A 461373-nucleotide genomic window follows, 5' to 3' on the forward strand; every position below is an offset into this window, starting at 1 on the left:
CAGCCAGGTCTGCATCGAGGCCGGGAACTGGTGGTCGAGCAGCGTCGGGATGTCCGTCGTGCCGGCCTGCCAGTACATCGCCATGATGGCGAGCAGCATCAGCACCGAGCCGAGCAGCGTGTAGAGGAAGAACTTGAACGCCGCATAGACGCGCCGCTGTCCACCCCAGACGCCGATGATCAGGAACATCGGGATCAGGCCGGCTTCGAAGAAGACGTAGAACAGGAACAGGTCCATCGCGCAGAACACGCCGATCATCAGCGTTTCGAGCACGAGGAAGGCGATCATGTACTCCTTGAAGCGGAACTTCACGGAGTACTTGGACGCCACGATGCAGGCCGGCATCAGGAAGGTCGTCAGGATGACGAACAGCATGGAGATGCCGTCGACGCCCATCGAATAGGAGATCTTGCCGCCCAGCCATTCGCTGCGCTCGACGAACTGGAAGCCGGCGCTGGAATTGTCGAAGTCGACCCAGATCAGGATCGACACCAGGAAGGTGACGATCGTGGTCCAGAGCGAGATCCAGTAGACGTTGCGCCGCGCCGCGGCGTCGTCGCCGCGGATCAGCAGAAGCAGGAGTGCGCCGACCGTTGGCAGGAAGGTAACGGTCGAGAGGATCGGCCAGTCAGTCATCTAAAACCCCTCAACCCGCAAACATCATCCACGTGACCAGCGCAGCGACGCCGATCAGCATGGCAAAGGCATAATGGTACACGTAGCCGGACTGCAGCCGGATCACCCGGTTGGTGACGTCGACGACGCGCGCCGAGATGCCATCCGGACCCAGGCCGTCGATCACCATCCCGTCGCCCTTCTTCCACAGGAAGCGGCCAAGCGCCCTCACCGGTCGAACGAACAGGAAGTCGTAGATCTCGTCGAAGTACCACTTGTTCAGCAGGAACCGGTAGAGCACCGGCTGCTCCGCCGCGAGGCGCTTCGGCGTCTCGGGCGAGCGGATGTAGAACCAGTAGGCGATCGCGAGGCCGAGCACCATGGCGACGAACGGCGAGTACTTCACGAGCGACGGTACACTGTGCATCTCGTGCAGGATGTGATTGTCCGGATTGGTGAACAGGGAACCCTTCCAGAACTCGGCATATCCCTCGCCGATGAACTGGTTGGCGAAGACCATGCCAGCGAACAGCGCGCCGACCGACAGCACCAGCAGCGGCACGGTCATGACCGGCGGCGACTCGTGCACATGGCTCATGACCTCGGCCGAAGCGCGGGGCTTGCCATGGAAGGTCATGAAGATCAGGCGCCAGGAGTAGAACGAGGTCATCAGCGCGGCGGCGACCGTCAGGACGAAGGCATAGCCGGAGAAGGCGTTGTGACCGACGAAGGCGCTCTCGATGATCGCGTCCTTCGAGTAGTAGCCGGCGGTCAGCGGGAAGCCGGTCAGCGCCAGCGTGCCGATGATCATCGTCCAGTAGGTCAGCGGGATCTTCTTCCGCAGGCCGCCCATGTGGCGCATGTCCTGCTGGCCCGAGACGGCATGGATCACCGAACCCGCGCCGAGGAACAGCAGCGCCTTGAAGAAGGCATGCGTGAACAGATGAAACACGCCCGCGCCATAGGCGCCGACGCCGAGCGCCACGAACATGTAACCGAGCTGCGAACAGGTCGAGTAGGCGATGACGCGCTTGATGTCGTTCTGGACCAGGCCAACGGTGGCGGCGAAGAACGCCGTCGTCGCGCCGAAGAAGGTCACGACCGTCAGTGCCGTGGGCGCCAGGTCGAACAGCGGCGACATGCGGGCGACCATGAACACGCCCGCGGTCACCATGGTGGCGGCGTGAATCAGCGCCGAGACCGGCGTCGGGCCTTCCATCGCGTCCGGCAGCCAGGTGTGCAGCAGGAACTGCGCCGACTTGCCCATCGCACCGATGAACAGAAGGATGCAGATCGCCGTCAGCGCATCGAAGTCCCAGGACAGGAAATGGATCGTCTGGCCGGCGACGCTGCCGGTGTTGGCGAAGATGGTGTCGAACTCGACCGAGCCGAACATCACGAAGATGGCGAAGATGCCGAGCGCGAAGCCGAAATCGCCGACGCGGTTGACGACGAACGCCTTCATCGCGGCGGCATTGGCTGCCGGACGCTTGAACCAGAAGCCGATCAGCAGATAGGAGGCGAGACCGACGCCTTCCCAGCCGAAGAACATCTGGAACAGGTTGTCCGACGTCACCAGCATCAGCATGGCGAAGGTAAAGAGCGACAGATAGGCGAAGAAGCGCGGCCGGTGCTCGTCATGGCTCATGTAGCCGATCGAGTAGAGGTGCACGAGCGACGAGACCGAGGTGACGACGACGAGCATCATCGCGGTCAGCGTGTCGACGCGCAGCGCCCAATCGAAGGAGAGCGTGCCGGAGGTCACCCAGGGCAGCACCTTGATCCGAACCGCCTCGCCTTCCGGCGAACCGATCGTCAGGAAGGCGATCCAGGACAGCACCGCCGAGACCAGCAGCAGGCCGGTGGTGATCAGTTCCGCCGGGCGCGAACCCGGAGCGGCGGCGTGATGGTGATCATGGCCATGATCGTCATGACCATGGTCGCCATGGCCGTGATGGTCATGATCGTGCCCATGCGCCGCATGATCATGATGCGTGTCGACCCCGTCGGCGGGCGCGCCGACCATGGCAGCGCTATAGCTGCCACGGAGCGCGATGATGCCCGCCAGAAAGAAGCCCAGGAGCGGGAGGAAGACGATGGCTGAATACATGGCAGGCCTCAGCCCTTCATCATGTTGATGTCTTCCACCGCGATCGAGCCACGGTTGCGGAAGTAGACGACGAGGATGGCAAGGCCGATGGCCGATTCAGCGGCCGCGACGGTCAAGACCAGGAGCGCGAAGACCTGCCCGACGAGATCGCCCAGGAAGGACGAGAACGCGACGAAGTTGAGATTGACGGCGAGCAGGATGAGCTCGACCGACATCAGGATGACGATCACGTTCTTCCGGTTCAGGAAGATGCCGAAGACGCCGATCGTAAACAGGATCGCCGCGACCGACAGATAATGGGAGAGACCAATTGCCATGGGGTGTTCCTCGTCTCTCGCTCAGATGCCCTTGCCGGGCTCGACGGAGTGCAGTTCGACTTTCTGCGTCCGCGCGACCTGGTCGGCGATGTTCTGCCGCTTGACCCGCGGCTTGTGGCGCAGCGTCAGCACGATGGCGCCGATCATGGCCACCAGCAGCACGAAGCCGGCGATCTGGAAGAAGAAGATGTAGTGGGTATAGAGCAGCCGCCCGATCGCTTCCGTATTGGAAATCTGCGCCATGTCGGGAATGGGCTGGACCGGATTGCCGACGACATCGGGCGCGAAGGCCCAGCCGCTCAGCACGATCAACAGCTCGGCCAGCAACACGACCCCGATCAGTCCGCCGACCGGCAGATACTGAAGGAAGCCCTGGCGCAGTTCCGTTAAATCCACGTCGAGCATCATAACGACGAACAGGAACAGCACCGCGACGGCGCCGACATAGACGACTACCAGCATCATCGCCAGGAACTCCGCACCCAGCATCACGAAGAGGCCGGCCGCGTTGAAGAAGGCGAGGATCAGGAAGAGCACGGAGTGCACGGGATTACGCGACGAGATCACCATCAGCGCCGAGGCGATGGTGATGCCCGAAAACAGATAAAAGAAAATGGTATGCAGGATCATGATCCGTGCCCTCGGACAGCGCGGCAAGCCGCGGCATCCCTCCAAAATTGCGTCGGAACCACACCCCGCCTAGCGGTAGGGTGCGTCCATGCTGATATTCTGCGCGATCTCGCGCTCCCACCGGTCGCCATTCGCGAGAAGCTTTTCCTTGTCGTAGTAGAGCTCCTCGCGCGTTTCCGTCGCGAACTCGAAATTCGGTCCCTCGACGATGGCGTCGACAGGGCATGCTTCCTGGCAGAAGCCGCAATAGATGCACTTCACCATGTCGATGTCGTAACGCGTGGTCCGGCGCGTGCCGTCATTGCGGCGCGGGCCGGCCTCGATCGTGATCGCCTGGGCGGGGCAGATGGCCTCGCACAGCTTGCAGGCGATGCAGCGCTCTTCACCGTTCGGATAGCGGCGCAGCGCGTGCTCGCCGCGGAAGCGCGGGCTCAGCGCCCCCTTCTCGAACGGATAGTTCACGGTCTTCTTCGGCGCAAAGAAATAGCGCATCGCCAGGAAGAAGGCGGACACGAATTCCGTGAGGAAGATCGACTTGGCGGTCTGGTCGAGGCGCATCACGGTGCCCATCCCATGGTCTGCAGAACAACGGCGACCACAACGACCATGCCCAGCGAGATCGGCAGGAATACCTTCCAGCCCAGACGCATCAGTTGGTCGTAGCGGTAGCGCGGCACGAAGGCCTTCACCATCGAGAACATGAAGAAGACCAGGGAGCCCTTCAGCACGAACCAGACGATGCCCGGCACCCAGGTGAAGGGCGCGACGTTCACCGGCGGCAGCCAGCCTCCCAGGAACAGGATGGTCGTCATGGCGGACATCAGGCAGATCGATGCGTACTCGCCGAGCATGAACATCATGTACGGGGTCGAGCCATATTCCGACATGAATCCGGCGACGAGCTCGGATTCCGCTTCGACGAGATCGAAGGGAGGACGGTTGGTTTCCGCCAGCGCCGAGATGAAGAAGATCACGAACATCGGCAGCAGCGCGAGCCAGTACCAGTCAAGGAAGCTTCCCGGCAGGCCGAGCTTGGTCCCGAGACCCGTCTGCTGCGACATGACGATGTCGGTGAGGTTCAGCGAACCGACGCAGAGCAGCACGGTGACGATCACGAAGCCGATCGAGACTTCATAGGAGACCATCTGGGCGGCGGCGCGCAGCGACGACAGGAACGGGTACTTCGAGTTCGAAGCCCAGCCGCCCATGATGACGCCGTACACGCCGAGCGACGAGATCGCCAGCAGGTAGAGCACGCCAACATTGAGGTTGGCGATCACCCAGCCGAAATTGAACGGGATCACCGCCCAGCCCGCAAGCGCCAGCGTCACCGTGACGAGCGGCGCGAGCAGGAAGATGCCCTTGTTGGCGCCGGACGGAATGACCGGTTCCTTCAGGACGAACTTCAGCAGATCCGCGAAGGACTGGAACAGGCCGAACGCGCCGACCACGTTGGGGCCGCGACGCATCTGCACCGCCGCCCAGATCTTGCGGTCGGCAAGCAGGACATAAGCGATGAAGACCAGCAGCAGCACGAGCACAAGCAGGCTCTGCCCGACCATGATCGCGCCCGGGATGAGGTAGTTTTCGACGAAGCCGTTCATTCCCGCCTCACTCCGCAGCAGCGGCAAGCTGGCCGGCCGCGAGCGCCGAGCATTCCGCCATGATGGCGGAGGCGCGTGCGATCGGGTTGGTCAGGTAGAAATCATGGATCGGATTGGCGAAAGCCGCCCAGCCGAGCGAGCCGCCGGCCGAAGCCAGCGCCGCCACGTCGGCCAAATCGCCGGCGCGGACCGTGTCGACAGCCGCGAGATGCGGATGGGCCGCATAGAGCGCCCTGCGCAGTTCGCCGAGCGAGTCGAAGGGCAGCCTGTGGCCGAGCACGTCGGACAGGGCGCGAAGAATGGCCCAGTCCTCGCGCGCGTCGCCGGGCGGGAAGCCGGCCCGGTTGGCGATCTGCACGCGGCCCTCGGTGTTGACGAAAGTGCCGGACTTCTCGGTATAGGCCGCTCCCGGCAGGATGACGTCGGCGCGGTGCGCGCCAGCGTCGCCATGGGTGCCGATATAGACGACGAAGGCCGAGCCGAGGCTCGTGGTGTCGATCTCGTCGGCGCCGAGCAGGAAGAGCACGTCGAGCGCGCCCTGCCCTGCGGCGGAAACCATGCCGGCGACATCGAGCCCGCCTTCCGCCGGCACGAAGCCGACGTCGAGGGCGCCAACGCGCGAAGCGGCGGTGTGCAGCACGGCGAGGCCGTTCCAGCCTTCGTCACGACCCGGAGCCGACGCAATGGCAGCGGCCGCGGCCAGCACGGCCTTGCCGTCGTCGCGGGCCAGAGCGCCCTGCCCGACGATGATGATCGGCCGCTTGGCGTTGGCGAGGATCTCGCCGAACGCGCCCTTGCCGGCAGCGATCTCGCCGAGGGTTTCGGGACCGGCGCCGAGGTAGTCATGCGGATAGGTCAGGTCGACATGCTCGCCGACGACGCCGATGCGCACATTGCCGGCGCGCCAGCGCTTGCGGATGCGGGCGTTCAGCACCGACGCTTCCTTGCGCGGATTGGCGCCGACGATAAGGATCGCGTCCGCCTGCTCGATGCCGGCAATGGTCGGGTTGAACAGGTAGCTCGCACGGCCAAGCGCCGGATCGAGCTTCGCGCCATCCTGGCGGGCGTCAAGATTGGAGGAGCCCAGCGAACCGATCAGCGCCTTCAGAGCATAAAGCTCTTCGACGGCGGCCAGATCACCGGCGATCGCGCCGATCTTCGAACCCGACGTCGCATTGACGCGGTCGGCGATGGCAGCGAAGGCCTCCGCCCAGGAAACCGGCTTCAGGCGACCGTCGACGCGCAGATACGGACGGTCGAGACGCTGCGTGCGCAGGCCGTCCCAGATGAAGCGCGTCTTGTCCGAAATCCACTCTTCATTCACCGCCTCGTTGAGGCGGGGCAGCACGCGCATCACTTCGCGGCCGCGCGTATCGACGCGGATGTTCGAACCGACCGCGTCCATGACGTCGATCGACTCGGTCTTGGTCAGTTCCCAGGGACGGGCCTGGAAGGCATAGGGCTTGGAGGTCAGCGCGCCGACCGGGCAAAGGTCGATGACGTTGCCCTGCAGTTCCGACGAAAGCGCCTTCTCGAGATAGGTCGTGATCTCGGCGTCCTCGCCACGGCCGATCAGGCCGAGCTCGGAGATGCCGGCGACTTCCGTGGTGAAGCGGACGCAACGCGTGCAGTGGATGCAGCGGTTCATCGACGTCTTCACGAGCGGGCCGATATGCTTGTCTTCGACGGCGCGCTTGTTCTCGGCGAAACGGTTCTTGTCGACGCCATAGGCCATGGCCTGGTCCTGGAGATCGCACTCGCCGCCCTGATCGCAGATCGGGCAATCCAGCGGGTGGTTGATCAGCAGGAACTCCATCACGCCTTCGCGTGCCTTCTTCACCATGGGCGACTTGGTGAGCATGACCGGCGGCTCGCCGTTCGGGCCCGGACGCAGGTCGCGCACGTTCATGGCGCAGGAAGCGGTCGGCTTCGGCGGTCCGCCCTTCACCTCGACAAGGCACATGCGGCAATTGCCGGCGATCGACAGACGCTCGTGGAAGCAGAAACGCGGCACTTCGGCGCCCGCGGCTTCCGCCGCCTGCAGCAGCGTGTAGTCCGGCGGAACGTCGACTTCGATGCCGTCAACGATGATCTTGGCCATGATTTACTCCGCCGCTTCCATCATCTGCCGTTCGACCGGCCTGGGGTTGCGGGAATAGAGGTCGATCCGCTCCTCGATCTCATGCCGGAAATGCCGGATCAGGCCCTGGATGGGCCATGCCGCGGCGTCGCCGAGCGCGCAGATCGTGTGGCCTTCGACCTGGGTCGTGACCTGGAGGAGCATATCGATTTCGCGCTTCTCAGCTTCGCCGCGCGCCATGCGGTCGATCACGCGCCACATCCAGCCGGTACCTTCGCGGCATGGCGTGCACTGGCCGCAGCTCTCATGCTTGAAGAAGTACGCGATGCGGGCGATGGCGCGGATGACGTCGGTCGACTTATCCATGACGAGCACGCCGGCCGTGCCGAAGCTCGACTTCACGGCGCGGGTGCCGTCGAAGTCCATGATCAGGTCTTCGCACTGGTCGGCCGGGATGATCGGGCAGGAAGCGCCGCCGGGGATGATCGCCTTCAGATTGTCCCAGCCGCCGCGAATGCCGCCGCCGTGCTTCTCGATCAATTCCTTGAACGGGATGCCCATCGCCTCTTCGACGATGCAGGGGGTGTTCACATGGCCGGAAATGCCGAACAGCTTGGTGCCGACATTGTTGGCGCGGCCGATCGACGAGAACCAGGCGGGACCGCGACGCAGGATGGTGGGCGCAACCGCGATGCTCTCGACGTTGTTGACCGTCGTCGGGCAGCCATAGAGGCCAACATTCGCCGGGAACGGCGGCTTGAGGCGCGGCTGGCCCTTCTTGCCCTCAAGGCTTTCGAGCAGAGCCGTCTCTTCGCCGCAGATATAAGCGCCGGCGCCATGGGCGACATAGATGTCCATGTCCCAGCCATGGACGTTGTTCTTGCCGATCAGGCGGGCGTCATAGGCCTGGTCGATGGCGGCCTGCAGATGCTCGCGCTCGCGGATGAATTCGCCGCGCACGTAGATGTAGGCGGCATGCGCGCCCATCGCGAAGCCGGCGATCAGCGCGCCTTCGACGAGGTGATGCGGGTCATGGCGCAGGATCTCGCGATCCTTGCAGGTGCCCGGCTCGGATTCGTCGGCGTTGATGACGAGGTAATGCGGCCGGCCGTCGTTCTGCTTGGGCATGAACGACCATTTCAGGCCGGTCGGGAAACCGGCCCCGCCACGGCCGCGCAGGCCCGAGGCCTTCATCTGGTCGACGATCCAGTCGCGACCAGCCTCGAGGATGGTCTTGGTGCCATCCCACGAACCGCGCTTCAGCGCGCCCTGCAGGCCCCAGTCATGATGACCGTAGATATTCGTGAAGATGCGGTCTTTGTCCGAAAGCATCGTCCGCCCCTCTACTCTTTCTTGGCCGCATCCGGGCGGACCGAAGGGTCCGAAGCCGGCACGGTCTGCTTGACCTGATCGGGAACCTTTTCCTTGTCGGCCTCGCCCTGCGCCTTGACGGCGGGAGCGGCGGGAGCCTCGGCAGGAGCAGGATTGGCGGCGGCTCGCGCAGCCTCCTCGGCGGCGGCCGCGCGAGCGGCGATCGCTTCGCGCGCGGCCGCCAAGCCAGCGCCCTGCCCGACCATCGAACCGTCATAGAGCTCGGGGGTCGTCAGCGCGCGGAAGCCGCCCACGGGCGCCGAGTGGTGGCGCTCGATCTGCGGACCCGGCTTGATCGGCCGGTCGGCCTGGATGTCGTCGATCAGCTTGTCGAGGGTCTCGACAGTCAGATCCTCATAGGTATCAGGGACGATCTGCAGCATCGGAGCGTTCACGCAGGCGCCGAGGCACTCGACCTCTTCCCACGACAGATTGCCATCGGCCGAGACGTGGAACGGCTCGGGATGGATGCGCTCGCGACACCGGTCGATCAGCTTGTTGGCGCCCCGCAGCATGCAGGGGGTGGTGCCGCAGACCTGGATGTGCGCCTTCTTGCCGACCGGGGCCAGCAGGAACATCGTGTAGAAGGTGGCAACCTCGAGGACGCGAATGTAGGGCATGTCGAGGAACTCGCCGACCCAACGGATCGCCGGTTCGGAGACCCAACCCTCTTGCTCCTGGATACGCCAGAGCAGCGGAATGACGGCCGAAGCCTGCTTCCCTTCCGGGAACTTCAGCAACTGCTTTTCAGCCCAGGCCAGATTGTCCGGCGAGATGGCGAAGCTTTGCGGCTGCTCGGATGCGAGACGACGTACGGACATTAGCGGTCAACCTCTCCGAACACGATATCGATGGAGCCCAGCACCGCGGAGACGTCGGCCAGCATGTGGCCGCGGCACAGGAAGTCCATCGACTGGAGATGTGCGAATCCCGGAGCGCGGATCTTGCAGCGGTATGGCTTGTTCGAGCCGTCCGCCACAAGATAGACGCCGAATTCGCCCTTCGGCGCCTCGACAGCCGCATACACCTCGCCGGCGGGCACGTGGTAGCCCTCGGTGTAGAGCTTGAAGTGATGAATCAGCGCTTCCATCGAGCGCTTCATCTCGCCGCGCTTCGGCGGAACGATCTTGTTGTCGGTGTAGGAGACCGGGCCGGTCTTCTCGGTACCCAGCAGGCGCTTCACGCACTGCTTCATGATCCGGATCGACTCGCGCATTTCCGCCATGCGGACGAGATAGCGATCATAATTGTCGCCATGCACCCCGGTCGGGATATCGAATTCGAGTTCCGAATAGCACTCGTAGGGCTGCGAACGGCGCAGATCCCAGGCGGCGCCCGTGCCGCGGATCAGCACACCGGAATAGCCCCACTTCCAGGCTTCTTCCTGCGTCAGCACGCCGATATCGACATTGCGCTGCTTGAAGATGCGGTTGCCCGTGACGAGACGATCCAGATCGTCGAGCCGCCGCAGATAAGGATCGCAGAAATCGCCGATGTCGCGGACAAGCTGCTCGGGGATGTCCTGGTGAACGCCACCCGGCCGGAAATACGCGGCGTGCATCCGCGAGCCGGACGCGCGCTCGTAGAAGATCATCAGCTTCTCGCGTTCCTCGAACCCCCAGAGCGGCGGCGTCAGCGCGCCGCAGTCCATCGCCCAGGTCGTCACATTCAGGATGTGCGACAGGAGACGGCCCATCTCGGAGAAGAGAACACGGATCAGCTGGCCGCGCTTCGGCACTTCGATCTCGAGCATCTTCTCGACGGCGAGCGCGAAGGCATGTTCCTGATTCATCGGCGCGGCGTAGTCGAGCCGGTCGAAATAAGGCACAGCCTGAAGATAGGTCTTGGTCTCGATCAGCTTCTCGGTGCCGCGATGCAGCAGGCCGATATGCGGATCAACGCGATCGACGATTTCACCATCGAGTTCCAGCACCAGACGCAACACACCGTGCGCGGAAGGATGCTCGGGACCGAAGTTGATATTGAATGGACGAACCTGGGCTTCTGCCATGGGTGCCTCAGCTCGGCTTCTGTTCGGGCTTGGGAGCTTCCTTGGCCTTCTCATCGCCCGGCAGCACGTAGTCCGTGCCTTCCCAGGGGGAGAGGAAGTCAAAGTCGCGGAATTCCTGCGTCAGCTTCACGGGCTCGTACACGACGCGCTTCTGCTGGTCGTCGTAGCGAACCTCGACATAGCCCGTCAGCGGGAAATCCTTGCGCAGCGGATGCCCTTCGAAGCCGTAATCGGTGAGCAGGCGCCGCAGGTCCGGGTGACCGGTGAACAGGATGCCGTACATGTCATAGGCTTCGCGCTCGAACCAGTCCGCGCCCGGAAGCACCGAGGTGATCGAGCGAACCGGGGTGACGTCATCCGTCTCGAGCTTCAGCCGGATGCGCAGGTTCCGCGTCGGGCTCAGCAGGTGGTAGACGACGTCGAAACGCATCTCGCGCTGCGGGTAGTCGACACCGCAGACATCGATGATGCTGATGAAGCCGGTATTCGCATCGCGCTGCAGCCAGGTGACGAGATCGAGGATCGCGTCGCGCTGGACGGTGACGGTGAGCTCGCCATAGGCGACCTCGAAGCCGATCACATCGCCGGCGCGCTGCGCGACGATGTAGTCACCGAGCTCTTTGAGGGTCTCTTCCATGCTGTACCTTCAGCGCTCGATAGTGCCGGTGCGGCGGATCTTCTTCTGCAGCAGCAGAACGCCATAGAGCAGCGCCTCGGCCGTCGGCGGACAGCCCGGAACGTAGATATCGACGGGCACGACACGGTCGCAGCCGCGCACCACCGAATAGGAATAGTGGTAGTAACCGCCGCCATTGGCACAGCTGCCCATCGAGATGACGTAGCGCGGCTCCGGCATCTGGTCGTAGACCTTGCGGAGCGCGGGGGCCATCTTGTTGGTCAAGGTACCGGCGACGATCATCACGTCCGACTGGCGCGGCGAGCCACGCGGCGCGAAGCCGAAGCGCTCGACGTCGTAGCGCGGCATCGAGACCTGCATCATCTCGACGGCGCAGCAGGCGAGGCCGAACTGCATCCACATCAGCGAGCCGGTACGGGCCCAGGTGATCAGGTCGTCGGCGGCGGCGACCAGAAAGCCCTTGTCGGCCAGCTCGTTGTTGACGTCCATGAAAAAGGGATCGTCATGGCCCAGCGGGCGGCCCGACGCATCGACAAGCCCCTTGGGCCGCTGCGCGACCTGGGTGCCAGAGGTTCCGCTCAATCCCATTCGAGCGCTCCCTTCTTCCATTCGTAGATGAAGCCGATCGTGAGCACGGCCAGGAAGCTCATCATCGACCAGAAGCCGAACCAGCCGAGATCGCCGAACACGACGGCCCAGGGGAACAGGAAGGCGACTTCGAGATCAAAGATGATGAACAGAATTGCGACGAGATAGAACCGGACGTCGAACTTCATGCGCGCATCGTCGAAGGCGTTGAAGCCGCACTCATAGGCGGAGAGCTTCTCGGGATCCGGATTGCGATAGGCGACAAGGAACGGTGAAATCAGCAGCGCCAGACCGATCACGAGGGCGATCCCGAGGAACACGACGATCGGAAGGTATTCGCGCAACAGGTCTTCCATGAATCCGGCTCCGTTGCTCCATCCCCGGGCAGCCGCGCCGCCGCCTTCGGATGGTGCGGCGCAAAAAGGCCGCCAAGCGTTTCACTCAACTACGATATCGGCCGGCCGCGAAAAGGCGGCGATCCGCCGGGGCGGCGGTCGAAACATGAGGCGAGGCTTATCGGAGGCGAACAGACGTGGCAAGCCCCAAGCCCGCTCGGAGGAAGCGCCCTGGAGCCCTACCCTAGCGCATCCCGGCCGAAAACCGGCAAAAATTAGAACTGGAGAAATGAAAGCAATGAGGCGTGCGGCGAGATGTCCCGCCGAAAGGCACGGAAAGCGCCCGATTGCCGGTGGAAACCGGCAGTTCACCATAAGGGCGGCTTTCATTAAAAATGGGGACGAATCGCCCCCATTTTTCTCAGCCTGTGCTTCCGCGGAGACGATCCCGCACGGGATGCCGGTGCGGCTATCGCGCGCCGGAAACCTGATTCTTCAACATGCCGACAATGGCGGTCAGGATCGCGCCACCGGCGCCGCCCCCCACAATGTCCGTGACGATCTTGCCGATGTCCATGCCGGCCATAGCGGCACCCGCGTCCGGCGCCGCGCCGCCCATCAGTGCCTGCAGGATCTGTCCCAGAATGATGCCGCCGACGCCCCCGGCGATCGAGTTCCCGGTCGTCCCGAGGCTCTTCTCCTTGAGCGCCGCGCCGGCCGCGTTGCCGCCAATCAAGCCGGCAACCACCTGGATGATCAAAGGCAGTAGAGTTTCCATGAGAACCCCCTGATATGCCGACCGGATTCGAATCATTGGTGACCGAGGCCAGCAACAGGATGATAAACTTGTCACGGCTCTCGATCTAATCCTATCGTCATTGCGCCGCAGCATAAGTATTCGCCGCGGCGAGGCATGCAGGTGGCGGCGGCGCGGCGGAAATCAACATGGCGGTCGCCCGAGCGAAGTCCGCCATCACCCATTCTTGCTCGGAAGGCCGCTCTCGGTCCGCGTCGGCGCGGCCCCGGCCGGCGTCGTCGCGCCGACTGGCAGCAGGCCGATGGCGATGACGGCGACACACAGGCCTCCGACCGTCAGCAAAACCCGGTCGACGGCCACGGGAAGCGGATGCGCCGCAGGCCCCAGGTCGAAGGCGAGTGCGACGGCCGTCAGGCAAAAGGTCCACGCGCCATAGCGCTTGGCCCCGATCGTCAGCATGGCGAATACCAGCCCGCCCACGAGCAACGCTTGCAGCCAGGCGGCGCTGGCCCAGCCGAGGATCAATCCGCCCGCCGCCGCGCCCAGCAGGCTGCCCATGCCGCGCTGCTTCATGCGGCGCAGGGTCTCGGCCCGCGTCGGCTTGAGAACGCGCAGCGCCGCAGCCGGCAGCCATCCCGGATGGGAGCTTGGCACGAAGACTGCCGCCAGCGCGCCGAGCAGGCTCGTCGCCGCTGCAACGCCGAGAAAGCGCGTAGCAGCCGCCTCCCCGCTTGCCTTGGGAGCAGGCTTCGCCGGCGCCTTGGGAAGCACGACGGCCGCGATGAGGCCGCCCCACAGAGCGCCAGCGAGGAAGAGCCCGCCATAGATCAGCGCTCCGCCCGCCGGCATCTGCCCGACCGCCAGAAAGAAGGCCAGCGCACCCAATGCCACCGGCAGGCGCAGCGGGCCACCCTGGAGCTCGGCGGCAGCCTGAGCGAGCGCGGCCAGAACGGCGACGATGAAGAAGGCGGGGCTGCCGAGCGCAATGCTCGCGCCAAGGCCGGCGAAGAAGCTCAGGACAAGCGCCGAGGCCGCGAGTGTCGCAAACGGCCGGACAAGCGGCACGGTCGGGAAAGAAACAATCAGCAGGTACGCGCCAAAAGCGGCAACCGAACCGTTCGCGGCCTCGCCCACGGCGATGCCAACGGCCCATGGCGCCACCACGGCGAGAGCCAGCAGGAGCGCGCGCAGGATCCTGACAGGATCGAGACGCGGAGGTGGCAGGACGGCGTCAATCGAGGTCATCGGCGGCGCACTCTTCGCAAAGAAGACTCCGCGCATTCATAGAGGCAAAGGAAAGTTACGCAACCGGCGCGCGAGTGAAACGCGGCGGCGAATGACGCCCGGTCCAGAACACATCGATGGAGACTGGGAGAGAATGGCGGGAGTGACGGGGCTCGAACCCGCGACCTCCGGCGTGACAGGCCGGCGCTCTAACCAACTGAGCTACACCCCCGCGGGTGCCCCTTTCGGGTCGACACGGCCTTGGCCGCATCGTGCAGAAGAACCGGAAGCGCATCGAACCCGTGAGGTCCGTGACGGCTTCCAATTCATGTCCAGCCCATGGATGCATTGCAATCCGGGGCTCGGTAGAATGAATGGCGGGAGTGACGGGGCTCGAACCCGCGACCTCCGGCGTGACAGGCCGGCGCTCTAACCAACTGAGCTACACCCCCGCTGGGGTCCCCTTCCGGGGGCGCCGCAGCTCGTCGCCGCGTCGTGTTGAGCGCTGAAGTACGGTACCGACCTATCCAAGTCAAGCACGCGATCCAGCGGTATTGTGGAAAACCGGATAAGCCGGCGAAAACCGCTGGAACCGGCCAAAACGGCCCTTCCCTAACTGTTTACCCAGACGGTTCACGCGCACGAAGCCGCGCGTATCCCGCCAGCCACCATCGGACCGCATAGGGCGCAAATCGACACAGGGGCTCCAGGAAGTGATTGAGCCCAACAGGGAGATCAAAGCAGGGAAGAAGGGAGAGGGGCGCAGGAGGCCGGCGCGCGTGGCGCGGAGGCGTGGTGGGCGATGAGAGACTCGAACTCCCGACATCCTCGGTGTAAACGAGGCGCTCTACCAACTGAGCTAATCGCCCGCAGTGTCCTGCAGCGCCGAGACGTGTAGGCGAAAAGCGCCCTGCCTTACAAGTCCGGAAATCGAGCCTTTGCGTTGCACGCACAAAATAAAACGGCCTCGCGCCGGAAGCGCAAGGCCGTAGAAACCCAACAAGCCGAGAATGGCTTAGTTGACGGCGTCCTTCAGGCCCTTGCCGGCCTTGAACTTCGGCGTCTTGGAAGCGGCGATCTGGATCGTCTCGCCGGTACGCGGATTGCGGCCTTCGCTCGCGGCGCGCGCGGCGACGCTAAAATTACCGAAGCCAATGATCTTGACCTCGTCACCCGACTTCAGGGCAGCCGTGATCACGTCGAACGTGGCGTCGACAGCCTCCGCGGCGGCGGCCTTGGACGTGCCGGTACGCTCGGCGACGGCAGCGATGAGATCGTTCTTGTTAGCCATGGATGATCCTTTCTCAGGTCTTGAGCCGGGACGATTCGCATGACCCGACCGAGCGCGAGAAATCACTGAAAACGAGGCCAAAGGCAAGCGAAACTGGCGGAATTCTGCGCTTTTGGCCGATAATTCGGTGAAATAGCGCATGAAAACGCCCGCCGAGGGGGCGGGCGTCTTCTTTTTCGCAGGATTGAGCCGTTAGTGAGCCGTCAGAGCCGATGCCGGATCGTCCTCGGCGACGACCGCCTTGTCGGCCACCACCTTGCTCTCATCCCATGTAATCGGCTCCGGCTTACGCACCAGAGCGTGTGCCAGAACATCGTCCATCCGGGCGACCGGGATGATCTCGAGGCCGTTCTTCACATTGTCCGGGATCTCGGCGAGATCCTTGGCATTGTCCTCGGGGATCATCACCGTCTTGATCCCGGCGCGCAGCGCCGCGAGCAGCTTCTCCTTCAACCCGCCGATCGGCAGGACGCGACCCCGCAGCGTGATCTCGCCCGTCATGGCGACGTCCTTGCGGACGGCGATGCCGGTCATGGTCGAGACGATCGCGGTCACCATCGCGATGCCGGCCGAAGGTCCATCCTTGGGCGTCGCGCCTTCCGGCACGTGCACGTGAATGTCGCGCCGGTCGAACAGCGGCGGCTCGATGCCGAAATCGACAGCCCGCGAGCGGACATAGGACGCCGCCGCCGAGATCGATTCCTTCATCACGTCGCGAAGGTTGCCGGTGACGGTCATGCGACCCTTGCCGGGCATCATGACGCCTTCGATCGTCAGGATCTCGCCGCCGACTTCCGTCCAGGCGAGGCCCGTCACGACGCCGACCTGGTCCTCGAGCTCCGCCTCGCCATAGCGATAATGCGGGACGCCGAGATACTCCTCGACGATCTTCTCGTTGACCTCGACCGACTTCACCTTCTTCAGCAGGATGTCCTTGACCGCCTTGCGCGCCAGCGTGGCCAACTCGCGCTCCAGACTCCGCACGCCGGCCTCCCGCGTGTAGCGGCGGATGACGAAACGCAGCGCCTCATCGTCCAGCGAGAACTCCTTGTCGTTCAGGCCGTGGTTCTTCACGACCTTCGGCAACAGGTGGTTCTTGGCGATCGCGAGCTTCTCATCCTCGGTGTATCCGGCGATCCGGATGATCTCCATACGGTCCATCAACGGGCCGGGGATGTTCAGCGTGTTGGCGGTCGTCACGAACATCACGTTCGACAGGTCGTAGTCGACCTCGAGGTAATGATCGTTGAACGTGCTGTTCTGCTCCGGATCCAGCACCTCGAGCAGCGCCGAAGACGGATCGCCGCGGAAGTCCTGACCCATCTTGTCGATCTCGTCGAGCAGGAAGAGCGGGTTGGCCTTCTTCGCCTTCTTCATCGACTGGATGACCTTGCCGGGCATCGAGCCGATATAGGTGCGCCGATGGCCACGGATCTCGGCCTCGTCGCGCACGCCGCCGAGCGACATGCGGACATATTCACGGCCGGTCGCCTTGGCGATCGAACGAGCCAGCGAGGTCTTGCCGACGCCCGGAGGGCCGACGAGGCAGAGGATCGGCCCCTTCAGCGTGTTGGCACGGCTCTGGACGGCCAGATACTCGATGATCCGATCCTTGACCTTGTCGAGGCTGTAGTGATCGGCATCGAGCACCTCCTGCGCGAAACGCAGGTCGTGCTTGACCTTGGAGCGCTTGCCCCACGGAATGCCGAGCAGCCAGTCGAGATAGTTGCGGACCACCGTCGCTTCGGCCGACATGGGCGACATCTGGCGGAGCTTCTTCAGCTCGCCCATCGCCTTCTCGTTGGCTTCCTTCGACAGCTTTGTCTTGGCGATGCGCTCCTCGAGTTCGGCGAGTTCGTCCTTGCCGTCCTCCTGGTCGCCCAGTTCCTTCTGGATCGCCTTCATCTGCTCGTTCAGATAGTACTCGCGCTGGGTCTTCTCCATCTGCCGCTTGACGCGGGAGCGGATGCGCTTTTCCACCTGAAGAACCGAAATCTCGCTCTCCATCAGGCCCAGCACACGCTCCAGGCGCGCGCCAACGGTCGGCAGAGCCAGGATGGCCTGCTTCTCCGGGATCTTGATGGCGAGATGCGAGGCGACCGTGTCCGCCAGCTTCGAATAGTCGTCGATCTGCGTGACCGCGCCGACGACCTCGGGCGAGACCTTCTTGTTCAGCTTCACATAGTTCTCGAACTCGGTGACCACCGAGCGCGACAGAGCCTCGACCTCGACCTTGTCGCCGAAATCGTCGACAAGCACCGTGGCATAGGCCTCGTAGTAGGAGTCATGGTCGGTGTAGCGCTGGATCTCGGCGCGGGCGATGCCCTCGACCAGAACCTTTACCGTACCGTCCGGCAACTTCAGGAGCTGCAGCACGCTGGCGAGCGTACCGACGGGAAAAATCGCCTCCGGCGCCGGATCGTCGTCGCTGGCGTTCTGCTGGGTCGCCAGCAGGATCTGCTTGTCCGCCCGCATCACCTCTTCCAGCGCACGGATCGACTTCTCTCGCCCGACGAAAAGCGGCACGATCATATGCGGGAACACGACGATGTCACGCAGCGGCAGGACCGGATAGAGTTCGTCGCCTGCTTCGAGGCCGATCGAACGCTTGGTATCAGCTGTCATGAGGCATTCCTTTCGAACCGGGTACGGCCCAAATCTGGCACCGTTCGGCTTGGGAGATGAGCCACCGGCCTGGGAGAATTGGGCCGGCAGATCGACTCAGGGGTCGGAGCATCTCGCGATGCGTTGTCCATTAGGTGGCGTTGCACCATCGGGGTGTCAAGTTGTCCGGGCGATGCAGAATGCGGTTCGGATCCGGCTTTTCATCGGCGGCCTTAGCATGGGGCACCTGCCCTGCCCGCTGTTGCCGCAAAGCCGCAGCGGGGCGGTTGAAACAGGAGGCCGGATCGGCGGATAGGCCATCGCGCGGACCCGCCATTCGCCATTCCCGCCGAAGACAAAAAAACGGCGGGTACATGCCCCGCCGTTCAAATCACTATGGCAGCCTGCGTTTATGCGCCGGCGCTGGCGACGGCATCTTCCTGCCGCTCCGCATAGATGTAGAGCGGACGGGCCGACCCGTCGACGACCTCGGCCGAGATGACGACTTCCTGCACGCCGTCGAGGCCGGGCAGGTCGAACATCGTCTCCAGCAGGATCGCTTCCATGATCGAGCGGAGGCCGCGGGCGCCGGTCTTGCGCTCGATAGCTTTCTTGGCAATCGCCGAAAGCGCGTCGGGATGGAACGTCAACTCGACATTCTCCATCTCGAACAGGCGCTGGTACTGCTTGACCAGGGCGTTCTTGGGCTCGGTCAGGATGGTGATCAGCGCCGGCTCGTCGAGATCCTCGAGCGTCGCCAGAACCGGCAGACGGCCGACGAATTCCGGGATCAGGCCGAACTTCAGCAGATCCTCGGGCTCGACATTGCGGAACAGCTCGCCGGTGCGGCGATCTTCCGGCGCCGAGACGCGGGCACCGAAGCCGATCGAGGTTGAGCGACCGCGATCCGAGATGATCTTCTCGAGCCCCGCGAAGGCGCCGCCACAGATGAACAGGATGTTCGTCGTGTCGACCTGCAGGAATTCCTGCTGCGGGTGCTTGCGGCCGCCCTGCGGCGGCACGGAGGCAACCGTGCCTTCCATGATCTTCAGAAGCGCCTGCTGGACGCCCTCGCCCGACACGTCGCGCGTGATCGATGGGTTGTCCGACTTGCGGGAGATCTTGTCGACCTCGTCGATATAGACGATGCCGCGCTGGGCCCGCTCGACGTTGTAGTCAGCCGACTGCAGCAGCTTGAGGATGATGTTCTCGACATCCTCGCCGACATAGCCAGCCTCGGTCAGGGTCGTCGCGTCAGCCATGGTGAACGGCACGTCGAGGATGCGGGCGAGCGTCTGCGCCAGCAGCGTCTTGCCGCAACCGGTCGGGCCGATCAGCAGGATGTTCGACTTGGACAACTCGACGTCGTTGTTCTTCGCCGCGTGGTTCAGCCGCTTGTAGTGGTTGTGAACGGCAACCGACAGCACGCGCTTGGCGTGGCGCTGGCCGATCACATAATCGTCGAGGACCGCGCAGATCTCGAGCGGCGTCGGGACGCCGTCGCGCGATTTCACCAGCGAGGACTTCGATTCCTCGCGAATGATGTCCATGCACAGCTCGACGCATTCATCGCAGATGAACACGGTCGGGCCTGCGATCAGCTTGCGCACCTCATGCTGGCTCTTGCCGCAAAACGAGCAATAGAGCGTATTCTTAGTGTCGCTTCCGCTGACTTTGCTCATCCGTCTACCTCGCTGTCGTTCAGGCTCGGAACCTCCAAACGACTTTCTTCGATGTCTCTTCCGGCTCGACTCCCGTCCAGCCAGCGGTCGAAAATTCGGATCCTGCTGTTCCTACCGACGGAGACAATCCGAAGATTGTGATCCAATCATGCTAATCGCGACATGATCAATATATACTTAATGTCGCGGTCGGCTGCCGTACAGCCGACCCAGCTCCGGAAGGGCGGATCCCAGCGTGATCCCGTCAGTCCTTCTTGATCGCGTCGAGCGCGTCGCGGCTCGTCAGGACTTGGTCGATCAGGCCGAATTCGACGGCCCGCTCGGCGACCATGAAGTTGTCGCGCTCGAGCGCGTCTTCAACGGTCTTCATGTCCTGACCCGTGTGATGCACGTAGATCTCGTTGAGACGCTTGCGCAGGCTCTCGACCTCACGGGCATGGATCAGGATGTCCGTCACCTGGCCCTGGTAGCCGCCCGAGGGCTGGTGCACCATGACGCGCGCGTTCGGCAGCGCGAAGCGCATGCCCTTCTCGCCGGCGGTCAGAAGCAGCGACCCCATCGAGGCAGCCTGGCCGACGCAGAGCGTCGACACGGCCGGCTTGATGAACTGCATCGTGTCGTAGATCGCCAGGCCGGACGAGACGACGCCGCCCGGCGAGTTGATGTACATCGCGATCTCTTTCTTCGGGTTCTCGGCCTCGAGGAAGAGAAGCTGGGCGGTGATCAGCGTCGCCATGTAGTCCTCGACGGGACCCGTGACGAAAATGATCCGCTCCTTCAGCAGTCGCGAATAAATGTCATAAGCGCGCTCGCCACGGTTGGTCTGCTCGACCACCATCGGGACCAGCGTATTCATATAGAGGTCGATAGGATCTTTCATGATCTTCCTTCGGCGCAGTGGACTGCCACAAATACCTTGAGATGCCCCGGCCCGACCTCACTCGGTACGACCGATTCCCGGGGCTCGAAGGCCCATACATATGGTACGCCGACTGCGTTCGAAAGGGGTGGCGGAAAGCCCTTTCGCAGATCGTCATCCCCGATGCGGTCGAGATCCCGGATCCCTGGCGCATCGCTACCGTTCCGCCGGCGCGTCGGGAACCCCGGCTCGCGCCGGGGCACCCTTGTCGTGATGGAGCCGGGTCAGACCCGGCCCGGAGGCTCGGCGGAGGCCGATCAGGCCTTCGCTTCTTCCTCGTCATCCTTCATCAGGTCTTCGCGCGACACCGTCTTGTCGGTGATCTCTGCGAGGCCCAGAACGTAGTCGACAACCTTCTCCTCGAAGATCGGTGCGCGCAGGCTTGCCAGCGCGTCCGGGTTCTCACGATAGAAGTCGTAGACCTGCTTTTCCTGGCCCGGGAACTGACGGATCCGGTCGACAAGAGCACGCTGCACTTCCTCGTCGGTGACCTGGATCGAGTTCTGCTCGCCGATTTCCGACAGCACGAGGCCAAGACGCACGCGGCGCTCGGCGATCTTGCGGTAGTCGGCCTTGGCGGCTTCTTCCGTCGTGTCCTCGTCAGCAAAGCTGCGGCCCGAACGCTGCAGATCCTGGGTGACCTGGTTCCAGACGTTCTGGAATTCCTGTTCAACCATGGTCGGCGGCAGTTCGAAGGCGTGCTTCTCGTCGAGCTGGTCGAGCAGCTGGCGCTTGACCTTCGTGCGGGTCGCGGAGCCGAGCTGGCTCTCGAGCTGCTGGCGCATCGTTGCCTTCAGCTCGTCGAGCGACTCGATGCCGAACTTCTTCGCCCATTCGTCGTCGATGGTCGTCTCGGCCGGAGCCGACACTTCCTTGACGACGACATCGAAGGTAGCGGCCTTACCCGCCAGCTGCTTCGCGCCGTATTCCTCGGGGAAGGTCACGTTCAGAACGCGCTCTTCGCCCGCCTTGGCGCCGGCAAGCTGTTCCTCGAAGCCCGGAATGAAGCGGCCGGAGCCGAGCGTCACAAAGGCATTGTCGTCGGCACCGCCCTCGAAGGGCTCGCCGTCGAGCTTGCCGAGATAGGAAATGGTCAGGCGGTCGCCATCGGCAGCCGCGCCATCCTTGGGAGCATATTCCGCGGAATCGCGCGCGAGCCGCTTGAGCTCGGTCTCGACTTCCTCGTCGGAGACTTCCGCAACCGGACGCTCGATCTTGATTCCCTTGAAATCGCCGAGTTCGAACTTCGGCAGCACTTCATAGGTCATCTTGTAGGCGAGATCCTTCTTGCCGGCGAGCACGTCGCCTGCATCGGACTCGTCTTCGGGCAGATCGAAGCTCGGCTGCATGGCAGCACGTTCGCCGCGCTCTTCAAGCGTCTTGCGAGCGTTCTCGTTCAGGACGTTCTGAACGATCTCGGCCATGGCCGACTTGCCGTAGATCCGGCGCAGATGCGCGACCGGCACTTTGCCTGGACGGAAGCCCTTGAGCTGGACCTGGCCCTTCATCTCTTCCAGACGCGCCGAAAGGCGGCTGTCGAGTTCGGTCGCCGGCACCACGATCTGGAGTTCACGTTTCAGGCCCTCTGAGAGGGTCTCGGTCACCTGCATGTTCAGCGCTTTCTGTCTTGTTCCGATCGGTCTTTGGCGTTTCGCCCGGCTGCTTTCACGGCTTATTCCGGACGCTGGTACGGGCGGAGGGACTCGAACCCCCAAACCGCGAGGCGGCAGGACCTAAACCTGCTGTGTCTACCAATTCCACCACGCCCGCAATAACCGGTCGCAGCTAGGCTCCGGCCAAGGTGGGGCCTCTATAGCACTAGCGGTCGCAGGGTCAAACGAAAAGCCGCGCAAACACACGGGGAAGCGCGTCCGCCAGATCTTCCGCGATCAAACCACGCCCCAGAACCACGCCGGCGTCGCCATGCAGCCAGACGGCGGCGGCCGCCGCCTCGAAGGCGGGCATCCCTTCCGCCAGCAGGCCGGCGATCATGCCGGTCAGCGTATCGCCCGATCCGGCGGTCGCGAGAAAGGGTGGCGCATTGTCGGCGATCACCGCGCGGCCCGCCGGTTCGGCGACGGTGGTGTCGGCGCCCTTCAGCAAAACGACCGCGCCGGCGCGCGCGGCCGCCTGCCGGGCGCGGTCCAGCTTGCCAGGCAACATCGCCAGATCCGGGAACAAACGGGCGAATTCGCCGTCATGCGGCGTCAGCACGACAGGCGCGCTTCGCTTGCGAATGGCAGAAAACAGCCGCTCCGGATCCTCCCGGAACGCCGAAATGCCATCCGCGTCCAGAACGACCGAGGCGCCGGAGCCCAGCGCCGCCTCGACCAGGGGCAGGGCGATATCGACCGGGCCGAGGCCGGGGCCAATCGCCACGACGTTCAATCGCTTGTCGGCGAGCAGATCCGACAGCCCGGCCGCCCCCTCCATGCGCTTCAGCATGATCGAGGTCAGATGCGCTGCATGGACCACCAGAGCGTCGGGGGGCGACGCCACCGTCACCAGCCCCGCCCCGACGCGCAACGCTGCACGGGCGACCAGCCGCGAAGCGCCGGTCTGCGTCATGCCGCCGGAAACGACCAGGGCGTGGCCGCGATCATATTTGTGGCCATCGACCTTCGGCATCGGCAAATGCGGCGACCAGAGCTCAGGCCGGTTGAGCACGGCGCGGGGCCGGATCGAATCCAAAACCTGCGGGCGGATGCCTATATCGGCAACCGTCAGCCGGCCGACATGCGCCCTGCCCGGCATCAGGACATGGCCGGGCTTGGGCCGGAAGAAGGTGACGCTATCGTCGGCATGGACCGCGACGCCCATCACCTGCCCCGTTCCGCCATGAATGCCGCTTGGCAGGTCGACGGCGACGACACGCGCCTTCGAGGCATTGATCGCGGTGATCGCCGCTGCCGCGGGGCCTTCTATCGGCCGGTCGAGGCCGGCCCCGAACAGTGCGTCGATGATCAGGTCCGCGCTGGCGAAATCGAGGTCTGCCAGCGGCACGGTCTCGCCGCGCCATTCGGCGGCAGCGAGCGCGGCATCGCCCCGGAGCGAGGCCATCGGACCAAGCAGACCCAATCGCACGCGATATCCCCGCGCCACCAGGATACGCGCCGCGACGAAGCCGTCGCCACCATTGTTGCCGGGGCCGCAAGCAATCGCGATGCGCGTGCCGAGCGGCGACCGCGCGGCGACGTCGGCCACGGCACGACCCGCCGTCTCCATCAGGACGATGCCCGGCGTGCCGGCCGCAATCGTAAGGCGGTCGGCCTCGGCCATCTCGGCCGGGTTCAGTAGCTCGATCATGCCTCTTGGCCCTCCTGCGGACCGAATCCTGAAAGCGACCGGCCCTCCGCTCCGTGCGGGCAGAGTGGCTCGGCGCAGACGGGGCTGCAACCGCCTGGCCGTCGCGCAAAGCCAGGTTCCCTCCCCCCTCCCGAACTTTGTCGCGCCGGACACGGTTGTTCATTCGCGGCGCTGCGATAAGTTCTTCCCCGACCTTCCATCGCCAACGGGGAACCGCCCATGACCGCGCTCATCAAAATCAACGACAAGCTCTCCATCGCCGGACAGATCGCGCTCGAGGATTTCGCGACGCTTGCGGGCCTCGGCTACAAGGCCGTCGTCAACAATCGGCCCGAAGGCGAAGAGGCGTCGCAGCCGGCGTCCACCGAGGAGGCGGAGGCGGCCGCGAATGCAGGACTGGCCTATGCTCATATTCCGGTCACCGGCCCGTCCATAACCGAGCAGGATGTGCGGGCGTTGCAGGACGTGCTGGCGAGGACGGACGGCCCGGTGCTGGCACATTGTCGCAGCGGCACGCGCTCCCTGACCCTGTTCAGCATCGGCGAGGTTCTGGATGGGCGCATGAAGCGCGAGGATTTGCCGGCTTTCGGCGCCGAACACGGCGTCGACATGCGCATGGCCGATGGCTGGTTGGCGCGCAATGGTCACTAGGACGTGAGACCCGGCAGTGCTCCGTGCCGACTTTTTGGTCATTTGCCCATTAAATGGACGACATGAGGATCGCTTTTGCGTGATACGCGCTATGATGCAATGCGAAGAGCCCATTTTTCCGGCGCTTTCCAGCAGGGTTGGCAATTGGCACGGAGCCTGCAAGTGGGTGGCCAGGCCGGTCACATCGGCCAGGTTGGGCAGGCACTAGAGGCAAGCATTCGGAGATGCGGAGGCAATGAAAAAGATCGAAGCCATCATCAAGCCGTTCAAGCTCGATGAAGTGAAGGAAGCGCTGCAGGAAGTTGGCCTGCAAGGCATCACCGTCACCGAGGCCAAGGGCTTCGGCCGTCAGAAGGGACACACCGAGCTGTATCGCGGCGCGGAATATGTGGTCGACTTCCTGCCGAAGGTGAAGGTCGAGATTGTGCTGGGCGACGAACTCGTCGAACGCGCCGTCGACGCCATTCGCAAGGCCGCGCAAACCGGTCGCATTGGCGACGGCAAGATTTTCGTTTCCAACATCGAAGAAGCAGTTCGCATTCGCACCGGCGAAAGCGGCCTGGACGCGATCTAAGCCCCTCATTTCGCCGGCGACCCTTTGCCGGCACTCCCCCTCCTGCCGGCCTCGCCGGCTTCCTGTTTGCCTCAGCCACGACCGGGCACAGTTCACCTGATAGAAGGAAGAGAGTTATGACGACCGCGAATGATGTCCTGAAGCTCATCAAGGAGCAGGACGTGAAGTATGTGGATTTCCGCTTCACGGATCCGCGCGGCAAGTGGCAGCATGTGACGTTCGACATCGGCATGATCGACGAAGAAATCTTTGCCGAAGGCACGATGTTCGACGGCTCGTCGATTGCCGGCTGGAAGGCCATCAACGAATCCGACATGCTGCTGATGCCCGATCCGGCAACGGCGACCATCGACCCGTTCTTCGCGCAGTCGACCCTCTCGATCGTTTGCGACGTGCTCGAGCCGTCGACCGGCGAAGCCTATGACCGCGACCCGCGCGGCATCGCCAAGAAGGCCGAGGCCTACCTGAAGCAGACCAAGATCGGCGACACGATCTTCGTCGGCCCGGAAGCTGAATTCTTCGTCTTCGACGACGTCAAGTTCTCGACCACCCCGTACAATACGGGCTTCAAGCTCGACGACATCGAGCTGCCGTCCAACTCGGATACGGACTACGAGAGCGGCAACCTCGGCCACCGCGTCAAGACCAAGGGCGGCTACTTCCCCGTCCCGCCGATCGACAGCCTGCAGGACATGCGCGGCGACATGCTGGCAGCGATGCAGTCGATGGGCGTCGTCGTCGAGAAGCACCACCACGAAGTGGCTTCGGCGCAGCACGAACTGGGTGTCAAGTTCGGCACGCTCGTGACGATGGCCGACCACATGCAGATCTACAAGTACGCGATCCACAACGTCGCGAACTCGTATGGCAAGACGGCCACCTTCATGCCGAAGCCGGTCTATGGCGACAACGGCTCGGGCATGCACGTCCACCAGTCGATCTGGAAGGAAGGCAAGCCGGTTTTCGCCGGCAACGAATATGCCGACCTGTCCGAGACCTGCCTGTACTACATCGGCGGCATCATCAAGCATGCCAAGTCGCTGAACGCCTTCACCAACCCGCTGACCAACTCCTACAAGCGTCTGGTCCCGGGCTACGAGGCTCCCGTGCTGCTCGCCTACTCGGCGCGCAACCGTTCGGCTTCCTGCCGCATTCCGTTCGCGACCTCGCCCAAGGCGAAGCGCGTCGAGGTCCGCTTCCCCGATCCGGGCGCGAACCCCTACCTCGCCTTCGCGGCCATGCTCATGGCCGGCCTCGACGGCATCAAGAACAAGATCCATCCCGGCGCCGCGATGGACAAGAACCTCTATGATCTGCCCCCGAAGGAACTGAAGAAGATCCCGACGGTCTGCGCATCGCTGCGTGAGGCGCTTGTCTCGCTCGAGAAGGACAATGCCTACCTGCTGGAAGGCGGCGTTTTCTCCAAGGGCATGATCGAGGCCTATATCGAGCTCAAGATGGAAGAAGTCATCCGCTTCGAGCACACCCCGCATCCGGTCGAATTCGACATGTACTATTCGGTCTAACCGAATCAGGATGCACTATCAGCGGGGCGCCTTCGGGCGCCCCGTTTCGTTTCATGCAGGTTCGACACCGATCGAAGACCCAGGAGGCACGATGACCGCCCAGAGCGCGCCCGACTTTCCCCATTCGACGACCATCCCGGTCATCCGCACCATCGCCATGCCGCACGACACCAACCCGGCCGGCGACATTTTCGGCGGCTGGCTGATGTCGCAGATGGATCTCGGGGCGAGCACGATCGCGACACGCCGCGCGCGCGGGCGCACCGTGACGGCGTCGGTGGACGGCATGTCATTCCTGAGCCCGGTGTTCGTCGGCGACGAGGTCACCATATATGGGCGCATCCTTACGACCGGGCGATCGTCCATGCGCGTTTTCGTCGAAGCCTGGCGGCGCAACCGCGAGAGCAACGACGTTACCAAGGTGACCGAGGCGACCTTCACCTTCGTGGCGATCGACGCCACGCGCAAGTCGCGCCCGCTGCCGCCGGAGGAATAGGGCCTTCGCGGCCAAGCCAGTCCCTCAGCCGCAACCGGACGAGGCTTCTTTCGGCTTTCGCCGACCGAGTGGGCCAGTTCCTCTCGCACGGGAGAGGGTTGGGGCGAGGGATTTCTCCCCCTCCCCTTGGCGGAATCAGACGTCGCGGAAACGCGAAACCGGCGAGCCGGCCACCGGCGAGGTCCCGATGAAGACCGAGCCCGTCAGAGGCCAGCGCCGCAGTTGCTCCTCGGTGCGGCCATCGCGCAGGCTGGTCAGGAACAGCGTCTTCATATCCGGCCCGCCAAAGGCCGGCATGGTCGGCGCGGCAGCGGGAACGTCGTAGCTCGCCAAAAGCTCGCCTTCCGGCGAGAAGCGGTTGAGCTTGGCGCCCGAGACGCCGGCGCTCCAGTAATTGCCCTCGGCATCGGTCGCGCCGCCATCCGGGCGGCCGATCACGTCGTCCAGCACCGCGATGCGCTTGCGATCGCTGATCGCGCCGGTCGCGGGGTCGAGCGCCCAGCGGTCGATCCAGGGGCCGCGCGAGTCGGAATGGAACATCATCCGACCGTCGGGGCTGAAAGCGAGACCGTTCGAAACCATCAGCCCGTCGATCTTCCTTTCGACCTTGCCGCTCGGATCGACCCGATACAAGGCTCCGATCGGCTGGCGATCGGGGCGCTCGTCCATCGTGCCAACCCAGAAGCAGCCATCCGGCCCAACCTTGCCGTCATTCAGACGAGTCTCTGAAATTTCGGCTTCAATCGTCGCCAGCGTCCGGCTCTCGGCGGTTTCCGGATCGAACAGCACGACACTGTCGCGCAGAGCGACGACGAATCGCCCCGACTCGGTGAGACCAAACGAGCCGACGACGGACGGAAAGCGCCAGACTTTGGTGTCCCCGCTTGCCAGGTCGACGGCATGGATCGCCTTGTCCGGAATATCGCAATAAAGCAGCCGGTTGTTGCGATCGTCATAGACGGCGCTCTCGGCCAGCTGGTGCAGGGTGGGAACAAGCGGGCGAAGGCCGAGATCCGTCATGTAGTGACTCCAGATGGTTGTGAGGGCGCAACCATGGCATGCTCACCGCCACACGTCGACCGCCGGCAGCGGCGACCTTCCGACGGCGTCATGCCCCGTCTCTTTGACCGGGCTTGCCGGGCCTCTCCACCTATCGGCGCCCGCTCAGGTTCGGCGCAACCCGACGGTGCCGCGCGGCCCCGATCGCGCGGGCTCACAAGGAATTGATGGCGCGCCAAACGCTCCATTTCGATCCGAATCCTGCCGCTTTCCGGTCGCCTGCTGTCGAATCCGCGCCACACAGGCGAAGGATTTCACCCTGCACGCATGGAATGCAGGGTTGTCTGCCCTGCCGGATACCTTGCAAATCCCCCGCCCCGGGCGCATCTCTCCGAAGTCACCGCGTCCGAAGACGAAAGCCTGCCCCCCATGCATGATCAGGGCCCTGCCCACCACGGCGCTCCCTCAACCGCCGTTCCCATCTATGACGATTCGTTCGAACTGCAATTTTCGCCAAACATGCTCGCCAAGCTGGAGACCCGCCGCTCGGTGCCGATGCGGGCCTTCGACCCGATGCCGATTCCCGCCGAGCATCTCGAGCGCATCCTGAAGATAGCGGCGCGGTCACCCGATCACGGTCGATTGGCGCCCTGGCGGTTCATCGTGATCGAAGGCGAAGCGCGCCAGCTTTCCGGCGAACGCTTCGATGCGCTCTATGCGGCGCGCAATCCCGGCCTCGCGCCCGCAAAGGGCGACATGTGGACGCTCTACATGATGCGTGCACCCGTGACCATTGTCGTCGTCAGTCGCCCGGACCCGACGTCTCGCATTCCCGAATGGGACCAGATTCTCGGATCGGGCGCCGTCGGCATGAATTTGATCCTGGCCGCATCCGCCCATGGCTATGCGACACAGTGGCTCCTGAAATGGCCGGGACGCGACCCGGAAGCGGCCGCCATCCTCGGCGTTCAGGCGGGAGAGCGGGTCGCGGGCTTCATCCATCTTGGCCGCCAGACGGAGCGCCCGGCCGATCGCGCGCGGCCGGACCTTGACGCGATCGTCACCCACTGGACCGGGTGACGGCCGCCGCTTCGGTCAGCCGCGCCAACCGCATCTCACGCCTGAAGGTGTAGACGCCGGTCGCCACGACGATCAACGTGCCGGCCGCCGTCAAGGCGTCGGGCACGTCGCCCCAGACCAGGTAGCCCAGGATGACGGCGAACAGGATGCCGGTGTATCGGAACGGCGCCACGACCGCCATCGCGCCATAGCGCATCGCCAGGATCGACGTGCCGTAACCGCAAAGCAGCAAGACGGAGGCAGCACCCAGAATGGTCCATTGGCGTGTGTCCGGAACGGGCCACGTTTCCGCCAGGGATAGGGTTGCGCCGGTGAGGGTCATTGCCGCCGCCGTGATCGCCACCACCAGCAGGGTCGGCACGCCTGGCTCCATCTCGCGCGTCACCAGATCGCGAAGCGTGATGAAGCCCATGGCCGCGAGCGCCGCCAGCGAAAACAGGTCGAAGCCCGACAGGCTCGGCCGCATGATCAGCAACACGCCAAAGAACCCGACAGCGATCGCGGTCCAACGACGCCAGCCGACGGGCTCCGCGAGGAACACCGCCGCCGCTGCCGTCGTCATCAAGGGCACGATCTGGCCGATCGCCGAAACATTGGCGATCGGCATGTTGAACAGCGCGTAAAGATACAGCACGGTCGCGCCGATTTCACCGACGGTGCGCCAGGCGACGAGCCGGTTGCAGACGGCGCGCCATCGGCGATGCGTTCCGGTCGCAAACACGATGACGCAGATCAGCACGAAAGAGATCGAGCCCCGGATGACGAGGATCTGTCCCGTCGGCAGTCCCTCGCTCACCAGCTTGATCCAGGTATCATTGATCATAAACGCAAGGTTCGAGAGCACCATCATGATGATGCCGCGAGAATTGTCGGCCAAAGCGGGCATGGAACTTCAGGCAATGCGCGGCAGCGCGGCGCCGCAGATGATCCGGGTCGGGGCGGATCGGCCCTGACCTGCGAAGATTGACCAATAAACCGGGACGAAGCAACGGGGACGACGCCAAGAGGGCCGTCCAATACATGCAAAGAAAGAAAAACGCGCCGAAACGACAATAACGCGCGCTGTGCAGCGCAACATAAACTCCGGCGTGCCAGGGGCGCTAGCCGCCGGTCATGCTCATGTGACGACCGAGCGCAGGTCGGCGATGGTCGCGGTCGATGATGAAATCATGCCCCTTGGGCTTGCGCCCGATCGCCTCGTCGATGGCGGCGGAAAGCAGCGCGTCGGTCTCGGACGCGCGCAGCGGCGCACGCAGGTCGGTCGCATCCTCCTGTCCAAGGCACATGAACAGCGTGCCCGTGCAGGTGACGCGGACCCGGTTGCAGGTCTCGCAGAAATTATGGGTCAGCGGCGTGATGAAGCCGAGCCGCCCGCCGGTCTCGCCGACTTCGACATAACGCGCGGGCCCACCCGTCTTGTAGGGAATGTCGGTCAGCGTCCACTGCTCCTCGAGCCTTGCCCGGACGGACGAGAGCGGCACATACTGGTCCGTTCGATCGCCCTCGATCTCTCCGAGCGGCATCGTCTCGATCAGCGTGAGATCCATGCCGCGCCCATGCGCGAAACGCAGGAGGTCGTCGATCTCATGCTCGTTGACGCCCTTGAGCGCCACCGCATTGATCTTGACCTTCAGGCCCGCAGCCTGGGCGGCATCGAGGCCCGCCATCACCTTGTCCAGGTCGCCCCAGCGCGTGATCGCGCGAAAGCGGACCGGATCCAGCGTGTCGATCGACACATTGATGCGCCGCACGCCGGCATCGGCCAGTTCCGACGCAAAGCGTTCAAGCTGCGAGCCGTTGGTCGTGAGGGTCAGTTCGTCGAGCTGGCCGCTCTCGATATGGCGGCCCAGCGCGCGGACCAGGGACATGATGTTGCGCCGCACGAGCGGTTCGCCCCCGGTCAGGCGCAACCGTCGCACGCCCTTGGCGATGAACGCGCTGCACAGACGATCCAGTTCCTCCAGCGAAAGCACGTCCCGCTTCGGCAGAAACGTCATGTCCTCGGCCATGCAATAGACACAGCGAAAATCGCACCGATCCGTCACGGAGACGCGGAGGTAGGTGATGGAACGTCCGAATGGGTCGACCATCGGCGTCGTTTCGGCCAAGAGCGGCACGATCTGGTTCATGCGCATTCCTTTAACCGCCCGTCTTTAGGAACGGAGCGGCGATCTCTGCTATGTAGACGAGATACCGCGCCGTTTCAAAGGCAGGCGGCCAAAAGCGGGAGGTCGGATGACGACCGCCCTTGTTTTTCACGGCCGGATGGCCGTCGGGGTCCATTATGAATTCTGCATCCACGCCGTGGCCTACCGAAATCCGCCTGTCGCCCGACAAGCGTACCCTGACCGTCTCGTTCGAAGACGGGGCCCGCTATGCACTCGCGGCCGAATATCTCCGCGTCACCAGTCCTTCGGCTGAGGTGCAGGGTCACAACAAGTCGCAGAAGCAGACGGTTCCGGGCAAGATCGACGTCGCCATCGCCACGATCAATCCGGTCGGAAACTACGCGATCCGACTGAACTTCGATGATGGCCACGATACCGGCCTGTTCACCTGGACCTATCTCGCGGAACTGGGTCGCGACCACGAGAAGCTCTGGGCTTCCTATCTGGCCGAGTTGCAGGAGAAGGGCCTCTCCCGCAGTCGCCGCTGAACCGGAATCGCCCGGCAGCCGGTCTTGAACCTTCGCCGGCTCAACTACGTTGACAAGGCGACATTGCATGCCAGGAGGAAGCGATGACCGATGCAAGGGTACTGATTGAAATCGATGCCCGGATCTCCTCGATCCGGGAAACGATACAAAGACTGAGCCAGCAGGCCTCTTCCGCGTCGGGCGCCGCCAGTGAAACCAGGCTTGCCGACCGGCTGGCCGATCTGGAGCAGCAACTCATCACGCTCCAGAACGAGCGCGACGCGCTTTCCTAGGGTGTTCCCGACGAGACCACCGAGGTCGCCATGGGCGCCCGGGCCCCATGCAGGGAAAGCGTTGCGGCGGGACAGGACATGCCGATGCCACGGCCAGCTTTCGGGGGAATTCGGTGCAAGAAACTTGGGGCAAACGGAAAAGCCCCTTGTTTGAAGCGATCCTCTCCATTAGACCCAGCGGCGGAGAGGTGGCCGAGTGGCCGAAGGCGCTCCCCTGCTAAGGGAGTAGACGGCTTAAAACCGTCTCGAGGGTTCGAATCCCTTCCTCTCCGCCATTCCCCTTGCAAGTCATTGAAATTGCATCAGCGCCCGTATCACTCGGGAGCGCCACAGAAACTGCGCCAGACGCAGGACGAGGCGACGCTGAAGCACGTCCATTTCAATGGAGGCCAGTATGTCGTTCGCGTCGCCGACCCAAGGGATCTTCGAGACATCATCGGCAAGCGCGAACTTGTCGTGCTCTGGATCGCGGCCAGAGGCCTGCCCGGCCGATGGCGCACCGCTTGATCGCCGGTTTCCTCCGATCTCGATGAGCGCTACGCAATCGAACTTTTCGCATACGATCCTCGCAGGACGATCTGCCGGCCTCAGGCCCGTTGCCGCAGCGGATTGACGGCATCCGGCAGAGGACGGGAACGGCATCGCCCCATCGCCAAGGGCGGAGTGCGCCCGATTCCCGCGAGTGGGGCCTAATCCAGAACGGCCTTGAGGAACTCGCGGGTCCGCTCCTCGTTCGGATCGGTGAAAAGCGCCTCCGGCGTGCCCTCCTCGCGGATCTGGCCCTTGTCGAAGAAACAGACGCGGTCCGAAATCTCGCGGGCGAAGCGCATCTCGTGCGTGACGAGCAGCATGGTGAGATCATGCTCCTCGGCCAGCCGGCCGATGACGGTCAGCACCTCGCCGACCAGTTCCGGATCGAGGGCGGAGGTCGGCTCATCGAACAGAAGGATGCTGGGCCGCATTGCCAGCGCGCGGGCAATGCCGACGCGCTGCTGCTGCCCGCCGGACAATTGGTGCGGATACTTGTCGGCCTGATCGGCGAGACCCACCAGTTCGAGCAGTTCCTCGCCCCTTTCGCGCGCTTCCACCTTGGAAAGCCCGAGCACTCTGACGGGCGCCTCCGTGATGTTGCGCAGCACGCTCATGTGCGGAAACAGGTTGAATTGCTGGAACACCATGCCGAGCTGGGCGCGCATCTTGCGTAGATGCGCCTCACTCGCCGGCTGCAGGCCGTTCGGGCCGGACTCGTGCCACAGCGGCTCGCCGCCCACGGTGACGATGCCGCCATCGATCTGCTCCAGCGTCATCAGGATGCGCAGCACGGTCGATTTCCCCGAGCCAGACGGGCCGATGATCGAAACCTTCTCGCCCTTCTGGACCTCGAAATCGAGTTCGTCGAGGACGGTCAGATCGCCGAAGCGCTTGACGACCTTGTCAAATTTGATGATCGGATCGGTCATTTGAGCGGAAGCCCCTGTTTGGGAAGGTAGCGATCCAGCAGGCGAACGCCCGCGGACGCGACCAGCGTCATGATCAGATAAAGGCCGCCGACCATCGAGAGCGGAATGAGATAATTGAAGGTGCGGTCGCCGATGATCTTCGCGACGTTGAGCATCTCGAGCACGGTGACGACGGAGAGGACCGGAACGTCCTTCATGATCGACACCAGATAGTTGCCCATGGCCGGCACGATGCGAGGAATGGCCTGCGGCACGACGATATGGGTGAAGGTCCGCGCCGAAGGCAGGTTGAGCGCGCGCGCCGCCTCGTGCTGGTCACGCCCGACAGCCTCGATACCCGCCCGATAGACCTCGGACGTATAGGCGCTGTATTGCAGGCCGAGCGCGAGCGCGCCGGTCATGAAGGCGGGCAGCACGATGCCATATTCGGGCAGCACGTAATAAAGAAAGAACAGTTGCACCAGCAGCGGCGTATCGCGGATGAACTCCGTGACCAGCCGCGCCGGCCAGGCGATGAAACGCGAGGGCGCCGATTTCAGGATGGCGAAGATCAGTCCCAGAACCAGCGCCACGAAGAAGCCAACCACGGTTGCCTGGATCGTGACCCACATGCCGATCAGGAGGATCGGCAGGATCGAGATCGCGAAGGCGAGCGGGTTCGAAAGGTCCCATTCAAATCCAAACAGCATGGCTCAGCTCCCGGCCACGCGCCACCGCCCGGCGAAACGCTCGAGCAGCCGCATGATGGCTGTGACGACCAGCGCCATGCCGAAATACATGAACAGCAGCATCGTATAGATGGTGGTGCTCTCCTGGGTGAAATTGCGGATCTGCTCGGCCCGAAAGGTCAGGTCGCCGAGGCTGATCAGCGATACCAGAGCCGTGTCCTTGAGGTTCTGTACCGCCAGATTGCCGAAGGACGGCATCATCTCCGGGATGGCCTGTGGAATCGTGATCCGGAAAAGGGTTTGCCGCTCGGTGAAGTTCAGCGCGCGAGCCGCCTCGTGCTGATCGGAATGCACGGCCTGAATCGCGCCGCGCACGACCTCTGCCCCATACGCGCCGATATTGAGACCCAGCGCCAGAACGCCGGCCAGCACCGGCGGCAGGCGGAGATCGATGCCGATCGCATTGCCGGCCAGAGGCAGCGCGAAATAGAGCCAGAACAGCTGCACCAGCAGCGATGTCCCGCGAAATACCTCGATATAGGCGATCGAGACGCCCCGCAGCGCCCAGTTTCGCGACAGCTTGCCGATGCCGAAGACGAAGGCGGCCGCCGCGCCGAGCAGCGTGGAATAGAGGGTCAATTGAACGGTGACCCACGCGCCCTGCATCAGGGAAGGAAGATACTCTGTCCAGTGCATGCGTGTATCCGTGTCAATTGGGTTCAGAACCGACGAAGCGGGCGCCGCGCGGGCGCCCGCTTCCAATCATTGCGACGTCTGGATCAGGCGCCGCCGCACAGCGCCGCGGTGTCGGTGGCCTTCGAACCCTCGACATCGGCTTCCGTGAAGCCGTAGCCGGTCACGATCTCGTTCCACTCGGGCGTCTTCTTGAACTCGGCGAGCGCGCCATTGACCGAGTCGCGCAGTTCCTCATTGCCGCTGGCGAAGGTGAACCCACCCCAGCTGCGAACGGCCTTTCCGTCGACAACCGGATCGGTGAATTTCGCGGCGACCTCGACGCCCTTGCCCTGCTCGGCAAGGCCGCTCGCCGTCAGGCTCGTCGCGGCATAGGCATCCGCCCGGCCGGTGCCGACCGTGGAGATCGCATCGGCGTTGGAGGCGATCGTCACGACATTCGCATCGGGAACGCCCAGCTTCTGCATCATCTCAAGCTGGTCGGCGCCCGCCATGATGGCAACCTTCAGCTTGGGGTTCGAGGCGAAGTCCTTGTAGGTATGGATGTCCTTGGGGTTCCCGGCAGCGACCAGCAGGCCCTCGCCATAGGAGGTGTTCGGCTCGGAAAAGAGCACCTGCTTGCAGCGGTCGGGCAGGATCGCCATTTCGGCCGCCACCATGTCGAAGCGATCCGCCTTGAGACCGGGGATCAGCGACGAGAAATTGGTGGTGACCCACTCGATCTTGCCGACGCCGAGTGTCTCCATCAGCTTCTTGGCAACGTCAGGCCCCGCGCCGAGCGCCTTGCCGTTGGGATCGACATAGCCATACGGAATCTCGTTGGCGACGGCGATGCGGATGACGCCGGCCTTCTTGATGTCTTCGAGCGACGCGGCATTGGCAGCGGATGCGGCCATGGCGGCCAGCGCGATGGCCGAAAGGGTGGAGACGGCAAATTGCGGGATCTTGGTCATAGAGTAAGCTCCTCTGGAAGGATGGGCGAATGGCCGGCCGGTGCCCCGATCTTTTCAGCCGGCAGGGAATGTCACGCCACGGCGTGCAACTGGGGCGGCTGAGACCGGGCCCAGTTCTCGATCAAGCCGCCATGCAGGACCTTGATCGCAGTCTCGAAATCGGCTTCCTCGACGATCACCTGAAGATCGACCTTGCGGATCAGGTCGTTGACGCCGAGCGGCGCGACACCGGCCTCCGCCAGCACCAGGATCGCCTGCGACAGGATCGCCGGGTGGCGAAGATCGCGACCGATCGCCGAGACGAGAGCCACCTTGCGCAGAGAGATCTCCGCGGTCGGGAAGCGTTTCGACAGATCGGCCTCGACGCGGCGGATGGCCTTCATCGAGCCCTTGAGGAAATGGGTGATGGTGTTGGCGTTGGAGGTCTTGGCGATGATCCAGACCTTGTGACGCGTCAGCGCCTCCAGGATCTCGGCATCGTAGCCCTTCACGCCGACCATATCCTGATCATAGAACTCGAACGCGAACACCCCCTTGAGACCGGTGACGATCTCGACCTGCGGTGCGCGGGCATCGAGGTCGGAACGGATTAGCGTGCCGGCATGCGTCGGCTCGAAGGCGTTCTTGACGCGCAGCGGAATCCCGGCCTGGCGCAGGCTCTTGGCGGCGCGCGGATGGATCGCCTCCATGCCCATGTTGGAGAGCTGATCGGCGACGTCGTAATTGGTTTCGCCAATCACCCGCACGGCATCGGAGCCAACGATCCTCGGATCGGCGGAGGAGAGATGGAACTCCTTGTGGATGATCGCTTCCTGCGCGTCGGTCACGACCGCGATGCGCGACAGCGTCACCTCGCTGTAGCCGCGATCATAGGTGCGCATCAGCACCTCCTCGCACTGGACATAACCCGTCACGATCGGCAGTTCGCGGCGCAGATCCACATCGGCGAAAGCGCGCCGGATGCACTCGTCCAGCTCGTACTGCGCGCCTTCGCGCCAGCCGGTCAGGTCGACCAGCCGCGCATTGACGCCGTGCATGTTGAGCAGCAGGACGGTGTTGAAGGCCGAGTGTGCCTCGCCGAGCGAGGCAAGCATCTCGCGGACCGTCAACAGATGATGCTGCAGCTGAAAATGGCCGAACGAGCAGAGACGGGACAGATCGATCAGGCAGGAACGAACGCCTTCAATGCGCTCACGGACAAAGCGGTCCGCCTGCAGGCGCGCACCCTCGTCCGTGAATACCTCGCCATTGCGGGCCTGCATCCTGGCGGCAACCGTACTGAGCGCGTCGCTCCAGGCCCATCCGCCTTCGGCGCTGGCGAAAAGCGCGTAGACGCCCGGCTCGCCGGTCTTCTTGTGCTCGAGCAGATCGTCCGTCATCCCCGCATAGGCGGATACCACGAAAATCCGATTGTAGAGCGCATCGCCCGTCCGGTCGCCGATCAGCACCGTGTCGAGCAGCTCCGCGGTGCGCGACATGGAGGTCCCGCCGATCTTCTCGACAGTGTGGGCCGTTGTCGTATCAGTCATATCGTCTCCGGCCGTCCCTCGGATGCCAAGGGAACGGCGCTATCTTGCAGGATGGGTTGGGGCGAGCGGCGCGTCTCACGCCAGGGACTGGCGTGCGATGGCGATCGGGCCCTGCGGATCGCGGGAGCTCAGGAAGGCCGGGCGCGGCGTCTTGGCGGCATAGGGCGCGCCAACGCGGTTGGACCATGCATTGTAGACGAAAAAGGCATTGGACCGGGGAAACGGCGTGATGTTGCCGTTCGAGCCATGCAGCGTGTTGCAGTCGAACAGGATGACCGTGCCGGCCTTGCCGGCCGCATAGTCGATGCCGAATTTCTCGGCCATCCGAGACAGGCTCTCCGGCGAGGGCACGCCGATTTCCTGCTTCTTGAGCGAGGAAGCGTGGTTGTTCTCCGGCGTCGCGCCGGCGCAGGCCACGAAGGTCTGGTGCGAGCCTGGCATCAGCATCAGCGGTCCGTTTAGCGCGTCATTGTCGGTGAGCAGGACCGAGGCCGAGATGGCGCGCATGCGCGGCATGCCATCCTCGGCGTGCCATGTCTCGAAATCGGAGTGCCAGTAGAACTCCTTGCCATTGAAGCCGGGCTTATAGTTGAGCCGCGACTGGTGCAGATACACCTCGTCGCCAAGCAGGTAGCGCACGCGCCCGGCTATCCGAGCGTCGCGGGCCAGCCGATCGAACAGCGCATTCTGCTCGTCGAGCCGGAACACGGTGCGGACCTCGTCCGAGTCCGGTTCCGTGATGATATTTTCCGGCGAGAGACCCGCCTCGCCCGAGCGCATGCGTGCCGATTCAGCCTGAAGCGCGGCGATTTCGGTCTCCGAGAAGACGTCCTTCAGGATGATGTAGCCACGCTTCTCGAAGCTCTCCGTCTCGGTGCGGGTCAAAGGCGCCTCGGGAGACCACTCGCCCCAGAAGACTGGGTCCTTGCGCGGGAGCCAGCGCTCTTCCGGGAGGCGGGTCGGATAGTCATCCTGCGTCGCAGGGGCGGTAGCAATCATGGCCATTGTCGGTGCCTTTCTGAAATCTCCGTGGGGGCGAGCGGATACGCTCAAGCCGATTCGAGTTCGGCCGCCGTCGCGTAGGAACCGTCCGCGCGATGCACTTCCTGACCGCTGACCGGCGGGTTGAAGCTGCAGGCGAGGACCAGTTCGCTCTCCGCGCTCAGGCGATGCCTGTCATGCTGGTCGAGCGCGTACATGACGCCGGGACGGATCGGATGCACCGTCCCGCTGTCCAGTTCCTCGATCGTCCCGTTGCCGGAGATGCAATAGACGCTCTCGAAATGATGCTTGTAGTGGAACACATGCGAGGTGTTGGGGTGGATCCGCGTGATGTGGAAGCTGAAGCCCATGCCGTCGCCGGCCAGCAGCAGGCGGGTACTGTCCCAGCCCTCTGCCTTGACCAAGCGGTCGGTCTCGCGCGCCTGGTGGATATCGCGAACGATCATACGTGTTCTCCTCTTATTCTGCGGCGGCGCGACGCGTGCCAAGCACTGCGGCGAATGCAGCCTCCAGCGTGTCGAGCCCCCGTGAAAACTGGGTGGTGGAGACTGTCAGCGGTGCCAGAACCTTGACGATCTCATCATGGCTGCCCGACGTCTCGATGATCAGGCCATCGGCAAAGCAGGCCTGACAGATGGCGGCCGCATTGGCGCCGCTTCCCGCATCGATGCCCATCATCATGCCACGGCCCTTGACGGCCAGACCGTGTTCGTCGGCGATGGCGTCGAGGCGACGGGCGAGATAGCCGGCCTTGTCCGCGACGGCGCCGGAGAAGCGTGAATCGGACCAGAATTTCTCCAGCGCGGCCGTGGCGGTGACGAAGGCATGATTGTTGCCCCGGAACGTCCCGTTATGCTCGGCCGGCTTCCAGACGTCGTATTCGGGCTTGATCAGCGCCAGCGCCAGCGGCAAGCCCATGCCGGAGAGCGACTTCGCCATCGTGACGATGTCCGGCTTGATATCCATGCCGTCAAACGAGAAGAAACCGCCGGCCCTGCCGCAACCCGCCTGGATGTCGTCGATGATGAAAAGCGCACCCTGGCTGCGCGCGATCGCGGCGATCTTGCGAAGCCATCCCGGAGAAGCGGCGTTCAGACCACCCTCCCCCTGCACCGTCTCCACGATGATGGCGGCTGGCGGGTCAATCCCGCCGGAGGGATCCTCGAGCTGACGCTGCAACTGATCGGCCGTATCCACGTCGGGGCCGAAATAGCCATCGAACGCGGCGCGGGTCACGCCGGAAAGCGGGGTCGACGCCCCGGCGCGGTGCTTGCCGTTGCCGGTCGCCGCGAGAGCGCCGAGCGTCACACCGTGAAAGCCGTTCGTGAAGGCGATGACATTGTTGCGACCCGTCACCTTGCGGGCGAGCTTGATCGCCGCCTCGACGGCGTTGGCTCCCGTCGGCCCGGTAAGCTGGACCCGGTAGTCCATGCCGCGCGGCTTCAGGATGAGGCTTTCGAAGGCCGCGAGGAAATGCGCCTTGGCGTCGGTATACATGTCGAGGCCATGGGCGATGCCGTCCGACGAGACATACTCGATCAGAGCCGCCTTCAAGTCGGGATCGTTGTGACCGTAATTGAGCGTCGAACAGCCGGCGAGGAAGTCGGTATAGGGCTTGCCGTCCATGTCGTAGATCGTGGCACCGCGCGCCTTGTCGAACAGCTTTGGAAAGCTGCGGCAATAGGAGCGGATCTGGCTCTCGACACGCTCGAAGGTCTCGACAGAGGCAATTGCCTCGGCCGGGATGGTTGCAGTCGTGGCGGCGTTCGGGCTTGAAATGGTCAAGTTCATGAAAAGTCGTCTCCCCGTAGCTTGGGTCGGTCGAGAGGGCGTGGGCACCGGTTCAGGCGGCAACCAGTTCCAGCGTGCGATGCCTGTCGAAGGGGCCGATGGTGACGGCCAGTTCGCTGTCATGCTGACCGCCGAAATGATCGTCCCGCGTAAAGTGCTCCACATGGCTCAGCGGCGCGCCGAGCTTGCGGGCGACGGATCCGAACAGCGCCCAGGAGGCTGCATTGTCACGCGTGATGGTGCAGGCGATCTTCCGGATGCGGGCACACTGGGGTCGCGCCAGCACCGCACCAATCAGCTTGCCGCCGAGCCCCTGCCCCCGGCCGGCCTTGCCGACGCAGACCTGCCAGACGAACAGCGTCTCCGGCGTGTCCGGCGGAATGTAGCCGGACATCCACCCCACGATTTGGCCGTGGTGCTCCGCGATGGCGCATGTCGCCGCGAAATGGGTGCACTGCAGCAGATTGCAGTAGAGCGAGTTGTCATCAAGCGCGGGCGTAGCGCCGATGAGTGCCGCGATGCCGACACCGTCTCGGGCGGTCGGCTTGCGAATGGCCGGCGAGGCAAAAGCCGCAGCCCGGCCTGCGACGTAGTGGTCGCGCTTCCAATCAATCATGGCTATATAATTAGATTAATGAAACTAAGTGTCAACCGTCGATTGCGGCCATGGATCACCGATAGAAGCGGGAATTTGCGCTAAAACCATGATTTTTAAGTGCTTTTCGGCAAGACAATAATATGATGAAGGCAATAATGTGTTCACTCGCTGTCACGAACCTATCCGATATTTAGATAGAATGAACTAATTATCACATGCTTCCTTTTTGACGTTCCGCTTGGGTTTATCGCCAGCCAACGGTAGGATCTGCCGATGATTGACGCGGGTGCGGAATTGGAAGATCGAACCAAGCTTGCCTTGACGGCCATGCGCAAAATCCTGCGCACCACAGAGCAGAACGGCAAACATGTGATGCGCGAGACGGGCCTGACCCCCTCGCAGCTCATTTTCATGCAGATGCTCGATGACGAGCGCGAGCAGACGGCCGGCCATATCGCCGCCCGCATGGGAATCACCCAGGCGACCACAACGTCGCTGCTGCAAAAGCTCGAAGGGCTGGGCATGATCCAGCGCCGCAAGGGCGAAAGCGACCGGCGCCAGGTGTGGCTTTCGCTCACGGACGCCGGACGCAAGGTGCTGGCCATATCCCCCGATGGCGTGCATGCACGCTTTCACGAGCAGTTCACCGCGCTGGAGGATTGGGAACAGGCCATGTTGATCGCCGCGCTGGAGCGCGTCGCCGCCATGCTCGGAAATCACGATAAGGAAGTCGCGGCCGTCCTCGATTCAACGGCGGTGCTATCCAGCGACTGAGGCCGCCGCGCCGCCACGAGGATCCGAAGGCGACGGACGATCCGAAGGCGACGCAGGAAAGAAAAGACAACTCAGAAAAGATAAGCCAGACTCGCGTCGGCGCAGTGGCTGAGAGTTTGCCGTCCGGGCCAGAACTCACTCGGATGCGGAAAGGCTTGCATTGACCTCACGTTGGCTATGGCTTCTGTCCCAGCTCACGCGCCGCATCTGGGTGCGCGCCACGCTGTTTTCGGTGCTGGCAATCGCGACCGCCTTCCTCGCGATCATCATATCCCCCTATATCCCGGAGGATCTGCCCGCCAAGATCGGCGCCGACGCGGTGGATCGCATCCTCGGCATCATCGCCTCCAGCATGCTGGCGGTGACGACATTCTCCCTGAGCACCATGGTTTCCGCCTATTCCGCAGCGACCAGCAACGTGACGCCTCGGGCAACGCGGCTGGTGATGGAGGACACGACCACCCACAACGTCCTGTCCACGTTCGTCGGCTCGTTTCTGTTCAGCCTGGTCGGTATCATCGTTCTGTCGACCGGCGCCTATGGCGACCGGGGACGCGTGGTCCTGTTCATCGTTACAATCGCGGTGATCATCCTGATCGTCGGCACCCTGTTGCGCTGGATCGATCACCTGTCGCGCCTTGGCAGGGTTACCGAGACCACGGAACGCGTCGAGGATGTCACGGCACAAGCCATGCGCGCCCGCCGCAAGAATCCCTATCTCGGCGGCCAGCCCATGCCGGATCCGGAGACGACGATTCCCAGCACGGCGCACCCGATCTATTCACCGCGCATCGGCTATGTGCAGCATATCGATACGGGAGAACTCTCCGAAATCGCGGAACAGGGGAAGGGGCGCGTTTTCGTCGCCTCGCTGCCGGGACAATTCTCGGTACCCACCGCTCCGATTGCATGGGCAGAGGCGATCGAAAGCGAAGATCAGCGGGCAGCCATCTGCAATTGCTTCTCGATCGGCGACACGCGCTCGTTTGACCAGGATCCGCGCTTCGGCGCCTGCGTCCTGAGCGAGATCGCCTCGCGCGCGCTGTCGCCGGCGATCAACGATCCCGGCACCGCCATCGATGTCATCGGCCGCGCGATCCGCGTGCTTGCGATCTGGAACGAGCCGGTGGATCCGGCGACGAAAGACGGCGTCCGCTATCCGAGGGTCTTTGTACCGGGCGTCAAGCTGGAAGATCTGTTCGACGATCTGTTCACGCCGATCGCCCGCGACAGCGCGTCGATCATCGAGGTGGCGATCCGGCTGCAGAAAGCGCTGCGGGCTCTGGCCAGCCTGGATCCCGAAGGGCGATACGCCGAGAATGCCCGAAAGCACTCCCGCCTGGCCTTGCAGCGGGCCGAACAAGGGCTGAGCCTCGACCATGACAAGCAGAGAGTGCGCGAGATCGCCTCGACGATCGGTGCAAAGGTAGCATCCCGTTACGGAAGCAGCCCCTGAGCCACCTGGCTGCGCCGATCCCAGCCGTCACTCGATCGGCATTCACATACCCTCCGCCTATCGATGCCAGACAAGCCCGCGAAGAGACGTCCGCGCCGCTCAAAAGCGCCTCGCTCAGGCGCATTCCCCGGCGCAAAATACAAAAAAGGCGCCCCGAGGACGCCTCTTTCGTACCGAGATCGGCGCTCGGTGCGCCCGACCGCCACGCGCTTGGAGACGCGCACCGCCTGGCATCTCGTCTCTGGCGTTACTTGGAAACCGCCTCTACGGCGCTTGCCAGCGTGGCACTCGCATTGCTCTTGCAGTAGCTGACGATTTTCTCCGCATTGGCATGAGCCATCTCGCCATCCACCATCGTGTTACCGGCCTTGCCATGCATATAGCCGCTCATCCACATGGCGACGCCAATAATCCTGGCAGGCGGCATGGACCCGACTTCCTTGCAGGTTAGCTTTGCCATATCCATTTCTTTAGCCATAGCCTGGCCAGCCAACCCGATAGTCAAGGATGTAATTGCAATCAGGAAATAGCGTTTCATGGTCAGGGCATCCCTTTGAAATCCCCGTCCGGCGAAACAATAGTGCGGAACGAACTGGCGTTCATTCCATAAGTATGAAACTCACGCCAATTTTACCTGCGGACGGTAATATATCAAATATTCTCATGATATTATTACCCACCCAACATCAGGATAATACCGGCCGATCACCACGGCTTCGATCAGGCATATGCCACACCGCAGATGCGAGGCGCCATCCGATCCGATCTAACCGATCCGCCTGAAACCAGCCGGATCGACGAAGCCCGGATCGAAGGTCGACTTGTCCGCATTCATCCCTGCCACGCGAAACGCGTGGACTTCAGAGTTCCGAGGCGATCTTTTCCGGGGACATGCTTTCGCCGGCGATTTCACTTTGGCTCTTGGGAGCCTGCGACGCGGCCTTGAGATTCTCGATCGCCTGCTGCCAGTGACTGGCCGCCCGCCCCTCGGGGCTTCCCTCCGCGAGCCACAATCTGTGGGCTTCGTCCGCAATCTGCTGCTCTGTAAACTGGGTCATTCCTGTTCTCCTCTTTGACGGCTGGATCGCTTCAGCATTCAACACGACCCACGATACAGGGTTCCGCCCCGCTCAGAATGACCGGCGAGGCCGCCGGTTGCCGCAAGACCGTCGCGCTCCGTTCAAATCACCAGCTTAGTCTAGCACCGGCGCTTTTGGCCTGCATGGAAAGGGACGCGCGGCCTAATCTCGCAAACAAAGAATGCTGCGACGATGAGCCATTCCACAACCGCTGCGGAAAGCTCTAAAAATGCGTGGCGGTGTGCGTTGGCATGGGCAGCCGCATCCGCCACACTGACGCAGGTTTCCGCATTCGGCAGGATCAAGCCCCTCCGGCATTCTGTGTCATCTGTGCTAACCCATTGGAGAACATGACTTGCCAGACGTGCGAATCCCTGCGGAAGCACCCTTGCCGACGCGCGAACCGCGCCTACTCGGCGCTGCAGGATCCTCCCGATCCGGCTTGATTGCCCCGCTTTCGGCGGCACGCTGGCTGCTGATCCTCATCGGCATCGCCGGAATCTATTTCTTTCACAGCTTTGTCGTTCCCGTTCTGGCCGCTCTGGTCATCGCCTTTGCCGGCTGGCCGATCTATCGACGCATCGTCGGTTTTACGGGCGGCAACCGGACGGTAGCCGCCACGGTTGCGCTGGCGCTTTTCACGCTGTTCCTGATCGTGCCGATCGCCATCGCGGCCTGGTATGCCATTGACGAGGTTCGCGGACTTTCGGCCTGGGCCATCCAGACCAATCGTTTCGGCGCCGACGTTCCGGCCTGGATGGCCAACATCCCCGGCATCGGCGACTGGCTCTCCCTCCGCTGGGCCGAATATGTCGGCCGTCCAGGCGCCATCGGCGAGATGATCTATGCGATCAGCGGCGCCAATATCGGCAACATCTACCGCGCGGTGCTCGCCGCGGGAGGCGGCCTGTTCGGTTTGCTGCTCACGCTTATCTTCATGCTGATCACGCTGTTCTTCGTCTTCCGCGACGGCGAGTTGTTCGTCGCCAAGGTCGACCTGATCGGCGAGCGCATCATTCCAATGCGCTGGGAGCGGATCTCCCGCGTCGTTCCCGCCACCATCAGCGCCACCGTGACCGGCATGACACTGATCGCGATCGGCGAAGGCATCGTGCTTGGCTTCGCTTACTGGATCGCCGGGGCGCCCTCGCCGATCACGCTTGGCGTCATCACCGGCATGATGGCGCTGATCCCCGGCGGCGCGCCGCTGGCGATGACGCTGGTCTCGATCTATCTGGCGGCCAGCGGATCGATCGTCGCCGGCATCAGCCTGTTCATCTGGGGAACGGTGGAACTGTTCATCGTCGACAAGACGCTGCGTCCCAAGCTGGTTGGCGGCCCGATCAAGCTTCCGTTCCTGCCCACGATTTTCGGCCTGGTCGGCGGCGTCAAGACGCTGGGCTTTCTCGGCCTTTTCATCGGCCCGGTACTGATGGCGCTGCTGGTGGCCATCTGGCGCGAATGGGTGCGGGACATCGAGGCGATCGATGCGCCGTCCGCGGCGGTGACGCTTGCGCAGGTCGAACAGCCACCGGAAATCCCCGCGCCGGCCGAGCCGCTTTAGCCACTCGGGAAGGGCGGAAGATAGGCTTGTAAGCCAACTTCCAAAATTGACATCAACCTGAAACTTTGTAAGAGATTTATCAATCGTCAAGCAGAGGTGGAAGGATGTCGATCCGCGAAGATCTCGCCAATACGAGCTTGGTCCTCACCTCGGCGGAATCGAAGATCGTCCAGGCACTTCTGGACGATTATCCGATGTTGGGATTGGGCACGGCGACACGCCTGGCCAGCCGCGCCGGCGTCAGCGATCCGACCGTCACCCGCCTGATGATCAAGCTCGGCTACAGCGGTTTCGCCGAGTTCCAGTCGAAGCTTCTCGCCGAAGTCGAAGCGCGGCTCCTGTCGCCGCTGCTGATGCTGGAAGTGAAGCGGCCACCGCCTGCCGGCGAAGTCGCTCCCGCCCTCGCCTATTTCCATTCGATCGCCGAGAGCCTCGACCGAACCAAGACGGCGGTGCCGTCGCAATTCTATGTACGCGCCGTCGAGATGCTGCTGGAGTGCAAGGGCCAGGTCTATCTGCTGGGCGGCCGCTTCAGCCGCCACGTCGCCTCGATGCTGGCCGCCCACCTGATCCAGCTCAGGCCCGGGATTCGCGACATCGGCGCGCTGACCCCGGCGGATTTCGACCTGCTGATCGACATGGGCAAGCGCGACCTGCTGGTGGTGTTCGACTACCGACGCTATCAGTCCGACGTCGTCGATTTCGCCCAGCAGGCGCATCGCCACGGCGTCGAGATCCTGCTCTTCACAGACCCGTCTCATTCGCCGATCGCCGACGTGGCTACCCTCACCATGGTCGCGACCACGGACGCGCTTTCCCCCTTCGACACGCTGACGACGGCCGTCGCCCAGGTCGAGGCGGTGTGCGCCCATGCGCTCGACAGCCGCGGCCAGCCCGCCCGCCGACGCATCGAGGAAATCGAAGCGATCCGCCGGGCCAACGCCGTCACACTCGATATTCCCGGGACGCCGAACCCAGCCGGCGCCGGCGACAAGCCCGTCCCCGCCTCGGCCAAACCCAGATCCGCCAAAGCCAGAAAGATACCCACGCCATGACTTCGCCCCTGCCGCGCCGCGACGAGCCCTTCCGGCCCAATGAGACCGCGCTTCTCCTGGTCGACATGCAGCGCATCTGGCTGGAGCCTGGCCTGGATCCCGACCACGCGGATTGGGGGGCGGACCATTATTTCTATCGCCAGACGCGCGAGACAGTGATCCCGAACCAGCAGCGCCTGCTGGCGACGGCGCGGGCTGCGGGAGTCGAGGTGCTGCACACCATCATCCAGAGCCTCACCGAGGATGGCCGCGACCGCTCGCTCGACCACAAGCTGACGCCGATTCACATACCGCCGAGTTCTCCCGCCGGCCTGCCCGTCTCCGAGGTCGCCCCGATCGGCGACGAGATTCTCATCCCGAAGACCTCGTCGGGCATCTTCAACTCGACCAACATCGACTACCTGCTGCGCAATCTCGGCATCCGCCATCTGGTCGTCGCCGGCATTCTCACCGACCAGTGCGTCGACATGACCGTTCGCGACGGTGCCGATCGCGGCTTCCTCGTCACCTGCGTCGCCGATGCCTGCGCGGCGCCGACGCCGGAACGCCATGCCAATGCGCTGAAGGCTTTCGGCGGCTATTGCTGGGTTTCCGACACGGCGACAGTCGCGGCTCGCTTCGAAGAACTGGGCGGCGCCAAGTGAGCGAGCTTCCTTCGCTGGCCAGTGTCGTCACCACCGATCTGGCCGCCGTCACGCGCGGCCGCCCCGTCACGGCGGATCGGCTGAAGAAGACAGCCGAAACGGGCGTGGGCTGGGTTCCCGCCAATATCTGCCTGACCGCCTTCAACACGATCGCCGACCCGAACCCCTGGGGCTCCTCCGGTGACCTTCGCATCCTGCCGGATCTGGCCGCACGCTATCGCAGCACGGTCACGGGCGCCGAGACGCCTTTCGACATGGTGATGGGCGATATCATCGAGCTCGACGGCTCGCCCTGGAGCGCGTGCACCCGGACCCTGCTGCGCGATGCGCTGGCAACGCTTAAAGCAGAAACAGGCTTCACGCTGAAGGCGACCTTTGAGCAGGAATTCAAGCTCCAGCCGGCCGGGACCGGCGATGCCGCGCCGCTTCACGCCTTCTCGTTCGAGGCGCTGCGAAGCGCCGATCCGTTCGTTCCTCGCCTCGTCGCAGCGCTGGAGGAAGCCGGCGTCGAGCCCGAAATGGTGCTGGCCGAATATGGCGCCGACCAGTTCGAGGTGACGCACGCGCCGACCGATCCGCTGACCGCCGCGGATCGCGCCATCGCGATCCGCGAGATCACCCGTGAGATCGCCCGCCTCATGGGCAGCCGCGCCAGCTTCGCGCCGAAACCCGCGCCGAACGAGGTCGGCAATGGCGTGCACATCCATTTCAGCCTGATCGACGCGGACGGCACGCCGGCGACCTACGACCCGGCCGGCCCAGGCGGGCTCTCCACCGCTGCCGGCTCGTTCTGCGCCGGCATTCTCCGCCACCTGCCCGCGCTCACGGCGCTGACGGCACCCAGCGTTCCCTCCTATTATCGGCTGGCGCCGCACAACTGGAGTTCGTCCTTCACCTGGCTGGGCGACCGCGATCGCGAGGCGACGCTGCGCATCTGCCCGGTGGTGACGAAGGGTGGGCGCGATCCCGCCAGTCAGTTCAACGTCGAATATCGCGCCGCCGACGCCACGGCCAATCCCTATCTCGCCATGGCGGCGCTGGTCTGGGCCGGGCTCGCCGGGCTTCGGGAAGCGCTGCCGACCCCTCCCATCGTCAATGGCGATCCGACGCTGATGAGCGAAAGCGAGCGTCAATCCAAGGGTTTGCGCCGCCTGCCTGAGACGTTGCCTGAAGCGTTGGAAGCCTTGAAGGCGGATGGGATTCTATCGAGTTGGCTGCCCTCCAAATTACTGGAGAGCATCCTCGTCATGAAGCAGGCGGAGATCGGCCTGATGGAGGGCCTGTCGCGCGAAGCGGTCTGCGCCGCATTCGGAGCGCGGTACTGAGCGTGGACACCCAATCCGTTTCGTTGGCCGACTGGCCGGAGCCGATCGAGGTCCTCAACGAGGACAGCGACTGCGAGATCGTGCTGATCTGCGAGCACGCCGCCAACCACATCCCGGCGGAATATGACCGCCTTGGCGTCACAGAGGATGATCTCGAGCGCCACATCGCCTGGGATGTCGGCGCCGCCGCCGTGACTCGAGGGCTTGCCGAAGCGCTGGGCGCGCCTGCTTTCCTGGGCACCTATTCGCGGCTCCTGGTCGACCTGAACCGCCCCTTCGGCTGCCTGTCCAGCATGCCGGTGCGGTCGGAGGCCACCTCGATCCCCGGCAATGTCGATCTCACCGAGGCCGAGTTCCTGCGGCGTCGCGAGCGGGTGTTCGATCCGTTCCACGACCGGATCACGGCCCGACTCGACGCGCGCGAGGCGGCGGGCCTGCCGACGCGGATCGTCGCGATTCACAGCTTCACGCCGGTCTATCTCGGCGTCGCTCGCCCCTGGCATGTCGGCATCCTGTTCGATCAATCGGCCGATTTCGCCGAGGCGACCATGGCGGCGCTGGCGCAGGACCCGGCCTTGGTGGTCGGCGCCAATGTCCCCTACGTCATCGACCGCGACGAGGACTACGCGATCCCCGTCTTCGGCACCGATCGCGGCAATCCCGCCATCCTGGTCGAGATCCGCAACGACCTCATCTCGGACGCGGCCGGGATCGCGGACTGGACCCGACGCATGACGCGGGTTCTGCAGGACGTTTCAACGCAATGAGCGGCACGCCGAGGGGGCACGCTGCCGATGAATGTCAGGGAAAGGGCACGAACCATGCTGGATAAGGAAGCCGCGATTGCCGCGGTACAGGCAGAAATCGAGGCGGATCGCGATTGGGTCATCGGCCTGACGCAGGACATCGTCCGCATTCCCTCGGTCAATCCGAAGTTTCACCTCGACCCCGCCATCAACCGCGAGGCCGATGTCCAGGCGCATCTCGATCGCGTGCTGACCGCCGAGGGTTTCGCGACCGAGCAGTGGGACGCCCTGCCCGGTCGGCCCAACCTCGTCGCAGAGAAGCCTGGTACGGAAGAACGCAGCCTCATCCTCTGCGGTCATATCGACGTCGTGCCGGTCGGCGACGAGAAGGACTGGACCGTCGATCCGTTCGGCGGCGCGATCTCCGATGGCAAGCTCTATGGCCGTGGCGCCATCGACATGAAAAGCGGCCTCGCCGCCTGCATCGCGGCCGCCCGCGCCATCCGCAAGGCCGGCATCACGCTGGAAGGCCGCCTTGCCATCCACGCCGTGGTCGACGAGGAATCGGGCGGCTTCGGCGCCATGGACGCCGTTGCCAAGGGCAAGCTCGCCAAGGGCCTGATCGTCGCCGAGCCGACCTGGGGCGACGTGCTGCCGGTCGAGGGCGGGCTGGAATGGGCACGCGTCACCATCCGCGGCCGCAACGCGCATTCGGCCTTCCGCTTCAACGAGATCTACCCGCAGCGGCATGAGCCGGGCGCGATGGTGCATGGCGTCAATGCCATTGAACTCGCCGCACGCTTCATCACCGCCGTTCGCCAGTACGAACTGGACCGGACCCGCGCCAAGTCGCATCCGCTGCTGCCGGTCGGCATGAACACGATCAATATCGGCGTCATGCATGGCGGCACCGGCCTAGGCGCAAACGGCCTGCCGACGGTGATGAGCAATCCGGCGATCATCCCGGATGTCGCCGTGCTCGACCTCGACATGAAGTTCCTGCCGGACGAGACCTCGGCCGACTATCGCCGCGATTTCGAGGCCTTCGTGCATCACTTCGCACAGCAGGATGCGTGGCTGCGCGAGCATCCCCCGGTGATCGAATGGGAACTGGGCGGCCTGCATTTCCCGCCGATGAACACGTCGGTCGAGCATCCGCTTGTTAAGTCTCTGGTAGCCCGCCGTAACCAGTTGGGAAGCCCGACCAAGGTTCAGGGCTTCGTCGCCGTCTGCGACGCGGCGCACTATGCCGGCGCGGGCGTCGATGGCGTCATCTTCGGCCCCACCGGCGACGGCCTGCACGGGGCCGACGAGTATGTCGAGATCGAGTCGCTGGTCGAGGCGACCAAGGTCATCGCCGCGGCGGTGATCGACTGGTGCGGCGTCCGATAGCGCCGCACTAAGACAGCAATCAGGCCGTGCGCTTCATGCGCACGGCGATGGCGCCCCAGCCGGCGCGGATCATGCCGACGAGACCGCTCGGATAGACGAGCATCACGACGATGATCAGCAAAGCCGTGATCATCGGCCGCCAGGCGCCGAAATCGGCCATCGCCTCGCCAAACACCGTCAGCACGAAGGACGCGATGATCGCCCCATAGATCGTGCTGGCGCCGCCGAGCAGCACCATCGACAGGATGATCGTGGCGAGGCTCATGCCGAATACGTCGACCGAGGCATTGCGCTGGTAGGCGGCGTAGAAGGCGCCCGCCATGCCGGTGAAGAAGGCGCTGGCGGCGAGCGTGATCATGCGCTGGCGCACCAGCGACATGCCGCGGCTGATTGCGTATTCCTCATTGTCCCGCAGCGCAACGACGCCCGCTCCCAGCCGCGAGCGGACGAAGACGCGCAGGAAGATCGTGCTGGCGACCAGCAGGCCGAGCGCGATGTAGAAATAGGCGAACTTGCCGTCGCGGATCATGTTGTGGTCGAACCAGTAGAGCCCCGGCACGCGCACCAGGCCCTGCGTGCCACCGGTGATCGCGGACTGGCTGATGACGATCTGCATCACCAGTTGCGCAAAGCCGAACGTCACCAAGATGATGTAGATGCCCTTCAGCCGCAGGATCGGAATGGTCACCAACACCGCGGCGACGGTTGCGATCACGCCGCCGGCGAACAGTGCCAGCCACGGATCGAGGCCGACCAGCTTGGTCAGCAGGCTGTAGGCGTAGACGCCGATGCCGAACAGCGCCAGATGGCCGAAATTGAACACGCCGCCATAGCCGAGGCTGAGGTCCCAGTTGGAGGCGACCACGGCGTAGATGAACACCATGATCAGCACATGCCGGCTGTAGGTGTCTCCGATGAAGAGCGGCAGCAACGCCAGAACCAGAAGGGCAATGGCGAAGCCTATGGCCTCATGCTTCCACGGCGTGCGGCCCGGGGAGACCGGAACCGCGCGGGTCGGAATGGCGGGGGCGACGGCGTCGGTCATGCGAGTCCTCGGGAACGGCTGGCGAAGATGCCTTCGGGGCGCACCATCAGGATCAGGATGAGCACGGCGAACAGCAGCGTGGGCGTCCAGTAGAGCCCGAAATAATAGTTACAGGCGGCCTCGAAGAAGCCGATCAGATAGGCGGCGAAGATCGGCCCCGAGACGCTGGAGATGCCGCCGAAGACGACGACGATCAGCGCCTTCAGCAGGGGATCGCTGCCCATCACCGGCGACATGAAGCGATAGCCGCCGATGAAGATGCCGGCGAGGCCGGCCAGCGACGCGGCGATGCCGAAGGCGAGGCCGTAAAGCGCGGTCACGTTGAGGCCGACGAGATGGCTTGCATCCTCGTTCTGGGCCACGGCGCGCATGGCGAGGCCGAGCCGCGTGCGGTTCAGGAACAGCCAGAGCGCGCCGAGGATAACAGGCGTGATAACGATGATGGCGATCTGGTGCAGCGAGACGCCGACGCCGCCGATCGTCGTGTTGCCGGCGATCAGGCTCGGCAGCTGCTTCGAGCGCGGGCCCCAGACGGTCAGCGCGCCGTTCTCGATCAGCGATCCCGCGGCAAGCGTGGTGATGACGACGACCAGCACGATGTTCGGCCGGCCGATCAGCGGACGAACCACGCTCGCCTGCAGAAGCCAGCCGACGCCGCCCATGGCGACGATCGCCAGCGGAAACGCGGCCCAGGCCGGCAGGCCGATCTCGATCAACTGCCAGGCGACATACGCGCCCAGCATCATCAGCACGCCATGGCTGAAATTGAACACGCCGATGGTGGTCCACACGAGCGCCAGTCCTACCGCCATCATGGCGTAGAGCGAGCCCTGGAACAGGCCGCCAAAGGCGATATCGGCGAATGCGCTGCTCATGCCGGAGCCCCTTCTGTCGGCGCGAAGGCCGGGATCTGCCGCGCCGGTGGCATCACCGGGGAGCAAGGAAAGCGTATGTCACGCGATGCGCTTGATATCTGCATCGGTGCCCTCAATGGCCGAAATACATCGACATGATCTCTTCATGGCCGAGACTCTTCTCGCCCGGCTTGATCTCGGTCGATACCGCACCGTGGTCGATCAGGTAGAGCTGCTGGCTGAGTTCCAGAAGGAACTCGATATCCTGCTCGACGACGATCAGCGGCACGCCGCCGCGCGAGATCTCCAGCACCGAGGCGCAGAGTTCGTCCTTGATCTTCGGCGCGAGGCCGAGGGTCGGCTCGTCGAGGATCAGCAGGCGTGGATGGCTCATCAGCGCGGTGCCGATCGACACCATCTGCCGTTCACCGCCCGAGAGCGTGCGCACTTTCTGGCGCCAGCGTTCGGCAAGCTTGGGGAAGAGCTTCACCACCTTCTCGCGGTTCTCTTCCTCATGCGGACGGGCATGCGGCGAGAAGGCGCCGAGCGCCATGCAATCCCCGATCGAGAGGTCGGGAAACAGCCGGTTGCCCTGCGGCACATGAATGAGGCCACGGGCGACGATGCTGCGGGCGCTCTCGCCAGCAATGTCGACGCCGTCGAAGACGACGCGGCCGGATTGCGGTTTCAGCAGGCCCGACACGACCCGAAGCAGCGTCGTCTTGCCATGGCCGTTGGGCCCGAAAAGGCCGACATTGCCGAAACGGCCGGCTTCCAGCGTGATGTCGCGCAGCACGGTGACGCGGCCGTAGCCGGCGGTGACGCCCTCGATGGAAAGGATGGGATTGCTCACGCGTCGGGCCTCCGGGTACCCAGATAGGCCTCGACCACGCGCGGGTCGGAGATGACCGTTTTCGGGTCGCCCGCCGCCAGGACGGTTCCCTGATTCAGAACAAGGAGATGCTGCGAGAGGCTCATCAGGAAGGTCAGGACGTGCTCGATCAGGACGATGGTGATGCCGCGCCCGGCGATCCGCCGGATCAGGCCGATCGAGGTCTCGATCTCCGGTTTGGTCAGGCTCGATGCCGGCTCGTCGAGGAGCAGCATGCGAGGCTCCATCGCGATCGCGGTGGCGAGCATCAGGCATTTGCGGTCAAAGACAGAGAGCTCGCCCGCCAGCCGGCCGAATTGCTGGGGTCCGAGACCCACAAATTCGAGCGCCTCGGCCGCCGCCTCGCGCACGGCCACCGACTTGCGCGCCGGGCCGCCATATCCAGCCCCGATGACAGCGTTCTCGAACACGGTCAGACCGTCGAAGCTGGTCTCGCGCTGGAACGTCCGCGCCAGTCCAAGCCGGGCGATATCGTTGCCGGACTTCCCATGTATATCCGTGCCGTCAAACCGTATCCGGCCCTTGTCGGGGCCGAATGGTATGCCGGTGATGACATTGAACAGCGTGCTCTTGCCGCTGCCATTCGGGCCGGCGACCCCGAAGATCTCGCCGGCCTGCACCTGGAAAGAGACGCCATCGACGGCTTTCAGCGAACCAAAAGCCTTCGACACGCCGTCCAGCTCTAGAAGAGCCATATCCTACTGCATCCAGGGCTGGATCTTGAATTCGCCGGTTGCGTAGGCGGCAGGCGAAATCAGGGTGCGCTCGCCATCCCAGATCTGGAAGAAGGTGATCGGGATGTAGTCGTCGCCCTGCATCGCCAGATGGGTTGCCGGATCGAATTTCAGGCGGCCCTGCGCGGTCTGCTTGTCGGTCTCGCCAAGCGCCTTCATGATGCCGGCGTGGTCGGACGGGTCGCCAACCTTCTTCAGCGCGTCAAAATAGACGTTTGAGATCTCGTAGAGAGCGACGCCATAAGTGCCGCTCTCTACGCCGAACTTGGCCTTGAACTTGTCGGCGACTTCAGCCGCGCGCGGGTTCTTCGGCGTCGTCAGCGCGCCGCCCAACAGGTTGTAGATCACGCCGTTGGAATTCTTGCCGGTCAGCTGGACGAACTCCGGCACGCTCGGCGCGTACTGCAGGAAGACCAGGCTCTTGGTCGGCTGCTCCAGGAACTGGTTCAGGAACGAGGCCGAGTTGCCGGGAAGGTAATCGGTATTGATGATCAGGTCCGGAACATTCTCGCGGACCTTGGCGAGGATCGAGCGCCAGTCGGTCACTTCGCCGAACGGCACGATTTCGTCGACCGTGATCGTCCAGCCCTTCTCGGTGAAGGTCTTCTTCATGCCTTCCGAGATCGTCTTCGAATAGGCGTTGTCGGACGAAACGATCGCGACCTTCTTGGTCGGCAACGAGATCTTGCCATCGGCCGCCAGCTTCTCGGCGAACGAGGTCACATCGGTGTTGTAGGCGTCGAAGGACGGCGTCAGCGACCAGCAGCAGCCATACTTGTCCGGCGCCGGAGCGATGATGTCCTTGGTCTGCTGCGACGTGGCCGCCAGCATGTAGGGCATTTCGGCCTCGGCCATGTTGTCGATCTCGAAATTCGAGAGACTGGCGTAACCGGTCATCATGAAATGCACGTCCGGATCGCCCAGCAGTCGTTCGACGGCGCTGGTGACGTTGCTGGCCGACTGGTCCTTCACATCGCCGATGGCGAGCTCGAACGTATGACCGTTGATACCGCCGGCCGCGTTGACCTCGTCGATCGCCATCTGCGCGCCGCGCTGGTATTCCTGGCCATCCGCCGCGGCGGGACCGGTCAGCGGCGCGAGCAGGCCGAGCTTCACGACGTCGGCGAAGGCCGGCGCGCTTGCGAAGATCGTCGCCATCGCCGTGCCCAGGATGACCTTTCGCAGGCGACTTGTCTTGGAATGGGAAACCATGGTCGCGACCCCTCTTATTCGACCTGTGCACTTGCGTGCGATAATTGACAATCTACGCATATGCGGCTTCTTTTGAAAAGATAGTTTCACAGTCTTGAGCTGCCTGAAGATGCTGGTGCCACAAGCGAAATCTTCATGCCGCGCCCTTGTGCAGATGCCGCTGAAACCGGCAGATTCTTTGCGGAGACCCGGATGACGATTACCACCAGCACGATCCAGACCAGCCATGGCGAGATCGCCTATCGGGAGACCTCGGGAACCGGCACCGCCGTGCTTCTCATCCATGGCAATTCGTCTTCCGGCGCGGTCTTCCGCAACCAGATGAACGGGCCGCTCGGCGAGCGCTATCGCATCCTCGCGCCCGACCTGCCCGGCCATGGCGCCTCGTCCGACGCGATCGATCCGAAGCGCTCCTATTCGATGGAAGGCTATGCCGACGCGATGACCGAGTTCCTCGGCCTTCTCGGCATCGAGAAGGCGATCGTCTTCGGCTGGTCGCTCGGCGGCCATATCGGCCTGGAAATGATCGACCGCTATCCCGGCCTGCTCGGCCTGATGATCACCGGCACGCCACCCGTGTCGGCCGCCGAGGTCGGACTCGGCTTCAAGCCGAGCGAACATATGGGCCTCGCCGGCAAAGAGGACTTCAGCGACGCCGACGTGGAAGCCTATGCGCGCAGCACCTGCGGCGAGCCGTTCGAATCCTTCCTGCTCGACACGGTCGCCCGCACCGATGGCCGCGCGCGCAGGCTGATGTTCGAGAGCTTCGCGGCGGGGACCGGCCGCGACCAGAGCGCCATCGTCGCCGGCCCGACGCCGCCGATCGCCGTCCTGAACGGGCTCGACGAACCCTTCGTCAACACGGAGTTCGTCGCCAACGTGACCTATTCCAACCTCTGGGAGGGCAAGGCGCACGAACTGGACAATTCCGGCCACGCGCCCTTCTGGGATGCGCCCGACCGCTTCGACCCGATCTTCGCGCGCTTCCTCGAAAGCGTCGACGACCGCGCCTGATCCCAACGTCACGGCGGGCGGCGTCGCCAAGCGGCGCGGCTCCGGCTATGGATGAGCGCCTGCCGATTCCGGCTCTCGCATTCGTTCAGGAACCGCGCCCGATATGCCGCCTGCCCTTTCCGACCTGCTGACGGCGCAGCAGCCCTTCGTCCTGCTGGAAGACCGCCTGGCCAGACCGGCGACGGCAACGCTCTATGCCGATCCCGTCGACACCATCCGCTGCGACGAAGCGGAGGATGTCGAGGCCTCCCTCCAGCGGATCGAGGCCGGGCTGGCGCAGGGGCTGCATGCCGCGGGCTTTTTCAGCTACGAACTGGGCTACGCGCTGCAGGAGCGCCTGATCGCCTCGATGCCAGCCGGGCGCACGCTGCCGCTGCTCTGGTTCGGCCTGTTCCGCGAACCGACGCGCATTCCATCGCCGGAACTGGACGCCTTCTTCGGCGCCCTCGCGCCGCCCCCGCCGCTTGACGATGCTCTGCCGAGACTGGACGCAGACGGCCATGCGGCGCGGATCGCCCGCATCCTCGACTATCTGCGCGAGGGGGACGCCTATCAGGTCAATCTCACCTTCCCGATCGACTTCCGCTATGACGGCGACCCGCTGGCGCTCTATGCGGCGCTGCGCGCGAGCCAGCCCGTCTCGCATGGCGGCCTCGTCCGCTTCGACGCGGCAACGATCCTGTCGGTATCGCCGGAGCTCTTCCTCGATATCGACAACGGCCGCGCCACCACCCGGCCGATGAAGGGCACGGTGCCACGCCAGAACACGCTGGAGGCGGACGAACGGGCGAAGGCGGAGCTCAGCGCCGATCCGAAGCAGCGCGCCGAGAACCTGATGATCGTCGACCTTCTGCGCAACGATCTGAGCCGGATCAGCGAGGTCGGCTCCGTCGAGGTTTCCAACCTGTTCAATGTCGAGACCTATCCGACCTTCCACGCCATGGCGTCCACGGTGACCGCCCGCCTCCTGCCCGGCACGTCGCTTCTGGATCGGATCCCGGCCGTCTTCCCCTGCGGTTCGATCACCGGAGCGCCGAAACTGCGCGCCATGCAGATCATTCGGGAACTGGAGGACTCTCCGCGCGACGTCTATACCGGCTCGATCGGTGCCTTGGCGCCCAATGGCGACCTGCGCCTCAACGTGGCGATCCGCACGGCGACCCTGCGGCCCGATGGCACGGGTCGCTACGACGTGGGCAGCGGCATCGTCGCGGATTCGGAAGCCTCGGCCGAATATGCGGAATGCCTGCTCAAGGCGCGCGTCCTCACCGATCTTGCCGTGGATTACGGCCTGATCGAAACACTGCGCTGGTCGCAGGAGACCGGCTTCGAGCAGCTCGATCTGCACCTGGCGCGCCTCGCCAGATCGGCCGAGGCGCTCGGCTTCCGCTTCGACCGCGCCGAAATCGAAGCCCGTTTTGCCGCGCTCGCCGCCACGCTTCCCGTCGAAGGCGCGCGGAGGGTTCGGCTCGAACTGCGCCGAAGCGGCGCGTTCGACCTGATCGCGCCCGCGCTCGCGCCCGAGCCGGATCGGCCGGTCACCACGCTCTTCGCCAGCCTGCGTGCCGACAGCGCCGACCCGTTCCTGCGCCACAAGACGACGCGCCGGCAGCTCTACGATACAGCCTTCGCCGAGGCGACGGCCAAGGGCGCCGACGAGGCGATCCTGCTCAATCGCGCCGGCTTCGTGACGGAAGCGACGCGGAGCAATGTCTTCCTCGAGCGGGATGGACTGCTGCTGACCCCGCCGCTCACCGACGGCCTCCTGCCCGGCATCCTGCGCCAGCACCTGCTGGAAACGGGGGCAGCGATCGAACGGCAGATCACCCCCAAAGACCTCGCCACCGCCTCGCGCTGGTTCCTCGGCAACAGCCTGCGCGGTATGCGACGGGGGCGGCTGAGCTAACTCGCCAGCGTCGTTAGCTCGATGCTCCGGAGGGAGGCGCGGCCTCAGGCTCGAAGATCGTCCGGAACATCGGGATCATGAGATCCGCGCCGCGCTGGTTCAGGTGGTTGTCGTCGACATAGATCGGGATGCCTGCGACCGCCCCGTAGCACCGTTCCTTGTCGCAGAGATAAGGCAAGGGATCGAGGATCTTGACCCCGCATCTCTGCGCCGCGAGATCCTGCGTCTCCCAGATCCAGGCATGCCGCTTGCGATAGGCATCGAGCGAGATCGAAGCATCAATCCGGCGGCCCCACATGAGCGCCCGCCCCATCCACTTCGGCACATGATGCGTCATCTCCGGAATCGGCCGGACATAATAGACGGGCCGAGTCTGGGCAAACGCGCAGGCCGTCGAGATAAGGCCCTCCCTGATTTCCTCGAAGAATGCCGCGTCGCGGGAGGCGTGAGGTTTGCTGATGTAGTAACCCGGGGCTTGCGACATGGCGACCGCTTGCAGAGGATCCGTTTCGACGCTCGTCCGGTTCAGGATCACCAGCGGTGCCGGCGGTAACGTCTTGCTCTTGTCCACCGCATACTGCACGAACTCGCCACAGGAGACGACCTGGCCGCCGATCTTCTTCATGCCGGCAATCGTCTTGCAGCCGGCCATTGTCCAATCCAGCACATGAAGATTGGGGGACGGCAGCGCCTTCTCGACCGATCGCACAATGTTGCCGGCGTGGCTGTCGCCAATCACCACCACCCCAAGATCCGGCCCACCATAAGTGCACTCCGAGACCCGAGTCTTGTCGTTGCCCTGACACTGCATAATCCGCGGGTTGACGTCATCGGCAGCCTCGAAGATCGCATTCACCTCCGGAGTGAGCCGTGAGGGAAAGCCGTCGAAGCTGCGCACGACATGGGCCGACAGCATCACCGCCAGCAGGCCGGCCATGATGGCGCCGAACTCCAGGCGACGGGGCATCCGGGCCAGACGCTTGCGGGTGGGTGTCTCGACCCACCGATACGAGAGCCATCCCAAAAGCAGCGTCAGCCCCAGACCGGCGAGCCTCGCGACGAAATCCTTCTCCAGTTCCAGATAGTAGAGCGCCACCACGATCGGCCAGTGCCACAGATAGAGCGAGTAGGACGCCTTCCCCAGCCACTGGGCCACCCGGCTACCGCTGAGGATCGAATCCTGGCGCGACGCCAGCAGAACAAACGCGGTGCCGATCACCGGGATAACGGCGAGCCATCCGGGCCAGACGACAGAAGCATCGAGCAGCACGATGCTGCCGAGGATCAGGAGGAAGCCCGCGATCTCCAGTGCGATCTTGGGGACGTCACTTAGGCGCGGACGCACCTGATAGAGCAGCCAGATGAGGGCGCCGCCGAGCAGCTCCCACGCACGCCACGGCAGCAGGAAGAAGGCGCGGGCCGGCATGCTGGCGGATGTCAAGATCGACAGCGCCAGCGACGCCGCGGTCAGGCAAGCCAGCGCCATCGCCAGCCGCCAGCGGCTGCTTGACAGCTTGTAGAGGCCTATGACGATCAGCGGGAACAACAGATAGAACTGCCACTCCACGGACAGCGACCAGGTGTGGAGCAGAACCTTTTCGTGCGAGGAGGCATCGAAATAGCCCGCCTCCCGGTTGAAGCGGAAGTTCGAGAGGAAGGCCAGGGCGCTGACGATGTTCTTGCCGACGCCCTCATATTCCTTTGCCGACATGACGAACCAGTCGACGACCAGAATCACGGCACACAGCACGGCCAGCGCTGGGACAATCCGGCGTGCGCGCGCCAGATAGAACTTCGCGAGAAAGGCGCGAACGGAGGCAGCCGATCCGTCAATCGCCTCGACGCCCCCAATGACAATTCCAGCCATCAGGAAGCCGGATAGGACGAAGAAGACGTCGACGCCGATGAAGCCACCCGAGAAACCGGCGATGCTGAAATGATAGCCGATGACGGCAACGACAGCCCAGGCGCGTAAGCCGTTGATGTCTTTTCGAAATCCGTCAGTCTTCTCGATCATGAATTCATCTCGGTCCTACGTCGTGCCAGGCGCGCACGCGTGGCTTGCCTCGAGATCGGCGACATTCGTCGACCTTTGAGTGGTGAGCTGGCGATGAAAAGAAACGGATGTGGCCATCTTCCCAACCGCACCGCTTACTCTGAGCCGGAGCGATGCGATCATAGATGTGCCTTAAACTACGTTGTCTGATTATCGATGTACTGAAGGATATCAGCAGCAAATATCGGAGGCGAACGCAACCCGCTGTTCCGGAAAAAGGGCAGTTTTAGCCTGCTGTTTGCCATCTGGATGCGGCCTCGGAAGACCTCTCTGTGCTAAGGTCACTGAGGAAATATCGAACAGAAGGAAGACGAACAGGGATGGCCAAGCGATCCGGAAGCGCGGATCTGCCGTTGCATGGCGGGCATGTGCCGCGCTGGCTCTCCGACCGGATGACGAAGCTCGGCGCCGTGATCAGCGAGGTGATCGTGCAGGAATATGGTCGCGACGAACTGTTGCGCCGCCTCGCCCATCCGTTCTGGTTCCAGTCCTTCGGCGCCGTCATGGGCATGGACTGGCATTCCTCCGGCATCACCACCAGCGTGCTCGGGGCGCTGAAGCGCGGACTGACGCCGCTATCGCGCGAGCTCGGCATTCATGTCTGCGGCGGCAAGGGACGGCATTCCCGCCAGACGCCGCAGGAACTGATCGGCATCGGCGAGCGGGTCGGCTTCGACGGCATGGCGCTGGCCAAGGCCAGCCGGCTGGTTGCCAAGGTCGACAGCGCCGCCATCCAGGACGGTTTCGATCTCTATCTGCACGGCTTCATCGTCACCGATGACGGCCATTGGGTGGTCGTGCAGCAGGGGATGAACGACGACACCCATCAGGCGCGGCGCTATCACTGGCTGTCCGAGGGCCTGACGAGCTTCGTCGAGGCGCCGCATGCGGCGATCGACGGCGTGCAACAAGGCGAGATCGTCAACCTGACCGACAAGCGCGCCGAGGCCTCGCGCTCCGGCCAGCTCACCATGCTCGCCGATCTCGGGCCCGACAAGATCGCGCTGGAGTTCGCCGCGCTGCGTGCCGAGACGGCCCCGCTGCTTGCTCCCACGGACCAGATGCTGCTGCCGCATCTGATCATGCCGGCGCATCATGACGTACGCTCCAGCGATGTCGTGACGAGACGGCTGCATGGGGCGCTGGCCGCAGCGGCCGACCAGGGGCCGGCCGATTTCGCGGATCTGCTGCTGGTGCCGGGCGTCGGCGCCCGCACGGTGCAGGCGCTGGCGATGGTGGCGGAGGTGGTGCATGGCGCGCCCTATCGCTTCAGCGACCCGGCCCGCTTCTCCTTCGCGCATGGCGGCAAGGACCGCCACCCCTTCCCCGTGCCGCTGCGCGTCTATGACAACACGATCCGCGTCATGACCTCGGCCGTCCAGAAGGCGAAGCTCGGCGAGGCGGAAGAGATGGCGGCGCTGAAGCGGCTCGACGAGCAGGCGCGCCGGCTGGAGCGCGTCGCCACCGGGCCGAGCGTCGAGGAAATGATCGCCGACGAGCGTGAGCGGTCGGCAAGCTATGCCGGCCGCAGCGTGTTTGGCTGGGAATAGCGAGCCACCGCCCCGCCTCCGGGATTGCGGACGAGGACGATCATCCCGCGCCAGGCAGACCTCAGGCGGCGCGGGCGGCCGCATGCCGAGCGTTGAGCCGGGCGGCGAGCACGCGAGCCCGTTCGATCGACTCGGCGCGGTCGGCATCGAAGCGTTCGCCGATCTCCATGATCAGGGCCGTGCCGGGCAGTACGTCGATGGTGTCGAACACGCTTTCCCACGGCAGGTCGCCCCAGCCGAGCGGCAGGTGCAGATCGCCGATCCCGAGCGCGATCGCCTCGCTCTGGTGGTAGAATTTCGACATGGTGTAGGGGCGGCCGAAGCTGTCATGCACATGCAGATGGCCGGCGACCGGCCCCATCGCCGCGACCTCGGCCAGCAAATCCCCGCCGGTCCGGGTCGCCTCGATATAGGCGTGGCCGAAATCGATGGTGGCGACGAGATAGGGATGGTGGATCGCCTGGACGGTCGCGGCGACGTCGGAAGGCTGCTGGCGATACATCTCGTCATCGACGGCGAAGATGTTCTCGAGCGCGATACGGACGCCATGCTTGCCACCGAAATCGGCGAGTTCCTTCAGCGCGTCTTCCTGCATCCGGTCATAGCCGGCGATGACGCGAGCCGGCGCCATGGGGGCATGGCCGCTGTGATGGACCAGCGTGTCCGATCCGACGCGATGGCTGAGCTCGACCATCGCCTTGGCGGCGGCCATCTGGAATTCGAGGTTCGGGGCGTCCATGAAATTGGAAACGATCAGGCCGTGCACCGTATAGCGCAGCGGGAACTTGGCGCAGATATCCACCAGCCGCCTGGCGCGCGCTTCGAGCACCCGGCCGCCGGAAATCAGGTCGTCGCCGCAAAGCGACAGTTCGGCGACATCGGCACCGAGTTCGACGATGCGGGCGAGCGACGCCTCGATATGGTTCATGTCGCCCTCCCCGGAGGTGGTGGCGAAGCCGATATGCGTGATCAGATCTTTCGTCATGGCTGGTCTCTCGAAACGGGGATCAAAGGGAGGCGGCAGCGAGCGACTGTGACGTGAGGGCGTCGATGCGCTTGCCCGTGTCGGCGGCGAACAGGTGGATATCGGCCGGATCGATCTGGATGCCGACGGCGTCGCCCGTCTCGAAGGAAGCGGGACCGCTGAGCGCGACCGCGAATGAAAGGCCGTCGAAATCCGTGTGCACGACCCGACCGGCGCCCAGTTCCTCGATGAAGTCCACTGTGGCAGGGAGCGAACCGGGCGTGCCGGGGGTGACGAGCCGGGCAGCTTCCGCGCGGACGCCCAGCGTGACCTTGTGGCCGACCAGGCGGGCGTCGATCGCGCCCGGCAGCGGGATGCGACGCTGCTCGTCATAGATGAAGACGCCATGCCGATCGATCGCGCCTTCCATCAGGTTCATCGACGGCGAGCCGACGAAATTGGCGACAAAGCGGGTGGCCGGACGGTTATAGACCTCGGCCGGCGTGCCGACCTGCTCGATCCGGCCGCCATTCATGACAACAAGGCGATCGCCCAGCGTCATCGCCTCTGTCTGGTCATGCGTCACGAAGACGGAGGTGGCGCCGAGTCGGCGATGCAGGCGGCGGATCTCGGCGCGCATGGCGACGCGCAGCTTGGCGTCGAGATTGGAGAGCGGCTCGTCGAACAGGAACACCTTGGGCTCCCGCACGATGGCGCGGCCCATGGCGACACGCTGGCGCTGGCCACCGGAAAGGGCGGCCGGCCGACGGTCGAGGAAGGCTTCGAGGCCCACCACCTTGGCGGTGGCGGCGACCCGCTTCGCCCGCTCGGCCTTCGGCACGCCGGCGACCTTGAGCGCATAGCCGATATTCTCGGCGACGGTCATGTGCGGATAGAGCGCGTAGTTCTGGAAAACCATGGCGCAGCCGCGCTCGCGGGGTTCCATCTTGTTCACCAGCTTGCCGTCGATCCAGATCTCGCCGCCGGAGATCTCTTCCAGCCCGGCGATCATGCGCAGCAAGGTGGACTTGCCGCAGCCGGACGGACCCAGGATGACGATGAACTCGCCGGTGGCGATCTCGAGGTCGACCCCGTGCACCACCGCGTTCCTGGCATAGGCCTTCTTGACGCCCTTGATGGCGATCGATGACATCGGATTGTCCTTCTACTTCTCGGTCGAGATCAGGCCGCGCACGAACCAGCGCTGCATCACGATCACGACGATGAGCGGCGGCGCCATGATGATGAGCGTCCCCGCCATGGCGACGTTCCAGTCCGGCAAGCCGAATTCGGAGGGAATGAGGTGCTTCAGCTGGGTCACGGCGATGCCGAAATTCGGATCGGTGGTGATGAGCAAGGGCCAGAGATACTGGTTCCACGACCAGACGAACATGATGGTGAACAGCGCGATCATGTTGGGCTTGGACAGTGGAAACAGGATGTCGACGAAGAAGCGGACGGGACCCGAGCCATCCATCTTCGCGGCTTCCGCCAGTTCGTCCGGCACCGTCAGGTAGAACTGGCGGTAGAGGAAGGTACCGGTCGCGGTGGCGACGAGCGGCAGGATCAGGCCGGGGTAGGAATTGAGCAGGCCCCATTCCAGCTTGACCTGCAGGCCGGAGATGGCGTGGATCAGCCAGGAGATGCCGGTGATATCCAGGATCGCCTGGAACGGCGCCAGGGCGTTGGCCGCCACCGCATAGGTCGGCACGATGCGCACTTCGAGCGGCAGCATCAGGGTGACGAAAATCACCCAGAACATCAGCATCCGGCCGGGAAAGCGGAAATAGACGATGGCGAAGGCCGCCATCGACGACAGCAGCACCTTGCCCGCCGCCACCGTGCCCGCGAACACGAATGAATTGATCAGCTTGCGGCCGAGATCGGCCCGGACCCAGGCTTCGTGCAGGTTGGTGAGCAGGTCGGAGCCTGGCACCAGCGACATCGGCACCGTGTTGACGGCGCGGATGTCGTGCGTCGCCGCGACGATGACGATCACGAAGGGAAACAGCACCGTCAGCAGGCCGATCAGGAGAACGATCTGGCAGACGGCGTTGAAGATTGGCGTGCGTTCGACCATCGGATCCGCCCCTATTTGTAGTGCACGCGCCGCTCGATGAAGCGGAACTGCACGATGGTGAGGAGGACGACGAGGCCCATCAGGATGATCGACTGCGCTGCGGCGCCGGAATAATCGAGGCCTTTGAAGCCGTCGAAATAGATCTTGTAGACCATCAGTTCGGTCGCCCTCGCGGGGCCGCCCTGGGTCATGATGTCGACGATTCCGAAACTGTCCTGGAAGCTCTCGGTGATATTGATCACGAGCAGGAAGAACAGCGTCGGCGTCAGCAGGGGCAGCTGGATGTCCCACATGCGGCGCATCGGGCCGGAACCATCCATCGCCGCTGCCTCGATCAGCGAGCGGGGAATGCTCTGCAGCGCCGAGAGGAAGAAGATGAAGTTGTATCCGATATACTTCCACGAGAAGGCGATGATGACCGCGATCATCGCATCGGTGCCGTCGAGCGCCGGATTCCACAGGCCCGGCCAGATCTGGTTGATCAGCGACAGGAAGCCGGCTTCGGGCGCGAGGATGAAGCGGAAGGCCAGGCCGAGCGCCGGAGCGGCGATCGCATAGGGCCAGATGAAGATGCTGCGATAGGCCTTGTGGCCGCGCATCTCGCGATCGGTGAACAGCGCCAGCAGCAGCGCGACGCCCATGGCGATGCCCGTCGACCCCAGGCCGAACACCATGCTGCGCGAAATGGCGCCCCAGTAATAGGGATCGCTCAGCAGCTGGCGGAAATTCTGCAGCCCGACCCAGGTGTTGCCGCCGCCCCAGGGTTGTTCCAGCGTGAAGGCCCAATAGAGCGCCTGGCCGCTCGGCCAGTAGAAGAAGACGAAGATCAGCACGAGCATCGGCAGCGCGAACAGCAGGCCGATCCTCGTGGAGGAGAAGGTAGCGCGCTTTTCCATCGGACGGTCTCATTCTGCAGGCGGCCGGCGCCCCGCGATGGGTCGACGGCGGCCTGGATCCGGCGCGGCGCATGGGTCCATGGCCGGATCGAGGAATAGGCGGAACGTGAACGGGCCACGTTCCGCCCGGCCTCCCGTGCCCCTCCCCGCCTGGACGAGGAGGGTGGGGTGGGAGTTCGGATCGACAGACTAGGGAAGCGTCTTGCCGGCGTAGGTCTGCTCGAACTTGCGCAGGATCTGGTTGCCGCGTTCGACGGCGTTGTCGAGCGAGGCCTGGACGTCTTCGTTCTTGATGAAGATCGCCTGCAGGCCGTTGGAGACTTCCTGGCGGATCTGCAGCAGGCCGCCGAGGCGGATGCCATGCGGGGCGGCGTCATCGGCCGGCGAAGCCGTCAGGCTCTCGATCGCCAGCTCGCGGCCCTTATAGGGAGCCTTGCCGTAGAAGCCCTGCTCGTTCAGGTACTTGAAGCCGGAGTTGCGCACCGGGATATAGCCGGTCACGGTCGACCAGGTCAGGGCCTCTTCCGGCTTAGCGATGAAGTCGAAGAAGGCGGCGGCGCCCTTGTATTCGGCGTCCGACTTGCCGGTCAGCACCCAGAGCGAGGCGCCGCCGACGAACGAGCTCTTGCGCTGCGTCCCCTCATAGACCGGGAGCATGGCGACGTCCCAGTTCATGCCTTCCTTGGCGGTGCGTCCGATATTGCCGTGGTCACCGACGGAGGTCAGGATGACCTGGCAATCGCCATTGGCGAAGGCTTCGACGAAGGTCTGGCCGGTTTCCTTCGACTTGATGACGGCCTCGCCATTGTCGTACCAGCTCTTGAGATCGCGAACGAACTGGACCCACTTGCCCTTGTTGAAGGTCAGCTCGGCGTCGAGGCCTTCATAGCCGTTCTTTTTGGTGGCGATCGGCTCGCCATGAATGGCGTTGAACTGCTCTTCGAGCTGCCAGACCTCATCCCGCGAGATGTTGAAGCCGAGCGGGCATGCATAGCCGGCCGCCTTCAGCGCCTTGAAATCGGCCGCCGCTTCTTCCCACGTCGCCGGAGCATGGTCCTTGCCGATCTTGGCGAAGGCGTCCTTGTTCCAATAGAGCAGCGCCGTCGAGGAGTTGAAGGGGAAGGAGTACATCTCGCCCTTCGACGTCGCGTAGTAGCTGGCGATGCCGGAGAAATAGTCCTTCCAATCGACCGTATAGCCCATGTCGGTCATGAGCTTGTTGGCCGGGTAGTAGGCGCCCGACAGCATGATATCGAGCGTGCCGGCGTCCGAGACCTGGGCGATGGTCGGCTGCTGGCCGGCGCGGAAGGCCGCGATCGTGTTCTGCAGCGAGGCGTCATACGAGCCCTGGCTGGTGCAGACGACTTCGTAGTCGGCCTGGCTGGCGTTGAAGCGCTCGCACTGCTCCTGCACGCGCTTGGCGATATCGCCCGAATTGCCAAACCAGAAATCGATCTTGGTCTTGTCGGCCGCGGCCGGGCCGGCGAGCAGCGCGGCAACGGCGAAGGTGCCGACGGCGCCGAGGAATTTGGCGTTCATGAGAGCCTCACGAAGGAAAGGGAGCGCCGGTCCGGCGCGACGGCCCCCGCTTAGCCCGCCGCCCGTAACGCTCGAATGACACGACGGCTAAGCGCAGCGCCGGATCCCCTCGCCCCATCCGTCCCTTCCGGGTCCGCCGCTGCGTCACCCTCGAAAGCGGAAGCAAAATATGGAAAGGGGACTGTTCTTGCCGTCCGAGAGCGCGCATAGAACCCTACCCCCGAACCGATCGGGCGCCCTGGCGCCCAGACCGCCAAGGCAGTCTCCATGAACTCCCGCACGGCGGTCCTCGCCCTCGGCCTGACCCAGATCATCGGCTACGGCACGCTCTATTACAGCTTCAGCGTCCTGGCGCCGGCGATGGCGCGCGAGTTCGGGCTCTCGACCGAATGGATCTTCGGCGCCCTCTCCGTCTCGCTGCTTGTAGGCGGGCTCTGCGCGCCCTGGGTCGGCGGCTGGATCGACCGGCGCGGCGCCGGGCGGGTCATGACCATCGGCTCGCTGGCAGCCGCCATTGCGCTCGCGGCCTGCGCCATGGCGGGCAACACATCGACGCTGGTGCTGGGGCTGATCGCCATCCAGATCGCCTCGACGCTGGTGCAGTACAGCGCGTCGTTCACGCTGCTGGTGCAATTGAACCCGGCCACGGCGCAGCGCTCGATCACCTATCTGACGCTGATGGCCGGCTTTGCATCGACGCTGTTCTGGCCGTTCACCACCGCGCTGCACGCCCATCTCGACTGGCACCACGTCTACCTTCTGTTCACGGCGATGCACCTCTTCCTCTGCCTGCCGGTGCATTTCTGGCTGATGGTAAAGACACGCGCGATCTCCGACCGCCGCGCGCCGCTGGATCACGCGCCACGCGCAGTCGAAGCCGTGGCCGGGGTCATCGCGACGGCCGCCAGGCCGCGGGCGTTCGCCCTGATGCTGCTGGGCTTTGCCATCCAGAGCTTCGTCACCTCGACCTTCCTGGTCCACATGCTGCCGATGCTGACCGAGCTCGGGCTCGCCAAGGCCAGCGTGCTGGTCGCCTCGGCGTTCGGGCCGGCGCAGGTGCTGAGCCGCTTCACCAACATGACCTTTGGCGGCCGGCTTTCGCAGAGGACGCTCGCCGTCATCGCCTCGGCCTTCCTGCCGCTGGCGACGGTGATCCTGCTCGCCACGGCGCCCAACCTTGCCGGCGCCTTCGCCTTCGCCATCGTGTTCGGACTGAGTTCCGGCCTCGCCAGCATCGTGCAGGGAACACTGCCGCTCGAACTTTTCGGCAGCGATGGCTATGGCAAGCGACTCGGCCGCGTCACGTCGGTGCGGCTGGTGGTGTCGTCCGCCGCCCCCTTCGCCTTCGCCCTGATGACGGAGCACCTCGGCTATCCGATCGCACTGTCGATCATCGCCGCGCTCAGCACCCTCACCGTCCTGGCCTTCGTGGCAATCGGCGGTTCCGGCAAGCCCACGGTCGAGGCGACACGAACCGAATAGACACAGTCTTTCCCCAACCGACCGAAATTCCCGGCTCGCGTGCATTTGCAGGCACACACGACCAACCGACTCAGTTAAGCGTCGTGAAGAGCCTAAGGAGAAGTTAAGTGTTCGATTCGGCGGTCTATTATGTTCAGCCCAATGAAGACCGGGGCTATGCGATCGTGAGCCAGAGCGGGTCGCAAATCGGAGCTTTCACGTCGCATGACGTCGCGGTGTCGATGGCCAAGCATCTCGGTCATTCGGCATCCGAACTCGGCATGGCCGCCCGCGTCTTCGAACGCTCGGCCGACAACGAGGAAACGCTCGTCTTCGAGCGCTGGCCGATCCGCGTCGCGGACCTGCCCTGGGACGCCGTCGCGGACTGACCCGGCGGCAACGGGCGGCCACCCTCAGTCAACTTGACAGGCCTCGTCCGATTTGTTGAAAGGCGCGCCCCTCCGCGAACCGCAAGGAGCAGCCTCATGGACCCTTCGACCGTCGCCGCGCACTGGGAAGCCAATGCCGAAGCCTGGACCCGCCATTCGCGGGCCGGCTACGATGTCTACCGCGATGCCCTCAACACGCCGGCCTTCCTGGCCATGCTGCCGCCAATCGCCGGACTGCAGGGCCTCGACATCGGCTGCGGGGAAGGCTCCAACACGCGCCAGCTCGCCCGGCTCGGCGCGCAGTTGACGGCGATCGACATCGCGCCCACCTTCATTCGCCATGCACGGGAAAGCGAGGCCCACGAGCCGCTCGGCATCCGCTACCTTCATGGCGACGGCATGGCCCTGCCCTTCGCCGAGGCGAGCTTCGATTTTGCCGCCGCCTTCATGTCGTTGATGGACATGCCCAACCAGCAGGCCGTGCTGCGGGAAGCCTATCGCGTCCTGCGCCCGGGCGGGTTCCTGCAGTTCTCGATCCTGCATCCCTGCTTCGTGTCGCCGCGCCGCCGCAATATTCGCGATGCCGAAGGCATCCCGCGTGCCGTCGAGGTCGCCGACTATTTCGAGGAGACCGACGGCGCCGTCGAGACCTGGTGGTTCTCGACCTTGCCGGCGGAAGAGCGGAGCAAGGTCGAGCCTTTCCGCGTGCCGCGCTTTCATCGCACGCTGAGCGACTGGGTCGCGATGATCGTCGGGGCCGGCCTCGTCATCGAGGCCTTTGGCGAGCCGAGGGCGACCGAGGCCCAGGCAGACGCCGAGCCTGTCATCGCCGACACGCGCGTGGCGCCCATCTTCCTGCACGTCCGGGCCCGCAAGCCCGGCTGACGTCAGGCCGGAGCGCCGACCCGCAAGCCCCTGAGATAGTCCACCAGTTCACCGCCCGATTGCTCGATCGGGCGGTCGTTGACGATCGTCAGATCGGGCTGGATCTCGCTCGCGCAGATCGCCTCGCGCGCAAGGCGCGCCGCGATGGCTTCATCGCTCTCCCGCCCTCGGGCCGCAAGGCGCGCGGCCAGCACCGCGTCCGGCGCCGAGATCGCGACGACGCGTACCGCCGGAAACCTCTCCCGCGCCGCGTCGATGGCGCCACGGGAGAAATTGCAGATGACGACCGCGCCCCGGGCGACCGCATCCAGCGTGTCGATGGGCAGCGCATAGCCAAGACCATGCGCGCGCCAGGACACGGCGAACCGTCCGGTCGCGACGCCTTTCTCAAAGGCTGCCTCGTCCAGCGTGTCGTGGTCCTCGAAGGCATTCTCGCCGCGCGTCACCAACCGGCGGACGAAGACGAACCCGGCCTCCTCCGCCAGAGCCGCCTTCGCATGCCCGAGCAGACTGTCCTTGCCGACGCCGCTTGGCCCGACCACCGCTACCAGTACACCCATGCCCGTCATGCTCTCATGAAACCCGCTGGCCCTCGCGCCAGACTTGGCGGACGATCGGCGTCGGGCTTTCCTTGTCCTTGCCGCTGACATGCACGCGCACGAGATCGGCGCGAAGCCCGGTCTCGATCGCGCCGCGATCCGTCAGCCCGGTCGCGCGGGCCGGCGTCCGGGTCACGGTACGGATCGCCGCCGCCAAGTCGATCGACGGAATGCGGCGGGGCAGTTCGAAGGCGGACATCAACAGACTCGCAGGCACATAATCCGACGACAGAATATCGAGAAAGCCGGCGCGTGCGAGATCTTCGGCTGCGACATTTCCGGAGTGCGAGCCGCCGCGCACGACATTCGGCCCGCCCATCATCACGCGGATGCCGGCCTGGTTCAGCGCTTCGGCCGCTTCGAGCGTCGTCGGGAACTCGGCCAGGGCGACGCCATTGCCGACGGCTTCCGAAGCATGCGCCGCCGTGGCGTCGTCATGGCTCGCCAGCACGGCGCCCTTCTCGGCGGCGAGCGCCACCAGCTTCAGGCGGTTCGGGCCGGCATTGCTGGCGTGCTGTTCAAGCCGCGCCGCGACGAAGCGGTTCACGTCCTCGTCCGACATCGGCTTCTTGCGCATGTAGTAGCGGCGCCAGGTTTCGAGATCCTTGAACTGGCGCTGGCCGGGGGTGTGATCCATCAGCGACATCATGTGGATCGGGTAGAGGTCGGCATAGGCCTCGACATGCTCGATGACGTCGTCGCAGGCGATCTCGCAGCGAAGATGCGTGCGGTGATCGACGCGCAGATGGCCGGTGGCGCGGGCCTCCTCGATGGCGGCGGCCAGCACGGCGAGATCGGTGCCGATCGAGGCGGAGTCGGCGTCCGAGCCGGCGCGCAGCGAGTCGAACACCGTGGTGATGCCGGCCGCCGCGATCTGCGCGTCGTAGGCCATGACGGAAGAAAGCGCGTGCCAGCGGACATGCGGACGCGGCGCGAAATGCGCCTCGAGGTGGTCGGTGTGCAGTTCGACGAGGCCCGGCACCAGATGATCGCCGGCAAAGTCGATGCCGCGCTCCGGCGCGTCGCCTTCGCCGATCTCGGCGATCTCGCCATCGACGACGGCGACCCAGCCCTTTTCCACCACGCGGTCGGGCAGGACGAGGCTGGCATTCTCGATCAGGAATTCGGTCGGTTCGGTCATTTCGATCTCGTTTGCTCTAAGCTCTCAGGCCGCCTTGGAGGAGGCGAATTCCGTCACGTCGACGATGCGGTCGGCGACCAATTCGCGGACATCGTCATCGTGGAAGATGCCGATGATCGCAGCACCAGCGCGCTTCTTCTCCTCGATCAACCGCACCACGACGGCGCGGTTGGCAGCGTCGAGCGAGGCGGTCGGTTCGTCGAGCAGCAGGATCGGCCGGTCGGCCGCGAGGCCGCGTGCGATGTTGACGCGCTGCTGCTCGCCGCCGGAGAAGGTTGCCGGCGGCAGGCTCCAGAGCCGCTCCGGCACGTTCAGCAGCGTCAGCAGGCGCTCGGCCCGCGCCCAGGCTTCCGCCTGCGGCACGCCACTATCGGTCGCGGCGCCCGCGACGATATCAAGCGACGATACACGGGGGATGACGTGCAGGAACTGGCTGACATAGCCCATCACCGAACCGCGCAGCGCCAGGATGCGGCGCGGCTCGGCTGTGGCGACATCGACCTGCTCCTCGCCGTCGCGCACCAGGATGCGGCCGTGATCGCAGCGATAGTTGCCGTAGATCATCTTGAGAATGGAGGATTTGCCGGCGCCCGAGGGGCCGCCGAGCACGACGCATTCGCCGGGCTTCACGCCAAAGGAGACATTGTCGACGACGCTGATTTTCATGCCGTCGCGCAGATGCAAAGTGAAGGCCTTGGAGACGCCTTCGAGGGTGACGAGATCATGGATCATGCTGCGAGCACCGAGGAAACGAGAAGCTGGGTGTAGGCTTCGCGCGGATCGTCCAGCACCTGGTCGGTGAGGCCGGTCTCGATCACCCTGCCCTGCCGCATCACCATGATGCGGTGCGACAGCAGGCGGGCGACGGCGAGGTCGTGGGTGACGATGATGACCGCGAGGCCGAGTTCCGAGACCAGGCCGCGGATCAGGTCGAGCAGGCGCGCCTGCACCGAGACGTCGAGGCTCGACGTCGGCTCGTCCATAAAGACGAGGCGCGGATGGGTGACGAGATTGCGGGCGATCTGCAGACGCTGGCGCATCCCGCCGGAGAAGCTCTTCGGCAGGTCATCGATGCGCTCGGGCTCGATCTCGACCCGGTTGAGCCAGTCGCTCGCCGTGTCGCGGATACGGCCATAGTGCCGGCCGCCGACCGCCATCAGCCGCTCGCCGACATTGCCGCCGGCCGAGACGCCCATGCGCAGGCCATCGCGCGCATCCTGGCGGACGAAGCCCCAGTCGGTGCGCAGCAGGAAGCGGCGCTCGGCCTCGGTGAGATCGAACAGGTTCCGCGTCTGGCCATCGCGCATCCGGTAATTGACGGCGCCGGCGGTCGGCCGAAGCTCGGTCGCGAGCAGGCTGAGCAGGGTCGACTTGCCCGAGCCGGATTCCCCGACCACCGCCAGCACCTCGCCCTCATAAAGGTCGAAATTCACATCGCGGCAGCCGAGCCGCTGGCCGTAATGCTTGCCGAGATTGCGGGCGGAAAGCAGCGGCTTGTCGTTCAGCTTCGCCATCATGATGCGGCTCCGTCGATGGAGGTCTCGGCATGACCCTCTCCCGCTTTGCGGGAGAGGGAGACAGAAGTGCCCGGACCCGGCACCGGCTCCAACCGAAAGCTGAAGCCGTATTTCTCGAAGCCGAGGCTTTCGTAGAAGGCGTGCGCCCGGGTCGACCTGATGTTGGAGGAGAGCGCCACCTTGTAGGCGCCCTTCGCTTCGGCCAGCCTAAAGGCCTGCTGGATCATGGCGCGGCCGATGCCCTCGCCCTGATGACCGCTGGCAACGACGACGTTCTCGACCAGCGCCGACGACATGCCCCAATGGGCGAGATTGTCGATCACCATCAGCGAGAAGGTGCCGACGACCTCGCCATCCGCCTCGACGCAATAGGCGGCGAAGTCGGGATATTGCGCCATGCGAGCGAGCGTCGCCCTGGCCACCTCAAGCGAGGTGACGCGGCCATTGTTGAAATCCGGCTGGGCATAGAGCGCGAGCAGCGCCGGCAGGTCAGCCTCGGTCGCCTTGCGAACGGAGATACCGGCCATCACGACGCCCCTCCGATCGCATGCAGCCCCGGCGCCTCGCCGGAAAGCTCGCCACGATGGCCATCGGCCCGACGTTCCTCGCAATAATCGGAGTCCGAGCAGACGAACATCCGCCCGCCGCGATCATCCAGCACGACCTCGTCGAGATAGACGTTGGTCGCGGCGCAGAGCGCGCAGGGTTTGTCGAAGCGCTGCACCTCGAAGGGATGATCCTCGAAGTCGAGGCTGCGCACCTTGGTGAAGGGCGGCACGGCATAGATGCGCTTCTCGCGACCCGCGCCGAACAATTGCAAAGCCGGCGACATGTGCATCTTCGGATTGTCGAATTTCGGCGTCGGCGACGGGTTCATGACGTAGCGATCCGCCACCTCAACCGGATAGTCGTAGGTCGTAGCGATATGGCCGTGGCGCGAGATGTCCTCGTAGAGCTTCACATGCATCAGCCCGTAATCGGCGAGCGCATGCAGCTTGCGGGTTTCGGTCTCGCGCGGCTCGAGAAAGCGCAGCGGCTCCGGGATCGGCACCTGGAAGACGATCGTCTGCTTTTCCGTAAGCTGCCGTTCCGGGATGCGGTGGCGCGTCTGGATGATCGTCGCGTCCCTGGTCTCGGTCGTCGTCGCGACGCCCGCCGTCTTGGCGAAGAACTTGCGGATCGAGACGGCATTGGTGGTGTCGTCCGAACCCTGGTCGATCACCTTCAGCACGTCATCGGGGCCGATGATCGCCGCCGTCACCTGCACGCCGCCCGTGCCCCAGCCATAGGGCATCGGCATTTCGCGGCTGGAGAAGGGAACCTGATAGCCGGGGATGGCGATCCCCTTCAGGATCGCGCGGCGGATCATCCGCTTCGTCTGCTCGTCGAGATAGGCGAAGTTGTAGCCGTTCGCCTGCGGTGCTGCCACGGCGCTCATTCGGCCGCCTCCTTCAGCTCTTGCTGGCGCGCCGCATATTCGGAGCGCATCTTTCGGACGAGCCCGAGCTCGGCCTGGAAATCGACATAGTGCGGCAGCTTCAGATGCTCTACGAAGCCGGTCGCCTGGACGTTGTCGCAGTGGGACAGCACGAATTCCTCGTCCTGCGCCGGGGCGGTGACATCCTCGCCGAACTCGCGGGTCCGGAGCGCCCGGTCGACCAGCGACATCGCCATCGCCTTGCGCTCGCTCTGGCCGAACACCAGCCCGTAGCCGCGCGTGAACTGCGGCGGCAGCTCGGCCGAACCATGGAACTGGTTGACCATCTGGCACTCGGTCAGCGAGACGGGCCCGAGCGGCACGGCGAAGCCGAGCTCTTCCGGCACGAACTCGGCCATCACCTCGCCGAAGCGGATTTCGCCGACGAACGGGTGCGTGCGGCCATAGCCGCGCTGCGTCGAATAGCCGAGCGCCAGCAGAAAACCCTCGTCGCCGCGAGCGAGCGCCTGCAGGCGCAGATCGCGATCGGCCGGGAAGTCGAGCGGCGCGCGGGTCAGATCGCCGACTTCCGCCGTGTCATCGGGAAGCTCCGCCTCGATCAGCCCCTGGCCGTCGAGCAGGTCGGTCACGCGCGGCGTCGCCTCGAAATCGGTCTCGACTTCGGCAGGTGCCGGCGGAGCGACGCCGGCCGCCAGCATGAAATCGATCAGGCGGTGGGTGTAATCGAAGGTTGGCCCCAGCACCTGCCCGCCGGGCAGATCCTTGAAGGTGGCCGAGATGCGGCGTTCGATCGCCATGGCGCCGGTATCGACCGGTTCGCCATTGCCGAAGCGCGGCAAGGTGGTCCGGAAGGCGCGGACGAGGAAGATGGCCTCGATCAGATCGCCACGCGACTGCTTGATCGCGAGCGCGGCCAGGGCCGGATCATAGAGCGAGCCTTCGGCCATGACACGGTCGACGGCGAGCGCCAGCTGGGTTTCGATCTGGTCGGGGGAGAGATCGGGGACCGAGACGGGACCGCGACGCTCATGGGCGAGAAGCCCATGCGCATTGTCGATCGCTTCCTCGCCACCCTTGACGGCGACATACATGATCAGACCTCCGAAACGAGTGTCGTGCGCGGCAGCGCCGCGACTTGGCGGGCGCCGACGAAAACCAGATCGACGCCGCGCGGAAATTTCGCGCGGTTGGCGGCGAGTTGAACGGCAAGGCCGGCAGGCCGGGGCGAGAGATCGAAGCGGGTGCGATCCTCGATGCCGGGGCCGATCAGTTCGAGATCGCCGCCGGCGGCAAGTGTCTCGACGGCGATGACGATCGTCGTCGAGCGATCGGGATATTCGTCGGTCCCCTGCGCGAAGCTTGCGAGCGTCGGCATCGCAGCCACGTCGGCGACCAGCGCGAAGGCGGCGTCGGACGGGTTGGCGACCAGGCGGGCGCCGGTATGGAAGCGGAGATAGTCGACAACCGCCTTCGAGGCGGCGAGCGTCTCGTCGAGCCAGAGCGTCGCCTCATGATCGGCCAGCGTCAGCGCGACGGCGGCGAGTTCCCGCGTCAGCGGCGCGGGGGCGTCGAGGGCTGCCGGGAAAGGCTGGACCGAACCCGGACGCGCCAGTGCGTTCATCAGCGCGTGAAAATGCGCCTGCGCCTCGATGACGGGATCGGCAAAGCCGGCGGTGATAGCGAGGGCGGACATCAATCCTCTCCGCGAACCATGGTGAAGAAATTGACCCGGGTCGCGGCGACGCGGCGGGCCTTGGCGGCGGTTTCCCCGGTGATCCGGTCGCGGATCGGCGTCAGCACGCGCTCGACGGCGGCGCGCTCCTGACCCTGCCAGAGCGCGTCCAGAATGGCTGATATCCGCGCCTTGGCACTGTCGCGGCCGAGCTGGTAGGCGAATCCGGTTCGGCCGTCCTCCAGCCGAACTGCGGCGCGCGTGACCGTCGCCTCGCCGAGGTTGAAGGCCCGGCCATCGCCGCCCATCCGGCCCCGCAGCATGACAAGACCGTTTTCCGTCCCGCGCAGATCGCTCGCCGGCGGGATATCGCCGAGCCCCTGCAGGGCGTGATCGAGCTCGGCGGTCGTCGCGCCGGTGCAGGTCGCCATCACCGCCTGGCGGGCGGCGATTTCGGGGTCGGTTGCCGGCTTGGCGCCGTTCGTTTCCTGTCGCATGACCAGATCCATCACCTACGAGGCTTCTCATTCGAGTTGTCTAATGATATAGACAACCAAATGAATAGGTCCAGTGACGATTTGATGACAGACACAGTGCTCCCGGCCGACGACAACGGCGTGACGGAAGTGGCGCGGGGGCGCGGCATCGCCGCCTGGCGGCAGATCGCCGACGAGATCGAGGCGGATATCCGCAGCGAGCGCCTGCGCGCCGGCATGCAGCTCCCCACGGAGAGCCAGCTCGCCACCCGCTTCGCGGTCAACCGCCATACGGTCCGGCGCAGCCTCGCCGAGCTCGCGGCGCGCGGCCTCGTGCGGGCGACGCAGGGGCGCGGCACTTTCGTCGAGGCAAGACCGTTGCCCTACCCGATCGGCGCCCGCACGCGCTTCTCGGAAAACGTCTCCCGCGCCGGGCGCGAAGCCGGCGGCAAGCTGCTGGAGACGCATGAAACGGTGGCGGATCCCGGAGTCGCCAAGGCACTGGCGATCGCGGAAGGCGCGCCGGTTGTCCGGCTCGACACCGTCCGCATGGCCGATGGCAGCCCGATCTCGCTCGGCAACGCCTATTTCCCCCTGCCCCGCTTTGCCGGGCTGGTCGATGCCTATCGCGCGGTCGGCACGGTGACGCAGGCGTTGGAAGCCTGCGGCGTCGGCGATTATCGCCGGCTGGAGACGCGGATCTCGGCGCGGCCAGCGGGCGCGGACGAGGCGCAGAAGCTAGACTTGGCGCCGGGCCGCCTGTTGCTGACGGTCGAGAGCGTCAATGTCGATCCCGCTGGCACACCGATCCAGTTCACCCGCGCGGCTTTTTCCGCCGACCGGACGGAGCTGGTGGTCGAGAGCTGAGGGGCCTCACGGGAGAGGTTGAAGATAGTGCGTGCTTCGAGATGCCGCTCTGCGAGCGGCTCCTCAGCATGTTGGGTTTGAAAGCTTCTCCAAAAGGAAGAGGCCTGCGACGGCCAAGACCTATCCGCAGACCTCTGACTCAACATGCTGAGGAGCCCGCATCGCGGGCGTCTCGAAGCACGCACGCCCCTTCGGGACAGCCCTCACACCATCTTCGACTTGCCGATCACCGCCATGCGCAGCTTGGACGAGATGAAGTCGATGACCGCAACGGTGACCAGGATCATCAGGATCAGGAAGGCGACCTGCTTCAGCTCGAGCACGCGGATCAGTTCGGTGAGATACGCACCGACGCCGCCGGCGCCGACAATGCCGATGATCGTCGCCGAGCGGACGTTGGATTCGAAGAAGTAGAGCACCTGGCTGGCGATCACCGGCAGAACCTGCGGCACCAAGCCGAAGCGGACCTGATGCGCCTTGCTGCCGCCGGACGCCGCGATGCCCTCGGTCGCCTTGCCATCGGTCGCCTCGATCGCCTCGGAGAACAGCTTTCCAAACGCGCCGAAATCGGCGCAGGCGATGGCGAGCGCGCCGGCGAACGGGCCGAGGCCCACCACGTTGATCCACATCAGCGCCCAGATCAGCGTGTCGACCGAGCGGAACACGTCAAACGTCCGGCGGGCGCCGAAATGGACGAAGATGTTGGGAATGACGTTCTTGGCGGCCAGGAACGCCACCGGAAACGCCAGGATCGCCGCCGTCAGCGTGCCGAGGAACGCGATCGCCAGCGTCTCCCCGAGCGCGATGGAAAAGGCCATGAACCGGCCCTCGGGCGCCGGCGGAATCATCAGCACGGCGAACTGGCCGAGACGGTGCAGACCGTTCCAGATCCTGACCAGAGAGAAATCGAGCCAGACCATGGCGGCTAGCGCCAGCAGTACCATCGCCAGCGGTAGGCCGATCATCAGGATCCGCCGCGCCGCCGACTTGGCGAAGGCGGCCGGGTGGCGCTGTTTCAGGCCGTCGAGATCGGCCAGCGCCGTCTCGCGGATGGCGCGCTTGCCAGGAGAAATCGCGGGGACGGCGGTGTTCATCGCATGCGCTCCATGCCGATCAGCCGATGACGGACCTGCTCCGTGCCGAGATCGATCAGGATCACGGTGGTGATGATCATCAGGAGGATGGCGCTGACGTCGGTGTAGTAGAAATTGCGAATGGCGATCAGGAACTCCTGGCCGATGCCGCCGGCACCGACGAAGCCCATGACGCCCGCGCCGCGGACATTGATCTCGAAGCGCAGCAGCGCATAGGAGGCGAAGCCGGACGAGACCTGCGGCAGCACGCCGAAGCGCACGACCTGCAGCCAGGAGGCGCCGGTCGCCTGAAGTCCCTCTACGGGCTTCATGTCGATGTTCTCGACCACCTCGGCGAACAGCTTGCCGAGCGCGCCGACCGTGTGGATCGTCAGCGCCAGCACGCCCGCCATCGGACCGAGGCCGAAGGCGATGACGAAGATCAGCGCGAAGACGATATCGGGGACGGTACGGCAGAATTCGAGGAAGCGCCGGGCGACGAATCGCGTCGTCTTGTTGCGGACGAGGTTGGCCGAGGCGAAGAAGCAGAGGCAGAAAGCCAGAATGCCGCCCAGGAACGTGCCGAGATAGGCAATCAGGATCGTCTCGACCAGCAGCCGAAACCAGGCGCCGAAATTCCAGTACCAGTTGGCCAGGTCGGCAAAGAAGTTGCCGAAGGTCAGCGTCGGCAGCGTGCGTCCGATGAAGGAGCCGAAATTGCCGATATTCGTGATCAGCTTCCACGGGCGGATATCCGCCATCTGGCCGCTGATGACGATCAGCACCAGGAGGACAGCGAAAGCGCCGAGCGTTTTCATCCGCTTGGCCGCGACGGAACTGGCATAGGCACGGCTGAGCGCCGCTGCCTGCTGGTCCGGAAGCTTTGCAATGGCGGTCGCCAAGGGCCGTCTCCGCTTGTTCTTCATCCGCCCCCGACGGGACGGACAACCGCGACATGCGGCCGGTTACGAAAAAAGGCGGCCGGATAGACCGGCCGCCTCCCGAAAGGCTGGAAGAGGCTCAGGAGCCCTTCTTGCGCTGCTCGTCGTTGAACTTCACCATGTCGATGACCGGCTGAAGGGTTGCCGGCTCGACGGCGACGAACTCGGTGTCCTTGCCGTCAGAAAGCGACGCGAAAGCCTTGGCATCGTTCTTCGGCATGTCGAGGAAGGCCTGCTTGATCTGGGCCTTCATGTCGGCCGGCAGAGCCGACAGGACCGAATACGGGCCTTCCGGCAGGAAGTCGGTCTTGAAGACGATGCGGAAGTCTTCCTTCGTCATCGGCTTGCCGTCGGCATCCTTCAGGATGCCCTTCGAGATCATGCGGGTCAGGTTGGAATCGTCTTCCGAGTTCCAGGAATTCGCAGCGGCGTCGACGGTGCCCTGGGCGAGCGCCAGGACGGCGTTGTCATGGCTGCCGGCGAAGATCGCCTTGCCGAAGAACGAGTCGACGTCCTTGCCATCGCGATGCAGGAAGAAGCGCGGGGCGTTGTTGCCCGAGGTCGAGTTGGAATCGACCAGCGCCAGCGTCTTGCCCTTCAGGTCGTCGATCGACTTGTAGGGGCCGTTGGCGAGCGTGTAGATCACGGAATAATAGCCAGTGGCGCCGTTCGAATGACGGGGCACGACGACCGGATCGATCTCGACGCCGGTCAGCACGGCGCGGGCATAGGAAGCCGGGCCGTACATGGCGATCTGGGCATTGCCGGCGCGCTGCGCCTCGATCACGGCGGCGTAGTCGGTGGCAACCGCCAGCTTGACCGGAACGCCGAGCTGCTTGCCGAGATAGTCGGCCAGCGGCTGGTAACGGTCGGCGGTGGTCGAGGCGTTCTCGGCCGGGATGACGGCGATCGTCAGCTCGGGATACTCGGCCTTCCAGTCGGCGAAGGCGGGCGAAGCCACGCCGGCCAGCGCAAGGCCAGCGACGGCGGCGCCGATCAGGGTACGACGGTTCAACATCGGTAGTCTCCAGGTTTTGGCGGTGCCGTATCGACACCGATTTGGAAGCAGTGTCGGGATCAGGCCGCGGCGGCGATGGCGCCGCGGAAACGTTCCGGCGCAACCGCCGGATCGAAATCGAGAACATCATCGGCCTCGAGGCCGTAGAGGTCGCGGGCGACATCCTCGGTCAGCTCTTCGGGAACGCCGTCGAAGACGACGCGGCCGGCCGACATGCCGATCAGCCGGTCGCAATAGGTGCGGGCCAGATCGAGCGAGTGGAGGTTGCACATGACGGTGATGCCGTAGTGGCGATTGATGCGCAGCAGCGCATCCATCACGACCTTGGTGTTGCGCGGGTCGAGCGAGGCGATCGGCTCGTCGGCGAGAATGATCTCGGGCTCCTGCACCAGCGCACGGGCAATCGCGACGCGCTGCTGCTGGCCGCCGGAAAGGCTGTCGGCGCGTTGGGCGGCCAGCGCCGAGATATCGAACTGCTCCAGCGCCGAAAGCGCCACGGCACGATCCTCGTCCTTCCAGAGCTGCAGCAACGAGCGCGGCGTCGAGACGGTGTTGAGGCGGCCCATCAGAACGTTGGTCAGGACGTCGAGGCGGCCGACCAGGTTGAACTGCTGAAAGATCATGGCGCAGCGGGCGCGCCAGTCACGCAGGTCTTTGCCGCGAAGCTTGGTGACGTCGACATCGCCAAAGCGGATCGAGCCGGCGGTCGGATCGACCAGGCGGTTGACCATGCGCAGCAGGGTCGACTTGCCGGCGCCGGAGCGTCCTATCACGCCAACAAAGCTGCCGGAGCCGATCGTCAGGCTGACGTCGCTGACGGCTGCCTTGTTGTTGAAGTGTCGTGCGACGCCGTCCAGTACCAACATGCAATGATCTCCTCGTTGGGCGGATCATGCATTTTCGAAGCAAATCTTTTGTGACAGGCGACCTACCCTGTGCATCACTGTCGAAGCACACGAAGACAAAGTAGAAATCGACTTCGCCGGCTCATTCATCGTTGCGTCACACAGTCAGGGCGCCACGCCGCCGACGGCATTCGCAGCGGAGATTCTGTCAGCGCGGCGCGCTCCCTCCGGTAGGTTTCGCGGTTGGAGAGGATCGCGGTCGGCCCCGCCTAAGTGCCCTCGCCCCGGATCGCGGCATGGATCGCAGCGGCTGCCGTCTGCGCCGCTTCGCGGACCTCGCCGATCGGCCGCCGGCTATAGCTTGTCGCGACATAGGGGACGGTGAGCGCCGCGACGACACGGCCATCGCGGCTCCGGATCGGGAAGGCGAGATCGGTTATGCCGGGTTGCAGGCTATCCGGATCCTCCTCGAAACCCTGCTCGCGAATGAGGGCAAGCCGCCCCAGCATGGTCGCCCGCTCCGCCTCGGGAATGGACAGATCGAGCCAGGGGCGCGCCGAGGCTTCCGGCTCGAAAGCCATCAGCATCCGGCCGGTGGCGCTTTCAAACAGCGGAAACGTCGCTCCGGCCCGCACGCGGAATCCAAACGGGCTCGGGCTGTCGATCTGCGCGATGACGACAACCCGCCCGGCATCATGGATGCTCAGATTGCTGGATTGACCGATCGCCTCGCTCAAGCTGCGCATCGCCGGCAGCGCCATGTCGATCAGGCCGCGCATCGGCTCCTGCCGGTGGGCGATCTCGAACAGCATCAGCGACAGGAAATAGAGCCCGGACGGACGCGCGCGAAACAGATATCCGCGCCGTTCCAGCGTCACCAGCGTGCGGTAGATCTGGTTGACCGATCGATCGACCGCCGCTGCGATTTCGCCGAGCGTCATCCCCTCCTTGCTGCCGGCCAGAAGCTCAAGGATATCGAGCGCCTTGTCGAGGGCGGGCACGCCGTAGTTCGGGCTTTCGATACCGCCTTCGTCCACCATCCGATTGCCTGCTCCTGATTCATCCTGCCGCGCCGATGGCGACAGGCGGCTTCTACAGATCCGCCCCCATCTCGGCCACCATGCGGCGAGCGATCGTCTGGTTGATATCGTCCGGGACCGGCTGGGCGCCCGGCACCAGCGCGGTGCGGCGAGCCCCCGCGACCCGCGCCAGCGACAGCGCCTGCAGCATGAAACCGATATCCATCGACTCGATCGAATTGCCCTTGGGCTCGCGGCCGGCGAGATTGAACATCCGCCCATCCGCCACCAGCACGACGTGCCGGCCATCGGCAAGCTCGATCCGCTCCAGCGAGTCGTCCACCAGTTCCGAGCCGGTCGCCTGCGCCCGCAGGGCGGCAACATCGATCTCCCACGGGAAATGGCCGGAATTGGCGAGGATCGCGCCCGAGCGCATCCTTGCGATCGCCGTTTCGCCAAGAACGCCGGGACGGCCCGTCGCGGTGATGAAGACCTCGCCCCACCCGGCCAGGTCCTCGATCTTTCCAACCCGATAGCCGTCGAGCGCCGCTTCCAGCGCCTTGATCGCATCGGTCTCGACCACGGCCACGCGACCGCCGAGCGCATCCAGATATTGCGCGATGCCACGCCCGCACCAGCCATAGCCGACCACGACGAAACGGCGGCCAGGGATCATCAGATTGGTGATCCGCATGAAGCTTTCGACGATCGACTGGCCGACGGCGTGGCGGTTCTCGGCGATCTGCTTCAACGGGCTGTCGTTGATGACGATGACCGGGAACGGCACCTTGCCGGCGAGTTCGTCGCGCAGGCGATCACCGCCGGATGTCGTCTCCTCCGTGCCGCCGCGGATCGATCCCACGGTGCCCGCCTCGATCGCCAGCGCGACCAGATCGGCGCCATTGTCGAGCAGGATGTCGGGACGCGCCGCGACGACCTTGGCGACGTTCTTCAGGTGCTGGTCCAGATCGTCGTCGCGCTTGCCATAGAGCTGCATGCCCTTGGCCTTGAGCACCGACACGATATCGTCCTGGGTCGAGCCGTGATTGCCGGTGCCGACGATCGCCGCGCCCCCGGCCTGGAGTACCTCGAGAAGCACCGCTGTCTTGGGCTCCAGATGCAGCGAAACACCGATGGAAAGGCTGGCGAAGGGCCGGTCGCGCTCGAAATCGGCGCGGACGCCGGCCAGCAGCCGCATGCGCGAACGAATCCAGTTGATGCGCTTTCCGCCGCGCTCGATCCGTTCGCTCTCCGTCAAGGCGTCGGCCATGTTTCGTCTCCCGCATCCATTTCCTATGCGAAAAACTTTTTCATATCTGTCGAGAGCGAGTCAATCCTACCCCCTCCCGTCCACCAGCTATGAAGGGTTGTTGGGGGCCTCAGCCGCGCGGGCCGAACAGGTCGATCACTTCCAGGCTCGCGCTTCGATTGAAGGTGTGCAGGCCGGTATTGTCGCCCCAGGGCAGCGCCATCGCCGACAGCGTCTGCGCATAGGCCTCGGACGTCAGCGTGCGGATTTCGGCAAAGCCCAGGGCCGCGCCATAGAGCCCGTCGCAATTCTGCACCGGCCGCACCAGCCGGCCGCCGATCTCGAGGATGCGGCCCGCAGGGCGTGCGGCGTGAAGATCGACCATCACCGGATTGCCGGGATGGGGCTGCCATGGGCCAAAGGGCGACGGCGCGCGATAAAGAGAGAGCGCGTCCCAGCTCGACGTCCAGCGTTCCCGGGAGCCGGCGAACATCCACCAGCTGTCGCCGAGCTTCTGCAGGGTCGCATCGCCGAGATCGACATTCTCCAGCAGCACGGAATGCAGCGTCCAGCGATCGGGGAACGGATCGGCGCGATAGAGTTCGACCGTACGGCGCGCGGACGTCTCGGGGATCATCCAGAGAGCGCCCTCATGCTCGAACAGGAACGGATAGGAGAGATGGCAATCCGTCTCGAAGACGACGCGCGGCCGCTCGATCTTGCCATCGCTGGCGATCTCGCTGAGCGAAAGGACACCCTTGCCCGTCGCGTAGGGGAATTCTTCGACAAAGAGATACCGTTTGCTCTCGCGTTCCCAGACGAACGGATCGGCATAGAATCGCTGGCCGTCATCGGCAAGCCGGCGAAAGCCGGCGGGGGTGATCACCGGCAACTCATCACCACCGGTCCGCTCGCGCCAGGCGACGAACCAGTTCGGCGCGCGGCCCAGCTGCCGTTCTATCCGGTGTCGCACGCGGGCGGACAGCGAAGCGGCAAGGAAGCCTGCCGCCGAGCGGTTGCGCTTGGCGGGAATCGGCGGCGCGGCAAGGGTGCCGGCCGGGATGCCCTCGACGAGGCGTGCCGCGTCATGCACCAGCATATGGGCGGCCCGGCCAAGCAGCATGCCGAGCGCCGCAGTCGCGCTGCGCGGATTCTCGACCGCAGGCCGCCACACGGAAAGAACCCGAGCGCCACAATCGGTCGCCAGCACCGTCTCGAAACAGGGCGCGCGTTCGTCGAGCACAGCCGCGAGCGCACCCGCTTCCAGCGGCTCGCCGTCGCAGCGGATCGTCAGGATATCGACCCCGCCGTTATCGCTTCCATCGCCACAGAGATCGATCCGAAGATCCGGAAACCACTCACCATCCGCAACCGGCAGATCGGGCCAGGCAGCGTGGGTCGCCATGGCGCCGTGTTCGGCGTGGAAAAGCGTGCGCTCCAGCCAGAACAGCGTGTGGGCGGATTTCGGCACGCAGCCGGTCGCCCTGCCCTTCGACAGGCGGATCTCGCAACGAGGCAACGCCCGCAGCCCGGCGACGACCTCGGCCTGCCAGGCGCGTAATTCGGACGGGTCGAGCCGGATATCGATCCGCATGGCATCTCTCTCCTTGGCGCGGCGCGCATTCGGCATTACGGCTCGATGCGATAGATTTGCACGCGGAACGAGCAGGCTAATGGCAAAGCGTAAGTATCTGTTTTACACGCGTTCGCTCGCCGGCGGCGGTGGAGCGGAACGCGTCTGGGCGCTGCTTGCCTCGCATTTCGCGTCCCAGGGCGACGAGGTCGTGCTCGCCGTCGACGGCGCGGGCGACGACGCAACCCCGCTTGATCCCGCCGTGCGTGTCGAGATCCTGCCACCCGGCAACCGCGCCGGTGTCGCCGGCCTCGCCCGTCTGCTTCGCCGCTTCAAGCCGGATATTGCGCTCTCCGCCCTATCCGGCAACGCCACCAAGCTGGCGCTCGCCAAGGTGCTGTGCGGCAGCCGCGTGCCGCTGGTCGTCTCGTTCCACGGCTTCGAGGAATACCGGACCGGCAAGCTCAGCGCCGCAGCCTATTACGGCATGCCGATCCTGACCAAGCTGTGCAGCCGAATCGTCTGCGTCTCCGAGACGCTGAAGACCGTGATGGTGGATCGCTGGGGCGCGGAAGCCGGAAAGACCGTGCGCATCTACAACCCCGTCCCCCTGCGCCCGACAGAAGTCGACGCGGAAAGCCTGGCGGCGCGGCCACCCGCCGTCGTTGCCATCGGTCGGCTGTCCCGCGAAAAGGGCTTTGGCGATCTGATCGAAGCCTTCGCCCTCGTCACGACGCATCATGCAACGCTGACCATCGCCGGCGAAGGGCCGGAGCGCGCCGCGCTGGAGGCGGTGGTCCGCAAACACGACCTCGATCGGAAGGTGAAGCTCGTCGGCTACACCGACCCGGCACCGCTCTACGCGCGGGCGCGTCTCTGCGTGATCCCGTCCCGCACGGAAGCCTTCGGCATGGTTGCCGTCGAGGCACTGGGCGCGGGGCTCCCCGTCGTCGCCACCGCCTGCGCCGGCCCGCGCGAAATCCTCCAGGGCAACACGTTCGGCAAGATCGTTCCGATTGGCGACACCAGGTCGATGGCCCATGCGATCGACGCGGCTCTTGCCAATCCCGGCGACCCGGCGCCGCGCATCGCCCGGGCAAGGCTGTTTTCGAGCGATGCCGGTTTTGCCGCCTGGCAGGCTCTGCTCGACGAGATCATGCGCAGGGGCTGAGGGTCAGGTACGGGCGGCCGCAAGCTGCCGGTGGCGTTCGAACAGCTTCGGCATCTGTATCTCGGTCGAGTAAGGAACCGCCCTGGCCCGGATCGCGCCGGGATCGAGCTGGCCCGACTGGATCTCGTCCCAAAGCTTCAGGAAGCCCGCGGTCATCGCCTCGGCCGAGGCGACCGGATCGGCCGGCCGCTCGACGAGAAAGCCGCTCTCCCCCTCAAGGATCAGCGGATCGAATTGCGGCAGGCGGATCGCGCCGACCGGGCGGCCGGTGGACAGCGATTCCAGCAGGTAGCAGGGCATGCCCTCGAAGAACGAGGTCAGCACGCCGGCATGACACTGCCGCATGATCGCGGAGACGCCTTCGGAGTTCTGGAAGCCATGGCGGATGGTGAACGGCTCGATCGCGGCGAATTCGGCGAAGCGATGGGGATCGCTGGTGCCGATATAGTGAAACTCGAAACGGCCATCGAGCGCCTCATGCAGTCGGCGCATCGTCTCGAACATCAAGGGCGGGTCCTTGAACGCGTCGAGGCGACCGGCGAAGACGATCCGGAATACCTCGCCTTCGGGAAACCGCGCCAGCGCAAAGCGGTCCATGTCGACCGAGACGGTCAGGAGCTCCGACTTCGCCACGAATTGCGGCATCACCTTCTTGAACCGCTCGATGATGTTCTGGTTGACGCAGACGATGCGGCTCGCCAGCCGCAGCGCGATGCGCTCGTTGACGGCATTGATGTACCAGAAGCGCTTGATCAGCGAATCCATCTGGTCCCTACGGCTGCCCTCGCCATGCACGAGTTGCACGACCGGGCGACCCAGCATTCGACCGATCGGCGCGAACTCGAAACGCTGCAGTTCGGTCGTCGCCTGCGGGGCCGCGCCCAAGCGACGGATGGTCGGCAGATATCGCAGCGCGCCCAGCGCAAAGCGCAGCGTCACCGATTGCCAGAGCTTCTTGGCCGCGCCGTGGATCTCCTTGTCGGGGATATGGACCACGGGGAGGAAGTCGATCGTGTGGTCGCCGACCGGCAGCTGGACTACCTTGCCAAGCTCGAGGTCGCCGCGCTCGTCAACTCCGACCAGCAGGACGGAGAAGTCCGGCGGATGGCGCTCGAACATGAGGCGGACATGGGTCTCGATGCCGCCGACCTTGGAGCCGCGCGGATCGATCGGATGCAGCATTGTCAGGCGGTGTTGCATTCCCCGATATTCCTCAGCCGCGACGCGAGCCCTTTAGCAGATAAGCGATGTAGTAGGCCATCGAGCGCGCATAGCGCATGCCGAGCCGGCGCGGCTCCTGGAGGAAGCGCCAGACCCATTCCGTGCCGGTGCGCTGGAAAGCGACCGGCGCGCGCTTGCTGTGGCCGGAGATGAAGTCGAGCGCGGCACCGATGCAGATATAGACGACGCCGCCGGCGCGCTGCGTGGCGGCGTGGGCGAACAATTCCTGCTTCGGCGCGCCGAGCGCGACGAAGCAGATGCCGGCGCCGGATGCGGCGATCCGGTCGGCGGCCGCCCTCGCCTCCGCGCCGTTCGGGTCGAAGCCGCGCGGCGGCGATTCCGATCCGGCGATCACCAGCCCCGGTATCTCGGTCCGCAGCTCCGCCGCCGCGGCATCGCGGATCGCGTCGGAAGTGCCGAACAGATGGATGGAAACACCTGACTCGGCCGCCGCCTGGCACAGCGGCACGACCAGGTCCGCGCCGGTGACGCGATCGACCGCCGCCCCCTGCCGCCGGGCGATGCTGACGACCGGCGCACCGTCGGCGGTGACATAGGTCGCCGCCGCATAGGCCTCGCGAAAGGCAGCATCGTCGCGCAACTTCACCAGATGATCGAGATTGAGCGTGAAGACGGAACCGCCTTGGCCGCTGCGGGCATCGGCAATGACGCGCCCGATCAGCTCGGCCTGCGTGGCGACATTGACGCGACCGGCATCGATGCGCACCAGGTCGGCGGGGACGGCCGATCGCGGGATGTCAGCGCTTGCCATGGTTGTCCGTTCGCATCTTTATTCCCGTGCTTCAACGCATGTCGGATCGCGACAGCGACGCGGTACCGGCGGAGATCCCGCGACCCGCAAGACGTCTTGTTTGCTACCGATATAGCTGAGAAGGTTAAGAAGACTGGAACCCGAGCGGGCACAGGTGACTTCATGAGAATTTCCCGCCGGGAGGTCCTGCGCCTCGGTGCCGCCCTTTCAGCCAGCGTGGCAGCGCAGGGCAGCCGCGCCCTGGCCCAGACGGACGGCGGCACGCTCGGCGCCATCGCGGAAAAGTCGGGCATCACCTTCGGAACGTCGATCGCCGCGGACACTATGGAGATCCCCGCCCAGGCGGCGCTCTATCTGCATCAGGCGCGGATCTTCACCGTCGACTGGGCGCTGATGTTCGGCAATCTGCGGCCCGAGGCAAACCTCTTCCTGCCGGGCGACGCCGAGGCCATCCTGGCTTTTGCCGACGCTGGCAACCTGCCGGTACATGGCCACGCGCTGGCCTGGAACGAAAGCCGGCCGGATTGGCTGATGTCGCTCTCCAAGGCCGGGAAGCAGAAGGCGCTCGACCGGCATATCGACGAGACCGTCGGCTATTTCGCCGGGCGATTGCCATCCTGGAACGTCGTCAACGAGCCATTCTGGCCGGGCCATGGTCTCGACGGCGGGTTTCGCGATGGGCCCTGGCTGCAGGCGTTCGGCCAGGACTATGTCAGCCGGGCGTTCAAGCGGGCGCAGGCGGCCGACCCAAAAGCCCGGCTCGTGCTGAACGAAGCGATGGCCGAAGTCTGGAACGACGACGGCGCCAAGATCCGCGCCGGGCTGCTCAGGCTGGTCGACCGTCTCCAGCAGGACGGCGTGCGGCTCGATGCGGTGGGGCTGCAGGGCCATCTCGACCCGGCACGGCCTTACGACGATGCCGGCTTCACCGACTTCCTGCATCAGCTTGCAGAGCGCAAGATCGACATCATGATCACGGAACTGGATGTCGATGACAGCAGTCTTCCCGACGATATCCCGACGCGCGATGCGGCCGTTGCCGCCCGCTACCGCGATTTCCTGAAGGCGGTTCTCGCGGTTCCGGCGGTGAACACGGTCATCACCTGGCAGCTTGCCGATTCCGCCAGCTGGTATGACCACGCCGCGCGCGAGGCGGATCCGGACGCGAAACGGCTGCCGCGCCCCCTGCCCTTCGACGCAGCCTTCCGGCCGAAGCCGGCCGCCGACGCCATCGCCGAGGCCCTCAGGAACCGCCGGACCTAGCCGCGCGCCGCAAGCTTGGCAGCCAGGCGCTCGATCAGCTGCGCGTGATCCCGATCGGCGGCTGCGTTCCAGCGGTCGAGATTGCCGCGAGCGCGCGCCGCAGCGGCGGCTAGGCCATCCGGGGCATCGACCAGCCGGGCGCGGATCTGCTGGGCCGCCGCATCCGGCCGGGCGGGATCGACAAGCAGGCCGGAATCGCCCAGCGCCTCGCGAAACACCTTGATGTCGGCGGCGATGGTCGCGAGACCGCCATGCTGCGCCTCGAGCGGCGCGAGGCCGAGGCCTTCATCATGCGACGTGGTGATCAGCGCATGCGCGGCCGCGATGAGGTCGCGCACCCGATCGGCCTCCTGATAGCCGTGCAGCGTGACATGCGGCATCGCCTTCAGCGCCTCGACCTCATTGCCCCAACCTAGCCTGCCGACAATGTCGAGTTGCGCATCGAGGCCGATCGCCTGCAGGGCGGCCACGATAGCCGCTGCCGCACGCAGGTTCTTGCGCGGCTCGACCGTGCCGATGGCGATGAGCCGGAGCGGCTGGCCGGCCGACCAGGAGCGAGGCCGGCCGGCCTGATCCGCAATGCAGAAGACATCGCGCACGCGGGGGCGATAGAGCGAGATATCCGCATCCGGCCGCGCGAAGGCGGAGACCTCCGACCGGGTCGTCTCGGAGTTGACGAGCAGCCATGGCAGGCGGCGCAGGGCGAAGCGGAAAGCGGGCGCCATGTAGGTCTGGGCGCGCCAGTTCAGGTCCTGCTTGCGGGTCAGCAGGAAGGTGTCGTGGATATAGGGAATGACGCGATCGCCAAACAGCGACAGGGGAATCGATGGCGGAAAGCCGGGGCAGAGCGCGAGCGAGCGCCGGTTGGAAGCCAGGCGCGCCGGCAGGCGCATGGTTTGCGCCACGATCATGCCGCGTGTGCCGGACGCGCGCAGCGGCTCGACGGCAAGGGGCGCGAGCGCAGCTGCGGAGAACAGCTCCAGCGTGATCCGCTCCAGCCCCGTCACATAGCGGCCGAGATGGCTCTCATCGACGTAGATAATGGGAGCCCGGGCCATGCTCTCACGCCATTGCCGTCGCAGGGGGCGTTTCGACGACGATGGTGGTCGCCCTTGTCGCGACCATGCCGCGCAGGTCCGGCACCAGATGCCGGAGGTCCGCAAACATGGCGCGAATCTCCGGCGTGTCTGCCTCCTGCGCGTCGACGACCATGACGACGTCGTCGGCAATTCCGATCAGGGCGTTGAACAACGCCGGCGGGCAGGATGGCCCGAGATCGACCACGACCCGTTCGAAGCCGTCCGCGACATCGCGGATGGTCTCGACCAGGCGATCACCATGGAAGCCGATCTCATGGCGCAATCGGGCGCTTGCGGCGGGCAGAAGCACGATCGAGGCATCCTCGAGCCGACTGCCGATGGCGTCGGCTTCGGCGTGATTGAAATCGACATCGAGAATGCCGTGCACATCGCGGCCGATCAATGAGGAGCCTGTGGTCACGGTGCCGCTATTGGCGTCGATCAGCAGCGTCTCGGCCGGTTCTTCCGCCATGACGCGCGCCAGCCCATAGGCCACGGCGGCGATCGCGCCGCTGGCGGCGGTGCCGAACAGGACATGCACGGCCGGGCCTTCGGTATCGCCGGGCCGGGTCAAGGCCTCCGCGAGCGCCTGGAAGGCAGGACGGGAATCGACGGCGACGCCACCGATCAATTCGCCGGCGGCCTCTTCGGTCAGCGCATCGCCGCTCGCCAGCGAGCCCGGCACCCCGATTTCGGCAAGCACGTCCGGAGACTCGCTCGCCAGAGCGGCGACGGGTTCCGGTTCCGGTTCCGCCTGCGGCAGGACAGGATCCTCGACGAGATGAAGACGCTCCCGCACCGCGGGCCGCGCCGGCCTTGTCCTTCCACGATAAAGCGCCAGCGCCAGGCCGACACCGAGCCCGCCAATGCCGGCCAGTCCCAGGATGATCTTCTTGCGCGGTGACGAGGGGTAGAGCGGCACCTGTGCCGGGCTGATGATGCGCGCGTCCGAGACCTGGAGGTTTTCCTGGAGGCCCGTCTCCTGGGCGCGGGCGACAAAGGCGCGGTAGACATCGCGACGGATCGCCGCCTCCCCCTCGAGATCGCGCAAAGCCACGCTGGCGTCGCTGGTCTCGCTCACCTTGCGGGTGGCGGCAGCCAGCGCCGCGGCCGAACTGGCCACCTGCGACTTGGCGAGATCGGCCTCGACGCGGGCGCGCGCCACGAGGTTGTTGAGTTCCTGCGCAATCAGGCTGCGGCTGCGGGCGATGTCCGCGCCGATGGCCTGCATGCGCGGATGGCGATCGCCCAGCGTCTGCTGCAGTTCCGCCTGCTCGCGCAGGGCCATCGCATACTCGACCTTCAGTCGTCCCAGCACGGGGGAATCGATCGACGACAATGCCGAGGCCAGATCGCCGCCGTTCGTGCGCGCGATCGCGTCCAGCTTGGCAAGCCGGCTGGAGGCTTCGTCCGCCTTGAGCCGAGCCGTGACATTGGCCTCGTTCAACTGCTTCAGCGTCTGCTCGTCGACCGGCCGCCCGTCGACCTGGACCACCCCGTTCTCCTTGCGGTAGGCCTCGACCCGGTCTTCCGCCTCGCGCGCCTTGGCCTTCAGATCATCGATCTGCCGCGCGATCAGGAGATTGGCCTGGCGGGCGGCGTTCTGCTTCGCCTCCGTCAGACTGGCCATGAAGGCTTCCGCGACCGCGATCGAAAGGCGGGCCGCCTTTTCCGGCGATGTCGAGGAAACGATGATGTCGATGACATAGGTCTGGGCGCCGCGTTCGGCGCGCACGTGCCGTGCCAGGGACGTCAGCACCGCATCCATGTCGGATGGACTGCCGGTGCCGCCAAATTCCGGGTCGTCGATCAGGTTCTCCCGCTCGACCACCTTGCGCAACGTGCCCGATGCGGTGACGAGGTCGACCTGCGTCTCGATCCAGCTCAGATCGACGCCCTGGGTCGGGCGCACCACCTCGGGCCCGACGAGCTGCTTGTCGCGCGGATCGAGCAGGACCCGCGTGGTCGCCTGATAGACCTTGTCGGCGAGGTAGCAATAGGCAAGGCCGGCGCCGACGAAAAGCGCCGTGGTCAGGAGGATCAGCAAGAGCTGACGCCGCAGCAGTCCGAACAGGGCCGAGAGATCGATAGCATCCGAGGCAGGGTCGAACACCCCGCCGCTTTCGGCCGCCAGCTCCGGCGGTCGAGTCATCGAAAAATTGGCCCTGGCCGCCATTGTCTTCCACGGACGTGGTTGGAATCCGCAGGGTTCGCGGGTTGCCGGTCCGCCCACCCGGCCCGCCGACTATGGCCGGGCGCGATTAAGGATATCTAAACGATGATTTTCCCGCGTCCGCCTTGTTTCCGGCCAAGCCGAGCCTCGAAGGCCGCTCCCGGCGCGGCCGGTCTCGCGGCGGGCGGAACGAAACAGTTAACGCTATCGACAGAAACCGGCCTTCCACGGGAAGATTGGCCGTATAGATCGTTCGCGCGCGCTCCTGTCTAGACGGACCAGTTCAACGGTATGGTGACGACCACCCCTCGCAGAGACCGGCATATCGACGCCCTGCGCGGGCTCGCTTGCGTGCTGCTCGTCGCCTACCACGTCATCGGCAACGATTCCGAACACGGCATGCACATCGTCGCCCATAATGGCTGGCGACTGTTCACCGAACTGTTCATCCACATCCGGATGCCGCTGTTCTCGTTCCTGTCCGGCTTCGTCTTCCAGGCGTATGTCGCCGACAGCGCCGCGCTTTCGAGCGCTTTCGGCAAGAAACTGCGTCGGATCGGCATCCCCTTCGTCGTCGTCTCGACGCTGTTCTATCTCTGCTTCGGCATCATCAACCACGATTTCTCGCAGCCGATCTGGCAGATCTACATCCTGCCCTACGAGCACTACTGGTACCTGCAGGCAACCATGCTGATCATGGCGGCGCTTCTGGTCGGCAGCTATCTTGTCGGCAGCCATGCGCGCGCCTTCATGACCGGGCTGTTTCCCATTGCCTGCGCGATCTTCATCGCGGCCCCGACCTTCGACCCCGACATCTTCGCGATTGGCTCGGCGCTCTATCTGCTGCCCTATTTCCTGCTCGGGCAATTGCTGAAGATCTGGTCGCTGAACCAGTGGCTCGGCGAGGTCCCCGCGCGGCGGCGCGTGGCGATCCTGGTGTTCGGGATCGCGGTGGCGATCCTGTTCCTGCTCAATCTCGGCCAGTATGAAGGTTGGAATACGCTGAATTTCGCGCGCCAGTCGGCGTTCGGGCTGCTGTTCGGCGTTTCGGCCTGCCTGTTCCTGTTCTTCTCGCCGTTGCAGTGGCGGCCGCTCGAGTTCGTGGGCGCCTATTCCTACACCATCTACCTGTTCCACGTGTTCTTCACGGCGGCGTTGCGCAAGGCGCTCAGCATCGCGAATCCCGGCCTGCCGCTCGGCATCTACTTTGCCGCGGCGCTGATGGCGGGACTGTTCCTGCCGATTGTGTTGCACAAGGTGCTGGTGCGCTGGCGCTGGAGCGCCCTGCTGCTGCTCGGCATCACGCTGAGACCGTCTTCTCGTCGTCACTCCGACGAAGCGGAGCCGAGGCAGAAGAAGGCCGTGACCCCGTGAGCGCTTCCTGGACCACGCCGGTCCACCGGCCGATCCGCATAGCGCGACCCATCGGGCTCGCGACCGGATTGACGGTGCTCACCTTGGCCGTGCTGTTCCTGGTGTCGTCCAAAGTTCTGCAGGCCGTCGGCATCCCCTATGCGTCAACGGGCGGTTCGCCCCTGACCAAATTCCACCCCGCCACCTTCCTGGCGCTGGCGGCGCTCGGCACCTGGGCCATCGTGATCGGCCCCGGCCGGCTTCTGGCGGCGCTCGCGGCGCAGCGCCCCGGCATTCTCGTCTTCGCCATGGCGATCGGGCTCCTGACCTTCCAGACGGCGGTGGTGCAGCAATTGCCGATCTCGGCCGTCGTCGACACCTTCGTGCTGCCGCTGGCGCTGTTCATCTCGATCCTGGCGCTCCGCGCCACCGTGATGGAGCGCCTGGTGATCGCGCTGCATCTGTTCTTCCTGCTCAATTCGACGCTCGGCTACGCGGAATATTTCACCGGCTGGCGGCTGACTCCCAACTATGAGGGCGGCGCGCTGATCACCTATGACTGGCGCTCGACAGCGTTGCTCGGTCACCCACTCATCAACGCGCTCGCGACAGGCGTGTACCTCCTGATCCTGAGCGGGCCCGGCGGCCGACGCTTCGACCTGCCGATACGGACCTTCCTGCTGATTTACAGCCTCGGCGCTATGGTCGCCTTCGGCGGTCGCGCCGCCACGGTTATGGCGCTGGCGCTGCTGACGGCGCGGGGCCTGTTGAGCCTCGTCAAGATCCTCGCCGGCCGGCCGTTCGGACGACGGGACGCCCTCGCCGTCATCGTCGTCCTGACCCTGATCGCGACGATCGGCTCGCTGCTGGTGCAGGGCGGCGTCCTCGACACTTTCCTCAGCCGGTTCGAGGACGATTCCGGCAGCGCCGCGACCCGAGTGGCGATGTTCCACATCTTCGACGGCATGGCGCTGCGTGACGTCTTCTTCGCGCCGGACCTCGGCCATGTCGCATCCAACCAGCGCCGGCTCGACCTCGCCATCGGCATCGAGAGCTTCGTCGTGGCCTTCTTCGCCTATTACGGCATCGTCACCACGGTGATCTTCTTTGCCGGCCTTGTCTTCTTCGGCGCGGAAATCATCCGCACGGTGGGAACGCCGGGGCTGATTCCGCTCGCCTATTTCTTCCTGGTTTCGTCCACCTCGACCGGCGTCGCCAACAAGACGACCGACATGGCGCTGATCATGGCGATGATCCTGATCGGGCTCGACCGCCGCTTCATCCCGCCCATCTCGGACGGACGTTCCTGATGCTGATCCGCCAGACGATCCGCTACCTGCCGGCCCAGTTGCTGTCGCCGGCATTCCAGCTGCTTTCGATGGTGGTCTGGACCTATTTCCTGCCGCCGGCGGAAATGGGCTCCTACGTGCTCATTACCGCCACCCAGGAGTTCGCCTATCTGATCGCCCTCTCCTGGTTTTCGGTCTATGCGCTGCGCTTCATGCCGTTCGAGCGGGGCCGCTCGGAGCGCAGCCATTTCCTGCATACCGAAGCGGCCATCATCGCGCTGTCGGTTCCGATCAGCCTGATCGCGGCTCTGGCGACCGTGGCGATCATCGACGAGGCGCAACTGTCCCTGCGGACGGTGCTGGTCATCGGCTTCTTCTTCGCGACGCGCGGTATCAACACCCACTATTCCGAGCGGGCGCGGGCGCAATCGAACATCTTCGCCTACACCATGCTGCAGATCCTCGGCCCGATCCTCGGCTTCGGCTTCGGGCTGGGGCTGGTGACCTGGTGGCAGCCGACCGGCGAGGCGCTGATCCTGGCCTATGGCGTGGCGCAACTCATCGCCAACCTGGTCGCCGCGCCGCTGATCGGCTTCGCCATCCTGCCGCGGCGGATCGACGGCGCCATCCTGCGCGCCGCCTTCGCCTATGGCGGCCCGATCCTGCTGCTCTACGGCCTCGGCTGGATCGCCGAGAATAATTTCCGCTATGTGATCGGCCATATCTCGGGCGCGGCCGCCTTCGGCCTGATGGCGGTGGGCTGGGGCCTCGGCCGCCGCTGCGCCTCGTTCGGCGCCATGCTGGTTGCCGCCGCCGCCTTCCCGATCGCCGCACGCCTGCTCAACGAGGGCAAGCGGACCGAGGCGCTGGCGCAACTCGCCACCAACGCCGCCCTGCTGATCGGCGTCATGGCACCGACCGTCGTCGGCATCGCCATGATCAGCACGCCGGCCACCGACCTGCTGATCGCCGAGCCCTATCGCGAGATGACCAAGGCGATCCTCGGTCTTTCCGCACTCGCCGCCGCCATCCGCTTCCTGCATGTGCATGTCAGCGACCAGATCTTCATCCTGGAAAAGCGGCTGAGCTATGCCGGCATCGTCGACATCGTCGAGATCGTCGCCGCCGTCATCCTGACGATTGCGGGGCTGCTGCTCTACGGACCGGTCGGCGCCGTCATCGGCACGGCGCTCGGCTCGGCCATGGCCGCGATCGTCAGCCTGTATCTCGCCATGCACAAGCTGGACTTCGTGCCGCCCGTGCGCGACATCGTCAAAGTCCTGGTCTCCACCGGCGCGATGGCGCTCGGCCTCGCCGTGATACCTCCGGCCCAGAACATCACCACCCTGGTGCTTACCATCCTGTATGGAATGGTCGTCTACGCTGCCGCTATCCTGGTCGCCTATCGCGGCGAAGCGCGCGATATCCTGCGACGCCGGCTCGACCGCAGGGTGCAGGCGTCTGGCTGAGGCTCAGGCCGCCCGGCGCATAGCCTTGCGGGCCAACCTTTCAATCGAGGGATGGCGTTTCACGAACGCCTTGGCACTCTGGTAGCCCACGGTTCCCCATCCGCGCCACGATAGGCTCTGGTGGATGTCGACGAGCGGGATGTGCCGGGCCTCGAAGCTGCGCTTGTGGCCATAATCGCCGATGGTGAAATCGAAGGTGCGGAAGCCCTGCCGGTGCAGCGCCTCCATCGTGCGCTCGATCAGCAGGCGGCCGGGCGAGCAGTTGGCCCACTCCCCGCCCGCCGTGCTGATGCGCACCATCGAATAGTGATCGCCATGCGCGATGCCGAACAGGCCGGCGACCAGTTCATCGCCCGCCGTGAGCGCGGAGAGCTTGGCCGAACCGTCCTTCAGGCCGTCGAGCAGGAGCTCGCGATAGAAAGTGTCATAATCCGGCTCATCCAGCAGATAGGGCAGCCCCAGCGACCGGATGCGCGCGCTCTGCTGCGCCGTCAGATATCCGTAGATCTTGCCGACCATTTCCGGGTCTTCGGCAAACACGAACCGCGCCCGCTCGTCGCGCGTGAACACGCGCCAGAACCGGCCAAGTTCCTTGCGGTTGCCTTTGGCGAGACTGCGCAGCCAGGTCTCATAGTCGGTGTCGATGCGGAGATAGTTGCCGAAGAGGTTGGAGACCTCGCCGCCAAACGCCTGGACCAGCGGATTGGGACGGTCGCCGATCGTGGTCAGCACCTTGGTGAATTCGATCAGATCGGCCGGCGGCAGCGCGGCACGCACCGCGCGCCAGAGCGCGCGCGCCTCCGCCTCGTCGACTGGTGCCGCGGGCCCAAGCAACGGCGCGTTGTAGTCGGTGATGCCGAGATCGGCGAACTCCACCGTTCGCAGGCTCTTCCGCCGCAGGATCAGCGGCAGCGCGAGGGCGTCCCGGCCCATCGCATCCGCGACATGAACCAGCACCGGCGTGACATCGTCCCGGCCAGAAAACGTGCCGTACCAATGCGATAGCCAAGGCTCCGCCTGGAACGGCGTCACCGGGGCATGGCCGGCAAGGAACGGCCGCCACAGCGGGGCGGCCTCCTGCCAGGATCGGTGCAAGGTGACGGTCCAGCGGTCACGCGACGCGTTGGTCATGACGGAACTCCCGCTGTCGTCGCGAGCCTTCCGGGCGCAGCTTCAGACGACATAGGCTGGGATATCGACGATCTTCGTCACGGTTCCCGGTGCCAGACGGAAGTCGACAGGAAGCATCTTGCGCTGCTCGCGCTTGTACCAGGGGCTGCGGCGCCAGCCGGCCTGCAGGGCGGCCTTGGTCCAGAAGCCCGCACCTTCCGTGGCGCCCCGCTTGGGGGAGATGCCGAAATGCTTGCGCAGGATTCCGTTGGCCACCGTCAGCATCTGCTCGCGGCGGATCTGCTCCGTCCAGTGCTCGGTCGTCATCGAAACGCTCAGTTCGTCATGGTTCTCGACGCGATGCGGCGCGTTCAATTCCCATGTCAGCATCTGCCCTGGCTCGAGATCGAGCACCAGCGCGTGCCGATCGAATTCGGGATCGTACTGCAGCGCCGATTCCAGGCTGGTCAGGGCGATCTTCTCGAGTTCAGCCTGCGGCAGGAAGGGCTCCTCGGCCGGATAGATGTAGACCCGCTTGCGGCCCATGATCTGCCAAAGCGCCTGTCCGGGCAGGTCGGCATGATAATGCGCCTTGGCGTTGGGCGACGAAATCAGGATGCCCATCTCATGATTGAAGGAGTCGAATCCGGGCACGCGCTGCTCGACTTCGCCATAGACCGACATCAGCAGGTCGTAATAGCGCCTGTCGACGAGCTTCAGTTCTCGCAGTTGCAGCCACAGACCGCCCGAGGCAATCTGGGCCATGACTTCGTGGCCGCTCAGGCCGCCGACTTCACCACGGCGCCAGATCTTCTTCTCCTCGCCGCGCGAACTCGTGCGCATCAGCGAATAATGCTCGATCGGGTAGCGCTGGATCAGTTCCGCCAGGGCGTCCTTGGAGAACAGCTCATTCTGGCTCAAGGAATGATCGATCCGGAGCGGCTTCTTGCCCCAATCCCGGCTCAGGTCATCCGTCCAATTCCTGAAAATCGTCTCCGGCACGACAGCCCCCGCGAAAAGCACAGAATTCTTGACTACAAATTTAACGAACCGCGACCCGCCCAGCCATCGAATTAGCGCAACAGCGTAAATGACCCGCAGGCTCGATCCGGCCGATTTATATCAAATCGTCTTGACCAGGCAGCAGCCAAGGCTCGCCGCGGCGATCCGCTACCCGAGAAAGAGAAACACCGAGCGCGGTGGCACCTTCAGGGATGAAATCGGGCCGGATTGCGCGGCACGGCTCGGGTCTGGCGCCGCGGACGCGGCCGCCAGCTGCCAGGACGTTCCGCCGGCATTCGGCGGCAGGCGCAGATCGATCGGCGTCGTTCCGCCATGCAGCAGGAGACAGGCGCGATCGACCTCGCCGGACCGCGTCAGCACGGCGAAAACGGCGACCAGCGTCCGGGCATCCGGCGCGTGCCAGCCGGCCCCGTCGAGCGCCTCGCCGTCGGGACCATACCAGCCGACATCGGGCTCGCCGTCCGGGACAATCGGCTGTCCGGTGAGGGGACGCGAGTCCCGCAGTGCCGGATGCGCGGCACGCAAAGCTATGATCTGGCTTGCGAAATCAATTAGATCGCGGTCCGCCTCCGCCCAGTCGAGCCAGGTGAGCGCATTGTCCTGCGCATAGGCGTTGTTGTTGCCCTGCTGGCCTCGGCCGAGCTCGTCGCCCATGGTCAGCATCGGCGTCCCGCGCGAGAACACCAGCGCCATAAGCAGGGCGCGGACGTTCGAGCGGCGGCGCGCGCGGATCGCGGCGTCGTCGGTCTCCCCCTCGGCGCCATTGTTCCAGGAGCGATTGTCGGCGGTGCCGTCGCGATTGTTCTCGCCATTGGCGTGGTTCTGCTTGCGCTCATGGGCGACGAGATCGGCAAGCGTGAAGCCGTCATGGGCGGTGACGAAATTGATGCTTCTGTTAACTCTCCGGTAACGGAGCGCAAAGATATCGGAGGAGCCGGCCAGCCGCGTGGCGAGATCGCCGATCATGCCCTCGTCGCCCCGGAAGAAACGCCGGATGGTATCGCGGTAGCGATCGTTCCACTCGCCCCAGGCGGCCGGGAAATTGCCGAGCTGGTAGCCGCCGCGGCCGATGTCCCATGGCTCGGCGATCAGGATCAGATTCCGCAGGAGCGGATCCTGGTCGATGGCGGCGAGCAGCGGCGCCGCCGGATCGAATCCGTCGTCGCGGCGGGCAAGCGTGGTGGCGAGGTCGAAGCGGAAGCCGTCGACGCCGGCGCGCTCCACCCAGGTCCGGAGTGCGTCCATGACCATCCGCACCACCGCCGGCCGGTCGCAGGCCAGAATGTTGCCGGTGCCGGCATCGTTGACGTAGTGCGCCGGGTCATACGGATCGAGCCGGTAGTAGCCAGCATTGTCGAGGCCGCGCATCGAGACGGTCGGGCCGAGATGGTCGCTCTCGCCGGAATGGTTGAAGACGACGTCGAGGATGACGGCGATGCCGGCCTCATGCAGCGCCGCGACCGCCGCAGCGACCTCGGCAAAGCCACCGGGCGCCAGGCGCGGGTCGGGCGCCATCCAGGCGATCGGGTTGTAGCCCCAGTAATTCGTCAGCCCGAGCGGCGGCAGATGGCGCTCGTCGAGCCAGGCGGCGACCGGCAGCAGTTCCACCGTGGTGACGCCGAGGCGCTTCAGATGCGCCACCGAGGCTGGATGGCCGAGCCCGGCGAAGGTGCCGCGAAGGGCCTCGGGAATCGCGGGATTGAGCTTGGAGAAACCGCGCACATGCAGTTCGTAGATCACCTGCCGGTCCCAGTCGACCGGCGGGTCCAGGCGTGGCTGTGGAGCCGCCGTCGATGTCACGATCGCCTTGGGAACGACGCCGGCGCTGTCGTGCTCGTCGCTGGCAACGCCAAGGCGGCGGGCGTCGAAGAGAACGTCGGCGAGCCGGAATGGCCGGTCGAGCGCCAGGGCGTAGGGATCGACCAGCAGCTTCGCGACGTTGAAGCGCTGGCCGGCTTTCGGACGCCACTCGCCGTCGGCGCGCAAGCCATAGCGGTCGCCCGGCTTTACACCGTCCACATGGCCGTGGAACACGTCGCCGGAGCGGGCCGGCAGGCGGATGCGCCGGAGCTCGATCTGCCCCGTCGCGTCGAACAGACAGAAATGGATCGCCTCCGCATGGCCGGAGACGACGGCGACGTTGACGCCCGTCGCCGTCGGCGTGACGCCGAGCGGCTCGGGCGAGCCGTCGCTCACGGACGCATTGACCTTCATCCTGCGTGGCCGGCCACGAGCTCGCGGTAGAGCCGCGCATAGGCGGCGGCGGGCCGTGTCCAGGAGACGTCGGTCTTCATCGCGTTCTTCTGCATCTTTTTCCAGGCCGGGCGGTCCTGCCATAGACGGGTCGTCCGCAGGATGGCGGATTCCAGCGCGTCGCCATTGACTGGATTGAACTGCACGCCGGTGCCGACGCCCGCGGCGAGCGCCACCTCGTTGGCGTCGATCACCGTATCGGCGAGGCCGCCGACCCGCGACACCAGCGGCAGCGCGCCATAGCGCAGCGCGCAGAGCTGGGTCAGGCCGCACGGCTCGAAACGCGACGGCACCAGGATCACGTCCGAGCCGGCCTGGATCAGATGCGCCAGGCCCTCATCATAGCCGTTGATCATGCCGACGCGGCCACGATGCAGCGTCGTGGCTCCGCCGAAACCGTTCGCCAGCCACGGTTCGCCGGAGCCGAGCAGCGCCAGCTGTCCGCCAGAGCCCAGGATCACCGGCAGGCGGTCGAGCAGCAGATCGAGCCCCTTCTGCCAGCTCAGCCGGCTGACGACGCCGAAGATCAGCGCATTGGGATCAACATCGAGACCCAGGCGCTGCTGCAGCGCCTTCTTGTTGGCGGCGCGGCCGGCCATCTTGGCGACGTCGAAGGGCGCGGCGATCGAGGTGTCCGTCGCCGGATTCCAGACCGCCGTGTCGATGCCGTTCAGGATCCCCGAGACGGCATTGCCGCGACTGCGCAGCAGGCCATCCAGGCCCATGCCGCCCTCGCCCGTGCGGATCTCGGCCGCATAGGTCGGCGACACGGTGGTGACGCGATCGGATATCTGCAAGCCGGCCTTCAGGAAGCCGATCGTGCCGTAATATTCGACGCCGTCCACGGCATAGGCGCGCGCCGGCAGGCCCAGCGCCGGCAGCAGGTCGCGGCCATACTGGCCCTGGAAAGCGAGGTTGTGGACGGTCATCACCGTCGGGATGGCGACCCGATCGTCATAGCGCATGTAGGCGGCGGTCAGGCCGGTCTGCCAGTCATGCGCGTGGATGACGTCCGGCGTCAGCCTCGGCACCAGTCCCTGGCCGATTTCGGCCGCAACCCGCGAAAGCGCGGCGAAGCGGAGCGGGTTGTCGATCCAGTCCCGCCCCTCGTCGTCGACATAAGGGTTGCCCGGCCGGTTGAAGAGATGCGGCGCGTCGAGGACGAGCAGGTCCAGCCCCTTCGCCTGCGCCTTGAGCAGCCGCGCGTCATGGCCGAACAAGCCCGGAAAGGTATGCACCACCTCGGGCTTCTTCAGTTCCGCCATCACCGCCGGATAGCCCGGGATCAGCGTGGTGACGGCGACATCCTCGGCCGCGAGCGCCCCCGGCAAGGCGCCGGCGACATCGGCGAGGCCGCCGGTTTTCACGAGCGGATAGATCTCGGAGACGACGGCGAGAACTTTCAGGGTCATGGATCAGCCAAACCTTGGAACAGGAAGCAAGGCCCTCACCCGGCCCTCTCCCGTTTGCGGGAGAGGGCCGGGTGAGGATCTTCAGAGATTCAACGCATCGATCATCGGCTGGGTAATCAGGCAGATGCCGTTATCGGTGCGCATGAAGCGTTTCGCGTCGAGTTCCGGATCCTCGCCGACGACGAGCCCTTCCGGGATCTGCACGCGCGCATCGACCACGACATTGCTGAGCCGGGCGGAACGGCCGACCTCGACATAGGGCAGGATGACGCCGTTCTCGACATGCGAATAGGAATTGCAGCGCACGCCGGTGAACAGCAGCGCCCGTTCCAGCGACGCGCCGGAGACGATGCAGCCGCCCGAGACCAGCGACGACAGCGCATAGCCGCGGCGGTGATCCTCGTTGTGGACGAACTTCGCCGGCGGCGTAACCTCGCTATAGGTCCAGATCGGCCAGTTGCGGTCGAACAGGTCGAGGTCAGGCACGATGCTGGTCAGGTCGATATTCGCTTCCCAATAGGCATCGACCGTTCCAACGTCGCGCCAGTAGCTGACGGATTCCTGGGTCGATCGCACGCAGGAATCCTCGAAGTGATGGGCGACGGCCTTCCCGTTCTTGACGATGTTCGGGATGATGTCCTTGCCGAAATCGCGGCTGGAATTCGGGTCGTTGGCGTCGCGCTCCAGTTCCTCGATCAGGAACTTGGTATCGAAGACATAGATGCCCATCGAGGCCAGCGCCTTGTCCGGCTTGCCGGGCATGGCCGGCGGATCCTTCGGCTTCTCGATGAAGTGCAGGATGCGGTCGGTGTCGTCGACATGCATGACGCCGAAGCCGGTCGCCTCCATGCGCGGAACTTCCAGGCAGCCGATCGTCACGTCGGCGCCGGAGTCGACGTGCTGCTGCAGCATCAACTCGTAGTCCATCTTGTAGATGTGATCGCCGGCGAGAATGACGAAATACTTGGCTTCATAGTCCTTCAGGATATCGAGGTTCTGATAGACCGCGTCGGCCGTGCCGCGATACCAGGCGTCCTCCGAGACGCGCTGGCTCGCCGGGAAGACGTCGAAAATCTCGTTGCGCTCGGGCCGGAAGAAGTTCCAGCCCCGGTTCAGATGCCGGATCAGGCTGTGCGCCTTGTACTGGGTAGCGACGCCGATCCTGCGGATGCCCGAATTGACGGCATTGGAGAGCGCGAAATCGATGATGCGCGACTTGCCGCCGAAATAGACCGCCGGCTTGGCGCGCCGGTCGGTCAATTCCATCAGGCGGCTGCCGCGTCCACCCGCCAGCACGAAGGCCATGGCATTACGCGCCAGCGGCGCATTGGTTTGCGGCCGTTCCATCCTTAGTCCCTCCCGAAACGCTCGTTGTCCTGCAGTGTTTTTGTCAACCGGCCCCCCGCGCGGACGGTTCCTTCGGATCATATTCGAAGAAGACCGTCGCAAGCGGAGGTAGAACGAACTCGGCCGAAGCCGGGAAACCATGAGCGGGCACGGCGGTCGCCTGGACGGCGCCGAGATTGCCGACGCCGGAGCCGCCATAGATCGTCGCGTCCGAATTGAGGATCTCACGCCAGCGGCCCGCCTCGGGCAGCCCGATGCGATAGAAGTCGCGCACCACCGGGGTGAAGTTGGAGATCACGAGTACCGGCTTGTCGCCCGGCGCGCCGAAGCGCAGGAAGGCGAAGACCGACTGGTCCTTGTCGTCCGGAATGACCCAGCGAAACCCCTCGCCCTCGCAGTCGCGCGCATGCAGCGCTGGGTGGCTGCGATAGGCGGTATTCAGGTCGCGGACGAAATCCTGCAGGCCGGAATGCTGCGGGTCGGCGAGCAGATGCCAGTCGAGGCTCTGGTCGAAGTTCCATTCCCTGGCCTGGCCGAACTCCTGGCCCATGAACAGCAGCTTCTTGCCGGGGTGGCCCCACATGTAGCCGTAATAGGCGCGGACATTCGCGAATTGCTGCCAGCGATCGCCCGGCATCTTGCCCAGGATCGAGCGCTTGCCGTGAACGACCTCGTCATGGCTGAGCGGCAGGACGAAGTTCTCCGAGAAGGCGTAGAGCAGGCCGAAAGTCAGCTTGTCGTGGTGATAGCGGCGGTAGATCGGCTCGAGCGACATGTAGTCGAGCGTGTCGTTCATCCAGCCCATGTTCCACTTGAAGCCGAAGCCGAGCCCGTTCTCATGCACGGGCAGCGTGACGCCGGGCCAGGAGGTCGATTCCTCGGCGATGGTCGTGGTGCCCGGATGCTCGCCATAGCAGAGCTGGTTCACGCGGCGCACGAACGCCACCGCGTCCTTGTTGTCATTGGTGCCGTCGGGATTGGGCGACCATTCGCCATCCTTGCGCGAATAGTTGAGATAGAGCATGGACGCGACCGCATCGACGCGGAAGCCGTCGACATGATAGCGGTCGAGCCAATAAAGCGCGCTGGCGGCGAGGAAGTTCGACACTTCCTTGCGGCCGAAATCATAGATCGCCGTGTTCCAGTCGGGATGGAAGCCGCGACGCGGATCGGCGTGCTCATAGAGCGGCTTGCCGTCGAAATGCGACAGGCCATGCCGGTCGGTCGGAAAATGGGCGGGCACCCAGTCGAGGATGACGCTGAGCCCGGCCTGGTGCGCACGATCGACGAAGCGGGCGAAGCCGGCCGGGTCGCCATGCCGCCGCGTCGGCGCGAACAGGCCGATCGGCTGGTAGCCCCAGGAAGCGTCGAGCGGATGTTCGCTGACCGGCAGCAGCTCGAGATGAGTGAAGCCCATCTGCACCGCATAGGGAATCAGGCGGTCGGCCAGTTCCTCATAAGTCAGGAAGGCATTGCCGTCGCCACGCTGCCAGGAGCCGAGATGCACCTCGTAGATCGACATGGGCTGGCGCCGCGCCTGCCCCTCGCCGCGCTGGCCGAGAAACGCCTCGTCGTTCCAGGTGAAATTGTCGGTCCGCGCGACGATCGACGCCGTCGAGGGCCGAAGCTCGCCGGCAAAGCCGACGGGATCCGCCTTGAGCGGCTGGACGATGCCGTCGGCGCCGACGATCTCGTATTTGTAGATCGCCCCCTCGCCGAGATCGGCCGCGAAGATTTCCCACAGCCCGCTGTCGACGCGCTTGCGCATCTGGTGGCGGCGGCCATCCCAGCCGTTGAAATCGCCGACGACCGAGACGCGCTGCGCATCGGGAGCCCAGACAGCGAAATGCACGCCGTCGACGCCTTCGTGATGCAGCAGATGCGCGCCAAGCTTTTCATAGAGCTGGCGATGGGTGCCTTCGACCAGCAGGTAGTCGTCGGTCGCGCCGAGCACGCCGGCGAAGCTGTAGGGATCATGGAAGGTCCAGCCGCCGCCGGCATTCTCCGCCCGCAGCCGATAGCGGAAGCGCGCGGTGTGACCAGGAATCAGGGCCTCGAAGAAATCGGTGCCGGGACGCCGTTCCAGCGGCGCGACCCGGTTGCCGTCGCGGTCCTCGACGACGAGCGTTTCCGCATGCGGCATGAAGGCCCGGATGGCGAGGCCATCCGGTGTTTCATGCGGCCCGAGGAGAGCGAAGGGATCACCGTGACGCGCGGCAATGAGGGCTTCGACATCCGATACGCTTGCCCGCCAACCCGTCATCGCAACTCCCTGCACGCTTTGCCTATCCAGCCGGCCTGACGGGTACATTCCAGATCTCCCCGGCATATTCCGCAATGGTGCGGTCCGAAGAGAACCAGCCGACCCGAGCCGTGTTCAGCAGGCTCGCCTTCCACCATGCTGCTCTGTCGAGCCACAACGCGTCAACGTCTCGTTGCGCTGCATAGTAAGAATCGAAATCCGCGGTCACCAGGAAGTAGTCGTGATGGCGCAGCGCGGTCGTCAGGGCGGCGAAACGGCCGGGCTCGCCGGGCGAGAAGATGCCCGCCTCGATCGCCTCGAGAACGTCGGCCAGCATGCGCGACTTGGCGATCGTGTCGCCCGCGTCGATGCCGGCGATCCGACGCGCCGCGACCTCGGCGGTGGTCAGGCCGAAGATGAAGATGTTTTCGTCGCCGACGCGCTCCTTGATCTCGACATTGGCGCCATCGAGCGTGCCGATGGTGAGCGCGCCATTGAGCGCCAGCTTCATGTTGCCGGTGCCCGACGCTTCCATGCCGGCGGTCGAGATCTGCTCGGACAGGTCGGCGGCGGGGATGATCATCTCGGCCAGGCTGACATTGTAGTTCGGCAGGAACACCACCTTCAGCAGGTCGCGAACGGTGGGGTCGCTGTTGATCACCTGTGCCACGTCATTGGCGAGCTTGATGATCAGCTTGGCCTGGTGGTAGCTCGCCGCCGCCTTGCCGGCGAAGATTTTTACGCGGGGCACCCATTCCTTGTGCGGCTGGGCGCGCATGGCCTGGTAGAGCGCGATCGTCTCCAGGATGTTGAGCAGCTGGCGCTTGTATTCGTGGATGCGCTTGATCTGAACGTCGAACAGCGCGTTCGGATTGACGCGGATGTCGAGCCGGTCGCGGATCAGCTTGGCGAGCGCGATCTTGTTCTCCCGGCGCACCGCGCCGAACTGCTCGTGCAGGCCGACATCGCCGGCCCAGGGTTCCAGCTGGGTCAGCGCCTCGGCATTGTCGAGGATCGACGCGCCGCAGGTGTCGACGAGGATGCGCGTCAGACCCGGATTGGCCTCATGCAGCCAGCGACGGAAGGTGATGCCGTTGGTCTTGTTGTTGAGGCGGCCGGGATAGACCTGGTCGAGATCGTGGAAGATCGTCTGCTTGATCAGGTCGGAATGCAGCGCCGAGACGCCGTTGATCGAATGCGAGCCGATGAAGGCGAGATGCCCCATGCGCACCCGGCGGCCATTGTTCTCGTCGATCAGCGACACGGAGGACAGGAAGCGGTCGTCCGATTCCTCGAGCTTCTTCGCCTTCTCCAGATGGAGGGCGTTGATCAGATAGATGATCTGCATCTGGCGCGGCAGCAGCCGCTCGAGCAGCGGCACCGGCCATGTCTCCAGCGCCTCGGGCAGCAGGGTGTGGTTGGTGTAGCCGAGGGTGCGGACGGTGATGTCCCACGCTTCTTCCCAGGGGATTTCGCGCAGGTCGACCAGGATGCGCATCAGCTCGGCGACGGAGATCGCCGGATGGGTGTCGTTGAGCTGGATCGCCACCTTGTCGGGCAGCGAGCGGATGTCGCCATAGGTGCGGGTGTGGCGGTGGATCAGATCCTGCAGCGATGCGGAGACGAAGAAGTACTCCTGCCGCAGGCGCAGCTCCTGCCCGGCCGCGCTCTCGTCGCTCGGATAGAGGATCTTGGAGATCGCCTCGGCCCGCACCTGCTCGACCAGCGCGCCGATATGATCGCCCGAGTTGAAGGCGTCGAGGCGCAGCGGGTCGACGGCGCGCGCCGACCACAGGCGCAGCGTGTTGACGTGGCGGCCGCGCCAGCCGGGGATCGGCGTATCATAGGGCACGGCCTCGATCGTCTCGGCCGCGTGCCAGACATAGCGGGCGATGCCGGTCGGCGACATGATCGCCTCGACCGAGCCGCCGAACTGGATGTCGTAGACGACTTCCGGACGCTCGAACTGCCAGGGATTGCCGAAGGAGAGCCAGGTCTCGGGATATTCCTGCTGCCAGCCGTTCTTCACCACCTGTCGGAACAGGCCGTGGTCGTAGCGGATGCCGTAGCCATAGGCCGGGATCGACAGCGAGGCCATGGAATCCATGAAGCAGGCCGCGAGACGGCCAAGGCCGCCATTGCCGAGCGCCGCGTCCGGCTCAACCGTCTTCAGCTGGTCCAGGTCGACGCCGAGATCGCCGAGCGCCGCGCGGAACGCCTCGGTCAGGCCGAGATTGTTCATCGCATCGAACAGCAGCCGGCCGATGAGGAATTCGAGCGACAGGTAATAGACGCGCTTGCGGCCCTCGGTGTAGGTCGACTTGGAGGACGCGATCCACGGATCGACCATGCGGTCGCGCACCGCGAGCGCCGTGGCGACGAACCAGTCGCGGTCGCTGGCGGTGACGGCGTTCTTGCCGACCGCGTAGGTCAGCTTGGCGTTGATCGCATTGCGGGCGGCGGCGATCTCGGCCTCCGTCGCCGCAGCGACGGGCGCGTGCGCGGCCTCCGCGTCCTGGGTCGATATCGACATGGTTGCGTCCTGCATCGATTGGCCTCGTCCTGGCTCGCCGCGAATTGCCTCGCATCCGGACCGACGGCGATCGCTCGGGCCAGACTGCACTCCATGCAACAACAATGCCGAATTGCGTCGCCTCGCCGGAATCGCCCGGAAGGGCCGAAAGCGGCCGCTGGTCACTCGGCCACCTTATGGCATAGTCCGTTTCGATTGGACGACAGCCTAATTTATGGGCGAGCCGCGAGCGGCCGGCTCAGCCCTCGCGCGTCGACCGGTGCACGATGATGCGATGACCATCGACGGAAAGACGGCCTTCCTTGATCAGGGCGCGGATCTGCTTGTTCACCGCCTCGCGGCTGGCGCCCAGCATCTGGGCGAGCGTGCCCTGGGTCAGGTCGAGTTCGACCACCGCGACATCGCGCTCGATCCGGCCATGGATAAGCGCGAGCTGGCGCAGCAGTACCAGCAGACGATGGCGCAGATCGGTGAAGACAGCCCGGTTCACCTGCTCGTTGGTGTGCCGGAGCCTCTCGCACAGACTGAGGATGATCTGGCGCTGCAACTGGCTCGAGCTGTCGAGCAGGTTGAGGAAGGACTGGCGCGGAACGAAGATCAGCCGCGTCTCGGTCAGCGTCGCGGCGCCGGCGCTGCGCGGCAGGCCGTCGATGAGCGCGATCTCGCCGATCACCTCGCCTTCCTCGAAAAGCTGGATCGTCAGCTCGCGGCTGTCATCCGCCGTCAGGAAGATCCGGACGATCCCGTCCACGACGGAATAGAGCCCGTCCGATTCATCCCCTTGCGAAAACAGGATCGTATCGGCGGGATAGGTCGAGACGCGGGCGATCTGAGCGAGGCGCGTCAGATCCTCCCGATCCAGGCCGTTGAAGAAGCTCGTCCGACCGAGCCAGGAAACAATCTCGGCGACTTGCACCCTGCCCTCCGTCGATCTCAGCACATCCCCACGATGCGTGTCCCTACGGATAGCACCCAATTCATCTCATGACGAGGGAAGCGAAGCGCGGCCCGGCCCACGCTTCAGCAATTCGCGAAACAGCGAGCGCCGCCAGGACTGCAGGGCCCGCTCGCCGGTCTCCATCGCCATCACGACGTTGCCATTGATGAGCAGCCGCGCCGCGCCCCGGAAGCGGACCGGCGCCAGCGCCCGGCCGATTTCCCGGCATCGCCTGTCGTCGTAGAGCGCTGCCGCCAGATCGAGCGCGGCGACCAGCGCCAGCCGGATGCCCGACCGGCGGACCAGATCCTCCAGCGCCTGCTCCTCCGCCGCCCCCTGAAGCCGGCGCGCCGCCTGCAGCACGTCGACGACCAGCCGCAGCAGTTCGAAATGGTGCGAGCTCGCCGCATGCACGCCGGCGATCGCCAGCCGTGTCGACGGTCGTGCCGCCTCGGCCGGGTCGCCATGCGTGCAAAGCTCGGCAAAACCGAGCGAGAGCTTCGAGCGCAGGCCCGGCGCATGCACCAGATTGCCCTGGATCTCCAGCATCAGGCGGCGGTGGACCGTATGGATCCACTTGCGTTCCAGCTGCTCGTCGTCGCGCTGGTCCGGCAACAGCTCGAAGCCGGAGGAAGCCACCACCGCCTCGACCGCCGCGAGGCTTTCCAGCGGCACGATCAGGTCGATGTCGCTGGTCGGGCGCAGGACGGGATCGGGATAGATGTTGTCGGCGAAATCATGCCCCTTGATCAGCAGCGCCGGCTGATGGGCGGCACGCAGCGCAGTCGAGAGGCGCTTGGCCTCGGCCCGCAGTTGCATGTTGAAGGCGACGCCGGCCGAGAAGCGTGCCACGAAATCGTCGCGCACCGGCCGAAGGTCGGCGCTGGTCAGGATCGGCCGCAGCTTGCGCAGCACGGCCGGCAGCACGCCATGGCGCTCGGCCTGCGACAGCAGAAGCTGCGCGCGCTCCGGCACGAGCGACATCGGAGCCAGGCTCGATTCCGGATCGGCAAGGGCGATCAGCAGGCGGCCATCGGCGCGTGAAAGGCGGCGCGGGGTTCCGCCTCGAAGCGGCACGGCCTCGGCAACATCAACGGTCGACATGCAACATCATTCCAGCGACGGCAAAACCGGAGGAACATGTCCAACCGGATGAACGAAGGGCGATGCCCGGCATCGCCCATCATCCTGCAAACCAGGGCGCCTCCGTGCCGGGACACGAGGGCGGATCGCAGGTCAGCCTAGGGCGGCGGGGGCGGCGTGACGCCGGAGATCGCCGCGACAATCATCGCAACCCGATCCCGCTTCAGAAGCTCGGGCTTCTCATAGGTCTTCTTCATTCCATATTCCCCAGTCATCTCTTGAATCGTTCGGGAATTACCCGCCGATAGCCCAGCCAACCGCAAGCGTGACCTCTGGTCAAGCACACGGGCTTCGGCTATCCCACTTTTCGCACCAGCCTTACGGAGAGACATCCCGTGTCTAGAATCGAGCCGAGCGCCGTTTGGGCGCTTCATGAAAATACAAGCTTTCAGCCGCTCGGCGACGGCGAAGGCGGCGTGCTGCTCGACACGGTGTCGGGCCAGCTGTTCACCTGCAACGACACTACGGCAGCCTTCCTGTCGACGGTCGACGGAACGCGCAACTTCGCCGGCATCCTGACGGAACTCGAGACGGTTTTTGACGTCGACGCCGACATGCTGCGCGACGACATGTCGGAACTCGCCAACCATCTGGCCTCCGAAGGCCTGATCGTCCGCGTCGACAAGTGACAGCCGGCAGCGTCCTGCGCCGGGCGATGTTCCGGGCCGAAATGTGGTTCTGGGCTCGCACCCTGCCGTTGCGCTGCCGAAAATCGCGCGATTTCGCCGACATCATGCGGATCGCCGATGCCGGCGCGGACCGCCGCTACCACGGCTTGGCCGCGCCCTACATCGCCCATCGCGCCAAGCGCGCCGCCCGCCGCCCCTGGGTGATGCGCGACCGCCGGTGCCTGCGCGAAGGCATTCTCGCCTACCGCTTCCTGACGCTCGCGGGCATCCCGGCCGACATGTATTTCGGCGTCGATCGCAAGAGCATCGGCAGCGCGAAGCTCTCCGCCCATTGCTGGGTCGTCGTCGACGGCAAGCCGCTTCTCAATCCACCCGAGCCGTCCATGGTGACGGTGTTCATCGAAAAGAACCGCGCCGGACACGCCTGATGCACACGACCCGCTATGTCATTCCCGGCCTCGCCTTCAACATCGTCGCCGAACGCGAGGGTCTGGCCGCGCCGATCTTCCCGCAGCTTGTCGGGTTCCAGCAGCCGGAAGGCCCGGTCGCGCATGAGATCCGGGTCCGCGAAGCGGCCGGCGACGACATTCCCACCGAGGGCGAGGTGATCTGGTCCGGCAAGCTGATCGACGGCCTCTATGCCGAGATCAGCACGCATGGCAACCGGCAGCAGTTCCGCGTCCCAGGCAAGCTTTCGATCGTCGAGGAACTCGGCAAACCGCACACCGACGTCCAGGTGACGGCTGCAGCCGAACAGCCTTTCCGCTCCATGGCCGGCGCCGTGCTCTTCGACATGGTGCTGCGCGGGCACGGGCTGATGACGATTCACTCTGCCTCGCTGATGGTGCCCGGGCGGGACGAACTCATGCTGCTGTTCGCCCCCAGCGGCTTCGGCAAGACGACGACCTCGCTGGCGCTGGCGCTGGGTGGCTACGGCCATATGGGCGATGACGTGGTGATCCTGCGCCAGGAGGGCACCGACCTGTTCGGGTGGGGCATGCCGCGCACGTTGAAGGTGCAGCGCCGCACGGCGGCGATGTTCCCGGAAATCCTGCCGCATCTGGGCGAATTCGGCGGCGAGGAGGACGAGGCGCCGCTTACCCGGGCAGCGCTGGCCGAACTGATGCCGCTGCCGGATGCCTCGAAGAGCTACAAGATCGCCGCCGTGGTGGTGGTGGGCCCTCGCTCGGAAGGCGGGGCAAGCCTGGCCCGCCTCAGCAAGGGCGACGCGCTCTCCGTGATCCTCAGCGACAATATCGGCCTGCTCGGCGGCGGCGTCCCGCGTTCGCAGCAGGTGCTGTTCCGGCTGCTGTCCAGGCTTGTCGGCGCAACCCCGACCTTCCGCCTCGACGCCGGCAACCAGCCGCGTCGCATCGCGCCCGCATTCGACGCGGCGCTGGGCATCGTGCGCGAGGCGCAGGCCGCCGAGGCTTAGGGCGACTGAGGGCGTCGGGCCGACCAAGCTTGGCCGAGCGAGGCTAGGGAGATCCCTGGACCCTCCTTCGAGGCCCGGCTGCGCCGGGCACCTCAGGATGATGGTCGTGGAGCGGGGCGTAGTTTAGGGCTGCTGGTGGGCGACCAGCGCGGCGATGAAGATACGGCGCATGGCCGCCTCCTCGATCGGGGCGGTGGCAGCGCTCCGGCCACAGTCCGCCTGCGATCCTCGGACTGGTTCACCCAGTTCCATCCATTGCGTACTCCGCCGTCCCCTCACCCACCCCGGCCATCATCCTGAGGCGCTCCGCGCAGCGGAGCCTCGAAGGAGGGTCCAGCCATCTCAATTCTCCCCGCCCAGCATCCGGCGCACCAGCAGGTGGCCCAGCGCCCGAGGTTCGGTTTCGGCGACCAGCGTCAGCTTGCTGGTCACCGCCAGGGTCGAGATGCCGTGCAGGCCCGCCCACATCGTGACCGTGGCGGCCTGGCGCGCCTCGCGGGTCTGATCCGGCATAAGCGGTCCCAGCGCCTCTGCGACGAGACCCAGCAACGCCGCGAGCTTCGGACGGTACCAGTCCGGCAGATCCTCGCCCTCCGGCAAACGATGCTCGAACAGCAGGCTCCAGAGGCGCGGCCGGCTTTCGACGAAATCGAAATAGGCCTCCACCAGCCGCTCCGGCCTGGCCGCCAGTTCCGCCCGCGCCGCCTCGACCAGAACCACCGCCAGCGCATCGAGCGTGGCGGCGTTGAGCTGGACGATCAGGTCGTCGAGATTGGCGAAGAGATTGTAGAGTGTGCCGGGCGCATAGCCGATCCGCTCGGCGACCCGGCGGACCGTCAGGCCGCGCAGCCCCTCCTCCATGACGATCGCGCGCCCAGCCTCCAGCGCCAGGCGCTTCAACTCCTCCGGGGCGTGGTCGCTGCGTCGTGCCATGTCACCTCCTGCCGGACTTCGTGCCATCGATCCATGTGCTCCCTATCATATATTGAACATCGTTCAAAACACTGATAGAGAATTGAACACCGTTCAATTAATGCGGCTTGCGACTTGCCGCGAACAGGCTGAGGTTTGACGCCATGGATGCTTCCGCACAGACACCCTCGCCCGACGCCCCGCCGCTCGACCGCATGCAGGCCGGCTCGCCGCCGCTGCTGAAGACGCCCGGCTTCCTGCCGCTCTTCATCGTGCAGTGGTTCGGCGCCTTTGCCGACAACGCGCTGAAGAGCGCCTTCGGCTTCATGGTCGCCTATGGCGGCGCCGACCTGTTCGGCCTGTCGCCGCAGGTGTCGGTTACCCTGGGCGGCGCGGTGTTCATCCTGCCCTTCTTCCTGTTCTCCGGCGTCTCGGGCCGCCTGTCCGACACGGTCGACAAGAAGCTGGTCGTGCGCTGGACCCGGCTGGCCGAAGTGGCGCTGGCGATCCTGTCGTCGATCGCGATCATGATCCATTCGGCGCCGCTCGCCCTGCTCGGCATGTTCTTCTATGCCGTGCAATCGACCATCTTCGGGCCGGCGAAATATTCGATCCTGCCGCAATTCGTCAGCCGCGAGCGCCTGGTCGCCGCCAATGCGATGTTCGAGGGCTCGACCTTCGTCGCGATCCTGCTCGGCACACTGTTTGGCGGGCTCACCATCGGGCTGGGCGGCACCTGGGTGGCGGTCATCGGCCTCGTCTCGGTCGCGCTGGTCGGCGCGGTCGCCGCCTTCTTCATCCCCTCCGCGCCGCCGGCGCCCGGCGCTGGAAAGTTCAGGTTCTCGCCTGTCGGCTCCAGCCGCGACGCCTTCGCCGCCATCCGCCGCAAGCGCACACTGTTCCTCGCCGTCTCCGGCATCTCCTGGTTCTGGATGATCGGCCTGATCGTGATGTCGGTGTTCCCCGACTTCGCCAAGACGACGCTGAAGGTCGACGAGATCGTAGCCAACCTGCTCGTCGCCGCCTTCGTCATCGGCATCGCGCTCGGCTCGGCCGCCACGGCGAAGCTGCTCGCCGGCCGGATCTCGGCCCGCCATACGCCGATCGGCGCGCTGGTGATGGCCGCCTTCATGGTAGACCTCTCGCATTCGGCCAGCGCGCTGGGCGCGGTCGGCGCCGGCGGGGCGCTGGATTTCGGCGCCTTCATCACCTCGGCCGCCGGCATCCGCGTGCTGGTCGATCTCGTCGGCGTCGCCTTTGGCGGCGGCCTGTTCACGGTGCCGCTCTATGCGCTGCTGCAATCGCGCGCCGAGGAGCATGAACGTTCGGCGGCGATCGCCGGCAACAACATCCTGAACGCGGCCGTCATGGTCGCCGGCACCGTGGTCGCGGCCGCCCTGCTCGCCGCCGGCGTCACCACGCTGCAGCTGCTGTTCTGGCTCGGCCTCGCCAACATCCTCGCGGCGATCGTCTGCCTCAAATTCGTGCCGGACGAGATGGTCAAGGCGATCGGCCACCGGCTGATGCAGCTGCTGTTCCGCGCCCGCGTCAAGGGCCTGGACAACTATGGCGACGGCGAGGACGCCGCCGTCGTCGTGATCAACCACACATCGTTCATCGACGCCGTGCTGATCGGCTGCATGCTGCCGGGCAAGCCGGTCTTCGCGATCAACAAATACATCGCCGAGAAGTGGTGGGTGCGCCCGGCCTTCCTGTTCTTCGACCTCGTGCCGGTCGACCCGACCAGCCCGTTCACCGTCCGCAAGATGGTGAAGCTGGTGAAGGAAGGCCGACGGCTGGTGATCTTCCCGGAAGGGCGCATCACCGTCACCGGCGCGCTGATGAAGGTCTATGACGGTCCCGCGATGATCGCGGCGCTTGCCGACGTGCCGATCATTCCCGTCCGCATCGACGGCGCGCAATACACCCTCTTCTCCCGGTTGAAGGGCAAGGTGCGTCGCCGCCTGTTCCCCGAGATCCAGATGACCGTGCTGCCGACGCGGCGGATCGAGCTGACTCCCGGCCTGGTCGGCCGCAAGCGCCGGCACGAAGCCGGGCATCATCTGCAGGCGATCATGACCGAGATGGTCTACGAGACCAGCCCGGCGGCGGAGACGCTGTTCGACACCCTGCTGCGTGCCCGCCACATCCACGGCAAGCGGCCGGTGCTGGAAGACGTGACGCGCAACCCGATCGGCTACAAGCAAATCATCCGCGGCGCCTTCGCGCTCGGCAAGTCGTTCGCGAAGCTGTCGGAGCCGGGCGAACGGGTTGGCGTGCTGCTGCCCAACACGCTGGCCGCCGTCGTCACCTTCTTCGGGCTGCAGGTGACGGGCCGGATCCCGGCCATGCTCAACTTCTCCGCCGGTCCAGCTTCCGTCGATGCGGCCCGCAAGGCGGCCGAGGTAAAGCTGGTGCTGACCTCGCGCCAGTTCATCGAGAAGGGCCGGCTGCAGCCGCTCGCCGACATCCTCGGCCAGAACGCCCGCCTCGTCTATCTGGAGGACCTGCGCGGCGAGGTCGGCCTCTTCCGCAAGCTGTTCGCGTTTGCCGGCGGCGTCGCGCCGCGGTTCCTGAGCCGCGTCGCCTTCCAGCGCCCGACCGATCCGCAGGCAGAAGCCGTGGTGCTGTTCACCTCCGGCTCGGAGGGCACGCCCAAGGGCGTCTCCCTCAGCCACCACGCCATCCAGGCGAACCGCCAGCAGATCGCCAGCGTCATCGACTTTTCCGGCGAGGATATCGTCTTGAACGCGCTGCCGCTGTTCCACGCCTTCGGGCTGACGGCGGGCTGCCTGCTGCCGCTCTTCTCCGGCGTCCGGCAGATGCTCTACCCCTCGCCGCTGCATTACCGGATCGTGCCGGAGATGGCTTATGACGTGAACGCCACCATCCTGTTCGGCACCGACACCTTCCTCGCCGGCTATGCCCGGATGGCGCATCCCTACGACTTCTACTCGGTCCGCTACGTCTTCGCCGGTGCGGAGCGGGTGAAGCCGGAGACGCGCCGCGTCTGGGCCGAGAAGTTCGGCATCCGCCTGCTGGAAGGCTATGGCACGACGGAAACCGCGCCGGTGATCTCGATCAACACGCCGATGGCCAACCGGCCGGGCTCGGTCGGCAAGGCGCTGCCGGGCATCGAGACGCGGCTGGAAAAAATCGCCGGCATCGAGGAAGGCGGCAAGCTGCTGGTGCGCGGCGCCAATGTGATGCGCGGCTACTACCGCGCCGAGGCGCCCGGCGTGCTCCAGCCGCCGGCCGATGGCTGGTACGATACGGGCGACATCGTCACCATCGCGGACGGCTACATCACCATTTCGGGCCGTGCGAAACGCTTCGCCAAGGTCGGCGGCGAGATGGTGTCGCTGGCGGCGATCGAGGCGCTGGCGGGCGAGTTCTGGCCGAACCACGCCACGGCCGCGGCCGCCGTGCCGCATGAGCGCAAGGGCGAGGAGATCGTCCTGGTGACGGAGCGACCCGAGGCTGATCTCTCCGAGTTCCAGCGCTTTGCGCGAATGCGGGGCCTGTCCGACATCATGCTGCCGCGCACGGTCCTGTTCGTCGAGAAACTGCCGCTGCTCGGCTCCGGCAAGCTCGACAACACCGCGGTGACGGAGATCGCGATGAAGGCCAAGGCACCGGCGGCAGAGGCGGTGGTAGCGTAGCAAGCCCCTCACCCCAGCCCTCTCCCGCACGCGGGCGAGGGAGTCCGGGCGGAGCGTTTGGACGGATGATGGTCGCGTTCTGACTAAAACCCACAGGCGGAAAAGCCCTCGCCCGCTTGCGGGAGAGGGTTGGGTGAGGGTCTTGCTTCGGGGGAGCCATGCGGAGGGAAATCGCAAGAGCCCGATCGCTCCGCCGGACCCAGACGGACGCCGAACTGAAGCTCTGGCTGCATCTCCGCGATCGCCGACTGGAAGGGCTGAAGTTCCGCCGGCAGGTGCCGATTGAAGGCTACTACGCCGATTTCGTCTGCAAGGATGCGATGCTGATCGTGGAACTCGATGGCGGACAGCATGCGGAATTGCGCGCCGCACATGACCAACAGCGCGCCGAGGTCCTGGCTGGCATTGGCTATCGGGTCATCCGGTTCTGGAACGCGAACGTCTTCGAAAACATCGGGGAAGTGCTGAGGCAGATCGCAGAGGCCTGTCAGCAAGCCCCTCACCCCAGCCCTCTCCCGCAAGCGGGCGAGGGGGCGATCACGACCGATCGCGAACGACCGGAGACGCCGGTCTTGGCGAATGGCGATGACTAGCCAACCCGCTTGATGAAGCCCGCCGGCTGAAAAGCCCTCGCCCGCTTGCGGGAGAGGGTTGGGTGAGGGGCTTACTTCCGCTGCTTCACCGGCTTTTTCGCATTGGCGCGGATCGCGACGTCGATCGCCGCCAGCGCCCAGTCGCGCAACTCGTCGGTGTCGTCGAGCAGACGCTCCGGGATGCGGTAGTAGTTGAGGGACGTCTTGCCGCCATTCTTCGAGCCATAGACGAAGGGGCCGCAGCCCTCCGCCTCGAAGGCCGCGCGCGTTTCGTCGTCGGCCTTGAGGAAGATCCCGTCGCTCTGCCAGATGCCGAACATCAGCCCGTCGCGAAAGAAGCCGAGACCGCCGAACATGCGGCGGATGCGGACGCCGCCGACGGGCTCGAACAATTCAGCGAGGTAATCCAGGTCAGCCGTCATAGCGATGCTCAGCCTGCGAGATCGAGGCCCATCTGCCAGAAATCGGCCTCCAGGCGAACCGCCTGGCGGAAGATCTCCAGCAGGCGCGGATAGCGCGCTTCGGTCAGATAATCTGCCGCAAGCCGGTCGATCTGCGCAAGGCTGGCCTCGGCGACGGCCTGATAGCCCTCGCCCGCATATTCGCGGATCCAGGGCGCATAGGGATTTGCCCCATCGAGACCGGTGCCGGACGCCGCAAGATCGGCGCCGATCTCCGCATAGCCGACGACGCAGGGCGACAGCGCCACGATGAGATCCAGCATGTCGCCACGAAGCCCCGCCTCCTGCACGAAGCGCGTATAGGCGACGGTGGCGCGGGCTTCCGGCATGGTCTCGACGGCGTCCTGCGACAGGCCCCATTCGGCGCAGAGCTTCAGATGCAGGCTGGTTTCGTCGAGGATCGCGTGCATGCCGGCCGACGCCTTGCGCATTTCCATCGCATTCGGCGCCTTGTAGACGCCAATCGCATAGGCGCGGGCAAACTCCATCAGGAACAGATAATCCTGCACCAGATAGTGCTGGAAGCTGGCCTTGGGCAGCGAGCCGTCCCCGAGGCCGAGGACGAAGGGATGGCGGACATAGGCGTCCCAATCGGATTTCGCGTCTGCCTTCAGGCGTTCAAACAGGCTCGACAAGCCGCTCTCCATGCTGGAATGGGATGGATTTCAAGGGGCGGGACACGGTTCTCAACATCCTGAGGAGGCCCGAAGGGCCGTCTGGAAGGACGCAGAGCGTCGCTATTCCTGCCCTTGGGCCGCGCGTCCTTCGAGACGGCTTTCTCCGAAAGCCTCCTCAGGATGATGAAAATCTGGGGCTGCACAACTGCCTCGTACACCTCTCCCCGAGGGGACGGTGCAGGAAAGAAGGCTCTTAGCGATCGGCCGTCGCGGTTGCCTCGGAGAGGTCCGCCGGCTTCAGCATGACGGATTCACCGCAGCCGCAGGCCGAGACCTCGTTCGGGTTCTTGAACACGAAGCCGGAACGCAGCTTGGTGGTCTCGAAATCCATCACCGTGCCGAGCAGATAGAGGACGGCGGCCGGATCGATGAAGACGGTGGCGCCCTTCTCCTCCAGACGCTCGTCCTTCGGATCGGCCTCTCCAACGGGCTTCATGGTGTATTCCATGCCGGCGCAACCGCCCTTCTTGACGCCGATGCGCAGGCCCAGCACGGGCTCGTCGGAATCCTCGACGATCTCGCGCACGCGCTCCGCGGCGGCTTCGGTCAGGGTCATCACGGCAAAGCGTGAACGGACGCCCATGGCATATCTCCAATTCGCGGCGCGAAGCGCCCTTGTCGATCCTAAGATCGGCTTTCAGATCCCGTTCTGCAAGGCGCTCACGGGTAGATCGGAATCGTTGGCCCAGATGCCCGGCGTCGCCAGTTCGACGACATGGCCATCGGGATCGTTGAAATAGAGGCTCTCGCCGCCCTGCGGCCACTTCATCTCGGCGGTCACCGTCACGCCCCTGGCGACCAGATGATCGCGCCACTGGGAAAGCGCATCCTTCGGGATGCGCAGCGCGAAGTGATAGGGGCCGCTGCTGTCATGTGCGGGAATGGTGCCGCCCGGCAGCACGACATCGCTTAGCGTCGCGCCACGCAGGAACACCAGCAGGACGCTGGACGGACCGGCATCGAAGGCAACGAGACGCGTATCCTCGAGCATAGGACGCAGGCCGAGAATGTCCCGATAGAAGCTGGCCGCGCGCTCGATATCGTCGACATAGATCGCCGTTTCGAGAACACCCGTGATCGGAGGCGCCATCGTCATGCCTCAGTACCAGTCGAGCGCGACGCGGGCCTCGTCCGACATGCGGTCCTGCGACCAGGGCGGATCGAAGGTCATGGTGACATCGACGCGGCCAACGCCCGGAACCGAACCGACGGCGTTCTCGACCCAGCCGGGCATCTCGCCCGCCACGGGACAGCCGGGTGCCGTCAGCGTCATCTCGATCGCGACATTGCGATCGTCGTCGACGTCGATCTTGTAGATCAGGCCGAGTTCGTAGATGTCGGCCGGGATCTCGGGATCGTAGACCGTCTTGAGCGCGGCGACGATGTCGCCGGTCAGGCGCTCCAGTTCCTCGGCCGGAATGCTGGAAACCGGCGCTTCCGGTGCCGCGGCCGCCGTCTCGTCCTGCCCTTCGCCGATCACTGCGATATCGTCCATTTCAGATCCTCATGCGAAGAAAGAGTGCGCCTTGATCAGCGCATCGGCAAGCCGGTCGACTTCATCGAACGTATTGTAGAGACCGAACGATGCCCGACATGTGGAGGTCACGCCGAAGCGGTGCAAGAGCGGCTGGGCGCAATGGGTACCCGCGCGGACGGCGACGCCCTCGCGGTCGATGATGGTCGAGACGTCATGCGCATGGGCGCCGGCCATCTCAAACGAGAGGATCGCGCCCTTGTCCTTCGTGGTGCCGAAGATCTTCAGGCTGTTGATCGCCGAGAGGCGCTCGGTCGCATAGTCGCGCAGCGCCAGTTCATGCGTCAGGATCCGGTCGCGGCCGAGACCTTCCATATATTCGAGCGACGCGCCGAGCCCGATCGCCTGGACGATCGGCGGGGTGCCGGCCTCGAAACGATGCGGCGGCAAGCCATAGGTGACATTGTCTTCGGTGACATCGCGGATCATCTCGCCGCCGCCCAGGAAGGGCGGCATGACCTCGAGCAGCGCCTTCCTGGCATAGAGCACGCCGATGCCGGTCGGACCGTAGAGCTTGTGGCCGGTGACGCAATAGAAGTCGGCGTCGAGCGCCCGTACGTCGACCGGCAGGTGCACGGCGGCCTGGCTGCCATCAACCAGCACCTTGACGCCATGGGCGTGGGCGATGCGGATCACGTCCTCGACCGGCACGATGGTGCCGGTGACGTTCGACATATGCGTGATCGCGACGATCTTGGTGCGCGGCGTGATCAGCTTCTCGAATTCGTCGAGCAGGAAGGTGCCGTCATCGGCGATCGGCGCCCATTTGATCACCGCGCCCTTGCGCTCGCGCAGGAAATGCCACGGCACGATGTTGGAATGGTGCTCGAGGATCGAGACGATGATCTCGTCGCCCTCGCCGATCTCCATCTGCCCCAGCGACGAGGCGACCAGATTGATCGCCTCCGTCGAGGAGCGGGTGAAGATGATCTCGTCGACCGATCCGGCATTCAGGAACCGCCGCACCGTCTCGCGCGACTTTTCATAGGCGTCGGTCGCGACATTGGAGAGGTAATGCAGGCCGCGATGGACGTTGGCATATTCTTCCGAATAGGCCTTCGTCACCGCGTCCAGCATCGCCTGCGGCTTCTGCGCCGAGGCGCCATTGTCGAGATAGACGAGCGGCTTGCCATAGACCGTCCTCGACAGGATCGGAAAATCCCGCCTTATCGCCCGAACGTCATAGGCGCCCGGCTCGCTCATGCTGCCTCTTGCCCGCGCGCGGCGAGCCAGTTGCGGGAGATCTGCTCGAAGGCTTCACCGATGGCTTCATCGCCAAGGCCCTCGATGGCTTCGGCCAGGAAGGCCGTCACCAGCAACGTCTCGGCCTCGGCGCGGGGAAGGCCGCGCGAAAGCAGGTAGAACAGGATGTCCTCGTCGATCTCGCCGCTGGTCGCGCCATGCGCGCACTGGACGTCGTCGGCGAAGATCTCCAGCTCCGGCTTGACGAAGAAGGACGCGTCCTCGGAAAGGAGCAGGCCCTGCGTCATCATCCGGCCGTCGGTCTTCTGCGCATCGGGGCGCACGATGATCCGACCCTGGAACACGCCTTCGGAACGGCCGTCCATCACCGCCTTGAACAGTTCGCGGCTGGCGCCATTCGGCACGGCATGATCGACGCTGAGCGCGATGTCGGCGTGCTGCTTGCCGCGCAGCATGGTGGCGCCGAACAGGCCGGCGCGCGCGTTCTCGCCCGAATAGGTGACGAAGGTCTGCGAGCGCGAGATCGCGGCGCCGATCATCAGAGTCAGGTGATCGAACGCGGTCTCGGTGCCGATGGTGACGGCGAGCGTACCGAGATGGACGCTGGCATCGCCCTCGCTCTGCAGCTTGGCCCACACGACCTTGGCGCGATGACCCGCCGTCGCCTCGGTGACGATGTTGGCCTGGTAGGCGCTGCCGGCCGGGCCGACATGCGTCTCCAGGATGCGAACGGAAGCGTCGTCGCCCACGGTGACGAGGTTGCGCACATGCGAGGCGACAGCCGAGGTCGTCACATGGGCGATCTCGATCGCCCGCTCGATGCGGACGCCGGCTGGAACCTCGATGGCGACACCACCCAGCATCAGCGCGGAATTCAGCGAGACCATTGCATCGTTCAGCGAGGCGACCTGCAGGCCGATGCGCGCATCGCCTTCCTGGAGGAGATCGACCAGCGGACGGATGGTGACGCCGTCGATGCCGGCGAGATCGGACAGCTCCGGACGGAAGCTGCCATCGACCACGACCAGGCGCGCCCGGTCGAGACCCGGCAGCGGATCGGCCAGCGTGCTCGTCTCGGCGGTCGGGCCGATCGCCAGCGGCGGCACGGTGCGCAGCAAGGCGCGCAGATCCGTATAGCGCCAGGCTTCGGTCCGGCGATGCGGCAGACCCTGCTTCTGGAAGGCGGCGAAGGCATTTTCGCGCGCCGCGGCGATCGCCGGCGAACCCGGCAACTGCGTGCGGGCGGCGGCGAATTCCAGCGCCAGCGTTTCTTCAGCCTGTGTGCGCAGGATGCGCGGCTCGGCGTTCATCGATGCCACTCCCCCGCTCAAGCCGCTTCGCCGGCATAATCGGCATAGCCCTTGGCTTCGAGCTCCAGCGCCAGCTCCGGACCACCGGTGCGGACGATGCGGCCCGCCGACATCACATGCACCTTGTCGGGCACGATATGGTCGAGCAGGCGCTGATAGTGGGTGATGACCAGCATGGAGCGGCCGGGATCGCGCAGCGCGTTGACGCCTTCCGAAACGACGCGCAAGGCATCGATGTCGAGGCCCGAATCCGTCTCGTCGAGGACCGCCAGCTTCGGCTCCAGCAGCGCCATCTGCAGGATCTCGTTCCGCTTCTTCTCGCCGCCGGAGAAACCGACATTGAGCGGACGGCGGAGCATTTCCTGAGTCACGTTCAGCTTTTCCGCTGCCGTCTTCACGCGGCGCATGAAGTCCGGCGTGGTCAGCTCGGCCTCGCCGCGCGCCTTGCGCTGGGCGTTCATGGCGGCCTTCAGGAAGGTCATGGTGGCGACGCCGGGGATTTCCAGCGGATACTGGAAGGCCAGAAACACGCCGGCGCTAGCGCGCTCTTCGGCCGGCATCTCGACGATGTCCTTGCCGTCGAACAGGATCTCGCCATCGGTGACGTCATAGCCATCGCGGCCGGACAGCACGTAGGAAAGCGTCGACTTGCCGGAGCCGTTCGGCCCCATGATCGCATGGACTTCGCCGGTCGGCACGATCAGGTCGACGCCGCGCAGGATCTCCTTGCCGTCGATGGAGGCGTGGAGGTTCTTGATCTCGAGCATAGTGTTGTTCCGTTCAAACTGGCTGTCTGAACCCTCCGCTTGAGGGAGGGTCGAAGCGCTGCAAGCGTTTCGGGGCGGGCTTTCCGGTGTCTGGACCGAGCGCCCCTCCCGAAACCGGCTCTGCCGGTTCGACCTCCCCTATCCGGGGAGGTTCAGAGAGAAAGGGCTTAGCCGACCGAGCCTTCGAGGCTGATCGAAATCAGCTTCTGGGCCTCGACCGCGAACTCCATCGGCAATTGCTGGATGACGTCCTTGACGAAGCCGTTGACGATCAGCGCCACGGCCTCCTCCGACGAAAGTCCGCGCTGCAGGCAATAGAACAGCTGGTCGTCGGCGATCTTCGAGGTCGTCGCCTCATGCTCGAACACGGCGCTGGCATTCTTCGACTCGATGTAGGGCACGGTATGCGCGCCGCACTTGTCGCCGATCAGAAGGCTGTCGCAATTGGTGAAATTGCGCGCGCCGGACGCCTTGCGGTGCGCCGAGACGAGGCCGCGATAGGTATTGTCCGAGCGGCCGGCGGCGATGCCCTTCGAGATGATCCGGCTCTTCGTGTTCTTGCCGAGATGGATCATCTTGGTGCCGCTGTCGACCTGCTGGTAGCCGTTCGACACCGCGATCGAATAAAACTCGCCCTGGCTGTCATCGCCGCGCAGGATGCAGGACGGGTATTTCCAAGTGATCGCCGAGCCGGTCTCGACCTGGGTCCACGAGATCTTCGAACGGTCGCCACGGCAATCGCCGCGCTTGGTCACGAAGTTGTAGATGCCGCCCTTGCCGTCCTTGTCGCCGGGATACCAGTTCTGGACCGTCGAGTACTTGATCTCGGCATCTTCCAGCGCCACCAGCTCGACCACCGCCGCATGCAGCTGGTTCTCGTCGCGCATCGGCGCCGTGCAGCCTTCGAGATAGGAGACGTAAGCCCCCTTCTCGGCGATGATCAGCGTGCGCTCGAACTGGCCGGTGTTGCGCTCGTTGATGCGGAAATAGGTCGACAACTCCATCGGGCAGCGGACGCCCTCCGGGATGTAGACGAACGACCCATCCGAGAACACGGCCGAATTCAGCGTCGCGTAGAAATTGTCGGTCACCGGAACGACGGAGCCGAGATATTTCTTCACGATCTCCGGATATTCGCGGATCGCTTCCGAGATGGCGCAGAAGATCACGCCGGCCTTCTTCAGCTCTTCCTTGAACGTCGTCACGACCGAGACGGAATCGAACACCGCGTCGACCGCGACCCGGCGATCCGATGCGCCCTCGACGCCGGCCAGGATCTCGCGCTCGCGCAGCGGAATGCCCAGCTTCTCGTACATGGCGAGCAGTTCGGGATCGACCTCGTCGAGCGACTTCGGACCCGGCGTGCTCTTGGGCGCCGAATAATAATAGAGGTCTTCGAAATCGATCTTCGGATAATGGACGCGCGACCAAGTCGGCTCCGTCATGGTCAGCCAGCGCCGATAGGCGTCCAGCCGCCATTCGAGCATCCAGTCGGGCTCGTTCTTCTTGGCGGAGATGAAGCGGACGATATCCTCCGACAGGCCCTTGGGCGCGCGGTCGGATTCGATATCGGTCACGAAACCGTATTTGTACTGATCGACGTCGATCTGGCTAACCTGATCGACCGTCTCCTGAATTGCAGGCATTGCCTACTCCATCCACAGCGGTTTCAAGGACCGCGGGTTGAGTGCGTTGTCATGCGGCGCGTGTCACGCCCGGCGCGAGCCGTCTCATGACACGTCCCCAGACCTCCGTAAATCTACGTATGTCGGATTCGGTGGTCGCCCATCCGAAACTGACGCGGATCGCGGCCTTCGCCTGGGATTCGGGCACGTTCATGGCCTTCATCACATGCGAAACACCGACTTTTCCCGAAGAGCAGGCCGAACCGGCGGATACCGCCACGCCTTCGAGATCGAGCGCGATCACCAGCGTTTCCGCCTGGAGACCGTCGACGCCGAGTGACAGCGTCTGCGGGAGCCGCTCGGCGCCCCCGCTCAAGAGAATGGCCGGAGCCGCCGCCGTCGCGATCCCGTCGCGCCAGAGGCTCCACGCGGCAGACCGCTCCAGATCGGCGCGGGCACAATCCGCCGCCACGCCGAAGCCGATGATCGCCGCCACGTTCTGGGTGCCGGCGCGGCTGTATTTTTCCTGTCCGCCGCCGACCAGGAGCGGCAGGGGCGAGACGAGATCGCCGCCCAACACGATTGCGCCAGCCCCCTGCGGCCCGCCGATCTTGTGGGCGGAAAGGGTCAGGAAATCGACGCCGAGCGCTCCGATATCGACCGGGATCCGGCCCGCCGCCTGGATCGCGTCGGTGTGGACCAGCGCGCCAAACCTGCGCGCCAGCGCCGCTATCTCGGCAACCCTCTGGATCGTCCCGGTCTCGTTGTTGGCCAGCATGACGGAGACCAGCACCCGCTTGCCTTCGGCGGCAGCCAGTTCCAGCGCCGCGCCCAGATCGGTGAGGCTCAACCGCCCCTCGCCATCGACCGCGACCGGACGGACCCTGTCGGGGCCGAAACGGCCGCCGGCCAGCACGGACGGATGCTCCGTCGCGCCCACCAGCAGCAGGTCGATCGCCAGTTCACCGGCACCCATACGCATGCGCGGCGACAGCACGGTGACATTGGCCTCGGTGCCGCCGGAGGTGAAGATCACGCGGGTCGGGTCGGCGCCGACAAGGGCTGCAACCCGGCGGCGCGCCGCCTCGACCCGGGCGCGCGCGGCCCTGCCCTCACCATGCACGGAGGACGCATTGCCGGTCGCATCCAGCGCATCGATCATCGCCATGCGCACTTCGGGACGAAGCGGCGCACCGGCATTGTAATCGAGGTAGATACGCGGCGCGGCCACGGCTGGCAGTCTCCCGTTGCAAGGCGGATGTCGCATTATGCTTGAAATCCGGACCCTGCCTCATGCTACAAGGCCCGCTACAAGGCAGGATCGACATCCGACGCCGATTTCGAATAATTCTAAAGTGTTCTAGAAACCCTGAGCATCAGAGTCAAGTTAGGATTTGACGCTGATATAGGTCACTTGGGGCGTTCTGAACAGATCGAAAGGTCCGAGGCTAAACATGCCCGAGGTTATTTTCACCGGCCCCGCCGGCCGCATCGAGGGACGCTTCCAGCCGTCCAAGGAAAAGAACGGCCCGATCGCCATCATCCTTCATCCGCATCCGCAGTTCGGCGGCACGATGAACAACGCGATCACCTATCAGCTGTTCTACATGTTCGCGAAGCGCGGCTTCGCGGTGCTGCGCTTCAACTTCCGCGGCGTCGGTCGCAGCCAGGGTGAATTCGACCATGGCGAGGGCGAGCTTTCGGACGCGGCTTCGGCGCTCGACTGGGCGCAGACCATCCACCCGGACGCGCGCGCCTGCTGGGTCGCCGGCTTCTCGTTCGGCTCGTGGATCGGCATGCAGCTGCTGATGCGCCGCCCGGAGATCGAGGGCTTCATCTCGATCGCGCCGCAGGCCAATCTGTACGACTTCTCGTTCCTGGCGCCCTGCCCGTCTTCCGGCCTGATCGTGCATGGCGACCAGGACAAGGTCGCGCCGCCCAAGGACGTGCAGACGCTGGTCGACAAGCTGAAGACGCAGAAGGGCATCATCGTCGAACAGACGATCATGCCGGGCGCCAACCATTTCTTCGAAGGCCAGGTCGAGCCGCTGATCGATATCTGCGGCAACTATGTCGACAAGCGCCTCGCCATGCTGAGCGCCGCCTGACACTTCCGTCCGGCAGCGCTTCGGCGCTTCCGATGCTGGTTTCGACGGCCCGCGGCGACCTCGCCGCGGGCCGTTTTCCTTGGACGATCCAGAGGCCCGGGACCGTGAGCAGCGGCCAGCGGTTCATCCAGGCGACGGATGGATCAAGATCGCGCTTCGATCCCGCTCCGCTCCGGCGGAGCCCGGCCGAGGCCCGAAAACAACGCGTGTCCGAAGGCGATACCCTCGATCGATCAAGACTTTGCAACAAGAGCCTGAGGCTTTGAATCCGATCGGCGCGCGACGGGCACCGCCCAAGTCATCCTGGCCGCCTTCCCGCGCCACAAAAACCAAAAGGCTCCGCCGAAGCGGAGCCTTTCAGAGTGCGCCCCGTCCGTAAGATCAGAACTTGTAGCTCAGGCCGACCGTGACGGCCGTCTGCGTCCAGTCGGCATCGACCGGACCTTCCAGCAACTGGTAGGTCTTGTTGCCGAAATCGGTGTAGCGAAGTTCGGCACGGGCGATCCAGTTGGGCGAGAAGGCGTATTCGGCGCCGACACCCACCGTCCAGCCGACATGCGTGTTGCTGTCGTCGGAGCCGAAGTTCGTGTCGGTGTCGAAGTTGTATCCATTCGATGACAGCTTGCCGTCTGCGAAGGCGATACCGCCCGTGCCATAGACCAGGAAGTTGTCGAAGGCATAGCCGGCACGGGCCCGCAGCGAGGCCTGCCACTGGCTCTTCATCTCGAGGTTACCCTCGACATAATCGCCGCCGAAATTCGTCACATAGCCGGCATAGCCTTCGCTGCCCTTGATGTTGGCGTAGTCGAGATCGCCCTCGACGCCGAAGACGAACTGGTCCATCTGCCAGTTGTAGCCGGCATGGACACCACCGATGAAGCCGTCCATGTCGAAGCTGTCGGCAGCTTGCGGCAATGGCTCGGGATCGCCAAACAGATTGCTCTGGTTATCGTCCTCGCTGCCCCAGGCATAGCCGGCATGCACACCGGCATAGAAGCCGGACCAGTTGAACGCGGCGGGGGCCACGACGACCGGCGCCGGTTCGTAGGTGAGATCGGCGGCGCGCGCTCCACCGAGGCCCAGGGCCAGGACAGATGCCGCTGCCGTCGCAGTCAGTAGCGAGTGTTTCATTGCGGGCCTCTTCAGTCTTACTGTTCACAAAGAATGCGATGCAAGTGCCACCCAGATGACGAAGCGTAACACCGGATTCGCAAACAAACCATTGCCGATTGATTGCATTCAGCAAGAATCCGAGGCGCTAAAGGCTGATTCCGTGACAATATTGCCATATCGAAAACAATACTGTCTTGCCCCGTTCCCAGAGTATGGAGCGCATCTACATTTTAGCTAAACGCGCGGCTACTTAGCTAATCGAACAATTCCTAATCGGGAGCCGCTCCTGCGCGTCGACACCAACGTGACGGCGGACCGACGATCGCCAGCCGTGCGTTAAGCTCCGCGCCGGATCGAGCGTCGGCCAGAACAGGTCCAATGCAACATCCCAATAGAAAAGGGCCCTGCACTGCAGGGCCCTCCAGTATGGATAGGAGACGCGGGATCAGAACTTGTAGTTCAGACCGGCCTTGAGGGTGTGGAAGGCGACGTCGGACTTGAATGACCCACCGAAATCATCCCCGGCGTCTGCTGTGACGCTGCCAAGATCGACGTAGAGGTACTCAGCCTTCAAAGTAACGTTCTTTGTAATCCCGTACTCGACACCGGCGCCAGCGGTCCACCCCCAATTCGTATCTGAATCCGAGTAGCTACCGCTACCGTCGCCATCATACGAGCCAGACACCTTAACCTTGCCATAAGCGGCGCCACCCGTTCCATAGAACAACACATTGTCCCAAGCATAACCAAGTCGCCCGCGAATGGTGCCGAACCAATCTACCTTGGTTTCATTGCTCTCCGAATACCCATCGCTATAGTCGACGGAATGCTTGGCTTCGATGCCCGATGCGGCGAAATCGGTCTCCAGGCCGACGACCCAGTTCGTGTTGAACTGCCAGTTGTAGCCAGCCTGAACACCGCCAAACGCGCCAAACGCGTTGTCGCTGAAGTTGTAGCCGTCGCCCGGAACTTCGGGATCGTAGTAGCGGAACTGGGAATCGATATTTCCGCCGCCGATGCCGCCATGGACACCGATATAGAAGCCCGTCCAGTTGAAGACTTCCGGAACGGCCACCGGGGCCGGTTCGTAGGTCAGGTCGGCGGCCTGGGCGCCTGCGACGCCGAGTGCCAGCACGGATGCCATGGTTGCACTGCGAAGAATGAATTTCATCATAGAGCCCCTTCGCTCGGAAAACTGGGTCCAGACGGCCGATGGATTGGGGGGAGCGGCCGTTCAGGTAGCTTCAAGCTAGCGCAACGCCGAACGCCTGACTGTGGCAGAATCGCACCATTAATTGGACAAGTGACGCACGGTCAGACAAGGTTTTGCATCATGAAGAGATATCTCCCTTAGTACATTTCCTGTAGAAAACTGACCGATCAAGCGAATTGGCGCCAGTTGCCCCCGCGTGGCTGCCGCCAATCTATCGGACAAACAAAATCATCTAGGCTAGCGGAAACCGCATCGAAGCCCGCCGACCAGCCACCTGAGAGTTACAGGACCGGGCGGTACAGCGATTTACCCAACCGGAAGCTCGTCCGATCGATTCTCTGGATGGGGGCAGGAGTCGGGCCTTGTCCCACGACCGGCATTCGCGGCGGTTCCGGCACGACTGGCGCGCCGCGGCATGCGCATGGCCACGAAAAAGGGCCCCGCCTTGGCGGAGCCCTCTGAACGCTGGACCGTCCAGGCGATCAGAACTTGTAGTTCAGACCGGCCTTGATGGTGTGGAACTTCGTGTCCACGTCGGCGCTGTCGAGATTGATGTAGCGGAAGCCGGTGTCGTGAACCGTCACGTCGCTGGCGAGGCTGGCGCTGCCGAGATCGACATAGAGGTATTCGGCCTTCAGCGTGACGTTCTTGGTGATGCCGTATTCGAAGCCGGCGCCGACCGTCCAGCCCCACTGGGTATCCGAGTTCGATCCGCTGAGAACGTCGTCACCGTTGTCGTAGTCGATGTTGTACGACGTCTTCACGTGGCCGTAGGCCGCGCCGCCCGTGCCGTAGAACAGGACATTGTCTACCGCGAAGCCGAGGCGCGCCCGAAGGGTGCCGAACCAGTCGACCTTGCTGTCGACGCCCATGTTCAGCGGGCGGGTGCTGCCGCCCCAGGACTCGATGCCGAATACGTTCGAGCTATCGCTGGAGATGCTGGCGGCGGCGATATCGGCCTCCACGCCGGCAACGAAGCTGGAGCCGAACTGATAGTTGTAGCCGACCTGGACACCGCCGAAGCCGCCATTGGCGTTCTCGTCGTCACTGCCGCCGAAGGTCGAGAACCCCAGGACCTCATGTTCCTGGAACCCGGAGACGGAATAGTCGTTCTTGCCGGCCCCGAGGCCGCCATGGACGCCGACATAGAAGCCGGTCCAGTTAAACACCTCGGGCGCGACGACGACCGGCGCCTCGATCAGATCCGCGGCCTGGGCACCGGCAGCGCCCAGTGCCAGAACGGAAACAAGCGTCATTCCATGCAGAATTGCTTTCATGCTCAGCCCCTGTTGGTGAAGATATCCCCGCAACCGCTGTAAGGATCGCCGCCCCGGATGACGCCAAGCTAGTTTAGTCAGACTAGAAAAACTGTTGCTGAAATGCAGCAATATCCCGAATTGACGTAGGGTCCCCGTCGCTTTCGAGCGCCTTCGCGACTGCGTCTGACACCCACGGCCCTCGCAACCCGTTGACACGATATCGCTTAAGACGCCGACGCTACGAGAACCAAAGTAATTTCCGGCGAAATTCCCGGCAGTCGCCGGGATACGATTCTGCGATACGCCCGCTTGTCGCGAGCCGGCCTCTGCGGGCGCGGCGCGCCAACGACGCTTCATTCCGGACCAGGCGCCAGCGCGGCGCTTGCTGATTCTCGCCCGATCGCTCCGCAGCGGAAAGGCCGGCGCCGCAGGCGATGCCCCGCGCAACAAAAAAGCCCCGCCGAAGCGGGGCCATGCCATGTGGAAACGCCGGCGCCACGCGCCGAAGAGGGCCATCGCCAGAGGCTCGGCCCGGCTACATCGCGCCGGACCTGCGTTACGGCCTGGCCTTTCCGCCGGCCAGCCGGACGATTTCGGCGACCACCTGCTGGTGCAGAACGCGGTTCTTGTCGATGTCGAAATGCGAGACGGCGGCCTTGATGTCGGTGCGCTTGCGCACGTCGGAATTGACCACGCGCTTGCCGGCTCCGGCCGGAACGTCCAAGGCCTCGGCCCAGCCATTGTTGGACTGGTAGAGATTGAGGTAGCGACGCACTCCGGGGGCGACGGGGCCCTTGGTCGTGGGGTCGAAGGTAACGACCAGATCGACCGGGACGCCATCGCGCGCCAACTTCTGCGCCATCAGGAGCACGGCATTGGCGCCCAGCGAATGGCCCACCAGTACGATCGGCCGGGTGGCCTTGGGATTCGCCTTGTACTTGGCGGTGATGTCGGCGGCGACACGCGGCCAGTTGGCGTGGTTCAGCACCTTGTTGGGGATGCCCTGCGCCTTCAGCTCCTTCGCCATGTCGTCCATGCCGAGCGAAAACACGTTGGCAAGGCCGCGGAACAGATAGACCTGCGGGTCGCGGCGCACCACCGGCGCACGCTTCGCGGCCCTGGCAACCACCCGGGGCGCGGGCTTGGCCGCGGCTTCAGCCCCGGCGGCCGGGGCCGTCATCGGCGCGATGGCCGCGCTGGCGGTCGTCACCGCCCCGGTTCCGGCGGCGGCCTGGGCGGACGCGGCGAGCGCCAGGCCCGTGACCAGCAGGACGCCAAATTTCATCAAACGAACGAGCATCCGGATCTCTCCCAAAGACGAACTTGAAACGATGGTGGCGGACAAGGCGGCGGTTCGATCGCTCACCGGGCCAAGCCCCCCGGCTCGGCGAGAACGCCGCCTGGCATGGGATGCGGCACCCCGGTGGTTTCGGGGAGGCTCAGCGGCAGGCCGGCGACGCTGCGCGCCGCGAGATAGGCGAAGGCCTGCGCCTCCATGAAATCGCCAGACCAGCCGAGCGAGTCGGCCGTCGTGACCACGGCGCCGCTGGCCTCGGCGAGCTGGCGCAGGATGGCGGGATTATGCGCCCCGCCGCCGCAGACAATGATCTCGCCGGCGCCGCCCGCGAGCGCCACGGCGCGCGCGATCGTCTCGGCGGTGAAGGCGGCGAGCGTCGCGCAGGCATCGGCCGTCGACAGACGCGCCACCGGCGCGCGGGAAAAGGCATCGCGATCGAGCGATTTCGGCGGCGGCAGGCTGAACCAGGGATCGTCCATCAGTTCGGCGAGGGATTGGAGATGGACGGTGCCCGCCGCGGACAAGGCGCCGTCGACGTCCATGCTGGCGCCCGTGCGCTCGCGGACGAGATCGTCGATCAGCGCGTTGCCCGGGCCGGTGTCGAAGGCGACGATCGAGCCATCGGCGCCGATCCGCGTGACATTGCCAACGCCACCGATATTGACCACCGCGACATCACCCTCCAGTCCGGCGGCGCGCACGAGGGCCGCATGGAAGATCGGCACCAGCGGCGCGCCCTGCCCGCCCGCGGCGACGTCGGCGGCGCGAAAATCATAGACGACAGGCAGGCCGAGCCGCTGCGCGAGCGCGGCGCCATCGCCGATCTGGATCGTCAGCCGACGCGCGGGCGCATGGAACACGGTCTGGCCATGGAAGCCCACCAGCGTGACGCGCGGCGCGTCGACATCGCGGCGGGACAGCAGGGCCTCGACGGCTTCCGCATGCGCGTCGGTGACGATCCGCTCGGCATCGCCGATCACACCGGGACGAGCCTCGCGCCGGTCCAGCCCGACCGCAGCCGCCAACGCCGCGCGCAGCACGGCGCGTTCATCCGCTTGATAAGGCCTGAAATAGGTGGGGCCGAAAGCCTCGACCTCTTCCCCGTCGGTCGCGATCAGTGCCGCGTCGACGCCATCCATCGACGTTCCGCTCATGAGCCCGACAACGACCGTTCTGCGCATTGGTTCCCCCGGAACTATTCCAATCCGGGATAGCCGCATGCGTTGCTTCCGCAAAGAGCAGATCGGCAACAGTGACGCCGTTTCGTCAAAAGCCGCAACGTCCCCCGTGACAAACCGTTTCGGCTGATCTATATGCGCTGTCATGACTTTCGCCGCCACCACCTATGCTTGGTACTTTAGCTATCCGCTCGCTTTGGCGGAGGTAGGGGTGCGCGCGGTCTAAAAAGCCGCGAAATGTCCCGAAGCCGCCAGACACCTGGCGGCTTTTTTAATGCCGCCGGGTGGTCCAATTTCTCAAGGAGCCACACCGTGCTGATCACCGACGACCTCCGCATCCGCGAACTGAAAGAACTCTCGACACCCGAACAGGTGATGCGCGAGTTCCCCCGCACCGAGACCGCCAGCGACACCGTCACCGGCGCCCGAACCGCGCTGCACAACATCCTGCACGGCACCGACGACCGCCTTGCCGTCGTCATCGGCCCCTGCTCGATCCATGATCCCGTCGCCGCCATGGACTATGCGCGCCGCCTCGCCGAAATCCGCCCCTACCTCGCCGACCGGCTCGAGATCATCATGCGGGTCTATTTCGAGAAGCCGCGCACGACCGTCGGCTGGAAGGGCCTGATCAACGATCCCGACCTCGACGGCAGCTTCGAGATCGACAAGGGCCTGCGCATCGCGCGCAACCTGCTGCTCGAGATCAACGATCTCGGCGTGCCGGCAGGCTCCGAATTCCTCGACATGACGACGCCGCAGTATTTCGCCGATCTCGTCGGCTGGGGCGCGATCGGCGCGCGCACGACCGAAAGCCAGGTGCATCGCGAGCTGGCCTCCGGCCTCTCCTGCGCGGTCGGCTTCAAGAACGGCACGGACGGCAACGTCAAGATCGCGCTCGACGCGGTTCTCTCGGCGTCGCAGCCGCACCATTTCCTGGCCGTCACCAAGACCGGACGGTCCGCCATCGCCACCACGGTCGGCAACGAGGACTGCCACATCATCCTGCGCGGCGGAAAATCGACCAACTATGACGCCGCCAGCGTCGAGGAAGCGGCCAAGGCCTCGGAGAAGGCCGGCATCGTGCCGAAGATCATGATCGACGCCAGCCATGCCAACTCCTCGAAGAAGCCGGAAAACCAGCCGATCGTCGTCGAGGACATCGCCCGCCAGGTCGAGGCTGGCGACAACCGCATCATGGGCGTGATGGTGGAGAGCAACCTGGTCGCCGGCCGGCAGGACCTGGTCGAAGGCCAGCCGCTCGTCTACGGCCAGAGCATCACCGATGGCTGCATCGACTGGGACACCTCGGTCGACGTTCTCGAGCGGCTCGCCGCCGCCGTGGAAGCCCGCCGGGCCCGCGCCCGCCGCGCCGCCTGATCCTGATACGGGAAATTTCGCCCTTCGAGGTGAAATTTCCCGTTCCGGCTGCTAGAAAGCCGGCCAATCCCATCCTTCTTCCAAAGGTCCGTCATGAGCGCCTTCAAGTCCGAGTTGATGCAGATCCTGACCGAGCGTGGCTTCGTCCACCAGTGCTCGGATAGCGAAGGGCTCGATCGCCGCTTCGCGACGGAGACCGTCACCGGCTATATCGGCTTCGACGCCACGGCGAAGAGCCTGCATGTCGGCTCGCTGATGCAGATCATGATGCTGCGCTGGATGCAGAAGACCGGCCATCGCCCGCTGGCGCTGATGGGCGGCGGCACCACGCGCATCGGCGACCCGTCCTTCAAGGACGAGGCACGCAAGCTGCTCACCGACGAGATGATCGACGAGAATTTCGCCGGCATCCGCAGGGTGTTCGCCAACTACCTCGATTTCGACCGCGCCGAGCGCCCGGCGATCATGACGAACAATGCCGAATGGCTGAACGGCCTGCACTACATCGACTTCCTGCGCGATGTCGGCCGCCACTTCTCGGTCAACCGCATGCTCTCCTTCGACTCGGTGAAGCTGCGCCTCGACCGCGAGCAGTCGCTGTCCTTCCTCGAATTCAACTACATGATCCTGCAGGCCTATGACTTCGTCGAGCTGAACCAGCGCCATGACGTGACGCTGCAGATGGGCGGCTCTGACCAGTGGGGCAACATCGTCAACGGCATCGAGCTCGGCCACCGCATGCTCGACAAGCAGTTCTATGCGCTGACCACGCCCCTGCTCACCACCTCGTCCGGCGCCAAGATGGGCAAGACCGCGAACGGTGCCGTCTGGCTCAACGCCGACATGCTGGGCTCGTACGAGTTCTGGCAGTTCTGGCGCAACACCGAGGATGGCGACGTCGAGCGCTTCCTCAAGCTCTACACCGAGCTGCCTCTGGACGAGATCGCCCGCCTGGCGGCGCTGGGCGGCTCCGAGATCAACGACGCCAAGAAGATCCTCGCCACCGAGGTGACGGCGCTGGCGCATGGCCGCGCCGCGGCCGAGGAAGCGGCCGAAACGGCGCGCCGCACCTTCGAGGAAGGCGCGCTGGCCGAGAACCTGCCGACGATCGAGGTCGCGGCGTCCGACTTCGCCAACGGCCTCGGCGTGCTGTCGCTGTTCGTGCAGGCCGGCCTCGTCGCCTCGAACGGCGAAGCCCGCCGCCAGATCAAGGGCGGCGGCCTGCGCGTCAACGACCAGGCGATCACCGACGAGAAGGTACTGGTCGGTCCCGACGCGCTGACCTCGGAAGGCGTCGTCAAGCTCTCTCTCGGCCGCAAGAAGCACATCCTGGTCCGCCCGCTCTGATCTTTCGGACAGCATGAGGATTCGAGGCGGCGCAGGAAACGGCGCCGTCTTTTTTGTTTCCGCCTTCGCCACCACGCCCGGCGTCATCCTGGGCTTGAGCCAGGATCCATGCGGCCGGCTTTGCGGACGCGGTCCTCCCCGTGCCACAGGCTGAATGGATCCTCGCTTTCGCGAGGAGGACGGTGCGGAATCGGGACGCGGGGAGCCAAAACATCGATAACAAAAAGGCGGCGCAGTCGCCTGCGCCGCCTTTCGCATTTCGGAGCTGGCTCGCCTTAGAACGCGATGCTCAGGCGTCCCTGGACCGAGTTATCCGCCGCGTCGCTGGCCAGTTGTCCGGCATAGAACAGGCCGAGCTTGGCGCCCGCCGCCACGTCGACATCGAAGCCTGCCTTGAGCAGCAGGGCATCCTGCGCGATCGGCGCCCCAGTCACCTGGAAGGCATCGCCACCGGCGAAGGCCAGCGTGCTTACCGGCGTCACGTCGCCCCAGGCATGCTGCCACGCAGCGGCGCCCTGCAGCGTCACGCCGACATTGCCGACCACGAGCTTGTGATCGGCGCGTAGGCCGAGCGTGCCATAGGTGACGCTCTGGTTGGCGCCATCGGCGCTCAGCGCTGCCGAACCGCCCGTCTCGCTATAACCATCCGTCGAGAGATGGACGTAGGCGAGACCGGCGAACGGCTCGATCGTCGCCGCGGCGCTGACCGCGATGTCGTAGCCGACTTCACCGAAGATCTGCGTCGTACCGGCGGAATAGTCAGCCTTCTCCTGTTCGAAGAAGCCCGGCAGCGACACATTTCGGCTCGTGTCGATCTCGTTCCAGGTGTAGCTGGCGCCGAGGCGGACATTGACGTCCGAAACCTTGCCGCCGGCATAGGCGAGCAGGTGGTAGTTGTCGCTGTCGCCCGAGGACGAGCGGTCATCGAGATCGAAGCTGGTGCGGCTGTAGCCGGCGGCCGCGCCGATCAGCCAGTCCTTGCCGACGACGCGGTCATAACCGACGATGATGCCGCCGGTCGAACGATCGAGCTTGGCGACATTGGCATCGCCGTCGCTATGGCCCCACGAGCCGAAGCCCTGCGACCAGAACGTGTTGGGATCGGCAACCGGAGCGGATGCGACGCCGGGGAACGGAGCCATGCTGCGCTTGTCGCCCTCGGCATAGCCGGAGGCGAGGCTGACGGACGGCGCGGCCGACCCCCTGGACGGGTAATGCAGGCGGCCAAGCACGGCGTCGCGCAGGAAGAAGCTGTCATTCAGCAGGACGCCGGAAGCGCTCGCATGAATCTCGCCGGAGATCGCGTCGAAGACGGCTGGACCGTCGGCCATGGTGAGGAACTGGACGGCGTCAAACAGCGAGCCCGATCCAACGGATTCAATACCGTTCGCGGCGGCGACCTGGTTCGATGTCGTCGCGCCGGACGCGAAGTTCACGTCCTGCGTGAGGGTCAGGTAGATCGAATGGCTGTCATCGTCGAGCGACAAGGCTCCGGAAATGAAGGCGAAGTCCTCGATGACGCTGCCGTTGCCGAAGCTCGCATTGCCGCCGGCTGTGGCGACCGTGTAGTCATGGTCCAGAAGGTAGCCGCTGACCGGCACGACGCGGACCGCGCCGTCCAGGACGAGATCGCCTGTCGCAGCTATCTTGCCAGCCTGACCTGAATCGTCGATGCCGGTTACGAACTGGCCCTCCGTGCCGAGTGCAAAATCTCCCGTGACGTTCAGCGTGCTGCCGGCATAGACGGCGATCGTCGTCGGACCCGCGAAATTCTTGCTGCCGGTCAGCGTGACGTCGCCTTGCGACACGCCGAGCACCTCAATCGTTTCCGACAGGTTGCCAATCGTCAGCGTACCGGCGCCGTACTTTTCGAGACCGCCATTGCCGGCGAGACTACCGGACCAGGTGGCGTCGAAACCATTGGTGTCGATGAAGGACAGCGTGCCGTCGGTCAGAGTGGCATCGACGGACGTGTTGAGCGCGCTCGTGACCTTGATCGCGCCGCCGCCGAGGTTGAAATTATAGGTGCCCTGCCCGCTGACGCGTCGGCCCTTCAGGCTGGCTCCGCCAATCTCCAGCGTGCCACCATCGAGATTGTAGGTTCCCGTTCCGGTGCCCGCGAGATAGAGCGACGACGTTGCGTCGACGCGCAGGATACCGCCGTTCTGGTTGATCTCGCCGGTAGCGGTGGCCGCGCCATTGTCGGTCTCGCGACCAAACCCAATGGCCAGATAGCCGCTATCCCGGATCGAGACAGTGCCGCCTTCGATGTTGAGAGTGCCGCTGGTGCCGCCCGTCTGAGTGGTGTTGCGTCCGAGCGTCATGCGGCCATCACTCACCTCCAGCAAGCCGTCGCTGATCGTGTAGGTGCCCTGGCCGCCCTGATTGCCGATGTGAACAGCCGCGCAGCGATCTTCGTTGCCGCAGGTGGGAGAAATGGTAACCGTGCCGCCGGTCTGCATCGCCGTGCCGGTACCGCCGTAGTAGCCAACGGACAGGCCGACGCCGAACGAAGCGGATGCACCCTCCCCGATCGTCATCGCGCCATCGCTGGACGCGCCCGAACCGACCGCCAGGTACTCGATGGCGCTATCGCCGGTGAAATCCAGCGTGCCGCCAGCGATATGGGTCTCACCGCCGTTGATGGTGGCGCCATCGAGCGTCAGCGTGCCGGCGCCCATCTTGGTGAAAGTTCCATAGGAGCTATCCCAGGCGACGCCTTCGAGTTCGATCGTATCCGAGAACGTGACGCTGCCGGCATTGTTCAAGACCAGCGGCGCCGCCGCCGAAACGTCGATGACGCCCGTGACAACAAGGTCATCCAGTTCGGCCTGCGTCTCGACAATGATCGGCGACGGATCGGCCGAGGCTCGTCCAGCGCCGCCCAGCATCGTCGCTATGGCGACCAACGACACGCCCGCCGCCCAGCGCGCGCGTGCGAAATCCGGCGCCGAACGAGTCGCCCGGCCTGCTTTGAATGATGACATGATGCCCCAATTACCCTCGCCCGAAGCCGAAATTGCCAGTGGAAGCGCCGCTCCCGCCATGGCTGTCCATCTTCGTGCCCCCACGGAAATGATCCGCCGAGGATATCAACCCACCAGCGGGGTCGCAATAATGGTTTCAAAGTAATTCAAGTTTAGAACGACTCGAAGTTGTTGGTATAGCTGACTCTGCCTCTCCCACCCGGATAACAGATCGAACCCCAAACCAAAACAACATGCAATTTTTATTGAGAAACATTGCCACATATATTCAAATAACGTCTACGACAAGCAATAAGTTAAGAGAAGAAATCCAGTAGAATCATGGTCGAACCAGGCGGATTATCGTAATTCAGCAAGATACAGCGCCCCCCTTATCATCAATCGGCGCTAGAAATATAAGCGAACCTCGACCAAAGCTTGTGCTGTCAAGTTGAGGGCCATGCGACCGCGCAAGCGGATGGGAAAGGCCGAACCCGGGGCGCCAGGGTCCACGGCGGACAGGCCTGGCCGCCGTGACAAAAGAACGGTCTCTCACCGCCCCGGGCGTCAAACCTGCGTTCAGTTGACGGGAAATTCGAAGATCTTGCGGAAGATGCCGGGGGTGATGACCGAGAGCGGGTTGATCATCAGGTTCGGCGCGCCCAGCTTGCCGTCCACCTTGAAGGTGACGCCGATCAGGCCGCCCTTGCTGCCACCGCCAAGCGCCAGCCCGATGATGGGAAGCCTGCCGAACAAATTGTTGAAGGCGTATGCCGGCAGGTAGGTCCCGGCCAGCGAGACGGTCTGGCGAGCCAGATCGAGCGTGCCGTTGAAGGTCGCGCCGACCGAGGCGCCGCGCAATGTCGCGTCGTCGATGACGACGATCGAGCCGCGCTTGGTGTAGTCGAGCCGCATGCGGTCGAACGGCACGTTGGATGGATCGAGCCCGGTGCGCGTCGCCTCCGGGCCGCTGCCATTGGTGGCGGAAACCAGCCGGCTCATCGACGGCTCGTCCACGATGCGGAAATTCCAGACGTCGAACACGCCGGAGAACGGGCCGCTGGAACCCGCCCGGGTTCCCGTCAGGGTCAGACGACCGCCGGCGATGCGGCCGTAAATGTCGATAAAGCGGAACACGCTGCCAGCATCGCCGGAGTTGAGCCGCAAATCGGCCTTGTCGCCACCGTCGACGAAGCTGAGCGAGATGCCGCCCTTGTCGAGCATGCCTTCCAGCGACGCCTTCTGCACGGTGCCGCCGCGCGCCTGCACGACAACCGCAGCGTCGGACAGGGTCGCCTGGTTGAAGCCGATCAGCGTGCCGACCTTGGCGTCCAGCGAGATATCCGCCGCGCCCTCGCTCGGCCCCATCGCCGCCGACTTGTATTGCGCGATCAGCCCCCGGACGTCGAACGAGGAACCCCGCGCCACGATCGCATAGCCGTTGCCCTTGCGGCTCAGATTGACCGAAATCTGGTCGCCCTTGCGCAGCGCCAGGCGGTCGAGCTCGGCGGAGACGAGGCCGTATTTGGAGTCGAGCACGGCCTTGCCCTTGAAGCCGAAGCCGTCGCCCGTGGCGACCATGTTGTCGACGGCGAAGCCATTGCCGAGCGGACGCAGATCGAAGCTCAGCTTGGCCGGCACACCGATGCCCTTGGACCAGCCGACCGCCTGAAGCACGAGGCGGGCCTGCTTCAGGTCCAGTTCGTAATGCTGCCCCTTGCTGCCATCCCCGAGGTCGGAGACTGAGGCGCCGACCGTGCCGCCAATCACATTGTCGAGGCCGATGCCGAGGGCCTTGCGGGCCTTCTCGTCCAGGCTCAGCGTCACCTTGCGACGGCCGGCCTCGGTCTGGCCATCGCCATCCGTGTCGCCGAGCGGCTGCGCCACGTCGATCGAGGCAAGGACGCCGTTGATCGTCGCCTTGCCATGAACTTGGATTTCGGCGGGCGTCGCCGTCATCGACAGCGCGCCATTCTTGATCACCTTGCCTTCGATCGGCTCGCTGCTGGCAAAGCCGGTGGTCGTCAGCGCGACGCGCCAGTCCACCTCGGACGGCGTCACGCCGGGCCGGAGCGGCAGCTTGATCGAGACGTTCGCCTGCGCCTTGCCGGATAGCGAGCCCGGGTCGATCGACCGGCGCTCCATCGCCAGAAGCGGCTCGCTGTCGGCGATCTCCGCCATGGCGCCGACATCGCCCTCGAGCTGGATCTCGATCTGCGCATCGGGAAAGCGCTGGGCGGTGTTGGAGACGGCGAAGGCGCCGGCGGTGATCTCGACGGTCTTCCCGAGCGGCGTGACGACACGCCCCTTCTCGACGTCCAGGCCGAAGGTCGAGCCCGCCAGCACGGCATTGCCGCTCGCCCCCGTCACCATGGGGACCGTTCCGATGGTCGTGAACGAGACGTCGTCGAGGCGCATATCGAGGCGCATGTATTCTTCCGGCAGCACGACCCGTTCGCCGGTCCACAGAACGCCGGCGGGCACGGATGCCTCGAAGCGTCCCGCTTCCAGCGTACCGCCCTTTACGTGCTCATAGGCCCATTTGCGGGCTGCGCCGGCCAGGAAAGGCGGCCACATCTGCTTGAGCGTCGAAAGCGCCATCGGCGAGAAGGAGGCAGCCATCGCCAGCGACGGCGTCGGTCCCTCGAGGCCGACCGACCCGGCGGCCGCGATCGAGCCGCCCTGCGTGGTAATCGACGCATCGGTGAAGTCGATGCGCCTGGCGGCGACATCCGCCGTGCCGACCAGTGCAATGCGGTCAGCGACGATCGGCGGCGCGTTGGCGTCGGCGGCGAAGAGGACCGCGTTGCGGCTCTCCAGCGTGAAGCCATAGCGGCCATCCGCCTTGTCGTTCAGCGGCTTGACCTCACCGATGACGACGGCGCGCGTGTCGCCGAAGAAGAACGAGGATGGCTCCATGACGATGGCACGGCGCGGCACATCCCAGCGCAGGCGCACCGTCGCCTCGTCGAGCAGGACCGTATCCTTGCCAAGCCCCGAGACGAAGGTTCCTGCGCCCAGATCCAGCCGAACCGTTGCCGCCTGGACATTACCCTTGTCGTTCAGGCGAACGGTGGCGCGCCCGAACATCGGCACGTTGGACTGCAGCATGCTGTCCGGCCTGCCGAGCGCAGGATTGAGATCGGCCAGAGACAGTTGCGAGAAGATGACGGACAGATTGCGGTCATGGCTGTCCGGATCGACCGTGCGCTCGGCCAGCACGCCCCAACGCCCGGCATAGCCCGACGTATCGAGATTGGCCTTCACCGCGCCTGTCTCGCCATCGACGGTCAATGCGATGTCGGTATGCCCGAAGCTCCGTTGCTGCATCTGCGCGGCGTCCCAGACACGGATGGTCGAGGCATCGACCGAAAGACGCTCGAAGCCGCGCGAAATCGCGAAGTCGACGGCCGGATCGAGCGCGCCATTGACAGTGCGGAGCGCCCGCAGCAGATCCGGGAAGCCGCCATCGGCCACATCGTCACTTTCCGGCGCTGAGGGAGCCGCCGCGGTCACGGTCGGCGGCGGCCCGGGCTGATGGTCCGTATCCGCCGTGCCCAGATAGACCGCGCCGGACGGGGCGCGGACGAAGGAAACGTCGGCGTCGGAGATCTCGACCGTGCGGATGTTGAGGCGAAAGCGCAGCAGAGACAGAGGATCGATCGCCAGCCGCGCGGCCGGAACATTGCCGACGACGACACTGGCGCGATCGCGCACGGAAATATCGTCGAGCTGGACAACGAGACCGAGCACGGGGTCGACATCGATCAGGGCGCGGCCGACCTTGACCGCATAATCCGGCCCGAGGCGCTTGGACAATGACGCGCGCACCCGGTCGCGCACGGCGTCGAGTTCCACCGGCCCGGTTGCCACGATCGCCGCCAGCGTGCCGAACAGGATCACGACGAGCAGAAGAAACGCCCCAAGCAGACGCAGCAGCAAGTTGGACCAGCCACGCCGTCTCGGCGGCGGACGCTCATAGAGAGGCCGGTGAGCGCGCGCCGATGGATACTCGTCGAGGCGCATTGTCAGGCGTCAATACCCCTTGCAAGCCGCCTCCGTTCCGGGAGCGGCGTAAAACCCATCGGTGACGTCGACCGGTCCGGACCCGTGGACCGACGCGCTGATTCTGATCTCATCCGGAATCGCGGGCCGATCCAAGCCCCACTTGCAAATTCCCCGTCAATTCTGCTTCTCACGCCAGACAAGTGCGACGAAAGGAAGGCAGCATGTCCATACTGACCCAAGGTTCTGTGGCCCCGGATTTCGACCTTCCGACCGATGGCGGCAGCAGAATCAAGCTCTCCGACCTCAAGGGACGCAAGGTAGTCCTCTATTTCTACCCGAAGGACAACACTTCCGGCTGTACCGTGGAGGCAATCGACTTTTCGGCGCGGCAAGCCGACTTCGAGGCAGCCGACACCTTGGTGATCGGCGTGTCGCCGGACAGCGTCCAGTCTCACGAGCGCTTCCGCAAGAAGCATAAACTCTCGGTCACGCTCGCCTCCGATGAAAACAAAGCCATGCTGGAGAGCTATGGCGTTTGGGAGGAGAAATCGATGTTCGGGCACAAATATATGGGGGTGGTGCGCACCACCTATCTGATCGACCGTGACGGCAGGATCGCCCGCGCCTGGGAAAAGGTGAAGGTGAAGGGGCATGTCGACGAGGTTCTCGCCGCCGCCCGGAGCGCATGAAGCCCCTCATGGAACCGACCGACCTGCGCAGCCTCGCCGCGGCCTCCGCCCGCATTGTCGCCACGGCCGATCTCGACGAGAAGGTCGAACTGGCCTTCGCCACCGCCAAGGCCTGGTTCGGCCGCCGCCTGTCGCTCTCGGCCGGGCCTCTCGACGGCGCCATGCCGGACAGGCCCGGCCGCCCGGCGAATCTCGTCCTGGTGCCGCCGCGCGAATTGCCCAAGCGCTCGGTCCATTCCGAGCATGGCCGGATCTCGATGATCCACTCGCTCGCCCACATCGAACTCAACGCCGTCGACCTGACCTGGGACTTGGTCGGCCGGTTCGTGCGCGTGCCCCTGCCCCGTTCGTTCTTCGACAACTGGGTGCAGGTGGGGCTCGAGGAGGCCAAGCACTATTCGCTGCTGGCCGACCGGCTGCGCTCGCTCGGCGCCGCCTATGGCGACCTGCCGGCGCATGACGGGCTGTGGCAGGCGACCCAGGAGACCGGGCACGACCTGACCGCCCGGCTCGCCATCCTGCCGCTCGTGCTGGAAGCGCGTGGACTCGACGTCACGCCCCCGCTGATCGACAAGATGATCGAGGTCGGCGACGCGGAAAGCGCGGCTATTCTCGCCATCATCTACCGCGACGAAAAGCGCCATGTCGCCTTCGGCGCCAAGTGGTTCCGCTTCATGTGCGACCGACAGAGGCTGGCACCCGAACCGACCTTCCGGCAGCTGGTAATCAAGCATTTCCGTGGCCCCCTCAAGCCGCCCTTCAACGAGGCGGCGCGCTCCGAGGCCGGCATGACGCCGGGCTTCTACCGGCCCCTCGCCCCCGCAAGGGACCGCTAAGCCGGCGCGGCATCAACCAAGCTTTAACCTTAACCGCCTCTAATCGTTGCGATCGGTCGTCCTCCTCGGCCAAAGGTCCGAGTACCGACGTTACGGTTGGAATGCAGATGCCGAGTCAGTATCAAGATTATCATCCCATCCCCCGCCAGAGCCTGGTCTCTCACCTTCCCGCGCCCCCCATGCCGGAGCCCGAGGCGCCTCGCGCCCGGACGCGCGGCGGCAAGGCCAAGACGCAGATCGTGATTGCCGATGGCGAGCGCGTGCGGGCCATCCATGTCCGCCGGCGCACGATCGCGCTCGGCGGCGTCTGCCTGCTGCTGCTCTCCACGCTCTACTTCGGGGCCACCGGTTATCTGTTCTTCCGCGACGGCCTGCTCAAGGCGGCCGAGGAGCGGCAGAACGCCATCATCGCCTCGCAGAATGTGCGCGAGGCGCGCGAGGTCGAGGCCGCCGCCATCCACGAGGTCCAGATCTCTGCCTATGAGGGACAGGTCGCGGCGCTGCGCGACAAGGTCGGCAAGCTCAATTCCGAAATCGAGACCCTGAACAAGACGCGCTCCAAGGAGAGCGCCGGCGTCGACGAGAAGGTGCGTAGCCTGCTCGATCGCCAGAAGGAACTCGAGGCCCGCCAGAAGGCGCTGGCGAAGATTGCCGAGGCGGCTCGCCGCGCCGGACTGGACGTGACGATCCCGCCTCCAGCCCCGGCCAAGCCGAAGCCCGCCAAGGGACGCAAGGCCGCGCTCGATCCGGAAGTGACGGGCTCGATCTCGCCGGCCGTCGCCAAGCCTTCCGTGCAATTCGCCGATATGGGCCTGCGCTCGCCGCAGCCGATGCCGCCCATCGTCGTGCCGCGTCTCGATCCGCTCGAGGACAAGATCGTCGCCATGGCGGCCGATCAGGATGCACTCGTCGGCGGCCTGATGGCCGGCGTCACCAAGCGGACGCAGAAGATCGACGCGGCGCTGCGCAAGCTCGGGCGCCGCGTGCCGCCGGCCCCGTCGGGCATGGGGGGGCCGTTCGTGCCGGCCCCGAAGGGCACCATCTCCAGCCCCGCCAGCTTCAAGGCCGACGTGGCTACGCTGACCAACCAGTTCGACCGGCTCGCCAAGCTCCGCCAGATCGCGCTCGCCCTGCCGCTGAAGCGCCCGCTGGAGGACGCCGACATCAGCTCGGGGTTCGGCACGCGCCGCGACCCGTTCCTGGGCCGCCTGGCGACGCATACCGGCATCGATTTTCGCGCCATGTCCGGATTGCCGGCCCGCACCGTCAACGCCGGCAAGGTGGTCGCCGCCGCCTTCAATGGCGGCTATGGCAATTGCGTCGATGTCGACCATGGCAACGGCGTGATTACGCGCTATGGCCACCTGCGCAGCATCAGCGTCAAAGTCGGCGAACGCGTCGTCGCCGGCCAGAAGATCGGTACGGTCGGCTCGACCGGCCGCTCGACCGGCCCGCATCTCCACTATGAAATCCGCATCGATGGCGAGCCGATCGACCCGATGATCTATCTGCGCGCCGGCCAGGAAATCAACCGCCTGCTCTAGGCGCGTTGCCCGTTTCAGGCGTGAAAGCGCCGGCGATATTCCGCCGGCGACAGCCCGACGATCCGCACGAACACCTTCCGGAACGCGCCGGGATCGCCATAGCCGACCTGCCAGGCGACCTCATCCGCCGACAACGCGCTGAACTGAAGCAGTTCGCGCGCGCGGTTCACCTTGAGCTGCTGCTGGTATCCCGTCGTCGTCAGCCCGGTCGCCTTGCGGAAGCGGCGCAGAAAGGTTCGCTGCTCCAGCCCTTCCTGCGAGGCGAGCCGCTCGAGCGATGCCTCGCCGTTGGCAAGCCCGTGCAGCCAGTGCTGCGCCTGCAGCACCGCCCTGTCGCCATGATCGAGGCGCGGCACGAAGGTGCTGTAATAGCGCTGCTCCCTCCCCGGCGGATCGACCAGCAGCACGCGCGCCGTCTCCAGCATCACCTCCGAGCCGAGATAGCGGTCGACCAGCTTGAGGCCGAGATCCGTCCAGGCCATCAGTCCGCCGGCCGTAACGATATCGCCCTCATGGACGATCAGCCGGTCGAGATCCAGCCGCACGTCGGGAAACCGCCTGGCAAAGGCCTCACCGAGCCCCCAATGCGTCGTAGCGGTACGGCCCGCGAGCAGGCCGGTTTCGCCCAGCAAGGCGATGCCGTCATCCACATCCAGCATCTGGCCACTTCGCCCGAAGCGCCCTTCTTCGTCCCCGGCACAGAGGGCGTGGAGATCCACGCGACCGTCCGGCCGCAGGGCGACGAAACGGTGGTGACCAAGCATTTCCCCAACGCATTTCGCGAGACGGTGCTGAAGCAGGTTCTCGACGCACGCGGGATCGATGAGGTGGTGCTCGTCGGCGCGATGAGCCACATGTGCATCGCCGCGACCGGACGCGCCGCCGCGGACTTCGGCTACAAGACCGTGGTCGTCCACGATGCCTGCGCGACGCGCGCGCTTGAATTCAACGGCACGACGGTGCCCGCCGCGCAGGTCCATGCCGCCAACATGGCGGCGCTGGCCTTCGGCTACGCCAAGGTGATCGGCGCGGCCGAGTGGATCGCTGGCGAGGGCTGATGTCGTCGGGGGAGACCCGAAAATCCGGGCGGAGCCAAGCCCCGCCCGGAGAGGCGTCAGTCGAGGTCCTGGACGTCGGCGGAAGGACCGCCGAGGCGCTGGGCCAGGGCGGCTTCCATGAAGTCGTTCAGATCGCCGTTCAGCACGTCCTGCGGGCTGGTCGATTCAACGCCGGTGCGCAGATCCTTGACCAGCTGGTATGGCTGCATGACGTAGGACCGGATCTGGTGCCCCCAGCCGATGTCCTTCTTGCTGGATTCGGTCGCCATCGCGGCGGCCTCGCGACGCTCCAGCTCGGCCTCGTAGAGGCGCGAGCGCAGCATGTCCCAGGCCGCGGCCCGGTTCTTGTGCTGCGAGCGTTCGTTCTGGCACTGCACGACGATGCCGGACGGCATGTGCGTGATACGCACGGCCGAGTCGGTCGTGTTGATGTGCTGGCCACCGGCGCCCTGCGCGCGATAGGTATCGATGCGGCAGTCGCTCTCGTTGATCTCGATCTCGATCGAATCATCGACGACCGGATAGACCCAGATCGAGGCGAACGAGGTGTGGCGGCGCGCGGCGCTGTCATAGGGCGAGATGCGGACCAGGCGGTGCACGCCCGATTCGGTCTTCAGCCAGCCATAGGACTGCTCGCCCTTGACGAGGATGGTGGCCGACTTGATGCCCGCCTCCTCACCGTCATGGACTTCCAGCAGTTCGACCTTGCGACCGCTCTTCTCGGCCCAGCGCGTATACATGCGCAGCAGGATGTTGGCCCAGTCCTGGCTTTCCGTACCGCCGGCGCCGGCATGCACTTCGACATAGGTGTCGTTGCCGTCGGCCTCGCCGGACAGCATCGAATTGACCTGGCGCTTGCGGATGTCGCCCTTCAGCGCGACGATCGCGGCCTCGGCCTCGGCGACGATCGAGGGATCTCCCTCAGCCTCGCCCATCTCGATCAGCTCGATATTGTCCTGAAGCTCGCGCTCGCTGGTCAGGACGGCGTTGATGCCGTCCTCGAGGCCCTGGCGCTCACGCATCAGCTTCTGCGCCTTCTGGGGATCATCCCAGAAGTTCTGCGTCTCGGACAGGGCGTTCAGTTCGAGCAGGCGTCTCTGGGCACGATCCCAGTCAAAGATGCCTCCTCAGCAGGGTGATGCCCTGCTTGATCTCGTCGATGATCGTTTCGATCTCGGCTCGCATTGGATAGACGTCCATTTCTCGTTCGGGCGGGTTACCCCACCGGGTGGGGCAACATAGTGATGCCCCTATCCCATGTAAACCAAGCCGACCAACCAGGGAGACTTCGATGACGTCGCTTGTCCACCGCCTATGCCGGATGCCGGCGATCGCACTCATCCTGATCTCCGGCAGCGCCTTCGCCGATGGCACGATGGCCACGCGGACGCTTACCAAGACCGACAGGGAGCGGATCGCCCGCTACGAGGTGACGCAGAAATCGGCCGTCGCCGAAGCGCGCAAGGGCGGCGACAAGGCCGATGTGACGACACTCGACGCAGTGCTGGCGGCGAAACCCCAGCCGATCCTCGGAATCGATATAAGGGGCGACTATCGCTGCCGGACGATCAAGCTCGGCGGCGGGCTGCCGCTCACCGTCTATGGCTGGTTCAACTGCAAGATCGACGAGGACGACCTCGGCTACCGGCTGACCAAGACCAGCGGATCGCAGCGCCTGGCCGGTCATTTCATCGACGATTCCGCCAACCGCCTGCTCTATTACGGCGTCTCCTACATTGCCGGCGACAAGCCGGGACGCTATGGCGCCAAGGCCGACGACGACCAGGTCGGCTATTTCCTGAAGACCGGGCCGAAGAGCTACCGGCTCGACCTGCCGCTGCCGACATTCGAATCGAAGTTCGACATCATCGAATTGCAGAAGCGGTAGTCCAGCCTGGGCTATGTGCATGCCTCGAGGCCGGGCTCGCGTCTTGAACCCTCCCCCCTTGAGGGAGGGCTCAAGAAGCTCCCTAAAGCAGCGTGCCGCTCAGGATCACCATCGCCACGCTGAAATAGATCACCAGGCCGGTGACATCGACCAGCGTCGCGACGAAGGGGGCCGAGGCGCTGGCCGGGTCGAAGCCGAGCCGCTGCATGATGAAGGGCAGCATCGAGCCCGCCATCGAGCCGAAGGTGACGATCCCGAGCAGGCCCGTACCGACGGTGGCCGCGATCAGCATCCAGTGCTCCCCGTAGTCATAGAGGCCGAGCATCTGCCAGGCGCTGATGCGGATGACGCCGAGCGTGCCAAGGATGGCACCGAGCGTCAGGCCGCTGGGCAATTCGCGCAAGGCGACCCGCCACCAGTCCCGAAGCTTGACCTCGCCCAGCGCGAGCGCGCGGATGATCAGCGACGTCGCCTGGGAACCCGAATTGCCGCCGGAGCTCATGATCAGCGGAATGAACAGGGTCAGCACGATCGCCCGCTCCAGCTCATGCTCGAAATGCTGCATGGCGGTCGCCGTCAGCATCTCGCCGATGAACAGCGCGCAGAGCCAGCCGGCGCGCTTGTGCATCATCTTGAGGAAGCCGATGTCCATGTAGGGCTGATCGAGCGCCTCCATGCCGCCGAACTTCTGGACGTCCTCCGTGCTCTCCTCGAAGATCGTGTCGATGATGTCGTCGACGGTGACGATACCCACGACATGAAAGCGTTCGTCGACGACCGGCACGGCGATCTGATCGTATTTCGAGAACAGGCGCGCCACTTCCTCGCGGTCTGTGCGGGGCGTGACGGTGATCGGACGGCGATGGCGGGCGGCGGACAGGACCGGGGCATTGAGGTCGGCCGCGATCAGGCGGCGCAGCGTCACGGTCTGCACGAGCGCATGCGTGACCGGGTCGAGCACGCAGATCGTATAGATCGTCTCGCGGCTCTTCTCGACGACGCGAATGTGCTGCAGCGTCTGGCCAACGGTCCAGTTGGCGGGGACGCTCACCACTTCGGTGGTCATGATCGAGCCGGCGCTACCCTCGGGATAGGCGGCGAGACGGGCCACGGCATTGCGGGTTTCGGGATCGAGCCTGGCGATCAGCTGCGAGCGGGTGGGCTCGTCGATTTCCGCCAGCAGATCGGTAGCCCGGTCAGCCGACATGCCGGCCAGCACCCGGACCGCGCGGTCCGCCGGCAGGCTCGACATCAGCTCGACCGAGGCTTCGAACTCCGGCTGGTCGAGAACCTCGATCAGCCTTTCGTCGGAAACGCCCGCCAGAAGCGCCGGATTGGCTTCGGCTTCATGTTGATTGAGACGTTCGACGAGATCCGCAACGTGCTCGCCTTCGAGATCCAAAGCGCGCGAACGCACGGTGGCCTCGTCTTCGCGGACGATATCTTCCATGACTCACTCCGATCGGCCACCCAGCCGGTCGCGTGAGCCGATCGAGCGATCAGATCACGGCGGCCGTGGGCGGCGCCTGTATTCGACAGCTACTGTCGCTCGACATGAAACTGGGGTTCCAATGGGGGTCGGCCGCGGAAGCGGAAACCGACTTGACCCGGGTGAGGTGCGCCACTCCGCCGGCGGCGTCAAGCTCTTTCGCCTGCCCGGCGCAACGAAATCCAATTTGACGCAGTTTTGCCGCGCGTTGCCATTTTAAGGCGGCTAGGGAACGTTGCAGCGCCCGACAGCGCGATGCCCTAGGTGAACGGCCTCAGCTGCGCATGGCCACCAGAATCGCCCCGGACGCGATCAGGAGAACGCCGAGCCAGTTCCGGGCGGACAGCTTCTCGCTCAGGAAAACGACGCCGAAGACGGCGACCAGCACGACGCTGAGCTTGTCGATCGGCGCGACCCGCGCGGCATCCCCGAGCTTCAGCGCCCGGAAATAGCAAAGCCAGGAAGCCCCGGTGGCGAAGCCGGACAGAACCAGGAAGCCATAGCTGCGCGGCGAGACGGAACCGAAAGGTTGCCATTGCCCGGTCAGCGTCAGGATGAAGGCGATGGTGACCAGGATGACCAGGGTGCGGATGAAGGTCGCGAAGTCGGAATTAACGTTGCTGATGCCGATCTTGGCGAAGATGGCGGTGAGCGCGGCGAAGACCGCCGAGAGCAGCGCCCAGAACAGCCACGACGCCAGCATGTCCCGCATCCTGCCTTGCCTCCCGCAGAAGCCGGAGCGTCGCAGAAGCGCGCGCAGGGCGCAATGCGTTGGCGATTTCCGAACCGGGTCGGTGTTGCTTCACCTCTCCCTGAGGGAAAAGTGAAGCAAGTGCCCCGCGCGCCTCAGTCCGCCTACGCCAGCGGCCGGACCATGAACCGGGCGTCGTCGTCATAGCTGCGCAGCTTGGCGTCGAGGGCCGGAACGGAGACCGTCTCAAATCCGTGGCGGCCCCAGAAGCCGGCCGAGCCGTTGACTGCGACCAGCGAGACCTCCGGGCAGCCGGACCGGCGCGCATCGTCGAGCAGGATGCGCACGATCGCCGAGCCGGCGCCCTGCCCGCGCGTCTCGGGCAGCAGGGCGAGGTCGTGGATGTAATAGGTGGTGGGCGGCACGGGCAGCGCGCCGAGCAGAGAATTGAGCGGCGGCGGCGCAAGGGCCTGCGCCGGATGGCTCAGCACATAGGCGATGAGTTCGCCGTCGCTTTCATAGACCCAGCATCCGCGGGGCCAGAGCCGCAGGCGCTCGGCGAAGACGTCCGGATCTTCGGGATAGGCCGCGTGAACCCGGTCGGCGATCGCGGCGACCGTGGGCAGATCGTCCGGCCGCATCGGCCGCCAGGTTCCCGTCTTGCTCGGGATGTCGCTCGTCATCGTCAAGGAAACAGCACCCAAGAAGAGGCCGCGGATTGGAGCCCGCGGCCTGCTTGGTCAGTAAAGGCCACCGGTGCCCGATATGACGGCCCGGTCAGCTTCCGGCGTCACGGTCAGCGGCTGACCATTCGCATCGGTCTGGCCGATGATCGAATAGGTGTCCGGCGGACCCGTGCCCGGCTTGAAGGCTTCGAGGATCGTGCCCGGGGCGCCGGCGGTGGAGCGCATGCCGGTCTTGCGGTCGATCGGGATCAGGGTGAGACCCGGCGGGACGCGGAACGGGATGGCGGCCTTGTCGGCCAGCGCCAGCTTGAAGAAGTCGCCGGCGATCGGAGCCGCGATTTCGCCGCCCGTCATGCCGCGTCCCATCGGCTTCGGATTGTCGTAGCCGATGAAGACGCCGACCACGAGATCCGGCGAATAGCCGATGAACCAGGCGTCCTTGTAGTCGTTCGATGTGCCCGTCTTGCCGGCGAGCGGCTTGCCGACGCTCTTCAGCACGGTCGCGGTGCCGCGCTGCACGACGCCTTCCAGCATCGAGGTGATCTGGTAGGCGGTCATCGGATCGAGCACCTGCTCGCGATTATCCTCGATGACCGGCTCGTCCTGATGCGACCACTGCTCGGCATCGCAGCCCTCGCAGATGCGCTCTTCATGCTTGAAGATGGTCTTGCCGAAGCGATCCTGGATGCGGTCGATCAGCGTCGGCTTCACCTGGCGGCCGCCATTCGCGAACACCGAATAGCCGGAGACCATGCGCAGAACCGTCGTTTCCGACGCGCCGAGCGCGTTGGGCAGGAAGGGCCCGAGCTTGTCATAGACGCCGAAGCGCTTGGCATATTCGGCCACGAGCGGCATGCCCATGTCCTGAGCCAGGCGCACCGTCATCACGTTACGCGACTGCTCGATGCCGGTGCGCAGCGTCGAAGGGCCATAGAACTTCTGCGCATAGTTTTCCGGACGCCAGATCGGCTGGCCATAGCCCGGATCCACCTCGATCGGCGCATCCATGACCACCGACGACGGCGTGTAGCCATTGTCGAGGGCGGCGGCATAGACGAACGGCTTGAACGAGGAGCCCGGCTGCCGCAGCGCCTGGGTGGCGCGATTGAACTGGCTCTCCGCATAGGAGAAGCCGCCATCCATCGCCAGCACGCGGCCGGTATGGGGGTCCATCACCACCATGGCGCCGGCGATGGCGGGCACCTGATGCAGGCGGAACGATCCCGGCTTGCCGTCGGCGGGCTCGACATAGACGACATCGCCAACGGAGAGCGCGTCGCTGGCGCCCGTCAGCTTCTTGCCGGCGGGCTTTGCCCACTTCATCTCCGAGAACGGGATGACGCCGGTTTCACGCGCGGGCAACAGCTTGCCGGTTTCGTCGCGGCCAGGCTGCAGGCCGATCTCGGCCTCGTCCTTGTTGACGGCGGTAACGATGGCGAGGCGCCATTCGATGACGTCGGAAAGCGCCGGCACGGTACCGACGGCAACGCCCCAATCGCCTTCGATCGGCACGTTCTTGACCGGACCGCGCCAGCCATGCTGCTCGTCGAACTGGACCAAGCCGTTCATCAGCGCCTGGCGCGCCATGACCTGCATGCCCGGGTCGAGCGAGGTGCGGACCGAGAGACCGCCGTCATAGAGCGCCTTCTCGCCATAGATCTGCATCAGCTGCCGGCGCACTTCCTCGACATAATAGTCGGCGGCGAAGATGTGCGGGCTGGCGACACGGGTCTTGACGCCGAGCGGCTGCGCCTTGGCGGCATCGCCCTCGTCGCGGGTCGCGAAGCCGTTCTCGACCATGCGGTCGATGACCCAGTTGCGGCGCTCGATGGCGCGGTCGGCGTAGCGGAAGGGATTGTAGTTGTTCGGGCCCTTGGGCAGCGCCGCCAGATAGGCAGCTTCCGAAAGGGTCAGCTCGTGCACGGACTTGTCGAAATAGGACAGGCTCGCGGCGGCGACACCATAGGAGCCAAGGCCGAGGAAGATTTCGTTCAGGTAGAGCTCGAGGATCTTGTCCTTCGAGTTCGCCTGCTCGATGCGGAGCGACAGGATCGCTTCCTTGATCTTGCGGTCGAGCGAGCGCTCGTTGGTGAGCAGGAAGTTCTTGGCGACCTGCTGGGTGATCGTCGACGCGCCGATCATGCGCTTGTCGGAAGAAAGCGCCGCGATGTTCTGCAGGGCCGCACGGGCGATGCCGTAATAGTCGAGACCGGCGTGCTGGTAGAAATTCTTGTCTTCCGCCGAGATGAAGGCAGCCTTCACCCGATCCGGGATCGCCTGGATCGGCAGATAGAGGCGACGCTCGCGGGCGTATTCGCCGACGAGCTGACCATCGGACGCGTGGATGCGCGTCATCACCGGCGGCTCGTATTTCGCCAGGACTTCGACCGACGGCAATCCGCCCGTCAAGCCGGAGACATACCAAGCCACACCTGCAGCAACTGCCAAGAAAAACACGGCGCCAATCCCGAATAAATAGCCGATTAGTCGCAGAAACATATCGCTCGCGTTCCCCGCTGGATCGCCTTGCCGGCGACAAGCTCAGGCCGACGAGACGAACCCCGGTACGAATTTGGTTGATCTACCTGACAGCTCTTGCCAGGCCGGTCCCGAAAAAAGAACGACACCGTTCGCGCGACTTGCGCGACCAACGCCTGAAGGCTTGGGGCTCAACTGCCCGTTGACTGAAGGCGAACTACAGGTTCGTTTGGCCTCGATAGACCCAACAGGTCCGTTCTTCCAGTCCGTTTGTGGAGAAACTTGGGCGCTGCCCGCCGGAAGGGAAGCGCGAGCCGCCGCGTGTTGTTCGGGCAACAGCGCCTTCATGGCTTGCCGACCCCCGCAGTCAGGGCTTCGGAGGCGGCCATATTGGCGACCCGGTTGCGAAAATAGGCGTCGATGGCGCGGGTGATCGCGACCGCCGCCTTGTCCCGCCATTCGGGAGACGTCAGCAGCTTTTCGTCATCCGGATTAGATAGATAGCCCAGCTCGACGAGGGCCGAGGGGACGTCGGGCGCCTTCAGGACCATGAAGCCCGCCTGCTGGTGCGCGCGCTTGAACAGGCGCACCGCCGGCTTCAGTTCCTTGATCATGTTGCGGGCAAAGACGACCGCGAAATTTTTCGTCTCCCGCCGCGCCAGATCGATCAGGATATCGGACACCTCGTTGGTGTCCTCCGGCACGTCGACGCCGGCAAGGATGTCGGACTTGTTTTCCGATTCTGCGATCGACGCCGCCATCTGGTCCGACGCGCGCTCGGACAGGGTGTAGATGGTCGCGCCCCGGATATCGCTGCCCGAAAAGGAATCGGCGTGGATCGAGATGAACAGGTCGGCGTGCTTGGAACGGGCAAACTGGACGCGGCCACGCAGCGTCACGAAGGTGTCGTCCGAGCGCGTCATTAGCACTTCGTAGCGGCTGTTCGCCTCGAGCTTCTCCTTCAGCGTCTGGGCGAAGGCGAGCACGATCGTCTTTTCCAGCATGCCGGACTTGGCGATGGCGCCGGAATCGATGCCGCCATGACCGGGATCGAGCACGATGCGCAGCTTGCCGTCGTTCGGCACGGGACCGGGAACGGCCTCGCGCTCCTGTGCGGCGGTGGCCCGGTCGCGATCGCGCGAAATGCGGAGCGTGTCCAGGAAGGCGGTGCGGGTGCTCTTGACGAGATCGACGACAAGACGGGCCGGCTGGCCCTTGTCGGCCGGCAGCACAAAAGCCTTGTCGACCGAGACCGGGCCGGTCGCGTCCAGCACGATGCGCGACTTGCCGGCCGAAATCAGGCCGTAGCGGAAGGCGGAGACGAGCCCCTTCCCCGCCTTGCCCGCATCGGCAGCGAGATCGAAGTGGACTTCCGGCAGGTCGACGACGACCCGGTAGGGTTCGTCGAGCGTGAACACGGAGACGACCGAGGGGCCGGTCAGATCCATCACGAAGCGGGTGCGCGATCCGTCACCGACAACGCGCGCCTCGCGGGCGATCACCGGTTCCGCGGAAGGCGCGGACGATGCGGGTTCAAGCGGCGCGGCATCGTCTGGCGCGGGCACGATCGCGGCGGGCATCTCGGCGCCAGCCGTCGAGGCGACCGGAGAGATGGCGGAGGTGACGCTGTTGTCGATCGGCGTTTGAGCCGCGGAAGCAAAGGCAGAAAACAGGACGAACAGACCCGCGCCCAGCCATCGCCCGGCACCGTGTGTGGCCCTTCGCCATTCCTGTCGATCGGCGCTGACGCCTTGTCGTTCTCGCATGTCTGTCGTGTCGTCCGGTGCAGCCCTGCCCCCGCCCCGATCTTGGCTGTGTAGACGATTAGGATCGAATGGTTAAGACCTCCTAACCAAACCGGCTTCCTGCACAGCCGGGTAACGGCAGAAGGGCCGGTGCGCGAGGCAAGACCACCCCTTCGGCACCGCCATGCCCCGCCGTCCAATATCCTTGCCAAGAATCGTCGCCTTCCATAAAAGGAGACTACGGAATTCATCCTCCGACCGGTTTGCTGCCTAACGTGGCGTGATCGGCATGATGCGGTGGGGCGCTGAGAGACGATCGACCCGGTCAAGGGTCGCAGCCTCAAGAGCGTTCCGCGGTCACTTCGGTGCACGGTCAGGGGATGGGACAGGTATCTTTGTCGTGCAGACTCGCCCCTTTCCGAGCGCACGACCGGCGAGCCTGCCGATCCGGCGGCTGTAGGGCGTGGAAGCGTCCGCGGTCGGGATTACCGGCGGGGGCAGCTCTGCCGGTCTGTTCTTCAAGAGGCTCATAGCGCGTACCCATGTTTTTGCCGACCCCCTACCGTTTCGCCAACCCTGAACCGGCCATTGCCGGTCGGGTGGTATCGACGGTGCTGGCTCCGGCACGCGCATCTTCACTTTTCCCCCATCACGGCTTCTTCGCGACCAACCCGGCATCGGCGCTCCGCGCCGGCCGGAGATTTGCGCGTCGAGCCCTGGAGAATTTCCAATATGGCAAACAAGATGCTCATCGATGCCACCCACCCGGAGGAGACCCGGGTCGTGGTGGTGCGCGGCAATCGGGTCGAGGAATTCGACTTTGAATCCGCGAGCCGGAAGCAGCTTCGCGGCAACATCTATCTAGCCAAGGTCACTCGCGTCGAACCTTCGCTGCAGGCGGCCTTCGTCGAATATGGCGGCAATCGCCACGGCTTTCTCGCTTTCTCCGAAATCCACCCGGACTACTACCAGATCCCGGTCGCCGACCGTCAGGCGCTGATCGAGGCCGAAGAGCAGGAAGAGCGCGAGGCTGAAGAGCGCGCCGCCGCCAAGGCCAAGAGCAGCCGCCGGCGCGGCAGCAATCGTTCGGCCGCCGCCAAGGCTGCCGACGAAGCCCGTTCCGAAGGGGTTTCCGAGGAAGGCCAGGAAGGCGCATCGCCCGACGACGCGCAGGCCGACGACCATCCCGAAGACGGCCATGCCGACGAACACCATGACGACGAGTCGAACGGCGAGCGGCCGGTTTCCGACGAGTCGTCGGACCATGGCGACGAGAACGGCTCGGACGACCACGCCTCGCATCTCGACGCGCCGGCTTCCGACCATAGCGTCGAGGAGATCGGCGGCGACGAAGAGCATGAGGAAGACGCCGTCGAGTCGGTCGGCGCCGAGGACGCGCTCGAGGAACTGCCAGAGCGGCGCCGCGGCCGCGGCCGCCAGTACAAGATCCAGGAAGTCATCAAGCGCCGCCAGGTGCTGCTGGTGCAGGTCGTCAAGGAAGAGCGCGGCAACAAGGGCGCGGCTCTCACCACCTATCTGTCGCTCGCCGGCCGCTATTCCGTGTTGATGCCGAACACGGCCCGCGGCGGCGGCATTTCGCGCAAGATCACCAACACCGCCGATCGCAAGCGCCTCAAGGAAGTCGCCGCCGATCTGGAGGTGCCGGAGGGCATGGGCGTCATCCTGCGCACGGCAGGCGCCTCGCGCACCAAGGCCGAGGTCAAGCGCGACTTCGAATATCTGCTGCGCCTCTGGGAGAATGTCCGCGAACTGACGCTGCGCTCGGCCGCCCCGACCCTCGTCTACGAGGAAGGAAGCCTGATCAAGCGGTCGATCCGCGATCTCTACAACAAGGACATCGACGAGGTTCTCGTCGCCGGCGATGACGGCTACCGCGAGGCGAAGGACTTCATGCGCATGCTCATGCCGAGCCATGCCAAGAATGTTCAGCCCTATCGCGAGAGCCAGCCGATCTTTGCCCGCACCGGCATCGAGGCGCAGCTTGACGCGATGTTCTCGCCGCAGGTGACGCTGAAGTCCGGCGGCTACATCGTCATCAACCAGACCGAAGCGCTTGTCGCCATCGACGTGAACTCGGGCCGGTCGACGCGTGAGCACAATATCGAGGACACCGCCTACCAGACCAATCTGGAAGCGGCCGAGGAAGTGGCGCGCCAGCTTCGCCTGCGCGATCTCGCCGGCCTGATCGTCGTCGACTTCATCGACATGGAAGAGAAGCGCAACAACCGTTCGGTCGAGCGCAAGCTGAAGGACGCGCTGAAGAACGACCGCGCCCGGATCCAGGTCGGCCGGATCTCGCATTTCGGCCTGCTTGAAATGTCGCGCCAGCGTCTGCGCACGGGCGTGGTCGAGAGCTCTGTCGAGGTCTGCCCGCACTGCCATGGCACCGGCTATGTCCGCGCGCCGGCGTCGGTTGCGCTGCATGTGCTGCGTTCGCTCGAGGACAATCTCCTCAAGGGCGCGACCCACAACCTCATCATCCGCACCAAGACGGTCGTCGCCCTCTACATTCTCAACCAGAAGCGCAATCACCTGGCCGAGATCGAGGCGCGTTTCGGCATCACCATCACGGTGCTTGCCGATGAGACCGTCAACTCCGCCCAGCATTACATGCTTGAGCGTGGCGAGGCCGTGCAGCCGCGCGACGTGCCGCTGATCGCGGCTCCCTCGCCGATCGTCCATCCCGACACGATCTATCCGGTCGATGAGGAGATCGAGGACGAGGTCGAGTCGGAAGAGAGCGAAGCCGAGGCGGACGCCGATACCGAGGCCGCGGGCGAAAGCTCGACCGAGGCGGCACGCGCCGATGAAGGCGGACGCCGCAAGCGTCGTCGCCGTCGGCGTCGGCGCGGCGGCGAGGCTGGCGGCGCTGGCCAGGAGGCCGGATCTGCGGGCGAAGCCGGTGACGAGGAAGACGAAGGCGAAGCGGGCGAAGGCGCCGCCGCCGAAGGCTCCAGCAGCGAAGCGTCCGAGGGCGGCAGCGATGCCGAGGGCGACGAGCAGGAGCACGACGAGAATGGCGAGCCGCGTCGTCGGCGTCGTCGCGGCCGCCGGGGTGGCCGTCGCGGTCGTCGGGGCGCCGAGGGCGAAGGTTCCGAGGTCGAAGGTTCCGAGACTGAAGGTTCCGAAGAGGGCCGGACGCTGGAACTGGACGAAAGCGGTGAAGTGCTGTCCGAGCGGTTTGTCGAAGTCGAGGATGAAGGCATTCGCGACATCGAGCCGGAAGATGCCGGCGAGCGCCTGATCGCCGCGGATATTCCGGTCGCCGATATCGCCGACATGGCCGAGCCCTTCCTCGACGAGATCGGCGATGAGCCGGAACTCGACATGCCGGAAGTCGGCGATGACGAGGATGACGAGCCGGAAGAGGAAGTCTCCGACCTGCGCGTCACCACGGAAGAGGTGATGGCCAGCCAGAGCGACGATCCGCTCGGCGTCGACGACGAGTCGATGGTCGACAAGACCCCGGCCGAGATCGAGGCCACCAAGCAGGAGCCGGAAGCGCAGCCGGAGGACGATCGTCCGAAGCGCGGCGGCTGGTGGCAGCGGCGCTCGTTCTTCTAGAACGAGCCTCCCGAAATTCACGCCAGCGCTTCGGCGCTGGCGTCCAGAACGAGAAAGGGCCCGGCATTTGCCGGGCCTTTTCTTTCGGCTCCCGGCGGCGGTTCAGAGCTCGACGGAAACGCGGACGTCGAGATTGGCGCGGGTCGCTTCGGAATAGGGGCAAACCACATGCGCCTTGGCGACAAGATCATCCGCCTGCGCCTGGTCGAAGCCCGGAAGGGCGACGACGATCGCGACGTCGAGGCCGAAGCCAGTGCCGTCGGCGCGCGGACCGATGCCCACTTCCGCCGTCACGCTGGTGCCATCCGGCAGCTTGGCCTTTTCCTTGCCGGCAACGAAACGAAGCGCGCTCAGGAAACAGGCGGAATAGCCTGCCGCGAAGAGCTGTTCGGGATTGGTGCCCGGACCGTCATTGCCGCCCAAGACCTTGGGAACGCTGAGCTGCAGGTCGAGGCGACCGTCCGAGCTGGTGCTGCGGCCATCTCGGCCGCCACCGGTTGTCGTGGCCGAGGCTGCATAAAGTATCGTCATGATGGGCTCCTGGCTGGATGAGCGCCGATGCGCTTCGAGGCGCCGGTCTTGTCCGGCGACCAGTTGAATCGCACACGATCTTATCGTTGACGATACACATTCTCGCATGGCAGCCCTGCCAATGGCGCGCTTCCGCTTCAATCGCGCACGATATAATATACAGGGTCAAACCGGAGACGAACCATGACGCCGCTTGCCGCTTCTGCGCTCGACCTCGACCGGATGCTGTGCTTCGCCATCTACTCGGCCAATGGCGCCTTCAACCGCGCCTACCGGCCGCTGCTCGACAGGCTGGGCCTCACCTATCCGCAATATCTGGTGCTGATGGCGCTGGGCGAGGCCGACGACCTCACCGTCAGCGAGATCGGCGCGCGCCTGTTCCTCGAATCGAACACGCTGACCCCGCTGCTGAAGCGGCTGGAAGCGGCCGGGCACCTGGTACGGCGCCGCGACGCGACCGACGAGCGTCAGGTTCGCGTCTCGCTGACCGACCAGGGACGGGCTTTGCTGCAGGATGCCTGCGGCGTGACGCAGTCGCTGGCCGGCACGGTCGCCATGACCGAGGCGCAGGCAAGGACGCTGCGCGACAGCATCGCGGCGCTGCGCGACATCCTCAACGATCCCGCCGCAATGGCCCGCGTCGGCGACGCCCGCGACGGATGAGCGCAAGACGGGCCGCATTCCTCGTTATCGCCCCCTGCAGCCTTTGACTTGGCCGCGCCATGGCGGCATAAGCAGGGTGAAATACCTGTCGAGAGAAAGGTCGAAAATGGGCTGGTTCCTGACCGAATTGTTCACCTGGTGGAACGGCCAGACCATGGGCACGCGCCTCTATACGCGGCGCAAGGGCGAAAAGGTCGGCACGGACGAGTTCGGCAACACCTATTACCGCACGCCGGACAAGGATCGCACCGCTGGCGGATTTCCGGAGCGCCGCTGGGTGATCTACAACGGCTATGCCGACAGCTCGACGATCCCGACCGGCTGGCATGGCTGGATCCATCACCGCAGCGAACTGCCGCCGACGCAGGTGAGCTACGCGCCCCGCGAGTGGCAGAAGCCGCACAAGCCGAACGGCACCGGCACCGCCGCGGCCTACCGGCCGAAGGGCTCGATCGTCGGCGCCGACCAGCGCCCGCGCGCGACCGGCGACTACGAGGCCTGGACACCCTAGGTCGACTTGGCATCGGGCGCGTCGCTCCCCTCCCCGATGGGGGAGACGGAAGCTTGATCCGTTTTCCGGCTCTGGCCGGCTATCGAGCCCTCCCCCTCCGGAGGGCTCGATTCGTTTTGGGGGCACGCACCCCGGAGGGCGACCGCCAGCTTTCCCGGCCGGGCCTTCGCCGCGAGCGCTGATTCGCGAGCCATTTCGCGCTCCGGATTTGCCGTCCCCAGCCGCATGGCGGCTTTCCGCCGTTTCCATTTCCGCAAGGCCGTGAGGGCAACATGGGGCCGCTAAATCGGCTCCTGTGGAGATTGAGGATAAGGCGTCCCGCCCGGTCGTGATCGACAGCGCGTCACAGGAGCGTCGTCCGCTCCCGCCTTCCCGCGCAAGGCTTTGTTAACTTTGAAACTCCTGTCGTTTCAAACGCTCACGCGAATTCGCTACGCAACCCCTCGCGGATTTTGCAATGCCAAATCCACATGTAGGCGGCTTAGAATTCACCACCACTATTCCTTGACGCTTTTGCCGGACTCGTCATAGCTTCCGGCTTAGAGTTGGAATGCGCTCCGGATCCCCCCGATCCGGTTTTCCAGGACATGGTTGGCAGTCGGAACATACGGCGGTTGGGTGGACTCCCTTCCCCGTCTGATCGCCCTATTGTGTCTTGGATCGGCATGTCCAAACCGTGACATTTTGGTGTGTAAACACTATATTTAGAGTCTCAGCGTATCTTGAGCACTAGATGAGGGGTGGGGCCGAAACCCATCCTGGTGTAAAGCGTTGGGCAAGGGACAGAGCGGGCGCCATGCGCCGGCCGGTGGCGCGCCGAGGCTGCGCTACCCGAAAACAAAGGGCTTGAGACGATGCGGATCGAACGGCGCTACACGACAGCAGGCCAGTCAGCCTATGCCGGCATCGAGTTCCGAACGACGAAAAGCGAGATCCGCAATCCCGATGGATCGATCGTCTTCCGCCTGGAAGGCATCGCGGTCCCCTCGACCTGGAGCCAGGTCGCCAGCGACATCATTGCCCAGAAATATTTCCGCAAGGCAGGCGTGCCGGCGCGGCTGAAGCGCGTCGAGGAGAACGATGTTCCGTCGTTCCTCTGGCGCTCGGTCGCCGACGAGAAGGCGCTCGCCGCGCTGCCCGAGAAGGAGCGCTTCACCGGCGAGGTCGATTCGCGCCAGGTATTCGACCGTCTCGCCGGCACCTGGACCTATTGGGGCTGGAAGGGCGGTTATTTCGACACCGAGGAGGACGCGCAGGCCTTCTTCGACGAACACCGCTTCATGCTGGCGACGCAGAAGGTGGCGCCGAACTCCCCGCAATGGTTCAACACCGGCCTGCATTGGGCCTATGGCATTGACGGCCCGAGCCAGGGCCATTTCTACGTCGACTACAAGACCGGCAAGCTGGTCAAGTCGAAGACCGCCTATGAGCACCCGCAGCCGCATGCCTGCTTCATCCAGTCCGTCTCCGACGATCTGGTGAACGAGGGCGGCATCATGGACCTCTGGGTCCGCGAGGCGCGCCTGTTCAAGTACGGCTCCGGCACCGGCTCCAACTTCTCGGCGCTCCGCGGCGAAGGCGAAAAGCTCTCCGGCGGCGGCAAGTCGTCCGGCCTGATGAGCTTCCTGAAGATCGGCGACCGCGCGGCCGGCGCCATCAAGTCGGGCGGCACGACGCGTCGCGCCGCCAAGATGGTCGTCGTCAACGCCGACCATCCCGACATCGAGAAGTACATCAACTGGAAGGTGCACGAGGAGCAGAAGGTCGCCGCCCTCGTCACCGGCTCGAAGATCAACGCGCAGCACCTCAAGGCCATCATGAAGGCCTGCGTGAACTGCGAGGGCTCGGGCGACGATTGCTACGACCCGACCAAGAACCCGGCCCTGAAGCGCGAGATCCGCGCCGCCAAGAAGGCGCTGGTTCCGCAGAACTACATCCTGCGCGTCATCCAGTTCGCCAAGCAGGGCTATACGGACATCGAATTCCCCGTCTATGACGCCGATTGGGATTCGGAGGCCTACCTCACCGTCTCGGGCCAGAACTCCAACAACTCCGTCTCGATCACCGACGATTTTCTCCGCGCGGTGGAGCGTGACGGCGACTGGAACCTGATCCGCCGCACCGACGGCAAGGTCGCCAAGACGCTGAAGGCTAGGGATCTCTGGGAGCAGATCGGCCACGCCGCCTGGGCTTCCGCCGATCCGGGCCTGCACTTCAACACCACGATGAACGAGTGGCACACCAGCCCGGCGTCTGGACGCATCAACGCGTCCAATCCGTGCTCGGAATACATGTTCCTCGACGACACGGCCTGCAACCTCGCCTCGCTGAACCTTCTGCAGTTCCGCAACGAGGACAAGAGCTTCGACGTCGAGCGCTACGAGCATGCCTGCCGCCTCTGGACGGTGGTGCTCGAGATCTCCGTGCTGATGGCGCAGTTCCCGTCCAAGGAAATCGCCGAGCTCTCCTACGAATTCCGCACGCTCGGCCTCGGCTACGCCAATATCGGCGGCCTGCTGATGACCGCCGGCATCCCCTATGACTCGGCCGAAGGCCGTGCCATCTGCGGCGCGCTGACCGCGATCATGACCGGCACCGCCTATGCCACCTCGGCCGAGATGGCCAAGGAACAGGGCCCCTTCCCCGGCTTCGCCAAGAACCGCGAGCACATGCTGCGCGTCATCCGCAATCACCGCCGCGCGGCGCATGCGGAAGCGACGGGCTATGAGGGCCTCTCGGTCCTGCCGGTGCTGCTCGACCATGCCTCGCTCAAGGATGCCCGCCTCGGCGAGCATGCCAAGGCTGCCTGGGACAAGGCACTGGCGCTCGGCGAACAGCATGGCTACCGCAACGCCCAGTCGACCGTGATCGCACCGACCGGCACGATCGGCCTGGTCATGGATTGCGACACCACCGGCATCGAGCCCGATTTCGCGCTGGTGAAGTTCAAGAAGCTCGCCGGCGGCGGCTACTTCAAGATCATCAACCGCGCCGTGCCGGAAGCCCTCCAGGGCCTCGGCTATGCCGAGCACCAGATCGCCGAGATCGAGGCCTATGCGGTCGGCCATGCTTCGCTGCGCCAGTCGCCCGGCGTCAACCACACCACGCTGAAGGCCAAGGGCTTTACCGACGAGGTGCTGGAGAAGCTGGAAGGCGGCCTCGCCTCGGCCTTCGACATCAAGTTCGTCTTCAACAAGTGGGCGCTGGGCGAGGACTTCCTCAAGACGCTCGGCTTCACCGAGGCGCAGCTGAACGACCCCGCCTTCGAGATCCTGCCGGCCCTCGGCTTCTCGAAGAAGGAAATCGAAGCCGCCAACGTGCATGTCTGCGGTGCGATGACGCTGGAAGGCGCCCCGCATCTGAAGCTCGAGCACTACGCCGTGTTCGATTGCGCCAATCCCTGCGGCAAGCTCGGCAAGCGCTATCTCTCGGTCGAGAGCCACATCCGCATGATGGCGGCGGCGCAGCCCTTCATCTCGGGCGCGATCTCCAAGACCATCAACATGCCGAACGACGCCACCGTCGAGGATTGCAAGAACGCCTACATGCTGTCCTGGCGCCTGGCGCTGAAGGCCAACGCGCTCTATCGCGACGGCTCGAAGCTGTCGCAGCCGCTGAATTCGCAGATCCTCGCCGATGACGACGAGGATGCGGACGACGCCGTCGAGGCGCTGATGGCCAAGACGCCAGCGGCGCGCGCCGAGCAGATCGCCGAGCGCATCGTCGAGCGGATCATCGAGCGCGAAGTCCGCAAGCGGGAGAAGATGCCGGACCGCCGCACGGGCTATACCCAGAAGGCGAATGTCGGCGGCCACAAGGTCTATATCCACACCGGCGAATATCGCGACGGCCGCCTCGGCGAGATCTTCATCGACATGCACAAGGAAGGCGCAGCCTTCCGTGCGATGATGAACAACTTCGCCATCGCCATCTCGCTCGGCCTGCAATATGGCGTGCCGCTCGAGGAATATGTCGAGGCCTTCGTGTTCACCCGCTTCGAGCCGGCGGGCCTGGTCACCGGCAACGAGGCGATCAAGAACGCCACGTCGATCCTCGACTACGTGTTCCGCGAGCTGGCCGTTTCCTATCTCGGCCGCAACGACCTCGCCCATGTCGTCCCCGAGGACAACAATGCGACGACGCTGGGCGGCGGCGACCTGCCGACCTCCAAGCCGCCGCAGGTCAGCCATGGCCTCGTCCGCGGCAAGACCGAGCGTTTCAAGCTGGTCGACCGCGCCGGTGAATCGAAGGGCGCGGCCACCGCTCCCGCCGTCACCGGCTCGACGGTAACGGCGCTGCGCACGACGGGCATTGGCGGCGCCGCCGCCACGGCCTTCAAGCGCGACGTCGCCCCCGAGACGGAGCTTGCCGTCGGCACGGTCGAGCCGGTCGCGGCCTCGCCCGCCAGCCAGCCCAAGCCGAAGGCGGCCGAACAGGTCGCGATCGCGCGAATGAAGGGCTATGAGGGCGAAAGCTGCACCGAATGCGGCAACTTCACCATGGTGCGCAACGGCACGTGTTTGAAGTGCGATACGTGCGGAAATACGAGCGGCTGCTCGTAGCACACCCTTTTGGAGATATCGGGCCGGCAGAAATGCCGGCCCTTCTTATATGGCTAGGTCACAATTATAGAAGCTTGGAACCGCACCCCATATGGCCAAGAAATATGTACGCATGGCAATTGCATACGATTTCGATGGAACGCTCGCTCCCGGCAATATGCAAGAACACCAGTTCCTTCCAGACATTGGCATGAAGCCGGCTGCATTCTGGTCGGAGGTCAAGCGCCTCACGCGAGAGCATCAAGCCGACGAAGTGCTCGTTTATATGAACTTGATGTTGAAAAAAGCGGCTTCAGCGGATGTCCCGGTGCGCCGTGAGAACTTCAAGACCCATGGAGAGCAGATCAAGCTTTTCGATGGAGTTATAGACTGGTTCGATAGAATTACCGAATACGCGCGAGCGAGAGAAATCCGCGTTGATCACTTTTTGATTTCTTCCGGAAATGCAGAGATATTTGCAGGCACGCCAATTGTAGCAAAGTTTGCACAAGTCTATGCATCCAAGTTTATATTTAATCAAAACGGGGTCGCCGATTGGCCCGCCTTGGCCATAAATTATACTACAAAAACGCAATATCTATTTAGGATAAACAAAGACTCCCATGATCTGAGTGATAACTCAGAAGTAAACCGGTTTGTCGCCAAGCAAGATAGACCTGTCCCCTTCGAGAACATGATCTTTATCGGGGATGGCGCAACGGACATTCCCTGCTTTCGCTTAGTAAAGGAACAGGGAGGTTTGTCGATCGCCGTTTATAAGCCACACACCGGCGGGGCCAAAGGGAAAGCTGATCGATATAAAAATGACGGGCGAGTCCATTGTGTTGCTCCGGCAGTTTACGATGACGGAAGCAGAATAGATCGAATTGTGAAAGCGCAGATCGATCTTATTGCGACGAGGTCAGCCGCTCAAGTGATCCGTGCTGACGACTAGTCCTCGGGGATGCTGGAATGGTGGTTCGGTGACCTCGCCACAAGCTACACCCTTGCCGCCCCGGCCATATGCACCTATCTTCTTGGCATATCGCCAGGAGGCGCTCATGGCTCATACGCAAGCACTCGATATTGTCGGCGGGGAAACCGCGCTCGGGCTTTCGATCCGGAGCGGGCGGGATCTGATCGCCGCCGTGCGACAAGGATTGCCGGTGCGGGCGGTCGAGCATGTGCTCGATAGCGGCCGGATGACGCTGGCCGAGCTCGACCTCGTCGTGCTGCCGCGAAAAACGCTGTCGCACCGTCGTAAGATCGGCACACTCACGGCCGACCAGTCCGACCGGCTGATGCGCGCCGCGCGCGTGATCGCCGCGGCCGAGGATACGTTTGGCAGCCAGCAGAAGGCCGCGACCTGGCTGCGCCGGCCGACGACCGCGCTGGGCGACGAGACGCCCCTGTCGCTGCTCGACACGTCGGAAGGCGCGCTGCAGGTCGAAACCCTGCTCGGCCGGATCAGCCACGGCATCGCCGCCTGATGGACGCACGCAGCCCCGGGGGCCGTAGGTTGCGCCGCCACGGGGGCGGACAGGTTGCAGCCTGCCGCGCGTCGGCCGTCGCCGCTCTCCTCCCGGTGCGCCTCGCTTGATCGCCTGGCGCATCTCCCGCGCGCCCTTCGCCGATCTTTCCGGCACCGGGGCGCGGCTCTATGGGGGGCGCTGGAATTCGCCCGGCCGGGCGATGATCTACGCGGCCGAAGCCGCGGCGCTGGCCGTGCTCGAGGTCCGCGTCCATCTCGACCTGACGCCCGATCTGCTGCCGGACGACTATGTTTTGACAGGCATCGCCCTCGACGGCCTCGCCGTCGAGACGCTCGACACCCTGCCGGAGGCGCCGCAGGCCCTTGGCGATGCGTGGCTCGCCGAAGCGCGCACGCCGGTGCTGCGCGTGCCGTCCTTCATCGTGCCGGAGAGCTTCAACCTGCTGGTGAACCCGGCCCATCCGGCCGGGGCGGCGCTTTCGATTGCGAACCAGCGCCCGTTCCGCTTCGACGAACGGCTCTGGCTGCCCGCCCGTCTCTAGGCATGGAGCCGCCTCAAAGCGCGACGGCGCGTTCCCTCTCGCTGCATGAGGGTGAAGGAAGCCGGCCTCTCGAATTGAATCGAGAAGCCCGGACAAAGCCTTGATCCCATTCTGCTATCGACCATCCGTCCGCAAGAGCGCCCCTCACCCGACTGCGCGGATCGCCTCGATCTTGTCCATGCCGCCGACCTTGCCGGCAAAGCTCTGCCAGACGGTGCGCGCGCCCTTCTCCCAGGCCGGGCGGTCTTCCGGCTGGACGATCTGGCCGCCATTCTGGGCCGCGAGCTGCATCGAGGCCGCTTCGTCGGCGATGATGAGCTCGTCGAAATAACGGGCGCCGTCGCTGGCAGCCGCCTGGAAGACGGCCCTTTGCCGCTCGTCCAGACGCTTCCAGAACGGCGCTGCGAAGACGACCACGCCGGAGGCCCAGATATGGCCGGTCTCGGTCAGATACGGCACCACCTCGTAGAGCTTGAAGCCGGCATAGGCGGATTTCGTCAGGTCCATGGCGTCGACGACGCCGGTCGACAGCGCGTTGTAGGTCTCGGGGATCGGGATCGCCGTCGGGTTGGCGCCGAAGGACGCCCAGAGTTCCGTGTGCAGCGGGCTCTGGATGACGCGGATGCGCTTGCCCCTCAGCTGTTCCGGCCGGGTGATTGCTTCCTTGGCCAGCAGATGGCGGGCGCCATAGTTGATGTAGTCTGCGACCACGAAATTCTCCGCGCCGAGCTTCTGTTTCAGTTCGGCGCCGAGATCGCCCTGTACGACCTTTCGGAGATGATCGCGATCGCGAAACAGGAAGGGCAGATCGAGGATCTGCGTCTCCGGCACCCAGCCCGACAGGGTCGAGATGGTGGAGAGGCTGGCCTGGATCGAGCCGAGGCGCAGGCCCTCGGCCACTTCCTTCTCGCCGCCCAGCGCCGCATTGGCGACGATGTTGAAGCGGAATGCGCCCGGCAGTTCCGCCTCGACCCTGTCTCGGATCCGCTCCCAGATCCTGGTCTCGGGCTTGTCCGGTCCCAGCAGCGAGGCAATCGTCAGCGACGTCGCGGCGGCGGCCCGGCCTACCAGAGCCGGGGTTGCGAGCGCGGCGAGGCCCAGTGTCGGGGCGGAGCGGAGGAACTGGCGGCGGGTGAACCGGGGCATGGGGGGAAGCTCTCTAGCGGACGGATGGAATGGCGAGGATCGCGCCCGCGCAAAGCAGCGCGAGCGCGGCCACGAGGGCGAACAGATAAGGCAGGATGGCGCGGAACAGCGCTCCCGCCGGCAGTTTCGTGACGCCGCTGACGACATAGACCAGCATGCCGACGGGCGGCGTCAGGCCGCCGATCATCAGATTGACCACCAGGATAACGCCGAAGTGGATCGGATCGATGCCGGCGGCGACCGCCAGCGGCAACAAGAGCGGCCCGAACAGCAGGATCGCCGCGCCGATATCGAGCACCAGCCCGACGACGAGCAGGATGAGATTGCCGAGCAGCAGGACGGCGACCGGGCTGCCGCCAAAACGATCGGCAAGGCTGGCCACCAGGCCTGAAATGTCATCGACGGCGAGGAGGAAGGCGAACGGCGCCGCCGTGCCGATCAACAGTCCGATCGCCGAGGCTTCTACGCCCGCCTGCCGGAACGCGGCATAGAGGCTTTTGGCGCCCAGCCGTCCGAACAGTCCGATGAGCAGCGTGTAGAGCGCGGCGAGCGCGGCGGCCTCGGTCGTGGTGACGACGCCAAGCCGGATGCCGGCGACGACGATGACGCCGAGGCCGAAGGCCGGGATCGCAGCGATGGCGGCGTTGCGGCGCTCGGCGGGCGTGGCGCGGGTCTCGGAACTGCGGACCCGGACCGTGAAATGGATGGCCAGCGCCAGCGCCGCGGCCATCACCGCGCCGGCGACGAAGCCGCCGACCAGCAGGCTGCCGACCGAAAGATTGGTCGCCGCCGCGAGGATCAGGAAGGCGATCGAGGGCGGGATGACATTATCGAGCACCGAGGTGGCGGCGATGATCGCGCCCGCCTGGGCCGGCGGATAGCCGCGCTTGACCAGCTCCGGCTGAAACGTGCTGGCCCCGAACGCGGCATTGGCGACCGAGGAACCCGAGGCGCCGGAGAACAGCACGCTCGTCAGGAGTGTCGTCTGCGCCAGCCCTGCCCGCTTGTGGCCGACCAGCGCGGCGGCAAAGCGCACAAGCTGGCCGGCGACACCGGAGGCGGTCAGCAAGCCGCCCGCGAGCAGGAAGAAGGGGATCGCCAGCAGCAGGAATTTCGACATGCCGGAAACGACGGAAGCGACCATGGCCGGTTCCGGCATGCTGCTGCCGAAGGGGATGGCGAGAAAAGCGGCGGCGAGAAACGCAAATGGCAGCGGCGCCGCAACCACGAGGCCAACCAGCGCGATCAGCCCGAGCGCCAGGCTGGCTGGCAGGTCGGCCGACAGGGATAGGCTGCTGCCGCCGATATAGAGCGCCGCTCCGATCACAAGGACGGCCAGCAGCAGCCAGGCCCTGCCCTCGGACAGGTGTTTCAGGATCACGACCAGCAGCGTCAGCGCCCCGCCAAGGCCCAGAAAGGCGAAGCGCACCCATTCCGGCAGGCCGAGCGTCGGCGAGACACCGCCGAGCATGGCGATGATTTCGCCACCACCGAAAACCAGCACCAGGCCGCCGACGATGACGAGGCTGTCGGCAAGCACCAGCGCGGCCCGTTGTCCGGCCGCCGGGAGGAGGCGGGTGAAGACGTCGAGGCGCATCGCCAGCGCGCCATGGATCGAGAGCGGCGCACCGATGGCGATCAGGGCGACATGCAGCCATATCGCCAGTTCGTCGGAGCCGAGAAAGGCACTGCCCAGCCCATAGCGCAGCCCGACCGAAAGCAGGACCACGGCCAGAAGCAGGGCGAGAATCCCGGCGCAGAGCGCGCCAAGCCCCGCCTCCAGCCACCCCAGAACGAGACCGGCGCGGATGGCAACGGTGCGTCGAGATCCCCGTGGTGCGCCGGGGGGCGAGGGTCTCGTCGCTTGGAGGATCATACGGCGGCCGTCCCTGCCATCCTGCGTCAGCGGATGTCCAAACGTGCCAAGGAATCACCGCGATCGCGGCATGACACTGCATCGGGCCTGCCTCGACAAGGGCTTGGGGGCCCGTCCGACCGCCTGGCATCGGGACGACGGGCGGGACCGGTGGGTATTGGGCGCGGCATGGGCTTGGGGTTACGGTGCCGGAAAAGCATCCAAGGCTGATTCATGACCCGACCGCCCGCTCCCGCCCCGACCCGCATCGTCGAAAACCTCGTAGCCGAGAAGATTCGGCTGACGACCCTGTTCGATGGCGAGACCGACTTTGCCAGGGCCCGCTTCGCCGATTGCCAGTTCATCGATTGCGACATGAAGGGCCTCCAACTCGCCGAGGCGAGCTTCGAGCGCTGCGATGTCTCGGGCAGCGATCTTCGCGGCGTCGAGGCGACCGGATCGCGGTGGAACGAGGTGCGCGCGCTGAAGGCGGTTCTTTCCGGCGCCGAGCTCGCGGACACGCACTTCGGCAACTGCAATATGAGCAACGCCGAATTCGTCCGCGCGCGATTGACCAATGCTCGCTTCGAGGATTGCAAGCTGACAGGCGGCGACTTCCAGGGCGCGGCAGCGATCGGCATCGCCTTCCGCCGCACCCGCCTGAACGGCGCGATGCTGCGCAACCTCTCTCTTCGCAAGGAGCGGATCGACGGCGTCGACTTCGCCGATGCCGATCTCGCCGGCGCCGATTTCCGCGATGCCGTTTTTCTCGATTCGTCGCTGCGCTCAGCCAGCCTCAGGGCCGCGAAATTCGAGGGCGCGGACCTGCGCGGCTGCGATCTCGGCGCCATCTCGCTGGCCGATGCCGGCCTTTTCCGCAAAGCAGTCATCTCCAAGGCGCAGGCGACGGAATTGTTGAAGGGCATCGGCCTGATCGTCATGTGAGGATGCCGCTTGCGCGCGAGATTACGTTGCGCGAACCTCCGGTTGCCCATGAGAAAGACGCTGTGCCGCCGGATAGCCCGGCGCATCGAAGCGAAGGGCCAACCAGAGGATGAGTTCCCATGCGCACCCTGCTTGCCGTTCTTGCCATCAGCGCCGGCCTGGCCAGCCTGTCGGGTTGCACCAGCAATCCCAACGCCCCCGCCATCAAGGCGATGGACGACCCGGTCAATGCCTGCGGTCCCGGCGGATCCAGCAACGAGAACGACTGCTCAAGCAACCGCCGCTGATCGGTCCCTTCTGCCAGGCAGTCGGATACCCCGCCTGCCTGGCTCGACCTGGGGTCGCCGGCCACGGACTGCGGATATGGCTTGGGCTTTGCCCACAGGCTGGTCGCGACGGTCTGCCCGCCTATATGGAGAAGAGGATCGCCGGAGCCCCATCACCGTTGAAGCGGCAACGAGGCTCAACGTTGCCGCTCGAACCGCACAGGTGAAGCAAGCTCATGCGCTCTCTCCTCCTGGCTTTCGCTGTCCTTTCGGGAAGTGCCTGCCTTCAGGGCTGCACGACCGATCCGAACTCCCCGGCCCTCAAGGCCATGGAGCCGGTCAATGCCTGCGGCCCGGGCGGCACCTCTGACATCAATGCTTGCTCGCGCAGCCGCGGCTGACAGCGCGGGGGGTTCCGATGGCGCTCCGGGTGGCGGTTGCTGCGGCCAACCGGGCGGCACCGGGATGCCGGAAAGCGTTCAGCGGATTCGGGCGGGTGCAATCCCCCGTTTCGACACGGGTGACGTTCATCACACGCTGGGCCGCCGTTCTTGCTCTCGCCATGAAGTGCGGCCAGAATGCCCGTCGGACCTTGCTTCGGCCTGTCGCCGAGCCCTCTCGATTCGTTCCTTGGAGGACATAATGAACCTGACAGTTTCCGGCTTCGCGGTGCGCGGCCTTACGCTCGCATCCGCGCTGATGCTGTCGACGGCGGCCTTCGCAGCACCCGACGCCCAGAAGATCGCAGACGCCTTCGTCGCCGCCGCCCAGGCCCGCGGCGAGGCCAAGGTCACGTTCGATTCGGCCAAGGCCGATGGCGACAACGTCACCCTCAGCAATGTGAAGATGACCGCCAAGCAGGGCGGCGACGTGACCATTCCGGCCATTGTCATCGAAAGCCCGATCGAGCGCACCAGCGGCGGCTTCACGGCAGCCAGCATCTCGTTCGACGCCGGCAAGATCGTCGACGAGCAGACGACCATCAGCTGGGACAAGGGCCTGTTCAAGGACGCCATCGTTCCCGCGCCGACCGAGATCAACTCGAAGGCCAAGATCACGCCGTTCTCGAACATGGAAGTATCGACCATCAGCGTCGTTTCCACCGAGACCCCCGCGCCGATCACCGTCGATGGTATCAACGTCTCGCTCGGCGACGTGATCGAGGGCGCGCCGAATGACGGCCAGCTCCGCGTCAGCGGTGTCACCATTCCCGGCGAAGTCCTGAAGTCGGACGAGCAGACCAAGGATTGGGTCGAACAGCTGGGCTACGACAAGCTCAACTTCGACGTCGGCATCGACGGCGCCTATGACAATTCCAAGCAGAGCTTTACCTTCCGCTCCATCAGCCTCGACGGCAGGGATGTCGGCAAGCTGGTGATCACCGGCACGTTCGGCGGCCTGCCGCGCGACAAGCTGCAGGATCCGGACAAGCTCTCGGAACTCGCCGCCACCGCCACCGTCGACAACGCCAAGATCCGCTTCGACAATGCCGGCATTGTCGGCCGCGTGATCGCGATGCAGGCGAAGCAGATGGGCGCTACCCCGGAGCAGTTCGTCGACCAGATCAGCGGCGCGCTGCCGCTGCTGCTTTCGGTCGTTGGCAACCAGGGATTCCAGGATCGCATCGCCATGGCGGCGACCGCCTTCCTCAAGGACCCGCAGTCGCTGACCATCACCGCCGAGCCTGGCAATCCGGTTCCGATCATGCAGATCTTCGGCGCCGCTTCGACCGCGCCGCAGACGCTGCCGGACGTTCTGGCCGTCGACATCCAGGCCAACCAGTAAGCGCCTGCGAAAGCTGCGCGCCCCGGCGCGCCAAATGGATCCCGGGCGGCGCAAACCGCCCGGTTTTTCTTGTCCCGGATCGGGAAAACAGACTTTAATGGTCGATCACTCGCCGAGCCGGATCGACCCGATGCCAATGGAGCACCCTATGAGCCGTTCGTCGCTACGTGTCCGTCTTCTCGCCGCCGGTGTCAGCGCCGTGGCCATGACGGCCTCGTTGCCGGCGCTTGCCGAGGAGCCGATCGAGACGGCGATCCGCCACTGGATCTCGACGCTCGACGCCTCGCCAAACTGGGTCGCCGGCTTTTCCGAGCTTTCCTATGACGAGGGCCAGCGCACCGCGACGCTGCGCAACCTGACCATCCGCAGCGAGACGCTGGCGACCAAGCTGGAAATCAGCTTCGGCAACATCGCCATCACCAATTACGCCGAGACTGCCGATGGCGGCTTCAAGGCGAGCGAGATCACCGCCGACAGCGGCAAGCTGGTGGTGGGCGACCTCGGCAGCTCGAAGCTCACCGACATCCGCGTCGACAATCTCGCGGTCCCGAGCTTCGTCAATTACGTCTTCGACCAGAACCGCATCTTTACCTCGCTCGCCAAGGGCTGGGGCATCATTGCCAAGGCTTCCGTCGACAGCGTGCGTGTCGGCCGAATCGAGGCGACCGAGACCAGCGAGGGCCAGACGTCCGCCGCCAGCTTCGGCTCCTACGAGCTGAAGGGGATGGCGAACGGCGTCATCGACCAGGTGACGATCGGCCCCGTCTCGCAGGAAATGCCTTCGCCCGACGGCCTGCTGAAATTCACGATCGACAAGATCGAAGCGCGCAAATACGACCTCGACGCGATCTCGGCCGTGTTCGATCCCGAGCGCTATGTCGGCGGTGTCGGCGACGGCAAGTGGCGCACCGCGCTCGGCCTCGAAATCTATCGCAACTTCTCGATCGAGATGCCCGGCGCGTCGATCCGCATGGGCTCGTTCGAGATGGAGAATCTTCGCCTCCGCCAGCCCCCGAAGAGCTTCACCAGCTTCCTGGACACCATGCTGGCGACCGCCGACCGGCCGGAAGAAGAACTGGCGCAGATGGTCCGCGAGCATCTCGCCGGGCTGTTCAGCTTCGCCGGCGTCGGCACGGTGCGCTTCACCGATCTGGATGTGACCGCGCCCGAGGTCGAGCGCTTCCATCTCGGCGATTTCCACATCAATGATTTCTCGAGCGACGGCATCGGCGAAATCGGCGTGCGCGATCTGGATGTCGCCATCCAGGACAAGGGTTCGCTTGGCGCCGAGCGGCTCGCGGTCGGGGGCTTCAAGTTCCCGCCGCCCGATCTGCTGGTCTCGTCGATCTTCACCAGCCTGGGCGGCGGCGAATTCGACCCCACGCCAGTGATGCCGACCATGGGATTCGCCGAAGCCGTGGGCGTCGACGTCACGCAGGGCGGCAAGAAGCTCGGCGCGCTCGACCGCGCGCGCATCGATCTCGGCGCCTATATCGGCCCGGTGCCGACCAGCATCACCAGCGACGTCCGCGGGCTCGATCTCGACCTGTCGCAGATCGACGACCGCCGCGCCCGCGAGATGATCAAGGGCCTCGGCTATGACCGGCTGGTTGCCGATTACGGCTTCCGCCTCTCCTGGCGCGAAGCGGATGAGAGCGTCATCCTCGACGGCTTCAAGCTCGCCATCCAGGACCTGGCGACGATGAACGTCGACGCCACGCTGACCGGGCTGACGCGCCAGGCGATCGAGAATCCGAAGACGCTGGAGGGAGCCATGGCTTCCCTGCTGTTCACGCGTGGCAAGCTGTCGATCGAGGACAAGTCGATCGTCGAGCGCGCCGTCGGCATGCAGGCGAAGAAGATGAATGTCGATCCGGACAAGTTCCGCCAACAGATCGCCGGCGCGTTGCCGCTGTTCCTGATGGTGCTGAAGAACCCTGGCTTCCAGGCCAAGCTGGCGCCGGCGCTGCAGGCTTTCATCAAGGCGCCAGGCACGATGACCATCACCGCCGAGCCGACGACGCCGGTGCCGGTGATGACGCTGATCGAAACGGCGGACAGCGCACCGCAAAAGCTCCCCGATCTCCTGCAGATCGAGATCAAGACCAACACCCCGTAACGCAAACGGCCGGATCGCAAGATCCGGCCGTTTCACTTCGAGGCCCGATAACGGCCTCAGGCGGCGATGGCGCGCGCCGTTTCCGAAGCCTTGATCTCGGCGGCGGCGACCGCGCTGGCAGCCTGCTCCGCGCCGAAGGCCACGCCCTCGACCGTGATCTCCTCAACATCCTTGAGGCCGACGAAGGCCAGGATGAAGCGCAGATAGGGCAACTGGAAATCGGCCGGCTTCATCGGACCTTCCGAATAGATGCCGCCCTTCGACTCGACCAGCACGACGCGCTTGCCGGTGACGAGGCCAACCGGTGCGTTGTCGACATAGGCGAAGGTCCGGCCGGCACGCGCGATATAGTCGAGCCAGGTCTTCAGCGTCGAGGTGATGGTGAAATTGATCATCGCCGAGGCGATCACGATGATGTCCGCGGCGAAGAGTTCGTCGATCAGCGTGTCGGAGAGGGCGACGGCCGCCGCCTGGGTTTCCGTGCGGGCCTCGGCGGGCGTGAACAGTGCGCCGAGATAGGCCTCGTCGACATGCGGCAGCGGATCGGCGGCGAGGTCGCGGCGAACAACCGTGGCGCTCGGGTTATGCGCGACCAGATCGGCGAGAACGCGCTCGGCGACCTTGCTGGAATGCGAAGCGCCGCCACGGGGGCTCGAGGTAACGAAAAGGATGTTGGTCATCGGTCTTCCCTTCACTATGTTACGGAAACCGGCCCAAATCCGGGGGGAACTGCGTCGATACCGTAGAGTAACATTATTAAATGTTACTCCTAGGTAACATCGAGTCAACGAGATGGAAGTGAAGATCGCTGAACAGTCTGTTCACAGCAGCCCCGCCGTACGGGCGCTGCCGCCGCGCGAGCGTATCCTGATCGCCGCGCGCCAGCTGTTCGCGCGCCACGGGGTGCATGGCGTTGGCGTGGAGGCGGTCGCCGAGGCAGCCGGCACCAATAAGATGACGCTCTATCGGCATTTCGAATCGAAGGACCTGCTGGTCGCCGAATATCTGCGCGGACTGGCGGCAGAGGGCTCTGCCATCTGGTGCGAGATCGAAAACGAGCATCCGGGCGAGCCGCTGGCGCAAATCGACGCCTGGCTGCAGCGCATCGCCAATCACGCCGAGCACGGCAATGAGAGCGGCTGCGCGCTGGCCAGCGCCGCGATCCAGATCACCGATCCGGCTCATCCCGGCCGTCAGGTGCTGGAGGCGCATACACGCCAGCACCGGGACAATCTGATCCGCATCTGCCGCGCCTCAGGGTTGGCCGAGCCCGAACTGCTGGCGGACCAGTTATTCCTGCTGATCGAGGGATCGCGCGTCGCCTGGCAGAATGCCGAAGGCGGCAAGCCGACCAGCACCCTCGCCGCACTGGCCGCCGGCATCATCGCCTCGCACCGGCGGTAGCGATCGGGCCTTCTGGGCACCGTCCTTCGCTCATCCCACCGGCGTCAGCACGCCGCCCTCCAGTCGATAGATCCGATCCACCGCGCCGGGGGGGATCGCAGCGTGGGTCGCGAGGATCAGCGTGCGTCCCGTGGTAACGGCCAGAAGATCCGCCAGGAACTCCGCCTCGGTCGGCCGGTCGAGCCCGGCCGTGGGCTCATCGAGAAGCAGCACGGGAGCCGGTGACAGCAAGGTACGGGCCAGGCAGAGACGGCGCGCCTGCCCGGCCGACAGCGTCTCGCCGGATTCGCCGAGCCAGGTATCGAGCCCTTGCGGAAGGGCGCGGACGAAGTCATCGAGCCGCGCCTTTTCAAGGACGATGTGGAGCATCGCGTCATCGGCGGCTGGATCGGCAATCCTCAGATTGTCCCGGATCGTGCCGATGAAGACCGGCGCGTCCTGCGACAGAAGCGCGACATGGCCATGCAGATCAGTCTGGGCGAGCCGGCGGATATCGATGCCTCCGATCTGGATGCGGCCGGAATCAACGTCCATCAGCCGCAGCAGCAGGCCGAGCAAGGTCGACTTGCCGGAGCCGCTTTCGCCGAGGATGGCAATGCGCTCGCCGGGATGGAGGGTCAGATTGAGGCCGGCCAGGATCGACTGGTCGCGGCCATAGGTGAAGCCGACCTTCTCGAACGTGATATCGCCGGTCGGGGGGATGGCGACCGGATTTGCGGGATCGACGATGCCCGGCTGCATGTCGACCAGCGACTGCACGCGGCCCGCGGCCGCGCTCGCGGCTCCCAGTCGCCCTGCCCCGCGCAGGATCGGCCCGGCGACCTCGAACACGGCCATCACGGCGAGCAGCGCGCCGACGAGCACCGGGCCGGTGACGCGGCCCTGTTCGAGAACCGGCAGGCCGACGAAGAGGGTGGCGATCGCGGTCACGCCGGTGCCGAGAACGACGAAGGCCGGGCCGAAGGCGATCCGCCAGGACTGACGAAGCCGCGTCCTGCGCAAGGCGGCCGCCGCGTCGTCGACCGTGCGACGGGCGCCGTCGACGGCGCCAAGTGTCACGAGATCGGCGTGGCCGTCGATGCCATCCAGCACGGCGACGCGCAGATCCGCCGCCGTGCGCACCGTCGCGGCTCCGGTGTGGCGACCCGCGAGCCCGATCATCAGGGGAACGAACAGCGTCGTCAGTCCGAAACCGACCAGGGCGACGGGCAGCGCCTCCGGCAGCACCAGCCACAGGAACAGGCCAAGGCCGAGCGCGCCGAGGATGGCGGTGGCCACCGGGGCGACCACTTGCAGGAACATCATGTCGAGCGTCTCGACGTCGGCGGTGAGCCGCGCGACGAAATCGCCCGTCCGGTGCGCCGCCGCCTTCAGCGGCACCAGCGGGATCAGCCTGGAGAAAACCCGCACCCGGATATCCGACAGGATCTTGAAGGTGGTGGCATGCCCGGCGAGGCGTTCCCCATAGCGCGAGACGATGCGCAGGAACGAGAAGCCCCGAACCATCGCCGAGGGCCCGAACAGGTTGAAGGTCATGGCCGAGGTCGCCAGCGCCGCGCCGGTCAGGAACCAGCCGGAGACGCCGAAAAGGGCGACGCCGGCCGCCAGCGTCATGCAGGAGAGCAACAGCGCCAGCAGCAGACCGCCGGCCCGGGTGGCGTAGAGGCTGAAAAGAAGCCGCATCAGGCCACTCCCTGCAGGATGGAGGCAGCCGGCCGGGCGTTCCTTGCGACAATGCGCCGGCGATCGTCGATTTCGCAGATACGGTCCATCCGCTCCGCCACCGCCATCGAGTGGGTCGCGATCAGCAGGGTGCGGCCGGCGGCGAATTCGAGCACGGCACGCAGGATTCGGGCCTCCGTCTCGACATCGAGATGGGCGGTGGGTTCATCGAGCAGCACCAGCGCGGGATCGCGCAGGAAGATGCGGGCGAGCGCCACACGCTGCGCCTCGCCGCCCGACAGCCCCCTGCCCCGCTCCCCGACCGGCGTCTCCAGGCCTTCGGGCAGGCGAGCGGCGAAGTCCAGCACGCAGGCTTGCTCTGCCGCCGCGCGCACATCGGCGTCGGTCGCATCGGCGCGGCCGAGCCGGATGTTGCTGGCGATCGTGCCGTGGAACAGGCGCGGCCGCTGGCCAAGCGCTGCCACATGCCGGCGAAGCGCCGCTTCGCCGATATCCTCGAGCGGAACACCGCCGAGTTCGACGAGGCCCTGGTGACCGCGGAGCCGGGCCAGCACCTCGATCAGCGTCGACTTGCCGATGCCGCTCGGGCCGAGCAGCGCGACGGTTTCGCCGGGCGCGATGTCGAGCGTCGCATCGGCCAGGATGGCGCCGCGATCCTGCGTCTCCACGGTCAGGTGGCGGGCCGTGACGCCGATCGCGCTGTCCGGCGCCCAGGCGATGCCCGGCGTCGCGATCGACTCGTCTACGGCAGGCAGGTTCTCGAAGGTCGCCGCGAGGCTCGTCACCGCTGCCTTGGCGGAGGCACGGTCGTGATAATTGGCCGCCAGCGTGCGCAGCGGCAAATAGACCTCCGGCGCCATCAGCAGGCAGAACAGTCCCGCCTGCAGGCCGAGTTCCGCCCCGCGCAAATCGAGCAGGCCGATATAGGTCAGGCCGACATAGAGCGCGACGCCGGCAACCCCGAGGGCGGCGAAAAACTCAAGCACCGCGGAGGACAGGAAGGCGATCCGCAGCACGGCCAGGGTGCGCGACGCAAACTCGTCGCTGGCGCTGCGGACCCGGACGATCTCGTCCTCGGCCCGTCCGAACAGCTTCAGCACCAGCAGGCCGCGCAGCCGGTCGGCAAACATGCCGGACAGGCGCGACAGAGCGGTCAGGTGCTGACGGCTCGCCGCTTCCGCGCCCCAGCCGGCCAGCGCCATGAACAGCGGAATGAGCGGCGCGGTGACGAGCAGAACGAGACCGACGACGAGATCGACCGGCATCAGGCCGACCGCGAAGGCGATGGGCACCACGGCGGCGGCGATCATCGCCGGCACGAAGCGGGAAAAATAGCCGTCGAGCGCCTCGACCTGGTCGAGGATCTGGCTTGCCAGTTCGCCGGAAGAACGCTGGCGCATCCAGTCCGGCCCGCGCCGCATCAGCGTCGCGAACAGGTCGCGGCGGATCGCCTGCTTGATATCCTCGGCGGCCCGAATTCCGGCCGCCTCGCCGACCCATGCCAGCGCGGCGCGCGCGACCACGAGTCCGACCAGTCCAAGAATGGCGGCCGCCTGGGAGGCGCTCGCCAGTTGGTCGACGATGGCGCGATGCAGGATCGTCGCCAGGAGATAGGCCTGCGCCACCGTCAGGCAGGCGCCGACGAGCGGCACGATGATCGCGATTCCCGTGGCGCGACGGCCGACGCGTCCGCGCGCCCGCAGCCACTTGGTTTCATTGACGGGCGGACGCACGGGCCCCGCAGCGTTCGCGGCAGATTCGACGGTGTTCATGCATCCATTCTTACAGGATTGATGGTCTAATTGGCCCAGCCTGTGCCAATCGACCGCACGTGACAGCACGCTGCATTGATTTCGCTCAATGTCGGAGGCCTTATGGCTGCGTAGTTTTAAATCCTGGCGACTCAAAAGGTATAGGCCATGATTGATATCGATATTGTAACCCTGTCGAGGCTGCAGTTCGCGGCCACGGCGATGTATCACTTTCTTTTCGTTCCCTTGACGCTCGGGCTCTCTTTCCTGATGGCGATCATGGAGAGCGTCTATGTTATGACGGGCCGCGAAATCTGGCGGCGCATGACCCTATTCTGGGGTACCTGTTTCGGCATCAACTTCGCCATGGGCGTTGCGACCGGCGTCGTGATGGAATTCCAGTTCGGCATGAACTGGTCGTACTACAGTCACTATGTCGGCGACATCTTCGGCGCGCCGCTGGCGCTCGAAGGACTGATGGCCTTCTTCCTCGAGGCGTCGTTCATCGGCCTGTTCTTCTTTGGCTGGGACCGCATGTCCAAGGTCGGCCACCTGGTCGTCACCTGGCTGGTCGCCTTTGGCGCCAATTTCTCGGCGCTGTGGATTCTGGTCGCCAATGGCTGGATGCAGCATCCGGTCGGCGCGGTCTTCAATCCCGACACCATGCGCATGGAAGTCACCGACTTCATGGCCGTGATATTCAATCCGGTTGCCCAGGCCAAGTTCGTCCACACGGTCAGCGCGGGTTATGTCACCGGCGCCATGTTCGTGATGGCCGTCAGCGCCTGGTATCTGCTGCGCGGACGCCACCAGGAATTCGCCAAGCGCTCGATGGCCGTTGCCGCCAGCTTCGGCTTGGCAGCAGCCCTGTCCGTCGTCGTGCTCGGTGACGAGAGCGGCTACGTGACGACCGAGAACCAGAAGATGAAGATCGCCGGCATGGAAGCCATGTGGCACACCGAGCCGGCTCCCGCCGCGATCAACGTCATTGCCTTCCCCAACATGGAGAAGCAGGAAAACAGCTTCGCCATCAGCGTCCCCTATCTGCTCGGCATCATCGGCACGCGCTCGCTGACGAAGGAGCTTCCGGGCATCGTGAACCTGGTCGATACCGCGCATGACAAGATCCGCGACGGCATCGAGGCCTATGTCGCCCTGCAGAAGGTTCGCGCCAATCCGGCCGATGCCGAAGCGCGCGCCGTATTCGACGCCAAGTGGCCGAACCTCGGCTATGGCCTGCTGGTCAAGCAGTTCCGCACTGACATCGAGAACGCCACGCCGGAAGACATCACCAAGGCGGCGAATTCGACGATCCCGAACGTGCCGGTGCTGTTCTGGAGCTTCCGCGTGATGGTGGGTCTCGGCTTCTATTTCATCGCCTTCTTCGGCGCCGCGTTCTGGATTGCATCGCGTCACAAGCTCGGCGAGAAGCGCTGGACCCTGTGGCTGGCGCTCTTCAGCCTGCCGCTGCCCTGGCTCGCGATCGAATCCGGCTGGCTGCTGGCTGAATATGGCCGTCAGCCCTGGGCGATCGAAGGCGTGTTGCCGACCTTCTACGCGGCATCCGGGCTCACGCTCTGGGACCTCGCCATCAGCCTCGCCCTGTTCCTGGCGATCTACACCGTGCTGGCGATCATCGAGGTCGTGCTGATGGTCAAGACCATCAAGAAGGGACCGCTGGACCACAACCCCTTCGAGTCCGCTCCTGCTGGTGCCGGTGTCCTGCCGGTGACGGCAGCCGCCGCTCCGAAGCTCTGATCCGCGAGGTATGCGATGAGTAACATTGTGCCTGTCGACTATGAGACGCTCCGCCTCATCTGGTGGCTACTGCTCGGCATCCTGCTGATCGGCTTCGCAATCATGGACGGCTTCGATCTCGGCATCGGCGCCCTCCTGCCCTTCGTCGCCAAGACGGACGAGGAACGGCGTATCGTGATCAACGTGGTCGGCCCGGTCTGGGAAGGCAACCAGGTCTGGCTGATCCTGGGCGGCGGCGCGATCTTCGCCGCCTTCCCCCTGCTCTATGCCGTGTCGTTCTCCGGCCTCTATCTGGCGATGATGGTGATCCTGATCGCCCTCATCCTGCGGCCGGTCGGCTTCAAGTATCGCAGCAAGATCGGCGATACCGGCTGGCGCTCGAAGTGGGACATGGTGCTGTGCTTCTGCGGCACCGTCCCGGCCCTGATCCTCGGCGTTGCCGTCGGCAACGTGCTGCTCGGCCTGCCCTTCGAGCTCGACGGCACGCTGCGGACCTTCTACCGCGGCAACTTCTTCCAGCTGCTGACGCCGTTCGCGCTTGTGGCCGGCCTCGTCAGCCTCTCCATGCTGATCATGCATGGCGCGGCGCTGCTGACCTGGAAGACGTCGGGCCCGATCGCCGACCGGGCGCGGACCTATGGCCGCTGGGCCGCTCTCGCCGCGATCGTATTGTTCGCCCTGGCCGGCGTCTGGGTTGCCTATGGTATCGGCGGTCATGTCCTGACCAGCGCCATCGACCCCAACGGCCCGTCCAACCCGCTCGGCAAGACGGCGATGGTCGAAACCGGCGCCTGGCTGGCCAACTACAAGACCTATCCCTGGATGATGATCGCGCCGATCGCGGGCTTTGTAGGCCTGGTGCTGGCCCTCATCGGCTTCACCATCCGCAAGCCGGCCATGACCTTCATCACCTCGGGGCTGGGCATCTTCGGTATCATCGCGACGGCAGGCGTCTCGCTCTTCCCGTTCCTGCTGCCGTCCTCGATCAACCCCAATGCCGGCCTGACGATCTGGGACGCCTCGTCCTCGCACCTGACGCTCTGGATCATGCTGCTCTCGACCTGCTTCTTCCTGCCGATCGTCCTGCTCTACACGGCCTTCATCTACAGGGTCATGCGCGGCAAGGTGACAGGAGACAGCATGGCCAAGAACCCCAACGCCTACTGAGTGGAGGACAAAGCAATGTGGTATTTCTCCTGGATCCTCGGCCTCAGCCTGGCCTGTGCCTTCGGCATCCTGAACGCCATGTGGTACGAGTTGCGCGACGATCGGCTGAAGGGCCGCGTGGCGATCACGCCGGCCGAAGACTAGCCGGCTGAACCGGCGCGACCCGCGCCGGCCCCGACACAAGCGACCGCCTTGCGCGATCTTCGGATCCCGTCTGGCGGTCGTTTGCGTTTTGGAGACGGCGACAGCTACTCGAAGAAGCCCAAGCGCCTGAGCAGCAGCAAGGTACAGCCGGAGGCGAGGCCGCCGATCAGCGACGCGCCGATCCAGCCATGCACGCCCTCGAGAAAGGGCAGCCCGCCGGTATTCATGCCGAAAAATCCGGTGACCAGCGTCGGCGGCATCAGAAGCGCCGTCATCACCGACAGCAGGTAGAGATGGCGGTTGCTGATCGTGGCAAGCTTCGCCGCGATCTCGTCCTGCAGGAAGCGCGCGCGGTCCTGCACCTCCTGCACCTCCTGGTCGAGCGTCTCGATCCGGCGCAAGAGCCGTTCCGCTGCCGCGCGCGAAGCAACATGGCTACCGTCGACATGCTCATCCTCGGCGAATTCGCGCAGGATGCTGCGCAGGCCCGAGAGCTGGCGATGCAGTTTCACGGCCGTGCGCCGCAGCGGGCCGAGGCGGCGCGATTCGTCGTGCAACCGCTCGTCCAGAACCCGATCCTCGATCGAATCCGCCTCCGCCCGCGAGGCGCGCAACGTCTCGGCGATGGCGCGCAGCACCTGCTCGATCATGACCTCGAACAAGGCAACGGGTCCGCCGACGGGGTGACCGCTGTCGATCTTCGTCCGCGTGAGCGCGGCCGCGCGAACCGGATGGCGGCGGCCGGAGACCAGATAGCCCGGACCGAAGGCGAAGCGCATCGGCACCGTGCGATCGCTGTCCTCGTCCGGATCCTGCAGCGTGTCGGAGAACCGGCCCCACACCGAGGACGCGTCATATTCGAGCGCTGGATAATCGTCCGGGCTCAGGAGCAGCCGTCGCGCCTGTGGCCCCAGCCAGTCGATGCCGGCGATCCAGTCGCGCGCCAGCCTGTCGACAAAGTCGAGGTGAACCCAGAGAAAGCCTTCGCCGTGGGCGAGCGGCCGGATGCAGGCATCGAGCGCCACCGGCGTCGCTTGACCTTTGCCATCGAAGCGATATGCCCAGATCACGCCCGATACGGGCCGCGCCATCCGGTCAGCCGGCAATGGTTTCTCTCGGTGACTCATGGGTCGTGGGGCTATTCAAGTTCGGGGGCGGAGCGCCGCTTGGCATCACTGCGACGGCAGCCATGACAGAACGATGACAGTCGCGAGGCGCGACGGGATTTCCGTTGTCGCCGGCCCGCGCCACAGCCATGATCGCAGCGAACCTCCGGCAGTTGGCGGACAGGCATATGCAGAACGACCCTCGATCGCACGGCCTTTGGGAGCAGACGGCCCCTCCGCCTCCCGCAACGACAGCGCTTGCCGGCGCCCTGACGGCCGACGTCGTGGTGGTCGGCGGCGGCTATACCGGTCTTTCGACGGCACTGCACGCAGCGCGCGACGGCCTCGACGTCGTGCTGCTCGAAGGGGTCGAATTCGGCTTCGGCGGCTCCGGACGGAATGTGGGCCTGGTCAATGCCGGCATGTGGGTCATGCCGGATGACCTGCCCGCCGCACTTGGCCCCATCTATGGCGACCGGCTTCTCGACCTGCTCGGCAACGCGCCGAAGCTCGTCTTCGAACTGGTGCGCCGCCACGCCATCGCCTGCGAACTGGAGACGGCCGGCACGCTGCACTGCGCGGTCGGCGCCAAGGGTCTCGCCGAAATCCGGCAGCGCGCGGCGCAATGGAGCGCCAGGGGCGCGGCGGTGCGGCTGCTCGATGCCGACGAAACGGCGGCGAAGCTGGGTAGCCGCGCCTATGCCGGCGCGCTGCTCGACCTGCGCGCCGGAACCGTCCAGCCGCTCGCCTATGCACGCGGGCTCGCCCAGGCCGCCATCGATGCCGGCGCGCGTCTTGCGACGCAAAGCCCGGTCCGCCAGGCCGAGAGGATCCCGACCGGCTGGCGCGTCACCACCGATCGCGGCAGCGTCACAGCGCGGTGGATCGTCGTTGCCACCGACGCCTACACCAACATGCCCTGGCCCGAAATCCGGGCGGAGCAGGTGCACCTGCCCTATTTCAACTTCGCCACCGTGCCGCTCCGTGCGGAGCTGCGCCAATCCATCCTGCCCGAGCGCCAGGGCGCGTGGGATACGAAGGAGGTCCTGACCTCTTTCCGCTTCGACCGCGCCGGCCGGCTGGTGTTCGGCAGCGTCGGCGCCTTGCGCGGCACCGGGGCTGCGGTGCACCGCGCCTGGGCCAAGCGGGCCCTCGCCAAGATCTATCCGCAGATCGGTGATATCGGCTTCGAGGCCGAGTGGTACGGGCAGATCGGCATGACCGACAACAGCCTGCCGCGCTTCCACAGGCTTGCCGAGAATGTCATCGCCGTCTCGGGCTATAATGGCCGCGGCATTGCGCCGGGAACCGTGTTCGGCCGGGTGTTGGCCGACCATATCGCCGGCAGGATCGCGGAGGCCGATCTGCCGCTGCCGGTCACGACGCCACAGGAGGCGCGCTTGCGTCGCCTCAAGGAAGCCTATTACGAAGTGGGGGCGCAGATCGCCCATCTCGCCGATGCCCGGCTCTAGATATCCGCGCGGAAGCCACGGAATTCGAGGAAACACCATGACCATCGCCATCCAGAACACCCTCGCGACCGAGGTCGAGGCCCTGCTTTCCGGAATGGGGGTCACCGCCGCGCGAACCGGCGGCACGCTCGCCGTCCATTCGCCGATCACCGGCGAGGAGCTAGCGCGCCTGGTCGAGATCGACGCGGCCGGCGCCCGGGCGGCGATCGACACCGCGCACACTGCCTTCCTTGCCTGGCGCAGCGTCCCGGCGCCGAAGCGCGGCGAGCTGGTGCGCCTGCTCGGCGAGGAACTGCGCGCGCACAAGGCCGCGCTCGGCCGCCTCGTCTCGATCGAGGCCGGCAAGATCGTCTCCGAAGGTCTCGGTGAAGTGCAGGAAATGATCGACATCTGCGATTTCGCCGTCGGCCTGTCGCGCCAGCTCTACGGCCTCACCATCGCCACCGAGCGCAGCGATCACCGGATGATGGAGAGCTGGCATCCGCTCGGCGTCACCGGCATCATCTCGGCCTTCAACTTCCCCGTCGCGGTCTGGTCGTGGAACGCCGCGCTCGCGCTCGTCTGCGGCAACAGCGTCGTCTGGAAGCCTTCGGAAAAGACCCCGCTGACGGCGCTCGCGACCTCGGCCCTGTTCGAGCGCGCGCTCAAGCGTTTCGTTGAAGAGGGCGGCAGTGCGCCGGACGGTCTCTCCGCCCTGCTGATCGGCGGTCGCGAGATCGGCGAAGTGCTCGTCGACCATCCGCGCGTGCCGTTGGTCTCGGCCACCGGCTCGACCGCGATGGGCCGCATCGTCGGCCCGCGCCTCGCCGGCCGTTTCGCCCGCGCGATCCTGGAGCTGGGCGGCAACAATGCCGCGATCATCTGCCCCTCGGCCGATCTCGACCTGACGCTGCGCGGCGTCGCCTTCGCCGCCATGGGCACGGCGGGACAGCGCTGCACCTCGCTGCGACGCCTGTTCGTACATGACAGCATCTATGACAGCTTCGTGCCCCGGCTGAAGCAGGCCTATGGATCTGTGACGATCGGCAACCCGCTCGAATCCGGCACGCTGGTCGGCCCGCTGATCGACGCGGCCGCCTACAAGGGCATGCAGGCGGCGCTGGACGCCGCCCGGGCTGCCGGCGGCAGCGTTACCGGCGGCGACCGGGTGGACGGGGACAAGGCGGCCAATGCCTTCTATGTGCGCCCGGCGATCGTCGAAATGCCGGCGCAGAGCGGCCCGGTCGCGCATGAGACCTTCGCACCGATCCTTTATGTGATGCGCTATTCGGATTTCGAGGCGGCGCTGGCGCTGCACAATGACGTGCCCCAGGGCCTCTCCTCGTCGATCTTCACCAACGATCTGCGCGAGGCCGAGACGTTCCTGTCGGTGCGCGGCTCCGATTGCGGCATCGCCAACGTCAATATCGGCCCGTCCGGCGCCGAGATCGGCGGTGCCTTTGGTGGCGAGAAGGAGACGGGCGGCGGTCGCGAATCCGGCTCCGACGCCTGGAAGGCCTATATGCGACGCGCCACGAACACCATCAATTACGGCAAGACGCTGCCCCTCGCCCAAGGCGTCAAGTTCGACGTCGCCTGACGCACGACGCAAAAAAGGCCCCGGCCGGAACATCCGGCCAGGGCCATGTATATCATCGATGATAGATCTCAGCGATCAGGCCTTGTCGACGACGTCCTTGACGGCATCCTTGGCCTTGCCCACAGCCTGCTGGGCTTCACCCTTGATTTCCTGAGCCTTGCCTTCGGCGCGCAGGCGATCATTGTCGGTCATCTTGCCCACACCCTGCTTGACGTTGCCGGCTGCTTCGTTGGCGAGGCCCTTGATCTTGTCGCTCGTGCTGCTCATCGTGAATTCCTCGTTTTGTTATTACGAGGAGACAACCGCTCAGCGGGTCATTGGTTCCACTCACGGCGCTGATTTAAACGCTGCAGCCATCGGCTGACCGGCCCACGCTTCCCCTCGCCGCATCGCAAGCTTCAGCAAGCTGGTCCCGAAACGAAAGAACCCGCCGGTTAGGGCGGGTTCTTCGTAGGCTGGTTGCGGGGACCAGATTTGAACTGATGACCTTCAGGTTATGAGCCTGACGAGCTACCGGGCTGCTCCACCCCGCGTCACGCGCTTCGTCTTTCGTCGTCGCGCAGTGGTGATATAGGGGGTCGAACCGGGAATGAGAAGCCCAATTCGGTATTTATTCGGCTTTATACACCGCGATCGGGCCAGTCCGTCCCCGAGAGGGCCGAACCGACGGAAAACTGGGCGGGATCGCCGCCCCGGCAATCCAGCAGGAGGGTCAACACCGCGATCCTTTCCCGAGCAAACGATGCTTCCGAAAGCAGGCCGCAGGGCCGTTCGTGGATTTCGCGGCCGAGAGCCTGCTAGAAAGCGGGTGGCGCGCCCGGCCGTCCGGGCCTCCTGCCACTCAACCCTGCACCGACAAGGCCCCGCATGACGATTTTCTTCCTTCCGGGCGCCGGCGGCAGCGCCTCCTTCTGGGACGCGGTCTCGCAGCGGCTGGATCTCGATGAACAGCGCCACTTCTTCGCCTGGCCAGGCCTGGGCAATGAACCACCCGATCCATCGGTGCGCGGGATCGACGATCTGGTCCGGCTGGTGCTGGAGGCGCTGGAGTCAACCGCTGAACCTTCGGTCCTCGTCGCGCAGTCCATGGGCGGCTATGTGGCAATGCGGGCCGCGCTGGCGTCGTCTGCGCACCGCATCCGGCGGATCGTCCTGGCCGTGACGTCGGCCGGGGTGCCGATGGGCGAACTCGGCGCCAGAGACTGGCGCGAAAGCTATCGCGCCAGCTTTCCGCAGGCGGCGGAATGGATTGCCGATCCGCCGCAAGACCTGTCCGCAAGCCTGCCCGGCGTGAAAGTTCCCTGCCTGCTGCTATGGGGCGATGCGGACCCGATAAGCCCGGTCGCGGTCGGCGAGAGACTGCTGGGCCTTCTGCCGGATGCGCGCCTGCATGTCCTGGCCGACGCCGATCACGACCTCGCCATCACCCACGCCGCCGAGGTCGCGGCCTTGATCCGGGCGCATCTCGAGGCAGGACCACTCATCCCGAAAACGAATCCATCAAGATGAAGGTCGGCGCCTGTCTCTGATGCGCATTGATCAATGGGACGAGGCGGGTGAAGTGCTCGGAAGCGCAGTGGATGTCGAGGGCCGCGCGGTCGGGCCACATCTCGATGAAGATGAAATGTCCCGGGTCCTTCTGGTCAATGAAGAGATCATAGGCGATGCAGAGCGGCTCCTGCCGCGTCATCGCGACCAGTTCGCGATAGAGCGGCCGAACGATCTCCACCGCCTCCGGCCGGATGAAATCCTGCGCGATCACCTTGAGCACGAACCACTCTCCCTTGGACTCCGGATTGCCGAGGCCCCGACAGACAACAATCCGCCTCCCGGAGCAAGGCGCCTGTACGCCAGGATAATGGCCATCACCGCCGCTCGCCATCCGCCGCTGGCGGGTGACAGGTCGGGAGGCGGGTTCCGAACGAGGCGCGCTGCCGCTACGGGTAGCCCTCGCCGGCCATGGGTAGAATCCGCCGCAATGGCTGCCGGATCGCCGGAGTTCCGGCGAGAACCGCATTGCCCTGCAACAGTCCGCCCCGGGCGGTGAAGTCGCTCACCCAGCCACCGGCCTCCTCGACCAGAAGCAGGCCGGCGAGCACGTCCCAACTGTGCAGAAACAGTTCGCAATAGCCGTCGATGCGGCCACAGGCGACGTGCGCCAAGCCGATCGCCGCCGATCCATTCTGCACAAAGGCGAAACCGTCCTCCAGCAGCCGGCCGACCAGCGCCACATAGTCGGCCAGCGGGCGCTTGGACGAATAACCGGCGTCGACGAGGGCGTCCGTGACGCCCCGCGTGGGCCGCACGCGGATCGGCTGCCCATTGCAGGTGGCGCCGAAGCCACGGCGGGCGACGAACATCTCGTTCAGGACGGGATTGTAGACGACGCCGCTCTCCGTGCGTCCCTCCGTGTGAAAGGCAATCGAGACGGCGAAATGGGGGATCCGGCGCGCGAAGTTCGCCGTGCCGTCGATCGGATCGATCACCCAGAGCCGCGAGGCGCCATCGCCGCCCGATTCCTCGGTCAAAATGCCGTCTTCCGGAAATTCCTGCCGCAGGCGCTCGATCAGGAAGCGATCGATGTCGAGATCCGCCTGGGTGACGAGATCGTGTGCCCCCTTCTCCATGGCGCCCATCGCGTCGCCGGAATGAAAGTAGCGGCGCGCAATCGCGCCGGCATCGCGTGCGATCTCCTGGGCAAAGGCGTGGCGACGGGCAATGTCGAGGCTGTTCATGGACGACCCGGCTCCGGGGATACAAGGTGGGGTGGCGAAAGGGTGGCGCGCTCCTTCAACCGGCCGAGGCGGGCCTCCAGAGAGATGCGCACGTCCTCTTCCGCCCCATCCAGCAGCGCAATCAGCGCCTTCGTCGTCGCAGCCGGATCACGCTGCTCGATGGTCTCGACGATGCGGCGGTGCAGGCCGAGGGAATGGACCTGCCCGGCCGGATTGTCGTCCGTCAGGCGGAAGCTGATCACCAGCGCGGTTTCGATCAGCGCCGAGAGCGAGCCGATCAACTCATTGCCCGACATGTGCAGGATCGCCTGATGGAAGGCGAGGTCCGGCACGGCGAAACGCTCGCCGTCGCTGCCGGCCTGTTCCATCTCGTCGAGCAGCGCGCGCAGTTCCGCGATCTGCTCCGCGGAGGCGCGCTCGGCCGCCAGCGCGCCGGCCATCGGCTCGATCGCCCGGCGCAGTTCGAACAGCGAGCGCGCCTCTTCGGCGGTGGTCCGGGCGCTGAAGCGCCAGAGAAGCACGTCGGGATCGAGGAAGTTCCAGTCCTTGCGGGGGCGGACCCGCGTGCCGGTGCGCGGCCGCATCTCGACCATGCCCTTGCCCGCCAGCACCTTGACCACCTCGCGCAGGCCGGTGCGGCTGGCGCCGAAAGCGGCGCTCCAGTCGTCGCCATTGGGCAACTGGTCGCCGGGAACCAGCTCGCCGCGGACGATGCTGAGGCCGATCTCGTTGAGCAGCCGCGCGTGCAGTCCGGAACGAGAGGAGCCCTCGATGCGCGGGCGCAGCCGCGAGGCCCTCGAGAGAGCGTCATCATTCTTCATATCATTCACACTATTCACAAGACTGTCATGCCCCACCCCTATTAAGCACACCGTCGACCACGCATCCAGAGTATTCGATACAAAGACACATAAATAATACTCCATACCAAAGTACAAATATGAATAGAAAGAATCCAATCGAGCCGACTCGAAGGATTCTTTATGCATGATTGCCGCGAATGCGGACGATCCATCATTAAAAGCTTTCTGACTGGATCCCTTCAGCAAGGAAGCCACACCCGAATTGAAACTTGCCACCGTCGAGGGTTGCCGCCGTCGGGGAACGATGTCGTGCGAGCTGAGAAATCGACGCAATACACCAACAGGAATGCCATCCATGAAGATCGACACCGCCGGTGAAGCCACCCGCCGTCCGGCCCAGCATCCGCGCCGCTTTGCCGCCCTGAAGCATACGGCGGCCACCACCCTGCTCTGGTCCACCGCCCTCGCCGCAACGACGCTGCCGGCTTTCGCGGTCGAGCCCTGGATCATGGTCGAGCGCAACTTCTTCCTGGGCGCCGACCCCGCGCGCGGCCAGGGCGTTACCTCGGACGGAACATACTGGTATTTCTCGGGCACCCATTCGCTCGAGATCGCCGACAGCAACTTCAACACCGTCTCGATCAACCCGGAAGCGATCGCCAACGTGCTGAAGATCCCGTCCGAGCTCTCGGATGCAGGCCTCAACCACATCGGCGACATCGATTACGCCAACGGGCTGCTCTACATCTCGCTCGATTCCAGCAACCGGGATCCGGTGACCAACCTCAAATACAACAACCCGGTCTTTGCCATCTATGATGCGAAGACGCTGGAATATACCGGCCAGGCCTATGCGCTCAATCCGCCGGACGGCACCGTGGATGTCGCCAGCTGGGTCGCGGTCGACGCCAAGGCGGGTGTCGCCTATGGCATGGCCTACGACAACGCCACGCAGATCGCCGTCTACAACCTTTCCGATTTCAGCTTCAAGGAATACATCCCCCTGTCGCAGACGATCGATCAGGCGCAGGGCGGCAAGGTCCTCAATGGCTGGATGTATTTTTCGAGCGACGACGCCGAGAAAACGCTGAGCCGCGCCAATCTCAAGACCGGCGAGGTCGAGATCCTCGGCAATCTGAAGCTCGGCGCCGAGCAGGAAATCGAAGGCCTCTCCTTCAAGTGGACGAAGGACGGCTGGTCGCTGAACGTCCTCGACCGCGAGGAGAGCTTTCCCGGCAATGGCGAGGAAGGCGTCGCCTTCTACAAATACCTTCGCCCCTATGGAAATACGCTGTCCGGCGAGATCCATGCCGACATCAAGGGTGGCCTGATCGAGGACAGCCGCTATGTCCGCGACGCGGCGAACCGCCGTATCCGCTCCTCCTTCGACGCGATCGCGACGCCATCGTCCATGACCGCCACCTTTGACGCCAACGGCCTGCATGCCGCCCCCGCCAACACGGACGGCATCGTGATCTGGGGCGAGGCGCTGGCCATGACGGCCGATGCCAAGGGCTCCGGCGACGCCGCCGATTTCGGCCGTAACTCGGCCGGCTTCGTGGCGGGTGTCGATGCGCCGGTCGGCGGCTGGCGTCTCGGCATGCTGGGCGGCTACAGCCATTCCAGCTATAACGTCGACGATCGCGCCTCGTCGGGTTCGAGCGACAATTACGACATCGGCGTCTATGCCGGTACGCAGTGGGGCGCGCTCGGCTTCCGCTCCGGCGCCCTGTATGGCTGGCACGAGATCGACACGCGCCGCAACGTCGCCTTCCCGGCGTTCAGCGAATCGCTTTCCGCCGATTACAACGCCGCGACGGCGCAGGTCTTCGGCGAGCTCGCCTATCGCCTCGACATGGGCAAGAGCGCGATCGAGCCCTTCGTGAACCTCGCTTATGTCCATCTCGACACGGACGGCTTCTCCGAGACCGGCGGCACGATCGCGGCGCTTTCAACCGACGACTCGACCACGGAAAACACCTTCTCGACCTTCGGTGCCCGTGCCTCGACGACGTTCGATCTAGGCAAGACCAAGACCGCCCTGCACGGCATGCTCGGCTGGCAGCACGCCTATCAGGACGTGACGCCTGTCTCCAGCTTCGCCTTCGGCACCGGCGCCTCGTTCGACATTGCCGGCGTGCCGATCGCCAAGGATGCGCTGGCGGTGGAGGCCGGCTTCGGCGTCTCGCTGACGGAGAGCGCCACCCTCGGCGCGTCCTATTCCGGCCAGATCGCCAGCGACGTCCAGGCGCACGCGTTCAAGATCAACTTCGACGTGAAGCTCTAACCGCAGACAGTGCCGCCCCGCTGAACGGGACGAGTCCAGAGCAGACAGGAAGAAGCCCCGGATCCCGCGATCCGGGGCTTCTTCATGAGCGGTTCCCGACACATGGGAGTACTTCGCCCTGGCCGTCAGCGGGCATCCGCGGGCTTTATTCCCGACGGCGTACCATCCGGCTTCATGCCGTACCGGCGATAGAGTTCCTGCTCGTCGCGCGCCAGCTGGGCATCCATGCGCGCATTGGCGCTTCGGGCCATGGCATTGCGCCCGGCCAACGCTACCGGCGCCATGACGAAGCTGGAGAGCCCCGTGGGATCGGCGGAGGCGGCCAAGCTCGTTGCGCTCTGGGCCGCGCCGAAGGCTACCGCCTCGGCTTCCAACTGCTTCTCCAGCGCGCGCGTCTTGTCCGAGACATTCGCGCCCTTGAAGCTCGACGCGGAAGTCTGGCAGGCGGCCGTGCCGCCCGCGGCAACGAGCAGAAGCGCCGCCCGAAAAACCTGGCCATTCCAATAGATAGGCACGATTGCGACCTCTGGCTTTGAAGACAGGCTCGGCACAGGAGGCCGGTGGCTAGTAACAGGCGACGCTGAAGGGCGCCTGGCTCGCCATTGCCGCGCCGCTCACCGGCCCCATGGCGCGAGCCGCCAGGGCGCCGCCCGGCCCGGCGAAGCTGACCGCCGCCATCGCGGCCGTGGTCGCCATGTGCGTCGCCTGAACCGCCCTTCCATGGGCCTGGATCTGATCGACGCAGGATCGCGCGGAGGCATAGCCCCGGGCGCGTTCCCGATCCTCCGCCGTGCCGCCGGGGCGGCTGGCGGCAGCCTCGGCAGCGGCCTGCCGGGTGGTCAGATCGGCGCGAACGGCATTCATCCGCGCATCGCTGGTGCAGCCGGCCGCGAACAGGCAAAGACCGGCGGTGAGAAGCCATGGCGCGCTCATGCCGCCGCCCCTTTCCGAGTCGCCGATGCGTAGACTGCGACCAGCAGGCCCCCGACCACGGTGATGTGCTCCATGGCAACATGGAACTCCAGCGTCTTCAGGGGCTCTTCCATCGCCCAGAAATCGTGGGCGATCGGAATCGTCAGGAGGGTGAAGACCGCCAGGGCTCCGGCGCCAAGCCATGTCCAGCGGTCGAGGATGACCAGCAGCGAGCCGCCGAGTTGCACCGCCACGGTTGCCACGTAGAACAGCATTGCCGGTTCAAGACCGAAATGCCGCATTTCGGCAAGGCCGGCATCCATGTCCAGGAGCTTCGCGAGGCCGCTCGCCCAGAACATGAAGGTGAGCAGCGCACGGGCGACATAGCCTGCCCAGGGCCTGCGGAGGATGGCGGCCGCAGTATCCAGCCAAGCCGTTGCCGACGCAGCCGGGCTCTCCGGGCCGGATTCATTCGATATTTCAAGGCTCATCGTAGTCTCGCTTTGATCAGTTGCATGCCCTTGCCCCGGTCGGCCGCGGACAAAGTCCGCCGGCGACGGATGCAGGTGCGTCCGAAGGAAAAAACCTGGTTATGTCTGGCTCCCGATTGCCCCGGGAGGTCGGGCGCCGATAGCGTCGCGCCGTATTGGCCCGCCTCGAAAGGGGCTGGCCTCGTCGAGCAATAGCGAACCCGATCGCGGCATCGAAGGGCCAATTAGCTACAATTCTTCGGCTAATTTCCCACCTCGATCGCCGAAGGCGGCAGGGTGTGACCTCGGTCGCAGCGAGGTGCGCCGGGGCGTGGCAATGCCTTATGGTTGAAACACAGAGTGGTCCTGTCCCGCGGTCGGAATCCAACCCCATGAACAAGAGCGAGGTCGCGCGCCGCGACATCTCCAACGACGTCCTTGAGATCGAAGATCATGCCGAGGTGGCGCTCGATCCGGAGCAGCGGGCCCTGCTGGCCTCGGACGTCTCGTGGCTCGAATACCGGGCCGAATTCCGCCGGCAGATGATCCAGCAGGGCTTTCTGAAGCATCCGTGGCGGAGCATCTTCGAAGCCGACATGATCTTCACCCTGATCGGCCATAAATGGCTGCAGGGCGAGATCCTGACCGTCAAGCAGGTGGCAACCTACTTCGAAGCCTTCACCAGCGACGTCACGATTACCCGGCACATCGACGACATGGTCGCTTCCGGCACGCTGGTGCGCACGCCCGACCCCAAGGATCGCCGCCGCCTGCTGCTGATGCCGACGCAGCGGCTGTTCGAGATCGGCCGCATCTTCCTGCAGGCGCGCAAGGAAATCGCCCGCCGGCATGGCTACGTCTATGACCCGGCTCGCGCCAGCGCCGGCGAATAGCCCTCAAATTGCAATCGATCGGCTTTGATCGTGCCGATCCGCATCCCTAGGCATGGCTGTCACCAGCAACAGGAAAGCGTTCATGCTGAAGCGTCTGATCGCCATGTCATCCCTTCTCGCCGCGATCGTTCCGGTCCCGGCGGCGTTCGCCGATGGCGCGGCCTGTTCCTGCCGCCATCTCGAGAGCATCCAGCAGGAGCTCAGGAACGCGGAAGCCCTGCTCAAGATCCAGCAGAAGATCCGCGACCAGCTCGAGACAATCGAAGCGCCTCTGATCGAGGCCAAGAAGACGCCGACCCATCCCGATTCCGACGTCAACATCTACGATCGCTCGATCCGGGAACGCACGCGGATCCTGGCCGGGTTCACCCTCCCCCACCCGCAGGTCAAGGGCTACACCGGCCCGAGCAACGTCAAGATGCCGTTTGGAACCTGCGAACAGTCGGCCTCGGATCTCGAAGCGCTGAAATCGGGCTCCCAGTGCAAGGAACTGGCGGATATCAACCTCGCGCATGAAAACGCGCACGGGGCCGAATGCCGGGCGGCGGGCGCCAGCGAATACTGGAAGCGCCTGCCGAGCAAGATGGCCGCCGAGGAGGTCGTGCGCTACACCGAGCAGGTCGCCGCCCTGCGCACGCTGCTCAAGAAGGTGCTCGACGAGGGCGAAATGACGGTGGAAGCGCGGCTGGAGCCCCGGATCCAGGGGCCGCAGTTCGACGTCACCTATCTCTACCAGACCGGCCCGATCGAGCTGAAAGGCAAGAGCTCGCCCGGCTCCGATCAATGGACGCTAGACGGCAAGGGCGTGCAGGTCGGCCGGATCGGCAAGATGCGCCTGGCCGGCATGACCTGCACGTCCTCCGGCCAGCTCAATACCGAGGTCAACCTCACCCTGGAGACGGACGGCCTGACCATGGCGCTGAAGGGCAAGACGACCAGCGCGCCGGGCGATGTAAAGGTCCAATGCCGCGGCGGCCACGGCATGTCGATGCGGCCGCAGGGCGAACTAAGCGGCGGCTCCTATTTCGCGGACCAGGAAGTGCGGACGGAAGCAACGATGTCCCGCGACGTCAAAAGCATGGATTTCGCGAAGGTCCTGGCCAAGGGCGGCCTGTCCGCGAGCGGCACGGAGACGATCAAGGTGAAGCTGATCTGCCCGGGCGACTGATGCAACAACAGGGCTACAGCCAACTCAACCCTCCAAAACGAAAGAACCCGCCGGTTAGGGCGGGTTCTTTGTAGGCTGGTTGCGGGGACGGGCAAACATCACAACTTGCTCTTCGAAGCAGGCGCATAACCTGTAATTTCTGCCCGCGCAACGCGTAGTTGCTGCCTTATCCGCAGTTTTCGAAGGTCAATTCAATACGTCTCAAAACGCGTCGATTACGCTCAAAATTCGTATACAGCCTCATCAAAATCAACCCGAGCGAGAATAAGGTAAGCGAAATATCCAACATAGCAGCAGATGAAGACTGCGCCTTCTGCCCTTGAAATCCTCTTGCCGCTGAGAAAGGCCGGAACACAAAGCAGCGTAGCCGCAACCATGACGGGGATATCGATGCGGATCAGCGTATCTTCCACACCGATTGGATCGCCTGGAACCAACATGGTCAGTCCCAGAATGACGGCGATGTTGTAGACGCCGCTCCCGAGAAGGTTGCCGACGGCGATGTCGCGTTCGTTGCGCATCGTCGAGACGATCGTTGTCACGAGTTCGGGGCTCGACGTGCCGATAGCCACGATGGTGAGGCCGATCAGAGCCTCGGAGACCTCCAGTCTTAGGGCAAGGTCAGTCGATCCCCAGACAAGCCAGTCGGCACCAGCCACGATGATTGCGATCCCGACAAGCATAGCGGCAGCATGGATCCATCCCGTGCGCTGAGCGTCCCGCATCCGGCGAGGCAAGGCTGGCAACTCTTTCTCGGCTGGCGAGCTTCTCTTTCGTGCGCTGTGGACGACCAGGATCGTGTAGCCGACCCCGCCAAGCAGAAACATGATGCCCTCGGCCCGCGACAGGGAGCCGTCTGCAGCAAAAGCCCAGAACGCCAGGGTGGCAACCACCATTGCAGGAAGCTCAAGCCGGAGCGAGGCGGGCTCCAGAACCACGGGCTTGAGGAGCGCGCACAGGCCAAGGATAAACAGCAGGTTGAAGGTGTTCGTGCCGGCGATATTGCCGACCACCAGTCCTCCCTCTCCGGATAGCGCAGCGTCAATGCCGACGGCAAGCTCCGGGGTGCTTGTTCCGATCGCGACGACTGTCAGTCCGATGATCAGCGGCGAAATGCCAAGCTGGCGCGCGAGAGTCGAACCGCCGCGCACCAGCATTTCGGCTCCGCCGACGAGAGCCAGCAGGCCAAGCGCAGACCAGATAATTGCGGCCGTCATGGCTTATGCCTTGGCGCAATCACCGATGACCGGCTTTGCCCGCGCCGGTCTGCGACCACCTCCCGGATCAGCCGATCGCACCCACAGGCTGGATGTATGTCACGGTGAGATGATCCGGGAACTTCAGCGCCGTTTTGACGGCTTCGCGGTCCACTGTGCCCAGAAGGCAGGTGCCCAGCCCCTCGGCTGCGCAGAAGAGATAGACATTCTGCGCCATGATGGCCGAATTGACGCGTGCGGCGATGGCCAGCTCCTCCGGCGCGGACGTAGCAATATCGCCGGCAGCGGTCGCCAGTTTCTGGCCGTCCGACACGTAGATCAGCACCACGGGCGCGCGGCGCACGAAAGCCGTCGGACTGACATCCGCACGGATATCCGCATCGGACACTTTTTCGAGTGTATTGGCAGCAGAATTGTAGAGGCTGACGCCATCCTCGAGGGCGACATAGATGTCGACGTCCTTCGAGCCGTGCCAGGCGGGTGCTGTGGTCTTGCCTTCGTCCGGGCGGTTCACGCCATTGGCTGCCCACAAGACTTCCAGCACTGTTTCGCGGGGAACGTCGGCACGCCCGAAGCGCTTTGTCGAGCGGCGCTGCTTAAGAGCCTCCTGCACCGAGACACTGGCGGCACCGCCTGCGGGCGTCTGTGCGTTGGCCGCACCGACGATGCCAGCGGATGCGGCGGCACTGGTTCCGGCGAGAAAAAGCCTTCTCGAAAGCTGTTGTGTCATGATCTGTCCTTTCCTTTTTGTGAAGAGTGTCAGCTCATGTCCATTGCCGCGAAAGGGCATTGAGGACGTCGGTACGGCTGATCTGGCCAACAAGGCGGCCATGGCGAACAACGGGGAACCGTCTGAACGAGCTTGCAACGAAACGCTCGCAGGCTTCGACGATATCGATGCGCGCATCGAGCGTTTCGAGCTCGGTACTCATATAGTCGGCGACGCTGCCGCCCCATTGTTTGTAATAGGAGGCGTTGAGCGCGGCCTTCAGGCAATCGCGCTTCGACAGGACGCCGACGAGATCGCCCGCGTCGTCGATCACGCATGCGCCCGACACTTCGTTCTGCATCAGGACGGAGACGGCGCGCACGATTTCCATGTCCGGAGTCAGCGTGATCAGGTCGGTGCGCATATGATCGGCAACCGTGTCGAGCTTCATCGTTTCGCTCCTCCGGGTCTTTCGCACGCTTGGCACTTGCCGCCGCAGGCCGCGCCACCGCACGATCCTTTCAGTGGCGCGCGGCCGGCAAGAAGGCCGGCGGACAGCGCCAGCATGGCGACCCCGGTCAGAAGAATGGCGGCGATAACCGTCTGCATGTCTCATGCCCTCCCGTGATCGACGAAGAGCCTGTTGGCTCTGACTTCGAGGCCGTCCGGGTTTCGCAGCAGATAAAGCACGGGCAGACGATTGGCGGTGGCGAAGGCAAGGCCGCGTTCGGACCCCATCACCAGAAGCGCTGTCGCAAATGCATCGGCCTCCAGCGCCGTCGGGGCCAGGACGGAAACCGAGGCAACGCTGTTGTGAACCGGCTCGCGGGTGGCGGGGTCGATCGTATGACTGTAGCGGCGGCCGGCAATCTCATAGGCGTTGATGGCGTCACCCGAGGTGGCCATCGCCATGTCTGTCAAGGGAAGTGCCGTATGGATGCCCGTGCGTAGCGGATCTGCAATGCCCACGCGCCAGGGAGCGCCGTCAGGTCTCCGGCCGCGGGCAGAGACTTCACCTCCCACCTCGATCAGGAAACCAAGCACGCCCTGCGCAGCCAGGTGTTCTGCAAGCCGGTCCACGGCGTAGCCCTTGGCAATGCCGCACAGATCGAGCGACAGTTCCGGCTCCGCCTTGGATAGGCCTTCGGCGCCGAGGGCAAAAGCGATATGAGGACCGGATTGCCCCGATGCGATCGGCCCGAAACCGTAACGATGGACATCTGGCCCGACGCCCGGATCGAACGCGCCATCGGTCAACCGCGCGATCTCCAGGGCTTTGCCAGCGACGGTTCTAAATGGAACGGAGACTGCGAACGGTGCAGTGCTCGAGCGATGGTTGAATTGAGAAAGCTCAGAATCGGCGCGAAACGGGCTCATCGACTGATCGATCCCCGCCAGTATTTTTCGCAGGTCCGCACCAAGCCCACCGGCATCGGCGTCAGCGGGTACGGTGACCTGCCAGCTCGTGCCGAAGGCGCGACCGGAGATGCGCACCAAATCGCCAGCATCGGCCCACGCGAATGACGCCATGGACATCAGTCCAGCCAGGCCACCCAGTCCAAGCAAAATGTCGCGCCGAGTCTTCATGCTCCTAGATCCCGAAATCGTCATTGAAGATGCTTTCGCGTTCGACGCCGCATTCATCGAGCATCGCGTAGACGGCTTCGATCATCAGTGGCGGTCCGCACAGGTAATATTCGCAGTCCTCCGGCGCCGAGTGATCCTTGAGATAGGCCTTGAAGACGACGTCGTGGACGAAGCCCGTCTCGCCTTCCCAGGCGTCGTTACGGGCAGGCTCCGATAGAGCCGGCACCCAGCGGAAATTCTGGTAGCGTCGCGCAAGCTCATCGAATTCTTCGGCGTAGAACAGTTCACCCCGGCTGCGCGCGCCATACCAGAAGCTGATCTTGCGCCGGCTTCCCTGCCGTTCAAGCATGTCCGTTATGATGGCACGTAAGGGGGCCATACCGACGCCGCCGCCGATGAAGACCATTTCGCGCTCGCTGTCCTGAGCCCCGAAGTGACCGTAAGGACCGGCAACTTCGACGGCGTCGCCTTCGCGCAGCCCGAACAGCCACGACGAAACGATGCCGGGAGACGCCTGCGGTTTGGCAGGCGGCGGCGTGGCCAGACGGATGTTGAGAACGATCAGGCCAGCATCACGGGGCCGGCTGGCGACAGAATAGGCGCGAGAGACCGACTGGGAGCTCTGTGACGAGAGCTTGTCTATGCCGAGCTTCTTCCATTCGGCGGCGTGCTGCGGCTCCAGCGCGATGTCGGAAAAGTCGAGGCGGTAGGCAGGTGCCGTGACCTGAACGAAATTGCCCGCGCGAAAGTCGAATTGCGCACCCTCCGGCAGGGCGAGCACGATTTCCTTGATCAGCGGTGTGACGCTGCGCGATGACGCCACGCGGCATTGCATCGTGGTGATGCCGAGGACCTCGTCCGGCACGGTGACAGCGACATCGTTTCGCACGACGATCTGGCAGGCGAGGCGCGTTCCCGCCCGAACGTCGGCAGGCGAAAGTCGAGCGCGCTCCGTCGGCAGCGGGTCGCCTGTTCCCGAAACCCCGCTCACCCGGCACAAGCCGCAAGTTCCGGCGCCCGCGCAACCCGAGGGTACGGCGACGCCGTTGGCGTTAAGGATGTCGAGCAGTTTGAAGTTAGCCAAAGCCGCGATCTCGCGCTTACCATTGACGGTGACCGCGACAGGCCGTGACGGCAGCAGATAGTCCCGGACCGTATGGACAAGAGCTGCAAGTACGACGAGCAGCACGGAAATGAAGCCGATGCCGAGCAGGATCTCCGTCATAGCACGCGCACTCCCACGAAAGCGGAGAACGCCATCGACAGAAGGCCCGTGACGATGAAGGCGATGCCGAGGCCCTGCAAGCCTTCGGGAACGTTGGCGTAGCGCAATCGCTCGCGGACCGCCGCCAGCGTGACGATCGCAAGCGCCCAGCCGATGCCTGTGCCGACGCCGTAGACCGTGCTTTCGGCAAGGTCATATTGCCGCTCGACCATGAACAGGCTGCCGCCGATGATGGCGCAGTTGATGGCGAGAAGCGGTAGGTAGATGCCAAGCGCGCTATAAAGAGCGGGCACGTAGCGATCGAGCAGCATTTCGATGATCTGCACCATCGCCGCGACGATGCCGATGAAGGTGATGAGCCGCATGAAGCCGAGATCGACATCCGGCAGGCCGGCCCAGCCGAGTGCACCTGCGCTGAGAACATGGGCATGCAGCAGATAGTTCAAGGGGACGCTGATCGACTGCACCACGATCAGCGCCACGCCCACGCCGAATGCCGTTTCCACGCGCTTGGAGACGGCGAGGAAGGTGCACATGCCGAGGAAGAAGGACAGCGCCAGATTCTCTTCGAAAATGGAGCGCTGGAACAGTTCGATCATGTCTCCGCCGCCCTTTCCTGCTCGCGCAGCTCGAACTCGGGCGCTTCCGTCTGGGCCGGTCGCAGGCTGCGAACGGCCCAGACGAGAAGCCCCAGAATGATGAAGGCGCTCGGTGCGAGCAGCATCAGGCGCAGCGGCTGATACCAGCCGCCGTCGGCGACCAGCGGCAGCACGCCGATGCCGAACAGGCTGCCCGAGCCGAACAGTTCGCGGATCGCCGCGACCGTCAGCAGGACGAGGCTGTAGCCCAGCCCGTTGCCGACGCCGTCCACCATGCTGGGTAACACTGGATTGTGCAGCGCATAGGCTTCGGTGCGGCCGAGCACGATACAGTTGGTCGCGATCAGCGACACGAACACCGTCAGCCGCTGGCTCATCTCATAGGCAAAGGCCTGCAGAAACTGGTCGGCGACGATGACCAGGGAGGCGATGATGGTGATCTGCAGGATGATGCGGACGGAGGACGGGATATGGCGGCGGATCGCGCTGATGATGCCGGCCGAAAGGCCGAGCACGACGGTCAGGGCGATCGACATGGTGAGAGCGGTCGACATCGATGTCGTGACCGCGAGCGCCGAGCAGATGCCGAGAATGTGCACGGTGACAGGGTTCTTGTCGACGAGAGGGTCGGTCAGGTTGCGGAAGGCGATCGTCACCGGATTTCTCCTTTCTTCAATTTGTCGAGGAAAGGTCCAAAGCCGTGCTCGCTCATCCAGAATTCGAGCATGTCGGAGATCGCATAGCCGGTGACGCTGGCCCCGGAGATGCCGTCGACCTCGTAGGGGCCGCTGGCATTTCCGCGCACCACGGAAATAGCGAAATCGCCATCGTCGAAGATGCGCTTGCCCGCCCATTGCGCCTGCCAGCCATCCTCGGCGATACGAGCGCCGAGGCCCGGCGTTTCTCCCTGTTCGTAGACAGTGAAGGCGGCGACCGTGTCGAGATCGGCTTCCAGCGCCAGATAGGCGCGGATGGTCGACTGATATCCCGCGCCGCGAACCGGAAGCACGACGAGCGCGAGATCGTCGCCGCGGCGCAGAAGGTAGACGAGCGCGTGATTCTCACGGCGGCCGAGACCCGCGAGGTCGTCCGCGCGTGGTACGGTCGTGCTTCTTTCAGTATCCGCCGCCGCGGCGCGCTGATCGAAGCTCGCCGGGTCGATATCGGCGGCGACCGTTCCGCTGGCGAGGTCGATGACGAGTGTTTCGACGCCGCTCGCGCCGGATTCCTTTAATATCTCGCCGATCCCGGGCAGGTTCTCCAGCATTGCGACCATGCGGCCCTGTTGCTGGGCGGCGATATTGGCCTGCTGGATCGGACGCAGGGTGACAGTCGCGACCGAGACGGTCACGCCGCAGCCGATGGCCACCAGCAGCGACATGCCGATCGTCTTGACGCGATCGGTGTTCGGCCGGTCCAGAAAGCCGCGCCAGAGACCTGATCGACGGCTGCCGGGAGGGGTATCAGCCATATCGCCTCGCCCTCCGTTTCACATGGACGGTCACGACCAGGAAGTCGATCAACGGCGCAAAGATGCTGCTCATCAGGATGGCGAAGATCGCGGCTCCGAAAGCCGAGCCGGCCTGCGAGAAAAGGCCGATGAGCAGGCCGGTCAAGATCCCCTGTGCCCAGCGGCCGGGATTGGTGGCGGCGGAGCAGACCGGATCTGCCGCCAGGAAAAGGATAGCGCAGCCGATGGCGCCCGAGAGCAGGAGAGACGCGACGTCCTGACCCTGCATCCAGCTGGACAAGACCATTGCACCGACAATGGCAAGCAGCAGACGCCATGACGCCTGCCCGCTGAGGAGCAGGAGAAGCGCTGCCGGCGCCAGGGCGGCGACAGGAATGTCGGGACCAGTCCGATAATCGAAATCGGTGAAGGAGAACATCAGGAAAGCCAGTGCCGCGACTGCCGGATGCACGAAATTGCGTCCGCGTCCGCCAAACACCTGTTCGGCGATCACCACGCCGAAGCTGATCCCCAGAGCCAGTTGCCAAAGCGGCGCGTCGACAGGAACGAGGAGCGCGATCAGGGTGGCGGTGATTATGCCGTCGAGCCCGATCCCGATGCCTCGCACGCGGGCGAAAACAAACTGCCAGCCGACCGTCACGACGAGAGCCAGCAATAGCCGTATGGCGAAGGCTGAACCGGCGAAGGAAAGTATGAGCGCAACCGGCGCAATCAGGCCCAGAAGCGCGGGCATAACCGCGCTGGCCAATGGGATATGTGCGAAGCGCCCGGCGCGCAAATCCTGCAGAAAAGCGGTCATATCGCCTTCTCCAGCTCATCGAGCGTCGCCCTCAGCAAGGCTCCGTAATCCGTGCCGGAACCGTCGACATGGCCGAGCAGGGCGAGGTCTTCCTCGACGATCTCCAGCGCCCCGAGTTTCGCGGCCGCTTCCACATCGCCGGTGCTGATAGCGCGCAGAAACGGCGCAGGCAGGATCCCGCAGGGTGCGGCCCGCTCATGGACGGCGTTGGGGATAAGCGGCGCAGGAAACCGCTCACCGGATGAGGTAAGGTAACGGGCGACGAAGGAGCGGCGGGCTGGATGTCCGTGCGGCATGGCAGTGGCCTGCACGTCATAGCGCCGCAGGAAGTGCTCGACCATGCCGCAGAGTGGGGAGCCTGACAACAACTGGACTGCGGGGCTCACGAGCGTGCCCTCGAACAGATCGCGCAGATTGGCTCCTGGAGGCACAAGAGCCAGACGCGGCGTGCGGGTTCCCGGGCCCGTCAGCGCGACGACGCGCTGCGTCCAGATCCGGCCCGTATCCAGAAGACAGCCGATCGCGATCACATCCTGATAGCCGATATGCCAGACCATCCGGGTGGCATCGACAGGGTGAATGTGATGGATATGCGTTCCTGCAAGTCCTGCCGGATGCCTGCCGGAGAAGGCGACCGATTTGGTGCCGTCCACCACAGGTAGCGACGCATCATTGCCATGACAGATGTAAACCGGGCCGTCGGTGAGGTGGCACAGCGCCGCGGCACCCAAACGGAACCATGTTTCGAAGCGTTTTATGACCGGCGCCGGATCGCCCGCCAGCGGCGCCGTGTCCATGGCGGTGAGGAAGATCGCGTCGGGGATTTTTGCGGGATCGGCGATCCGCCCGAACGGGCGAGTGCGAAAGGACTGCCAGCAACCGCTCGTCATCAGAAGCGACTGCATTGCTTCTCGATCCGGCTGCGCGGGCCGGTCGAATCGGATGCCATCATCCCCATCAATATCGATGACGATCGAATCGAGGCTTCTGCGCCGGCCATGTGAGATTGCCCGGACCGTTCCGGAAAGGGGGGCAGTGTAGCTAAGGTCGGGGCGTCGACGGTCCGTAAAAAGCCGCTGCCCCGCTAGCACGCATTGCCCTTCCGCGACGTCGAAGATGGGGCGCAGGTCAGGATAGTCATCGCCAAGAAGCGCAGCCGAGCGAACCGCAACTTCTTCGTCGATCGTCTCTGCCGGTTTGCCTTCCCACCGAAGATCGATGCCGCCTTTTACCCTCACCTGCAATACTGACGCCCCTCCGATTATGTTCAACTCAACCCGGTTTCGCCCGAAACATTGACGGCCTCCGATAAGATTATGGAGGTCGACGGCAGTGCCATTGATTATGATCAATTTGCAAAGCGATCTGGGTAACTGTGATATGCGCTATAGGTCGTATCGCTGCAGGTACCTTTATCTGCGATCAACCGAGCGGCGCGGGCTCGGTTGATCGTTCACGACAGGGCCGTTCAATATCCGTCAGGAGCCTGTAACCGTTTGCGAAAGTGCGGCTCGCAATTTCTCTTCCTGTTCCGGCGAAAGCGACGTCTTGAGTACACGACCGCGCAACCCCTCGAACTCCGCCAGCACCTTTTCCGGCTGCACCTTTCGGACAAGCACGAACAATGCCGAGGAGTTGTTCGGGATCGTTTCGCCAAGAGATTTGATGAACGTGTCGTCGATGCCATAGTCAGCGAGCGAGCCGGACAAGGCGCCAACACCAGCCCCCGTCAGGCCACCGATGGCGATGCCGGCAAGCGGATTGAGGAACAAAAGCCCCACCAGACCGCCCCACAACGTGCCCGACAGCAGGCCTGACGCCGCCCCAAGGGTTGTCAGATTAAGGCTCTGCTTGAGATGAACCTTGCCTTCGCCGTCACGAACGACGACGACGGCATCCTCCAGATCGACCAGATACTCTTTTCTCAGGGCGGCGAGTTTGAGAAGCACCTTGTCGGCTTCATCAACCGTATCGAAACCGACGACTATCAGATCGGACATGCTTTGTTCTCCTGTGTTGTCATCACTTTTTCCGTAGCTTCCCGGGCCACCTGCCCTGCCCAGCGATAAGTCTTTATCGCGAGAGAAAGATCGGGACTGTCGGGTTGGCCAGAATGGTACGAGTTGCGCTACCGAAAACGAATTCGGTGATCCGGGACTGCCCGTAGGCGCCCATGACCATCATATCGGCACCAAGCTCTTCTGCCCGGGATAGTATAAGATCACCGGCATTGTCGCCTTCCAGGCGATCAAGCGTGACCTTGATCCCGTGGCGCGCCAGATGGAGAGAAATATCGCTTCCGGGGTCTTCCCCCAGAAGCCGCGCGACCTTGGGCTCGGGAACAACAACAACGTGGACGGCGCGAGCAGTAGCGAGGAATGCCATTGAATCAGCTATGGCGCGGGCCGCTTCCCGGCTGGCATTCCATCCGATCACGATCGTTTCGGGGATGGCGCTGTCACTTGGCCAGGTGGCAGGCAAAAGGATCGAGGGTCGACCGGAGGCAAAAATGATGTCCTCAGAAACCGTAAGGGCTGTCTCCGCACGGGCCGGATCTCGCCCCGTTCCGACGATGGCCAGAGAGGCATGCCGGGCGTGCAACATGAGCGCTTCGCCCGTTTCATGAGAACATATCCGCAGTTCGCAGTTCACACCGCTGGCGGAGGCAATCTCCGAAAAGAGCTTCCGAAGCTGCTCTTCGGCGTCGTGTCGGCGCTTCTCGAAAGCGGTTATCATGCTGTTGATCGCAGCCCCTCGGGCGAAGCCATGCGAGGGAGTTGCGATCAAATCTTCCGGCACAAAAGCAACAACGACGTGTGCATCCCATACACGTGCAAGTGAAACAGCATAATCGATATAGACCCGACAGACAGAAGTTTCCGCTGTGTCGATATAAACGACGATATCTTTTGGCGTATTCATTCCATCTCCCCGTGCCCGCCTGCTTGACCAACCTAACGATCGGTTATCATTAGTCAACAGTTGATGATAAGACTGATGGAGATATGTCCCTGGGCTCAGTTCCAGCCTGCATTCAATCCCTGCGCGATCGCGACAGGTGACCGGATGAGGTCTCCTCGGGCCTGATGCCTTCTGGCGCCTCAATCTCCTTTGTCGGTTGAGGCTCTGCGACTGTGCTCGGAGCAGGCCACTCACAATTCGTCTGAGGTTTCTGCACCCGGCGCTTCTTCCGCACCTCCACAGTGAACGGCTTTACTTGTTTCATGACGACCTCAGGCTCCGTGTCGTTTATCGATGATCTCGCTTGAAGTCGGCGGTCGCCGCAGTGCAAGCGCCAATGCACTCAGGCCGCAACCGGTGATCAGCAGATCGATCGCCAGCAGGGCGCCGATGATCCAGAGGCTGTTGACGGGCCAGCCGATCAGAATGACCATTGAAACGAGCACGGTGGTGGCGCCTGCCGCAACCAGCCAGCTCCAACCCGAAACAGGTCGGACCGCCAGACCTGCGGCAAATCTGACAATGCCTGCGACCAGCAGGCTGAGCGCCATGAGCAGCGTGAGGACGCTGGATGCCAATACCGGATTCCAAAATGTGACAAGGCCCGCCGACACATACAACGCGCCGATTGCGATCAACCCGAGCAAATGGCTCCGACGCTTCATCTGAACGGCGAAGACGATATGCGCCGCACCGGCCAGCAGCATCGTAACGCCCACAAAAAGCACCGAAACGACTGTCGCCAGCAGAAGATTGGACAGGGCGGCAAACGCAATCAAGAGAAGTGCTATGCCTGCGGCCAACAGCCACTGCCATCGCGACCGTAACAGTCGCAGATCGGTGGAATCGAGCATTCTGAAGTTCATGGTCGTCATGGGTTTTTCCTCCTGGAACTGCGGGTGTTCACGCGTGTCAGTTGCCGCCGACGATCTTGCCAGCCAGTATGAACGGGCTTGAAAGAACCGCACCGGCGGAATTGAACACGAAAGCTCCGGCTTGCCTGATGTTTTGCGGGTCGCCAGCGCCATTGCGAGCCGAGAGTTTCGGATAAAGCGCGGCGAGACCGACAAAACGATTGTGTCTGAAGCTATCGGAGGCCTCGACGTCCGATATATCGATCACCTGTACATTCGCCTTGCGCGTTGCCTCCTCGATTTTAGGATCCGTCACGTCGATCCTGCCCAGACGCTGACGTTCGGTAGATAGAAGTTCCGACACCTGCAGTGCCCTGTCGTCCCTGGACACAAGGATGGTCATGGGCGGGTTGAGTGGCCCTATCGCCGCCAATTGCGCTTCAAACACGTCAACGTCGATGTCTGGCGCCGCGAGCACCACCTGCAGTCGGCGGATGACCGCATCCTTGCCTGTAAGCCGAAGCTGGCGCACCGCTTCCGTCGTCAGCCATCCTCCCATGCTGTGGCCGACGAGCGTGATCGGTCCCTGCGTCTGCTTGGCTGCAAGCGTGGTGAGCAGATCCGCCAACTGGTCGCGCGAAAACGTCACCGCATCCTTATCCGCGACGTAGCCGCTCAGAGCCCCTTCGGACGGCCAGGCAAACAGAATCGGAGCGGCGCCAGTGCCGGCATCCGCTGCCATTTGTGCGACGCGATAGACGGCCTCGGTGAAATTGGTGTTGTAGCCATGCACAAACACGCCAACGCTTGGCGGTTTGTCATCGCGTTTGCGCGTGACTTCGGCCTCGAATGTCACCGCGTCGAGGAGCTGCTGGTCTACGGTGACGAAGTCCGTCTTCGGGTTCGGCTTCGATTTCGGCCACTCGACATTGCCGGCCTTGTGACCCGGCGGGATAGATATCCTGTAGCGGATGTAGCTGACCTCACGGCTGCGCCCGGTCGTGTAGACACCGGCCGCGTCGCGCTTTCGCGTGGTTGCGACATAGACGGTAGTCAGCTTCGCCCCCTGGACGGTTTCAGCCGTTTGGGCAAGCAGTTCCGGGCCCGGACGCCCGGCACAGGCTGAAAGCAGGCTTGTCAGGAGAAGAAATACAAGTCGAAGACTGAATTCACGCATTTACTGAAACCAAACAATGTCTAGTGCTGTGGAACCATCGCGCCTTTCGGAACAACAGCGTTCAGGCCTGCCGCCGCTAAAGGCGGCGTCAGTATTTTCGGGGCACCAGATTGTCCCATCCGGCCAGGCCGTGATGTGGAACCCGTTATCGGCGTAGACAACCGAACCGGGGAGCTGCGAGCCGCGCCATCCGGATGAAGGAATGGCAGGACACATCCATGGCCAATGCAAAGCCCTCGGCCGCGCAGCCGGCAGCAATCGACGCTTCGTTGGCGATGCCGACCACAAGGCCACGTATTCCGGACAGACCGATAGTCGCAGTCATTAATCAGCCTCCCAGAACGCTTGAGGCTTCGGCAGCGATCACCTGTTCCTCGTCGGTTGGGATCACGAGCACGGCGAGGCGGCTTGCCGGGCTGCTGATGACTGTCCGGTTCTCAGCGTTCGCGGCCGGGTCGAGATCGATGCCGAGCCACATCAGGCGGGTGCAGATATCGGCCCTGATCGCCGGCTGGTGCTCGCCGATACCGGCCGTGAACACCAACGCGTCGAGCCCGCCGAGCGTCGAGGCAAGTCGCGAGACTTCACCTGCGACACTGAAGCAGAACAGTTCGATCGCTTCCTTCGCTTCCGGCTCTTCACTTTCCAGAAGCGCGCGGCTGTCAGCACTGATGCCGGAGACCCCCAGTAGACCCGACTGGTGATAGAGGAGGTCCTCGATGTCGCTGAGATCGCGACCGGATCTTGCCAGATGCAGCACCACTCCGGCGTCGAGCGCTCCGCAGCGTGTTGCCATCGGCACACCGTCGAGCGTCGAAAACCCCATGCTGGTGTCGCGGCTGGCACCGTTGCACATGGCGCAGAGGCTGGCACCGGACCCCAGATGGGCGACGACGACCTTGCCCGCCGCATGCTCCGGCCAGTTGCGGGCCAGTTCCCCCGCTATCGATCGATAGGAAAGCCCGTGAAAGCCATAACGTTTGATGCCTTCCTCGTGGAGCGCCCTTGGCAATGCGAAGCGTCGCGCGACCTCGGACATGGTGCGATGGAAGGCAGTGTCGAAAGAGGCGGTCTGCCTGAGCTCCGGTCGGAGGCGCGTGATCGCACGGATGAGGCGCAGCGCCTGGGGCTGATGCAGCGGTGCAAGCGGTACGAGCGCCTCCATCTGCGCCATCAGCCGATCATCGATCAGGACGGCACCATCGAACAGATCGCCGCCGTGCACGATACGGTGGCCGATCGCCATGACGCCGGACATGTCGTAATGCCACGAGAGGCGGCCGAAGGCCTCGCTCAAGACATCGTCCAATTCCTCCGCGGCTTCGGCTTCCAGTTCGATGTCGAAGCGATCCGGCCCCTCGGAAAGCTCGAAGCGCAACGGCGTCTTGCGAAAGTCGATCATACCCTTGCCGATGCGTGTGAGCGCACCTTCGGAACGGGTAAAGAGGCCGATCTTGACCGTGGACGAGCCGGCGTTGAAGGTGACAAGCAGTTGCTCGCTCATGGCGTTGCTCCGGTTTGCGGCGCCTGGTTGCGAGCGACGAGGAGCCTTGCGAGCGTTGCCGAGGCGATGCGCGCCGAAAGCGGATCCGAGCGGCTGGTCAGCACGATCGGCACGCGAGCGCCGAGCACGATCCCGGCCGCCGTCGCCCCCGCGAAATAGATCAGTTGCTTGGCAAGCATATTGCCCGCCTCCAGGTCCGGCACGAGCAGAACATCGGCCTCGCCCGCAACCGGCGAGACGATCCCTTTTGTCCTCGCCGCCTCGATATTGATCGCATTGTCGAATGCAAGTGGGCCATCGACGCGCCCGCCGGTGATCTGGCCACGCGCCGCCATTACCGTCAGCGCCGCGGCATCCAAGGTCGACGGCATCTTCGCATTGACGGTCTCGACGGCTGCGAGCACGGCAACGCGCGGCTCCTCGACGCCAAGCGCCCGGAGAAGATCGATGGCGTTCTGGCAGATATCGCGTTTCTGATCGAGCGTCGGCTGGATGTTGATCGCCGCATCGGTAACGATCAGCGGCTTGTCGTAAGCCGGGACATCGAGCGCGAAGACATGGCTGATGCGCCGTTCGGTTCTCAACCCGGAACCGGTCGCGATGACAGCGCCCAGAAGTTCATCGGTATGCAGGCTGCCCTTGACAAGAACCGCGACCTCACCAGCGACAGCAAGCTCCACCGCGCGTGCGGCCGCCGCGTGGCTATGGGCAACATCTTCGATTGCCATATCACCAAGATCGACCTTCGCAGCATCAGCAGCAGCACGGATCTTCGCGACCGGTCCGACCAGCAGCGGCTCGAACAGGCCCTGCTGGCGAACCTCGACTGCGGCCAGGATCGCGCCGGCAGAACAGGGGTGAACGACAGCGGCCCGCACCGGGGGCAGGCTGCGCGCTTCCGCGACGAAGGATTCGTACCGGCTCGCAGATGCCGAGGCCGTGGAGCCAGAGATGGAAGCAGCCTCGGTCCATTCGATGGATTGTTCGGGTGCAAGAACTGTCGCCGTCCCGGTCAAAACAAGCTCACCTTTTTGATTGAAGCAAGTCGTTTCCAGCGCGACCATGCGCGTTTCGGTGTTCTTCTGCCTCACCTTCACGCTTGCCGTGATCGTGTCGCCTGCGGCGACGGGTTTCACGAAGCGGAAGTCCTGCCCGAGATAGATCGTCCCGGGCCCCGGGAATCTTGTGCCGAGGACGAGCGAAACGAGCGCTCCGGTCCAGAGGCCGTTGGCGACGATCTCGTTGAAGAGCGTCGTCGCTTCTGGCGCCGCATCGCAAGAAGCCGGCCAACTCCCGCCAGCCATGGCAGTCAGCAGATCGATATCGTTACGCCCAGCAACACGGGTGAGGCTCGCGGTATCGCCGACCTTGAGATCGGCGAAGGTATGGTTTCTCAGCAAATTGTCCGCCATCGCGCCCTCACTTCTGGAACACATAGGTGCCGGGCGAAGCCGCGATGGGAGGGAGACCCTCCAGTCATCCGTGCCCTCAGCGCCTCGCGCGTCCGATCGATGGTGCGATAGACCTCTGTGCCCAAAGTTTTGTCAGAGATTTGCGTTGCCTCAACGTCCAACCTGCTCAAATCATTCATTGTCGCTCCCGACTGATCGGTAGGGTTGCTGTTGTCTGGCATTCCTTGTCATCGTTCATAAGAAACTCGACGACCTGGGATATCAGGATCGCGAGTTCGTGATCCTTGCCGCTCTTCTGGAGGGCTGACGTGCCGATAACGTCACGAAGGATGCTGACACCGGCCAGGAGAGCGGCGATCATTGACGCGCGCGGCTCGGACACGAGCTGACATTTGGACGCGAACGGCTTGACGAAGCCTTCGTCGATGAGCTCACGAAAGACCCGCGCAGCTTCGGGGCTGGAAAAGGATCGAGCGAGGATGTCGAATGGCCGGATCTCGTTGGCGCCCTTGTCGGCGAGGACGTCCTTTGCCAGTGTCATATGCAACTCGCTCGCCTCTCCGACCAGCCAGACCTTCGGGCGAAGCATCGCCCTGACGGCCTCCCGGAAAAGCTTCTCCTTCGACCCGAAGGATCGATGCACGTAAGCCATGTCGACGCCGACATCGGAGGCAATGTCACGAAGCCCTGTCTCTTCGTAGGAATGTGAGGAGAAGCGCAGGATCGCGGCCTTGAGGATGCGGTCACGCGTTGTGTCTTCCACGACCGGGCGGATAAGTCTGTTGGGCATAATCTCTCCAGATTGACGGTTGAAAGGTTTATCGGCATAAGTGTGGTTAGTCAACAGCGGATGACTTCCCTTTGGCTAACGCTGGAATGGTCTGTTCGTTCCATTCCTGCAAACTCGGAGTACTCACGCCGAATTACTTGGCGGGGATCCGATTCATAGCAATCCTGTTCGGCAGTAACGATCCAAGCGTCGCAACGCCGTCTATCACTTCGCGTCCAATGTCAGGTCAAGATGGAAATCGATGCTTTCTACACATTCACCATTGCTATCACGCTTTTGTTGGTGGGCAAGATCGTCACCGTGAAGACGCCGCTCCTGCGAAAATACTCCATTCCGGAACCCGTGGTTGGAGGACTTCTCTGCACGGTCGTCGTCGCTCTCTTCTATGCGGCGTTCGATAGACGGATCACTTTCGATCTCCAGATGCGTGACTTCCTTTTACTGCTATTCTTTGCCGGTGTCGGATTGAAGGCGGATGTCAAGACATTGCTTGCAGGCGGTCGCCCGCTAGCCATTCTGCTCTCGCTCGCAATCGCCTTCATCCTCATTCAAAATCTCACCGGCGTGGGCATGGCCACGGTCTTCGGCCTTGAAGCGAGGGCCGGACTGATGGTGGGATCAATTTCGCTGACGGGCGGGATCGGTACGACGCTCGCCTGGGCGCCAATTTTCATCGAAAGGCTTGGCATCCCGAATGCTATGGAACTTGGCGTCGCGGCCAACACCATCGGATTGATCGCAGCTTGCATGATCGGCGGCCCGGTCGCTGCTTACCTGATCAAGCGCCATAGCGTCGTCCCTACCCATTCCGCGGAACTCGACATAGGCGCTTCCAATGATGGCCGGCAATCCGGGCTGGATTATTTCTGTGTCCTTTGGGCGCTCCTCGCCCTGAACCTGGCTCTGATTCTCGGTCTCGGCATCAGTCACATTCTCGCTCTCACCGGTCTCAATCTTCCAGGCTTCGTAAGCTGCCTCATGGCCGGGATCGTCATCCGGAACCTCATGCCGATTGCTGTCAGTTCCAGGGTGCTCAGACTATGGCCCGGCGTGGATGACGGCCTTGCTCTGATATCAGACCTTGCGCTCGGCCTTTTTCTGACGATGGCATTGATGGGCCTTCAGCTCTGGCAGCTCAACGGCGTCTTCATATTCGTTGCCTGCGCCCTGGCCGTTCAAATCGCACTCGCGATCATCTTCACGATCGTCGTCGTATTCCGTCTTATGGGACGCGACTACGAGGCCGTGGTGATATCAGCCGGCTTCGGCGGGATAGCTCTCGGGTCGACGGCGACCGCGATCGCCAACATGACTGCGGTCACCCAGCAACATGGCGCGTCGCATCGCGCCTTTGTCGTTGTGCCTCTGGTATGCGGCTTCTTCATTGATATCGTCAATGCCTTAATCATCTCGGCTTTCGTCGGCTGATGAAACCGTTTCGTTTCGTCATGGCTGCAGCGACGACATGGTTCACGGTGTCGTCACCCGACGAGATACGAAGCCGGCAACCGGCACGCCGTGGTATTACAGCCTTGACCATTGACATGCCTGTCATCAGGTGATGATATGTTCTGAATTTCAAATCACGCGCTGATGATACTGGGGCAAATAGCAGTTCTTCACGCAAACACTCAGGTGGGCAATGAAGAACGCTCCAACAAAACCGCATCTCGCGGCGGCTTCCCAAAGTATACGCCTCGCTTACATGAGGAAAATCAGGTTCAAGGCCTGCCTTGACGACCAATGGCAGGCCCCTGTTGCCCTTGTCAGACTTCGAGAATTTTTCAGTGATCGCATCAGATCGAACTTTCATCGGCAATCCGGTTGGGCAGTCGTGACGTCTCGCGTCCGCCCAAGGGCGTTTGCGCCACCAAATCAGGCTTCTCACTATGACAATGACCTTCTGCACTTTGACATCAGATCGTTTCCGCGGCGAAGCCCAGCTCGCTTATGCAACCGCGCAGGGGGAGCCCGCTCGTGAAATCGCTTAAAAGCTGGATCATTGCGATCGTCGTCATTGCCGGTGTCGCCGGCGCCTATTACGCCCTGCGCATTTACGACCCATCCGGTCTGCCGGCCGGAATAGCCGGCGGAAACGGCCGCATCGAAGCGACCGAAATCGACATCTCTACAAAGACGGCGGGACGCATCAAGGAGATCCTGGTCGATGAAGGCGCGTTCGTCAGCGTCGGTCAGGTTCTCGCCGTCATGGATACACAACAACTCGAAGCGCAGCGCAAGCAGGCCGAAGCCTCGCTGCAGCGCGCCGCCATCAGCGTCGATACCGCCCGAAGCCTTCTGTCCCAGCGCGAAGCGGAACGTGAGGCTGCCGCCGCGGTGATCGGCCAGCGGGAAGCCGAACAGGATGCCGCGGAACGCAAACTTGCGCGCACCGAGCAATTGATCCGGACCAACACGACATCGCAGCAGACGTTTGACGACGACCGCGCGTCCGCACAGAGAGCCCGTGCCGCCGTCGCGGCCTCAAAGGCGTCCCTTTCCGCTTCAGAGGCAGCAATCGGCGCCGCCAAGGCCCAGATCGTCGATGCCGAGGCGTCCGTCGTGGCTGCCCAGGCTGCTATTGAAAGCATTGTTGCCGATATCAACGACAGCACGCTGAGATCACCCCGTGAAGGGCGCGTGCAATACCGCGTAGCCCAGCCGGGTGAAGTGCTGTCGGCTGGAGGTCGGGTCCTCAACATCGTCGATCTGAGCGATGTCTATATGACCTTCTTCCTGCCCACCGAGCAGGCGGGCCGCATTCCTTTAGGATCGGATGTGCGTCTGGTTCTCGATGCCGCGCCCCAATATGTCATCCCAGCCAAAGCGAGTTTCGTTGCGGACGTGGCTCAGTTCACGCCAAAAACGGTCGAGACGGAGGAGGAACGCCAGAAGCTGATGTTCCGCGTCAAGGCGAAGATCTCCCCGGAACTGCTCCGCAAGCATATCGAATACGTTAAAACCGGACTTCCGGGAATGGCCTATATCCGCATCGCGCAGGACGCCGAATGGCCCGCCCATCTCACCGAGGCCCTCGTGCAATGAACAGGCAGCCGTCACGAGAGCAGCATGATAAGGAACCGCTTCCAGCCGTGGTGCGGCTGACGGATGTCAGCCTCTCTTATGGCAAGACGGTAGCACTCGACGGCGTCAGCCTCGACGTTCCCGCAGGGATCATGGTCGGGCTGATGGGCCCTGACGGTGTCGGCAAATCCAGCCTGCTGAGCCTGGCCGCTGGGGCCCACAAGGTCCAGGAAGGCTATGTCGAGGTTCTTGGCGGCGACATCGCCGACAAGAAGCATCGTGAACGGACATGCCCGCAAATCGCCTATATGCCGCAGGGACTTGGCAAGAACCTCTATCCGACCCTCTCGGTCTTTGAAAACATCGACTTCTTCGGACGCCTGTTCGGCCAGGACAGCCACGAGCGCAAACAGCGCATCAAAGATCTGCTTGAGCGCACCGGACTTGCTCCCTTTCCGGACCGGCCGGCCGGAAAGCTGTCCGGCGGCATGAAGCAGAAGGTCGGGCTGTGTTGTGCGCTGATCCACGATCCGGACCTGCTGATCCTCGACGAACCGACGACCGGTGTTGATCCGCTGTCGCGACGCCAGTTCTGGGAACTGATCGACGATATCCGCCGAGACCGCCCGTCGATGAGCGTGATCGTCGCGACCGCCTATATGGAAGAGGCGCAACGCTTCGACTGGCTGGTCGCCATGGACGGCGGAAAGATTCTCGCGACAGGCACGCCCGACGAGCTGCTCGCCTCCACCGGAGCGGCGAACCTCGATGCGGCGTTCGTCGCTCTTTTGCCGGAGGAAAAGCGACGCGGCCACCATGAAGTCGTCATTCCGCCCCGCCCAGCCGGCGGGGAGACGGAATTCGCCATCGAGGCCGAGCACCTGACCATGCGTTTTGGCGACTTTACAGCCGTCGATGACGTCAGCTTCCAGATTCCACGCGGCGAGATTTTCGGCTTTCTCGGCTCGAATGGCTGCGGCAAGACCACCACCATGAAAATGCTGACCGGTCTTCTGCCGGCGAGCGAGGGAACGGCGAAGCTGTTCGGCCACGAGGTCGATCCCAACGACATCGAGGTCCGCCGCCGGGTGGGCTATATGAGCCAGGCATTCTCGCTCTATACCGAGCTTACGGTTCGCCAGAACCTGGACCTGCACGCACGTCTGTTCAATCTGCCGCCCGAGAAGATCCCAGCGCGCATAGAGGAGATGGCGGAGCGCTTCGATCTTACCGGCATCATGGATTCTCTACCCGACGCATTGCCGCTCGGAATTCGGCAGCGGCTGTCGCTCGCTGTCGCCATGATCCATGCGCCCGACATTCTGATCCTCGATGAGCCGACCTCCGGCGTCGACCCCGTGGCGCGCGACGGCTTCTGGCAAATCCTGTCCGACCTGTCGCGCAAGGACGGCGTCACCATCTTCGTATCGACCCACTTCATGAACGAGGCCGAGCTTTGCGACCGCATTTCCCTCATGCACGCCGGCAAGGTGCTCGTCAGCGATACGCCGCGCGGCATTATCGAGAAGCGTTTCTGCGAGACGCTGGAGGAAGCCTTCATTTCCTATCTCGAAGAGGCCATCGGCGAACAGGCTTCACCTGCGTCCGCGCCAACCGCGCAGCGTGAAGAGGCGGATGAAGCTGTAGCGCGCCCCCCCGCGGCTTCATCCGCCAACTCCGTCTTCAATCTTCGCCGGATGTTCGCCTATACGCAGCGCGAGTCGCTCGAACTGCGGCGCGATCCTATTCGCGCGACGCTGGCGATCCTCGGCAGCGTCATTCTGATGTTCGTCATTGGTTTTGGCATCAATATGGACGTGGAGAACCTTTCCTTCGCGGTGCTCGATCGCGACGACACGACGATCAGCCGCGACTACACGCTTCAGATCGCCGGATCGCGCTATTTTACAGAGAAAGCGCCGATCACGGATTACAACGACCTCGACCGTCGGATGCGCAAGGGTGAACTCAGTCTGGCGCTGGAGATCCCGCCCGGTTTCGGGCGCGATGTCGCGCGCGGCAGGAAAGTCGAGATCGGCGCCTGGATCGACGGCGCGATGCCGGCGCGCGCCGAGACGGTGCGCGGCTATGTGCAGGGGATGCACCAAACCTGGCTTACGCAGAAGGCGCGCGAACTCTATGGGGACGCGGCGACCGTCGGGGATTTCCAGGTCGCTCTTCGATACCGCTACAATCCGAGCGTGGAAAGCCTGAAGGCCATGGTGCCGGCGGTCATCCCGCTGCTGCTGATGATGATACCCGCCATGCTGGCCGTGCTGAGCGTCGTGCGTGAGAAGGAACTTGGATCGATCATCAACTTCTATGTGACGCCCGTGACGCGGCTCGAATTCCTGCTCGGCAAGCAACTGCCCTACATTGCGCTCGCCATGCTGAACTTCTTCATGCTGACGGGGTTCGCGGTCTTCATATTCAGGGTGCCGCTGACCGGCAGTTTTCTGACATTGACCGCTGCCGCACTTCTCTACGTCACGGCGGCGACCGGGCTTGGCCTGCTGATCTCCACCTTCATGAACAGCCAGATCGCCGCGATCTTTGGGACCGCGCTCATCACGCTCATTCCGGCCGTCCAGTATTCCGGCATGATCGATCCGGTCTCCTCGCTGCAGGGTGCGGGCGCCTTTATCGGCCAGGTTTATCCAACGACCTATTTCGTGACGATCGCGCGCGGAACGTTCTCGAAAGCGCTCGAATTCAAGGATCTGGCCGCCTCCTTCATTCCCCTGCTGATCGCTGTTCCGGTTCTGCTCGGAAGCGGAGTGGCGCTCCTCAAGAAACAGGCGGGCTAACCCATGCGCTTGGCGAATATCGCTCAGCTCGGCGTCAAGGAACTGCGCGGCCTCGCCCGCGATCCGATGCTTGTGATCCTGATCCTCTATGCCTTCACCCTGTCGATCTACACGGCGTCGACGGCCATGCCGGAGACGCTCAACAAGGCTGCCATCGCCATCGTCGACGAAGATCAGTCGCCCGTCTCCTCCCGCATCCTGACGGCCTTCTATCCACCCTATTTCTCCATTCCGACTCTCATCTCGCCGCACGAGATGGACAAGCGCATGGATGCAGGCATCGACACCTTCGCGCTCGACATTCCGCCAAACTTTCAGCGCGACTTGCTCGCCGGGCGGTCGCCGACGATCCAGCTCAATGTCGATGCGACCCGCATGTCCCAGGCGTTCAGCGGCGGGGGGTATATCCAGTCGATCGTCACCAGCGAGGTCAGCGAATACCTCAATCGCTACAGAGGCGGAACGGAGGTTCCCGTCGATCTCGCATTGCGCGCACGGTTCAATCAGGAACTTGACAAAGGCTGGTTCGGTGCCATCAACAACGTGATTTCGTCGATCACCATGCTATCGATCATCCTGACCGGCGCCGCTCTTATTCGTGAACGCGAACACGGAACGATCGAACATTTGCTCGTGATGCCTGTCACGCCGGTCGAGATCATGCTGAGCAAGATCTGGTCGATGGGGCTGATCGTGCTTATCGCATCGGCGATCGCCATCATATTCGTTGTGCAAGGCGTCCTCAAAGTCCCAACCCAGGGCTCGGTAACGCTGTTCCTGACCGGTGCAGCTTTGCACCTGTTCGCCACGACGTGCATGGGCATATTTCTCGCAACGGTCGCTGGGTCCATGCCGCAGTTCGGCCTGTTGCTGATGCTCGTCCTGCTGCCGTTGCAGGTCCTGTCAGGCGGCGTCACGCCCCGCGAGAGCATGCCTCAGGTCATCCAGGACGTCATGCTGGCCGCGCCGAACACACATTTCGTCATCCTCGCCCAGTCGATCCTGTTTCGCGGGGCGGGCCTCGATGTGGTGTGGCCGCAGTTGCTGGCGCTCGTTTTGATCGGGGCGGCACTGTTCGTATTCGCGCTGCGCCGCTTCCGAAGCTTCCTACGATAGGAGCGGGTACTCTGCAGTGGACCGAACCGCTCGATCGAAGGGTAACAACTATAAATCCGTATCAGGAGATAATGACCATGCAAGAACTGATGAAAGCTGCGGTCGTTCATGAATTTGGGAAACCGCTGACCATCGAAAGCGTCCCGATTCCAGTGCCGGGCCCCGGGGAACTGCTGGTTAAGGTCATGGCGTGCGGCGTCTGCCACACGGACCTGCATGCTGCTTCCGGCGACTGGCCGGTCAAGCCATCGCCGCCCTTCATTCCCGGCCACGAAGTCGCCGGCACGGTTGCTACCATCGGCCCGGGCGTCACGGATTTTGAGATCGGCGATGCCGTCGGCATCGCATGGCTCCACGATGCGTGTATGCGTTGCGAACACTGCGAAACGGGCTGGGAGACGCTCTGCGAACATCAGCACAATACCGGCTACAGCTGCGACGGAGGCTTTGCGGAATACGTGATCGCCAACGCCGCATTCGCGGCAAGATTGCCTGACAACGTTGATTTCAAAGCGGTCGCGCCCATTCTGTGCGCCGGGGTCACGACATACAAGGGGCTCAAGGAAACCGAAGTGCGCCCCGGCCAGTGTGTGGCGATCTCGGGCATCGGCGGGCTGGGACAGGTTGCGATCCAGTATGCGAAAGCCATGGGGTTGAAGGTCGTTGCGCTCGACGTGTCGCCTGAAAAGCTCGCTTTGGCCAGGCAAACCGGCGCCGACCTGGCTCTTGATGCGCGGTCATCCGACGCGGTCGCCGAGGCCGTTCAGACAACAGGCGGCGGAGCCCATGGCGTGCTCGTCACGGCCGTATCGCCGCCAGCGTTCTCACAGGCACTCCAGCTCGTTCGGCGAAAAGGTACGGTCGCCCTGGTGGGATTGCCCCCCGGTGAATTCGCGACCCCCATCTTCGACGTCGTGTTGAAGCGGATAACAGTGCGTGGCTCAATCGTCGGCACGCGCCGGGATCTCGACGAGGCCATCGCCTTTTTTGCCGAAGGCAAGGTCAAGGCGCATGTCACCGCTGCGCCCCTCGAAGACATCAACCGGATATTCGATGACCTGAAGGCCGGCCGTATCGAAGGCAGGATGGTTCTTGATATGGCCGTGACGACGGCCTGACCGCACTCGATGCCGGGCCTAAAGGAGGCGAGTATGATTACGTCTGACATCATGACGCGCGATGTTGCCACGATCAGTGTGGATGCTCACGTGCGTCATGCCATTTCCCGGATGCTGGAGCGAGGTGTCAGCGGTCTGCCGGTGACGGATGGTGATGGCAACCTTGTCGGGATCATTACGGAAGGCGATCTGATGTCCCGCAGGGAGATCGGAACGACCTTGCTCGACAGGCAGGACCATCCGATGACTGATGAACAGGATCTCGCAAACTACATTCATTCCAACAGCTGGCGCGTCGCCGACGTCATGACAGCGAAGGTCAGGACCGTGGAACCTGGCACGCCGTTGACCAAGTTGGCGCAAGCGATGCTCACCCTCAACGTCAAACGGCTTCCCGTGATCTCGAATGGTGCGGTTGTGGGTATCGTCAGTCGCCGCGATCTCCTGAGGGCAACATCCTTTTCCGGAATCGAACAGATTGCGCGGGGAGATGAAGGCATCAGGGTTGCAGCGTCGGCGCGCATCCGCAACGACCTCGGCTTCGGCCCTGAGCTACTTCAGGTCGATGTCAATGAGGGGACGGTGACGGTTGTGGGAGCGGACTTGACGGAACTTCAGCTGCGCGCTGTGCAATGCGTCGTGGAGGGAATTCCGGGTGCGAGTTTTTCCCAGTAAGCGGCCTGAGGTACCGAGGTCGTTGCTTACCGGCACCTGGAAACGGCGCGCGGTAGTCCGCACCGACTAAGAAATATCTCAAGAAAACGAGGCGTGCCCGAACACACCCGCAGGGTCTGTTCTACTGGATTGGGCGGCGAAAGCTTACACTAAACGCACCAGGGGCTCCCAGCAGAAAGGCAAGATCGCACCAAATCGATCTTGATGGTCATCAGTTGTTGACTCCCTGTGATCAATCAGCCTAATAATTGGCCAATTGTTCCATCGCCAGCCGTCAAAGCGCGATGATGCCTCTCGTTGTATGACGATACTTGCAGCGGAGCGCGCGAAATTCATTGCAGATTTCGGTATTTCCGTGGAGGGGGTAAATGAGCATTGACACAGACGCATCCAAGGAAGGCAGCTTCCGGTTTCCGACAGCCTTCACCATCCTGTTCGGCCTGATCGTTCTGGTCGCGGCGCTGACATGGATCATTCCAGCCGGTCAGTATACGCGCGTCCAGAACGCTGCCTTGAACAAAGAGGTTCCCGTTGCGGGAACGTATGCTGCCACCGAGTCGGCGCCCCAGGGAATCGTTGAGGTCTTCATGGCGCCGATCCGCGGGTTCTACGATCCCGCTGCCGGCACGGCAAATGCCATCGACGTCGCTCTCTTCGTCCTGGTGATCGGTGGATTCATTGGGGTCGTGACCGCCACCGGCGCCATCAACGCCGGTATCGAGCGAGCCATGAGGGGTCTGAAGGGCCGCGAGAAATGGATGATCCCATTCCTGATGGCGTTGTTCGCCTTTGGCGGCACGACCTACGGCATGGCCGAGGAGACACTCGCGTTTTATATGCTTCTGATCCCGATCATGATCGCGGCGCGCTATGATGCAGTAACCGCCGTTGCCATCATCCTGCTGGGAGCGGGCGTCGGCGTTCTCGGCTCGACCGTCAATGCGTTCGCCACTGTCATCGCTTCGGATGCCGCAGGCGTGCCGTTCACCCAAGGGCTCGTGCTGCGTATCGTCATCCTTGGCCTTAGCTGGCTTGCCTGCGTTGCCTATGTAATGCGCTATGCGGAAAGGGTGCGGCTCGATCCCACCAGATCGCTGGTCTACGACATGAAGGCTGACAACGAGAGACATTTCCTCAGCACGCATCATGATGGAGCCGAGTTCACCACGACCCACAAGCTGGTGCTTGCCCTCTTTGCTCTCACCTTTGTCGTGATGGTGTGGGGAGTGCTCAAGGGCGGCTGGTGGATGGGCGAAATGAGTGGCCTGTTTCTCGCGTCCGCCATTGTGGTCGGCCTCATAGCCCGAACGGGTGAGAAGAATTTCACGGATGCCTTCGTCAATGGCGCGCGCGACCTTCTCGGTGTCGCCCTGATCATCGGTCTGGCGCGCGGCATCGTTGTCATCATGGATGCAGGCAAGATCACCGACACCATCCTGCACTGGGCCGAAGGCTCTGTCGCTGGCCTGGGCAAGGTCGCCTTTATCAACGTGATGTACTGGCTTCAGGTACTGATGTCATTCTTCGTGCCCTCTTCATCGGGTCTTGCGGTTCTGTCCATGCCGATCATGGCACCGGTCGCGGACTTCGCCGGCGTCGGCCGCGACCACGTCGTTACCGCTTACCAGTCCGCCAACGGCCTGGTGAATCTCATCAACCCGACCTTCGCGGTCGTCATGGGAGCGCTCGCCATCGGCCGCGTGCCCTACGAGCGGTGGTTGCGCTTCATGTGGCCTCTGCTGGTGATCCTCACCGTCATCATCCTGGCGAGCCTCAGCGTCGCCACCGTCATCGCATAAAGGAGATTTCCAATGGCCCTCACCTATGGCGTTCACTCGGAGGTCGGAAAGCTTCGACGTGTTCTGGTCCACCGGCCTGGCGCAGCACTGGCCCGCCTGACCCCTTCCAATTGCCATGAACTGCTTTTTGACGACGTCATCTGGGTCAAGCAGGCTCGCGTCGAGCACCTGACATTCGTCGACGCCATGCGCCATCGCGGTGTCGAAGTTGTCTTCCTTCGGGAGATGCTGGCGGAAACGCTGCAGATCCCAGAGGCGCGCCAATGGCTCCTTGAACGACGTGTCACGGACGACACCGTAGGCGTTGGTTTTGCCGACGATCTGAGGGCGCATCTGATGGAAATCGAGGCGGACGCACTTTCGCTTATCCTGATGGGCGGCCTGAGCAAGGCGGAGTTGCCGATCGAGAGCGGCGGCCTGCTCTCGGAGACCTTGCGCCCGGAGGACTTCATCCTGCCGCCGCTACCTAATCACCTGTTCACACGCGACACGACCTGCTGGATTTATGGCGGCGTCACGCTCAATCCGATGCGCTGGAATGCGCGCAAGCTCGAAACCGTCAATATCGCTGCCATTTACCGCTTCCATCCGGATTTCCGCGATGCCGGCTTCCCGGTCTGGTGGGGCGATCCCGACAAGGACCACGGCCTCGCCACGCTGGAGGGCGGCGACGTCATGCCGGTCGGCAAGGGAACCGTTCTCATCGGCATGGGCGAGCGCACGACACCACAGGCGGTCGGTCAGCTTGCGCGCTCCCTGTTTGCGCAGGGCGGAGCGGAAAGGGTGATCGCCTGCAAACTGCCGATCGAGCGAGCGTCCATGCACCTCGATACCGTCTTCAGCTTCTGCGACCGCGATCTCGTGACGCTCTTTGCGGACGTGGCGCACAAGATCGAACCCTATTCCATCCGCCCGGGCGAGAGCGAAGGTACGCTCGACGTGCGCAAGGAAGAGCGGCCGCTTGTCGAGGTCGCCGCCGAGGTGCTGGGGCTGAAGCAGTTGCGCGTGGTCGAGACGGGTGGCGACGCTTATGTGGCCGAGCGCGAGCAATGGGATGATGGCAACAACGTCGTGGCGCTCGAACCTGGCGTCGTCGTCGCCTACGACCGCAATACCTATACCAACACGCAACTACGCAAGGCGGGCGTCGAAGTGATCACCGTACCGGGCGCCGAACTCGGCCGGGGACGTGGCGGCGGTCATTGCATGACCTGCCCGCTCGTCCGCGATCCAGTTTGAAGGAGGTCTGTCATGCCCGTGAACCTGAAAGGTCGCAGCGTCCTGAAACTGCTCGACTTCACGCCCGATGAGATCCGATTCCTGCTCAAACTGTCAGCCTCGCTCAAGCAGGCGAAATATGGCGGCTACGAAGAGCAGCGCCTCAAAGGCAAGAACATCGCGCTGATCTTCGAGAAGGATTCGACGCGTACGCGAACCGGCTTCGAGGTGGCCGCTTATGACCAGGGTGCCCATGTCACCTATCTCGGCCCGACCGGCACCCAAATCGGCAAGAAGGAGTCGATGAAGGACACTGCACGGGTCCTCGGTCGCATGTATGACGGCATCGAATATCGCGGCTTCGGGCAGGAACAGGCCGAAACGCTGGCGGCCTATGCCGGCGTCCCGGTCTATAACGGACTGACCGACGAGTTTCACCCAACGCAGATTCTCGCTGATTTCCTGACCATGCGGGAATACACACGCAAACACCTGTCGCAGATCAGTTTTTCCTTCCTTGGTGATGCCGGAAACAATATGGGTAACTCGCTGCTGGCGGGTGCGGCGCAGATCGGCATGGATGTGCGCCTTGGCGCACCAAAGGCCTGCTGGCCCGAGGACGATCTGGTGCGGCAGTGCCGGGAGATCGCAGCCAGGACCGGCGCCAAGATCACCCTCACCGAAGACCCCGCCGAAGCCGTCAACGGCTGCGATTTCGTCTACACCGATGTCTGGGTGTCCATGGGCGAACCGGATTCGGTCTGGAAAGAGCGCATCGAACTGCTCACACCCTATCGCGTCACCGCCGAGATCATGGCGGCGACTGGCAATCCGCATGCGAAGTTCATGCACTGCCTGCCCGCCTTCCACAATCGCGAGACCGAGATCGGCGAAAAGATCTTCCGGCAATACGGCATCGACAGCATGGAGGTGACGGAAGAGGTCTTTGAATCGGAAGCCTCCATCGTCTTCGACCAGGCCGAAAACCGGATGCACACGATCAAGGCCCTGCTTGTCGCCACGCTGGGGTCCTGACATGAGGATCGTGGTAGCACTGGGAGGCAATGCGCTGCTCAAGCGCGGCGAGCCGATGACAGCCGACGTCCAACGCGCAAATGTTCACAAGGCGGCGATCGCCCTGGCGGATCTGGCGCGCGATCACGATATCATCGTCGCGCACGGAAACGGGCCACAGGTCGGACTTCTCGCGCTCCAGGCGGCGGCATTTACGGATGTCGATCCTTATCCTCTCGATATTCTCGGGGCGGAAAGCGTCGGCATGATCGGCTATCTCGTCGAGCAGGAGTTGGCCAATACCATGCCTGCTGGATCAAGGATCGCGACGCTGCTGACCCAGATCGAGGTGAACCGGGACGATCCAGCCTTCGCACTGCCGGAAAAACCCATAGGGCCGGTCTATAACGAGGAAGAGGCGGCCAAGGCGAAGAAGGCACATGGCTGGCCGATGGTGGAGGAAGCGCAAGGCCGATGGCGGCGGGTCGTGCCCTCCCCGCTACCCGCGCGCATCACCCAGATCGAGACGATCCGGCTGCTCGTGGACGCCGGCGTCACGGTCATCTGCGCCGGCGGCGGCGGCATCCCCGTGGCGCTTGACGAGAATGGCATGCTTCATGGCCTTGAGGCCGTCATAGACAAGGACAGAGCGGCGGGGTTGCTCGCCAATGCGCTCGGCGCTGACGCTTTCCTGATGCTCACCGACGTGGATGCGGTCTATCAGGGCTGGGGCACAGCGGTGTCGCGACCGATCAGGAAAGCAGAGCCCGACGAACTGGACAGTCGCGTTTTTGCTGCCGGATCCATGCGGCCGAAAGTGGAGGCGGCGTGCGCCTTTGCAAAAACGGGCGGACTTGCTGGTATTGGCCGGCTTGAAGATGCGCGAGGGATTCTTGAGGGGCGCCAGGGCACATTGGTCAAGCTATAAGCGGAAAGTTTTCAAACAAGCGCCCGACTAATTTTCAGGGGAGGTTTTGGCAGGTTCTCCGCCGCTCGTCAAAGCGGTTTGAACTCACGTGCTGACGCATAGGTCGCAAGGAGGAGTAAAGTGTCGAACACTGGACAAACGGTAATCGGATTGGACCAGGCGGTTGCGCTGGTGGTGCCGCGGGAAATACGGGACGCTTTGTTCATTGCCGCCGCTCATGCCTGGAATACCGGCGAGGTTTCATTCGATCATGAGCTCGCCAAGGCTGTCGATGCCGTGGCGGACGTCCTTGCCCTCTCACGCGACGACGTTGTCGAAATGATGATACAGGAATGGTTGCACGCCTCGGAGGGTTTCGTTTCGATCGAGGACAGGCCGAGCAAGACTTTCCGACCTTCGCGCATTCGTGCTGGTGGGCAGGCTCCCATTCCTGCACAGCAGCCGATTGATGGTGAAGGGCGAGTTGTTCGCGGACTGTAGCTGAGGAAGATCATGAAGCACCGCCATCCGAAGCATATCATATTCGCAACGGATTTCTCGGCCCGATGTGATCGGGCACAGGTCCGCGCCATTCAGTTAGCTCTACAGTGGCAGGCCCGGCTGACTGTGATCCATGTCATCGAAAGCGACGATGGACCTCTCGAACAGCGGGAAATGCAGGCCCTTCCCCGCGCCGTTGCGCACAGCTCTACCCTCCTGCGTGAGGAGCTTTCGGCCATTGACGGGCTCAACAGTGCGGTCGTCATCAGACGAGGTCGTCCCATTGTCGAAATCAACGAAATAGCTTCATGGGATAAGACCGATCTGATCGTCACGGGTATATCGCGAAACGAATTCGACGGTCGGTCCTTGCTTGGGAGCACGCCGACGTCACTTCTACGGGAGAGCAGACTGCCTGTGCTAGTGGTGAAAAAGAAGCCAGGCGACACACGCGACCGAATTGTCGCCGCAATCGACCTGTCGCCTGCAGCGTCGGGTGTGCTCGAAACCGCTGTCAGGTTCTTTCAACCCGAAAGCCTCGTTGTTTTCCATGCGTTCGAGCCACCGTTCAAAAACTGGGTTGGCGACAAGGAAGCCTACAGCCGGCAGTTCTCGAAAGATGCCGTCAAGCAGGCCAGAATACTATCCAACCAATTTACCCAACGAGGTGGAGTTTGTGACATTCAAATCGTCACGCTCGAGGGCGATCCTGCGCGGCAGCTGGCCGTATATGTCGATGAGAACGACATTGATCTGGTCGTGGCCGGGACAGATGGGAGGCATGCCATCATGAACTTGTTTGTTGAGAGTGTCGCAGGGCAAATTCTTCATGAAGTTCAGTGCGATATCCTGATAGTTCCAAGTCATGCGCAAAACTGAAACCAGAAGCCATATCAATCAGGCGGTAATGGCATTCGGGCCAGACGGATGGTACCGGCGGCTGATCCACTTGCGGATTTCGCTGAACCAAAGAACGCTGCTGCTCATCGCCACACAGAACAGCCATTGATCCAGCGAAAGTGGCAGCGTTCCGAAGGCGGTGTTGAGGAAGCTCAGATTGACGACGGCGATCTGTAGGACCACAGACAGGCCGACGGCCGCCCAAAGCCATTTGTTGGAAAACAGATGGCTGAACGCGCTCTTGAATTCCGATCGGGCGTTGAAGCAGTTGAACAACTGAGCGAACACCAGCACCGTGAACGCCGCTGTGCGCGCCCGCTCCAGGTTCTGCGAGCCTTCTATCAGTCCGCTGGGCAGATAGAAGTCGATCGTCAGCAGCGTCGCCAGCGCCATCACCAGGCCGGTTCCGGCGACGCTTCGCCACATCCGGGCATCGATCGCATGCTCGTCGGGTCTGCGGGGCGGACGCGCCATGACACCGTCGTCCTGCGGGTCGATCCCCATTGCAAGAGCAGGACCGGAATCGGTTATCAGATTGATCCAGAGGATCTGGGTCGCCAGCAAAGGCAGCACCAGTCCCCCGCCTCCGACGTCGGTCAATCCAATCACGCCGGCTCCGACGACGCCGAGAAAGACGGTCAGCACCTCTCCGATGTTGGACGATAGCAGGTAGCGCAGGAATTTCCGGATATTGTCGAAGATCCCGCGTCCTTCACGCACAGCCTCGACGATGGTGGCGAAATTATCGTCGGCCAGGATCATCCTCGCCGCCTCCTTCGTCACCTCGGTTCCGGTGATCCCCATGGCGACGCCGATATCGGCGGCCTTCAGCGCGGGCGCGTCGTTGACGCCGTCCCCCGTCATCGCCACCACATTGCCGTCGGCCTGAAGGGTATCGACGATACGCAGCTTGTGCACGGGCGCCACGCGGGCATAGACGGAAGTCGTGCGGACCGCAGCAGCGAAGGCGGCCTCGTCCATGGCGTCGAGCTCGGCACCGGTCAGTGCCCGCGCGCCATGATCGACGATTCCCAGCAGCGCGGCTATGCGCGATGCGGTGCGGGGATGGTCGCCGGTGATCATGATGACGCGGATCCCGGCGCGCCGGGCCTGCGATATGGCGACCGCCGCCTCCTTCCGGGGCGGATCGATGATCCCGACGGTCCCCACGAAGATCAGATCATGCTCCAGACCCTCGCCGTGCTCGATGCCTTCGGTGTCGGCCATCGGACGATAAGCGACTGCGAGAGTTCGCAGGGCCTCGTCGGACAACCGGTCGACGTCAGCGGTGGCGCGCGCACGCTGCACGGCGTCGAAGGGGACCACGTCCATGCCGACCCGCACATGCGTGCAACGGGTCATCAGAACATCCGGCGCGCCTTTCGCGATCAGGACACGCGCGCCGCCATGTTCATGGTCGCGCTCGACCGTCGACATCATCTTGCGGTCCGAGCTGAAGGGGATCTCGGCGATGCGTTCGAAGCGGCGCTTTCGGCGCTCGTCGATGCCGAGCTTGCGCTCGGCGACAAGGAACGCGGCTTCGGTCGGGTCGCCCTGGATCTCCCAAACTCCCGCCTGCCCTTGATTCAGAGCGGCATTGCCTGCCAGGCTGCCACCGCTCAGGACGACGATCTGCTCGGCGCGCATGGCCGCGCTAGGAGCCTTACCGTCGTCAACCTCCAGATCGCCGAAAGGCGCATAGCCCACACCGCTGACACGGGTGCCACCCGATGCTGTCATAATGTGCTCGATCGTCATCTCCGACCGCGTCAGCGTTCCGGTTTTGTCGGAGCAGATGATCGAAGCCGAACCGAGTGTCTCCACGGACGAGAGCGCCTTGACCACCGCCTTGCGGGTCGCCATGCGTTGGACGCCAAGTGCAAGCACCAGCGACAGGATGGCGGGAAGTCCTTCGGGGACCGCTGCTACGGCCAGCGAGACCCCCATCAGCAGCACGGAAATGACGTCCGATGGGCCATCGATGTCGGAGACGAGCAGCACAGTCGCAACGACGATGAGAGCGATCGCGATCACCGCAGTGCCAAGCGCGCGGCCAACTCTCGCGACCTCCTTTTGCAAGGGGCTGATATCTTCCTTACTGGCGTCGAGCATTTGAGCAATCGCGCCGATTTCGGTCTGCATCCCCGTCGCTGTGACGATGGCGCGTGCGGTTCCCTGGGCGACTGCCGTGCCTTTGAACACCACGCAGAACCGCTCGGCCAGCGGCGCAGGCTCACGCAGCATGGCCGCATCCTTGAGGACAGCCTCGCTTTCGCCGGTAAGCGAGGCTTCCTGAATTCGAAGGCTTGCGGCGCTGATCAACCTGCCATCGGCGCCGACGGCGTCTCCTTCCTCGAGCAGCATGATGTCGCCTGGCACGAGATCCGCGCTGGGAATGCGGATTCGCTCGCCGTCGCGCAGAATGGAGGTGTTCGCGGCTGTCATCCGTGCCAGCGCGGCGACGGCATTAGCCGCCTTGGCTTCCTGCACAAAGCCGAGGATGGCATTGGCCAGAACCACCATGGCTATGAGGACCGCATCGATCGGCCAGCCGTGGCGGCCTTCTATGACCCAGGCCGCCAACGCTATGATAATCGCTCCGAGCAGCAGATAGACCAGTGGATCCTGAAATTGCGCGAGCACGCGTCGCCAGACCGGGATCGCCTTGGCTGTCCGCAATTGGTTGTGGCCATATTCCGCAAGCCGCCGCGCGGCTTCCGCTTTCGTCAGACCGCGCTCGGCATGGCTGGCAAGAACGTCTACGACATCCGCAGCAGCATTTAGCGAATAGTCGGTCGGCGCCGGGATTACGGCTCCAACTGGATTTACATCGCCCTTCATCCGGCATTCCTTTCCAGCGATCTGTGAGCGTCCCACGAATGGCCGAGGATAGGCCCGGCGGCGATTGGGAGAGCAGCCAAAGGCGCGTGAAAAGTCAGGCGGAATACCGCTTCGCAAGTTTTTCGAAGTCCACTTGCCCGAACATTCCCCGGCGTCCTGAGGGATTCAGGGATGAGGCCACGTCCAATCTCGAATCTCGGGCATGTCCTCGCCATGCTCGCGGACAAAGGCCTTGTGGAGGACGAGCTTTTCGTGCAGTGCCGCGATGATCTCCGCGCCCTTGTCCTTCAGGACCGGCAGGCGCTCGACGGCCTCGATGGCGAGATGGAAACGGTCCAGTTCGTTGAGAACGGCCATGTCGAAGGGCGTCGTCGTCGTGCCCTCCTCGATGAAGCCGCGTACGTGGAAATTCGGATGGTTGGCGCGTTTGTAGACCAGCCGATGGATGAGGTAGGGATAGCCGTGATAGGCGAAGACGACGGGCCGGTCGCGCGTGAAGATGCGGTTGAACGCCTCGTCCGACAGTCCGTGCGGGTGATGCTGCGGCGATTGCAGGGCCATCAGGTCCACGACATTGACGACGCGGATGCGCAGATGCGGCAGGGACTGCCGCAAAAGGTCGACGGCGGCCAGCGTCTCCATGGTCGGCACGTCGCCGGCGCAGGCCATCACGATATCCGGCTCCAGTCCGTCCTCGGTGCCGGCCCAGTCCCAGATGCCGAGGCCCGCCTCGCAGTGCTTCTCGGCCTCCGCCATGCTCAGCCATTGCGGCGCCGGCTGCTTGCCGGCGACGATGACGTTCACGCGGTCCCAGGTCTTCAGGCAGTGGTCGCCGACCCACAGCAGCGTGTTGGCGTCCGGGGGCAGGTAGACGCGCACGATGTCCGCGCTCTTGTTGGCGACGAGGTCGACGAAGCCGGGGTCCTGATGGGAAAAGCCGTTATGGTCCTGCCGCCAGACATGGGAGGTGAGCAAATAGTTCAACGAGGAGATCGGCTTGCGCCATTCCAGCTCCCGCGAGGTCTTCAGCCATTTGGCGTGCTGGTTGAACATGGAATCGACGATGTGGATGAAGGCTTCGTAGCAGGAGAATAAGCCGTGCCGACCGGTGAGCAGATAGCCTTCGAGCCAGCCCTGGCAGAGATGCTCGGACAGCACCTCCATCACCCGCCCGTCGGGTGACAGATGATCGTCGCTTTCGAGCGTTTGCGCCATCCAGACCCGGTCCGTCGCCTCGAACACGCTACCCAAGCGGTTGGACGCCGTCTCGTCAGGCCCGAACACGCGGAAATTCCGTTCGGCCTCGTTCAGCCGCAGCACGTCGCGCAGATAGTCGCCGAGAACCTTCGTCGCCTGCGCCTCCGTCGCGCCGGGGCGCTCCACCGCGACGGCATGGCTGCGGAAATCGGGTGTGTGCAATTCCTTGCGCAGGAGGCCGCCATTGGCGTGCGGGTTGGCGCCCATGCGGCGCGTGCCTGTCGGCGCCAGCGCCTTCAGCTCGGGCTTCAGCGCACCGTCGGCATCAAAAAGGTCGCCGGGATCGTAGCTGCGCAGCCACTCTTCGAGGATCGCGCGGTGGCCGTCATCCTCGCGGCAGTTCGCGACCGGCACCTGGTGGGAGCGCCAGTGGTTCTCGACCATCTTGCCGTCCACCACCTTCGGACCGGTCCAGCCCTTCGGGCTCCGGAGCACGATCATGGGCCAGCGCGGCCGCTCAGTGGACGACGCGGCCTTCTCGCGGATCGCCGCCAGCCGGTCGAAGACCGTGTTGAGGGTCGCCGCCATCTGCCGGTGCATGTCGGCCGGCTCGCTGCCCTCGACGAAGAACGGCTCGTAGCCGTAGCCGACGAAGAGATGCCGCAGTTCCTCGTCGGACAGGCGGGCCAGCACGGTGGGGTTGGCGATCTTGTAGCCGTTGAGATGCAGGATCGGCAGAACCGCGCCGTCGCGGGCGGGGTTGATGAACTTGTTCGAATGCCACGCGGCCGCGAGCGGCCCGGTCTCCGCCTCGCCGTCGCCGACCACGCAAGCCACGACCAAGCCCGGATTGTCGAAGGCGGCGCCGAAAGCGTGCACCAGCGCGTAGCCCAGCTCGCCGCCCTCATGGATCGAGCCCGGCGTCTCGGGCGCGACATGGCTGGGGACGCCGCCCGGAAATGAGAACTGCTTGAACAGCCGCTTCATCCCGGCTTCGTCCTCGCCGATCTCGGGATAGGTCTCTGAATAGACGCCTTCCAGCCAGGTGTTGGCGACCATGCCGGGGCCGCCATGGCCGGGTCCGCAGATATAAAGGATATCGGCATCGCGATCGGTAATGATCCTGTTCAAGTGCGCATAGATGAAGTTCAGGCCCGGCGTCGTGCCCCAATGGCCAAGCAGGCGCGGTTTGACGTGCTCCGGCTTCAGGGGTTCGCGGAGCAATGGATTGTCCATCAGATAGATCTGGCCAACGGATAAATAGTTTGCCGCACGCCAGTAGCGATCGACCAGCAACAAATTCCCGGCATCGAATGCCATAAGTTTCTCCTCGCCTTAATCATAGGTTAGGGGTCACGAAAGGACACGCCCCCAAGAAAAACCGAGGGGCAATTTGTGCAAACGCGACGACCAATGCGGCGGCGGCTGCCCCGATTCTGCAAGCTACATTTCCCAGTCATGACAGTCAACGATTGATGACAACCGGCAAGTTAACGAGGCGCGCGTGAAACGATGAAGGTAGTCTACTCGCGTTCGTTCGCGAACAGCCACTCCTCCTGCGCGGAGCTTCCAGGACACCAACGACGCTAGCGTGTCCGAATGCGAGAGACGCGAGTCTCCCGGAACCGCACCGATGGAGTCAGCGCGGTCGCCGTAAGAGATCCAACCAGATCTGAGCCCAGGCACGGGACCTTAATCTTCTCCTATGGACCCAAGAACTATCGCGGTGAACTGCCTCTGAGCGCCTTGCCATATGCTTTTGGCTCTTTGCTTTTGACAAAAATTCCTTGACACGCTCCGGCCGATGGAGTTGTCATCGACTGATGACAGAATCGTCAACGGTTGATGACTAGTTTTAGGTACTAGTCAAATCCCGACACTACGTAGTTTTTTGTCTTTTGGAGTGTTGGTTTCCACGCGGAACTGAGCCGGTTAGGCAGATCAGTTCCGCGTGGAAACCAACATCAACCGCCACGTTTTCCCGGCGAAAAATCCGGCACTGCGCGCCGAACGCGGTCAGCGCAGGTTCGTTTGTCATCTATCACCTCTGACCGACCTGGAACGGGACGCAGGACATCGCCATGCAACTGCGCCCTCAGTTCCAGCCAACGCGCCTTGAGAACCTGCCAGTTGTGATCGTCGTATGTGCCACTGACGACAACAGGGTGAACCCGAATGCGGGGCGGGAGACCATCACCATGATCCCTCCATTTCCGCCATTCGCGAAGCCAAATACTGTTCTTGCGATCCACACGCCCAATCTGCTGCTCGACAATGCCGGGATTCCACTCCGCGTGCAGTAGAATCACTGTGCGACAGGCCTCATGCAGATTCAGGCCCTCACGCCCGACGCGGGATTGCGCGAGGAGCACCATCGGCCAACTGGACGACCGGTTGAATGCAGATTGCAGCATACGCCGCGTTTGCGGTGCGGTTGCGCCTGACATCATCCTGGCGAAGTTGCCCTCGCGCCCGGAATAGTCGTTCAGCCAGGCATCCAGCCGGGCTTTCTGCATATCGTTGTTCTCTGCTTCATCATCCCCGGCAAGCTCCAGGAGCAGTTTTTCGAACAGCCCGAGCATTTCTCGCCCTGTCCAGGAAGCGCCCGCAACTTCCCGCCTGCCACCAAGTGCCTCGAGCAAAGCCCCGAATTGAAGGTCTTGTTTGCCGTCCTCATGGCGCAGAATCTCTGACAGAAATGCAGCAGTTCCTCCCTCCAGCGCAAGGTCTTCCAACTCCCGATGAAGCCGTGCGAGTTCAGCCCGGCGCTCGCTCGCCCACTCCTGATAGCGGGTTTTCAACATCACATCGATTTCGTCGACCCCACCCGCCACCGCAAGATCAGGATCCCTCATCGCCGCAATGACGGCTGCTATATTGCTTTCCCCGATCCCACTGGCAGGCCAGTGCTGACCGTCTCGCAAACGACGCAGCATCTCACGCGCGTCCAGCAGTCTGGTCAGCACATTCATCGGCGTCAGGAACCTGCCGAAGACGAGCACTTTCTCGCCGGCCCGTGTATAGGCCTCGATTTGTCTCACAGCCGCCAGGATCGCAGGGTGGCTATAGATGTCGTTGCTCTCAGCGGTGAAAGCTTCCGTCCAAAACCCCGCCGGACCAACGAGGTTTGCATCTGTCATGCCTGAAGGGCTGTCTTCCTCATCCTCTCCAAAGCCGAACCCATACCCCTGGGCAACGGCGAGCCTGACCCGTTTCACACGCGGATCATCCTGAGGGAGTAACGACAGCGCCTCAGCCGCACAAAAGCGGCGCAACCAGTCACGGGTAAAACCCTCTGCCTCCGGTGAAACCGGGATATCGGTGACCTCACGATAATCACCATGACTGTCTTTGAAGACGCAGAATTCGGGGTCACTGCGTTTGTCCCGGCGCAGGACGTATGGTCGCAATGCTGCGTAGAACTGCCGGGCGGAGGTCTCGAATTCCCCGGTCAGCGTCTCGTCCAGTTCTTCGGTTTGAATCCGACGAACAACATCCACATAGCCGGTGATCCATTCCGTCAGCTCTGCGAGCGCAGTAATATCCTGATCGTCATCGCGACCATTGAGCCGCTCCAGCGTGTCGATCCACTGGCTGGAGTCCAGCTCGACCGGGGTTGCGGTCATGCCCAGACGAAAAGGATCATCCGCTTCCCAGCTTACCGGACCGAGAATGCGCGAAAGGCTTGAATCTGCGCCGCGCGCCTTGTGGGCTTCGTCAACGACTATGAGATCAAACTGACCCAGGCCATAGCCGATCAGCGGCAGGATCCTTTTCTTGTAATCGTCCGCCGAAAGCCATTTCTGATCGCCGTTAATGGCATCGCGCGGCAGTTCGTGGTCCAGAATCGTTTGGGCAATGTGCCGCGCCGCACGGCGACTTGCATATACATAGCCCACCTCACCCGAATGGAAATTTTCGCGCATGAAGTTGCGCCGTCGGCCGTCAATCAGGCGGGCGACGTTGGGTAAGAGTTCCCGGCGCCAGCCTCCAGCGGGGCCTTCTCCACGATTGGGAAACTGCATGTTCGCGAAGGAATGAGAGATCATTATGATCTCTTCGGCGGCCCAGCCGTTCTCCGGCAACTCACGCTGCTTGCGGCGATCCGAAAGCCACTCCTTATGGCTGTGTAACCGTCTTGCGCTCCCCTCCGCATCGGTATCGCGCAAGAAACCGGAGATGAAACCATCATAGCTGCGCAGCGGCAGCAATGTCTTGTCGTCGGCGTTGAACCGTTTCAGTTCCTGTTGCCATTGTGCCCCAAGGCCCGCGGGCAGAACAATGGCGCTGCGTCCGCCCGCCTCCCGCACCGCTGCGATCAGCGCCGCCGCAATGCGGGTCTTGCCCATACCCACCTCATCAGCCAGCAGGGCCGAGCGTTGGCCCGCCCGGATACGGCACGCTAGTTCTGTGACACTCGCCTTCTGGCCATGATCTAGCAGGGTATCATCAGACGTCCCTGCGATACGATCCAGAATGCTCGCGACCTCGTTCCAGTCCACCATCACGCGGCCTCCCGTTCCCAGAGCGATGGGTAAGCGCTGAGCTCCCACGCGACGGACACCGCCAAAAGCGCATCTCTCAATAGGTCTGGCGAAACCCCTTCCGGGCGCATACGCGGATCTGCCAGAGCAGGCAGAGGATTTGCCCTGGCGTTCCGGAAGAACTCGAGCATCGTTTTTTCGCGAGACGCGATAGCGCAAAGGTTCTGTTGCAACTCCCGACACCACCTTTGCCAGTCCCGCGGGTCCAACCTTGCCTGTGTCTCACAAAGACGCACCAGAAGTTCCATCATCCTGCGAATGGGATAGGCAGCTGGCGGAGCTTCGGTGGTATCTGAGGCGTCGGTGAGCGGCTCTTCGCCTTCCTCACCCTCATCTTCGCTGTCAGCATCACCTGGCTCGGGAAATGAGCCAAGGCTGGCAAGGATATCTTCGACCGACATATCGGAGGGGCGAGCGACAACAAGTGCTTCGGAAGAAATGACAGGCAGCCGCCAGCCGCCCTCCGCGAGTGTCACAATCGCTGGAGCCGGTGCAGGCCATGGACAAGGTGTCTGGGCCTGAGCCGCATCGACACCAATCACCATCACCGATTTGTCTTCGGGGGCCGAGAGCACCCCGTCTTGCCATATAAGCCACGCAACTGGCGGCTGGGTTTCTGGCTCATCGGGGCGCACAAAGCCTTCCCCTTGCTGCAGGGCCTCGGGCGTCACCACATCAGTGAACTGGATCGGCAAAACAGCGGCGATACCGTTCCGCGTGTCTCTGCGTCGCGGCCATTTCAGTCCTCCCGGCAGATCGACGATCACACCTGCCTCAAGGTTTCCCCCGGCGCTTGCGGCACGCTCAAACCCGTTCATGCTCAGATTGCCGGATCCAAGATAAGCCCGTCCCGAAGCCTCGGCCTCGCCCGACGCCAGCACCACAAATTTTGCATGCAGGCACCCATCAGTTCCATGCAAGACAGAGCGCGGAGGGCGCAAGTTCCAGCCTGCGTCAATCAAGGCACCGGCCCGGGCAGCAAGCCCCTGACAGGAGGACGGGTTGAGAAACAGGTCGAGAGCCGCTGTTTTCGTCAGGGATTTCTCCTGCACCAATGCGCGGCGCAGTCGCTCTGGCAGGCCAGCAGCACCATCGCCGTCGCTCTCGAAATAGCCAGACCCGAGGATGAGACGGTCGGCCTTCTTTTTGGTACCCAGGCGCTCGATCACCTGAGGAAACAGCGCCTGATTGCGGCTGTCGATGAAGCGGGGACGCGCGGATGACCTGGGCAAGGCTGTGATCGCGGCCTCCAGCAGGGCGTCTGGCCGGTGCCCGTCAAAACTGCGTTCGATCAGGGCGCAATCTGCCCGCTCGCGCAGCCATCCAAACATCTCATGCGCAGCGCGGATATCGGCAATGTCCTGTGCGTCAGGCACAGCAGAGTCCAGATCGATCGACCAGAACAGGTCGATGCTGCGAGTAAGCGGATCCTGTGTCCAGTTCCCCGTGCTGACAGCGAGGCGAATGACATAGCCCTCTCCGCCGCGCTTGCGAAAACCCAGAAGCGCCGCCTTGGCATGGAGAAGGTTGTAGCCGCGTCCCACGAGGCGCATCCACATCCAGGCAAGTCCCGGAACGTCCGAGATCGCATTCACTGTTGGATGGATGAAGGCGGCCAGCACCGGGCGCGCCATCTCGCCTGTGAATGTTCGGCGGATCTGCCCCAGGACCTGCCGCGTCGCGGTGAAGCCGCACATAAGGCCAAAGTCGCCATAACAATCTTCGGGCGGCATGAAGAGGGAGTAGAGCGTCGTGTTCTGCATCAGACGGCCTCCGATCCCGCGTCACGGCTGCCCGGGTTCACCTTTCCGGACAGCTCCGTCACCAGACAATGAAGATTGTGCAGCCGGAAAAGCTGCGGCGCGAAGGTCTCGTCCTGAGGGGGCCGATTCTCGTCCTGGGTCTCCGAGCTGCCCCGCAACTCGCCCGCAGCCGGCCCGAGAACAATGTGGCCTTCGCGCTGACAAATCACGGTAGAATCGCGCTCGGCCAGCCTCTGGATCAGCTGCTGATCGGACAGATTTCGGATTTCCGCGATAAATCTGCGGCTAGCCTCCTCATTGCCCTGATCGACAAGCGCGCCTTTTGCCGAGGCCAGATCTCGCAATTGTTTCAGCGGCTCGGTGGCGACTTCGGCTGCGTCCGCTTCTGACAGGCGCACAGGCTGATTATCGTCGCGAAGCTTCAGCAGGTGCTGTTCCAACTGGTCCAACACCGACAACGCAGCATCGCGCAGATCCATAAAAGCCGCTCCTGCGCGCAAATCCGACCAATGATCCGGCGCCAGCCCCGCCAATGCGGTTTCCTGGTGCAAATGCGCGGAGCTGGGGCCAGTGCCGAGGCGCGCTAGGGCCCGGCGCCGGGTCGAGCCGGGATCATTTCCGTCGAGCAATCGGGAAAGGATCAGTTTACGCACCGCTTCCGGGACAGCCCCAACTGGGGAAAGCACTGTCAGGGCCTCCTTCAGGCCATGTGGCTGCCTGCCATGCGCCCAAGCACCAAGCAAACGGCGCGGTTCTTTCATCGCATTCAGCTCCAACAGCTCTCTGCCAGCGCTATGTATGCGGAACGCGCCGTAGCGGCTGCCCTGCACGAACCCGAGTGCGACCAGAGGCTGCACCATCGCCATGCGGATCGGCTGAACCACATAAGTTCCGCGACGCCTGAGATTGTGGAAACTGCTATCCTTCAAGCCCTGCATCTTCCTCGCCCCTCGCACGCGGCGATCCTGCGGACCCGCGATGACTTCAAGCATGACGCGCGCTTCGACCGCGTTGCCGACAGGCAGTGCCGGCACACCAAGTTCCTCGGCGATAGAGATCGCCAGAACCGACCAAAGGATGGGCATGGGAAACCACATGCCGCCGATTCCGGGGACCGCCCGATCATTGAAATGACGAACCGCCGCCGCAAGCCCGAGGTTCTGCTGGCGCCGTTGCGAAACCACGGTATCGGGCGCAAGTATTCCCCAGGGCATCAGTTAACTCTGGCCTGTGCGAAAGCTCCCGCTGACGCGCCCTCATCTGCCAGTTCCAGCCAACCGTGATCGACCCAGAACACCGCCACGCCCTGCAGCGGATGCTGCGGGTATAGTCCGGCCAACAGTCCGGCATAGCTAGAAAGCTGTGGCCAATAGGGGCCAAACCCGTCACCGCCGCCGCCGGATTTATGGTCGATCAGCATCGCGCCTGCCGGGCCGATGGCAAGAAGGTCGAGGGCACCGGGGATCTCTGCACCTTCGGGCGTGTGGCCAAGCACCGGAATCTCGGCGCGCAGATCCGTATAGCCCTGATCGGCAAGCCAGGCTTTCAGCGCCGTGGCACGCTCGGCCACTAGCGCAAGAGTGGCGTCGTCAAGCCCGGTCGCGAGAGCCAAAGCCGGGGCCAGATCGGGCCGGGTCAGGTATGTGCGCAGCGCCAGATGCAGTGCTGTGCCGCGGTAGGCATCGTTCAGTGCCTTTGGCCAGGGTGCTCCGATGTTGATACGGCGGGACACGGGCGGCACCCCCGCACTACGGGTTTGCGAGGGCTGCAGCCGCCAGGGCGTCAGCGGTGTCACGGGCAACGGCGCAGCGGCACCGAATCGCAGCGCTGAGGCTGCCGCACCACCTGCATATTCGGTAAATCCCGCCTCTTCAGGCAGTTGCGTGATCAGCGCCGGGCAATCCACGCCATTGATGCGCAGACTGCCCGCCCCGATCTGCGGCGCGCAAGTATCGGACAGGATATGAAACAGGTTCGTAGCCTCGGGCGCGTCTTCTTCGCGGTCCTTCAGAAAACCCGGCCATTCCAGCACCAGCCGGTCACGGGCACGGGTCAGGGCGACATAGAGAAGGTTTTTCGCATTGGCTTCAAAATCGGCGCGACGGTCTTCGATGAAACGGCGGGTCGCCTCGGGCGCGGCAAAGCCGGGCGTGTGGATCAGGCTCGCGGACCCCAGCACCACCGCCATATCGTCGATGCGGTCCAAGGCATCGAAACGGGTCGCAGTGGCCCCCGCACGTTCCTCGATACCATAGTCGAACTCTGCGACGACAGTGATCGGCCATTCCCGCCCTTTGGAGGCATGCCAGGTGACGATCTCCACGGCCTCGGCGCTGTTGGCGGAAGGATCGGGATGACGGTCGAAATCGCGCTCGCCTCCACGGGCGTCGAGCCAGCCGAGAAAGACCTTGGCAGTCTCGCCGTGGAACCCCGAGGCGGATTTGAGATCGCGATGCGCGGCTTCGAACTCACCCGCCTCAGCCTCTAGCCGCAAAAGATCGGCGCGGGATTGGGCGGCGTCAGGCTGACGTTCGGCCCAGAGGCGCAGGCCGGCGGCATCCAACACCAGATCAAGGGCCGCACCCGCCGGCAGGCGGGCCAAAAGGTTCGACAGAGCGGCGAGCCGCATCAGCACTGGGTCATCCACCAACCGCCCTTCCATTTGGGCGGATAGCGCCTCCTGCAAGGGCAGCGGGTCCGGGCCAAGCGTGCGCAAGAGCAGCCCGCCATGGATATCCGCCGGATTGGCGGCAAAGGCCAGCGCGGCGCGGGCGGCAACAATCACCGGACTTTTCGCCCAGCCATCCTCGGCGATCCGCACCGGAACGCCGCGCGCGCGCAGTTCCTCGGCATAGCGGGCGGCGGTGGTGTGGCGACAGACCAACAGCGCGATATCCGAGGGCCGAGCCGGTCGGGCGGCCTTCGTGTGGCGGTCGGTGATAGTCTCAGTATCAGTCAGGATACGGGCGATGCGCTCGGCGATGTGTTCTGGGGGCTGCGAATACTTTTGTGAGCGCCGTCCCTGCGTAGCGTTCAACACCTCGATCGCGGGACCTGCGACCGCATCGCGGGTCGGCACCAGCGGGTTATAGCCCTGCCCAAAGAGGCCAGCCCCCATCGCATTGACGAATTGCATAATGGCTGGGGTCGAGCGCCAGTTGCGGTCCAAAGGCTGGGTCGCATCGGGATTTGCCGCCGCCAGCGCTGTGGACAGGCGCGGATCGGCGCCCTGAAACCCCATGATCGACTGTTTGACATCGCCCACCAGCAGTGTGCGCGGCGCGTGTTGGCCCAACTGCCACAAAAGCGCGAATTGCACGGGGTTGGTGTCCTGGAATTCGTCGATAATGACGCAGTCGATCTCGTCCAGCACCGCTTGCCGCACGGCGAGGTCGGTGCGGAGCAGGTGCTCAGCCCCGGTGATCATGTCAGCAAAGTCGATCAGGCCGAGCGCCTTCTTACGGGCCTCGTAGGCCGCCATCACCTCTTGCGCGCAGGCGATCAGGCAGGACAGGTGCAGCTTAGCATCGGCCAGCGGGCCGGGATGGCAGGGCAGCACATCCGCCGCCGCCATGATCGCCGTGGCAAGGTCGTCATATCCCGCAGGCGTCTTGCTGGAGCGGTTAGAGTTGAACAGGCTGCGCAGATCGTTCCAGACCTGCCAATCCCGATCCAGAAGATCGGGCGCGCGATCAACACGTTTGAAAAGCGCGAGGTTTTTCTCCAGCTTCTCGACATTGGTTTTGGCGGTGATCCCGGCCATGCCTCCCTCGGGAAAGGCTGCGATCATGACCTGCACGGCCGTCCGCAACGCGGTGGTCGCGGCGATAGGGTCATCCAGAACCGGCCCGTAAACCGCATCCAGCCGCGTCAGTGCCGGAGCGATCAGGCCAGCGTCACGCCCCTTGTCCCCAAGGCCGCGCAAGAGGTCGATCATCGATAGCACCCGGGCGCGCAAACTGTCTTCGACCGTCTCGCCCTTCACGAAGTTCGGGGCGTAACCGAACCGCTCGGGCGCGGCCTTGATCGGGTCCAGCGCCTTGGCATGTGCCAGTGCCTGACGGATCAGCAGATCCCGCTCGGCATCGCCCAGATGGCGCGGCTGCGGCGAGGCGCCAGCCGCCAGAGCATGTTCGGTCAAAAGCCGCAGGCCCAGTCCATGTATGGTCGAGACATAGGCGCGCTCGACCGCCATCGCCTCGGCGACCAGTCCATCGGCCAGAAGGCCGGCACGGATCCTTTCGCGCAACTCGCCAGCCGCGGCCTCGGTAAAGGTGACGGCAAGGATACGTTCGGGCCGGACAATGCCGCGTTTCACCCAATCGGACAGCTGGGTCTTGATACGGTGGGTCTTGCCCGCGCCGGCACCCGCGGGAACGATGACCAGACCTTGATCTGCATTGACGGGGGCCATGGTCATTCCTCCTCGAGCGTGCGGATGAAGGCGGTGACCAGGGCCGAGCCATCGGTCAGCGCATAGGGGGTGAAGCCGGCTTCTTTCTTGAAGAAGGCCGCATCCTCAGAGGTGTTCAGCACGACCCGGCCTGCACCAAGTTCGGCCAAGCGTTCCGCCAGCTTGGCTACCGCCCCGGCATTCACCGCATCGCCCATGTCGCGAGCGGGCGAGCCCTCGGGCAAGACCAGACCCGAAGTCAGCAACCCGCCATCATTCATTAGGTGATAGGCGACCGCCACCTTGCGGCCGATCAGCGGGTCCATGCCGTCACCCTCCCGCCGCATGGGCCGCGCTATCATATCGGCGTAAAGCCCTGCCTGCAGATCCCAGCCCGCCTCCATCCGCTGCCGTCGGCCCTTGGTGCCGCTTTTCTTGTGATCGATGATCAAGAGCGCACCATCAGGCAGTTCAAGGATCGCGTCGGCCTTGCCATGCAGATTGATGCCATGCGCCTCACCGGCCAGCCAGATTTCATTGCCGATGATCTTGGCATTGAGCGCCAGCAAGTGGTCGCGCCAGCGCAGGGCCGCCGCCATGATCTCACGCTCCAAACCGCGGCGCTCCATCTCCCATGACGGGCTGCGCAGATAGCCCGCGTGACGGGTGAGCGCGCGGTCATAGGCCTCGGGGATCAGTTCTGCCAGCGCCTCGGTTTCCGGGAACGGCTGATCCTTCAGGAAGACATGCTCAAAGACATCATGGGCGATATTGCCCCTTGCCATCACGTCGAGTTCTTCGGTCGCCCAAGACATATCCTCGGCCCCAACCTCCGCCAGAAGCCAAGCGAGCGGGCTGACAAGCAGCGTCTCGAGCCGTGAGGGCGATTGCGGTTTGGCGGTGCCGTCATCGCGCCGACGAAGGGACAGAAGGTCATGCCCCGGGAAAGCAAGCTCCTCAGGCAATTCCGCGGGTTCCGGCACCGGCATCAGATGGTGATACGCAATCGGCCATTCCGCAGGGCTCTGACGCGACAGATCGGTGATCAGATCGCTGGCATCCTCAACGCCCGCCACCGCCCGCGCCACCAGCGACAACCCGGCCGACGGTTGCAAGCGCCCGCCCGCCAGATCGCGCCATGGGATGAGGAAGGTGACGCTGCCGGAAACCGCCTGAAGCTGTTGATCAAGTAACGCGAGGCTTTGCGCCAGCCCATCGGCCCGACCGCGAAGGTGAACGCCGGTTCCCGCGTGTATCGCAGCGATCTCGCTGTCAAGAAACAGCGGATTGGCACGCGGGCGAGTCGGGTAAAGCCCGTCGGTGAAATCGCTGACGATCAGATGGCGGCATGGGCGCCACGGGCTTTCATGCGCGGACCAGAGGCTGACGCCTTCAAGATTGCGGTCGGGGTCCGCAACCATGGGCGGCGCGATCTGAATGCCACGCAGGATTATCTCCCAATCCGGCGTGCCTTCGCCGGGGGGGACAGTCAGCCGCGCGCGGACCTGATCGCCTTTTCCGATCCGCTCGCAGATCCGGTCCAGCAGGAATCGCAGCTGCGGCAAGCTGCTGGCCGAGGCGCGGATATCGTCCCACAGTTCCTTATGTGCGGGCGTGCCCGTGAGGATGGCGCCTCGGAAATCGCCACCCATGAGGCTTTCGGCAAGATCGCGCCCGGTCTGTGCCGCCCAGGGCATCAAGGGAGAAAGCGCGAGGCTCGCCAAGACCATGGCCGGAGTTGGCGGTCGCTTGGCCAGCGCCAGATGTAGCGCGGTCTCGCCAATGACATCTCGCTCGGGTAATTGGCCCGGAAGGCCCGAGAGCGGCACTCCCTGGGCTGAGAAAGCGCGCGCGATCTGGCGCAGATCATCGCCCGACAGCACGGCGATTTCACGGGCCGAAACGCCGGACTCAATCAGCGCCCGGGCTTGGGCGGCGGCGAAATCGGCGCAGGCGGCGGGATCGCGCAGACCATAGAACGCGAGGCTGTCATCCAGAACCCCGGCCTCGATATCCTGCGCTGAAACACCGCCCTGCAGCGCGTGCAGGCGGCTGCCGATTGCGGCCCGGGGCGTATAGGCGCTTGCGGGAACAGTGCCGAACTCGTCCCGCAACCGGGCAAAAAGCGCCTGCAGCGCCGCAGGAGCTAGAGGATCCAGCGAACCTTCAACCACCGGCAACGAGCCCAGGAACGACCCATGCGGCAGGGCCAGCACATGGGAAATCGGTGCCAGCCCCTCTGGCAGCGATTTCCCCAACCTTTGCCACAGCGCGACCAGCGCCAAGAGATGCCGCTTGGCGCGGCTGTCTGGCAGGTGATCGACGTTCGGCACCTTCAGATCCGGCGTGGCCAGCACAAGATCCGTCAGCGCGGCGGTCACCGCCGAGATCGTCTCGACAGGCGCATTGGCAAGACTTTCGGCCCAGACCGGGTCAGGCGCCTCGGCAATGGCACGCCCCGGCGCCCATTCGGCAGAAATGGGGGCAAGGGACAATTCGGCAAGACCGGTATCGGTCAGGCGGTATTGCAGGCCGGAGCGCGGATCAGTGACGAGGAAGGGGTAGTGCATGAATGGCCTGCAATCTGCGGATCAGGAAAACTGTAACGAGGATGAGGGCTTGGGCATCGAGGTCTACTTCTTGCTTCCGGCCGAGCGCGTAGCCGAACCTGCACCGCCAACACGGTCGACGAAGCTAAAGGTTCTCGACATAAGTCACGTAGAAACCACGGACCATCCGGTGCTCCTGCATCCGTTCTCCCAGCGAGAAACCGTTCATCTTGCGAGGCGTTGGCTGGAAAATATCCAATCCGCGATCCAGAACCATCTTCCAGCCAGTATCCGTCGTGATGTCGCGTGCATGGAGAGTGCCGCTCCCATCGAAGGCCCATGTGAAATCGACGCCCGTGCCTGTGCAGGCTTCAGCAATCCCGTCCAGGCACTCTCGCTGCTCCTGAATGTTCCCATCGTCCGGAGCCGTGACAAGATGCACAGCGATCTGATCTTCAGGCTGTTTGCGCCTGATCAGCATCTCGATCAGTTCCATCACGTTGCGCGCCTGATGGAACTTCCGGATATAGGGGTCTGTGATGATGATCCGCGTCGCGCCATCCGTCCAAGGACCAAAGATCTTGTCGAAACTGATGCCCTTGCGGTTTTCTGTGAAAACGACATGTCCGGGAGTTGGGGGGAAGTGCGGGGCAGCGGTAACGGTAGGCGCTGCGGAAGCAGCCGCCGTTGAGACCGGCTCTGCCGGTACCGACCCAATCTCTTGTTGATTCACACCGTCACTTCCATCGTCGGTTGATCGACGGTGGTAGAACTGGGGGAACTCCTCTTCCTCGAGCGTGGTTACGGGGCGCTTTGCGCCATCAGATGCGATGTAATGGAAATCTGCTGCCTCAAAGGTGCTGTCGATCCGCAGGAGCTGGTCCTTCACCCGCTTGCGGCATTCAATCGCAAACCGCAGCAGCTCTTCAACTTCGGCTTCTGTCTCGCCTCCATTCGGGAAGATCAGCTTCAGCAGGCCTGACATGGTCTTGTTGATCGCGGCGCGGTCCCGGATATGGGTCTGAACCGGAATGGTGAAATAGCGATCTGGCCGGTGCGAGAGGTCCTCCGCACGCAGATGGCGCAGGATTTCGGCGAGATAGTCGACAATGAACCCATAGCCAGATGTGAACATCTCACCCCGGATGATGTCGACCTCCCATCCGGGCAGATAGGCATGCAATCGATCAATAAAGGCGCTGTCGTGGAACTGCGGCGGCAGAGCCTCGAACAGGTCCGTATTTTTCAGCATCCAAGGCACGTTATGGTCCGTGTTGCCGACAAAGGCGAAGCTGGCCTCAGCGCCCATCGGATTTACACCACGAGAGAACTGCTTGTTCGCCATGTAGTTCTTCATGATATCGACAAGCGCCTTGTTGGCCGTCTTCTCGCGGCCGGCAAATTCGTCAAAGGCCACGACATCCCAAAACCCGACCAATCCGATCCGGCCATTGGAATTGTTCACGAAAAGCTTGGGAACCGTGATTTCACCGCCCGAGATCAGCTGACCATGTGGCGAAAACTCGGAATAGATATGAGATTTTCCCGTCCCCTTGGGACCAAGCTCGATGAGGTTGTAGTTGCGCTCAACAAATGGGACCAAGCGCAACAGTTGCAGAAGTTTTGACCGGCGCCCGAACAGTGACGGGTCAAAGCCGATGCTCTGCATCAGGAGATCGATCCATTCCTCGGTGGTGAACTTGTCCCGCGTCTCGCGATAACCATCATAGTCGACACGGGCGATCTGGATCGGCTTCAGCGTGTCGATGATCCAAGGAGAGATCCGGCTGTCTTCCGAGAATTCGTACTGCACATCGGCGATGCACCAAATACCCGTAACCAGCAGTTTCGGGTGCGCCTTTACCGTGGCGCTGTCGATGGCAACCCGCTTGATACCGAGGTTTTCAAAGACCGCCTCATAGGCATCGGTCTTTTCATTCAGCGCCACGCTAACCTGATCGATGACCTTGTAGCGGCCACGCTCCTTGATCGTTGATTGTACCAACCCAGCTTCGGAACGATGGACGTAGTGCTTGCGCAGGATGTCCTTGACCGTTTCAATGCCTGTCGCAATCGAGGCTTCGTCATCGGTCGCGCAATACTGGCCGAGAAGGTATTCGAGCACATAAGTGGGGACAATAGCGTTCCCCTTCACGGCCTTCACCAGGTCCTTACGGACCACGAAACCGGCAAAATGCTCATTGATCTTGTCATCAAGGGTCGACATCGGCACCTCAGAAATCGAAATCTGTACTGATCCCGCGTTTCAGCAGCAGCGGCTGCGAAGCGTGATCTTCGAAATGGCTGGTCTTTCCGATGCGCGTTCGCAGCTTCAGGAAGACTGTCTGATTGTTATAGGCGTCTGCCGCCTTGGACAGCAGGAAGCTCCGCGACAACTCGCGCTCGCGCGGGTTCTCAGACGTGAAATCGAATTCCAACTCGGCTTCGTCTGAGATGAGTGTTTTATCGTCGGCAAAGATGGCTGCATGCACCTGCCGGGGCTGCTGCTTGTCGGTCACTGGCTCCGCCTGATAGAAGGTGACCTGGATCTGGCCCGTGGTGATCTGAGCACGGGGTGGCGGAATGATCTGCACCGAAACCTGTCCGACATCCTCCTTGCGCTGCTTGCCGACACGCAGGACCGGCAGGACGATCTCCTGCAGGCTCGCCCCGCCATGGACAAAGCGGCTGCCCGATCCTTTGACGCGCAGGCGGTTGATCGAGTTCGGGATCAGAATGTCCTGCTCACCTTCCAGCCCAAGCTGTGCAGCAGAGAACTTCTTCATGCCGCCACTGCTGTTAAGGCCCCGGCCGATCACGAAGCGCCGGTTTCGTGTAACGATCTCGCCCTCCGGCTCGCTCAGCGCGAAGCCGCTCTCTTCCAGAGCCTTGTGCTGCCACAAGAAGCCGTGATCGGCGGTGATCAGGATGTTCGAGAAATTGGCCGAAGTCAGCTTCCGCACCAGCTTCACCAGATCCTCGATGGCAGCCTCTGCCGCAGCTGGGACATTTTCCTCGGTGGTGAGCTTGTCGCCAATCGCGTCGATCTGGTTGTGATACAGATAGAGGACATCATGATCCCGGAAGAGGTCTTTGCCCTCCGATGATCCCAGATTCATGAAATCCTTAGCCGCGAGAACCTTTACCCGGTCTCCAGCCCGGCCCGCAGCAAGCGCCTTTTCACGCGCAGCGGCCCCCATGGTGCTTTCACCGTCCAGCAGCACCAGATCATTGTCGTCGCGGATCGCCAGTTGTCGGTGCGGCAACAGCGCCGCCATGCCAAGCTGCGTGTAGCTCGGCAAAACCCCGATCATCGGCTTCAGTTCAGCATCGAACCGATTGAGCTTGCGTATCTCGCGCAGTGCCTCTTCGGCCACCTCATAGCGCAGCGCATCCGAGATAATGACAACGACCTTCTGATCCTTGCGCCGGTATTCAGCAGCCTGCCCCCGGTAGAAATCCACCTGACGTGGAAAGCCCGGGACCGCCCAGTCCGTGAGGCGAGCCACCTGATCCTGCCAGGCATCGTTCAGCTTCAGCACGAAATTCGTGGTGTAGCGGTTCTCGACCGCTTCATAGAGCGCGGATAGCAGCCCCGACTGCCCGCTTTTCTGCATGTGATAGATGAACTTGCGATAGAGCTGATCCAGCCGGAACCAGCTTGCGGAATAGCGCTTCACGCCATCGGACAGGCTGGTCATCGTCAGATCGGCCTCGGCCAGCGCCTGCTGAAACTCGGTCGCATAGCCAATGGCCTGATAGACATCCGCGTAGCGGCTATACCAATGGCTCTGGCGGCGATCACGCACCCATTTCAGCACATCAGTCGCGGGCAGGCTCTGCCGGGCAAGCCCCTCAACGATGGCGACAACGATCCTCCGGTCCACTTCCTCGAAATGATCATGCGGCATGAGGGTGCGAAAATCGCGGGAGGCCAGATCGTCCCTGATCTTCAGCACGTCCTGATAATCGCCCGACAGCTTCTCGAACGCCTCACCCCACCGGCGCGAGGCGCTCCAGCGGCGGAACATCAGCGCGGCATCGGTGTTCAGGGGGGCAGCTTCTCCCATGGCTCGCGCCCAGGCGCTGGAAAACAGCGTGATGGCGAAATCCTGAAAATCCGGCGCATCCGCCGCATAGCCATAACGCGCGGCCACGTCCTTCCAGAAGAACTCCGTCAGCCCGACCCGATCCATCAGCTTCAGCGCGTCATCACAGCCTTCGGCCAGTTCGGCCAGCAACGCCTCGATCACCGTATCGAGATCGCCATCCGCACCGGCGCAGACCGCCAGCATCTTGCGGCGGACATCGTTGGCGCTTTGCGAGGGCCGCTCGCGCTCAATCGCGCGCAGCGCTTCCAGCCGCTTGCCGGAACGGTAAAATTCGGCGTGATCGCGGACGGCGGCTTCATACTTCGCCGGAATGCCGAGATCAGCCACCCAGATCGCCGCTTGATCGGCGCGGAACACAGCGCTGGCCAGTTGCACATCCAGCAGCCAGTTCTCGGGCATCGGTGGCTCGGGGCCGTCCTTATAGAGCAGGAACCGCGCCTTCGGCTCCTGCCGCAACATGCGGTATTTCAGGCCGAATTCGTTGTTGGCGATCTCCAGTTTGTTGACGCCGGGCAGGTCAACCGCATCGAACGCGGCGCGCAGATCGCGGGCGGCGTCATACCAGAAGATGATGCGATGGCCCTGATCCTCATAGAGTCGCATCAGGCCAGCGGTGATACGGTCAGTCATCCGCAGCCTCCAGCCCCTTGATCGGCTTCAGCGCACCGGCAAACAACGGGTAGTTGCGCTTCACCCCGTCATCCAGATCGATGGCGATCTTCTGCTGCGCCATGGGGTAGACTACATCGCGTTCCCATTCGGTCAGCTCAGCGATCTGCTTGATGACCGTGGCTGTTTCCTTCTGCGCCTTTGTTTGCTGGGCGGGCGTGGCGGCAGGATCAACGGCCAGCTTTTCCAGCCGGGTGCGCTCCACCTCCAACTTATGGATGAACTCGCGTACATATTGATTCAACACGACTGAGACGGTGTCAGGCCGGTAGCGGTGCATATAGATCAGCGCGTTGAAGCTGCCCGTGGGGCTGGAGAACATCCAGTAGATCGGGCGCTTTTTATAGCGACGCACATGATATTCGAAGAAATCCTTCGTGAACCAGCGGCGCAGATCCTTGCCGAGCGCCGCCTCAACGAAGGCGAGGTTTTCGCGGAACTTTGCCTCGCCAAAGGTCACGCGCAGGAAATCGCGGGCGCGGGTGACGATGTCATCGGCGAACCAGTCAGCATCCAGCACCGGGATGACATTGTCGCGGTCGGGTGCGAAGCTGGGTTCCGGCACGCGCGCAAGATATTCCTCAATCCCTTCGCCCTGATTGGCGAGGATCAGGCCCGGCGCGTCGAGGCTGTAGCGTCCGAACATGCAGCCCACGGCATAGTGGAGGAATTCGGCCATCGTATCCTCGCGCAGCCGCGCCTCGCGGTCCTCTTCTGAACCCTTCACGCCATAACGATAGGCAGGGTTGCAGGTGAGAGTAATTTCCTCGATCGGCACTTCAGACCTGAGTTCGTCAGCCAAGCCATAGGCGTCGATGAAGATGCGGTTGTTCTCTTCCTCCAGCCGCTGCATTTCATCGGTCATACCCTGCCAGTGGGCGCGGAGGCGGTCGTAGCTGGCCACCAGCGTCTCGCCACGATGATCCGGGGACAGCAACGGGAGCGTGGTGAAATTCCACGAAGTTTCGTGGGCATCCCAGTCCACCTTGCTGCAAGTTATGATTTTTTCTACGATCTCCGATGTACGCGATGCTGCTGCAGTTCGGGTCTTAGCAGGCAGAACGGGTATTTTACTCAGATGTTCAGCTTCAAAATTGAGAGTTGGAGACAGTGCTTGCAATACCGCCGTTACTACGGCGGAGTTCAGTAACCCCGTAAAATATTCAAAATCTTCTTTACCCTCGAAGAAAACAGCCGACCCGGCGACATCAAAGATAAATCCTGCGGGAAAATATCTAACCGCAAAAGATCCCGTTGATATCTTCGACCAGCTCACGCTCTGACTAAAGTAATGTTCTTGATTTTTCAGACGCCCGCCCGGACGTGTTTTGTTTAGCTCTTCATGAAACTCCTTGATTTCCTCTCCATCGTTTTCGTAATTGATGATAAACTCCTGATTCCCATACCAGCGACGAAACTCGCCACCTTTATTGTAGGGAAACCATTTCCGAGCGCTAGCAGAAGCAGACGCTCTGCTTGCATGTCCAAACCCGATACTCTGACAAGAGACCTCGGTCCAAGCACGCAAGAAGCGGCCATTGTCTGAAGTCGTAGCACCTTGCCTCGGCTTTGCTATTTCACTAAGACCATTTAGCGTACGAAACAGTTCGTAAAAACGCTCAGTTTGCCAGTAAACGATTGGACTGCTAGGAATCTTAGCAATGTCCTCTGCCGATGAGCGATATAACCAGCCGCAGTTCGGGTTTTGGATAGCCTTCTGAAGCTGTAAAATCTTTTCTCTTTCGGACTCGCCTTCGATAAGACGAATAAACTCACCTTTCCTGCCCCTATCATGAGCGTTTTTAATTACGAAAGACGTTGTCGAAACTACAACACCGCCAATGGTGTCAAATCCGCGTTCGCCGATGTGGGCCATGGATAAGATCGTTGCGTTCGACAACAACTTACCTCGCAGCTTTTCATAAGATGACAGAAACATCCACGACTGCATGTTTATCATCGCCATCAGGCCGCGCTTGACGCAAAGCCCAAGCGCTCGCTCCATGAACACAGCGAAGAGGTCAGACTTGCTATCGGGATATTTGGCCTTAACGAAGTCACCCAGTTTTCCGTTCATCCCTTTGCCGCCCATGTAGGGAGGGTTGGCGACGACGACGTGATACTTGGACGCCAGCGCCACGGCCATGCGCAGAACGGCCGCCACGCGCTCCAGAACCGACTTCAGCACAAGGTCGGCGCTTGCAATCAGCGCTTCCACTACCCTCAACGTCTCATCCGGATCGCGCAGCTTCGGCACGATCAGCGAGCCGAAGTTCTTCGCCTGCTCGAACTGCCCCAGCGTCTCGCGCAGCTCATCGGTGAACAGATCCTTGCCCACCACGGCGGCCACGTCCTGCATCTCGGCAAGCGTGAAGCGGACATCCTGCAGCACGACGATGTCGGGCTTCGCTTCCATCCGCAGGAACCGCCGCCGTCCCAGCTTCGCCGCCGCCTTCATCGACAGCGCGAAAGCCGCCAAAGCGCCGGCGCGGTCGTCAATCTCGATGCCGGTCAGGTTGTGCTTCAGGATCAGGCTGGGAATCTCGGCTGCGTCATGGCCTTCCTCGGCATAGATTTCATACAGCAGGTCAAACGCATATGTCAGCATATGGCCCGAGCCACAGGCCGGATCGCAGATGCGGATATCCTCGGTCCGGTTGATCCGCAAAAAATCCGTCTCCGGCTCTTCTGGCGCTATGTAATAGTCCATCTTTGCCGCCAGCTTGGACTGCGGACGGTTCAGCAACCACAGCCGCCCCAGCGAGTTTTCCACCAGGTAGCGAACGATCCAGTGCGGAGTGAACAGCTGTGTTGCGGCGGGGATATTCTCCGCAGTGATCTTCTGGTTCTTCTTCAGGCCTGCAAAGACCTGATCCTTCTTCTCGCTGATATAGAACTGGTACAGCCAGCCGATGATCTCAACATCCTGGCAGGCCTCTTTCGTCATCACGTCGCGCAGGCGGGCAAGGATGCTGTCCGGCGACAGAAGATCGTCGGGTATCAGCAGCTCGGTATAATCCTCGGCCCGGTCGAGCATATCGGCGCGCTCAAACATATAGGGCATCGCGCCGTGCCATTCGTTGCAGGCATGGATCAGCAGCAGCCGATAGGCCTCCGCCTGCCCATCATGGGCGGGGCGTGTACCGTTCAGATATTCGGCAATCTCAGGCCGGGCGCGATCCGGCAGGTTACCGGCCATCGCCTCAGCCAGAATCTCGGGCCGGGTAGCGCCATCGGCAGGAGATACGACGCGGGGGTTAGTCAGGCCCGTGACGTCCATGAAACGCAGCGCAGTGAAGCGGTTGAACCAAGTATAGGCTGCTTGCTCGATCACGTGGGCGCGGTTGCTGTTGGCGGCGGCTTCCAGCTTGGCAATTGCTTTGGGATGCTCGCGGCGCGCTGCTGCGCCTTCGGCCAGCACCATGTCCAGCCGGGCAGTGACCTGATCGATCAGCAGGTTGCGCGCGCTTTGCGCAAATTTCTTCAGGGCGTTGGTATCCATCAGACAATCACTTTCTTGCCCGCGCCGATCTCGGCCAGCAGGGTCTTTTTCATCTCATCAAGGTAGCGGGTCACATCGTCCTCATCTTCGAGATAGGTTTTCGCGAAGGGGACGGTGATCGACTGCGCCTTGATATATTGGGGTTTCACCGGTGCTGGCGGCACATATGGCGCTGGCTGAGGTTCGGCCACGCCGCCAGCGGGCTGAGGCTGCGGTGCCGGTGTTTGCGCTGGTGCTGGCGTCAGCTCCGCAATGCGGGTCAGCGTGTCAGCCAGAAGATTGGAGCGCACCTCGGTCGCCAGATTGCGCAACGCCGGGATCAGGCTCTGTGCGGCAAGGTCTGATTTCCGCGCAGTAAGCCCTTCGCGGATGCGCGCCTGCTGCTCGGGCGGCAGTGCGCCAAACTCCGAAGTCTGGGCGACTTTTCCGGCAACCTCATCAATCGCTGTGATGACAGCGTTGCGCTCAGCCAGAACGGTTTGCTCGATACGCTCCTTCAGGGCGTAAAAATCCGCTTTCAGTTCCTGAATTGCGGTGCCCTTGTAGCACTGCGGATCCTCAAGAACCTGACGCAGTTTGTCGGCGGCAGCACCTTCGGAATAGCCAAGGTTCTGATCCTGCTTGGTCAGGAAAGAACGCACCTCATCGTAGATGCCTTTTTGTGGTCCGCGCATGAAGCTGCGGACTTTGTCGAAGACATCCTCTTTTGCATCAAGAAGCTGGTCTTCCTGCCCGATCGGTCCGGTGATGAACCAGGTCGCCGACTGGTCGCGCATCCCATCCAGCATGGTGCGCAGGGGATCGAGGGCGGCGGCAAAGGGATAGGCTGCAATGGCGCGACTCTCCTGCTCGACATCGCCGAGCAGCTTGCGCAGTTGCGTCTGCCACTCCGCACCCAAACTGCGCGCGTCATTGCCAGAGGCGGGAAGATCGAACAGCTCCTGAAACAGTTCGCGCGATTTGCGGATCTGGGCAGCAGTGAACTCGATCTGCGGGGAAAGCAGAATGTTGCCAAGGGCATGGCTGTTGCGCAGCCCCTGCACCAGCGCATCCCCTTCCAGCAAAGCACTGTCGGCCCGAGCCTCAAGCTTGCCGCGTGCGACGAGGCTCGCGGTCAGGCAAAGGACGGCGATGGAAGGCCAGCCATAAGGTTTTGCTCCGAACTTCTCGACCAAAGCCTTGACCGAGACCCGCGTCCCAAGGCGCATCTGAGCCTGAGCATGATTCAGCACGTCCTGCTCGGCTTCAGTCAGACCGCTGCCTTCGCCGCCGAAAAGCCCGCCATCGACGCGTCCGGCTCGCCCAAGATCTGCTTCGGTGTAAGTGGCACCGCGCAGGACAGGCAGGCTGGTATGGACCTTGTCCACCAAGACCTGGAAACCTTTGACCAGCCGATCCTGCGGATCTTCGCCACCGATCTCCAGCTCGGCACCGCGCACGAAGAGCCGAGCATCCGCGATAAGGCCGCGCAGCCGCTGCACCAGTTCCTTTTCGCGCCGCGTATTCTGGTCACGCTTCTCCGCAATGATACGATCACGACCGGGTTGGGCGTCGCCGCTGGTGACCTGACGCGCAAATTTTACGGTCTGGAGCCAGAGGACGAGATCGCGCGTAAAACGCACATCACGCCCTAGCAGGACAATCATCTCATCGCTTGCCATGCTGTTCGAACGAACCACATCCGGTGCGTCGGAATCGTCGCTGAACGGCGAGATGATATTGACGGAAAGCTCATGTTCCCGGTTCAGGCTGTGGCCATCAAGCTTGCGGGTGAAAGCGTAATCGACACCCGTGCCGGCATGCTTGATCTTGCCGTGACGGAGGATCGCGCCGAACGCCAGTTCATCTAGCTGCCGTTCTATCTCGGCGGGATCGACGGCGATTGCCTTGATCTCGGCCTCGACGTCCTTTTCCTCATTGGTGAGGAATTCATAGACTTCGCCGTTGCGCTGGATCAGCGTCTGACGCTCCAGAAGCGACAAGGCCTCCTCGATATTGCGGCGCTGCTCGGTCTGGTCCGCCTCGAACCGGGACAACAGGAGGATCGATATGTTGCGGGCAGTCGGTTTGAATTCCTTGACGTATTTGACAAGGAACAACACCTTCAGCACCCGCACGGCAAAATCATCGCCAAGGTTCTTTTCAGCCAGTTGGATTGACTGCTGAACCGATGATTTCAGGGCGGTGCGAATCCCCTCAAACATCAGGTCAAAGGTCGCCAGCCCCCCAACCGGCGTGTCGGCCAGCTTTTTGGCCACCTCCTGAAACACCCCCAGCATAGAGCGTTCGCCGACCGAGCTGTGCTTACCCTCAAACGCGTTATGCTGCGAGAGGCCCATGATCGCGCGCTGGAACAGGTCATACTGGTAGTTCGGGAACGGGTAGCTCGCGACGAACTGGTCTTTTCCGGAGAAGTTCCTGAACTTGAAAGAATTATCGCCGAAATCGAACAAAGTGCGCAGGTTGTTTTCCTCAGCATCATAAAGATTGCCAAGGGTGATCTGACCAGCCTCGGTCTTGGCCAGCAGACGGCGCTGGATAACTTCGGCCACATCCTGAGAGTTCAGCGGCATCCGGTTGGCAAAGCGCGCCTGGATTTTCGAGAAGTCATTTTCTTGCTGCGCCGTCAGATCCCCGATGACCGAACCCATGTCCTGCTGGGCGGTGACGACAATCCAGGCCTGCCCCTTGCACTTCGTGTTCAGGCTTTCGGCAATGGTTTGCAGGTTCGTCATGAGCTTGACGTTGTCGGCGATATACTGCCCCACCTCATCGACGAAGAAATTCAGCCGGAACCTCGGCCCCTGCGCATCGATCCACGACTTCACCATATTGGCGAAATCCTCGATCGAAACCTTCGTATCCTTACGATACTGGCCAAGAATATCCTTGACCTCATCGCCCGTGACCTCGGCAAAGGCGGCGGCAATGTGCTTACCTTCCATCAGAGCCTGTTCGCGTCCGCGCTCCCAAGGCTTTCCGGAAGATTGCGCAAAGGCCGCCTTGAAGGCATCGAGCTTGCCGCGACTGTCCAGATCACGCTCGAACTGCGCGATATGCGGGAGCTTGCCATAGTAGCCGCACATCTCGTCAAAGACCTTCTGGAAGACGGCGAGAAGCGCATCGACATCCGCCTTCGAGATCACATCCGCCTTCTGGTCGATATTGAACAAGACCGACCGGGATGGAATCGACACTGCCTTGCGCAAAGCGCCCGCCAGCATCGGGTTGCCCGCAAGCTTCCGCTCAAAGATTTCGACGGCACGCTGCCCTTCGACCTCGTCATTCTCCAGCAGAAGGGCGAGCATCTTCAGCAGGTGAGACTTACCTGACCCGAAGAAGCCAGAAATCCACACGCCGTTCGCGGTATCATAATTGTTGTAGGCGTCGAGGAATTGCTCCAGCCGAGCGCCGATCTCATTGGTGATGACATATTCATCGAGCTCGGTCAGGAGGCTGGCCTTGTCGTCAGCCTTGATCACCCCATCGATCGAACGGTCGACCGGCTTGGCAAAGATATCACGCAGAAAAGTAGCCATCGGTCAGACCTCGTAATTCATGATATTGAACGCGCGGTAGTATTTGTCGTCATGGAGTAAGCCGAACAATTCCAGCGATGCTCCTGTCGCCAGCGCGTGCTTGTATTTTCCCGGAAAGAACATGACCGTCGGGCGATCTTTCGCGGTGCTTTGCAGGTTGTTGAGTACGTTGTGCGACCGTAGGTAGGGGTAAACCTCGCCTACGCCTGACAGGAAGATCACGTCGTGCGGGACTTCTTCGATGTGCCGCGCAATCTCTGGAATGAGGTGTGCCTGCGGGTCCAGAACCCCCTGCAACAGTTCCTTGAGCTCCGCCTTTTCCGTTTCGGCTTCAACCTCAAGGATCTGCTCGAAGATACCCCGGTCTTCGAGGATCCTGATCGAAAGATCATAGAGATCAATATCAAGTACGCGCACACCGGCGTGGCTCAGCCGGGCGATCAGATCCTCGCGATCCTCGCCCAGGCTCAGTCCGTCTTCGGCATCAAAAGCGCAGATAAAAAAGGGAACCTCGTTTCCCAGCCCTTGCTTTTGCAAGAACCGATCGCTGGAAACTACCCTGAATAGGTGCTCGGCGCGGGCGCGCCGATCAGTTTTCGTGCCCACCATTACCCCCCATTTCCGGGAAAGACCTGCAAGTCCGCCGGATTACTCTCCTCAATCAGCCGCTTCATGCGCCCCGATAACCAAATCGGCTGAATTCTACCCTCGACGCTTATCAAACCAACTTCACGTAGTATCCGAAACAAGACCTGACGCAATTTTGCGCAGGTTGAAGCTGAAAGAGCGGCGAGGCCGGGATCGCTTTCAGCCTTCTCCGCGAGAAAGCGGTCAAAAACCTCATGGCCCAGGTCGAGCCGCCATGATTGGTAGCGTTCGCTGATCACCTCGACTGCGAATTCGTGGACAAAACGATAGGTCCGGCAGACCGCCAGCCACATCATCGCCTGCTGCTCGGCGCGGTCAGCCTCTACCGACAGGTAATGACGTTCGGCATCGGAGAGATGGCCTATCCGGTCGTACACTTCACGAAGCGCGCGGGTTTGCGAGGCCAGTTTGGGTAAGGATGACGCGCCCTGGGCCAGCAAACGCTCACGAGCAGATGCCCAGTTCTCACCGGGTTGATAAGCTTGAGCAATCACGATGCTCTCATTGAGCATCAGCCCGCCCACGCCAAAGGACATCCGATATTTCGCTGCGGCCACCATCATTTAGGTACCGCCCCGCTTGCTGTGTCAGCCTCATCGAACTCATGCTGTGCACGCTCAAGGGCGGCGGCAACCTCGTCTTCGTCAGCCGCAACGATATGCTGGGTCCGGGGATCACGCAGCCTAGCCCCATCAAGGAGTCCTAGCCGCTTGAGCACATAGAACAGCATGGCGTAGCGAACTGTCAGCACAGCGCGCCCGTCCGCCATGTTGTAATCCTTTGCGACCACCGCCTGCTGACCGACCGACAGATCAGGATGCGGCACAAGGGTGATATCGAAGGTTTCCTGCCACAGCCGGTCCTGTGCCGCAGCAGCACCTGGCTCGCCCAACTCGCCGAATCCAAGGACACGCGAGAGCAGGAAATCCTTGAAGCGCTCCGTTTCATGGCACCAGGCCCGCACATGCCAGCGCAGACCATCAAAGCCGAAGGCATGCGGGGTAATACGCCGCCATGCCGGATCGGGCCGATCGCGGTTCATGGATTGGTAGTGAAGGTCCAGCGACCTTTCCTCCCGCACTGCCGCCAGAACTGAACGCAGAACTTCGATATCGACCTTACGGCGCAAAGTCAGAGCGATATCCATGTCAGGCGGGGCAGCGAGCCAGTTCGCCCCCGCGTCGGCGAAACCTTCCGCCATCGATCGAAGCCGCATGAGATAGGCGTCCGGGTCCGGATCTAGAAACACCGGCTGAAATTCCGGGCCGGCTACGTAGCGGCGAGCGCTTTTGTCATAGACCGCATTCTGCGGCGCACGCTCCTGATAATGGGTCAAGTCCTTTGACGCCTGCGGAACGGAGACGCCAAACGTATCGATCAGGTCAGAGCGATTAACACCCCCCTCCCAGAACAGGCGGAATTCGATGAACTCCAACCGCCTCTCGACACCCCATTTCAGCATTGCTCGTCCCGCCGCACTTGAAAGGATAAAAAGTATATGGGACACCTTGCGATGTCCGTATATTTTCTATTCTAACAAACCTCAAACTGTCAAGCCCGAGGAAGGCCGGATGCGCACCGTGTCACCGTGCACAAACACGACGGGGCAAAAACGCTATCGAAGTCGGTCAGCCTGGACGTGGGCAGGGCCACGACATCTTCGATGCCGACACGGTCAATGTCGATTGCAGCCAATGCTACGGCGTGATCGTACAGTGCCGTCAAACCCTATTTTCGCCGGGCCAGCCCTGTCAGCGATCGTGCCAGGCTCAACAACCGCCGAGACGCCGGATTGTCGTTTTGCGCGGACCAGACCATGCTGAACGGCAGCACCTCATCCGCAAGTTCCCGGTAGGTGATCCCTGGAAACTGGGCGACGGTTGTTGCTTCGCTCGTCAGAGTGAGGCCGCGACCGAGAGCGACCAGCGATAGGATATTGTCGCGGCCGACCTGCTGAGACTGAATATCGAGATGGCGGCCGAGACCGGCAAGGTGAGCAACCAAATAGTCGTGGATCTCCTGACCCGGCGCAACGTCACTCACAATGAACCGCTCGGAGACCAAATCGCCCCATCCAAGTTCCGGCTTGCCCGTCAAAGGGTGGTTATCGGGCAGCACCACGAAAACCTTCTCGCACCATAAATGCTCCGCCTCACAGCCATCCCATGCCGCGGTTCCCGTGATGAATGCGACGTCCAGACAAAGTTTCCGGACAGCCGCGATGTGCTCGGGCGGATTGCCGTCAATAAGGTCGACCTGCACGTTCGGGTGGCGCGTGCCGAAGGCACGCAACAGATCGAACAGAAATCCTGACGCAAGGGACGAAAATATCCCGACCTTGATCAGCCCTTGCTCCGCCCGGCCAACCGCCGCCACCTTGGTCACCCCAATGTCGATCTGGCGAAGAGCATGGCGAGCGTTGCGCAGGAATTCCCGCCCGGCAACGGTCAACCGCACCCCGCCAGCATGGCGCATGAAAAGCGACGCCCCGAGTTCATCTTCGAGATCACGGATTCGTCGGCTGATGGAGGATTCCTGCACAGAAAGCGCGGCAGCAGCCTTGCGAAAACTCCCATAATCGACGGCGGCCACAAAATATCGCAACTGGTTCAGCCGGACCGCAGATGTGCCGGGTCTCCCCTCAACGACTTTTGTGAGGCTATCATCAGGCGAGGTCTGATTGTTCCCGATCACAGCCATGGTGCATCATCCGAAACAGCGTTCGGTTTCTGACGGGCACCCCGCCATCATCAACGCGAAAATCGATCTGTGTGCGTTCATCGGCTCTCCGCACATCCTCAAACTAAACGACGTTCAGTTACCGAATGCTGCTTCTTGACTTCCGCCCCGTCAACGCAAAAAGTAAATGTCGTTTAGTTTTCACGACAAGTTGCAACAGGCATCCGCATGGCCCGTCCCCGGAAAGAGCAAGAACTTGATATTGCTCGTCGCGCGATCGACGAAACGATCCGGCTGCTGTCAGAACGTGGCGACCTCGACGTACCGCTGACTGCGGTCGCGCACGCCATCGGTTGCACAGCGCCAGCGCTTTACGGCCATTTCCGCAACAAAAGCGCCTTGTTGCGCGCCGTTCGGGACGAAGGTTTCAACCAGCTCTACAGAGAAAAGCTGGCCGTCTTCCAGCAGATGCGCGGCAATCCATTCGGCTATTTGCGTGATGGCAGCTATGCCTATGTCCGCTTTGCCCTCGAAAGCCCCACGCTGTACCGACTGATGTTCACACCGCCGCCACGGCTCGGAGTCAGCGATGATCCATGGTCGGGCGAAGCTGGAAGACAGATACTAATTCTATTGCTGACGGGACTTCGCTGCTCTCAGGACCAAGGCTTTTTGCCCGGCATGGATCTGAGCCGTTACAGCTTCATGTTCTGGTCAACGGTACACGGCGCGGTGAGCCTCACCCTTCAGAACCGGGAAATGGATCAGACCGCCAAATGGGATGCGACACGAAAGGCCGTCGATACGTTGATGGAAATCATCGCCGCGACGCGCCATGACTCGCTCGGCACCTCATGAGCGAGACCTTCGGGCGCTGGCAAAGCCCCGATCTGTCGCAATGAACCGTTCCAGCATCGGCACAATCAGCCTGACAGGATCGGCAGCGGGCTGGCCGGTTTCGCGAGCCAGCACTTCTGCATAGGCGGCAAGATCGCGGTGCAGCGGCCCCGGCAGTTCCACCGTCACCTTCACGGGCTTGTCTTCGATGAGGGGGCCGAGTTTCAGCTTCGTCATGGTCAGTTCCTATAAGGTTCGAGTACGAGATCGCGGGTAATGATGACCCTGACCGGGTAGCCCGGCCGGATCGTCAGGGTCGGCGCGACCTGCAACTGGCGCTGGACGATCTGTTGCCCGGCCTGATTGATGGTATCCTGCGCTCCGTCGCGGATGGCGCGGATCAGACGATCCTCGTCGTCGGTCGCCAGTTCCGTGCCGATGCCGAGCAGCGTGGACAGCCCCGCCGCTTTCATCAGATCCCACCAGTGGTAATCAACGCCATCTTCCAGCCCGGCATAGCCGGAAGCGTCCGCACCGGGCTGGCGCTCCAGCACGATGGAGCGGCCGTTGGGCAGGATCAGACGGTTCCAGACCAGCAGCACGCGGCGCTGACCGAATTGCACGCCCGCATCATACTGGCCGATGATGCGGGTTCCTTGCGGGATCAGCAGCAGACTGCCGGTCGGACTGTCATAGACATTCTCCGTCACCTGCGCGGTGATCTGCCCCGGCAGATCAGAGCGGATGCCGGTAATCATCGCCGCCGGAATCACTGCCCCGGCCTGCAGGATGTAGGGCGAGGCAGGCGCCATGATCCGATCCATGGCAACGGTCTGCCGATCCACAGGACCATTGAGGAAAGCTGTGTGCCGGTCCTGCGTTTCAGGTTGGGCACCAAGGTCCGGCCCCACAAGCCCCGGAATCGTTGAGCCAGCTGTCGTCGCCACTCTTGGCCCGGACTGGAAGAACACGGTGCTAAGACGTGCGGCTTCTTCCTCGGCAAGCCGGCGCTCTTCGGCAGGATCGCGGGCAGGCGTCGCCATGGCGGGCGGCGTGACGGGCTGACCCCGGTTCTGGGCATCCAGGATCGGGCCACCGAGATCGCCCGGCAATGCCGGCCCCAGGACCGGCCCGGTATAATCCTTCGGCAGACCTGCCAGTCCATCTGCCGTGGCGCGGTTCTCGGTCGAATAGAGTTCCTCACCGTTTCCGCTCATATCGCGCGTCTGGAGCGCATAGATCAGCGCCCCGCCGATGCCGAGGAGCGCAACAGCTCCGGCACCGGCCAGCATCTTGCGCGACAGGCGCGTGACGCGCGGCGGCTCGGCACGCAGACGCATCGGCGTTGGGTTGGTGGTAGCCTCTTCACTCATGACGGTTGCTCCCCGGTTTTGGCGGGCTGGGCAGCTTGTCTTTGCTCGATGCGAACGATCCTGACCGTCTGCTGCTGCTTGCCGCTACCAAGACGCAGCTCAGCCGCTCCGAACAGCCGATCGACGATCAAGATGTTCTGGTGAACACGGGAATTGACGATCTGGGTCTCGCCCTCGGAACCGATGACGAAGATCGGCGGCATCTCTCCCTGCACGATGCCGCGCGGGAAAACGACATAGACACGGCGGCCATCGTCGAAGACGGAAATCGGCCGCCATGGCGGCGTATCTCCGGTCAGGCCGTAACGATAGTTGCGTGCCGCCTCGACCGGGATGATGGGTGCTGCCGGAACGGTCTGGCGCTGACCGGCAGGCAGCGCCGGATAAGACCAGGATACGGACGGCATGTAGAGCGCCTCACGGGCGCGCAGTTCGATCATGTAGGTGCGCCGATCGGTCGTCACCACGAGATTGGTTGAGATGTCGGATCGGGATGGTTTGACGAGAATATGGACCCGGCGCGACGTACCGCTCCCGCTCTCGGTATCGCCAATGATCCAGCGGGCGGTGTCTCCCGCCGCGATCGGTCCCGCGCCGGTCAGGCTTTCGCCCGGCTCTAGCGCGATATTGGTGATCTGTCCTGGTGCTGCATAGACCTGATAGAGCGCGCCTTCCGACCAGGGATAGATCTGGATGGCGTTATAGTAACCCTCGCGGCGCGGCTCGACGCGGGCGGCGGCATTGGCGTTCTCGACGCGGCCTGCCGGTGTTCCGGCAGCAGTGCCGCCGCGTGCGACCGTCCAGGCCGGCGGCGTGTGAAGCGGCCGAGGCCGGTCATCGGTGACGGCGGTCGGCACGACGGGCAACGCCGGCACATCGGCATCATAGCTGAACTGCGGCGCTTTGTTGGTGGCGCAGCCGGCGAGCATGGTGGCCGAAAGCAACAAAGCCGCGAAGGCGGGCTTTCGGAAAACCGGCAAGGCGGAATTGCGGGAAAACGCGATGGTCATTGGCTCATCTCCCGCGACCATGAAATTGCATTGACGTAGATGCCGAGCGGATTGGCGCGCAGACGCTCGGCATCGCGCGGCGTCTGGATCACGATGGTCAGGATCGCGGTCCAGCGCTCGGTCGTGGAAAGCTGCCCGTTCTCATAGTGACGCTCGGTCCAGGCGACGCGGAAGCTGTCGTTCGAGGCGCGTATGACGCTGGAAACCTCGACTGCGATCTGCTGGCGGCCGACACGGGTGAACGGATCATTGGCGCGGGCATAGTCGTTGAGCGCGGCTGCTCCCCTATCCGTGGTGAACTCATAGGCGCGCAGCCAGTTCTGGCGCACGATGATGGCGTCCGCCGGGATCGAGCGCGTCTGCTCGATGAAACGGCCAAGATGGAAGGCGATCTGCGGATCGGTCGGACGGTAATCGGCGGTGGCTGCGGCGACGGTCTGGGCTTGGCCGAGATTATCGACCTGCACCACCCAGGGCACGACGGTCCCTCGCGCCGATTGCAGAACGAGCGCGGCAGCGAAGCCCGCCGAGAGGATCAGCGAGCCGAAGGCCATATAGCGCCAGTTCTTGGCCTGCACGCGAGCCGAGCCGATGCGCTCGTCCCAGACTTGTGCGGCTTTCTGGTAAGGCGTCTCGGGTTCGGGCGATTTGCCGTAATGGGTCGCTGGACGTCTGAAGATGTTCATGAGCGGTCACTTTCGGAGATGTTGACGGAAGAGCCGCCGCCGTGGCTGTCACCGGAGCGGACGGCATGGGCGGCCATGGTCGTGCCGTGATTGAGCGCCTGGCGGCGGTGCATCTGCTGCGCCCATGCAGGCGGGCCGCCCGCGGAGGCGGGTCCGGCAGCGTCGGCCACGCTCGCACCGCCAATGGTTCCCTGCGAGGACGATCCACCGGTGACGCCGAGCCCGGCGCGCGCGCCATCGGAGTAGCTGGATTTGACGCTTTCCGCTGCTTTCGAGGCCGTCCGTTTCAGAGGCGATGCGGCGGCGGAGCCTGCCGCGCGGGCAACACCGCCGAGGCCGGAGGCAACACCGGCAGCGCCTGACTGGCCGAGCGATCCGACACTATAGGCGGCGCTCGCCGCACCTGCGGCAGCAGCGCCGCCACGGACAGCCGCAGCTCCACCCGACAGCGCCGCTGCCCCTCCCTTCGCGGCCATGCCTGCCGCAGCGCCGCCGGCAAGCATCATGCCGCCAGCTGCAAGGCCGGTTCCAACTGCTGCATCTGCGCCAAGCTGCGGGCCGCCAGAAACCAGACCGGAAGCGATGCCAGGACCGAAGATGCCGAGGCCGAGAAGGGAAAGTGCGGCGAGGACGATTGCCATGGCGTCGTCGATGGTCGGCGTCACGCCGCCGAAACCGGCCGTAAACTGCGAGAACAATGTCGAGCCGATGCCGATGATGACGGCGAGCACCAGCACCTTGATGCCGGAGGAGACGACATTGCCAAGAACGCGCTCGGCCATGAAGGCGGTCTTGCCGAAGAGGCCAAAGGGAATGAGGACAAAGCCCGCCAGCGTAGTCAGCTTGAACTCGATCAGCGTGACGAAGAGCTGCACGGCGAGAATGAAGAAGGCGAGCAGCACCAGCGCCCAGGCGAACATCAGGCAGGCGATCTGGATGAAGTTCTCGAAGAACGACCAATAGCCCATCATGTCCGAGATGGATTCGAGCAGCGGGCGACCGGCATCGAGGCCGGTCTGCGCCACCTTGCCGGGCCGCAGCAGATCGGCGGCGGAAAAGCTGGTGCCCGAACCTTTCAGGCCAAGACCGGCGAAGCTGTCGAAGATGATTTGGGCGAGATTGTTCCAGTTGCCGATCAGATAGGCGAAGACGCCAATGAACAGCGTTTTCTTGACCAGCCGGGCGATGATGTCGTCGTCGGCACCCCAGGACCAGAACAATGCCGCCAGCGTTACGTCGATGACGATCAGCGTGGTAGCAATGAAGGCGACCTCGCCACCGAGCAGGCCGAAGCCGCTGTCGATATAGCTGGTGAAAACACCCAGAAAGTTGTCGATGACGCCGGTGCCGCCCATGGTTCACTGTCCCCCGTTCTGATGCGGAGCGGCGGGCACCGGCGTCCGGCCGAGGAACCGGTCGCGGTTCTCGGCCCAGGTGGCGAGGCAGCCGGGATCGTTCACGGCGGCCTCGCCTAACTGCTGGCAGTGGCGCAGGCTCTGGCGCAGCGGATCGGCAGGCGCCTGAAGCGCCGGCGCCGCACGGGGCTGTGCTGGTTCGTCCTCGCGTGTCATTTCGATCACCGTCGCGGTGATGGCTATGGCCACGAATATGATCGCGCCCAGCCGGGCCAGCATCTTGCCGTCCATGTTGCGCCCCTCCTGTCCGGTCAGTTGCTGCCGTTGCCGAACATCCGGGCATTGCCGGGCTGATAGCCCGATCCCGATGTCAGGAAACGCTCGCGTTGGATGCGGCCCTGGTCGGCGGCGGTGGCGCGCTCGGCTTCGATCAGAGCTTCGGAGCGACCATTGGCGGACATCAGCGCGATCAGGTCGGAAAGCTGCTGCGACTGGAGCGCGAGAAGCTGATTGCCCGCTTGTGTCGCCTGCAACGCGCCGGTCGCGTTCTGGCTCTGCCCGACAAGGGCGGACATTTCAGCGCGATTGGTGTCAATATTTCCGACGACACCGGCCTGCACGCGCATGGCGTCCTGCAAGCCGCCGACCGTATTCTGCCAGCGGGACCGCGCATCGGCGACGAGCTGGGCGTCGGTCGCGGACAGCGAAACCTTGCCGTATTTCTGTTGGAACATTTGATCGACGTTCTGCACGTCGAAGGCAATGTTCTGCGCCTGGGCCAGAAGCTGCTGTGTGCGCTGGACATTCTGCTGCAAAGTCTGGAGCGAGGAATATGGCAGACTGGCGAGATTCTTCGCCTGATTGATGAGCATCTGCGCTTCATTCTGAAGCGAGGTGATCTGGTGGTTGATCTGCTCCAGCGTGCGTGCGGCGGTCAGAAGGTTCTGCGCATAGTTGGTCGGATCATAGACGATGCGGCCGAAGCCAAAAGCGTGAGCGGGGCTTGCCAGCATGGGCGACAGTGCAGCAGGCATGGCGAGCGTCAGCGCCAGCACGGATGCGCTGACATATCGGGAAACGGGGATACGGATCATGGCAGGGTCTCCTTTTCTTGGCTGTCATCTGGATAGATTTGATCTGGCGTGACCGGCCGAGCAGGCTCTTTCCGTTCGATAAGATTGGTGAGGCTCGGGATCAGATCGACGGCCCATTCGACGCCGCGATCGCGCAGCCAGGCCGCGAGAAAACCGTCCTGCCCATGCTCGGCGACGAGTTCGGCGATACGGGTCTGATCGGATTTGGATGATGCGGCGCAGAGCGCGAGACCGACTTCGCTGAGGCCAAGCTCGAACAGGCGATTGCCGCGCCGCGATTGGCAGTAGTAGTCCCGCTTGGGCGTGGCCCGCGCGAGGATCTCGATTTGCCGGTCATTGAGGCCGAAGCGGCGGTAGATTGCCGTGATCTGCGGCTCGATCGCGCGTTCGTTCGGCAGCAGCAGCCGCGTCGGGCAACTTTCGATGATGGCAGGCGCGATATTGCTGCCATCGATGTCGGAAAGTGACTGCGTGGCGAAAATGACGGAAGCGTTCTTCTTCCTGAGCGTCTTCAGCCATTCGCGGAGCTGATTGGCGAAACCTTCGTCATCCAGCGCCAGCCAGCCTTCGTCGATGATGAGCAGGGTTGGCCGACCGTCGAGCCGGTCGCCGATGCGATGAAACAGATAGGACAGGACGGCAGGCGCAGCCCCAGTGCCGACCAGCCCCTCGATCTCGAAGGCCTGTACATCGGCTGATCCGAGATGTTCGGCCTCGGCGTCGAGCAACCGGCCATAGGCGCCGCCAATGCAGTAAGGGCGCAACGCCTGTTTCAGATCGTTGGATTGCAGCAGCACGGCAAGGCCGGTGATGGTCCGTTCCCCCGCCGGGGCGGATGCCAGCGATGTCAGCGCCGTCCAGATGTGCTCCTTCACCTCCGGCGTGATGCTCATGCCTTCACGCATCAGGATCGCGGCGATCCAGTCAGCGGCCCATGACCGTTCATAGGCATCATCGATCCGCGCCAGCGGTTGCAGGGAAACGGAAACCTCCGATCCCTCGGTCAATCCACCGCCGAGATCATGCCAGTCGCCACCCATGGCGAGCGCGGATGCCCGGATCGATCCCCCGAAATCGAAAGCGAAAATCTGGCTGCGATCATAACGGCGAAATTGCAACGCCATCAGCGCCAGCAGCACGGACTTGCCTGCGCCGGTCGGGCCGACGACGAGAGTATGGCCCACGTCGCCGACATGAAGGGAAAGCCGGAACGGCGTCGAACCCTCGGTCTTGCCGTAAAGCAAGGGGGGCGCTCCGAGATGTTCGTTCCGTTCCGGCCCCGCCCACACGGCCGATAGCGGGATCATGTGGGCAAGGTTGAGCGTCGAGACCGGCGGCTGCCGAACATTGGCATAGGCATGTCCGGGGATCGAGCCGAGCCAGGCATCGACGGCATTGACGGTTTCCGGCATAGCCGTGAAGTCACGGCCCTGAATGATCTTCTCGACCAGACGCAGCTTCTCGTCGGCGATACGGGGATCGGCGTCCCAGACGGTGACGGTTGCTGTTACATAGGCCATGCCGGCGACGTCAGCGCCCAGTTCCTGCAAGGCCATGTCGGCATCGAGCGCCTTGTTCGACGCATCGGTGTCCACGAGCGCAGATTGCTCGTTGGTCATCACTTCTTTCAGGATCGCGGCTATGGATTTGCGCTTGGCGAACCATTGCCGCCTGATCTTGGTCAGCAACTTCGTCGCGTCCGTCTTGTCCATCAGAATGGCGCGGGTGGACCAGCGATACGGGAACGCGAGCCGGTTCATCTCGTCGAGCAGGCCGGGCGTGGTCGCTGTCGGAAAGCCTGTGATGGTCAGGATGCGCAGATGCGACAAGCCCAGGCGTGGCTCCAGCCCGCCGGTCAGCGGCTGATCGGCCAGCAGCGCGTCGATGTGCATCGGCACCTCGGGCACGCGGACTCGATGGCGGTTCGTGGAAATCGTGGAATGGAGATAGGTCAGCGTGCCCGCGTCATCGATCCAGTGGCATTCGGGCATGAAGCCGTCGAGTAGCGCCAGCACGCGGTCGGTGCGGTCGACAAAGCCGCGCATCAGTTCCCAGGGATTAACGCCGGATTGTTCGCGCCCCTCGTAGAGCCAGGTCTCGGCGCGAGCCGCATCTTCGGCGGGTGGCAGCCAGAGGAAGGTCAGGAAGTAGCCTGACACGAAATGCGTGCCCGCTTCCTCGAAGGCAGCTTTGCGCTCGGCATCGACCAGAGCGGAGGCCGGATCAGGAAATTGGCTGCCGGGATAGGTCGCGGCTTCGCTTCGTTGTGCCTCAACAAAGATCGACCAGCCGGAGCCGAGGCGGCGCACGGCGTTGTTGATACGCCCGGCGACCGCGACCAGCTCGGCGGCGACAGCGGAATCCAGATCCGGCCCGCGAAACTTCGCAGTCCTCTGGAAACTGCCGTCCTTGTTCAGCACGACTCCCGAGCCAACCAGCGCGGCCCAGGGCAAGAAATCCGCGAGGCGGGTGGCGGTACGGCGATACTCGGTGAGGTTCATCATGGCCGCGCCCTCACACCGACAGATGACCGGGGATGCGCAGATGCCTACGCCCGACCTCGACGAAGAGCGGATCGCGTTTGGCAGCCCATACCGCGAGGAAATGACCGACTGCCCAGATGGCGATGCCAACCAGCCAGAGACGGAGGCCGAGGCCGACGGCGCCGGCCAGCGTGCCGTTGACAATGGCAATCGAACGCGGTGCGCCGCCGAGCAGGATATGCTCGGTCAGCGCCCGGTGAACCGGGATGGAGAAGCCCGGCACCGTATCGAGCTGTTCAAACCCGCCCGCCATCAGATGAGCGCCCCGCCGCCGAACGAGAAGAACGACAGGAAGAAGCTCGACGCGGCGAAAGCGATGGACAGGCCGAAGACGATCTGGATCAGGCGGCGGAAGCCGCCGGAGGTATCGCCGAAGGCCAGCGCCAGGCCGGTGGCGATGATGACGATGACGGCGATGATCTTGGCGACAGGACCCTCGATCGACTGGAGGATCGACTGAAGCGGTGCCTCCCAGGGCATGGAGGAACCGGAGGCGTGTGCGGCAGGCGCCAGCATCAGACTGATGGAAACAGTGGCAGCGGCGGTTGCCATGATGCGGCAGCCGCGTGAAATCGTGCGGATCATGAAGGGTTTCCTTTCGGGGTGGTTGCCAAAGTAATGGGATGCGTGATGGCGTAGTCGCCGTCCGGGCCCAGCCCATCGACGCGGGCGAGTTCGACAAGGCGGCGGGACGATCCGCGTCCGGCGAGGACGGCAACAAGGTCGATAGTCTCGGCGATCAGCGCGCGCGGGACGGTGATGACGGCTTCCTGGATGAGCTGTTCGAGGCGGCGCAGCGCACCGATGCCAGAACCGGCATGGATGGTGCCGATGCCGCCGGGATGGCCTGTTCCCCAGGCTTTGAGCAGATCGAGAGCTTCGGAACCGCGGACCTCCCCGACCGGGATGCGATCAGGGCGCAGGCGCAGCGATGAGCGCACCAGATCGGAGAGCGTGGCAACGCCATCCTTGGTCCGCATGGCCACGAGATTGGGCGCGGCGCATTGCAGCTCGCGCGTGTCTTCAATGATGACCACGCGATCCGAGGTCTTCGCCACCTCGGCCAGCAGCGCATTGGTCAGTGTCGTTTTGCCAGTGGACGTGCCGCCTGCCACAAGGATATTGGCGCGCGCGGCGACGTTCAGGCGCAACACCTCGGCCTGAGCGCTGGTCATAATTCCGGCGCTTACATAGTCGTCGAGCGTAAACACCGCGACGGCGGGCTTGCGTATGGCGAAAGCGGGTGCTGCGACCACCGGCGGCAGCAGACCCTCGAACCGTTCGCCGGTCTCGGGCAGTTCAGCCGACACACGCGGATTGCGGGCATGAACCTCGGCGCCGACATGATGGGCGACCAGCCTGACGATCCGCTCGCCATCGGCAGCCGACAGCCTCTCCCCCGTATCGGCCAGACCTTCGGAGAGCCGATCCACCCAGATGCGGCCATCGGGATTCAGCATCACCTCGACCACAGCTGGATCTTCCAGAAGCCGGGCAATCGATACCCCGAGCGCGGTGCGCAGCATCCGCGCACCACGCGCAATCGTCTCGGGTTTCTGATGTGATGCGGTCATGGCGGCCCCATTCATGGCGGGACGCGCAAAAGACGGACCCCGGATTGGGGTCGATTAAAAGAACCTGATTTAGGGCCGTTTCAACAGATGTTTACGCGTGTGCGGGCATCGGCGGCGCAGGGCGGCAAATAGGATGGATCGAAAGTTCAGAGCTGGTTTCCATCCGCTTCGGACTGGCCTTGTGACGGAAGATCGTGAAGCGAATCCATATCCCGCGACAACTCTTTCAGGAATCTGTCGCCGGAAGCCAGGCGCTTGCCCAGCGTCTGCATGAAGCCTTCGAAGCGCTCGTTGCCCTTGATGCGCGCCGATTGCTTCGCGCTATCTGACAGCGGCGGCGTCATGGTGAGCCAGAATTGTACGAACAGCGAAAGCGTCTCGCCGAGGATGGCGACATCTTCGTCCAGCATATCGAACTGGCGGCCAAGCTTATCCAGGCGTCGCGACATTGCGGCTTCCAGCCGTTCGTTCGTGTCACCGGACAGGAAGGATGCCACCGCAGCCTCGATCACTGCGGATTTTGAAACATTGCGACGCAGCGCCAGACCCTCGACCTGCTTCAGCAGATCCGGGGAGAAGTAGACATTCATGCGGGTGCGACTCGTCAAGCCAGTCTTCCTTCTCAAAGCTCGATGCCGTCATTTGGGTCGAGTGACGCCTGCCGCGCGACCATGCGCATCCGCTGACGCATGGCACGGGCTTTGGCGGCATCGACGTCGGGCTCATCATCGAGAAAGTCGAACTCCTGCGATGGCGGCGGTGGTGGCGGGATGATTTCCTCATGTTCGGGAAGCTCCGGCTCACGACGGATACCGGCATTGGCAGGATCGTCGTCGGACGTATTCGACGTGGGTCCGTGGCCGGCCGCGGCCGTAACAACACGGTTCGTCCAGTCGTCTGGCGCCGATGTTACCATCTTCACCGAAGGCTTGCGCAGATCGGGCGGCGGCAGCACCCGTTCCTGAAGCCGCGCATCGGCATAGTAGCGCGCCTTGGCGGCGCGGATGGGCGGCACACCCGCTACCATAACGATCTCGTCGGTTGGCGGAAGCTGCATGATCTCGCCCGGTGTCAGGAGCGGCCGCGCTGTTTCCTGCCGCGACACCATGAGATGCCCGAGCCAAGGTGCGAGGCGATGACCGGCATAGTTGGTGGAATCGCGCATTTCTGTCGCCGTGCCGAGCGCGTCGCTGATCCGCTTGGCGGTGCGTTCATCGTTGGCAGCAAAGGCGACACGCACATGGCAGTTGTCGAGAATGGCGTTGTTCTGCCCATAGGCGCGCTCGATCTGGTTCAGGGATTGGGCGATCAGGAACGCTTTCAGGCCGTAGCCGGCCATGAAGGCCAGCGCGGATTCAAAGAAATCAAGCCGCCCGAGCGCGGGGAACTCGTCCAGCATCAACAGGAGACGGTGGCGTTTTTCGGTGGTTTCCAGTTCCTCGGTCAGCCGCCGCCCGACCTGATTGAGGATGAGGCGGATCAGCGGTTTTGTGCGATTGATGTCCGAGGGCGGTACGACGAGGTAGAGGCTGACGGGTTCTTTTGCTCCGACCAGATCAGCAATGCGCCAGTCGCAGCGGGCCGTCACGCGGGCCACGACCGGATCTCGGTAGAGGCCGAGAAAGGACATCGCCGTGGACAGCACGCCGGAGCGTTCGTTCTCGGATTTGTTCAGCAGCTCGCGTGCCGACGAAGCGATGACGGGATGCACACCGGCTTCGCCCAGATGCGGCGTGTCCATCATGGCGCGCAAGGTTGCCTCGACCGGACGGCGGGGATCGGACAGAAAACTCGCGACGCCGGCGAGCGTCTTTTCCTTCTCGGCGTAAAGGACATGCAGGATCGCGCCGACCAGCAGCGAATGGCTGGTCTTTTCCCAGTGGTTGCGCTTGTCGAGACTGCCCTCGGGATCGACCAGAATATCCGCGATGTTCTGGACATCGCGGACTTCCCATTCCCCCTGACGGACTTCCAGCAGCGGGTTGTAAGCTGCGGAATGCACATTGGTCGGATCGAACAGCAGGACGCGGCCGTGATGGGACCGGAAGCCGGCCGTCAGATTCCAGTTCTCACCCTTGATGTCGTGCACGATGCAACTTCCCGGCCAGGTCAGCAGCGTCGGCACAACGAGACCGACGCCTTTGCCTGATCGAGTGGGCGCGAAACAAAGGACATGCTCGGGGCCGTCGTGCCGGAGATAGTCCTTGCTGTGCCTGCCAAGGACCACGCCATCGGGACCGAGCAGTCCGGCAGCATGGATTTCCTTGTCCTCGGCCCATCGCGCCGAACCGTAGGTGGCGACGTTGCGCGCCTCGCGCGACCGAATGATCGACATGAAAAAAGCGGCGGCGATAGCGAACAACGCCCCGGACGTGGCGATGAACGCGCCCTCGGTGAAAATACCGGGCGCATAGGCGTCATAGGAAAACCACCACCAGAAGAAGGCCGGAGGATAATAGACCGGCCATCCCGCAACATCGAACCATGGATTGCCGAGCTGGGGCTGAAAGCCAAGGCGAAAGGCCACCCATTGTGTCGAAGTCCAGATCATCACCAGGACAATGATGAATACGACAATGATCTGGCCCCAGAGTATTCGGCCACCACGCATACAGGCTCCAATCGGCAAGGGAGATGGAGCCGATCAGAGAATAGACGTTTTCAAAAGCGACAACAGGAAAAGCAGGGGTGCCGTGTTGCCGGATACTATCGGCGGCACATCGGACAGGCCCTTTCAGATGCCGATGTCGACAGAACAATTTGCGAGGTGCCAGATCGGCAAAGGCTCAAATCCCGAGCCCTCGTGTTCGCCCCATTTGCCACGATACCGATCCACCCTGCACGATGCCCGCAACCTCGCGGCCGAGCTGGCGGTCGATCACTGGCCGCCATGGGACAAGAGTGAACTCGTGGCTCTTTTCGACAATGGCAAACTTGCCGCTCGATAGATGTGCGGTCCCGGTGAACTTGCCGCTGATATTTTCGCCATCGGCAGCCGCCCGGAACGGCAAGCCTTTGCTGCTGGCCATTTCCGCACCGACGCGGGCCACTTCCCTTTCTCGCAGATTGGCGAGCAGGTTGCGCCGATAGAGGATGCGTCCATTCTGCTGCCGCGTGGCATCGCCCTGTGCGATATGGTGTTCACGCCGCTGGTCCATAGCCTCGCGCACCTGCTGGCCGAACCCTGCCGGGGTAAGGTCAGAGGCGTCCGGTGTGACCAATCGCCGGTCCAACCAGGTCGCACCATCGGCGCCGATCTGCTTTTCCAGGTCGAAGGTCGAGACGACACGGATGCTGGCTTGCCGGTTGCGACCGGCATCATAGGCGGTGGCGCGGCTCTCGAAGTCTTCGGGGATGCGCCACTGGTCGGCGTCGATCCGCTCGGCAATCCTGGCCCGGCGTAGCGACTCCAATCGCCGGACATGGGCATCGACATAGCCCTCATAGTCGCCACCCGGCACACGTCCCTCGAACTTCGCCTGTTCGAGGTGGCGGCTAGGTCGGTAGATACCATTTTCCGAGATCGCAGCGATGGTGCGATCAGAGGGACGTTGTGCTGTATCGGCGGGACCGACTTCCACGATGCTGCCGATCCGGGCATCTTCGACGCGGGCCGGATCAATGCCGGGAAGATGGTGCGTGCGCCCGTCGATCCCGTCGACCACGAGGGTCAGCTTTTCACCCATCTCATCGGTCAGATATTTGTCGACGATGCGGCCGGTGATGGGTGCCGCGGGTGCGGCATCGTGAAGCTGGAAGGTCATCGGATCGCGTTCCTGCCCATCGGCCTTCAGCGCCTCTTGCATGTTACGGATGATGTCACCGCGCTCACCGAGTTCACGCAGCGCTGGTTCCATCTTCGCGCCAAGCTCCCAGACGCCGGGTGCATATTCCGTTGCCAGCCTCATCTTTTCCAGTTTGGCGAGACGGCGCAGGCGAAGCGTGCGGTTGAACTGGCGGCGCGTGTTGTCGGGATCATGGCGCAGATCGAGGATCCGTTCATCGGCCTCTTCGGTCATTGCCCGGTCGATCCGGGTGAAGCGGTCCTGGTCGATTTCGGCAGTCAACTTGCGGCTCTGCTCGATCTCGGTGGCGGGTCCAAGTTCCAGCGTGGTCAGTTCGCTCGCCCGCTCACGAATACCATTGGCGAGATAGTCGCCATTGATGACCAGGTTCTCGCCCAGATCGTCCTTGCCCCGAACAATGACATGGACATGGGGATGGCCGGTATTGTGGTGATTGACAGCCACCCAATCGAGTTTCGTGCCAAGGTCGGCCTCGATGCGGCTCATCAGATCGCGGGTGTGTTCGGTGAGGTCGGAAAGATCGGCGGCATCTTCGGGCGAAACGATGAAGCGGAACTGGTGGCGATCATCCTTGCCGCGATCAAGGAAGGCATCTCCATCGGCGCGATCGTCGGTCGCCGAATAGAGCTGGCCGCGCTCGCCACCACGCGATGTCCCGTCTCGCTGGATGTAGCGCAGATGGGCAGCCCCTTTGCCATTCTTCCCCGCGCTCTGGACGTACCGGGTTTTGACGACGACGCGGCGCACGCCGGTCGCACTGTGCCGCCACCCGCCCGACAGGGTTTGGGCGCGGACAAAGGCCGCGCCACGGCCACGCTTGACGCCCGGACCTTTGCCATCGCGCGATGCCTTCCCGCTCTTTCCGGCCGAACCAGATGAAGGCGACGAGGAAGTCCGTGATGCGAATGATGATGATCTGCCGGGGCTGTTGCTATGCTGACGCGCCAGCTTCTTTGCCTGCGTCAGAAAGCTCTTCGCCTTGCCCGCCTTCGGCACGTCCGACCTGATGCGGCCAGGCTTCGGGAGAAAGCGGTTCTCGTCGTCGCCACTCATCGTCGCATCCGAAGCCGTGACGGCGGAAAATCGGCCGATATTCGGTTAGAGTGCCGGTCAAAACCCTGCAACGCCAAGGCTTTGCGCCATATCGCGGTACGCGAGGCCCAAAAGCATGGTGCCGTGCGCCGCGTCCCAAAACAGTGTGCAGACAAGGGCTTGCCCAGAAACCGCCCCGACAGGGTGCCGGTTTCCTTTATCTTGCCCTCCGCCTTTCTTTCCCTTTTTGCCCTTCCTGCCGGGAATGCCGCCAGGCGACCCCTTGCCTGACTGCACACCGGAAGCGGACCGAAAGCGGGTGGAGACGCCATGTTCATGGCGCATCTCCATTGCTCACACGGGCCACGAATATGCCGCCGTCCTGCGGCTCCTGATCGACGGATACGCGCAGAGGAAGGGTTGCGCGGGCGCCGTTCGACGGCTGATTGGCCGCCGCCGAATTGCCGCTGGATTGCGCAACGAAGAGCGGAGCTTCGCGCCAATCCGGCGGTGGCGGCGGCACGATCGTCGGCACATCAGGCGCAGTCGCACGCCCGAGAACCGGCGCGAGCGTGGCGACATAGGCGCGCGTTTCTGAGGGCAAAACGCGGCCCGTCGCCAGATGCTCGTCATAGCGACCGGGACCGGCGTTGTAGGCGGCAAGCATGGCCGCAACATTGCCGTAGCGGTTCCACATCTCGCGCAGATACGCCGTGCCTGCGAGGATATTATCGCGCAGATCGTAAGGGTCGCGCCCGAGACCATGGCGGCGGCGCAGGCCCGCCCAGGTATCGGGCATGACCTGCATCAGTCCCATCGCGCCCGCCGATGAGATGGCGCGCACATCGCCCGCACTCTCCACACGCAGCACGGCCCGAATCCAGTGCTCTGGAATGCCGAAGCGCTGTGACGCCTCGGCAATGAAAGCAGCATGGGGATGCACGGTGACAGGCGCGGGTTGCGGCGTGATCTGCGCGATGGCCGGCATCGAGCCGCTGCCAGCCAACAGCAGGGCCGTGAAGAGAAGGAGGGCGCAGGATCGCATGATCTCAGTCCCGATCTTCGCGGGGCTTTGGACGGCTCCAGTGTAGCGACCATGACGAGCCTGCATCGTCATCGCGGAACAGGTTGGCGCGGATCGGCTGCGGCAAGGCGGGATCGTCAAGCAGTACCGAGAGATATTCGCCAGCCTTTTCGCCGGTACGTTTCCATGCAGCACCGACCTCCGGCCCGTCATGTTCAATGAAATGGACGCGATAGTCTGGCGCATTCTCCGCATCGGAATGTTCGGCGGGCACGATGACGAGATCGCGCTTCATGGTGAGCGTGACGAGCTGACCCGCGAAGCCGGATGCGTCACGCGCGAATTGACCGATCTGTGGCATGGTATGTCTCCTGTGTTGGTGGATTTGGCGTGAGTTCAATGCGTGACCGCCCGCCATTCGTAGCGGCCATCGCCTTCCTCATCGGTCCAGAGTGGAAGCGCCCGGCCGATGACGGAACTGGCGGGAACAGGTCCGAAGTAACGGCCGTCGAGGCTGTCCCGGATGTCCCAATTCATGAGGAAGAGTTCACCGTCGCCGATGATGCGGCAGCCCTGCCAGACCGGCAGATCGCGTCCCATGCGGTCGCGCTCCAGCGCGTCCCCCATCTCGACATTATCGACGGCAATGGTCGCACCGTGGCGGCAGACGCGCTGTCCCGGCAGGCCGAGGACACGCTTCAGCAGCGGCACGCCGCGCCCGATATAGCCGCGCTCAACCATGAACCGCTCCAGCGGTTCAGGCGGCATGATGGCGACGAGTTCGGGAATTTCGAGCGCATCGGCGGGAGCAACCGTGTAGAGGCCGATGGGCGCGCTGGCGGTCGCATTCCAGATCAGCCGGGTTGGCAGATCGGCGACAGCCGTGGCGACGAGCGTGCCAACGGCTATCATTGTCACGGCGAGGATATGACGGCGGCTCATGGTGCAATCCTCCGGCGGCTGACCCATGCGGCATGGCGCTCCGGGGTGTAGGGATTGGGTTCCTGGCCGGCACTCAAACGGTTGTGGACGTGCCGCCAATGATCCGGCGCAACATCCGCCGGATCGACGCCAAGCGCGTCCACGGCATCAATCAGGGCCAGCACCCGCTGGACTTGTCGCCAGCCGTCGATACGCAGCAGGATCTCGCCGCCAGGACGAACGAAGGGCACGGTCTGGTACGGTTCGCCACGCCCGACAGCGCGCAGGATGTCGAGCCGCGAAACGATGGTGCCGTAATCGTTGGAGGCCCAACGGACGAAGGCGAAGATGCTTTCGGGCGCAAAACCGATCAGACTGCGGCGGCGGTCGATAACCTGCTCAAAGCTCTTGCGGCCAAAGCGTATCCAGCGCTCGACCTTCTTCTTCTGGAAGGTCAGTTCGACCAATGTGGTGAACGGTGCAGGCCCGTCCGCCTGCGGATGTTCATGCGCAGCGCGCACGGTTTTGCCGGTCATGGCTGATCTCCTTCGATGGGTGGAAACTCGCGGACCAGCAGCTCGCGCAGCATCACGGCGACGGTGACGCCACGCCGGAAAGCGGCAACCTTGATGCGCCCGCGCAGTTCGGGCGCGATGTCGATGGTCAGGCGGGCGGTGAACGCCTCCGTAGCCGTCTTGCCGGTTGCCGGCGCATCGGCGGCTCTGACCCAGCTATCGGGATTGCCCGGACGCGATGCGAAGCCGGATTTGACGGGCGGACGTGTCATGGCGCGATCTTCCTGATACCGAGGCCATCGATCTCGGCCACCAGCGCTGTGACCTCCTGTGCGGCCCGTTGGCCGTCATCGGTCTCGGAGACCAGCCGTCCAGTCTGTGCGGCGTCTGCGAAGGCGACACGCTGGCCGACCGTTGTGGCCAGCAAGGGCGGATCATGGTCAGCCAGAGTCTCGGCCGTTTCGCGGGCGATGATGGTGCGCGCACCGCATCGGTTCAGCAGAAAACGGGCGGACAGCTCCGGGCGATAGATGCGTGCTTCGTTCAGAAGCGCCAGCATTTCGGCTGATGCCCAGCCGTCAAAGGGGGACGGCTGCACCGGGATCAGCACCAGATCGGCTGCAAGCAGCGCAGAGCGCATCAGACCAGCGACACGGGGTGGACCATCAATGACGACATGATCGGCGTCACGCGCCAGCTCCGGCGCATCTCTGTGCAGGGTATCGCGGGCAAGGCCGATGACGGTGAACAGCCTTGGCAGCCCTTCATGGCTGCGCCGCTGCGACCAATCGAGTGCGGAGCCTTGCGGATCGGCATCGATCAGGATGACCCGCTTGCCTTGCGCAGCCCAGGCTCCGGCGAGATGCAGCGCCAGCGTCGTCTTGCCCACGCCGCCTTTCTGATTGAGGAGCGCAACAATCATCGCTGTCCTCCCGGTTTGCCGAGAGGAAGTTCAGGCGTGCTTGTTGACGCGGGCGATCCCTGCTTTGGGGGTGTCAGCTTGCCTTTATGGGCACCCGATCTGAGGGCCGCACCAGCCTTCGCGATGAGCTTTTCCACATCGCGCCGCCGCTCTTCAAAGTTAGATTCTGTGTTAGACTCTAAGTTAAGGGCGCAATTTTCGCTTTTGTTACCGAAGGATAGGAGGTGTTTGGGTTCCCGATAGCACGAGCCTCCGGTTCCTGATGGCACGATAGTCCGGGTTCCCGATAGCACGAGGCTATCCACAGGTTTTCCACAGGCCGGGACAGGCTCGAAAGCGAGCAGCATCCGGCCGCCGGTTTCGACCTCGGCGAACAGGGTGTAGCCGGGCAGCGGTTGGCGGCGGATAATGTCGCGCAGCTCGAAGGCGAAGCGCTTGAACGGCGAGAGACTGCCCGATTTCTGGTGCAGGTGACGGAAGTCGAACCGCCAACCGTTTCTTTGCCGCCCACCATGCTTACGCACCAGGCGATAGAGCCAGCGATCCAGCCCGCCGGTCAGATTGAAATAGGCCCGGTCGATGGTGAGGATCAGGGCGTCATCCAGAACCGCACTGTAGAACCAGTCGGGCACGATCATCTCGATGCCGTCCGGGCGGCCGTTGGCATCGGTCCGCTCATGCCATTCGTTGATCCACGAAAAACGATGGCGTCGTCCGTTGGCGCGCTGGCGGATCGAGGTTGCAACCGTGGTCGATTGCAGCCGGTCCAGCGCCGCCTTCAGGCGCTGATAGTCCCTCAGGGAGGTTCCGCGCCCTGTGAATGTCAGGATTTCATAAGGCGTTGCCGCCATCAGGCGCGACGTGCGCAGACCGGCGTCCCGCGCTTCCACGATCTGGCTGGCCGCCCAGATCAGTATATCGGCGTCCCAGATCGTCGCCATACCGTGATCGGGAACAGCTTCGACACGGATCGAGACGTTGCCCAGGGCAAAGTCAATCGGGCGGATACGGTGCGATTTGGAAAGGGAAAAGAAAGGATAGGCCATGAGATCCTGCGCGTCTCTTGGCGCGAATTCACCGGGAAGCGCCCGAAACAGATCGAGTTGTCCGCGTTCCGAGGCGGATGGATGCGGGGGCGCCATCAGGGGCTGACAGCCACGTTCAGCGCGTGATGCGCTTGGGCGAGGTGAACGCGGTCGGCGGCAGAGGTTTCGCCGGGAGAACCTGTCCGCGTGGGTCCGACGTGGAGGTGACCGATCCGCGCGCAACCCAGGCTGCGAGATTCTCGACCGAATAGACAACGCGGCCGCCGAGCTTGTGATAGGCAGGTCCCGTTCCGTAGGTTCTGTGCTTTTCCAGCGTGCGCGCGGACAGGCTGAGGAAATCGGCGGCTTCCTTGGTGCGCAGGTAGCGTGGCGGCAAGGCGGAGAGATCAGGTCGCATGGGGTGGCCTCCGTGGTTGTGCAGGATGCCGCTGACGATCAACGGCATGACATGCGCACGGTGGCGAAGGCGCGGCGGCATGGGGGATGAGGAAGATCGAAGGGGTAAAATCCTCACCCTCGATCAGACGTCAGCGTCAGGGTTTGCGACAATGGCGCAAAAGGTCCAGATAACCGCCGTCGATCAGCGCGGCGGCAGATCGGACAAGGGCGATGACAGAGGCGCGCAAAGCCGATGTCTTCCACGGTTCGGCCCGAACGCGCGCCTCTCCATAGATGGCGATGGCAATCTCACGATAAGTCGCTTGGTTGGCGTTTCCGTCAGCGGCTTGCATCATCAGGCGGAACCGCCGGCGCTGATACGGCGTCATCCTGGGGTCGCGGCGCGCGGGTTTCCCGGCCAGCATGTGCCAGAGCCTGAGAATGGCGTCGAGCCGATCCGGCAGATTTTGGTCAAGTGGCAGGATGATCGCCGGCTGCGAATTGGCATCGGTGTCGGCGAGGATCAGATATTGAACGCCGTCGCTGGCGTCACAGACACCATATGTCCCCTCTGGTCCGCAGATGGCATCAGCAAGATCGACCGATAAGGCGGACGGAGAAGGCGGAAGAAAATCGGGCGCTGCCCCGAGCATCAGCATGTCCGGATTGGCAACAGGCGACCAGATGACCGGTTGGTCGAGCGCGGAAAAGCCGGGGTCTGCCGGGAAATCGCAACCCCCAGCGATGTTGGACGTCATCCGCAAAGGGAAGATGCCCGGCGCCTTGCGCTACAAGATCATCGAAACTGGCCTGATAGGAGGCGTTACGGCGCAGGCATTCCCAGGCGACGCCCTCAACGGGCAGCACCTCGTAGAATTCATACTGGTCCTGGTCTCGCCAGCGGGATGTATCCGGCTTCATGCTCCGCTCCTGGTTGAAACTGCACAGGTGGAGCGTGAAAGAATTGCGGCGCCTCTACCGAGATGGAAGCCGGGACAAAGACATGGGGTGATGCTCTGAGGGCATCACTGGTGCGACGGCGCCGAGGTCAGGTCCGATCTGTCGGACGGCGGAGCAGCTGGCGATAGCCGCTCTGTGTCATCCAGCGCGCGCGGGCCAGATGGCTGTCATGGACCTGCCGGGCGCGCACTGGTTCCAGGGCGGGGTCGATACCGAACAGAATGTTGACGGCTTCGGTCCATTCCGCCCCATCATCGGCCACATCGAGCAGCCGCATATAGAGCTTGATATGCGCGCGGTCATATTCGGTCAGCTCGTCGCTAACAGGTGCAATATCGTCGAAGGGGGGGAGCGGAGATGTCATGTCGCGGGTCGCCACAGAGCACAGGCCGCTGCAGCGGATCGATGATGCCGCCCGCGCCCGTCAGGCGTCATGGATCTGTCGGTGTCTCTTCTCCTCTTCCCCATGAACCAGCAATACTCCTTGCCCGCGATCCGTGGACAGGAGAACAATCCCTGCTGTTTCAAGCGCCCGGCGCACCTGATCCCGCGTTGTCTCATACACCTCGAGCCGGTTCTCGGACTCAAGGCGTTTCAGGGCAGTCAGCGATATTCGGGCCTTGTCAGCGAGCGTCTCCTGCGTCCAACCCAGCAACGCGCGTGCGGCCCGCGACTGTCGAGCGGTGATCATGCATGATCACCTCCCATCGCGACCGGCGCGCATTCCAGAACTACGGCTATTTTAGTCGCCTTCGCCCGATACGCCATACGAATTCGTCGAATCTGGCCAGGACGTTATCTACACGGCTGAGCATGCAGTCCGTCTGATTCGCCTGCATGCCGCAATTGCAGCACTTGTGCTGGCCGCAGTGCCGACCAGCGCAAGATGATCCCCAAACGCTCCATGGGAAATAATCGTGATATGTTTGGAGATCATTTTCTTTGCATTCTACACTGGATATGATACCTATCCAGATCAATGCAACAGGAATGATCCGTAAAGGCGCCACATGAAGGCGGAAAAAGAAGCACTGGGGCTGATCGGCGACCATTTTCGCCGCGCGCGTCTTGCAGCGGGGCTGACCCAGGAGCAAGTGGCCGATCTTGCCGGCATTTCGCGCCCGCGCTACCGCGACATCGAGACGGGAGCAGCGGCTGCGCGCACCACGACATTGATCAACATTGCCAGGGCGCTTGGGCTGGAAATGATGCTGGTTCCGCAGGCGATGGTGCCCGCCATCGAAGCGCTTTTGCGCCCCGATGCCGAGGACGATCATCCGGCCTTCAGCCCGCAACCGGAGAGCGACGATGACAGCCGCCCGTACCGCTGAGACCATCACCGCGCTGGACGTGTTCCTGAACAGTGCGAAGGTTGGCACGATCGTCAGGACGCCGGGTGATTTCAACGCCTTCAGCCTTGATCCGGCCTATCGCGCGACCGGCGGCATCCCGGTTCTGAGCCTGTCCCTGCGCGCGGCATCAGGGGGCCTGCGCAAGGATCCGCGACCTGTCGCAGGCAGCCTGCCGCCCTTCTTTGCCAACCTGCTACCCGAAGACCGGCTGCGCGAGGCGATGGAAAAGCACCATGCGGGCAATGTGCGGCCGGGGAATGATTTCGATCTCCTGGCAGCTCTAGGCGCGGATCTGCCGGGTGCCGTTCGGGTGCTGCCCAGTGACGGTCAACCGGGCATCGGGGCGGCCCCATCCCAAGGGCGGCCAAAAGCCCGCTTCTCGCTGGCGGGCGTGCAGATGAAGCTCTCGGTGATGAAGAACACCGGCAAGGGTGGCGGACTGACCTTGCCGCTCGGGGATGACGAGGGCCAGTATATTGCAAAATTCCCCTCGACCGCCTTTCCGGGCGTGTCGGAAAACGAGTTTGCGAACCTCGCGCTTGCCGAAGCAATTGGCATGGACGTGCCCGAGCGGGAACTGGTCAGCCGAGACCAGTTCGAGGGGATACCCGAAGAGTTCGAAACACTTGCCGAGGGGCTGGTTCTGCTCGTGCGGCGTTTTGATCGCGGGACAGACGGGCAGCGCATCCATATCGAGGATTTCGCGCAGGTTTTCGGCCTGTACCCGGCGCGCAAATATGATGGCGCCGCCTCCCACGACATCGCCTCTGTGCTGAATGTTGCGATCTCGCCGTTCACCGCGCTGGAGTTTGTTCGGCGGCTGACCTTCTCGGTGGTCATGGGCAATGGCGACATGCACCTCAAGAACTGGTCGCTGATCTATCCGGGCGACGGCGACACGCCCGCTCTTGCACCGATCTACGACATGCTTTCGACCGTTCCCTATATTCCGGCAGATGGGCTGGCGCTGTCTCTGGGCGGCGAGCGAGCCTTCAAGGGCTTGGCTCCGGCCCGCTGGAAGACGTTTGCCAATCGGGCAAGGCTTCCCGAGCCAGCCGTGCTCAAGGCCGTTGTCGAGACGGTGCGGCGGATTGATGCGAAATGGTGGACACTGCCGGAACGCGAGTGGGTCCCCCCGCTCGTGCTGGAACGGATCGACGCCCATGTGAAAACCATGATCCCGATCCTGACCGGCTGAGCAGTTCCAGCCCGGACAGGTCACCGGGCCTGGCGGCTTTCCCGCGGGCACGGGAAAGGCCCCGACCTTGCGGTCGGAGCCTTTGTTCCGCGCCTCAGTCGCCGCGGCGACCGTTGGGGCGGGACCAGATGAGGGAGAAGGTTTCGCCATCTTCTTCGTCGAAAAGGTTGGCGTAGATCGGAGCGTTGAAGCTTGGATCGTCCAGCTTGAGGCCCAGATAGTCGCGGCCCTCGTTGGAGCGCTTGGACCAGGCGGCACCGATTTCGGCGCGGCCGACCAGGACCCGGTGGCTGGGGGCGTTCTCGCCGGTGGCGCGCAGGTCGGGGATGATGCGCACGCCCTTGGCCTGGACGCTGAGGGTGACAATGTCGCCGGTGAATTCGTTCAAGCCGGTCTTCTTGAAGGTGCCGATGGTTGCCATTTTAAGTCTCCGTTTTCCGTTTCCGAGCCCGCACCATTGCGGCCTCTATGGCGATCGACCGGCCGGAGACGAACGCTGGCGCACCCCCTCGGGGGCTGGACAGCACAGGAGGAACTTTCTTGTTCCGCGCGGAATGGCGGCTCCGCCGTCAGGGGAAGAAAGTTGTGACGACGCTGTTGCGCTAAAGCGGTCGAAGCGCATCGCGCTGCTCTTCGGCCAGATCAGGCTATTGAAGAGGCCGTTTGGAGCGGTCGAGACACGGGGGCTGAACGGAGATGTGGCAACCTTGAGGCTCCATCCGGATGACCAGACCGGAACCCACCCAGCCTATCTGTCATTCTGCGTTACAGACCGTGCGCATCCTTCCTCCCTGCCTGTCCCACCGACATCGCCCCAACCGGGTTCCCGGTTCAGTCCGTAAACGCTGGTGCGCTGACCGTCATACGCTCCTTCGGGCCACGCTCGGGCTGCACCGCCGATCCGAATGTGTACACCGCAAGCCTGTCGGCCTCCCGATGAAGCCGGCAGATGACCCGCATGCACATTGGTCCATCATCAACAGACGACTGTCGCTCGACCGCCCCAAAAGGGCCACTCCGCAGGCCGATCGCCTCCCGAATATGCAACACGCAGAGTAGCCGTCTCCTCCAATGAATGATCAGAAGTTCGCGCCACAGTCCGGACAGACGACATTAGCCACATGGTCGGCAATTGTGAGGTGGTACGTCAACTGCAATCCGTTCTTATGTAATTCAGTGCCACATCCAAAGCAGGGTGTCCGCATTGACGTGGTTCCGCAGTCCGAACATCGGTAGAACCATTTGGCATTGCCGCGTTCGGTCCTTCCTTGCGTGACATCAGCAATGTCGTGAGCCTTGCCGCAGGCGATGCATAAGCTTGCATTGTACCGGCAGACGTCGGGTTTTTTGCCCCACTGATCTCCTTGCCCGGCTCCCTCCGCATTGATCCGCACGAATTCAGGCTCGGGAAACACCCCCTGAAGCTCGAGTGCAATAAGACGGCGCAAGTTAATAGTCGATGCGCCGGCGGAAACGGGATCCGCACCAAGTTGGATGCTGCCGTGAGCGTGACCCGTCGGGTGGTCCTGTCCGTAGTCACAGTCTCGGCTCCAGACCAACGGCGAAGTCCTATGGTCAACCGCTCCCTTTACGGGATGGAGGATGAAGACGCGGTCGCCATCCTGACCATAGTCCTTGGCGTCGACTAGAAGCGTCAGCATGTCGGCAAGTTCCCCATGCTTCCAACGCGTGCGGAACTTCGCATCCATTACGAGGCCGGAGTGCTGCCCGACAAAATTCCCGAAGATTGATGGGCGATAGTCCCATGCCAAATCATCCTTGGCTCTAAGGTTTCCTGCAGAGGTGGAGACTTTGAAGCGCAGCCGAAAATCCGGACGCCGTCCGTTCGCCAACACGGGCTCAACATCCAGTTGCGCCGTCATACTGGGATGCTGACGTGTAAATTCAATCGTGAAACCTGTGGCTCTTGGTTCACTCGCTTGAGTCGAGAACGTCACGACATGTTCAACCCAATCTGGCTGCGGGACAAAACGGAAGTCTTGCATCAGAACCGCGGCGATTTTGATCAGGCACCAGCGTTCGTAGAGCGCGCTGGCATGCAGGACGTTGATGCGTCCGAGCTTTTCGAGCGTATTTTCGCCAATGCCGGTGCTCTGCTCCAGGACCATGACTTTATGGAAGGCCGCCAGAGCGCCCGCATAGATCGGATTCTGGACAAAACGCATGCCCATCGGAAACGATGAACTAACCGAAACTCCGAGACGATCCCATGAAGCATCCTGGTGACCTAGCGCGCTCTCTATGGCATCGAGTGCGGCAGATGCGATTGCGCCCTCCTGAGCGCGAACATCAAACTGGCTTGCCCGGATAAGCGCGGTGTTTGCCTCCGAGCTATATTCGTGGCGCTCCTTGCTGCTGATGGCCCTGTGCCAGCCTTCTCGTTCGTATCGCAAGCGGGTGGCTACGCGTCGTTCAAGGACCGGCGATCGAGGTTGGACAGCCGAGACATTAGTAAAAGTCGCTCTGCGTCCCGCCTTGCCGTTCGCCGTGGTAAAGGGCCTGACACTCGCCTTGCCCACCAATACCAAGGAGAGGTCTTTGTCGATCCTCTGAGCCTCCCTTACGAGCTCATGAAGACCTTCGGGAAACTGGACCACACTGACCTGGAAGTGCTCGCCTGCGCTATTCGGGCTGTCGCCATCCAGATTTCGATAGAAAAGGCCTCCACCTTTCCCCTCATACTTCTTGCCTACCGAGAAGCGATACTCGCGTTCCGTTGATCGAGATAAGACCGAGCCGTCTGCCCAGTTGGCGATCGCGTCCATGTGTCGCCGGATATCGGCAAGCTGGTTGTCGAATATCTCCTGATCCACCTCGATCCGCGCGGTGGCGAGCAGATCTGCCGCCCGTGCCTTCTCTCTTGCAGAACGGGCGGCAAGATGCCCATGGTGACGCGACGACGAGCGCGCAATGGATTGCGCCACGCGTCGACAATGCTGAACCAGTCCGCGCAGGTATCGATTCTCAGGAACGTCAGCGTTCTCCTGTGCCGAGCGCCCGGGGTAGAGATGTGCGCCAGGACGGCGCAGGACGGCACGAAACGTCTCGGCATTCGGACGTAGGCGCGATTGATGAACCAGCGCCGTGACTTCCCGGATTTCCAGAGCAGGATGCTCGAGTATGCGGCCCGCAGCGTAGGCAAACTCTCTGAGTGCATCGACAAGATCACGGCTGTAGTCGGCCCCCGCCTCACCTAGAGCCCCGGTCGGCTTCCCAATCGCGAGCCAGACCAGCTCGTCTTGAAAGTCGTCGAGATACTCCTGCGCATGGGCGCGATCGAGCTCGTTCGCGACGGCGTCGATGACCAGGTTCCGGGACGGTCCAAGCTCCACCGAGAAAGTCCCGAAGGAGCGGTGCATTTCAGAGAGATGTCGGCTGCTGGGCTTGCTCCAGCCGGTAGCGGGAATCCACCAGACAGCACCGTGCTCATCGAGCACCGGAAGCCATGGATGGCGTTCGCCATCGGCATCGACCGTCGCCGGTTCGACGCTCGCAAGTTGACCGGAGAGTTGAAGGCCGACCCATGGTGCGAAATTTCGGAAGATCGAAACCTCGGCATGCATCGTGCCATCATTCGCGGTATCGATCTCGATTGGATAAGTCGACACCTCGATCCGCCGGGCGATTCCGGGCGAGTCCCAATCGATATCGAGATAGTGCGCCGACACCCCCATCGGACGGGTCAGCGCAGCCAGTAGTTGAGGATACCGTTGTTCCCATCCGCTAAGCGGATCATTCGTCCAAGGTCGCCGACGCAGCTTGCTTCGAGATCAAGGCTTGTGCCTTCGAAGCGCCCCGTCAGCTCGGTTCGCAACTCATCGATGAGTTCGCGGCGAGGACGACCGCTGCCGGCGGGACGTGCGGTGTCGAAGGCGATCTTGGGGAGGATCTTGTGCTTGATAACATTGTCCAGCGCCTCGTCAGGGCCGATCCCGGTAGCCTCGGCCGCAATCATGTAACCTTGCGATTGGCGAATGGCGCGCAGTCCAAATTCCACACCGAGAGGGTCGAGATACTCACGCGATAGATGCGAGAGGAATGCCACTTTCTCATCATGACGGTCGAAGGCCGGATAGTCGCTGCGTACGCCAAAATCCTCTGGAGTCATCCGCAACTCTGCCAGATCCGAAGGCAGGCTTTGATGAGCTGCCTGAACCTCGGCTTCGATCGCGTCCCAGTCTGCCAGCATCGGATTGCGGAACCGCACCACCTGCACGCGATCGAGCACCTTGGGCGAAAGCTGGTGCGTGGTATCGTCCATATTCACGGCGCCGAATATCCAGACGTTCTCAGGCAGGATGATCGAGGTCGGCATGCGCATCTGGGCCGCGAGCGAACGACGAAGGCGTCCATGATGCAGCAGCACGGATTCATTGTCCGCGAAACCACCAAGACGGTGCAATTCGGCATTGGCGCGATCGTCACGCAGCACCTCTTCGAGCGTGGCACCATCGCCAAGCCCTGAGCGACGGCGCGCCTCCGCCTCGACTTCGAGGAAGATGCCTTGTTCGACGACCACGTGGCGCTCCTCGTCGGCGGTGTACAACGGGATCTGGGGAGCTTTGGAGCGATTCTCGAGCAGACTGAGAAAATCGGAGAAGTAGTGCTCCACGCGTGCCAGGTTCATTTCATCAAGGCAGATGAAGTGCGGCACCAGCGGATTGCGCGCGGCAGCCTGCAATGCGAGTAGGAAAGGCGTCGCCTGATAGCTCCGCTGGATGGGGTTGAAATATCCGAGAAGATCCTCCGGGCCAGTCCAGTTTGGCTTCACAGGGATAATCGTACAGGCACCACCGATCGCCTTAGCCGTCGCCCGCACGAGGCTTGTCTTACCAGATCCGGAATCACCGGCCAACACCACCAGGTCACGGGTGCGCAACAGCGCGAGGAAGTCACGAAGCTGGGGCTGCGAGTAGAGCAGGCCTTGTTGGGCCATCCGACACTGCAGCAGCGGGGCGAGCTGGGCGAAGCCTCCGGGGAGCGCGTCGTTGAAGCTAATCCCTTCGCGTGCGTCTTCCATGGCGCCCAGATGAGGCAACAGCACTGCCACGTCCTCGGCATCGGCCAGACCAAGTGCCACAAGCCGGTCGCCTTTCTCGGAGAGCAGCTCTTCTAGGCGGCGATAAGCGATTTCCATAGTCTGCTTCTCTTGTTCCACGGTTCGTTGGTAGGCAGCGAGGCGCTCTTGTTCGTCGCGAAGCTGGGATTGTACCTCGATCACACTGCGCTCGGCCTCATCGCGGCGCTGATAGTGCAAGGAAAGCTCGGCATCGACTTGGGCTTGGACCGCTGCGGCTTCTACTTCTGCCTGCCGACGCGCGGCTACCAGATTGTCGAGCGCCCTGTCATTTTCTACAAGACGGCGTGCAAGTTCCTCGTCTTCGTCAAGGACCAGCTTACGCAGGTAGTTTTCGATTTCACCGCGTGCCAACGTCGAAATGCGGCGCGCTGACTCGGGACCGGTCACCGCCACGTGCCAATCCACCGGGATTTCGCTCAGCGGTCGCAGCGTCGCTGAGCGAACATTCATAAGCCACGGATTCCGCTGTTTCTGACGTTCCGCGACCGGCGAGAGTTCAAGCTCTGCCACCGCCCACTGTCCACCGGATGCAGCAACCTGAGGGTCAATGACCCTGCGCGAGGGGCCTGGAGGCACAAATGCCGATGCTACGACGGCGTCCTTGTTGTCCATTGAGAGCGTAGGATAGTACAACCCAACGCCCTTCTCAGGATGCTCTATGTCGTCGAGGAACCAAAGCTCTCGCCCATCTGCCAGCGCCTTGAGCCATACGCGGCCTATGACACGGATGGGCTTGTCTTCAGGCAAGTCCCATACAAAACGCAATTCCTTGAGAAGGTCAGAAGGGCTACGCTCAATTGCTTCCTTGAGCGCATGATTTCCTCCGGCTGCTAAGCTTTCTGGATGTGGTTTTCCATTCTGATGCTTTCTCATGCTACTAGAGGATTCACCAGCGTTGCAGTCTTGATGCTTCCGCCGCCGGGACATGTGGCACACTTTTGCAGTATGATATTTTGAGGATCGATTTCATTCGTCTGTTTGACCACCGCGCTACCCAGCTACACCACGTCTCGTGACGTCACTCTCCACGACTACGCCCAGCATTTCAAGCACGAGCAAGGCTGGAGCCCGCAGGGCTGTTTGCCGCCATGCTCGCAACGCGCAGGAAAGCTGTCGCGCCTACCGCGACCGCACCGACCACCGAGAAGATGATCTGCCAGGTCTCGGACGGCATCATGTGTTTGACGATCCCCAGCGTAGCGTAAAACCCGGCCATGCCCGAAGGGGCGACGAACGCCAAAGCGATCAGCAGCCGTGCCCAGATCGGGCGAACCAGCATGAGCAGACCCTGACCGACCGCCAGTGTCAGACCCGCGGCGATAAGACCGATGAGGATGCCGCCAAGCCAGCCAGCGCCCGTGCCATAGGCCCATATGCCTGCGTTCAGGCCGATAAAGAACGGCAGGGCGAAGACGGCGAGATTGAACAGCAGCCAGCACATGGTACCGATGGCTGCAATGGAAACAAGAATTCCGAGAATTATCATGGTGGTGTCTCCGTGCAAGGGATTGAACGGTTGCGCCTTCCACCACCACCATGGCGCAAAGCGGAATATAGCATGAACATGCCTGCCTGCGCGAGCCGGAATGATCGGTGGTTTCGACCATCCGGCTCGTAGCGATGGGAAAGGCAGCGCTCACGCGCTGCCGGTCCCGAAGCGATAGACCGGGATGCCCATCTTGCGGGCCTTGTCGGCCAGGTTGTCCTGAATGCCCGTGCCGGGGAAGATGATGACCCCGATCGGCATGATGCTAAGCATCTGATCATTGCGCTTGAACGGCGCCGCCTTGGCGTGTTTCGCCCAATCGGGTTTGAAGGCGACCTGCGCGACTTTGCGATTGTTGGCCCAGGTGGCCGCGATGCGTTCCGCGCCCTTGGGCGATCCGCCGTGCATCAGCACCATGTCCGGGTGCTTGGCGTGGACTTGATCCAGCTTGGCCCAGATCGTCCGGTGATCGGTGGTGTCACCGCCTGAAAAGGCGATCTTCGGTCCGGCGGGCAACAGCACCTCGTTGTCGGCCCGGCGTTTGGCGGCGATGAAGTCGCGGCTGTCGATCACGGCCGAGGTCATCTGGCGATGGTTGACCCGTGAACCGGAGCGTTGCGACCAGGGCGTTCCGGTGGTGCGCAGATAGATGCCGGCGGCGGCATCGCGGAAGGTTTCCATGCTGTCACGGCGCTCGATCAGGCTTTGGCCCGCGCCGATCAGGGTTTCGAGCTGGACGGATTTGACCTCGCTGCCATCCTGTTCACGCTGAAGGCGCTTCTGTGCCTGCTCGTTATCGTCGAGTTTGGTCTCGATCCGCTCGACAGCGCGGTGGAAGGTGTTGACGGTGGACCAGAGGATCTCGTCGAGGTCGAAATCGAGGCTGGTGTCGGCCATGGTGGAAATCAGGGCGTCGAAGATGTCGGAGACTGCGCCCTGGATGACGTGATCTTCGGGTGTGATCCGGGGATCGGCTTCGTCTTCCGAGGGACGGTAGCCGTAGAGCTCGAGTTCTTCGATGGCATGGCCGGTCGGGGACGTGCTGTGATCGGGTTCGAAATCGTCGTGCGCGTACATGGGATGCTTCCGTCAGTTGGACCGCGACCGTCGCGGCCTTCATGGCGACGAAAGCCCACGGGCGCTCAGGTCTGGCAGCGCGAGCCTCTGGCGAGGGCCTTGATGGCAAAGCCCGGCTGATTTGTTTCGCGCTGTAAAGGCGGGCTTGCCCGCCGACGGAAATCAGTCGGGCGCCGCCATTGCCTGACCGGAGCGTTTGTGGGCCGATCGCCCTCTCAGAAGGCCAAGGCGCGGTCCTCTACTGATGACAGGATGCAGCCTATGCGCATGACAGGATCGGAATGGCCCGATCATGGCCCCGTACCGGCTATGCACTTGAAGCCATGAAGCGGCTGACGTCCTCGGGAGCGATTTGCACCCGGATCTCTGCCCGAACGGCATCCAGCCCGTGAGTTGTGAGATCTTCGTTGAAGTCCCCCATCATGGGTGAGAGCGTGATGGCCTCGATCCCGGCATCAACCGCCCGGTCCACCAGGCTATCGCGAGCGCTGTCACCTGCCGGATCGTTGTCGCGGACGATATAGAGCCTGCGCAGGTGCGGCGGGAACAGGATGGCAGCGAGATGCCCGGCCGAGAGTGCGGAAACCATCGGCATGGTGGGCAGAGCCTGACGCAGCGACAGGATGGTTTCGATACCTTCCCCCGCTGCCATGACATCCCTCACGCACCCGAAACGAACCGCATGTCCGAGCAGGTCGCCCATTGCCTTCCTCGGCGGATCGACAGGTGCCTTGCCGGAACCGTCAGGGGCCAGCCATGTGCGGTGCGCACCGGTGATCCTGCCATCGAGGTCGGTGACGGCGGCGATCATGGCGGGCCATGTTTCGGTCGTGCCATCGTCCTCGGGCCGCCAGTAGCAGTTGGGATGGAAGCGCAGATTTGCGGTTTGGCGTAAATCCGTAATGCCGCGTCCGCGTAAATACGCTTCTGCGGTACTGCCGATCAGCGGCTGCGTCATGCGCCAGAGGCGGCGTGCTGCCTCGGATGATCCCGATGGTGCTGGCGTTCTGGACTGACGGGATGGTGGCTGCGGTTCAGGATGCGGCAGGCTGAGGAAGCGCCGGGCCTCTTCGGCAACATCTGCGAAGTCGATCAGGCCGAGCGAGTCCCGGATCACGTCCAGCAGATCGCCATATTCACCCGTGGCCGAGTCCTGCCATTTGCCGGCAATGCCTTTCACGCTGTCGTGCAACCGGACGAACATGGAGCGGCCAGCCGTGTTTCGGACATCGCCGACCTGCCAGTAATTGCCCTGCTTGCGACCATTCGACAGATAGTGCCTGCACACCGCCTCGGCCTGTCGGCCGAGACGCTGCGCGAGTTCGGAAGCGTTGAGACGCGCCATTATGCGGCCTCCCGCTCACCAATGCGCAGGGCCGGGAAGCGGTCAAGCAGTTTGCCGATGATTGCCGGTCCCGTTGCATCGACTGGCACGAAGAAGCGCAGTTTCCACGAGATGATCTCGCTGAAGAGGCCATAGGCCCGCAACCGGTCACGCATTGCATCGGTGAAGCCGGTCAGTTCGATCCGGTTGGCGCCCATGACGCGGACGCGGCGCATTTGCAGCCCTTCGGCAAGATCGAGAATCGTGCGACCTTCGATCAGCGCGGCATAGGCGGTATCCGGTGACAGGTTGCTGGTAACGCCGCTGGTCGAGGCATTGGTGGCCCAGGCCGGCGATACCCGACGACCGATGATGCGTTCGCCCTCGTCGGTCTGGAGCCGATAGACGCGGGAGGATTCCTGCGGCAGGCGTTTCCAGATCGGCAGCAAGAGCCCCGTCACCATATGCAGGATATTATCGGTGAACTCCGGCACCTCGGCCAGTTCCGCCTTCCAGCCTGAGCTGAAGGCGGCACGGTCGGCCTCGATCCAGTGGGTCTCATTCATCGCCCGCACCGGAATGTTCATCGCCTCCATCGGCCGGATCAGTCGGACGCGCCGTTCGATCTCGCCATCATCCAGCATGACGCTGGTGGTCGGGATCTGCATGGCGGCACGACCGGATCGCTCGTTGATGAGCAGTTTGGCACGCGGATCATCTAGTTCCGCCAGGGCTGCATCGAGCGTGACCGGCTGATTTCGCTTGCGCTCGGTGAGGGTCAGGAGCCGGGTTTCCGCGCCTGTGCCCGGATGGGTGTGGATGACCTGCCGGTCGGTGGCGATGAAGCTTTCGGCCTTCAGCGTCTCCAGCCCCATGTCATAGGTGCCAGATGCAATGGCCCCGTCGATACGCGCCTGCAGAAGCTGCTCAAAGGCCGAGAACAGGATGCCCTGCAATTCGATGGTCAGCGCCAGCAGGCGGTTGAGGAAGGTGGTGATCGGCGGGAGGTCGTCCTTCACACCATTGCTGTCCATCAATTTCAGGCCGGTGGCGGATTCAAACCGCTCCAGCGAGCAGCCATCGACCTTGCCGCGCACGATCAGCAGATAGAGCTGGCGCAACGCATCGCGGGCATAGGCGGATTCCAGATTGTCCTCGGGACGGAACAGGCCCTGACCGCCGGTCTGGCGCTGGCCGCGTGTGATCGCGCCCAGCGTGTCGAGGCGGCGGGCGATGGTCGAGAGGAAGCGCTTCTCCGCTTTCACATCGGTGGCAATCGGCCGGAACAGCGGCGGCTGCGCCTGGTTCGTTCGATTGGTGCGGCCCAGCCCCTGAATGGCGGCATCGGCCTTCCAGCCCGGTTCCAGCAGGTAATGCACGCGCAGCCGCTGGTTTTTTGCCGAAAGTTCGGCGTGATAGCTGCGCCCCGTGCCACCGGCATCCGAGAAGACCAGAATGCGCTTCTGGTCATCCATGAAGGCCGAAGTCTCGGCAAAGTTGGCAGAAGGCGCACGCTTCTCGACCGCAAGACGTGCCGATGCCCCGTCACCCTTGCGCACGATCCGGCGCGAGCGGCCCGTGACCTCCGCCACCATATCCGTGCCAAAACGCTGGACGATCTGGTCGAGCGCCCCCGGCACAGGTGGAAGCGAACCGAGTTGCTCCAGCATCTCGTTGCGCCGCGCTACGGCCTCGCGGCATTCCACCGGCTGACCCTCGCGGAAGACGGGACGTGACGAGAGGTTGCCCTCGCCATCGCTGTACGGCTCATAGAGTTGCACCGGGAAGGAATGCTGCAAATACGAGCCGACATACTCCCTCGGCGTAACATCGACGGAAATATCGTTCCATTCCTCTGTCGGGATCTCGGAAAGCCGGCGTTCCATCAGGGCTTCGCCGGTCGAGACGATCTGGATGACGGCGGCATGGCCCGCGTCCAGATCGGCCTCGATGGAGCGGATCAGGGTCGGGGTCTTCATGGAGGTCAGCAGATGGCCGAAGAAGCGCTGCTTGGTGCTTTCAAAGGCCGAACGGGCGGCGGATTTGGCCTGCCGGTTCAGCGTCGCTCCCCCAGAGTCTGGGCTGCCGGTGATATTGGCGGCTTCCATGGCCGCGTCCAGATTCCCATGAATGACGGCGAAGGCGGCAGCATATGAGTCGTAGATGTGCCGCTGTTCATCCGTGAGCTGATGCTCGATCAGTTCATATTCGACGCCATCATAGGACAGCGAGCGGGCGGTGTAGAGGCCAAGGGAACGCAGGTCGCGGGCCAGCACTTCCATGGCTGCAACGCCGCCGGCTTCGATCGCCTCGACGAATTCGGCACGGGTCTGGAATGGAAAATCCTCACCGCCCCAGAGGCCGAGGCGCTGCGCATAGGCGAGGTTGTGAACTGTGGTGGCGCCGGTTGCAGAGACATAGACCACGCGGGCATCGGGCAGCGCGTGCTGGAGCCGCAGGCCCGCCCGTCCCTGCTGCGAGGCGGCAACATCGCCGCGTTCACCTTTTCCGCCACCGGCATTCTGCATGGAATGGCTCTCGTCGAATATAATGGCTCCATCGAAATCGGACCCCAACCATTTGACGATCTGCTTGACGCGCGAAACCTTCTCGCCCCGGTCGTCGGAGCGTAGCGTGGCATAGGTGGTAAAAAGGATGCCCTCCGACAGCGTGATCGGCTTGCCCTGCGGAAAGCGTGACAGAGGCGTGACAAGCAACTGTTCCATGCCAAGCGCCGACCAGTCGCGCTGCGCGTCCTCGATCAGCTTGTCGGATTTGGAGATCCAGATCGCCTTGCGCCGACCGCGCAGCCAGTTGTCGAGAATGATGGCGGCGGACTGGCGGCCCTTGCCAGCGCCGGTTCCGTCACCGAGCATGAAACCCCGGCGGAAACGGATCGATCCGGCAGCATCCTCGGGCGCGGCGCTCACATTGTCGAAATGCTCGTCCACGGTCCATTCGCCGGCGAGATGATCGGCATGGGCTTCACCAGCATAGATCACCGTTTCAAGCTGGGCGTCCGACAGACGCGCGCAGATGTCAGCGGGCAGCATGGGCCGATAGGAAGGCTTCGGCGGTGCGACCGAGGCCATGGCGGCGGATTGCACCAGCCTGGTCGGATGCGGCTGCGCACCAGCAATGCGTAGCGATTGCAGCGCATATTCCTCATAGATGGCGTCGGACAGGCGAGCGCCTTCCGGTGGCGTCCAGTCCACGGTTTCATAGGCGAGTTCGACGCCCTCGGGATCGTTGGCGGGAGCTGCGGCAGGCCGCACAGCCGTCGCGCGGGCCAGATAGCCCCGCACGGTTTTCGGCGCAGTGGTCGAAGCGGGCACCACGATCTTCGGGAATGATACCGGCAAACGCTGCGGGACATGCGCCTCGATCCATCCGATCAGCGTGGCTACATCGGGGGCGATGCCCGGTGAGGCCGGAAAACTCGCCGGATCGTCGGCGGGCAGTCTGTCGATCACGGTCAGCCGCGTGTCGATCGTGGTGCCGTGCTTTGAATAGACCACACCATCGACGGCGGCGGTAAACACCACGCGGCCACGCGCCTGCAAGCGGATGAAGGCGTCCCGCCATGCCGGAGCCTCGGGGCCAAAGCCAGCGCCGGTGATCGTCACCAACCGGCCGCCCGGAGCAAGACGGGCAAGCGCCGAGGCGACATGACGGTATGCCGCATCGGAGGCACGACCGCTAACATTGGCCATGACCGAGAATGGCGGGTTCATCAGCACCACCGACGGGACCGCATCCGGGGCGAGATGATCGTCGATCTGGGCGGCGTCGAACCGGGTGACGGCAAAGGCCGCAAAGAGCGAGGACAGAATATCTGCGCGGGTATCGGCAAGTTCATTGAGGATCAGCGAACCGCCGATGGTCTGCGCCAGGATTGCCAGAAGGCCGGTGCCTGCCGATGGTTCCAGCACCCTGTCATCAGGCGTGATTGCGGCAGCCGTCAGAGCGGCAAGGCCGAGCGGGATCGGCGTCGAAAATTGCTGGAAGCTCTGGCTTTCCTCGGAACGCCGGGTCTGCGTGGGCAATAGTCCGGCGATCTTTGCCAGCACGGAAATCCGTGCAGCCGGAGACGCAGCTTTACGGAAAAGCGCCTTTCCGTATTTGCGCAGGAAGAGAACTGTGGCGACTTCGCACGCCTCATAGGCCAGCTTCCAGTCCCAGACGCCAGTAGCGTCGGATGCGTCGAATGCGGTTTCCATCGCACCGCGCAATGTGGTGGCATCGACGCGCTGACCGCGTTCGAGATGGGGGAGCAGAAGATTGGCCGCAGCCAGGATCGCGGGCGCAGCCGCCAGCGGCGTGGCCGGATCGGTCACGGGGAAAACCATGTTCATGTCGGGAACCTCAGGAGAGCGGGAAGGACAAGTCCGGACAGCGCTCTCTCTCGACCACCCGGACCTGACCCTTTCCGGCCCACCTCTCACTCTCATAGCGCAGCATGAAAAAAGCGCCCCGACCGGACGGCGGGGCGCTAGTCAGTGTCTTCCCGGGATCATCCGAAGCGGCGACCAGCTTCGGTGAAGGTGTATTCATTGGCGGCGATGGTTTCATCGACCACTTCGTCCGAGGACAGATGCTCATATTCGCGTTCAAGCTGGCGGTAGAGCCAACGCGCGAGATCGCGCAGTGCCTCGATGATCGTCTCCTCGGCATCGGCGGTCATGTCCTGCCAGGTCGGGCTGTCGCGCTCCACCGAGATCGACATGCAGTATTCGTGATAATAATGGCCACGATGGCTGGCATCCGCGCGAAGCTGATAAAAGTTGCGGCGCTGGATCGCCTGAAGGGTGTCAGCGATGCGATGCAGTTCGGTGTCCTGCGGGGCATATTCCCGGATCAGGTGGTGCGCATGTTTGCGGAAGGAATACTTGGATTCAAAGCAGGCACCGTCCCCCTGCGAAGAAAAGCCCCGGAACCAGATGCAGGGGTCTTGCCGTGTGCCGCCGCCCATCAACCGGACGGTGCGGGTCTTGAGGTTCAGCCCGAGGATTTCGGCGATGCGCTGGAAATCCTCATAGACGGCGTCGTACCAGTCATAGTCGAAGCCTCCCTCACGATACCAGGCACGGGCCTTGTCCTTCGCAGCATCGGACAATTCGCCCAAGCGATAGACAGTGGTTTCGATGATCTCAGGCATAGGGATCTCTCCCTTCGAGAACCGAGGAAAGCCAGCCGTCGGTATAGATCCAGTCCACCGTTTCGCCGGTGGCGAGATCGAGAACATGCGCCCCGCCGCCAAACGCGTCGATGCGCGGTTTCGAGCAGCTATTTGCGTACTGGAAACCCCACAATCCACTCAGGCCAAATTCGGCAGCGCAGCGTTTGACGAATTGGATGACATGCTCAGGGTCACCCGTGACATCATCGCGCATCCAGAGTTGCGTACCGCCATGCTCTGGCTGGATGGAGAGCAGGAAGCCATCCGAGGGCGGATCTTCGGCGGCATTGTCATCCGCCAGAGCGTTGTAGAGATTGAGCGCGCGGGCAGCGTTTTCGGGGGTGCCTACGTCGAGGAGGCAGGAAAAGTGCGTGTAATAGTCGGCCATGACGGTCTCCGGACATGACATGGCCCGGCGTATGGCCGAGCCGAATGGAATGGAAAGGGTGAAGCTCAGGCGGCCTGCGGCAGGCGGAGCAGATCAGCCGCGGCATCGCGCCAGAAGGGATCGACTAGCCGGGCTTCCAGTGCAGCGGCACGGTAACGCAGCCGTCTCGCATCACCGGGGTCCAAGGCCCGGAATGCAATACCGCGCAGGCGGCTGGCCTCGGTCACGATCCTCCGTGCCTCGGCATCGCATGCGACGGGCTGTTGCCAGAGGATAATGCCGGCGCGGATTTCACCGGCGAGGACCAGGCGCTGATCTCGGTCCTGAATGAGCATGATGCGCGGCTGAAAATACGGGAAGCTGTCCGGCCCCGTGCAAATATCACCGCGCGCGACGCGCAAGGCTGCGGCCTGGATGGCCTCTTCCGGTGACGGGCATTCCCCAAGCGGGATCACGCGGTCAATGCTGTTCGCCGCGTCTGTGGCGTCATACCTGGCCACGCCGAGGCAAGAGATGCGCAGCGGCAGCTTTTGCGCTCGATAAAGCGCGGGCAGAACATCGACAGCCAGAATCTGACCGATGGAACGGAATGTGTCAGAACGGGCAAAGGTCATCGGGATGACTCCATGACGGGCGCCGGTGAGCCTCTCTCTCCGACCCTCAACCCGTCACGGCCGAATGGCCCGCACTCTTCCTCTCTGACCGGGGGCACCCGGGTTCCGCTGCCGGCGATGGGGATCATCGTAAGGCTGAAGGCCCGAAGCGCGGGCTGCCGCGCTCGGGCCGTCGGCGGTGAGGCGCTTTCGCGCCTTACTCCCACGGGTCCAGCTCCAGCTTCACCATGTCGTCGTCGCCGTCGAACTCGGCGGCGGGGCAAGCGGCGTGGGTGCCGTCTCCGGCCTGAAACACAACGATCGAAACCATCAGCGTGGCGGCGAGGCTGGCGGCGAAGGCGGTGGCATCTGCATAGGACATGGGTTCCGGCTCCTGTCTTTGGAGGCGGGGGACCATCCCCCGCGCTGACCAAGCGCCCGAAGTGTCTGACCGGATCTGCAATCACCCGAGGGCGTTCGGACTTTTTCCGAATCCCCGAGGGCGGCACGCAAAGCGTCAAGCCGACCCCTCCGGGGTTGAGTGTCCAAGAGACGGATCAGACCAAGGTTTGCGAATGGAAGCGGGGGATGGTGCTGTGTCTCTGACAGGATGCCGGATACCCGTCGCAGATGCTCTGCCGCGCCAGCCTTGCCACCTTGCTGGCATCAGGATCATGTTCCCTTCAGGCCAGAGATGGCTGCCGCTTGTCCTGATGGGGATGGCGGATTGCATGGTGAAGCCGGATTGGACCCGTCCGGTGCAGAGCTCCCATCCTCACGGCCAGGCACCCTGCGATCGGGTCTTCAGCGCCAAAGCCCATCGGCGATTTCTCGGGCGATCATCGCGCGCGCCTTCATTATAAGGTCGTCGCCTGAGGTATCGATATGACCGAAGAAACGGGCACGAGCACCATGAGCTGTCCACTCGGCGTAGCGGCAATACTCACGGGCATCGAGCCGGAACACCCGCATGTCTTCGGCCCAATGGGGCTTTGGCTCGACGACAACAGTGATGCCATCGCGGATTTCGGTCCACGGTAAGGTTCGATCCGACGGGGGATGTTCGCGGTCTTCCAGAAAAATCTGATCGATGTCGATGCTGATCGGCATGGAGGCTCTCCAAAGAAAAAGCCCGATCACGAGGACCGGGCGAGTTACGGAAACGGGGCGGTTGGAACGAGGCGACCGAAGCCGCCCCGCATGAGCGCTATTCTGCGGCGACCATATGCTGATCTTCCTCGTCGTCAGCCGGGTCGTCCTCGCCATCGCCGGAAAGGAAATCGGGCAGATCGTCGGCTTCCGCCGCAGCGCCCGATGCCGGATCGACTTCGATACCGTCGTCCACCATGCGCAGGGGCTCGGGCAGCCAGCCGGTCTCCGCCAGCAGGCGTTCGGCCTCCTTGGCCATGTCGCCTTTCTTGAGGTGCCCGATCAGATCGGCGGCCCGATCACCGGCTCCTTCGCGCACGGCCTCAAGGATACGCGGCTTGGTCACGCGGCCGAGATAATTGCCAACTGTCGGCTGCCAGCCCACGGCCACCATGTCGAGGCCGGTCGAACGGGCCAGCCGGTCAGCTTGTGACAAGCGGATGTCCAGCCCGTGCTGACTGACGCCCGTGCCGCTGTAAGGGTTCGGCTTCTCGTAGAGCGCGTTGACACCGAAGCTGACGCAATGGGCGAGCAACTCCATGCGCGAACTATCATCCAGATCGCTCAGCCAATCCCAGAGGGCGGCATCATCTGCCGGGACATGATCGCCCCAGAGTTCGTGCCGGTCTGCAATGGATTTGGCCGAGGCGCTGTCGCGCAGATCCTCTGCTTGTGCGGGCAGATGAACCTCCCGGACCTGTGCTTCCAAGCAACCCTTGCCGGAATGCGGCATGAAGCAATCCATGACCAGCCGGTGCAGCAATGCCGTCATGGCGACATGCGGGTTCACCGCCACCGCATCCCGCAGCGCCAGCGTGCGATGCGCGGTCAATTCGCTGACCAGACGATCGGGCAGCGGCTTGATGGTGTCGGCCTCGTCTTCCTCCTCCGTTTCGACCGGCTGGACGCCCAGCGTGATAACCGCACGCATGCGGCTTGCCTCCGGTTCTGCCCGCTGGATCACCTCGCCGGTTTCCGGGTCAACGATCTCAGCCTCCGGTTCCGCAGGCGTTTCATCCTCGGCGCGAACATAGCCGCGTTCGATCAGCAATGCGCCGTCGGCGTCGATGCTGATGAAGACACCTGCCATGCCGATCTGGTCAGGCTCGAAGGTCATCGGACGGCGCTCGAAGGCTTCCAGCGCCTGTTCGATCTCACCCAGGCGGGCGTCGATCTCGTCAGGCAGCTCATCAGCCTCGCCATATTCGGCTTCAAGCCGGTCATATTCGTCACGCAGTGCCTCGCGGGTTGCGCGTTCCTCTTCGCTCAGATCGACCGTGGTGCCGACAATCTGGCGAAGGCCATGATCGCGACCGTAAGGAAAGGTGATGGCGACCTCGATCCACTTCCAGCCCTCGGCGGCGATGGCTTCGGCCTCGGCCTTCAGCTTTTCGCCCACCAGCCGGTCGAGCAGCACCGGATCTTGCAGCCATCCACCATCGTCCTGCTGAAAGAGATCACGCAGCACGCAGCCTCCAGCCTCTTCATAGGCATCGATACCAACGAACACCGCTCGTTTGTCGGCGGCGCGGACCGTGGTTTCGGTCAGCAAGCGCCGGATGTGGTAAGGTTCCTTCTGCCAGCCATCCTTGATCGCTTCCCAGACCTGCTCCTGACGGGTATGGTCAGAACTGACGCTGAAGGCCATGAGCTGTTCCAGCGTCATGCCGTCCTCGGCATAGACGTCGAGCAAGGCCGGTGCGACCGAAACCAGACGCAGGCGCTGCTTCACCACCTTGGCATCCACAAAGAAGGCGGCGGCGATGGCTTCCTCGGTCATGCCCTTTTCGCGCATGGCCTGGAAAGCGCGGAACTGGTCGAGCGGATGCAGCGGTGCGCGCTCGATGTTCTCGGCGAGCGAAACCTCGTCGATCAGCACATCGGCGCTGGCCTCCGACACGACGCACGGAACCGGCGCGATTTTGGCGAGGCGCTTCTGCTTGACCAGCAGTTCCAGCGCGCGGAAGCGGCGACCACCGGCGGGCACCTCGAACATGCCGGTTTCCTTACCCTCGGCATCCACGACCGGGCGGACATGCAGGGACTGGATCAGGCCGCGACGGGCGATGGACTCGGCCAGTTCCTCGACCGAGATCCCGGCCTTGACGCGCCGGACGTTGGACTGGCTGAGCACCAGCTTGTTGAAGGGAATGTCGCGCGAGGACGACAGGGTGATCTTCTGAACGGCAGTGGCCATGTCAGTTACTCCATGACGGACGCCGGTGAGCCTCTCTCTCCGGCTATCAGCCCGTCACGAAGCGAAGCGCCACCCTCTTCCTCTGAAGAGAGCGACGCCAGCCGCAAAACCTGAAACCCGGAAATCAGGCACTCCGGTTTTCTGTATCGGCGGATGTACGGGAAAAGCCTGCGCCGACTCGGTAGAGCAGACGTTCAGCGGTGCGGATGCTGCCGGTCTCACGGGCGGCTTCCGCCCAAACAGAGATCGGGAAATCGCCGGTGAACAGCAGATCGCGCTCGATCCCCATGCCGAAGGGCAGCCGGACTGACTGCATCTCGCCAAGGCTCCACGACCCCAGGTCGGGATAGCCGAGATCGGCCAGGCCAAACATGATGTCGCCATCCTCATCCAGTTCGGTGGCGAGCCAGACGCCTTCACCGAGAGGGTTGAAGAACTTCACGACGGGGATGTGATCCTGATCGCGCTGGCGACCATTGGCCAGCAGGCGGTTACGCTGTGTGCCGGTCAGGAGGATCATGCCGCAGCCCTCCGATCGGTTACGCTGGCATCCGGCTCCACGGTGTCCTCGGCCGGCAGATGCGACAGCAGCCAGTCAGCCGCCTTGCTGGCCTGCGAGGCCGCGCGGACAATGGCGCGGGAATCCTCGCGCATGACCTCCAGCCACGACCCGATGTAATCGGCATGGCGAACGGTCGGCACGATCCCGAGCGCGGCGCAACTGAAGGCCGCGGTCTGTTCGGCAATCATTTCCTCGAAGGCGTATTTCTTCGAGCCGAACGAGCCGGTCAGATCGCGGTTGAGACGGCTATGATGGCCGCTGGCGTGCCCCAGCTCGTGCAGGGCCGTTCTGTGCCAGTTGATCGGCTCGAAATAGGCTTGCGGAGGCGGCACCTGCACATAGTCGATCGACGGCATATAGAAGGCGCGATTGCCACCGATACGGAAGTCAATGCCGGTGGCCCGGATCAGCGCCTCGACCCGAGGTTCGATCAGGCCCGGCGGCGGTGGCGGCGCGACTGCCGTGATCTCATCGGGTAGGCCATCGCATTGCGCGGCGTTAAAGACCGTGAACCGCTTCAGGAACGGAATGGCATGCGCATCCTCACCCGTTTCGCGGGCGCGGCGCTTTTCGTCCTCGGGGGTGAAACGGTCGGCATAAACGACGGTGGTGCCACGCTCACCCTTCCTGACATTTCCGCCAAGCGAAAGCGCCTGGCGGAAAGTCAGCCACGCCTGACCGGGGAATCCGTGCTGGATGACCGCTCCCCAGAGAATGAGAATATTGATGCCGGAATAGGACCGGCCGGTTGAAGCATTTCTCGGCAGGCCCAGCGGGGCGGTATCGGGCGATGCACTCCAAGGCTGGACCCAGGGCAGACGCCCTTGCTCCAACTCGGCGATGATCTTGCTAGTGATGTCGTCGTAAAGGCTGCTGCGAGCGCCACCGTCAGCGGGGCTGCGATCGTGTCTGGCCATCGGGGTGATCTCCGCGACGGACACCGGAAGCCTCTCTCCCAGCCCTAAACCCGTCACGGAAAACCCGTCCGCACTCTCACTCTGAAGGGGGCGTTGCGGGGTCTCCCCGCAGAAGGGCTAGGCAGAGACCAAGGCTCGGCCGCAGGGGAAGGCTTCCCCCTATCCGGACTTCCTTGAAAACTGTCAGAAACTTGCGTATATTTCCGACAGGAGAAAGACGATGACACGGCTGACCGAACAAATTCTGGCCCATGCGACGGGACTGCCCGAAGGCGTCCCCGTATCCGCCAAGGGCCTGCTCCACCTTGGAAACCGGGCGGCCGTGGATCAGGCATTGTCGCGTCTGTCTGAGCGCGGGCAGCTCATCCGCGCCGGTCGTGGCGTCTATCTGCGCCCCATCACCAGTCGGTTTGGCACGCGCGCACCGTCGGTCGAGCAGGCTGTCGAGGCCCTCGCTACCCAAAAGGGGGAGATCATCGTCTCGAACGGCGCCGCCGCGGCGAACGCGCTTGGCTTGACGACGCAGGTGCCCGTCCGCTCGGTCTATCTGACCTCCGGACGCAGCCGAAAGATGCACCTCGGCAAGCAGGTCGTCGAATTGCGGCACGCGCCGCGCTGGCAACTGGCCTTGGCCAAACGCCCCGCAGGGGAGGCCGTGCGGGCGCTGGCTTGGCTCGGCCCCGAAAGGGCGGAGGCCGCGCTCACGACATTGAAACGGAAGATGCCGCCCGGCGTGTTCGGCGAACTGGTCGCCGCCGCGCCGCAGTTTCCGACATGGCTCGCACAGAGCGTCGGAAAGGCGGCCTATGGCTGACGTCTTTCTTCAGCTTTCGGCCGGGGATCGGCGTGATGCACTGGGCGTCGCTGCCGACCGTTCGGGTCGCCCCACCCATCTTCTCGAAAAGGATGTGTGGGTGGTGTGGGCGCTGGCGACCCTCTACGCGGCACCGCTCGGCGAGCATCTGGTGTTCAAGGGCGGCACGTCGCTGTCGAAAGCCTATCAGGTCATTCGCCGGTTTTCGGAGGATGTGGATCTGACCTACGACATTCGGGCGATCGCGCCCGATCTGGTCGGGGACAATGGCGAGGGCTTGCCGAAAACCCGCAGCGAGGAAAAGCGCTGGTCCAGCGAGGTCCGCCGGCGTTTGCCGGCCTGGGTCGCAGAGACGGTGCAGCCGGTAATCGCGAAGGCCCTGGCCGCTGAAGGGCTGGCGGCGGCCGTCCGCGTCGAGGATGAGAAGCTCTTCATCGACTATGAGGCGACCGCAGCCGGGTCCGGCTATGTGGCTCCAAGCGTCATGCTGGAGTTCGGCGCGCGCTCGACGGGCGAACCCGCGAGCTTGCGCGACGTCGTCTGCGACGCGGCCGGCCTGATCGAGGGGCTGCTCTTCCCGACTGCGCGGCCGCGCGTCATGCACGCGGAGCGGACGTTCTGGGAGAAGGCGACCGCCATCCAGGTCTTCTGCATCCAGGAGCGGCTGCGCGGCGACCGCTTCGCGCGACATTGGCACGATGTTGTCCGACTGGACGAAGCCGGCTTCGCGGAAGCCGCTTTTGCCGATCGCGACCTGGCCAACGCTGTCGCCCGGCACAAGTCGATGTTCTTCGCAGAGAAGGCCGCCGACCGCACGCCGATCGACTATGCAACGGCTGTCAGCGGCGGCTTGCAACTCGTGCCGGTCGGCGATGGCGCGAAGGCGTTGGAGGATGACTATGCCCGCATGGTTGAGGATGGACTGCTCTTCGACGACGAGGAGCCGTTCGAAGCGCTCATGGCGCAGTGCGCTGATATAGCCGCGCGCGCGAACAAAGCAGCCAAGTAAGAAACTGAGAGGACCGGGGGTATATGAGCGAAGTCGAAGAAGAGCGAAAATTCCAGTTTCTGCGGGACGGCGATGCCGAGCCATCTGAACTGGACTGGAACAAGGGGATCGAGAGCGCCCGCAAGGCGATTTCCGAGGCCATGAACGCCAAGAATATCGCATTTCTGCTCGGCGCCGGATGTTCTTCGCTGATGAAGGGCAAAAAGGAACTCGGCATTGCGACCATGGCGCCGCTGGCCAAGGAGTTTTGCGGCGAAACCATCGAAGCACGCGCGGCGGGATTCTACAGCGATCCGCCAACAGCCGGCGCTGCACCGGCGCCGTGGCGGCTGACCAAGGACGAACTCGACTATCTCGACGCGCTCGGGGTCGACCTGGCGAAGGATTACAGCCGTAACCTGGAACGCTTGATGGAGGTGCTGTTCGCGCAACGGTTCGTGCTGCGCCAGAGCGAGAATCCCGATCTTCACCCCTATCGCGCTGTTCTCGACGGCATCATCAAGAAGGTCCAGGACTTCCTATGGACCCGTGTCACCCAAGGGGCCTTCGCCACGGAGGGCGACACGACCGTGCGCGACCTCTACGAGCGATTCTACAAGAAACTGGTCCTACGCGATCGGTCCTTGCCCCGGCCATGGGTGTTCACGACCAACTACGATCATTTCAGCGAATTGGCGATGGATCGCCTGGGTATTCCCTATGCCAACGGTTTTTCCGGCGTCGTGGAACGCCGCTTCAACCCGGCGATCTTCCGCTATGCCCTGGCCGAGCAGCTCGACGTCGCCAGCCGCAAGTGGACCGCCGTCGACGCCTTCGTCTATCTCTGCAAATTGCATGGTTCGGTCACTTGGACCGAGGACGATCATGGCCTCTTCCCGATCAAGGAGGTCTGGCCGCCGGAATCCACGAACCAGATGCTGATCTATCCGACGCCGGCGAAGCAGAACTCTTCGCTCGGCTCGCCCTACGCAGACCTGTTCCGGGAGTTTCAGTCCCGGATCGTGCGCGAGCAGAGCGTTCTCATCACGGCCGGCTACGCCTTCGGCGACGAGCACCTGAACAACATCATCTATCAGGCTCTGACGATCCCGACCTTCCGCTTGGTGATCTTTGCGGCGCCCGACACGGAGGGAGAGATCGCCAAGCTGCGGGCGCTGCGCGATCCGCGCATTTGGATCATTGGAGGCAATGGCCCTGCCGACGGGACGAGGGCGCACTACTTCGACATGATCGTCGAGCATTTCATGCCCCAGCGCCCCAGCGACAGGATTGATGATGCCGTCCGCAAGGTGTTGTCGGAGCTGGCGCCGAAAAGGGACGACGAGACGAAGGATGGAGAGGCATGAGCCACGACGATCGCAAGCGGGCGATCGGCAAGGTGGTCTCGGTCGCGGCCGACCGCTTTGTCGTCGAGATGCACGTCGGCACCGACAACTTCACGGTCGTCGGCTTCGACGACGTGCATTATGTGGCGCGGCTGGGATCATTCCTGATGATTCCGTCGCAGTCGGAATATGTCGTGGTCGAGGTTGTCGGCCTGCGTGAGCGCGACGCGAGCACGCCTTCCGAGCGGGGCGATTTCGACCGGGCCGGCTCCTCGAAATATCTGGACGTGGTGCCCGTCGGCATGTTGCCGATGCGCGGTGGCGCGTTCCGCTTCGGTGTGTCGGTTTTCCCGTCTCTGTATGCGGACGCACTCTATGCGCTGGATGGCGAGCTCGATCGCATCTTTGAGACCGAGGCCGCCGTCGAGCCGTCAGTCGGCCCGGATGGCGGCGCCTGCCAACCCGAAGGGGCCACGCGCTATCGGGTTCTACCGATCGGCAAGTCGGTGGTGTTCGAGGACTACGACGTCAAAGTTCGTCTGAACGAGTTCTTCGGCGGTCATGTCGCCGTCCTGGGCAATACCGGCAGCGGCAAATCCTGCACGGTCGCCTCGGTCTTGCAGTCCCTTTTCTGCAAGCCGAAGGAGCATCACGCCCGCGGCGCGACCTTCATCGTCTTCGACGTCAACGGCGAGTATCACGCCGCTCTGAGCGCTTCCGCGAAGGTGGGAGCGATCGGAGTCGAGCGTGTCGTCCTCGACGGTACGGCAGCGGGCTTCCGCTTGCCGCACTGGTTTCTGGAACTGGCGGAATGGGAGCTGTTGCTGCAAGCCAGCGAGCGCACCCAGGTGCCCATCCTGCGCATGGCGCTCGGGCTCTCGACCTTGTTCTCAAATGCGGGGGCCGCAGAACTCAACAGCGTCCGCAATCACATCCTCGCCAAGTGCATCACCCAGATTATGCGCGACGACTCGTCGAGCCCGTCCAAGCATGATCGGATCATTGGCATCCTTCAGCGCTTCAGCACGAACGAGATCAACGCGGAAAAAATCCGGCCATATATTGCGATCAACTTTGGCCAAATGGCCAACCCTGCGGGTCTGGATGCTTATCTGGTTGGCCCGAACGGTTTCGAGTTGGAGGATTTGAAGCTTCCAGCCTATCAAAACCTGCCATTCGACTTTGCGGCACTCGGCGATGCAATAGACCTCGCCATCCTGTATGCGGAGGCGCACGGTAATCGGCAAATCCGAGACTACTGCTCCCAGATGGTGACGCGCTTCCAGGCACTGGAAGATCGCCCTGAGTATGAATTCCTCCGACATGAGGCGGGCGGCGCAGCCGCCGACAATGGAGAGCTGAAGTTTCTCACTCGGCTGGTCGGCCTGAACGGCAAGGGAACCGGCCACACCAAAGCCAATCAGATCATCATCATCGACATGAATGACGTCGAGGACGAGGTGGTCGAACTGGTTAGCGCCGTGATCGCGCGGATGCTGTTTCGCCTGCTCCGGCGCGCCGATCCGCGCAATCGCTTTCCGATCCATCTTCTGCTGGAAGAAGCGCACCGCTACATCTCGGCGACGCCATCCCGCTATGCAGTGGACGCGACCAAGATATTCGAGCGCATCGCCAAGGAAGGACGCAAATACGGCATGTTCGTGCTCTTGGCATCACAACGCCCTAGTGAGCTGTCCAAGACGGTTCTCAGCCAGTGCTCCAATTTCCTGGTTCACCGCATCCAGAACCCCGACGATCTTTCTCAGATTCGGCAGATGACGCCGTTCATCTCGGATTCGGTCCTGAAACGGTTACCGTCATTGCCTCGGCAGCACGCGCTGGTGTTCGGAACCTCGGTCAATCTCCCGACGACATTCAAGGTGCGGGAGGCATCACCGCGGCCGCGCAGCGACGACACCGCCGTGGTCGATTTGTGGTTCCACGAAGAAGGTCGAGCCGCCGGCATTCGACTCGCTCCGGTCGATACTGCTGGAGGGGAGCCAATGGCAGCAAACGAAGCGTCAGACGATGACATCTTCTGACCATCTGGAGACCCTGGCGCAGACGCTGGAGGCCACGGGAGACTACCGGGTCGTCCGGCGTCTCAAGCCGCGCCTCGCATCGTTCCTCCGCCAGGCACGCCGCTGCGCCTTGGCCTGGTGGTTGATGGGGAGACCACGGGGCTTGACCATCAGCGCGACGAGATCATCGAACTCGCCATGACACCATTCAACTATGGCTTGGATGGCACCATTTTCAGCGTGGGTGACAGCTTCCAAGGGCTGCGTCAGCCGAGCGAGCCTATCGCCCCGGAAATCACCGCGATCACGGGCATCACCAACGAGATGGTGGCCGGCCAGATTATTGATCCCGCAGCGGTAGCCACATTCGCAGCGCCGGCTTCGCTCGTCATCGCGCACAACGCGGCATTCGACCGCCGCTTCCTTGAACGATTCAGCGACGTGTTCTCGACGAAGCCGTGGGCATGCTCGCTCAGCCAGATCGATTGGGCAGCGGAGGGGTTCGAGGGCACGAAACTCGCCTATCTCGCTCAGGCCGCCGGCTTCTTCTACGACCGCCACCGCGCGATGTACGACTGTCTTGCTACGGTCGAGTTGCTGGCAATGTGGCTGCCCCGATCTGGCGCTACAGGTCTCAGCCGTCTCCTGGACGGCGCCCGTGCCGTTTTTTGGCGAATCTGGGCGGAGAACGCACCCTTTGACCTCAAGGATGTCCTCAAAGCGCGGGGATACCGCTGGAACGGCGATCCCGGCCCGCAGCCGCGCGCATGGTATATTGACGTTCCCGAGGCTCAGCTCGAGGCCGAGCTACGGTTCTTGAGAACGGAAATCTATCGGTATGAGGTCGATCCCCCGGTTCGGCGGATCGATGCCTATGATCGGTTTTCAGACCGGATCTGAGTACCGTCGAAGGCCGGGCTATTGCATGCCCTCCGGCACTTGCGGGCACTTCTTGGCAAGCGTGGCGCAGACGAACCTGTGCCGTTTCGTCATGTCGGCGCGCTTTTCCACTATGTGGTGCCTAGCGGTCATGGTTCTTGCAGCTGGCATCCTGCAACGCGTGGTTCTGGAGGCGGAAGCGGATTTCCTTCGAGATCCTCGCCTTGCCGGTCACCGTCTTGAATGTCCGGCGCAGGTCCTTGCCTCAAATTTAGCAAGGAAGACGTCCACGAAACATCGGGCTATTCACCTTCCAGCCTCACGGAGCGACGCAGCAATATCGCTGATCGAGCGAAACAGGACCAGTCCATCATCTCTGGCAGGCTCAAATCCTCGGCGCCGCCAGAATTCGGCAGCCTCCCCGTCGACGGCGTTGACCATCAATGCCCGCCCACCAATCAGCGACGCGGCTTGAACGCAGCGTTGAAGGGCGTGCTTCACAAGGCCAGTCCCGATGCCCAACCCGGCCGAGCCGACATCGGTCGCGAGCTGGCCAAGCAGCATGCAGGGAATTGGATTAGGCGGCTGCCCCGTCCGGATGGAGCGCGGTAGCACCGATGGCACAACGGCTGTTGGTGCAAGGCCGTAGTATCCCACCACACGCCCTGCCTCATGCACGACGAGAACGGCGGTAAAGCCCTTCTGCTGATTGGAGAGCGCGCGGGTTTTCAGCCAGTGGTCGAGCGTCGGCTTGCCACAGGAAAACTGGGAAACATCGTGGGCGGCGGAAAGCAGCTCGGGTCCTGAAAGCAGCAAGGGATTACCGCTTCGCCGCGTAGCCGGGCTCCCACGGCGCAGGCCGCTTCAGCACTTCAACCATCTCCGGAACAGGAGCGGCCGGGCGCGACAGCACATCCATGAACTGAGCAAAGCCTTCCGAGCTCATCCGGATCAGGCCCTGCTCCATGACGACCTCCTCGGCCGCGCGCACAGCGGCATCTCGCACGAAATCGGTGCGCGAGCGGCCGCGCAGGCTGGCGGCGCGATCGATCATGGCAACATCCGCTTCGGGCAGACGCATCGAGATCGGATATTCCTTGCGTTCGGCAGTGTTGCCCATGGCGAGTCTCCTTAGTCGGAAGATAGCGCCTTGTATCTCTAATTACAATACGATAAAGTCTCATTTGCAAGCAACAGCTTCCGAGGGACCAGCAACGAGGCAAAAGATGACGGCGACATCGAGCGATTCCGACAGGTCATTTTACTCTGCCATGGCACGCCATGTTACGCCGCCGCACGCCATAACGCGCATTGGCACACTGAACGCCGCCAAATGTTCGCCCGCAAATTTCGTTGCTAATGCCGGGCATGGGACGAATGCTGTCAGTTATGACCTTGCGAGCCCCACAAAACACAGCAAAGATGACAGTAGCCGAGCGCGAAGCGCTGCTCGAATCTTTGCTGCTGGACGCGCCGGAGTTGACGTTTACGCCGTGCGGCAGTCCCGACCCTCGCCTTCTGCGTCTGGTCGGCATCCTGGCAAAGCAGGCGGCACGGGAATGCTTTGCAGAGGAAGTGAAGTTGTCCAGGCAAAGGAGGAAGCGCACCTCCTGATGCGGATGGGAGCAATGTTTTGAAAGTCGCGATCTACGCCCGTTATTCTTCTGACAATCAACGCGACGCTTCCATCGCCGACCAGCTTCGCATGTGCCGCCTCCATGCCGAAAAGCAGGGCTGGCACGTCATCGAAGAATATACGGACCACGCGATTTCAGGAGCATCCCTGATCCGTCCGGGCATCCAGGCCCTGATGACCGACGCCATGAGCGGCCGGTTCGACGTGATCCTCTCTGAGGCGATGGATCGCCTCTCGCGTGATCAGGAAGACATCGCCGGCATCTTCAAACGCATGTCCTATGCGGATGTGAAGATGTTCACCTTGTCTGAAGGCGAGGTCAGCCATCTGCATGTCGGTCTGAAGGGCACGATGAATGCCCTCTTCCTTAAAGATCTTGCTGACAAGACCCGCCGCGGCCAGCGCGGCCGTGTCGAGGCTGGCAAATCGGGTGGCGGCAATTCCTATGGCTACGATGTGGTCAAGAAGCTGGACGCCAATGGCGAACCCATTCGCGGCGACCGCACCATCAACGAAGACCAGGCCGCCGTCGTTCTCCGCATCTTCCGCGACTACGCCGCCGGTAAGTCGGCAAAGACCATCGCTTTTGCACTGAACAAGGACGGCATTCCGGCCCCTTCGGGCGGCGACTGGGGTTTCAGCACGATCAACGGCAACCCGAAGCGTGGCAACGGCATCCTCAATAATGAGATGTATGTCGGCAAGATCGTCTGGAACCGCCAGCGCTTCGTAAAGGACCCGAACACCGGAAAGCGGCAGGCGCGCCCCAACCCGGAATCGGAATGGGTCATCCAGGAGACGCCAGAGCTCCGGATCCTCGACGACGATCTCTGGAATGCTGTGAAGGCACGGCAGGAGAAGAACAAGCTCACCCGCGACGATAACGGCAACACAGATGTCCGCACCGTCAATCACCGGCGGCGTCCCAAATACCTCTTCTCGGGCCTAACCAAATGTTCATGCTGTGGTGGCGGGTACTCCGCGATCTCGGCAACGCTGATCGGATGCTCGACAGCTCGCAACAAAGGCACCTGCGACAACCGGGTCAATATCCGCCGCGACGAGTTGGAATCGCGCGTGCTGAATGCGCTGCGCACCCGACTCGTTGACCCTGAGCTGTTTGCCCATTTCTGCGAGGTATTCACGCAAGAGATGAACCGCCTGCGGATGGAAGGCCGCGCCGGTATTGCCTCAGCCGAAGCCGAGATCGCGAAGATTGATCGGGAACTGACGAAGCTGCTGACTGCAATTAAATCCGGCGGGCCGATTGAAGCGATCGTGGAAGACATGAAGCAGCTTGAAGCCCGTAAGGTGGAACTGAAGCACTTCCTCGCCGAAGCGGAGGAGCCGCCGCCCCTGCTCCACCCGAGCATGGCGCTGCAATATCGCAAGCGCATCCAGCAGCTCTACGAATCGCTTCAGGATGAAGAAGAGGGCAAGCGGGTAGAGGCAGCCGACACAATTCGCTCGTTGGTGGATCAGATCGTGCTGACGCCTGTTGAGGGCAAGGTGGAGATCGACGTTCAAGGCGATCTTGCTGGAATCCTTACTATTTCCACGCAAAGCAAAAACCCCGCAGCGGGCGCTACGGGGTTGCAAGTAAAGATGGTTGCGGGGGCAGGATCTAATCTTCACTTGCGCCCCGAGCAAGTAAAGATGGTTGCGGGGACCAGATTTGAACTGATGACCTTCAGGTTATGAGCCTGACGAGCTACCGGGCTGCTCCACCCCGCGTCAAGCGCGGCGACTGACGTCGTCGCGCAGTGGTGATATAGACGGACACCCCTCGCTTGTGAACCCCGGCTAAACAACTATTCGCCGTCGTCCACAGGCTCGCCGGTGCCTCCTGCCGATCAGGCCGGCAGGTTCAGGCGGATGTGCAGTTCGCGCAGCGCCTTCGGCGTCGGATCGCTCGGTGCGCCCATCAGCAGGTCTTCCGCCTGCTGGTTCATCGGGAACAGCGTGATCTCGCGCAGGTTCTGCGCGCCGCAGAGCAGCATGACGATGCGGTCGACGCCGGCGGCCATGCCGCCATGCGGCGGCGCGCCATACTGGAACGCACGGTAGAGACCGCCGAAATCGCGCTCGACGTCCTCCTTCGAACGGCCGACCAGCTCGAACGCCTTGACCATCGTCTCGGGCAGCTGGTTGCGGATCGAACCCGAGGCGATCTCGAAGCCGTTGCAGACGGCGTCATACTGATACGCCTTGATCGTCAGCGGATCCTGGTTGTTCAGCGCGTCGATCCCGCCCTGCGGCATCGAGAAGGGGTTGTGGGCGAAATCGAGCGTCTTCGTCTCCTCGTCCCATTCATAGAACGGGAAATCGACGATCCAGCAGAGCTCGAACCGGTCCTTGTCGACGAGGTTCAGGTCGGTGCCGACGCGCGTGCGCGCATCGCCGGCGAACTTGTAGAACTTCGCGGGGTCGCCGGCGACGAAGAAGACGGCGTCGCCATCCTCCAGGCCGAGCTGCTGGCGTACCGCCTCGGTGCGATCCGGACCGATGTTCTTGGCGACGGGACCGGCCCCCTCAAGCGTGCCGTTCTCGGTGCGCCAGAAGATGTAGCCGAGGCCCGGCTGGCCCTGCTGCTGCGCCCACGAGTTCATCCGGTCGCAGAAAGCACGGCTACCGCCGGTCTTGGCCGGGATCGCCCATACCTCGGCCTTGGGATCCGCCTCGAGCATGCGGGCGAACACCTTGAAGCCCGAGCCGGCGAAATGCTCGCTCACAGCCTGCATCTCGATCGGGTTGCGCAGGTCGGGCTTGTCCGAACCATAGGTGCGGATCGCCGTGTCATAGGGAATGCGGCGGAACTTCTGACTGACGGGCTTGCCGTCGGCGAACTTCTCGAAGATGCCGCGCAGCACCGGCTCCATCGTGTCCCAGACGTCTTCCTGGGTGACGAAGCTCATCTCGAGGTCGAGCTGGTAGAACTCGCCCGGCAGGCGGTCGGCGCGAGGATCCTCGTCGCGGAAGCAGGGCGCGATCTGGAAGTAGCGGTCGAAGCCGGCCATCATCAAGAGCTGCTTGAACTGCTGCGGCGCCTGGGGGAGCGCGTAGAACTTGCCGGGATGGATGCGCGACGGCACGAGGAAGTCGCGCGCGCCTTCCGGCGACGACGCGGTCAGGATCGGCGTCGTATATTCGTGGAAGCCGATCTCGGTCATGCGTTCGCGCATGGTGGCGATGATCTGGGTGCGCTTGACGATGTTGGCGTGCAGCGTCTCGCGACGCAGATCCAGGAAACGGTACTTGAGGCGGATGTCCTCGGGATATTCCGGCTCGCCGAACACCGGCAGCGGCAATTCCCTGGCTGCGCCCAGCACCTCGATGTCCTGCGCAAACACTTCGATCTGTCCGGTCGACAGGTTGGCGTTGACCGTCTCGGCCGTGCGCTGCTTCACCAGGCCGTCGATCTTGATGCACCACTCGGAGCGAACCGCCTCCGCCACCTTGAAGGCGGGCGAGTCCGGATCGCAGACGATCTGCGTCAGGCCGTAATGGTCGCGCAGATCGATGAACAGTAGGCCGCCATGATCTCGCACGCGATGAACCCAGCCCGAGAGACGGACGGTCTCGCCCGCATGGGTCTCGCGGAGTTGTCCGCAGGTATGGGTGCGATAGCGATGCATGGTGCTGGAATCCGGTTTGGTCTGGCGTCGACAGGGCGAACGGACAAGCCCCCGGAAGCGGAGGGAATATCGCATACGCGCGCGGAAAGACGCATGTGGGTCCCGCTTTGTCAAGAACCGGCCCCCGCGCGGGCCTCCCTTGCAATCCTGAAAGGGTCGCCTATCTAAGTCTCATCCCAGCCACTGAAACGGGCCGCGCGCCGAAAGGCGCCGCAGTTCGAACGATCGGGTCAGGACGGATGTACTCCGGCCCCATCGGTTGGCACGCGACGTACTAGTCGTCGCGCGCCATGGCGGGATGTTGGATTGCCCAGGCCCGAAGTCGATGCATGAGGCGCTTTCTCCTGGCGCCCGCGTCGCCGGAGCCTGGGCTCTCTCCGTTTGGGAAGCTCACCTCCCCCCGCGACAAGCCGCCCGGCCTGCGCTATTAGAAGCTTCATGACCGATATCATTACGACAACTGAAGCCCTCGCCGCTGCCTGCGATCGCCTCGCGAAGTTCGAATTCGTCACCGTCGACACGGAGTTCATGCGCGAGACCACCTATTGGCCGAAGCTCTGCATCATCCAGATCGCGAGCACGGACGAAGCGGTGGTCATCGACGCCGAAGCTCCCGGCCTGGATCTCGCCCCCTTCTTCGCCCTGATGGCGAACGAGGCCGTGGTGAAGGTTTTCCACGCCGCGCGGCAAGACATCGAAATCGTCTGGCATCTGGGCGGCATCCTTCCGCATCCGATCTTCGACACCCAGGTCGCCGCCATGGTGTGCGGCTTTGGCGAATCGATCAGCTATGACCAGCTCGTCGGACGCATCACCGGCCACCCGATCGACAAGTCGTCGCGCTTCACCGACTGGAGCCGCCGCCCGCTGACACCGCAGCAGGTCGAGTACGCCATCGCCGACGTCACGCATCTGCGCGATGTCTACAAGGCGCTGAAGGAAAAGCTCGACAAGGAAAACCGCAACGACTGGGTTGCGGAGGAAATGAATGTCTTGACCTCGGTCGACACCTATCAGGTGGATCCGGCCAATGTCTGGAAGCGCCTCAAGATGCGCATCAAGAAGCCTCTGCAACTGGCCGTGCTGATGGAAGTCGCCGCCTGGCGCGAACGCGAGGCGCAGGCCCGCGACGTGCCGCGCGGCCGCATCCTGAAGGACGACGCGATCTACGAGATCGCCGAGCAGCACCCCACCACCGCCGAGGCCCTGGCGCGCCTGCGCACCATTCCGCGGGGCTTCGAGCGTTCGCGCACGGCCGAGGACATCCTCGCCGCCGTCAAGAAGGCTGTCGACCTGCCCAAGGACAAGCTGCCCAAGGTTCCCAAGGTCAAGCCGGCCTCGGATGGCAATGGCGCGGCCGTGGACCTGCTGAAGGTGCTGCTGAAGATGACCAGCGAGGAGCATGGCGTCGCGGCGCGGGTGATCGCAACGGTAGACGATCTGGAAGCCATCGCCGGCGACAACAATGCCGACGTCCCGCCGCTGCATGGCTGGCGTCGCGAGTTGTTCGGCGAGCAGGCGCTCAAGCTGAAGCGCGGCGATATCTCGCTGCGTCTCGACGGCCGCCGCGTCACGATCGTCGGCGACGCGCCCAAGCCGGCCATCGAAGCCGCCTGACGACATCCCAAGGATTCGGAATTTTCAAAGCGCCGACGGCTCGCCGTCGGCGCTTTCTTTTATGCGCCCCTTGGGGCTCTCAGCCGATTTCTTCGACGACGATGGCCGGCTTCATCGCGCCCAGCTTCGCCAGTTGCGCGACGCGCCGCTGCAGGCGGCTGCCGGCCAGCATGGCGCGATCCGGCGGCAGGACCAGCGTCAGCTGGTCGCCACGCGCCTCGATGCGGGTGCGCGAAACGACCCCCGCCATCGCGCCGGAGACCAGATAGGCCACGCGCAGCGCCGCCCCCAGCGCCCGGGCGCGCTCCAGCAGGCGCGTGGTCGCGAGTTCGCGGATGCGCGACGAGATATGCTCGTCGACCAGACCCTCGTGGCGATAGTAGTTCGCCAGAGCCAGATAGGCGCGGCCGGGATGGTCGATGCCCACGAAAGAGCCATGCGCGATCAGGTTGAGGCTTTGCTCGCCGCGATAATCGGGATGGCCGCGCCAGCCGATATCGGCCAGAAGGCAGGCCGCCGTGCGAAGACGGGCTTCCTCGGGGGTCTCCTCGATGCCGATGGCGGCCAGGGCCTGGCCGGTCCAGGGGCCCAGCTCCCGCGCGTGGCCGGGCGATCGTGAGCGCAACACGGCCAATTCTTCAGCCGCCGAGATCAGCGGGTCTTCCGCCTGGATCTCCTCGTCGAGCAGGTCGTACAGCAGGCCCTCGCGAACCCCCAGCGCCGACAGGATGATCATCGACGGCTTCATCGCGCGAATGACCTCACCCAGCACGATCGCGCCATAGGGCAACAGAAGGCGCCGGCTCTTGGAGACGGCTTCAATCGAATCCAGCGATTCGGCATCGCGGCGGGCGACCATGCGGCAGAAGTCGAGCGCCTCATCTGCGGGAATCGCATATTCATGCATGATATGAAGGGGATAGCCCTTCTGGCGCATATGCAGCCTGGCGAGCGACCGCCATGTTCCGCCGATGGCATAGAAGGGCCTGCCCTGGCCCTGGGCCAGGACGGAGGATTTGGCCAAGGCGTCGATGGCGATCTTCTCGGCCTTTTTCAGCGTCTTTTCGGACACTTCCTCAAGCCGCAGGCCGCCCAGCGGGAAGGTCTCGCCAATACCGACTTCGCGGCCGCGTATGTCGACCACTTCGAGGCTGCCGCCACCGAGATCGCCGGCGATGCCGTCGGGATCGTGGATCCCCGAGAGCACGCCCATGGCCGACAGGCGCGCCTCTTCCGGGCCGCTCAGCAAGGCGACGTCGGCGCCGGTGATGGCCTCGACCTGCGCCAGGAAATCGGGGCCGTTGGTGGCCTCACGCGCGGCGGCGGTCGCCAGGACATGCACCGCCTTGACGTGCATCTGCTCGCAAAGCGCCATGAAGCGCCGGATCGCCGCCAGAGAGGCCTCGACGGCCTGATCGTTCAGGCGGCCGGTGGCGGCGATGCCGCGACCAAGGCCGGCGAGCTCCTTTTCGTTGAAAAGGGGCATCGGCGTGCGGCTCATGCGCTCGTAGACGACGAGGCGCACGGAGTTGGAACCAATGTCGATGATCGCGACGGGACCGCTGCCATTCAGCCGTCCCGGCGCATACTCATGCGTCGGCAGGGTTCCCTCCGCGCTGGTATCTGATTCAGGGCTTGGCAGGCCGGTTTCCGATTGACCGAGGGGAGCTGTTTTTGAGCGATTTGCCACGGCCAGATAGACTCGGGTTTGTCATGAAATACTGATGGGCGTTGAAGACTTCTTCGCCCTTGCGCGGCACGATCCGTCGGGACGTCCCGTCAGGCTGGATCTCCCAACTCTGCTGGTTGTCCTTCAGGTTTGCGACCATGATCTGATCGAGCACCTGTTCGTGCACGGTCGGATTCAGCATCGGGATCATCGCTTCGACACGACGATCGAGGTTCCGCGGCATCAGGTCGGCGGAACCGATATAAACGATCGCTTCCGGCGAGGGCAACCCGTGGCCATTGCCGAAGCAGAGAATGCGCGCGTGCTCCAGGAAGCGGCCGACGATCGACTTGGCCCGGATGCGGTCCGAAAGCCCGGGGACACCGGGCCGCAGGCAGCAGATGCCGCGGATCACGAGATCGATCTCGACCCCTGCCCGGCTGGCGTCATAGAGGGCATCGATGATCTGCGGATCGACGAGCGAATTCATCTTCATCCAGATCGCGCCCGGACGGCCGGCCTTCACATGGTCGATCTCGGCATAGATCAGGTCGAGGATGCGCTTGCGCAGGAAGTGGGGCGAGGTCGAAAGACGCTCGATCTCGACCGGTTCGGTGTAGCCGGTGATGTAGTTGAAGAGCCGCGCGACGTCGCGGGCGATCGCCGGATCGTCGGAGAAGTAGGACAGATCCGTGTAAACGCGCGCCGTTACCGGGTGATAATTGCCGGTGCCGATATGGACGTAGCTGACCAGCGCCCCGCCCTCGCGACGAACCACCAGGGACAGCTTGGCGTGGGTCTTCAGTTCGATGAAGCCATAGACCACCTGCACGCCGGCGCGCTCGAGATCGCGAGCCCACTTGATGTTGGCCTCCTCGTCGAAACGTGCCTTGAGCTCGACCAGCGCGGTCACCGACTTGCCGGCCTCGGCCGCTTCCTGCAGCGCCCTGACGATCGGGCTGTCCTTCGAGGTGCGATAGAGCGTCTGCTTGATCGCGACGACATCGGGATCGAGCGCGGCCTGGCGCAGGTACTGCACCACCGTGTCGAAGGACTCGTAAGGGTGGTGGACGATCAGGTCCTTCTTGCGGATGGCCGCGAAGCAATCGCCGCCATTCTCGCGGATGCGCTCGGGAAACCGCGCCTGATAGGGCGGAAACTTGAGGTTGGGACGATCGACGCCGACGAGTTGCGACAGGTCGTTCAGCGCCAGCATGCCGTCGACGAGGAAGATCTCGTCCGGCAGAACGGCGAGCGCGCCGGCCACGAAATTGCGCAGCGCATCCGGCGTCGCCGATTCAATCTCGAGCCGGATCACGGAACCGCGCCGGCGCCGCTTCAAGGCCGATTCGAAGAAGCGGACGAGATCCTCCGCCTCTTCCTCGACCTCGATGTCGGAGTCACGGATGATGCGGAAGGCGCCGACGCCCTCGATCGTGTAGCTCGGGAACAGCCGCGCCGTGAACAGTTGGACGGCATGTTCCAGGCTGATGAAGCGGTCGATGCCGGGCTCGGAACTGGGCAGCTTGATGAAGCGGTCGAGCGTCATCGGCACGCGCAGCAAGGCCGTCATGCGATTGCCGGTCGCCGGACGCACCAGCTGCAGCACAAGCGAGAAGCCGAGATTGGGGATGAAGGGGAACGGATGGGCCGGGTCGATGGCGAGCGGCGTCAGGACCGGGAAGACCGAATCCATGAAATAGCCCTCGAGCCAGTTCCGCTCGCTCTCCTTGAGATCCACGGGGTCTGCCAGCATGATCCCGGCAATCGCCAGTTCGCTGCGCAGTTCCGCCCAGCGGTTCTGCTGGTCGGAGGCGAGCGTGCCGACCGCGTCGGCGATCTTGATCAGTTGCTCGCTCGGCGTCAGGCCGTCATCGCTGGTCATGCTGACGCCTTCGCGCTGCTGGCCCCGGAGGCCGGCGACGCGCACCATGAAGAACTCGTCGAGATTGTTGGCGGAGATCGAAAGGAAGCGTAGGCGCTCGAGCAGCGGATGCTGCGCGTTGCCCGATTCCTCGAGAACGCGCCGATTGAACTCGAGCCAGGAAATCTCGCGATTTATGAAGCGTTCCGGGCTGTGACGCAGCCGGCTCGCCTCTTCCGCCTCGATCTTGACGGCAGCCAGGGCTGCCTTGGCGTCCGGATTCTTCTGGTCCATTTCCGCTCTTCCAATCGCGTTGTCCCCTCAGGATACACGCGAATTGTGACAATTGCGTCAGACTCAGAGCCTCTGAGAATCTTTAGTCGTCGAAAGGCAATTCGGGTTCGTCGCCGGCTTCGCGCGCCAGCACCGTCGCGGCCAGTTGCCGGGTGATCGGCCGCCCTGCGGCCAGCGCCTCCCGGTCGAGCAACTCGACAAGCCGATTGGCAGCGCCCAGCGAGCGCTCCATCCGACGGCTGATGAAATCGATCACGGCGGGGTCGACCGCCAGTTGCCGGTCGGCGAACAGCTTGACGATAACGCGAGCCAGCAATTCATCGTCCGGCTCCTGCAATTCGACCGGCACTGTCGAGCGCAGGCGCGAGGCAAGGTCGGGCAGGTCGAAGGGCAGTGCCTGCAACGGCAGCCGGCTGGTGAAGAGCGCGGACACGCGCCGCTCCCGTACCAGATTGAACAGATGGAACAGCGCCGTCTGCGAGACGCCCTCCCCATCCACATCCTCGACCAGCACGGGATGCGTGCCGACCAGTTCGTCCAGGCCGGTTGTGGCGAGATCCCGCGCCGCGATCTCGACGGCGCCGGCGGCAGCCTTCCAGATCTGGCCGAGATGGGTCTTGCCCGAGCCGGCCGGACCAACGAGCAGCGCCACCGGATTGGGCCAATCGGGAAAGCGATCGATCAGGGCGATGGCGGACTGATTGGCGCGCCCGACGATGAAATCCGCACGCGTCATGGCAGCGCTATGCGGTAGCGAAAGCGGCAACTGCCGCAGGGAATCACTCATATTGAACAGGCTCGAACGACGGACGCTCAAGGAAAGGCGGGGGGCTGGTCGTCACCGCCCATCCGCCCCCGATAGATCGGGCTGGTCAGATAGCGCGCTATGGCAAAGCGCATCAAGACGGCGATCGCGGCGGCGGCGGGCACAGCCACCAGAAGCCCGACAAAACCGAACAGGGCGCCAAAGGCAAACAGCGCGAACATCAGCCAGACCGGATGCAAGCCGACGGCACCGCCGACCAGGCGCGGCTGCAGGATGTTGCCTTCGATGAACTGCCCCACCATGAAGACGACAATCGTCGCGCCGATCCAGGGCCAGTCCGGCCAGAACTGCACCAGCGCCACGCTGACGCCGACGACGAAGCCGACCGTCGTGCCGACATAGGGGATGAAGGACAGGATACCGGCGCCGATGCCAATCAGCAGGCCGAAGTTCAGCCCGACCAGCATCAGTCCGAATGCGTAGATACAACCGAGCAGGATGCAGACGAGGCCCTGTCCGCGCACGAATCCGGCAATCGCATGATCGATGTCCCGGGCGATCATGCGCACCGTCTCGACATTGTCGCGCGGCACCCAGCTATCGATCCGCGCCACCATCCTGTCCCAGTCGATCAGCATGTAGAAGGCGACGACCGGCGTCACGACGAACAGCGCCGCAAGGTCAACCAGCGCCGAACCACCACTCCAGAGCGACTTCAGCAGCGCAGAAAGCCAACCGGCCCCTTCGCTCATCAGCGTGCCCATGGAGCTCGACAGCTGGCCGGAATCGACCTGCAGCATCTGCCCGAAGCGGGTCTGCAGGAAGGCCTGCATCAGCGCCTGCAATTGCTGCGCGTAGGTCGGGATCTTGTCGATAAACCCGGCAAGCTGATTGACCAGAAGCGGGACGATGAGGACCACCATCAGCACCAGCAGCACGATGAAGCCGACCAGGATGACCAGGGAGGCGGCCAGGCGGCTGAGCCCGCGCCGCTCCAGCCAATCGGCGATCGGATCGAGGCCATAGGCCACCGCCATGCCAACCAGGAACGGTAGCAGGACGCTGCTGAAGACAACGAGGAAAACTACAAAGACCAGGAGCGCGCCCAGCCAAAATCCGATCTGACGTTGCAGATTCACGGCGCCGGCGCCCTCTCGTTTTCATCCGTCGGCCGGCAATCCATCCGGCCCGTAGCGCTCCAGATAGAGCGTGCATGGCAAGATGGTCAAGGCGAGCCGCCCGCAGCCGACGAATAGTCAGGTATATCCCGCGACACGCGCGCCGAACGGGTCCGCGCCGGTTGCGCCGCCTCCGCTGCCCTGCCGCTCGCTCCCAACGTCAAAACTCCGCTCAAAACGCCGCAATTGCGAGCATTCGGTGATTCCGGGTTGACGGCGACGGCGCGGATGTGGTCCTCCCTGCCGAAAGCAACCGGGATCCTTCGATGACCGAAAAGACCGGCGCCAAAAACGCCCTCAGCTACGCCGACGCAGGCGTCGATATCGACGCCGGCAACCGTCTGGTCGATATGATCAAGCCGCTGGTCAAGGCCACCCGCCGTCCCGGCGCGGATGCCGATATCGGCGGTTTTGGCGGCGTCTTCGATCCGAAGGCGGCCGGCTATGCCGATCCGCTGCTCGTCGCCGCCAATGATGGCGTCGGCACCAAGCTGAAGGTCGCGATCGACACCGGCATTCACGACACGGTCGGCATCGACCTCGTTGCCATGTGCGTCAACGACCTGATCGTCCAGGGCGCCGAACCGCTGTTCTTCCTCGACTATTTCGCCACCGGCAAGCTGGATCCCGCCGAGGCCGCGACCGTCGTCGCCGGTATCGCGGAGGGTTGCCGGATCGCCGGGGCCGCGCTGATCGGTGGCGAGACGGCCGAAATGCCCGGCCTCTACAAGGCAGGCGATTATGACCTGGCCGGCTTCGCGGTCGGCGCCGTCGAACGCACCGGCCTGCTGCCGCGTCCCGATATCGCCGAGGGCGACGTGCTCCTGGGCCTCGCCTCCTCCGGCGTGCATTCGAACGGCTTCTCCCTGGTTCGCAAGATCGTCGAGCTCTCCGGCCTCGGCTTCGATGCCCCGGCCCCGTTCGCGCCGGAGCTTTCGCTCGGCCGCGCGCTGCTGGAGCCGACGCGCATCTATGTGAAGCCGCTGCTCGCCGCCATTCGCGCCACCGGCGCGATCAAGGCGATGGCGCATATCACCGGCGGCGGCTTCGTCGACAACATTCCGCGCGTGCTGCCCGATGCGCTGGCCGCCTCGGTCGATCTCGACGCCGTCACCGTGCCGCCCGTCTTCGGCTGGCTGTCGCGGACCGGTGGCGTGACCGAGCCCGAGATGCTGCGCACGTTCAATTGCGGCGTCGGCATGATCGTGGTCGTCAGCCCCGAAGCGGTGGAAGCCGTCACCGCGGCGCTCGCTGCCGAAGGCGAGAGCGTGATGCGGCTGGGCACTCTGGTGCCGCGAACCGGTGAAGGCGTCGAGTTCTCCGGCGCGCTGGCGCTTTGACGATGGCCAGGAAGCGCGTCGCGATCCTGATCTCGGGCCGCGGCTCGAACATGACCGCGCTGATCGAGGCAGCGGCCGATCCTGACTTTCCGGCTGAAATCGTCCTGGTGCTTTCCAACCGCGCCGATGCGGGCGGGCTCGCCCGCGCCGCCGAGGCCGGCATCGCCACGGCTGTCATCGATCACAAGGCCTATGGCAGCCGCGCCGAGTTCGACGCGGCCATGGATGCCCGCCTGCGCGCCGACGCCATCGACCTCGTCTGTCTCGCCGGCTTCATGCGGCTGCTGACGGATGGCTTCGTGGAAGGCTGGCGCGACCGGATGATCAACATCCACCCGTCGCTTCTGCCGCTGTTCCCAGGCCTTCACACGCATGAGCGGGCGATCGAAGCCGGCATGCGGCTGCATGGCTGCACCGTGCATTTCGTCCGTGCGCAGATGGATTCCGGCCCGATCATCGGCCAGGCGGCCGTGCCGATCGCGCTTGACGATACGCCGGACACCCTGTCGAAGCGGGTGCTGACGGCCGAACACCAGCTCTACCCGCTGGCGCTTGCCTTCGTCGCCTCCGGCCTCGCCTCCGTTGAAAACGAACGGCTGGTGATGCAGGGCGACGTGCCTGCCGATCTCGCCGGCATGCTCGTCAGCCCGCATTTCGGCGGATAGCGGCCGGTTTCACCCATAAAGCGCACTGGCGAGCCAGAAAGCGACTGCCCCGAGCAGCAGGGCGGCGGCGGAGATCGCGCCGAACAGGCGCGCAAACCGCCCGCCGCCGATGACCAGCGCGTAGATGGCCTTGGCGACCGTGTTGGCCGCGACCGCCGCGGCGATGGCCGTCGCACCGAGGACAGGATCCAGCGACCCAAGCCCGGTGACCGTGACAGTCGCGGCATCCACGTCGGCGATTCCGGCCAGTGCGGACGCGGCGACGATGCCGGCCGAGCCGAACACGGAAGACGCCGCTCGAACGGCAAAGCCAACCACGGCGAGGAACAGCGCGACCTTCAGAACGCCGGCGATTTCGAAGGGGTTGCCGATGGGGTCCATATCCTGCTGCGCCACGATGGATCCCCGCACGAGCCAAGCGGCTCCCACGGCCATGGCCAGTGCGCCGATGGCAAGCGGCGGCAGCAGCAGCGAGGCAAGCGCGGGCATGAGAGCGAAGGCGAGTATGGCCGTCCGAACATAGGAAACGCCGGCAGCAACCGCCGCGCCGGCTGCCAGCCGCTGCGCATCCCCTCCGCTGGCTGCCTGCCGCGCATTGCCGAGCGTCAAGGCGGTTGACGAGACAAGCCCGGCCGCCGCTCCCGCCGCGAGTTCCCCACGCCCGGAGCCGAGGACGCGAACGGCGATATAGCCAGCATAGGATATCGCGGCGAGCAGGATGGCGAGGGACCAGACAGCCCGCAAGGAGATCCCGCCGAAAGGACCGAATGGCGCTTCCGGCAGCAGGGGCAGGATGACGAAGCTCATCGCCAGCAGGATGATCGCGGACCGAAGCTCGACCCAGCTCATGCGTTCGATGAATCGATGCAGCGCCTCGCGACTGGCCAGGATCGCGGTAAGCACGACGGCGCCGGCAGCGGCCAGACGGAGGTCTCCGAGCACCGCCAGCACCCCGAACAGATAGGTGACCATCGCGGCGACGACCGTGGTCACGCTGAAGTTGATCTCCGCGCGCGCCTCCCGCCATTTGTAGAAGGCGAAGATGCCGGCAAAGGCCAGGAAAACCGCGGCGACCACCAGGCCGGGCGTGCCGCCGGTCGGAAGCGCCGCCTCGATCAGACCGGCAGCGCCACCCAGCATGCCAATCAGCGCGAAGGTGCGGATTCCTGCCGTTCGCTGGCCCGGCGCCGCCTCCCGCTCGCGCCAATGGCGCTCGATGCCGACGGTTACGCCGATCGCCGCAGACACGGCAAGGCGATAGAACGGCTCGAATTCATCCACACGCCTTCTCCCGCAAGCGATCAACGCGGCCGATCATAGCAGCAGCCGTCCACGACGACAGAAGCGCAGCAATGGCCATGGCACGAACCGACGGGCGCGACCGCGATGGCCAGGATGTCTCTACGCCGAAGCAGGTTGTCACGCGCTTGACGGTCGTGGTCCCATCGCCTCTCATGACTCCGACGGAAGGAGATGACCATGAGCCCAGGTTCGCGCCACGCCTTCATCCACGAGGGCGGATGCCGCTGCGGCGCCGTGCGGCTGCGAATTACGGCGCGACCGCTCCTGACCATGGCCTGCCATTGCACCGGCTGCCAGAAGATGTCCTCGAGCGCTTATTCGCTTTCCGCAGCCATCCCCAGCGAGTCCTTCGAAGTGACCCGGGGAGAGCCGGTCCTGGGTGGCCTGCATGGTGCGACGAAGCACTATTTCTGCGGGCATTGCTTGACGTGGATGTTCACACGGCCGGATGGAATCGACTTCTTCGTCAACCTACGGCCCACCCTGCTCGACGATCCCAGCTGGTTTGTCCCCTATATGGAAACGTGGACCAGCGAAAAGCTGCCCTGGGCGACGACGCCGGCCGTGCGCAGCTTCGCGGCGCTGCCGCCGGACGACGCCTATGGCGAGATGATCGCCGGCTACGCCGCGACGTGGGCAAACGAATCCGGATCCGCCTGAGTCCGGCTCCGCGATGTCGGTATCCGTCGGCCGTGAAAGACACTCCCCAGCCCGGAGCCCGGAGCCCGGAGCTCGGAATGGGGAAGGCCCGATCGGGCGCGAACACGCAAAGCTGATCGCGATGACTCGCTTTGCCATGTCTGCGGGTCCCGCGCGAGGGCATAGTATGGCAACGCAACGACGCATGGCGCGTTGGCGTAGGGACGCCCGTCATGTTCGGGGCGACGCCTGTCGTGTCCGGAAGGCCGTTTTTGTCCGTATCGATCTGCAGGAAGGTAGCCTATGCCCGATTTTCTCATCCACCATAACGCCCTCATCCTCGTCGGCGACGGTCGCAAGGCACTCTTCCTGCGCAATCGCGGCACACCGCAGGCGCTCGATCTGGTGGTCGAGCATATCCTCGACAGCGCAGACAACCCGTCGACCCGCGAGCAGGGAACGGATCGACCCGGCCGCGTCATGCAGAGCGTCGGCTCGGCGCGCAGTTCCGTCGAGCAGACGGACTGGCATACGCTGGAGGAAGAGAAATTCGCGGCCATCATCGCGGAAGCGCTTTATCGCGCCGCGCTCGCCAACGGATTTACGGAACTGGTGATCGTCGCACCGCCGAAAACGCTCGGCATGCTTCGCCAGAGCTTCCACAAGCAGGTCAATGATCGCATTCACGGCGAAGTGCCGAAGACCCTGACCTCGACACCCGTGGACGAGATCCAGCGGCTGCTGGCGGCCTGACGGGCTTGCGGACCGCTACAACGGGTTGGGCTGGCCCCTAGAGTGCGTCGAGCGCGGGGGCGCCATTGATCCCCGTCGACGCGGACGACAATTCCGCCTGCTTGCGAGGATGCAAGCGGGCGGCGACCGCGTAGCCATCGCGCCCTTGCCGCTTGACGGTGTAAAGCGCCTGATCCGCCGCTTCCATCAGGTCGACGCCGGACTGAGGATTGGCCGGGCTTGCTTCCGCAACGCCGATGCTGAGGCTCAGCGAGATCGTCCCGCTGGCCCAATCCACGTTCATTTCCCGGCACGCGGCCACCAGTCTGGCAGCAATCCCGGCGGCCTCCTTGACATCCGTACCCGGAAGCAGAGCGCAGAACTCGTCACCCCCCAGCCGCGTCAGAAGATCGCCGGGCCGAAGATGGGCACTGGCCAGCTCGGCGACGCGACGCAGGCACGCGTCGCCGGCGGCATGGCCATGGTCATCATTGATCGCCTTGAAATTATCCAGGTCGAACATCAGCAAAGCGAGCGGCTTCCGCTTGCGCTGGGCCTGCTCGGCGGCGAGACGTTCGAGCAACAGACGGCGATTGCCGATGCCGGTCAGCTCATCGCGATAGGTCAGGACGGTCAGTTCCGCCCGCAGGTGGTCTATCGCCATGACGATCATGCCGAAATTCCACACAACACCGCTGAAGATCACCAGCAGGATCACCATGGTTTCGATGACATCGTAGTGGAACTGCGTCATCGCACCGGCGCTGTGCATGAAGTTGGCCCCGGTCTCGACCGCATGCACGAGGATCGCAATCAGCATCGCGGCGGCGGCCAGCAGGCTGCCCGGCGACCTTCGATCCGGTCGCGTCAGATCGTAGATGGCGAAGGCCAGCGGCACCGACTGGCCGATGGCGTAGACAGCATTGCGGGCCGGACCGCTCGGATACACCGTCGAGAAGGCGATCAGGATAGCGAGGGAGACGACCGTGATCGCGATGCTTTCGAGCCAGGGCAGCCGGTCGCCGTAGATCTGTCGCACCCCGACCCAGAACAGGCAGAAGCCGAAGAAGACGAAGCCGTTTCCAATCACATTGGTCGTCACCGGCGCGATGGCCTCCAGCGACAGCACCAGCCCGCCCACGGCGGAGGTCAGGCACGCGGCCATCCATATCCGGGCTGCGCCGAACGCCCGATGGGACCACCAGATCAGGCCCCAGACGATCGCCATCGTGATTGCGTTGAGCAGAATGACGATCGAAAGCGTCAGAAAATCGAGAACCATGGGATCATCGGAATCCGAGCCGGATAGGGGGGACAGGACCGGGACAAACCTGCGCGAGCGAGGGAGCAAGTCTCCTGGCAACCGTCAGGGCCGCTTGCTGATTTCCTGTCTCGTCACAAACACGAACTTCCCGTCGAGGTAAAGTTGCAACTGTGCCGCGGTCGCCGTCGGCGCCAAGGCCGATAAGTCGGCGAAGCACGTGCATGGCCCTTGCACCGCCGCCCGGCCAATGCCAACACGGGGCCATGAACTATCGCCACGCCTATCACGCCGGAAATTTCGCCGATGTCGTCAAGCACGCCATTCTCGCGCTGCTCCTCGAACACCTCAAGGCCAAGGACAAGCCGTTCCGGGTGATCGATACCCATGCCGGCATCGGTCTCTATGACCTGACGGCGACCGAGGCCGGCAAGACCGGCGAATGGCAGGGCGGCATCGGCAAGCTGCTTCGCGGCGATGGCAAGCCGGCGATCGACCTGTCGCGCCGGCTCGCCGAGGCGCTGGCGCCCTATCTGGCGACGATCGCCGCCGCCAACCCCGACGGCAAGCTGAAGCACTATCCGGGTTCGCCCTGGCTCGTGCGGCACCTGCTGCGCGATACTGACCGGCTGACCGCGGTCGAGATGCATCCCACCGACCATGCGACGCTGGCGGCGCGGTTCGCGGGGGACATTCAGGTCAAGGCGATCGAGTTGGACGGCTGGCTGGCGCTCGGTTCCTTCGTGCCGCCCAAGGAGCGGCGCGGCCTCGTGCTGATCGACCCGCCCTTCGAGCAGCCCGACGAATTCAAGACGATGTTCGAGCGCTTCGAGAAGGCCTATCAGCGCTGGCCGACCGGCATCTATGCGCTGTGGTATCCGATCAAGGATATCGGCGCGGTGTCGAATTTTCACAAGCGGCTGGCCGAGAGCGGAATCACCAAGATCCTGGGCGCCGAACTCTGGGTGCGCGAGCGGACGACGCCCGACACGTTCAACGGCACGGGCATCGTCATCTGCAATCCGCCCTGGCAGCTGGACCGCACGCTCGACACTCTGCTGACCGGCCTCGCCCCGATTCTGGGCGAGACCGACAAGGCAGGCCGCCGCGTCTGGTGGATCCGCGGCGAGACCTAGCGGATCACGCCGCGAAGGCGCGATCCGGTCTTTCATCGAAGTCCAGGATCGGGCCGAGCGGCACGATGCCGGTCGGGTTGATCGTCTTGTGGCTCTCGTAATAATGCCGCTTGATGTGGTCGAAATCGACCGTCTCGCGGATGCCGTCCATCTGGTAGAGCTCGCGCGTGTAGGACCAGAGCGCGGGATAATCGACCAGCCGGCGCAGGTTGCACTTGAAGTGGCCGACATAGACGGGGTCGAAGCGCAGCAGCGTCGTGAACAGCCGCCAGTCCGCCTCGGTCAGCCGGTCGCCGGCCAGATATCGCTGCTGGGACAGCAGTCCCTCCAGCCAGTCGAGGCTGGCGAAGAGCGGGTGGATCGCCTCCTCATAGGCCGACTGGCTGGTGGCGAAGCCGGCCTTGTAGACGCCGTTGTTGACGGTGTCGTAGATGCGGGCGTTGAGCGCGTCGATCTCGGGCCGTAGCGCCTCGGGATAATAGTCGCCCGTCCGGGCGCCGATGCCATCGAAGGCCGAGTTCATCATCCGGATGATTTCGGAGGATTCGTTGCTGACAATCGTGCCGGTCTGCTTGTCCCAGAGCACCGGCACGGTGACGCGGCCCGAATAGTCGGGATCCGCCTTGGTGTAGACCTGATGCAGGAACGCGAAGCCGTTGATCTTGTCTTCGGTGACGCCCTCGCCCGGGGCAAAGGTCCAGCCATTCTCGGCCATCAGCCAATGGACGACGGAATAGTCGATCATCGTCTCGAGGCCCTTCAGGGCGCGGAAGATCATGACGCGGTGCGCCCAGGGACAGGCCCGGGCGATGTAAAGATGGTAGCGGCCGGCCTCGGCCTTGAAGCCGCCCCGACCCGTCGGGCCCGGACGGCCATCCGCCGTCACCCAGTTGCGAAAGCCCGCGGCGCTACGCTGGAAGCGACCGCCCGTGTTGCGGGTGTCGTACCATTGATCCTGCCAAACTCCGTCGACCAGAAGGCCCATATCCGTGCTCCATTCCTTGTTGCGCCCCATATCGGCTTAATCGGGGGTTGTTGCCAGCACTCCACACGGCGACTCTCTGTTCACCACCCTGCCCGATCTGGGCCCCTCAATGCTTGACCATAATGGCGGCGGTGACGCATCGTCCTGCAAAGCGTCCTCTGGGGAATCGCAATCATGATCCGTCGCCTCGCAGCTGCCCTCGTCTTTGTCGCCGCCCTTGCCGGCTCCAGCGCCGCCCTCGCGGCCGACTATGATGGCGGCTACACCCAGGAGGTCCGGCGCGGCTGGGATCGCGGCACCGTGCCGCCCTGCGACTCGCCGAAGGTGATGTCCAACATCGCCGAGCGCTATCACTGGGCCAATACCCATACCTGGGGCAACAACCTGGCCTTCCGAGAAGTTGCATCGATCACCGAGACGCAGTTCCGGCCGGGCGATCCGGGCCTGATCGACCGCCGCTTCTGCAAGGCCGACGTCTATATCGCCGACAATGTCCGCCCGACCGCCGTCTACTACCTGATCGAGGAGCGCATGGGCTTCGCCTCGATCGGCTGGTATGTCGATTTCTGCGTGGCGGGCCAGGATCCGTGGCGCGTCCATGACGGCTGGTGCCGCACGGTTCGTCCCGGCCGGTACTGAGCGTGCCACGCTCGCGGGCCGTCCGTGGCCTGTTTGCGGCTCTTCTCGCCTTGTCCGCCTGGATGACAACGGGCGTGCCGGCCTCCGCCGACACGCCGGGCGATTTCGATTTCTACGTCCTCTCGCTGTCCTGGTCCCCGACCTATTGCCAGGACCGGGGCCGCTCCGACCGCATCCAATGCGGCGGCCCCCGCCCCTTCGCCTTTGTCGTGCACGGCCTCTGGCCGCAATATGAGCGCGGCTCGCCACGCGATTGCGATGCCGGCCCGCGCAGCGGCCTGCCGCGCCGCCTCGTCGACAGCATGCTGGACGTGATGCCGAGCCCGTCTCTCGTGCGGCATGAATGGCGCACGCACGGCTCCTGCTCCGGCCTGGAGCCTTCGGACTATTTCGAGCTGACCCGGCAGGCGCATGATGCCATCCGGATCCCGCGCCAGTTCGTCGACCTGCCGGATTATCTGACGGTCTCGCCCCGCGATGTCGAGGCCGCCTTCATCGCCACCAATCCCGGCCTCAGGGCCAGCGGCATCGCCGTCAGCTGCGATTCGCGCCGGCTGAAGGAAGTGCGCGTCTGCCTGACGAAGGATCTCCGCTTCCGCGATTGCGCCGAGGTGGACCGCAAGGCCTGCCGCAACAACCGTCTCGTCATGCCCCCGGTCCGCTAAGCCTGAGGCCTCCGTTTCCCAATCCGACAAGGACCCCTGCTTTGCTCGTGCTGCGCAGTTCGCCCGCCTCCCCGTTCGGGCGCAAGGTCAAGATCGCCGCCCATCACCTCGGACTGATGGACCGGATCGACATCGTCACCGCCGACACGACGGATCCCGACGAGGTGCTGCGACAGCAGAACCCGCTCGGCAAGATTCCGGCGCTGATCCTCGAAGACGGCACGGTGCTCTACGATTCCCGCGTCATCGTCGAATATCTCGATCACCTGGCCGGCGGCGGAAAGATCATCCCGGCCGATGCCGCGACGCGCTATCCGGTTCTGGCGGCGCAGGCGCTGGCCGACGGCATCGCCGACGCCGCGCTGCTGCAGGTCTATGAGAGCCGCTGGCGCGACCCGGCGCAGCAGAGCGTCAAATGGACGACACATCAGCAAGGCAAGGTCGCTCGTGGCCTCGCCGCCGCCGAGGCGCATGCCTTCGATGGAGCGGTCCATGTCGGTTCGATCGCGCTCGCCTGTGCGCTGGGCTATCTCGACCTTCGCTTCGAAGGCGCGTGGCGCGCCACCCATCCCCGGCTGGTCGCCTTCCTCGACGACTTCGCCGTCCGCGTCCCAAGCTTCGAGCTGACGCGCTTCCCATCCTGATCCCCCGGAGAATTCCATGAGCTTTTCAGTGGGCGATGCCCAGACGGTCGCCCGGATCCTGCACGACGCCGCGGAAGCCGAGATCCTGCCGCGCTTCCGGCATCTGAGCGCCGGGGCGATCCGCCAGAAGACGTCGGCCGAGGACCTTGTGACCGACGCCGACGAAGCGGCGGAGCGGATGATCACCGCCGCGTTGAACAAGGCGTTTCCCGGTGCCGTGGTCATCGGCGAAGAGGCGGTGTCGGCGGATGAGACGCTGCTCGACCGGCTCGATGGCGCCGAACTCGCCTTTGTCGTCGACCCCGTCGACGGCACCAAGAATTTCGCCTCGGGGCTGACCCTGTTCGGCGTCATGGCCGGCGTCGTGGTTCGCGGCGAGGCCGTCGGCGGCGTCATCCTGGACCCGATCGGCGGCGACTGGACCACGGCCATTCGCGGCGAAGGCGCCTGGACGGAGAATGCCAGTGGTGAGCGCAACGACCTCCAGGTCGCTACGGCGAAGCCGGTCCACCAGATGTCCGGCACGGCCTCCTGGTCACTGCTGCCGGAACCGCTGCGCTCGCAGGTCTGCGCCAATCTGGCGGCGACACGCTCGGCCGCCGGCTATCGCTGCGCCGCGCACGAGTACCGGATGCTGGCCGGCGGCCACAGCCATTTCGGTCTCTATGCCAAGCTGACGGTCTGGGATCACGTCGCGGGCTGGCTGATCCATCGGGAGGCCGGCGGCTATTCCGCCCGCTTCGATGGCAGCGCCTATCTGCCGACCCACCGCGAAGGCGGCCTGCTCTGCGCGCCGGACGAGGAAAGCTGGCACGCGCTGCAGGCGGCTCTGTTCGCCGGCACGGAATATGCCCGCGCCTGATCGGCCCGGACAATCCGACAGACGAAAGAGCCCCGGCATCGCCGGGGCTCTTTCTTGTTTGGGCAAGCGAGCCAACCAGAACGCCGGAAGACCGCGCCAGAACAAAAAACGCCGGCGGGTTGCCCCGCCGGCGTCTTGATCGGGTTCGAAGGAACCGATCTTAGAACTTCACGCCAACGCCAGCACGGATCGTGTTGGTGTTGAAGTCGATGTCGGTGCCGCCCGGGCCGCCGATGTCGTAGTGTTCCTTGCCGAAGGAAGCGTACTGGTATTCGACGCGAGCGGTGACGTTGTTCCAGACCTGGGCTTCGACGCCGGCGCCGACGGTCCAGCCCATGTGGGTCTGGTCGTCCGAGCCGAGGCCGTTGACCGAAGCCTTGGCGCCCGAGATCGCTGCACCACCGGTGCCGTAAGCGAGGTAGCGGTCGAAGGCGTAACCGACGCGGGCGCGGGCCGTGCCGTCCCACTTCTGACGAACGCCACCGCGGGCATTGTAGCCGCTGACGTCATCGAGATTGGCGTCGATTTCAGCACCGACAACCCACTGGTTGCCGAGGTCGAAATTGTAGCCGGCATAGAGGCCGCCCTTGAAGCCGTCGCCATTGACGCTGCCGAAGCTGTTGAATGCGTTGGCGTCCGTGGACGACCAGCCATAGCCAACCAGGGCGCCGACATACGGGCCCGTCCAGCTGAATGCCTGCGCGGCCGGAGCCATCGGAGCCGGGGCCGGCTCGTAGGTGAGATCCGCAGCCAGAACCGGAGCTGCCGAGAGAGCGAGCGCCAGAGCGCCGAGGGAGAGGGTGCGGATACGCAGCATCTTAGTCTCCATGCTTACTAAACTGAACTTACAAAGCTTGATCCGGGAGCAACTTTCCGCCCCCGATCCGATGGTCCGAATTAACCCTGTCATTGCGGCAGAACATGACAGGAATTGCGGCATGTTCGGGGCATTCGACCCGCGTTGCCAAAATCACGCAAACCGGAGTTAACCACCTGATTTAACGACAATTTTAGCGAATGGAACTTTTTCGCGTTAACCTCTCCGTCATGGTGTCGACGCAGGTGTTGACCACATTTAACCAAGCCTAATGAAGGCTTACCGAAATGGCCCCGCCACCCTATCTTCGCAGTCCCATGGATTCGCACGATCGGCAGGCAGAATGACGGATGAAAAGGGCATCGCGCTGGTCACCGGCGGCGCGCGGCGCATCGGGCGCGCCATCGTCGAGGACCTCGCGAAAAACGGCTTCGCCGTCGCCATCCATTGCCGAAGCTCGGTCGACGTGGCCGAGGCGCTGGCCGAAGATATCCGCCAACGGGGCGGCCGCGCCGCGGTGGTCACCGCCGACCTCGCCGACCTCGATGCCGCGCGCGCCCTGCCGGCCGAGGCGGCCGCAGCGCTCGGACCGTTGACGCTGCTCGTCAACAATGCCTCGATTTTCGAGGCTGACGGCATTGGTTCGCTCGAACCGGAGCGGTTCCAGCGCCAGATGGCGGTCAACCTGGCCGCTCCGGTCTTGCTTGCCGACGCCTTCGCCGCGCAGCTTCCCGCCGACCGCGACGGGCTGGTCGTCAACATGATCGACCAGCGCGCCTGGAAGACGACGCCACACTTCGTTTCCTATCAGCTGTCGAAATCCGGCCTGCTGACCGCCACCCGGACGCTGGCCCAGGCCCTGGCCCCGCGCATCCGCGTCAATGCCATCGGGCCGGGGCCCACCCTGCCCTCGCCGCGCCAGGACCCGGCCGAATTTCGCAAGCAGGCCGAGGCCGTGCTGTTGCGCCACGGCCCGGAACTTTGCGAATTCGGTCGCACGATACGATATCTGTACGAAACACGTTCCATCACCGGCCAGATGATCGCGCTCGATGGCGGGCAGCATCTTGCATGGGAAACGCCTGATATCGTAGGCATCAACGAGTGAACACGCTGCCCCCCAACGACATCGACAAGCCCGAGATGGCCGGCGACACCGCCGAGCCCGTGGTTTCCACGCCGGAAGATGCGGCGTCGGCCGAGACCGCCTTCGAGGCGGGCGGCGAATTCCTGTCGCGCGGCCAGGGCGCGTCGGTAATCGCCGATTTCGTCACGCGCCTGCCCAATGCGCCGGGCGTCTACCGGATGTTCGACCAGAGCGGCAACGTTCTCTATGTCGGCAAGGCACGCAACCTCAAGAAGCGCGTCACCAGCTACACCCGCATCGGCATGCAGTCGAACCGGATCATCCGCATGATCCAGCAGACCGCGACGATGGAGTTCGTCACGACGCGGACCGAGACGGAAGCGCTGCTGCTGGAAGCGAACCTGATCAAGCGCCTGCGCCCGCGCTACAATGTGCTGCTGCGCGACGACAAGTCGTTTCCCTATATCCTGATCACCGACCACGAAGCGCCGCAGCTGGTGAAGCATCGCGGCGCGCGCAGCCGGGGCGGCGAATATTATGGCCCCTTCGCCTCGGCCGGCGCCGTCGGCACGACGATGAACGCCATGCAGCGGGCATTCCTGATCCGCACTTGCACGGATTCGGTCTATGAAAGCCGGACGCGGCCCTGCCTGCTGTTCCAGATCAAGCGCTGCTCCGCGCCCTGCACCGGCGAGATCGCGCTCGACGACTATGCCGAGCTTGTGCGCGAGGCCAAGGGGTTCCTGACCGGCAAGTCGTCTGCGATCAAGACCGACCTCGCCCGCGCGATGGAAGCGGCCAGCGCCGATCTCGATTTCGAACGCGCCGCCATCTATCGCGACCGCATTGCCGCGCTGTCGCATGTCCAGTCGCATCAGGGCATCAACCCGCAATCGGTCGACGAGGCCGACGTGCTGGCGGTACATCAGGAGGGTGGCCAGAACTGCGTCCAGGTGTTCTTCTTCCGCACCGGCCAGAACTGGGGCAACCACGCCTTCTATCCCCGCGCCGACAAGAGCCTCGACGCAGCCGAGATCCTCGGCGCGTTCCTGGCTCAGTTCTACGAAGACAAGCCCGTGCCCTCGCTCATCCTCCTCAGCCATGAGGTCGAGGAAATGGATCTGATCGCCGCAGCGCTGTCCGAGCATGCAGGGCACAAGGTCGAGATCGCGGTCCCGAAACGCGGCGAGAAGAAGGATCTGGTCGACCATGCGCTGCTGAATGCGCGGGAGGCACTCGGCCGCAATCTGGCGGAAACGTCGAGCCAGGCCCGGTTGCTGGAGGGCGTCGCCGCCGCGTTCGGCCTCGAAAGCCCGCCGCGCCGGATCGAGGTCTACGACAACAGCCACATCATGGGCACCAATGCGGTCGGCGGCATGATCGTCGCCGGCCCGAACGGCTTCGTGAAGAACCAGTACCGCAAGTTCAACATCCGCTCGGAAGACATCACGCCGGGCGACGATTTCGGCATGATGCGCGAGGTCCTGACCCGGCGCTTCTCCCGCCTCGTCAAGGAAGCCGGCTCGCGCGAGGCGGCGCCACGCGACGAGGACGGGTTCGGCCCTTGGCCCGATCTTGTGTTCATCGACGGCGGACAGGGCCAGTTGTCGGCGGCGAAGGCGATCATCGACGAACTGGGGCTGACCGACCAGGTGCCGTTGATCGGCATCGCCAAAGGGCCGGACCGCGACGCAGGCCGCGAAAAATTCTTCGTGCCCGGCCGCGAGGCCTTCATGCTGCAGCCGCGCGACCCGGTGCTCTATTTCGTCCAGCGGCTGCGCGACGAAGCCCACCGCTTCGCCATCGGCACGCATCGCGCCAAGCGCAAGGTCGCGCTCACCAAGAGCCCGCTGGACGAGATCGACGGCATCGGTCCGACCCGCAAGCGCGCCCTTCTCGCCCATTTCGGCACGGCCAAGGCCGTGGGCCGGGCGAGCGTGCCGGATCTGCTCGGGGTTCCTGGCATTTCGGAACAGATGGCGCGCGCGATCTATGATTTCTTCCACGACAACGGCGATCGGCCCGGCTAGCCGGCGGCGGTCTGCTCAGCCCGTCGAGACCGCCTCCCGCCAGTAGCGCAACGTCACGGCGCCAAACCTTTCCGGGTCTTCCGCATTCAGCGTTTCCAAAGTCCCAAGAAAAGCTCGCGCCTCCGGCGCCAGCCCCAGTTTGGTCATGGCGCGGAGGATGCGGCTGATTCGCAGCAGATTGTGATTGCCGGGCCTTGCCCAGTCTTGCGAGCGCCGTGGGAATTCCGGTGTCACGACGATGCGGATGCGCCCCGCCTCGGCGGTCTCGGCGAAGCCGTAAAACGCGAGCAGGCGCAGGAAGGCGTTGTGCAGGGACGCCTGCAGGTCGGGTCGCTGCCGGAAGGCCGCGATATCCGTCGCGGTGAGGATCGGCGCACCGGGATTGAAGGCGCTCCGTTCGGTCAGCGGAAAGAGCCATTGGATATAGTCATGGACCCGCTCCAACTGATCATCGTCCCAGCGGAGGATCTCCTGAATCCGCCGACCCCGGCTGTCGGGCGCCAACCCGGCATGGAAGCGAACCAGCGCTGACTCGCTCATGCTCGGATCTCCGCTCGATTGATCTGGCAATGGATCTCATCCAGCGCCGCCGGCCGATCCGCGTTCGCCATATTTCATGCCTTCGAGCTTCAGCCCGTCCGGATCGAGGAAGAACACCGCATAATAATCGTCGTAATACTCGGCAGCGGGATCGACGATGGGCACGTTCTCCCGCTTCAGGAAGGCCTCGAGATCGTCGACATCCTTTCGGCTTCGCAATTCGAAAGCGTAATGATGAAAGCCGATATTGCCGATGCGATGCGGATGCTTCTTGCCTTCTTCATCCGCCTCGCCGATCCAGAACCGGGTCTTGCCATTGGTCCAGCCGATCGCATCGCCGTACTCGCCCAGAATCTCGAAACCGAGAAAGGTGAAGAGCCGGTCATAGAATGCCTTCGATCGCTCGAAATTACCGACGCGAATCACGAGATGGTCGATCCCGACAACTCTAGCCATTGCCTCCTCCCAGTCTTCCGGCAGACGAAAGACGCCCGTCTGGGCAGGAAGAAAACCCACCAGAAGGCCGGATGTTCCATGCCGCGTCCCGGACGTGGCCGCGAAGGTCGGCAATGCGGCGGTTCAACCCAGAGGTCGGAAATAGGGGAAATGTCGATTCCGCCTGAGGGTCCAAGCAAACGCGCCCGGGCAGGACAGGGAGGGGCCGGGCTGCCCGCCCCAAGGAAGCCGTTCAACGAAACGACGCGCCGCCACCACGCATCCCTTAGCGCCGCCCGAATGCCCTAGTCGAGCTGCGAGAGCAGCGTCAGAAGCTCGCCCAGATGCGGCACTTCGCGGAAGCGCGGGGCGTCGACGGGGGCATCGACATGTTCGAAGGACCAGGTCAGGTCATGGGGCACATAGACGCCCCAGCTGCCGGCCTCGATCGCCGGAACGATATCGGACTTGAGCGAATTGCCGACCATCATGCTGTTGGCGGGACCATCGGCATGGCGGGTGAATATGCGCTGATAGGTGGCCACATTCTTGTCGCTGACGATCTCGACGGCATGGAATAGGTCGCCGAGGCCGGATGCCGCCAGCTTGCGCTCCTGGTCGAACAGATCGCCCTTGGTGATCAGGATCAGGCGGTACTGGCTGGAAAGCTGCTCCAGGGTCTCGCGCACATGCGGCAGCGTCTCGACCGGATGGACCAGCATGTCGCGCCCGGCGGCGAGGACTTCGCGGATCGCAGTCGCCGGAATGCGGCCGTCGGTCAGCTCGATCGCCGTCTCGACCATGGACAGGGTGAAACCCTTGATGCCGAAGCCATAGAGCTTGAGGTTGCGCCGCTCGGCCTCGTTCAGCCTGCGCGCGATATCTTCCCGGTCGCCATGCTCGGCCAGCAGGTCGAGGAAGCGCTGCTCCGTCAACCGGTAGAACTGCTCGTTCTGCCAGAGCGTGTCATCAGCATCGAAGCCGATGGCGGTGAGCGAGGGGCTGGAGCGCATTGGATCTCCCGAAAATCAGCCGGAAAAAATAGCGGGCCGGCAGACATGCCGACCCGCTGTATCGCTTCGGTTCAGCCTTGGCCGATCAGGCTTCCTGAATAGCAGACAGCTTCCACTCGCCGCCAGGCTGGCGTGCGAACGTCCAGAGTTCGGTCGTCTCGGTCACCTCGTCGGCATTGCCGGAGAGGATCGCGCCGGTCGCCCGGTCGCGCATCACATCGCGGCTCTCGTAGCGCATGGCGACGGTGGCGTAATCCGTGCCATCCTCGCTCCAGGCCTCGGCCAGATCGCCCTGCAGCAGCTTGACGTCCGTGACGTCGTTGCGCTGGCCATTGGTCGCGTTCTGGCTCAGTTCCTCGGAGAGGTAGGACATGATCTCCGGCGTCGTGCGCAGGCGCAGCGCCGCATAATCCTCGCGACCGAAAGCGCCCTGCACGTCGTCCAGAAGCTGCTGGAAATCATCGAGATCACCGCCGGTGATGCCGACTTCGTCATTGGCGTTCATGGCATTGGCCGGGCGGGGAGGCGCCTTCGCGCCGGAACCGAAGCCACCCAGGCCGCCAAAGCCGCCGAGGCCGGCGCCCAGACCGCTACGCGGAGCGGCAGCCGGCGCTTCGCGCGACGGGGCGTCGACATTGGGCATTCCGCCCGCCATCCGCGGAGCCGGACCGGCGACGCCGGCTGCGGCGCCCGCCGGCCGGTTGCGATTGGCCAGGAAGCGGAACAGGAACATGGCGCCGATCGCCAGCAGCGCGAACTGCAGGATGAAGCCGAAAGCACCCGCCATGCCGCCCAAGCCATTGCCCAGCAGCATGCCGATGAGGCCGCCCATCATCAGGCCGCCCAGCATCGAGCCACCAAAGCCGCCCAGGAAGCCGGGACGCGATGCCTGCTGCGCGGGGCGCGCGGCGTTGGTCGCCTGCCCGGGCTGCGTCATCGAACGCTGCACCGGCTGGGCGGCGTTGGGCGCCGTCTGCGTGGCAGCGGGGGCCTGGAAGGTGCGCGTGCCACGGCTACCGAAGCTCCCGCCCCGGCGGGCGTCCGCGACGTCCACAACAGCGAAGCTCATCGCCGTGGCGATGCCAATCATCGCCAGAAAAGCCGGTGTGCGCTTGCCGAAAAACATATCTCGTCCCTTTTGTAAGATAGCGAGCCTTCTCGGGCCCTCGGTCGGCATGTAGGAACGATTCCAGCCTATGTTTAGGGGCCGGCCGCGTCATTCTTGCATTTTCGTCGATTGCGACATCGTGTTATTGGCTCGCCGCATGACACACAAGGTTGCCGCTCTCTATCAATTCGCAGCACTTCCCGACTTCGAGGCCCTGCGCGCGCCGTTGCTCGAACTCTGTGCGACTCACGGAATTCGCGGCACGCTGTTGCTGTCGCCGGAGGGAATCAACGGCACGATCGCCGGGCTGGAAGACGGCATCGACGCCGTCATCGCCGAGATCACCACCGGCGCCCTGTTCGGCGGCCGGCTCGACAATCTCGAGCTGAAATTCTCGGGCGCGAGCGCCATGCCGTTTAAGCGGCTCAAGGTCCGCTTGAAAAAGGAAATCGTCACGCTGGCGCAGCCGCAGGTCGATCCGACCAAGCAGGTCGGCACCTATGTCGCGGCAGAGGACTGGAACGCGCTGATCTCGGATCCCGACGTGATCGTCGTCGACACGCGCAACCGCTTCGAAGTGAAGATGGGGACCTTCGAGCGCGCGCTCGATCCGGAAACCCGGAAATTCTCGCAGTTCCCGGATTTCGTCAGCCGCACGCTCGACCCGGAGAAGAACAGGAAGGTCGCCATGTTCTGCACCGGCGGCATCCGCTGCGAGAAGGCGAGCTCCTACCTGCTGTCACAGGGCTTCGCCGAGGTGTTCCACCTCAAGGGCGGCATCCTCAAATATCTGGAAACCATCCCGCCGGAGCAGAGCCTCTGGCAGGGCGAGTGCTTCGTCTTCGACGAGCGGGTAGCTCTCGGCCATGGACTGGTCGAACGCGCGCCCGCCGACGAGAAGGGCGAAGGCGAAACGCCTTAGCCCCTTATCGTGGCGTCGGCTCAGCCGGCGTCTTCGGCATCCGCCGGGTCGCCGCGCAGATAGGCCTCGACCACGCCCTTGAGCTTGATCGTCAGCGGGTTGCCGAAACGGTCGCGCGCCTTGCCGGCGGCGACGCGGACCCAGCCCTCGCTGATGCAATATTCCTCGACATTGTTCTTCTCGGTACCGTTGAAGCGGATGCCGATGCCGCGCTCGAGCAGCGCCTCGTCATGGAAGGGGCTCTTCGGGTCATTGGAAAGACGGTCGGGCAGTGTGTCGGTCATGATGAAGCCTTGAAATCGAGAAGCATTGGCCGGGAGACATAGCGGGGTGGCACGGTCCTGCCAACCCGCCTGATCCGGCGCTTCAACGGGCCATCGCGGACGCCACCGTCAACAGCACGAGATAGAGCCCGGTGCCGATCAGCATGAACATCACGGCGGCCGAGCCGAGATCCTTGGCGCGGCGGGCAAATTCCGATTGTTCGGGCGAGACGCGATCGACGATTTCCTCGATCGCGGTATTCAGGGCCTCGACGGCGAGCGAGGCGAAGGCCAGCCCCAGATAGACGCCGATCTCGGCCAGCGAGCGCCCGATCGCGACGATCCACGCCAGGCCGGCGACGCCGGCCGCCAGTTCCATGCGGGCTGCCCGCTCGCCCCGGAACAGATCGGCGACCCCGGCGCTCGACCAGCGCAGGGCGGAGAAAAAATGATCGACCCAGGCCCGCATGCTCGATTCCCGTCCCACCCGCGCCACAACCCTTGGCTAGTCTTCTTGAATTGTTCCGCAGTGGCGCAATTTTCCCGCGACACGATATCATGTACGCGATTCCCCGCGATTGCCTCTCCCCGCATCGCGTCCGCACCAAACTTGTCGACCATGCCTTGGCAGGGCCCGGCGCCGGTGCAATATGAGGGAGAGGGTTCAGGATAGACATGAGCGAACTTCGCACCTTCGACGTCAGACGGCCGCAGCGGGCACTTCTGCTCTCGCTGCCGAACATCCTGACTTATGGCCGCATTCTGGCGGTTCCCCTCGTCGTATTCTGCGTCGTCGGGGGCAAGGATACCTGGCGCTGGACCGCTCTCGCGCTGTTCGTCCTGGCCAGCATCACCGATTATCTCGACGGCTATCTGGCGCGGATCTGGAAGCAGCAGTCCTCGCTCGGTCGCATGCTCGATCCGATCGCGGACAAGCTGCTGGTATCGGCCTGCCTGCTGGCCCTGGTGTTCGAGCGCACCATCGACGGCCTGTCGCTCTGGGCCGCCCTCATCATCTTGTCGCGCGAGATCCTCGTCTCGGGCCTGCGCGAATATCTGGCGGAGCTGCGCGTCAGCGTGCCGGTATCGCGCCTGGCCAAATGGAAGACCGCGCTGCAGATGGTCGCGATCGCCTTCCTGCTGGCCGGACCGGCCGGCAACGTCTATTTCGCCTATACGACGATGATCGGCCTTGTCCTGCTCTGGGCCTCGGCAATCGTCACGCTCTATACGGGCTATGATTATTTCCGGGCCGGGCTCAGCCACATCCTGGAGGAAGAAACGTGAAGCTGGTCTATTTCGCCTGGGTCCGGGAACGGATCGGCATGGCGGAGGAGACGGTGGAGCCGCCTCGCAACGTCGAGACGGTCCAGGACCTGCTCGGCTGGCTCCGGACGCGCGGCGACGCCTATGATTTCGCGCTCGGCGAGTCCGCGGCGATCCGCGTCGCGCTTGACCATGACCACGCCGATCACGATGCATCGCTTTCGGGCGTCCGCGAGGTCGCGCTCTTCCCGCCCATGACCGGAGGCTAGGCTCGCCATGGCCAATGTCCGCGTTGCCATCGTTGCCGAACCACTCGACATCACGTCGGAGATCGAGAGGGTGACGGCAGGGCGTGGCGATATCGGCGCGGTCGTGACCTTCACCGGCCTCTGCCGCGACGAGGACGGAAGGCTCGAGGCCCTGGAGCTCGAGCATTATCCAGGCATGGCGGAAAACGAGGTCCGGCGGATCGCCGAGCAGGCGGCCGGCCGGTGGGAGATCTCCGACATCACCATTTTGCACCGGCACGGCAAGGTCCGGCCGGGCGAGACCATCGTCCTGGTGGTGACGGCGTCGAAGCATCGGCACGCGGCGTTTGAGTCCGCCGAGTTCGTCATGGATTTCCTCAAGACCCACGCCCCCTTCTGGAAGAAGGAACATACGGCGGCGGGTGCGGTCTCCTGGGTCTCGGCCCGCCAATCGGACGACGACGCCGAAGAGCGCTGGAACGCACCCGATTGAGCCCTTCCCTCCTGAATGGCCCAAGCGGCGCGTTCTCGCCGCATGAGTCATTGGCCGAAGCCCTCCTGCCTCACGCAACGTCTGGCGATGACGGTTCGCACGACATCGCGCATCTGCAGAGGGTGTGGAGCAATGCCACCGCCCTCCTGGCCCAGGAAGGCGGCGCTGCCGACATTGTCGCCGCGGCGACCCTGCTGCATGACTGCGTGTCGGTCGAGAAGAACGCTCCATTGCGCGCCCAGGCCTCGCGCCTCGCCGCCCGCAAGGCGGAAGGCGTGCTGCGCAGTCTGGGTTGGGAGAATGCACGGATCGCGCAGGTCGCACATGCGATCGAGGCCCACAGCTTCTCGGCAGGAATCGCGCCCGAGACGCTGGAAGCAAGGATCCTGCAGGATGCTGACCGGCTCGACGCGATCGGCATGGTCGGCGTGGCACGGTGCTTCTATGTCGCGGGGCGAATGGGCAGCGCGCTCTACGATCCGGCGGATCCGGAGGCTGCTTTCCGTCCGCTCGACGACAAGCGCTTTGCCATCGACCATTTCGAGAACAAGCTTTTCAAGCTCGCGGCCGGGTTCCAGACTGCAGAAGGAACCAGGCTCGCCGCATTGCGGCAGGCGCGCCTGCGCCGGTTTCTGGACGAGTTTCTGGACGAGATCTGAGACCGCCATTCTGCAGGGCTGGGCCAAAGAGAGAGGGAATGCCTGATGCTGACGATCTGGGGCCGCAACAATTCGACGAACGTCAAGAAAGTGCTCTGGTGCGCCGAGGAGATCGGCCTCCCCTATGAGTGGATCCCGGCCGGAGGCAGCTTTGGCGGGACCGGCGATCCGGCCTATCGCGCCATGAACCCGACGGGCCTGGTGCCGACGATCCGTGACGGCGATTTCGTGCTGTGGGAATCGAACGCCATCGTGCGCTATCTGGCGAGCCGCTACGCGTCCGGCACGCTGGCGCCCGAGTCGCCGACCGAGCGCGCCGGGGCCGATCGCTGGATGGACTTCGCCACTTCCAGCCTCGCCGCCCCGTTCCGCGACGTGTTCTGGGGCCTGATCCGCACGCCGCCGGACAAGCGCGACATGACGGCGATCCATTCCGGCCGGGAAAAATGCGCGTCGGTCTTCGCCATCGCCGACCGGGCGCTTTCGACGCAGCCCTGGTTCAGCGGCGCGGCGTTCGGAATGGGCGACATTCCGCTCGGATGCTTCGCCTATGCCTGGTTCGAGATGCCGATCGAGCGGCCGGACCTGCCGCATCTCGCCGCCTGGTATTCGCGCCTCACCGAGCGCGAGGCGTTTCGCAAGGCGGTGATGATCGGCCTGAGCTGAGGAGACGCCGGCCTGAAACCAACGCGTTTCGAGCGGTCAAATCCCGGCTGCATGGGCTCCCGCTCGCGCGGGGATGACGGCGAGCTTGGGGCGCCGCCCGAATACAAAAATGGCCGGGACAAGCCCGGCCATTTCCAAACTTCAAAAGGTCTGGCGAATTAGCCGACGAGCTCGATGCCCGAGAACCAGTAGGCGATTTCCTGGGCAGCGGTCTCGGGAGCGTCCGAACCGTGAACCGAGTTCTCGCCGATCGACAGGGCGAATTCCTTGCGGATCGTGCCGGCGTCGGCATTGGCCGGGTTGGTCGCGCCCATGACTTCGCGGTTCTTCAGGATGGCGCCTTCGCCTTCCAGGACCTGAACGACGGTCGGGCCAGCGGTCATCGTCTCGACCAGTTCGCCGAAGAAGGGGCGATCCTTGTGGACGGCGTAGAAGCCCTCGGCCTGCTGGCGGGACATCCAGACGCGCTTGGAAGCGACGACGCGCAGGCCGGCTTCTTCCAGCTTGGCGGTGATCTTGCCGGTCAGGTTGCGCTGGGTCGCGTCGGGCTTGATCATCGAGAAGGTGCGTTCGATCGCCATGTCTTCAGTCCTGTCATATCGTTTGAAACGGGATAATTGGGTGGCGCTGTATAGCCTTGCCGCAGGGACCGGGCAAGGGCGGCGACGGGATCGACACCGCTGTCGCGACGCAAAAATGTCAGCCATACTGACCTGATAGACGCGACGTTTTCACGACGGGGAGAGGGACGAGATCATGAAGCCGCATTTCGAGATGTTCGCCGCTTACAATCGCTGGGCCAACGAACGCCTGTATGACGCGGCGCGCACGCTGCCGCGTGAGGACTATCTCGCCGATCACGGCGCCTTTTTCGGCTCGCTCAACGGCACGCTCAACCATCTCCTCGTCACCGACCGGATCTGGATGCTGCGCTTTTCCGGCGATGGCCCCGTCCATGCCGCGCTCAACGAGGTGCTGACCGACGATCTCGGTGAACTGTCGGCATTGCGGGCAAGCGAGGACGCCCGGCTGATCGCCTATGTCGACAGCCTGGACGAAACCGCGATCGCGGGCACGTTCACCTATCGTCCGATCACCAACCCGGTCGAGATCACCCAGCCGCTCGGCCCCGCCCTCGCCCATCTGTTCAACCACCAGACCCATCATCGCGGCCAGGCGACGGCGATCCTGACCCGGATCGCCGGACGGGATGCTTGCCCGAGCCTCGACCTGATCCAGTTCCAGCGCCAGTCGGGCCGGGGGATGCGCTGAACGGCAGGCACAACCACTCGCGCAAATATATCGGAAGTGTGTGACGGCGGTCGCTTGATTCAGCCGGGGTGGAGGCGCACGTTTTCAGGGCGTTTGTTTCTGTTCCTGCGAGTCTCCATGTTCCGGCCTCTGCTTCTTGCGTTCGCCCTCTCCATTTCCGCCGCGCAGGCTGCGACGCCGAAAGTGGACGCCGAGCCGCCACAGGGGCTGTCCGATTCCGAGATGGCGGAAGTCGTGGATTTCGTAGTCGGCAACGCGGTCTTCGCGCTCTACCATCAGGCCGGCCACATGATGATGGAGCGCCTCGGCCTCGAGGCCGGGAACGGCGAACAGACGGCGGACGACTTCGCCGTGATGACGCTGCTGGAGCCCCGGACCGGCGCCGGCGACCAGACCCTGGTCGACGCGGTCGACAGCTGGATGCTCTCCAATCACCTCACCGCCTCGGCCGGCGCGGATGCGATCGGCTTGCCCGACCGGCATTCCGTCGATGCCGATCGCGCCAATGCGATCGTCTGCAACATGGTCGGCTCGAACGCCAAGGATTTCGCTGACATCGCCGAGGCGGCGGCCCTGACGCCGGCGACGCGCGCCAATTGTTCGGCCTCCTACCAGCAGAAGCGTGCGCTTTGGACCAATGCGCTGAAGCCGGTGCAGCGCGAGCCCGGGGCGCCGCTTTCGATCGTTCCGGTGGTCTACGAGCCGCCGACCGGCAACGAAGTCGCGGAACTGACGATCCTGCACGACAACAAGGTTCTCGAGGAAGTCGCGACCCGCCTCTCCAACGACTTCTCCCTGGCGAAGCCGCCGACGCTGCGGGCCAAGAGCTGCGGCGCCGTCACCTCCGGCTATGATGCCGCCCGCAACGAGATCGTGCTCTGCTACGAGCTGTCGAGCTACCATGCCGAGCTGATCGTGCGAGACATACAGGGCCGCTGAGCCTTTGCCGGCGACATCTTCGCGCGCCGCGCTTGCTTCCGGCGGCTAGGCACGGCACATAGCCGGCCATGCTGCACGTCAATGAAGTCACCTATCGCATCGCCGGCCGTACGCTCCTCGAGGGGGCGACCATTGCCCTGCCCGACGGGGTCAAGGCCGGCTTCGTCGGCCGCAACGGCACCGGCAAGACGACCCTGTTCAAGCTGGTCACCGGCGAGATCGCTCCGGAGAGCGGCTCGATCGGCCTGCCGCGCGGCGTCCGCATCGGCCAGGTGGCGCAGGAAGCGCCGGGCACCGAGCAATCGCTGATCGACTTCGTGCTGGCCGCCGATACCGAGCGCGCGGCGCTGCTGGCCGAGGCCGAGCATGCGAGCGACCCGCACCGTATCGCCGAGATCCAGATCCGCCTTTCCGATATCGGCGCGCATGCCGCCGAAGCGCGTGCCGGCACCATCCTGTCCGGCCTCGGCTTCGACGCGGAAGCCCAGCTTCGCCCCTGCTCGGCCTTTTCGGGCGGCTGGCGGATGCGCGTGGCGCTCGCCGCCGTGCTGTTCGCCGAACCCGACCTGCTGCTGCTCGACGAGCCGACCAACTATCTCGATCTCGAAGGCACGATGTGGCTGGAGAACTATGTCGCGCGCTATCCGCACACGGTCTTCCTGATCAGCCATGATCGCGACCTGCTGAACCGCGCCGTCGACATGATCGTCCATCTCGACCAGGGCAAGCTGACGATCTATCGCGGCGGCTATGACAGCTTCGACCGCCAGCGCCGCGAGAAGCAGGCGCTGCAGTTGAAGCTGAAGAAGAAGCAGGACGACCAGCGCAAGCATCTGCAGGCCTTCGTCGACCGCTTCAAGGCCAAGGCCTCGAAGGCGCGCCAGGCGCAATCGCGCATGAAGGCGCTGGAGCGGATGCAGCCCATCGCCGGCATCGTCGACAGCGACGTGACGCCGTTCCATTTCCCGCCGCCCGCCAAGATCCTTGCCCCGCCGATCATCGCGCTCGACAACGCCTCGGTCGGTTACGAGGAAGGCAAGCCGATCCTGCGCAAGCTGGACCTGCGCATCGACGTCGAGGATCGCATCGGCCTGCTGGGCGCCAATGGCAACGGCAAGTCGACCTTCGCCAAGCTGCTCGCCGGCCGCCTGCCCAACCTCACGGGCGCGATGCGGCGGGCGGAGAAGCTCGACATCGCCTTCTTCGCCCAGCACCAGCTCGACGATCTGCGCCCGGCCGAAACCGCCGTGCAGCACATCCGCATGCTGATGCCGGACGCGACCGAGGCGCAGGTGCGCTCGCGGGTCGGATCGATGGGCTTCCCGACCGCCAAGATGGATACGCCGGCGCGCGAGCTTTCCGGCGGCGAGCGGGCGCGGCTGCTGCTCGGAATCGCGACTTTCCGCGGCGCCAACCTGCTGATCCTCGACGAGCCGACCAACCATCTCGACATCGACAGCCGCGAGGCGCTCGTCCAGGCCCTGAACGACTATCCCGGCGCCGTGATCCTGATCAGCCATGACCGCCATCTCATCGAGGCGTCCGTCGACCGGCTGCTGCTGGTCGCCGACGGCACGGTGTCGAACTTCGACGGCGACATGGACGATTATCGCAAGCTGATCGTGAAGGGGCCGGACACCTCGTCCGGCAAGAGCGATAGCGAAGCCTCGAAGAACACGGCCCAGGATCGCCGCCGCGAGTCGGCCGCCAAGCGTTCCGAGCTCGCGCCGCTGCGGAAAAAGATCAAGGAAACCGAATCCTTGATGGAGAAGCTTCAGAAAGAGATTCAGAAGCTCGACACCGCGCTGGCCGACGTGAACCTCTATTCGAAGGACCCCGCCAAGGCGACGGCGCTGGCCAAGCAGCGCGCCGACGCGGTCAAGGCGCTTGGCGAGCGGGAAGAGAGCTGGCTGGAAATGTCGGCGGAATATGAAGCGGCGGTCGAGGCGGTCTGAGCTTTCTTCACTGCTCCTCACCGAGCGGTAAGAGCCCCCAGCGCAAAAGCCAAGAGACCCGCGTCCCCAAGGCGATCACGCCTTCTTCTGCCAGCGGCCCTGCTCGGATTGCTGCCAGTAGGTCGCGTCATGGCCCTCGGCCTTGACGCGTTTCCAGGATACGCGCGCCGCGTCGAGAGCGTCGGGGTCGTTGCCGTCGAACATCAGCACGACGCGGACATAGCCCGAAAGGTCGCCCGCCGAAGCACCGGCGACGAGAAAGCGGACATTGGCGCCGTTCGGGTTGCCGGGTTCCGGCGTGATCAAAACCGGATGCTGCGCGGCGTCCGGATCGCGCCAGAGGCCATGCGGCAGGAAACTGTCCTCGCCATAGGTCCACAGCAGTGCATCCAGCGCTTCGCAGCGTTCGACCGAACCCGCCTCGACGACGACGCGCCAGCCGCGCTCCAGAGATTTCTCCAGCAGTCCCGGCAGGAGCGTTTCGAGCGGCTGCTGCTGCAGATGGTAGAACAGGACTTCGGTCATCGTGCCTTCTCAAAAAGGCCGGCCGCTCCGAGGCGCTCGGAGCGGCCGGCGCCGACCTTCTAGCAGATCAGCCTTCGTAATTGTCGGCGACGAAGCGGTCGAGAAGGCGCACGCCCCAGCCCGAAGCCCAGGAGCGGTTGATCTCGCTCTGCGGCGAGCCCATGGCCGTTCCGGCAATGTCGAGATGGGCCCAGGCGACGCCATCGTCGACAAAGCGCTGGATGAACTGCGCCGCCGTGATCGAGCCGGCATGGCGGCCGCCCGTATTCTTGATGTCGGCGAACTTCGATTCGATCAGCTTGTCATAGGCGTCGCCCAGCGGCAGGCGCCAGACTTTCTCCCCCGTCACGTCGCCTGCCCTGGACAGGGCGGCGGCAAGCGCATCGTCATTGGCGAACAGGCCCGCATGGTCGCTGCCCAGCGCGACGAGAACGGCACCGGTCAGCGTCGCCAGGTCGATGACGACCTTCGGCTCATAGGTCTTCTGCGCGTACCAGAGCGCGTCGGCAAGCACGAGCCGGCCTTCGGCGTCCGTGTTGATGATCTCGATCGTCACGCCGGACGCTGCCTCGACGATGTCGCCGGGGCGCTGCGCATTGCCGTCCGGCATGTTTTCAACCAGTCCGATGATGCCGACGACATTCGCCTTGGCCTTGCGCGAGGCCAGCGCATGCATCGCGCCGACCACGGCGGCGGCACCACCCATATCGCCCTTCATGTCTTCCATGCCGCCGGCCGGCTTGATCGAGATGCCGCCGGTGTCGAAGACGACGCCCTTGCCGACGAAGGCGATCGGCTTGTCCTTGGATTTGCTGCCGTTCCAGTGCATGGCGACCAGACGCGGCGGACGCACCGAGCCCTGCGCGACGCCGAGCAGCGCCCGCATGCCGAGCTTCTTCATCTGCTTTTCGGTCAGGATCTCGATGGTGACGCCCAGCGCCTCGAGCGCTGCCGCCTTTTCCGCGAACTCGACCGGTCCCAGCACATTGGCCGGCTCGTTGACCAGTTCGCGCGCCAGAAGGGCGCCTTCCGCGATGGCCGAACGCGCAACCCATGCCTTCTTGGCCTTGCTCGCCTCGCTACCGACGATATCCAGCTTCACATGCCCCTTGGATGTCTTGCCGTTTTCGCCGTCCTTCCCTGCCTTGCCGCTCTTGTAGCGGTCGAAGGAATAGGCGCGCAGCACCGCGCCCATGCCGATATCGGCCAGTTGCTCTCCGGAGATCGGCTTCCCGTCCGGCCGCTCGGCCAGCAGGGTTGCCTGCTCGCCCTTGCGCAGCGCGCCCTGGATCGCGCCGCCGAGGCGCGACCAGTCGCCCTCCACAAGTTCTTCCGCCTTGCCGAGGCCGACGACGATCAGCCGGTCGAACTGAAGGCCCGCCGGCGCGAGCAGGTCGAGGGTCGCGAGCGCCTTCGCCTTGTAGTCCGCCGTCCCTGCGGCCTTTCGAAACAGTTCGGCGATTCCCAATCCAGTCGTTTCCGCGCCGAAATTCAGCGTCTCGTCGGTCAGGACGACCAGAGTTCCGCTCTCGGCCGAGACGGACTTGTGGAAGGAAATCGCAGGGTTCTGGCTCATTTTTCGGTCTCGCAGGGCAAAGACGGCAGGCGCCGGACGGCGCTGTCTGGGACAGGGGGTGCGTGGGTAAAGCCACACCCGGAGGATGATCAATCTGTCCACCGGCCGCGTCTCTGGCAAGTGGCGCGGGTTCCCGCTAGACGTTTACACTTCATTAAGAGCGTTCATTCGCGTTTGATTCACCCAATTGGTTCACCCATGAGCGGGTTCGGCGTCGGATCGATGAGGAGATAGATCGGGATATCGCGCAGCCGCGGCGGGGCTGTCATCGCTTGGCGTTCAGGGTACGAGGATTGACGACACCAAGATGAAGCTCATCGAGCGCTACATCTTCAAACGAATGTTCGCGGCGTTCCTGCTGAGCCTTTGCGGCTTGTCGGGCACCGTCTGGCTGAGCCAGGCCCTGCGCGAACTCGACCTGATCACCAGCAAGGGCCAGAACTTCGTCACCTTCTTCCGCGTGTCGAGCCTGATCTTCCCGGGCCTTCTCCTGATCGTGTGTCCCGTCGCCCTGCTGATCGGCGCGATCTACACCTTCAACCAGCTCAACGCCGATTCCGAGCTCGTCGTGATCAACGCCAGCGGCGCGTCGCAGACGAGGCTGCTGAAGCCGGCGCTGTCGATGGGGCTGATCACCGCGATCATCGTCGGCTCGATGTCGCTTTATCTGGTGCCGCTGTCGCTGCAGGCGTTCCGCGGCCTGCTCACCGGCATCAATGCCGACCTGATCACCAGCTTCGTGCGCGAAGGCCAGTTCATGGAACTGGGCAACCGGCTGGTCTTCCATGTGAAGGACCGCAAGCCGGACGGCACGCTGGAAGGCATTTTCATCCAGGACGGCCGCCAGCCCGACCAGACCTCGGTCTACATCGCCAATCGCGGCGCCGTGCTCAAGAACCCGCTCGGCACCTTCCTGATCATGCAGAACGGCACGATCCAGCAGAAGTCCGAGACCAACAATTCGATGTCGATCATCGAATTCGAATCCTACGCCTTCGATCTGTCGACCTTCGGCAGCCGCACCAGCCTGCCCGACTACACGGCCTCCGAACGCAGCACGCTCTATCTGCTGTCGCCGAACCCGAACGACCCGGAATACCAGAAGCGCCCCGGCGCCTTCCTGTCCGAACTGCATGACCGCCTTTCGGCGCCGCTCTACGCGCTCTTCTTCGCCATCCTTCCCGTCGCCGCGCTTGGCCAGGCGCAGACAACGCGGCAAGGCCGCAGCCTCGTGGTTCTCGGCACGATCGCCATCGCCACCGGCGTGCGCATCGGGGGCCTGATCCTGGCCAGCCTCGCGGCCAACGATTCGCGCCTGATTCCGGCGCTTTACGCGCTGCCGCTCGGGTTCATCCTCCTGTCGCTGATCGCGGTCTACAGCTCGTTCCGCTTCTCCGCCTCCGACAGCATCGCCTCGATGGTGACGGAGTTCGTGCAACGAATCGCCAATCGGTTCAGGATTGGTCCACGCCCATCGGCAGGGGGCCGGACCTAAGCCATGTTCCGCAGTCCGACGCTCAGTCTCTATTTCGCCAAGCGCTTCGCCAAGACGGCTTTGATCATCTTCATCGTCGTCTTCGTCCTGATGGCGTTCATCGACTATCTCGAACTCGCCCGCCGCGCCGCGCGCCGCGAAGGGTTCGATGCGTTCCTCTATCTGATGGTGTCGCTGGCCCGCGTGCCGAACGTCATCGAAAGGGCCCTGCCCTTCACCATCCTGTTCGCCGCGATCGCCGCCTTCGTGATGGCCAATCGGCAACTCGAACTGGTCGTCGCCCGCGCCTCGGGCGTCTCGGCCTGGCAGTTCCTGCTGCCGGCCGGGCTGGTCGCGGTGATGATCGGCGTGTTCGCGACGACGATCTTCAACCCGGTGTCGACCGAGTTGAAGCAACGTTCGATCCTCCTCGCCAACGAGCTGGCGCAGAACCGGATGAAGCTGGAGGCGAAGTCGGCCCCGCCCGCAGCCACCGCCCCCTCTCCCGCCCCGACCATTCCCCAGGATGTCGGCTCGTCGCCCGAATCATCGTCCGACTGGACGATCTGGATGCGGCAGACGGGACGCGAGGGCTCGTCGATCATCGGCGCCAAGCAGAGCCTGGATCGCGGCCTTTCGCTCGTCGATGCCTCGGCCTTCGTGTTCAAGTCGGACGGCTCGCTCGACCATCGAATCGATGCATCCACAGCTGATTTCGAGGACGGCGACTGGGTGTTCCGCAACGCCACCGTGACGCGCCCAGGCAGCCGTCCCGCGCCGCAGCCCGAAGTGCGCCTGCCTACCGATCTCAGCGCGGATCAGGTCAGCCAAAGGCTGGCGGACCCTGAGACAGTCTCGTTCTGGTCCTTGCCGGAACTCATTGAAATCTCAAAGAAATCTGCAGTCCCGAGTGATGCGTACGAAATGCAGTTCCAGTCGCTGCTGGCCCAGCCGCTTCTCTTCCTCGCCATGGTGTTCGTGGCCGCTACGGTGTCGCTCCGGTTCTCCCGTTCCAGAGATCTGGGGCAAGTGATTTTGACTGGTGTCGCTGTGGGCTTCGTGCTTTATGTTGTCACGGAATTGGCGAGGGGATTGGGGAGGAGCGGCGTCGTGTCACCGATGATTGCCGCTTGGACTCCAGCCATCGTCGCCACCTTGTTGAGTGTCACAGTGCTTCTGCATCGGGAGGACGGATGATGGTCGTTTCCGTTCCTCTCCAGAGGCGCGGCGCGGTATCTCGCGCTGTGCGTGGCCTGGGTGCCCTGCTCGTCGCGGCAACGCTTGGCCTCGGCCTCACGCTGACGGCGCCGGTCGACAGCGCTTACGCCCAATCCAGCCCCGGAACGCTCGGCTTCGGCGCCGACAACCTGCCGCGTCCTTCCAAGGACGCGCAGATGGTGCTCGAGTCCGACCAGCTGGTCTATGACTACGACAAGGCCGCCGTCGCGGCCGTCGGCAAGGTCAAGATCTACTATGACGGCTATACGCTGGAAGCCGACCGCGTCACCTACGACCAGAAGAACAAGAAGATGCGCGCCGAAGGGCGCGTGAAGATCGTCGACAGGACCGGCGCGGTCATCACCGCCGAAACGATCGACATCACCGACGATTTCGCCACCGGCTTCGTCAATGCGCTCCGGCTCGATACGCCGACGCAGACGCATTTCGCCGCCGAAAAGGCGCTGCGCGACCAGGGCAAGACCACGACCTTCTATCGCGGCGTCTACACCGCCTGCGAACCCTGCCGCGAACGCCCGGAAAAGGCGCCGATCTGGCAGGTGAAGGCCGCCCGGATCATCGTCGATCACAACGAGCACATGGTCTATTTCAAGCGCGCCTCGCTTGAATTCCTTGGCATGCCGATTGCCTATTTCCCGGCCTTTTCGGCGCCCGATCCGACGATCAAGCGCAAGAGCGGCTTCCTGTTCCCCTCGGCGGGCTACAAGAAGACGCTCGGCGCCTTCATCCAGACGCCCTATTTCTGGGCGCTGGCGCCGAACTACGACCTGACGCTGGCCCCGGCCGTCTACACCAACCAGGGCTTCCTGGCGGATGTCGAATGGCGGCACCGGGTGGAATACGGCCAGTACTCGCTGCGCATGGCCGGCATCAACCAGCTCAACCCCGACGATTTCTACGACGAGGGAACCCGCAATTCCGGCGTCAAGGACTTCCGCGGCGGCGTGAAGACCGAGGGTGAGTTCTATCTCAACCGCTACTGGACCGTGGGCTGGGATGCGACGCTGCTCAGCGACCGCACGTTCAGCCGCGACTACAGCCTGCTGTCGACCAACACCGACATCAACGTCTCGAACGTCCACCTGACCGGCATCAGCGAGCGCAATTATTTCGATGCGCGCCTGCTGTATTTCCAGGTTCTGACGAACGACGAGGACATCAAGTACGACCAGGGCCGGCAAGCGATCGTTCACCCGGTGATCGACCACAGCTATCTGTTCGATAATTCGGTTCTTGGCGGCCAGCTGTCGATCAAGTCGAACCTGACCAGCCTGTCGCGCGACGAGACGGACATCGTCAACAACAACGGCAACGGCATCACCGTGGCCGAGGGCGTGACGAACGGCGTGCTCAACGACGACGCGCACATTCTGGGCCTTTCGGGCAACTACAACCGCCTTAGCTCCCAGGTGACGTGGCAGCGCAGCATGGTCGGCCCGCTGGGCATGATCTTCAAGCCGTTCGGCTATCTGCGCGGCGACGGCTACTATCTCAACCAGGACCAGATCATCGCCGGCCTGAATGACGACGGAAGCTATTTCCGCGGCATGCCTGCGGTGGGCGTGGAATGGCGCTGGCCGATCATGGCGGCCGGATTGTCGTCGAGCTTCCTGTTCGAGCCGGTCGCCCAGATGATCGTGCGTCCGAACGAGCCGATGGCAGGCAAGTTGCCGAACGAAGACGCGCAGAGCCTGGTGTTCGACGATTCCAGCCTGTTCGACTGGGACAAGTTCTCCGGCTATGACCGCATCGAAGGCGGCACCCGCGTCAATGTCGGCTTCCGCTATCTCGCCAGCATCGGCCAACTCGCCACCATTCAGGGCGTCGTCGGCCAGTCCTACCAGGTCGCGGGCGAAAACCCGTTCGCGGTGCAGGATCTGACCGCGACCGGCGCCGTCTCCGGCCTCGAGACGGATGTCTCCGACTTCGTCGCCGGCGTCACGCTCGATACCGGCTATGGCTACTTCCTGACCGCGCGCGGCCGCTTCGACAACGAGAACCTCGACGTCAACCGCGCGGAGCTGACGGCAACCGGCAAGTTCGGCGACCTCACGGCATCCGCTTCCTACCTCTTCCTGCGCGAGCAGCCCGCGATCGGCAACGATTCCCGGACCGATACGATCAGCGGCAAGGCATCCTGGCAGATGACCGACACCTGGCGCGTGTTCGGCTCGGTCGCCTGGGACATCGAGGGGGACCAGATGGCCTCCAGCGGCATCGGCATCGCCTATGACGACGAGTGCACGACCTTCTCAATCGCCTATAGCGAGATCCGTCAGGACTACACCGACCTGCAGACTTCCAAGCAGCTGATGGTACGCCTGGAACTGCGGACTCTCGGCGGCACGAAGCTGCATAGCGACGTCGGATCCCTGACGAGCAACAACACCAGCAACTGATCTTCATGGTTTCGCCGGATTTGCAGGGTCTATCCAGTCGAAATGAACGCCTCCCGTGGCGGCAGGGCGAGTCGGCACGCCAGCACGCCGGCGGCACGCCGCAGCTGACAGGATTCGGATATTGGCCATGCGTAATCGAATGAACCTCCTTCTTCTGCCGGCTCTCGCCATTGCCTTGGGCCTGGGCTCGATCAGCCTGCCGAGCACGGCTTCGGCGCAATCGGCCGTGCGGGCCACCGTCAACGACCAGCCGATCACCTCCTATGACGTTGGCCAGCGCATCAAGCTGATGAAGCTTTTCCGTCAGCCGAGCGGCGACAAGGCCGTGCTCAACGAGATGATCGACGAGGTGCTGCTGGATCAGGTCGCGAAGCGACGCGGCATGAGCGTGCCGGATTCGATGGTCGAGGAGCGCTTCAACGGCATCGCCAAGCAGGTCAAGCTGCCACCGGCGCAGTTCGCCAAGGCGCTTGCCTCGCAGGGCGTCCAGGCCGAAACCCTGCGCAAGTTCCTGCGCGCGCAGATGACCGGCGCCATGGTGGTGAAGGCCAAGGCGCGCAGCATCAAGGTCAGCGAAGCGGACGTGCAGGCGCAGATCGAGAAGGAAGGCATCCAGACCGAGACGGCGACGATCCGCGAATTCAAGCTGCAGCAGATCGTCTTCGTCGTGCCCAAGGGCTCGTCGCCGGGCTATGTCGGCCAGCGCCAGCGCGAGGCCGAGGCCTTCCGCAAGCGTTTCAGCGGCTGTGACAACAGCCTGGCCCAGGCCAAGGCGTTGAAGGGCGTCGTCGTGCTCAACATGGGCCGCCGCGACACCACGCAGATCCAGGGCCCAGCCGGCGATGCGCTCAAGTCGGCTCCCGTCGGCGGCACGCTGAAGCCGGACGTCACGGAGCGCGGCGTCGAGGTGATCGCCGTCTGTGAAGCCAAGGATATCCGCAGCTCGGCCGGCGTGCGCGCCGAGATCGAGGAAAAGCTTACGGCAGAGCAGAGCAAGAATGTCGGCAAGGATTTTGTCGCCGAGCTCCGCAAGGACGCCAAGATCAACTACAAATAGTCGAGTCCTGCGCGTCTGCCGCGCTCTTCAAGTGAGACGACATGGTTGATTCCGCCTCGTTCCTGCCGCTTGCCCTCACCATGGGAGAACCGGCCGGCATCGGTCCCGACGTGACCCTGGCCGTCTGGCGGGAACGACGCGAGCGTCGCCTGCCGCCTTTCTACGTGCTGGCAGACCCCGAGGCACTGCGGGTTCGTGCCGCGCTGATGGGCCTCGATATTCCGATCGAGACCATGACAGCCGCCGAGGCCGTCGACGCCTTCGACCGCGTCCTGCCGGTGGTGGCGCTGGAATCGCCGGCTGTCGCCGCCCCCGGCGTTCCCGAGCGCAGCGCCGCGCGCGGCGTGATCGAGGCGATCGCACGCGCCGTCGGCGATGTTCGCGCCGGCGCTGCCTCCGCGCTCGTCACCAATCCGATCAACAAGAAGGCCCTGTTTGACGCGGGCTTCCAGCATCCCGGGCACACCGAGTTCCTGGGCATGCTGTCGGCGGCCTGGAGCGGGTCGCCGGCCCATCCGGTGATGATGCTGGCCGGGCCCGGCCTGCGCGCCGTGCCGGCCACGATCCATGTGCCGATCTCGGTCGTGCCGGGCATGATCACCGAGGAAATGCTGATCCGCACCGGCCGGACCATCGACCACGACATGCGCCGTCGCTTCGGCATTCCGACGCCCTGCATCGCCGTTGCCGGCCTCAACCCGCATGCCGGCGAAGGCGGCGTGATGGGCACAGAGGACGATGCGGTGATCCGCCCGGCCGTGGCGGCGCTTCGCGCCGAGGGCATCAATGCCATCGGTCCGCTCGCGCCCGACACCATGTTCCATGCCGACGCGCGCGCCCGCTATGACGTGGCTCTGTGCATGTATCATGATCAAGCGCTGATCCCGACCAAGACCATTGCGTTCGCCGAGACCGTGAACGTCACGCTGGGCCTGCCCTTCGTGCGCACCTCGCCGGACCACGGCACGGCGTTCGATATCGCCGGCACCGGAAAGGCCGACATTTCGAGCCTCGCGGCTGCCCTGCGCCTGGCCGACGAACTGGCCCGCCACGAGGCCGAATACCGCCAGCACGAGCACGTCGAGGGCGTCGCTTCGTGACGCTGGCGCAGGACGGCCTCCCTCCCCTTCGCGACGTGATCGCCACGCATGGCCTGCAGGCCATGAAGCAGCTCGGCCAGAATTTTCTGCTCGACCTGAACCTGACCGGCCGCATCGCACGCGCCGCAGGCCCGCTCACCGGCGTGACGGTGATCGAAGTCGGCCCGGGCCCCGGCGGGCTGACGCGCGCCCTGCTGGCGGAAGGCGCCGAGAAGGTCATCGCCATCGAGCGCGACCGCCGCTGCCTCGATGCGCTCGCCGAAATCGCCGCGCATTATCCCGGCCGCCTCGAGGTGATCGAAGGCGACGCGATGCAGGTCGACATGTCGAAGCTGGCGACCGGCCGCGTGCGGATCGCCGCCAACCTGCCCTACAATATCGGCACGCCGCTGCTGCTCGGCTGGCTACAGAGCGAGCCGTGGCCGCCCTTCTACGAGAAGATGACGCTGATGTTCCAGCGCGAGGTCGCGGAACGCATCGTCGCCACGCCGGAAGACGACGCCTATGGCCGCCTCAGCGTGATCTGCGGCTGGCGCAGCGAGGCGCGCATCCTGTTCGACATTTCACCCAAGGCCTTCACGCCGCCGCCCAAGGTGGTGTCGTCGGTGGTCGAGATCGTCCCCCGCGCGACGCCGCTCGAATGCAGCCGGGCAAAGCTGGAGCGCGTCACGGCCGCCGCCTTCGGCCAGCGCCGCAAGATGCTGCGCCAGAGCCTGAAGAGCCTCGGCACGGATCCGCTGCCGCTGCTGGCCGCCGCCGGCATCGTGGAAACGGCCCGAGCCGAGGAGATCGACGTCGCCGGCTTCGTCCGCCTCGCCAACGCACTGCCCTGATCCGCCGGAGACCGCTCCTGCCCCGGCGCAAGAGCGGCGCCGACCTGTCGCGGGAGCGCGTTCCGACCGGCGGGCCGAACCCCGCTTGCCGCCTAGTCCTTGGTCTCGCAGGTCGTGGCCTTGCCGGCGATGGTCAGCGTCGCGCCATTGCCCTTGATCCAGAACTCGATGTCGTCCTTCGTGTAGCGGCCGCCATCCGCGGAGACCGCCTGCGGCAGGGTCACGGCCTTGCCGTCGGCGAGCGTGAGGTCGACGAAACCATCGGCCTGGTCCGGCGGGCTGAAGCGGGCGGTCACCGTGGTTCCGTCCACGCACCGATAGGCGAAGGTCTTTGCCGGCACGCTGGCAGCGGCCTCGGCGGCAACGGGCTCGGCGGTCGCTGCATCGGCGGGCATCAGGTCGGCCGCATGCGCGTGGGTCGCGAGCGTCCCGGCAGCGAAGGCAAGGGCAAGAGCGAGGCACGGGCGTAGAGGATTCATAGTCGGCTCCAGATTGTCATGGGCCGTCAAGTGTCGCAGCGCTCCCGGTCAAAGGCAAATGGCGCGGCACCGGCAGCGCCCTTCCCCTCCGGCGAGCGGCGACAATGGCCGGGACGGACGGCTCCCACGATCGTGACCGGCGTGGGCTGCGGCCGCCCCTACTTCTGCTCGAGCAGATCCGCCACAAACCCTTCCAGCCAGGTCGTGCGGGCGCGGCGCATGCGCTCGGCATACAGGATGGCCTGCGCCTTCTCCAGCGAGGTCTGGAGGTCCTTGTTGATCAGGACATAGTCGTAGTCGCGCCAATGCTGGATCTCGGCCCTGGCGTTCGCCAGGCGCTTGGCGATGACATCGGGGGCATCCTCGGCGCGACGGACCAGGCGCGACGCCAGTTCCGCCATGGTCGGCGGCAGCACGAAGATGCGGACGAGATCTTCCGGCATCGCCCTGGCGACCTGGTCGGCGCCCTGCCAGTCGATGTCGAACAGCACGTCCTTGCCGGAGGTCAGCCAGGCCTCGACCGGAGCTCGCGGCGTGCCGTAGCAATTGCCATGAACCTCGGCCCATTCCAGCAGTTCGCCCGTGTCACGCAGCTTGTTGAAGGTGGGCTGGTCGATGAAGTGATAGTGCACGCCGTCGATCTCGCTCGGCCGGCGCGCGCGCGTCGTCACCGACACGGAGAGAACGATATCCTTGTCCTCCGCCATCAGGTGGCGGGCAATGGTCGACTTCCCCGCGCCGGATGGCGAGGACAGGACCAGCATCAAGCCACGCCGCGAGGGGGAATTTCCGGCAACCGACATCAGGGACTTCCTATTCGAGGTTCTGGACCTGCTCGCGCAGCTGATCGACGGCGGCCTTCAGGTCGAGACCGAGGGCCGTCAGGGAGCGATCATTCGCCTTGGCGCAGAGCGTATTGGTTTCGCGATTGAATTCCTGGGCGAGGAAATCGAGCTTGCGGCCGACCGCTCCGCCCTCGGCAAGCAGCGCCCGGGCCGCGGCGACATGAGCGGTCAGGCGGTCGAGTTCCTCGCGGATGTCGGCGCGGGTCGCCAGCAGCGCCGCCTCCTGGTGCAGCCGATCGGGATCGAGCGCCGGCGATGCGTCGAGCAGCGCCGCGACCTGATCGGCGAGCTTTTTCCGGATCGCCTCGACGGTGCGCGCCGGCGACGCTTCGGCCGCCGCCGTCAGGCGTTCGATCTCGTCCATCCGCGCGTTGAGGACGGCGCCAATCGCCGCGCCCTCGCGATTGCGGGCCGTGACGAGTTCGGCAAGCGCCGTATCGAGATCCGCGAGCAGGTCGGCGGCAAGCGCCTCGGCGATGGCGGGATCGTCCTCGGCATCGACGGTTTCGAGAATGCCCCGGATCGACAGGAGGCCGTCCAGAGTCGGCGGGGCGGCGTCGATCTCGGTGCCGACGCGACGGACAAGATCCAGAACCTGGCGCAGCAGTTCCTCGTTGACGCGCAGGGCCTGGGCCGTCGTCTCGCGCTGCAGGCTGAGCCCGACCTGAAGATTGCCGCGCTGCAGCAGCTTGCCGATGCGCTCACGGGCCGGCTGGTCGAGATGATCGAAGCTCGGCGGCAGCCGCAGGCGGATGTCGAGCCCCTTGCCATTGACGCTGCGCAGTTCCCACGTCCAGCGATAGCCATGTCCCGCGCCGGCAGCGCGCGCGAAGCCGGTCATGCTCGTCAATGCCATCGGAATTCCCCGGCTATGAATGGTCTTCGGCCATGAAGGATTGCCGGTCAGGCCCCCGGTTTGGAGCGGCGACAGTAATGCGCGCGCCAGGAGCGCTCAAGGGCGCAGCCCAGGATATCCTGCATACCGACACACGGACCAAGGCCCTTATGGTCTATGGTCTGAGCCAGACTTGGCCGCTGGGCGCGATCTCCACCATCCGGCCGAACCATTCTGCTGGGGAACACGCATGCAATCCATACTGAAACTGTCGCTTATCGCCCGTTACAGCGCCTTCGCAATCTGTGTGCTGGCCGCGGTGGTCCTGCCGCTGATTCCGATGGACGCCACGCTCAACTTCCTGCTCACGATGATCTTCGCGGCGTTGAGCGTGCTCGGCGTCTACGACCTCATCCAGACCCGCCACGCGATCACGCGCAATTATCCGGTCATTGGCCACATGCGCTTCCTGGTCGAATCGGTGCGGCCGGAGTTGCGGCAATATCTGTTCGAATCCGACTCCGACAAACTCCCCTTCTCGCGGGCAGAGCGCTCGCTGGTCTATCAGCGCGCCAAGAACGAAGCCGATCAGCGCCCGTTCGGAACCCTGCTCGACGCCTATGCCCAAGGGTATGAGTTCATGGGCCATTCGATGCGGCCCGCGCCACTGCAAGACCCGGAAAGCTTCCGCATCACCATCGGCAACGAGCAGTGCGGGAAGCCCTATTCCGGATCCGTCCTGAACATATCGGCCATGAGCTTCGGCGCGCTGTCGAGCCACGCCATCATGGCGCTGAACCGGGGCGCCAGGCTCGGCGGTTTCGCGCAGGATACCGGCGAAGGCTCGATCAGCCCATATCATCGCCGATATGGTGGCGACCTCGTCTGGCAGATCGCATCCGGCTATTTCGGCTGCCGTAACGATGATGGCAGCTTCTCGGCGGAGAAGTTCGCCGCGCAGGCCGCCGACGACCAGGTCAAGATGATCGAGCTCAAGCTGAGCCAGGGCGCCAAGCCGGGGCATGGCGGCATCCTGCCTGCCAACAAGGTGAGCCCCGAGATCGCGGCAACCCGCGGCATCCCCGTTGGCATGGAGTGCGTTTCCCCCGCCGCGCATTCCGCCTTCGCGACGCCGACCGAAATGATGGCGTTCATCGCCCGGCTGCGCGAGCTTTCCGGCGGCAAGCCGGTCGGCTTCAAGCTCGCGATCGGTCAGCCCTGGGAATTCATGGCGATCGTCAAGGCGATGCTGAAGACCGGCATCATCCCGGATTTCATCGTCGTCGACGGCGCGGAGGGTGGCACGGGCGCCGCCCCCGTCGAGCTCACCGACCATATGGGCACCCCGATGCGCGAGGCGCTGCTCCTCGTCCACAACACCCTGGTCGGCGCCGGATTGCGTCGGCATGTCCGGATCGGCGTCGCCGGCAAGATCGTTTCCGCGTTCGACATCGCGGCGGTGCTGGCGATCGGCGCGGACTGGGTCAATGCGGCGCGTGGGTTCATGTTCGCCGTCGGCTGCATCCAGTCGCAGAGCTGCCATACCAACAAGTGCCCGACAGGCGTCGCGACACAGGATGCGTTGCGTCAGCGCGCACTCGTCGTTCCGGACAAGGCCGAGCGCGTGGCGACCTATCACCGGAATTCGCTGCATGCGCTGGCGGAACTGCTGGCGGCGGCCGGTCTGGAGCATCCATCCAGCCTCAAGCCGCATCATGTGGCGCGGCGGGTCAGTTCCAACGAGATCCGACTCTACTCGCAGCTCTTCCCCTATCTGGCGGAAGGCGAGTTGCTGAGGGACGACAGCCCGCACCCCTTCTACCGGCAGGCCTGGGCACTGGCGTCACCGGACGGCTTCCAGATCGCGGGAGAATTGCGCAAGGCAAGCTGATCTCTCCGCGAACCTCGGCCGATCCCACGCTTGCCGATCGGCCGAGGCGCTGGATAGTCTGGGCGCCCGAAGTCTTTGCACGAGAGCGCTTCCATGACGAACCTTCACCACGGCTCCTGCCTTTGCGGGGCGGCACGCTTTGAGATCTCAGGCGATTTCCAGAGCTTCTTCCTGTGCCATTGCTCGCGCTGCCGGAAGGATAGCGGCTCCGCGCACGGGGCGAACCTTTTCTCGACGGAGGCGCGGCTGAACTGGCTGTCCGGTCAGGACAGGGTGAAGACCTTCCGGCTCCCGGCGACGCGACACCAGCGGAGCTTCTGCGCCGATTGCGGGTCAGCGCTGCCCGGCGCCCAGATGGAGGGGGCGCTGCTCGTCGTACCGGCCGGCAGCCTCGACAGCGTCGTGCCGATCCGTCCGAACGCGCATATCAACGTCGCCAGCCGAGCCAACTGGGACGAGCATCTGGAGGATATCCCGCATCTCGACGGGTTGCCCGGCTAGCTGCAGGCAGCCCCGCCCACCCCGGTCCGTCTACGGCTTCGGCGTGGGCACCGGCGCCGCGTCGGTGGCGGCATCGTCCGGCGCATCGCCGTCATCGACGGCATCGCCCGGACCTGCGCTTACCGGGACGGCGTCGCCCTTGGCCTTCTGCTCGGCCAGCCACTTGCGGTAGCGCGCGACATTCTTGCGATGCTCGGCATAGCTCTCGGCGAAGGCGTGGCCGCCCGTGCCGTCGGCAACGAAATAGAGATCCTTGGTGCGCGACGGATTGGCAACCGCGGCGAGCGAAGCCTTGCCCGGATTGGCGATAGGCCCCTTGGGCAGGCCGCTGATCTTGTAGGTGTTGTAGTCGTTCACCGCGTCGAGATCGGAGCGGCGGATCGGCGTGCCGGAGGGAAGGCCACTGCCGCCATAGATGCCATAGATCACCGTCGGATCGGACTGCAGCCGCATGTTGCTGCGCAGACGATTGATGAACACGGCGGCGACGCGGCTGCGCTCGTCGGCAATGCCGGTCTCCTTCTCGACGATCGAGGCGAGCGTCACCAGCTCGGCCTGCGTCTCGATCGGCAGGTCCTTGTCGCGGCTGGTCCAGATCGCCGTCATCACCCGGTCGCGCTCGCGCAGCATCCGGTCGATGATGTTCTGGCGGCTGTCCCCGCGCGAAAAGCGATACGTATCCGGCAGAAGGCTGCCTTCCGGCGGGACTTCCTTGATCTCGCCGACAAGGCCGGTATCGGCATTGAGACGATCGACGATCTGCTGGCTGGTCAGCCCCTCGGGAATCGAGACCGAATAAAGGATCGCCTTGCCGCTCACCATGGCGTTCATGATGTCGCGCATGCTGGAACGCGGCGCGATCAGATAGTCACCCGACTTCAGCTCGTCCTGCAGGCCGGAGGCGCGCACGCCGGCGATGAAGATCCATTTCGACGAGATCAGCCCGCGTTCATGCAATTCCTCGGCGATCTCGCGCAGGCTCTTGCCGCGCTCGATCGACACGGTCCGCGGCTGGCCGAAATGGCTGGCCTGCTCGAAGCGCAGCTTGCCGAAGAAAAAGAGGCCGACAGCACCCAGAACACCGACGACGAGAATCGTCATGGCGAAGTTCATGATGATGACGATCGGGTGGCGGGCCTGCTGGGAGCGCGCCGGCGGCGGCGGCACGCGCTCGGGACGGAGCGCGTCGCCAGGGCTACGTGGGTTGATGCGGTTGCCGAATTCCGCCGAGCCGACCTCGCCGGCATCGCCAGCCTTGTTGTCCTTGGCGCCCGGTTGATTCGTCTCGTTCATCGCACCCTACTTCTCACCTGCTCGACACCCGGACTCGATCCGGATGCCGGGAGGCGACTGTATGGAGGATTATGGCGAAAGCGCGAAGCCGCGCCGTTATTCACCATGCCGGCGGAAGATGAGCGACGCGTTCGTCCCGCCAAACCCGAAGGAATTGGAGAGCGCCACGTCGATCTGCTTCTTCTTGGCGACCTTGGGGACAAGGTCGATAGCCGTCTCGACGGAGGGATTGTCGAGATTGAGCGTCGGCGGCGCGACATTGTCGCGGATCGCCAGCAGCGAGTAGATCGCCTCGACCGCGCCGGCAGCGCCCAGCAGATGGCCCGTCGCCGACTTGGTCGACGACATGGCGATCTTCGAGGCGGCATCGCCGACCACGCGCTCCACGGCCTTCAGCTCGATGCCGTCCGCCATGGTCGATGTACCATGGGCATTGACGTAGTCGATGTCGGAAGGCTGCAGGCCCGCACGCTTCAGCGCGGCCTGCATGCAGCGATAGGCGCCGTCACCGTCCTCGGAAGGCGCGGTGATGTGATAGGCGTCACCGGACATGCCGTAGCCGATCACTTCGCCATAGATCTTGGCGCCACGGGCAATGGCATGCTCGCGCTCCTCGAGCACGACGATGCCGGAGCCTTCGCCCATCACGAAGCCGTCGCGGTCCCGGTCATAGGGGCGCGATGCTTCTTCCGGGCGGTCGTTGAAATTGGTCGCAAGCGCCTTGCAGGCGGCGAAGCCGGCCAGGGCGATGCGCGAAACCGAACCCTCGGTACCGCCGGCGATCATGACGTCGGCATCGTCGAGCGCGATCAGGCGCGCGGCGTCGCCGATCGCGTGCGATCCCGTCGAGCAGGCCGTCACGACCGAATGATTCGGACCCTTGAAGCCGTAGCGGATCGAGACCTGGCCGGAAGCCAGGTTGATCAGGCGGCCGGGAATGAAGAAGGGGCTGATGCGGCGGGGGCCCTTGTCGCGCAGCGTGATGCCGGCCTCGACAATGCCCTGGATGCCGCCAATGCCGGAGCCGATCAGCACACCGGTGCGGATCTGGTCCTCATAGGCGGCCGGCAGCCAGCCCGAATCATGCACGGCCTGGTCGGCCGCGGCCATCGCGTAGACGATGAAATCATCGACCTTGCGCTGGTCCTTCGGCTCCATCCAATCGTCCGGATTGTACTTGCCGTCGGCCTTGTCACCATGCGGGATGAGGCATGCGATCTGAGCCGGCAGGTCATCGACCTGGAAGCTCGTGACCTTCTGGGCGCCGCTCTTGCTGGCAAGAATATTGGCCCAGTTGGCGTCGACGCCGCAACCGAGCGGCGTCACCATCCCCATCCCGGTTACAACGACTCGTCTCATACGCTTCCCCCGATCCGGACCCATACGGGTCCGGCCGTTCTTGTCATTGGCTTAGCTTGGATGAACATCGGCGATCAGCCGGCGTTCTTCTCCAGGAAGCTTACTGCGTCGCCGACCGTCAGGATCGTCTCGGCTGCATCGTCGGGGATTTCCACGCCGAATTCTTCCTCGAACGCCATGACCAGCTCGACCGTGTCGAGGCTGTCAGCGCCGAGATCGTCGATGAAGCTCGCGCCCTCGGTCACCTTGTCGGCTTCAACGCCGAGATGCTCGATGACGATCTTCTTTACCCGATCAGCGATGTCGCTCATGTCTCAAAACCTCGATTGTTCTCTGTCTACTATTGCCGCGACTTCTCGCGCGCTGGAAACCCGGACGTATCGGCAATCCCCCGAAAACGTACCGCGATATCGTCACTAGTCTTCGGCGATCGTCAATCCACACCCGCTCCGCCGCGAAAGCGACGAAGACGCGGCACTGATATTGCGCGGTCCTAACATAGTTTCTGAACCTTGACCAGCCGCCGCAAGGGGGTGTGACAACCCCATCCGAGAGGTCTGCATGAATGCAGATTCCTCAATTAGATCATAGCCATACCACCGTTAACGTGCAGGGTCTGGCCGGTCACGTAGGACGCTTCTTCGGAGGCCAGATAGACCACCGCCGAAGCGATGTCGTCGGCCGAACCCAGACGCTTTGCCGGGACCCGCTCGAGCAACGCGGTGCGAATCTTTTCGTTCAAGGCGTCGGTCATCGCCGTTTCGATGAATCCGGGGGCGACGCAGTTGACCGTAATATTGCGACTCGCCACTTCCTGGGCGAGCGACTTCGACATGGCGATCAGCGCCGCCTTCGACGCGGTATAGTTGCCCTGGCCCGCATTGCCGGTGACGGCGACGATCGAGGTGATCGAGATGATGCGGCCATAGCGGCGGCGCATCATGCCGCGCAGCGCCGCGCGGGTCAGGCGGAAGGCGGAAGTCAGGTTGACGTCCAGCACCTCCTGCCAGGCTTCGTCCGACAGGCGGGCAAACAGCATGTCGCGCGTGATGCCGGCATTGTTGATCAGCAGGTCGAGCTCGCCCATCGCCTCCTCGGCGCGCGGCACCAGCGTCTCGACTTCCTCGGCGACCGAGAGGTTGCACGGCAGAACGTGGACATTGGTGCCCAGTTCCGTCGCCAGCGCCTCCAGCGCCTCGCGCCGGGTGCCGGAGATGGCGACGGTCGCGCCCTGCTTGTGCAGCGCCTGGGCGATCGCCCGGCCGATGCCACCGCTCGCGCCGGTCACCAGCGCGCGCTTGCCGGTCAAATCGAACATGACGACTTCCTTCTGATTACCCTGTTCATCCGTAAGCTTGGCTGCGAAGCGGCCAGCGCTCAAGCGAGACGCTCGATCGCCGCGGCCACGTCGTCGGGCGTGCCGACATTCAGCGTCTGTGCCTCGGGCGCGATGCGCTTGGCAAGCCCCGACAGCACCTTGCCGGCGCCGATCTCGACAAACAGGTCGCTGCCATTGGCCGCGAGCCAGCCGATCGACTCGCGCCAGCGCACCATGCCGGTCACCTGCTCGACGAGGCGGGCACGGATTTCGGCCGGATCGGAGATCGGCGCGGCCAGCACATTGGCGACCAGCGGCACGACGGGCGCGTTGATGGTGACCTTGGCGAGCGCCTCGGCCATCACGTCGGCGGCGGGCTGCATCAGGCGGCAGTGGAACGGCGCGCTCACGGGGAGCAGCAGCGCGCGCTTGGCGCCCTTGGCCTTGGCGATGTCGAGGGCCCGCTCGACGGCGGCCTTGGCGCCGGAGATCACGACCTGGCCGGGACCGTTGTCGTTGGCGGCCTCGCAGACGTCGCCCTGCGCCGCCTCGTTGGCCACCGCCTGGGCGGTCTCGAAATCGAGGCCGAGCAGAGCGGCCATGGCGCCCTCGCCGACCGGAACGGCTTGCTGCATCGCCGTGCCGCGAATGCGCAGCAGGCGGGCCGCATCCGAGATCGACAGGCTGCCGGCGGCGGCCAGCGCCGAATATTCGCCGAGCGAATGGCCAGCGACATAGGCGGCCCTAGAAACGGCGAAGCCCTGGGCCTCCAGCACGCGCAAGGCGGCGAGGCTCACCGCCATCAAGGCGGGCTGAGCATTGGCGGTCAGGGTCAGCGTCTCGATCGGGCCATCCCAGATGACGGCCGAGAGCTTCTCGCCGAGCGCGGCGTCGACTTCGTCGAGCACGGCACGCGCCTCGGCGAAATTGTCGGCGAGCGCCTTGCCCATGCCGACGGCCTGGCTGCCCTGTCCGGGAAAGGTGAGAGCGATCGTCATGGCTGGCCCCGCACGAATTGTTACTGCGATGATAGTCGCGTGTTCGGCGGCGGCTAATCCGCTGTTACGGCCGCCGAGTCAAGTCTCGGGGCGTTTTCGCGGCGGATAGGACCGCGAATTTGGAAGTCCCAAGGGGCGGAATTCGCCAACGCGCCGCTGCGAGGGGAGCCAGCCTTCGCCCATACCGGCGACGCAGCGGCGGCATGGGTTTCGCCTCCCAAAAAACAAACCGGCGGCGGACAGATGTCCACCGCCGGTCTCAAAACGTGGGTCTTCAGACGGGCTTCGGCTTGCGGATGTTGGGCAGGAAGGCCGTCAGCAGGCCCAGCACCGGCAGGAAGGCGCAGACCTGGAACACGAAGGTGATCGAGGTCCAGTCGGCAAGCTCGCCGAGTGCTGCCGCGCCGATGCCGCCCATGCCGAAGGCGAAACCGAAGAACAGGCCGGAGACGAGGCCGACCTTACCGGGCACCAGTTCCTGGGCGTAGACGATGATCGCCGGGAAAGCCGAGGACAGGATGAAGCCGATCACGACCGAGAGCGCGATGGTCCAGCCGAGGCTGGCATGCGGCAGCAGCAGGGTGAAGGGCAGCACGCCGAGGATCGAGAACCACATCACGAACTTGCGGCCGAAGCGGTCGCCGATGGGGCCGCCGGCGATGGTGCCGGCAGCAACCGCCGCGAGGAACACGAACAGATAGAGCTGCGAATCCTTCACCGACACGTTGAACGTCTCGATCAGGTAGAAGGTGTAGTAGCTGGTCAGCGCCGCCATGTAGAAGAACTTCGAGAAGATCAGCACGGCGAGGATCAGGATCGAGCGCACGACCACCTTGTGCGGCAGCGTCTGGACCGGCGGCGCGATGTTCGCCTTCTTGCGCTCCCGCTGATGGTCCCGATACCAGAAACCGACGCGGGTCAGGATCATCATGCCGGCGAGAGCCACCAGCGAGAACCAGGCGACGCTGGACTGGCCGCGCGCCAGCACGATCACGGCGGCGAGCAGCGGGCCGATCGCCGAGCCGAAATTGCCGCCGACCTGGAACAGCGACTGGGCGAAGCCATGCCGTCCGCCGGAGGCCATGCGGGCGACGCGCGACGCCTCGGGATGGAAGATCGACGAGCCCATGCCGATCAGCGCCACCGCGACGAGCAGCATCGGGTAGGTCGAGGCCATCGACACCAGCAGCAGGCCGCAGAGCGTCACGCCCATGCCGACGGCGAGCGAAAAGGGCTGCGGACGCTTGTCGGTATAGATGCCGACGACGGGCTGGAGAATCGAGGCGGTCAACTGGAACGCCAGCTGGATCAGACCGATCTGTCCGAAGCTCAAGGTGAACTCTGCCTTGAGGATGGGATAGATCGCCGGAATGACCGACTGCATCAGGTCGTTCAGCATGTGAGAGATGCTGATGGCCACCAAAATTCCCAGGGAGGTCCGCTCGGCAATGCCGCGGGCGGACGACGCGGGCAAAACTTGCGCGCTCTCGCTCACTTCCAAAGTCCTTGATTGAGGGCGACCTGGGGAAGGGCAGACTTAAAAAGCGGCGATTCCGAAGGTCTTTCCGAGGAAATTCACTATGGCCGCGGCCGATTGGAAAGAAAAGTGCAGAAAAATTGATGCTGTCATAACCAGAATCGATGTTTTGCGATGCCGAAACAGCGCAATCGCTGCACGCGGCGGGATGCGAGTTTTGGCATCAGGGGGATATCCAATCCCGCACAAGGTGCGATAGAGATCCGGGCGGGCACAACCGCCGCGACGATCCGTGACCCCTCGATCGTGACACCAGAGAGAGACGAGGCGATGACCACGGATCCGACCATCCCCACGGAAGCGACCCCGCGAATCGATCCCGTCTTCCGCGGCGGCTCGATGACAGCGGTGTGCATCATCCTCGGCTTCTCGCTGGGCTTCACCGCGCAATGGGCGACCGACGAATCCCCATGGAATCGCTGGGACTATGTCGCCGCTTTCGCGCTCGCTGTCGGCATTCTCCTGCAGATCAGGGCGCTGGCTGACCTGCTCGGGGTCAACTCGCTCGAACTGCCCGTCTACATCCGCGCCAAGAACCGCTTCCTGGCCGGACTGCTGGTGACCGCCCTCTCGATCACCCTGGTGATCATCGTCAACGCCGTCCCGGCCTGAGCATCGGCTTAGGCGCGCAGGGCAGCCGCTGGCGGCTGGCGATAGGCCATCCAGGCCGGTAGCGCCGACAGCAGGGCGGAGACGCCCAGCAAGGCCAGGACCAGGGTGAAATCGGCGCGGGCGAACGCCACCGGCAGCACCACCCCGTTCTCGCGGGTGAAGAGCGCCGACAGCAAGCGTGCCGCGCCATAGCCGAGCGCGCAGCCGGCCAGGATGCCGATCGCGACCAGCACGAACAATTCCAGCCAGACGATGCCGAACAGAGCCAGGCGCGGCGCGCCGAGCGCCCGCAGCGCCCCGATCTGGCGGCGACGCTGGCTGACATGCATCACCGTCACCAGCGCGATTGCCGCGGCGACCAGGAGCTGCGCGCCCAGGGCGACAGCGTTCAGCACGGCCTTGGCATCGCCCAGCGTCGCATAGAGCGCGGTCAGCACCTCGCCCGGAAACACCGCCAGCGTCGCGCCGGAACGGTACTCGCCGCGCAGCTTGTAGGCGTCGGCGAAGGTTCTTGGCTTGACCAGGATGGCCGGGACGCCCGGCGTCGTCTCGCTCCATGGGCCGCCCAGCGCTGCCGTCGGCTCCTCATGGTGAGGAGGATCCCCCTCCGTCGCATCGTCGTGGCCCGATGAATCGTGATCGGATTCGTCGTGCGCATGCGCGCCGCCGGGCTCCATGCCGTGAAGGCCCCAGACCGCCTCGATCGGCACCAGGATGGCGCGGTCCCAGGGCGTACCTGTCGGCGCCATGCGGCCGACGACGCGATAGGCGATCTCGGCATGGGTATGACCGCCCTCGCCCGCCATGCCGTGCATCGGCTTCACCTCCTGGCCAGGCCGGAGCGGCACGGCGGCGCCGATGACGGCCTCGGCGCGCGCGGCAAAAGCCCTGCCCTCGGCCAGGCCGCCGCCGGCGCCGTCGATCAGCGCGGTGGTGGTGCCGACGATCGGGTGGCCATCGAACGAATCGCCAAAGCCGACCGGCGCTGCCCAGAGGACGCGGGGATCCTCGGCAAGGTCATGCAGCACCTTGCCCGAGACGAGCGGCAGCGGCGCTGCCTGCAGGAAGATCGAGGAGAGCACCAGTTGCGTCTCGCTGCCGGCGGCGCCGACGACGAGATCGAATTTGTCTGCCGCCCGTGCGCTGCCGAGGCGCAGCGCGCGCTCCTGGAGCGTCACGGCAACGCCGAGCGCGGTTGCGAGCGCCACCAGCAGGATGACGACCAGCGAGCCGGCCCAGAGGCGGCGGAGATCGGCGAAGACGAAGCGAATCATGCGGCCCGTTCTCCGGCGGGGTCGGCCGCGATGCGGCCTGCGATGAGGCGGATGCGCCGATCCATGCGCTCGATGAGCCGCGCGTCATGCGAGACGACCAGCAGCGTCGCCTTCTCCTCACCGGCCAGTTCCAGCAACAGGTCGCCGACCACGGCCCCGCTCTCGGGATCGAGGCTCGCCGTCGGCTCGTCGGCGATGATGACGCCCGGCTTGCGCAGCAGGGCGCGGGCGACGGCCACGCGCTGCATCTCGCCACGCGACATGGTGGTGACCGGCTGGTCGGGACGGGCGAGCCCCACCCGTCGCATCAGCTCGCGCGCCCGGTCGATATGCGGGGCAACGCTACGCGCCCGCAGCCGGACGGGCAGCAGCACGTTTTCGAGCGCCGACAGGCCGGGGAAGAGATGAAAGTCCTGCATCACCAGGCCGACATTCCCGGCCCGCCACGCATCGCGCGCGCCCTCGGACAGCGTGGCGATGTCGGTATCGTGCCAGCGCACGACACCCTCGCTCGCACGCTCCAGCCCGGTGACGATGTTGACCAGCGTGCTCTTGCCGGAGCCGGAGGGACCGGTGACGGCAACCCGCTCGCCGGGCGCGATTGCCAGCGCCGCGATCGACAGCACCGGCGTCGGCAAGCCCGGGAAAGAGATGACGAGACGTTCGAGGCGCAAACCGAGCATGGGTCAGACTTCGCCGAAGCTGGCGTCGCGCAGGCGCAGCAGACTGACGAAGCCGGTCTCCGGATCGGTCCAGGAACCGTATTCGAGCCTGCCCTTCACCTCGATCACGGCGTTCGGCTGCACGAAGGTCTGCTTCTCGCCCAGATAGACGACGAGGATGTTGTCGGGCCAATCGGCATCGGACGAGCAGAACGGGCAAAGCGCCATCGGGATTTCCGTCAGGACGAAGAACGCCGCCTCGGCCTTGAGCGGCGGCGCCATGAAGCCGCGCATGGTCACGGTCTGCCCGGCCAGTCGCTTGACCTTCTCGGAGAAACTCAGACCGAGGACGCCGACGGAGCCGTAGAGTTCGTCAAAGGTCAGCGTCGGCGCGGCGGCGCGTGCGGGCCATGCGATCCCGGAGGCCGTCGCCAGGGCGACGAACCCGCCCAGCAGCGCATCGCGCCGCGAGATCCGAACCAGCGTCATGGGCTTCTCCTATCGAGTGCGGAAGACCTTCCCTCACCTCGCCCTGAGGGAGAGGTCGACGCACGCAATGCGGCGGGTGAGGGTTTACGGCCTCACCGGGATGGTTCCCTAGCCCTTCACCCGGCTCTTCGAGCCGACCTTTCCCTCAGAGGGAGGTGACGGGCTGGGCACTCCTGAAACAGATCCAAACCTGAATGGAATCGGCTCCGGGCGCCTGCGCCCGAAGCCTGCGTGCGGCCAGAAGCCGGCGGGTCACTTCCTGGCGGGCGCCAGGGCCAGCGCGTCGACGATCACGCGGTAGACGTCGCTCTGCTCCATGTAGCCCTTGAAGCCTTCCGAACCGGGGCCGGTCGACTGCAGCACGACGTCGTCGACGGCATGGACGCCCGAATCGCCCTCGCGGGGGATGTTGCCCTGGACGAAGACGGCGCCGGGAACGTCCTTGTAGGCTTCGTTGGCGACATATTCCTTCTTCTCGTTCTGGACGGCCGGGACGAACGGGCCGTCGAGCTTCGGGCGGAAGGTCTCGTAATGGTCGGGGCCATTGTTGGCGGCGAGGAACAGGCGGCGGCTGACGTCGATCCTGTCCGGATAGCCGTCCTTGTCCGCGTCCGTGTAGTTGGGGAAGCCGGCGTCGGCATAGGTGCCGACCTTTTCGCGCATCTCCGGGCCGGCCTTGTCGTCATCGACCGTGCCGATGATCGAGACGCCGTGCGTGTGGTCGCCCGTGACGACGATCAGCGTGTCCGGGTTCTTCTCGGCGAAGGCGCGGGCCGCGGCGACCGCCTTGTCGAACTCGATGGTCTCGACGACAGCGCGATCCCAATCGAGCGGATGGGACATCTTGTCGATGTTGGCCGCCTCGACCATCAGGAAGAAGCCCTCGGGATTCTTCGAGAGCTGCGCGAGCGCCGCCTCGGTCATCTCGACCAGGCCGGGCTGGTTCGGGAACTTGCCGACCGTGCCCTTCTTCAGGAAGTTGCGGTCGAGCAGCGTGTCCATGTTGCCGGTGTGGAACAGGCCGAGGATCTTGCCGGTATTGGTGCCGGCGGCCTTCTCCAGTTCCGCCTTGTCGGTCGCCAGCGTGTAGCCGGCGTCCTGGAACTGCTTGATGTAGTCCTTGTCGTCCTTGCGCTTGGAGCCGGGCGTCTCCTTGGCGAGGAAATAAGCCGAGCCGCCACCGAGCGCGACGTCCGGCTGGACGTCGAACATCATGCCGGTGATCTCGGCCTTGTCGGCGCGCTTGCGGGTGTGGGCGACAATGGCGGCCGGGGTCGCGTCCTGCAGTTCCGACGTGGTGACGATGCCGATCGACTTCTTGGTCTGGCGGCGCAGCGCCTCGCCCAGGGTCTCGACCTTGGGATCATCCAGCGTTGCCGGCGTACGGTCGGCATAGACGCCGAGCGCGTTCACGGCCGTCTTGTGGCCGGTCATGTAGGCCGACATCGTGTTGGCGCTGTCGGTGGCGATGGCTTCCGTCGACGAGGTGCCGATGAAGGCCATGTGGTCGAGGTCGTCCATGGCGAGGCGGCCGTCGGCCTTGCCCTCGGTCATGCCCTTGGACATGATTCGCGCCGCGGTCCGATGCGCGACGGAGAGGCCGTCGCCGAGCAGGAAGATGACGTTCTTGGCCTTGGGCTTTTCGGCCGTGCCGTAGACGACCCAGGTGACAGATTTGGTCTCGCCGCCGGCCGTCGCCTCGACCTTGTAGTCGCCGGGCGTGGCGAGCACGAGCTTGCGCAGCGTCAGCGCCGAGCCGAGCTTCTTGTCGTTCTTGCCGAGTTCCGTCTCGGTGAAGGTCGCCTCCTGGCCGAAGACCGTCTTGTAGTCCTGGCCATTGACCGTGACCTTGATGTCCTCGGGCTTCACGGTCTCGTTGAACTCGACCTTGAAGTCGAACGGCGAGCCGGCGAGAATCGTGGCGCGGTCCAGCGGATAGACCGTGGTCGCCTGTGCCGTGCCGGCGAGCATGGTCGTCGCAGCCAGCGTGAACAGCAATGTGCGCATCGGGAGCCTCTTCGAAATGGGGGGCCGCGCGGCGGCCTACGGACCGGGCCTAAAAGCTGCGCATGACACCCATGTGAAAGCGCCCGACGAAAGCGCGCGAAATGACAAGCCGGCGTGGAAATGGCGTCGGAGAGCGTCAGGGACGCGGCGGCCGATCCCGAATGAAATCGACAAAGGCGCGCAGCGGCGCCGGAACGAGGCGGCGGCCTGGATAATAGAGAAACGGCCCGGAGAAGCGCTGCCACCAGGGCTCGAGCACCGGCTCCAGCGCGCCGCTGTCGAGATGCGGCCGCAACCAGTCCTCGAACAGATAGAGGATGCCGGTGCCGGCCAGCGCGGCGTCGACGGCAAGGTCGGTGGCCGGCCCCGCCTGCACGATCAGCGGGCCCGAGGGATCGACGCGGATGATCTCGCCCTCGCGCTCGAATTCCCACGCCGCCATCGATCCGCTGGAAAAGCGCCCGCGGATGCAGTCGTGCTCCAGCAAATCGCGCGGATGTTCCGGCCGGCCGCGACGATCGAGATAGGCGGGCACCGCGGCTGTCGCGAAGCGCTGGACGCGAGGCCCGATCGGCACGGCGATCATGTCCTGCTCCAGCCGCTCGTCGTAGCGGATGCCGGCGTCGCAACCGGCCGCCAGGACGTCGACGAAGCTGTCCTCGGCGATGATCTCGAGCCGGATTTCGGGATAGACCGCCAGGAAGGCCGGGACGATATCCGGCAGCACCAGCCGCACGGCACTGACCGGCACGTTCAGTCGCAGCACCCCGGCCGGCCGGTCGCGATAGCCATTGACCACGTCGAGAGCGGCCTGAACCTCGGCCAATGCCGGGGTCAGCCGTTCCAGCAGCCCCCTGCCCGCCTCGGTCAGCTGGACGCTCCGCGTCGTCCGATTGAACAGGCGAACGCCGAGTTGCGCCTCCAGCCGCCGAACCGCCTCGCTCAGCGCCGAGGCACTGCTACCGCTAAGGCGGGCGCCATCCCGAAATCCCTTGGCGCGAGCCACGGCCACGAATGCGTTCAGATCGCCCAGTTCCGTCGTCATTGTTCGCCAATCCGCACAAGCCGTCCGGATTGTATCGGATTATCGGAAATGCCGGCAGCCTCTATCTGTGCGTCACGGAAATGGAGACAGACGATGTCCAAACTTGAAGCAGCCGGCACCCACACGCTCGGCGATCGCACTGTGAAACGCCTTGGCTATGGCGCGATGCAGCTCGCAGGGCCCGGCGTATTCGGGCCGCCCAGGGATCATGCTGCCGCCCTCGCCGTGCTGCGCGAGGCGCTGGCACAGGGCGTCGACCATATCGACACCAGCGACTTCTACGGCCCGCACGTCACGAACCAGTTGATCCGCGAGGCGCTGCATCCCTATTCCGACGATCTCACCATCGTCACCAAGATCGGCGCGCGGCGCGGGGCCGACAAATCCTGGATCCCCGCCTATGAGCCGGCGGAACTGACGGCGGCGGTCCACGACAATCTCCGCAATCTCGGCCTCGACGCGCTCGACGTGGTGAACCTTCGCATCATGTTCGACACGCATGGCCCGGCCGAGGGATCGATCGAGGCGCCGCTCGCCATCCTGGCCGAGCTTCAGCGCAAGGGCCTGGTGCGCCATATCGGCCTCAGCAATGTCACGCCGGCCCAGATCGCCGAGGGGCGGCGGATGGTCGAGATCGTCTGCGTGCAGAACCAGTATAATCTCGCCCATCGCGGCGATGACGGGCTGATCGACGATCTCGCCCGCGACGGCATCGCCTATGTGCCGTTCTTCCCGCTCGGCGGTTTCAACCCGTTGCAGTCCTCGACCCTGAACGACGTCGCGACGCGCCTTGGCGCCACCCCGATGCAGGTGGCGCTGGCCTGGCTGTTGCGCCGCTCGCCCAATATCCTGCTCATCCCAGGCACCGGGTCGGTGGCGCATCTCAAGGAAAACCTGGCCGTCGCCGATCTGGTGTTGCCGGACGATGCGGTCGCCGAGCTCGATGGAATCGGCACGAAGTAAGCCCCTCACCCCAGCCCTCTCCCGTGCCGGGAGAGGGAGTCCGCCGGTGCACGTCGCCAGGCTGGGAAATCGATGACGGATGCGGACCGAAGGCCCTCTCCCGGCACGGGAGAGGGTTGGGTGAGGGTCTTGCTTTCGGTCCAGGGTTGCTTGAACATTTGGCGCGACAGGATCGAAACATGACGCAAGCTCGGCCTTCTGCGCCGCTGCGCCTTGCCTTCTCGGCCATTCCCGTATATGCACCGCCCGTCGTATCGACACCCGGCCGGGGGTTGAACGGAAGGCGGCGCGAGCCGCAGGGATCACAAGATCCCGTCTTCCCGTGTTCCCGCTCTCGAAGTTGTACCGATCAGCCTTTCTCGAAGGCTTCGGTGAGGCTTGGCGCCGGGAAATGAAAAGGAAGGGCAATCATGCCGCTTTATGAGCACGTATTTCTGTCGCGACAGGACGTGTCCGCACAGCAGGTCGAAGCACTTACCGAGCAGTTCAAGGGCCTCATCGAGGCCAATGGCGGCACGGTCAGCAAGATCGAGCAGTGGGGCCTGAAGTCCGTTGCGTTCCGCATTCGCAAGAATCGCAAGGCGCACTACACGCTGATGAACATCGACGCACCGGCGGCCGCCATGGCCGAGCTGGAGCGTCAGCAGCGCATGAACGAAGACGTCCTCCGCATCCTGACCCTCAAGGTCGAGGCGCATGAGGAAGGCCAGTCCGCCATGCTGCAGAAGCGCGATCGTGACGATGGCGACCGTGGCGGCCGCTTCGGCGACCGTGGCGACCGTCCCCGTGGCGGCTTCGGTGGCGGCGGCGGCGGCTTCCGTGGCGACCGTGAAGGCGGCGCCGGCGGCGGTTTCCGTGGCGAGCGCCGTCCGCGCTCGGAAGAATCTGAAGGAGCGGCTGAATAATGGCTGACGTCGGCACCACCAGCACCTCCAGCGGCGGCCAGCGCCGTCCGTTCTTCCGTCGTCGGAAGACCTGCCCGTTCTCCGGCGCCAACGCACCGAAGATCGACTACAAGGACGTCCGTCTCCTGCAGCGCTACATTTCCGAGCGCGGCAAGATCGTTCCGTCCCGCATCACGGCGGTCTCCGCCAAGAAGCAGCGCGAGCTCGCCCAGGCGATCAAGCGCGCCCGCTTCCTCGGCCTGATCCCCTACGTGATCAAGTAAGACCCCGATCGCCGGAAACCTCGGTTTCCCTTGGCGATCGCTGACTTCGCCGGACCGACGCCCGCCGCCGGTCCGGCAGCCCTTCGGGCGAGATTTCCAGTGCCTCCCAGAGGCAAGACTTGGTTGGGGTGTGGCCGGGCTTCCCGTGACCTGCCTCTAACCGCTCTCGAAGCGGGACAGCGAGATAACATGTCGATGCGGAATATCCTGATTGGCTTTGGAGCCGGAATGGCGGCAGCGCTGCTGTTTGCCGGGCTCGTCAGCGGGACCGCCCTCGCCTTCCCCCTCTTCATCCTGTCTCCCCTGCCGATCGCCATCGCCGCGCTCGGCTTCGGCACGCTTTCCGGCGCTGCCGCGGCCGCCGTCGCCTCGGCTCTGATCGGCCTCGCCATCGGCCATCTCGCCGGCGGGCTCTATTTCATCCTCTTCGCCGCCCCCGTCGCCTGGGCTGCCCATCTCGTCGGCCTGTCGCGGCCGGACGAGTCAGCCCCCGGCGGACGGCAGTGGTTTCCGCTCGATATCGTGCTTCTGCGCGCCGCGCTCGCGGTGGCGGCGGCGGTGGTCGTGACCGGTTTCCTGCTCGGCTATGACCCCGAGGCGCTGATCACCCAGACGCTCGCCGTACTGAAGAGCTGGCTGGCGCAGTCGGAAGGCATGACACCGCCCGACGCGGAGATGGAGCCGCTGGTGCGCTTCAACATCGCACTGATGCCCTTCACCTCGGCCAGCCTGACGCTCGGCATCCTGGTGCTCGCGACTTGGCTCGGCGCTCGAATCGCCAGGATGTCCGGCCTGCTCGCCCGCGAGTGGACGCCGCTCTGGACGATCGTGCTGCCGCAGCCGGCAGCGCTTTTCTTCGGCCTCGCCTTCGTCGTCAGCCTGCTGCCCGGCGTGCCCGGCCAGATTGCCGGCGCCGTCGCCGGCGCCATGGGCTTCGCCTTCGCGCTGACCGGCTTCGGTCTGCTGCATGCGCTGCTCCTCGGCAAGGCGGCTCGGCCGCTGCTGCTTTTCCTTGTCTATGCCGTCAGCTTCATCTTCCTGCTGCCGCTCGGCATCATGGCCGTGGTCGGACTTGCCGACACGGCCCTTCAATTCCGGGCCCGCCGCTTCGCGGCACGGCCCGGCATCTCGTAACTCATTGACAGAACGATAGAACGAAGGAGTCATACCATGGACGTCATTCTGCTGGAGCGCGTCGCGAAGCTCGGCCAGATGGGCGAAGTCGTGCACGTCAAGGACGGCTACGCCCGCAACTTCCTGCTGCCGCAGGGCAAGGCGCTGCGCGCCAACGAAGCCAACAAGAAGCGCTTCGAGGCCGAGAAGGTTCACCTCGAAGCCCGCAACCTCGAGCGCAAGTCCGACGCCGAGAAGGTCGCCGAGGCACTCAACGGCCAGTCCTTCATCGTCGTCCGCCAGGCCGGCGAGACCGGCCAGCTCTACGGTTCGGTTTCGAGCCGCGACGTTGCCGAGCTCGTCACCGAGGCCGGCTTCTCGGTCGGCCGCAGCCAGGTCGTCCTCGAAGTTCCGATCAAGACCATCGGCCTGCACGACGTCGTGGTCGCGCTGCATCCGGAAGTGGAAGCAACCGTCACGATCAACGTCGCCCGCAGCGTCGACGAAGCCGCCCGCCAGTCGAAGGGTGAAGACCTCTCGGCCGTCCAGGACGACTTCGAGCTCGAGCCGCTTCCGGAAGGCGAAGGCTTCGCCGGCGTCGACGACGAAGAAGAGATCTGATCGGGTCCCTTCACCTGAAGGGAGCCTTATTTTCGAGAGAGCGCCGCGGTTTCCGCGGCGCTCTTTTTATTTTGAAGACGCTACGTAATCGGCTTAACGCGTACCCGCTTGAAATTGCGGCGAAATCAGGGCTACCATCGATCGACGGCCGGATGTCGCCGACCGCCTTGTCGCAACCTGCCTTGGTCAACCAAGACATTCAGGAGGGGGGCAGCGGATCACCATGAACCGGTTGCTCATCAACTATCTGTCAGGCGTCCTGAAGCGTGGATCGCTTGAAATCATCGACGCCAGGGGAAGGCTCCACCGCTTCGGCGATGGCAGCGGCGTCCCGGTCCGTGTCCGCTTCACTTCGGCGGCCGCCGAGCGCGCGGTCATCCTGAATCCCGAGCTGAAGCTCGGCGAGACCTTCATGGATGGCGGCTTCGTGGTCGAGCAGGGCTCGATCTACGATTTCCTGGAAGTGGTCCTGCAGAATACCGGTGGCGGCGGCCGCTCCTGGTGGATGCGCGCGGTGTACCAGATGCGCGTCTGGACCCGGCGCTTCCGGCAGTGGAACACGCCGTTCCGCGCGCGCCAGAACGTCGCCCACCACTACGATCTCGACGGGCGGCTCTATTCGCTGTTCCTCGACAGCGACCAGCAATATTCCTGCGCCTATTTCGAGACGCCGGATACCGGCCTCGAAGAAGCGCAGATCGCGAAGAAGCGGCACCTCGCGGCCAAGCTGGCGCTGGCGCCGGGTCAGAAGGTGCTGGATATCGGCTCCGGCTGGGGTGGACTCGGCCTCTACCTTGCCAGCCATGCCGATGTCGACGTGACCGGCGTGACGCTGTCGGAGGAGCAGCACAAGGTCTCGAACGCCCGCGCCGCATCGATGAACCTCGCCGACCGCGCCGCGTTCAAGCTGCAGGACTACCGGTCGCTGAAGACGCAGTTCGACCGCATCGTCTCGGTTGGCATGTTCGAGCATGTCGGCGTCGGTCATTTCCGCGAATATTTCGAGCAGGCCCGACGGCTCCTGACCGAAGACGGCGTGATGGTGCTGCATGCGATCGGGCGCTTCGATTCGCCCGGCGAGACCAATTCCTGGATCCAGAAATACATCTTCCCGGGCGGCTATATCCCGTCGCTCTCGGAAGTGTTCCCGGCGATCGAGAAGGCCGGGCTGAAGGTCACGGATGTCGAGATTCTCCGGCTGCATTATGCCGAGACGCTGAAGGCCTGGCGCGAACGCTTCCTGGCCCGGCGAGACGAGGCTGTCGCGCTCTATGACGAGGCCTTCTGCCGGATGTGGGAGTTCTACCTCGCCGCCTCGGAGACCGCCTTCCGCTATCAGGACATGATGATCTTCCAGATCCAGATCGTCCGCGACCAGAACGCGCTGCCGCTGACGCGCGACTATATCTGGCAGGCCGAGGAAGCCCTGCGCCTCCGCGACCATGCCGGCCAGCGACCTTCCCTCAAAATCGCCGGAAACGGCTAGCGGGAGGGCCGAATCGGTCGCCTTCACCGAACTGTCACCGAAACGCTTCGCGCAAGCGGCAAGTGCCCTTGTCGCGGAGTCTTCGGTGTTAACCTATGGATAACGGGTACGAAGGAAGCGAACGTTAGGCGGTCGGCCCATCCTGCGCCTAACTAGGGCTCAGGGATCTGAGAGCCAATCGACCATGAACGTTCCAGCGCGAGCCGCACCGCCGCAGCAAGCCGAATTCTATCGGCAGCCGCCGCATAACATCGAAGCCGAGCAGGCGCTTCTCGGCGCCATCCTCGTCAACAATGAGGCGTTCTATCGCGTCTCGGACTTTCTCGAGCCGCTGCATTTCTTCGAGCCGGTGCACAAGACCGTCTACGAGATCACCTCGCAGCTCATCCGCCAGAACAAGATCGCCAACCCGGTCACGCTGAAGAACTTCCTGCCCGCCGACCTCGCCATCGGCGAGCTCAACCCGGCGCAGTACCTGGCCCGACTCGCGGCCGAAGCGACCACCATCATCAATGCCGAGGATTACGGCCGCTCGATCTACGACCTGGCGCTGAGACGCTCGCTGATCGGCATCGGCGAGGACGTGGTCAACATCGCCTTCGACGCGCCGATCGACATGCCGCCCAAGGCGCAGATCGAGGACGCCGAGCGCCGCCTGTTCGCGCTGGCGGAAACCGGCCGCTATGACGGCGGCTTCCACTCGTTCGAGGACGCGCTCAAGACCGCCATCGACATGGCCAGCGCCGCCTATCAGCGCGACGGCCACCTCTCCGGCATCGCCACCGGCCTCGACGATCTCGACCGCCAGATGGGCGGCCTGCAAGCCTCCGATCTGATCGTGCTGGCCGGTCGTCCCGCCATGGGCAAGACCTCGCTCGTCACCAACATCGCCTTCAACATCGCCAAGGCCTATCGCGGCGAATTGCAGCCTGACGGCTCGATGAAGACCGTCAATGGCGGCATCGTCGGCTTCTTCTCACTGGAAATGTCGGCAGAGCAGCTCGCGACGCGTGTCGTCGCCGAGCAGTCGGGCGTGTCGTCCTCGCATATCCGCCGTGGCTCGATCGACGAGAACCAGTTCGCCCGCGTCGTCGAGGCGTCGCGCGAAATGGCGCGCATTCCGCTCTATATCGACCAGACCGGCGGCCTCTCGATCGCCCAGCTGACCGCCCGCGCCCGCCGCCTCAAGCGCCAGCGCGGCCTCGATGTGCTGATGATCGACTACCTCCAGCTGCTGCAGGGCTCCGGCAAGGGCCAGGCCAACCGCGTGCAGGAAATCACCGAGATCACCACCGGCCTGAAGGCTCTGGCCAAGGAACTGGCCGTTCCGGTGATCGCGCTGTCGCAGCTCTCGCGTCAGGTCGAGGCGCGCGAAGACAAGCGGCCGCAGCTCTCGGATCTGCGCGAATCGGGCTCGATCGAGCAGGACGCCGACGTCGTGATGTTCGTCTATCGCGACGAGTACTACCTGAAGGGCAAGATGCCGAAGGAAGGCACCGAGGAGTTCTTCAAGTGGCAGGCGGAGATGGAGCAGGTCGCCGGCACGGCTGAAGTCATCATCGGCAAGCAGCGCCACGGCCCGACCGGCACGGTGCAGCTGCAGTTCGAGGCCGAGATCACCCGCTTCTCTAACCTCGCCAAGCGCGACCACCTGCCGGAATCGTTCGAATAGGCGGCCGGACATCTCGGCTCCGGCGCAATTCCGCGCCTCGGCTTCAAGGCGGAGCGAAAACCCGCTTCCATGCCGCCGCGGGGCAGAGCTGCATGCGAGCGCCTTGAGATCGCCGTGAAAATCGCCGAGACCTCGGCCAGCAAGTTCCGGATCCACGCTCGCCGCGCTGGCAGCCAAGAATCGCGTACCCTCCCCTGATGGAACAATCAGATCCCACCCCCAGCCAGGCGCCCGTCACAGCCGGCAACCGGCTGACGATCGACCTCACGGCGCTGTCGAGAAACTGGCAGTCGCTCGCCGCGCGGGCGGGCCGCGCGGAGACCGCCGCCGCCGTGAAGGGCAATGCCTATGGCATCGGCGTCGAACCCGCCGTACGGGCCCTTGCACGCGCCGGATGCCGTACCTTTTTCGTGGCGCTGCCGGACGAGGGACTGCGGGTCCGCGCCGCCATGCCGGATGCGACGATCTATGTGCTGAACGGTCTCGCCACCGACCTCGCCTCGGTGCATGCCGAGGCGACGCTGCGTCCCGTGATCGGCTCGAGCGGCGAGTTGGACGAATGGGCCGCCTATCGCGCCGCGGGCGGCAGCGGCAACGCCGCGCTGCATGTCGATACCGGCATGAACCGCCTCGGCGTCACCTTTGCCGAGGCGCAGGAACTGGCCGCCGATGCCGGTCTGGTCGATCGGCTCGGACTGAGCCTGGTGATGAGCCATCTCGCCTGCGCCGACACGCCCGCCCATCCGCTCAATGCCAGCCAGTTGGCCACGATGCAGGACGTCAAGGCGCTGTTCCCCGGCCTGCCGGTGTCGCTTGCCAACACGGCCGGCATCGTGCTCGGCCCCGATTATCACTTCGACCTCGTCCGCCCCGGCATCGGCCTCTATGGCGGCCCCTTCGTCGAGGGCATGGCGCCGCTCGAGACCGTCGTCACCGCCGAGGCGCGCATCGTGCAGATCCGTGACGTGCCGGCGGGCCAGACGGTGGGCTATGGCGCGGCGCAGACGCTGGCGCGGCCGAGCCGGATCGCCATCCTCTCGACCGGCTATGCCGATGGCTATCACCGCGGCGCAAGCTCGACCGACCGCCGGCCCGGCGCCGCGACCTTCCTGCATGGCAGCGTGGCGCCGCTGGTCGGCCGCGTCTCGATGGACCTGATGGCGATCGACGTCACCGACATCCCGGAAGCCGGACGCGGCGACTGGGTCGAGCTGTTCGGCCCCAACATGCCCGTTGCCGACGTCGCGGCGGCGGCCGGCACGATCAGCTATGAATTCCTGACCAGCCTCGGCGCCCGCTATGCGCGGCACTACCTCGGAGACGCCTGATGGCGCGGGCCAAGATCCAGTACATCTGCCAGAACTGCGGCGCGGTCAGCCCGCGCTGGCAGGGCCGCTGCGAAGCCTGCGGCGAATGGAACACGATGGTCGAGGAAAGCGCCTCGGGCGGCATTGGCGGCGGCCCCGCCAAGGGCCCGGCCAAGCGCGGCCGCATCGTCGAGCTGCAGGCGCTCTCCGGCGGCAGCAACGAGACGCCGCGCATCCCTTCCGGCATCGCCGAACTGGACCGCGTCACCGGCGGCGGCTTCGTCCGCGGCTCGGCGCTGCTGGTCGGCGGTGATCCCGGCATCGGCAAGTCGACCCTGCTGCTGCAGGCCTCCGCCGCGCTGGCCGCCAAGGGCGAGCGCGTCGTCTACATTTCCGGCGAGGAAGCGATCGCGCAGGTGCGGCTGCGGGCCGAGCGCATGGGCGTCGCCCACACGCCCGTGGCGCTCGCCGCCGAGACCAGCGTCGAGGACATCCTCGCCACCCTGCAGGCAGGCCCCGTCCCTGCCCTCGTCATCCTCGACTCGATCCAGACGCTCTGGACCGAAACGGCCGAATCGGCGCCGGGCACAGTGACGCAGGTGCGCGCCTCGGCCCAGGCGATGATCCGCTACGCCAAGCACTCCGGCGCGACCCTGGTGCTGGTCGGCCATGTCACCAAGGACGGCCAGATCGCCGGCCCGCGCGTCGTCGAGCACATGGTCGACGCCGTGCTCTATTTCGAAGGCGAAGGCGGCAAGCAGTTCCGCATCCTGCGCGCGGTCAAGAACCGTTTCGGCGCCACCGACGAGATCGGCGTGTTCGAGATGACCGGCAGCGGATTGCGCGAAGTGCCCAATCCGTCGGAGCTTTTCCTCGGCGAGCGCAACGCCGCCTCGCCCGGAGCGGCGGTGTTCGCCGGGATGGAGGGATCGCGCCCCGTCCTGGTCGAGATCCAGGCGCTTGTCGCCCCGTCCCTGCTCGGCACGCCACGGCGCGCCGTCGTCGGCTGGGACTCCGGCCGCCTCGCCATGGTGATCGCCGTGCTCGAATCGCATTGCGGCGTGAAGCTCGGATCGAACGATGTCTATCTGGCAGTCGCCGGCGGCCTGAAAATTACCGAGCCGGCTGCGGATCTCGCGGTTGCTTCCGCGCTGGTCTCCTCGCTCTCCGGTATTGCTCTGCCGGCGGATTGCGTCTATTTCGGCGAGGTCAGTCTGTCGGGAGCCGTCCGACCCGTCGTCCATGCTGCGCAGCGCCTGAAAGAGGCGCAGAAGCTTGGTTTTGGCAGGGCGGTGCTGCCGGCAGCCTCGATCGACAAGGAGGCCAACCTCGGTCCCGGATTGCAGGGGATCGACCAGTTGGCCGGACTTGTTGCGATGATCGCGGCCTCGGGGACGCGGCCAGAGCAACGCGCCGTCCCGGATCCGGCGGCAAGACGGCGGTCCAGTGTGGCCGATGAGGCCTTGGATTCATGAAGGCGACGGGCTAAAGCGCAACCTTCTGCAGCGCGGGTCGAGGGGACATCGTAGGAATGCCGGTCACGATTCTTGACGGTGTGGTCTTTGTCGTCATTCTCATCTCGGCGATGCTGGCCATGGTGCGCGGCTTTGTCCGCGAAGTTCTGTCGGTTGCCTCCTGGGCGCTCGCCGCCGCTGCCGCCTTCTTCTTCTACAAGTCGCTGCTTCCCTTCGTGGAGCCCTACATCGCCAACAAGAACGTGGCGATCATCGCGACCGCCGCCGGCATCTTCTTCGTCGCGCTCATCATCGCCAGCTACATCGCGATGAAGATCTCGGATTTCGTGATCGACAGTCGCGTCGGCCTGCTCGATCGCATTCTCGGCTTCTGCTTCGGCCTGGCGCGCGGCCTGCTGCTGGTCGTCATCGCCTTCGCCTTCCTGTCCTGGATCCTGTCGGACCGGCAGCCGGCATGGGTTGCGAACGCGCAAAGCGCGCCTATCTTGAAGTCACTCGCGGACAAGCTCGTCGCGGCGCTGCCGGAAGACATCGAGAAGACCATTCAGGACCGGCTGCACGGCAAGGGCGAGGAAGCAACGCCGCCGACCGATGCGCCTGCCGACGACGCGCCGGACGCGACGCCCAATGCGGCCCCGGCCCAGCCGACTCAGCCGAATCCGGGCTACGGCACGCAGGAACGACAAGGTCTCGACAACCTGTTCGACAATAGCGGCGACCCACCGGCCGAAGAGCCGGACCAGACGCCGGCGCCGGACTAACCCGGGGAAGCACCAATCCCTGACGCGATCGCCGCCCCCGATCGCCCGTCAGGCTAAAAGGACCGCATATGGACGATTTTTCCATGCTGCCAGCTCCCGCTGACGATGATCACTTCCACGAGGAGTGCGGCGTGTTCGGCGTGTTCGGACACGACGACGCGGCCGCGCTCACCGCGCTCGGCCTGCACGCCCTCCAGCATCGCGGCCAGGAGGCCGCCGGCATCGCCGCCCATGACGGCCGCCAGTTCTCGATCGAGCGCCACATGGGCCTCGTCGGCGACAACTTCACCCGCAAGACGGTGATCGACCGGCTGCCCGGCCGACGCGCCATCGGTCACAACCGCTACGCCACCACCGGCGGCGTCGGCCTGCGCAACGTCCAGCCTATGTTCGCCGAATTCGCCGGCGGCGGCTTCGCCGTCGCCCATAACGGCAACCTGACCAATGCGATGACGCTGAAGCGCGAACTGCAGCGCCGCGGCTCGCTGTTCCAGTCGACCTCCGACACCGAGACGATCATCCACCTGATCGCCACCTCGATCCACGGCCAGTTGCTCGACCGCTTCATCGACGCGATCCGCCGCATCGAGGGCGCCTATTCGCTCGTCGCTCTGTCTGAAAAGAAGATGATGGGCTGCCGCGATCCGCTCGGCGTTCGCCCGCTCGTGCTCGGCAAGCTCGAAAACGCGCACATCCTCGCCTCCGAGACCTGCGCGCTCGACATCATCGGCGCCGACTATGTGCGCGACATCGCTCCCGGCGAGGTCGTCATCATCACCGATGAGGGCATTGAGAGCTTCTTCCCGTTCGAACGCCAGCCCTCGCGCTTCTGCATGTTCGAATATGTCTATTTCGCCCGGCCGGACTCTTCCGTCGATGGACGCGGCGTCTATCACGTCCGCAAGCGCATCGGCGCGGAACTGGCGCTGGAAAGCGGCATCGATGCGGACGTCATCGTGCCCGTGCCGGATTCCGGCGTCCCCGCCGCGATCGGCTATGCCGAGGCTGCCCGCATCCCGTTCGATCTCGGCATCATCCGCAACCACTATGTCGGCCGCACCTTCATCGAACCGACCGACGCCATCCGCCATATGGGCGTCAAGCTGAAGCACAACGCCAATATGCGCGTGCTCGAAGGCAAGCGCGTCGTGCTGGTCGACGATTCGATCGTGCGCGGCACCACCTCGATGAAGATCGTGCAGATGGTCCGCGACGCCGGCGCCGCCGAGGTGCACATGCGCATCGCCAGCCCGCCGACCAAGGATTCCTGCTTCTACGGCGTCAACACGCCGGAGAAGTCGAAGCTGATCGCCTCGCATATGTCGGTCCAGGAAATCGCCGATTTCATCAAGGCCGACAGCCTCGCCTTCCTCTCGATCGACGGGCTCTACCGGGCCGTCGGCGAGGCGCAGCGCAATGGCGACGCGCCGCAGTTCTGCGATGCCTGCTTCACCGGCGATTACCCGACCCGGCTGGCCGATTTCGAAGATCGCGGCAAGGTTCAGCCGCTGAAGCGACTGGCCGAAGCGAGCTGATAGCCCGCTCGCCACCCCTTTCTCCTTCCCGTCTGCCCGGGACAGGCGGCGCCTCCGGCGCCCCGCCCCGGGCGAACCCAGAACTTGATTGGACGTCTTCCGTGACCACTCCCGACCTTTCCGGCCGCATCGTCGTCGTCACTGGCGCCTCGCGCGGCATCGGCTGGAACGCGGCGCTCGCGGTCGCGGAAGCCGGCGCGCATGTGATCGCCATCGCCCGCACGGTCGGCGCGCTCGAGGAGTTGGACGACACGATCCAGGCCAAGGGCGGCACGGCGACGCTCGTGCCGCTCGATCTGCGCGACCTCGACGCGATCGACCGGCTCGGGCTCTCGATCTACGAGCGCTGGGGCAAGCTGGACGGCCTTGTCGGCAATGCCGGCCAACTCGGCATCATCACCCCCGTCGCCCATCTCGACCAGAAGATCTGGGACGAGGTGATGACGGTCAACGTCACCGCCAATTACCGCCTGATCCGCTCGCTCGATCCGCTGCTGCGCCAGTCCGACGCGGGCCGCGCACTGTTCCTGAGCTCCGGCGCGGTGGTCAACTGCAGCCCCTATTGGGGCGTCTATTCGGCCTCCAAGGCGGCGCTCGAAGTGCTGGTGCGCACCTATGCGGCGGAGATCGATTCCAGCACGGTGCGTGCGAATCTGTTCGATCCCGGCCGCCTGCGCACGCAGATGCGCGCCAAGGCCAAGCCCGGCGAGGATCCCGAGACGCTAAACCATCCGCGCGTCGTCGCGGCCGACATCGTCCGCATGATCGCGCCCGGTTTCACCGACAACGGCACCCGCTTCGAATTCCCGACCGGCAACGTCACGCGTTTCCTGGCGTAGGCATTCTTCTTTTCACATGTCCGTCGCCTCGCCTGATGGCGCGGTCCTCCCGTACAGGCATCTGGTAAAGCCGCCACCCTCACCCGCAAGCGGGCCTGGGAGCGGACGGTGCAGGCTGACATACCCATGACTGGCTCGCCGGAAAGCCCTCGCCGGCCTGCGGGAGAGGGTTGGGTGAGGGTCTTGCTTTCCAGGCCGCGCCTCCCCTCCGGGGCGCTGGGCCGTGCCCGAAAGCTGGCGCGCACGCCAGCCCGGCTCCGCTAAAGCAGCGAAACACCCTTCAGCTTCGGCAGCACGGCGCGATTGACGACGCGGTCGACGATCACCTCGTGCCCGACGAACCAGTTCACGACGTTCTCCGCCCCCATCAACGCGATGCGCTCCATCGTCGCCGCCGTCTCGGCTGCGATATGCGGGGTGATGATGGTATTGGGCGCGGTCAGCAGCGGGTTGTCGGGCTTTGGCGGCTCGGCCGCCAACGTGTCCAGCGCCGCCCCGCCCAGACGGCCGGAGGCCAGCGCCTCGGCGACATCCGCCTCGTCCAGCAATCCGCCACGCGCCGTATTGACCAGCAAGGCGCCCGGCTTCATCCGCGCGATCGCCTCCCGGTTGAAGAAGCCGCGATTGGACGCATCCATCGGGCAGTGCAGGCTGACAATGTCGCTCTCGGCCAGGAGTTGCTCCAGCGGCACGGTCGAGGTTCCAGCGGCGGCCGAGGCGGCGGCACCTGGCCTGCCGGAGGCGATGACGCGCATGCCGAGCGCCCGCGCCATCTCGCCGACGCGCCGGCCGATGCGGCCGAAGCCGACAATGCCGAGCGTCTGGCCGCGCAGCTCGGTCGCAGTGTAGCGGCCGCGATCCCAAAGGCCGGCCTTCAGCCGCGCATCGAGCCGCACGACGTCGCGCCGGATCGCCAGGATCAGCGCGACCGCCATTTCGGCGGTGGCATCGGCATTGGCGTCGCCGGCCGTCATCACGGGGATGGAGCGCGCGGTGGCTGCGGCGAGATCGACGCTGTCGACGCCGGCCCCCATCTTGGAGATCAGTCGCAGCGAGGGCCCGGCGGCATCGAGCACGGCGGCGCCGAGCGGCGGGTTGGCCCGCACCAGGATGGCATCGAACGGTTTGGCCGAGAGCGTCGCGATCATGCGCGCCGGGTCGATCGGACCGCTCATCGTCTCGATGGCAGCGCCGATTGGATCAAGGATGCGCGACGCCGGCTCCAGCAGGTCATCGCCCGTCATCAGGACGCGGATGGGCGATGGCATGGCGCGGGCTCCTCGAGTGGGGCTGCTCTCCACCTCTCCCTGAGGGAGAGGTCGACGCACGAAGTGCGGCGGGTGAGGGTTCAGGGAACCATCCGGAGAGGCCGTAAACCCTCACTAGAGCTCCGCTCCGACCTCTCCTTGAGGGAGAGGTGAAGAACGGGCTCCAGGTTGAAAAACCCTAGCGCTTCTTCGCCTTGTTTTCGAACGGGTTTTCGCCCTTGCGCAATTGCAGCCGCAGTGGCACGGCGGCGAGCTTGAAGGTCTCGCGGATGCCGTTCAGCAGATAGCGCGTATAGGCGTCCGGCAGCGCTTCGGGGCGCGAGCAGAAGGCGACGAAGGTCGGCGGACGCGCCTTGGGCTGGGTCATGTAGCGCAGCTTGACGCGGCGGCCCGAGACGGCCGGCGGCGGATGGTGCTCCAGAACGCTCGCCAGCCAGCGGTTCAGCGCCGCGGTGGGGATGCGGCGGTTCCAGGTCGCGTAGACCTTCAGCAGTTCGCTCATCAGCTTGTCGATGCCAGCCCCGGTCAGGCCGGAAAGCGGCACGAGCGGCACGCCGCGCACCTGCGGCAGCAGGCGCTCGGCCATCTCGCGAAGCTCGGCCATCTTGGCCTGGCGATCCTCGACCAGATCCCACTTGTTGAAGGCGATGACGAGCGCGCGGCCCTCGCGGGCGACCAGATCGGCGATCTGCAGATCCTGCTTCTCGAAGGGAATGGTCACGTCGAGCATCAGCACGACGACTTCGGCGAAGCGGATGGCGCGCAGCGAATCGCCGACCGAGAGCCGCTCCAGCTTGTGCTCGATGACGCGGGACTTCTTGCGCATGCCGGCCGTGTCGAACAGCTTGATGCGGCGGTCGTTCCAGGTCCAGTCGACGGAGATCGAATCGCGCGTAATGCCGGCCTCTGGGCCGACCAGCAGGCGATCCTCGCCGAGCATGGTGTTGATCAGCGTCGACTTGCCGGCGTTCGGGCGGCCGACGATGGCAACCTTGATCGGCCGGTTGAGGTCGAGCGGGGCCTCCACTTCTTCGCCGGTTTCCGGATCGATCGGCAGCGGCGCGTCGAAATCGTCTTCCTCGTCGGAGAGCTCGTCTTCCTCGCGCTCGAACGGCAGCAGGGCCGCGAACAGGTCCGCCATGCCCTCGCCGTGCTCGGCCGAGATCGCCACCGGCTCGCCGAGGCCGAGCGAATAGGCCTCCAGCACGCCGCTCTCGCCGACCTTGCCCTCGGCCTTGTTGGCGACCAGCACCACCGGCTTGCCGACGCGGCGCAGCAGTTCCGCGAAATGCTCGTCGACCGGCGTCACGCCGACACGGGCGTCGATCAGGAACAGCGAGACATCCGCCTCCTCGATCGCCATCTCGGTCTGGGCGCGCATGCGGCCTTCCAGCGTCTCGGGATCGGCATCTTCGAGGCCGGCCGTATCGATGATCGTGAAATAGAGATCGCCGATGCGGGCCTCGCCGGGACGGCGGTCGCGCGTCACGCCCGGCGTGTCGTCGACGATCGCGATCTTCTGGCCGACGAGGCGGTTGAAGAGGGTCGACTTGCCGACATTGGGGCGGCCGATGATGGCGACGGTGAAGGTCATGATAGATACGGCCTCAAATGGCGTCGGGAAGCCGCGGCGTCCGCGACTTCCCGAAATACTGCCACGTCGAGGTTCCGGCTAATACGCCCCGCGTGGCCCCGGAACGACGAAAAACGATTGGTTCGGCGCCCGACCGGGCGTCAGCTCTTGGCGGGTGCCGGTGCGGCGCCGATCTTGGAGCGGATCAGGTCGAGCATCAGCTGCGTCCGGCTCTGCATCGACTGCGGCGTTTCCGGATCGTCGGCGATCGACTGGAAATAGCCGCGCGCCGCTTCGAGATCGCCGACGCGCCAAGCGGTCATGCCGAGCAGTTCGCGGGCGCTGTGGCGCCACGGACCGCCAACTGCCGCGAGATCGCCGACGCGGGCCTGCATGGCCGCGAGATCCGCCGTATCGACGACGAGCAGCGCCGCGCGCAGGCGCGCCATCGCCTTCAGCAGCGCCGGCGTGTCGGACTTGGCCGCGATGGCGTCGAACGCCTTCACGGCGTCATCGGTCTTCTTGGTCGCGGCCAGCTCCGACGCGGCGCGGAAGCTTGCGAGAACCGGGTAGCCGCCGCTGCCGGTTGCTGCGATCGCGTCGAGCGCCTGGATGGCTTCGTCGTGCTTGTTCTCGTTCGCCAGGTTCAGCGCCGCGACGAAACGATCGCCCTCGGCGGCCGCCTGCTGCTCACGCCAATATTGCCAGCCGCGCCAGCCGCCAACGGCGACGACGATCAGAACCGCTGCCAGAAGAACGTAAGGTCCGAAGCGGGTCCAGAGACGCTTCGCCTGTTCGCGGCGCAGGTCCTCTTCGACTTCGTGAAAAATGTCAGTCATGCTCTTCTTTCCGGCTCCGGTCAGCGGCGCGCACCATAACGAAGCGCCCCTGCGCTGGCAAATCGGCGATGGCGGTTCTCAGCCGCGAAACAAGAGGATTCGCCACAGCGTCATGCCAGAGGCGGATCCGGCCGAAATCGCGCAGGAGTCCGGGCCGTTTCCGGGCTCCCGCCGCGCCGTTCCCATCCGCGCAAGGGAGCATGGCGCGATCCCGTCGAGAATCAGCCCTTCGGCTTCGCGCCGGCATCGGTCGCTGCCGGCGGCTTCAGCGTGTAGACGTTTTCCGGGGCGGGGAAGGTCCGCGCCTTCACTTCCTCGGCATAGGACGAGATGGCCTCGCCGATCAGGCCGCCGAGATTGCCGAACTTCTTGACGAATTTCGGCACGCGGGAGGACAGGCCGAGCATGTCCTCCAGGACGAGGATCTGGCCGTCGCAATCCGGCGACGCGCCGATGCCGATGGTGGGGATCGCCACAGACCGGGTGATCTCGCGCGCCACAGGCTCGATCACGCCCTCGACCACGAGGGCGAAGGCGCCCGCATCGGCGATCGCCCTGGCATCCGCCAGGACAGCCGCGACGCTCGCCTCGGTCTTCCCCTGCACCTTGAAGCCGCCCATCGTGTTGAACGACTGCGGAGTCAGGCCGATATGGCCCATGACCGGGATGCCGCGCTGGGTCAGGAAGCGCACGGTTTCCGCCATGTGCACCCCGCCCTCCATCTTCACGGCGCCACAGCCGGTTTCCTTCATGATCCGTGCCGCCGAGCGGAAAGCAGCCTGCGGACTTTCCTCATACGAGCCGAACGGCATGTCGACCACGACGAGCGCCCGCTTCGACCCGCGCATGACCGCAAGACCCTGCAGGATCATCATGTCGAGCGTGACCGGAATCGTACTCTCCAGGCCGTGCATCACCATGCCGAGCGAATCGCCGACCAGGATGAAGTCGACATGCGGATCCATGATCGCCGCGGTATGCGCGTGATAGGAGGTCAGCGACACGATCGGCGTGCCGCCCTTTCGGCTCAGGATATCGATCGCGTTCAGGCGGCGGATCTGCGGCTCGACGGACATGAGAGGTCTCCTTTGGCGCGGAAGCCATATGTCTTCTGATTGAGGCGCTCGACAAACGCATTGCGACCGCCCCCCCGACGCCCGGATCGTTCCGTTGGCGCCCGGCGGAGACTTGCTAGCATGCTTCCTGCCGGCGTTCGACCACCGCGCGCGCAGACCTGCCAGTTGCAATTGAGACGGCTCCTGCCTTTACGTAAGAGTTTCGGCATCCAGATTACCGGTTGTTCAGTCTTTGCTTGCTACCATGAGGAAATGAAACGCGACCTTTTCGGGGAGAAGACTTCGATGCGCCGTTCTCTTGCCGCTCTCGGCCTGTCCTTGACGATCGGGCTCGCCGCCCTCCTGGGCGCCGCGCCAGGAACCGCGCGGGCCGATGTCGTCGCCCGCATCAATCTGAGTTCGCAGCAGATGGTCGTCTATGTGGATGGTCGAGCCCGCTATGGCTGGGACGTCTCGACGGCGCGTCGCGGCTATACCACGCCGGTCGGCAGCTACCGCCCGACCCGCATGCACCGGATGTGGTATTCGCGCAAATACGACATGGCGCCGATGCCGAACTCCGTCTTCTTCCGCGGTGGCTACGCCATCCACGGTACGCCGCATGTGCGCTCGCTCGGCCGTCCGGCGTCGCATGGATGCGTGCGGCTCGCGCCTGAAAATGCGCGCACGCTCTACCAGTTGATCGCCGAGCGCGGCATGAAGAATGCGCGCGTCGTGATCACACGCTGAGAAAATCGTGTGGCCGGCGGCCATGGCGTGACGAAGGTCACTGACGGAACGGTTGTGGCCCGCTAGAACAGCATCATGAGCGGGCGGCAATCACCAGCCGCCCCGACCCTCGAATTGACCCCGCCCGGAACCGCCGCCATGCTCGCCCGCCTGCTTGCTCCCCTCGCCATCGCCACGATCGCGCTGACCGCGGCGCCGCAATTCGCCTCGGCCAATTCGCTGTTCCCGGGGCCTGCCGGCGTGTTCGCGAAGGTCAATCTCGCCAAGCAGCAGATGGACGTCGTCGTCAATCGCGGCAATGGCGTCAAGGAAACCTACAGCTGGAAGGTTTCGACCGGCCGCAAGGGCTTCGAGACGCCGCCCGGCAAGTTCCGCCCGGACTATCTCGACGAGATGCACCATTCGACGAAGTATGAAAACGCGCCGATGCCCTATTCGGTGTTCTTCAATGACGGCATCGCCGTGCACGCGACGACCGAAACGAAGAATCTCGGCCGCCCCGCCTCGCATGGCTGCGTCCGCCTCGACAAGGCGAATGCCGAAGTGTTCTTCAAGGCCGTGAACGAGATCGGCATGATGCGCACGGCGATCATCGTCGAGAAGTAAGCGCCCGCCCCCCGCCTTCCTGATTTCCTGACCCGAAAGCGCCGCCGCACCCCTCGGCGGCGTTTTCGTCTGGAGCATTTTCCAGCGAAGTGGGGTCAGTGGGTCGTCGGCGGGGTCATGAAGACATAGGGGCGCGCCTCCATCAGCCGCCAGGCGCCGCCCTTCTTCTGCGCGAGCAGGGCCACGTGCAATTCCATCGCGCGGCCGCCGCCGGCGCTCGAGCCGGTGACTTCATGGGTGGCGTCGATGAAGACGGCATCGCCAAGCTGGCGCACCGCTTCGACGGTGAAGCGGCTGTGCGAACCCTTGAGGATCGCCGCCATGTCGGCGGCCAGGACCTTCAGCACGCCGGCCCTGCCCGTGCCGCGCAGCCCCATCGGGCTGATGACGGTGGCGTCCTCGGTGAACAGCTTTGCCGCTTCCGCCGCGTCGCCGCGATCCATGCACGCCGCGACCTCGTCCATCAGCGGCTGGATCTCGTCGGCGAGCTTGCGGCTCATCGGGTTCATCGCGGCATGCGGGTGCGATGGATGTTGCTGCGTTGCCATGGGAAATTCCTCCAATCCACGGACCGTCCCGATCCGGGCGACGGAGCATAGACCCATCCAAATCGCGAGCCGTGCACGTCTGCGCGAGCAAGAGAGGGCGCCGTCAGCAGACGCGCTGGCCCTCGCGCCAGACGCTGCGCACGACCGGCACGCCCTCGCCGGCCCGCACGCGGACGAGATCGGCCCGCAGGCCCGGCCGGATCGCGCCCCGATCGGCTAGGCCCACTGCCTCGGCCGGCGCGCGCGTGACCAGCCGCACCGCTTCCGGCAGCCCGATCGACGGCACCAGCTCCGGCAGGGCGAACACCGCGATCATCAGGCTGAACGGCACGTAGTCCGACGAGAGAATGTCGAGTTGCCCGGCCTCGGCCAGCACGGCGGCCGAGACATTGCCGGAATGCGAGCCGCCACGAACGAGGTTGGGCGCGCCCATCAGAACGCGGATATCCGCGGCGCGCGACGCGGCGGCGGCCTCCATCGTGGTCGGGAACTCGGCGATCGAGACGCCATCCGACGCCGCCTCGTCGACATGGGCCGCCGTCGCGTCGTCATGGCTCGCCACCGCGATGCCGCGCGGGTGGCAGAGATCGACGATCTCGCGGCGATGGCGGGCGGAAAACTGATCCGCCTGGGCGATGCGCTTGGCGGCGAACGCCTCATAGGCGGCGTCCGACATGCCCATCTTGCCCTGGTAGAAGGCGCGATAGCTGTCGAGGCTGGCAAACTGGCGCTGGCCGGGAGAGTGATCCATCAGCGAAACCAGCTTGACCGGCAGCACGTCGAGAAAGCCGGCGAGCCCGTCGAGCACGTCCGGCGCGGAGACCTCGCAGCGCAGGTGGAGCCTGTGGTCGGCGCGCAGCCGGTCCTCGCGCTTGGCCGTCTCGATCGCGTCAGCGAGCCTCTGCATTTCGGAGGTCGAGGTGCGGGCATCCTCATCCATGCCGACGCGCAGCGCATCGAACACGGTGGTGATACCGGCGCCGGCCACCTGCGCGTCATGCGCCTGCACGGCGGCGACCGGGTCCCAGCGAACGCCGGGGCGCGGCGCATAGTGGCTTTCGAGATGGTCGGTGTGTAGCTCGACGAAGCCCGGCACCAGGAAATCGCCATGGAGATCCTCGCCATGGCGCGAGGCGCCATGATCGAAATCGGCGATCCGCCCGTCGCGGACGAGCAGGCTGCCCTCGACAATCTCGTCCTCGAGCACGATCCGGGCATGGGAGAAGATCTGTTCGGCCATCACTCGGCTCCCGCCAGCATGGCGACGTGATGGACGCGGAACGGGGCGCCCCGCTCCGGCTCGATGAACAGGCCGAGCCGGTCGATCGCGAACGGTTTGCCGTCGAACTCCGCGAAACGCTGCTTCAACTCGGTCGCCATGGCCTCGGCATCGTCCTTCGGCACGCGCCCCGTCAGGGACATATGGAAACGGAACGCGTCGAAGACATAGGGATAGCCCCAGCGGATCAGATTGGTCTCCTCATCCAGCGTCAGCCCGGCGACGCGGCGGCGCGCGATATCGGCCTCCGAAAGCGGCGCGCGGAAGGGCTCGAATTCGGCCACGATCCGGCCGGCGAGATCGTCCAGCTCCGGCACCCGCTCGTTCGGCACCAGGGCGAAGAAGCGGCCAAGGCGCCGGATGACGAGTTCCGGAACGAGGACGGCGGCGGTCTGGCCCGCGAACGCCTCGAGGGTCGCGACCAGGTCCGCTTCACTCTGCCCTTCGGCCAGGGTGAAGGGCGCCTTCAGCGTCGCGTGGAAACCATAGCGCGCCGGATCCGCCAGATAGGCCTCGATCGTGCCGCCGGAAAAACCCTGGATCGGCGGCAGGGGGTGATCCTCGCCCGTGAACGCATCGCGTCCGAGCCAGCGGGCGGCGGTCATCGCGAGGGGATGGTCGGCGGGCGGCGTGGCGTAGATGGCGTATCGCAAGGAGAATCTCGACAGTTAGCGTCCGAATCGCGGACGAACAGTGTAACCCGAGGCGCATGGCGGAACGGAGACATTGAGCCGGCGCATGACGGATCGAGAAAAGCACGCGCCGGGCCGCGTTGCTGAAACTTGGAGCGTTGTATTTCACGGTTCCACAACGATATCCGTCTATAAGAACAGCCTGCAGTCGAACGATCGAATGAGGATCCCTATGAGCCTGTCCAAATCCGCCCTCGGCCTCGCGCTGGCACTCCTGGCCGCACCGATGCTGCTTTCGGCATCGCCCGCCTCGGCCACCAGTGCCAACGACTTCTCCACGAGCGGCATCGATTCCGGGCCGATCCCGGACTGGAAGGTGTTCGGCTTCGATCTCTCCAGCGTGCCGAACGACACCGCGTCGCTCGCCGCCTTCAAGGCTTCGCTGTCGCCGCAGATGCAACTGGCGATCTCCAACCGCTGCCGCTACAACATCGCGATCAACCCGTTCCAGTATTCGCCCAAGGTCCGCGATTTCTGCTGGGCGCGCTGACCGCCTCTTTTTCGCGATCTGACGGACGTGGGTGGCGCGAGCGCCGCCCGCGTCAGCCGTGCTGAACCACCAGGCGATCGATCTGGGTGAGGAATTCCGTTCGCGCCACCGGCTCGCGCAGGCCGCGCGGGCCATAGACATGGCGCGCCAGGAAATGGCCGGTCAGCCGGAAGGCGTCGCGCAGTTCCTGCGGACCACCATTGCTCGGGCCGCCGGTCATGAAGGGCGCGAGCCGCAACAGCCGGTCCTCATAGCCGATCGCCCCGGTGCGGCTGACGGCTCGGCCGGTCTTCGGCGAGACATAATGCAGTTCGTCGCGCCCGCCCGTCGCGGCGCAGACCGACAGGTCGAGGCCGTAGCCAAGCTCTTCGAGCAGCGCCAGCTCGAACCGGGCGATGAACGCCCCGAAATCCAGCAATTCCGGACGATCCGCTGCCGCGAAGGCATCGAGCGCCGCCTCGACCGCGCCATGCAGCGCGGGATGCGGCTCGCGCTCGGCCAGCAGGCGGAGATGGCCGGTCAAGGTCTGCAGGGCGAAGATCGTGCCGGGATCGGTCATCAGCCGCCCTGCCCGGCTCACCAGCGGCTCGACCGTAAAGATGCCCAGATGGTCGTCAAGCCGCGCCCGCCAGACGACCTGCACGGTGTTGCCGGGCTGGAGCACGGGGGAAAGACGACGCGACCGGCCGCCGCGCACGAGACCCAGATGCCTTCCGCGCGCAGCCGTCATCAGTTCGAGAACGACGCTCGCCTCGCCCTGTTGCCGGACGCCGAGTACCAGGCCCTGATCGGTCCATTCCATGCGCGCATTCTAGAGCCTTTCACCGTTTCCCTGAAACGGCGCAACGCTCTATCTCACTGCGGGGTCGCGTTTTCTCCACGCGAACCGGTACCCACTTCGCTCGAAAACGCTTTCGGGAGTGCCGGCGGCCAAAGCCACGTCCCGCGACGCGATCGTCAATCCGGCAGCGCCGGAATCCAGACAACAAAAAAGCCCGGCTGATTGCTCAGCCGGGCCTTCGATAACTGACCTTAGGTCAGATTACCAGGAGCGCTTCAGGAAGAGGTTGAAGGTCCATGCGTCGCCGTCGACCACGTCAATGCCGTTGGTCTGATCGTCAACCTTGACGTTCGTGTAGAACACGTCGCCAACCAGGTCGAGACCCTTGACCGGGGTGTAGGCGGTGGTGAAGCCAACGCGCCATGCATCGACGTTCGCATCGTACTGACCGACGCTACCAATGCCGAGACCGGTACGGGTGTAGTCGGTGCCGTCAAAGTTGGCGTAACCGCCCGAGAGCGACGACCAGAGCTGCGGGGTCCAAACGTGCTTGTACGAAGCCAGGGCCGACCAGCTGGTGCCCGGCAGGACAGCAACCGCGTTGTTCAGGTACGGGCCGACGAAGCCAGCAACCGACGTACCGCCGGAGATGCCGGTGTAGGAGTTGGCGTTGTCGCCATAGGCAGCCGAGATGAAGAAGCGATCGCCAGCCGAGAAGCTGTCGAGAGCGATCTCGAGACCGCCGCCGATTGCCCAGCCCGAGTCACCCTCGAACGTGTCGTTGTTATAGTTGTACGACACCGACTGGTTCGTGTAGGCAGCAGCGACCTTGGCGCTGAAGATACCCGAAGCGTAGGTGATCGCGCCGACGACGTCCGGAACGTTGTCCTGATTGACTTCCGAGTAGGGGATCGGATTGCCAGCGTCATAGAGGAAGCCGTTGGCGAGCGTGCCACGATCACGGCCGTCTTCAACCGACAGAGCCAGACCGAAGCCGTTGACGGCATAGGTCAGCTGGATGTGGTCGACGGTCGAGTCCGAACCGAACATGCCGGTGTCGTTGTAGCCGCGGCCGAAGTCGAACAGCGAGGTGAAGTAACCAGCCTTGAGCGGTCCGAGCTCGAGGTAGGCGCTGTCGACGTAAGCGGAGTTCGTCGAAGCGTTGATGTAGTCGGACAGCGTCTCGTCCGAGCCCGACGAGTTGCCGGTCTTGGCGCGCATGTCGATGAAGCCGGTCAGGTTACCGTATTCGGTGACCGACGAAGCCGTCGCCTGGATCGAAACTTCCGTGTAGAAGTTGCCCCAGTTGCTGTCCGGATAGGCGCCGTTGAAGGTGCCCAGATCGGAATTGTTGCCGAACGAGGTACCGAACTTGACGTAGCCGCCGATCTTGATGCACGTGTCCGTGCCCGGCGAGTAGAAGAAGCCGGCGCCGAAAGCGTCGCAGACCTTCACGTAGTCAACCGGCTCGGCGACCGTGAGATCCGCCGCCTGAGCGCCACCAGCCATCAGCATGGCTGCTGCAGAGCCGAGGAGAAGGGTCTTAAAGTTCATATCCTGACCTCCAAAAAGGTAAAACCAGGAGACTATGTCATTCTTCTCGTCGCCTCAGAGTAGACCCCGCAGGATCACCCCTTCTCTTCAGCTCGTACGAAGTCAGTCCTAATCCCCGTTCAGCTGCATCCGCTTTTTATTGACCCCCACCCCAGGGTGGCCGGCAGATGCAACCGGAATCTCATCTCGTGATTCCGTAAAACTGATCATAGCGAAAGCGCGTTCACGCGCTATGACAGAAATGCAACACCAAGCCCCTTCCGTACTGCGTCCGCCGTTAACCTCCGGCTAAGAACGATTAACGGCCGTTAACCTTATAACTACCGGGCATTTCTTGAAAAATCCCGGTTTCGCCCGCGCCGCAGGCTAACGCTTGATCCCGCCCCGCGCGGCGCTAATGTCCCTCCCCTCATTCCAACCACAGGGAAGACCGTCCGCCATGACCGCTCTCGACCAACATGCGATTCTCGAGCGGCTGCGCTCCGTCGAAGGCCCGGATGGCAAGGGCGACATCGTCAGCCTCGGCCTGGTCTCCGATATCCTGATCAACGGGGGCAAGGTGATGTTCTCGATCACCGTCGACGCGGCGCGCGCCAACGAGCTGGAGCCGCTGCGCGAAAAGGCGGCCGCCGCCGTGCGGGCGATGGACGGCGTCGAGAGCACGCTGGTGATCCTGACGGCCGAGCGCCGGGGCAACACCCTCGAGACCCGCAGCCCGCCGCCGCGCCCCGCGCCCACGGCCTCGTCGCCGGCCGCGCATCCGCCGCGCCCGGCCGCCGCCCGGCCGTCGGCCTCGGGCAAGCCCGGCATTCCGGGCGTCACCGCGATCATCGCCGTCGCCTCGGGCAAGGGCGGCGTCGGCAAGTCGACCACCGCCGTCAACATCGCGCTCGGGCTTGCCGCCAACGGGCTGAAAGTCGGCCTGCTCGACGCCGATATCTATGGACCGTCGGTGCCGCGCCTGCTCGGGCTTTCCGGCCGGCCGGAGACGATCGACGGGCGCACGCTGAAGCCGATGGAGGCGTTCGGCATCAAGGCGATGTCGATGGGCTTCCTTGTCGAGGAAGAGACGCCGATGATCTGGCGCGGGCCGATGGTGATGTCGGCGATCACGCAGATGCTGCGCGAGGTCGCCTGGGCACCGCTCGACATTCTCGTGGTCGACATGCCGCCCGGCACGGGCGACGCGCAATTGACCATGGCGCAGCAGGTGCCGCTCGCCGGCGCGGTCATCGTCTCGACGCCGCAGGATCTTGCTTTGATCGATGCGCGCAAGGGTCTCGCCATGTTCCGCAAGGTGGACGTGCCGCTGCTCGGCATCGTCGAGAACATGAGCTATTTCATCGCGCCCGATACCGGCGCCCGCTACGACATCTTCGGCCATGGCGGCGCCAAGCGCGAGGCGGAGCGGCTCGACGTGCCGTTCCTGGGGGAAGTGCCGCTGGAAATGGTCATCCGCGAGACCTCGGACAGCGGCAAGCCGATCACGGCGAGCCAGCCCGACAGCCCGCATGCCCGCGTCTACAAGGAGATTGCCGCCAAGATCTGGGCAGCGGTATCCGGCGGCGCCGGCGCAAGGCAGGCCCCAAACATCGTGATCGAGTGAACACGCCGATGACCCTTCACCTCTCCCGGCGGGAGAGGTGAAGGGTGGCGGATCGTCTCGCCGTGCTCTCCAGCAAAAACGCCGCCTGGACCGCTCCGGGCGGCTTCTGATTCGGATTTACGCCGACGGTGAAGCGCTTGCGGATGGGCTTGCGGCTCTCGGCTTCGTCGAGGATCGCCACCGCCGTATCGGTCCAGGGCTCCAGGCGCGAGGCGGAAGGCGAGCGCTGATTCAGGGCTTGAGCAGGCGCTTCAGCGCGGCGTGCTGGATCAGCAGGATCGTCTTGGCGTCACAGATGCGGCCGTCATCGATCATCGCCAGCGCCTCGGCGAAGGGAAGCTCCAGCACCTCGATGTCCTCGCCCTCATTCTCGTGGCCGCCGCCATCGCCGGTGCGGTCGCGCGGCGAGTAGCGGGCGACGAAGAGGTGCAACTGCTCGACGACGCTGCCGGGCGACATGAACGGAATCATCACGCGCACCGGTGCCTCGAGCGTGACGCCAAGCTCCTCCTCGGCCTCCTTCTTGATGCAGGTGAAGGGATCGTCGGCGTCGAGCAGGCCGGCGCAGACCTCGACCAGCGGCTCGTGATGGCCGCGCACCCAGGCCGGATAGCGGAACTGGCGGATCAGCAGCACGGTGCCGCGATCGGGATCATAGGGCAGCACGGCGGCGCCATCGCCGCGATCATAGGTCTCGCGCGTCTGGGTCTGCCAGCTTCCGTCCGAGCGGCGATAGTCGAAGATGTTCTTGTAGAGCCTGCCCCAGCTATCCGAGAGCAGGATGCGCTCGCGCTCGCGAACCCGGTCATTCCAATCCGTCATGCGATTTCCTTGCCGTCCGTCCCAGCCAAACGAAGCCGTTGCGCCATGGCGCCTGGCTTCCGCGTCGACCCTAGTTCAGCACGAAACGCCTTATCAAAGCTGAAATCGCCGGCGCCCGCGCCTCTGCTTGATCGCGTTGTCTTCGCGCGAAGCCGGTGCCCGGTTCGCTCGAAAACGCTAGGGCGAGATCGCCATCTGGTCCAACAGCCAGGTGCGGAACAGGCGGACCTTGCGGATGCGTGCCTTCGCCTCCGTCGTCACGAACCAATAGGCGAGATCGGTCATCGCCTCCTGCGAGAAAGGCCGGATCAGCCGGCCGGCGGCCAGCGCGTCGGCGACCACCATCTGCCAGGCCAGCATCACCCCCTGCCCCGCCAGGGCCGCCTCCAGCGCCAGCACCGGATCGGTATAGGACGGCCCCGTCAACTTGACCGGCGCCGATCCCGTAGCCAGGAACCAGGCATCCCAATCCACCAGCGCACCCTCGTCGGCGATCACGGGGACGTCGGCCAGGTCGGCGGGCCGGCGCAGCCTGTCGCGCCATTGCGGCGCGCAGACCGGGAAGAAGGGCTGCGCCGTCAGCGGTTCGGCCACCACGCCCGGCCAGGCGCCCCGCCCGAGCCGTATCGCGCAATCGACGTCGCTGCGCGCGAGATCGATGACATCGGTCGTCGCCACGAAGCGGATCTCGATCTCGGGGTGGGCGCGGGTGAAATGGCCCAGCCGCTGCACCAGCCAGCGCGCCGCGAAGGTCGGGGCCGTGGTGATCGTCAGCATACCGCGCTGGTCGCCATCGATGATCGCGAGCGCCTCGGCAAGCGAGCGGAAACCTGCCTGCAGCGGCGGCAGGGCGGCTTCCAGCGCCGGCGTCGCGACCAGACCTCGCGGCGTGCGCTCGAAAAGATGAACGCCGAGTCGCGCCTCGGCGCGCTTAATATGCTGGCTGACAGCGCCGGGCGTGACGCCCAGTTCCGCCGCGGCGGTGGCAAGGGTTCCCGAACGGGCGACGATTTCTATAGCCCTGAGCGCGTTGAGCGGGACTTTGAAAGCTTCGGTCATATAGTTTTTCTAAAGTGTGACCGAGATCATGTCGATGGTGCCGCGAAGGATTTAGGACCATCTTGCCTCAGCGTCAGCCGAGGAGATCGATGATGACGATCCATGGACTCTTTCGCACCCTTATCGAATGGGCGGTCGCGCCGGAGCCCGTCGCCCACAATGCGAACGCAGTTTGGGATTTGACTGTCCGCGAGTTGGCCGATCTGCCGATCGGTCCGGAGGCGGTCGAGGCCCCGCAGGCGTTTCAACCGCAACCAGACAGTCGCTGTGCGTAATGCAGCGGCTGGGAGAGGAGTAGAGAATGCCCAGACAGCAAGCGACCCTCGCGACCCAGACCGGCCCGCGCGAGGAAAATCTGCAGAGCCACTACAAGGCTCTGAACCCGTGCCTGGCGGCCGCCGTGCTGCATGCGCGGCCTTCCGAGAAGAAGCTGCCGCAGACGACGATGGCGCTTTCGGGAGAGGATCGCGACCAGCAACTGGAATAGCCGCGCTGCCTGACCGGCAAACGGCCCTCCCCTCCCGTGGGAGACGAGGGCGCGCCCGATGACGTGGTCACCATTTTTAACCTCTCCCTGAGGGAGAGGTGAAGAGCGGGTCATCACCAGTCTGTGCTAACCGCGATCGAGCCAGGCCACCTGCTCCGGCGTCAAGTGGATGTCGAGCGCGGAAAGGCTGTCTTCCAGTTCCGCCAGCGTGCGCGGTCCGATCAGCGGCACCACCGGGAAGGGCTGCGCCAGCACATAGGCGAGCGCGATGTGGATCGGCTCGCGGCCGAGCTTCCCGGCAAGCTCGATCGCGCGGTCGCGGCGCTCGAAGTTCTTCTCCGAATACCAGACGCGGACGATTTCCTCGTCGTCGCGCTTGTCGCGACCGGCGCGGTCGGTGAAGAAGCCACGCCCCTGGCTCGACCAGGCGAAGTTCGGGATCTGGCGCTGGGTAAGCCAGGCTTTCCATTCGTCATCCGAGGCCGCGACGCAGCCGGCCCAGATCGGGTCGAGCATCTCGGCGAGCGAGAAATTGTTGGAAAGCGCGCCGGGCTTCTGCTTGCCAGTCTTTTCGGCATAGGCGATCGCCGCGTCCATGCGCTCGCGCGTCCAGTTGGAGCCGCCGAACGGACCGCGAATGCGGCCGGCCTTCACCTCCGCATCCATCGCGTCGACGAATTCCGAGACCGGCACGTCCGGGTTGTCGCGATGCATGAAATAGATGTCGACATGGTCGGTCTGCAGCCGGTCGAGCGATTCCGTCAGTTGCTTGCCGATCACGTCGGGATAGACGAGCGGCGAATGCGCGCCCTTGCCGATGACGACCGATTCCTTGCGGACGCCCCGGCTGGTCAGCCAGTCGCCCAGGATCTTCTCGGTCTTGCCGCCGGCATAGATGTAGGCGGTGTCGAACAGATTGCCGCCGGCCTCGTGGAAGGCGTCGAGCAGCACCGAGGCGCTGGCGAAATCCGGGAAGAATTCGAAACCAAGCGCCGCGACCGAGGTCGGCTGGCTGACGCCCGCCAAATGGCGCTTGGGGATCGACTTCGGGCCGCGCGAAAGCTTGGCGCCCTTGATCGTGGTGGTCTTGTGCGACGCCTTCTCGATGTCGAAGACGAGGCCGACCGAGGCGCGCCACTTGTCGAGCGTGCGCAGGTTACCGAGCGTATCGGCCCAGCTCATGCCGGGAGAATCCAGCTGCTGCTTGCCGGCGCGGATCGCCTCGCCAGCCGCATCGACCTCGAACGAATAGAGCCAGCCCGGCTCGACGACCTCGACAACCTCGACACTGGCGTCCGGCCGGACGATGCGGATCGTGCCGGTGCCGCCTTCCTTGCCGGAGGCGAACCAGAAATCGGAAACCTCGATGCGGCCCTTGGTGCCGAGGATGCGCAGCACATTGTCCTGCGCCACCGACACGCTGCAGGAGACCTCGGCGAGGATGTCATTCGGGAAGGTCAGGATCGCCGCCGCCCATTCGTCGACGCCGGACTTTCCAAGATGGGCCGAACCCTGGACCTGGACCGGGTCGAGGAACGGCTTGCCGGACGCCGCCCCGGCGATCAGACGGGTCATCGACACCGGATAGCAGCCGACATCGAGAATGCCGCCGCCGGCGAGATCGTTGGCATAGAGGCGATGGTCGGGATCGAATTTCGGCATGGCGAAGCCGAAGCTCGACTTGATGGCGCGGACTTCGCCAATGGCGCCGCCGGCGACGAGATCATAGAGCCGCTTCGTCTGCGGATGCAGGCGGTACATGAAGGCCTCGGCGGCGAAGGTACCGGCCTTCTTGTGCGCGTGAAAGATCGCCTCCGCCTCGTAGGCGGTCAGGCCGAGCGGCTTCTCGACCAGCACATGCTTGCCGGCTTCGGCGGCCTTGATCGCCCATTCGGCATGGCCGGGATGCGGCGTCGCGATATAGACGGCATCGACCTCGGCATCGTCGAGCAGCGCCTGATAGCCATCATGGATGCGGGCGCCGGGAAAGTCGTCGGCAAGGCCCGGCCTGGCGGGATTGCGGCTGCCGATCGCCACCAGCTGGCCGGTCTGCGAATGCGTCAGGCCATCGCGAAACGCCTTGGCGATGCTGCCGGGTCCGATGATGCCCCAGCGAACGGGGGTACGGCTTGGCGAAGCTTGGCTCGTGGCCATGGGGGATTCCTTCTTCCTGCGAAGTCTGCTGTCAGCGAAAAGCGGAAAATCAGCGCGAGGCGACAGGCCGCTCGCGCGGTGCGCGGGAAGGGAATTCGAGTCTTTGGGTCATCCAGTCCTCCCGGCGGGACGCGCCGGTCCGCCCGGTCGATCGGAGCGGCCTCCCCCGCTTTTCCCCAATCCCCGAACGGCCGGAATTCACGGCCCTCACCGGCATGATTAGTTCGGGACTCGGCAATTCTGTCAATCCGCCGCCGAGCCCCATGCCCCGCTTTCAGGCACCAGGCCATTGCCCGTGAAAGGCGAAGTCCGAGACCGCCAGCCGCTCGCGCCCGCCCAATTCGCGCAGCCGGTCGCGCTCGGGCAGCATGTCCGGATCGCCGGGAAATCCGATGCCGATACCCGTGCAGGGCTCGAAACCTTCCGGGACATTGGCGGCGGCGATCACCTTGTCGCTGTCGAAGCCGCCGAACGGATGCACGGCGAGTCCATTGGCGGTCGCCTGGAGCAGCAGATAGCCGAGCGCAATGCCGGTATCGTGCCGGTTGTGCCAGAGCGAGCGGCCGCTGTCGGAGTGAAGTTTCGCGACCGCATAGGCGAGCACCGAGACACTGCGGACCCAGGGCTGGTTGCCCTCGGCCGCGCAATCGACCAGCGCATCGAAGAACGGCTCGCCGCGAAAGGCATAGACGAAGCGCCAGGGCTGCGTGTTGCTGGAGGACGGCGCCCAGCGGGCGGCCTCGAACAACGGCTTCAGATCGGCCTCGGTCAGCGTCTTCTCGGGATCGAAGGCACGTGGGCTCCAGCGCTCGGCAATCACGGGCAGGATCGGCACGGCGGTATCGGCAGGCTTCCGCATTCTCAGGCTCTCCATGGCGGCGCCTCATCCCGAAGCACCCGCGGCGATCCTAAAGCCCCGTCCTGCGCGCGTAATCCCCCGGCTTGAGAATTCGCGGCCATGATGTTTGATCAACGCCCGTGAAGGCGAAGCAGATTCGCCCTGGGAGGAGCAGCATCGATGAAGAACGTTCTCGCCTATGGCGATTCCAACACCTGGGGCGCCGCCACCGTCCCCCGCCCCGACGAACGCTACGCGCGGGAAGAGCGCTGGACCGGCGTCGCGCAGGCGGAACTCGGCCCGGACTGGCATGTGATCGAGGAAGGCCTGCCCGGACGCTCGACCGTTCATTCCGACCCGGTCGAGGGCGAATACATGAACGGCAAGACCTATCTCCTGCCCTGCCTCCGGAGCCACCGGCCGCTCGACGTCGTCGTCATCATGCTGGGCACCAACGACCTCAAGGCGCGCTTCCACGTGCCGGCCGAGGATATCGCCAAGGGCATCGGCGAACTGATCAAGGTCATCAAGCAGGCCGAAGCCGGCAATGACGCGGGCGTGCCAAAGATCCTGGTGGTCGCGCCGCCGCCGATGCTCGACCACACCGGCCAGAAGCCGGAATACACGCCGATGCTGGAAGGCGGCTACGCCAAATCGCTGAAATTCGCCACACTCTACGCGGCGATCGCCAAGGAGCATGGCGTGGCGTTCCTCGATGCCGGCCAGCACATCCGCTCCAGCGCCTTTGACGGCATCCATCTGGATCCGGCCGACCAGGCCGCGCTGGGCAAGGCCATCGCCGCCGCCGTCAGGACGCTCGCCTGATCCGCCCGCTCAGCGATCCGGTCGCCGCGCGGCCGATCGGGGATGCGCCTGCCGGCGCATCCCCGAACTTCAGGCCATCCGCAAGGCATGGCCGGTATCGGCCGCGCGGTCGCTCTCGTTCAGCAGTTCACTGATCGCCGCCGCCGGCATCGGCCGGGCAAAGGCGAAGCCCTGCAGGTAGGAACAGCCCGCCTGCCGCATGATCTCGGCATCGGCCTCGGTTTCGATGCCTTCCGCGGTGACCTCGAGGTTGAGTGCGCGGCCCAGCCCGATGGTCGCCTCGCACAGGCGCCGGGTCTCCAGGTCGACCGAGACGCCATGCACCAGCGACCGGTCGATCTTCAGCTTGTCGAACGAGAACCGGCGCAGATAGCCGATCGAGGAGTAGCCCGTCCCGAAATCGTCCAGCGCCACGCTGACGCCCAGCACCCGCAGCGAGGCGACGATGTGCTGCGCGCGGTCAGGGAAGGTGACGAGATGCGTCTCCGTCATCTCGATTTCGAGACGCCCCGCCGGAAACCCCGTTTCCTGCAGGATACCGGCGAGATTGCAATCGAAGCCGGGATTGCGGAACTGGACCGGCGACACGTTGATCGCCAGCCGGATTTCCGGCCATTGCAGCGCGTCGCGGCAGGCGTTGCGCAGCACCCAGTTGCCGACCGCGTCCATCAGGCCGTTTTCCTCGGCGACGGAAATGAAGAGATCCGGCGGAATGACGCCCTGCTGCGGATGGTGCCAGCGCAGCAGGGCCTCGACCAGGGCGGGCCGCATCGTCTGCGCGTCATAGATGGGCTGATAGACGACATGCAGCGCATCGGCGGCGACCGCGTCGCGCAATTCGCCGGCCAGCCGCTTGCGATCGGTCTTCTCGGCATCGATCGACCAGTCGTAGAGCGCGACGCGGCTGCGGCCGAGTTCCTTGGCCTGGTACATCGCGACATCGGCGCGACGCAACAATTCGTCGGCCGTGACGGATTCGCCATCGACAACGGCGACACCGACGCTCGTGCCGATGGCGATCACCCGGTCATCCAGCAGGATCGGACCGTTCAGATAGCGAACGAGCCGACTGCCAATCTCCTCCGCCGACGCGACCGCCTCCCGATTGTCGAGCACCAGCGCGAATTCATCGCCACCCACCCGTGCCAGCAATCCCCGCCGCATGCAGATCGCCTCGAAGCCACGGGCGACCCGCCGCAACAGGCGATCCCCCATCTCGTGGCCATAGGAGTCGTTGACCTCCTTGAAGCCGTCGAGATCGAGAAACAACACGGCGACCGGCTGCACCGGCCGGCGGCTCACCGCCACCTCCAGCGCCCGGGTCAGCGCCACGCGATTGGGCAGGCCGGTCAGGCTGTCATGGTTGGCGTCGTAGACGGCCTGGCGCTCCCGCCGCCGCACCGCGACAAGATTGGCATAGCCGATCCCCAGCAGAAACAGGATCGTCAGGCCGATAATGCCCAGGGTCAGATAGGCCATCGGCGCCACGCGCGAGAAGGCCTCGCTGCCGCGGCTGCGTGGCAGCCAGGTCAGCGAACCCAGCGGCTTTCCGGTCGGATCGAACAGCCTTACGCCACGGGCGGCAATCGATGGATCGAAGCTGAGGGACATGCCGTCGATCACGAAATCCTCGGACATCTGCCGGATCGAAAGATCGTCGAGGGCATGCGACAGCACCAGCATGCGCGGTCGCCCGGCCGGCGGCGGCACCGCGGGGGACAGGGGGAAGACAGACCCGACCGCGACGACCGCGATCCCGCCCGAGCGATCCTTCATCAGGCCGACCTTGGCATCGAAGGCGGCATACTGGCCGGCGAGGCTCGTGATCAGGGTCTGGAGCGGCGAGCCGAACTCCTCCAGCGCGCTGCGCGGCGCCACGCCGCCCCGCCGAAAGGAGAAAACGGTCTGTCCCCTTTCATCGAGCAGGTAGGCCGCGTCGAAGAAGACTCCGGTGCGGGTCGCATCCTTGAAGTTCGTGGTGGCGAATTCCCTGTCGATTTCGCCATACAGCTTGATCGCCGCGTCGTCCCAGACGGAGTAGTCGCCGTGGATCTCGCGCATGCGCTTCTGGAAAGCCCGAAGCGACGCCTCGGCCGCGCGCTCGGTTGCAATGTCGTCGATCCGGTCGACCTCGCCCGCCATCTCGTTCAGCGCGAAAAGCATGAACATGATCGACCCGACCAGCACGAACAGAACTGGCAGAGCGACGCGCAGGCCGAACCGAAACGTGGATCGCTGGAGAAAACTCATGACACCGAGACAAGAACATGTTGCGAAACATCATTCAAACGCCATGCAAAACGTACCGCATAATCCTTGGAAGTTGCTTAATCACCCCCCCTGATCGATGTACTTCCCAAGCAAACCGACAAGGGGGCTGCCTGCCTCTAGAACAATGTCGGACAGGTCCAACCAAGCCGCCAGATGCCGCAACTCCCCGGCCAGCGCCGCCAGCATGGGCTCCGGCTTGCGCAGGCTTGCCTCGGCAAAGACACCGAGGACGCGCAGGCGGCCCGCGGCGCGATCCGCCTTCAGATCGACGCGGGCTTCGAGCCGGCCGCGATGCAGGAACGGCATGACGAAATAGCCGAAGATGCGCTTCGGGCCCGGGGTGTAGAACTCGAGCCGGTAATGGAAATCGAAGATCCGCTCCGTGCGGGGGCGATGCCAGACAAGCGGATCGAACGGCGACAGCAGCGCGGTCGGCGTCGCCCGCGCGGGGATCACGGCACCCTCGACCAGGTAGGCCCGCTGCTGCCAGCCCTCGACCCGCACCGGACGCAGCGCCCCCGCCTCGACCAGCTCGCCCACCGCCACCCGGGCTTCCGCCACGGGCAGGCGGAAATAATCGCGGATGTCGGTCTCGGTCGCCACCCCATGCGCCTTCGCGCCGGCCAGCGCCAGCGCGCGGATGGCGTCGGCCTCGCCCGGCGTCGCGATCGCGCCGACCTCGCCCGGAATGACCCGTTCGGTCAGATCATAGACCCGCTCGAAGGCGCCCCGCCTGTGGCCGGTCGTGACCTCGCCTGCCCAGAACAGGAATTCAAGCGCGGTCTTGCCCTTGTGCCAGCCCCACCATGGCCCGCTTCGGGTTCCCGGATCGTCCAGTTCGCTCGCCGCGAGCGGCCCGCGCCGGCGGATCTCGTCCACGACGGCGCGCACATAGTCGCGGTTCTCGGCGGCGAAGCGTGCGATGCCGGAATAGATGCCGATTCCCGCAGCAGCGCGCTGCATGCGCCAGCGCATCAAGGGATGCAGATCGAGCGGCAGCAGCGAGGCTTCATGCGCCCAATACTCGAACAGGGCGCGCTTCTTGCCGCCGGCAAAGGCGCGCGCGTCGAGCGCAGCGCGATCATAGGCACCGATGCGGCTGTAGGTCGGCAGATAGTGCGAACGGACCAGCACATTGACCGAATCGAGCTGCAGCAGCCCCATCTGGCCGATGACCGGCGCCATCTGCCGCCATGATGACAGCGTCGCCTGACGGCGGCCGCCAAATCCCTGGGCGGCGAGAGCCACGCGCCTCGCTTCGTCTGCTGTCAGCCCGTCCGTCACTGGCAATCCCCCGCCTCACCCGCCGTTTATGGCAAAGGGCGGAGGCGGAAGCTATACCCGCGCCGGCCGACCGAGGCGGGTCAGGATTGCAGGTTCAGGGCCGAGCGGCCCGGCTCGAAGCTGGGCAGTTCCAATTCCGGCAGGATGCGCCGGCTTTCGCCCAGCCGGGCCAGCAGGGCGGTGATCTCCTCGGCCGGCATCGGCTTGGCCAGATAATAGCCCTGCACATATTCGCACTGCAGAAGGCGAAGGAGCTGCAACTGCTCGACCGTCTCGATTCCCTCGGCGACCACGGCAATGTCCATCGCGTCGCCAAGCGCGATCATCGACTGGATCAGCGCGTTGGCGGTGGGATTGGCGCCGAGTTCGGAAATGAAGGACTTGTCGATCTTGAGCCAGTCGAACGGGAACTGGCGCAGATAGCCGATCGACGAGAACCCTGTGCCGAAATCGTCGAGCGACAGGCCGAAACCCATCGACTTCAGGCGGGCCAGCTTGCGCTTGGCGATCGTCGGGTTGCGAACCAGGAGGCCCTCGGTCAGTTCGAGCTTGAAGCGGTTCGGGACGACATCGTGCCGGCGCGCTATGGCGCCGAGATCGTTGGCGAAGCTCGGATCGCGCAACTGGGCCGGCGAAACGTTGATCGAGATCCGCAGACCCGGCCAGTCGACCATGTCCTGACAGGCGCGCTGGAACACGAACTTGCCGATATCGTGGATGGCGCCGGTCTCTTCGGCGACGGGAATGAACTCGGCCGGCGAGACGCGACCAAACTCCTTCGAGTCCCAGCGCACCAGCGCCTCGAGCGAAACGACGGCGAGGTCGCTGGCCCGCACGATCGGCTGGTAGACGACCGACATCTCGTTGGCTTCGATGGAACCGCGCAGCGCCATGCCGAGCCGCTTGCGATGCAGCGCCCCGGTCTCGAGGCCGGAGTGATACGGCACCGCGTCGCGCTCGGCGGCATTCTTGGCCTGATACATGGCGAGGTCGGCGCGGCGAAGCAATTCTTCCGGCGACACGTCGATCCCGTCGGAGACCGCATAACCGACCGCAGCCGTGACCTGAAACTGGAAGCCGGTGACGGTAAAGGGCTGGTCGAGCGCATGCACCATGGCGGAGGCGACCCCGGCGACGGCGTCGAGGGCCGGCCGGCCGGTCAGCGCCACGGCGAATTCGTCGCCGCCGACGCGGGCAAAGCGCGCATCCGACGGCAGGATCATCGAAAGCCTTTCGGCCAGCATGCCGACCAGCACGTCGCCGCCCTGGTGTCCGATCGAGTCATTGACCGATTTGAAGCCGTTGATGTCGAGATAGATGATCGCCGCCTCGCCCCGGGCGCAGGCCTCCTCGAAAGCGGCGCTGGCGCTCAGCTCGTTGAAGCCGAAGCGGTTGGTGAGGCCGGTCAGGCTGTCGGTGCGGGCGGCCTCGATGGCCTGCTGCTCGCTCAGCGCCTGCGACAGCGCCAGGCGGCGGGCGCGCAGCACGGTCCACATCGCGATCAGGCAGAAGATCAGCAATCCGCCGGCGATCGGCGCCACCACGTTGCGCAGCACGGCGAATCCCGGCGTCGGCGGCGTCCAGACGAGGCGTCCGATCACCTTGCCGAAGATATCGCGAATCTCCGGAAACTCATGCGTCGTCTCGTTCGCCTTCACGGGCTCCAGGCTCAGATCGTTGATGAGGAAGCTGCGCCCCAGCTCGGAAAGGCGCTGGTTGTTGAGATAGAAGCCCATGGCCAGAACCGGCAGGGTCGACGGATCGACCGAGCTGGCATTCGAGACGGGCGCGATGCGGGACACGGCGAAAAGCAGGGTGCCGGCAGGCGTCTCGACATAGCTGGAGCGGGCCGCATTGTTCTCGACCGGTGCGGTGCGGATCAGGTCCTCGATCTTGCCGATCAGCGCCGGCGACATGACGGAGGCGGTGTTCGGCGCCTCCGGCGGCGTCCACCAGCCATATTTGACCTGGTGATCGGGCGACAGGATGACCAGAAAATCGGCGATCTGGGTGTCGACGATACCCGTCCCGATATTGGCCTCGATCCAGGCTGCGTCGCCGCGCTGGTAGGCGTCATAGGCCTCCTCCCACCACGAATAATCGTTGGCGAGCCCCTGGACGCGCGTGTGCATGGCGTCGATGCCACCCATGACCATGGTGCGGGTCTGCGCGGCAGCCTGGTCATTCTGGCGATACGCCATCCAGACCACGCCGGCGATGACGGTCACGACCGTCACCAGGATTCCGGCGACCAGGTTGAATGTTATGCGCCCGGCGATCGGGTGAGACATGTCGTGTCCATCTCAATTGGCGACATGCAAACTTACGCAGCAGCCCTTTTATGCCGATTTAACTCTATGCGGGGCATTTTAGATAAATACCGGTCGCGAAGCCAGTTGACGGCCCTTCCGGCTGCCGATGTCGCGCGTTCGAACCGAATTCCGATTCTGATTCCGTACTTTCCGGCATGGGGTAAGCTTGTGAAAGAGTTCAGTAAATTTGAATATAATATGGTTGACAAATCGTCGAGATTGTCGCCAATTTCACTACAAAACTGTAGATATCAAGTCTGGGCTATGTTGCGGGGGCAATATGAACTTCCCACCGGATGAGGATTCGGCTGGGATGGCGTCGTCTGCCGCCGGCTGCCCCTTTCACACTGCCGCGAAGGCGCCGTCGGACAGTGAATTCGAAGATTGGCTTCAGACGGATCTGCGCTGCTCCGCGGGGAAACGCGAGTTTCAGCTCGGCCGATACACGGTTGCGCATGTCCGCAACGGCTATCAATTCCTCCAAGCCTTGAACACATTCCGGCTGGATGTGGAAGATTACCGCAAGACCGGTTTCCTGGCGATCGTCCCATCCTGCGAGACCTTCGACAATTCGGTCGATGAGCTTCGCACGCTCGGCCAGGTCATGGTGGATGCCGGCCTCGCCGAAAGCGCCGGCGCGCTGATCAACAGCCAGACGGTCGCGATCCCGTTCGACGTCGTCTGTCCTGTGACGGGCATTCCGACCGTCTACGAGTTCTTCCCGGTCGCCTTCTGCCCCCATGCCCGCTCGCTGGCCGATCCGCTCTACGATCCGGCGCTGAGCACGCCCTTCCTCGCCATCAACACGACGTCCGATGCGTTCGCCTTCGGCATGCTGGTGCGCGACCTCAGCCTGCGCCACTTTCGCGTTCCGCCACACGAGATCCGCGACCGGAGCGAACTGGAGCGGCTGCTGCACAAATGCGCCGTCGTCTGGCAGAATATGTCCGCCAATACGATCACCGGCTACAACAAGGTTTCCGAGATTCCGGCGCGCGCGGTGCATCTCTCCGCCGACCGGCAGACCTGGACCGCGCCGCACAACGACCCGGTGTTTGCCGAGATGGTGAAGGAGCCGCACGATCACGAAATGCCGGCGCTCTATGCCAATCGCCTGTGCGAGCGCTGGATCGCCGCCTTATTTGACGGGAAAGCCCTCGAGGCCGCCCGGGATGGACAGTCTGGCGGCACGCCCGCCTTCGATTTCAGGAAGTGATCCGATGAGCTACACCAACGAAGACGTCATCGAGGTTCGCTCGATCAGCGACGATCACCAGACGATCCATGCCAAGACCACCGTGCCGAAGGACACCCTGCTCGGCTTCTTCGACGGCAAGGCGATGCTGATCGACCTCGACAAGCAGGACGAGCTCGACGACTACTGGTGGCGGCAATCGGTCCATCTGAAGCTGATCGGCCGCAAGCTGCTGTGCCTGCTGCCGATGGAAGAACCGGCCGGCATCGATTTCCTCAATCACTCCTGCCATCCCAATACGCGCGTCGAGGACCAGCTCTACGTCTTCGCCGATCGCGAGATCGCGGCGGGCGAGGAACTGACCGCCGATTACCGGACCTTCGACCTGGTGCCGCAGGGCATCAAGTGCTGGTGCCCCGAGCCCAACTGCGAGATCTGATGCCCATCCCCGACAAGACGAAGTCCGCCGCGCGCACCCGCTACTGGCGCGTCGCGGGCGTCCTCGTGCTGATCGGCATCGAGGCGCTGCTGTTTGGCTATTCCTATCCGTTCTTCTCGCTCGCGCTGGAGAAGAAGGGCATCGCCACCTGGCTGATCGGCCTCAACGCGTCGATCGCCGGCGCCGGCATCCTGATCTTCGGGCCGTTCGTGCCCTGGCTGATCGACCGCATGGGCCTGCGCCTGCTGGTCGCCGCCCAGTTCGCGCTGTCGCTGGCCTCGTTCGCCGCCATCTTCGCCTTCGACAACATCGCCGTCTGGTTCATCGCCCGCTTCGTCATGGGCACCTGCTTCTCGGCGCTCTGGACCACCACCGAAATCTGGCTGAACGGCGTGGTCGACGACCGCAATCGCGGCCGCATCGTCGGTGCCTCCGGCACGCTCTATGCCGCCTGCCAGTTCATGGGCCCGCTGCTGCTCTCCGGCACGGGCTCGACCGGCAGCCTCCCCCTCATCGCCGCCATGGTGCCGCTGGCGATCGGCGTCGCGGTGGCGCTGTCGATCCGCTCGGCGGTAGGCGAGGTCGAGGACGAGGAAGAGAGCGGCGACGTCCATACGCTGCGCATGTCGCTGACGCTGGCCGGCAGCCTGATCGCCGCCGCCTTCCTGACCGGCATCGGCGAAACCGCGATGCAGAGCCTTCTGCCGCTCTACGGTCTCGCGCATGGCCTGAACGACGCCGGCGCCTCGCGCCTGGTCGCGGTGTTCAGCCTTGGCGAAGCCGTGCTGATCGTCGCGCTCGGCTGGTTCGCCGACCGGCATGGCCGCCGGCTGACGCTGATCGGCACGGCCGGCCTCGCCGTCGTCAGCACGCTCGCCTTCCCCTTTGTCATGGACAAGACCTTCCTGCTCGAACCGGTGGTGTTCATCGCCGGCGGCACGGTCTCGGGCCTCTACACGCTGGGCATCGTGCTGATCGGCCAGGATTTTCGCGGCCAGCGCCTGGCGGTGGTCTCGACCGGCTTCGCCATGGCCTATTCGGCAGGCTCCGTCATCGGCTCGACGCCGATCGGCTTCCTCATGGACCTCTTCGGCGCCGAGGCCCTGCCCGTCACCGTGGCGGTCGGCTTCGTCGCGCTGCTGATCTTCCTGGTGAGGCCGGGCCAGAAGAAGGCGGTGGAAGTGTCGGTGGAGTGAGGAGGCGGTGCGGACCTGTTACGCGTACGATTCGCCAGGAAGCCCGCCTAGATAAGGTCCACTGCCGACCCATTTCGGACGTTTGGGGTGCTTTCGCCTCCGCCCGGGGGCGAGAGAGGAGACAGAATGAAGATTCGATGGCTCGCCTTTCTGCTCGTCCTCTGCATCCTTGCTGCAGGACATGCCCATGCCCAAGCCTGGGAAGACGTCAATCCGGCAGCGGCGGGCTGGTCCGTTGAAAAGCTGGAGGCGGCCCGGCAGGAATCCCGATCGCTTAAGCCGACAGCGCTCATGATCGTTCAGGACGGACATGTGATCGCCCAATGGGGTGACGTTTCCCGTAAGGTGGAGATGGCATCCGTTCGCAAGAGCTTGCTCAGCGCACTCTACGGCAGCGCCGTAGCAGAGAGGCGTATCGATCTTTCAGCCAGCCTCGCCGAACTTGGTATCGACGATAAAGCTCCTCGTCTGACGAACGAAGAGAAAACCGCCACGGTTCGGGATCTACTGACATCGCGCTCGGGCGTCTATCATCCGGCGGCCCACGAGACAGCTGACATCAAGCGCAAGCGGCCTGCACGCGGGAGTCACCCGGCAGGATCGTTCTGGTTTTACAACAACTGGGACTTCAATGCTCTGGGCACGATCTACCGGCAGCAGACCGGGGAAGACATCTTCGCGAGCTTCGAACGCCGCATTGCGGCACCGATAGGCATGGAAGACTTCTCGGCCAGAGACGGCCGCTATGCGGTGGAGAAACTCTCCGAGCACCCCGCGTATCCGTTCCGGCTCAGCGCCCGCGACGCTGCCCGTTTCGGCCAGCTTTTTCTGAACGAAGGCAAGTGGGGCGACAAGCAGGTCATCCCAGCGTCGTGGATCAGGGAGTCTACGGCTGCGTACTCGTGGGCGAAGCGGATACGGCAGGGCTATGGCTACATGTGGTGGACATTGCCTGAGGAAACATGGGGACCCGATGCCTTTTACGCTTCCGGCTACGGGGGGCAAATAATCGCTGTCGTGCCGTCGAAGCGGCTCGTCGTCGTGCAGACGGTGGACCTGAAACAGAACCCAAAAGGGGTACGAACGAGCGCATTCCTTGACCTGATGAAAGAGATCGCTGTCGCTTCACCGTGAGAGCCAGGTACCGTATCTCTCACGGGCGCAACGCCGCCGGCTTCAGGTAGCTTAAGCGCCGGCACGTCCGTAAGCGGCCCAATCTCGGCCACCAGCCGAAAGTCCGCTGCCCACCCCATCTCAGACATTCGCACTGCCAAGCGCCGCGCTTTCAACTACCCAATAGAAAAGGCCGCCCGAGAGAGCTCGTGGCGGCCTTTTTGTTCTTAGCTATCCGGCGTCGGCGCGACGCCCAGCCCCGATCAGATCGACATTTGCGTCCCGATCTCGACGACGCGGCCGGTCGGGATGTGGAAATATTCCGTCGCGTCGCTGGCGTTGATCGCCAGCTTGATGAACAGCTTGTCCTGGATGCGCGAGAACAAATGGCGCCCCGCCGGCTTGATCGAGCGGCGCGACAGGAAGAAGGACGTCGACATGATGTCGTATTTCCAGCCCTGCTTGCGGCAGAGGCTGAGCGCCTTCGGCACGTTCGGCGTCTCCATGTAGCCGAAACTCATGAACACCCGCGTGAAGCTGTCGTTGATCGGCTCGATCCGAACGCGATCGGCATCGTCGATGCGCGGCGTATTGCTGGTGACGACCGTCAGCAGCACGTTCTTCTGGTGCAGCACGCGATAGTGCTTGAGGCTGTGCAGCAGCGAGGATGGCGCCGTCTCGGGATCGCTCGTCAGGAACACGGCGGTGCCGGGAACGCGAACCACGCTGCTCTTCTCGAGATTCTTCACCAACTCGTTCAGCGGCACGTCGTTGCGACGGCTCTTGTCGAACAGGATGCGCGTGCCGCGCACCCAGCAGCGCATGATGAACATGATCGTGAAGGCGAAGGCCAGCGGAAGCCAGCCGCCCTCGGTGACCTTGATCAGATTGGCGCCGAAGAAGACGAGATCGATGAGCAGGAACGGCGCGATCAGGAGGGCCGAAACCCAGAGCGGCCAGCGCCAGAAACGCCAGATGACGATGAAGGCGAGGCAGGCGGTGATGACCATTTCGGCGGTGACCGAGATGCCATACGCCGTGGCGAGCTTGCTCGACGAGCCGAAGGTGATGACCAGAATCAGCACCGCCACCATCAGCAGCGTGTTCACCTGCGGCATATAGATCTGGCCGACATGGGTCTCGGAGGTGTGCTCGATTTCCATCCGCGGCAGCAGTTTGAGCTGGATGGCCTGGCGCGTCATCGAGAAGGCGCCGGTGATCACGGCCTGGGAAGCGATGACGGTCGCCATGGTCGCCAGCAGCACGACCGGCAGCAGCGCCCATTCCGGGAACAGCAGGTAAAACGGGTTGCTGATAGCGGCCGGATTGGCCAGCACCAGCGCGCCCTGCCCCAGATAATTGGCGGCCAGCGCCGGGAAGACGAACGCAAGCCACGCGGCCTGGATCGGCTTGCGGCCGAAATGGCCGAGATCGGCATAAAGCGCCTCGGCGCCCGTCACCGACAGGAAGGCGGCGCCGATGACCAGCAGGCTGGTGTGCCCATGCGTCGTGACATAGCGCACGGCGTGATAGGGGTTCAGCGCGGCGAAGATGCCGGGATCGTCGGCAATGTGCAGGAAACCGCCAATCGTCATGACGATGAACCACGCCGCGGTGATCGGCCCGAACCAGGCGGCGACCTTGGCCGTGCCATAGCGCTGGACCATGAACAGCGCCGCGATGATGGCGATGGTGATCGGGATGACGTAGCCGTCGAAGGCCGGTGTCACCAGCGTCAGGCCCTCCACGGCGGAGAGCACCGAAATCGCCGGGGTGATGACCGCGTCGCCATAAAACAGCGCCGCGCCGGCCACGCCGAGCACGAAGACGATGGGCGCCGATTTGCCGACGGTGCGGGTGGCCAGCGCCATCAGAGACAGCGTGCCGCCCTCGCCATTATTGTCGGCGCGCAACAGAATGACGACATATTTCAGCGTGACGATGATCGTCAGCGTCCAGATGATCAAGGAGATGACGCTGATCACGTCTTCCCGAACGAGTTCGCCATGGGCGCGGTTGGCGGCATGCAGGGCTTCTCGCAGCGCATAGATGACGCTGGTGCCGATATCGCCATAAACGACACCCACCGAGCCAAGCGCCAGCGTGAAGAAGCCCGCATGAGCCACAGGGCTGCCGACGCCACCATTGTCGTCGGAAGCGGCTCCGGTCGGCACATCGCTGGCCGAAACCGAAGGTTGGGTTCCGGTGTCGGTCCCCTGCGCATTCAGAGCCATGAACTGGTCATCTCGTTCACCGCACGTACCGGCGGCCGCGCGTGCTTATAGCAGAACACGTGCGGTGCACAACGCGCGGCGGTTGCCGCCCCTACTGCGCGGGCACATCCCGCGGCTTCGGCACAGGGGCCTTGGGTTTCGAATTCCGGGTCTGGACCGGCGCTGATGCAACGGCTGGAGCCGCCACTGGTTGCGCGAAACAGCTGATCGAGCCGATCTGGTTCGCGCCATACTGAACATACGGCGAATTCGGCGTCTGCGCGTGCTCGGCCGAAATCGGCATGTAGAGATAGCAGATCGACCCATCGACAGGATCTCGCCAGCGCTGGATCACCGTGTCCATCAGCGGGCCGCGATAGAAGGCCTCCAGTTTCATCAGCGGCAGGCTGTCCCAACGCGGCCCCTGCTGCTGTTGCGCCGCCGGCGGCTGGGCCTGCTGCGCCGCGGCGCTTCCGGTCAGAAACCATGCCGCCAGCAGCCCCGCACACGCCCCGCCGGACAGATTCCTCAGTCGCATCGAATCACTCCTCCAAGATGGGTCGCAAGGGGCTCGTCGCCCAGGGGCCAGGGGGCCGATCGCTTCAGGCCAGGGGGCCTTCGCCTGGCCGGGATTGTACCGTGTCTTCTCCACGCGCGCCCGCCACGATTCGCGCCGCTGGGTCTCGCTGGAAAGACTCGAGCCTGCCAGCGCTCCCGAGAGGCGCTGACAGGCTCCGTTTCTTTTATCCGATCGCCGTCTCACGAGACGACCCGGATCCGGTTAGCCGGGAAGGGCTAGAACTCGAAGGCTAGGCCCAGCCTGGCAACATGGGCATCGCCGCCGCCATTGCTGTAGCCGGCATGAACCATGACCGGCGTCGAGAAATCGAGGCGGTGCGCCAGACTGACGCCGAAGCCGACCTCGCTCTTGAACATGCCGACGCTGCCATTGACGGTGGTCTTGCCGGGCGCCGAAGGCATCAGCGGACTGCTGAGCGCCACCGCGGCGGCAATGCCGCGCCGGGCCTCGTTCTGGACCGAGCCGATCTGGTTCGACAGATCGCCATAAGCCTGGTTCAACTGGCTGACATTGACCGCATCGGTCGGCGCGATGCCGGCCGCGACATTGGTGATGCGACGCTCGGCTCCGACATCGCCCACCGAGACGGTGTTGTTCTGGCTGGCGACAGAGCCCTGGCCGATCGCCACGGAGTTCTGGCCCGTGACCGTGGCGCCGGCACCGACCGCCACCGAACCGGCCGTGCTGACATTCGATCCATAGCCCATCGCGACCGCGCCGCTGGCGCCAGCCCCGACCGTCGCGCCCGAGCCATAGGCCACGGCGTTGCTCGCGCCCGCCCCGACGGTTGCCTGATATCCGAACGCATTGGAATAGTTGGCGCTGGCGCCGACGCTCGCCCCGAAACCGAAGGCATTCGAGTATTGCGTGTTGCCGGCGACACTCGCCGAAGCGCCATAGGCGTTGGAGTAGGACGAATTGTCGCCGACCGAGGCCGAGGATCCAACGGCCGAGGCGTCGCTGGAGCCCTCGCCGACCGAGGCGTTGTGGCCGGAAGCAAGGGCGCGCTCGGATTCATTGCCGACGCTCGCCAGCGTGCCAACCGCCGTCGAATCCGTCGCATCGTCACCGACGCTGGCGCTGCGGCCGATGGCGTTGGCGCTCTCGGAGCCGTTGCCGACGGAGGCCTGAACGCCTACCGCGCTGGATGCGCCGGAGCCGTCGCCAACCGTCGCGCCGGCTCCCACAGCCTGGGCCGCGCCTGAGTTTTCGCCGACCGATGCGCCTGCGCCGACGGCCGACGCATCGCTGGAATCCTCGCCGACCGAGGCATTGTGGCCAGAGGCCAAAGCGCGCTCCGAACCGGCGCCGACGCTGGCAAGCGTGCCGATCGCGGTGGAATCCGTCGCATTGTCGCCCACGCTGGCGCTGCGCCCGATCGCATTGGCCGACTGCGCCCCGTCGCCGACCGTGGCGCCCACGCCGATGGCGCTCGCGGCCGCGGATCCGTCCCCAACTGATGCGCCGGCACCGATCGCGGAGGCGCTGTTGGACAGATTGCCCACCGTCGCGCCATAGCCCACCGCCGTCGCGGAGGAGGAGTTGTCGCCGACCGCTGCGTTGCGTCCCGACGCCAGCGCGCCAACCGAACTATCGCCGACGCTCGAACCCGTACCGACGACGGTCGAATCGTTGGAGTTGTCGCCGATGGTCGAAGAACGACCGAAGACATTGGCGCTATTGGAGTTCGTCCCGATCGACGACTGGGTGCCGACAACCGTCGATGCCGAGGAATCCGCACCGATCGTGCTGCCAAAGCCGAGGACGTTCGAGAAATTCGCGCCGGCGGCGATCGTGGTCTGGCCGCCTATGGCGATCGAATAACTCGTGTTGTTGGTGGCGGCGGGATCCCCGACCCCGGAAATGGCGATGCTGCTCGAATTGCCCGCATTGCCGTCATTGCCCGTCCCGGCCTGGAACGCCTGTGCCGCCGAGAACGGCAGCGAACAACCCGCCAGAATCAGTGTCGTCGACAGCAGGCGCGCCCGGACGGCCGCCCCCTTGCCCGTTTTCTTCATGTTGCTCCCCTGAACATGCGATGACGCAAAGTCACTCGCGGCAGGATTGCAAACGCGCCCCGCACATGACAAGACGGATATTAAGAATTCCGCAACAATTTCGTGGCTTGACGCTCATTTGACACAGGAAATAGGGATCCTCGCCGGTTAGCCGTCGCCCATCGCCATCAACGAGGCATTGCCGCCCGCCGCCGCCGTATTGACCGAGATGACCTGCTCCTCGGCGAAACGAAGGAGGTAGTTCGGGCCCCCGGCCTTCGGGCCGGTGCCGGAGAGGCCGGAGCCGCCGAAGGGCTGCGTGCCGACCACGGCGCCAATGACATTGCGGTTCACATAGACATTGCCGACCGCGAGCTTCGCGACGATCGCCTCGACCGTCTCGTCGATGCGGCTGTGGATGCCGAGCGTCAGGCCATAGCCGGTCGCGGCGACCTGTTCGATCACCCTGTCCAGATCGCCCGCCCTCCAGCGCACGACATGCAGGATCGGCCCGAACACCTCGCGGTCGAGCGTACGGGCCTCGCGGAGCTCGATGATCACGGGCGCGACATAGCTGCCGGCGTTCGGCGCCCTGCCCTCGAAGCGCACGGTCTCGCTCTTCCGCATCAAGGCGATGTGGCGGTCGAGATTGGCCTTGGCCTCGGAATCGATCACGGGCCCGAGGTCGGTCGCGGGCTGGCGCGGATCGCCGACGGTGAGTTCCGCCGCTGCGCCCTCGATCATCTCCAGCATCCGGTCGGCGACATCCTCCTGCAGATAGAGGATGCGCAGCGCCGAGCAGCGCTGGCCGGCCGAGCGGAAGGCCGAGGCGACGACATCGTCCGTCACCTGCTCCGGCAGCGCCGTCGCATCGACGATCATGGCGTTCAGGCCCCCCGTTTCGGCGATCAGCGGGACGATCGGCCCGTCCTTCGCGGCCAGCGCGCGGTTGATTGACCACGCCGTCTCGGTCGAGCCGGTGAAAGCGACACCCGCGGTTAACGGATGGCTAACAAGAGCGGCGCCGATCTTGCCGTCGCCGGTCGCCAATTGGCATGCGCCAACCGGCACGCCGGCCTGGTGCAGCAGCCGTACCGCCTCGAAGGCGATGATCGGCGTTTGCTCGGCTGGCTTCGCCACGACCGTGTTGCCCGCGGCCAGCGCCGCCGTCACCTGGCCGAGGAAGATCGCCAGAGGGAAGTTCCAGGGCGAGATCGCGACAAAGACGCCCCGGCCACGATATTGAAGCTCGTTGCGCTCGCCGGTCGGGCCCGGCATCCGGATCGGCGCGGCAAAGTGACGGCGCGCCTCGGCGGCGTAGTAACGGCAGAAATCCGTCGCCTCGCGCACCTCCGAAAGCCCATCGGCCAGCGTCTTGCCCGCCTCGTGGGCGAGCAGGCTCATCAGCCGCTCACGGTTCTGTTCCAGCAAATCCGCCATTTTGTCGAGCATTTGGGCGCGATCCTCGGCCGGCGTCGCCGACCAGCCGCGAAACGCCGCCTGCCCCGCTTTCATGACATTGTCGACGGCATCGACGGAGAGGGAGGCAACCGAACCGACCACCGTCCGGCCGTCGATCGGGCTCAGGACCGGCGTCGGCTTCGCGTCGTCGATGGCAACGGCGACGATCGGCTTGGCCACCAGCGCCGTGCCGTCATGCGCCTTCATGCCGTCGAGCAGCGCGCCGAGCACGGCTTCGGAACCGAATTCGAGGCCGGCCGAGTTCTTGCGGACCTCTCCATAGAGATCGGCCGGCAGCGGCAGGTGACGATGACGGGCCCGGGCGCCGCCCTCCAGCGTCGTGTCGGGTCGGACCAGCAGGCTGGCGATCGGAACCGAACGGTCGCCGACCACGGCGACAAACGACGAGTTCGCGCCATTTTCGAGCAATCGGCGGACCAGATAGGCGAGGAGATCGCGATGGCCGCCGACCGGCGCATAGATGCGGGTCGAGACCGTTGGCACGCTGTCATGCACCGCCTTGTGCAGCGCCTCGCCCATGCCATGCAGGCGCTGCAGCTCGAAGCCGGTCGCTTCGCCGGCCATTTCCAGGATGGTGGCAACGGTCAGCGCATTGTGGGTGGCGAATTGCGGAAAGATGCGCGGCCGCAGGTCGAGCAGCTTCCGCGCGCAGAAGAGATAGTTCTGGTCGGTCGCTGCCTTGCGGGTGAATACCGGATAGCCGTCGAGGCCGCGCTCCTGCGCCCGCTTCACCTCGGTGTCCCAATAGGCGCCCTTGACCAGGCGGACCATCATCCTGCGATCCAGCCTCGAGGCGAGTTCGCCAACCCAGTCAATCACCGCCCCGGCGCGCTTCTGATAGGCCTGGATGGCGAGGCCGAAGCCGTCCCAGCCGGCAAGCGACGGATCGGCGAACGCCGCCGCGATCACGTCGAGCGACAGTTCCAGCCGGTCGGCCTCTTCGGCATCGACGGTGAAGTTCAGGTCATAGCTCTTGGCCTGCGCCGCCAGTTTGATCAGTTGCGGCACCAGCTCGGCCATCACCCGCGCGTGGTTGACCGCCTCGAAGCGGGGATGCAGTGCCGAGAGCTTGACCGAGATACCCGGCCGGTCCGGCAGCGCCTTCTTGCCGGCGGCCTTGCCGATGGCGTCGATCGCCATGGCGTAGCTGTCGAAGTAGCGCTGCGCGTCCTCTGCGGTGCGGGCGCCCTCGCCCAGCATGTCGTAGGAGTAGCGAAAGCCCTGCTTTTCCAGCGTCCTGGCGCGCTTCAGACCGTCCTGGATGGTCTGGCCCAGTACGAAATGGTAGCCGAGGAAGCGCATCGCCTGGCGCGTCGCCGTGCGAACGGTCGGGGTACCGACGCGCTTCACCAGGCCGGCGATGATGCCGTCGGCGCTGTCGGTCGGCGTCACGATGCGCGCCGAGAGCCCCAGCGCCCAGGTCGAGGCCGAGACGAACCAGCCTTCCGCCCGGCCGCTATGCTCGCTCCAATCGGCGCCACCGAGCTTGTCCTCGATCAGCCGGTCCTGCGTCGCCGAATCCGGCACGCGCAGCAGCGCCTCGGCCAGCACCATCAGCGCCAGCCCTTCGCGCGTCGAAAGCCCGAACTCCCGCAAGAAGTCCTCGATGCCGCCGACCGCGCCGGACTGGCCGCGGATCGCCTCGATGAAGGCTGTGGCGCGGCGATCCGTGCGCGCTTCGGCGCTCGCATCCAGCATCGCGCCGCGGATCGCCTGGCGCATCAGCGTGGCATCGTCGCCGGCGTAGGGAGCACGAAAGGGTTCGATGGCGGCGGTCGGCATGCGGGCACTCCGGATTGCGAAGTCCGCAGCATATCGCCTATTCCGTCGAGGCTTTGGGGTTTGATGCCAGTTCAATCCGTGAGATTCACGGTCGATTGGCATTTTTCCGCGAATGTCTCTACCGTCCACGGATCTACCTTCGAAGCCGGAGAGCGACATACCGTGGACTTCAGCGACGATGATCTCCGCCAGTTCGACGAGAACGGCGCGCCGCCCCTGCCCGCCGCCAGTGAGAACTTCACAGTGGAGACCAACGGCGCCCGCATCTGGGCCGCCAGCTTCGGGACCGGACCGGCGGTCGTCCTGCTGCATGGCGGTCTCGGCAATGCCGGCAATTGGGGCCATCAGGTACCGGTGCTCGTGGCGGCAGGCTTCCGCGCGATCGTCATGGACAGCCGGGGCCATGGCCGCAGCAGCCGGGACGCACAACCCTTCTCCTATGGGTTGATGTCATCCGACGTGCTGGCCGTGCTGGATCATCTGCAGATCGCCACCGCCGCGATCATCGGCTGGAGCGACGGCGCCTGCACCGGTCTGGTGCTGGCCCGCCGCCATCCCGAACGCGTCACAGGCGTGTTCTTCTTCGCCTGCAACATGGACCCGAGCGGCGCCAAGCCCTTCGTGCCGAGCTCCGTCATCGACCACTGCTTCGCGCGCCATGTGAAGGATTATGCGGCTCTCTCCCCGACGCCGGACGATTTTGGTTCGTTTTCCGCGGCCGTGTCGTTGATGCAGCAGACGCAGCCGGACTATTCGGTGGCCGACCTGGCCGGGATCACGGTGCCGGTGGCGATCGTCCAGAGCAAGAGCGACGAGTTCATCCATGCCGAGCACGCTCGCTATCTGGTCCGAAGCATTCCCGGCGCGACGCTGACGCTGCTCGACGGCGTCAGCCATTTCGCACCACTGCAGCGGCCGCGCCTGTTCAACGAGGCGATGCTCGCCTTCCTCGCCAGCCTCGACCTGCGCCGCCACCATTCTCCCACCTGATCCAGAGAAGTCGAACCGACATGGACCGCACCGACCGCGCCATCCTGAAGGCGCTCCAGGCCGATGGCCGCATCACGACGCTGGATCTGGCGGCGAGGGTCAACCTGTCGCCGACCGCGACGGCCGACCGGGTCAGGCGCCTGACGCGAGAGGGCTATATCGAGGGCTATCACGCCCGGCTTTCGGCGGAAAAGCTCGATCTCGGGTTGCTGGTCTTCGTCGAGGTCAAGCTCGACAGGACGACACCGGATGTATTCGAGCATTTCGCGATCGCCGTGCGCCGCGCCTCCGAGGTGATGGAGTGCCACATGGTGGCCGGCGGGTTCGATTATCTGATCAAGGCCCGCGTCAGCGACATGAACGCCTATCGCGCCTTCCTGTCGGACAGCCTGCTGTCGCTGCCCGGCGTGCGCGAAACCCACACCTACGCCGTGATGGAAGAGGTCAAGAACACGGATCTGCTGCCGCTATAGGGCGCTGGGGGCCACGGTATCAACAGACGAGCCTCCGGCGTCATTCCTCCTCTACCCCGCGAACCGGGATCCACGCGGCCGAGGTTTCCGGCGTTTCCGATCCTGCCATCCCGGCTGAATGGATCCCGGGTCAAGCCCGGGATGACAGCGAGCTGGGGGACCGGCCCGCGCCCAACGCATCGTCCCCCCCCAAACAAAAAACCCTCCCCCGCGCGCGGCGGGAGAGGGTCAGGACGTTCAGACGGGCCGATTAGAACGGCGAGTCGGGGTAGTAGAAGTCCTTGGCGTTGTCCTTCGTCACCAGCGTGGCGTCGAGGATGTAGCTGCCACGGACCGGCAGGTGGTCGTAGAGACCGGCAGCCGTCAGATCCATCGCGACGGCGACCATCGCCGGCGGATACAGGATGTCGACCGGGATCATCTTGTCGCCGTCCATGACCTTCTTGATCATGTCCTTCATGCCAGCGCCGGCGACGACGAACTGGATGTCCTCGCGGTTGGCCTGCTTGATGGCCTCGAGCACGCCGACGGCCATGTCGTCGTCCTGGGTCCAGACCGCGTCGATCTGCGGATACTTGGACAGGTAGTCCTGCATTACCTTGAACGCGTCATCGCGGCTCCAATTGCCGAACTGGCGATCGAGAACCTTAATGTCGCTGCCGGCGATGCCCTCGTCGAAGCCCTTGTTGCGCTCTTCGTCGATGACGATCGGCAGGCCGCGGATGACGACGACGTTACCCTTGCCGTTCAGCTTTTCCTTGATGTACTCGCCGGCGACGCGGCCGAGAGCCGGATTGTTGCCGGCGACGTAGAGGTCGGCCACGGCGTTGTCGGTGAGCGCGCGGTCGACGACGGTGATGAAGACGCCCTTTTCCTTGACCTGACGGATCGGGTCGGTCAGCTCATCGGAATTGTGCGGCAGCGTGACCAGGGCGTCGATGCCCTGGGTGGTCAGGTCTTCCAGGGCATTCGCCTGCGACGCGCCATCCGGCGACGTCTTGACGATGACCTTGAGGCCGGGATAGCGGGCCTCGAGGCGCTTGGCCTGTTCCTGGGCGTGGTAGACGACGCCGCCCGTCCAGCCATGGTCAGCCGCCGGAATGGAAACGGCGATCGTCTTGGTTTCCTGCGCCTGTGCGACGCCGGCGACGAGCATCAGGCCCGCCGCGACCGATCCAAGTAGAAACTTCCGCATTTCTCTCTCCCAAATTAGCCCAATGCAATGCGGAGTTGATCTCCGCTCTTCCCCTCATCGCCGCCGGACGAGCGAGCGCTGGACCAGCATCGCAATGATGATGATGGCGCCCTGTACGGCTCCGATGAGGTATTCGCTGACGAAGTTGGACAGCACCATGATGTTGCCGACCACTTCGAGAATGAGGGCGCCGCATATGGTGCCCCAGATCCGGCCGACGCCGCCCTTGAGGGCCGTGCCGCCGATGACCACCGCGGTGATGGCCTGCAATTCCCACAGCAGGCCGGTCGTCGGCGTGGCGGCTCCCAGGCGCGGCACGTAGACGAGAACCGCGATGGCGACACAGACACCCTGGATGACATAGGTCAGCGTCCGGACCCGGTTGACCGGAATGCCCGAGTAGCGCGCCACGTCCTCGTTGGACCCGACGGCGATGACATGGCGTCCGAAGGCAGTCCGATACAGCAGGAACGCGCCGACCAGCGCGACGGCCAGGATGACGAGCACCGGGATCGGCACGCCGAAGACATTGCCGAAATAGACCGGCCGGTAGGCCGCGCGAAGATCCGGCGCCTTCATGGCGATCGAGCCGCCCTCGGCCAGGTAGATGGTGAGCGCCCGGAAGATCCCCATCGTGCCCAGCGTCACGATGAAGGGCTCGATCCGCCCCTGTGTCGTGATCACGCCGTTCGCAAGGCCGCAAAGCGCGCCGACACCGATCGCCAGGAGCATGGCAACCGCCAGCATCGGGATTTCGCCGGAGACGACGCCGGTATTGAGGAACAGGATCATCACGCCCGCGACGAAGGCCGACATGGCGCCGACCGACAGATCCAGTCCGCCGGCCGAGATGACGAAGGTGGCGCCGACCGCGATGATCGCGATGAAGGCGCTGCGCGTCAGCACGTTGAGAAGGTTGTCGACCCCGAGGAAGTTGGGGTTCACCAGCGCGCCCAGCACCAGCAGCACGGCGAGCGCGACAAAGGGCGCCACGGCGCGGAGGTCGATGTCGCCGAGCGAGCGGCGGGCGGGGTTCTTGTTGGCGGTGGTGTCGGTCATGCCTGCTCCGCCATCGAGGCGGCCTCCCTCGATGTAACGCCCGTCGCGAGAACGACGATCTCGTCTTCGGTCATGCGGTTGCCGCTCACCTCGCCCACGATGCGCCCGTTGCGCATGACGAGGATGCGGTCGCAGATGCCGATCACTTCCTGCATCTCGGACGAGATGACGATGACCGACTTTCCGCTTTCCGCCAGTTCGGCGATGAACTTGTAGATCTGTTCCTTGGTGCCGATGTCGATGCCGCGCGTTGGCTCGTCGATGATGACGATCTGCGGGTTCAGCAGCATCATCTTGGCGAGCAGCAGCTTCTGCTGGTTGCCGCCCGAAAGCTGCCCGGCGAGCAGGTCCTTGTTGCGGGTGCGGATGTCGAACTCGGAGATCGAACTGTCGAGCGCCTTGGCCTCCCGGCCGCGGTCGATCAGCAGCCCGCGCACGAACTGGCCGAGCGCGGCCAGAGTCAGGTTGATGCCGAGATTCTGGGCCAGCAGCAGGCCTTTGCCCTTCCGGTCCTCGCTCAGATAAACGATGCCGGCGCGCATGCTGTCGCGGACGGTGACGAAATTGACCGGCCTGCCGTTCAGCTTGACCTTGCCATGCGACGGACGCAGGCCGACCGCGCCTTCCAAAAGTTCCGTGCGACCGGCGCCGACAAGCCCGGCAAAGCCGAGGATCTCGCCCTTGCGCAGCTTGAACGAGGCGTCCTGCGCATAGCCCGGAACCGTCATGTCGTCCACTTCGAGCGCATAGTCGACGGCCTGGGTGGCGACCCGGTCGGGATAGAGCTTGGCGACGTCGCGGCCGACCATCAGCCGCGCCATGTCGACCGCCTCCAGCCCCTCGGCCGAGCGCGTGGTGATCAGCTTGCCGTCGCGCAACACCGTCACGCGATCGGCGATCTCCTTCACCTCGGGCAGGCGATGCGAGATGTAGAGGACGGCGGCGCCCTTCTTCCGAATATCCAAGATCACGCGCAGCAGGGCGTCGGTCTCGGTGAGCGTCAGCGAGGCGGTCGGCTCGTCGAAGATGACGATGCGATGCGGCACCAGCAGCGCACGGGCGATCTGCACCAGCTGGCGCTGCGCGATCGAAAGCCTGCCGACGGTGGTGGTCGGATCGATGTCGATGCCAAGGGCGCGCACCGCTTCGGCCGCGCCCTTGTTCATCGCCTTGTCGTCCAGCGTCAGGCCCTTGCGGACCTCGCGGCCGAGATAGATGTTCTGCGCGACCGTCAGGTCGGGCGCCAGGAGGATTTCCTGGTGCACGAGCACGATGCCGCGATGCTCGGCATCGACGGGGCCGGTCATGACGACCGGCTGCCCGTCGATCCGCAGTTCCCCCTTCGTCGGCATCAGATGGCCGGCGAGGATCTTCATCAGGGTGGATTTGCCCGCGCCGTTCTCGCCGATGATGGCGTGGACCTCGCCCGGCACGAGAGCCAGGTTGATGTCTCCCAGCACCTCGACGGGACCAAACGACTTGGAAATCCCTACCGCCTCCAGGAGAGGCGGCTGCGCACTCGTCCCCATCTCTCTCCCCTCGGCGATCGCCATCAGCCTACCTTGGTCCAGACGTTGCCAGCCTTGGACGATGCCACGGCGGCCTCGATGAACTGCATGCCGACCAGGCCGTCCTCGACGGTCGGATAGGTCACGGCCGGATCGACCTTGCTGCCGTCGCGGGCGGCATGAATGGCCCGGGCCGCTTCGGTGTAGATATTGGCGAAGCCTTCCAGATAGCCTTCCGGATGGCCGCCCGGCACGCGGCTGACGCGGGCCGCTTCAGGCCAGGCGCCGGCGCCGGCGCGCGTCAGCAACTGCTTCGGCTCGCCGAACTTGGTGAACCAGAGATAGTTCGGGTCGGCCTGCGTCCATTCAAGACCGCCCTTGGTGCCGTAGACGCGGAGCTTCAGGCCGTTCTCGTTGCCGACGGCGACCTGGCTGGCCCAGAGCATGCCCTTGGCGCCGCCCTTCCACTTCAGAAGGATCTGCACGTCGTCGTCAACCTGGCGGCCCTCGACGAAGGTCGAGAGCTGGGCCAGCACCTGGTCGATCTCCAGGCCGGTGACGAAGCAGGCGAGGTTGTAGGCATGCGTGCCGATGTCGCCGATGCAGCCGCCGGCGCCCGTGCGGGCCGGATCGGTGCGCCATTCAGCCTGCTTGTTGGTGCCGGTGGCTTCCGCCCGCTCCGTCAGCCAGTCCTGCGGATATTCGGCCTGAACCAGACGGATCTCACCGAGATCGCCATTGGCGATCATGGCGCGCGCCTGCCGGATCATGGGATAGCCGGTGTAGTTGTGCGTCAGCATGAAGATCTTGCCGGACGACTTCACCAGTTCGACGAGTTCCTTGGATTCCTCGACCGTCAGCGTCATCGGCTTGTCGCAGATGACGTGGATGCCGGCCTTCAGGAATGCCTTGGCCGCAGGGGCATGGACATGGTTCGGCGTGACGATCGACACGACCTCGATACCGTCCGGACGGGCGGCCTCGGCCTTGGCCATCTCCTCATAGGAGGTGTAGGCGCGATCCTCGGCGATGCCGAGATCGGCGGCCGACGCCTTGGCGCGGGCCGGATCCGACGACAACGCGCCGGCGACCAGGTCGTACTGGTCGTCCATGCGCGCCGCGATGCGGTGGACGGCGCCGATGAACGCGCCCTGCCCGCCGCCGACCATGCCGAGGCGGATGCGACGGCCGGCGGTTTCTTCCTTGCTGGCTCCGATTGCCATTGTTTTCTCCGATCCGTGTGGTTGCCGAGGGTCAGGCGATGCCGAGAATGCGGCGGTTGGCCGCCTCGTCGGTGCCGGAACCGGCAAAGTCGTCAAAGGCGTGCTCGGTGACGCGGATGATGTGGTGCTTGATGAACTCGGCACCCTCGCGCGCGCCGTCCTCGGGATGCTTCAGCGCGCATTCCCATTCGAGCACCGCCCAGCTGTCGAAATCATAGGCCGTCAGCTTCGAGAAGATCGCGCCGAAATCGACCTGGCCGTCACCGAGCGAGCGGAAGCGGCCGGCGCGGTTGACCCAGCTCTGATAGCCGGAATAGACGCCCTGGCGGCCGGTCGGGTTGAACTCCGCGTCCTTGACGTGAAACGCCTTGATGCGCTCGTGATAGATGTCGATGTAGTCGAGATAATCCAGCTGCTGCAGCACGAAGTGCGAGGGATCGTAGAGCAGGTTCGCGCGGGGATGGTTCTTCACCTCCGCAAGGAACATCTCGTAGGTGATGCCGTCATGCAGGTCTTCGCCGGGATGGATCTCGTAGGCGACGTCGACGCCGTTCTCCTCGAACACATCGAGGATCGGCGTCCAGCGGCGGCCGAGCTCGGCGAAGGCTTCCTCGACCAGACCGGCCGGGCGCTGCGGGAACGGATAGAGGAACGGCCAGGCGAGCGCGCCCGAAAACGTCGGATGCGCCTTGAGGCCGAGATTCTTCGAGGCGCGGGCGCAGCGCTTCAGATGGTCGACGGCCCATTCCTGGCGCGCCTTCGGGTTGCCGCGCATCGCGGGAATCGTAAAGCCGTCCATCAGCTCGTCATAGACCGGATGCACCGCAACCAGCTGACCGATGATGTGCGAGGCGAGTTCCGTGATCTCCAGGCCATGCTTGGCGGCGGTGCCGACCAGCTCGTCGCAATAGTCCTTGGAATCGGATGCCTTGTTGAGGTCGATCAGTCGGCTGTCCCAGGTCGGGATCTGCACGCCCTTGTAGCCGAGGGAGGCTGCCCAGCCACAGATCGCGTCGAACGAATTGAACGGGGCGGCGTCGCCCGCGAACTGCGCCAGGAAGATCGCCGGCCCCTTGATCGTCTTCATCGAAAACCTCCTTCGGAAACTGCTTCCCGGACTTGCGCCCGGGGCGGATGAAAAATGAGAGAAAGCGCCCCGCTACGGCACATTGTCCCGGATGAAAATGTCGATCTTGATCCGCTCCTGACCGGGAACGATCTCCATATCCTCGCGCATCGCCAGCAGGATGCGCGCGGCGCTGCGGGCCATGTGGCCCGGATCCTGGTTGATGACGGCGTCGATGGAGCCGCGGATCAGGTTGCGGCGATTGATGGTGGTGAGTTCGTGCGCGATGAAGACGATGTCGCGGGTGTGCCCGGTCTTCTGCAGCGCGGTCACGACGCCGGTCGACCCGGCCCCGACATTGTAGATGCCGACGAGATCGTCATGCTCGGCCAGCAGTGCCTCGGCGACGCCGCGCACGCGATCGTCCTCGTCGCGGCCCTCGCGAACCGGCAGCACTTCCAGATCGGGATATTCGCGCGCGACGACCTGCTCGAAGCCGTATTGGCGCTCGATATGGTCGCGCAGCGCGAGCGAGCCGGCGATCAGGCCGACCTTGCCCTTGCGCCCGCCGAGAAAGCGGCCGAGCAGGCTGGCGGCGGTGCGGCCGGCGGCGGAATTGTCGATGCCCACAAAATGCGTGCGCCGGGTGCCCGGCAGGTCCGACACCAGCGTGATGACCGGAATGCCCTGATCGGCCAAGGTGTTGATCGCCTCGGCAACGGCCGGATGATCGAGCGCCACGACCGCAATGCCGTCGACATCGGCCGGCAGGCTCTCCAGCGCAACGGCCAGCGCCTCGCCGTCGAACACGTCGACCAGCGTGATGTTGAGGAGGACGCGCTCATGCACATAGCGCTCGGCCGTGGCCCGAAACTCGGCTTCGAGCATGCGCATGAATTCATTGGCGCCGATCGGCAGGATGACCTCGAAGCGATAATCACGGCCGCGCGCGAGGCGCGACGCCATCCGATCCGGCTGATAATTCAGCCGATCGACAGCGGTCTGCACCTTCTCGACCGTTCGCGCATGGACGCCGGCTCTCCCGTTCAGCACGCGATCGACCGTCGCGAGACTGACGCCAGCCTCCCGGGCGACGTCTTGCAGCGTCGTCTTTCCCACGAGGTATCCTCCCTCGTGATGAAATAGCATCAGGAAATGAGGTAGGCAACTCAGAGATGAAACCTCGCCGCGCAACACGGTGGAAACCGTTGCGGCATGCCGCGGCCCCCAGGCCCGACGCATCGAACCCTTGGCGCCGGGACAATCCGGACTTTCGGGGGAATTCCGCCTTTGCCATAGCGACACCAGGCCGAAGCCCTTATCTTGCAGGCCTGTGAAACCGGTCCTCGCACAGCCGGTCACCACCGACGGGAGTATGCCTCATGAAGACCGAAGCCGCGCCTTTCCGGCTCGAAGACTATCGCGCTCCCGCCTTCACCATCGATACGGTCGGACTGGATTTCCAGCTCGCGCCCTCCGCGACCCGGGTGGTCGCCACGATTGCGCTTCGGCCCAACACGGACGAGGCCCGCAACGGGCGCCTCGAACTGGTGGGCGACGAGATCGTCCTGAAAGGACTGAAACTCGACGGGGCGACGCTGCCCGAAAGCCGCTATACGGCCACCCCGACCCTGCTGACGCTGCATGACGCGCCGAACCGGCCGTTCACGCTCGAAATCGAGACCCTGGTCGATCCGGCCGCCAATACCAAGCTGATGGGGCTCTACCGGACCAGCGGCACCTATTGCACCCAATGCGAGGCCGAGGGCTTCCGCCGCATCACCTATTTCCTCGATCGCCCGGACGTGCTGGCCGTCTACACGACGCGGATCGAAGCAGAGAAATCCGACGCGCCGATCCTGCTCGCCAACGGCAACCCGGTCGAGAGCGGCGACGTCCCCGGCACCGATCGCCACTTCGCCGTCTGGCACGACCCCTTCCCCAAGCCGTCCTACCTGTTCGCGATGGTGGCCGGCGATCTCGGCGTCATCACCGACAGCTTCACCACCTCGTCCGGGCGCGAGGTCGAGCTGCGCATCTATTGCGAGCATGGCAAGGAAGCGCGCTGCACCTATGCGATGGACGCGCTGAAGCGCTCGATGAAGTGGGACGAGGACGTGTTCGGCCTCGAATACGACCTCGACATCTTCATCATCGTCGCCGTGTCCGATTTCAACATGGGCGCGATGGAGAACAAGGGCCTCAACGTCTTTAACGACAAGTACGTCCTGGCCGACCCGGATACCGCGACCGATGCCGACTACGCCAATGTCGAGGGCGTCATCGCGCATGAGTATTTCCACAATTGGACCGGCAACCGCATCACCTGCCGCGACTGGTTCCAGCTCTGCCTGAAGGAAGGCCTGACGGTCTTCCGCGACCAGGAGTTCTCGTCCGACATGCGCTCGCGCGCCGTCAAGCGGATTGCAGACGTGCGCACGCTGCAGGCGCGACAGTTCCCGGAGGATGGCGGCCCGCTCGCCCATCCCGTCCGGCCCGAAATCTACCACGAGATCAGCAACTTCTACACGCCAACCGTCTATGAGAAGGGTGCGGAGGTGGTGCGGATGCTGAAGAGCATCCTTGGCCCCGACGACTTCCGGAACGGCATGGACCTCTATGTCGAGCGGCATGACGGCGACGCGGCGACGATCGAGGATTTCCTGGCGAGTTTCGCCGATGCGACCGGCGCGGACCTGACCCAGTTCAAGCTCTGGTATTCGCAGGCCGGCACCCCGCAGATCATTGCCCGCGGCGCCTATGACGAAGCCGACCGTACTTACCGCCTGACCTTGAGCCAGAGCATTCCGGCGACGCCCGGCCAGAGCGACAAGCAACCGATGCACATGCCGATCCGCTTCGGCCTGATCGGGCCGAATGGCGAGGACATGGAGTTTGCGTCGGTCAGCGGCGGCCGCGTCGAGGGCGACATCATCCATCTGACGGAAGCCAGCCAGACGCTGGTGTTCGAGGGTGTCGGCGGGCGCCCGGTGCCGTCGCTGCTGCGTGGCTTCTCCGCGCCCGTCCGCCTGGCGATCGACATCTCGGCCGCGGACCTGCTGTTCCAGGTCCGCACCGATGCCGACCCCTTCAACCGCTGGCAGGCGGCCCAGACGCTGGCCATGCGCAATCTCGTCGCCAGCACGACCGAACAGATCGCCGGCCGCCCCGCCAAGGCCGAGCCGGCCCTGATCGACGCGCTCGGCAGCGTGCTGGACGACGAGACGCTGGAGCCGGCCTTCCGCGCCCAGGTGCTACAGCTTCCGAGCGAAGCCGACATCGCGCGCGAGCTTGGCCAGAATGTCGATCCCGACGCGATTGCGGCGGCGCGGCGTGAGCTTCGCCTGGCGATCTCGACCGGTCTCGGCAACCGGATCGAGCGCCACTACGGCAGCCTGTCGGGGGCGGAATCCTTCCGCCCGGATGCCGCCAGCGCCGGAAAACGGGCGCTGCGCAACACCCTGCTCGATCTGCTGCTCGCTCGCCGTTCGCCCGAGGCGATCGCCGCTGCGCTCGCGCATTTCGAAACCGCGAACAACATGACGGATCGGCTGGCGGCGCTTTCCGCGATCACGCAGGCCGCCCTGCCCGAGCGCCGCGCGGTCCTCGACGCCTTCCACAAGCGCTACCAGGACGACGCGCTCGTGCTCGACAAGTGGCTGACGCTGGAGGCGACCGTGCCGGCCTCGGATACGCTGGACCGGGTGAAGGCGCTGCTGAAGCATCCCTCCTACTCGCCGAACAACCCCAACCGGGTGCGTGCGCTCGTCGGCAGCTTCGCAAGCGCAAACCAGACGCAGTTCAACCGGGTGGACGGCGCCGGCTACGATTTCCTCGCCGATTTCGCGCTGGAGCTGGACAAGCGCAACCCGCAGACGACGGCCAGGTTGCTGGTCAGTTTCCGCTCGTGGCGGGCGCTGGAGCCGGTTCGCCGGGCCCGCGCCGAGGCGGCGCTGCGCCGGATCGCCGCGGCGCCCGACCTCTCGCCGGACACGCTCGACATCGTCACGCGGACGCTTGCCTGAGCGTCACGCAGGCAAAAACGGCGCCATTCGGCGGCAGACGAATCCGGGTGCGCCGAACCCGGATTCCCCAAGGCCGGAGCCAGAAAATTATGCTTAACGAAACCCTAACACACCTCTGGACAATGTGATTCGCGTCGATTCAAATGGGGGTGATTCGGGGCAAGGGACTGACCCGATGATAGCCGACATCGGGGGGCTGAGATGGCGCGGGCAGATACAGCCAGTGCGTCTGCGAGCGAGCGCATGCCTATTGCAGGGGTACTGTTTCGACGCAAGCAGATGATCAAAGGTCACGCTCGGCTTCTGGCCAAGCCGGCCTACGAAAAGCTCGTCTCGTCCGAGCCGATCCTGCGTCGCTGCATCCCCGTCCTCATCATCATCTTCCTGATGATCGTCGCGCTGGCGCGCTTCGTTCAGCTCTACGACCTGCGCATGGAGCGCGAGAACCAGGCGCGCGACCTGATGGGCATGGTCGCGTCCTACCTCGCCCTCTCGCTCGACCAGGCGGAGCCGACGCTGTCGACCGATCGCTACCCGATGGCGGTCCAGAACACGCTCGACAATCTCGTGCCGCAAAGCGCCGCCGATGCCGGCCAGCGCATCTATGTCGCCGACGCAACCGGCCGCGTCATCGCCACCTCGCCGCGCTCCGCCACCGAGGAGAACCGCAGCTTCACCGAGATCGTCAGCGGCGCCCAGCCCCTGGTGATCTTCGGCGACCGTGCCGGCGTGCTGAAGATCAACGTCGATGGCGACCAGCCGGCCTTCGCGACGCTGCGCCACCTGAACGGACGGCTCGGCTTCGTCGCCGTCGCAACGCCCTTCCCGGCGATCTACCGAGACTGGCGCGCCGACGTCTCGCTCAACGTCTCGATCTTCGTCGGCACCAGCGGCATCCTGCTCGTCATCCTCTACGGCTATTTCTCGCAGTCCGCCCGCGCCCAGGAAGCCGACATCATCTACCAGGAGACCTATGACCGCTTCGACACGGCGCTGCGCCGGGGCCGCTGCGGACTCTGGGATTGGGACGTCGCGCGCGGACGCCTGTTCTGGTCGAAATCGATGTTCGAGCTGGTGGGACTCCCACCGCGGGACACGCTGCTCGGCTTCGGCGAGGTGAACGAGCTTGTCCATCCCGACGATGGCGACCTGATGAACCTGGTCGAGGCGCTCTATGAGGCCAACGAGACGACGGTCGACCGCATGTTCCGCATGCGCAAGGCCGACGGCAGCTATGTCTGGCTCCGGATCCGCGTCGAGCTGGTGGATGCCGATGGCACAGAGCCGCACCTGATCGGCATTGCCGTCGACGTGACCGAGCAGATGCGCCTGGCCGAGAGCTCGCGCACCGCCGACATCCGCCTGCGCGACGCCATCGAGACGATCTCCGAGGCCTTCGTGCTGTGGGACACCCAGAACCGCCTCGTCATGTGCAATTCGAAGTATCAGCAGCTGCACGGCATTCCGGATTCGGCGCTGGAAGCCGGCACCCCCTATGCCCAGGTGATCGCGGCCGGGCGCCAGCCCGTGGTGCAGGCGCAGATCCCGAACGAGGGCCGCGCCGAGGAAGGCGCGCGCTCCTTCGAGGCGCAGCTGAACGATGGACGCTGGCTGCAGATCAGCGAACGCCGCACCAAGGATGGCGGCTTCGTGTCGGTCGGCACCGACATCACCACCATCAAGCGCCACGAGGAAAAGCTGATCGACGGCGAACGTCGCCTGATGGCAACCATTGCGGACCTGCGCCAGTCGCGCCAGAAGCTGGAGCAGCAGGCACAGGAGATGGTCGATCTCGCGGAGAAGTACTCCGAGCAGAAGGATCGCGCCGAGACCGCCAACCGGACCAAGTCCGAATTCCTCGCCAATATCAGCCATGAGCTGCGCACGCCGCTCAACGCGATCATCGGCTTCTCGGAGATCATGAAGTCCGGCCTGTTCGGCCCGCTCGGCTCGCCGAAGTACGGCGAGTATTGCCAGGACATCAATGCCAGCGGCAACTTCCTGCTCAACGTCATCAACGACGTGCTCGACATGGCCCGGATCGAGGCCGGCCGGATGACGCTCGACATGCAGCCGTTGATGCTCGACGAGATCGTCGACGAGGCCGCGCGCGTGATGTCGCCGGAAGCGTCGGCCCGCAAGGTGACGATCGAGGCGGACCTCGAAAGCTCGCTCGGCCTCCATGCCGATCGTCGCGCGGTGAAGCAGATGGTGCTGAACCTGCTGTCGAATGCCGTGAAGTTCACGCCGGAAAACGGTCACATCAGCGTCCGCGCCCGCAAGATCGGCGGCGCCGTGACGCTGACGATCGAGGACAACGGCATCGGCATTCCGAAGGAAGCGCTGAAGAAGCTCGGCCGGCCGTTCGAGCAGGTGCAGAACCAGTTCACCAAGAGCCACAAGGGTTCCGGCCTTGGCCTCGCCATCACCCGCTCGCTCGCGGAACTGCATGGGGGCGCGATGCGCATCCGCAGCCATGAGGGCAAGGGCACGATCGTCTCGATCCGCCTGCCGCTGCGGCCAACCGAACAGCTGGAGCCACCGACCGGCGCGTCGGCCGGCGTCGCGCTCAGGCTCGGGGCTTCCGCCGAACCGTCGCGATGACCTCGGGCCTGGCGGAAAGCGAAAGCGACCCTAGGCCTTCTTGCTCTTGCGAACCTTGCCGATGATCCGCTCGAACGAGGCCCGGACATCCTTCTGCGTCGCCTGGACATGGGCGTCGAGCGTGGCGAAGTCGGGCAGTTCGCCCGCCCTGGACAGCAGGTCCAGCAGGCCGCGCGGCGCCTCGCTGGCCCGGAACGGCCCATCGACGCAGAGCCGCAGGATCAGAACCAGCCGCTGATAGAGGCGGAGCGCGGGAAGCAGGATCTCCGCCTCGGTCGCCGGCAGCAGCCCGGTGCGCGATGTCGCCGCCAGCACGGTTTCCGTCTCGACATCGAGGATTTCGGGATGGACCGCGCCATGCACGAGCTGCAGGTACTGCGCGATGAATTCGATATCGATCTGGCCGCCGGGCACCTGCTTCAGGTCCCACGGCCCCTCGGCGGTCTTCTCTTCCTCCAGAAGCACGCGCATCTCCAGCACGTCGCGCTTGACCTTCTTGGGATCGTGCGGCGTGGAGAGGACGGCGCGGATATCCTCGACGGCCTCGGCGACAAGGGTCGGATCGCCGTGGATCGGGCGCGCCCGCGTCAGCGCCATATGCTCCCAGGTCCAGGCTTCCTTGTTCTGATACTCGACGAAAGAGCGGATATGCGTGGCGAGCGGGCCGGAATTGCCCGAGGGACGCAGGCGGAAATCGACTTCGTAAAGCGACCCCTCCGCCGTCGGCGCCGAAATCGCGGCGATGAGGCGCTGCGTCATGCGCGCATAATACTGGCTGCCGGATAGCGGCCGCGCCCCGTCCGAACCGCTCTCTGTCTCGGGAAAATCGTAGAGCAGGATCAGGTCGAGATCGGATGAGGCCGTCATCTCGCGCCCGCCGAACTTGCCCATCGCCAGCAGTGCGATCCGGCTGTTGGCGATGCGGCCATGCTGGGCTTCGAGCGCGATCTTGACGTGGTCGAGCAGGGTTGCGACCAGCAGGTCGGCCAGGTCGGAATAGGCAATGCCGGCGGCGCGCGTGCTGACGGAGCCGGCGATCACCCGGACGCCGATCAGGAAGCCCTGCTCCTTGCCGAAGATGCGCGCGCGATCGAGCACATCCTCCAGCGACACCGCCTCGGCCAGCATGTTCTTCAGCCGCGCGGTGAGGATCGTGCGGTCCGGCAGGCGGCCGAAGAAGGCCGGATCGAGCACGGCATCCAGCACATGCGGGCGCGCCGTGACGATCTCGGCCAGGCGCGGCGCGGTGCCCATGATGGTGGCGAGCAGATTGAGAAGACCGGGATTGGAGCCGAGCAGCGCAAAGAGCTGAACGCCGGCCGGCAACCGGGCCAGGAAGCGGTCGAACGAATTGAACGCCGCATCGGCATTGTCCGTGGTGGCGAAAGCCTCCAGCAGTGCCGGCGTGATCTCGGTCAGGCGCTCGCGGGCGGCGGCCGAACGCATGGCGGCGTAGCGGCCGAAATGCCAGCCCCGGATCGTGCGGCTGACTTCGCGCGGGTTCTTGTAGCCAAGGCTTGCCAGCGTCGCGACCGTTTCGGGGTCCTCGTCGTCGCCGGTGAAGACCAGGCTGCCCAGCGTCGAGGAAAGCGAGGGCGCCGCCTCGAAAAGCTGGATGTAGTGGTCCCGCACCGTCTCCAGCGTCTCGACCAGCGCCTTGGAGAAGGCCTTGACGGTCTTGAAGCCCATCAGGCGGGCGACGACGTCCAGCTCCTCCTCGCTGTCGGGCAGCGTGTGGGTCTGTTCGTCGGCGATCATCTGCAGGCGGTGCTCGATGGCGCGCAGGAAGCGGTAGCAGCGCGCCATGTCGGCCGCCGCCTCGTCGGCGATCCAGCCCTTGGCGCGCAGGATCTCCAGCATGTCCAGCGTGCGCCGGCCGCGCAATTCGCGGTCCCGCCCGCCGGCGATCAATTGCTGGGTCTGGACGAAGAACTCGATCTCGCGAATGCCGCCGCGCCCGAGCTTTATGTTGTGGCCGGCGACGGCGACCGCGTCGTGGCCACGATGATCATGAATCTGGCGCTTGATCGAATGGATGTCGGCGATCGCCGCGAAGTCGAGATATTTGCGCCAGATGAACGGCGCGAGTTCCGAGAGGAAGGCATCACCGGCCTCGATGTCGCCGGCGAAGGGGCGCGCCTTGATCATGGCAGCCCGTTCCCAGTTCTGTCCGCTCGCCTCGTAATAGAGAAAGGCTGCCAGCGTCGAGATCGCGACCTGGGTGGAGCCCGGATCCGGCCTCAGGCGAAGATCGGTGCGGAAGACGTAGCCGTCGGGCGTGCGCTCCTGCAGGATCTTCACCAGCCGGCGCGTCATCTTGACGAACAGCGCGCCGATCTCGTCGGGATCGGCAACCTCCGCCCGCTCCGGATCGAACAGCACGATCAGGTCGATGTCGCTGGAATAATTCAGCTCGCGCGCACCGCACTTGCCCATGCCGAGCAGAATCCAGCCCGAGCCACGCGAGGGCTGGTCCGGGTGCGGGAGCGTCAGCTTGCGGGAGGCGTGCGCCTCGGCGAGGAGAAAGTCGACCGTGGCGCTGACGGCGGCCTCGGCGAAGGCGGTCAGGGCGCCGGTGACGCGCTCGACCGGCCAGATACCGCCGAGATCGGCGAGCCCGACCAGCAGAGCCACTTCGGCCCGCGCCTGGCGCAGGCGGGTCATCAGCGTCGCCTCGTCCGTATCCCGCCAGAGCGCGGAGACTTCGGCCATCCGGCGGGAGAAGTGCGCGTCGGGATCGGCGATGAGGATCGCGACCATGCGCGCGGGATCATCGAGGGCGATCTGACGCAGGAAGGGCGACGCATCGAACACCGCCGCCAGGAACGGCGCCAGCCCCTTGTGGGCGTGCAGCAGATCCGCCCAGGCGGATCCGACGTCGGCCTCCTTGGCCGCTGCCTGCAGATCCTGAAGGATCTCGCGCATCCGCGTCGCCTTGGGCGGCCGGATCTCGGTCTGGATGGACGTGGCAAGCGAAGCGCCAACCGACGCGTCTGCCGGTTGCGAAACAGTAGCGGCCATCATCCCGTCCTTCAGGTCTCGGCCGGGAATCGCAAGGTCACCACAAGTCCCGGTCCGGCATCGCTCATCGCGACCGTACCATGGTGGAGCTTCACGACGGCGTCGACAAGGCTGAGGCCGAGGCCGCTGCCCGGCTGTGAACGACTCTTTTCCAGCCGAACGAAGCGCTGCAGGACGCGAAGCCGCTCGGATTCGGGGATTCCGGGGCCATTGTCGCTGACGGAGACGACAATCTCGCTTTCGACCTGTTGCGCGGCGACGGTCACCACCGGCGTCTCAACCGCCGGATCGCCGGTCTGGACATACTTGATGGCGTTGTCGAGCAGGTTGGTCAGGGCCTGGCTGATCAGCTCGCGGCTACCGTGCAGCGGCAGCGGGCCTTCGACAGAGAGCTTCAGCGCGACGCCGGCTTCCTCGGCCACGGGCTCATAGAACTCCACGACATCGGCCGCGATCTGCGCCATGTCGAGCGGCCCGAGCGCGCCGTCCGGGGAACCGGCTTCGACGCGCGCGATCATCAGCAGCGCGTTGAAGGTGCGGATCAGCTGGTCCGATTCCTCGATCGTGGCTTCGAGCGCCGCGCGATAGGCCTCGATTTCAGCCGGCCCCGCCAAGGTCGTCTCGACGCGCGTGCGCAGGCGCGTCAGCGGCGTCTTCAGATCATGCGCGATGTTGTCGGAGACGTCCTTCAGGCCATGCAGCAGATGCACGATGCGATCGAGCATGGCATTGAGGTTTTCCGCCAGGCGGTCGAACTCGTCGCCGGCAGGCGTCACCTCCAGTCGGCCGGAAAGATCACCCGCCATGATCTGGCGGCTGGTGGCGGTGACGGAGTCGATCCGCTTCAGCACGCGGCGGCTGACGAAGAACCAGGATACCAGCGCCAGGAAGATCAGCAGCACCACGGCGCTGATCATCGCCTTGCCGATCAGTTCGCGGATGCGCTCGATCTCGCTGATGTCGCGGCCGATCAGCATGCGGAAGCCGTTGGGCAGCGGCAAGACCTGCACCATGGCGATGTGGTGCGACGTCTCGCCTTCCAGCCGCTTGTAGGGGACCGTGACCGGCTCGAGACCGCTCAGCTTGAGAAGCGCAGGCGGCACCTCGGTGACATTGCCCGCGACCACGCGCCCCTCGGAATCCGTCACGACATACAGGCTGGCGCCGGGCACGCGGCTGCGCTGCTCGATGGCGGCGACAATGCCGGTCAGCCCGCTGCGGAGGCCTTCGTCGGCCAGCACGCCGATCTCCGCCTCGATGGTGTCCCGAACCTGCTGCGTCAGGAAACGATCGGTCTCGCGCGTGATCCAGCCGACGAAGGCGATCGCAAAGACCGAGAAGACGACGAAATAGATCGCGGAGAGCTTGAACGCGGTGGTGCGAACGACCTTACCGAACGCCGTCACGGACCATGTATCCCGCGCCCCGAACCGTGTGCAGAAGCGGCTCGGAGAAACCCTTGTCGATCTTGGAACGCAGCCTGGAGATATGCACGTCGATGACGTTGGTCTGCGGATCGAAGTGATAGTCCCAGACATTCTCGAGCAGCATGGTGCGGGTCACGACCTGTCCGGCATGCTTCATCAGATATTCGAGCAGGCGGAATTCGCGCGGCTGCAGGGGGATGTTGATGTCGCCGCGGCGGACCAGATGGCTGAGCCGGTCGAGCTCGAGCTCCCCGACCTTCAGCAGGGTTTCCGCCTCGCCGGGTTTGCGTCGGCGCGCCAGCACCTCGATGCGCGCCAGCAACTCGGCGAAGGCATAGGGCTTGGCGAGATAATCATCGCCGCCGGCCCGGAGACCCGTGACACGATCATCGACCTGGCCGAGCGCGGACAGGATCAGCACGGGCGTATCGTTGCCCTTGCGCCGCGTCTCCTCGACCAGCGTCAGGCCATCCTTCTTGGGAAGCATGCGATCGACGATGATGACGTCGTACTTGTTGGCGTCCAGGAGGAACGCGCCCTCCTCGCCATCGGCGGCGTGATCGGGAACATGCCCCACCTCGCGCAGGGCCTTCACCAGGTAGCTGGCGGTCTCACGATCATCTTCGACGAGCAGGATTCGCATGGGTTTACGATAGCCGTATTTGCAACCGGGGGCACAACTGCCTTGTCATAAAAAGGCGGGCAGGCGGGATAAATCCCGCCTGCCCCAAGCCCGCCGGAAGTGTCGCGGGGCTCACACGGCACTTCCGCAGGCCATGGAGACGAGGCCTATGCCTTGCCGAAGGGCAGCGCCACGAAGCGCGTCTGGTCGCCAGACTTGATCCGCATCAGCACGGCCTTCATGCCCTGCTTCTTGGCATCGACGACTTCACGCTCGACGTCGCCGGGACGCGCAACCTCACTGCCGCCGACTGCGAGAATGACGTCGCCCGTCTGGAGGCCCTGCTCCGCCGCCGATCCATTCGGATCGACATCGGAAACCACGACGCCCTTGCCATCCGGCGAAGCGGACAGCGACAGTCCGAGATCGGCGACCGAAGCCGTCTTGTCCTCGGCCTGCTTGGCGCTGGCCTGCTTCTCCGAGCCGGGCAGCTTGCCGAGCTTGACGCTGACTTCCTCTGCCTTGCCGTTGCGCCAGATGCCGAGCTTCACCGTGGTATCGGGCGAGTAGCCGGCGATGATCTGGGCCAGGTTGCGGGCGTCTTCGACGGTCTTGCCGTCGACCGTCAGGATCGCGTCGCCCGACTTGATGCCGGCGGTCAGCGCGGGGCTGCCTTCCTGCGGCTCGCTGACGAGCGCGCCCTTGGCTTCCTTCAGGTTGAGGCTGTCGGCGATATCCTTGGTGACCGGCTGGATCTGGACACCGAGCCAGCCGCGCACGACCTCGCCGTGATCCTTCAGGTCCTTGATGACACGCTCGGCGGTCGCGGCCGGAATGTCGAAGGCGATGCCGACGCTGCCGCCCGACGGCGAGTAGATCGCAGTGTTGATGCCGATCACTTCACCGGCGAGATTGAAGGTCGGGCCACCGGAATTGCCCTTGTTCACCGAGGCATCGATCTGGATGAAGTCGTCATACGGACCGGCGCCGATCTCACGGCCCAGCGCCGATACGATACCGGCCGTCACCGTCCCGCCGAGACCGAACGGGTTGCCGACCGCGACGACCCAGTCGCCGACGCGCGAGTGCCCCTTGGCGAAATCGACATAGGTGAACTTCTCGGCATCATCGACCTTCAGCAGCGCCAGATCGGTCTTCTCGTCGGTGCCGATCAGGCGGGCGCTGAATTCCTTGCCGTCCGAATTGCTGACGGTGAATTCGGTCGCGCCATCCACAACGTGGTTGTTGGTGACGACGTACCCGTCTTCCGAGATGAAGAAGCCGGAACCGAGTGCCACCGACTGGCGGGGCTTCGGACGCTGCATGCGGTTCGGGGCCTGGCCCTGCGGGCCGCGCTGATCCTGGAACTGGCGGAAGAAGCGCTCCATCGGCGATCCGGGCGGGAACTGGTCCGGATTCGGGAAGCCGAACGAGTCGACCCCGGCAGCATCCGCCTCGGTCACCGTCTGCTTGACGCGAACGCTGACAACAGCCGGCTTCACCTTCTCGACAAGGTCGGCGAAGCTCGGAAGCGTCTGCGGCTGGACGCGAACAGCCTCGGCATAAGCCGGGGTATGCGAGCTGACCACGGCCTGTCCCGCGATTCCGCCAACGATCAGGGCGGCAAGCGCCGTGCCGAGCAAGGCGCGGCTGCGGAGCCGTGGCTGAGTGGACTTCGGAGCGGGATTCTGTTCGGTCATGATGGTCTCCGTCACGTACAAAATGGAAAGCAACGCGGGGGGTCGCTGCTCATAGGACGGAGAATGGCCGAGGGAACGTTACAGCCGCCTGTCACCATCATGAAACGTTGGTAATGTTCGCAGCGAAGCCGCGAAAGACGGACGGGCGGGTCGAAGAATCGCGTAGAAATAACAATTGAAACAAGGGGATAGCTAGAACTTGCGCTACGACGAAATGGAGCGCGGCGGTCTGCTATTCCTCGCGCGCCAGCAAGGCCTCGACACGGGCCTCCTCGTCGGCCGTCAGACCGGTCACGGTGGCGACGCGACGGCGCCGGAAGACGCCGATAGCCAGGGCGCCGCCGACGACAAGCAAGGCCGGCGGGGCGCCCCAGAGCACGATCGTGTGCCATGTCAGGCGCGGCTTCAGCAGGACATATTCGCCGTAGCGATCGACCAGGAACGCCTTGACCGCCGCATCGCTGTCGCCTGCCTGCAGGCGTTCGCGAACCAGGACGCGCAAGTCGCGGGCGATCGTGGCGTCCGAATCGTCGATCGACTGGCTCTGGCAGACGAGGCAGCGCAGTTCGGCCGACAGGGCGCGGGCGCGCGCCTCCAGAACGGGGTCCTTGAGGATTTCGTCCGGCTGGACCGCGGCGAAAGCCGGCCAGGCGGCGACCAGGAACCCAAAAGCAAGCATTGTCCGGCGCATGACGCTACTCCGCCGGTACGGCGACAGGGCGCCGGGCCGGCTTCGGGGCGCCGACGCGCAGGCGACGGTCGGAAAGCGAGAGCATGCCGCCCGCCGTCATCACGAGCGCACCCAGCCAGATCAGGGCGATCAGCGTCTTCCAGTAGACCCGGACGACGGTCGAGCCGTCGGCCGAGATGTCGCCGAGCGAAACATAGAGCTGGGAGAAGCCGAAGGTGTTGATCGCGGCCTCGGTCGTCGGCGTGTTCGGGACGGTGTAGAGCCGCTTTTCAGGCTCCATCGTCGCCACGACATTGCCGCCCTGGCGAACCGTGAAGCGCACGCCCGTGCCGGTATAGGTGCCGCCGCTGATCGGAACGAATCCGTCCATGGTCAGCGTCCGCGAGCCGATCGTCACCGCCTCGCCGGGCTTCAGCGTGACGATGGTCTCGCTGTTCCAGGCCGTGGATCCGACGATGCCGAGCACCGTGACGCCGACCCCGAAATGCGCGACCATCGTGCCCCAGGCCGAGCGCGGCAGTCCCGCGCCGCGCCGCCAGCTTTCCGCCGGCGACACGCGGCCGAGCTTGATGCGGAAGGCGATTTCCGACAGCGCGCCGACCATCAGCCATACGGCCAGCGCAACCCCGAACAGCGCCAGCGCCGAGGGCGTTCCCATCAGGGCGAGACCGAGGATGACCACCGCCATCGCCGCACCGAAGGCGAACAGCAACCGCTGCCCGGCCGCGACGATGTCGCCACGCTTCCAGGCCAGCAGCGGGCCGAACGGCACGGCGATCAGCAGCGGCACCATCATCGGGCCGAAGGTCATGTCGAAGAACGGCGCGCCGACCGAGATCTTCTCGCCCGTCAACGCTTCCAGCGCGAGCGGATAGAGCGTGCCGACCAGGACGGTCGCGCAGGCGGCCGTCAACAGCAGGTTGTTGAGGACAAGCGCGCCCTCGCGGCTGATCGGGGCGAACAGGCCGCCCTGGCTGAGCTGTCCCGCCCGCGCCGCGAACAGCGAGAAGGCGCCGCCGATGAAGACACAGAGAATGCACAGGATGAAGATCCCGCGCGTCGGGTCGGTGGCGAAGGCATGCACCGAGGTGAGCACGCCGGATCGCACCAGGAAGGTGCCGAGCAGCGACAGCGAGAAGGTCAGGATGGCGAGCAGGATCGTCCAGATCTTCAGCGCCTCGCGCTTTTCCATGACGATCGCCGAATGCAGCAGCGCGGTTGCAGCGAGCCAGGGCATGAAGCTCGCATTCTCGACAGGATCCCAGAACCACCAGCCGCCCCAGCCGAGTTCGTAATAGGCCCAGTAGGAGCCCATGGCGATGCCGAGCGTCAGGAAGCACCAGGCCGTCAGCGTCCAGGGCCGCACCCAGCGGGCCCAGGCCGCGTCGATGCGGCCGTCGATGAGCGCGGCAATGGCGAAGGCGAACGAGATCGAGCAGCCGACATAGCCGAGATAGAGCAGCGGCGGATGGATCGCGAGACCGACATCCTGCAGCAGCGGGTTGAGGTCATGCCCCTGCAGCGGCGCCGGATCGAGCCGCAGGAAGGGATTGGAGGCGATCAGGATGAAGAACAGGAAGGCTGCGCTGATCCAGGACTGGACCGCCAGCACCAGCGCCTTGAGCTTCAACGGCAGGTTCTCGCTGAACACAGCCACGAGCGCGCCGAAGAGCACCAGGATCAACACCCAGAGCAGCATCGAGCCTTCATGGTTTCCCCAGACGCCGGAGATCTTGTAGAGCAGCGGCTTCAGCGAATGGGAATTCTCGACCACGTTCTGGACCGAGAAATCGGAGACGACATAGGCGTAAGTCAGCGCCGCGAAGCTCACCGCGACGAACAGAAACTGCGCCACCGAGGTGGTCGAGGCGACCGCCATCAGCCTGTTGTCACCGCGCAAGGCGCCCCAGAAGGGCAGCGTGCCGCCCGCCAGCGCCAGAACCAGCGCCAGGACGAGCGCGTAGTGGCCGATCTCGACGATCATCGCTGCACCGTCTGCGGCGCGGGACCGTCGCCGTCCTCAGGCCGCCATTCACCACTCTTCTTCAGCGCGTCGACGACTTCCTTGGGCATGTAGGTCTCGTCATGCTTGGCCAGCACCGTGTCGGCCACGAACAGGCCGCTGCCATCGACCTTGCCCTCGGCCACGACGCCCTGTCCTTCACGGAACAGGTCCGGCAGGATGCCGACATAACGCGCGGGCACCGTCGCCTTGCCGTCCGTCACCGCGAATCGGACGACGCCGTCCGCCTCCTTGACGATCGAGCCCCGCTCGACGAGGCCGCCAAGCCGCACGCGCTGATCCACCGATGGCGGCTTCGCTAGCACATCCGAGGGAGAGGTGAAGAAGGTGATGCCGTCCGACAGGGCAAAGAGCACGAGCCCGACGGCACTCGCCAGCACGACGCCGGCAAGGCTGATGAGGGTCAGGCGGCGCTGCTTACGCGTCATGTCGAACGATCAATCCTTGCCGATGCCAATGTCACGTGCCGCCTGCTCGACGACGGCGAGAAGTTCCGGCTTTTCAGCCAGGCTGGCACGAGCGCGAAGGAGCGCTGCGCGGGCCTCGTCCGGCTTGCCAAGCACCATATAGGCACGGAACAGCCGTTCCCAACCGGTGGTGTCTTTGGGATCCGCATCCAGCCTTGCCGCGAGGCCCGACACCATGCCCTCGATCATCTGCTGCCGCTCCGCCGGGCTCTGCTGCGCGGCGGCGGCAATGTCGGAGGCCGTCGGCCCGGGAGCGACCGGCCCCGCCGTCGGTGCGGCAGCGGTGACGGTCGAGGTCGGCTGAAACTGCGCCAGTTCGGCCTGTGCCGCCGCAAGCCAGGGCGCATCGGCAGGCGCGGACGCAATCAATGCCTTCCACGCCGCGATGGCGTCGTCCTTCTGCCCGGCCTGGCCCAGCGCCATGGCGAGGAAGAAGCGGGAACGCACGTCGTCGGGATCGAACTTGAGCGCCCGGTCGAAGGCGGCGCGGGCCTCTTCCGTGACGACATTGCCGCTCGCCCGAGTCAGCGCCTCGCCATAGAGCGACTCCCGCTCAGCGGTCGATCCGAGCAGGCGCTTGGCATTGCCGAGGGCACGGACAGCGTCGTCAAAGCGCCCCAGCCGCATGTAGATCGGCGAGAGGACCTCCCAGCCGCGCCCATCCTCGGGATTGGCGGCAAGATGGGATTCGACCTTGGCGATCAGGTCGTCGACATTGCCCTGCGCCGTCGGCTCGGCCGCGCGGTTGACTGCCGGCCGATCGGCCAGTTGCGGCGAGCCGACATAGAGATAGATGCCGCAGGCCAGCAGCGGGAGGAGGACGAGCGCCACCAGCCGTTCGATCCGGTAGGCGGGAGGGGGCGCCGGAGCCTCGGCGGCCGCGCCGGAATCGCTGTTGAGCAGCCTGCGCGAAATCTCGATTCGGGCCGCATCCGCTTCGGCATCGCCAATCAGGCCGCGCTCGCGATCGCGCACGAGTTCATCCAGTTGATCGCGGTAGATCGAGCGGGCCGCGCCGGCATGAGCGGGGGCGTGCGGCTGCCTGCCCAGGGGAATGAGCACGGCAAGCGAGGCGGCGGCCGTCAACACGGCCATGACAATCCAAAGAAGCATGGTCTGTTCCTGGACGCGTTCTAGCCTGTCCGCCAGCGACGCGCACGCCGCATTCTGTCGCGGCGGGAACGCGACCGCCTAGCTGATCGGACGCCAGCCACCCTCGGCCTGGCGACAGGCCGTGCCGCGCGCGACCTGCGGCTCTCCGCCCGCCCAGATCCGGTGCGTGTAGTCGCGGCAGTCATAGGCGTTGACGCGGTAGCGCGGCCCCGGAACCACCTCGCCGCGAAAGCCCTCGCGATCGCCGCGCCAGTCGATCGGCGAACCCGGCCGGCCATATTCGAGCGCCTGGAACTCCGCCTGCTCGGCGCGCTGGCGCTCCCGCTCGTCCAGTCCCCTGCCGATCGACTGCCCGGCGACGCCGCCGATCAGGGCGCCCGGCGGTGGGGCGGAACTGCGTCCGGCGGCGCCGACCGAATTGCCGAGCGTACCGGCCAGGCCGTCCCTGCCCCCTGCGCTGATGCAGCCGGCCAAGCTCGTCGCAACCAGTCCCAAGACAAGCCAAGCACCCAGCCGCATGATCAACCACCCCGTATGTGCCAGCGATTCGAGGGAACGCCCCCCGAGCCGCGGATTCGCAGATCCGATACCAGCATGGCGGAAATGCGATTCCAAACCAACTCAGCCGGCGGGCAGCCGGACTTCCGCGCGCAGTCCACCGAGCGGCGAGCGATCCATCTCGAAGGCTCCCTCATAGAGCGAGGCCAGATCGGTGACGATCGACAGGCCCAGGCCGGAACCCGGCTTGCTCTCGTCGAGCCGCTTGCCGCGCCGGGTCGCCTCCAGCCTCTCCGCTTCGGTCAATCCGGGGCCGTCATCATCGACGCGGATCACCAGCGACCCGTCGATCTCGCCGACCGCCGGGATATAGGCGACCTCGATGGCGACTTTGGACGCGGCCCATTTGCAGGCATTGTCGACGAGGTTGCCGACCATTTCCTCGAGATCCTGCTGCTCGCCGCGGAAGCGCGCGTCCGGCGCGGTGCGCAGGTCGATGGAAAGGCCACGATCCTCGTGGATGCGGCGCATCGCCCGGACCAGCCGCGCCAGAACCGGCTCGACCTCGGTGACCGCGCCGATCACCTGCGAGCGCGCCGCGATGCGGGCACGGTCAAGATGATGATTGATCTGCATCCGCATGATCTCGGCCTGCTCGCCGACCTTGGCCGAAAGCCGGCCCTGATCCGAGCGGGCCTCGTTGGTGATGACGCTGAGCGGCGTCTTCAACGCATGCGCGAGATTTCCGACATGGGTGCGCGCGCGCTCGATGATCTGCTGGTTAGATGCCATCAGCGCGTTGAGCTCCCTGGCGAGCGGCTCGATCTCGGCCGGGAACGGTCCATCGAGGGTCTGCTCCTTGCCGCTTCGCAGCGCCGCGAGCCCCCGCCGCACCTTCTCGAGCGGCCGCAGGCCCCATCGGATCTGGAACGCCGTGGAAGCAACCAGGCCGATGCCGAAGACGGCCAGCGTCAGCGCGACACTGGCGCGAAAATCGGCGATCTCCTCCTTGAGCTCCGACGCGTTGCCGGCGACCAGCACGTCATAACGGTGGTCGACGTCGAAGGTAATGGTCCGCTGCAGGACACGCAATTGCTGCTTGTCCGGCCCTTCCATCGTCGCCTGCTCGACGCCATCGACGGAGTTGCGCGACGTCGCGTTGGCGATGTCCAGCGTGTCGGTGGACAGCGAGCGCGAGGCGAGCAGCACCGGTCCATTGACCTGGCGGATCTGCCAGTACCAGCCGGAATAGATCAGCTCGAAGCGCTGCTCGCCGAGATTGCCGGGGTCGCCCAATTGCCCGGGCGCCTGGGTAGCGAGATTGCCGACCAGGGTCTTAAGATAGACGGAAAGCCGCTCGTCGAAGGCACGCTCGACCGTATCGCGGTAGAGCGAGGTCAGGATCACGCCGGCTACGACCAAGGCGATCGCGCTCCAGAGCGACGCGCCGGCGATCAGCCGAAACGCGAGCGAATTGACCCGCATGTCAGTCGGCGCCGCCGCCGGCCGTTGCCGTTCCCGGCGTCACCACCCGGTAGCCGAGACCGCGCACCGTCTCGATCAGATCGCCCGAAACCTTCTTTCGCAGCCGGCCGACGAACACCTCGATGGTGTTGGAATCGCGATCGAAGTCCTGGTCGTAAAGATGCTCGATCAGTTCGGTGCGCGACACGACGCGGTCGCGATGGTGCATCAGATATTCGAGCACCTTGTATTCGTGCGCCGTGAGCTTGACGGGGTTTCCATCGACCGTGACGCGGCCGGATTTGGTGTCGATGCGAACCGGGCCGCATTCGATCTCGTTGGTGGCATGGCCGGCGGCGCGGCGCACCAGGGCGCGGATGCGGGCGAGCACCTCCTCGATGTGGAAGGGCTTGGCGACATAATCGTCGGCGCCGGCGTCGATGCCCTGCACCTTGTCGCTCCAGCGATCGCGCGCGGTCAGGATGAGTACCGGCATCTTGCGGCCGGCCCGGCGCCACGCCTCCAGCACGCTGATGCCATCCATGCGTGGCAGGCCGATGTCGAGCACGACCGCGTCATAGGGTTCGGTATCGCCGAGGAAATGACCATCCTCGCCATCCCTCGCGGAATCCACGACATAGCCGGCCGTCTTCAGGGCCTCGGTGAGCTGGCGGTTCAGGTCCGGATCGTCTTCAACGACGAGAATGCGCATTTCCCTAGCGTCCCATGATCGAGCCGCTGCGTGCATCGACGCGCACGCGCTTCACCTCGCCGCCACTGCCAAGCACGTTGACGATGTAGACGAGGCGATTGCCGGCCCTGCAGAGTTGCGCCGAAACCACTTCGCCGCCATCCGCCAGTGAACCACGGATTTCGCTCAAAGATATGGCGTCGCCGTTCTGGACGGCCTGACGCGCCTCGCCCTGCGACAGGCACGTATCGCCATATGCCGCGGACGGACCGTATCCGGGGGACCCGAACCAGACGAACATGGCGGCCAGAAAGAGGATTGCGATGAAGTTCTTCGACATGCCCCCGTCCTAGGCGTGTCCATATGAACACGATCTGAATGCCGGCAACTTTCACGCGAACCGTATCACTTTCCACCAATGGGCGCGCGCGCCATCCAACGGCCGTAGAGCGTCAGCCCGGCGCCGACGAGCGTTCCGATCGCCACGGCGATCTGGCCGAGCGACGCCTGATCCTCGGCCGAGATCGAATGGCCGAAAACGAGACCCAGGATCGGCGCCAGCGCGGCGATGATCGCGCTCCAGGTGACGCGCGAAGCGTACCACGGCTCGGCGTTCGACGCATGGATCACGGCGGGGTCGGCGGCAACCTCCGCGATGATGGCCTTGGTGATGCGCGGCGCCATGTCGGGCGTAAGCGGATTGTCCGCTCGGCCGGCCATGCGATTGACCGCGCCTTCCAGCGCGCCGAGGACGATATCGACGGGATTGAGCGTGGGCAGCCGGATCATCAGGACCTCCAGAGCCGGATCAGGGAACGGATTTCGTCGCGGTGGCGCCAGCCGACAATGGCCAGCGCGCCAAGGGCCAGCAGCGCCACGGCCAGGACGATCGCTCCGGGCGGCAGGGCAGGATCGATGGCGGATCCATCGACGGGCACGACGCCAGCGCCCCCGGTGGCCAGCGCGCCGCCGGCGGCGGTCGCCGCCAGCGCTTTCCGCGCCGCGACGACCCGGGCGATCTGCGCCCGCGTCGCCGGGCCGACAATGCCGTCGACGGTGAGGTTCGGATGGGCCGCCTGGAAGGCGCGAACCGCCTTTTCCGTCTCGGCTCCGAACCGGCCGTCGATCGGCCCCGCCTCGATGCCGGCCTTCACAAGCTCCGCCTGCAGGGCGCGCACCGCCTCTCCGGCATCGCCGAGGCGAAGGGCTGCGAACCCGGCTGGCTGAAGGATGCGGCGTCCCAGAAGGATGAGGTCCGCCTCGCGCGCCCGGCGACGCGACAGGCCTTCGACGACCCGGCCTCCCGCCTTGTTCCAGGCGACGATGCCGGCTCGCGCCGCGATCGCGTCGCCCTCGCGCCAGGCCTTCACCCAGGAGGCGCGCGCGATCGCGCCGGTGTTGAAATGAAACGACACCGCGCCGTCGAAGGCATGCGCCGGCGCGCCCGGCATCGCGGCGGCAACGGCTGGCTCGTAGCGGCTGGCCAGCGCGGCCGCGAGAAGCCGCCGGCTCTCCACGCGGGTGATCACCATGCCGGCCTTGGGCGCTACCACGCCGGACGCCGCCGTCAGGCCCACGCCGATGGTCCATACCCCGGCCACGTCGCGGTAAGCGCGCAGCACCTCGCCCTCTTCGGCGACGAGCTGCTCCAGCCCCGCCGGCGTGATTTCAGCCATGCCCAATCTCCGCTCTGCGAGGCGCGCGAAATTTTTCAAGAAAAATTGAAAGGCCCGGGAACCGTTGCCACGCTGCGGTGTTGATATCGCGAGATGCTCAGGCAACTCATCCCAGGCCAAAAGCCGAAAAGAACCCGCCGCTCCCCCCCCAGCGGCGGGTTCTCTTTTTTTCACCCCTGTCAGTACGGCGCGATCACCGCACCCGGCGAGACGATTTGCGCCTGCCCTTCGCCCGCCCGGTGCGCACGCACCCAAACCGCCGAGGCGTCGCTGGCAACCAGCGACCGGGCCGAGCCGGACGACCTGGTCCGCTCCAGCCAGAACATCGCCGTTTCCTGGGTGTTGAAATCGACGGGCGCGACCGCCCCGCCGCGCGGACCGTCGCCGAGACTGTCGCGCGCCTCGGTACCGAGGCACCAGAGCCGCGACTCCCCGTTGGACACGACATTGCCGCCGAAATTGTCATGATAGAGCCCGCCCACGTCGATGCCGACCAGCCCGTCATGGCTGGTCAGCCCGTTGTTGGACTGGCTGACATAGCGGCCATTGCCATACGCCCGACAATCGACCGACAGATGGTACAGCGAGGGCGTGCCACCCTGCCCCCAATGGAAATTGAAGCCGTCCTTGGCGTTGGAGGCAGCGATGCAACGCACCAGGACGACAAGGCCGGTGGTGTCGAAGATACGGAAGCCGTCATAGAGATGGCTCGGACCGCCGGCATATCGGGCGGAACAATCGACGAAAACCAGCGACCGCGTCGCCACGCCCTGGACAACCACGCCACCATTGGCCCCGCCCTGGAAATCGAAGCCCTCGAGATAGACCGACTGGGCGGTGCCATCGAGTGCGAAGGCGTCGACGACGAGCAGCACGCGGGTGTTGGCATTGGTCGGTGCAGCGCCATCGGCACGATGCACGTAGAGCGTGCCGCCGACCTGCGCCCAGGATCCGGCCGTCGCGTTGCAACTCGCCGCATCCGCCACCCGCGCCAGTTCCCCCGGTTCGCCAAACGAATTGGGATGAGCCAGATCGAGTACGGCAGTCACGTTGGAGCGGGCGACCGCGTAGCAATTACCGTAGGTGCCATCCGGCGAAGCCGGCCAGCCGAGGTCCCCGCCGGCCCAGCAGGTCACCCGGCCGCCCACCGCGCGATAGGCCACCGGCTGGGTCGGGATCACCATCGGACCGCTATTGGTGAAGCTGTTGGCGCGCGGATAGACGCCGGCCTTCACGGACACCTGGAACGGAACGCCGCCGGCATTGCCAAGCTGGGTCGCGACGTAGATCGACTTTACCGCCGCGCCCCAGCTGGTGCCGGCATTGCCGTCATTGCCGGTGGCAAGGTCGACGAAGTAGCTCGGGCCGGCCAACGCGGCGGTCGCATAGGCTTCCGGCCTGACATCGCAGAGATAGCGGCTTCCGCGCTGGCGGATGGCCAGCGGATGGTCGGCGAAGGGGAAGCCGAGGCCGGAAGGCGGCGCCACGCGCCGCCCGGCCCGCGTCCGCGCCGTGATGCCGAGACGAGGCATCCGCATCAGATCCACCCGACCAGCGTCGCCGTCGTGCCGGTCGCCAGCACCCGCACGGCGCGGATCGGCAGGACATCGCCGGCATAGCGGCTGTAGGTGATATCGACGCCGCCTTCGTCGCGCAGCACGGCGTTGCCATCGGTCTGGAAAACCAGCGCGCGAGGACGAACAACGAGATCCGCGCTGTCCGAAGGCGAAACGGCGAAGTGGCGCGTCGCCGGACCCGAAAGGCCCGACGCCACCCCGGCAAAGGGATCGCTCATGATGATCTCCATGGTTCTTGTTCATGGGTTTTGGTTCATGGGTTGCGCATCCGGCGGAGCCGGTTTCTTGGGGACGAAGAGCCCTCACCCCAGCCCTCTCCGGCGCGCGGGAGCGGGAGAAGCAAGGCCCCGGAGGCGAGCGCCTGAGGCCCTCGCCCTCGCCCCACACTCGTCCTCGCCCCCACTCGCCCTCGCCCCACACTCGCCGTCATCCTCGCGAAGGCGAGGATCCATGCAGACGGGCTTGCTTGGGGCCAGGCGCTCGAAGATCCTTCGAAACGCCCCGGGCGTCGGATGAATGGGTCCTCGCCTGCGCGAGGATGACGCCGGAGGTGGAGGATGCGTCGAAGCAACGGACAGGGAAATGAGCCAGACCGCGTCACACGCTCGCCCAGCCCGCCGCCTTCCGCACGATCACTGTCTCGGTCACCTTGTCGAAGGCGAGCCAGCCGATCTCGGGCGTGGCGAACCACCAGGCGCCATCGGCGTAGACGGCGAGATCGCCGCCCTGCCCGGCCCAGTCGCCGGTCGGGCTGGGTCCGAGCAGATGGCGTTCACCCTCGGCCGGGGAGCCCGGCGGCGCGACCGCATCGACGGCCTCGACCGCGAGTTGGACCAGCCCGTCGAGACGGCGCAGCGCCTCGTTGTGGGTGACGTGCTTCTGGGCCTGCGAGGGCGCGAGATAGGGCAGCCCGAGATGGGCGGTCTGGTCAGCCATGAACAAGGATCTCCGTTGCGATGCCCGGTCCCGCCGTGGCGCTCAGCTGGCGGACGCGGACGGTGAAGGATGCCTCCGGCGCGCTCAGCACCGCCGCGAGGTCGCCCGCCGACAGTGCCAGCGACGGCACGGTGGTGTCGAAGCTCGCCCGCAGCAGCGCTCCCTCGAGCAGATCGACCCGGTAGGCCTCGGCCGCCTCGCCGAGCGGCACCTCGACCTGTTCCCAGCCATCCCCGCCGAGCCGCGTCTGGCGGATCCAGGAGAGCGCGATGTCTCCCGCCACATCGCGGCCCCCGCGAAGATGGGCCGGTGCGAAGGGTAGCCGCCAACGACCGGCGACGGTGAAATCCTGCGTGGTGAAGCGATCGGGATCATAGGCGATGG

Annotated in this window: 407 protein-coding genes, 7 tRNA genes and 2 pseudogenes (2 of these 416 only partly in view); 142 read left to right on the plus strand and 274 right to left on the minus strand. The window is 64.4% G+C overall.

All coding sequences use genetic code 11. The features are described 5' to 3' along the window. The 25 genes from OSH10_RS11545 to OSH10_RS11665 all read right to left on the minus strand — a co-directional run. On the minus strand, positions 1 to 636 hold the start of the coding sequence (locus OSH10_RS11545) for an NADH-quinone oxidoreductase subunit M (RefSeq protein ID WP_266331894.1). 876 nt of this gene lie to the left of the window's left edge; the window shows 636 of its 1512 coding nt (coding positions 1-636); its start codon is at positions 634 to 636; its stop codon lies beyond the left edge, outside the window. Between the two features lie 10 nt (positions 637 to 646). Further along, positions 647 to 2725 carry an NADH-quinone oxidoreductase subunit L gene (gene nuoL, locus OSH10_RS11550; protein ID WP_266331895.1) on the minus strand — a complete coding sequence of 693 codons (2079 nt, stop codon included), beginning with the start codon at positions 2723 to 2725 and terminating at the stop codon, positions 647 to 649. An 8-nt stretch (positions 2726 to 2733) separates the two neighbouring features. Then, complete coding sequence (gene nuoK / locus OSH10_RS11555; RefSeq protein ID WP_266331896.1) at positions 2734 to 3042, minus strand: NADH-quinone oxidoreductase subunit NuoK; 309 nt, start codon at positions 3040 to 3042, stop codon at positions 2734 to 2736. 21 nt (positions 3043 to 3063) lie between these two features. Beyond that, positions 3064 to 3672 carry an NADH-quinone oxidoreductase subunit J gene (locus tag OSH10_RS11560; protein ID WP_266331897.1) on the minus strand — a complete coding sequence of 203 codons (609 nt, stop codon included), beginning with the start codon at positions 3670 to 3672 and terminating at the stop codon, positions 3064 to 3066. 69 nt (positions 3673 to 3741) lie between these two features. Next, positions 3742 to 4230, minus strand: a complete 489-nt coding sequence (gene nuoI, locus OSH10_RS11565) for an NADH-quinone oxidoreductase subunit NuoI (RefSeq protein WP_266332368.1) — start codon at positions 4228 to 4230, stop codon at positions 3742 to 3744. Then, entirely contained in the window at positions 4230 to 5276 is a 1047-nt protein-coding gene (nuoH, locus tag OSH10_RS11570; protein ID WP_266331898.1) for an NADH-quinone oxidoreductase subunit NuoH, read from the minus strand. The genes nuoI and nuoH overlap by 1 nt, the downstream gene beginning before the upstream one ends. 7 nt (positions 5277 to 5283) lie before the next feature. Beyond that, positions 5284 to 7377 (minus strand): NADH-quinone oxidoreductase subunit NuoG, encoded by a 2094-nt coding sequence (gene nuoG, locus OSH10_RS11575; RefSeq protein WP_266331899.1) that lies wholly within the window; start codon positions 7375 to 7377, stop codon positions 5284 to 5286. Positions 7378 to 7380: 3 nt separating this feature from the next. After that, positions 7381 to 8688 carry an NADH-quinone oxidoreductase subunit NuoF gene (gene nuoF, locus OSH10_RS11580; protein WP_266331900.1) on the minus strand — a complete coding sequence of 436 codons (1308 nt, stop codon included), beginning with the start codon at positions 8686 to 8688 and terminating at the stop codon, positions 7381 to 7383. Positions 8689 to 8699: 11 nt separating this feature from the next. Next, a complete protein-coding gene (gene nuoE / locus OSH10_RS11585) occupies positions 8700 to 9548 on the minus strand; it encodes an NADH-quinone oxidoreductase subunit NuoE (protein ID WP_266331901.1) in 849 nt (282 codons plus the stop codon). Further along, a complete protein-coding gene (locus OSH10_RS11590; RefSeq protein ID WP_266331902.1) occupies positions 9548 to 10738 on the minus strand; it encodes an NADH-quinone oxidoreductase subunit D in 1191 nt (396 codons plus the stop codon). The genes nuoE and OSH10_RS11590 overlap by 1 nt, the downstream gene beginning before the upstream one ends. A gap of 7 nt (positions 10739 to 10745) precedes the next feature. After that, positions 10746 to 11375 (minus strand): NADH-quinone oxidoreductase subunit C, encoded by a 630-nt coding sequence (locus OSH10_RS11595; protein ID WP_266331903.1) that lies wholly within the window; start codon positions 11373 to 11375, stop codon positions 10746 to 10748. Positions 11376 to 11384: 9 nt separating this feature from the next. Beyond that, positions 11385 to 11963 (minus strand): NuoB/complex I 20 kDa subunit family protein, encoded by a 579-nt coding sequence (locus OSH10_RS11600; RefSeq protein WP_266331904.1) that lies wholly within the window; start codon positions 11961 to 11963, stop codon positions 11385 to 11387. Beyond that, positions 11954 to 12319, minus strand: coding sequence for an NADH-quinone oxidoreductase subunit A (locus tag OSH10_RS11605; protein ID WP_266331905.1), 366 nt, complete (start codon positions 12317 to 12319; stop codon positions 11954 to 11956). The genes OSH10_RS11600 and OSH10_RS11605 overlap by 10 nt, the downstream gene beginning before the upstream one ends. A gap of 448 nt (positions 12320 to 12767) precedes the next feature. After that, a complete protein-coding gene (locus OSH10_RS11610) occupies positions 12768 to 13076 on the minus strand; it encodes a hypothetical protein (RefSeq protein ID WP_266331906.1) in 309 nt (102 codons plus the stop codon). 195 nt (positions 13077 to 13271) lie between these two features. After that, positions 13272 to 14300: an FUSC family protein gene (locus OSH10_RS11615; protein WP_266331907.1), complete on the minus strand. Its 1029-nt coding sequence runs from the start codon at positions 14298 to 14300 to the stop codon at positions 13272 to 13274. A gap of 134 nt (positions 14301 to 14434) precedes the next feature. Next, positions 14435 to 14511, minus strand: a tRNA-Asp gene (locus tag OSH10_RS11620). Positions 14512 to 14654: 143 nt separating this feature from the next. Then, a tRNA-Asp gene (locus OSH10_RS11625) sits at positions 14655 to 14731 on the minus strand. A gap of 341 nt (positions 14732 to 15072) precedes the next feature. Continuing rightward, a tRNA-Val gene (locus tag OSH10_RS11630) sits at positions 15073 to 15148 on the minus strand. Between the two features lie 146 nt (positions 15149 to 15294). Beyond that, positions 15295 to 15570, minus strand: coding sequence for an HU family DNA-binding protein (locus OSH10_RS11635; RefSeq protein WP_266331908.1), 276 nt, complete (start codon positions 15568 to 15570; stop codon positions 15295 to 15297). Positions 15571 to 15762: 192 nt separating this feature from the next. Further along, positions 15763 to 18195, minus strand: coding sequence for an endopeptidase La (gene lon / locus OSH10_RS11640; RefSeq protein WP_266331909.1), 2433 nt, complete (start codon positions 18193 to 18195; stop codon positions 15763 to 15765). A gap of 389 nt (positions 18196 to 18584) precedes the next feature. Further along, positions 18585 to 19856, minus strand: a complete 1272-nt coding sequence (gene clpX, locus OSH10_RS11645) for an ATP-dependent Clp protease ATP-binding subunit ClpX (protein WP_266331910.1) — start codon at positions 19854 to 19856, stop codon at positions 18585 to 18587. A 244-nt stretch (positions 19857 to 20100) separates the two neighbouring features. Further along, positions 20101 to 20736, minus strand: coding sequence for an ATP-dependent Clp protease proteolytic subunit (locus tag OSH10_RS11650; protein ID WP_266331911.1), 636 nt, complete (start codon positions 20734 to 20736; stop codon positions 20101 to 20103). A 296-nt stretch (positions 20737 to 21032) separates the two neighbouring features. Next, a complete protein-coding gene (tig, locus tag OSH10_RS11655) occupies positions 21033 to 22385 on the minus strand; it encodes a trigger factor (RefSeq protein WP_266331912.1) in 1353 nt (450 codons plus the stop codon). A gap of 75 nt (positions 22386 to 22460) precedes the next feature. Next, positions 22461 to 22545, minus strand: a tRNA-Leu gene (locus tag OSH10_RS11660). Between the two features lie 63 nt (positions 22546 to 22608). Further along, entirely contained in the window at positions 22609 to 24081 is a 1473-nt protein-coding gene (locus OSH10_RS11665; RefSeq protein ID WP_266331913.1) for an NAD(P)H-hydrate dehydratase, read from the minus strand. Positions 24082 to 24300: 219 nt separating this feature from the next. Here OSH10_RS11665 and OSH10_RS11670 point away from each other — a divergent pair, with 219 nt between their 5' ends. The 4 genes from OSH10_RS11670 to OSH10_RS11685 all read left to right on the plus strand — a co-directional run bounded on the left by OSH10_RS11670 (position 24301) and on the right by OSH10_RS11685 (position 27328). Further along, the gene (locus tag OSH10_RS11670) at positions 24301 to 24732 is read left to right on the plus strand and encodes a TIGR01244 family sulfur transferase (protein ID WP_266331914.1); all 432 of its coding nucleotides are present in this window, start codon (positions 24301 to 24303) and stop codon (positions 24730 to 24732) included. 235 nt (positions 24733 to 24967) lie between these two features. Then, positions 24968 to 25306 carry a P-II family nitrogen regulator gene (locus OSH10_RS11675; RefSeq protein WP_018185381.1) on the plus strand — a complete coding sequence of 113 codons (339 nt, stop codon included), beginning with the start codon at positions 24968 to 24970 and terminating at the stop codon, positions 25304 to 25306. Between the two features lie 116 nt (positions 25307 to 25422). Next, positions 25423 to 26832: a type I glutamate--ammonia ligase gene (gene glnA / locus OSH10_RS11680; protein ID WP_266331915.1), complete on the plus strand. Its 1410-nt coding sequence runs from the start codon at positions 25423 to 25425 to the stop codon at positions 26830 to 26832. Between the two features lie 91 nt (positions 26833 to 26923). After that, entirely contained in the window at positions 26924 to 27328 is a 405-nt protein-coding gene (locus OSH10_RS11685) for an acyl-CoA thioesterase (protein WP_266331916.1), read from the plus strand. Between the two features lie 135 nt (positions 27329 to 27463). On the opposite strand, the gene OSH10_RS11690 is transcribed toward OSH10_RS11685, so the two are convergent. Next, on the minus strand, positions 27464 to 28348 hold the full coding sequence (locus OSH10_RS11690; RefSeq protein WP_266331917.1) for an SMP-30/gluconolactonase/LRE family protein: 885 nt from the start codon (positions 28346 to 28348) through the stop codon (positions 27464 to 27466). A gap of 498 nt (positions 28349 to 28846) precedes the next feature. Between OSH10_RS11690 and OSH10_RS11695 the strand changes: the two genes are divergently transcribed. Beyond that, a complete protein-coding gene (locus tag OSH10_RS11695) occupies positions 28847 to 29407 on the plus strand; it encodes a nitroreductase family protein (RefSeq protein WP_266331918.1) in 561 nt (186 codons plus the stop codon). Here the strand turns inward: OSH10_RS11695 and OSH10_RS11700 are convergent. Both OSH10_RS11700 and moaA read right to left on the minus strand, forming a co-directional pair. Continuing rightward, entirely contained in the window at positions 29388 to 30293 is a 906-nt protein-coding gene (locus OSH10_RS11700; RefSeq protein WP_266331919.1) for a DMT family transporter, read from the minus strand. The genes OSH10_RS11695 and OSH10_RS11700 overlap by 20 nt on opposite strands. Before the next feature lie 214 nt (positions 30294 to 30507). After that, positions 30508 to 31536: a GTP 3',8-cyclase MoaA gene (moaA, locus tag OSH10_RS11705; RefSeq protein WP_266331920.1), complete on the minus strand. Its 1029-nt coding sequence runs from the start codon at positions 31534 to 31536 to the stop codon at positions 30508 to 30510. Between the two features lie 155 nt (positions 31537 to 31691). Here moaA and OSH10_RS11710 point away from each other — a divergent pair, with 155 nt between their 5' ends. The 4 genes from OSH10_RS11710 to OSH10_RS11725 all read left to right on the plus strand — a co-directional run bounded on the left by OSH10_RS11710 (position 31692) and on the right by OSH10_RS11725 (position 32842). Continuing rightward, positions 31692 to 32063 (plus strand): DUF971 domain-containing protein, encoded by a 372-nt coding sequence (locus tag OSH10_RS11710; protein ID WP_266331921.1) that lies wholly within the window; start codon positions 31692 to 31694, stop codon positions 32061 to 32063. An 83-nt stretch (positions 32064 to 32146) separates the two neighbouring features. Beyond that, positions 32147 to 32335: a hypothetical protein gene (locus OSH10_RS11715; RefSeq protein WP_266331922.1), complete on the plus strand. Its 189-nt coding sequence runs from the start codon at positions 32147 to 32149 to the stop codon at positions 32333 to 32335. A gap of 182 nt (positions 32336 to 32517) precedes the next feature. Then, a tRNA-Ser gene (locus tag OSH10_RS11720) sits at positions 32518 to 32610 on the plus strand. Positions 32611 to 32632: 22 nt separating this feature from the next. Beyond that, complete coding sequence (locus tag OSH10_RS11725) at positions 32633 to 32842, plus strand: hypothetical protein (RefSeq protein ID WP_266331923.1); 210 nt, start codon at positions 32633 to 32635, stop codon at positions 32840 to 32842. 182 nt (positions 32843 to 33024) lie between these two features. Here the strand turns inward: OSH10_RS11725 and ehuA are convergent, their stop codons facing one another. From ehuA to ectA, 9 genes are all read right to left on the minus strand, one after another. Further along, on the minus strand, positions 33025 to 33795 hold the full coding sequence (gene ehuA / locus OSH10_RS11730; RefSeq protein WP_323181585.1) for an ectoine/hydroxyectoine ABC transporter ATP-binding protein EhuA: 771 nt from the start codon (positions 33793 to 33795) through the stop codon (positions 33025 to 33027). Then, positions 33792 to 34484, minus strand: coding sequence for an ectoine/hydroxyectoine ABC transporter permease subunit EhuD (ehuD, locus tag OSH10_RS11735; protein ID WP_266331924.1), 693 nt, complete (start codon positions 34482 to 34484; stop codon positions 33792 to 33794). The genes ehuA and ehuD overlap by 4 nt, the downstream gene beginning before the upstream one ends. A gap of 3 nt (positions 34485 to 34487) precedes the next feature. Continuing rightward, complete coding sequence (gene ehuC / locus OSH10_RS11740) at positions 34488 to 35159, minus strand: ectoine/hydroxyectoine ABC transporter permease subunit EhuC (protein WP_266331925.1); 672 nt, start codon at positions 35157 to 35159, stop codon at positions 34488 to 34490. Positions 35160 to 35242: 83 nt separating this feature from the next. Beyond that, positions 35243 to 36109, minus strand: coding sequence for an ectoine/hydroxyectoine ABC transporter substrate-binding protein EhuB (ehuB, locus tag OSH10_RS11745; RefSeq protein WP_266331926.1), 867 nt, complete (start codon positions 36107 to 36109; stop codon positions 35243 to 35245). Between the two features lie 71 nt (positions 36110 to 36180). Further along, entirely contained in the window at positions 36181 to 37638 is a 1458-nt protein-coding gene (locus OSH10_RS11750; RefSeq protein ID WP_266331927.1) for an aspartate kinase, read from the minus strand. Between the two features lie 75 nt (positions 37639 to 37713). After that, on the minus strand, positions 37714 to 38637 hold the full coding sequence (thpD, locus tag OSH10_RS11755; protein WP_266331928.1) for an ectoine hydroxylase: 924 nt from the start codon (positions 38635 to 38637) through the stop codon (positions 37714 to 37716). Between the two features lie 50 nt (positions 38638 to 38687). Then, the gene (locus tag OSH10_RS11760) at positions 38688 to 39086 is read right to left on the minus strand and encodes an ectoine synthase (protein WP_266331929.1); all 399 of its coding nucleotides are present in this window, start codon (positions 39084 to 39086) and stop codon (positions 38688 to 38690) included. Between the two features lie 13 nt (positions 39087 to 39099). Further along, complete coding sequence (gene ectB / locus OSH10_RS11765) at positions 39100 to 40431, minus strand: diaminobutyrate--2-oxoglutarate transaminase (RefSeq protein ID WP_266331930.1); 1332 nt, start codon at positions 40429 to 40431, stop codon at positions 39100 to 39102. 52 nt (positions 40432 to 40483) lie between these two features. Continuing rightward, positions 40484 to 41047: a diaminobutyrate acetyltransferase gene (gene ectA / locus OSH10_RS11770; protein WP_266331931.1), complete on the minus strand. Its 564-nt coding sequence runs from the start codon at positions 41045 to 41047 to the stop codon at positions 40484 to 40486. 255 nt (positions 41048 to 41302) lie between these two features. Between ectA and OSH10_RS11775 the strand changes: the two genes are divergently transcribed. Together OSH10_RS11775 and OSH10_RS11780 are read left to right on the plus strand one after the other, a co-directional pair. Next, positions 41303 to 41803, plus strand: a complete 501-nt coding sequence (locus OSH10_RS11775) for a MarR family winged helix-turn-helix transcriptional regulator (RefSeq protein ID WP_266331932.1) — start codon at positions 41303 to 41305, stop codon at positions 41801 to 41803. Between the two features lie 160 nt (positions 41804 to 41963). Beyond that, on the plus strand, positions 41964 to 43259 hold the full coding sequence (locus OSH10_RS11780; protein ID WP_266331933.1) for a DUF2254 domain-containing protein: 1296 nt from the start codon (positions 41964 to 41966) through the stop codon (positions 43257 to 43259). A 247-nt stretch (positions 43260 to 43506) separates the two neighbouring features. On the opposite strand, the gene OSH10_RS11785 is transcribed toward OSH10_RS11780, so the two are convergent. Together OSH10_RS11785 and OSH10_RS11790 are read right to left on the minus strand one after the other, a co-directional pair. After that, positions 43507 to 43797, minus strand: coding sequence for an HdeA/HdeB family chaperone (locus OSH10_RS11785; protein WP_266331934.1), 291 nt, complete (start codon positions 43795 to 43797; stop codon positions 43507 to 43509). 322 nt (positions 43798 to 44119) lie between these two features. Continuing rightward, positions 44120 to 44317, minus strand: a complete 198-nt coding sequence (locus OSH10_RS11790) for a DUF2934 domain-containing protein (protein WP_266331935.1) — start codon at positions 44315 to 44317, stop codon at positions 44120 to 44122. Positions 44318 to 44780: 463 nt separating this feature from the next. Here OSH10_RS11790 and OSH10_RS11795 point away from each other — a divergent pair, with 463 nt between their 5' ends. From OSH10_RS11795 to OSH10_RS11820, 6 genes are all read left to right on the plus strand, one after another. Further along, the gene (locus OSH10_RS11795; RefSeq protein ID WP_407660707.1) at positions 44781 to 45902 is read left to right on the plus strand and encodes an AI-2E family transporter; all 1122 of its coding nucleotides are present in this window, start codon (positions 44781 to 44783) and stop codon (positions 45900 to 45902) included. A 104-nt stretch (positions 45903 to 46006) separates the two neighbouring features. Next, on the plus strand, positions 46007 to 46957 hold the full coding sequence (locus tag OSH10_RS11800) for a MurR/RpiR family transcriptional regulator (RefSeq protein ID WP_266331936.1): 951 nt from the start codon (positions 46007 to 46009) through the stop codon (positions 46955 to 46957). After that, positions 46954 to 47601: a cysteine hydrolase family protein gene (locus OSH10_RS11805; RefSeq protein ID WP_266331937.1), complete on the plus strand. Its 648-nt coding sequence runs from the start codon at positions 46954 to 46956 to the stop codon at positions 47599 to 47601. The genes OSH10_RS11800 and OSH10_RS11805 overlap by 4 nt, the downstream gene beginning before the upstream one ends. Then, on the plus strand, positions 47598 to 48926 hold the full coding sequence (locus tag OSH10_RS11810) for a glutamine synthetase family protein (RefSeq protein WP_266331938.1): 1329 nt from the start codon (positions 47598 to 47600) through the stop codon (positions 48924 to 48926). Before OSH10_RS11805 ends, OSH10_RS11810 begins: the two co-directional genes overlap by 4 nt. A gap of 2 nt (positions 48927 to 48928) precedes the next feature. Next, complete coding sequence (locus tag OSH10_RS11815; RefSeq protein WP_266331939.1) at positions 48929 to 49693, plus strand: N-formylglutamate amidohydrolase; 765 nt, start codon at positions 48929 to 48931, stop codon at positions 49691 to 49693. 54 nt (positions 49694 to 49747) lie between these two features. Next, the gene (locus tag OSH10_RS11820; protein WP_266331940.1) at positions 49748 to 51064 is read left to right on the plus strand and encodes a M20 family metallopeptidase; all 1317 of its coding nucleotides are present in this window, start codon (positions 49748 to 49750) and stop codon (positions 51062 to 51064) included. A 19-nt stretch (positions 51065 to 51083) separates the two neighbouring features. Here OSH10_RS11820 and OSH10_RS11825 read toward each other — a convergent pair whose 3' ends face one another. The 5 genes from OSH10_RS11825 to OSH10_RS11845 form a co-directional block, all read right to left on the minus strand. Beyond that, positions 51084 to 52109, minus strand: a complete 1026-nt coding sequence (locus tag OSH10_RS11825; RefSeq protein WP_266331941.1) for a branched-chain amino acid ABC transporter permease — start codon at positions 52107 to 52109, stop codon at positions 51084 to 51086. Beyond that, on the minus strand, positions 52106 to 52984 hold the full coding sequence (locus OSH10_RS11830; RefSeq protein WP_266331942.1) for a branched-chain amino acid ABC transporter permease: 879 nt from the start codon (positions 52982 to 52984) through the stop codon (positions 52106 to 52108). The genes OSH10_RS11825 and OSH10_RS11830 overlap by 4 nt, the downstream gene beginning before the upstream one ends. Positions 52985 to 53096: 112 nt before the next feature. Continuing rightward, positions 53097 to 53816, minus strand: coding sequence for an ABC transporter ATP-binding protein (locus OSH10_RS11835; protein WP_266331943.1), 720 nt, complete (start codon positions 53814 to 53816; stop codon positions 53097 to 53099). Continuing rightward, positions 53813 to 54550 carry an ABC transporter ATP-binding protein gene (locus tag OSH10_RS11840; protein ID WP_266331944.1) on the minus strand — a complete coding sequence of 246 codons (738 nt, stop codon included), beginning with the start codon at positions 54548 to 54550 and terminating at the stop codon, positions 53813 to 53815. Before OSH10_RS11840 ends, OSH10_RS11835 begins: the two co-directional genes overlap by 4 nt. A gap of 3 nt (positions 54551 to 54553) precedes the next feature. Beyond that, positions 54554 to 55801, minus strand: a complete 1248-nt coding sequence (locus tag OSH10_RS11845) for an ABC transporter substrate-binding protein (RefSeq protein ID WP_266331945.1) — start codon at positions 55799 to 55801, stop codon at positions 54554 to 54556. Positions 55802 to 55993: 192 nt separating this feature from the next. Between OSH10_RS11845 and OSH10_RS11850 the strand changes: the two genes are divergently transcribed. Next, positions 55994 to 56815: an alpha/beta fold hydrolase gene (locus tag OSH10_RS11850; protein ID WP_266331946.1), complete on the plus strand. Its 822-nt coding sequence runs from the start codon at positions 55994 to 55996 to the stop codon at positions 56813 to 56815. Between the two features lie 103 nt (positions 56816 to 56918). Further along, positions 56919 to 58721 carry an aminodeoxychorismate synthase component I gene (locus tag OSH10_RS11855; RefSeq protein ID WP_266331947.1) on the plus strand — a complete coding sequence of 601 codons (1803 nt, stop codon included), beginning with the start codon at positions 56919 to 56921 and terminating at the stop codon, positions 58719 to 58721. A gap of 13 nt (positions 58722 to 58734) precedes the next feature. Here OSH10_RS11855 and OSH10_RS11860 read toward each other — a convergent pair whose 3' ends face one another. Then, complete coding sequence (locus tag OSH10_RS11860; RefSeq protein ID WP_266331948.1) at positions 58735 to 60738, minus strand: acyltransferase family protein; 2004 nt, start codon at positions 60736 to 60738, stop codon at positions 58735 to 58737. A gap of 359 nt (positions 60739 to 61097) precedes the next feature. On the opposite strand from OSH10_RS11860, the gene OSH10_RS11865 reads away from it, so the two are divergent. Further along, positions 61098 to 62327, plus strand: a complete 1230-nt coding sequence (locus OSH10_RS11865) for a DUF763 domain-containing protein (RefSeq protein WP_266331949.1) — start codon at positions 61098 to 61100, stop codon at positions 62325 to 62327. 61 nt (positions 62328 to 62388) lie between these two features. Here the strand turns inward: OSH10_RS11865 and OSH10_RS11870 are convergent, their stop codons facing one another. The 5 genes from OSH10_RS11870 to OSH10_RS11890 form a co-directional block, all read right to left on the minus strand. Beyond that, on the minus strand, positions 62389 to 63312 hold the full coding sequence (locus OSH10_RS11870) for a sugar phosphate isomerase/epimerase family protein (protein WP_266331950.1): 924 nt from the start codon (positions 63310 to 63312) through the stop codon (positions 62389 to 62391). Between the two features lie 22 nt (positions 63313 to 63334). Further along, positions 63335 to 64444, minus strand: a complete 1110-nt coding sequence (locus OSH10_RS11875) for a sn-glycerol-3-phosphate import ATP-binding protein UgpC (RefSeq protein WP_266331952.1) — start codon at positions 64442 to 64444, stop codon at positions 63335 to 63337. 12 nt (positions 64445 to 64456) lie between these two features. After that, positions 64457 to 65371 (minus strand): ABC transporter permease subunit, encoded by a 915-nt coding sequence (locus tag OSH10_RS11880; RefSeq protein ID WP_266331953.1) that lies wholly within the window; start codon positions 65369 to 65371, stop codon positions 64457 to 64459. An 11-nt stretch (positions 65372 to 65382) separates the two neighbouring features. Beyond that, complete coding sequence (locus OSH10_RS11885; RefSeq protein WP_266331954.1) at positions 65383 to 66267, minus strand: carbohydrate ABC transporter permease; 885 nt, start codon at positions 66265 to 66267, stop codon at positions 65383 to 65385. A gap of 189 nt (positions 66268 to 66456) precedes the next feature. Further along, complete coding sequence (locus tag OSH10_RS11890; protein WP_266331955.1) at positions 66457 to 67806, minus strand: extracellular solute-binding protein; 1350 nt, start codon at positions 67804 to 67806, stop codon at positions 66457 to 66459. Positions 67807 to 68073: 267 nt separating this feature from the next. Between OSH10_RS11890 and arsK the strand changes: the two genes are divergently transcribed. The 3 genes from arsK to OSH10_RS11905 all read left to right on the plus strand — a co-directional run bounded on the left by arsK (position 68074) and on the right by OSH10_RS11905 (position 70541). Next, positions 68074 to 69288 (plus strand): arsenite efflux MFS transporter ArsK, encoded by a 1215-nt coding sequence (gene arsK, locus OSH10_RS11895; protein ID WP_266331956.1) that lies wholly within the window; start codon positions 68074 to 68076, stop codon positions 69286 to 69288. A 107-nt stretch (positions 69289 to 69395) separates the two neighbouring features. After that, positions 69396 to 69656 carry a hypothetical protein gene (locus tag OSH10_RS11900; protein WP_266331958.1) on the plus strand — a complete coding sequence of 87 codons (261 nt, stop codon included), beginning with the start codon at positions 69396 to 69398 and terminating at the stop codon, positions 69654 to 69656. A gap of 96 nt (positions 69657 to 69752) precedes the next feature. Further along, a complete protein-coding gene (locus tag OSH10_RS11905; RefSeq protein WP_266331959.1) occupies positions 69753 to 70541 on the plus strand; it encodes a class I SAM-dependent methyltransferase in 789 nt (262 codons plus the stop codon). A 2-nt stretch (positions 70542 to 70543) separates the two neighbouring features. Here the strand turns inward: OSH10_RS11905 and phnN are convergent, their stop codons facing one another. From phnN to phnG, 9 genes are read right to left on the minus strand one after another with little or no spacing between them, the layout of a single operon-like run. Next, complete coding sequence (gene phnN, locus OSH10_RS11910) at positions 70544 to 71101, minus strand: phosphonate metabolism protein/1,5-bisphosphokinase (PRPP-forming) PhnN (protein WP_266331960.1); 558 nt, start codon at positions 71099 to 71101, stop codon at positions 70544 to 70546. A 13-nt stretch (positions 71102 to 71114) separates the two neighbouring features. Beyond that, on the minus strand, positions 71115 to 72281 hold the full coding sequence (locus OSH10_RS11915) for an alpha-D-ribose 1-methylphosphonate 5-triphosphate diphosphatase (RefSeq protein WP_266331961.1): 1167 nt from the start codon (positions 72279 to 72281) through the stop codon (positions 71115 to 71117). 24 nt (positions 72282 to 72305) lie between these two features. Continuing rightward, complete coding sequence (phnL, locus tag OSH10_RS11920; protein ID WP_266331963.1) at positions 72306 to 73013, minus strand: phosphonate C-P lyase system protein PhnL; 708 nt, start codon at positions 73011 to 73013, stop codon at positions 72306 to 72308. After that, positions 73010 to 73798: a phosphonate C-P lyase system protein PhnK gene (gene phnK, locus OSH10_RS11925; protein ID WP_407660708.1), complete on the minus strand. Its 789-nt coding sequence runs from the start codon at positions 73796 to 73798 to the stop codon at positions 73010 to 73012. Before phnK ends, phnL begins: the two co-directional genes overlap by 4 nt. Then, positions 73795 to 74325 carry a GNAT family N-acetyltransferase gene (locus OSH10_RS11930; RefSeq protein WP_266331964.1) on the minus strand — a complete coding sequence of 177 codons (531 nt, stop codon included), beginning with the start codon at positions 74323 to 74325 and terminating at the stop codon, positions 73795 to 73797. Before OSH10_RS11930 ends, phnK begins: the two co-directional genes overlap by 4 nt. Beyond that, on the minus strand, positions 74325 to 75236 hold the full coding sequence (locus OSH10_RS11935; protein WP_266331965.1) for an alpha-D-ribose 1-methylphosphonate 5-phosphate C-P-lyase PhnJ: 912 nt from the start codon (positions 75234 to 75236) through the stop codon (positions 74325 to 74327). The genes OSH10_RS11930 and OSH10_RS11935 overlap by 1 nt, the downstream gene beginning before the upstream one ends. After that, complete coding sequence (locus OSH10_RS11940) at positions 75233 to 76327, minus strand: carbon-phosphorus lyase complex subunit PhnI (RefSeq protein WP_266331967.1); 1095 nt, start codon at positions 76325 to 76327, stop codon at positions 75233 to 75235. Before OSH10_RS11940 ends, OSH10_RS11935 begins: the two co-directional genes overlap by 4 nt. A 2-nt stretch (positions 76328 to 76329) precedes the next feature. Then, a complete protein-coding gene (gene phnH, locus OSH10_RS11945) occupies positions 76330 to 76929 on the minus strand; it encodes a phosphonate C-P lyase system protein PhnH (protein WP_266331968.1) in 600 nt (199 codons plus the stop codon). Beyond that, positions 76929 to 77405, minus strand: coding sequence for a phosphonate C-P lyase system protein PhnG (phnG, locus tag OSH10_RS11950; RefSeq protein ID WP_266331970.1), 477 nt, complete (start codon positions 77403 to 77405; stop codon positions 76929 to 76931). The genes phnH and phnG overlap by 1 nt, the downstream gene beginning before the upstream one ends. Before the next feature lie 84 nt (positions 77406 to 77489). Between phnG and phnF the strand changes: the two genes are divergently transcribed. Beyond that, positions 77490 to 78251 (plus strand): phosphonate metabolism transcriptional regulator PhnF, encoded by a 762-nt coding sequence (phnF, locus tag OSH10_RS11955; protein WP_266331972.1) that lies wholly within the window; start codon positions 77490 to 77492, stop codon positions 78249 to 78251. Between the two features lie 203 nt (positions 78252 to 78454). Here the strand turns inward: phnF and phnE (OSH10_RS11960) are convergent, their stop codons facing one another. The 7 genes from phnE (OSH10_RS11960) to OSH10_RS11990 form a co-directional block, all read right to left on the minus strand. Further along, positions 78455 to 79345 (minus strand): phosphonate ABC transporter, permease protein PhnE, encoded by an 891-nt coding sequence (phnE, locus tag OSH10_RS11960; RefSeq protein ID WP_266331973.1) that lies wholly within the window; start codon positions 79343 to 79345, stop codon positions 78455 to 78457. Further along, positions 79342 to 80226, minus strand: coding sequence for a phosphonate ABC transporter, permease protein PhnE (phnE, locus tag OSH10_RS11965; RefSeq protein ID WP_266331974.1), 885 nt, complete (start codon positions 80224 to 80226; stop codon positions 79342 to 79344). Before phnE (OSH10_RS11965) ends, phnE (OSH10_RS11960) begins: the two co-directional genes overlap by 4 nt. A gap of 118 nt (positions 80227 to 80344) precedes the next feature. Then, positions 80345 to 81283, minus strand: coding sequence for a phosphonate ABC transporter substrate-binding protein (gene phnD / locus OSH10_RS11970; protein ID WP_266331975.1), 939 nt, complete (start codon positions 81281 to 81283; stop codon positions 80345 to 80347). A 59-nt stretch (positions 81284 to 81342) separates the two neighbouring features. Then, entirely contained in the window at positions 81343 to 82149 is an 807-nt protein-coding gene (gene phnC, locus OSH10_RS11975) for a phosphonate ABC transporter ATP-binding protein (RefSeq protein WP_266331976.1), read from the minus strand. Positions 82150 to 82397: 248 nt separating this feature from the next. Next, entirely contained in the window at positions 82398 to 83168 is a 771-nt protein-coding gene (locus OSH10_RS11980; protein ID WP_266331978.1) for an IclR family transcriptional regulator, read from the minus strand. A 52-nt stretch (positions 83169 to 83220) separates the two neighbouring features. Next, a complete protein-coding gene (locus OSH10_RS11985) occupies positions 83221 to 84417 on the minus strand; it encodes an adenosylhomocysteinase (RefSeq protein ID WP_266331980.1) in 1197 nt (398 codons plus the stop codon). Between the two features lie 109 nt (positions 84418 to 84526). Continuing rightward, positions 84527 to 85990, minus strand: coding sequence for a glucosamine inositolphosphorylceramide transferase family protein (locus tag OSH10_RS11990; RefSeq protein ID WP_266331982.1), 1464 nt, complete (start codon positions 85988 to 85990; stop codon positions 84527 to 84529). 79 nt (positions 85991 to 86069) lie between these two features. On the opposite strand from OSH10_RS11990, the gene OSH10_RS11995 reads away from it, so the two are divergent. Beyond that, the gene (locus OSH10_RS11995; protein ID WP_266331983.1) at positions 86070 to 87140 is read left to right on the plus strand and encodes a glycosyltransferase; all 1071 of its coding nucleotides are present in this window, start codon (positions 86070 to 86072) and stop codon (positions 87138 to 87140) included. Between the two features lie 3 nt (positions 87141 to 87143). Here the strand turns inward: OSH10_RS11995 and OSH10_RS12000 are convergent, their stop codons facing one another. After that, positions 87144 to 88340, minus strand: a complete 1197-nt coding sequence (locus OSH10_RS12000; protein WP_266331984.1) for a glycosyltransferase — start codon at positions 88338 to 88340, stop codon at positions 87144 to 87146. A 13-nt stretch (positions 88341 to 88353) separates the two neighbouring features. Continuing rightward, positions 88354 to 89133 (minus strand): WecB/TagA/CpsF family glycosyltransferase, encoded by a 780-nt coding sequence (locus OSH10_RS12005; protein ID WP_266331985.1) that lies wholly within the window; start codon positions 89131 to 89133, stop codon positions 88354 to 88356. A 162-nt stretch (positions 89134 to 89295) separates the two neighbouring features. Between OSH10_RS12005 and OSH10_RS12010 the strand changes: the two genes are divergently transcribed. Further along, the gene (locus OSH10_RS12010) at positions 89296 to 90396 is read left to right on the plus strand and encodes an endo-1,4-beta-xylanase (RefSeq protein ID WP_266331987.1); all 1101 of its coding nucleotides are present in this window, start codon (positions 89296 to 89298) and stop codon (positions 90394 to 90396) included. On the opposite strand, the gene OSH10_RS12015 is transcribed toward OSH10_RS12010, so the two are convergent. Next, a complete protein-coding gene (locus tag OSH10_RS12015; protein WP_266331989.1) occupies positions 90393 to 91454 on the minus strand; it encodes a glycosyltransferase in 1062 nt (353 codons plus the stop codon). The genes OSH10_RS12010 and OSH10_RS12015 overlap by 4 nt on opposite strands. Positions 91455 to 91458: 4 nt before the next feature. Continuing rightward, a complete protein-coding gene (locus tag OSH10_RS12020; RefSeq protein ID WP_266331990.1) occupies positions 91459 to 93627 on the minus strand; it encodes a Wzz/FepE/Etk N-terminal domain-containing protein in 2169 nt (722 codons plus the stop codon). 312 nt (positions 93628 to 93939) lie between these two features. Here OSH10_RS12020 and OSH10_RS12025 point away from each other — a divergent pair, with 312 nt between their 5' ends. From OSH10_RS12025 to OSH10_RS12035, 3 genes are read left to right on the plus strand one after another with little or no spacing between them, the layout of a single operon-like run. Next, a complete protein-coding gene (locus OSH10_RS12025; protein WP_266331991.1) occupies positions 93940 to 95022 on the plus strand; it encodes an acyltransferase family protein in 1083 nt (360 codons plus the stop codon). Next, a complete protein-coding gene (locus tag OSH10_RS12030; RefSeq protein WP_266331992.1) occupies positions 95019 to 96311 on the plus strand; it encodes a VpsF family polysaccharide biosynthesis protein in 1293 nt (430 codons plus the stop codon). The genes OSH10_RS12025 and OSH10_RS12030 overlap by 4 nt, the downstream gene beginning before the upstream one ends. After that, positions 96311 to 97759, plus strand: coding sequence for a lipopolysaccharide biosynthesis protein (locus tag OSH10_RS12035; protein WP_266331993.1), 1449 nt, complete (start codon positions 96311 to 96313; stop codon positions 97757 to 97759). Before OSH10_RS12030 ends, OSH10_RS12035 begins: the two co-directional genes overlap by 1 nt. 3 nt (positions 97760 to 97762) lie before the next feature. On the opposite strand, the gene OSH10_RS12040 is transcribed toward OSH10_RS12035, so the two are convergent. From OSH10_RS12040 to OSH10_RS12080, 9 genes are all read right to left on the minus strand, one after another. Next, the gene (locus tag OSH10_RS12040) at positions 97763 to 98890 is read right to left on the minus strand and encodes a GNAT family N-acetyltransferase (RefSeq protein ID WP_266331995.1); all 1128 of its coding nucleotides are present in this window, start codon (positions 98888 to 98890) and stop codon (positions 97763 to 97765) included. 42 nt (positions 98891 to 98932) lie between these two features. Continuing rightward, positions 98933 to 99790, minus strand: coding sequence for a hypothetical protein (locus OSH10_RS12045; protein WP_266331996.1), 858 nt, complete (start codon positions 99788 to 99790; stop codon positions 98933 to 98935). Between the two features lie 249 nt (positions 99791 to 100039). Then, positions 100040 to 102106 (minus strand): glycogen debranching protein GlgX, encoded by a 2067-nt coding sequence (glgX, locus tag OSH10_RS12050; protein ID WP_266331997.1) that lies wholly within the window; start codon positions 102104 to 102106, stop codon positions 100040 to 100042. Next, complete coding sequence (gene glgA / locus OSH10_RS12055) at positions 102103 to 103557, minus strand: glycogen synthase GlgA (RefSeq protein ID WP_266331999.1); 1455 nt, start codon at positions 103555 to 103557, stop codon at positions 102103 to 102105. Before glgA ends, glgX begins: the two co-directional genes overlap by 4 nt. Before the next feature lie 81 nt (positions 103558 to 103638). Beyond that, the gene (gene glgC, locus OSH10_RS12060) at positions 103639 to 104904 is read right to left on the minus strand and encodes a glucose-1-phosphate adenylyltransferase (RefSeq protein WP_266332000.1); all 1266 of its coding nucleotides are present in this window, start codon (positions 104902 to 104904) and stop codon (positions 103639 to 103641) included. A gap of 43 nt (positions 104905 to 104947) precedes the next feature. Next, on the minus strand, positions 104948 to 107167 hold the full coding sequence (gene glgB, locus OSH10_RS12065) for a 1,4-alpha-glucan branching protein GlgB (RefSeq protein WP_266332002.1): 2220 nt from the start codon (positions 107165 to 107167) through the stop codon (positions 104948 to 104950). Positions 107168 to 107189: 22 nt separating this feature from the next. Next, positions 107190 to 109679 carry a glycogen/starch/alpha-glucan phosphorylase gene (locus OSH10_RS12070; protein WP_266332003.1) on the minus strand — a complete coding sequence of 830 codons (2490 nt, stop codon included), beginning with the start codon at positions 109677 to 109679 and terminating at the stop codon, positions 107190 to 107192. A gap of 238 nt (positions 109680 to 109917) precedes the next feature. Beyond that, on the minus strand, positions 109918 to 110595 hold the full coding sequence (locus tag OSH10_RS12075; RefSeq protein ID WP_266332005.1) for a Crp/Fnr family transcriptional regulator: 678 nt from the start codon (positions 110593 to 110595) through the stop codon (positions 109918 to 109920). A gap of 66 nt (positions 110596 to 110661) precedes the next feature. Then, a complete protein-coding gene (locus OSH10_RS12080; RefSeq protein ID WP_266332007.1) occupies positions 110662 to 111720 on the minus strand; it encodes a nucleotidyltransferase family protein in 1059 nt (352 codons plus the stop codon). Positions 111721 to 112094: 374 nt separating this feature from the next. Between OSH10_RS12080 and OSH10_RS12085 the strand changes: the two genes are divergently transcribed. From OSH10_RS12085 to OSH10_RS12095, 3 genes are read left to right on the plus strand one after another with little or no spacing between them, the layout of a single operon-like run. Further along, positions 112095 to 112388, plus strand: a complete 294-nt coding sequence (locus OSH10_RS12085; RefSeq protein ID WP_266332008.1) for a PqqD family protein — start codon at positions 112095 to 112097, stop codon at positions 112386 to 112388. Beyond that, positions 112385 to 112816, plus strand: coding sequence for a lasso peptide biosynthesis B2 protein (locus OSH10_RS12090; protein ID WP_266332009.1), 432 nt, complete (start codon positions 112385 to 112387; stop codon positions 112814 to 112816). The genes OSH10_RS12085 and OSH10_RS12090 overlap by 4 nt, the downstream gene beginning before the upstream one ends. After that, a complete protein-coding gene (locus tag OSH10_RS12095; protein WP_266332010.1) occupies positions 112816 to 113823 on the plus strand; it encodes a phosphoenolpyruvate carboxykinase (ATP) in 1008 nt (335 codons plus the stop codon). The genes OSH10_RS12090 and OSH10_RS12095 overlap by 1 nt, the downstream gene beginning before the upstream one ends. 342 nt (positions 113824 to 114165) lie before the next feature. Here the strand turns inward: OSH10_RS12095 and OSH10_RS12100 are convergent, their stop codons facing one another. Then, positions 114166 to 114756, minus strand: a complete 591-nt coding sequence (locus OSH10_RS12100) for a TetR/AcrR family transcriptional regulator (protein WP_266332012.1) — start codon at positions 114754 to 114756, stop codon at positions 114166 to 114168. Between the two features lie 143 nt (positions 114757 to 114899). Between OSH10_RS12100 and OSH10_RS12105 the strand changes: the two genes are divergently transcribed. Beyond that, complete coding sequence (locus OSH10_RS12105; protein ID WP_266332014.1) at positions 114900 to 118397, plus strand: acyl-[ACP]--phospholipid O-acyltransferase; 3498 nt, start codon at positions 114900 to 114902, stop codon at positions 118395 to 118397. 158 nt (positions 118398 to 118555) lie between these two features. Then, positions 118556 to 118990 carry an endonuclease domain-containing protein gene (locus OSH10_RS12110; protein ID WP_266332016.1) on the plus strand — a complete coding sequence of 145 codons (435 nt, stop codon included), beginning with the start codon at positions 118556 to 118558 and terminating at the stop codon, positions 118988 to 118990. A gap of 71 nt (positions 118991 to 119061) precedes the next feature. On the opposite strand, the gene OSH10_RS12115 is transcribed toward OSH10_RS12110, so the two are convergent. The 10 genes from OSH10_RS12115 to OSH10_RS12160 all read right to left on the minus strand — a co-directional run bounded on the left by OSH10_RS12115 (position 119062) and on the right by OSH10_RS12160 (position 127798). Next, positions 119062 to 119412 carry a TfoX/Sxy family protein gene (locus OSH10_RS12115; protein ID WP_266332018.1) on the minus strand — a complete coding sequence of 117 codons (351 nt, stop codon included), beginning with the start codon at positions 119410 to 119412 and terminating at the stop codon, positions 119062 to 119064. An 8-nt stretch (positions 119413 to 119420) separates the two neighbouring features. Next, the gene (gene tenA / locus OSH10_RS12120; RefSeq protein ID WP_266332020.1) at positions 119421 to 120086 is read right to left on the minus strand and encodes a thiaminase II; all 666 of its coding nucleotides are present in this window, start codon (positions 120084 to 120086) and stop codon (positions 119421 to 119423) included. 235 nt (positions 120087 to 120321) lie between these two features. Then, positions 120322 to 120711 carry a Fe-S cluster assembly scaffold SufA gene (gene sufA / locus OSH10_RS12125; RefSeq protein ID WP_266332022.1) on the minus strand — a complete coding sequence of 130 codons (390 nt, stop codon included), beginning with the start codon at positions 120709 to 120711 and terminating at the stop codon, positions 120322 to 120324. A 54-nt stretch (positions 120712 to 120765) separates the two neighbouring features. Next, positions 120766 to 121218 carry a VOC family protein gene (locus OSH10_RS12130; protein WP_266332372.1) on the minus strand — a complete coding sequence of 151 codons (453 nt, stop codon included), beginning with the start codon at positions 121216 to 121218 and terminating at the stop codon, positions 120766 to 120768. Between the two features lie 9 nt (positions 121219 to 121227). Further along, a complete protein-coding gene (locus OSH10_RS12135; protein WP_266332024.1) occupies positions 121228 to 121623 on the minus strand; it encodes an SUF system Fe-S cluster assembly protein in 396 nt (131 codons plus the stop codon). Positions 121624 to 121632: 9 nt separating this feature from the next. Further along, positions 121633 to 122865, minus strand: a complete 1233-nt coding sequence (locus OSH10_RS12140; protein ID WP_266332025.1) for a cysteine desulfurase — start codon at positions 122863 to 122865, stop codon at positions 121633 to 121635. Continuing rightward, positions 122862 to 124175: a Fe-S cluster assembly protein SufD gene (gene sufD, locus OSH10_RS12145; protein ID WP_266332026.1), complete on the minus strand. Its 1314-nt coding sequence runs from the start codon at positions 124173 to 124175 to the stop codon at positions 122862 to 122864. The genes OSH10_RS12140 and sufD overlap by 4 nt, the downstream gene beginning before the upstream one ends. A 17-nt stretch (positions 124176 to 124192) precedes the next feature. Continuing rightward, positions 124193 to 124942 carry a Fe-S cluster assembly ATPase SufC gene (sufC, locus tag OSH10_RS12150; protein ID WP_266332027.1) on the minus strand — a complete coding sequence of 250 codons (750 nt, stop codon included), beginning with the start codon at positions 124940 to 124942 and terminating at the stop codon, positions 124193 to 124195. A gap of 167 nt (positions 124943 to 125109) precedes the next feature. Next, entirely contained in the window at positions 125110 to 126588 is a 1479-nt protein-coding gene (sufB, locus tag OSH10_RS12155; protein WP_266332028.1) for a Fe-S cluster assembly protein SufB, read from the minus strand. A gap of 49 nt (positions 126589 to 126637) precedes the next feature. After that, positions 126638 to 127798: a cysteine desulfurase family protein gene (locus OSH10_RS12160; protein WP_266332029.1), complete on the minus strand. Its 1161-nt coding sequence runs from the start codon at positions 127796 to 127798 to the stop codon at positions 126638 to 126640. Between the two features lie 223 nt (positions 127799 to 128021). Between OSH10_RS12160 and OSH10_RS12165 the strand changes: the two genes are divergently transcribed. Next, the gene (locus OSH10_RS12165) at positions 128022 to 128675 is read left to right on the plus strand and encodes an alpha/beta hydrolase (RefSeq protein ID WP_266332030.1); all 654 of its coding nucleotides are present in this window, start codon (positions 128022 to 128024) and stop codon (positions 128673 to 128675) included. A 381-nt stretch (positions 128676 to 129056) separates the two neighbouring features. Here the strand turns inward: OSH10_RS12165 and OSH10_RS12170 are convergent, their stop codons facing one another. The 5 genes from OSH10_RS12170 to OSH10_RS12190 form a co-directional block, all read right to left on the minus strand. Beyond that, a complete protein-coding gene (locus OSH10_RS12170) occupies positions 129057 to 129806 on the minus strand; it encodes an outer membrane protein (RefSeq protein ID WP_266332031.1) in 750 nt (249 codons plus the stop codon). 427 nt (positions 129807 to 130233) lie between these two features. Next, positions 130234 to 130959 carry an outer membrane protein gene (locus OSH10_RS12175; protein WP_266332373.1) on the minus strand — a complete coding sequence of 242 codons (726 nt, stop codon included), beginning with the start codon at positions 130957 to 130959 and terminating at the stop codon, positions 130234 to 130236. A 524-nt stretch (positions 130960 to 131483) separates the two neighbouring features. After that, the gene (locus tag OSH10_RS12180) at positions 131484 to 132278 is read right to left on the minus strand and encodes an outer membrane protein (protein ID WP_266332032.1); all 795 of its coding nucleotides are present in this window, start codon (positions 132276 to 132278) and stop codon (positions 131484 to 131486) included. A gap of 538 nt (positions 132279 to 132816) precedes the next feature. Then, positions 132817 to 133560, minus strand: a complete 744-nt coding sequence (locus OSH10_RS12185) for a hypothetical protein (RefSeq protein ID WP_266332033.1) — start codon at positions 133558 to 133560, stop codon at positions 132817 to 132819. Between the two features lie 62 nt (positions 133561 to 133622). Further along, positions 133623 to 134738 carry an anhydro-N-acetylmuramic acid kinase gene (locus tag OSH10_RS12190; protein ID WP_266332034.1) on the minus strand — a complete coding sequence of 372 codons (1116 nt, stop codon included), beginning with the start codon at positions 134736 to 134738 and terminating at the stop codon, positions 133623 to 133625. A 372-nt stretch (positions 134739 to 135110) separates the two neighbouring features. On the opposite strand from OSH10_RS12190, the gene OSH10_RS12195 reads away from it, so the two are divergent. Together OSH10_RS12195 and tyrS are read left to right on the plus strand one after the other, a co-directional pair. After that, positions 135111 to 136115, plus strand: a complete 1005-nt coding sequence (locus tag OSH10_RS12195; RefSeq protein WP_407660711.1) for a 3-deoxy-7-phosphoheptulonate synthase — start codon at positions 135111 to 135113, stop codon at positions 136113 to 136115. A gap of 93 nt (positions 136116 to 136208) precedes the next feature. Beyond that, positions 136209 to 137462 (plus strand): tyrosine--tRNA ligase, encoded by a 1254-nt coding sequence (tyrS, locus tag OSH10_RS12200; RefSeq protein WP_266332036.1) that lies wholly within the window; start codon positions 136209 to 136211, stop codon positions 137460 to 137462. A gap of 275 nt (positions 137463 to 137737) precedes the next feature. Here the strand turns inward: tyrS and OSH10_RS12205 are convergent, their stop codons facing one another. After that, positions 137738 to 140449, minus strand: coding sequence for an autotransporter outer membrane beta-barrel domain-containing protein (locus OSH10_RS12205; protein WP_266332037.1), 2712 nt, complete (start codon positions 140447 to 140449; stop codon positions 137738 to 137740). A 558-nt stretch (positions 140450 to 141007) separates the two neighbouring features. Continuing rightward, on the minus strand, positions 141008 to 144370 hold the full coding sequence (locus OSH10_RS12210; RefSeq protein ID WP_266332038.1) for an AsmA-like C-terminal region-containing protein: 3363 nt from the start codon (positions 144368 to 144370) through the stop codon (positions 141008 to 141010). A 287-nt stretch (positions 144371 to 144657) separates the two neighbouring features. Here OSH10_RS12210 and bcp point away from each other — a divergent pair, with 287 nt between their 5' ends. From bcp to OSH10_RS12225, 3 genes are all read left to right on the plus strand, one after another. Continuing rightward, on the plus strand, positions 144658 to 145125 hold the full coding sequence (bcp, locus tag OSH10_RS12215; RefSeq protein WP_266332039.1) for a thioredoxin-dependent thiol peroxidase: 468 nt from the start codon (positions 144658 to 144660) through the stop codon (positions 145123 to 145125). Positions 145126 to 145133: 8 nt separating this feature from the next. Further along, positions 145134 to 145961 (plus strand): ferritin-like domain-containing protein, encoded by an 828-nt coding sequence (locus OSH10_RS12220; protein WP_266332040.1) that lies wholly within the window; start codon positions 145134 to 145136, stop codon positions 145959 to 145961. A 179-nt stretch (positions 145962 to 146140) separates the two neighbouring features. Then, entirely contained in the window at positions 146141 to 147505 is a 1365-nt protein-coding gene (locus OSH10_RS12225; protein ID WP_266332042.1) for a peptidoglycan DD-metalloendopeptidase family protein, read from the plus strand. 14 nt (positions 147506 to 147519) lie between these two features. On the opposite strand, the gene OSH10_RS12230 is transcribed toward OSH10_RS12225, so the two are convergent. Then, complete coding sequence (locus tag OSH10_RS12230) at positions 147520 to 148050, minus strand: GlxA family transcriptional regulator (RefSeq protein WP_323181590.1); 531 nt, start codon at positions 148048 to 148050, stop codon at positions 147520 to 147522. On the opposite strand from OSH10_RS12230, the gene OSH10_RS12235 reads away from it, so the two are divergent. Then, positions 148018 to 148563, plus strand: a complete 546-nt coding sequence (locus OSH10_RS12235) for a cysteine hydrolase family protein (RefSeq protein ID WP_266332043.1) — start codon at positions 148018 to 148020, stop codon at positions 148561 to 148563. The genes OSH10_RS12230 and OSH10_RS12235 overlap by 33 nt on opposite strands. A 56-nt stretch (positions 148564 to 148619) precedes the next feature. Here OSH10_RS12235 and prfB read toward each other — a convergent pair. Next, positions 148620 to 149748 (minus strand): peptide chain release factor 2 gene (prfB, locus tag OSH10_RS12240; RefSeq protein WP_266332374.1). Its coding sequence is split into 2 segments (ribosomal slippage): positions 148620 to 149678 and positions 149680 to 149748, totalling 1128 coding nucleotides; the frame shifts between segments, so codons are not numbered across the junction. Between the two features lie 106 nt (positions 149749 to 149854). Between prfB and OSH10_RS12245 the strand changes: the two genes are divergently transcribed. Beyond that, positions 149855 to 150451 carry a DUF4893 domain-containing protein gene (locus tag OSH10_RS12245; protein WP_266332045.1) on the plus strand — a complete coding sequence of 199 codons (597 nt, stop codon included), beginning with the start codon at positions 149855 to 149857 and terminating at the stop codon, positions 150449 to 150451. An 82-nt stretch (positions 150452 to 150533) separates the two neighbouring features. On the opposite strand, the gene mgtE is transcribed toward OSH10_RS12245, so the two are convergent. From mgtE to OSH10_RS12270, 5 genes are all read right to left on the minus strand, one after another. After that, a complete protein-coding gene (mgtE, locus tag OSH10_RS12250) occupies positions 150534 to 151901 on the minus strand; it encodes a magnesium transporter (protein WP_266332046.1) in 1368 nt (455 codons plus the stop codon). A 313-nt stretch (positions 151902 to 152214) separates the two neighbouring features. Next, positions 152215 to 152652 carry an EamA family transporter gene (locus OSH10_RS12255; protein ID WP_266332047.1) on the minus strand — a complete coding sequence of 146 codons (438 nt, stop codon included), beginning with the start codon at positions 152650 to 152652 and terminating at the stop codon, positions 152215 to 152217. Between the two features lie 143 nt (positions 152653 to 152795). Next, positions 152796 to 153314, minus strand: coding sequence for a GNAT family N-acetyltransferase (locus tag OSH10_RS12260; RefSeq protein ID WP_266332376.1), 519 nt, complete (start codon positions 153312 to 153314; stop codon positions 152796 to 152798). A 57-nt stretch (positions 153315 to 153371) separates the two neighbouring features. Then, entirely contained in the window at positions 153372 to 155816 is a 2445-nt protein-coding gene (locus OSH10_RS12265) for a penicillin-binding protein 1A (RefSeq protein ID WP_266332048.1), read from the minus strand. 323 nt (positions 155817 to 156139) lie between these two features. After that, a complete protein-coding gene (locus OSH10_RS12270) occupies positions 156140 to 157375 on the minus strand; it encodes an N-acetylmuramoyl-L-alanine amidase (protein ID WP_266332049.1) in 1236 nt (411 codons plus the stop codon). Between the two features lie 897 nt (positions 157376 to 158272). Here OSH10_RS12270 and OSH10_RS12275 point away from each other — a divergent pair. Further along, positions 158273 to 161125: an Rne/Rng family ribonuclease gene (locus OSH10_RS12275; RefSeq protein ID WP_266332050.1), complete on the plus strand. Its 2853-nt coding sequence runs from the start codon at positions 158273 to 158275 to the stop codon at positions 161123 to 161125. Between the two features lie 102 nt (positions 161126 to 161227). On the opposite strand, the gene OSH10_RS12280 is transcribed toward OSH10_RS12275, so the two are convergent. Beyond that, on the minus strand, positions 161228 to 161656 hold the full coding sequence (locus OSH10_RS12280) for an organic hydroperoxide resistance protein (protein ID WP_266332051.1): 429 nt from the start codon (positions 161654 to 161656) through the stop codon (positions 161228 to 161230). Between the two features lie 183 nt (positions 161657 to 161839). On the opposite strand from OSH10_RS12280, the gene OSH10_RS12285 reads away from it, so the two are divergent. The 6 genes from OSH10_RS12285 to OSH10_RS12310 all read left to right on the plus strand — a co-directional run bounded on the left by OSH10_RS12285 (position 161840) and on the right by OSH10_RS12310 (position 169405). Continuing rightward, positions 161840 to 162319: a MarR family winged helix-turn-helix transcriptional regulator gene (locus OSH10_RS12285; RefSeq protein ID WP_266332052.1), complete on the plus strand. Its 480-nt coding sequence runs from the start codon at positions 161840 to 161842 to the stop codon at positions 162317 to 162319. Positions 162320 to 162425: 106 nt separating this feature from the next. Beyond that, positions 162426 to 162830 carry an NADH:ubiquinone oxidoreductase subunit NDUFA12 gene (locus OSH10_RS12290; RefSeq protein WP_266332053.1) on the plus strand — a complete coding sequence of 135 codons (405 nt, stop codon included), beginning with the start codon at positions 162426 to 162428 and terminating at the stop codon, positions 162828 to 162830. A gap of 854 nt (positions 162831 to 163684) precedes the next feature. Next, positions 163685 to 167392: a vitamin B12-dependent ribonucleotide reductase gene (locus OSH10_RS12295; protein ID WP_266332054.1), complete on the plus strand. Its 3708-nt coding sequence runs from the start codon at positions 163685 to 163687 to the stop codon at positions 167390 to 167392. 91 nt (positions 167393 to 167483) lie between these two features. Beyond that, a complete protein-coding gene (locus OSH10_RS12300) occupies positions 167484 to 168326 on the plus strand; it encodes an HAD family hydrolase (RefSeq protein ID WP_266332055.1) in 843 nt (280 codons plus the stop codon). Positions 168327 to 168432: 106 nt separating this feature from the next. Next, positions 168433 to 168861, plus strand: a complete 429-nt coding sequence (gene parS / locus OSH10_RS12305) for a type II RES/Xre toxin-antitoxin system antitoxin (RefSeq protein WP_266332056.1) — start codon at positions 168433 to 168435, stop codon at positions 168859 to 168861. 106 nt (positions 168862 to 168967) lie between these two features. After that, entirely contained in the window at positions 168968 to 169405 is a 438-nt protein-coding gene (locus OSH10_RS12310; RefSeq protein ID WP_266332057.1) for an RES family NAD+ phosphorylase, read from the plus strand. A 144-nt stretch (positions 169406 to 169549) separates the two neighbouring features. On the opposite strand, the gene OSH10_RS12315 is transcribed toward OSH10_RS12310, so the two are convergent. Both OSH10_RS12315 and OSH10_RS12320 read right to left on the minus strand, forming a co-directional pair. Further along, on the minus strand, positions 169550 to 170551 hold the full coding sequence (locus OSH10_RS12315) for a TRAP transporter substrate-binding protein (RefSeq protein ID WP_266332058.1): 1002 nt from the start codon (positions 170549 to 170551) through the stop codon (positions 169550 to 169552). Between the two features lie 13 nt (positions 170552 to 170564). Next, positions 170565 to 172427, minus strand: a complete 1863-nt coding sequence (locus tag OSH10_RS12320) for a TRAP transporter large permease subunit (protein WP_266332060.1) — start codon at positions 172425 to 172427, stop codon at positions 170565 to 170567. A 213-nt stretch (positions 172428 to 172640) separates the two neighbouring features. On the opposite strand from OSH10_RS12320, the gene OSH10_RS12325 reads away from it, so the two are divergent. The 4 genes from OSH10_RS12325 (at position 172641) to OSH10_RS12340 (ending at position 177521) form a co-directional block, all read left to right on the plus strand. After that, on the plus strand, positions 172641 to 173351 hold the full coding sequence (locus OSH10_RS12325) for a pentapeptide repeat-containing protein (RefSeq protein WP_266332062.1): 711 nt from the start codon (positions 172641 to 172643) through the stop codon (positions 173349 to 173351). A 119-nt stretch (positions 173352 to 173470) separates the two neighbouring features. Further along, positions 173471 to 173638: a hypothetical protein gene (locus OSH10_RS12330; RefSeq protein ID WP_266332063.1), complete on the plus strand. Its 168-nt coding sequence runs from the start codon at positions 173471 to 173473 to the stop codon at positions 173636 to 173638. A gap of 621 nt (positions 173639 to 174259) precedes the next feature. Then, a complete protein-coding gene (locus OSH10_RS12335) occupies positions 174260 to 175402 on the plus strand; it encodes a hypothetical protein (RefSeq protein WP_266332064.1) in 1143 nt (380 codons plus the stop codon). Between the two features lie 148 nt (positions 175403 to 175550). Beyond that, entirely contained in the window at positions 175551 to 177521 is a 1971-nt protein-coding gene (locus OSH10_RS12340) for a hypothetical protein (protein WP_266332065.1), read from the plus strand. 56 nt (positions 177522 to 177577) lie between these two features. Here the strand turns inward: OSH10_RS12340 and OSH10_RS12345 are convergent, their stop codons facing one another. Next, the gene (locus tag OSH10_RS12345; RefSeq protein ID WP_266332066.1) at positions 177578 to 178201 is read right to left on the minus strand and encodes an FMN-dependent NADH-azoreductase; all 624 of its coding nucleotides are present in this window, start codon (positions 178199 to 178201) and stop codon (positions 177578 to 177580) included. Between the two features lie 112 nt (positions 178202 to 178313). Here OSH10_RS12345 and OSH10_RS12350 point away from each other — a divergent pair, with 112 nt between their 5' ends. Further along, on the plus strand, positions 178314 to 178925 hold the full coding sequence (locus OSH10_RS12350) for a TetR/AcrR family transcriptional regulator (RefSeq protein WP_266332067.1): 612 nt from the start codon (positions 178314 to 178316) through the stop codon (positions 178923 to 178925). A 30-nt stretch (positions 178926 to 178955) separates the two neighbouring features. Here the strand turns inward: OSH10_RS12350 and cydC are convergent, their stop codons facing one another. Further along, positions 178956 to 180608, minus strand: coding sequence for a thiol reductant ABC exporter subunit CydC (gene cydC, locus OSH10_RS12355; protein WP_266332069.1), 1653 nt, complete (start codon positions 180606 to 180608; stop codon positions 178956 to 178958). After that, complete coding sequence (cydD, locus tag OSH10_RS12360; protein WP_266332070.1) at positions 180608 to 182380, minus strand: thiol reductant ABC exporter subunit CydD; 1773 nt, start codon at positions 182378 to 182380, stop codon at positions 180608 to 180610. The genes cydC and cydD overlap by 1 nt, the downstream gene beginning before the upstream one ends. Before the next feature lie 147 nt (positions 182381 to 182527). Between cydD and OSH10_RS12365 the strand changes: the two genes are divergently transcribed. The 3 genes from OSH10_RS12365 to cydX are packed head-to-tail and all read left to right on the plus strand — an operon-like array spanning position 182528 to position 185428. Beyond that, positions 182528 to 184117, plus strand: coding sequence for a cytochrome ubiquinol oxidase subunit I (locus OSH10_RS12365; protein WP_266332071.1), 1590 nt, complete (start codon positions 182528 to 182530; stop codon positions 184115 to 184117). Between the two features lie 15 nt (positions 184118 to 184132). After that, entirely contained in the window at positions 184133 to 185284 is a 1152-nt protein-coding gene (gene cydB / locus OSH10_RS12370; RefSeq protein WP_266332072.1) for a cytochrome d ubiquinol oxidase subunit II, read from the plus strand. A 15-nt stretch (positions 185285 to 185299) separates the two neighbouring features. Further along, the gene (gene cydX / locus OSH10_RS12375; RefSeq protein ID WP_266332073.1) at positions 185300 to 185428 is read left to right on the plus strand and encodes a cytochrome bd-I oxidase subunit CydX; all 129 of its coding nucleotides are present in this window, start codon (positions 185300 to 185302) and stop codon (positions 185426 to 185428) included. 104 nt (positions 185429 to 185532) lie between these two features. Here cydX and OSH10_RS12380 read toward each other — a convergent pair whose 3' ends face one another. Beyond that, entirely contained in the window at positions 185533 to 186534 is a 1002-nt protein-coding gene (locus tag OSH10_RS12380) for a CorA family divalent cation transporter (protein ID WP_266332074.1), read from the minus strand. A 188-nt stretch (positions 186535 to 186722) separates the two neighbouring features. Here OSH10_RS12380 and OSH10_RS12385 point away from each other — a divergent pair, with 188 nt between their 5' ends. Together OSH10_RS12385 and amaB are read left to right on the plus strand one after the other, a co-directional pair. Next, on the plus strand, positions 186723 to 188006 hold the full coding sequence (locus OSH10_RS12385) for an NAD(P)/FAD-dependent oxidoreductase (RefSeq protein WP_266332075.1): 1284 nt from the start codon (positions 186723 to 186725) through the stop codon (positions 188004 to 188006). Positions 188007 to 188043: 37 nt separating this feature from the next. Continuing rightward, positions 188044 to 189585 carry an L-piperidine-6-carboxylate dehydrogenase gene (gene amaB / locus OSH10_RS12390; protein WP_266332077.1) on the plus strand — a complete coding sequence of 514 codons (1542 nt, stop codon included), beginning with the start codon at positions 188044 to 188046 and terminating at the stop codon, positions 189583 to 189585. A gap of 75 nt (positions 189586 to 189660) precedes the next feature. Here amaB and OSH10_RS12395 read toward each other — a convergent pair whose 3' ends face one another. After that, a complete protein-coding gene (locus tag OSH10_RS12395; protein WP_266332078.1) occupies positions 189661 to 189852 on the minus strand; it encodes a CsbD family protein in 192 nt (63 codons plus the stop codon). 189 nt (positions 189853 to 190041) lie between these two features. Beyond that, positions 190042 to 190118: transfer RNA gene (locus OSH10_RS12400), tRNA-Met, on the minus strand. 334 nt (positions 190119 to 190452) lie between these two features. On the opposite strand from OSH10_RS12400, the gene OSH10_RS12405 reads away from it, so the two are divergent. Then, a complete protein-coding gene (locus OSH10_RS12405; protein WP_266332079.1) occupies positions 190453 to 191094 on the plus strand; it encodes an alpha/beta fold hydrolase in 642 nt (213 codons plus the stop codon). Here the strand turns inward: OSH10_RS12405 and OSH10_RS12410 are convergent. The 3 genes from OSH10_RS12410 to OSH10_RS12420 all read right to left on the minus strand — a co-directional run bounded on the left by OSH10_RS12410 (position 191066) and on the right by OSH10_RS12420 (position 193492). Then, a complete protein-coding gene (locus tag OSH10_RS12410) occupies positions 191066 to 191356 on the minus strand; it encodes a putative quinol monooxygenase (protein ID WP_266332080.1) in 291 nt (96 codons plus the stop codon). The genes OSH10_RS12405 and OSH10_RS12410 overlap by 29 nt on opposite strands. A gap of 166 nt (positions 191357 to 191522) precedes the next feature. Then, the gene (locus tag OSH10_RS12415) at positions 191523 to 192320 is read right to left on the minus strand and encodes an inositol monophosphatase family protein (RefSeq protein WP_266332081.1); all 798 of its coding nucleotides are present in this window, start codon (positions 192318 to 192320) and stop codon (positions 191523 to 191525) included. After that, positions 192317 to 193492, minus strand: coding sequence for a FadR/GntR family transcriptional regulator (locus tag OSH10_RS12420; protein WP_266332083.1), 1176 nt, complete (start codon positions 193490 to 193492; stop codon positions 192317 to 192319). The genes OSH10_RS12415 and OSH10_RS12420 overlap by 4 nt, the downstream gene beginning before the upstream one ends. Between OSH10_RS12420 and OSH10_RS12425 the strand changes: the two genes are divergently transcribed. After that, the gene (locus OSH10_RS12425) at positions 193479 to 195410 is read left to right on the plus strand and encodes an autotransporter outer membrane beta-barrel domain-containing protein (RefSeq protein WP_266332084.1); all 1932 of its coding nucleotides are present in this window, start codon (positions 193479 to 193481) and stop codon (positions 195408 to 195410) included. The two genes, OSH10_RS12420 and OSH10_RS12425, sit on opposite strands and share 14 nt — an antisense overlap. A gap of 125 nt (positions 195411 to 195535) precedes the next feature. Here OSH10_RS12425 and OSH10_RS12430 read toward each other — a convergent pair whose 3' ends face one another. Genes OSH10_RS12430 through OSH10_RS12440 form a run of 3 tightly spaced genes read right to left on the minus strand, consistent with a single transcriptional unit; the run spans position 195536 to position 196813 of the window. Next, positions 195536 to 195925 (minus strand): hypothetical protein, encoded by a 390-nt coding sequence (locus tag OSH10_RS12430; RefSeq protein WP_266332085.1) that lies wholly within the window; start codon positions 195923 to 195925, stop codon positions 195536 to 195538. Between the two features lie 49 nt (positions 195926 to 195974). Next, entirely contained in the window at positions 195975 to 196343 is a 369-nt protein-coding gene (locus OSH10_RS12435) for a hypothetical protein (protein WP_266332086.1), read from the minus strand. Beyond that, entirely contained in the window at positions 196340 to 196813 is a 474-nt protein-coding gene (locus tag OSH10_RS12440) for a DoxX family protein (RefSeq protein ID WP_266332088.1), read from the minus strand. The genes OSH10_RS12435 and OSH10_RS12440 overlap by 4 nt, the downstream gene beginning before the upstream one ends. 371 nt (positions 196814 to 197184) lie before the next feature. Here OSH10_RS12440 and OSH10_RS12445 point away from each other — a divergent pair, with 371 nt between their 5' ends. Together OSH10_RS12445 and OSH10_RS12450 are read left to right on the plus strand one after the other, a co-directional pair. Beyond that, the gene (locus OSH10_RS12445) at positions 197185 to 197685 is read left to right on the plus strand and encodes a helix-turn-helix domain-containing protein (RefSeq protein WP_266332089.1); all 501 of its coding nucleotides are present in this window, start codon (positions 197185 to 197187) and stop codon (positions 197683 to 197685) included. Positions 197686 to 197767: 82 nt separating this feature from the next. After that, positions 197768 to 198853, plus strand: coding sequence for a hypothetical protein (locus OSH10_RS12450; RefSeq protein WP_266332090.1), 1086 nt, complete (start codon positions 197768 to 197770; stop codon positions 198851 to 198853). Positions 198854 to 199074: 221 nt separating this feature from the next. On the opposite strand, the gene OSH10_RS12455 is transcribed toward OSH10_RS12450, so the two are convergent. The 18 genes from OSH10_RS12455 to OSH10_RS12540 form a co-directional block, all read right to left on the minus strand. Next, positions 199075 to 200070, minus strand: a complete 996-nt coding sequence (locus OSH10_RS12455; protein WP_266332091.1) for a calcium/sodium antiporter — start codon at positions 200068 to 200070, stop codon at positions 199075 to 199077. 67 nt (positions 200071 to 200137) lie between these two features. Beyond that, positions 200138 to 200800 (minus strand): nitroreductase family protein, encoded by a 663-nt coding sequence (locus OSH10_RS12460; protein WP_266332092.1) that lies wholly within the window; start codon positions 200798 to 200800, stop codon positions 200138 to 200140. Between the two features lie 34 nt (positions 200801 to 200834). Further along, positions 200835 to 201230, minus strand: coding sequence for a CBS domain-containing protein (locus OSH10_RS12465; RefSeq protein ID WP_113731586.1), 396 nt, complete (start codon positions 201228 to 201230; stop codon positions 200835 to 200837). Between the two features lie 161 nt (positions 201231 to 201391). Further along, positions 201392 to 202366, minus strand: a complete 975-nt coding sequence (locus OSH10_RS12470) for an FAD:protein FMN transferase (protein ID WP_193603370.1) — start codon at positions 202364 to 202366, stop codon at positions 201392 to 201394. Positions 202367 to 202370: 4 nt separating this feature from the next. After that, positions 202371 to 203591 carry an NADH:ubiquinone reductase (Na(+)-transporting) subunit F gene (nqrF, locus tag OSH10_RS12475; protein WP_112585291.1) on the minus strand — a complete coding sequence of 407 codons (1221 nt, stop codon included), beginning with the start codon at positions 203589 to 203591 and terminating at the stop codon, positions 202371 to 202373. Then, positions 203588 to 204190 carry an NADH:ubiquinone reductase (Na(+)-transporting) subunit E gene (nqrE, locus tag OSH10_RS12480; protein WP_112585289.1) on the minus strand — a complete coding sequence of 201 codons (603 nt, stop codon included), beginning with the start codon at positions 204188 to 204190 and terminating at the stop codon, positions 203588 to 203590. The genes nqrF and nqrE overlap by 4 nt, the downstream gene beginning before the upstream one ends. Further along, entirely contained in the window at positions 204187 to 204846 is a 660-nt protein-coding gene (locus OSH10_RS12485; RefSeq protein WP_112585287.1) for an NADH:ubiquinone reductase (Na(+)-transporting) subunit D, read from the minus strand. The genes nqrE and OSH10_RS12485 overlap by 4 nt, the downstream gene beginning before the upstream one ends. Next, a complete protein-coding gene (gene nqrC / locus OSH10_RS12490) occupies positions 204843 to 205661 on the minus strand; it encodes an NADH:ubiquinone reductase (Na(+)-transporting) subunit C (RefSeq protein WP_112585285.1) in 819 nt (272 codons plus the stop codon). The genes OSH10_RS12485 and nqrC overlap by 4 nt, the downstream gene beginning before the upstream one ends. Next, positions 205654 to 206460, minus strand: coding sequence for an RnfABCDGE type electron transport complex subunit D (locus tag OSH10_RS12495; RefSeq protein ID WP_112585283.1), 807 nt, complete (start codon positions 206458 to 206460; stop codon positions 205654 to 205656). The genes nqrC and OSH10_RS12495 overlap by 8 nt, the downstream gene beginning before the upstream one ends. After that, a complete protein-coding gene (locus tag OSH10_RS12500; protein ID WP_235906887.1) occupies positions 206457 to 207698 on the minus strand; it encodes a hypothetical protein in 1242 nt (413 codons plus the stop codon). Before OSH10_RS12500 ends, OSH10_RS12495 begins: the two co-directional genes overlap by 4 nt. Positions 207699 to 207938: 240 nt before the next feature. After that, positions 207939 to 208460 (minus strand): DUF1269 domain-containing protein, encoded by a 522-nt coding sequence (locus OSH10_RS12505; RefSeq protein ID WP_077548383.1) that lies wholly within the window; start codon positions 208458 to 208460, stop codon positions 207939 to 207941. Positions 208461 to 208533: 73 nt separating this feature from the next. Then, positions 208534 to 209382: a universal stress protein gene (locus OSH10_RS12510; protein ID WP_266332097.1), complete on the minus strand. Its 849-nt coding sequence runs from the start codon at positions 209380 to 209382 to the stop codon at positions 208534 to 208536. A gap of 311 nt (positions 209383 to 209693) precedes the next feature. Further along, positions 209694 to 210296, minus strand: coding sequence for an HdeD family acid-resistance protein (locus tag OSH10_RS12515; protein WP_113731582.1), 603 nt, complete (start codon positions 210294 to 210296; stop codon positions 209694 to 209696). A 37-nt stretch (positions 210297 to 210333) separates the two neighbouring features. Continuing rightward, a complete protein-coding gene (locus OSH10_RS12520) occupies positions 210334 to 211452 on the minus strand; it encodes an alpha/beta hydrolase (protein ID WP_113731581.1) in 1119 nt (372 codons plus the stop codon). 145 nt (positions 211453 to 211597) lie between these two features. Beyond that, on the minus strand, positions 211598 to 211777 hold the full coding sequence (locus OSH10_RS12525; protein WP_077548379.1) for a hypothetical protein: 180 nt from the start codon (positions 211775 to 211777) through the stop codon (positions 211598 to 211600). 3 nt (positions 211778 to 211780) lie between these two features. Further along, positions 211781 to 212956, minus strand: a complete 1176-nt coding sequence (locus tag OSH10_RS12530) for an acetate/propionate family kinase (RefSeq protein ID WP_077548378.1) — start codon at positions 212954 to 212956, stop codon at positions 211781 to 211783. Then, entirely contained in the window at positions 212953 to 214368 is a 1416-nt protein-coding gene (locus OSH10_RS12535) for a bifunctional enoyl-CoA hydratase/phosphate acetyltransferase (RefSeq protein WP_112585275.1), read from the minus strand. The genes OSH10_RS12530 and OSH10_RS12535 overlap by 4 nt, the downstream gene beginning before the upstream one ends. Before the next feature lie 175 nt (positions 214369 to 214543). Then, positions 214544 to 215158 carry a TetR/AcrR family transcriptional regulator gene (locus OSH10_RS12540; protein WP_266332099.1) on the minus strand — a complete coding sequence of 205 codons (615 nt, stop codon included), beginning with the start codon at positions 215156 to 215158 and terminating at the stop codon, positions 214544 to 214546. 231 nt (positions 215159 to 215389) lie between these two features. Between OSH10_RS12540 and gltS the strand changes: the two genes are divergently transcribed. The 12 genes from gltS (at position 215390) to OSH10_RS12600 (ending at position 230216) form a co-directional block, all read left to right on the plus strand. Continuing rightward, positions 215390 to 216586 (plus strand): sodium/glutamate symporter, encoded by a 1197-nt coding sequence (gene gltS / locus OSH10_RS12545; protein WP_077548375.1) that lies wholly within the window; start codon positions 215390 to 215392, stop codon positions 216584 to 216586. 522 nt (positions 216587 to 217108) lie between these two features. Continuing rightward, positions 217109 to 218203, plus strand: coding sequence for an HlyD family secretion protein (locus OSH10_RS12550; RefSeq protein WP_266332100.1), 1095 nt, complete (start codon positions 217109 to 217111; stop codon positions 218201 to 218203). Further along, positions 218200 to 220989 carry a ribosome-associated ATPase/putative transporter RbbA gene (rbbA, locus tag OSH10_RS12555; protein WP_266332101.1) on the plus strand — a complete coding sequence of 930 codons (2790 nt, stop codon included), beginning with the start codon at positions 218200 to 218202 and terminating at the stop codon, positions 220987 to 220989. The genes OSH10_RS12550 and rbbA overlap by 4 nt, the downstream gene beginning before the upstream one ends. A gap of 3 nt (positions 220990 to 220992) precedes the next feature. Then, positions 220993 to 222105 (plus strand): ABC transporter permease, encoded by a 1113-nt coding sequence (locus OSH10_RS12560; protein WP_151610438.1) that lies wholly within the window; start codon positions 220993 to 220995, stop codon positions 222103 to 222105. 77 nt (positions 222106 to 222182) lie between these two features. Then, the gene (gene adhP / locus OSH10_RS12565) at positions 222183 to 223223 is read left to right on the plus strand and encodes an alcohol dehydrogenase AdhP (protein WP_407660709.1); all 1041 of its coding nucleotides are present in this window, start codon (positions 222183 to 222185) and stop codon (positions 223221 to 223223) included. A gap of 33 nt (positions 223224 to 223256) precedes the next feature. Further along, a complete protein-coding gene (locus OSH10_RS12570; protein WP_192799861.1) occupies positions 223257 to 223898 on the plus strand; it encodes a CBS domain-containing protein in 642 nt (213 codons plus the stop codon). A 368-nt stretch (positions 223899 to 224266) separates the two neighbouring features. After that, positions 224267 to 225697, plus strand: a complete 1431-nt coding sequence (locus OSH10_RS12575; RefSeq protein WP_151610441.1) for a YfcC family protein — start codon at positions 224267 to 224269, stop codon at positions 225695 to 225697. 12 nt (positions 225698 to 225709) lie between these two features. Beyond that, positions 225710 to 226936: an arginine deiminase gene (gene arcA, locus OSH10_RS12580; RefSeq protein ID WP_151610442.1), complete on the plus strand. Its 1227-nt coding sequence runs from the start codon at positions 225710 to 225712 to the stop codon at positions 226934 to 226936. A gap of 12 nt (positions 226937 to 226948) precedes the next feature. Beyond that, a complete protein-coding gene (gene argF, locus OSH10_RS12585) occupies positions 226949 to 227950 on the plus strand; it encodes an ornithine carbamoyltransferase (protein WP_266332105.1) in 1002 nt (333 codons plus the stop codon). A gap of 1 nt (position 227951) precedes the next feature. Further along, positions 227952 to 228857, plus strand: a complete 906-nt coding sequence (arcC, locus tag OSH10_RS12590; RefSeq protein WP_266332107.1) for a carbamate kinase — start codon at positions 227952 to 227954, stop codon at positions 228855 to 228857. 120 nt (positions 228858 to 228977) lie between these two features. Continuing rightward, complete coding sequence (locus OSH10_RS12595) at positions 228978 to 229337, plus strand: hypothetical protein (RefSeq protein ID WP_266332108.1); 360 nt, start codon at positions 228978 to 228980, stop codon at positions 229335 to 229337. Between the two features lie 12 nt (positions 229338 to 229349). Next, positions 229350 to 230216, plus strand: coding sequence for a universal stress protein (locus OSH10_RS12600; protein WP_266332109.1), 867 nt, complete (start codon positions 229350 to 229352; stop codon positions 230214 to 230216). 18 nt (positions 230217 to 230234) lie between these two features. Here the strand turns inward: OSH10_RS12600 and OSH10_RS12605 are convergent, their stop codons facing one another. The 15 genes from OSH10_RS12605 to OSH10_RS12675 all read right to left on the minus strand — a co-directional run bounded on the left by OSH10_RS12605 (position 230235) and on the right by OSH10_RS12675 (position 262694). Next, positions 230235 to 233078, minus strand: a complete 2844-nt coding sequence (locus OSH10_RS12605; protein WP_266332110.1) for a cation-translocating P-type ATPase — start codon at positions 233076 to 233078, stop codon at positions 230235 to 230237. Between the two features lie 165 nt (positions 233079 to 233243). Next, entirely contained in the window at positions 233244 to 235595 is a 2352-nt protein-coding gene (locus OSH10_RS12610) for a phosphoketolase family protein (RefSeq protein WP_266332111.1), read from the minus strand. A 644-nt stretch (positions 235596 to 236239) separates the two neighbouring features. Further along, complete coding sequence (locus OSH10_RS12615) at positions 236240 to 238780, minus strand: DEAD/DEAH box helicase family protein (RefSeq protein WP_266332112.1); 2541 nt, start codon at positions 238778 to 238780, stop codon at positions 236240 to 236242. Beyond that, complete coding sequence (locus OSH10_RS12620) at positions 238780 to 240582, minus strand: phospholipase D-like domain-containing protein (RefSeq protein WP_266332113.1); 1803 nt, start codon at positions 240580 to 240582, stop codon at positions 238780 to 238782. Before OSH10_RS12620 ends, OSH10_RS12615 begins: the two co-directional genes overlap by 1 nt. Further along, positions 240582 to 241796 (minus strand): hypothetical protein, encoded by a 1215-nt coding sequence (locus OSH10_RS12625; protein ID WP_266332114.1) that lies wholly within the window; start codon positions 241794 to 241796, stop codon positions 240582 to 240584. The genes OSH10_RS12620 and OSH10_RS12625 overlap by 1 nt, the downstream gene beginning before the upstream one ends. After that, the gene (locus tag OSH10_RS12630; protein WP_266332115.1) at positions 241796 to 244996 is read right to left on the minus strand and encodes a UvrD-helicase domain-containing protein; all 3201 of its coding nucleotides are present in this window, start codon (positions 244994 to 244996) and stop codon (positions 241796 to 241798) included. Before OSH10_RS12630 ends, OSH10_RS12625 begins: the two co-directional genes overlap by 1 nt. A 2-nt stretch (positions 244997 to 244998) precedes the next feature. Further along, positions 244999 to 247545, minus strand: coding sequence for a PD-(D/E)XK nuclease family protein (locus tag OSH10_RS12635; RefSeq protein ID WP_266332116.1), 2547 nt, complete (start codon positions 247543 to 247545; stop codon positions 244999 to 245001). A 124-nt stretch (positions 247546 to 247669) separates the two neighbouring features. After that, positions 247670 to 249751 carry a BREX system Lon protease-like protein BrxL gene (brxL, locus tag OSH10_RS12640; protein ID WP_266332117.1) on the minus strand — a complete coding sequence of 694 codons (2082 nt, stop codon included), beginning with the start codon at positions 249749 to 249751 and terminating at the stop codon, positions 247670 to 247672. Positions 249752 to 249758: 7 nt separating this feature from the next. Next, entirely contained in the window at positions 249759 to 252266 is a 2508-nt protein-coding gene (gene pglZ, locus OSH10_RS12645) for a BREX-1 system phosphatase PglZ type A (protein WP_266332118.1), read from the minus strand. Further along, positions 252259 to 255807 carry a BREX-1 system adenine-specific DNA-methyltransferase PglX gene (gene pglX, locus OSH10_RS12650; protein ID WP_266332119.1) on the minus strand — a complete coding sequence of 1183 codons (3549 nt, stop codon included), beginning with the start codon at positions 255805 to 255807 and terminating at the stop codon, positions 252259 to 252261. Before pglX ends, pglZ begins: the two co-directional genes overlap by 8 nt. Continuing rightward, entirely contained in the window at positions 255807 to 259346 is a 3540-nt protein-coding gene (brxC, locus tag OSH10_RS12655; protein ID WP_266332120.1) for a BREX system P-loop protein BrxC, read from the minus strand. Before brxC ends, pglX begins: the two co-directional genes overlap by 1 nt. A gap of 3 nt (positions 259347 to 259349) precedes the next feature. Beyond that, positions 259350 to 259955: a DUF1788 domain-containing protein gene (locus OSH10_RS12660; RefSeq protein ID WP_266332121.1), complete on the minus strand. Its 606-nt coding sequence runs from the start codon at positions 259953 to 259955 to the stop codon at positions 259350 to 259352. Further along, the gene (locus tag OSH10_RS12665) at positions 259955 to 260557 is read right to left on the minus strand and encodes a DUF1819 family protein (RefSeq protein WP_069709526.1); all 603 of its coding nucleotides are present in this window, start codon (positions 260555 to 260557) and stop codon (positions 259955 to 259957) included. The genes OSH10_RS12660 and OSH10_RS12665 overlap by 1 nt, the downstream gene beginning before the upstream one ends. Then, positions 260554 to 261429 (minus strand): WYL domain-containing protein, encoded by an 876-nt coding sequence (locus tag OSH10_RS12670; protein WP_456077684.1) that lies wholly within the window; start codon positions 261427 to 261429, stop codon positions 260554 to 260556. Before OSH10_RS12670 ends, OSH10_RS12665 begins: the two co-directional genes overlap by 4 nt. A 293-nt stretch (positions 261430 to 261722) precedes the next feature. After that, positions 261723 to 262694, minus strand: a complete 972-nt coding sequence (locus OSH10_RS12675) for a LysR family transcriptional regulator (protein ID WP_110780663.1) — start codon at positions 262692 to 262694, stop codon at positions 261723 to 261725. Positions 262695 to 262901: 207 nt separating this feature from the next. Here OSH10_RS12675 and OSH10_RS12680 point away from each other — a divergent pair, with 207 nt between their 5' ends. Continuing rightward, positions 262902 to 263531 carry a TetR/AcrR family transcriptional regulator gene (locus OSH10_RS12680; RefSeq protein ID WP_266332124.1) on the plus strand — a complete coding sequence of 210 codons (630 nt, stop codon included), beginning with the start codon at positions 262902 to 262904 and terminating at the stop codon, positions 263529 to 263531. On the opposite strand, the gene OSH10_RS12685 is transcribed toward OSH10_RS12680, so the two are convergent. The 26 genes from OSH10_RS12685 to OSH10_RS12810 form a co-directional block, all read right to left on the minus strand. Next, positions 263526 to 263747 (minus strand): DUF2274 domain-containing protein, encoded by a 222-nt coding sequence (locus OSH10_RS12685; RefSeq protein ID WP_038148826.1) that lies wholly within the window; start codon positions 263745 to 263747, stop codon positions 263526 to 263528. The genes OSH10_RS12680 and OSH10_RS12685 overlap by 6 nt on opposite strands. Before the next feature lie 2 nt (positions 263748 to 263749). Further along, positions 263750 to 264850 (minus strand): TrbI/VirB10 family protein, encoded by a 1101-nt coding sequence (locus OSH10_RS12690; RefSeq protein ID WP_456077685.1) that lies wholly within the window; start codon positions 264848 to 264850, stop codon positions 263750 to 263752. Between the two features lie 29 nt (positions 264851 to 264879). Then, positions 264880 to 265893, minus strand: coding sequence for a P-type conjugative transfer protein TrbG (gene trbG / locus OSH10_RS12695; RefSeq protein WP_199257826.1), 1014 nt, complete (start codon positions 265891 to 265893; stop codon positions 264880 to 264882). Further along, positions 265890 to 266579, minus strand: a complete 690-nt coding sequence (trbF, locus tag OSH10_RS12700; RefSeq protein WP_020818572.1) for a conjugal transfer protein TrbF — start codon at positions 266577 to 266579, stop codon at positions 265890 to 265892. Before trbF ends, trbG begins: the two co-directional genes overlap by 4 nt. Further along, positions 266576 to 267934 carry a P-type conjugative transfer protein TrbL gene (trbL, locus tag OSH10_RS12705; RefSeq protein ID WP_266332128.1) on the minus strand — a complete coding sequence of 453 codons (1359 nt, stop codon included), beginning with the start codon at positions 267932 to 267934 and terminating at the stop codon, positions 266576 to 266578. The genes trbF and trbL overlap by 4 nt, the downstream gene beginning before the upstream one ends. Before the next feature lie 3 nt (positions 267935 to 267937). Further along, positions 267938 to 268225 (minus strand): putative entry exclusion protein TrbK-alt, encoded by a 288-nt coding sequence (trbK-alt, locus tag OSH10_RS12710; RefSeq protein ID WP_035746321.1) that lies wholly within the window; start codon positions 268223 to 268225, stop codon positions 267938 to 267940. A gap of 20 nt (positions 268226 to 268245) precedes the next feature. Further along, on the minus strand, positions 268246 to 269028 hold the full coding sequence (trbJ, locus tag OSH10_RS12715; protein ID WP_266332131.1) for a P-type conjugative transfer protein TrbJ: 783 nt from the start codon (positions 269026 to 269028) through the stop codon (positions 268246 to 268248). Next, positions 269025 to 271532, minus strand: coding sequence for a conjugal transfer protein TrbE (gene trbE / locus OSH10_RS12720; protein WP_266332377.1), 2508 nt, complete (start codon positions 271530 to 271532; stop codon positions 269025 to 269027). The genes trbJ and trbE overlap by 4 nt, the downstream gene beginning before the upstream one ends. Positions 271533 to 271542: 10 nt before the next feature. Continuing rightward, positions 271543 to 271824, minus strand: coding sequence for a VirB3 family type IV secretion system protein (locus OSH10_RS12725; protein ID WP_110780670.1), 282 nt, complete (start codon positions 271822 to 271824; stop codon positions 271543 to 271545). Further along, entirely contained in the window at positions 271824 to 272156 is a 333-nt protein-coding gene (locus OSH10_RS12730; RefSeq protein ID WP_009450539.1) for a TrbC/VirB2 family protein, read from the minus strand. The genes OSH10_RS12725 and OSH10_RS12730 overlap by 1 nt, the downstream gene beginning before the upstream one ends. Further along, positions 272153 to 273145 (minus strand): P-type conjugative transfer ATPase TrbB, encoded by a 993-nt coding sequence (trbB, locus tag OSH10_RS12735; RefSeq protein ID WP_266332133.1) that lies wholly within the window; start codon positions 273143 to 273145, stop codon positions 272153 to 272155. The genes OSH10_RS12730 and trbB overlap by 4 nt, the downstream gene beginning before the upstream one ends. A 146-nt stretch (positions 273146 to 273291) precedes the next feature. After that, entirely contained in the window at positions 273292 to 273753 is a 462-nt protein-coding gene (locus OSH10_RS12740) for a ribbon-helix-helix domain-containing protein (protein WP_266332134.1), read from the minus strand. A 14-nt stretch (positions 273754 to 273767) separates the two neighbouring features. Then, positions 273768 to 275756, minus strand: coding sequence for a conjugal transfer protein TraG (locus OSH10_RS12745; protein ID WP_266332136.1), 1989 nt, complete (start codon positions 275754 to 275756; stop codon positions 273768 to 273770). Positions 275757 to 275931: 175 nt separating this feature from the next. Further along, a complete protein-coding gene (locus OSH10_RS22915; RefSeq protein WP_323181593.1) occupies positions 275932 to 278004 on the minus strand; it encodes a relaxase/mobilization nuclease domain-containing protein in 2073 nt (690 codons plus the stop codon). 313 nt (positions 278005 to 278317) lie between these two features. Next, positions 278318 to 279028 carry a lytic transglycosylase domain-containing protein gene (locus OSH10_RS12755; RefSeq protein WP_266332137.1) on the minus strand — a complete coding sequence of 237 codons (711 nt, stop codon included), beginning with the start codon at positions 279026 to 279028 and terminating at the stop codon, positions 278318 to 278320. Between the two features lie 4 nt (positions 279029 to 279032). After that, positions 279033 to 279368: a DUF736 domain-containing protein gene (locus tag OSH10_RS12760; RefSeq protein WP_066478904.1), complete on the minus strand. Its 336-nt coding sequence runs from the start codon at positions 279366 to 279368 to the stop codon at positions 279033 to 279035. 35 nt (positions 279369 to 279403) lie between these two features. Then, positions 279404 to 279949 carry a S26 family signal peptidase gene (locus tag OSH10_RS12765; protein ID WP_066478908.1) on the minus strand — a complete coding sequence of 182 codons (546 nt, stop codon included), beginning with the start codon at positions 279947 to 279949 and terminating at the stop codon, positions 279404 to 279406. Continuing rightward, positions 279946 to 280464, minus strand: a complete 519-nt coding sequence (locus OSH10_RS12770) for a DUF2840 domain-containing protein (protein WP_066478910.1) — start codon at positions 280462 to 280464, stop codon at positions 279946 to 279948. The genes OSH10_RS12765 and OSH10_RS12770 overlap by 4 nt, the downstream gene beginning before the upstream one ends. Beyond that, positions 280461 to 280715: a hypothetical protein gene (locus OSH10_RS12775; RefSeq protein ID WP_066478912.1), complete on the minus strand. Its 255-nt coding sequence runs from the start codon at positions 280713 to 280715 to the stop codon at positions 280461 to 280463. The genes OSH10_RS12770 and OSH10_RS12775 overlap by 4 nt, the downstream gene beginning before the upstream one ends. Continuing rightward, the gene (parA, locus tag OSH10_RS12780; protein WP_266332139.1) at positions 280712 to 281365 is read right to left on the minus strand and encodes a ParA family partition ATPase; all 654 of its coding nucleotides are present in this window, start codon (positions 281363 to 281365) and stop codon (positions 280712 to 280714) included. The genes OSH10_RS12775 and parA overlap by 4 nt, the downstream gene beginning before the upstream one ends. Next, positions 281362 to 282507, minus strand: coding sequence for a replication initiator protein A (locus OSH10_RS12785; RefSeq protein ID WP_266332140.1), 1146 nt, complete (start codon positions 282505 to 282507; stop codon positions 281362 to 281364). Before OSH10_RS12785 ends, parA begins: the two co-directional genes overlap by 4 nt. 19 nt (positions 282508 to 282526) lie before the next feature. Beyond that, a complete protein-coding gene (locus OSH10_RS12790) occupies positions 282527 to 282808 on the minus strand; it encodes a helix-turn-helix transcriptional regulator (protein WP_266332141.1) in 282 nt (93 codons plus the stop codon). 136 nt (positions 282809 to 282944) lie between these two features. Next, complete coding sequence (locus OSH10_RS12795) at positions 282945 to 283448, minus strand: DUF2285 domain-containing protein (RefSeq protein WP_266332142.1); 504 nt, start codon at positions 283446 to 283448, stop codon at positions 282945 to 282947. After that, complete coding sequence (locus OSH10_RS12800; protein WP_266332143.1) at positions 283378 to 283710, minus strand: transcriptional regulator domain-containing protein; 333 nt, start codon at positions 283708 to 283710, stop codon at positions 283378 to 283380. Before OSH10_RS12800 ends, OSH10_RS12795 begins: the two co-directional genes overlap by 71 nt. A 127-nt stretch (positions 283711 to 283837) precedes the next feature. Next, positions 283838 to 284113: a DNA -binding domain-containing protein gene (locus OSH10_RS12805; RefSeq protein ID WP_266332144.1), complete on the minus strand. Its 276-nt coding sequence runs from the start codon at positions 284111 to 284113 to the stop codon at positions 283838 to 283840. Positions 284114 to 284173: 60 nt separating this feature from the next. Then, complete coding sequence (locus OSH10_RS12810; RefSeq protein ID WP_010336146.1) at positions 284174 to 284440, minus strand: helix-turn-helix domain-containing protein; 267 nt, start codon at positions 284438 to 284440, stop codon at positions 284174 to 284176. Between the two features lie 319 nt (positions 284441 to 284759). On the opposite strand from OSH10_RS12810, the gene OSH10_RS12815 reads away from it, so the two are divergent. Both OSH10_RS12815 and OSH10_RS12820 read left to right on the plus strand, forming a co-directional pair. Then, positions 284760 to 285080 carry a helix-turn-helix domain-containing protein gene (locus OSH10_RS12815; protein WP_010336145.1) on the plus strand — a complete coding sequence of 107 codons (321 nt, stop codon included), beginning with the start codon at positions 284760 to 284762 and terminating at the stop codon, positions 285078 to 285080. Beyond that, positions 285058 to 286299, plus strand: coding sequence for a type II toxin-antitoxin system HipA family toxin (locus tag OSH10_RS12820; RefSeq protein ID WP_266332145.1), 1242 nt, complete (start codon positions 285058 to 285060; stop codon positions 286297 to 286299). The genes OSH10_RS12815 and OSH10_RS12820 overlap by 23 nt, the downstream gene beginning before the upstream one ends. A 94-nt stretch (positions 286300 to 286393) precedes the next feature. On the opposite strand, the gene OSH10_RS12825 is transcribed toward OSH10_RS12820, so the two are convergent. The 15 genes from OSH10_RS12825 to OSH10_RS12895 form a co-directional block, all read right to left on the minus strand. Then, positions 286394 to 286720, minus strand: coding sequence for a DUF736 domain-containing protein (locus OSH10_RS12825; protein ID WP_266332146.1), 327 nt, complete (start codon positions 286718 to 286720; stop codon positions 286394 to 286396). Positions 286721 to 287378: 658 nt separating this feature from the next. Continuing rightward, positions 287379 to 289994 (minus strand): hypothetical protein, encoded by a 2616-nt coding sequence (locus OSH10_RS12830; protein ID WP_266332147.1) that lies wholly within the window; start codon positions 289992 to 289994, stop codon positions 287379 to 287381. An 8-nt stretch (positions 289995 to 290002) separates the two neighbouring features. Beyond that, complete coding sequence (locus OSH10_RS12835; protein WP_266332148.1) at positions 290003 to 292273, minus strand: McrB family protein; 2271 nt, start codon at positions 292271 to 292273, stop codon at positions 290003 to 290005. Positions 292274 to 292445: 172 nt separating this feature from the next. Then, a complete protein-coding gene (locus tag OSH10_RS12840) occupies positions 292446 to 292886 on the minus strand; it encodes a hypothetical protein (RefSeq protein ID WP_266332149.1) in 441 nt (146 codons plus the stop codon). Positions 292887 to 293036: 150 nt separating this feature from the next. After that, positions 293037 to 293963 carry a DUF2493 domain-containing protein gene (locus OSH10_RS12845; RefSeq protein WP_266332151.1) on the minus strand — a complete coding sequence of 309 codons (927 nt, stop codon included), beginning with the start codon at positions 293961 to 293963 and terminating at the stop codon, positions 293037 to 293039. A 307-nt stretch (positions 293964 to 294270) separates the two neighbouring features. Then, on the minus strand, positions 294271 to 295308 hold the full coding sequence (locus tag OSH10_RS12850; RefSeq protein ID WP_266332152.1) for a DUF7146 domain-containing protein: 1038 nt from the start codon (positions 295306 to 295308) through the stop codon (positions 294271 to 294273). Continuing rightward, positions 295308 to 299642 carry a strawberry notch-like NTP hydrolase domain-containing protein gene (locus tag OSH10_RS12855; RefSeq protein WP_266332153.1) on the minus strand — a complete coding sequence of 1445 codons (4335 nt, stop codon included), beginning with the start codon at positions 299640 to 299642 and terminating at the stop codon, positions 295308 to 295310. The genes OSH10_RS12850 and OSH10_RS12855 overlap by 1 nt, the downstream gene beginning before the upstream one ends. 158 nt (positions 299643 to 299800) lie before the next feature. Further along, complete coding sequence (locus OSH10_RS12860; RefSeq protein WP_266332154.1) at positions 299801 to 300445, minus strand: antitoxin of toxin-antitoxin stability system; 645 nt, start codon at positions 300443 to 300445, stop codon at positions 299801 to 299803. Beyond that, the gene (locus OSH10_RS12865; RefSeq protein ID WP_266332155.1) at positions 300438 to 300854 is read right to left on the minus strand and encodes a hypothetical protein; all 417 of its coding nucleotides are present in this window, start codon (positions 300852 to 300854) and stop codon (positions 300438 to 300440) included. The genes OSH10_RS12860 and OSH10_RS12865 overlap by 8 nt, the downstream gene beginning before the upstream one ends. 65 nt (positions 300855 to 300919) lie before the next feature. Beyond that, positions 300920 to 301468: a hypothetical protein gene (locus OSH10_RS12870; protein WP_266332156.1), complete on the minus strand. Its 549-nt coding sequence runs from the start codon at positions 301466 to 301468 to the stop codon at positions 300920 to 300922. A gap of 196 nt (positions 301469 to 301664) precedes the next feature. Beyond that, positions 301665 to 301829: a hypothetical protein gene (locus tag OSH10_RS12875; RefSeq protein ID WP_009450567.1), complete on the minus strand. Its 165-nt coding sequence runs from the start codon at positions 301827 to 301829 to the stop codon at positions 301665 to 301667. Positions 301830 to 302251: 422 nt separating this feature from the next. After that, positions 302252 to 302557: a hypothetical protein gene (locus OSH10_RS12880; RefSeq protein ID WP_266332158.1), complete on the minus strand. Its 306-nt coding sequence runs from the start codon at positions 302555 to 302557 to the stop codon at positions 302252 to 302254. A 97-nt stretch (positions 302558 to 302654) separates the two neighbouring features. Then, the gene (locus OSH10_RS12885) at positions 302655 to 304793 is read right to left on the minus strand and encodes a ParB/RepB/Spo0J family partition protein (RefSeq protein WP_266332159.1); all 2139 of its coding nucleotides are present in this window, start codon (positions 304791 to 304793) and stop codon (positions 302655 to 302657) included. 124 nt (positions 304794 to 304917) lie between these two features. Beyond that, a complete protein-coding gene (locus OSH10_RS12890) occupies positions 304918 to 305313 on the minus strand; it encodes a DUF2958 domain-containing protein (protein ID WP_266332160.1) in 396 nt (131 codons plus the stop codon). Continuing rightward, on the minus strand, positions 305310 to 306272 hold the full coding sequence (locus OSH10_RS12895) for an ArdC family protein (RefSeq protein WP_266332379.1): 963 nt from the start codon (positions 306270 to 306272) through the stop codon (positions 305310 to 305312). The genes OSH10_RS12890 and OSH10_RS12895 overlap by 4 nt, the downstream gene beginning before the upstream one ends. Positions 306273 to 306492: 220 nt before the next feature. Between OSH10_RS12895 and OSH10_RS12900 the strand changes: the two genes are divergently transcribed. The 5 genes and pseudogenes from OSH10_RS12900 to OSH10_RS12920 all read left to right on the plus strand — a co-directional run bounded on the left by OSH10_RS12900 (position 306493) and on the right by OSH10_RS12920 (position 312341). Beyond that, positions 306493 to 307086 (plus strand): DUF6088 family protein, encoded by a 594-nt coding sequence (locus OSH10_RS12900; RefSeq protein ID WP_266332161.1) that lies wholly within the window; start codon positions 306493 to 306495, stop codon positions 307084 to 307086. Further along, positions 307079 to 308095, plus strand: a complete 1017-nt coding sequence (locus tag OSH10_RS12905) for a nucleotidyl transferase AbiEii/AbiGii toxin family protein (RefSeq protein WP_266332162.1) — start codon at positions 307079 to 307081, stop codon at positions 308093 to 308095. Before OSH10_RS12900 ends, OSH10_RS12905 begins: the two co-directional genes overlap by 8 nt. A 224-nt stretch (positions 308096 to 308319) precedes the next feature. After that, positions 308320 to 309441, plus strand: a complete 1122-nt coding sequence (locus OSH10_RS12910; RefSeq protein ID WP_266332163.1) for an SIR2 family protein — start codon at positions 308320 to 308322, stop codon at positions 309439 to 309441. Next, positions 309438 to 311462 carry an ATP-binding protein gene (locus OSH10_RS12915; protein ID WP_266332164.1) on the plus strand — a complete coding sequence of 675 codons (2025 nt, stop codon included), beginning with the start codon at positions 309438 to 309440 and terminating at the stop codon, positions 311460 to 311462. The genes OSH10_RS12910 and OSH10_RS12915 overlap by 4 nt, the downstream gene beginning before the upstream one ends. After that, positions 311449 to 312341: pseudogene (locus tag OSH10_RS12920) on the plus strand (3'-5' exonuclease). The gene OSH10_RS12915 and the pseudogene OSH10_RS12920 overlap by 14 nt, the downstream one beginning before the upstream one ends. 285 nt (positions 312342 to 312626) lie before the next feature. On the opposite strand, the gene OSH10_RS12925 reads toward OSH10_RS12920, so the two are convergent. Both OSH10_RS12925 and OSH10_RS12930 read right to left on the minus strand, forming a co-directional pair. Further along, positions 312627 to 313136: a GNAT family N-acetyltransferase gene (locus OSH10_RS12925; protein WP_151664539.1), complete on the minus strand. Its 510-nt coding sequence runs from the start codon at positions 313134 to 313136 to the stop codon at positions 312627 to 312629. Between the two features lie 4 nt (positions 313137 to 313140). Continuing rightward, positions 313141 to 313440 (minus strand): type II toxin-antitoxin system TacA family antitoxin, encoded by a 300-nt coding sequence (locus tag OSH10_RS12930; RefSeq protein ID WP_151664540.1) that lies wholly within the window; start codon positions 313438 to 313440, stop codon positions 313141 to 313143. Positions 313441 to 313742: 302 nt separating this feature from the next. Here OSH10_RS12930 and OSH10_RS12935 point away from each other — a divergent pair, with 302 nt between their 5' ends. Both OSH10_RS12935 and OSH10_RS12940 read left to right on the plus strand, forming a co-directional pair. Continuing rightward, positions 313743 to 313934 carry a hypothetical protein gene (locus OSH10_RS12935; protein ID WP_148207751.1) on the plus strand — a complete coding sequence of 64 codons (192 nt, stop codon included), beginning with the start codon at positions 313743 to 313745 and terminating at the stop codon, positions 313932 to 313934. Between the two features lie 19 nt (positions 313935 to 313953). Further along, a pseudogene (locus tag OSH10_RS12940) lies at positions 313954 to 315039 on the plus strand (recombinase family protein); the annotation flags it as partial. Between the two features lie 108 nt (positions 315040 to 315147). Here OSH10_RS12940 and OSH10_RS12945 read toward each other — a convergent pair. The 3 genes from OSH10_RS12945 to aspS form a co-directional block, all read right to left on the minus strand. Then, the gene (locus OSH10_RS12945) at positions 315148 to 315483 is read right to left on the minus strand and encodes a hypothetical protein (RefSeq protein WP_266332167.1); all 336 of its coding nucleotides are present in this window, start codon (positions 315481 to 315483) and stop codon (positions 315148 to 315150) included. Positions 315484 to 315613: 130 nt separating this feature from the next. After that, positions 315614 to 315690: transfer RNA gene (locus tag OSH10_RS12950), tRNA-Met, on the minus strand. A gap of 119 nt (positions 315691 to 315809) precedes the next feature. Beyond that, positions 315810 to 317591 carry an aspartate--tRNA ligase gene (aspS, locus tag OSH10_RS12955; protein ID WP_266332168.1) on the minus strand — a complete coding sequence of 594 codons (1782 nt, stop codon included), beginning with the start codon at positions 317589 to 317591 and terminating at the stop codon, positions 315810 to 315812. A 438-nt stretch (positions 317592 to 318029) separates the two neighbouring features. Here aspS and rnd point away from each other — a divergent pair, with 438 nt between their 5' ends. Then, positions 318030 to 319208: a ribonuclease D gene (gene rnd / locus OSH10_RS12960; protein ID WP_266332169.1), complete on the plus strand. Its 1179-nt coding sequence runs from the start codon at positions 318030 to 318032 to the stop codon at positions 319206 to 319208. A gap of 79 nt (positions 319209 to 319287) precedes the next feature. Here the strand turns inward: rnd and ppx are convergent, their stop codons facing one another. The 4 genes from ppx to OSH10_RS12980 form a co-directional block, all read right to left on the minus strand. Next, complete coding sequence (gene ppx, locus OSH10_RS12965) at positions 319288 to 320811, minus strand: exopolyphosphatase (protein ID WP_456077686.1); 1524 nt, start codon at positions 320809 to 320811, stop codon at positions 319288 to 319290. 25 nt (positions 320812 to 320836) lie between these two features. Beyond that, on the minus strand, positions 320837 to 323035 hold the full coding sequence (locus OSH10_RS12970; protein WP_266332170.1) for an RNA degradosome polyphosphate kinase: 2199 nt from the start codon (positions 323033 to 323035) through the stop codon (positions 320837 to 320839). Positions 323036 to 323117: 82 nt separating this feature from the next. Then, entirely contained in the window at positions 323118 to 323822 is a 705-nt protein-coding gene (locus OSH10_RS12975) for a P-loop NTPase family protein (protein ID WP_266332172.1), read from the minus strand. A gap of 26 nt (positions 323823 to 323848) precedes the next feature. After that, on the minus strand, positions 323849 to 324940 hold the full coding sequence (locus OSH10_RS12980) for an AI-2E family transporter (RefSeq protein WP_266332173.1): 1092 nt from the start codon (positions 324938 to 324940) through the stop codon (positions 323849 to 323851). A 305-nt stretch (positions 324941 to 325245) separates the two neighbouring features. Here OSH10_RS12980 and purM point away from each other — a divergent pair, with 305 nt between their 5' ends. Both purM and purN read left to right on the plus strand, forming a co-directional pair. After that, positions 325246 to 326319 carry a phosphoribosylformylglycinamidine cyclo-ligase gene (gene purM, locus OSH10_RS12985; protein WP_266332175.1) on the plus strand — a complete coding sequence of 358 codons (1074 nt, stop codon included), beginning with the start codon at positions 325246 to 325248 and terminating at the stop codon, positions 326317 to 326319. 2 nt (positions 326320 to 326321) lie between these two features. Next, positions 326322 to 326984, plus strand: a complete 663-nt coding sequence (gene purN / locus OSH10_RS12990) for a phosphoribosylglycinamide formyltransferase (protein WP_266332177.1) — start codon at positions 326322 to 326324, stop codon at positions 326982 to 326984. A 9-nt stretch (positions 326985 to 326993) separates the two neighbouring features. Here purN and OSH10_RS12995 read toward each other — a convergent pair whose 3' ends face one another. Further along, positions 326994 to 328265, minus strand: a complete 1272-nt coding sequence (locus OSH10_RS12995; RefSeq protein ID WP_266332179.1) for an MgtC/SapB family protein — start codon at positions 328263 to 328265, stop codon at positions 326994 to 326996. 198 nt (positions 328266 to 328463) lie between these two features. Between OSH10_RS12995 and OSH10_RS13000 the strand changes: the two genes are divergently transcribed. Beyond that, entirely contained in the window at positions 328464 to 328946 is a 483-nt protein-coding gene (locus OSH10_RS13000) for a GFA family protein (protein ID WP_266332180.1), read from the plus strand. 282 nt (positions 328947 to 329228) lie between these two features. Next, positions 329229 to 329678 (plus strand): host attachment family protein, encoded by a 450-nt coding sequence (locus OSH10_RS13005; RefSeq protein WP_266332181.1) that lies wholly within the window; start codon positions 329229 to 329231, stop codon positions 329676 to 329678. A gap of 37 nt (positions 329679 to 329715) precedes the next feature. On the opposite strand, the gene OSH10_RS13010 is transcribed toward OSH10_RS13005, so the two are convergent. Then, on the minus strand, positions 329716 to 330885 hold the full coding sequence (locus OSH10_RS13010; RefSeq protein ID WP_266332183.1) for a GGDEF domain-containing protein: 1170 nt from the start codon (positions 330883 to 330885) through the stop codon (positions 329716 to 329718). A gap of 299 nt (positions 330886 to 331184) precedes the next feature. Here OSH10_RS13010 and OSH10_RS13015 point away from each other — a divergent pair, with 299 nt between their 5' ends. Beyond that, a complete protein-coding gene (locus OSH10_RS13015) occupies positions 331185 to 332054 on the plus strand; it encodes a 23S rRNA (adenine(2030)-N(6))-methyltransferase RlmJ (RefSeq protein WP_266332184.1) in 870 nt (289 codons plus the stop codon). 4 nt (positions 332055 to 332058) lie between these two features. Here the strand turns inward: OSH10_RS13015 and OSH10_RS13020 are convergent, their stop codons facing one another. After that, on the minus strand, positions 332059 to 333039 hold the full coding sequence (locus tag OSH10_RS13020) for a glutathione S-transferase family protein (protein ID WP_266332185.1): 981 nt from the start codon (positions 333037 to 333039) through the stop codon (positions 332059 to 332061). A gap of 174 nt (positions 333040 to 333213) precedes the next feature. On the opposite strand from OSH10_RS13020, the gene OSH10_RS13025 reads away from it, so the two are divergent. The 4 genes from OSH10_RS13025 (at position 333214) to OSH10_RS13040 (ending at position 335849) form a co-directional block, all read left to right on the plus strand. Beyond that, positions 333214 to 333678 (plus strand): hypothetical protein, encoded by a 465-nt coding sequence (locus OSH10_RS13025; RefSeq protein ID WP_266332186.1) that lies wholly within the window; start codon positions 333214 to 333216, stop codon positions 333676 to 333678. Positions 333679 to 333752: 74 nt separating this feature from the next. Continuing rightward, on the plus strand, positions 333753 to 334343 hold the full coding sequence (locus tag OSH10_RS13030; RefSeq protein ID WP_323181595.1) for a ribonuclease T2 family protein: 591 nt from the start codon (positions 333753 to 333755) through the stop codon (positions 334341 to 334343). Positions 334344 to 334384: 41 nt separating this feature from the next. After that, positions 334385 to 334987 carry a glutathione S-transferase N-terminal domain-containing protein gene (locus OSH10_RS13035; RefSeq protein WP_266332187.1) on the plus strand — a complete coding sequence of 201 codons (603 nt, stop codon included), beginning with the start codon at positions 334385 to 334387 and terminating at the stop codon, positions 334985 to 334987. A 16-nt stretch (positions 334988 to 335003) separates the two neighbouring features. After that, complete coding sequence (locus OSH10_RS13040; protein ID WP_266332188.1) at positions 335004 to 335849, plus strand: inositol monophosphatase family protein; 846 nt, start codon at positions 335004 to 335006, stop codon at positions 335847 to 335849. Between the two features lie 160 nt (positions 335850 to 336009). On the opposite strand, the gene OSH10_RS13045 is transcribed toward OSH10_RS13040, so the two are convergent. Then, positions 336010 to 336666 (minus strand): outer membrane protein, encoded by a 657-nt coding sequence (locus OSH10_RS13045; protein ID WP_266332189.1) that lies wholly within the window; start codon positions 336664 to 336666, stop codon positions 336010 to 336012. A 343-nt stretch (positions 336667 to 337009) separates the two neighbouring features. On the opposite strand from OSH10_RS13045, the gene OSH10_RS13050 reads away from it, so the two are divergent. After that, positions 337010 to 337774 (plus strand): SDR family oxidoreductase, encoded by a 765-nt coding sequence (locus tag OSH10_RS13050; protein WP_266332190.1) that lies wholly within the window; start codon positions 337010 to 337012, stop codon positions 337772 to 337774. 35 nt (positions 337775 to 337809) lie between these two features. Further along, positions 337810 to 339783, plus strand: coding sequence for an excinuclease ABC subunit UvrC (gene uvrC / locus OSH10_RS13055; protein ID WP_407660713.1), 1974 nt, complete (start codon positions 337810 to 337812; stop codon positions 339781 to 339783). A gap of 15 nt (positions 339784 to 339798) precedes the next feature. Here uvrC and OSH10_RS13060 read toward each other — a convergent pair whose 3' ends face one another. The 4 genes from OSH10_RS13060 to OSH10_RS13075 form a co-directional block, all read right to left on the minus strand. Next, positions 339799 to 340287, minus strand: coding sequence for an opioid growth factor receptor-related protein (locus OSH10_RS13060; protein ID WP_266332193.1), 489 nt, complete (start codon positions 340285 to 340287; stop codon positions 339799 to 339801). Positions 340288 to 340359: 72 nt separating this feature from the next. Continuing rightward, positions 340360 to 340779 carry a VOC family protein gene (locus tag OSH10_RS13065; protein WP_266332195.1) on the minus strand — a complete coding sequence of 140 codons (420 nt, stop codon included), beginning with the start codon at positions 340777 to 340779 and terminating at the stop codon, positions 340360 to 340362. Positions 340780 to 341063: 284 nt separating this feature from the next. Then, positions 341064 to 341771, minus strand: a complete 708-nt coding sequence (locus tag OSH10_RS13070) for an HAD family hydrolase (protein WP_266332196.1) — start codon at positions 341769 to 341771, stop codon at positions 341064 to 341066. 85 nt (positions 341772 to 341856) lie between these two features. Next, complete coding sequence (locus OSH10_RS13075) at positions 341857 to 342897, minus strand: Tim44 domain-containing protein (RefSeq protein ID WP_266332197.1); 1041 nt, start codon at positions 342895 to 342897, stop codon at positions 341857 to 341859. Positions 342898 to 343036: 139 nt separating this feature from the next. On the opposite strand from OSH10_RS13075, the gene trhO reads away from it, so the two are divergent. Continuing rightward, positions 343037 to 343801: an oxygen-dependent tRNA uridine(34) hydroxylase TrhO gene (gene trhO, locus OSH10_RS13080; protein WP_266332198.1), complete on the plus strand. Its 765-nt coding sequence runs from the start codon at positions 343037 to 343039 to the stop codon at positions 343799 to 343801. 20 nt (positions 343802 to 343821) lie between these two features. Here the strand turns inward: trhO and OSH10_RS13085 are convergent, their stop codons facing one another. After that, positions 343822 to 344085 (minus strand): DUF3297 family protein, encoded by a 264-nt coding sequence (locus OSH10_RS13085; protein ID WP_266332199.1) that lies wholly within the window; start codon positions 344083 to 344085, stop codon positions 343822 to 343824. 82 nt (positions 344086 to 344167) lie between these two features. Then, positions 344168 to 344533: a diacylglycerol kinase gene (locus OSH10_RS13090; protein ID WP_266332200.1), complete on the minus strand. Its 366-nt coding sequence runs from the start codon at positions 344531 to 344533 to the stop codon at positions 344168 to 344170. Positions 344534 to 344739: 206 nt separating this feature from the next. Here OSH10_RS13090 and pgsA point away from each other — a divergent pair, with 206 nt between their 5' ends. From pgsA to OSH10_RS13115, 5 genes are read left to right on the plus strand one after another with little or no spacing between them, the layout of a single operon-like run. Continuing rightward, positions 344740 to 345351, plus strand: coding sequence for a CDP-diacylglycerol--glycerol-3-phosphate 3-phosphatidyltransferase (gene pgsA / locus OSH10_RS13095; RefSeq protein WP_266332201.1), 612 nt, complete (start codon positions 344740 to 344742; stop codon positions 345349 to 345351). Continuing rightward, positions 345348 to 345599 (plus strand): molybdopterin converting factor subunit 1, encoded by a 252-nt coding sequence (gene moaD / locus OSH10_RS13100; RefSeq protein ID WP_266332203.1) that lies wholly within the window; start codon positions 345348 to 345350, stop codon positions 345597 to 345599. The genes pgsA and moaD overlap by 4 nt, the downstream gene beginning before the upstream one ends. A gap of 7 nt (positions 345600 to 345606) precedes the next feature. After that, positions 345607 to 346071, plus strand: coding sequence for a molybdenum cofactor biosynthesis protein MoaE (locus OSH10_RS13105; protein WP_266332204.1), 465 nt, complete (start codon positions 345607 to 345609; stop codon positions 346069 to 346071). After that, positions 346068 to 346730, plus strand: coding sequence for an HD domain-containing protein (locus tag OSH10_RS13110; RefSeq protein ID WP_266332206.1), 663 nt, complete (start codon positions 346068 to 346070; stop codon positions 346728 to 346730). The genes OSH10_RS13105 and OSH10_RS13110 overlap by 4 nt, the downstream gene beginning before the upstream one ends. A gap of 45 nt (positions 346731 to 346775) precedes the next feature. Continuing rightward, positions 346776 to 347396: a glutathione S-transferase family protein gene (locus tag OSH10_RS13115; protein WP_266332208.1), complete on the plus strand. Its 621-nt coding sequence runs from the start codon at positions 346776 to 346778 to the stop codon at positions 347394 to 347396. A gap of 158 nt (positions 347397 to 347554) precedes the next feature. Here OSH10_RS13115 and ndk read toward each other — a convergent pair whose 3' ends face one another. Continuing rightward, a complete protein-coding gene (gene ndk, locus OSH10_RS13120; protein ID WP_266332209.1) occupies positions 347555 to 347977 on the minus strand; it encodes a nucleoside-diphosphate kinase in 423 nt (140 codons plus the stop codon). A gap of 175 nt (positions 347978 to 348152) precedes the next feature. Between ndk and OSH10_RS13125 the strand changes: the two genes are divergently transcribed. The 3 genes from OSH10_RS13125 to OSH10_RS13135 all read left to right on the plus strand — a co-directional run bounded on the left by OSH10_RS13125 (position 348153) and on the right by OSH10_RS13135 (position 351562). After that, the gene (locus OSH10_RS13125) at positions 348153 to 348668 is read left to right on the plus strand and encodes a DinB family protein (RefSeq protein ID WP_266332210.1); all 516 of its coding nucleotides are present in this window, start codon (positions 348153 to 348155) and stop codon (positions 348666 to 348668) included. A gap of 117 nt (positions 348669 to 348785) precedes the next feature. Beyond that, positions 348786 to 349607, plus strand: a complete 822-nt coding sequence (locus OSH10_RS13130; RefSeq protein ID WP_266332212.1) for a DUF4344 domain-containing metallopeptidase — start codon at positions 348786 to 348788, stop codon at positions 349605 to 349607. A gap of 68 nt (positions 349608 to 349675) precedes the next feature. Continuing rightward, the gene (locus OSH10_RS13135; RefSeq protein ID WP_266332214.1) at positions 349676 to 351562 is read left to right on the plus strand and encodes an ATP-binding cassette domain-containing protein; all 1887 of its coding nucleotides are present in this window, start codon (positions 349676 to 349678) and stop codon (positions 351560 to 351562) included. 75 nt (positions 351563 to 351637) lie between these two features. Here the strand turns inward: OSH10_RS13135 and OSH10_RS13140 are convergent, their stop codons facing one another. After that, a complete protein-coding gene (locus tag OSH10_RS13140; RefSeq protein ID WP_266332216.1) occupies positions 351638 to 352087 on the minus strand; it encodes a DNA polymerase III subunit chi in 450 nt (149 codons plus the stop codon). 67 nt (positions 352088 to 352154) lie between these two features. Next, positions 352155 to 353663 (minus strand): leucyl aminopeptidase, encoded by a 1509-nt coding sequence (locus tag OSH10_RS13145; protein WP_266332217.1) that lies wholly within the window; start codon positions 353661 to 353663, stop codon positions 352155 to 352157. Between the two features lie 307 nt (positions 353664 to 353970). Here OSH10_RS13145 and lptF point away from each other — a divergent pair, with 307 nt between their 5' ends. The 6 genes from lptF to rsmA all read left to right on the plus strand — a co-directional run bounded on the left by lptF (position 353971) and on the right by rsmA (position 361765). Then, positions 353971 to 355158, plus strand: coding sequence for an LPS export ABC transporter permease LptF (lptF, locus tag OSH10_RS13150; protein ID WP_266332218.1), 1188 nt, complete (start codon positions 353971 to 353973; stop codon positions 355156 to 355158). 3 nt (positions 355159 to 355161) lie between these two features. Beyond that, complete coding sequence (locus OSH10_RS13155; protein ID WP_266332219.1) at positions 355162 to 356334, plus strand: LptF/LptG family permease; 1173 nt, start codon at positions 355162 to 355164, stop codon at positions 356332 to 356334. 47 nt (positions 356335 to 356381) lie between these two features. Further along, on the plus strand, positions 356382 to 358775 hold the full coding sequence (locus tag OSH10_RS13160) for an LPS-assembly protein LptD (RefSeq protein WP_266332220.1): 2394 nt from the start codon (positions 356382 to 356384) through the stop codon (positions 358773 to 358775). A gap of 127 nt (positions 358776 to 358902) precedes the next feature. After that, positions 358903 to 359832: a SurA N-terminal domain-containing protein gene (locus OSH10_RS13165; RefSeq protein WP_266332221.1), complete on the plus strand. Its 930-nt coding sequence runs from the start codon at positions 358903 to 358905 to the stop codon at positions 359830 to 359832. Between the two features lie 41 nt (positions 359833 to 359873). Then, a complete protein-coding gene (gene pdxA / locus OSH10_RS13170; RefSeq protein ID WP_266332222.1) occupies positions 359874 to 360932 on the plus strand; it encodes a 4-hydroxythreonine-4-phosphate dehydrogenase PdxA in 1059 nt (352 codons plus the stop codon). A 62-nt stretch (positions 360933 to 360994) separates the two neighbouring features. Further along, positions 360995 to 361765, plus strand: coding sequence for a 16S rRNA (adenine(1518)-N(6)/adenine(1519)-N(6))-dimethyltransferase RsmA (gene rsmA, locus OSH10_RS13175; RefSeq protein ID WP_266332382.1), 771 nt, complete (start codon positions 360995 to 360997; stop codon positions 361763 to 361765). Positions 361766 to 361857: 92 nt separating this feature from the next. Here the strand turns inward: rsmA and OSH10_RS13180 are convergent, their stop codons facing one another. The 3 genes from OSH10_RS13180 to OSH10_RS13190 all read right to left on the minus strand — a co-directional run bounded on the left by OSH10_RS13180 (position 361858) and on the right by OSH10_RS13190 (position 363945). After that, positions 361858 to 362244, minus strand: coding sequence for an MliC family protein (locus OSH10_RS13180; RefSeq protein WP_266332223.1), 387 nt, complete (start codon positions 362242 to 362244; stop codon positions 361858 to 361860). Positions 362245 to 362402: 158 nt separating this feature from the next. Beyond that, positions 362403 to 363047: a guanylate kinase gene (gene gmk, locus OSH10_RS13185; protein WP_266332224.1), complete on the minus strand. Its 645-nt coding sequence runs from the start codon at positions 363045 to 363047 to the stop codon at positions 362403 to 362405. A gap of 10 nt (positions 363048 to 363057) precedes the next feature. Continuing rightward, on the minus strand, positions 363058 to 363945 hold the full coding sequence (locus OSH10_RS13190; RefSeq protein WP_266332225.1) for a YicC/YloC family endoribonuclease: 888 nt from the start codon (positions 363943 to 363945) through the stop codon (positions 363058 to 363060). A gap of 229 nt (positions 363946 to 364174) precedes the next feature. Between OSH10_RS13190 and OSH10_RS13195 the strand changes: the two genes are divergently transcribed. Together OSH10_RS13195 and OSH10_RS13200 are read left to right on the plus strand one after the other, a co-directional pair. Then, entirely contained in the window at positions 364175 to 365815 is a 1641-nt protein-coding gene (locus OSH10_RS13195) for an FMN-binding glutamate synthase family protein (RefSeq protein WP_266332226.1), read from the plus strand. A 93-nt stretch (positions 365816 to 365908) separates the two neighbouring features. After that, positions 365909 to 366316 (plus strand): GFA family protein, encoded by a 408-nt coding sequence (locus tag OSH10_RS13200; protein ID WP_266332227.1) that lies wholly within the window; start codon positions 365909 to 365911, stop codon positions 366314 to 366316. A gap of 30 nt (positions 366317 to 366346) precedes the next feature. On the opposite strand, the gene mltG is transcribed toward OSH10_RS13200, so the two are convergent. The 6 genes from mltG to OSH10_RS13230 form a co-directional block, all read right to left on the minus strand. After that, positions 366347 to 367609 (minus strand): endolytic transglycosylase MltG, encoded by a 1263-nt coding sequence (mltG, locus tag OSH10_RS13205; RefSeq protein WP_266332228.1) that lies wholly within the window; start codon positions 367607 to 367609, stop codon positions 366347 to 366349. Between the two features lie 96 nt (positions 367610 to 367705). Next, complete coding sequence (fabF, locus tag OSH10_RS13210) at positions 367706 to 368968, minus strand: beta-ketoacyl-ACP synthase II (RefSeq protein WP_266332229.1); 1263 nt, start codon at positions 368966 to 368968, stop codon at positions 367706 to 367708. A 74-nt stretch (positions 368969 to 369042) separates the two neighbouring features. Beyond that, complete coding sequence (locus OSH10_RS13215) at positions 369043 to 369279, minus strand: acyl carrier protein (RefSeq protein WP_104218330.1); 237 nt, start codon at positions 369277 to 369279, stop codon at positions 369043 to 369045. 269 nt (positions 369280 to 369548) lie between these two features. Further along, positions 369549 to 370286 carry a 3-oxoacyl-[acyl-carrier-protein] reductase gene (gene fabG / locus OSH10_RS13220; protein ID WP_266332232.1) on the minus strand — a complete coding sequence of 246 codons (738 nt, stop codon included), beginning with the start codon at positions 370284 to 370286 and terminating at the stop codon, positions 369549 to 369551. A gap of 59 nt (positions 370287 to 370345) precedes the next feature. After that, complete coding sequence (gene fabD, locus OSH10_RS13225; RefSeq protein WP_266332233.1) at positions 370346 to 371284, minus strand: ACP S-malonyltransferase; 939 nt, start codon at positions 371282 to 371284, stop codon at positions 370346 to 370348. 274 nt (positions 371285 to 371558) lie between these two features. After that, positions 371559 to 372779 (minus strand): MFS transporter, encoded by a 1221-nt coding sequence (locus OSH10_RS13230; protein ID WP_266332234.1) that lies wholly within the window; start codon positions 372777 to 372779, stop codon positions 371559 to 371561. Positions 372780 to 373091: 312 nt separating this feature from the next. Between OSH10_RS13230 and OSH10_RS13235 the strand changes: the two genes are divergently transcribed. Further along, positions 373092 to 373433, plus strand: coding sequence for a hypothetical protein (locus OSH10_RS13235; protein WP_266332236.1), 342 nt, complete (start codon positions 373092 to 373094; stop codon positions 373431 to 373433). 8 nt (positions 373434 to 373441) lie between these two features. Here the strand turns inward: OSH10_RS13235 and OSH10_RS13240 are convergent, their stop codons facing one another. From OSH10_RS13240 to OSH10_RS13260, 5 genes are all read right to left on the minus strand, one after another. Next, positions 373442 to 374707 carry an ABC transporter permease gene (locus tag OSH10_RS13240; protein ID WP_266332237.1) on the minus strand — a complete coding sequence of 422 codons (1266 nt, stop codon included), beginning with the start codon at positions 374705 to 374707 and terminating at the stop codon, positions 373442 to 373444. Beyond that, positions 374704 to 375390 carry an ABC transporter ATP-binding protein gene (locus tag OSH10_RS13245; RefSeq protein ID WP_266332238.1) on the minus strand — a complete coding sequence of 229 codons (687 nt, stop codon included), beginning with the start codon at positions 375388 to 375390 and terminating at the stop codon, positions 374704 to 374706. Before OSH10_RS13245 ends, OSH10_RS13240 begins: the two co-directional genes overlap by 4 nt. Before the next feature lie 3 nt (positions 375391 to 375393). Then, positions 375394 to 375858 (minus strand): hypothetical protein, encoded by a 465-nt coding sequence (locus tag OSH10_RS13250; RefSeq protein ID WP_266332239.1) that lies wholly within the window; start codon positions 375856 to 375858, stop codon positions 375394 to 375396. Positions 375859 to 376110: 252 nt separating this feature from the next. Continuing rightward, positions 376111 to 377865 carry an alkaline phosphatase gene (locus OSH10_RS13255; protein ID WP_266332241.1) on the minus strand — a complete coding sequence of 585 codons (1755 nt, stop codon included), beginning with the start codon at positions 377863 to 377865 and terminating at the stop codon, positions 376111 to 376113. A gap of 136 nt (positions 377866 to 378001) precedes the next feature. Next, positions 378002 to 378910, minus strand: a complete 909-nt coding sequence (locus OSH10_RS13260; protein ID WP_266332242.1) for a LysR family transcriptional regulator — start codon at positions 378908 to 378910, stop codon at positions 378002 to 378004. A gap of 93 nt (positions 378911 to 379003) precedes the next feature. On the opposite strand from OSH10_RS13260, the gene OSH10_RS13265 reads away from it, so the two are divergent. The 12 genes from OSH10_RS13265 (at position 379004) to OSH10_RS13320 (ending at position 391850) form a co-directional block, all read left to right on the plus strand. Further along, a complete protein-coding gene (locus tag OSH10_RS13265) occupies positions 379004 to 379873 on the plus strand; it encodes an aldo/keto reductase family oxidoreductase (RefSeq protein ID WP_266332243.1) in 870 nt (289 codons plus the stop codon). Between the two features lie 410 nt (positions 379874 to 380283). After that, positions 380284 to 380778, plus strand: coding sequence for a 30S ribosomal protein S6 (gene rpsF / locus OSH10_RS13270; protein ID WP_266332244.1), 495 nt, complete (start codon positions 380284 to 380286; stop codon positions 380776 to 380778). Next, on the plus strand, positions 380778 to 381041 hold the full coding sequence (gene rpsR, locus OSH10_RS13275; RefSeq protein WP_266332246.1) for a 30S ribosomal protein S18: 264 nt from the start codon (positions 380778 to 380780) through the stop codon (positions 381039 to 381041). The genes rpsF and rpsR overlap by 1 nt, the downstream gene beginning before the upstream one ends. A 189-nt stretch (positions 381042 to 381230) precedes the next feature. Then, positions 381231 to 382175: a DUF2232 domain-containing protein gene (locus OSH10_RS13280; protein WP_266332247.1), complete on the plus strand. Its 945-nt coding sequence runs from the start codon at positions 381231 to 381233 to the stop codon at positions 382173 to 382175. A gap of 36 nt (positions 382176 to 382211) precedes the next feature. Further along, positions 382212 to 382775, plus strand: coding sequence for a 50S ribosomal protein L9 (rplI, locus tag OSH10_RS13285; protein ID WP_266332248.1), 564 nt, complete (start codon positions 382212 to 382214; stop codon positions 382773 to 382775). Positions 382776 to 382998: 223 nt separating this feature from the next. Further along, positions 382999 to 384261, plus strand: coding sequence for an SAM-dependent methyltransferase (locus tag OSH10_RS13290; protein WP_266332249.1), 1263 nt, complete (start codon positions 382999 to 383001; stop codon positions 384259 to 384261). A 184-nt stretch (positions 384262 to 384445) separates the two neighbouring features. Beyond that, on the plus strand, positions 384446 to 385933 hold the full coding sequence (locus OSH10_RS13295; protein ID WP_266332250.1) for a replicative DNA helicase: 1488 nt from the start codon (positions 384446 to 384448) through the stop codon (positions 385931 to 385933). Positions 385934 to 386130: 197 nt separating this feature from the next. Next, positions 386131 to 387261 carry an alanine racemase gene (gene alr / locus OSH10_RS13300; RefSeq protein ID WP_266332251.1) on the plus strand — a complete coding sequence of 377 codons (1131 nt, stop codon included), beginning with the start codon at positions 386131 to 386133 and terminating at the stop codon, positions 387259 to 387261. Beyond that, positions 387261 to 388715, plus strand: coding sequence for a DNA repair protein RadA (gene radA, locus OSH10_RS13305; RefSeq protein ID WP_266332252.1), 1455 nt, complete (start codon positions 387261 to 387263; stop codon positions 388713 to 388715). The genes alr and radA overlap by 1 nt, the downstream gene beginning before the upstream one ends. Positions 388716 to 388771: 56 nt before the next feature. Further along, positions 388772 to 389476, plus strand: a complete 705-nt coding sequence (locus tag OSH10_RS13310; RefSeq protein WP_266332253.1) for a CvpA family protein — start codon at positions 388772 to 388774, stop codon at positions 389474 to 389476. Positions 389477 to 389544: 68 nt separating this feature from the next. Further along, positions 389545 to 391011 (plus strand): amidophosphoribosyltransferase, encoded by a 1467-nt coding sequence (gene purF / locus OSH10_RS13315; RefSeq protein WP_266332254.1) that lies wholly within the window; start codon positions 389545 to 389547, stop codon positions 391009 to 391011. Between the two features lie 101 nt (positions 391012 to 391112). Next, positions 391113 to 391850: an SDR family NAD(P)-dependent oxidoreductase gene (locus tag OSH10_RS13320; RefSeq protein ID WP_266332255.1), complete on the plus strand. Its 738-nt coding sequence runs from the start codon at positions 391113 to 391115 to the stop codon at positions 391848 to 391850. 260 nt (positions 391851 to 392110) lie between these two features. On the opposite strand, the gene OSH10_RS13325 is transcribed toward OSH10_RS13320, so the two are convergent. The 4 genes from OSH10_RS13325 to panB form a co-directional block, all read right to left on the minus strand. Then, a complete protein-coding gene (locus OSH10_RS13325) occupies positions 392111 to 393118 on the minus strand; it encodes a hydroxyacid dehydrogenase (RefSeq protein ID WP_266332256.1) in 1008 nt (335 codons plus the stop codon). 178 nt (positions 393119 to 393296) lie between these two features. Beyond that, a complete protein-coding gene (der, locus tag OSH10_RS13330) occupies positions 393297 to 394712 on the minus strand; it encodes a ribosome biogenesis GTPase Der (RefSeq protein ID WP_266332257.1) in 1416 nt (471 codons plus the stop codon). Positions 394713 to 394852: 140 nt separating this feature from the next. Further along, positions 394853 to 395530, minus strand: coding sequence for a tetratricopeptide repeat protein (locus OSH10_RS13335; RefSeq protein ID WP_266332258.1), 678 nt, complete (start codon positions 395528 to 395530; stop codon positions 394853 to 394855). Positions 395531 to 395751: 221 nt separating this feature from the next. Further along, a complete protein-coding gene (panB, locus tag OSH10_RS13340) occupies positions 395752 to 396606 on the minus strand; it encodes a 3-methyl-2-oxobutanoate hydroxymethyltransferase (protein WP_266332259.1) in 855 nt (284 codons plus the stop codon). 285 nt (positions 396607 to 396891) lie between these two features. Here panB and OSH10_RS13345 point away from each other — a divergent pair, with 285 nt between their 5' ends. Both OSH10_RS13345 and OSH10_RS13350 read left to right on the plus strand, forming a co-directional pair. After that, entirely contained in the window at positions 396892 to 397335 is a 444-nt protein-coding gene (locus tag OSH10_RS13345; RefSeq protein WP_266332260.1) for a L,D-transpeptidase, read from the plus strand. Between the two features lie 75 nt (positions 397336 to 397410). Then, positions 397411 to 397941, plus strand: a complete 531-nt coding sequence (locus tag OSH10_RS13350) for a L,D-transpeptidase (RefSeq protein WP_266332261.1) — start codon at positions 397411 to 397413, stop codon at positions 397939 to 397941. A 95-nt stretch (positions 397942 to 398036) separates the two neighbouring features. Here the strand turns inward: OSH10_RS13350 and OSH10_RS13355 are convergent, their stop codons facing one another. The 3 genes from OSH10_RS13355 to OSH10_RS13365 form a co-directional block, all read right to left on the minus strand. After that, positions 398037 to 398489, minus strand: coding sequence for an SgcJ/EcaC family oxidoreductase (locus tag OSH10_RS13355; protein WP_266332263.1), 453 nt, complete (start codon positions 398487 to 398489; stop codon positions 398037 to 398039). 103 nt (positions 398490 to 398592) lie between these two features. Next, on the minus strand, positions 398593 to 399729 hold the full coding sequence (locus tag OSH10_RS13360; protein WP_266332264.1) for an alpha-D-ribose 1-methylphosphonate 5-triphosphate diphosphatase: 1137 nt from the start codon (positions 399727 to 399729) through the stop codon (positions 398593 to 398595). After that, positions 399729 to 400421, minus strand: a complete 693-nt coding sequence (locus OSH10_RS13365) for a DUF1045 domain-containing protein (RefSeq protein WP_266332266.1) — start codon at positions 400419 to 400421, stop codon at positions 399729 to 399731. The genes OSH10_RS13360 and OSH10_RS13365 overlap by 1 nt, the downstream gene beginning before the upstream one ends. A 211-nt stretch (positions 400422 to 400632) precedes the next feature. Between OSH10_RS13365 and OSH10_RS13370 the strand changes: the two genes are divergently transcribed. Next, positions 400633 to 400950 (plus strand): hypothetical protein, encoded by a 318-nt coding sequence (locus tag OSH10_RS13370; RefSeq protein ID WP_266332267.1) that lies wholly within the window; start codon positions 400633 to 400635, stop codon positions 400948 to 400950. A gap of 52 nt (positions 400951 to 401002) precedes the next feature. Here OSH10_RS13370 and recO read toward each other — a convergent pair whose 3' ends face one another. Next, a complete protein-coding gene (gene recO / locus OSH10_RS13375; RefSeq protein ID WP_266332268.1) occupies positions 401003 to 401752 on the minus strand; it encodes a DNA repair protein RecO in 750 nt (249 codons plus the stop codon). Positions 401753 to 401992: 240 nt separating this feature from the next. Next, positions 401993 to 403285, minus strand: coding sequence for a porin (locus OSH10_RS13380; RefSeq protein WP_266332269.1), 1293 nt, complete (start codon positions 403283 to 403285; stop codon positions 401993 to 401995). A gap of 439 nt (positions 403286 to 403724) precedes the next feature. Here OSH10_RS13380 and OSH10_RS13385 point away from each other — a divergent pair, with 439 nt between their 5' ends. Next, a complete protein-coding gene (locus OSH10_RS13385; RefSeq protein ID WP_266332270.1) occupies positions 403725 to 404891 on the plus strand; it encodes an Mrp/NBP35 family ATP-binding protein in 1167 nt (388 codons plus the stop codon). Positions 404892 to 404907: 16 nt separating this feature from the next. Here OSH10_RS13385 and OSH10_RS13390 read toward each other — a convergent pair whose 3' ends face one another. The 3 genes from OSH10_RS13390 to OSH10_RS13400 all read right to left on the minus strand — a co-directional run bounded on the left by OSH10_RS13390 (position 404908) and on the right by OSH10_RS13400 (position 406772). Then, a complete protein-coding gene (locus OSH10_RS13390; RefSeq protein ID WP_266332271.1) occupies positions 404908 to 405072 on the minus strand; it encodes a hypothetical protein in 165 nt (54 codons plus the stop codon). Positions 405073 to 405122: 50 nt separating this feature from the next. Beyond that, a complete protein-coding gene (locus OSH10_RS13395) occupies positions 405123 to 405713 on the minus strand; it encodes an NUDIX domain-containing protein (RefSeq protein ID WP_266332272.1) in 591 nt (196 codons plus the stop codon). Between the two features lie 177 nt (positions 405714 to 405890). Beyond that, positions 405891 to 406772 (minus strand): LysR substrate-binding domain-containing protein, encoded by an 882-nt coding sequence (locus OSH10_RS13400; protein WP_266332273.1) that lies wholly within the window; start codon positions 406770 to 406772, stop codon positions 405891 to 405893. A gap of 89 nt (positions 406773 to 406861) precedes the next feature. Here OSH10_RS13400 and OSH10_RS13405 point away from each other — a divergent pair, with 89 nt between their 5' ends. Next, the gene (locus OSH10_RS13405) at positions 406862 to 407047 is read left to right on the plus strand and encodes a hypothetical protein (protein WP_266332274.1); all 186 of its coding nucleotides are present in this window, start codon (positions 406862 to 406864) and stop codon (positions 407045 to 407047) included. Positions 407048 to 407073: 26 nt separating this feature from the next. Further along, complete coding sequence (locus tag OSH10_RS13410; protein WP_266332276.1) at positions 407074 to 407259, plus strand: hypothetical protein; 186 nt, start codon at positions 407074 to 407076, stop codon at positions 407257 to 407259. A gap of 126 nt (positions 407260 to 407385) precedes the next feature. On the opposite strand, the gene OSH10_RS13415 is transcribed toward OSH10_RS13410, so the two are convergent. Together OSH10_RS13415 and OSH10_RS13420 are read right to left on the minus strand one after the other, a co-directional pair. Further along, entirely contained in the window at positions 407386 to 409413 is a 2028-nt protein-coding gene (locus OSH10_RS13415) for an aldo/keto reductase (protein ID WP_266332278.1), read from the minus strand. A gap of 274 nt (positions 409414 to 409687) precedes the next feature. Next, positions 409688 to 410272, minus strand: a complete 585-nt coding sequence (locus OSH10_RS13420; protein ID WP_266332280.1) for a nitroreductase family protein — start codon at positions 410270 to 410272, stop codon at positions 409688 to 409690. A 159-nt stretch (positions 410273 to 410431) separates the two neighbouring features. Between OSH10_RS13420 and OSH10_RS13425 the strand changes: the two genes are divergently transcribed. Beyond that, positions 410432 to 411076, plus strand: coding sequence for an SGNH/GDSL hydrolase family protein (locus OSH10_RS13425; RefSeq protein ID WP_266332281.1), 645 nt, complete (start codon positions 410432 to 410434; stop codon positions 411074 to 411076). A gap of 69 nt (positions 411077 to 411145) precedes the next feature. On the opposite strand, the gene OSH10_RS13430 is transcribed toward OSH10_RS13425, so the two are convergent. The 3 genes from OSH10_RS13430 to OSH10_RS13440 form a co-directional block, all read right to left on the minus strand. Beyond that, positions 411146 to 413245: a putative bifunctional diguanylate cyclase/phosphodiesterase gene (locus OSH10_RS13430; protein WP_266332283.1), complete on the minus strand. Its 2100-nt coding sequence runs from the start codon at positions 413243 to 413245 to the stop codon at positions 411146 to 411148. A gap of 162 nt (positions 413246 to 413407) precedes the next feature. Next, positions 413408 to 414595 (minus strand): winged helix-turn-helix domain-containing protein, encoded by a 1188-nt coding sequence (locus OSH10_RS13435; protein WP_266332284.1) that lies wholly within the window; start codon positions 414593 to 414595, stop codon positions 413408 to 413410. Positions 414596 to 414711: 116 nt separating this feature from the next. Then, positions 414712 to 416922 (minus strand): bifunctional diguanylate cyclase/phosphodiesterase, encoded by a 2211-nt coding sequence (locus OSH10_RS13440; RefSeq protein ID WP_266332285.1) that lies wholly within the window; start codon positions 416920 to 416922, stop codon positions 414712 to 414714. A gap of 223 nt (positions 416923 to 417145) precedes the next feature. Between OSH10_RS13440 and OSH10_RS13445 the strand changes: the two genes are divergently transcribed. From OSH10_RS13445 to OSH10_RS13460, 4 genes are all read left to right on the plus strand, one after another. Beyond that, positions 417146 to 418159, plus strand: a complete 1014-nt coding sequence (locus OSH10_RS13445; RefSeq protein ID WP_266332287.1) for a hypothetical protein — start codon at positions 417146 to 417148, stop codon at positions 418157 to 418159. A 4-nt stretch (positions 418160 to 418163) separates the two neighbouring features. Further along, complete coding sequence (locus OSH10_RS13450) at positions 418164 to 418577, plus strand: SET domain-containing protein (RefSeq protein WP_266332288.1); 414 nt, start codon at positions 418164 to 418166, stop codon at positions 418575 to 418577. Beyond that, on the plus strand, positions 418577 to 419773 hold the full coding sequence (locus tag OSH10_RS13455; protein WP_266332290.1) for an MFS transporter: 1197 nt from the start codon (positions 418577 to 418579) through the stop codon (positions 419771 to 419773). Before OSH10_RS13450 ends, OSH10_RS13455 begins: the two co-directional genes overlap by 1 nt. Positions 419774 to 419899: 126 nt before the next feature. Continuing rightward, a complete protein-coding gene (locus OSH10_RS13460) occupies positions 419900 to 420907 on the plus strand; it encodes a serine hydrolase domain-containing protein (protein WP_266332291.1) in 1008 nt (335 codons plus the stop codon). A 242-nt stretch (positions 420908 to 421149) separates the two neighbouring features. On the opposite strand, the gene OSH10_RS13465 is transcribed toward OSH10_RS13460, so the two are convergent. From OSH10_RS13465 to putA, 4 genes are all read right to left on the minus strand, one after another. Then, positions 421150 to 423120 carry a potassium transporter Kup gene (locus tag OSH10_RS13465; RefSeq protein ID WP_266332292.1) on the minus strand — a complete coding sequence of 657 codons (1971 nt, stop codon included), beginning with the start codon at positions 423118 to 423120 and terminating at the stop codon, positions 421150 to 421152. Between the two features lie 91 nt (positions 423121 to 423211). Further along, a complete protein-coding gene (locus tag OSH10_RS13470; protein WP_266332293.1) occupies positions 423212 to 423637 on the minus strand; it encodes a hypothetical protein in 426 nt (141 codons plus the stop codon). Between the two features lie 257 nt (positions 423638 to 423894). Continuing rightward, a complete protein-coding gene (locus OSH10_RS13475; RefSeq protein ID WP_266332294.1) occupies positions 423895 to 425697 on the minus strand; it encodes a YadA family autotransporter adhesin in 1803 nt (600 codons plus the stop codon). A 147-nt stretch (positions 425698 to 425844) separates the two neighbouring features. Next, positions 425845 to 428940, minus strand: a complete 3096-nt coding sequence (gene putA / locus OSH10_RS13480) for a bifunctional proline dehydrogenase/L-glutamate gamma-semialdehyde dehydrogenase PutA (RefSeq protein WP_266332295.1) — start codon at positions 428938 to 428940, stop codon at positions 425845 to 425847. Between the two features lie 162 nt (positions 428941 to 429102). Here putA and OSH10_RS13485 point away from each other — a divergent pair, with 162 nt between their 5' ends. Then, positions 429103 to 429930, plus strand: coding sequence for an alpha/beta fold hydrolase (locus tag OSH10_RS13485; RefSeq protein WP_266332297.1), 828 nt, complete (start codon positions 429103 to 429105; stop codon positions 429928 to 429930). Positions 429931 to 429950: 20 nt separating this feature from the next. After that, positions 429951 to 430403 carry an Lrp/AsnC ligand binding domain-containing protein gene (locus OSH10_RS13490; RefSeq protein WP_266332298.1) on the plus strand — a complete coding sequence of 151 codons (453 nt, stop codon included), beginning with the start codon at positions 429951 to 429953 and terminating at the stop codon, positions 430401 to 430403. A 250-nt stretch (positions 430404 to 430653) separates the two neighbouring features. On the opposite strand, the gene OSH10_RS13495 is transcribed toward OSH10_RS13490, so the two are convergent. The 6 genes from OSH10_RS13495 to OSH10_RS13520 form a co-directional block, all read right to left on the minus strand. After that, the gene (locus tag OSH10_RS13495; protein WP_266332299.1) at positions 430654 to 431598 is read right to left on the minus strand and encodes an ABC transporter substrate-binding protein; all 945 of its coding nucleotides are present in this window, start codon (positions 431596 to 431598) and stop codon (positions 430654 to 430656) included. 54 nt (positions 431599 to 431652) lie between these two features. Next, on the minus strand, positions 431653 to 432657 hold the full coding sequence (locus OSH10_RS13500; RefSeq protein ID WP_266332300.1) for an ABC transporter permease: 1005 nt from the start codon (positions 432655 to 432657) through the stop codon (positions 431653 to 431655). Next, positions 432654 to 434186 (minus strand): sugar ABC transporter ATP-binding protein, encoded by a 1533-nt coding sequence (locus OSH10_RS13505; RefSeq protein WP_266332302.1) that lies wholly within the window; start codon positions 434184 to 434186, stop codon positions 432654 to 432656. Before OSH10_RS13505 ends, OSH10_RS13500 begins: the two co-directional genes overlap by 4 nt. A gap of 23 nt (positions 434187 to 434209) precedes the next feature. Beyond that, a complete protein-coding gene (locus OSH10_RS13510; protein WP_266332304.1) occupies positions 434210 to 435388 on the minus strand; it encodes a Gfo/Idh/MocA family protein in 1179 nt (392 codons plus the stop codon). A 31-nt stretch (positions 435389 to 435419) separates the two neighbouring features. After that, on the minus strand, positions 435420 to 436475 hold the full coding sequence (locus tag OSH10_RS13515; RefSeq protein ID WP_266332306.1) for a sugar phosphate isomerase/epimerase family protein: 1056 nt from the start codon (positions 436473 to 436475) through the stop codon (positions 435420 to 435422). Between the two features lie 72 nt (positions 436476 to 436547). Next, on the minus strand, positions 436548 to 437603 hold the full coding sequence (locus OSH10_RS13520; RefSeq protein WP_407660710.1) for a LacI family DNA-binding transcriptional regulator: 1056 nt from the start codon (positions 437601 to 437603) through the stop codon (positions 436548 to 436550). A gap of 233 nt (positions 437604 to 437836) precedes the next feature. Here OSH10_RS13520 and pepN point away from each other — a divergent pair, with 233 nt between their 5' ends. Next, the gene (gene pepN / locus OSH10_RS13525) at positions 437837 to 440479 is read left to right on the plus strand and encodes an aminopeptidase N (protein ID WP_266332310.1); all 2643 of its coding nucleotides are present in this window, start codon (positions 437837 to 437839) and stop codon (positions 440477 to 440479) included. Between the two features lie 279 nt (positions 440480 to 440758). After that, complete coding sequence (locus OSH10_RS13530) at positions 440759 to 443083, plus strand: PAS domain-containing sensor histidine kinase (protein WP_266332311.1); 2325 nt, start codon at positions 440759 to 440761, stop codon at positions 443081 to 443083. A gap of 30 nt (positions 443084 to 443113) precedes the next feature. Here the strand turns inward: OSH10_RS13530 and OSH10_RS13535 are convergent, their stop codons facing one another. The 18 genes from OSH10_RS13535 to OSH10_RS13620 form a co-directional block, all read right to left on the minus strand. Further along, positions 443114 to 446104 (minus strand): bifunctional [glutamine synthetase] adenylyltransferase/[glutamine synthetase]-adenylyl-L-tyrosine phosphorylase, encoded by a 2991-nt coding sequence (locus OSH10_RS13535; RefSeq protein WP_266332312.1) that lies wholly within the window; start codon positions 446102 to 446104, stop codon positions 443114 to 443116. 11 nt (positions 446105 to 446115) lie between these two features. Beyond that, a complete protein-coding gene (locus OSH10_RS13540) occupies positions 446116 to 447510 on the minus strand; it encodes an ATP-binding protein (RefSeq protein ID WP_266332313.1) in 1395 nt (464 codons plus the stop codon). Further along, the gene (locus tag OSH10_RS13545; protein ID WP_266332314.1) at positions 447494 to 448174 is read right to left on the minus strand and encodes a response regulator transcription factor; all 681 of its coding nucleotides are present in this window, start codon (positions 448172 to 448174) and stop codon (positions 447494 to 447496) included. The genes OSH10_RS13540 and OSH10_RS13545 overlap by 17 nt, the downstream gene beginning before the upstream one ends. A gap of 146 nt (positions 448175 to 448320) precedes the next feature. Further along, a complete protein-coding gene (locus tag OSH10_RS13550; RefSeq protein ID WP_266332315.1) occupies positions 448321 to 449853 on the minus strand; it encodes a Do family serine endopeptidase in 1533 nt (510 codons plus the stop codon). A 232-nt stretch (positions 449854 to 450085) separates the two neighbouring features. Continuing rightward, complete coding sequence (locus OSH10_RS13555) at positions 450086 to 450544, minus strand: cytochrome c-type biogenesis protein (protein WP_266332316.1); 459 nt, start codon at positions 450542 to 450544, stop codon at positions 450086 to 450088. Between the two features lie 4 nt (positions 450545 to 450548). Beyond that, positions 450549 to 452528, minus strand: a complete 1980-nt coding sequence (locus OSH10_RS13560; protein ID WP_266332317.1) for a heme lyase CcmF/NrfE family subunit — start codon at positions 452526 to 452528, stop codon at positions 450549 to 450551. After that, positions 452525 to 452995, minus strand: a complete 471-nt coding sequence (ccmE, locus tag OSH10_RS13565) for a cytochrome c maturation protein CcmE (protein ID WP_266332318.1) — start codon at positions 452993 to 452995, stop codon at positions 452525 to 452527. Before ccmE ends, OSH10_RS13560 begins: the two co-directional genes overlap by 4 nt. Before the next feature lie 9 nt (positions 452996 to 453004). After that, positions 453005 to 454147: a c-type cytochrome biogenesis protein CcmI gene (ccmI, locus tag OSH10_RS13570; protein WP_266332319.1), complete on the minus strand. Its 1143-nt coding sequence runs from the start codon at positions 454145 to 454147 to the stop codon at positions 453005 to 453007. A gap of 78 nt (positions 454148 to 454225) precedes the next feature. Beyond that, positions 454226 to 454666 (minus strand): hypothetical protein, encoded by a 441-nt coding sequence (locus OSH10_RS13575; RefSeq protein WP_266332320.1) that lies wholly within the window; start codon positions 454664 to 454666, stop codon positions 454226 to 454228. Positions 454667 to 454768: 102 nt separating this feature from the next. Further along, a complete protein-coding gene (locus OSH10_RS13580; RefSeq protein ID WP_266332322.1) occupies positions 454769 to 456130 on the minus strand; it encodes an ATP-binding protein in 1362 nt (453 codons plus the stop codon). 1 nt (position 456131) lies between these two features. After that, positions 456132 to 456821 carry a response regulator transcription factor gene (locus OSH10_RS13585; RefSeq protein ID WP_266332323.1) on the minus strand — a complete coding sequence of 230 codons (690 nt, stop codon included), beginning with the start codon at positions 456819 to 456821 and terminating at the stop codon, positions 456132 to 456134. Between the two features lie 4 nt (positions 456822 to 456825). Continuing rightward, on the minus strand, positions 456826 to 457140 hold the full coding sequence (locus tag OSH10_RS13590; RefSeq protein WP_266332324.1) for a PepSY domain-containing protein: 315 nt from the start codon (positions 457138 to 457140) through the stop codon (positions 456826 to 456828). 65 nt (positions 457141 to 457205) lie between these two features. Continuing rightward, positions 457206 to 457589 carry a hypothetical protein gene (locus OSH10_RS13595; RefSeq protein WP_266332325.1) on the minus strand — a complete coding sequence of 128 codons (384 nt, stop codon included), beginning with the start codon at positions 457587 to 457589 and terminating at the stop codon, positions 457206 to 457208. Then, positions 457589 to 458476: a glycoside hydrolase family protein gene (locus OSH10_RS13600; protein WP_266332326.1), complete on the minus strand. Its 888-nt coding sequence runs from the start codon at positions 458474 to 458476 to the stop codon at positions 457589 to 457591. Before OSH10_RS13600 ends, OSH10_RS13595 begins: the two co-directional genes overlap by 1 nt. Before the next feature lie 179 nt (positions 458477 to 458655). Continuing rightward, positions 458656 to 460014: a hypothetical protein gene (locus tag OSH10_RS13605; protein WP_266332327.1), complete on the minus strand. Its 1359-nt coding sequence runs from the start codon at positions 460012 to 460014 to the stop codon at positions 458656 to 458658. Beyond that, complete coding sequence (locus OSH10_RS13610; protein WP_266332329.1) at positions 460014 to 460271, minus strand: spike base protein, RCAP_Rcc01079 family; 258 nt, start codon at positions 460269 to 460271, stop codon at positions 460014 to 460016. Before OSH10_RS13610 ends, OSH10_RS13605 begins: the two co-directional genes overlap by 1 nt. A gap of 379 nt (positions 460272 to 460650) precedes the next feature. Beyond that, entirely contained in the window at positions 460651 to 460989 is a 339-nt protein-coding gene (locus OSH10_RS13615) for a DUF2793 domain-containing protein (protein ID WP_266332331.1), read from the minus strand. Next, on the minus strand, positions 460982 to 461373 hold the final stretch of the coding sequence (locus tag OSH10_RS13620) for a baseplate multidomain protein megatron (protein WP_266332332.1). It continues 3478 nt past the right edge of the window; only the last 392 of its 3870 coding nucleotides appear in the window; the start codon falls outside the window, past its right edge; it ends in the stop codon at positions 460982 to 460984. Before OSH10_RS13620 ends, OSH10_RS13615 begins: the two co-directional genes overlap by 8 nt.

This window comes from Kaistia defluvii (assembly GCF_026343955.1).
GTDB lineage: Bacteria > Pseudomonadota > Alphaproteobacteria > Rhizobiales > Kaistiaceae > Kaistia > Kaistia defluvii.

Excerpts from the sequence above, each read along its gene's own strand:
- nuoL (WP_266331895.1), bottom strand. The coding sequence starts at position 2,725 with ATGTATTCAGCCATCGTCTTCCTCCCGCTCCTGGGCTTCTTTCTGGCG.
- nuoK (WP_266331896.1), bottom strand. The coding sequence starts at position 3,042 with ATGGCAATTGGTCTCTCCCATTATCTGTCGGTCGCGGCGATCCTGTTT.
- OSH10_RS11560 (WP_266331897.1), bottom strand. The coding sequence starts at position 3,672 with ATGATCCTGCATACCATTTTCTTTTATCTGTTTTCGGGCATCACCATC.
- nuoI (WP_266332368.1), bottom strand. The coding sequence starts at position 4,230 with ATGCGCCTCGACCAGACCGCCAAGTCGATCTTCCTCACGGAATTCGTG.
- nuoH (WP_266331898.1), bottom strand. The coding sequence starts at position 5,276 with ATGAACGGCTTCGTCGAAAACTACCTCATCCCGGGCGCGATCATGGTC.
- nuoG (WP_266331899.1), bottom strand. The coding sequence starts at position 7,377 with ATGGCCAAGATCATCGTTGACGGCATCGAAGTCGACGTTCCGCCGGAC.
- nuoF (WP_266331900.1), bottom strand. The coding sequence starts at position 8,688 with ATGCTTTCGGACAAAGACCGCATCTTCACGAATATCTACGGTCATCAT.
- nuoE (WP_266331901.1), bottom strand. The coding sequence starts at position 9,548 with ATGTCCGTACGTCGTCTCGCATCCGAGCAGCCGCAAAGCTTCGCCATC.
- OSH10_RS11590 (WP_266331902.1), bottom strand. The coding sequence starts at position 10,738 with ATGGCAGAAGCCCAGGTTCGTCCATTCAATATCAACTTCGGTCCCGAG.
- OSH10_RS11595 (WP_266331903.1), bottom strand. The coding sequence starts at position 11,375 with ATGGAAGAGACCCTCAAAGAGCTCGGTGACTACATCGTCGCGCAGCGC.
- OSH10_RS11600 (WP_266331904.1), bottom strand. The coding sequence starts at position 11,963 with ATGGGATTGAGCGGAACCTCTGGCACCCAGGTCGCGCAGCGGCCCAAG.
- OSH10_RS11605 (WP_266331905.1), bottom strand. The coding sequence starts at position 12,319 with ATGGAAGACCTGTTGCGCGAATACCTTCCGATCGTCGTGTTCCTCGGG.
- OSH10_RS11610 (WP_266331906.1), bottom strand. The coding sequence starts at position 13,076 with ATGGAAACTCTACTGCCTTTGATCATCCAGGTGGTTGCCGGCTTGATT.
- OSH10_RS11615 (WP_266331907.1), bottom strand. The coding sequence starts at position 14,300 with ATGACCTCGATTGACGCCGTCCTGCCACCTCCGCGTCTCGATCCTGTC.
- OSH10_RS11635 (WP_266331908.1), bottom strand. The coding sequence starts at position 15,570 with ATGGCTAACAAGAACGATCTCATCGCTGCCGTCGCCGAGCGTACCGGC.
- lon (WP_266331909.1), bottom strand. The coding sequence starts at position 18,195 with ATGACAGCTGATACCAAGCGTTCGATCGGCCTCGAAGCAGGCGACGAA.
- clpX (WP_266331910.1), bottom strand. The coding sequence starts at position 19,856 with ATGAGCAAAGTCAGCGGAAGCGACACTAAGAATACGCTCTATTGCTCG.
- OSH10_RS11650 (WP_266331911.1), bottom strand. The coding sequence starts at position 20,736 with ATGAAAGATCCTATCGACCTCTATATGAATACGCTGGTCCCGATGGTG.
- tig (WP_266331912.1), bottom strand. The coding sequence starts at position 22,385 with ATGCAGGTGACCGAGACCCTCTCAGAGGGCCTGAAACGTGAACTCCAG.
- OSH10_RS11665 (WP_266331913.1), bottom strand. The coding sequence starts at position 24,081 with ATGATCGAGCTACTGAACCCGGCCGAGATGGCCGAGGCCGACCGCCTT.
- OSH10_RS11670 (WP_266331914.1), top strand. The coding sequence starts at position 24,301 with ATGACCGCGCTCATCAAAATCAACGACAAGCTCTCCATCGCCGGACAG.
- OSH10_RS11675 (WP_018185381.1), top strand. The coding sequence starts at position 24,968 with ATGAAAAAGATCGAAGCCATCATCAAGCCGTTCAAGCTCGATGAAGTG.
- glnA (WP_266331915.1), top strand. The coding sequence starts at position 25,423 with ATGACGACCGCGAATGATGTCCTGAAGCTCATCAAGGAGCAGGACGTG.
- OSH10_RS11685 (WP_266331916.1), top strand. The coding sequence starts at position 26,924 with ATGACCGCCCAGAGCGCGCCCGACTTTCCCCATTCGACGACCATCCCG.
- OSH10_RS11690 (WP_266331917.1), bottom strand. The coding sequence starts at position 28,348 with ATGACGGATCTCGGCCTTCGCCCGCTTGTTCCCACCCTGCACCAGCTG.
- OSH10_RS11695 (WP_266331918.1), top strand. The coding sequence starts at position 28,847 with ATGCTCGCCAAGCTGGAGACCCGCCGCTCGGTGCCGATGCGGGCCTTC.
- OSH10_RS11700 (WP_266331919.1), bottom strand. The coding sequence starts at position 30,293 with ATGCCCGCTTTGGCCGACAATTCTCGCGGCATCATCATGATGGTGCTC.
- moaA (WP_266331920.1), bottom strand. The coding sequence starts at position 31,536 with ATGAACCAGATCGTGCCGCTCTTGGCCGAAACGACGCCGATGGTCGAC.
- OSH10_RS11710 (WP_266331921.1), top strand. The coding sequence starts at position 31,692 with ATGAATTCTGCATCCACGCCGTGGCCTACCGAAATCCGCCTGTCGCCC.
- OSH10_RS11715 (WP_266331922.1), top strand. The coding sequence starts at position 32,147 with ATGACCGATGCAAGGGTACTGATTGAAATCGATGCCCGGATCTCCTCG.
- ehuA (WP_323181585.1), bottom strand. The coding sequence starts at position 33,795 with ATGACCGATCCGATCATCAAATTTGACAAGGTCGTCAAGCGCTTCGGC.
- ehuD (WP_266331924.1), bottom strand. The coding sequence starts at position 34,484 with ATGCTGTTTGGATTTGAATGGGACCTTTCGAACCCGCTCGCCTTCGCG.
- ehuC (WP_266331925.1), bottom strand. The coding sequence starts at position 35,159 with ATGCACTGGACAGAGTATCTTCCTTCCCTGATGCAGGGCGCGTGGGTC.
- ehuB (WP_266331926.1), bottom strand. The coding sequence starts at position 36,109 with ATGACCAAGATCCCGCAATTTGCCGTCTCCACCCTTTCGGCCATCGCG.
- OSH10_RS11750 (WP_266331927.1), bottom strand. The coding sequence starts at position 37,638 with ATGACTGATACGACAACGGCCCACACTGTCGAGAAGATCGGCGGGACC.
- thpD (WP_266331928.1), bottom strand. The coding sequence starts at position 38,637 with ATGATTGCTACCGCCCCTGCGACGCAGGATGACTATCCGACCCGCCTC.
- OSH10_RS11760 (WP_266331929.1), bottom strand. The coding sequence starts at position 39,086 with ATGATCGTTCGCGATATCCACCAGGCGCGCGAGACCGACCGCTTGGTC.
- ectB (WP_266331930.1), bottom strand. The coding sequence starts at position 40,431 with ATGAACTTGACCATTTCAAGCCCGAACGCCGCCACGACTGCAACCATC.
- ectA (WP_266331931.1), bottom strand. The coding sequence starts at position 41,047 with ATGATTGATTGGAAGCGCGACCACTACGTCGCAGGCCGGGCTGCGGCT.
- OSH10_RS11775 (WP_266331932.1), top strand. The coding sequence starts at position 41,303 with ATGATTGACGCGGGTGCGGAATTGGAAGATCGAACCAAGCTTGCCTTG.
- OSH10_RS11785 (WP_266331934.1), bottom strand. The coding sequence starts at position 43,797 with ATGAAACGCTATTTCCTGATTGCAATTACATCCTTGACTATCGGGTTG.
- OSH10_RS11790 (WP_266331935.1), bottom strand. The coding sequence starts at position 44,317 with ATGACCCAGTTTACAGAGCAGCAGATTGCGGACGAAGCCCACAGATTG.
- OSH10_RS11800 (WP_266331936.1), top strand. The coding sequence starts at position 46,007 with ATGTCGATCCGCGAAGATCTCGCCAATACGAGCTTGGTCCTCACCTCG.
- OSH10_RS11805 (WP_266331937.1), top strand. The coding sequence starts at position 46,954 with ATGACTTCGCCCCTGCCGCGCCGCGACGAGCCCTTCCGGCCCAATGAG.
- OSH10_RS11820 (WP_266331940.1), top strand. The coding sequence starts at position 49,748 with ATGCTGGATAAGGAAGCCGCGATTGCCGCGGTACAGGCAGAAATCGAG.
- OSH10_RS11825 (WP_266331941.1), bottom strand. The coding sequence starts at position 52,109 with ATGACCGACGCCGTCGCCCCCGCCATTCCGACCCGCGCGGTTCCGGTC.
- OSH10_RS11830 (WP_266331942.1), bottom strand. The coding sequence starts at position 52,984 with ATGAGCAGCGCATTCGCCGATATCGCCTTTGGCGGCCTGTTCCAGGGC.
- OSH10_RS11840 (WP_266331944.1), bottom strand. The coding sequence starts at position 54,550 with ATGGCTCTTCTAGAGCTGGACGGCGTGTCGAAGGCTTTTGGTTCGCTG.
- OSH10_RS11845 (WP_266331945.1), bottom strand. The coding sequence starts at position 55,801 with ATGGTTTCCCATTCCAAGACAAGTCGCCTGCGAAAGGTCATCCTGGGC.
- OSH10_RS11850 (WP_266331946.1), top strand. The coding sequence starts at position 55,994 with ATGACGATTACCACCAGCACGATCCAGACCAGCCATGGCGAGATCGCC.
- OSH10_RS11855 (WP_266331947.1), top strand. The coding sequence starts at position 56,919 with ATGCCGCCTGCCCTTTCCGACCTGCTGACGGCGCAGCAGCCCTTCGTC.
- OSH10_RS11860 (WP_266331948.1), bottom strand. The coding sequence starts at position 60,738 with ATGATCGAGAAGACTGACGGATTTCGAAAAGACATCAACGGCTTACGC.
- OSH10_RS11865 (WP_266331949.1), top strand. The coding sequence starts at position 61,098 with ATGGCCAAGCGATCCGGAAGCGCGGATCTGCCGTTGCATGGCGGGCAT.
- OSH10_RS11870 (WP_266331950.1), bottom strand. The coding sequence starts at position 63,312 with ATGACGAAAGATCTGATCACGCATATCGGCTTCGCCACCACCTCCGGG.
- OSH10_RS11875 (WP_266331952.1), bottom strand. The coding sequence starts at position 64,444 with ATGTCATCGATCGCCATCAAGGGCGTCAAGAAGGCCTATGCCAGGAAC.
- OSH10_RS11880 (WP_266331953.1), bottom strand. The coding sequence starts at position 65,371 with ATGGTCGAACGCACGCCAATCTTCAACGCCGTCTGCCAGATCGTTCTC.
- OSH10_RS11885 (WP_266331954.1), bottom strand. The coding sequence starts at position 66,267 with ATGGAAAAGCGCGCTACCTTCTCCTCCACGAGGATCGGCCTGCTGTTC.
- OSH10_RS11890 (WP_266331955.1), bottom strand. The coding sequence starts at position 67,806 with ATGAACGCCAAATTCCTCGGCGCCGTCGGCACCTTCGCCGTTGCCGCG.
- arsK (WP_266331956.1), top strand. The coding sequence starts at position 68,074 with ATGAACTCCCGCACGGCGGTCCTCGCCCTCGGCCTGACCCAGATCATC.
- OSH10_RS11905 (WP_266331959.1), top strand. The coding sequence starts at position 69,753 with ATGGACCCTTCGACCGTCGCCGCGCACTGGGAAGCCAATGCCGAAGCC.
- phnN (WP_266331960.1), bottom strand. The coding sequence starts at position 71,101 with ATGGGTGTACTGGTAGCGGTGGTCGGGCCAAGCGGCGTCGGCAAGGAC.
- OSH10_RS11915 (WP_266331961.1), bottom strand. The coding sequence starts at position 72,281 with ATGACCGAACCGACCGAATTCCTGATCGAGAATGCCAGCCTCGTCCTG.
- phnL (WP_266331963.1), bottom strand. The coding sequence starts at position 73,013 with ATGATCCATGATCTCGTCACCCTCGAAGGCGTCTCCAAGGCCTTCACT.
- phnK (WP_407660708.1), bottom strand. The coding sequence starts at position 73,798 with ATGATGGCGAAGCTGAACGACAAGCCGCTGCTTTCCGCCCGCAATCTC.
- OSH10_RS11930 (WP_266331964.1), bottom strand. The coding sequence starts at position 74,325 with ATGGCCGGTATCTCCGTTCGCAAGGCGACCGAGGCTGACCTGCCGGCG.
- OSH10_RS11935 (WP_266331965.1), bottom strand. The coding sequence starts at position 75,236 with ATGAGCGCCGTGGCAGCACCGCAGGCGAACGGCTACAACTTCGCCTAT.
- OSH10_RS11940 (WP_266331967.1), bottom strand. The coding sequence starts at position 76,327 with ATGTATGTCGCCGTCAAGGGTGGCGAGGAAGCGATCGACAATGCGCAT.
- phnH (WP_266331968.1), bottom strand. The coding sequence starts at position 76,929 with ATGTCCGCCCTCGCTATCACCGCCGGCTTTGCCGATCCCGTCATCGAG.
- phnG (WP_266331970.1), bottom strand. The coding sequence starts at position 77,405 with ATGCGACAGGAAACGAACGGCGCCAAGCCGGCAACCGACCCCGAAATC.
- phnF (WP_266331972.1), top strand. The coding sequence starts at position 77,490 with ATGACAGACACAGTGCTCCCGGCCGACGACAACGGCGTGACGGAAGTG.
- phnE (WP_266331973.1), bottom strand. The coding sequence starts at position 79,345 with ATGAACACCGCCGTCCCCGCGATTTCTCCTGGCAAGCGCGCCATCCGC.
- phnD (WP_266331975.1), bottom strand. The coding sequence starts at position 81,283 with ATGTTGAACCGTCGTACCCTGATCGGCGCCGCCGTCGCTGGCCTTGCG.
- phnC (WP_266331976.1), bottom strand. The coding sequence starts at position 82,149 with ATGTTGGTACTGGACGGCGTCGCACGACACTTCAACAACAAGGCAGCC.
- OSH10_RS11980 (WP_266331978.1), bottom strand. The coding sequence starts at position 83,168 with ATGGTGGACGAAGGCGGTATCGAAAGCCCGAACTACGGCGTGCCCGCC.
- OSH10_RS11985 (WP_266331980.1), bottom strand. The coding sequence starts at position 84,417 with ATGGCCGACGCCTTGACGGAGAGCGAACGGATCGAGCGCGGCGGAAAG.
- OSH10_RS11990 (WP_266331982.1), bottom strand. The coding sequence starts at position 85,990 with ATGCGGATCGATATCCGGCTCGACCCGTCCGAATTACGCGCCTGGCAG.
- OSH10_RS11995 (WP_266331983.1), top strand. The coding sequence starts at position 86,070 with ATGGCAAAGCGTAAGTATCTGTTTTACACGCGTTCGCTCGCCGGCGGC.
- OSH10_RS12000 (WP_266331984.1), bottom strand. The coding sequence starts at position 88,340 with ATGCAACACCGCCTGACAATGCTGCATCCGATCGATCCGCGCGGCTCC.
- OSH10_RS12005 (WP_266331985.1), bottom strand. The coding sequence starts at position 89,133 with ATGGCAAGCGCTGACATCCCGCGATCGGCCGTCCCCGCCGACCTGGTG.
- OSH10_RS12010 (WP_266331987.1), top strand. The coding sequence starts at position 89,296 with ATGAGAATTTCCCGCCGGGAGGTCCTGCGCCTCGGTGCCGCCCTTTCA.
- OSH10_RS12015 (WP_266331989.1), bottom strand. The coding sequence starts at position 91,454 with ATGGCCCGGGCTCCCATTATCTACGTCGATGAGAGCCATCTCGGCCGC.
- OSH10_RS12020 (WP_266331990.1), bottom strand. The coding sequence starts at position 93,627 with ATGACTCGACCGCCGGAGCTGGCGGCCGAAAGCGGCGGGGTGTTCGAC.
- OSH10_RS12025 (WP_266331991.1), top strand. The coding sequence starts at position 93,940 with ATGGTGACGACCACCCCTCGCAGAGACCGGCATATCGACGCCCTGCGC.
- OSH10_RS12035 (WP_266331993.1), top strand. The coding sequence starts at position 96,311 with ATGCTGATCCGCCAGACGATCCGCTACCTGCCGGCCCAGTTGCTGTCG.
- OSH10_RS12040 (WP_266331995.1), bottom strand. The coding sequence starts at position 98,890 with ATGACCAACGCGTCGCGTGACCGCTGGACCGTCACCTTGCACCGATCC.
- glgX (WP_266331997.1), bottom strand. The coding sequence starts at position 102,106 with ATGAAGGTCAATGCGTCCGTGAGCGACGGCTCGCCCGAGCCGCTCGGC.
- glgA (WP_266331999.1), bottom strand. The coding sequence starts at position 103,557 with ATGACCCTGAAAGTTCTCGCCGTCGTCTCCGAGATCTATCCGCTCGTG.
- glgC (WP_266332000.1), bottom strand. The coding sequence starts at position 104,904 with ATGGAACGGCCGCAAACCAATGCGCCGCTGGCGCGTAATGCCATGGCC.
- glgB (WP_266332002.1), bottom strand. The coding sequence starts at position 107,167 with ATGACGGGTTGGCGGGCAAGCGTATCGGATGTCGAAGCCCTCATTGCC.
- OSH10_RS12070 (WP_266332003.1), bottom strand. The coding sequence starts at position 109,679 with ATGTCGATATCGACCCAGGACGCGGAGGCCGCGCACGCGCCCGTCGCT.
- OSH10_RS12080 (WP_266332007.1), bottom strand. The coding sequence starts at position 111,720 with ATGTCGACCGTTGATGTTGCCGAGGCCGTGCCGCTTCGAGGCGGAACC.
- OSH10_RS12095 (WP_266332010.1), top strand. The coding sequence starts at position 112,816 with ATGCACACGACCCGCTATGTCATTCCCGGCCTCGCCTTCAACATCGTC.
- OSH10_RS12100 (WP_266332012.1), bottom strand. The coding sequence starts at position 114,756 with ATGGCACGACGCAGCGACCACGCCCCGGAGGAGTTGAAGCGCCTGGCG.
- OSH10_RS12105 (WP_266332014.1), top strand. The coding sequence starts at position 114,900 with ATGGATGCTTCCGCACAGACACCCTCGCCCGACGCCCCGCCGCTCGAC.
- OSH10_RS12110 (WP_266332016.1), top strand. The coding sequence starts at position 118,556 with ATGCGGAGGGAAATCGCAAGAGCCCGATCGCTCCGCCGGACCCAGACG.
- OSH10_RS12115 (WP_266332018.1), bottom strand. The coding sequence starts at position 119,412 with ATGACGGCTGACCTGGATTACCTCGCTGAATTGTTCGAGCCCGTCGGC.
- sufA (WP_266332022.1), bottom strand. The coding sequence starts at position 120,711 with ATGGGCGTCCGTTCACGCTTTGCCGTGATGACCCTGACCGAAGCCGCC.
- OSH10_RS12130 (WP_266332372.1), bottom strand. The coding sequence starts at position 121,218 with ATGGCGCCTCCGATCACGGGTGTTCTCGAAACGGCGATCTATGTCGAC.
- OSH10_RS12135 (WP_266332024.1), bottom strand. The coding sequence starts at position 121,623 with ATGGACGATATCGCAGTGATCGGCGAAGGGCAGGACGAGACGGCGGCC.
- OSH10_RS12140 (WP_266332025.1), bottom strand. The coding sequence starts at position 122,865 with ATGAGCGAGCCGGGCGCCTATGACGTTCGGGCGATAAGGCGGGATTTT.
- sufD (WP_266332026.1), bottom strand. The coding sequence starts at position 124,175 with ATGAACGCCGAGCCGCGCATCCTGCGCACACAGGCTGAAGAAACGCTG.
- sufC (WP_266332027.1), bottom strand. The coding sequence starts at position 124,942 with ATGCTCGAGATCAAGAACCTCCACGCCTCCATCGACGGCAAGGAGATC.
- sufB (WP_266332028.1), bottom strand. The coding sequence starts at position 126,588 with ATGCCTGCAATTCAGGAGACGGTCGATCAGGTTAGCCAGATCGACGTC.
- OSH10_RS12165 (WP_266332030.1), top strand. The coding sequence starts at position 128,022 with ATGCCCGAGGTTATTTTCACCGGCCCCGCCGGCCGCATCGAGGGACGC.
- OSH10_RS12170 (WP_266332031.1), bottom strand. The coding sequence starts at position 129,806 with ATGAAACACTCGCTACTGACTGCGACGGCAGCGGCATCTGTCCTGGCC.
- OSH10_RS12175 (WP_266332373.1), bottom strand. The coding sequence starts at position 130,959 with ATGAAATTCATTCTTCGCAGTGCAACCATGGCATCCGTGCTGGCACTC.
- OSH10_RS12180 (WP_266332032.1), bottom strand. The coding sequence starts at position 132,278 with ATGAAAGCAATTCTGCATGGAATGACGCTTGTTTCCGTTCTGGCACTG.
- OSH10_RS12185 (WP_266332033.1), bottom strand. The coding sequence starts at position 133,560 with ATGCTCGTTCGTTTGATGAAATTTGGCGTCCTGCTGGTCACGGGCCTG.
- OSH10_RS12190 (WP_266332034.1), bottom strand. The coding sequence starts at position 134,738 with ATGCGCAGAACGGTCGTTGTCGGGCTCATGAGCGGAACGTCGATGGAT.
- OSH10_RS12195 (WP_407660711.1), top strand. The coding sequence starts at position 135,111 with ATGCGCGAGTTCCCCCGCACCGAGACCGCCAGCGACACCGTCACCGGC.
- tyrS (WP_266332036.1), top strand. The coding sequence starts at position 136,209 with ATGAGCGCCTTCAAGTCCGAGTTGATGCAGATCCTGACCGAGCGTGGC.
- OSH10_RS12205 (WP_266332037.1), bottom strand. The coding sequence starts at position 140,449 with ATGTCATCATTCAAAGCAGGCCGGGCGACTCGTTCGGCGCCGGATTTC.
- bcp (WP_266332039.1), top strand. The coding sequence starts at position 144,658 with ATGTCCATACTGACCCAAGGTTCTGTGGCCCCGGATTTCGACCTTCCG.
- OSH10_RS12220 (WP_266332040.1), top strand. The coding sequence starts at position 145,134 with ATGGAACCGACCGACCTGCGCAGCCTCGCCGCGGCCTCCGCCCGCATT.
- OSH10_RS12225 (WP_266332042.1), top strand. The coding sequence starts at position 146,141 with ATGCCGGAGCCCGAGGCGCCTCGCGCCCGGACGCGCGGCGGCAAGGCC.
- OSH10_RS12235 (WP_266332043.1), top strand. The coding sequence starts at position 148,018 with ATGGACGATCAGCCGGTCGAGATCCAGCCGCACGTCGGGAAACCGCCT.
- OSH10_RS12245 (WP_266332045.1), top strand. The coding sequence starts at position 149,855 with ATGACGTCGCTTGTCCACCGCCTATGCCGGATGCCGGCGATCGCACTC.
- mgtE (WP_266332046.1), bottom strand. The coding sequence starts at position 151,901 with ATGGAAGATATCGTCCGCGAAGACGAGGCCACCGTGCGTTCGCGCGCT.
- OSH10_RS12255 (WP_266332047.1), bottom strand. The coding sequence starts at position 152,652 with ATGCGGGACATGCTGGCGTCGTGGCTGTTCTGGGCGCTGCTCTCGGCG.
- OSH10_RS12260 (WP_266332376.1), bottom strand. The coding sequence starts at position 153,314 with ATGACGAGCGACATCCCGAGCAAGACGGGAACCTGGCGGCCGATGCGG.
- OSH10_RS12265 (WP_266332048.1), bottom strand. The coding sequence starts at position 155,816 with ATGTTTCTGCGACTAATCGGCTATTTATTCGGGATTGGCGCCGTGTTT.
- OSH10_RS12270 (WP_266332049.1), bottom strand. The coding sequence starts at position 157,375 with ATGCCCGCCGCGATCGTGCCCGCGCCAGACGATGCCGCGCCGCTTGAA.
- OSH10_RS12275 (WP_266332050.1), top strand. The coding sequence starts at position 158,273 with ATGGCAAACAAGATGCTCATCGATGCCACCCACCCGGAGGAGACCCGG.
- OSH10_RS12280 (WP_266332051.1), bottom strand. The coding sequence starts at position 161,656 with ATGACGATACTTTATGCAGCCTCGGCCACGACAACCGGTGGCGGCCGA.
- OSH10_RS12285 (WP_266332052.1), top strand. The coding sequence starts at position 161,840 with ATGACGCCGCTTGCCGCTTCTGCGCTCGACCTCGACCGGATGCTGTGC.
- OSH10_RS12290 (WP_266332053.1), top strand. The coding sequence starts at position 162,426 with ATGGGCTGGTTCCTGACCGAATTGTTCACCTGGTGGAACGGCCAGACC.
- OSH10_RS12295 (WP_266332054.1), top strand. The coding sequence starts at position 163,685 with ATGCGGATCGAACGGCGCTACACGACAGCAGGCCAGTCAGCCTATGCC.
- OSH10_RS12300 (WP_266332055.1), top strand. The coding sequence starts at position 167,484 with ATGGCCAAGAAATATGTACGCATGGCAATTGCATACGATTTCGATGGA.
- parS (WP_266332056.1), top strand. The coding sequence starts at position 168,433 with ATGGCTCATACGCAAGCACTCGATATTGTCGGCGGGGAAACCGCGCTC.
- OSH10_RS12315 (WP_266332058.1), bottom strand. The coding sequence starts at position 170,551 with ATGCCCCGGTTCACCCGCCGCCAGTTCCTCCGCTCCGCCCCGACACTG.
- OSH10_RS12320 (WP_266332060.1), bottom strand. The coding sequence starts at position 172,427 with ATGATCCTCCAAGCGACGAGACCCTCGCCCCCCGGCGCACCACGGGGA.
- OSH10_RS12325 (WP_266332062.1), top strand. The coding sequence starts at position 172,641 with ATGACCCGACCGCCCGCTCCCGCCCCGACCCGCATCGTCGAAAACCTC.
- OSH10_RS12330 (WP_266332063.1), top strand. The coding sequence starts at position 173,471 with ATGCGCACCCTGCTTGCCGTTCTTGCCATCAGCGCCGGCCTGGCCAGC.
- OSH10_RS12335 (WP_266332064.1), top strand. The coding sequence starts at position 174,260 with ATGAACCTGACAGTTTCCGGCTTCGCGGTGCGCGGCCTTACGCTCGCA.
- OSH10_RS12340 (WP_266332065.1), top strand. The coding sequence starts at position 175,551 with ATGAGCCGTTCGTCGCTACGTGTCCGTCTTCTCGCCGCCGGTGTCAGC.
- OSH10_RS12345 (WP_266332066.1), bottom strand. The coding sequence starts at position 178,201 with ATGACCAACATCCTTTTCGTTACCTCGAGCCCCCGTGGCGGCGCTTCG.
- OSH10_RS12350 (WP_266332067.1), top strand. The coding sequence starts at position 178,314 with ATGGAAGTGAAGATCGCTGAACAGTCTGTTCACAGCAGCCCCGCCGTA.
- cydC (WP_266332069.1), bottom strand. The coding sequence starts at position 180,608 with ATGCGGCTTCTTTTCAGCCTCTACGCCACCCGGGCCGGCGGTCTGCTG.
- cydD (WP_266332070.1), bottom strand. The coding sequence starts at position 182,380 with ATGAACACCGTCGAATCTGCCGCGAACGCTGCGGGGCCCGTGCGTCCG.
- OSH10_RS12365 (WP_266332071.1), top strand. The coding sequence starts at position 182,528 with ATGATTGATATCGATATTGTAACCCTGTCGAGGCTGCAGTTCGCGGCC.
- cydB (WP_266332072.1), top strand. The coding sequence starts at position 184,133 with ATGAGTAACATTGTGCCTGTCGACTATGAGACGCTCCGCCTCATCTGG.
- cydX (WP_266332073.1), top strand. The coding sequence starts at position 185,300 with ATGTGGTATTTCTCCTGGATCCTCGGCCTCAGCCTGGCCTGTGCCTTC.
- OSH10_RS12385 (WP_266332075.1), top strand. The coding sequence starts at position 186,723 with ATGCAGAACGACCCTCGATCGCACGGCCTTTGGGAGCAGACGGCCCCT.
- amaB (WP_266332077.1), top strand. The coding sequence starts at position 188,044 with ATGACCATCGCCATCCAGAACACCCTCGCGACCGAGGTCGAGGCCCTG.
- OSH10_RS12395 (WP_266332078.1), bottom strand. The coding sequence starts at position 189,852 with ATGAGCAGCACGAGCGACAAGATCAAGGGCCTCGCCAACGAAGCAGCC.
- OSH10_RS12405 (WP_266332079.1), top strand. The coding sequence starts at position 190,453 with ATGACGATTTTCTTCCTTCCGGGCGCCGGCGGCAGCGCCTCCTTCTGG.
- OSH10_RS12415 (WP_266332081.1), bottom strand. The coding sequence starts at position 192,320 with ATGAACAGCCTCGACATTGCCCGTCGCCACGCCTTTGCCCAGGAGATC.
- OSH10_RS12425 (WP_266332084.1), top strand. The coding sequence starts at position 193,479 with ATGAAGATCGACACCGCCGGTGAAGCCACCCGCCGTCCGGCCCAGCAT.
- OSH10_RS12435 (WP_266332086.1), bottom strand. The coding sequence starts at position 196,343 with ATGAGCGCGCCATGGCTTCTCACCGCCGGTCTTTGCCTGTTCGCGGCC.
- OSH10_RS12440 (WP_266332088.1), bottom strand. The coding sequence starts at position 196,813 with ATGAGCCTTGAAATATCGAATGAATCCGGCCCGGAGAGCCCGGCTGCG.
- OSH10_RS12445 (WP_266332089.1), top strand. The coding sequence starts at position 197,185 with ATGAACAAGAGCGAGGTCGCGCGCCGCGACATCTCCAACGACGTCCTT.
- OSH10_RS12450 (WP_266332090.1), top strand. The coding sequence starts at position 197,768 with ATGCTGAAGCGTCTGATCGCCATGTCATCCCTTCTCGCCGCGATCGTT.
- OSH10_RS12455 (WP_266332091.1), bottom strand. The coding sequence starts at position 200,070 with ATGACGGCCGCAATTATCTGGTCTGCGCTTGGCCTGCTGGCTCTCGTC.
- OSH10_RS12460 (WP_266332092.1), bottom strand. The coding sequence starts at position 200,800 with ATGACACAACAGCTTTCGAGAAGGCTTTTTCTCGCCGGAACCAGTGCC.
- OSH10_RS12465 (WP_113731586.1), bottom strand. The coding sequence starts at position 201,230 with ATGAAGCTCGACACGGTTGCCGATCATATGCGCACCGACCTGATCACG.
- OSH10_RS12470 (WP_193603370.1), bottom strand. The coding sequence starts at position 202,366 with ATGAAGACTCGGCGCGACATTTTGCTTGGACTGGGTGGCCTGGCTGGA.
- nqrF (WP_112585291.1), bottom strand. The coding sequence starts at position 203,591 with ATGACGGAGATCCTGCTCGGCATCGGCTTCATTTCCGTGCTGCTCGTC.
- nqrE (WP_112585289.1), bottom strand. The coding sequence starts at position 204,190 with ATGATCGAACTGTTCCAGCGCTCCATTTTCGAAGAGAATCTGGCGCTG.
- nqrC (WP_112585285.1), bottom strand. The coding sequence starts at position 205,661 with ATGGCTGATACCCCTCCCGGCAGCCGTCGATCAGGTCTCTGGCGCGGC.
- OSH10_RS12495 (WP_112585283.1), bottom strand. The coding sequence starts at position 206,460 with ATGACCGCTTTTCTGCAGGATTTGCGCGCCGGGCGCTTCGCACATATC.
- OSH10_RS12505 (WP_077548383.1), bottom strand. The coding sequence starts at position 208,460 with ATGTCCGATCTGATAGTCGTCGGTTTCGATACGGTTGATGAAGCCGAC.
- OSH10_RS12510 (WP_266332097.1), bottom strand. The coding sequence starts at position 209,382 with ATGAATACGCCAAAAGATATCGTCGTTTATATCGACACAGCGGAAACT.
- OSH10_RS12515 (WP_113731582.1), bottom strand. The coding sequence starts at position 210,296 with ATGACGACCATGAACTTCAGAATGCTCGATTCCACCGATCTGCGACTG.
- OSH10_RS12520 (WP_113731581.1), bottom strand. The coding sequence starts at position 211,452 with ATGCGTGAATTCAGTCTTCGACTTGTATTTCTTCTCCTGACAAGCCTG.
- OSH10_RS12525 (WP_077548379.1), bottom strand. The coding sequence starts at position 211,777 with ATGACTGCGACTATCGGTCTGTCCGGAATACGTGGCCTTGTGGTCGGC.
- OSH10_RS12530 (WP_077548378.1), bottom strand. The coding sequence starts at position 212,956 with ATGAGCGAGCAACTGCTTGTCACCTTCAACGCCGGCTCGTCCACGGTC.
- OSH10_RS12535 (WP_112585275.1), bottom strand. The coding sequence starts at position 214,368 with ATGGCGGACAATTTGCTGAGAAACCATACCTTCGCCGATCTCAAGGTC.
- OSH10_RS12540 (WP_266332099.1), bottom strand. The coding sequence starts at position 215,158 with ATGCCCAACAGACTTATCCGCCCGGTCGTGGAAGACACAACGCGTGAC.
- gltS (WP_077548375.1), top strand. The coding sequence starts at position 215,390 with ATGGAAATCGATGCTTTCTACACATTCACCATTGCTATCACGCTTTTG.
- OSH10_RS12550 (WP_266332100.1), top strand. The coding sequence starts at position 217,109 with ATGCAACCGCGCAGGGGGAGCCCGCTCGTGAAATCGCTTAAAAGCTGG.
- rbbA (WP_266332101.1), top strand. The coding sequence starts at position 218,200 with ATGAACAGGCAGCCGTCACGAGAGCAGCATGATAAGGAACCGCTTCCA.
- OSH10_RS12560 (WP_151610438.1), top strand. The coding sequence starts at position 220,993 with ATGCGCTTGGCGAATATCGCTCAGCTCGGCGTCAAGGAACTGCGCGGC.
- adhP (WP_407660709.1), top strand. The coding sequence starts at position 222,183 with ATGCAAGAACTGATGAAAGCTGCGGTCGTTCATGAATTTGGGAAACCG.
- OSH10_RS12570 (WP_192799861.1), top strand. The coding sequence starts at position 223,257 with ATGATTACGTCTGACATCATGACGCGCGATGTTGCCACGATCAGTGTG.
- OSH10_RS12575 (WP_151610441.1), top strand. The coding sequence starts at position 224,267 with ATGAGCATTGACACAGACGCATCCAAGGAAGGCAGCTTCCGGTTTCCG.
- arcA (WP_151610442.1), top strand. The coding sequence starts at position 225,710 with ATGGCCCTCACCTATGGCGTTCACTCGGAGGTCGGAAAGCTTCGACGT.
- argF (WP_266332105.1), top strand. The coding sequence starts at position 226,949 with ATGCCCGTGAACCTGAAAGGTCGCAGCGTCCTGAAACTGCTCGACTTC.
- arcC (WP_266332107.1), top strand. The coding sequence starts at position 227,952 with ATGAGGATCGTGGTAGCACTGGGAGGCAATGCGCTGCTCAAGCGCGGC.
- OSH10_RS12600 (WP_266332109.1), top strand. The coding sequence starts at position 229,350 with ATGAAGCACCGCCATCCGAAGCATATCATATTCGCAACGGATTTCTCG.
- OSH10_RS12605 (WP_266332110.1), bottom strand. The coding sequence starts at position 233,078 with ATGAAGGGCGATGTAAATCCAGTTGGAGCCGTAATCCCGGCGCCGACC.
- OSH10_RS12610 (WP_266332111.1), bottom strand. The coding sequence starts at position 235,595 with ATGGCATTCGATGCCGGGAATTTGTTGCTGGTCGATCGCTACTGGCGT.
- OSH10_RS12615 (WP_266332112.1), bottom strand. The coding sequence starts at position 238,780 with ATGGTGGACTGGAACGAGGTCGCGAGCATTCTGGATCGTATCGCAGGG.
- OSH10_RS12620 (WP_266332113.1), bottom strand. The coding sequence starts at position 240,582 with ATGCAGAACACGACGCTCTACTCCCTCTTCATGCCGCCCGAAGATTGT.
- OSH10_RS12625 (WP_266332114.1), bottom strand. The coding sequence starts at position 241,796 with ATGCCCTGGGGAATACTTGCGCCCGATACCGTGGTTTCGCAACGGCGC.
- OSH10_RS12630 (WP_266332115.1), bottom strand. The coding sequence starts at position 244,996 with ATGGCCCCCGTCAATGCAGATCAAGGTCTGGTCATCGTTCCCGCGGGT.
- OSH10_RS12635 (WP_266332116.1), bottom strand. The coding sequence starts at position 247,545 with ATGCACTACCCCTTCCTCGTCACTGATCCGCGCTCCGGCCTGCAATAC.
- brxL (WP_266332117.1), bottom strand. The coding sequence starts at position 249,751 with ATGTCGACCCTTGATGACAAGATCAATGAGCATTTTGCCGGTTTCGTG.
- pglZ (WP_266332118.1), bottom strand. The coding sequence starts at position 252,266 with ATGACTGACCGTATCACCGCTGGCCTGATGCGACTCTATGAGGATCAG.
- pglX (WP_266332119.1), bottom strand. The coding sequence starts at position 255,807 with ATGGATACCAACGCCCTGAAGAAATTTGCGCAAAGCGCGCGCAACCTG.
- brxC (WP_266332120.1), bottom strand. The coding sequence starts at position 259,346 with ATGGCTACTTTTCTGCGTGATATCTTTGCCAAGCCGGTCGACCGTTCG.
- OSH10_RS12660 (WP_266332121.1), bottom strand. The coding sequence starts at position 259,955 with ATGGTGGGCACGAAAACTGATCGGCGCGCCCGCGCCGAGCACCTATTC.
- OSH10_RS12665 (WP_069709526.1), bottom strand. The coding sequence starts at position 260,557 with ATGATGGTGGCCGCAGCGAAATATCGGATGTCCTTTGGCGTGGGCGGG.
- OSH10_RS12675 (WP_110780663.1), bottom strand. The coding sequence starts at position 262,694 with ATGGCTGTGATCGGGAACAATCAGACCTCGCCTGATGATAGCCTCACA.
- OSH10_RS12680 (WP_266332124.1), top strand. The coding sequence starts at position 262,902 with ATGGCCCGTCCCCGGAAAGAGCAAGAACTTGATATTGCTCGTCGCGCG.
- OSH10_RS12685 (WP_038148826.1), bottom strand. The coding sequence starts at position 263,747 with ATGACGAAGCTGAAACTCGGCCCCCTCATCGAAGACAAGCCCGTGAAG.
- OSH10_RS12690 (WP_456077685.1), bottom strand. The coding sequence starts at position 264,850 with ATGCGTCTGCGTGCCGAGCCGCCGCGCGTCACGCGCCTGTCGCGCAAG.
- trbG (WP_199257826.1), bottom strand. The coding sequence starts at position 265,893 with ATGACCATCGCGTTTTCCCGCAATTCCGCCTTGCCGGTTTTCCGAAAG.
- trbF (WP_020818572.1), bottom strand. The coding sequence starts at position 266,579 with ATGAACATCTTCAGACGTCCAGCGACCCATTACGGCAAATCGCCCGAA.
- trbL (WP_266332128.1), bottom strand. The coding sequence starts at position 267,934 with ATGGGCGGCACCGGCGTCATCGACAACTTTCTGGGTGTTTTCACCAGC.
- trbK-alt (WP_035746321.1), bottom strand. The coding sequence starts at position 268,225 with ATGGACGGCAAGATGCTGGCCCGGCTGGGCGCGATCATATTCGTGGCC.
- trbJ (WP_266332131.1), bottom strand. The coding sequence starts at position 269,028 with ATGATCCGTATCCCCGTTTCCCGATATGTCAGCGCATCCGTGCTGGCG.
- trbE (WP_266332377.1), bottom strand. The coding sequence starts at position 271,532 with ATGATGAACCTCACCGAGTATCGCCGTACCGCCACCCGCCTCGCGGAT.
- OSH10_RS12725 (WP_110780670.1), bottom strand. The coding sequence starts at position 271,824 with ATGGCGGGCGGGTTTGAACAGCTCGATACGGTGCCGGGCTTCTCCATC.
- OSH10_RS12730 (WP_009450539.1), bottom strand. The coding sequence starts at position 272,156 with ATGATCCGCACGATTTCACGCGGCTGCCGCATCATGGCAACCGCCGCT.
- trbB (WP_266332133.1), bottom strand. The coding sequence starts at position 273,145 with ATGACCGCATCACATCAGAAACCCGAGACGATTGCGCGTGGTGCGCGG.
- OSH10_RS12745 (WP_266332136.1), bottom strand. The coding sequence starts at position 275,756 with ATGCGTGGTGGCCGAATACTCTGGGGCCAGATCATTGTCGTATTCATC.
- OSH10_RS22915 (WP_323181593.1), bottom strand. The coding sequence starts at position 278,004 with ATGAGTGGCGACGACGAGAACCGCTTTCTCCCGAAGCCTGGCCGCATC.
- OSH10_RS12755 (WP_266332137.1), bottom strand. The coding sequence starts at position 279,028 with ATGCGATCCTGCGCCCTCCTTCTCTTCACGGCCCTGCTGTTGGCTGGC.
- OSH10_RS12760 (WP_066478904.1), bottom strand. The coding sequence starts at position 279,368 with ATGCCACAGATCGGTCAATTCGCGCGTGACGCATCCGGCTTCGCGGGT.
- OSH10_RS12765 (WP_066478908.1), bottom strand. The coding sequence starts at position 279,949 with ATGAGCCGCCGTCATATCCTCGCCGTGACAATGATAGCCGTTGGCACG.
- OSH10_RS12770 (WP_066478910.1), bottom strand. The coding sequence starts at position 280,464 with ATGACCGGCAAAACCGTGCGCGCTGCGCATGAACATCCGCAGGCGGAC.
- OSH10_RS12775 (WP_066478912.1), bottom strand. The coding sequence starts at position 280,715 with ATGACACGTCCGCCCGTCAAATCCGGCTTCGCATCGCGTCCGGGCAAT.
- parA (WP_266332139.1), bottom strand. The coding sequence starts at position 281,365 with ATGATTGTTGCGCTCCTCAATCAGAAAGGCGGCGTGGGCAAGACGACG.
- OSH10_RS12785 (WP_266332140.1), bottom strand. The coding sequence starts at position 282,507 with ATGGCGCCCCCGCATCCATCCGCCTCGGAACGCGGACAACTCGATCTG.
- OSH10_RS12790 (WP_266332141.1), bottom strand. The coding sequence starts at position 282,808 with ATGCGACCTGATCTCTCCGCCTTGCCGCCACGCTACCTGCGCACCAAG.
- OSH10_RS12795 (WP_266332142.1), bottom strand. The coding sequence starts at position 283,448 with ATGCTGATGCTCGGGGCAGCGCCCGATTTTCTTCCGCCTTCTCCGTCC.
- OSH10_RS12800 (WP_266332143.1), bottom strand. The coding sequence starts at position 283,710 with ATGAAGCCGGATACATCCCGCTGGCGAGACCAGGACCAGTATGAATTC.
- OSH10_RS12805 (WP_266332144.1), bottom strand. The coding sequence starts at position 284,113 with ATGACATCTCCGCTCCCCCCCTTCGACGATATTGCACCTGTTAGCGAC.
- OSH10_RS12810 (WP_010336146.1), bottom strand. The coding sequence starts at position 284,440 with ATGATCACCGCTCGACAGTCGCGGGCCGCACGCGCGTTGCTGGGTTGG.
- OSH10_RS12815 (WP_010336145.1), top strand. The coding sequence starts at position 284,760 with ATGAAGGCGGAAAAAGAAGCACTGGGGCTGATCGGCGACCATTTTCGC.
- OSH10_RS12820 (WP_266332145.1), top strand. The coding sequence starts at position 285,058 with ATGACAGCCGCCCGTACCGCTGAGACCATCACCGCGCTGGACGTGTTC.
- OSH10_RS12825 (WP_266332146.1), bottom strand. The coding sequence starts at position 286,720 with ATGGCAACCATCGGCACCTTCAAGAAGACCGGCTTGAACGAATTCACC.
- OSH10_RS12830 (WP_266332147.1), bottom strand. The coding sequence starts at position 289,994 with ATGGGGGTGTCGGCGCACTATCTCGATATCGATTGGGACTCGCCCGGA.
- OSH10_RS12835 (WP_266332148.1), bottom strand. The coding sequence starts at position 292,273 with ATGAGAAAGCATCAGAATGGAAAACCACATCCAGAAAGCTTAGCAGCC.
- OSH10_RS12840 (WP_266332149.1), bottom strand. The coding sequence starts at position 292,886 with ATGATAATTCTCGGAATTCTTGTTTCCATTGCAGCCATCGGTACCATG.
- OSH10_RS12845 (WP_266332151.1), bottom strand. The coding sequence starts at position 293,963 with ATGTACGCGCACGACGATTTCGAACCCGATCACAGCACGTCCCCGACC.
- OSH10_RS12850 (WP_266332152.1), bottom strand. The coding sequence starts at position 295,308 with ATGGCGCGTCTCAACGCTTCCGAACTCGCGCAGCGTCTCGGCCGACAG.
- OSH10_RS12855 (WP_266332153.1), bottom strand. The coding sequence starts at position 299,642 with ATGAACATGGTTTTCCCCGTGACCGATCCGGCCACGCCGCTGGCGGCT.
- OSH10_RS12860 (WP_266332154.1), bottom strand. The coding sequence starts at position 300,445 with ATGCCTGAGATCATCGAAACCACTGTCTATCGCTTGGGCGAATTGTCC.
- OSH10_RS12865 (WP_266332155.1), bottom strand. The coding sequence starts at position 300,854 with ATGGCCGACTATTACACGCACTTTTCCTGCCTCCTCGACGTAGGCACC.
- OSH10_RS12870 (WP_266332156.1), bottom strand. The coding sequence starts at position 301,468 with ATGACCTTTGCCCGTTCTGACACATTCCGTTCCATCGGTCAGATTCTG.
- OSH10_RS12875 (WP_009450567.1), bottom strand. The coding sequence starts at position 301,829 with ATGTCCTATGCAGATGCCACCGCCTTCGCCGCCAGCCTCGCCGCCACG.
- OSH10_RS12880 (WP_266332158.1), bottom strand. The coding sequence starts at position 302,557 with ATGCCGATCAGCATCGACATCGATCAGATTTTTCTGGAAGACCGCGAA.
- OSH10_RS12885 (WP_266332159.1), bottom strand. The coding sequence starts at position 304,793 with ATGGCCACTGCCGTTCAGAAGATCACCCTGTCGTCCTCGCGCGACATT.
- OSH10_RS12890 (WP_266332160.1), bottom strand. The coding sequence starts at position 305,313 with ATGATCCTCCTGACCGGCACACAGCGTAACCGCCTGCTGGCCAATGGT.
- OSH10_RS12895 (WP_266332379.1), bottom strand. The coding sequence starts at position 306,272 with ATGGCCAGACACGATCGCAGCCCCGCTGACGGTGGCGCTCGCAGCAGC.
- OSH10_RS12900 (WP_266332161.1), top strand. The coding sequence starts at position 306,493 with ATGACACGGCTGACCGAACAAATTCTGGCCCATGCGACGGGACTGCCC.
- OSH10_RS12905 (WP_266332162.1), top strand. The coding sequence starts at position 307,079 with ATGGCTGACGTCTTTCTTCAGCTTTCGGCCGGGGATCGGCGTGATGCA.
- OSH10_RS12910 (WP_266332163.1), top strand. The coding sequence starts at position 308,320 with ATGGCGCCGCTGGCCAAGGAGTTTTGCGGCGAAACCATCGAAGCACGC.
- OSH10_RS12915 (WP_266332164.1), top strand. The coding sequence starts at position 309,438 with ATGAGCCACGACGATCGCAAGCGGGCGATCGGCAAGGTGGTCTCGGTC.
- OSH10_RS12930 (WP_151664540.1), bottom strand. The coding sequence starts at position 313,440 with ATGGGCAACACTGCCGAACGCAAGGAATATCCGATCTCGATGCGTCTG.
- OSH10_RS12935 (WP_148207751.1), top strand. The coding sequence starts at position 313,743 with ATGACAGTAGCCGAGCGCGAAGCGCTGCTCGAATCTTTGCTGCTGGAC.
- aspS (WP_266332168.1), bottom strand. The coding sequence starts at position 317,591 with ATGCATCGCTATCGCACCCATACCTGCGGACAACTCCGCGAGACCCAT.
- rnd (WP_266332169.1), top strand. The coding sequence starts at position 318,030 with ATGACCGATATCATTACGACAACTGAAGCCCTCGCCGCTGCCTGCGAT.
- OSH10_RS12970 (WP_266332170.1), bottom strand. The coding sequence starts at position 323,035 with ATGGACCAGAAGAATCCGGACGCCAAGGCAGCCCTGGCTGCCGTCAAG.
- OSH10_RS12975 (WP_266332172.1), bottom strand. The coding sequence starts at position 323,822 with ATGAGTGATTCCCTGCGGCAGTTGCCGCTTTCGCTACCGCATAGCGCT.
- purM (WP_266332175.1), top strand. The coding sequence starts at position 325,246 with ATGACCGAAAAGACCGGCGCCAAAAACGCCCTCAGCTACGCCGACGCA.
- purN (WP_266332177.1), top strand. The coding sequence starts at position 326,322 with ATGGCCAGGAAGCGCGTCGCGATCCTGATCTCGGGCCGCGGCTCGAAC.
- OSH10_RS13000 (WP_266332180.1), top strand. The coding sequence starts at position 328,464 with ATGAGCCCAGGTTCGCGCCACGCCTTCATCCACGAGGGCGGATGCCGC.
- OSH10_RS13005 (WP_266332181.1), top strand. The coding sequence starts at position 329,229 with ATGCCCGATTTTCTCATCCACCATAACGCCCTCATCCTCGTCGGCGAC.
- OSH10_RS13010 (WP_266332183.1), bottom strand. The coding sequence starts at position 330,885 with ATGGCGATCGTCTGGGGCCTGATCTGGTGGTCCCATCGGGCGTTCGGC.
- OSH10_RS13015 (WP_266332184.1), top strand. The coding sequence starts at position 331,185 with ATGAACTATCGCCACGCCTATCACGCCGGAAATTTCGCCGATGTCGTC.
- OSH10_RS13020 (WP_266332185.1), bottom strand. The coding sequence starts at position 333,039 with ATGGGCCTTCTGGTCGACGGAGTTTGGCAGGATCAATGGTACGACACC.
- OSH10_RS13025 (WP_266332186.1), top strand. The coding sequence starts at position 333,214 with ATGATCCGTCGCCTCGCAGCTGCCCTCGTCTTTGTCGCCGCCCTTGCC.
- OSH10_RS13040 (WP_266332188.1), top strand. The coding sequence starts at position 335,004 with ATGAGCTTTTCAGTGGGCGATGCCCAGACGGTCGCCCGGATCCTGCAC.
- OSH10_RS13045 (WP_266332189.1), bottom strand. The coding sequence starts at position 336,666 with ATGCTGCGTATCCGCACCCTCTCCCTCGGCGCTCTGGCGCTCGCTCTC.
- OSH10_RS13050 (WP_266332190.1), top strand. The coding sequence starts at position 337,010 with ATGACGGATGAAAAGGGCATCGCGCTGGTCACCGGCGGCGCGCGGCGC.
- uvrC (WP_407660713.1), top strand. The coding sequence starts at position 337,810 with ATGGCCGGCGACACCGCCGAGCCCGTGGTTTCCACGCCGGAAGATGCG.
- OSH10_RS13065 (WP_266332195.1), bottom strand. The coding sequence starts at position 340,779 with ATGGCTAGAGTTGTCGGGATCGACCATCTCGTGATTCGCGTCGGTAAT.
- OSH10_RS13070 (WP_266332196.1), bottom strand. The coding sequence starts at position 341,771 with ATGCGCTCCAGCCCCTCGCTCACCGCCATCGGCTTCGATGCTGATGAC.
- OSH10_RS13075 (WP_266332197.1), bottom strand. The coding sequence starts at position 342,897 with ATGTTTTTCGGCAAGCGCACACCGGCTTTTCTGGCGATGATTGGCATC.
- trhO (WP_266332198.1), top strand. The coding sequence starts at position 343,037 with ATGACACACAAGGTTGCCGCTCTCTATCAATTCGCAGCACTTCCCGAC.
- OSH10_RS13085 (WP_266332199.1), bottom strand. The coding sequence starts at position 344,085 with ATGACCGACACACTGCCCGACCGTCTTTCCAATGACCCGAAGAGCCCC.
- OSH10_RS13090 (WP_266332200.1), bottom strand. The coding sequence starts at position 344,533 with ATGCGGGCCTGGGTCGATCATTTTTTCTCCGCCCTGCGCTGGTCGAGC.
- pgsA (WP_266332201.1), top strand. The coding sequence starts at position 344,740 with ATGAGCGAACTTCGCACCTTCGACGTCAGACGGCCGCAGCGGGCACTT.
- OSH10_RS13105 (WP_266332204.1), top strand. The coding sequence starts at position 345,607 with ATGGCCAATGTCCGCGTTGCCATCGTTGCCGAACCACTCGACATCACG.
- OSH10_RS13115 (WP_266332208.1), top strand. The coding sequence starts at position 346,776 with ATGCTGACGATCTGGGGCCGCAACAATTCGACGAACGTCAAGAAAGTG.
- ndk (WP_266332209.1), bottom strand. The coding sequence starts at position 347,977 with ATGGCGATCGAACGCACCTTCTCGATGATCAAGCCCGACGCGACCCAG.
- OSH10_RS13125 (WP_266332210.1), top strand. The coding sequence starts at position 348,153 with ATGAAGCCGCATTTCGAGATGTTCGCCGCTTACAATCGCTGGGCCAAC.
- OSH10_RS13130 (WP_266332212.1), top strand. The coding sequence starts at position 348,786 with ATGTTCCGGCCTCTGCTTCTTGCGTTCGCCCTCTCCATTTCCGCCGCG.
- OSH10_RS13135 (WP_266332214.1), top strand. The coding sequence starts at position 349,676 with ATGCTGCACGTCAATGAAGTCACCTATCGCATCGCCGGCCGTACGCTC.
- OSH10_RS13140 (WP_266332216.1), bottom strand. The coding sequence starts at position 352,087 with ATGACCGAAGTCCTGTTCTACCATCTGCAGCAGCAGCCGCTCGAAACG.
- OSH10_RS13145 (WP_266332217.1), bottom strand. The coding sequence starts at position 353,663 with ATGAGCCAGAACCCTGCGATTTCCTTCCACAAGTCCGTCTCGGCCGAG.
- lptF (WP_266332218.1), top strand. The coding sequence starts at position 353,971 with ATGAAGCTCATCGAGCGCTACATCTTCAAACGAATGTTCGCGGCGTTC.
- OSH10_RS13155 (WP_266332219.1), top strand. The coding sequence starts at position 355,162 with ATGTTCCGCAGTCCGACGCTCAGTCTCTATTTCGCCAAGCGCTTCGCC.
- OSH10_RS13165 (WP_266332221.1), top strand. The coding sequence starts at position 358,903 with ATGCGTAATCGAATGAACCTCCTTCTTCTGCCGGCTCTCGCCATTGCC.
- pdxA (WP_266332222.1), top strand. The coding sequence starts at position 359,874 with ATGGTTGATTCCGCCTCGTTCCTGCCGCTTGCCCTCACCATGGGAGAA.
- rsmA (WP_266332382.1), top strand. The coding sequence starts at position 360,995 with ATGAAGCAGCTCGGCCAGAATTTTCTGCTCGACCTGAACCTGACCGGC.
- OSH10_RS13180 (WP_266332223.1), bottom strand. The coding sequence starts at position 362,244 with ATGAATCCTCTACGCCCGTGCCTCGCTCTTGCCCTTGCCTTCGCTGCC.
- gmk (WP_266332224.1), bottom strand. The coding sequence starts at position 363,047 with ATGTCGGTTGCCGGAAATTCCCCCTCGCGGCGTGGCTTGATGCTGGTC.
- OSH10_RS13190 (WP_266332225.1), bottom strand. The coding sequence starts at position 363,945 with ATGGCATTGACGAGCATGACCGGCTTCGCGCGCGCTGCCGGCGCGGGA.
- OSH10_RS13195 (WP_266332226.1), top strand. The coding sequence starts at position 364,175 with ATGCAATCCATACTGAAACTGTCGCTTATCGCCCGTTACAGCGCCTTC.
- OSH10_RS13200 (WP_266332227.1), top strand. The coding sequence starts at position 365,909 with ATGACGAACCTTCACCACGGCTCCTGCCTTTGCGGGGCGGCACGCTTT.
- mltG (WP_266332228.1), bottom strand. The coding sequence starts at position 367,609 with ATGAACGAGACGAATCAACCGGGCGCCAAGGACAACAAGGCTGGCGAT.
- fabF (WP_266332229.1), bottom strand. The coding sequence starts at position 368,968 with ATGAGACGAGTCGTTGTAACCGGGATGGGGATGGTGACGCCGCTCGGT.
- OSH10_RS13215 (WP_104218330.1), bottom strand. The coding sequence starts at position 369,279 with ATGAGCGACATCGCTGATCGGGTAAAGAAGATCGTCATCGAGCATCTC.
- fabG (WP_266332232.1), bottom strand. The coding sequence starts at position 370,286 with ATGTTCGATTTGACCGGCAAGCGCGCGCTGGTGACCGGCGCGAGCGGT.
- fabD (WP_266332233.1), bottom strand. The coding sequence starts at position 371,284 with ATGACGATCGCTCTCACCTTTCCCGGACAGGGCAGCCAGGCCGTCGGC.
- OSH10_RS13235 (WP_266332236.1), top strand. The coding sequence starts at position 373,092 with ATGACCACGGATCCGACCATCCCCACGGAAGCGACCCCGCGAATCGAT.
- OSH10_RS13240 (WP_266332237.1), bottom strand. The coding sequence starts at position 374,707 with ATGATTCGCTTCGTCTTCGCCGATCTCCGCCGCCTCTGGGCCGGCTCG.
- OSH10_RS13245 (WP_266332238.1), bottom strand. The coding sequence starts at position 375,390 with ATGCTCGGTTTGCGCCTCGAACGTCTCGTCATCTCTTTCCCGGGCTTG.
- OSH10_RS13250 (WP_266332239.1), bottom strand. The coding sequence starts at position 375,858 with ATGACGCTGGTTCGGATCTCGCGGCGCGATGCGCTGCTGGGCGGGTTC.
- OSH10_RS13255 (WP_266332241.1), bottom strand. The coding sequence starts at position 377,865 with ATGCGCACATTGCTGTTCACGCTGGCTGCGACGACCATGCTCGCCGGC.
- OSH10_RS13260 (WP_266332242.1), bottom strand. The coding sequence starts at position 378,910 with ATGACGACGGAACTGGGCGATCTGAACGCATTCGTGGCCGTGGCTCGC.
- OSH10_RS13265 (WP_266332243.1), top strand. The coding sequence starts at position 379,004 with ATGTCCAAACTTGAAGCAGCCGGCACCCACACGCTCGGCGATCGCACT.
- rpsF (WP_266332244.1), top strand. The coding sequence starts at position 380,284 with ATGCCGCTTTATGAGCACGTATTTCTGTCGCGACAGGACGTGTCCGCA.
- rpsR (WP_266332246.1), top strand. The coding sequence starts at position 380,778 with ATGGCTGACGTCGGCACCACCAGCACCTCCAGCGGCGGCCAGCGCCGT.
- OSH10_RS13280 (WP_266332247.1), top strand. The coding sequence starts at position 381,231 with ATGTCGATGCGGAATATCCTGATTGGCTTTGGAGCCGGAATGGCGGCA.
- rplI (WP_266332248.1), top strand. The coding sequence starts at position 382,212 with ATGGACGTCATTCTGCTGGAGCGCGTCGCGAAGCTCGGCCAGATGGGC.
- OSH10_RS13290 (WP_266332249.1), top strand. The coding sequence starts at position 382,999 with ATGAACCGGTTGCTCATCAACTATCTGTCAGGCGTCCTGAAGCGTGGA.
- OSH10_RS13295 (WP_266332250.1), top strand. The coding sequence starts at position 384,446 with ATGAACGTTCCAGCGCGAGCCGCACCGCCGCAGCAAGCCGAATTCTAT.
- alr (WP_266332251.1), top strand. The coding sequence starts at position 386,131 with ATGGAACAATCAGATCCCACCCCCAGCCAGGCGCCCGTCACAGCCGGC.
- radA (WP_266332252.1), top strand. The coding sequence starts at position 387,261 with ATGGCGCGGGCCAAGATCCAGTACATCTGCCAGAACTGCGGCGCGGTC.
- OSH10_RS13310 (WP_266332253.1), top strand. The coding sequence starts at position 388,772 with ATGCCGGTCACGATTCTTGACGGTGTGGTCTTTGTCGTCATTCTCATC.
- purF (WP_266332254.1), top strand. The coding sequence starts at position 389,545 with ATGGACGATTTTTCCATGCTGCCAGCTCCCGCTGACGATGATCACTTC.
- OSH10_RS13325 (WP_266332256.1), bottom strand. The coding sequence starts at position 393,118 with ATGCCATCGCCCATCCGCGTCCTGATGACGGGCGATGACCTGCTGGAG.
- der (WP_266332257.1), bottom strand. The coding sequence starts at position 394,712 with ATGACCTTCACCGTCGCCATCATCGGCCGCCCCAATGTCGGCAAGTCG.
- OSH10_RS13335 (WP_266332258.1), bottom strand. The coding sequence starts at position 395,530 with ATGACTGACATTTTTCACGAAGTCGAAGAGGACCTGCGCCGCGAACAG.
- panB (WP_266332259.1), bottom strand. The coding sequence starts at position 396,606 with ATGTCCGTCGAGCCGCAGATCCGCCGCCTGAACGCGATCGATATCCTG.
- OSH10_RS13345 (WP_266332260.1), top strand. The coding sequence starts at position 396,892 with ATGCGCCGTTCTCTTGCCGCTCTCGGCCTGTCCTTGACGATCGGGCTC.
- OSH10_RS13350 (WP_266332261.1), top strand. The coding sequence starts at position 397,411 with ATGAGCGGGCGGCAATCACCAGCCGCCCCGACCCTCGAATTGACCCCG.
- OSH10_RS13355 (WP_266332263.1), bottom strand. The coding sequence starts at position 398,489 with ATGGCAACGCAGCAACATCCATCGCACCCGCATGCCGCGATGAACCCG.
- OSH10_RS13360 (WP_266332264.1), bottom strand. The coding sequence starts at position 399,729 with ATGGCCGAACAGATCTTCTCCCATGCCCGGATCGTGCTCGAGGACGAG.
- OSH10_RS13370 (WP_266332267.1), top strand. The coding sequence starts at position 400,633 with ATGAGCCTGTCCAAATCCGCCCTCGGCCTCGCGCTGGCACTCCTGGCC.
- recO (WP_266332268.1), bottom strand. The coding sequence starts at position 401,752 with ATGGAATGGACCGATCAGGGCCTGGTACTCGGCGTCCGGCAACAGGGC.
- OSH10_RS13380 (WP_266332269.1), bottom strand. The coding sequence starts at position 403,285 with ATGAACTTTAAGACCCTTCTCCTCGGCTCTGCAGCAGCCATGCTGATG.
- OSH10_RS13385 (WP_266332270.1), top strand. The coding sequence starts at position 403,725 with ATGACCGCTCTCGACCAACATGCGATTCTCGAGCGGCTGCGCTCCGTC.
- OSH10_RS13395 (WP_266332272.1), bottom strand. The coding sequence starts at position 405,713 with ATGACGGATTGGAATGACCGGGTTCGCGAGCGCGAGCGCATCCTGCTC.
- OSH10_RS13400 (WP_266332273.1), bottom strand. The coding sequence starts at position 406,772 with ATGACCGAAGCTTTCAAAGTCCCGCTCAACGCGCTCAGGGCTATAGAA.
- OSH10_RS13405 (WP_266332274.1), top strand. The coding sequence starts at position 406,862 with ATGATGACGATCCATGGACTCTTTCGCACCCTTATCGAATGGGCGGTC.
- OSH10_RS13410 (WP_266332276.1), top strand. The coding sequence starts at position 407,074 with ATGCCCAGACAGCAAGCGACCCTCGCGACCCAGACCGGCCCGCGCGAG.
- OSH10_RS13415 (WP_266332278.1), bottom strand. The coding sequence starts at position 409,413 with ATGGCCACGAGCCAAGCTTCGCCAAGCCGTACCCCCGTTCGCTGGGGC.
- OSH10_RS13420 (WP_266332280.1), bottom strand. The coding sequence starts at position 410,272 with ATGCGGAAGCCTGCCGATACCGCCGTGCCGATCCTGCCCGTGATTGCC.
- OSH10_RS13425 (WP_266332281.1), top strand. The coding sequence starts at position 410,432 with ATGAAGAACGTTCTCGCCTATGGCGATTCCAACACCTGGGGCGCCGCC.
- OSH10_RS13430 (WP_266332283.1), bottom strand. The coding sequence starts at position 413,245 with ATGTTCATGCTTTTCGCGCTGAACGAGATGGCGGGCGAGGTCGACCGG.
- OSH10_RS13440 (WP_266332285.1), bottom strand. The coding sequence starts at position 416,922 with ATGTCTCACCCGATCGCCGGGCGCATAACATTCAACCTGGTCGCCGGA.
- OSH10_RS13450 (WP_266332288.1), top strand. The coding sequence starts at position 418,164 with ATGAGCTACACCAACGAAGACGTCATCGAGGTTCGCTCGATCAGCGAC.
- OSH10_RS13455 (WP_266332290.1), top strand. The coding sequence starts at position 418,577 with ATGCCCATCCCCGACAAGACGAAGTCCGCCGCGCGCACCCGCTACTGG.
- OSH10_RS13460 (WP_266332291.1), top strand. The coding sequence starts at position 419,900 with ATGAAGATTCGATGGCTCGCCTTTCTGCTCGTCCTCTGCATCCTTGCT.
- OSH10_RS13465 (WP_266332292.1), bottom strand. The coding sequence starts at position 423,120 with ATGGCTCTGAATGCGCAGGGGACCGACACCGGAACCCAACCTTCGGTT.
- OSH10_RS13470 (WP_266332293.1), bottom strand. The coding sequence starts at position 423,637 with ATGCGACTGAGGAATCTGTCCGGCGGGGCGTGTGCGGGGCTGCTGGCG.
- OSH10_RS13475 (WP_266332294.1), bottom strand. The coding sequence starts at position 425,697 with ATGAAGAAAACGGGCAAGGGGGCGGCCGTCCGGGCGCGCCTGCTGTCG.
- putA (WP_266332295.1), bottom strand. The coding sequence starts at position 428,940 with ATGCCGACCGCCGCCATCGAACCCTTTCGTGCTCCCTACGCCGGCGAC.
- OSH10_RS13490 (WP_266332298.1), top strand. The coding sequence starts at position 429,951 with ATGGACCGCACCGACCGCGCCATCCTGAAGGCGCTCCAGGCCGATGGC.
- OSH10_RS13495 (WP_266332299.1), bottom strand. The coding sequence starts at position 431,598 with ATGCGGAAGTTTCTACTTGGATCGGTCGCGGCGGGCCTGATGCTCGTC.
- OSH10_RS13500 (WP_266332300.1), bottom strand. The coding sequence starts at position 432,657 with ATGACCGACACCACCGCCAACAAGAACCCCGCCCGCCGCTCGCTCGGC.
- OSH10_RS13505 (WP_266332302.1), bottom strand. The coding sequence starts at position 434,186 with ATGGGGACGAGTGCGCAGCCGCCTCTCCTGGAGGCGGTAGGGATTTCC.
- OSH10_RS13510 (WP_266332304.1), bottom strand. The coding sequence starts at position 435,388 with ATGGCAATCGGAGCCAGCAAGGAAGAAACCGCCGGCCGTCGCATCCGC.
- OSH10_RS13515 (WP_266332306.1), bottom strand. The coding sequence starts at position 436,475 with ATGAAGACGATCAAGGGGCCGGCGATCTTCCTGGCGCAGTTCGCGGGC.
- OSH10_RS13520 (WP_407660710.1), bottom strand. The coding sequence starts at position 437,603 with ATGCTATTTCATCACGAGGGAGGATACCTCGTGGGAAAGACGACGCTG.
- pepN (WP_266332310.1), top strand. The coding sequence starts at position 437,837 with ATGAAGACCGAAGCCGCGCCTTTCCGGCTCGAAGACTATCGCGCTCCC.
- OSH10_RS13530 (WP_266332311.1), top strand. The coding sequence starts at position 440,759 with ATGATCAAAGGTCACGCTCGGCTTCTGGCCAAGCCGGCCTACGAAAAG.
- OSH10_RS13535 (WP_266332312.1), bottom strand. The coding sequence starts at position 446,104 with ATGGCCGCTACTGTTTCGCAACCGGCAGACGCGTCGGTTGGCGCTTCG.
- OSH10_RS13545 (WP_266332314.1), bottom strand. The coding sequence starts at position 448,174 with ATGCGAATCCTGCTCGTCGAAGATGATCGTGAGACCGCCAGCTACCTG.
- OSH10_RS13550 (WP_266332315.1), bottom strand. The coding sequence starts at position 449,853 with ATGACCGAACAGAATCCCGCTCCGAAGTCCACTCAGCCACGGCTCCGC.
- OSH10_RS13555 (WP_266332316.1), bottom strand. The coding sequence starts at position 450,544 with ATGCGCCGGACAATGCTTGCTTTTGGGTTCCTGGTCGCCGCCTGGCCG.
- OSH10_RS13560 (WP_266332317.1), bottom strand. The coding sequence starts at position 452,528 with ATGATCGTCGAGATCGGCCACTACGCGCTCGTCCTGGCGCTGGTTCTG.
- ccmE (WP_266332318.1), bottom strand. The coding sequence starts at position 452,995 with ATGACGCGTAAGCAGCGCCGCCTGACCCTCATCAGCCTTGCCGGCGTC.
- ccmI (WP_266332319.1), bottom strand. The coding sequence starts at position 454,147 with ATGCTTCTTTGGATTGTCATGGCCGTGTTGACGGCCGCCGCCTCGCTT.
- OSH10_RS13575 (WP_266332320.1), bottom strand. The coding sequence starts at position 454,666 with ATGCGGCTGGGTGCTTGGCTTGTCTTGGGACTGGTTGCGACGAGCTTG.
- OSH10_RS13580 (WP_266332322.1), bottom strand. The coding sequence starts at position 456,130 with ATGCGGGTCAATTCGCTCGCGTTTCGGCTGATCGCCGGCGCGTCGCTC.
- OSH10_RS13585 (WP_266332323.1), bottom strand. The coding sequence starts at position 456,821 with ATGCGCATTCTCGTCGTTGAAGACGATCCGGACCTGAACCGCCAGCTC.
- OSH10_RS13590 (WP_266332324.1), bottom strand. The coding sequence starts at position 457,140 with ATGTCGAAGAACTTCATCGCAATCCTCTTTCTGGCCGCCATGTTCGTC.
- OSH10_RS13595 (WP_266332325.1), bottom strand. The coding sequence starts at position 457,589 with ATGATCCGGCTGCCCACGCTCAATCCCGTCGATATCGTCCTCGGCGCG.
- OSH10_RS13600 (WP_266332326.1), bottom strand. The coding sequence starts at position 458,476 with ATGGCTGAAATCACGCCGGCGGGGCTGGAGCAGCTCGTCGCCGAAGAG.
- OSH10_RS13605 (WP_266332327.1), bottom strand. The coding sequence starts at position 460,014 with ATGCGGATGCCTCGTCTCGGCATCACGGCGCGGACGCGGGCCGGGCGG.
- OSH10_RS13610 (WP_266332329.1), bottom strand. The coding sequence starts at position 460,271 with ATGAGCGATCCCTTTGCCGGGGTGGCGTCGGGCCTTTCGGGTCCGGCG.
- OSH10_RS13615 (WP_266332331.1), bottom strand. The coding sequence starts at position 460,989 with ATGGCTGACCAGACCGCCCATCTCGGGCTGCCCTATCTCGCGCCCTCG.